General features: G+C 56.1%; 406 protein-coding genes, 2 tRNA genes and 16 pseudogenes (2 of these 424 only partly in view). 165 read left to right on the forward strand and 259 right to left on the reverse strand.

From position 1 onward, the window contains the following. Positions 1-377 carry the 5' portion of a cyanophycinase gene (locus tag EPD59_RS09095; protein ID WP_133272503.1) on the reverse strand. It extends 535 nt beyond the left edge of the window, so the window shows 377 of its 912 coding nt (coding positions 1-377); its start codon is at positions 375-377; its stop codon lies beyond the left edge, outside the window. A 173-nt stretch (positions 378-550) separates the two neighbouring features. Next, complete coding sequence (locus EPD59_RS09100) at positions 551-2365, reverse strand: M1 family metallopeptidase (protein WP_133272504.1); 1815 nt, start codon at positions 2363-2365, stop codon at positions 551-553. Positions 2366-2644: 279 nt separating this feature from the next. On the opposite strand from EPD59_RS09100, the gene EPD59_RS09105 reads away from it, so the two are divergent. The 3 genes from EPD59_RS09105 to EPD59_RS09115 all read left to right on the forward strand — a co-directional run bounded on the left by EPD59_RS09105 (position 2645) and on the right by EPD59_RS09115 (position 6433). Further along, a complete protein-coding gene (locus tag EPD59_RS09105) occupies positions 2645-4402 on the forward strand; it encodes a L,D-transpeptidase family protein (RefSeq protein WP_133272505.1) in 1758 nt (585 codons plus the stop codon). A 363-nt stretch (positions 4403-4765) separates the two neighbouring features. Continuing rightward, positions 4766-5422, forward strand: a complete 657-nt coding sequence (locus EPD59_RS09110) for a helix-turn-helix domain-containing protein (protein WP_133272506.1) — start codon at positions 4766-4768, stop codon at positions 5420-5422. 831 nt (positions 5423-6253) lie between these two features. Further along, entirely contained in the window at positions 6254-6433 is a 180-nt protein-coding gene (locus EPD59_RS09115) for a hypothetical protein (RefSeq protein WP_133272507.1), read from the forward strand. A 149-nt stretch (positions 6434-6582) separates the two neighbouring features. On the opposite strand, the gene EPD59_RS09120 is transcribed toward EPD59_RS09115, so the two are convergent. Together EPD59_RS09120 and EPD59_RS09125 are read right to left on the reverse strand one after the other, a co-directional pair. Then, the gene (locus tag EPD59_RS09120; protein WP_133272508.1) at positions 6583-7086 is read right to left on the reverse strand and encodes a hypothetical protein; all 504 of its coding nucleotides are present in this window, start codon (positions 7084-7086) and stop codon (positions 6583-6585) included. Positions 7087-7219: 133 nt separating this feature from the next. Further along, a pseudogene (locus tag EPD59_RS09125) lies at positions 7220-8631 on the reverse strand (DEAD/DEAH box helicase). Positions 8632-8845: 214 nt separating this feature from the next. Here EPD59_RS09125 and EPD59_RS09130 point away from each other — a divergent pair. Continuing rightward, positions 8846-9193, forward strand: coding sequence for an NUDIX domain-containing protein (locus tag EPD59_RS09130; protein WP_133272509.1), 348 nt, complete (start codon positions 8846-8848; stop codon positions 9191-9193). A 177-nt stretch (positions 9194-9370) separates the two neighbouring features. Here the strand turns inward: EPD59_RS09130 and EPD59_RS09135 are convergent, their stop codons facing one another. Next, positions 9371-9943 carry a hypothetical protein gene (locus tag EPD59_RS09135; protein ID WP_133272510.1) on the reverse strand — a complete coding sequence of 191 codons (573 nt, stop codon included), beginning with the start codon at positions 9941-9943 and terminating at the stop codon, positions 9371-9373. Between the two features lie 359 nt (positions 9944-10302). Here EPD59_RS09135 and EPD59_RS09140 point away from each other — a divergent pair, with 359 nt between their 5' ends. Both EPD59_RS09140 and EPD59_RS09145 read left to right on the forward strand, forming a co-directional pair. After that, positions 10303-11301, forward strand: a complete 999-nt coding sequence (locus EPD59_RS09140) for a glycosyltransferase family protein (RefSeq protein WP_133272511.1) — start codon at positions 10303-10305, stop codon at positions 11299-11301. Positions 11302-11532: 231 nt separating this feature from the next. Continuing rightward, positions 11533-14352, forward strand: coding sequence for a PAS domain-containing sensor histidine kinase (locus EPD59_RS09145; RefSeq protein WP_133272512.1), 2820 nt, complete (start codon positions 11533-11535; stop codon positions 14350-14352). 21 nt (positions 14353-14373) lie between these two features. Here EPD59_RS09145 and EPD59_RS09150 read toward each other — a convergent pair whose 3' ends face one another. Then, positions 14374-15012, reverse strand: a complete 639-nt coding sequence (locus EPD59_RS09150; protein WP_133272513.1) for a hypothetical protein — start codon at positions 15010-15012, stop codon at positions 14374-14376. Between the two features lie 369 nt (positions 15013-15381). On the opposite strand from EPD59_RS09150, the gene EPD59_RS09155 reads away from it, so the two are divergent. Next, positions 15382-16788, forward strand: a complete 1407-nt coding sequence (locus EPD59_RS09155; RefSeq protein ID WP_133272514.1) for a GH1 family beta-glucosidase — start codon at positions 15382-15384, stop codon at positions 16786-16788. A gap of 281 nt (positions 16789-17069) precedes the next feature. Here EPD59_RS09155 and EPD59_RS09160 read toward each other — a convergent pair whose 3' ends face one another. Beyond that, the gene (locus EPD59_RS09160; RefSeq protein ID WP_133272515.1) at positions 17070-19016 is read right to left on the reverse strand and encodes a cytochrome-c peroxidase; all 1947 of its coding nucleotides are present in this window, start codon (positions 19014-19016) and stop codon (positions 17070-17072) included. Positions 19017-19115: 99 nt separating this feature from the next. After that, entirely contained in the window at positions 19116-20612 is a 1497-nt protein-coding gene (locus tag EPD59_RS09165) for a PhoX family protein (protein WP_133272516.1), read from the reverse strand. Between the two features lie 231 nt (positions 20613-20843). On the opposite strand from EPD59_RS09165, the gene EPD59_RS09170 reads away from it, so the two are divergent. After that, complete coding sequence (locus tag EPD59_RS09170; protein WP_133272517.1) at positions 20844-22376, forward strand: 3' terminal RNA ribose 2'-O-methyltransferase Hen1; 1533 nt, start codon at positions 20844-20846, stop codon at positions 22374-22376. Positions 22377-23010: 634 nt separating this feature from the next. Here EPD59_RS09170 and EPD59_RS09175 read toward each other — a convergent pair. After that, on the reverse strand, positions 23011-24948 hold the full coding sequence (locus EPD59_RS09175; protein WP_133272518.1) for a glycoside hydrolase family 97 protein: 1938 nt from the start codon (positions 24946-24948) through the stop codon (positions 23011-23013). Between the two features lie 109 nt (positions 24949-25057). Beyond that, entirely contained in the window at positions 25058-26452 is a 1395-nt protein-coding gene (locus EPD59_RS09180) for a putative sensor domain DACNV-containing protein (RefSeq protein ID WP_133272519.1), read from the reverse strand. Positions 26453-26530: 78 nt separating this feature from the next. On the opposite strand from EPD59_RS09180, the gene EPD59_RS09185 reads away from it, so the two are divergent. Beyond that, entirely contained in the window at positions 26531-29248 is a 2718-nt protein-coding gene (locus tag EPD59_RS09185) for a polynucleotide kinase-phosphatase (RefSeq protein ID WP_133272520.1), read from the forward strand. A gap of 205 nt (positions 29249-29453) precedes the next feature. On the opposite strand, the gene EPD59_RS09190 is transcribed toward EPD59_RS09185, so the two are convergent. From EPD59_RS09190 to EPD59_RS09205, 3 genes and pseudogenes are all read right to left on the reverse strand, one after another. Then, entirely contained in the window at positions 29454-30452 is a 999-nt protein-coding gene (locus EPD59_RS09190) for a S41 family peptidase (protein ID WP_133272521.1), read from the reverse strand. A gap of 199 nt (positions 30453-30651) precedes the next feature. Beyond that, a complete protein-coding gene (locus EPD59_RS09200; protein WP_133272522.1) occupies positions 30652-31146 on the reverse strand; it encodes a hypothetical protein in 495 nt (164 codons plus the stop codon). Between the two features lie 589 nt (positions 31147-31735). Further along, a pseudogene (locus tag EPD59_RS09205) lies at positions 31736-33450 on the reverse strand (M28 family metallopeptidase). A 143-nt stretch (positions 33451-33593) separates the two neighbouring features. Between EPD59_RS09205 and EPD59_RS09210 the strand changes: the two are divergent. The 6 genes from EPD59_RS09210 to EPD59_RS09235 all read left to right on the forward strand — a co-directional run bounded on the left by EPD59_RS09210 (position 33594) and on the right by EPD59_RS09235 (position 41607). Continuing rightward, positions 33594-34355, forward strand: a complete 762-nt coding sequence (locus EPD59_RS09210; protein WP_133272523.1) for a nucleotidyltransferase domain-containing protein — start codon at positions 33594-33596, stop codon at positions 34353-34355. Positions 34356-34384: 29 nt separating this feature from the next. Further along, positions 34385-35461, forward strand: a complete 1077-nt coding sequence (locus EPD59_RS09215) for a DNA polymerase beta superfamily protein (RefSeq protein WP_133272524.1) — start codon at positions 34385-34387, stop codon at positions 35459-35461. 152 nt (positions 35462-35613) lie between these two features. Continuing rightward, positions 35614-37143: a hypothetical protein gene (locus EPD59_RS09220; protein WP_133272525.1), complete on the forward strand. Its 1530-nt coding sequence runs from the start codon at positions 35614-35616 to the stop codon at positions 37141-37143. Beyond that, entirely contained in the window at positions 37137-38273 is a 1137-nt protein-coding gene (locus EPD59_RS09225; RefSeq protein WP_133272526.1) for a hypothetical protein, read from the forward strand. The genes EPD59_RS09220 and EPD59_RS09225 overlap by 7 nt, the downstream gene beginning before the upstream one ends. Beyond that, positions 38234-40879, forward strand: coding sequence for a carboxypeptidase-like regulatory domain-containing protein (locus tag EPD59_RS09230; protein WP_133272527.1), 2646 nt, complete (start codon positions 38234-38236; stop codon positions 40877-40879). Before EPD59_RS09225 ends, EPD59_RS09230 begins: the two co-directional genes overlap by 40 nt. A 23-nt stretch (positions 40880-40902) precedes the next feature. Continuing rightward, positions 40903-41607, forward strand: a complete 705-nt coding sequence (locus EPD59_RS09235; RefSeq protein ID WP_133272528.1) for an alpha-2-macroglobulin family protein — start codon at positions 40903-40905, stop codon at positions 41605-41607. A 134-nt stretch (positions 41608-41741) separates the two neighbouring features. Here EPD59_RS09235 and EPD59_RS21815 read toward each other — a convergent pair whose 3' ends face one another. From EPD59_RS21815 to EPD59_RS09270, 10 genes are all read right to left on the reverse strand, one after another. After that, positions 41742-41921 (reverse strand): hypothetical protein, encoded by a 180-nt coding sequence (locus EPD59_RS21815; protein WP_205703508.1) that lies wholly within the window; start codon positions 41919-41921, stop codon positions 41742-41744. Then, on the reverse strand, positions 41885-42394 hold the full coding sequence (locus EPD59_RS09240) for an alpha/beta hydrolase (protein ID WP_205703509.1): 510 nt from the start codon (positions 42392-42394) through the stop codon (positions 41885-41887). The genes EPD59_RS21815 and EPD59_RS09240 overlap by 37 nt, the downstream gene beginning before the upstream one ends. Before the next feature lie 103 nt (positions 42395-42497). Then, on the reverse strand, positions 42498-43331 hold the full coding sequence (locus tag EPD59_RS09245; RefSeq protein ID WP_317128503.1) for a ring-cleaving dioxygenase: 834 nt from the start codon (positions 43329-43331) through the stop codon (positions 42498-42500). 316 nt (positions 43332-43647) lie between these two features. Beyond that, a complete protein-coding gene (locus tag EPD59_RS09250) occupies positions 43648-44337 on the reverse strand; it encodes an RICIN domain-containing protein (RefSeq protein WP_133272529.1) in 690 nt (229 codons plus the stop codon). Between the two features lie 17 nt (positions 44338-44354). Then, positions 44355-45617 (reverse strand): hypothetical protein, encoded by a 1263-nt coding sequence (locus tag EPD59_RS23195; RefSeq protein WP_133272530.1) that lies wholly within the window; start codon positions 45615-45617, stop codon positions 44355-44357. Between the two features lie 902 nt (positions 45618-46519). Then, positions 46520-48856 carry a glycoside hydrolase family 127 protein gene (locus EPD59_RS09260; RefSeq protein WP_240731688.1) on the reverse strand — a complete coding sequence of 779 codons (2337 nt, stop codon included), beginning with the start codon at positions 48854-48856 and terminating at the stop codon, positions 46520-46522. Between the two features lie 203 nt (positions 48857-49059). Further along, the gene (locus EPD59_RS09265; protein WP_240731689.1) at positions 49060-51054 is read right to left on the reverse strand and encodes a TonB-dependent receptor plug domain-containing protein; all 1995 of its coding nucleotides are present in this window, start codon (positions 51052-51054) and stop codon (positions 49060-49062) included. After that, on the reverse strand, positions 51051-51476 hold the full coding sequence (locus EPD59_RS22415) for a carboxypeptidase-like regulatory domain-containing protein (RefSeq protein WP_240731690.1): 426 nt from the start codon (positions 51474-51476) through the stop codon (positions 51051-51053). Before EPD59_RS22415 ends, EPD59_RS09265 begins: the two co-directional genes overlap by 4 nt. 140 nt (positions 51477-51616) lie before the next feature. Beyond that, positions 51617-51775, reverse strand: a complete 159-nt coding sequence (locus EPD59_RS21825) for a hypothetical protein (protein ID WP_205703510.1) — start codon at positions 51773-51775, stop codon at positions 51617-51619. Beyond that, positions 51757-52947, reverse strand: a complete 1191-nt coding sequence (locus tag EPD59_RS09270; protein WP_205703511.1) for an NAD(P)/FAD-dependent oxidoreductase — start codon at positions 52945-52947, stop codon at positions 51757-51759. Before EPD59_RS09270 ends, EPD59_RS21825 begins: the two co-directional genes overlap by 19 nt. Positions 52948-53195: 248 nt before the next feature. On the opposite strand from EPD59_RS09270, the gene EPD59_RS09275 reads away from it, so the two are divergent. From EPD59_RS09275 to EPD59_RS21830, 12 genes are all read left to right on the forward strand, one after another. Continuing rightward, the gene (locus tag EPD59_RS09275) at positions 53196-54668 is read left to right on the forward strand and encodes a CoA-acylating methylmalonate-semialdehyde dehydrogenase (RefSeq protein WP_240731691.1); all 1473 of its coding nucleotides are present in this window, start codon (positions 53196-53198) and stop codon (positions 54666-54668) included. Between the two features lie 46 nt (positions 54669-54714). Further along, positions 54715-56067, forward strand: a complete 1353-nt coding sequence (locus tag EPD59_RS09280) for an aminotransferase class III-fold pyridoxal phosphate-dependent enzyme (RefSeq protein ID WP_133272532.1) — start codon at positions 54715-54717, stop codon at positions 56065-56067. Between the two features lie 198 nt (positions 56068-56265). Then, positions 56266-57642 carry a dihydropyrimidinase gene (hydA, locus tag EPD59_RS09285; protein ID WP_133272533.1) on the forward strand — a complete coding sequence of 459 codons (1377 nt, stop codon included), beginning with the start codon at positions 56266-56268 and terminating at the stop codon, positions 57640-57642. A gap of 106 nt (positions 57643-57748) precedes the next feature. Continuing rightward, positions 57749-58615, forward strand: coding sequence for a nitrilase-related carbon-nitrogen hydrolase (locus EPD59_RS09290; RefSeq protein ID WP_240731692.1), 867 nt, complete (start codon positions 57749-57751; stop codon positions 58613-58615). A gap of 226 nt (positions 58616-58841) precedes the next feature. Further along, entirely contained in the window at positions 58842-60170 is a 1329-nt protein-coding gene (locus EPD59_RS09295) for an FAD-dependent oxidoreductase (RefSeq protein WP_133272534.1), read from the forward strand. A gap of 93 nt (positions 60171-60263) precedes the next feature. Beyond that, positions 60264-61664: an NAD-dependent dihydropyrimidine dehydrogenase subunit PreA gene (preA, locus tag EPD59_RS09300; protein WP_133272535.1), complete on the forward strand. Its 1401-nt coding sequence runs from the start codon at positions 60264-60266 to the stop codon at positions 61662-61664. An 81-nt stretch (positions 61665-61745) separates the two neighbouring features. Continuing rightward, positions 61746-63083, forward strand: coding sequence for an NCS1 family nucleobase:cation symporter-1 (locus EPD59_RS09305; RefSeq protein WP_240731693.1), 1338 nt, complete (start codon positions 61746-61748; stop codon positions 63081-63083). Further along, positions 63059-63268 (forward strand): hypothetical protein, encoded by a 210-nt coding sequence (locus EPD59_RS22420; RefSeq protein WP_240731694.1) that lies wholly within the window; start codon positions 63059-63061, stop codon positions 63266-63268. Before EPD59_RS09305 ends, EPD59_RS22420 begins: the two co-directional genes overlap by 25 nt. A 130-nt stretch (positions 63269-63398) precedes the next feature. Beyond that, positions 63399-64214: an alpha/beta fold hydrolase gene (locus EPD59_RS09310; protein WP_133272536.1), complete on the forward strand. Its 816-nt coding sequence runs from the start codon at positions 63399-63401 to the stop codon at positions 64212-64214. Beyond that, positions 64211-65377 (forward strand): PAS domain-containing sensor histidine kinase, encoded by a 1167-nt coding sequence (locus EPD59_RS09315; protein WP_133272537.1) that lies wholly within the window; start codon positions 64211-64213, stop codon positions 65375-65377. The genes EPD59_RS09310 and EPD59_RS09315 overlap by 4 nt, the downstream gene beginning before the upstream one ends. Before the next feature lie 116 nt (positions 65378-65493). Then, on the forward strand, positions 65494-66606 hold the full coding sequence (locus EPD59_RS09320) for an amidohydrolase family protein (RefSeq protein ID WP_205703512.1): 1113 nt from the start codon (positions 65494-65496) through the stop codon (positions 66604-66606). 35 nt (positions 66607-66641) lie between these two features. After that, positions 66642-66929, forward strand: coding sequence for an amidohydrolase family protein (locus EPD59_RS21830; RefSeq protein WP_240731730.1), 288 nt, complete (start codon positions 66642-66644; stop codon positions 66927-66929). A gap of 71 nt (positions 66930-67000) precedes the next feature. On the opposite strand, the gene EPD59_RS09325 is transcribed toward EPD59_RS21830, so the two are convergent. The 4 genes from EPD59_RS09325 to EPD59_RS09340 all read right to left on the reverse strand — a co-directional run bounded on the left by EPD59_RS09325 (position 67001) and on the right by EPD59_RS09340 (position 71334). Then, positions 67001-67717 (reverse strand): GAF domain-containing protein, encoded by a 717-nt coding sequence (locus tag EPD59_RS09325; protein ID WP_133272538.1) that lies wholly within the window; start codon positions 67715-67717, stop codon positions 67001-67003. 74 nt (positions 67718-67791) lie between these two features. Next, positions 67792-68637: a class I SAM-dependent methyltransferase gene (locus EPD59_RS09330; RefSeq protein WP_133272539.1), complete on the reverse strand. Its 846-nt coding sequence runs from the start codon at positions 68635-68637 to the stop codon at positions 67792-67794. Positions 68638-69249: 612 nt separating this feature from the next. Continuing rightward, positions 69250-69543, reverse strand: coding sequence for a hypothetical protein (locus EPD59_RS09335; RefSeq protein WP_133272540.1), 294 nt, complete (start codon positions 69541-69543; stop codon positions 69250-69252). Positions 69544-69879: 336 nt separating this feature from the next. Then, positions 69880-71334: an IS1182 family transposase gene (locus tag EPD59_RS09340; protein ID WP_133272541.1), complete on the reverse strand. Its 1455-nt coding sequence runs from the start codon at positions 71332-71334 to the stop codon at positions 69880-69882. Between the two features lie 349 nt (positions 71335-71683). On the opposite strand from EPD59_RS09340, the gene EPD59_RS09345 reads away from it, so the two are divergent. Further along, a complete protein-coding gene (locus EPD59_RS09345) occupies positions 71684-71998 on the forward strand; it encodes a cyclic-phosphate processing receiver domain-containing protein (protein WP_133272542.1) in 315 nt (104 codons plus the stop codon). Positions 71999-72736: 738 nt separating this feature from the next. Here the strand turns inward: EPD59_RS09345 and EPD59_RS09350 are convergent. Together EPD59_RS09350 and EPD59_RS09355 are read right to left on the reverse strand one after the other, a co-directional pair. Then, on the reverse strand, positions 72737-73447 hold the full coding sequence (locus tag EPD59_RS09350; protein WP_133272543.1) for a pirin family protein: 711 nt from the start codon (positions 73445-73447) through the stop codon (positions 72737-72739). Beyond that, positions 73444-74028 (reverse strand): nitroreductase family protein, encoded by a 585-nt coding sequence (locus EPD59_RS09355; protein ID WP_205703513.1) that lies wholly within the window; start codon positions 74026-74028, stop codon positions 73444-73446. The genes EPD59_RS09350 and EPD59_RS09355 overlap by 4 nt, the downstream gene beginning before the upstream one ends. 542 nt (positions 74029-74570) lie before the next feature. Between EPD59_RS09355 and EPD59_RS09360 the strand changes: the two genes are divergently transcribed. The 7 genes from EPD59_RS09360 (at position 74571) to EPD59_RS09385 (ending at position 79667) form a co-directional block, all read left to right on the forward strand. Beyond that, positions 74571-75578 (forward strand): 2-hydroxyacid dehydrogenase, encoded by a 1008-nt coding sequence (locus EPD59_RS09360; RefSeq protein ID WP_133272545.1) that lies wholly within the window; start codon positions 74571-74573, stop codon positions 75576-75578. A gap of 147 nt (positions 75579-75725) precedes the next feature. Beyond that, on the forward strand, positions 75726-76598 hold the full coding sequence (locus EPD59_RS09365; protein ID WP_133272546.1) for a universal stress protein: 873 nt from the start codon (positions 75726-75728) through the stop codon (positions 76596-76598). 81 nt (positions 76599-76679) lie between these two features. Further along, the gene (locus EPD59_RS09370) at positions 76680-77435 is read left to right on the forward strand and encodes an MlaE family ABC transporter permease (RefSeq protein ID WP_133272547.1); all 756 of its coding nucleotides are present in this window, start codon (positions 76680-76682) and stop codon (positions 77433-77435) included. A gap of 50 nt (positions 77436-77485) precedes the next feature. Continuing rightward, complete coding sequence (locus EPD59_RS09375; RefSeq protein ID WP_133272548.1) at positions 77486-77824, forward strand: hypothetical protein; 339 nt, start codon at positions 77486-77488, stop codon at positions 77822-77824. Between the two features lie 18 nt (positions 77825-77842). After that, positions 77843-78277: an ATP-binding cassette domain-containing protein gene (locus tag EPD59_RS23655; protein ID WP_317128504.1), complete on the forward strand. Its 435-nt coding sequence runs from the start codon at positions 77843-77845 to the stop codon at positions 78275-78277. Beyond that, the gene (locus EPD59_RS23660) at positions 78250-78618 is read left to right on the forward strand and encodes an ATP-binding cassette domain-containing protein (protein WP_317128505.1); all 369 of its coding nucleotides are present in this window, start codon (positions 78250-78252) and stop codon (positions 78616-78618) included. Before EPD59_RS23655 ends, EPD59_RS23660 begins: the two co-directional genes overlap by 28 nt. Before the next feature lie 77 nt (positions 78619-78695). Next, a complete protein-coding gene (locus EPD59_RS09385; protein WP_133272549.1) occupies positions 78696-79667 on the forward strand; it encodes an MlaD family protein in 972 nt (323 codons plus the stop codon). A 28-nt stretch (positions 79668-79695) separates the two neighbouring features. Here the strand turns inward: EPD59_RS09385 and EPD59_RS09390 are convergent, their stop codons facing one another. After that, on the reverse strand, positions 79696-81237 hold the full coding sequence (locus EPD59_RS09390; protein ID WP_133272550.1) for a L,D-transpeptidase scaffold domain-containing protein: 1542 nt from the start codon (positions 81235-81237) through the stop codon (positions 79696-79698). 17 nt (positions 81238-81254) lie between these two features. Continuing rightward, positions 81255-82079: a universal stress protein gene (locus EPD59_RS09395; protein ID WP_133272551.1), complete on the reverse strand. Its 825-nt coding sequence runs from the start codon at positions 82077-82079 to the stop codon at positions 81255-81257. A gap of 495 nt (positions 82080-82574) precedes the next feature. On the opposite strand from EPD59_RS09395, the gene EPD59_RS09400 reads away from it, so the two are divergent. Then, the gene (locus tag EPD59_RS09400; RefSeq protein ID WP_133272552.1) at positions 82575-83393 is read left to right on the forward strand and encodes a universal stress protein; all 819 of its coding nucleotides are present in this window, start codon (positions 82575-82577) and stop codon (positions 83391-83393) included. 54 nt (positions 83394-83447) lie between these two features. Further along, on the forward strand, positions 83448-84362 hold the full coding sequence (locus tag EPD59_RS09405) for a bestrophin family protein (RefSeq protein WP_133272553.1): 915 nt from the start codon (positions 83448-83450) through the stop codon (positions 84360-84362). Between the two features lie 245 nt (positions 84363-84607). On the opposite strand, the gene EPD59_RS09410 is transcribed toward EPD59_RS09405, so the two are convergent. The 4 genes from EPD59_RS09410 to EPD59_RS09425 all read right to left on the reverse strand — a co-directional run bounded on the left by EPD59_RS09410 (position 84608) and on the right by EPD59_RS09425 (position 87551). Beyond that, positions 84608-85096: a GNAT family N-acetyltransferase gene (locus EPD59_RS09410; RefSeq protein ID WP_133272554.1), complete on the reverse strand. Its 489-nt coding sequence runs from the start codon at positions 85094-85096 to the stop codon at positions 84608-84610. An 85-nt stretch (positions 85097-85181) separates the two neighbouring features. Beyond that, positions 85182-86381 (reverse strand): Kelch repeat-containing protein, encoded by a 1200-nt coding sequence (locus EPD59_RS09415; RefSeq protein ID WP_133272555.1) that lies wholly within the window; start codon positions 86379-86381, stop codon positions 85182-85184. Positions 86382-86853: 472 nt separating this feature from the next. Next, positions 86854-87135 (reverse strand): DNA-binding protein, encoded by a 282-nt coding sequence (locus EPD59_RS09420; protein WP_133272556.1) that lies wholly within the window; start codon positions 87133-87135, stop codon positions 86854-86856. Between the two features lie 342 nt (positions 87136-87477). Further along, positions 87478-87551 (reverse strand) — tRNA-Asp (locus EPD59_RS09425). A gap of 278 nt (positions 87552-87829) precedes the next feature. Here EPD59_RS09425 and EPD59_RS09430 point away from each other — a divergent pair. From EPD59_RS09430 to EPD59_RS09450, 5 genes and pseudogenes are all read left to right on the forward strand, one after another. Then, positions 87830-88776, forward strand: a pseudogene (locus tag EPD59_RS09430) (acetyl-CoA carboxylase carboxyltransferase subunit alpha). 61 nt (positions 88777-88837) lie between these two features. Continuing rightward, positions 88838-89680 carry an MBL fold metallo-hydrolase gene (locus EPD59_RS09435; protein WP_133272557.1) on the forward strand — a complete coding sequence of 281 codons (843 nt, stop codon included), beginning with the start codon at positions 88838-88840 and terminating at the stop codon, positions 89678-89680. Positions 89681-89696: 16 nt separating this feature from the next. Continuing rightward, positions 89697-90458 (forward strand): patatin-like phospholipase family protein, encoded by a 762-nt coding sequence (locus EPD59_RS09440; RefSeq protein WP_133272558.1) that lies wholly within the window; start codon positions 89697-89699, stop codon positions 90456-90458. Between the two features lie 75 nt (positions 90459-90533). Next, on the forward strand, positions 90534-91109 hold the full coding sequence (locus EPD59_RS09445; protein WP_133272559.1) for a 1-acyl-sn-glycerol-3-phosphate acyltransferase: 576 nt from the start codon (positions 90534-90536) through the stop codon (positions 91107-91109). Between the two features lie 65 nt (positions 91110-91174). After that, positions 91175-91723 carry a hypothetical protein gene (locus EPD59_RS09450; RefSeq protein WP_133272560.1) on the forward strand — a complete coding sequence of 183 codons (549 nt, stop codon included), beginning with the start codon at positions 91175-91177 and terminating at the stop codon, positions 91721-91723. A 146-nt stretch (positions 91724-91869) separates the two neighbouring features. On the opposite strand, the gene EPD59_RS09455 is transcribed toward EPD59_RS09450, so the two are convergent. From EPD59_RS09455 to pckA, 4 genes and pseudogenes are all read right to left on the reverse strand, one after another. Then, positions 91870-92529, reverse strand: coding sequence for a DUF4159 domain-containing protein (locus tag EPD59_RS09455; protein ID WP_133272561.1), 660 nt, complete (start codon positions 92527-92529; stop codon positions 91870-91872). Positions 92530-92724: 195 nt separating this feature from the next. Continuing rightward, positions 92725-93423: a 16S rRNA (uracil(1498)-N(3))-methyltransferase gene (locus tag EPD59_RS09460; RefSeq protein ID WP_133272562.1), complete on the reverse strand. Its 699-nt coding sequence runs from the start codon at positions 93421-93423 to the stop codon at positions 92725-92727. A 117-nt stretch (positions 93424-93540) separates the two neighbouring features. Beyond that, the gene (locus tag EPD59_RS09465; RefSeq protein ID WP_133272563.1) at positions 93541-94326 is read right to left on the reverse strand and encodes a S1/P1 nuclease; all 786 of its coding nucleotides are present in this window, start codon (positions 94324-94326) and stop codon (positions 93541-93543) included. A 117-nt stretch (positions 94327-94443) separates the two neighbouring features. Next, positions 94444-96065, reverse strand: a pseudogene (pckA, locus tag EPD59_RS09470) (phosphoenolpyruvate carboxykinase (ATP)). 249 nt (positions 96066-96314) lie between these two features. Here pckA and EPD59_RS09475 point away from each other — a divergent pair. Both EPD59_RS09475 and EPD59_RS09480 read left to right on the forward strand, forming a co-directional pair. After that, positions 96315-97745 carry a peptide MFS transporter gene (locus EPD59_RS09475; RefSeq protein ID WP_133272564.1) on the forward strand — a complete coding sequence of 477 codons (1431 nt, stop codon included), beginning with the start codon at positions 96315-96317 and terminating at the stop codon, positions 97743-97745. Positions 97746-97841: 96 nt separating this feature from the next. After that, positions 97842-98237: an SH3 domain-containing protein gene (locus tag EPD59_RS09480; RefSeq protein ID WP_133272565.1), complete on the forward strand. Its 396-nt coding sequence runs from the start codon at positions 97842-97844 to the stop codon at positions 98235-98237. A gap of 137 nt (positions 98238-98374) precedes the next feature. Here EPD59_RS09480 and groL read toward each other — a convergent pair whose 3' ends face one another. The 20 genes and pseudogenes from groL to EPD59_RS09580 all read right to left on the reverse strand — a co-directional run bounded on the left by groL (position 98375) and on the right by EPD59_RS09580 (position 123048). Continuing rightward, positions 98375-100018, reverse strand: a complete 1644-nt coding sequence (gene groL, locus EPD59_RS09485) for a chaperonin GroEL (protein WP_133272566.1) — start codon at positions 100016-100018, stop codon at positions 98375-98377. Positions 100019-100062: 44 nt separating this feature from the next. Beyond that, complete coding sequence (locus tag EPD59_RS09490) at positions 100063-100356, reverse strand: co-chaperone GroES (RefSeq protein WP_133272567.1); 294 nt, start codon at positions 100354-100356, stop codon at positions 100063-100065. A gap of 250 nt (positions 100357-100606) precedes the next feature. Further along, complete coding sequence (gene secG / locus EPD59_RS09495; protein ID WP_133272568.1) at positions 100607-101056, reverse strand: preprotein translocase subunit SecG; 450 nt, start codon at positions 101054-101056, stop codon at positions 100607-100609. Further along, positions 101057-102529 carry a hypothetical protein gene (locus tag EPD59_RS09500; RefSeq protein WP_133272569.1) on the reverse strand — a complete coding sequence of 491 codons (1473 nt, stop codon included), beginning with the start codon at positions 102527-102529 and terminating at the stop codon, positions 101057-101059. Positions 102530-102700: 171 nt separating this feature from the next. Next, positions 102701-103156 (reverse strand): LptE family protein, encoded by a 456-nt coding sequence (locus EPD59_RS09505; protein ID WP_165963530.1) that lies wholly within the window; start codon positions 103154-103156, stop codon positions 102701-102703. Positions 103157-103213: 57 nt separating this feature from the next. Beyond that, the gene (locus tag EPD59_RS09510; RefSeq protein ID WP_133272571.1) at positions 103214-104551 is read right to left on the reverse strand and encodes a sigma-54 interaction domain-containing protein; all 1338 of its coding nucleotides are present in this window, start codon (positions 104549-104551) and stop codon (positions 103214-103216) included. An 86-nt stretch (positions 104552-104637) separates the two neighbouring features. Next, a complete protein-coding gene (miaB, locus tag EPD59_RS09515; RefSeq protein WP_133272572.1) occupies positions 104638-106092 on the reverse strand; it encodes a tRNA (N6-isopentenyl adenosine(37)-C2)-methylthiotransferase MiaB in 1455 nt (484 codons plus the stop codon). A 150-nt stretch (positions 106093-106242) separates the two neighbouring features. After that, the gene (locus EPD59_RS09520; RefSeq protein WP_240731695.1) at positions 106243-107517 is read right to left on the reverse strand and encodes an anthranilate synthase component I family protein; all 1275 of its coding nucleotides are present in this window, start codon (positions 107515-107517) and stop codon (positions 106243-106245) included. Between the two features lie 34 nt (positions 107518-107551). After that, entirely contained in the window at positions 107552-108904 is a 1353-nt protein-coding gene (locus tag EPD59_RS09525) for a tetratricopeptide repeat protein (protein ID WP_133272573.1), read from the reverse strand. A gap of 248 nt (positions 108905-109152) precedes the next feature. Continuing rightward, entirely contained in the window at positions 109153-109902 is a 750-nt protein-coding gene (locus EPD59_RS09530; protein ID WP_133272574.1) for a zinc ribbon domain-containing protein, read from the reverse strand. Then, positions 109892-110992: a Nif3-like dinuclear metal center hexameric protein gene (locus EPD59_RS09535; protein WP_133272575.1), complete on the reverse strand. Its 1101-nt coding sequence runs from the start codon at positions 110990-110992 to the stop codon at positions 109892-109894. The genes EPD59_RS09530 and EPD59_RS09535 overlap by 11 nt, the downstream gene beginning before the upstream one ends. A 178-nt stretch (positions 110993-111170) precedes the next feature. Further along, complete coding sequence (locus tag EPD59_RS09540) at positions 111171-112934, reverse strand: HAMP domain-containing sensor histidine kinase (protein ID WP_133272576.1); 1764 nt, start codon at positions 112932-112934, stop codon at positions 111171-111173. A gap of 200 nt (positions 112935-113134) precedes the next feature. Beyond that, positions 113135-114304, reverse strand: a complete 1170-nt coding sequence (locus EPD59_RS09545; protein WP_133272577.1) for a sensor protein KdpD — start codon at positions 114302-114304, stop codon at positions 113135-113137. A 48-nt stretch (positions 114305-114352) separates the two neighbouring features. Beyond that, positions 114353-115486 carry a porin gene (locus EPD59_RS09550; protein WP_133272578.1) on the reverse strand — a complete coding sequence of 378 codons (1134 nt, stop codon included), beginning with the start codon at positions 115484-115486 and terminating at the stop codon, positions 114353-114355. Positions 115487-115646: 160 nt separating this feature from the next. After that, positions 115647-116219 (reverse strand): potassium-transporting ATPase subunit KdpC, encoded by a 573-nt coding sequence (gene kdpC / locus EPD59_RS09555; RefSeq protein WP_133272579.1) that lies wholly within the window; start codon positions 116217-116219, stop codon positions 115647-115649. Between the two features lie 199 nt (positions 116220-116418). Further along, positions 116419-118475 (reverse strand): annotated as a pseudogene (kdpB, locus tag EPD59_RS09560) (potassium-transporting ATPase subunit KdpB). Between the two features lie 205 nt (positions 118476-118680). After that, positions 118681-120380: pseudogene (gene kdpA, locus EPD59_RS09565) on the reverse strand (potassium-transporting ATPase subunit KdpA). Between the two features lie 60 nt (positions 120381-120440). Beyond that, positions 120441-120521: a K(+)-transporting ATPase subunit F gene (gene kdpF / locus EPD59_RS24080; protein ID WP_205703543.1), complete on the reverse strand. Its 81-nt coding sequence runs from the start codon at positions 120519-120521 to the stop codon at positions 120441-120443. 379 nt (positions 120522-120900) lie between these two features. Then, positions 120901-122268, reverse strand: coding sequence for a sigma-54-dependent transcriptional regulator (locus EPD59_RS09575; protein WP_133272580.1), 1368 nt, complete (start codon positions 122266-122268; stop codon positions 120901-120903). Between the two features lie 102 nt (positions 122269-122370). Beyond that, the gene (locus tag EPD59_RS09580; RefSeq protein WP_133272581.1) at positions 122371-123048 is read right to left on the reverse strand and encodes a uracil-DNA glycosylase family protein; all 678 of its coding nucleotides are present in this window, start codon (positions 123046-123048) and stop codon (positions 122371-122373) included. Between the two features lie 106 nt (positions 123049-123154). On the opposite strand from EPD59_RS09580, the gene lpxK reads away from it, so the two are divergent. Genes lpxK through miaE form a run of 4 tightly spaced genes read left to right on the forward strand, consistent with a single transcriptional unit; the run spans position 123155 to position 126823 of the window. After that, entirely contained in the window at positions 123155-124210 is a 1056-nt protein-coding gene (gene lpxK / locus EPD59_RS09585) for a tetraacyldisaccharide 4'-kinase (protein WP_133272582.1), read from the forward strand. A gap of 31 nt (positions 124211-124241) precedes the next feature. Next, on the forward strand, positions 124242-125426 hold the full coding sequence (locus EPD59_RS09590) for a putative porin (protein WP_165963531.1): 1185 nt from the start codon (positions 124242-124244) through the stop codon (positions 125424-125426). Between the two features lie 20 nt (positions 125427-125446). Next, complete coding sequence (locus tag EPD59_RS09595) at positions 125447-126211, forward strand: putative porin (protein ID WP_165963532.1); 765 nt, start codon at positions 125447-125449, stop codon at positions 126209-126211. 3 nt (positions 126212-126214) lie between these two features. Continuing rightward, positions 126215-126823, forward strand: coding sequence for a tRNA-(ms[2]io[6]A)-hydroxylase (gene miaE, locus EPD59_RS09600; RefSeq protein WP_133272585.1), 609 nt, complete (start codon positions 126215-126217; stop codon positions 126821-126823). A gap of 105 nt (positions 126824-126928) precedes the next feature. Here miaE and EPD59_RS23665 read toward each other — a convergent pair whose 3' ends face one another. The 3 genes from EPD59_RS23665 to EPD59_RS09610 all read right to left on the reverse strand — a co-directional run bounded on the left by EPD59_RS23665 (position 126929) and on the right by EPD59_RS09610 (position 129307). Continuing rightward, complete coding sequence (locus EPD59_RS23665; protein ID WP_317128506.1) at positions 126929-127555, reverse strand: hypothetical protein; 627 nt, start codon at positions 127553-127555, stop codon at positions 126929-126931. Beyond that, positions 127522-128811 (reverse strand): sugar-binding domain-containing protein, encoded by a 1290-nt coding sequence (locus EPD59_RS09605; protein WP_317128507.1) that lies wholly within the window; start codon positions 128809-128811, stop codon positions 127522-127524. The genes EPD59_RS23665 and EPD59_RS09605 overlap by 34 nt, the downstream gene beginning before the upstream one ends. A 193-nt stretch (positions 128812-129004) precedes the next feature. After that, on the reverse strand, positions 129005-129307 hold the full coding sequence (locus tag EPD59_RS09610) for a hypothetical protein (RefSeq protein WP_133272586.1): 303 nt from the start codon (positions 129305-129307) through the stop codon (positions 129005-129007). Positions 129308-129362: 55 nt separating this feature from the next. Between EPD59_RS09610 and EPD59_RS09615 the strand changes: the two genes are divergently transcribed. Next, the gene (locus tag EPD59_RS09615) at positions 129363-129674 is read left to right on the forward strand and encodes a hypothetical protein (RefSeq protein ID WP_133272587.1); all 312 of its coding nucleotides are present in this window, start codon (positions 129363-129365) and stop codon (positions 129672-129674) included. A gap of 91 nt (positions 129675-129765) precedes the next feature. On the opposite strand, the gene EPD59_RS09620 is transcribed toward EPD59_RS09615, so the two are convergent. Continuing rightward, positions 129766-131043: an asparagine synthetase B gene (locus tag EPD59_RS09620; RefSeq protein WP_133272588.1), complete on the reverse strand. Its 1278-nt coding sequence runs from the start codon at positions 131041-131043 to the stop codon at positions 129766-129768. 278 nt (positions 131044-131321) lie between these two features. Between EPD59_RS09620 and EPD59_RS09625 the strand changes: the two genes are divergently transcribed. Both EPD59_RS09625 and EPD59_RS09630 read left to right on the forward strand, forming a co-directional pair. Then, on the forward strand, positions 131322-132566 hold the full coding sequence (locus EPD59_RS09625; RefSeq protein ID WP_133272589.1) for an ABC transporter permease: 1245 nt from the start codon (positions 131322-131324) through the stop codon (positions 132564-132566). Between the two features lie 228 nt (positions 132567-132794). Beyond that, the gene (locus EPD59_RS09630; protein WP_133272590.1) at positions 132795-133433 is read left to right on the forward strand and encodes a hypothetical protein; all 639 of its coding nucleotides are present in this window, start codon (positions 132795-132797) and stop codon (positions 133431-133433) included. A gap of 109 nt (positions 133434-133542) precedes the next feature. On the opposite strand, the gene mtaB is transcribed toward EPD59_RS09630, so the two are convergent. Next, positions 133543-134874: a tRNA (N(6)-L-threonylcarbamoyladenosine(37)-C(2))-methylthiotransferase MtaB gene (gene mtaB / locus EPD59_RS09635; RefSeq protein ID WP_133272591.1), complete on the reverse strand. Its 1332-nt coding sequence runs from the start codon at positions 134872-134874 to the stop codon at positions 133543-133545. A 165-nt stretch (positions 134875-135039) separates the two neighbouring features. On the opposite strand from mtaB, the gene EPD59_RS09640 reads away from it, so the two are divergent. From EPD59_RS09640 to EPD59_RS09655, 4 genes are all read left to right on the forward strand, one after another. Beyond that, positions 135040-135495, forward strand: a complete 456-nt coding sequence (locus tag EPD59_RS09640) for a thioredoxin family protein (protein WP_133272592.1) — start codon at positions 135040-135042, stop codon at positions 135493-135495. Positions 135496-135500: 5 nt separating this feature from the next. Next, entirely contained in the window at positions 135501-136586 is a 1086-nt protein-coding gene (locus EPD59_RS09645; RefSeq protein WP_133272593.1) for an FAD:protein FMN transferase, read from the forward strand. Continuing rightward, positions 136583-136816, forward strand: coding sequence for a DUF4266 domain-containing protein (locus EPD59_RS09650; protein WP_133272594.1), 234 nt, complete (start codon positions 136583-136585; stop codon positions 136814-136816). The genes EPD59_RS09645 and EPD59_RS09650 overlap by 4 nt, the downstream gene beginning before the upstream one ends. 62 nt (positions 136817-136878) lie before the next feature. Further along, entirely contained in the window at positions 136879-138108 is a 1230-nt protein-coding gene (locus EPD59_RS09655; protein ID WP_165963533.1) for a DUF3570 domain-containing protein, read from the forward strand. A gap of 16 nt (positions 138109-138124) precedes the next feature. Here EPD59_RS09655 and EPD59_RS09660 read toward each other — a convergent pair whose 3' ends face one another. Next, positions 138125-139819 carry an LTA synthase family protein gene (locus tag EPD59_RS09660; RefSeq protein WP_133272596.1) on the reverse strand — a complete coding sequence of 565 codons (1695 nt, stop codon included), beginning with the start codon at positions 139817-139819 and terminating at the stop codon, positions 138125-138127. Beyond that, positions 139750-139998, reverse strand: coding sequence for a hypothetical protein (locus EPD59_RS21570; RefSeq protein WP_165963534.1), 249 nt, complete (start codon positions 139996-139998; stop codon positions 139750-139752). The genes EPD59_RS09660 and EPD59_RS21570 overlap by 70 nt, the downstream gene beginning before the upstream one ends. A gap of 239 nt (positions 139999-140237) precedes the next feature. Between EPD59_RS21570 and EPD59_RS09665 the strand changes: the two genes are divergently transcribed. Next, a complete protein-coding gene (locus tag EPD59_RS09665) occupies positions 140238-142427 on the forward strand; it encodes a glutamine synthetase III family protein (RefSeq protein ID WP_133272597.1) in 2190 nt (729 codons plus the stop codon). 356 nt (positions 142428-142783) lie between these two features. On the opposite strand, the gene EPD59_RS09670 is transcribed toward EPD59_RS09665, so the two are convergent. The 31 genes from EPD59_RS09670 to EPD59_RS09800 form a co-directional block, all read right to left on the reverse strand. Continuing rightward, positions 142784-143701, reverse strand: a complete 918-nt coding sequence (locus EPD59_RS09670; RefSeq protein WP_165963535.1) for a lanthionine synthetase LanC family protein — start codon at positions 143699-143701, stop codon at positions 142784-142786. Continuing rightward, complete coding sequence (locus EPD59_RS21575; RefSeq protein ID WP_165963536.1) at positions 143608-144069, reverse strand: hypothetical protein; 462 nt, start codon at positions 144067-144069, stop codon at positions 143608-143610. Before EPD59_RS21575 ends, EPD59_RS09670 begins: the two co-directional genes overlap by 94 nt. Before the next feature lie 58 nt (positions 144070-144127). Next, entirely contained in the window at positions 144128-145108 is a 981-nt protein-coding gene (locus EPD59_RS09675; protein ID WP_133272599.1) for a T3SS effector HopA1 family protein, read from the reverse strand. 14 nt (positions 145109-145122) lie between these two features. Next, on the reverse strand, positions 145123-145365 hold the full coding sequence (locus EPD59_RS09680; protein WP_133272600.1) for a hypothetical protein: 243 nt from the start codon (positions 145363-145365) through the stop codon (positions 145123-145125). A 5-nt stretch (positions 145366-145370) separates the two neighbouring features. Further along, entirely contained in the window at positions 145371-146246 is an 876-nt protein-coding gene (locus EPD59_RS09685; RefSeq protein WP_133272601.1) for a phosphotransferase, read from the reverse strand. A gap of 71 nt (positions 146247-146317) precedes the next feature. Further along, positions 146318-146938 carry a hypothetical protein gene (locus EPD59_RS09690; protein ID WP_133272602.1) on the reverse strand — a complete coding sequence of 207 codons (621 nt, stop codon included), beginning with the start codon at positions 146936-146938 and terminating at the stop codon, positions 146318-146320. Positions 146939-147245: 307 nt separating this feature from the next. After that, a complete protein-coding gene (locus EPD59_RS09695) occupies positions 147246-148805 on the reverse strand; it encodes a S8 family serine peptidase (RefSeq protein WP_133272603.1) in 1560 nt (519 codons plus the stop codon). A gap of 12 nt (positions 148806-148817) precedes the next feature. Beyond that, positions 148818-149177: a protease pro-enzyme activation domain-containing protein gene (locus EPD59_RS09700; protein WP_133272604.1), complete on the reverse strand. Its 360-nt coding sequence runs from the start codon at positions 149175-149177 to the stop codon at positions 148818-148820. A 544-nt stretch (positions 149178-149721) separates the two neighbouring features. Further along, positions 149722-150897, reverse strand: coding sequence for an ATP-binding protein (locus tag EPD59_RS09705; protein WP_205703515.1), 1176 nt, complete (start codon positions 150895-150897; stop codon positions 149722-149724). A gap of 161 nt (positions 150898-151058) precedes the next feature. Then, positions 151059-152582 carry a hypothetical protein gene (locus tag EPD59_RS09710; protein WP_133272605.1) on the reverse strand — a complete coding sequence of 508 codons (1524 nt, stop codon included), beginning with the start codon at positions 152580-152582 and terminating at the stop codon, positions 151059-151061. Positions 152583-152674: 92 nt separating this feature from the next. Continuing rightward, positions 152675-155047 carry an eCIS core domain-containing protein gene (locus EPD59_RS09715; protein WP_133272606.1) on the reverse strand — a complete coding sequence of 791 codons (2373 nt, stop codon included), beginning with the start codon at positions 155045-155047 and terminating at the stop codon, positions 152675-152677. A gap of 50 nt (positions 155048-155097) precedes the next feature. Beyond that, a complete protein-coding gene (locus EPD59_RS09720) occupies positions 155098-156258 on the reverse strand; it encodes a contractile injection system tape measure protein (protein ID WP_133272607.1) in 1161 nt (386 codons plus the stop codon). Next, positions 156224-156805, reverse strand: coding sequence for a hypothetical protein (locus EPD59_RS09725; RefSeq protein WP_133272608.1), 582 nt, complete (start codon positions 156803-156805; stop codon positions 156224-156226). The genes EPD59_RS09720 and EPD59_RS09725 overlap by 35 nt, the downstream gene beginning before the upstream one ends. After that, a complete protein-coding gene (locus EPD59_RS09730; RefSeq protein WP_133272609.1) occupies positions 156796-159942 on the reverse strand; it encodes a SprB repeat-containing protein in 3147 nt (1048 codons plus the stop codon). Before EPD59_RS09730 ends, EPD59_RS09725 begins: the two co-directional genes overlap by 10 nt. Continuing rightward, a complete protein-coding gene (locus EPD59_RS09735; protein ID WP_133272610.1) occupies positions 159867-160649 on the reverse strand; it encodes a hypothetical protein in 783 nt (260 codons plus the stop codon). Before EPD59_RS09735 ends, EPD59_RS09730 begins: the two co-directional genes overlap by 76 nt. Before the next feature lie 168 nt (positions 160650-160817). Beyond that, positions 160818-161120, reverse strand: coding sequence for a hypothetical protein (locus EPD59_RS21835; RefSeq protein WP_205703516.1), 303 nt, complete (start codon positions 161118-161120; stop codon positions 160818-160820). 1587 nt (positions 161121-162707) lie between these two features. Then, complete coding sequence (locus tag EPD59_RS21840; protein ID WP_205703517.1) at positions 162708-164525, reverse strand: hypothetical protein; 1818 nt, start codon at positions 164523-164525, stop codon at positions 162708-162710. Next, positions 164522-167131 (reverse strand): baseplate J/gp47 family protein, encoded by a 2610-nt coding sequence (locus tag EPD59_RS09745; RefSeq protein WP_205703518.1) that lies wholly within the window; start codon positions 167129-167131, stop codon positions 164522-164524. The genes EPD59_RS21840 and EPD59_RS09745 overlap by 4 nt, the downstream gene beginning before the upstream one ends. Further along, positions 167035-168141, reverse strand: a complete 1107-nt coding sequence (locus tag EPD59_RS21845; protein WP_205703519.1) for a hypothetical protein — start codon at positions 168139-168141, stop codon at positions 167035-167037. The genes EPD59_RS09745 and EPD59_RS21845 overlap by 97 nt, the downstream gene beginning before the upstream one ends. 15 nt (positions 168142-168156) lie before the next feature. After that, complete coding sequence (locus EPD59_RS09750; RefSeq protein WP_240731696.1) at positions 168157-168630, reverse strand: GPW/gp25 family protein; 474 nt, start codon at positions 168628-168630, stop codon at positions 168157-168159. A 31-nt stretch (positions 168631-168661) separates the two neighbouring features. After that, on the reverse strand, positions 168662-168781 hold the full coding sequence (locus EPD59_RS23670) for a PAAR domain-containing protein (RefSeq protein WP_317128508.1): 120 nt from the start codon (positions 168779-168781) through the stop codon (positions 168662-168664). A gap of 193 nt (positions 168782-168974) precedes the next feature. Further along, positions 168975-170744: a type VI secretion system tip protein VgrG gene (gene vgrG, locus EPD59_RS09760; protein WP_133272611.1), complete on the reverse strand. Its 1770-nt coding sequence runs from the start codon at positions 170742-170744 to the stop codon at positions 168975-168977. 55 nt (positions 170745-170799) lie between these two features. Continuing rightward, positions 170800-171519 (reverse strand): CIS tube protein, encoded by a 720-nt coding sequence (locus EPD59_RS09765; RefSeq protein WP_133272612.1) that lies wholly within the window; start codon positions 171517-171519, stop codon positions 170800-170802. Further along, complete coding sequence (locus EPD59_RS09770; protein ID WP_240731697.1) at positions 171519-171722, reverse strand: DUF5908 family protein; 204 nt, start codon at positions 171720-171722, stop codon at positions 171519-171521. The genes EPD59_RS09765 and EPD59_RS09770 overlap by 1 nt, the downstream gene beginning before the upstream one ends. Positions 171723-171755: 33 nt before the next feature. Next, positions 171756-172193, reverse strand: coding sequence for a phage tail protein (locus EPD59_RS09775; protein WP_133272613.1), 438 nt, complete (start codon positions 172191-172193; stop codon positions 171756-171758). Between the two features lie 12 nt (positions 172194-172205). Beyond that, a complete protein-coding gene (locus EPD59_RS09780; protein ID WP_133272614.1) occupies positions 172206-172643 on the reverse strand; it encodes a phage tail protein in 438 nt (145 codons plus the stop codon). A 58-nt stretch (positions 172644-172701) separates the two neighbouring features. Further along, entirely contained in the window at positions 172702-173730 is a 1029-nt protein-coding gene (locus EPD59_RS09785) for a phage tail sheath family protein (RefSeq protein WP_317128509.1), read from the reverse strand. After that, complete coding sequence (locus EPD59_RS23675) at positions 173703-174134, reverse strand: hypothetical protein (protein WP_317128510.1); 432 nt, start codon at positions 174132-174134, stop codon at positions 173703-173705. Before EPD59_RS23675 ends, EPD59_RS09785 begins: the two co-directional genes overlap by 28 nt. A gap of 36 nt (positions 174135-174170) precedes the next feature. Further along, the gene (locus EPD59_RS09790) at positions 174171-175184 is read right to left on the reverse strand and encodes a hypothetical protein (RefSeq protein ID WP_133272615.1); all 1014 of its coding nucleotides are present in this window, start codon (positions 175182-175184) and stop codon (positions 174171-174173) included. Between the two features lies 1 nt (position 175185). After that, on the reverse strand, positions 175186-175818 hold the full coding sequence (locus EPD59_RS09795; protein WP_133272616.1) for a DUF4255 domain-containing protein: 633 nt from the start codon (positions 175816-175818) through the stop codon (positions 175186-175188). 867 nt (positions 175819-176685) lie between these two features. Next, positions 176686-179199, reverse strand: coding sequence for a zinc-dependent metalloprotease (locus EPD59_RS09800; RefSeq protein ID WP_240731698.1), 2514 nt, complete (start codon positions 179197-179199; stop codon positions 176686-176688). 227 nt (positions 179200-179426) lie between these two features. Here EPD59_RS09800 and EPD59_RS09805 point away from each other — a divergent pair, with 227 nt between their 5' ends. The 6 genes from EPD59_RS09805 to EPD59_RS09830 all read left to right on the forward strand — a co-directional run bounded on the left by EPD59_RS09805 (position 179427) and on the right by EPD59_RS09830 (position 186062). Beyond that, complete coding sequence (locus EPD59_RS09805) at positions 179427-180116, forward strand: VIT1/CCC1 transporter family protein (RefSeq protein WP_205703520.1); 690 nt, start codon at positions 179427-179429, stop codon at positions 180114-180116. A 47-nt stretch (positions 180117-180163) separates the two neighbouring features. After that, positions 180164-180634, forward strand: coding sequence for a hypothetical protein (locus EPD59_RS09810; protein WP_133272618.1), 471 nt, complete (start codon positions 180164-180166; stop codon positions 180632-180634). Between the two features lie 422 nt (positions 180635-181056). Further along, on the forward strand, positions 181057-182592 hold the full coding sequence (locus EPD59_RS09815; RefSeq protein ID WP_133272619.1) for a rhamnogalacturonidase: 1536 nt from the start codon (positions 181057-181059) through the stop codon (positions 182590-182592). Between the two features lie 21 nt (positions 182593-182613). Next, complete coding sequence (locus tag EPD59_RS09820; RefSeq protein WP_133272620.1) at positions 182614-183999, forward strand: TolB-like translocation protein; 1386 nt, start codon at positions 182614-182616, stop codon at positions 183997-183999. 201 nt (positions 184000-184200) lie between these two features. Beyond that, positions 184201-185283 carry a PKD domain-containing protein gene (locus EPD59_RS09825; protein WP_133272621.1) on the forward strand — a complete coding sequence of 361 codons (1083 nt, stop codon included), beginning with the start codon at positions 184201-184203 and terminating at the stop codon, positions 185281-185283. Between the two features lie 320 nt (positions 185284-185603). Beyond that, positions 185604-186062 carry a hypothetical protein gene (locus tag EPD59_RS09830; RefSeq protein WP_133272622.1) on the forward strand — a complete coding sequence of 153 codons (459 nt, stop codon included), beginning with the start codon at positions 185604-185606 and terminating at the stop codon, positions 186060-186062. A 22-nt stretch (positions 186063-186084) separates the two neighbouring features. On the opposite strand, the gene EPD59_RS09835 is transcribed toward EPD59_RS09830, so the two are convergent. Then, positions 186085-187269: a glycoside hydrolase family 88/105 protein gene (locus tag EPD59_RS09835; protein WP_317128511.1), complete on the reverse strand. Its 1185-nt coding sequence runs from the start codon at positions 187267-187269 to the stop codon at positions 186085-186087. A 20-nt stretch (positions 187270-187289) separates the two neighbouring features. After that, a complete protein-coding gene (locus tag EPD59_RS23680; RefSeq protein ID WP_133272624.1) occupies positions 187290-187469 on the reverse strand; it encodes a hypothetical protein in 180 nt (59 codons plus the stop codon). A 309-nt stretch (positions 187470-187778) separates the two neighbouring features. Between EPD59_RS23680 and EPD59_RS09845 the strand changes: the two genes are divergently transcribed. Next, the gene (locus EPD59_RS09845) at positions 187779-188309 is read left to right on the forward strand and encodes a GAF domain-containing protein (protein WP_240731699.1); all 531 of its coding nucleotides are present in this window, start codon (positions 187779-187781) and stop codon (positions 188307-188309) included. 7 nt (positions 188310-188316) lie between these two features. On the opposite strand, the gene EPD59_RS09850 is transcribed toward EPD59_RS09845, so the two are convergent. Beyond that, positions 188317-190947 (reverse strand): MGH1-like glycoside hydrolase domain-containing protein, encoded by a 2631-nt coding sequence (locus EPD59_RS09850; protein ID WP_205703521.1) that lies wholly within the window; start codon positions 190945-190947, stop codon positions 188317-188319. A gap of 267 nt (positions 190948-191214) precedes the next feature. On the opposite strand from EPD59_RS09850, the gene EPD59_RS09855 reads away from it, so the two are divergent. Continuing rightward, the gene (locus EPD59_RS09855; protein ID WP_133272625.1) at positions 191215-191889 is read left to right on the forward strand and encodes an MCP four helix bundle domain-containing protein; all 675 of its coding nucleotides are present in this window, start codon (positions 191215-191217) and stop codon (positions 191887-191889) included. Between the two features lie 32 nt (positions 191890-191921). Here EPD59_RS09855 and phoU read toward each other — a convergent pair whose 3' ends face one another. The 5 genes and pseudogenes from phoU to EPD59_RS09880 form a co-directional block, all read right to left on the reverse strand. Continuing rightward, the gene (gene phoU / locus EPD59_RS09860) at positions 191922-192608 is read right to left on the reverse strand and encodes a phosphate signaling complex protein PhoU (RefSeq protein ID WP_133272626.1); all 687 of its coding nucleotides are present in this window, start codon (positions 192606-192608) and stop codon (positions 191922-191924) included. A gap of 57 nt (positions 192609-192665) precedes the next feature. Continuing rightward, a pseudogene (gene pstB, locus EPD59_RS09865) lies at positions 192666-193417 on the reverse strand (phosphate ABC transporter ATP-binding protein PstB). Between the two features lie 23 nt (positions 193418-193440). Continuing rightward, positions 193441-194295, reverse strand: a complete 855-nt coding sequence (gene pstA, locus EPD59_RS09870) for a phosphate ABC transporter permease PstA (protein ID WP_133272627.1) — start codon at positions 194293-194295, stop codon at positions 193441-193443. After that, the gene (gene pstC / locus EPD59_RS09875) at positions 194288-195079 is read right to left on the reverse strand and encodes a phosphate ABC transporter permease subunit PstC (protein ID WP_240731731.1); all 792 of its coding nucleotides are present in this window, start codon (positions 195077-195079) and stop codon (positions 194288-194290) included. Before pstC ends, pstA begins: the two co-directional genes overlap by 8 nt. Before the next feature lie 116 nt (positions 195080-195195). Then, complete coding sequence (locus EPD59_RS09880; protein WP_133272628.1) at positions 195196-196164, reverse strand: PstS family phosphate ABC transporter substrate-binding protein; 969 nt, start codon at positions 196162-196164, stop codon at positions 195196-195198. A 301-nt stretch (positions 196165-196465) separates the two neighbouring features. Here EPD59_RS09880 and EPD59_RS22425 point away from each other — a divergent pair, with 301 nt between their 5' ends. Further along, complete coding sequence (locus tag EPD59_RS22425) at positions 196466-197287, forward strand: pyruvate kinase (protein WP_240731700.1); 822 nt, start codon at positions 196466-196468, stop codon at positions 197285-197287. Positions 197288-197541: 254 nt separating this feature from the next. After that, on the forward strand, positions 197542-198354 hold the full coding sequence (locus tag EPD59_RS21850) for a pyruvate kinase (protein WP_240731732.1): 813 nt from the start codon (positions 197542-197544) through the stop codon (positions 198352-198354). A gap of 97 nt (positions 198355-198451) precedes the next feature. Here the strand turns inward: EPD59_RS21850 and EPD59_RS09890 are convergent, their stop codons facing one another. Then, a complete protein-coding gene (locus EPD59_RS09890) occupies positions 198452-199018 on the reverse strand; it encodes an NADPH-dependent FMN reductase (RefSeq protein ID WP_133272629.1) in 567 nt (188 codons plus the stop codon). Between the two features lie 130 nt (positions 199019-199148). Continuing rightward, complete coding sequence (locus EPD59_RS09895; RefSeq protein ID WP_133272630.1) at positions 199149-200066, reverse strand: DUF5996 family protein; 918 nt, start codon at positions 200064-200066, stop codon at positions 199149-199151. A gap of 165 nt (positions 200067-200231) precedes the next feature. Between EPD59_RS09895 and EPD59_RS09900 the strand changes: the two genes are divergently transcribed. After that, positions 200232-201299 carry an SDR family oxidoreductase gene (locus EPD59_RS09900; RefSeq protein WP_133272631.1) on the forward strand — a complete coding sequence of 356 codons (1068 nt, stop codon included), beginning with the start codon at positions 200232-200234 and terminating at the stop codon, positions 201297-201299. A gap of 193 nt (positions 201300-201492) precedes the next feature. Here the strand turns inward: EPD59_RS09900 and EPD59_RS09905 are convergent, their stop codons facing one another. The 3 genes from EPD59_RS09905 to EPD59_RS09915 all read right to left on the reverse strand — a co-directional run bounded on the left by EPD59_RS09905 (position 201493) and on the right by EPD59_RS09915 (position 203453). Next, positions 201493-201927 (reverse strand): STAS/SEC14 domain-containing protein, encoded by a 435-nt coding sequence (locus tag EPD59_RS09905; protein WP_133272632.1) that lies wholly within the window; start codon positions 201925-201927, stop codon positions 201493-201495. Between the two features lie 188 nt (positions 201928-202115). Further along, positions 202116-202658, reverse strand: a complete 543-nt coding sequence (locus EPD59_RS09910; protein WP_133272633.1) for a hypothetical protein — start codon at positions 202656-202658, stop codon at positions 202116-202118. A 441-nt stretch (positions 202659-203099) separates the two neighbouring features. Next, positions 203100-203453, reverse strand: a complete 354-nt coding sequence (locus tag EPD59_RS09915) for a hypothetical protein (RefSeq protein WP_133272634.1) — start codon at positions 203451-203453, stop codon at positions 203100-203102. A 200-nt stretch (positions 203454-203653) separates the two neighbouring features. Here EPD59_RS09915 and EPD59_RS09920 point away from each other — a divergent pair, with 200 nt between their 5' ends. Beyond that, on the forward strand, positions 203654-204646 hold the full coding sequence (locus EPD59_RS09920) for an NAD(P)H-quinone oxidoreductase (RefSeq protein ID WP_133274651.1): 993 nt from the start codon (positions 203654-203656) through the stop codon (positions 204644-204646). Between the two features lie 8 nt (positions 204647-204654). Here EPD59_RS09920 and EPD59_RS24090 read toward each other — a convergent pair. Continuing rightward, positions 204655-205868, reverse strand: a pseudogene (locus tag EPD59_RS24090) (lactonase family protein). A gap of 246 nt (positions 205869-206114) precedes the next feature. Between EPD59_RS24090 and ispG the strand changes: the two are divergent. The 7 genes from ispG to EPD59_RS09955 all read left to right on the forward strand — a co-directional run bounded on the left by ispG (position 206115) and on the right by EPD59_RS09955 (position 211072). Then, complete coding sequence (ispG, locus tag EPD59_RS09930) at positions 206115-208100, forward strand: (E)-4-hydroxy-3-methylbut-2-enyl-diphosphate synthase (RefSeq protein ID WP_133274652.1); 1986 nt, start codon at positions 206115-206117, stop codon at positions 208098-208100. 23 nt (positions 208101-208123) lie between these two features. Further along, positions 208124-208498, forward strand: a complete 375-nt coding sequence (locus EPD59_RS09935; RefSeq protein WP_133272635.1) for a hypothetical protein — start codon at positions 208124-208126, stop codon at positions 208496-208498. Between the two features lie 204 nt (positions 208499-208702). Further along, positions 208703-209128, forward strand: coding sequence for a hypothetical protein (locus tag EPD59_RS09940; RefSeq protein WP_133272636.1), 426 nt, complete (start codon positions 208703-208705; stop codon positions 209126-209128). A 169-nt stretch (positions 209129-209297) separates the two neighbouring features. After that, positions 209298-209972 carry an NAD-dependent epimerase/dehydratase family protein gene (locus EPD59_RS09945; RefSeq protein ID WP_133272637.1) on the forward strand — a complete coding sequence of 225 codons (675 nt, stop codon included), beginning with the start codon at positions 209298-209300 and terminating at the stop codon, positions 209970-209972. Positions 209973-210036: 64 nt separating this feature from the next. Continuing rightward, the gene (locus EPD59_RS09950) at positions 210037-210531 is read left to right on the forward strand and encodes an HAD family hydrolase (protein WP_240731701.1); all 495 of its coding nucleotides are present in this window, start codon (positions 210037-210039) and stop codon (positions 210529-210531) included. Next, the gene (locus EPD59_RS22430; protein WP_240731734.1) at positions 210531-210719 is read left to right on the forward strand and encodes an HAD family hydrolase; all 189 of its coding nucleotides are present in this window, start codon (positions 210531-210533) and stop codon (positions 210717-210719) included. Before EPD59_RS09950 ends, EPD59_RS22430 begins: the two co-directional genes overlap by 1 nt. Positions 210720-210751: 32 nt before the next feature. Beyond that, complete coding sequence (locus tag EPD59_RS09955) at positions 210752-211072, forward strand: DUF6984 family protein (RefSeq protein ID WP_133272638.1); 321 nt, start codon at positions 210752-210754, stop codon at positions 211070-211072. A gap of 7 nt (positions 211073-211079) precedes the next feature. Here EPD59_RS09955 and EPD59_RS09960 read toward each other — a convergent pair whose 3' ends face one another. Beyond that, positions 211080-211538, reverse strand: coding sequence for a nuclear transport factor 2 family protein (locus tag EPD59_RS09960; RefSeq protein WP_133272639.1), 459 nt, complete (start codon positions 211536-211538; stop codon positions 211080-211082). Between the two features lie 187 nt (positions 211539-211725). Then, complete coding sequence (locus EPD59_RS09965; protein WP_133272640.1) at positions 211726-212763, reverse strand: phosphatase PAP2 family protein; 1038 nt, start codon at positions 212761-212763, stop codon at positions 211726-211728. Positions 212764-213528: 765 nt separating this feature from the next. Here EPD59_RS09965 and EPD59_RS21580 point away from each other — a divergent pair. The 4 genes from EPD59_RS21580 (at position 213529) to EPD59_RS09980 (ending at position 216207) form a co-directional block, all read left to right on the forward strand. Next, positions 213529-213702, forward strand: a complete 174-nt coding sequence (locus tag EPD59_RS21580) for a DUF6728 family protein (protein WP_165963537.1) — start codon at positions 213529-213531, stop codon at positions 213700-213702. A gap of 6 nt (positions 213703-213708) precedes the next feature. Then, positions 213709-214065 (forward strand): MmcQ/YjbR family DNA-binding protein, encoded by a 357-nt coding sequence (locus EPD59_RS09970; RefSeq protein ID WP_133272641.1) that lies wholly within the window; start codon positions 213709-213711, stop codon positions 214063-214065. A gap of 145 nt (positions 214066-214210) precedes the next feature. Then, positions 214211-214597, forward strand: coding sequence for a hypothetical protein (locus EPD59_RS09975; protein ID WP_133272642.1), 387 nt, complete (start codon positions 214211-214213; stop codon positions 214595-214597). Further along, complete coding sequence (locus tag EPD59_RS09980) at positions 214594-216207, forward strand: FAD-binding protein (protein WP_133272643.1); 1614 nt, start codon at positions 214594-214596, stop codon at positions 216205-216207. Before EPD59_RS09975 ends, EPD59_RS09980 begins: the two co-directional genes overlap by 4 nt. Positions 216208-216471: 264 nt before the next feature. On the opposite strand, the gene EPD59_RS09985 is transcribed toward EPD59_RS09980, so the two are convergent. The 5 genes from EPD59_RS09985 to EPD59_RS10000 form a co-directional block, all read right to left on the reverse strand. Next, positions 216472-219441, reverse strand: coding sequence for a leucine--tRNA ligase (locus EPD59_RS09985; RefSeq protein WP_133272644.1), 2970 nt, complete (start codon positions 219439-219441; stop codon positions 216472-216474). A gap of 131 nt (positions 219442-219572) precedes the next feature. Beyond that, the gene (locus EPD59_RS09990) at positions 219573-220778 is read right to left on the reverse strand and encodes a porin (protein WP_205703524.1); all 1206 of its coding nucleotides are present in this window, start codon (positions 220776-220778) and stop codon (positions 219573-219575) included. 57 nt (positions 220779-220835) lie between these two features. After that, positions 220836-221165, reverse strand: a complete 330-nt coding sequence (locus tag EPD59_RS22435) for a hypothetical protein (RefSeq protein WP_240731702.1) — start codon at positions 221163-221165, stop codon at positions 220836-220838. A gap of 2 nt (positions 221166-221167) precedes the next feature. Beyond that, a complete protein-coding gene (locus EPD59_RS22440) occupies positions 221168-221626 on the reverse strand; it encodes a hypothetical protein (RefSeq protein WP_240731703.1) in 459 nt (152 codons plus the stop codon). 162 nt (positions 221627-221788) lie between these two features. Then, positions 221789-222295 carry a pyridoxamine 5'-phosphate oxidase family protein gene (locus EPD59_RS10000; protein ID WP_133272645.1) on the reverse strand — a complete coding sequence of 169 codons (507 nt, stop codon included), beginning with the start codon at positions 222293-222295 and terminating at the stop codon, positions 221789-221791. A gap of 111 nt (positions 222296-222406) precedes the next feature. Here EPD59_RS10000 and EPD59_RS10005 point away from each other — a divergent pair, with 111 nt between their 5' ends. Continuing rightward, a complete protein-coding gene (locus EPD59_RS10005; protein ID WP_133272646.1) occupies positions 222407-223027 on the forward strand; it encodes an acyl carrier protein phosphodiesterase in 621 nt (206 codons plus the stop codon). A gap of 193 nt (positions 223028-223220) precedes the next feature. Here EPD59_RS10005 and EPD59_RS23200 read toward each other — a convergent pair whose 3' ends face one another. Genes EPD59_RS23200 through EPD59_RS10025 form a run of 4 tightly spaced genes read right to left on the reverse strand, consistent with a single transcriptional unit; the run spans position 223221 to position 227874 of the window. Further along, on the reverse strand, positions 223221-223871 hold the full coding sequence (locus EPD59_RS23200; RefSeq protein ID WP_133272647.1) for a SusD/RagB family nutrient-binding outer membrane lipoprotein: 651 nt from the start codon (positions 223869-223871) through the stop codon (positions 223221-223223). Beyond that, the gene (locus EPD59_RS23205) at positions 223871-224740 is read right to left on the reverse strand and encodes a SusD/RagB family nutrient-binding outer membrane lipoprotein (RefSeq protein ID WP_133272648.1); all 870 of its coding nucleotides are present in this window, start codon (positions 224738-224740) and stop codon (positions 223871-223873) included. Before EPD59_RS23205 ends, EPD59_RS23200 begins: the two co-directional genes overlap by 1 nt. Positions 224741-224770: 30 nt before the next feature. Then, a complete protein-coding gene (locus EPD59_RS10020; protein WP_133272649.1) occupies positions 224771-227389 on the reverse strand; it encodes a SusC/RagA family TonB-linked outer membrane protein in 2619 nt (872 codons plus the stop codon). After that, positions 227335-227874: a carboxypeptidase-like regulatory domain-containing protein gene (locus EPD59_RS10025; RefSeq protein ID WP_133272650.1), complete on the reverse strand. Its 540-nt coding sequence runs from the start codon at positions 227872-227874 to the stop codon at positions 227335-227337. Before EPD59_RS10025 ends, EPD59_RS10020 begins: the two co-directional genes overlap by 55 nt. Before the next feature lie 617 nt (positions 227875-228491). Between EPD59_RS10025 and EPD59_RS10030 the strand changes: the two genes are divergently transcribed. Beyond that, positions 228492-229280, forward strand: coding sequence for an MBL fold metallo-hydrolase (locus EPD59_RS10030; protein ID WP_133272651.1), 789 nt, complete (start codon positions 228492-228494; stop codon positions 229278-229280). Between the two features lie 579 nt (positions 229281-229859). Continuing rightward, complete coding sequence (locus EPD59_RS10035) at positions 229860-230282, forward strand: DUF4348 domain-containing protein (protein WP_165963538.1); 423 nt, start codon at positions 229860-229862, stop codon at positions 230280-230282. Between the two features lie 98 nt (positions 230283-230380). On the opposite strand, the gene EPD59_RS10040 is transcribed toward EPD59_RS10035, so the two are convergent. Continuing rightward, positions 230381-230896 carry an FKBP-type peptidyl-prolyl cis-trans isomerase gene (locus EPD59_RS10040; protein ID WP_133272653.1) on the reverse strand — a complete coding sequence of 172 codons (516 nt, stop codon included), beginning with the start codon at positions 230894-230896 and terminating at the stop codon, positions 230381-230383. 227 nt (positions 230897-231123) lie between these two features. Here EPD59_RS10040 and EPD59_RS10045 point away from each other — a divergent pair, with 227 nt between their 5' ends. After that, complete coding sequence (locus tag EPD59_RS10045) at positions 231124-232257, forward strand: SMP-30/gluconolactonase/LRE family protein (protein ID WP_133272654.1); 1134 nt, start codon at positions 231124-231126, stop codon at positions 232255-232257. A gap of 289 nt (positions 232258-232546) precedes the next feature. Here EPD59_RS10045 and EPD59_RS10050 read toward each other — a convergent pair whose 3' ends face one another. From EPD59_RS10050 to EPD59_RS10080, 9 genes are all read right to left on the reverse strand, one after another. Then, entirely contained in the window at positions 232547-234529 is a 1983-nt protein-coding gene (locus EPD59_RS10050; RefSeq protein ID WP_133272655.1) for an AAA domain-containing protein, read from the reverse strand. A gap of 92 nt (positions 234530-234621) precedes the next feature. After that, positions 234622-235068 carry a hypothetical protein gene (locus EPD59_RS10055; RefSeq protein WP_133272656.1) on the reverse strand — a complete coding sequence of 149 codons (447 nt, stop codon included), beginning with the start codon at positions 235066-235068 and terminating at the stop codon, positions 234622-234624. 121 nt (positions 235069-235189) lie between these two features. Then, on the reverse strand, positions 235190-235864 hold the full coding sequence (locus EPD59_RS21865) for a DUF4982 domain-containing protein (protein WP_205703525.1): 675 nt from the start codon (positions 235862-235864) through the stop codon (positions 235190-235192). Beyond that, the gene (locus tag EPD59_RS21870; protein WP_317128531.1) at positions 235807-237102 is read right to left on the reverse strand and encodes a glycoside hydrolase family 2 TIM barrel-domain containing protein; all 1296 of its coding nucleotides are present in this window, start codon (positions 237100-237102) and stop codon (positions 235807-235809) included. Before EPD59_RS21870 ends, EPD59_RS21865 begins: the two co-directional genes overlap by 58 nt. Further along, on the reverse strand, positions 237003-237599 hold the full coding sequence (locus EPD59_RS21875) for a sugar-binding domain-containing protein (protein WP_205703527.1): 597 nt from the start codon (positions 237597-237599) through the stop codon (positions 237003-237005). The genes EPD59_RS21870 and EPD59_RS21875 overlap by 100 nt, the downstream gene beginning before the upstream one ends. A 68-nt stretch (positions 237600-237667) precedes the next feature. After that, positions 237668-238018 (reverse strand): eL43 family ribosomal protein, encoded by a 351-nt coding sequence (locus EPD59_RS10065; protein WP_133272657.1) that lies wholly within the window; start codon positions 238016-238018, stop codon positions 237668-237670. Between the two features lie 20 nt (positions 238019-238038). Beyond that, positions 238039-238623, reverse strand: a complete 585-nt coding sequence (locus tag EPD59_RS10070) for a hypothetical protein (protein WP_133272658.1) — start codon at positions 238621-238623, stop codon at positions 238039-238041. 25 nt (positions 238624-238648) lie between these two features. Further along, a complete protein-coding gene (locus EPD59_RS10075; protein ID WP_133272659.1) occupies positions 238649-239233 on the reverse strand; it encodes a hypothetical protein in 585 nt (194 codons plus the stop codon). Between the two features lie 101 nt (positions 239234-239334). Beyond that, the gene (locus EPD59_RS10080) at positions 239335-241635 is read right to left on the reverse strand and encodes an efflux RND transporter permease subunit (protein ID WP_133272660.1); all 2301 of its coding nucleotides are present in this window, start codon (positions 241633-241635) and stop codon (positions 239335-239337) included. A 153-nt stretch (positions 241636-241788) separates the two neighbouring features. On the opposite strand from EPD59_RS10080, the gene EPD59_RS10085 reads away from it, so the two are divergent. From EPD59_RS10085 to EPD59_RS10110, 6 genes are all read left to right on the forward strand, one after another. Continuing rightward, positions 241789-242007, forward strand: a complete 219-nt coding sequence (locus EPD59_RS10085) for a hypothetical protein (protein ID WP_133272661.1) — start codon at positions 241789-241791, stop codon at positions 242005-242007. 96 nt (positions 242008-242103) lie between these two features. Then, the gene (locus EPD59_RS10090; protein ID WP_133272662.1) at positions 242104-242400 is read left to right on the forward strand and encodes a TIGR03643 family protein; all 297 of its coding nucleotides are present in this window, start codon (positions 242104-242106) and stop codon (positions 242398-242400) included. Positions 242401-242455: 55 nt separating this feature from the next. Beyond that, entirely contained in the window at positions 242456-242947 is a 492-nt protein-coding gene (locus tag EPD59_RS10095; RefSeq protein WP_133272663.1) for an SRPBCC family protein, read from the forward strand. Positions 242948-243066: 119 nt separating this feature from the next. Further along, positions 243067-243861, forward strand: coding sequence for a thymidylate synthase (locus tag EPD59_RS10100; protein WP_133272664.1), 795 nt, complete (start codon positions 243067-243069; stop codon positions 243859-243861). Between the two features lie 463 nt (positions 243862-244324). Then, complete coding sequence (locus EPD59_RS10105; RefSeq protein WP_133272665.1) at positions 244325-244717, forward strand: energy transducer TonB; 393 nt, start codon at positions 244325-244327, stop codon at positions 244715-244717. A gap of 159 nt (positions 244718-244876) precedes the next feature. Then, positions 244877-245098 (forward strand): hypothetical protein, encoded by a 222-nt coding sequence (locus EPD59_RS10110; RefSeq protein WP_133272666.1) that lies wholly within the window; start codon positions 244877-244879, stop codon positions 245096-245098. Here the strand turns inward: EPD59_RS10110 and EPD59_RS10115 are convergent. The 4 genes from EPD59_RS10115 to EPD59_RS10130 all read right to left on the reverse strand — a co-directional run bounded on the left by EPD59_RS10115 (position 245083) and on the right by EPD59_RS10130 (position 247683). Beyond that, positions 245083-245658, reverse strand: coding sequence for an aminotransferase class IV (locus EPD59_RS10115; RefSeq protein WP_240731737.1), 576 nt, complete (start codon positions 245656-245658; stop codon positions 245083-245085). The genes EPD59_RS10110 and EPD59_RS10115 overlap by 16 nt on opposite strands. 20 nt (positions 245659-245678) lie before the next feature. After that, positions 245679-245918 carry an aminotransferase class IV gene (locus EPD59_RS10120; RefSeq protein ID WP_133272668.1) on the reverse strand — a complete coding sequence of 80 codons (240 nt, stop codon included), beginning with the start codon at positions 245916-245918 and terminating at the stop codon, positions 245679-245681. A gap of 62 nt (positions 245919-245980) precedes the next feature. Beyond that, positions 245981-247102, reverse strand: coding sequence for a DNA-processing protein DprA (dprA, locus tag EPD59_RS10125; RefSeq protein ID WP_133272669.1), 1122 nt, complete (start codon positions 247100-247102; stop codon positions 245981-245983). Between the two features lie 224 nt (positions 247103-247326). Then, positions 247327-247683 carry a MerR family transcriptional regulator gene (locus EPD59_RS10130; protein WP_133272670.1) on the reverse strand — a complete coding sequence of 119 codons (357 nt, stop codon included), beginning with the start codon at positions 247681-247683 and terminating at the stop codon, positions 247327-247329. Between the two features lie 260 nt (positions 247684-247943). On the opposite strand from EPD59_RS10130, the gene alaS reads away from it, so the two are divergent. The 4 genes from alaS to EPD59_RS10150 all read left to right on the forward strand — a co-directional run bounded on the left by alaS (position 247944) and on the right by EPD59_RS10150 (position 254334). Next, positions 247944-250649 (forward strand): alanine--tRNA ligase, encoded by a 2706-nt coding sequence (gene alaS, locus EPD59_RS10135; protein ID WP_133272671.1) that lies wholly within the window; start codon positions 247944-247946, stop codon positions 250647-250649. A 48-nt stretch (positions 250650-250697) separates the two neighbouring features. Beyond that, a complete protein-coding gene (locus EPD59_RS10140; RefSeq protein WP_165963540.1) occupies positions 250698-251462 on the forward strand; it encodes an energy transducer TonB in 765 nt (254 codons plus the stop codon). A gap of 37 nt (positions 251463-251499) precedes the next feature. Continuing rightward, positions 251500-252963 carry an Asp-tRNA(Asn)/Glu-tRNA(Gln) amidotransferase subunit GatB gene (gatB, locus tag EPD59_RS10145; protein WP_133272673.1) on the forward strand — a complete coding sequence of 488 codons (1464 nt, stop codon included), beginning with the start codon at positions 251500-251502 and terminating at the stop codon, positions 252961-252963. A 207-nt stretch (positions 252964-253170) separates the two neighbouring features. Then, positions 253171-254334 carry an AhpC/TSA family protein gene (locus EPD59_RS10150; RefSeq protein WP_133272674.1) on the forward strand — a complete coding sequence of 388 codons (1164 nt, stop codon included), beginning with the start codon at positions 253171-253173 and terminating at the stop codon, positions 254332-254334. 207 nt (positions 254335-254541) lie between these two features. On the opposite strand, the gene EPD59_RS10155 is transcribed toward EPD59_RS10150, so the two are convergent. From EPD59_RS10155 to EPD59_RS10165, 3 genes are all read right to left on the reverse strand, one after another. Continuing rightward, a complete protein-coding gene (locus tag EPD59_RS10155; protein WP_133272675.1) occupies positions 254542-255324 on the reverse strand; it encodes a hypothetical protein in 783 nt (260 codons plus the stop codon). Positions 255325-255431: 107 nt separating this feature from the next. After that, positions 255432-255950 (reverse strand): acyl-CoA thioesterase, encoded by a 519-nt coding sequence (locus EPD59_RS10160; RefSeq protein WP_133272676.1) that lies wholly within the window; start codon positions 255948-255950, stop codon positions 255432-255434. 526 nt (positions 255951-256476) lie between these two features. Then, positions 256477-257133 carry a protein-L-isoaspartate(D-aspartate) O-methyltransferase gene (locus EPD59_RS10165; RefSeq protein ID WP_133272677.1) on the reverse strand — a complete coding sequence of 219 codons (657 nt, stop codon included), beginning with the start codon at positions 257131-257133 and terminating at the stop codon, positions 256477-256479. A 190-nt stretch (positions 257134-257323) separates the two neighbouring features. Here EPD59_RS10165 and EPD59_RS10170 point away from each other — a divergent pair, with 190 nt between their 5' ends. Then, complete coding sequence (locus tag EPD59_RS10170; RefSeq protein ID WP_240731704.1) at positions 257324-258742, forward strand: sugar transferase; 1419 nt, start codon at positions 257324-257326, stop codon at positions 258740-258742. Positions 258743-258744: 2 nt separating this feature from the next. Here EPD59_RS10170 and EPD59_RS10175 read toward each other — a convergent pair whose 3' ends face one another. The 5 genes from EPD59_RS10175 to EPD59_RS10195 form a co-directional block, all read right to left on the reverse strand. After that, positions 258745-260046 (reverse strand): cation:dicarboxylate symporter family transporter, encoded by a 1302-nt coding sequence (locus tag EPD59_RS10175; protein WP_133272678.1) that lies wholly within the window; start codon positions 260044-260046, stop codon positions 258745-258747. Positions 260047-260139: 93 nt separating this feature from the next. Next, positions 260140-261048: an AEC family transporter gene (locus EPD59_RS10180; RefSeq protein ID WP_133272679.1), complete on the reverse strand. Its 909-nt coding sequence runs from the start codon at positions 261046-261048 to the stop codon at positions 260140-260142. 83 nt (positions 261049-261131) lie between these two features. Continuing rightward, entirely contained in the window at positions 261132-264206 is a 3075-nt protein-coding gene (locus EPD59_RS10185; protein ID WP_133272680.1) for a TonB-dependent receptor domain-containing protein, read from the reverse strand. A 106-nt stretch (positions 264207-264312) separates the two neighbouring features. Next, positions 264313-265317 carry a FecR family protein gene (locus EPD59_RS10190; protein WP_165963541.1) on the reverse strand — a complete coding sequence of 335 codons (1005 nt, stop codon included), beginning with the start codon at positions 265315-265317 and terminating at the stop codon, positions 264313-264315. A gap of 247 nt (positions 265318-265564) precedes the next feature. Next, complete coding sequence (locus tag EPD59_RS10195; RefSeq protein WP_165963542.1) at positions 265565-266176, reverse strand: RNA polymerase sigma factor; 612 nt, start codon at positions 266174-266176, stop codon at positions 265565-265567. Between the two features lie 253 nt (positions 266177-266429). Between EPD59_RS10195 and EPD59_RS10200 the strand changes: the two genes are divergently transcribed. Both EPD59_RS10200 and EPD59_RS10205 read left to right on the forward strand, forming a co-directional pair. Further along, positions 266430-267020, forward strand: a complete 591-nt coding sequence (locus EPD59_RS10200) for a riboflavin synthase (RefSeq protein WP_133272683.1) — start codon at positions 266430-266432, stop codon at positions 267018-267020. A gap of 193 nt (positions 267021-267213) precedes the next feature. Next, positions 267214-267618 carry a hypothetical protein gene (locus tag EPD59_RS10205; protein ID WP_133272684.1) on the forward strand — a complete coding sequence of 135 codons (405 nt, stop codon included), beginning with the start codon at positions 267214-267216 and terminating at the stop codon, positions 267616-267618. A gap of 106 nt (positions 267619-267724) precedes the next feature. On the opposite strand, the gene EPD59_RS10210 is transcribed toward EPD59_RS10205, so the two are convergent. Then, positions 267725-270070 carry a cation-translocating P-type ATPase gene (locus EPD59_RS10210; protein ID WP_240731705.1) on the reverse strand — a complete coding sequence of 782 codons (2346 nt, stop codon included), beginning with the start codon at positions 270068-270070 and terminating at the stop codon, positions 267725-267727. Beyond that, positions 270028-270396 carry a cation-transporting P-type ATPase gene (locus EPD59_RS22450; RefSeq protein ID WP_240731706.1) on the reverse strand — a complete coding sequence of 123 codons (369 nt, stop codon included), beginning with the start codon at positions 270394-270396 and terminating at the stop codon, positions 270028-270030. The genes EPD59_RS10210 and EPD59_RS22450 overlap by 43 nt, the downstream gene beginning before the upstream one ends. Before the next feature lie 255 nt (positions 270397-270651). Here EPD59_RS22450 and EPD59_RS10215 point away from each other — a divergent pair, with 255 nt between their 5' ends. Beyond that, positions 270652-271734 (forward strand): calcium:proton antiporter, encoded by a 1083-nt coding sequence (locus EPD59_RS10215; RefSeq protein WP_133272685.1) that lies wholly within the window; start codon positions 270652-270654, stop codon positions 271732-271734. An 85-nt stretch (positions 271735-271819) separates the two neighbouring features. Here the strand turns inward: EPD59_RS10215 and EPD59_RS10220 are convergent, their stop codons facing one another. Beyond that, positions 271820-272611, reverse strand: coding sequence for a glucose 1-dehydrogenase (locus EPD59_RS10220; protein ID WP_133272686.1), 792 nt, complete (start codon positions 272609-272611; stop codon positions 271820-271822). 168 nt (positions 272612-272779) lie between these two features. Here EPD59_RS10220 and EPD59_RS10225 point away from each other — a divergent pair, with 168 nt between their 5' ends. Then, the gene (locus tag EPD59_RS10225; protein WP_133272687.1) at positions 272780-273301 is read left to right on the forward strand and encodes a hypothetical protein; all 522 of its coding nucleotides are present in this window, start codon (positions 272780-272782) and stop codon (positions 273299-273301) included. Positions 273302-273434: 133 nt separating this feature from the next. After that, positions 273435-274574, forward strand: coding sequence for a hypothetical protein (locus tag EPD59_RS10230; RefSeq protein WP_133272688.1), 1140 nt, complete (start codon positions 273435-273437; stop codon positions 274572-274574). Positions 274575-274711: 137 nt separating this feature from the next. On the opposite strand, the gene EPD59_RS10235 is transcribed toward EPD59_RS10230, so the two are convergent. Together EPD59_RS10235 and hemF are read right to left on the reverse strand one after the other, a co-directional pair. Further along, positions 274712-275224: a phosphatase PAP2 family protein gene (locus EPD59_RS10235; protein WP_133272689.1), complete on the reverse strand. Its 513-nt coding sequence runs from the start codon at positions 275222-275224 to the stop codon at positions 274712-274714. A 95-nt stretch (positions 275225-275319) separates the two neighbouring features. Then, a complete protein-coding gene (gene hemF / locus EPD59_RS10240) occupies positions 275320-276201 on the reverse strand; it encodes an oxygen-dependent coproporphyrinogen oxidase (protein ID WP_240731738.1) in 882 nt (293 codons plus the stop codon). Between the two features lie 306 nt (positions 276202-276507). Here hemF and EPD59_RS10245 point away from each other — a divergent pair, with 306 nt between their 5' ends. After that, the gene (locus EPD59_RS10245; RefSeq protein WP_133272691.1) at positions 276508-278655 is read left to right on the forward strand and encodes an alpha-ketoacid dehydrogenase subunit alpha/beta; all 2148 of its coding nucleotides are present in this window, start codon (positions 276508-276510) and stop codon (positions 278653-278655) included. Between the two features lie 85 nt (positions 278656-278740). On the opposite strand, the gene EPD59_RS10250 is transcribed toward EPD59_RS10245, so the two are convergent. From EPD59_RS10250 to tamL, 3 genes are all read right to left on the reverse strand, one after another. Further along, positions 278741-279997, reverse strand: a complete 1257-nt coding sequence (locus EPD59_RS10250; protein WP_133272692.1) for a T9SS type A sorting domain-containing protein — start codon at positions 279995-279997, stop codon at positions 278741-278743. Between the two features lie 176 nt (positions 279998-280173). Next, positions 280174-282009, reverse strand: a complete 1836-nt coding sequence (locus EPD59_RS10255; RefSeq protein WP_133272693.1) for a hypothetical protein — start codon at positions 282007-282009, stop codon at positions 280174-280176. 335 nt (positions 282010-282344) lie between these two features. Beyond that, positions 282345-284834, reverse strand: a complete 2490-nt coding sequence (gene tamL, locus EPD59_RS10260; protein WP_133272694.1) for a translocation and assembly module lipoprotein TamL — start codon at positions 284832-284834, stop codon at positions 282345-282347. Between the two features lie 416 nt (positions 284835-285250). Between tamL and EPD59_RS10265 the strand changes: the two genes are divergently transcribed. Beyond that, positions 285251-285760, forward strand: a complete 510-nt coding sequence (locus EPD59_RS10265) for a gluconokinase (protein WP_133272695.1) — start codon at positions 285251-285253, stop codon at positions 285758-285760. 41 nt (positions 285761-285801) lie between these two features. Here the strand turns inward: EPD59_RS10265 and EPD59_RS10270 are convergent, their stop codons facing one another. The 3 genes from EPD59_RS10270 to EPD59_RS10280 all read right to left on the reverse strand — a co-directional run bounded on the left by EPD59_RS10270 (position 285802) and on the right by EPD59_RS10280 (position 289102). Beyond that, complete coding sequence (locus EPD59_RS10270; protein WP_133272696.1) at positions 285802-286902, reverse strand: pepsin/retropepsin-like aspartic protease family protein; 1101 nt, start codon at positions 286900-286902, stop codon at positions 285802-285804. A gap of 500 nt (positions 286903-287402) precedes the next feature. Next, positions 287403-287816: a LytR/AlgR family response regulator transcription factor gene (locus EPD59_RS10275; protein WP_133272697.1), complete on the reverse strand. Its 414-nt coding sequence runs from the start codon at positions 287814-287816 to the stop codon at positions 287403-287405. 791 nt (positions 287817-288607) lie between these two features. After that, positions 288608-289102: a hypothetical protein gene (locus EPD59_RS10280; protein ID WP_133272698.1), complete on the reverse strand. Its 495-nt coding sequence runs from the start codon at positions 289100-289102 to the stop codon at positions 288608-288610. Between the two features lie 244 nt (positions 289103-289346). On the opposite strand from EPD59_RS10280, the gene EPD59_RS10285 reads away from it, so the two are divergent. Then, a complete protein-coding gene (locus tag EPD59_RS10285) occupies positions 289347-289769 on the forward strand; it encodes a GldM family protein (RefSeq protein ID WP_133272699.1) in 423 nt (140 codons plus the stop codon). Positions 289770-289780: 11 nt separating this feature from the next. Here EPD59_RS10285 and EPD59_RS10290 read toward each other — a convergent pair whose 3' ends face one another. Together EPD59_RS10290 and EPD59_RS10295 are read right to left on the reverse strand one after the other, a co-directional pair. Further along, positions 289781-291922 (reverse strand): tetratricopeptide repeat-containing sensor histidine kinase, encoded by a 2142-nt coding sequence (locus EPD59_RS10290; protein WP_133272700.1) that lies wholly within the window; start codon positions 291920-291922, stop codon positions 289781-289783. Between the two features lie 172 nt (positions 291923-292094). Continuing rightward, entirely contained in the window at positions 292095-292922 is an 828-nt protein-coding gene (locus EPD59_RS10295) for an NHL repeat-containing protein (protein ID WP_133272701.1), read from the reverse strand. Between the two features lie 66 nt (positions 292923-292988). Here EPD59_RS10295 and EPD59_RS10300 point away from each other — a divergent pair, with 66 nt between their 5' ends. The 3 genes from EPD59_RS10300 to EPD59_RS10310 all read left to right on the forward strand — a co-directional run bounded on the left by EPD59_RS10300 (position 292989) and on the right by EPD59_RS10310 (position 295758). Further along, positions 292989-293495 carry a BLUF domain-containing protein gene (locus EPD59_RS10300; protein ID WP_133272702.1) on the forward strand — a complete coding sequence of 169 codons (507 nt, stop codon included), beginning with the start codon at positions 292989-292991 and terminating at the stop codon, positions 293493-293495. 83 nt (positions 293496-293578) lie between these two features. After that, on the forward strand, positions 293579-294721 hold the full coding sequence (locus tag EPD59_RS10305) for an alpha/beta hydrolase (RefSeq protein ID WP_133272703.1): 1143 nt from the start codon (positions 293579-293581) through the stop codon (positions 294719-294721). A 293-nt stretch (positions 294722-295014) separates the two neighbouring features. Next, positions 295015-295758, forward strand: a complete 744-nt coding sequence (locus EPD59_RS10310) for an RNA methyltransferase (RefSeq protein WP_133272704.1) — start codon at positions 295015-295017, stop codon at positions 295756-295758. 133 nt (positions 295759-295891) lie between these two features. Here EPD59_RS10310 and EPD59_RS10315 read toward each other — a convergent pair whose 3' ends face one another. From EPD59_RS10315 to EPD59_RS10375, 13 genes and pseudogenes are all read right to left on the reverse strand, one after another. Further along, complete coding sequence (locus EPD59_RS10315; RefSeq protein WP_133272705.1) at positions 295892-297517, reverse strand: DUF4394 domain-containing protein; 1626 nt, start codon at positions 297515-297517, stop codon at positions 295892-295894. A gap of 93 nt (positions 297518-297610) precedes the next feature. Continuing rightward, a complete protein-coding gene (locus tag EPD59_RS23210) occupies positions 297611-298120 on the reverse strand; it encodes a DUF4394 domain-containing protein (RefSeq protein ID WP_317128532.1) in 510 nt (169 codons plus the stop codon). Continuing rightward, positions 298012-299256, reverse strand: a complete 1245-nt coding sequence (locus EPD59_RS10325) for a DUF4394 domain-containing protein (protein ID WP_133272707.1) — start codon at positions 299254-299256, stop codon at positions 298012-298014. Before EPD59_RS10325 ends, EPD59_RS23210 begins: the two co-directional genes overlap by 109 nt. 125 nt (positions 299257-299381) lie before the next feature. Further along, positions 299382-299576, reverse strand: a pseudogene (locus tag EPD59_RS24095) (DUF4394 domain-containing protein); the annotation flags it as partial. 131 nt (positions 299577-299707) lie between these two features. Continuing rightward, positions 299708-300544: pseudogene (locus EPD59_RS22455) on the reverse strand (DUF4394 domain-containing protein); the annotation flags it as partial. Between the two features lie 41 nt (positions 300545-300585). Next, positions 300586-300990, reverse strand: a complete 405-nt coding sequence (locus tag EPD59_RS10340) for a DUF4394 domain-containing protein (protein WP_133272709.1) — start codon at positions 300988-300990, stop codon at positions 300586-300588. A gap of 390 nt (positions 300991-301380) precedes the next feature. Further along, on the reverse strand, positions 301381-302205 hold the full coding sequence (locus tag EPD59_RS10345; RefSeq protein ID WP_133272710.1) for a universal stress protein: 825 nt from the start codon (positions 302203-302205) through the stop codon (positions 301381-301383). Between the two features lie 41 nt (positions 302206-302246). Then, positions 302247-303071 carry a universal stress protein gene (locus EPD59_RS10350; protein ID WP_165963544.1) on the reverse strand — a complete coding sequence of 275 codons (825 nt, stop codon included), beginning with the start codon at positions 303069-303071 and terminating at the stop codon, positions 302247-302249. A gap of 88 nt (positions 303072-303159) precedes the next feature. Continuing rightward, on the reverse strand, positions 303160-303579 hold the full coding sequence (locus tag EPD59_RS10355; protein WP_133272712.1) for a globin family protein: 420 nt from the start codon (positions 303577-303579) through the stop codon (positions 303160-303162). A 308-nt stretch (positions 303580-303887) separates the two neighbouring features. Then, a pseudogene (locus EPD59_RS10360) lies at positions 303888-305587 on the reverse strand (MBL fold metallo-hydrolase RNA specificity domain-containing protein). Between the two features lie 152 nt (positions 305588-305739). After that, the gene (locus EPD59_RS10365; protein ID WP_165963545.1) at positions 305740-306153 is read right to left on the reverse strand and encodes a universal stress protein; all 414 of its coding nucleotides are present in this window, start codon (positions 306151-306153) and stop codon (positions 305740-305742) included. 2 nt (positions 306154-306155) lie between these two features. Continuing rightward, positions 306156-306593 carry a universal stress protein gene (locus tag EPD59_RS10370; RefSeq protein ID WP_165963546.1) on the reverse strand — a complete coding sequence of 146 codons (438 nt, stop codon included), beginning with the start codon at positions 306591-306593 and terminating at the stop codon, positions 306156-306158. 396 nt (positions 306594-306989) lie between these two features. Continuing rightward, positions 306990-307829 carry a DUF6544 family protein gene (locus tag EPD59_RS10375; protein ID WP_133272715.1) on the reverse strand — a complete coding sequence of 280 codons (840 nt, stop codon included), beginning with the start codon at positions 307827-307829 and terminating at the stop codon, positions 306990-306992. A gap of 144 nt (positions 307830-307973) precedes the next feature. Between EPD59_RS10375 and EPD59_RS10380 the strand changes: the two genes are divergently transcribed. The 3 genes from EPD59_RS10380 (at position 307974) to ppsA (ending at position 311561) form a co-directional block, all read left to right on the forward strand. Continuing rightward, on the forward strand, positions 307974-308711 hold the full coding sequence (locus EPD59_RS10380; RefSeq protein ID WP_165963547.1) for a universal stress protein: 738 nt from the start codon (positions 307974-307976) through the stop codon (positions 308709-308711). Beyond that, positions 308678-308863, forward strand: coding sequence for a universal stress protein (locus EPD59_RS10385; protein WP_133272717.1), 186 nt, complete (start codon positions 308678-308680; stop codon positions 308861-308863). Before EPD59_RS10380 ends, EPD59_RS10385 begins: the two co-directional genes overlap by 34 nt. A 289-nt stretch (positions 308864-309152) precedes the next feature. Then, the gene (gene ppsA, locus EPD59_RS10390; RefSeq protein WP_133272718.1) at positions 309153-311561 is read left to right on the forward strand and encodes a phosphoenolpyruvate synthase; all 2409 of its coding nucleotides are present in this window, start codon (positions 309153-309155) and stop codon (positions 311559-311561) included. Between the two features lie 30 nt (positions 311562-311591). On the opposite strand, the gene EPD59_RS10395 is transcribed toward ppsA, so the two are convergent. Next, the gene (locus tag EPD59_RS10395; protein ID WP_133272719.1) at positions 311592-312500 is read right to left on the reverse strand and encodes a universal stress protein; all 909 of its coding nucleotides are present in this window, start codon (positions 312498-312500) and stop codon (positions 311592-311594) included. Between the two features lie 107 nt (positions 312501-312607). Continuing rightward, a complete protein-coding gene (locus tag EPD59_RS10400) occupies positions 312608-312817 on the reverse strand; it encodes a YgaP family membrane protein (protein WP_133272720.1) in 210 nt (69 codons plus the stop codon). A 346-nt stretch (positions 312818-313163) separates the two neighbouring features. On the opposite strand from EPD59_RS10400, the gene EPD59_RS23215 reads away from it, so the two are divergent. Together EPD59_RS23215 and EPD59_RS10405 are read left to right on the forward strand one after the other, a co-directional pair. Then, the gene (locus tag EPD59_RS23215; protein WP_262712939.1) at positions 313164-313286 is read left to right on the forward strand and encodes a hypothetical protein; all 123 of its coding nucleotides are present in this window, start codon (positions 313164-313166) and stop codon (positions 313284-313286) included. Between the two features lie 101 nt (positions 313287-313387). Next, a complete protein-coding gene (locus EPD59_RS10405) occupies positions 313388-314830 on the forward strand; it encodes a Gfo/Idh/MocA family oxidoreductase (RefSeq protein ID WP_133272721.1) in 1443 nt (480 codons plus the stop codon). Between the two features lie 127 nt (positions 314831-314957). On the opposite strand, the gene EPD59_RS10410 is transcribed toward EPD59_RS10405, so the two are convergent. The 7 genes and pseudogenes from EPD59_RS10410 to EPD59_RS10440 all read right to left on the reverse strand — a co-directional run bounded on the left by EPD59_RS10410 (position 314958) and on the right by EPD59_RS10440 (position 322653). Further along, positions 314958-315806: a DUF4394 domain-containing protein gene (locus EPD59_RS10410; RefSeq protein WP_394347228.1), complete on the reverse strand. Its 849-nt coding sequence runs from the start codon at positions 315804-315806 to the stop codon at positions 314958-314960. Then, a pseudogene (locus EPD59_RS24100) lies at positions 315795-316582 on the reverse strand (DUF4394 domain-containing protein); the annotation flags it as partial. The gene EPD59_RS10410 and the pseudogene EPD59_RS24100, both read right to left, overlap by 12 nt. Positions 316583-316888: 306 nt before the next feature. Continuing rightward, entirely contained in the window at positions 316889-317818 is a 930-nt protein-coding gene (locus EPD59_RS10420) for a DUF4394 domain-containing protein (protein WP_133272724.1), read from the reverse strand. Between the two features lie 347 nt (positions 317819-318165). Continuing rightward, positions 318166-319800 (reverse strand): DUF4394 domain-containing protein, encoded by a 1635-nt coding sequence (locus tag EPD59_RS10425; protein WP_133272725.1) that lies wholly within the window; start codon positions 319798-319800, stop codon positions 318166-318168. Between the two features lie 310 nt (positions 319801-320110). Further along, entirely contained in the window at positions 320111-321244 is a 1134-nt protein-coding gene (locus tag EPD59_RS10430; RefSeq protein WP_133272726.1) for an outer membrane beta-barrel protein, read from the reverse strand. A 13-nt stretch (positions 321245-321257) separates the two neighbouring features. Then, on the reverse strand, positions 321258-322094 hold the full coding sequence (locus tag EPD59_RS10435) for a hypothetical protein (protein ID WP_133272727.1): 837 nt from the start codon (positions 322092-322094) through the stop codon (positions 321258-321260). After that, entirely contained in the window at positions 322075-322653 is a 579-nt protein-coding gene (locus EPD59_RS10440) for an RNA polymerase sigma factor (RefSeq protein ID WP_133272728.1), read from the reverse strand. The genes EPD59_RS10435 and EPD59_RS10440 overlap by 20 nt, the downstream gene beginning before the upstream one ends. A gap of 301 nt (positions 322654-322954) precedes the next feature. On the opposite strand from EPD59_RS10440, the gene EPD59_RS10445 reads away from it, so the two are divergent. After that, a complete protein-coding gene (locus EPD59_RS10445; protein WP_133272729.1) occupies positions 322955-324088 on the forward strand; it encodes a hypothetical protein in 1134 nt (377 codons plus the stop codon). Positions 324089-324265: 177 nt separating this feature from the next. Here EPD59_RS10445 and EPD59_RS10450 read toward each other — a convergent pair whose 3' ends face one another. The 6 genes from EPD59_RS10450 to mgrA form a co-directional block, all read right to left on the reverse strand. Then, on the reverse strand, positions 324266-327562 hold the full coding sequence (locus EPD59_RS10450) for an alpha/beta fold hydrolase (protein WP_133272730.1): 3297 nt from the start codon (positions 327560-327562) through the stop codon (positions 324266-324268). A gap of 286 nt (positions 327563-327848) precedes the next feature. Further along, complete coding sequence (locus EPD59_RS10455) at positions 327849-330668, reverse strand: caspase family protein (protein WP_133272731.1); 2820 nt, start codon at positions 330666-330668, stop codon at positions 327849-327851. A 187-nt stretch (positions 330669-330855) separates the two neighbouring features. Next, complete coding sequence (locus tag EPD59_RS10460; RefSeq protein WP_133272732.1) at positions 330856-331215, reverse strand: CoA-binding protein; 360 nt, start codon at positions 331213-331215, stop codon at positions 330856-330858. A 102-nt stretch (positions 331216-331317) separates the two neighbouring features. Further along, on the reverse strand, positions 331318-332889 hold the full coding sequence (locus EPD59_RS10465) for an NAD(P)/FAD-dependent oxidoreductase (protein ID WP_133272733.1): 1572 nt from the start codon (positions 332887-332889) through the stop codon (positions 331318-331320). A 150-nt stretch (positions 332890-333039) separates the two neighbouring features. Then, a complete protein-coding gene (locus EPD59_RS10470) occupies positions 333040-334038 on the reverse strand; it encodes an NADH:flavin oxidoreductase/NADH oxidase (RefSeq protein ID WP_240731739.1) in 999 nt (332 codons plus the stop codon). A gap of 414 nt (positions 334039-334452) precedes the next feature. Then, positions 334453-335418 carry an L-glyceraldehyde 3-phosphate reductase gene (gene mgrA / locus EPD59_RS10475; RefSeq protein WP_133272735.1) on the reverse strand — a complete coding sequence of 322 codons (966 nt, stop codon included), beginning with the start codon at positions 335416-335418 and terminating at the stop codon, positions 334453-334455. Between the two features lie 309 nt (positions 335419-335727). Here mgrA and EPD59_RS10480 point away from each other — a divergent pair, with 309 nt between their 5' ends. Further along, a complete protein-coding gene (locus tag EPD59_RS10480) occupies positions 335728-336282 on the forward strand; it encodes a DUF2911 domain-containing protein (protein ID WP_133272736.1) in 555 nt (184 codons plus the stop codon). A gap of 94 nt (positions 336283-336376) precedes the next feature. Here EPD59_RS10480 and EPD59_RS10485 read toward each other — a convergent pair whose 3' ends face one another. Together EPD59_RS10485 and EPD59_RS10490 are read right to left on the reverse strand one after the other, a co-directional pair. After that, positions 336377-336862, reverse strand: coding sequence for a hypothetical protein (locus EPD59_RS10485; RefSeq protein ID WP_133272737.1), 486 nt, complete (start codon positions 336860-336862; stop codon positions 336377-336379). Between the two features lie 24 nt (positions 336863-336886). Beyond that, positions 336887-337870 (reverse strand): tryptophan 2,3-dioxygenase family protein, encoded by a 984-nt coding sequence (locus EPD59_RS10490; protein ID WP_133272738.1) that lies wholly within the window; start codon positions 337868-337870, stop codon positions 336887-336889. A 194-nt stretch (positions 337871-338064) separates the two neighbouring features. Here EPD59_RS10490 and sdaAB point away from each other — a divergent pair, with 194 nt between their 5' ends. The 8 genes from sdaAB to EPD59_RS10530 all read left to right on the forward strand — a co-directional run bounded on the left by sdaAB (position 338065) and on the right by EPD59_RS10530 (position 344760). After that, positions 338065-338745 (forward strand): L-serine ammonia-lyase, iron-sulfur-dependent subunit beta, encoded by a 681-nt coding sequence (gene sdaAB / locus EPD59_RS10495; protein WP_133272739.1) that lies wholly within the window; start codon positions 338065-338067, stop codon positions 338743-338745. A gap of 188 nt (positions 338746-338933) precedes the next feature. Beyond that, positions 338934-339986: a TolC family protein gene (locus EPD59_RS10500; protein WP_133272740.1), complete on the forward strand. Its 1053-nt coding sequence runs from the start codon at positions 338934-338936 to the stop codon at positions 339984-339986. Continuing rightward, positions 339926-340477, forward strand: a complete 552-nt coding sequence (locus tag EPD59_RS10505; protein ID WP_165963548.1) for a TolC family protein — start codon at positions 339926-339928, stop codon at positions 340475-340477. Before EPD59_RS10500 ends, EPD59_RS10505 begins: the two co-directional genes overlap by 61 nt. A gap of 216 nt (positions 340478-340693) precedes the next feature. Continuing rightward, positions 340694-342103: an efflux RND transporter periplasmic adaptor subunit gene (locus tag EPD59_RS10510; RefSeq protein ID WP_133272742.1), complete on the forward strand. Its 1410-nt coding sequence runs from the start codon at positions 340694-340696 to the stop codon at positions 342101-342103. A 191-nt stretch (positions 342104-342294) separates the two neighbouring features. After that, entirely contained in the window at positions 342295-343284 is a 990-nt protein-coding gene (locus EPD59_RS10515) for an NAD(P)H-dependent glycerol-3-phosphate dehydrogenase (protein ID WP_240731707.1), read from the forward strand. Positions 343285-343596: 312 nt separating this feature from the next. Beyond that, positions 343597-343818 carry a hypothetical protein gene (locus EPD59_RS10520; protein ID WP_133272743.1) on the forward strand — a complete coding sequence of 74 codons (222 nt, stop codon included), beginning with the start codon at positions 343597-343599 and terminating at the stop codon, positions 343816-343818. A 107-nt stretch (positions 343819-343925) separates the two neighbouring features. After that, positions 343926-344321: a DUF4259 domain-containing protein gene (locus EPD59_RS10525; protein WP_133272744.1), complete on the forward strand. Its 396-nt coding sequence runs from the start codon at positions 343926-343928 to the stop codon at positions 344319-344321. A 10-nt stretch (positions 344322-344331) separates the two neighbouring features. Next, the gene (locus EPD59_RS10530) at positions 344332-344760 is read left to right on the forward strand and encodes an EamA family transporter (RefSeq protein WP_133272745.1); all 429 of its coding nucleotides are present in this window, start codon (positions 344332-344334) and stop codon (positions 344758-344760) included. Between the two features lie 231 nt (positions 344761-344991). On the opposite strand, the gene EPD59_RS10535 is transcribed toward EPD59_RS10530, so the two are convergent. The 9 genes and pseudogenes from EPD59_RS10535 to EPD59_RS10580 all read right to left on the reverse strand — a co-directional run bounded on the left by EPD59_RS10535 (position 344992) and on the right by EPD59_RS10580 (position 358964). Further along, a complete protein-coding gene (locus EPD59_RS10535) occupies positions 344992-346032 on the reverse strand; it encodes a pectinesterase family protein (RefSeq protein WP_240731708.1) in 1041 nt (346 codons plus the stop codon). A gap of 90 nt (positions 346033-346122) precedes the next feature. Then, the gene (locus EPD59_RS10540; RefSeq protein ID WP_240731709.1) at positions 346123-347127 is read right to left on the reverse strand and encodes an alpha/beta hydrolase; all 1005 of its coding nucleotides are present in this window, start codon (positions 347125-347127) and stop codon (positions 346123-346125) included. A gap of 195 nt (positions 347128-347322) precedes the next feature. Beyond that, positions 347323-348296, reverse strand: a pseudogene (locus EPD59_RS10545) (PorP/SprF family type IX secretion system membrane protein). A gap of 72 nt (positions 348297-348368) precedes the next feature. Continuing rightward, entirely contained in the window at positions 348369-348869 is a 501-nt protein-coding gene (locus EPD59_RS10555) for a gliding motility-associated C-terminal domain-containing protein (protein ID WP_165963550.1), read from the reverse strand. Continuing rightward, complete coding sequence (locus EPD59_RS10560; protein WP_133272749.1) at positions 348824-352678, reverse strand: PKD domain-containing protein; 3855 nt, start codon at positions 352676-352678, stop codon at positions 348824-348826. Before EPD59_RS10560 ends, EPD59_RS10555 begins: the two co-directional genes overlap by 46 nt. Positions 352679-353402: 724 nt before the next feature. Next, the gene (locus EPD59_RS10565; RefSeq protein WP_165963551.1) at positions 353403-356753 is read right to left on the reverse strand and encodes an ABC transporter permease/M1 family aminopeptidase; all 3351 of its coding nucleotides are present in this window, start codon (positions 356751-356753) and stop codon (positions 353403-353405) included. 47 nt (positions 356754-356800) lie between these two features. After that, positions 356801-357010, reverse strand: coding sequence for a hypothetical protein (locus tag EPD59_RS10570; protein ID WP_133272751.1), 210 nt, complete (start codon positions 357008-357010; stop codon positions 356801-356803). Then, the gene (locus EPD59_RS10575) at positions 357007-357918 is read right to left on the reverse strand and encodes an ABC transporter ATP-binding protein (RefSeq protein WP_133272752.1); all 912 of its coding nucleotides are present in this window, start codon (positions 357916-357918) and stop codon (positions 357007-357009) included. Before EPD59_RS10575 ends, EPD59_RS10570 begins: the two co-directional genes overlap by 4 nt. Positions 357919-358106: 188 nt before the next feature. Beyond that, positions 358107-358964 carry an AraC family transcriptional regulator gene (locus tag EPD59_RS10580; protein WP_133272753.1) on the reverse strand — a complete coding sequence of 286 codons (858 nt, stop codon included), beginning with the start codon at positions 358962-358964 and terminating at the stop codon, positions 358107-358109. Between the two features lie 527 nt (positions 358965-359491). On the opposite strand from EPD59_RS10580, the gene EPD59_RS10585 reads away from it, so the two are divergent. After that, a complete protein-coding gene (locus tag EPD59_RS10585) occupies positions 359492-359677 on the forward strand; it encodes a hypothetical protein (protein ID WP_133272754.1) in 186 nt (61 codons plus the stop codon). Between the two features lie 86 nt (positions 359678-359763). Here EPD59_RS10585 and EPD59_RS10590 read toward each other — a convergent pair whose 3' ends face one another. Beyond that, complete coding sequence (locus EPD59_RS10590; protein WP_133272755.1) at positions 359764-360891, reverse strand: glycoside hydrolase family 88/105 protein; 1128 nt, start codon at positions 360889-360891, stop codon at positions 359764-359766. 368 nt (positions 360892-361259) lie between these two features. On the opposite strand from EPD59_RS10590, the gene EPD59_RS10595 reads away from it, so the two are divergent. Then, the gene (locus EPD59_RS10595; RefSeq protein ID WP_133272756.1) at positions 361260-362879 is read left to right on the forward strand and encodes a glycerol-3-phosphate dehydrogenase/oxidase; all 1620 of its coding nucleotides are present in this window, start codon (positions 361260-361262) and stop codon (positions 362877-362879) included. Between the two features lie 178 nt (positions 362880-363057). Continuing rightward, the gene (locus EPD59_RS10600; RefSeq protein ID WP_133272757.1) at positions 363058-363672 is read left to right on the forward strand and encodes a trimeric intracellular cation channel family protein; all 615 of its coding nucleotides are present in this window, start codon (positions 363058-363060) and stop codon (positions 363670-363672) included. Between the two features lie 176 nt (positions 363673-363848). On the opposite strand, the gene EPD59_RS10605 is transcribed toward EPD59_RS10600, so the two are convergent. The 6 genes from EPD59_RS10605 to EPD59_RS10630 all read right to left on the reverse strand — a co-directional run bounded on the left by EPD59_RS10605 (position 363849) and on the right by EPD59_RS10630 (position 369312). Next, the gene (locus EPD59_RS10605; RefSeq protein WP_133272758.1) at positions 363849-364634 is read right to left on the reverse strand and encodes an SDR family oxidoreductase; all 786 of its coding nucleotides are present in this window, start codon (positions 364632-364634) and stop codon (positions 363849-363851) included. A 134-nt stretch (positions 364635-364768) separates the two neighbouring features. Next, positions 364769-365815, reverse strand: coding sequence for an LLM class flavin-dependent oxidoreductase (locus EPD59_RS10610; RefSeq protein WP_133272759.1), 1047 nt, complete (start codon positions 365813-365815; stop codon positions 364769-364771). A 115-nt stretch (positions 365816-365930) separates the two neighbouring features. After that, positions 365931-366590: a YceI family protein gene (locus EPD59_RS10615; RefSeq protein ID WP_133272760.1), complete on the reverse strand. Its 660-nt coding sequence runs from the start codon at positions 366588-366590 to the stop codon at positions 365931-365933. Positions 366591-366766: 176 nt separating this feature from the next. Then, entirely contained in the window at positions 366767-367066 is a 300-nt protein-coding gene (locus EPD59_RS24105; protein WP_133272761.1) for an alpha/beta hydrolase, read from the reverse strand. Positions 367067-367506: 440 nt separating this feature from the next. After that, positions 367507-368454, reverse strand: coding sequence for a VOC family protein (locus EPD59_RS10625; RefSeq protein WP_133272762.1), 948 nt, complete (start codon positions 368452-368454; stop codon positions 367507-367509). A gap of 261 nt (positions 368455-368715) precedes the next feature. Then, a complete protein-coding gene (locus EPD59_RS10630) occupies positions 368716-369312 on the reverse strand; it encodes a Crp/Fnr family transcriptional regulator (RefSeq protein WP_133272763.1) in 597 nt (198 codons plus the stop codon). Between the two features lie 262 nt (positions 369313-369574). Between EPD59_RS10630 and EPD59_RS10635 the strand changes: the two genes are divergently transcribed. Beyond that, positions 369575-370207, forward strand: a complete 633-nt coding sequence (locus EPD59_RS10635) for a flavin reductase family protein (protein WP_133272764.1) — start codon at positions 369575-369577, stop codon at positions 370205-370207. A gap of 18 nt (positions 370208-370225) precedes the next feature. Here the strand turns inward: EPD59_RS10635 and EPD59_RS10640 are convergent, their stop codons facing one another. From EPD59_RS10640 to EPD59_RS10660, 6 genes are all read right to left on the reverse strand, one after another. After that, the gene (locus EPD59_RS10640; protein ID WP_133272765.1) at positions 370226-370813 is read right to left on the reverse strand and encodes a Maf family nucleotide pyrophosphatase; all 588 of its coding nucleotides are present in this window, start codon (positions 370811-370813) and stop codon (positions 370226-370228) included. Then, entirely contained in the window at positions 370810-372114 is a 1305-nt protein-coding gene (locus EPD59_RS10645; RefSeq protein WP_133272766.1) for a DUF1015 domain-containing protein, read from the reverse strand. The genes EPD59_RS10640 and EPD59_RS10645 overlap by 4 nt, the downstream gene beginning before the upstream one ends. Positions 372115-372176: 62 nt before the next feature. Beyond that, positions 372177-372302: a pyridoxine 5'-phosphate oxidase C-terminal domain-containing protein gene (locus tag EPD59_RS24110; protein ID WP_394347220.1), complete on the reverse strand. Its 126-nt coding sequence runs from the start codon at positions 372300-372302 to the stop codon at positions 372177-372179. Then, positions 372269-372826 (reverse strand): pyridoxamine 5'-phosphate oxidase, encoded by a 558-nt coding sequence (gene pdxH / locus EPD59_RS10650; protein ID WP_394347221.1) that lies wholly within the window; start codon positions 372824-372826, stop codon positions 372269-372271. Before pdxH ends, EPD59_RS24110 begins: the two co-directional genes overlap by 34 nt. A gap of 21 nt (positions 372827-372847) precedes the next feature. Beyond that, a complete protein-coding gene (locus EPD59_RS10655) occupies positions 372848-374143 on the reverse strand; it encodes a hypothetical protein (RefSeq protein ID WP_133272767.1) in 1296 nt (431 codons plus the stop codon). Positions 374144-374230: 87 nt separating this feature from the next. Further along, positions 374231-374728 carry a hypothetical protein gene (locus tag EPD59_RS10660; protein WP_133272768.1) on the reverse strand — a complete coding sequence of 166 codons (498 nt, stop codon included), beginning with the start codon at positions 374726-374728 and terminating at the stop codon, positions 374231-374233. Between the two features lie 283 nt (positions 374729-375011). Here EPD59_RS10660 and EPD59_RS10665 point away from each other — a divergent pair, with 283 nt between their 5' ends. The 11 genes and pseudogenes from EPD59_RS10665 (at position 375012) to EPD59_RS10710 (ending at position 384069) form a co-directional block, all read left to right on the forward strand. Further along, on the forward strand, positions 375012-375569 hold the full coding sequence (locus EPD59_RS10665; protein WP_133272769.1) for a YqgE/AlgH family protein: 558 nt from the start codon (positions 375012-375014) through the stop codon (positions 375567-375569). A gap of 110 nt (positions 375570-375679) precedes the next feature. After that, positions 375680-375955: a hypothetical protein gene (locus tag EPD59_RS10670; protein ID WP_133272770.1), complete on the forward strand. Its 276-nt coding sequence runs from the start codon at positions 375680-375682 to the stop codon at positions 375953-375955. A gap of 625 nt (positions 375956-376580) precedes the next feature. Further along, positions 376581-377192 (forward strand): annotated as a pseudogene (locus tag EPD59_RS24115) (DUF349 domain-containing protein); the annotation flags it as partial. 29 nt (positions 377193-377221) lie between these two features. After that, a pseudogene (locus tag EPD59_RS24120) lies at positions 377222-377422 on the forward strand (DUF349 domain-containing protein); the annotation flags it as partial. 48 nt (positions 377423-377470) lie between these two features. Continuing rightward, positions 377471-378055, forward strand: coding sequence for a DUF349 domain-containing protein (locus EPD59_RS10680; RefSeq protein WP_240731711.1), 585 nt, complete (start codon positions 377471-377473; stop codon positions 378053-378055). A gap of 43 nt (positions 378056-378098) precedes the next feature. Continuing rightward, positions 378099-378171 (forward strand) — tRNA-Thr (locus EPD59_RS10685). A 787-nt stretch (positions 378172-378958) separates the two neighbouring features. Beyond that, positions 378959-379465, forward strand: a complete 507-nt coding sequence (locus tag EPD59_RS10690; RefSeq protein WP_133272773.1) for a hypothetical protein — start codon at positions 378959-378961, stop codon at positions 379463-379465. 456 nt (positions 379466-379921) lie between these two features. Beyond that, positions 379922-381667 carry a circadian clock protein KaiC gene (gene kaiC / locus EPD59_RS10695; RefSeq protein WP_133272774.1) on the forward strand — a complete coding sequence of 582 codons (1746 nt, stop codon included), beginning with the start codon at positions 379922-379924 and terminating at the stop codon, positions 381665-381667. Positions 381668-381682: 15 nt separating this feature from the next. Next, positions 381683-382015: a circadian clock KaiB family protein gene (locus EPD59_RS10700; protein WP_133272775.1), complete on the forward strand. Its 333-nt coding sequence runs from the start codon at positions 381683-381685 to the stop codon at positions 382013-382015. A 1-nt stretch (position 382016) separates the two neighbouring features. Continuing rightward, positions 382017-382352, forward strand: coding sequence for a circadian clock KaiB family protein (locus EPD59_RS10705; RefSeq protein ID WP_133272776.1), 336 nt, complete (start codon positions 382017-382019; stop codon positions 382350-382352). Continuing rightward, the gene (locus tag EPD59_RS10710) at positions 382345-384069 is read left to right on the forward strand and encodes a sensor histidine kinase (protein ID WP_133272777.1); all 1725 of its coding nucleotides are present in this window, start codon (positions 382345-382347) and stop codon (positions 384067-384069) included. The genes EPD59_RS10705 and EPD59_RS10710 overlap by 8 nt, the downstream gene beginning before the upstream one ends. Positions 384070-384184: 115 nt before the next feature. On the opposite strand, the gene EPD59_RS10715 is transcribed toward EPD59_RS10710, so the two are convergent. The 4 genes from EPD59_RS10715 to EPD59_RS10725 form a co-directional block, all read right to left on the reverse strand. Then, complete coding sequence (locus EPD59_RS10715; RefSeq protein ID WP_133272778.1) at positions 384185-384760, reverse strand: fasciclin domain-containing protein; 576 nt, start codon at positions 384758-384760, stop codon at positions 384185-384187. A gap of 199 nt (positions 384761-384959) precedes the next feature. Then, the gene (locus EPD59_RS21605; protein WP_165963553.1) at positions 384960-385136 is read right to left on the reverse strand and encodes a hypothetical protein; all 177 of its coding nucleotides are present in this window, start codon (positions 385134-385136) and stop codon (positions 384960-384962) included. Positions 385137-385160: 24 nt separating this feature from the next. Next, positions 385161-385322 carry an outer membrane beta-barrel protein gene (locus EPD59_RS10720; protein ID WP_133272779.1) on the reverse strand — a complete coding sequence of 54 codons (162 nt, stop codon included), beginning with the start codon at positions 385320-385322 and terminating at the stop codon, positions 385161-385163. Further along, on the reverse strand, positions 385292-385630 hold the full coding sequence (locus tag EPD59_RS10725; protein WP_133272780.1) for a hypothetical protein: 339 nt from the start codon (positions 385628-385630) through the stop codon (positions 385292-385294). Before EPD59_RS10725 ends, EPD59_RS10720 begins: the two co-directional genes overlap by 31 nt. Before the next feature lie 212 nt (positions 385631-385842). Between EPD59_RS10725 and EPD59_RS10730 the strand changes: the two genes are divergently transcribed. Together EPD59_RS10730 and EPD59_RS23690 are read left to right on the forward strand one after the other, a co-directional pair. Beyond that, a complete protein-coding gene (locus tag EPD59_RS10730) occupies positions 385843-386811 on the forward strand; it encodes a hypothetical protein (protein WP_317128514.1) in 969 nt (322 codons plus the stop codon). 8 nt (positions 386812-386819) lie between these two features. After that, complete coding sequence (locus EPD59_RS23690; RefSeq protein WP_317128515.1) at positions 386820-387023, forward strand: hypothetical protein; 204 nt, start codon at positions 386820-386822, stop codon at positions 387021-387023. 79 nt (positions 387024-387102) lie between these two features. Here the strand turns inward: EPD59_RS23690 and EPD59_RS22470 are convergent, their stop codons facing one another. Next, on the reverse strand, positions 387103-387900 hold the full coding sequence (locus EPD59_RS22470) for a TonB-dependent receptor domain-containing protein (RefSeq protein WP_240731741.1): 798 nt from the start codon (positions 387898-387900) through the stop codon (positions 387103-387105). After that, positions 387789-390050: a carboxypeptidase-like regulatory domain-containing protein gene (locus EPD59_RS10740; RefSeq protein ID WP_133272782.1), complete on the reverse strand. Its 2262-nt coding sequence runs from the start codon at positions 390048-390050 to the stop codon at positions 387789-387791. The genes EPD59_RS22470 and EPD59_RS10740 overlap by 112 nt, the downstream gene beginning before the upstream one ends. Positions 390051-390384: 334 nt before the next feature. On the opposite strand from EPD59_RS10740, the gene EPD59_RS10745 reads away from it, so the two are divergent. Together EPD59_RS10745 and EPD59_RS10750 are read left to right on the forward strand one after the other, a co-directional pair. Next, positions 390385-391185 carry a DUF547 domain-containing protein gene (locus EPD59_RS10745; RefSeq protein ID WP_133272783.1) on the forward strand — a complete coding sequence of 267 codons (801 nt, stop codon included), beginning with the start codon at positions 390385-390387 and terminating at the stop codon, positions 391183-391185. Positions 391186-391410: 225 nt separating this feature from the next. Then, positions 391411-393825, forward strand: coding sequence for an endonuclease MutS2 (locus tag EPD59_RS10750; protein WP_133272784.1), 2415 nt, complete (start codon positions 391411-391413; stop codon positions 393823-393825). A 238-nt stretch (positions 393826-394063) separates the two neighbouring features. Here EPD59_RS10750 and murB read toward each other — a convergent pair whose 3' ends face one another. The 3 genes from murB to EPD59_RS10765 all read right to left on the reverse strand — a co-directional run bounded on the left by murB (position 394064) and on the right by EPD59_RS10765 (position 396589). Next, positions 394064-395098, reverse strand: a complete 1035-nt coding sequence (murB, locus tag EPD59_RS10755) for a UDP-N-acetylmuramate dehydrogenase (RefSeq protein WP_133272785.1) — start codon at positions 395096-395098, stop codon at positions 394064-394066. 85 nt (positions 395099-395183) lie between these two features. After that, positions 395184-395609 (reverse strand): MFS transporter, encoded by a 426-nt coding sequence (locus tag EPD59_RS10760; RefSeq protein ID WP_133272786.1) that lies wholly within the window; start codon positions 395607-395609, stop codon positions 395184-395186. After that, positions 395510-396589 (reverse strand): MFS transporter, encoded by a 1080-nt coding sequence (locus EPD59_RS10765; RefSeq protein WP_133272787.1) that lies wholly within the window; start codon positions 396587-396589, stop codon positions 395510-395512. The genes EPD59_RS10760 and EPD59_RS10765 overlap by 100 nt, the downstream gene beginning before the upstream one ends. Positions 396590-396722: 133 nt before the next feature. Here EPD59_RS10765 and EPD59_RS10770 point away from each other — a divergent pair, with 133 nt between their 5' ends. Both EPD59_RS10770 and EPD59_RS10775 read left to right on the forward strand, forming a co-directional pair. Further along, positions 396723-397907, forward strand: coding sequence for a THUMP domain-containing class I SAM-dependent RNA methyltransferase (locus EPD59_RS10770; RefSeq protein ID WP_133272788.1), 1185 nt, complete (start codon positions 396723-396725; stop codon positions 397905-397907). A 208-nt stretch (positions 397908-398115) separates the two neighbouring features. Next, positions 398116-399978 (forward strand): alpha-amylase family glycosyl hydrolase, encoded by a 1863-nt coding sequence (locus tag EPD59_RS10775; RefSeq protein WP_133272789.1) that lies wholly within the window; start codon positions 398116-398118, stop codon positions 399976-399978. A 122-nt stretch (positions 399979-400100) separates the two neighbouring features. Here EPD59_RS10775 and EPD59_RS10780 read toward each other — a convergent pair whose 3' ends face one another. Beyond that, a complete protein-coding gene (locus EPD59_RS10780; protein WP_133272790.1) occupies positions 400101-400454 on the reverse strand; it encodes a four-helix bundle copper-binding protein in 354 nt (117 codons plus the stop codon). A gap of 298 nt (positions 400455-400752) precedes the next feature. Here EPD59_RS10780 and recQ point away from each other — a divergent pair, with 298 nt between their 5' ends. Continuing rightward, positions 400753-402996 carry a DNA helicase RecQ gene (gene recQ, locus EPD59_RS10785; protein WP_133272791.1) on the forward strand — a complete coding sequence of 748 codons (2244 nt, stop codon included), beginning with the start codon at positions 400753-400755 and terminating at the stop codon, positions 402994-402996. A 72-nt stretch (positions 402997-403068) separates the two neighbouring features. Here the strand turns inward: recQ and EPD59_RS10790 are convergent, their stop codons facing one another. Beyond that, positions 403069-404163 (reverse strand): PA14 domain-containing protein, encoded by a 1095-nt coding sequence (locus EPD59_RS10790; protein WP_165963554.1) that lies wholly within the window; start codon positions 404161-404163, stop codon positions 403069-403071. A 371-nt stretch (positions 404164-404534) separates the two neighbouring features. Between EPD59_RS10790 and EPD59_RS10795 the strand changes: the two genes are divergently transcribed. Next, positions 404535-405338, forward strand: coding sequence for a LexA family transcriptional regulator (locus EPD59_RS10795; RefSeq protein ID WP_133272793.1), 804 nt, complete (start codon positions 404535-404537; stop codon positions 405336-405338). A gap of 89 nt (positions 405339-405427) precedes the next feature. Here the strand turns inward: EPD59_RS10795 and EPD59_RS10800 are convergent, their stop codons facing one another. Then, entirely contained in the window at positions 405428-405952 is a 525-nt protein-coding gene (locus EPD59_RS10800; protein WP_133272794.1) for a peptide deformylase, read from the reverse strand. A 166-nt stretch (positions 405953-406118) separates the two neighbouring features. Between EPD59_RS10800 and EPD59_RS10805 the strand changes: the two genes are divergently transcribed. Beyond that, the gene (locus EPD59_RS10805) at positions 406119-406838 is read left to right on the forward strand and encodes a pirin family protein (RefSeq protein ID WP_133272795.1); all 720 of its coding nucleotides are present in this window, start codon (positions 406119-406121) and stop codon (positions 406836-406838) included. Between the two features lie 150 nt (positions 406839-406988). On the opposite strand, the gene EPD59_RS10810 is transcribed toward EPD59_RS10805, so the two are convergent. The 7 genes from EPD59_RS10810 to EPD59_RS10835 form a co-directional block, all read right to left on the reverse strand. After that, complete coding sequence (locus EPD59_RS10810; RefSeq protein ID WP_133272796.1) at positions 406989-408851, reverse strand: M2 family metallopeptidase; 1863 nt, start codon at positions 408849-408851, stop codon at positions 406989-406991. Positions 408852-408963: 112 nt separating this feature from the next. Next, positions 408964-409299, reverse strand: coding sequence for a zinc-dependent peptidase (locus tag EPD59_RS22475; protein ID WP_262712940.1), 336 nt, complete (start codon positions 409297-409299; stop codon positions 408964-408966). Further along, positions 409209-409910: a zinc-dependent peptidase gene (locus EPD59_RS22480; RefSeq protein ID WP_262712941.1), complete on the reverse strand. Its 702-nt coding sequence runs from the start codon at positions 409908-409910 to the stop codon at positions 409209-409211. The genes EPD59_RS22475 and EPD59_RS22480 overlap by 91 nt, the downstream gene beginning before the upstream one ends. A 135-nt stretch (positions 409911-410045) precedes the next feature. Next, complete coding sequence (locus tag EPD59_RS10820; RefSeq protein ID WP_133272797.1) at positions 410046-410681, reverse strand: NUDIX hydrolase; 636 nt, start codon at positions 410679-410681, stop codon at positions 410046-410048. 55 nt (positions 410682-410736) lie between these two features. After that, entirely contained in the window at positions 410737-411078 is a 342-nt protein-coding gene (locus EPD59_RS10825; RefSeq protein ID WP_133272798.1) for a low molecular weight protein tyrosine phosphatase family protein, read from the reverse strand. A 53-nt stretch (positions 411079-411131) separates the two neighbouring features. Continuing rightward, positions 411132-411659, reverse strand: a complete 528-nt coding sequence (locus EPD59_RS10830) for a hypothetical protein (protein ID WP_133272799.1) — start codon at positions 411657-411659, stop codon at positions 411132-411134. Between the two features lie 17 nt (positions 411660-411676). Further along, entirely contained in the window at positions 411677-413059 is a 1383-nt protein-coding gene (locus tag EPD59_RS10835) for a DEAD/DEAH box helicase (protein ID WP_133272800.1), read from the reverse strand. A 188-nt stretch (positions 413060-413247) separates the two neighbouring features. Here EPD59_RS10835 and EPD59_RS10840 point away from each other — a divergent pair, with 188 nt between their 5' ends. Then, positions 413248-414477, forward strand: a complete 1230-nt coding sequence (locus EPD59_RS10840) for an MFS transporter (RefSeq protein ID WP_240731713.1) — start codon at positions 413248-413250, stop codon at positions 414475-414477. Between the two features lie 9 nt (positions 414478-414486). Here the strand turns inward: EPD59_RS10840 and EPD59_RS10845 are convergent, their stop codons facing one another. Beyond that, positions 414487-415209, reverse strand: a complete 723-nt coding sequence (locus EPD59_RS10845) for a YihY/virulence factor BrkB family protein (RefSeq protein WP_165963555.1) — start codon at positions 415207-415209, stop codon at positions 414487-414489. Beyond that, positions 415179-415445 carry a hypothetical protein gene (locus EPD59_RS10850; protein WP_133272802.1) on the reverse strand — a complete coding sequence of 89 codons (267 nt, stop codon included), beginning with the start codon at positions 415443-415445 and terminating at the stop codon, positions 415179-415181. Before EPD59_RS10850 ends, EPD59_RS10845 begins: the two co-directional genes overlap by 31 nt. A gap of 216 nt (positions 415446-415661) precedes the next feature. On the opposite strand from EPD59_RS10850, the gene EPD59_RS10855 reads away from it, so the two are divergent. Then, positions 415662-416186, forward strand: a complete 525-nt coding sequence (locus tag EPD59_RS10855; protein ID WP_133272803.1) for a DUF2062 domain-containing protein — start codon at positions 415662-415664, stop codon at positions 416184-416186. Between the two features lie 10 nt (positions 416187-416196). Here the strand turns inward: EPD59_RS10855 and EPD59_RS10860 are convergent, their stop codons facing one another. The 6 genes from EPD59_RS10860 to EPD59_RS10885 all read right to left on the reverse strand — a co-directional run bounded on the left by EPD59_RS10860 (position 416197) and on the right by EPD59_RS10885 (position 419442). Next, positions 416197-416784 carry an enhanced serine sensitivity protein SseB C-terminal domain-containing protein gene (locus tag EPD59_RS10860; RefSeq protein ID WP_133272804.1) on the reverse strand — a complete coding sequence of 196 codons (588 nt, stop codon included), beginning with the start codon at positions 416782-416784 and terminating at the stop codon, positions 416197-416199. Between the two features lie 8 nt (positions 416785-416792). After that, the gene (locus EPD59_RS10865) at positions 416793-417128 is read right to left on the reverse strand and encodes a hypothetical protein (protein WP_133272805.1); all 336 of its coding nucleotides are present in this window, start codon (positions 417126-417128) and stop codon (positions 416793-416795) included. Between the two features lie 171 nt (positions 417129-417299). Continuing rightward, positions 417300-417725 carry a c-type cytochrome gene (locus tag EPD59_RS10870; protein WP_240731714.1) on the reverse strand — a complete coding sequence of 142 codons (426 nt, stop codon included), beginning with the start codon at positions 417723-417725 and terminating at the stop codon, positions 417300-417302. After that, positions 417722-418420 carry an SCO family protein gene (locus tag EPD59_RS10875; protein WP_133272806.1) on the reverse strand — a complete coding sequence of 233 codons (699 nt, stop codon included), beginning with the start codon at positions 418418-418420 and terminating at the stop codon, positions 417722-417724. Before EPD59_RS10875 ends, EPD59_RS10870 begins: the two co-directional genes overlap by 4 nt. Next, entirely contained in the window at positions 418417-418854 is a 438-nt protein-coding gene (locus tag EPD59_RS10880; protein WP_133272807.1) for a hypothetical protein, read from the reverse strand. The genes EPD59_RS10875 and EPD59_RS10880 overlap by 4 nt, the downstream gene beginning before the upstream one ends. 78 nt (positions 418855-418932) lie before the next feature. Next, positions 418933-419442, reverse strand: a complete 510-nt coding sequence (locus EPD59_RS10885) for a DUF4112 domain-containing protein (RefSeq protein WP_240731715.1) — start codon at positions 419440-419442, stop codon at positions 418933-418935. A 190-nt stretch (positions 419443-419632) separates the two neighbouring features. Between EPD59_RS10885 and EPD59_RS10890 the strand changes: the two genes are divergently transcribed. Further along, a complete protein-coding gene (locus EPD59_RS10890) occupies positions 419633-420622 on the forward strand; it encodes an aldo/keto reductase (RefSeq protein WP_133272808.1) in 990 nt (329 codons plus the stop codon). 349 nt (positions 420623-420971) lie between these two features. On the opposite strand, the gene EPD59_RS10895 is transcribed toward EPD59_RS10890, so the two are convergent. Beyond that, complete coding sequence (locus tag EPD59_RS10895) at positions 420972-422417, reverse strand: diadenylate cyclase (RefSeq protein ID WP_133272809.1); 1446 nt, start codon at positions 422415-422417, stop codon at positions 420972-420974. 227 nt (positions 422418-422644) lie between these two features. Here EPD59_RS10895 and EPD59_RS10900 point away from each other — a divergent pair, with 227 nt between their 5' ends. Further along, on the forward strand, positions 422645-422893 hold the full coding sequence (locus EPD59_RS10900; RefSeq protein WP_133272810.1) for a hypothetical protein: 249 nt from the start codon (positions 422645-422647) through the stop codon (positions 422891-422893). Between the two features lie 14 nt (positions 422894-422907). Here EPD59_RS10900 and EPD59_RS10905 read toward each other — a convergent pair whose 3' ends face one another. Further along, positions 422908-424137, reverse strand: a complete 1230-nt coding sequence (locus EPD59_RS10905) for a BaiN/RdsA family NAD(P)/FAD-dependent oxidoreductase (protein WP_133272811.1) — start codon at positions 424135-424137, stop codon at positions 422908-422910. Between the two features lie 201 nt (positions 424138-424338). On the opposite strand from EPD59_RS10905, the gene EPD59_RS10910 reads away from it, so the two are divergent. Further along, positions 424339-425526, forward strand: a complete 1188-nt coding sequence (locus EPD59_RS10910; protein ID WP_133272812.1) for a cation:proton antiporter domain-containing protein — start codon at positions 424339-424341, stop codon at positions 425524-425526. Positions 425527-425600: 74 nt separating this feature from the next. On the opposite strand, the gene EPD59_RS10915 is transcribed toward EPD59_RS10910, so the two are convergent. The 7 genes from EPD59_RS10915 to EPD59_RS10945 form a co-directional block, all read right to left on the reverse strand. Then, a complete protein-coding gene (locus EPD59_RS10915; protein ID WP_133272813.1) occupies positions 425601-426926 on the reverse strand; it encodes a DUF2254 domain-containing protein in 1326 nt (441 codons plus the stop codon). A 61-nt stretch (positions 426927-426987) separates the two neighbouring features. Beyond that, positions 426988-428766 (reverse strand): chloride channel protein, encoded by a 1779-nt coding sequence (locus EPD59_RS10920; RefSeq protein ID WP_133272814.1) that lies wholly within the window; start codon positions 428764-428766, stop codon positions 426988-426990. A gap of 101 nt (positions 428767-428867) precedes the next feature. Beyond that, positions 428868-429692: a mechanosensitive ion channel family protein gene (locus tag EPD59_RS10925; RefSeq protein WP_133272815.1), complete on the reverse strand. Its 825-nt coding sequence runs from the start codon at positions 429690-429692 to the stop codon at positions 428868-428870. Between the two features lie 169 nt (positions 429693-429861). Further along, positions 429862-430776 (reverse strand): DUF5694 domain-containing protein, encoded by a 915-nt coding sequence (locus tag EPD59_RS10930; RefSeq protein WP_240731716.1) that lies wholly within the window; start codon positions 430774-430776, stop codon positions 429862-429864. Positions 430777-431094: 318 nt separating this feature from the next. Then, positions 431095-431337, reverse strand: coding sequence for a hypothetical protein (locus tag EPD59_RS10935; protein ID WP_133272816.1), 243 nt, complete (start codon positions 431335-431337; stop codon positions 431095-431097). A 1-nt stretch (position 431338) separates the two neighbouring features. Further along, entirely contained in the window at positions 431339-431644 is a 306-nt protein-coding gene (locus EPD59_RS10940) for a hypothetical protein (protein ID WP_133272817.1), read from the reverse strand. Between the two features lie 149 nt (positions 431645-431793). Continuing rightward, on the reverse strand, positions 431794-432228 hold the full coding sequence (locus tag EPD59_RS10945) for a nucleoside deaminase (RefSeq protein WP_133272818.1): 435 nt from the start codon (positions 432226-432228) through the stop codon (positions 431794-431796). A gap of 68 nt (positions 432229-432296) precedes the next feature. On the opposite strand from EPD59_RS10945, the gene EPD59_RS10950 reads away from it, so the two are divergent. Then, complete coding sequence (locus EPD59_RS10950) at positions 432297-432827, forward strand: hypothetical protein (RefSeq protein WP_133272819.1); 531 nt, start codon at positions 432297-432299, stop codon at positions 432825-432827. A gap of 50 nt (positions 432828-432877) precedes the next feature. Here EPD59_RS10950 and EPD59_RS22485 read toward each other — a convergent pair whose 3' ends face one another. Both EPD59_RS22485 and EPD59_RS22490 read right to left on the reverse strand, forming a co-directional pair. After that, complete coding sequence (locus EPD59_RS22485) at positions 432878-433903, reverse strand: RecB family exonuclease (protein WP_240731717.1); 1026 nt, start codon at positions 433901-433903, stop codon at positions 432878-432880. Positions 433904-433911: 8 nt separating this feature from the next. Continuing rightward, positions 433912-435075 (reverse strand): hypothetical protein, encoded by a 1164-nt coding sequence (locus tag EPD59_RS22490; RefSeq protein WP_240731718.1) that lies wholly within the window; start codon positions 435073-435075, stop codon positions 433912-433914. Between the two features lie 947 nt (positions 435076-436022). Between EPD59_RS22490 and EPD59_RS10960 the strand changes: the two genes are divergently transcribed. From EPD59_RS10960 to EPD59_RS23700, 9 genes and pseudogenes are all read left to right on the forward strand, one after another. Then, positions 436023-436430: a hypothetical protein gene (locus tag EPD59_RS10960; protein WP_133272820.1), complete on the forward strand. Its 408-nt coding sequence runs from the start codon at positions 436023-436025 to the stop codon at positions 436428-436430. Then, complete coding sequence (locus tag EPD59_RS23220) at positions 436406-436534, forward strand: hypothetical protein (protein WP_262712942.1); 129 nt, start codon at positions 436406-436408, stop codon at positions 436532-436534. Before EPD59_RS10960 ends, EPD59_RS23220 begins: the two co-directional genes overlap by 25 nt. A 288-nt stretch (positions 436535-436822) precedes the next feature. Next, positions 436823-437437 carry a TetR/AcrR family transcriptional regulator gene (locus EPD59_RS10965; RefSeq protein ID WP_133272821.1) on the forward strand — a complete coding sequence of 205 codons (615 nt, stop codon included), beginning with the start codon at positions 436823-436825 and terminating at the stop codon, positions 437435-437437. A 139-nt stretch (positions 437438-437576) separates the two neighbouring features. Further along, entirely contained in the window at positions 437577-438899 is a 1323-nt protein-coding gene (locus EPD59_RS10970) for a TolC family protein (protein ID WP_133272822.1), read from the forward strand. Between the two features lie 111 nt (positions 438900-439010). Beyond that, positions 439011-439733, forward strand: a complete 723-nt coding sequence (locus tag EPD59_RS23225; RefSeq protein ID WP_262712943.1) for an efflux RND transporter periplasmic adaptor subunit — start codon at positions 439011-439013, stop codon at positions 439731-439733. Further along, complete coding sequence (locus EPD59_RS23230) at positions 439721-440161, forward strand: efflux RND transporter periplasmic adaptor subunit (RefSeq protein ID WP_262712944.1); 441 nt, start codon at positions 439721-439723, stop codon at positions 440159-440161. The genes EPD59_RS23225 and EPD59_RS23230 overlap by 13 nt, the downstream gene beginning before the upstream one ends. A gap of 196 nt (positions 440162-440357) precedes the next feature. Then, positions 440358-443650 (forward strand): annotated as a pseudogene (locus EPD59_RS10980) (efflux RND transporter permease subunit). Between the two features lie 169 nt (positions 443651-443819). Further along, a complete protein-coding gene (locus EPD59_RS23695) occupies positions 443820-444191 on the forward strand; it encodes a hypothetical protein (protein ID WP_317128517.1) in 372 nt (123 codons plus the stop codon). Next, positions 444179-444793, forward strand: coding sequence for an NAD(P)/FAD-dependent oxidoreductase (locus EPD59_RS23700; protein ID WP_317128518.1), 615 nt, complete (start codon positions 444179-444181; stop codon positions 444791-444793). The genes EPD59_RS23695 and EPD59_RS23700 overlap by 13 nt, the downstream gene beginning before the upstream one ends. Here the strand turns inward: EPD59_RS23700 and EPD59_RS10990 are convergent. Both EPD59_RS10990 and EPD59_RS10995 read right to left on the reverse strand, forming a co-directional pair. Then, positions 444759-445673, reverse strand: coding sequence for a helix-turn-helix domain-containing protein (locus EPD59_RS10990; RefSeq protein WP_133272823.1), 915 nt, complete (start codon positions 445671-445673; stop codon positions 444759-444761). The two genes, EPD59_RS23700 and EPD59_RS10990, sit on opposite strands and share 35 nt — an antisense overlap. A gap of 85 nt (positions 445674-445758) precedes the next feature. After that, positions 445759-446754: an aldo/keto reductase gene (locus EPD59_RS10995; protein ID WP_133272824.1), complete on the reverse strand. Its 996-nt coding sequence runs from the start codon at positions 446752-446754 to the stop codon at positions 445759-445761. Between the two features lie 185 nt (positions 446755-446939). On the opposite strand from EPD59_RS10995, the gene EPD59_RS11000 reads away from it, so the two are divergent. Then, positions 446940-447863, forward strand: coding sequence for an alpha/beta hydrolase (locus EPD59_RS11000; protein WP_133272825.1), 924 nt, complete (start codon positions 446940-446942; stop codon positions 447861-447863). Between the two features lie 50 nt (positions 447864-447913). Here EPD59_RS11000 and EPD59_RS11005 read toward each other — a convergent pair whose 3' ends face one another. Both EPD59_RS11005 and EPD59_RS11010 read right to left on the reverse strand, forming a co-directional pair. Further along, entirely contained in the window at positions 447914-448339 is a 426-nt protein-coding gene (locus EPD59_RS11005; RefSeq protein WP_133272826.1) for a hypothetical protein, read from the reverse strand. Then, positions 448336-448977, reverse strand: coding sequence for an RNA polymerase sigma factor (locus EPD59_RS11010; protein ID WP_165963556.1), 642 nt, complete (start codon positions 448975-448977; stop codon positions 448336-448338). The genes EPD59_RS11005 and EPD59_RS11010 overlap by 4 nt, the downstream gene beginning before the upstream one ends. Positions 448978-449052: 75 nt before the next feature. Here EPD59_RS11010 and EPD59_RS11015 point away from each other — a divergent pair, with 75 nt between their 5' ends. Next, positions 449053-449397 carry a DUF6249 domain-containing protein gene (locus EPD59_RS11015; protein WP_133272828.1) on the forward strand — a complete coding sequence of 115 codons (345 nt, stop codon included), beginning with the start codon at positions 449053-449055 and terminating at the stop codon, positions 449395-449397. A 27-nt stretch (positions 449398-449424) separates the two neighbouring features. On the opposite strand, the gene EPD59_RS11020 is transcribed toward EPD59_RS11015, so the two are convergent. From EPD59_RS11020 to EPD59_RS11030, 3 genes are read right to left on the reverse strand one after another with little or no spacing between them, the layout of a single operon-like run. Then, positions 449425-449751, reverse strand: coding sequence for a hypothetical protein (locus EPD59_RS11020; protein ID WP_133272829.1), 327 nt, complete (start codon positions 449749-449751; stop codon positions 449425-449427). Positions 449752-449757: 6 nt separating this feature from the next. After that, positions 449758-452013, reverse strand: a complete 2256-nt coding sequence (locus EPD59_RS11025; RefSeq protein WP_133272830.1) for a xanthine dehydrogenase family protein molybdopterin-binding subunit — start codon at positions 452011-452013, stop codon at positions 449758-449760. 27 nt (positions 452014-452040) lie between these two features. Further along, a complete protein-coding gene (locus EPD59_RS11030; protein ID WP_133272831.1) occupies positions 452041-452514 on the reverse strand; it encodes a (2Fe-2S)-binding protein in 474 nt (157 codons plus the stop codon). 252 nt (positions 452515-452766) lie between these two features. Here EPD59_RS11030 and EPD59_RS11035 point away from each other — a divergent pair, with 252 nt between their 5' ends. Genes EPD59_RS11035 through EPD59_RS21615 form a run of 3 tightly spaced genes read left to right on the forward strand, consistent with a single transcriptional unit; the run spans position 452767 to position 454448 of the window. Then, on the forward strand, positions 452767-453291 hold the full coding sequence (locus tag EPD59_RS11035) for a vitamin K epoxide reductase family protein (protein WP_133272832.1): 525 nt from the start codon (positions 452767-452769) through the stop codon (positions 453289-453291). Between the two features lie 42 nt (positions 453292-453333). After that, a complete protein-coding gene (locus EPD59_RS21610) occupies positions 453334-454083 on the forward strand; it encodes a hypothetical protein (RefSeq protein ID WP_165963557.1) in 750 nt (249 codons plus the stop codon). After that, positions 454053-454448 (forward strand): FUSC family protein, encoded by a 396-nt coding sequence (locus tag EPD59_RS21615; RefSeq protein ID WP_165963558.1) that lies wholly within the window; start codon positions 454053-454055, stop codon positions 454446-454448. Before EPD59_RS21610 ends, EPD59_RS21615 begins: the two co-directional genes overlap by 31 nt. A gap of 58 nt (positions 454449-454506) precedes the next feature. Here the strand turns inward: EPD59_RS21615 and EPD59_RS11045 are convergent, their stop codons facing one another. From EPD59_RS11045 to EPD59_RS11065, 5 genes are all read right to left on the reverse strand, one after another. Beyond that, on the reverse strand, positions 454507-455301 hold the full coding sequence (locus tag EPD59_RS11045; RefSeq protein WP_133272834.1) for a class I SAM-dependent methyltransferase: 795 nt from the start codon (positions 455299-455301) through the stop codon (positions 454507-454509). 99 nt (positions 455302-455400) lie between these two features. Continuing rightward, positions 455401-456666, reverse strand: a complete 1266-nt coding sequence (locus EPD59_RS11050) for a TCR/Tet family MFS transporter (RefSeq protein WP_133272835.1) — start codon at positions 456664-456666, stop codon at positions 455401-455403. Positions 456667-456776: 110 nt separating this feature from the next. Beyond that, on the reverse strand, positions 456777-458408 hold the full coding sequence (locus EPD59_RS11055; protein WP_165963559.1) for a 3'-5' exonuclease: 1632 nt from the start codon (positions 458406-458408) through the stop codon (positions 456777-456779). Positions 458409-458562: 154 nt separating this feature from the next. Next, positions 458563-459012, reverse strand: a complete 450-nt coding sequence (locus tag EPD59_RS11060) for an endonuclease domain-containing protein (RefSeq protein WP_240731719.1) — start codon at positions 459010-459012, stop codon at positions 458563-458565. 49 nt (positions 459013-459061) lie between these two features. After that, positions 459062-460780 (reverse strand): UvrD-helicase domain-containing protein, encoded by a 1719-nt coding sequence (locus tag EPD59_RS11065; RefSeq protein ID WP_133272837.1) that lies wholly within the window; start codon positions 460778-460780, stop codon positions 459062-459064. 135 nt (positions 460781-460915) lie between these two features. On the opposite strand from EPD59_RS11065, the gene EPD59_RS11070 reads away from it, so the two are divergent. Then, positions 460916-461373, forward strand: partial view of an AAA family ATPase gene (locus EPD59_RS11070; protein WP_205703528.1) — the 5' end (the start) only. It continues 886 nt past the right edge of the window; only the first 458 of its 1344 coding nucleotides appear in the window; it begins with the start codon at positions 460916-460918; its stop codon lies beyond the right edge, outside the window.

Genomic DNA, 461373 nt, shown 5'->3' on the forward strand with positions numbered 1-461373 from the left:
TTACCGAACATTTCGGTAAGCCGGGATTGATTGCCTCCGCTAAACATGATAATGTCGGCCTCGCGTAGGCGGTCGAGGTGCTCGGGGCGGTCCGTATCCTCGGGCACCCGAATATCGAATACCCCCACGTTGAGGCAGTTGAGCATAGCAAAAGACGCCACATAAATGCGTGCTACCTCTTCCGGAATCATGGAAGCTGTGGTGATAACCTCAATACGCGGGTCGGCTTTTCCTGATTCGGTTACAATCCGTTTTAGAATACCCAACTCAAAGAAGTTGAGGTAATACTTCTTCTTGGTGCGCGGGTTGGGGTAAGTCCCTTTATCTTCATTGCCACCGATGGCAATCAGTTTACCGAGAGGTTTTAGATTTTCCAATACCAACATTCTAGACTAGTTCAACACAAAAAACAACAGAGCAGTCAGCTCAAATTCAAGCAAGCTTCGGGCCATGGCTGACCCAATGTAGCTCTATTAATAGGGCAGAGGGTTAGCCAATTAACAACTCAGCAGCTCAAACCTCTCACTTTGGACCTTTTTCTTAGCAGGATTTATGATGGGCGGCCCAGCAATGCATCAAAAGTACTGGTAGCAACGGCGTGATAAGTGGGCCGAGCGCGGGCGTAGATGGCTTGGGCACGGGCCTTCCCATCGGGGAGGGTGAGGAGCGCTTTATAAAGAGGCGTCAAAAACTTGCGACGGCCCACCCGCAACAAAAAGCGTTGGGTTGCTTCTTCGGCCGGCAGATGGCCGGCTGCTAAGGCAACCGGGAGCCAAGCAGCCAGAATCTCGGCATTGCCGGATTTGGTCAGCTGGAAGGCGGCATCTAATTCTGCAATTTGCCCCCCGGTTAAATCGGCGGGTAAGCCTTGTACAAAATGTACCCACTCATGCGTGCTCCACTCCGACACTACCAGGTCGGCAGCCGAAGTACCTCGTTGCCATTGGCGCCGCGCGGCATCAACGGCCGCGAAGCGCTCCGAGGTGACGGCTGGGGCCACGCTCGGTATGCCAGGTCCATTTATCCAGGCATTCAACTGCAGCTTTTCTTCAAGGCCGGGCTCCCGATCCAGCAGTTCGTTGCGGAGGTAGGCGACGAAGGAAGCCGTATCCATACTCTGAAAACTGTGCTGCGCGAAGTACTCCTTAATAAAGGCATCGAGGCGGGGGCGACCTATCAGGCTCTCTAGCGTGAGGAGTAGATAGTCGCCTTTTTCATATGCTATATCATTGAGGCCATCATCCGGGTCGCGGCCGGCAAGGTTGAGATAGAGGTGGGTATCGGGACTCTGGGGACCAATTTCCTCTATGGTATGAAGCAACGAGCTATTGCCTAATACCTGAAGCATGTCGGCGTAAGTGGGGCCATATAGCTTCTCCATAATCCGGCGCTCAAAATAGACCGTAAAGCCTTCATTCAGCCAGAAATCATTCCAGGTTGCATTTGTAACCAAGTTGCCCGACCACGAATGCGCAAGCTCGTGTGCTATTAAGCTGGTCAGACTACGATCCCCAGTGATAACAGTAGGTGTTACAAATGTTAATCTCGGGTTTTCCATTCCACCAAATGGAAAGCTGGGGGGCAAAACCAACAAATCGTATTGCTCCCAACGATAGGGACCATATAGGCCTTCAGCCGCAGCCACCATTTTTTCTAGGTCTCGGAATTCCGAGGCAGCTGCCGGCAAGGTGACAGGCTCGGCATAAATGCCAGTGCGAGCACTGATGGGCGCGTAGCTCAGGTCGCCTACGGCCAAGGCCATTAGGTAAGCGGGAATGGGCTGCGTCATGCGAAAGTGGTACTCGCCCTGCGGGTCTTTCGCCTGTGGATTCTCCGCGCTCATCAATGCCAGTAGATGGGTCGGCACTCGCACCCACGCATCATAGGTGAAGCGCACACCAGGCGAGTCCTGGCAGGGGAGCCAAGTGCGCGCCAGAATTGCCTGCGACTGAGTAAACAGAAATGGCTGCTCCCGACCCGCCGTTTGAGCAGGCGGCAGCCATTGCAAAGCGGCAGCTTCGGGCGAGGTCTGATATCGGATAGTGATGGCCGTAGTCGTCGGCATGATGGCTACGCGGAGCGCCTGCCCAAGCACCGCGTCGGGGGCTCCCAGTTCGTACGTGGTAGCAGCACCATCCGGGCCATCGAGCCATACAGACTCTATTTGAAGGTCGCGCGCATCCAGATAAATATCGGTGGCACCGCTGGGGTTGCTAAACTGCCAGGTAGCCTGACCCACGAGTATCTGCGCAGTAAAGTCTACGCTTAACTCAAGGGCCAGGTAATGAACCCGGGCTTCGGCAGGGCGGGCGTAGCTGTGAGGATCAGAGGTTGAGAAGGAGGTAGGAGCAGAGGAAGTAGGCATTGGCAGAATCCAAAAAATACGTTTTAATCTTTTCCTCAAAAATGAAGGCCAGAAAAGTAAAGGTAGCCAAAACCCTCACCGACGAGCCGAAAGGCAGTATACAAGTGTGGAAGCAAAACGTGTATATTGCCCCCGAGGCGTATTCTCAGCTCTGCGGAAACTTCGTGGGGCCGAATGCAGTAGAACGCCCAAGCCGCCAACAAGGACCTATCTTAGGTTCGATTTTGTTGAGGAGGTTGCTTGGTCTTGGCTGCGTTTCTGTCGCTTCTTTATTTACATATGAAATCTCTCCTTCGCTTTTCTTTTCTCTCCACCTTCATGGTTTGGCTGCTGGGCCTTACGGTGCTCGCCACGTCTTCCTCATGCAGCCAAGATCAGAAGGATCAGATTAAGGAGGCGCTCCCCGGTGCCCTTACCAAAGCAGGCGGCCCGCAGCCTAAGCTCGATAGCACTTACGTGATTCGACAGATGAGCGCCGAGCCCGCTTTCAAGGAGCATATCGAGTGGGGTAAAAAGTTTTACAAGGAGCGGGACTACCGCTTAGGGTGGTTCCGCAACCACGAGTTGGTGCCGCAGGCCAAAACAATGCTTGGGGTGCTTGAAAAAGCCGCCGACGAGGGTTTAGATCCTAAAGACTACAAAATCAAGGATTTTGATAAGCTCTTCGCTGATTTGGAGGCGGTGCAATCAGATTCGACCAAGCGCAATGCCTTGGAAAAGGAAATTGATGTGGCCTTATCAAGCACGTATTTCAACTGGGCCTCCGATTTTTATCGGGGAACGGTAAGTCCACGCGAAGTCAAGAACATTGATTGGCGGGTAAAGCGCAACAAGATCAAGCTGCACAAGGCCCTGATGACGATTCTTCAGGAGCGTGAGAGTACCTATCCTTACTACGAATTCGAGCCGCTGCACCCGGAATACAATGCTTTGAAAAAGGCGTTGGCTGACTACCGGGCGTTGCAGCGCAATGGTGGCTGGCCAACTATTCCGGCCGGCACTAAGCTAAAACCAGGAAGCTCATCGCCGGCCGTTGCGCAGTTGCGGCAGCGTCTGCTGGGGGGCAAATCTGAGCCCACGGCTACCCCAGTGCAGCCCGTAAATAACAACGGCCCTGCTGCCACATCAACCACAAACACGAGTCCGGCCGCAGTCTATGAAGGCGAGTTGGTGGAGGCTGTGAAGGCCTTTCAAACGCAAAATGGTCTCAAGCCCGACGGTGTGGTTGGAGGCGAAACCTTGCGTCTGCTCAACGTGCCGCTGGCCGATCGTATCGATCAGATCATGCTAAACATGGAGCGCTGGCGCTGGATTCCGAAGAGATTTGAGCCAGATTATTTACTGGTTAATATTCCCGATTACAAGCTCCACGTGATTGAGGACAACAAGGAAGTGTTCAATATGCGGGTGATCGTAGGCAAGGCGTTAAACGCCACACCGGTGTTCAGCGATAAGCTGGAATACGTGGTGTTGTCGCCCTACTGGAACGTGCCGATGAGCATCATCCAAAAAGAATTGGCTCCCAAACTGGCCAACGATCCGAGCTACTTGGACCACCTGGATATGGAAGTGGTGAAGGGATACGGCGCCAAAGCGGTGCCCGTAGATCCAAGCTCTATTGACTGGACGAACGTAAACGAGAAGACATTTAAGTACACGCTACGCCGTCGTCCGGGTCCCAAAAACGACTTGGGTGAGGTCAAATTTATCTTCCCTAACTCCGACGATATCTACCTCCACGATACGCCCAACGACGAGCTGTTTAACCAAACCAAGCGCGGCTTCAGTCACGGTTGTGTGCGGGTAGAGGAGCCCATTAAGCTGGCCGAATACCTGCTCCGCAACAAGCCCGGCTGGAGCCGGGAAACCATTGTAGATACCATTCAGGCTCGCAGAGAGAAATACATAACACTGAATGAAAAGCTGCCCGTGTATCTGGTATACTTCACAGCATGGGTAGCCGAAGATGGAGGTGTTCATTTCCGCGACGACATCTACGGCCACGATAAGGTGCTAGCTCAGCAGTACTTCAACTAAGGATTATATCCTCGCCTGCATTCCTATCTGATGCGTTAGATAGGAATGCAGGCCAGCAAAAAGCCCCCACGAACACTAAGTCGTGGGGGCTTTTTGCTGGCCATACATTTCAAAATTTGCCCCCTCTTATCTAGTGCCAGATGCTAGAGAATAGGAGTTGAGAATATCAAACACAGGCTCCAATATTCGGGGAATGATAAATAAGTTTACAATTGACATTTGTGAACTGCTAAGACATAGTTTATTGATGTTAACATACGTAACGCGATGTGCATAGACAATTTATAAATGTAACTAGAGGTTTGATGCGTCCGCGATTCCTAGATACTCGTACATTTGTAAAGCATTAGTACAGCACATACCATGGTTGAGCGCATTCGGCAGATAATACAGACCCGACAGTTGAGCCCGACTCAATTTGCCGATGCGTTGGGATTGGCCCGGCCGATTATCAGCCATGTGCTTAGTGGGCGTAATAAGCCGAGCCTTGAGGTTGTTCAGAAAATAATTGCAGCCTTTCCAGACATATCACTGCCGTGGCTTCTGAGTGGACAAGGCCCCATGCTGGCTTCCGTAGCTTCTCAACCTGCTTCCGCAGTTCCAGCCGCCCCAGAAAGCGCCGTAACACAAGCAAGCCCAGGGACTACGGCTTCTAATCAGCGCCCTAAACGCACGGCAGCACGTGCCGTAGAAGCTACTGGAACCGCTGCTACGGCCACCCCGTCTGCGCCGGCGGTAGCAGCCGCAACTGCCCCGATGGCTCCAGTAAACGCCGCTACTGCAGCCGAAAGTCTGGAGGCACCTCGGCCAGCTCCGCCTGTCGTAGCTGCCCAGCCTACACTTCCTTCATCAGTGGCTGTTGCTGCTCCGCAAAATGCCCCCCAGGCCCCTACTGCCCCGGTGCCTGCTTCCCCCGATTTGTTGTCTGCTTTTGCGGAGCCGGGCAAAACGATTCGTCGTATCGTGATCTTTTATCATGATGGCACCTTTTCTGCATACCAGCCGGAAATGCCCAGTTAGGGTAATGCTGTTGCCTGCTTAAGCTAGTCAAACTACTTACCTAAGTCCTGTCGTATACGTATCTAAAAGCGCGAGAATTAGACGCTTTCGGATACGTATATCGCCCTGCTTTTTGGCTATAAAAGAAGCAACTATTCGAAATGCTGTATAACAGGTACGCAGCCTTTTATACCACCCGAAGTACAATCTAGCCAAACCTGTTTTTATGTGTTTTTTGGCAGCGCGCAAAAGGTGTTATATCTATAGGATATGCCTATTAATGATACCTGTAGTAATAAGGATAATTATAGTTGAAAACAGCAGTATGATATAGATATTGTTTTGTGAATATTAAATGTATATAGATCGAATAATCAGATGTTTAAACTGATTTGATCAAAGCAATGCTAGTAGCATATACGTGCTGTTTTAGGGGCTGTAGGTTTATTGCTTGATTGCAAAAGACAAGCTATGATTAATTGGTTGTCATTGCTGCTCTGCTTTTAAGAGATTACTAAGCCTTTTGACATGGTTAATTCATGTTAAAAGTGAAAGTAACAGAAGGGTTGTTGGGCGCTAAAGGCTTTAGTACTAGTCCTTAAATCTGCCCCAACTTTGCAAGCATAGTACAGCCACCTATCACGCTTGCCTGCATGGCTTTTTTGTTGGTCTTTGAATGGTGGAGCTTTAGGATTAGTTTTCAAATGTTATCTGGCGAAAGCGACTGAGTGAGTGCGTTGCTACGTCTCTTGGTAGACGGAATTGGTCATAATAACTTGTTGCGTTCCCAAAGCTGCTTTTTCGTTTAGCGCAGCAGTTGGGAGTTTTAACGGGGGTGCTTACCTTTGGACCATGAAAAAATTCCGTCTGCTTCTGCTGTTTGCTTTCTGCACCTCGCTCCTTACGACGACTTCCTGCTCAGTTCCTCCAAACGCGGAGGAAGATCCCAATGCTGATGCGGCCTACAAGCGTTCTCACCGTGCTGAGAATTATCGCAAAGCACAGAGCAGCGAACCTTCCATTCAGCAATAGCAATAATTGATTGAACGCAGGCACTCGACGTAGTGCCTCAATTAGTGAAGTAGAAAGACTCAGGATATAAAGTAGAAGCCCCACCCGACGTAAGTCAGGTGGGGCTTCTGTATGCCTAGGCAGTTTGCCTTCGAAAAGTAGTTTCGCTATCAGTTGACCAACTCCGTTGTCAGTTGCTCCGTGATTGGAACTGAAGTTGGTTGGGGGGCAAAATTGGGGAGGCTAATACTGGCTAGTAAAGAATTCTCCAGCAAGTCTGCCCAAGTGCGCAGATAAAGTACCACGTCGTCGCGCTGGTTGTGGCGAAGGGCGTTGCGGCGCTCAAAGGGAATAGCCGCCCGAATATCAGGGTCGGCGAGACGTTCGAGGTGCGTCAGGTCTTGACGGGAGAAGCCTAGCGCCAGCATCTCATCAATTGTTTGATCGATAGGCAGGCCGCTGGTGGGACAGTAGTCGATGAGTTGACGCTCCCAGTCGCCGTAGCGCTGCATGGCGCGGGCGTGAATCTCGGCTTTGGTAAGACGAGTAACAGTCTGGGCAAGATGGCCGCAGTTGCAACTACCCATGTGGCCCCATTGATAAGGAGCCTGAGTAGCGAGGCGCTGGGCCGTATCGCGCAGGGCCTGAATAACGGGAAGAGTGCTCTTAGCCATAAAATGGTTGATCGATTTGAGACAAATACTAAACGACTTCCGATGCTATAAGGCTAAAGAACACCGTTTTGTTTCACAAAAAAAGCGGAACCAACTTATCGTCGGCCCCGCTTTGGGTTAGGCTATTTAGGAGTTACCGGCCATTGCCATTGCTGCCGTAGCGACGACGATTTTGTCCCCCAGTGCTACCACCACTACTCGTGCGCTCGCCACCGGCGGGCCGGGGCGAAGAAGAGCGCGGGCCAGCGGCTGGGCGGCCTTGACCACCACGGCTAGTTGACTCAGCGCCCGCGCGGGCTGGACGAGCACCGCCGCCACCGTCGCGGCCAGGCCGCGCTGGGCGACCCGCTGGACCTTTCGGGCGCGGAATGGATTCGCGACCGTTTAGCAGCACCGGCGCAATGGCTGTAGACCGATATGGGTGCGTTGCTACGTCAATCTGCCGACGAATCAGCTTTTGAATATCCTGGAGGTAAGCGCGTTCTTCGTCTTCGCAGAAGGAAAGAGCGATACCGTTGGCTCCGGCGCGGCCTGTGCGACCGATGCGATGCACATAAGTCTCGGGCTCATTCGGGATTTCGTAGTTAATTACGTGCGTCAGCTCGTCTACGTCGATGCCGCGGGCGGCAATGTCGGTGGCGACTAGCACGCGGATGCTGCCAGCTTTGAAGTTAGATAAAGCCCGCTGCCGGTGATTTTGCGACTTATTACCGTGAATGGCTTCGGCGGCAATGTCGGCCTTCACCAACGTTTTTACCACTTTATCAGCGCCGTGCTTGGTGCGCGTAAACACGAGGACCCGCCGAATGTTTTTATCAGAGAGCAAATGCTCCAGCAAATCGGCTTTGTCGTGCTTATCGACCATGTACACGGCTTGCGAAACCGTATCGGCCGTGCTGGATACGGGCGTAACGGCCACTTTCACCGGGTTAGGCTTCAGAATCGTGCTGGCCAGCTCCTGAATGGGGCCGGGCATGGTAGCCGAGAAGAACAGGGTCTGGCGCGCGGTGGGCAGCTTAGGCAGCAGGCGCTTGATATCGTTGATAAAGCCCATGTCCAGCATGCGGTCGGCCTCATCAAGCACAAATACTTCCACGTGGCGCAGGTCAACAAATCCCTGGTTCATTAGGTCGAGCAAACGCCCAGGGGTAGCGATGAGAACTTCCACGCCGCGACGCAGCGCGTTGGTTTGGGGCAATTGGCCCACGCCCCGAAAATAACGGTATGACGTAGCGGCAAGTGGCGGCCGTAAGCAGCAAAGCTTTCGCCAATCTGGATGGCCAGCTCGCGGGTTGGCGTGAGCACTAGGCAGCGAATGCGCGAGTGCGAGACGTGCGCTACTTTGGCCGTCTGGGTTAGAATTTGAAGAATCGGAACGGTAAAGGCGGCGGTTTTGCCAGTGCCCGTTTGGGCAACGCCCAACAAATCATGACCTTCCAGCACCTGCGGAATGGCTTGCTGCTGAATAGGGGTGGGCGTAGTGTAACCTTCTTCGTGCAAGGCACGGAGGATAGGATCAATCAGATTGAGTTCGTCGAATGACATTGAAAAAGATAAAAGGAGCCACCCCTAACGAATACGGTAGGCGGCAGCCGACAAAAACGCGGCTTAGAACCGGTCGAAAAAGAGAAAAAAGCCCCCGGCGGTGCCGGGAGCGTAAGCGGATTGCGGCGGTTGAACGTATAACCAGAACCAGACGCCGCGCCTGGCTTAGTTATTTCCGATAAAATCCAACGTTTACACGCCAAGCTTACGACCTATGAACATAAAGGACCGGAAAATCCTCTATAAAGGCTTTTACAAACTTAGTCAACTCACGGTGCAGGATGGCTCCGAGGAGTACCAACGCATCCGGTTCGAGCCCGGTGAGGCCGTAGCGGCCTTGGTACTGGATACTAAGCGCCAACGCTATTTACTGGTCCGTCAGTTCCGAGTAGGAGCAGAAGCCGACGTATTAGAGATTCCGGCCGGCATGCTTGACAAGGAAGGTGAGAGTCCGGAAGAGGCGCTGCGTCGTGAGATAAAAGAAGAATTAGGGTACAAAGTTGATCATTTAGAATTAATCATCCAGATCTACCCCTCGCCGGGGCCAATGCGGAGCGCATAACGATCTATTATGCTGAGGTAAGCGAAAAAATAGCCCTCGGCGGCGGTGAGGCCGGCGAGGGCGAAAAGCTGAATGTGGAAGAGTTTAGCTGGGACGATCTGCTTCGGGAGCCCATCCAGGATGCTAAAACGCTGATAGCCGTGCAGTGGGCTAGGCTACGTAAGCCGAAGGAATGAATTAACCCTGTGGGTCTACCACGTATTCGAAGTTCTGCTGGAGCTTGGAATCGGTGATGATGACGGTGAGGGGCTGCGGAGTTTCAGTTTTAACAAATGGAATAGTCCGTTCGCTTTTGTAAAGGTCGCGGTTCCAGAAGCGGCCGGAGCCCGCCGCTGGAGTTTTATTAAACACTTCTTCTCCTGCTTTATTCTTGGCCGTGATGGTCAACAGGCTCGGGTCGGCGTTCTGGGCACCACGGCGATACATGGTTACCACTAAGTTGCCGCCGGCAGGCAAGCTATTAAAACGGCGTTGATACGTCGTGTCGGCCCAGTTATTCATTTTCCGCAGGGCATTAATTTCGGTCAGCAACTCCTCGTAGGGGCGGTAGGCGAGGCGCGTGGCGGTGCCGTTGGCTTCGGAGTCTTCGCCAGTGTTCTTGGTTACATTGGAGATATAAGCGCAGTCTTTATCCTTTTGAGGAAGCATGTAGCGCTGCTTGCGCTCCTCTTTTTCCTTATTCTTTTGGCTTTTTTGAGCTGTAGCAGCAAAAGAAGATACCAGGCAGCAGAGGAGGAGAAGTTTTTTCATGGAGATAGTAAAGGAATGAAAATAAGGCTGCGCGGTAGCGCAGTAAAAGTGGGAGAGTAGCCTGCGCAAAGTGGAAGCTTAGTGGGGCATCGGCGCCACAGCAAAAAGCGTGACAAACCCATAATACTTGCGTAATCTCGGCGTCATAGGCCGCCTCAATTTTTGCGGCGGATAAACCAACCTTGGCGTATGCCTGCTCCTGTGATAACAGCGCAGCCGCGTCCGTTTACACGGGTGTCCGCTGCCTGCAAGCTCCTTTTACACAGCCTGATTTACACTTAACCCGGATAAATGCCGAAATAGCACGGAGCTTGCTACCTCGTCTGTTACTTATCTATTTCACGTTTAATCCCTTTCTCTTGCCACGTATTCTCTACGCCATTCAAGGCACTGGCAACGGCCACCTGAGTCGGGCCCGCGATATTATTCCGCTGCTCCAAGAGCGCGCCTCCCACCTCGATGTGCTCGTGAGCGGTCCGCCCGCCGACCTGGCGTTGCCTTTTCCGGTGCAGTATCAGTTTCACGGGATGGGGTTCGTGTTTGGCAAAAGTGGCGGCATCAGCTTTACCAAAACCTTTGGACAAGTAAACGCTCCCGCGTTCGTGCGCGAAATGCGGCAGCTGCCCGTGGAGCAGTATGATCTGGTTATCAATGACTTTGAGCCCGTGTCGGCGTGGGCCTGCCGGCTGCGCCACGTGCCGTGCATCGCGCTGAGCCACCAGAGCGCGGTGCTCACCAAAAATGCCCCCCGGCCTAAGCGCCCCGACGTAGTAGGCCGCACGGTGCTGCGCCACTACGCCCCCGCTACGGCCCACTACGGCTTTCACTTTGAGCGCTACGATGCGGGCACGCACACGCCCGTTATCCGGGGGCAAGTACGTGCCTTAACACCCACCAACGAGGAGCACTACACAGTGTACCTGCCGGCCTACGACGAGGCAACGCTGGTGCAGCGCCTGCGCTACCTCAGTCGCACCACGCGCTGGGAAGTGTTCAGCAAGCATAGTCAGAAGGAGGCGGAGTATGGCAATGTGCGCGTACGCCCCGTGAGCGGCGCGGCCTTTACGGATAGCCTTGCCCGCAGCGCCGGCGTGCTGTGCGGGGCCGGCTTTGAGACGCCTGCTGAGGCTCTGTTCCTGGGTAAAAAACTGGCCGTGGTGCCCATGAAAAATCAGTATGAGCAGGCTTGCAACGCCGCTGCGCTGGCCAAAATGGGTGTGCCCGTAGTGAAAGGGCTCAAGGATAAGCACCTCGATAGCCTCGACCAATGGCTGCAGTTTGGCAAGCCCATCCCGGTAAACTACCCCGATGAAACCGCCGCCGTGCTGGACAAGCTGCTACGCGAGCACCTGAAGTAAGCGCTGGGGGGCAAAATGAAAGCTCGACGGCAAAGCCTAAATAAATTAACAAACTGATTATCAAAATAATAGTAGTTCACAAGCCTGCAAAAGCACTCAGCCCCTGCATTAAGCCGGGAAGTCTGAGTGCTTTTTTGGTTAATGCTCCTAATTGCCCTAGTATCTTAGCTTTTCGAACTCTTCTGTCTGTGCCGGAAACAATGCCCGGTGACTTTGTTTCCCCTGCCCATAATGTCTCATTCTGCCGCTGCCCCAAGCTCTCCATTGCCTGGCCTTCATGACCTGCAGCCGCTGGACGAGTTGCTACGGGGCGTGCTTGAAGTATCGCTCACTGGGCTGATTATTTATCGTCCGGTACACGACCCGGACGGCAGCGGCGGCATTATTGATTTCGCTTTTGCTTACGTGAATCCCACGGCTCAGCGTATGCTGGGCCTGCCTGAGCAGCCCGCGGTGACGCACTTGCAGCAGTGGCCGCGGAGTAAAGCATACGGCACGTTTGCCTTTCACCTCAATGCATTCGAGTCTGGGGAGCCTGGGCAGCACGATGTGCAGTACCAAGCCGATGGCTACCAGAACTACTACCGCCTAGCCGCCCGCCGCTCGGGCCAGAGCTTACTGGTGAGCCTAACTGATACGCCCGATCAGCCCCGCACCCGCATTGACGTGGCCCAGGCCCAAGCCGAGGTCGAACGACAAGGACAGCAACTGCAGCGCCTGTTCATGGAAGCACCTGCGGCCATCTGTATCCTTACGGGCCCCGACTTTGTCTTCGAACTGGTAAACCCTGGCTACCAGCGCCTGTTGCCGGGCCGGCAACTGCTAGGATTGCCCTTCGTAGAGGCGGTGCCTGAGTTGGCCAACCACTCGTCGGTGGAAGTGTTTCGCCAAATCTATCAGACCGGAATAACCCACGAAGAACTGGGTATCTTGGTGCCCGTTGCTCGGCCTGATGGGGTACTGGAAGACCGTTATTTTAATTACATTCAGCAGGCCCGCCGCAACGAGCGCGGGCAGATCGACGGGGTGCTCGTGTTTGCCTTTGAGGTGACGGAGCAGTTTCGCGCCCGCCAGCAGACCGAAAGGCTTCAGGCAGAACTGCTGGCCGCTGCTGAGCGCCAGGCGCAGGCCAGCAAAACCATCTACCAGATATTCGAGCACACTCCGGCGCCCATCTGCATTCAGCGCGGCCCCGAACATCGCTACGAGTATGTCAACGCGGCCTATCAGGCTTTCTTTCCCGACCGTCAGCTGCTGGGCCTCTCCGTAGCTGAGGCATTGCCTGAAACCGTAGAGGCGGGCGTTGTAGACTTGCTGGATAACGTTTACCAGACGGGAGAAACGTACTACGGTGAAGAGTTGCCCTTGCTGATTGCTCAGCCGGATGGCCGCCCGCCCAAGCAGATGTACTTCACCTTCACCTACCAGGCTTACCGCGAAAACGGCGAGATTGTGGGCATTTCCACCTTCGCCTACAATGTAGCCGACCAGGTACTGGCGCGCCAGCGACGCGAGGCCCAGCAGCAGCAGCTGGATAAGCTATTTATGCAAGCGCCTACGCCCATTGTCATCATCGATGGGCCTAAGATGGTGTTTCAGCTGGTTAACCCTGCTTACCAGCAAATCTTTCCCGGGCGGGAACTGCTTGGCAAACCCTTGCTTGAGGCCGTGCCAGAGCTAATCGATTCGCCTGTCCCTGATCTGCTGAGCCAAGTATATCAGACAGGAAAAAGCTATGTGGCGCACGAATTGCCCCTGCTGCTGACCCGGCACGAGGATGGCGTGATGGAGGAAACGTATTGGAGCTTCACTTATCAGGGCCGGCGAAATGAGCAGGGTGCTATTGATGGGGTATTCGTTTTTGTTCAGGACGTCACGGCGCAGGTACAGGCCCGGCGCGTGGTAGAAGCGCGGGAAGAGTCCTTCCGTTTGATGGCTGACAATGCGCCGGCTATGCTGTGGGTAACCGATCGGGAAGGGTATTGCACCTACCTAAATCAGCCCTGGTATACCTTCACCGGCCAAACCACAGCCGAGGCTCTGGGCATGGGCTGGGTAAGCGCCATTCACCCCGACGATGCCGCTGCCGCAGGAGCAGCCTTTGTAGAGGCCAACTCCCGCCGCGCGTTCTATCATAAGCTTTTCCGGCTGCGACGCCACGACGGCGTATATCGCTGGGTAACCGACAGCGGTTTACCCCACTTTAATGAAGCCGGCGAGTTTGAGGGCATGGTAGGCACGGTGATCGATGTGCACGAGCAGAAGCTGGCTGAGCTGGCGCTACAGCGTCTGACCAAAAAGCTGCGCACCTCCCGCGATGAGGCTCAGGCTTTGAACGCGGAGCTGCGAACCGCCAACGACCAGCTCACACGCACCAATGTAGACCTGGACAATTTCATTTATACGGCCTCCCACGACTTGAAAGCGCCGATTACCAATATTGAGGGCTTGGTACAGGTGCTAGCGGGAGAGCTACCCCCGAAAGATCGGTCTGGCGAAGTTGCCTACATTCTGGAGCTGATGCAGAGTGCCGTGGATCGGTTCAAATCCACCATTAATCACCTGACCGACGTCTCGAAGCTGCAAAAGGAGCATGGCCAAGCCGCTAGTCAGGTGATGCTGGCGGAGGTTGTCGAAGATGTGCGTCTGGATCTGGCTCCTTTGCTTCAGGAATCCGGTGCCCAGCTGAAGGTGGATGTGATGAGCTGTCCGGCTGTTGCTTTTTCGGAGAAAAATCTGCGCTCCGTCGTCTATAATCTGTTGAGCAACGCTCTCAAGTACCGTCACCCCAACCGTCCGGCGCAGGTAAGCCTGCACTGCAGCACAGAGGATAAATACGTGGTGCTGAAAGTTCAGGATAACGGCCTGGGTATCGATTTGACGCGTGACCGAGAGCTGTTTCAGATGTTTCAGCGCCTCCACACGCACGTGGAAGGCTCGGGCGTGGGCTTGTACATGGTCAAGAAGATGGTGGAGAATGCGGGGGGCAAAATTGAGGTGGAAAGCGAGGTGGGCGTCGGCTCTACCTTCACCGTGTACTTCAAGCGTTAGCGCTAGCTTACTGCCTGGCTTTTAGAAGCGGGTTTTGCTGGTGAAGCCTTTGCCGTTTGTGATGGAAACCTGCTTGAAGCCTAGCTCTGTCAGCTCGCTGCGCACCTGCTCAAGCACGAAATCCTTGTTGTCTTCATTGAAGGCCGCGGAGGAAAGGGTAATGTTCTCGGCCTGAGCACCCGAAACGCGGGCCCGCACGTTCAGTTCATCCGAAATAGCGTCTTCGGGCAACTCCTGGGCGTAATATTTCTTGAACTCGTCGGGTAGCTGGTCGGCGTGGGCGCGCCGCGCGGCAATGGCTATTCGGTTTTCGGCGGCTCGCTGCCGGGCGGCCGCCAGTTCCGCTGGGGAAGGCTTGGGAGGAGCGGGGGCCTTGGGGGGCAAAATTGGCTCCTCGGCCGGCTCCGACTCGGCGGTGGCTTCCAACTCAGGGGCGTTGGCGGCCGTGCTCTGCGCAAGCATGGCAGCGGCCACCGAATCCTGCATTCTGGCCCGCCGGGCTAGCACCGCCGCCGATTCGGGCTTGCGTGCGCTACCTCCCCGGCTGGCTGGTAGCGGAGTGAAGGCAGGAGTGGCCCGTTGGATGCGACCAATGGCAAATGCCGCGACAAATACCAGCAGGCTAAGCCCTATAATTCCTAAAAGGAAATTCTTCTGCATGGCTGGCAAGTTAAATGGCGAGTAAACGGCCGACTTTACCTTTCATATTCACTCGTAAAACTCAACCCAAATCTGCGACTTTAACTCATAGAAGATAAGCGAGTGCGCTGTTTTTATGCCAACCGAGGAGCTTTTTTGTGACTGTAAGCCTCATTAATCGTTGCGTTTTAGCAGCCACGCGCCACCGAATAATGTAAGCTATGACGTACAGAAAACTTTCCGGTAACGATGAAAGTTGCTTTTCACCGATTGCTGCGTATTGACCTTCCGGCCTCGGTTACGCGTATGCGTAGCCAAAAATAAGCAGATCAGGGCACCCACTTCTCCTGATTCGAGCGCCGGTGCCTGCTTCCCTTAGTTACTACCTGAATGCCTGAATTTGCCGCCGCCCTGCCCGCCGCTTTCTTCCCCTCAACTACCCCTCAGACCTATACTAGCACCGATTTTGGTCCTGATTTCCGGTGGGGTGTGGCGGCGGCGGCTTACCAGACCGAAGGCGCCTGGAACGCCGATGGCAAAGGGCCCAGCATCTGGGATGAATTTGTGCGCCGCCCCCGGAAAATCAGGGGCAACAGCCATGCCCAGGTAGCTACCGATTTTTACCACCGCTGGCCCACCGATCTGAATTTGATGCAGCAGCTGCACATCCCCAACTTCCGCTTTTCGGTGGCCTGGTCGCGGGTATTGCCGAACGGTATTGGGGTAGTAAATGCCAAAGGACTAGATTTTTACGACCGACTGGTGGATGGCTGCCTGGAACGCGGCATTACGCCCTGGCCCACGCTCTACCACTGGGATTTACCCGCCGCCCTGCAGCAGCGCGGCGGCTGGACCAACCGTAGCATCGTGGGCTGGTTTGCCGAGTATGCCCAACACGTAGCCGCTCGCCTCGGCGACCGAGTGCAGCACTGGATGGTGCTCAACGAGCCGATGGTATTTACGGGCGCGGGCCATATGATCGGCATTCACGCGCCCGGCCGGCGGGGGCTGGGGGGCTTTTTATCGAGCACTCACCACGCTGCCTTAGCTCAGGCCGAAGGTGGGCGGGCCCTGCGCGCTGCGCTGCCGGCCACCGCCCAGATCGGCACCACGTTCTCCTGCTCTCACCTCACGCCCTGGCGCCCTCATTTAATTCGCGACCAGCGCGCCACGGCTCGCGCCAACGCCATCCTCAACCGTCTGTTTGTGGAGCCAACTCTGGGCCTAGGCTATCCGGTGGCCGAAGCACCGGTGCTCGACTGGCTCAACCGCTACATAAAACCTGGGGATGAGGAGCGCCTGCCCTTCACCTTCGACTTCTGGGGTGTGCAGAACTACACCCGCGAAGTGGTGCGCCATTCGCCTTATATACCGTTGGTATGGGCTAAATTAGTGGGTGCTGCCGAGCGCGGCGTATCTCATACTACTATGGGCTGGGAAGTGTACCCGGAGAGCATCTATCACATGCTCAAGCAGTTCAGTAGCTATAAAGATGCCCCCCGCCTGCTCGTAACAGAAAATGGCGCCGCCTTCCCCGATGAGTTCATCGACGGCCGCGTGCCCGACGTGGCCCGCCAAGCCTACCTGCGCGCCTGCATAGGCCAAGTGCTTCGCGCCCAGCGCGAAGGTGTGCCGGTGGATGGATATTTCGCCTGGTCGTTCACCGATAATTTCGAATGGGCCGAGGGCTACCACCAACGCTTCGGCCTAGTCCGCGTGGACTACGATACCCAAGAGCGCACCGTGAAAGACTCAGGCCATTGGTACGCGGGGCTGCTAGGGGGTGATGTGGTGTAAGTGTAAGAAAATACCTGATACACCTACACTTCTAGAACGTCATGCAGCGCAGCGCGAAGCATCTCGCGTGCTGATGTTTGAGTGACTAAAGGCGGTCATGCTGGGCTTGCCGAAGCATCTCTCCCGCTTTATTTGATTACTAACCAGTAGAGATGCTTCGGTAAGCTCAGCATAACGGTCTCTTAAATAGATATTAGTCCTCCAACGATTCTACGCGAGATGCTTCCTTCTGCATGACCGCCTGTTCATGTATTAGTTTTATTCTACAAACGCCTCTAACCCTAATATTCGCCCCCCACAACTCGCTTATTCACTTGAGCCATACCTGCGGGAAAGTCCGGGAGGCGCTGGGGGGCTTTTTGGGTGTTGGTGGTATCGGTGAGGGCGCGGAGGAAGGCTAGCAGGTCGCTTTTCTCGGCTTTGGTGAGGTTGAGCTTATCGGGAGGCAAGGTTTGGTTGGGCACGTCGAGGCCCAGACCCGCCCCGCCGCCTTGGTCGTAGAACTCGATTACTTCTTCCAAGGTCTGGTAGGCGCCGTTGTGCATGTAGGGCGCGGTGAGGGCGACGTTGCGCAGGGTGGGCGTTTTGAAGGCGTGGCGCTGCCACTCAATACCTTGCAGGCGAAATTTGCCCGGATCGGGGTCTATAGTTTTGGGGTGGAGGCTGGCTTGGGCGGGCACGCCCAGAATCTCGGTTTCGGTGCGCTCGAAGGTGGGCGCTACGTTGCCGTTAAAGAGAGGCATGAAGTGACAAGTGCCGCATTTGCCTTTGCCCATGTACACGTTGAAGCCGCGCTGGGCCGCCGCATCCAACACGGCCGTTTCGCCGCGCACGTAGCGGTCGAAGGGCGAGTTGAGGCGCACCAGAGAACGAACGTAGCTAGCTAGCGCCTGCTGCACTTGGGTTTCGGTAATGGTAGCCTCGGTGGCGTCTGGAGCGTCAAAAGCGCGGGCAAACGCCACCTGATACGCCGGGCTTTGGCGCAACAACGCGGCGGCGCGGGCCAGGGAGCCGTGCATTTCCGTAGGGTTGGCCAGTACGTCGGCAGCCTGGTCTTCGAGGTAGGTGAGGCGGCCATCATGGTATTGAGTGCGCTGTAGAGCTGCGTTCAGCAGGGTAGGAGCGTTGCGGCTGACCGTGCCTTTACCGGCAAAGGCCACGCTGCGGGCGCGGTTTTCGGCAAAGCCGCGGGCGGGCTGGTGGCAGGAAGCGCAGCTCCGACCACCATTACCCGACAACACCGGATCAAAAAACAAATGCTGGCCCAGCGCCACCTGCGTCGGCGTAGTGCGCGCATCACTCTGGGGGGCAAAATAATCGGCGTTGAAAGCGGCCGAGTCAAACAGCGTGGCGGCGCTGGCCCGCAATGCGCGCGCTTCCGTAAACTCTGGGATGCCTAAGGCCAACTGCGCCTGCCGTAGCTGCTGCGATAAAGGATTGGCGTATTTGGTTAAAAAAGCGAGCTGGTCGAAATTGGCTTTGGGTGCGCTTTTTAAGTTATTTATGCTGGTAGTCAAGGTTTTATCAAGGCGCTCAGCCAGGGACGCGTCGCGAGTGCGTAGGGCGGGCTCGTAGGCGGTCAAAGCGGCATGCAGGGCCTGTAAGCTGGCTATGGCCTCGGGTACTGCCGCTTCGGGAGAGGCAGGCGTATCGAAGCCCGGCAGGCCGAGCGTCACGACCCGGAACACGCCCAGGCGCAGGGCGTCGAACACGTGCCGGTCGGTGAGCACCAGAATATCGGCCGAGTTGCGCAGGCCGCGCAGGGAGCTGCGCGTGAGGGCCAGCTGGTTGAGTAGCTCGGCGTGTTGAGCGGGGGCGTAAGCTTCGGGGTAGAAGTAGGTTTCGATTACCTGCAAGCCCTCGGGCATAATCTGGCGCTGCTCCTGGTCGTAGTCGGCTACTTCAATAATGGCCGGCCCATTGAGCAGCTTCGCTAAGGAAGCCTGGTAATATTCAGCTAAAAATTCCACCTGCTTATAGCGTTGCCGCGCCTGCCGAAACGCCCGCCGCTGGGCGGATAACGGGGTCTTGGTTGCCACGCTTTTTTGCAGTCGCACCAGCGCCGAATCGAGCAAGATCAGGTTCTGATGGTAGGTGGCCAGCACCTGATCGGTGGGGCGAGCTGCGCCCTTTTGAGCAACGTTAGCCTCGGGCCGCTGGCAGGCTATGGGGCCAAGTAAAGCCAGAGCAAACAAACCCGCTGCAATCCAGAATAAGATTCTTAGCATCTGATTATCAATTAATAAACAAATGAGTAAACATGTGTTTTATACAAATGAGAAAGCCTCGTCTTGAGTTAGACGAGGCTTTCTGCATGCATTTCGTCGTTAGCGGGGCAAGCCGCTAATCACCACTAACTGGCTGGCTTGGCTGTTGCCGTTGTTCGGCTTGGCACCACCATCGCGGTACTTCTGGCCGGTCCAGCTGTGGGGCTGAATGCAGACTACGAACGTGTTCGGGATGCCCAGGTCGTCGGACACGTCGAGCATGGCGCCGTACTCCCAGCTGCCTTTGCGGGCGGCACCGCTGCCGACGTTGTATTTGGCGGCGTCGGCCTCGGTGCGGCGGTGATCCAGCTCTAGTACTTTCTTCAGCCCGCCCCCATTAATGGCGTACTGATAGATATAGGCGTCGTGGGTTTCGGGGCCGTAGCCGTTGGAGTCTTCCTGCACATACACGTAGTTTTCGGTTACGCAGATGTTGTCAGGGTTCTGAAACTCGCCGGCGATACCCGTGCGGTCGTCGCCGTCCAGAATTACTTCCAGAGTGCCTTTCAGCGGGTTTTTCTCATCGAGCACGAGGCGGTACACGCGGCCCCACACGGTCCGTGAGTTGTCGGCGTTGGCGCCGGAAGCGGCCTGGCCGGTCACGTTGAAGTAGATTTCGCGGCCGTTGGCGCGGTTGCCCTGGCCGTTGTTTTCGTGGCCCTTGCGGTAGTCAATATCCTCTACGCGACCAAACTTGATGGCTTTCAGCGGGTCAACCTGGGCTTGCATCTGGTTGCCGGTCAGGTTCTTATGGTCGGGAATCAGGGCAAACTCGATGGGATACTTCTGGCCCACTTTGATCTCGGTTTCCTTCTGGTTGAGGTCGGTGCGGCGGAGCATGTACTGCTGACCACCGTCGAGGTCGCCCACCGCGTTGCTCAGGTAGAGCGCCAATTGCCCCCCAGTGGCGTCGGAAGCGTCTTCACCGGTCAGCACCACCGTTTTGCCGGGGTAAGCCGACTTGGGCAGCGGCACCGCATTTTCGGCGCTCCAGTAGCCCAGGCCCCGAATGCCTTTGGCCATGCCCTGGGTATTGTTGGGCGCAAATGGGTCAATCAGATGGGTTTGGGCGTTTACATCACTCTCGCCCGCGCTCAGGAACACCGGACCGAAGCCGTGCTCTTTGGGCGTTACGAGCGTGGCCGAGCACAGGCGCCACCGGCCGCCGTCGGAGTTGAGCACGTACTCGCCGCTTACGGGCTTGAAGCTGTTATCGAACTGCACCCGCGAGATGGACAGGTTGTCCTCGTGGTTGACGAGCATGGTGAAGCCGTTGCCGTCGGGGTTGCGGAGCAGGCCCGCGCCGTCGGCCGAGCCGCCGAACATAAACTCGGGCGAGGCGGGCAGCACGTCGTCAGAGCTGATGAGGGAGTAGATTTTGAGGTTGTCGAAGCCTGATAAGGGCTTGATGAGGGCCGGCGTTACCGAATGGTTTTCCAGCTTCACGGCCTTGTTAACCGGAATGCTCGGCTGGTTGCCTTTGTCGGTTTCGCAGCTGGTCAGCGCGGCGCCCAGAGCCAAGGCAGAAAGGCGCGTCGAGAGGGTAATGTTGTTCATAAACAAATAGTTAGGTAGGGGAAGAGGTTGCGCACTAAGAATGCCCAAAAGTATCGGGGGCATGTTACCGTCGTGTAAAGAGCCGGTTATCAAGCTGTGACGGCGAGGTTATGAAATTGCGACCCGCAGGGAGGCTGGGTGGCTTTTTTGGGCGGAATACAGGCCGCTGGGGTGCGGGCCTCCCGAACCCGACTATCTTGGGGGGCTTTTTTGCCGGTTTAGCTTCTCCTTATGCTACTCACCATTACCACGACCCACCAGCCCGCCACCGATCTGGGCTATTTGCTGCACAAGAATCCGGCGCGCCTGCAGTCGGTGGACATAGCCTACGGGCAGGCCCACATCTTCTACCCCGAAGCCACCGCGGAGCGCTGCACGGCCGCTTTGCTGCTCGATATCGACCCCGTGGCGCTGGTGCGCAACCACCGCGGCCCGGCTGGCGAGGATTTTGCCCTGGAGCAATACGTGAACGACCGGCCCTACGCGGCCTCGTCCTTTATGAGCACGGCGTTGGTCAAAGCCTTCAACACGGCCATGAATGGCACCTGCAAAGACCGCCCCGACCTGCCCGACACGCTTTTGCCTCTCGAAGCGACCGTAGCCGCCCTGCCCGCTGCCAACGCCAGCCAGCTCCAACGCCTTTTTGCTCCCCTGGGCTACGAAATCGAAACCGAAGCCCACCCGCTCGACCCCACTGTGCCGGCCTGGGGCGACAGTCGCTACTTTACCCTGCGGCTGCGCCACCCGGCCCTGCGTCTGCGCGATTTGCTGAGCCAGCTCTACGTGCTCATCTCCGTCCTCGACAACGACAAGCACTACTACATCGGGCAGGCCGAAGCCGACAAGCTCCTGCACCGCGGCGGCGACTGGCTGCCCCAGCACCCCGACCGGGAGTTTATCACGCGCCGCTACCTGCGCAATCTACGCCAGTACGTGGACCCAGCGTTGGAGCGGTTGCTGGCAGGGGAGGAAGTTGACCTGACGACGGCCTCACCCCCTAGCCCCGCATCTGCTTTAAGCGCAGAGTCCCAAAGAGAGGGAGAACTAGACTCTAGTATTTCTAGCTCTAGTCAATCTGATTTAGAATTAGATCTAAAAGCTAGTTCCCCCTCTCCTTGGGAGAGGGGGCTAGGGGGTGAGGCCCTCGTTGAACAAGTCCAAAAGCAAAGCCTCCACGATCTTCGCCTCGACCGCGTAGCCGAGGAAATTAGCCGCTTCGGGGCCAAACGCGTGCTCGATCTGGGCTGTGGGGAAGGCAAGCTGGTGCGTCGACTGCTCAAAATTCCACACGTGGAGCACATTCTGGGCATGGATGTGTCGCACCGGGAGCTGCAACGCGCCCACGAGCGCCTGCACATCGTAGAAATGCCCCCCAGGCAGCGCGAGCGGCTTACGCTGGTGCAAGGCTCCCTGCTCTACCACGACCCGCGCCTCAGTGGCTACGATGCGGCGGCCGTAGTCGAAGTCATTGAGCACCTCGACGAAAACCGGCTAGTGGCGTTTGAGCAGGTGGTGTTCGCCCGCGCCCGCCCCGGCGCGGTGCTCGTAACCACGCCCAACGCCGACTACAACCAGCGCTACGAAACCCTATCTGCCGGGGAGTTCCGCCACCAAGACCACCGCTTCGAGTGGACGCGGGCGCAGTTTGCGGCTTGGGCAGCAGGAGTTGCTGAGCGCCACGGCTACCGCGTGCGCGTGGAGCCGCTAGGGCCGGAGGCAGCAGAAGTAGGGGCGCCTTCGCAGTTGGCGGTATTTGAGCAGTGATTAATACTTGTTTTAAAATTATGCTATGCCGTTAATTTGTAGATCAGAAAGTTGATTTTTAGTAAGATTGACGTTGACTTGCCAGTAATAACTGCCACCGTCAAATACCCTTGCATAATCAGAGTTGTATTTAAGCCGATTATCATGATAGCCTTTTAATTTATCTATAATTGAATATTTATCCCAAAATAGATTTATATGTAAAACCATGTCTCCTTCTTTTGTAATAAAACCAACGTATTGCCTAAAATATTTGTTTAAATTATTGTGAATAATTGGGTTTCCATTTGCCTGGTTTGTTCTTTTATAATTTATGCTCTTTATGTTTTTAGAAAGTATATATTCGACTTTTTTAACTGTTCCAAATTTGGTGTGAATCTCTTTGAAGAATCAATATCAGATACGTGTAGTAAACGGAATGAATATTTGTCAGTGAAAATAGTGCCTCTAAAGTTTTTACTCTTTACTCCTAATAGAGCTTTGTTATCAGTAGAAAAAATATCTAATGGAATTCTATGTTGAACTAATTGAGTTTTACAAGATATAAATGAGAAGAGTATGATAATTGCGCAATAAATCACCTTCATATTGTATGGAAAATTAGTTTGTGTTGTTTTAAGGCTATTTATTCCTCTCAATTCAACTCCAGCACAAACCCGCCGCGTGCTTTTACCGGCAGCGAGAGCGCCGTGCCCGTGAAGCTGCGGGTGCTGAAGTCGCGGTTGGTGGTGCCGTCGGTGATGAGGGTGCCGCCTTTGGTCGCGCCCAGCTTGGATAGGTCGAGGGTGATGGCCCGGTCGGAGGGGGTGCCGTTGATGCCGGCCACGTACCATTTGTTGTTGGCGCGGCGGGCTACTACGGCATACTCACCGGGAAAACCGTCCAGAAACTTCACGTCGTCCCAACTGGGGGGCAAATTTCGCACAAAGTCAAGCACGTAGGGCGGCTGCTTTTTCATGCCCTCCGGCACCTCCACGTAGTGCTGAATGCCTGACTGAAACAACACCGAAAGCGCCAGCTCGAAGCCGTTGGTGGTGATGCGGTTGCGGCCGGGGATTTCGGAAAAGCACATGGGCGTAAAGTCCATGGGACCGACGGCGTTGCGGGTGAAGGGCAGCACGGCGCAGTGGGTGGGCTCCTGGTCGGTGCTGGCCTGGTCGAAGGTCAAGAACTCGAAGCCGCGGACGGCTTCCATGGTCATCAGGTGGGGGTAGGTGCGCGTCCAGCCGCGAGGGATGGTGGTGCCGTGAAAGTTGACCAGCAGCTTGGCCTGGGCTGCGTCTTCCAATAGGTCTTGGTAGTAGTTCATCATCGACTGCCCGTCGCCGCCGAAGAAGTCGATTTTCACGCCTTTTATACCCATTTGCTGGATTCGGGCAAACTCTTTCTTGCGCGATGCAGGATCGAAAAGCACGTTTATGGGCGTCTGGGGGGCTTTATTCCAGCTGCCGTTGGAGTTGTACCACACCAACAGGTCCACGTTTTTGGCGCGGGCGTAGGTGGCCAGCTCCGCCATTTTATCGTACCCGATTTGCTTGTCCCACAGGGCATCAATCAGGCAATATTTCCACTTCATATCGGCTGCATAGTCAATGAAGTCCTTCTGCACGTCGTATACCGTGGCTTCATCCTTCAGCAAAGCCCAGCTCCAGGAGGCCTTACCCGGCTTGATAAAGGCGGTATCCTTGATTTTGGCCGGGGCGCTGAGGTCAGTAGTAAGCGTCGATTCGACGATGTTGCCCAAGGTGGGGCCCACCACCAGCACGCGCCACGGCGTGCTCCACGGCAGCGTCGATTCGGGGGCAACTGGGGCCGTGGGCGTGGTGCCTTCCTTCTGCTGGGCAAAGGCAATGCTGTACTCGCCATCGGGCGAAAGGTGGGCCAGGTGAGTGCCACAATAGCTACGGTCCATGCCCGCCTCTGTCAACAGCACCCAGTGCCCGGCCGCCTGAAATAGCGCCGGGAACGACCAGCCTTGCCCCAAACTCGACGGCGTGCCGGCAGCTATACCCATCTTATAGTACTCCTCGTACGACGGCTGCGTGTTGGACCAGCCCGTTTGAGCTACCGCGTGTGGGTGCAGCCACCCTTTGGCGGCGGCAGGCAGCTTGAAGGTGGTTTTTTCGGCTAGAATCCGCTGTTTCTCCTTGGATTTGCCCCTCAGCACATAGCGAAAAGCCACCCCATCGTTCGACACCTGAAACACCACGCTGAGCGTGCGCCCTTGGCTACCCGAAAACGCTATTTCGCGCCGATTGGCCTGGTAGCGGCAGGCCGCGCGCTTATCGTTGGTGAGGGTGTAGCTGTCGGTGACGGGCACGGTTTTGCCGGCGCTGGTGAGCTTGAGCCCTTTGCTTAAGTCCGCGTCGGCTAGCTGCAAACCCAGATGGGAAGGGCGAAGTAGCTCCGTTTGCCGGTAGGCCACCGAATACGTGGGCGCGCCCTGTTCGGTAACGCTGACCGTGACCCGCACGGCCCCATCGGGGCTGGTAATAAGGATAGGCTCTGGTGCGGCGGCTTGGGCCAGCATCGTTGTCAGGAGTAGCACGAGGGTCAGGGAGGCTTTCAGCATAAACGCAAACAGCAAGGGACAAAGCAGGGTAAGGACTAGCGAACGGATACCTGTACCCGCCGGGCTAAGTTAAGTATCATGGCCGTCCGTCAAACGTATCCAGCTATTACTAATCCTCCCGGTGCTCACTTGCAATAGGCTGGGCGAGCTGCTTGTCAAGGTCATTTTTAATGTGAAGCGGCCTGCTTATTTTTTCGCTTTTAATAAATTGTTGCACCTTGATATTTTCCCAGATAACTAATTTATCTTCTACTCTGGTAATGGCGCGAATATCTCCGTCTTGGGAAATAACAAACCCCAAACTACCATTATTATTCCAGCAGTAAGAAAACATAGAGCAGTGCCGGGTGCCAAATTGATTAGGACTAACGGCCGTGACTTTATCATCACGCACGGTAGCACTTCTGCACACATACACGTACTGCGGTAAAGGCTTCGACCGAATAACGGTGCCAAAACCTTTTACTTTTAAATCGGTGCTGAGCACCACCAAACCATCAATACAGGATAGAGAAGAGATGAATCGGATAGCGCCTTTTATTTCGTCACTTGTTTCCTTTTTCTTGGCCTCCGATACGTTTTCGCTTACATACAACGACACAGGAACCAAGTTTTTCTCGTCCTTGGAGAATTCATTGGCAATAGCATTCGAGTACTTGTAATGCGAGATATTAAGCTGAATATAATTTATAATCGCCTTGCATAATCGGTCGTAGGACAACTCGTGTTTCACATTTAAGCCGGCTTTTTTGTAAGGCGTTATTAAAAAAGCCCCCCCGTGATGATAATTCTGGGTTTTGAGCAAAATCCGCGACAAGGACTGAATAATAGAAGTTTCGATGTACTCATCCCAGTCTCTGGGATCTTCATCTTTATATTGTTTTTTGATATAACTTCTAATTGCCTTTTTGTAAGGCTCGGAAAATGATTTCAGGATATTATTTACGGTGCCTTTTCTAAAGACATCGACATAATTACTGATTAGCGTGTTCTGCTTCAGGGTGGCAATTAGCTCGTAATCAAGCATTACATAAATGCTACCGATGTCGGATATAGTAGTCTGGAAAAATCCCGGTTGCTCGGAGCCGGATTCGGTTTCGTAATTCAGAAAGTCCTGGTAGTGCACTGCTTGGTCGATCATTCCCCAGATAAACAGCTCATTATTGGCGTCGTAGTACACGGCCAGCGACGAACTCCAGGGGTCGGCGGCTTTCGACAGCTTCACGATGTTCTTGACGGTGAAGGGAATGCGCTTGCGGAAGTGGATATAATTCCAGCGGTCGGCCACGATGCGCTCGGGCGGGGTGGGGTCGGGGTCGGCCGGATCGATGAAGGTGACCGTAACCTTAATTAGCTGGCCTTCTTCCGTTTTGAGACTCGTAAAAAACAGGTTCTCGAACAGATGATGTAATATGCTCTCGCTGGGCTGCGGATAGTTCGTCTTCGTTAGCTTTTTGTAAACCAGCCTAGCTAAGTCGTGATATGTGGAGTTTATATGTGCCATCGTATCGTGCCGAATAAGCTAGAAACCCGTTAACGTTGCCAAATAAGCTATTCCTAAATATACGCCTGCTTTGCGCTTATGGCTCTGACTACCCTAAAACTTCCCGAACTCTCGCTGATCCTGCTCATGGGTACGTCGGGGGCGGGGAAGAGTACGTTTGCCCGTCGGTTGTTTAAAGACACTGAAATCGTGTCTTCCGACTACTGCCGGGCCCTGGTGGCCGATGATGAAAACGACCAATCGGCCACGCCTGATGCCTTTGCGCTGCTGCAATACCTGGTGGGTGTGCGCCTCAAGCGCGGTTTGCTCACGGTAGTGGACGCCACCAACGTGCAGCCCGAGGCCCGCAAGGTGCTTGTGCAGCTGGCCCGCGACTACCACGTGCTGCCCACCGTCATCATTCTCGACGTGCCCGACCGCCTGGCCGAGGACCGCAACCAAACGCGCCCCGAGCGTCGGCACATGCCGCGCCACGTGGTGCCCCAACAACGTCAGCAGCTGCGCCGCAGCCTCAAAACTCTCAAACAGGAAGGCTTTCGCCATATCTTCCACCTGCACGGTGCTGAGGAAATCGACGCCGTGCAAACTATTCAGCGCGACCCGCTTTACAGCAACCGCAAGCACGAAACCGGCCCCTTCGACATCATCGGCGACGTGCACGGCTGCTACGATGAGCTGGTGCAGCTGCTCGATAAGCTGGGCTATGTGGTGGAAGCAGAGCCGGTGGTGGACGTGCGGGATTTGGGCGTGCGGGTGACACGCCGCTCTGGGCCTGCTGCTGAAGCGTCAGGAGATGCCTCAGGAGAAGATAATAAGCCCATGGCATCTAGCTCTGCATCCTTTCAAGACGGAGCTAGGGCAGAGATTAATAGCGCTGAACGCCGTGTCATCTTCCTCGGCGACTTAGTTGACCGCGGCCCAGCCTCGCCGCAGGTGCTGCGTCTCGTAATGCGCATGGTGCAGGATGGACTGGCCCTATGCGTGCCCGGCAACCACGATATTAAGCTGCTGCGGCATCTGGGGGGCAAAAGTGTGAACGTGCAGCACGGTTTTGCCGAGACGCTGGAGCAGCTCGCCGCCGAATCGGATACATTTAAAAGCCAGGTGCGGCAGTTTCTGGATGGGCTCGTGAGTCATTACGTGCTTGATGGCGGCCGTCTGGTGGTGGCCCACGCCGGTATGCGCGAGGAAATGCAGGGCCGCGGCTCTGGCGCCGTGCGGGCGTTTGCGTTGTTTGGCGAAACGACCGGCGAGATTGACGAGTTTGGCTTGCCTGTGCGCTACAACTGGGCCTACGAGTATCGGGGCCGCGCTATGGTAGTGTACGGTCACACGCCCGTGCCTGAGGCGGAGTGGTTAAATAACACCATCGATATTGATACCGGCTGCGTGTTTGGCGGTCAGCTCACGGCCCTACGCTACCCCGAGCGGGAGCTAATAGCCGTGCCCGCCGCCCGCGTGTACTGTGAGCCGGTGCGCCCGCTGAATTACCGCGCTCTGCAACTGCTAGAGGCCACCCAAACCGACCTCTCCGCCCAACAGCAGCACGACGACTTGCTCGACATCCGCGACGTGACGGGCAAGCAAATTATCCGGCCGCGCCTGCTGCCGTCGGTTACGATTCGGGAGGAAAACGCCGTGGCCGCCCTGGAGGTGATGAGCCGCTTTGCCCTCAACCCCAAGTGGCTGCTGTATTTGCCCCCCACCATGTCGCCCACCGAAACCTCGCCGCTGCCCGACCTGCTGGAGCACCCCGCCGAGGCCTTCGACTACTTCCGTCGCCAGGGCGTAGAGCGCGTGGTGTGCGAGGAAAAGCACATGGGCAGCCGCGTAGTGGTGGTGCTGGCCCGCGACGAGGACGCTGCGCGCCGCCGCTTCGGGGTGGTAGGCGAGGGGCTGGGCAAATGCTACACCCGCACCGGCCGCAACTTCTTCACCGACCCCGCTCTAGAAGCTGCCTTCCTCACCCGCCTGCAAGCGGCGCTTACGGGGGGCAATTTTTGGGAGAGATTCCAAACCGACTGGCTTTGCCTGGATGCCGAGCTGCTGCCGTGGTCGGCCAAGGCCCAGGAGCTGATCAAGAACCAATACGCCGCCGTGGCCGCGGCCGCCGACGCTGCCCTGCCACTAGCCGAAGCCACGTTAGCCCAAGCCGCCACCCGCGGCCTTGATGGCGTGGAAGCCCTGCTGGCCCGCACCTCGGCCCGCCGCACCGCCGCCACCCACTACGCCGAGGCCTACCGCCGCTACTGCTGGCCCGTCGAGAGCCTCGACGATTTGCGTCTGGCACCCTTTCACCTGCTGGCTACCGAGGGCCGCACCTACTTCGATAAAGACCACGCCTGGCACATGGAAACCCTGCGCGCCCTCAGCCTCTACGACCCCGGCCTGCTCCGCGCCACCACCTACCACGTGGTAAATCTGCAAGACCCCGCCGCCGTGGAAGCCGCCACCCAATGGTGGACCGACCTCACCGACGCCGGCGGCGAAGGCATGGTGGTAAAGCCCTACGACTTCATTCCCGCCACTAAAAAAGGCCTCGTCCAGCCCGCTCTCAAGTGCCGCGGCCGCGAGTACCTGCGCATCATCTACGGTCCCGACTACTTGCTGCCCGGCAACCTGGAGCGCCTGAAGGAACGAGCCGTAAAAGCCAAGCGCAACCTAGCCCTGCGCGAGTTTGCCCTCGGCGTGGAAAGCTTAGAGCGCTTCGTGGCCGGTGCCCCGCTGCGGGAGGTACATCAGTGCGTATTCGGCGTGCTGGCGTTGGAAAGTGAGGCCGTGGACCCGCGGTTGTAATTCAGGACGAAGGATTGTAAGACGACAAAACTATAGTCCATTACTAAGACCACCCATTTGTCATCCTGACGCAGGAAGGACCTTATCACGTCAGCGCGACTCGCGCTGACGTGATAAGGTCCTTCCTGCGTCAGGATGACAAACGAGTAAGGGGTGACAAATGGGTGAAACTAGCGGCTTTTCTTCAGCCACTTCAGCGCCGCGGCTACTTTGGCGTCTTGGCGCAGGTCGGTGAAGTTGTCGCCGCCGGTGATGAGCACGTCGGGGTGAGGCTGGTTTTGTAGGTGGTTTTGTTGCGGTCGGTTTCCAGTAGGCCGGCGATGGTGAGGTAGGAGGAGCCGCTGATGCGGTAGCTTTCGTTGGCCGTGGTAGCGCCGTAGGTGGGCTCACCGAAGAAGCGGATGGCGGGCCGGCCTTTTAGGCTGATGGCCACAATCTCGCCGGAGCTGGCGGTCATGCCGCTGAGCAGCACGGCAATGGGCTTGTCGGTGCGTTTGACGGGGCAGCGGTTCTGGAGCGTGGTTACCTGCAATGTATCCATGTAGAAGTTGCCTTGCTTGAGGTACCACTGCTGATCGGGCTTGCCGTCCTTGTCCACAAAGCCCCCCAAGTGGCCGTCGCCGAGCAAGGGCGCGATACCGGCCAGCATAGGCGCCATGGCCCCGCCGTCGTTCAAGCGCAGATCAATGATCCAGGCCTTTACCTTATTGGAGTTGATGCGGCAGAGCGAATCCTGCACCACTTTCGCCGCGTCGCGCATGGCTTGCAGACTGCCCCCAGCATTGATGCCCGGCAGCTGAATATAGCCGACGTTGTTGGGGAGCATTTTGACCAGAATACCGGGCTTTTTAGCCAGTGCCTCCTTCACGGCGGCGTTGGTGTAGGCTGGGCGGGCGGTGTTGCGCCACTTATAGGTTTTACCCTTGTAGGTCAGCCAGCCGTGGTCGTCCTTGAGCTGCTCGAATACATACGGGTAAATCGGCAGCAGCTCCCTCACCGATTGGGCTCCCTGGGCTTTCTGGTACACAGTCTGGCGCAGCTGGAACCAATCGACGGTGCTGCGTTCGAGCGAATAGGTTTCCAGCAGCGTCAGACTCTTGTCGAGAAAAGTTTGAACGGAATCGGGGAGCGGGGCCGGCGCGATTTGGCAGTGGGCCGCGTGGGTAGCAGCCGTAAGGAGCATCAGTAGCCAGAGTTTCTTCATGCAGCTAAGATGCGGGTTGTGGCTGGAGGGTTGTTTAGGTGTGTCTGATTTCTACTAAACAGGATAAAGCATCTCCTAGCCGGCGCCCCACTGCGGAAGGTGCACCAGTGCGTATTTGGCGTGTTGGGATTGGAGAGTGAGGCTGTTAGGTATGCGTTGTCATAGGTAGGTATTAATTGGACAATATGTTCTCAATTACTTAATAATAGCTAATCCGAGCTCTAGGAAATAACTGCACCACTATCTGGTGGACCTCATCCCACAGTTGCCTTTGTAATGGGTTATCTGTCCCATATTTCATCCATACCCATTTTCTGCTGTCTGTTTCTTCTTTTCCAGTAGAATCAATGGCAACGAACTTGCCCGCAATTACTATGTTGCTAGAATTATTTTTCGGCTCCACTGTTACCTGTAATGCTAAACCAACTATGTAATTAACCTTTTTAGATTTCGTATATAAAAACCAGTTTTTACTACTAGTATCCCTCATTCCATAACCCATATTTGTCAAACCTCGCAGCAAATTTTCGTAAGCTACTGCTGCACTGTCGGGGGTGCTTACAATTATCCAAGAGGCATTTTGAAATGCGACGTTACGTGGTGGAGGCAGTGTAATGCGAGAGTGTGTACTGATGCATCCTGTTAAAGTGTTAATGCAAACCAACAATAGGAAAGCCAGAATTAATTTGTACATATAAATGATAAGGAAGCTGTTTAGAAGCCAAAAAAAGCCAGCTTGTGTAAGTTCTACCGATTCGCTGAACGGATCCTATGAAGCGGTAAAGTTTATTTACAGCTTAACACAGCAAATTAAATCTTGAAATAGGCTGCTGTATAATGAAGTTTATAAGGTTCAGGTACTAGTAGGTTGAACCGTTGAGCAAATGTGTAAAAGCAGTCAACTTTTGCTTTATAAATACTGACTACTCGCAGAGCGTCACCCTTATATATGGCAAGGCGATAATGCCAATCATGACCGGTGGTACTTGGGCTTTCGTAATTTTCTTGGATAGCAGATAAGTACGTTTTGTCGAAGGAGGCGAATAGCCATCTTCGCTCACTCGTGGTCAACCTTTTTGTGTAAAGTGTATCTGTAGCTCCCACGGATTCATCTCTTACAACAAGAGAATCGGAGGTAATTATATATTTCCTCTCAGTTGCTAGATAGGCTGTCTCCTCAATATGAAGCAGAGTAACTGCCTTAGGTTTTGGAGGGGTTGGAGCACGTTGAGCTATTCCCGTGAACGGTAGTGCGCACGTCACCAAGACTAACAGTATTTTCATTACTTCACACTCATACTCTTATCCCGCGCGCCCTTAAACTCCGACCCCGCTTTCCACTGCGGAAACGTCGTTTCTCCGGCTAAGCGCTGACCTACGCGGAAGTACAGCTGCGCGTCTTGAGCGATGCCGGATAGGTCCCATTTGGGGTCGAACTGGTCGGCGGGCTTGTGGTACATGTTGGTGGTGTAGTTCTGGCGCTGCTCAGCGATGTACTCCTTGCCACGGGTGCGGCTCTCGAAGCCACCGCTGGCGTAGAGCGAGGGCACGCCGACGTGGGCGAAGCTGAAGTGGTCGGAGCGATAGAACATGCCGGTTTCGGGCGTCTGATCGGGGAGGATGTAGCGATCTTGTTCCTTAGCGGCGGCGCGGGCGTACTCCTCCAGCTCCGACTGGCCGTAGCCGATGACGGTCAGGTCCTTCATCTTGCCGTAGGGCCAGAGCATGTCCATGTTCAGGTCGGCCACGGTTTTGTTGAGCGGAAACACCGGATGCTGGGCGTAGTAAGCCGAGCCCAGCAGGCCCTGTTCTTCGCCCGTCACGGCCAGAAACACGATGCTGCGGGCGGGCTTCTGGGGGCTTTTTGGAAGGCTTCGGCAATACTCAGCAGGGCAGCGAGGCCAGTGCCATCGTCCACAGCGCCGTTGTAAATGGAGTCGCCAGCAATGGCTTTGCCCACGCCAAAGTGGTCCCAGTGCGCCGAGTAGATGATGTACTCATTGGGACGAGTAGTGCCGGGTATCATCGCCAGCACGTTGCGGCTGGTCTGGCGGCGCAGCTTATTCTGAATGCTGGCTGAAACCGTGAGGCCCGCGAGTGGGCGAGGACGGAAGCCTTTCTGATTAGCAGCGGTGTAAAGCTGGTCGTAGTTCTGGCCAGCGGCTTGGAAGAGGCGCTTGGCCGCGTCGAGCGTCAGCCAGCCTTCAATGGCGCACTTGCTGGCGCCTTTGTCGGCGGTTTGGGCGCGCAGTTTAGGGCTGATAGCCCCGCTCAGCACCACCGACCACGGGTAGGCGGCCGGCTTGGTGTCGTGCACGATGAGCACGCCGGCGGCGCCTTGGCGAGCGGCTTCCTCGTATTTGTAAGTCCAGCGGCCATAGTAGGTCATGGCCTTGCCTTTAAACAAGGTGGTATCGGTGCCTGCGTTGCCGGGGTCATTTACGAAGACCACTACGGTTTTGCCTTTCACGTCGAGGCCGGCGTAGTCGTTCCAGCCGTATTCGGGGGCCACCACGCCGTAGCCGGCAAATACCAGCGGCGAGTTGGTGACGGCTACCTGGGGCTGCTCGCGCTGGGTGAAAGCTACAAAATCGGTCTTGTATTGCAGGTTCAGGCTTTTGCCGTTGCCCTTGATCTGCATGGTAGCGGCCGGGGTGCCGGTTATTTCCACCAGCGGCACGGCCTGAAAGTAGCTGCCATCGGGGCCGGGCTTAAGGCCAAGCTGCTTGAATTGGTCGGCCAGATACTTAGTGCTGCGCTCCTCGCCCACGGTAAACGGCTTGCGGCCCATCATCTCATCCGACGACACCGCTTGCAGGTACTTGCTGATGCTAGCCGAGCTGATGGTATCGGTAGAAGCGGCGGTTTCGGTGGTGGCGGTAGCTGAAGCTTCGGGCTGAGAAGCCTCGGTAGTGTTGGAAGCGGGTTGCGACTGGCAGCCGGCTAGCGCTAGGCCAAGCAGCCCAGCAGCGGCAACAGAACGAGTGATGTGTAGCATGTGAGTATGGCTGTTTAACCTCGAAGTCCAAATAGCGAATTTCGAGGGAATTGAGGACGGGCTGGCAAAAAGAAATTCGATTTATCAATAGTAGCGGATATTCGCTTACGAATTCTACGCCCAGATCCTTCATCTTGCAGCCTATGCACGCTCGTATCCAAACGGCTCTCACCCAACTCGAAGCTACCCACAACGTTCGCGTCCTCTATGCTTGCGAGTCAGGCAGCCGGGCCTGGGGCTTCCCTTCGCCCGACAGCGACTACGACGTGCGCTTCATCTACGCGCACCCCACCGACTGGTACCTGACGCTGGATGAAGGGCCCGATACGCTCAACTTCCCCGTGGATGAAGAGTTCGATTTGGCCGGTTGGGAGCTGCGCAAGGCGCTGAAACTGCTGCGCGGCTCCAACGCAGCGTTGTTTGAGTGGCTACAGTCGCCGGTAGTGTATCGGGAGGCGCTGGATTTTCGGGCGGCGTTGCAGCCGTTTATGGGTGGATGCTTTAATCCGCGGGCCGGTTTACACCACTACCTGGGCCTAGTGCGACGCGGAGTGGAAGATGATTTGACGGGCGAGGAGGTGCGGCTGAAGCGGTTATTTTACGCGTTGCGCTCGGCCCTTGCGGCCCGCTGGATTCGGGAGCGGCCCGCCGATTTACCCCCCATGGAGTTTCGGCAGTTGCGGGAGCTACTGCCGGCCGCGTTGAATGCAAGTGTCGATGAACTGTTGGCCTGCAAAGCCACGGCCGATGAAAAAACTACCGTGCCGTCGCCGTCGGAGTTACTGATGTTTTTGCGGGAGGAATATGAGGCTAGTCAAGCGGTGCGTAATACATTGCTAGTTCCGGCTGCTGGGGCCGTTTCAGGGGTGGATGCATTATTTAGGCGATTGGTAAAGAAGGCTTAACGTGAGGCCTCACGTCACAAACAATCTCTATGACCATCTCCGACCTGCGCCAGCGCGGCCTGATTCTTTTTGAAGCCATCAGCGGGAGCCGCGCCTACGGTACCCATCTGCCCCACTCGGATACTGATTTGAAAGGCGTATTCATTCTGCCCGAAACCGAGTTCTACGGCCTCGACTACGTGCCTCAGGTCGCCAATGAAACCAACGACGAGGTGTTCTACGAGCTGCGCCGCTTCGTGGAATTACTGCTCAAAAACAACCCCACCGTTCTGGAACTGCTGGGCACGCCTCCCGACTGCGTTATTTCCCGGCATCCGTTGTTCGCGGCATTTCGGGCCGAAGATTTCCTGTCGAAGCTCTGCCGCCAGAGCTTCGCCGAGTACGCCGTGGCCCAGATTCGGAAGGCGCGAGGCTTGAATAAGAAAATTAATCATCCCGAGCCGCCCACCCGAAAGTCGGTGCTGGACTTTTGCTACGTGACGGTGGGCGCCGGGGCGCAACCGGTGCAGCTGTGGCTCGCGCACCACGGCTACAGTATTGCCCAATGCGGTCTAGCCAACGTGCCCCACCTTACGGATTTATACGCGCTGTTTGTCGAGGATAAAAAAGCCCCCCACGGCTACCGAGGCTTGGTGCGCGACCCCGAAACCTCCCAGGATGTGCTGCTGTCGGCCGTGCCGAAAGGGCAGGAGCCAGTGGCGTACTTGAGCTTCAACCGCAACGGCTACAGCACTTACTGCCGCGTGTTTCGGGAGTACCACGAGTGGGTAAAAAAGCGCAATGCGGAGCGCTATGAGAACACGGTGCAACACGGCAAAAACTACGACGCGAAGAATATGCTGCATGTATTTCGACTCCTGCAAATGGCCGAAGAAATTGCCCTCACTGGTCAGCTACACGTGCGCCGGCCCAACCGAGATTTTCTGCTGCAAATTCGGCGAGGCGAGTTTGAATATGAAACATTAGTGGAACAAGCCGAGGCGCTGGTAATGCGCGTGGAAGCTGCGTTTGCCGCCTCCAATTTGCCGGAAGCGCCAGATAAACAAGCCGCCGAGCAACTGCTGATTCGGATGCGGCAGGATTGGTACTCGGCAGCAAGCCGGTAGCCGAGTGGTGCCACAACTCCAAAGGCACCACTCCACATAATTTTTTTTCGTGGCAGCGTGTGGAAAAAAGCCCCCCAGGGCATCATCCTCACGTCGGCCGGCGGATAGCTTGGGCTCGACCAGTTTTCTGGCCCATCTAACCTGCCTCGCCTATGTCTCGACACCTACGCTTCGCCTTTGTATTGCTGTATTTGTTGAGCTGGCAGTCGGCCGCGGCCCAGCAGCGCCTAGCCCAGGGCCGGCAGCGCAGCTACTACACCAAAGTCTTTCGGCTCACCGACGCTCAAACAGTGCGGCTGTATCAAAAAGGATTGGCGGCTGCAAAAACTAGCTTTTTCACCCAGCCCGTCGATTCGTTTCTTACCGACAGCCTCCGCCAGTGGCGCCGCCCGTTGCCGGTGGGCTACTACCTGGTGGCGCACACCGAGGGGCCACGCCTGGTGTACTGGCTGCGCTCCGTGACTGACCGCGAGGTGGTAGTACTCGACAATCAGGCAGATCTGGCCCTGGTAGTGCGCGATACGACTGGCCAACTGCTCGATGGGCAAGCCCAGGTGAGCATAGGCGGGCGCGAACTGCCGTTTGATGCCGCTACGCAGAGCTTCCGTAAGGCGCGGGGTGGGCGGGGCGGCATTGTGGCCGTTACCCAGGGCGGGCGTACGACGTATCATTTGCTCAACCGAACGTTTCCCTCCAAAACCCAGCACACGATCCGCAACGTGGCTAATCGGGTGGTGTTTGGGTTTCCGCTGGGTTACCTCACGGGGCCCGTGCGCAACTTTGTGCGCAGCCTCAAGAGCTTCAGCTACACGACCACGGGGCTGGTGGGCTTGGTGCGGTCGGTGTTTGATGAAGACGTGCGCGAGGAGCGCCAAAACCAGCGCGAACAGCGGCGCGAGCAGGCCTGGACGCATTATATGGTGTTTAGCAAGCCTCGCTACCGCCCTCAGGGCGACACGCTGCGGCTGAAGGCGCGGGTGCTGCGCCGCCAGGGTGGGCGGCCCTATACCAAGCCGCTTACTTTGTGGCTGAGTAGCAGTGGCAAGGACAAAAAGCTGGCTGTGCTTCGGCCCGAGCGGCCCGGCTCTTACGTCTACGAATTGCCGCTGACGGATACGCTGGGCCTGCAAAGTGGCCGCACGGTGTATGTGCGGCTAGACGATTCGCGCGAGGTTACCCTGGCCAGCGGCGAGTTTCAACTGGAAGATTATGAGTTGAAGAACACCCGTTACACCCTGCGCGTGGCCGAAACCGAGCAGCGCCGGGGCACACCGCAAGCCTTATTTCTGCGCGGCACCGATGCCAATGAGTTGAACCTGCTCGATGGGCGGGTGCGGGTGGCGGTGGTGCCCACGCAGGTTACGCGCCTCGCTTTGCCCGTGGTGTTTGTGCCCGACACGCTCTGGACGCACGCCCAACCGCTTGACGCTTTGGGTGAAACGCGTCTGAATTTGCCCCCCAACGTGCTGCCCGCCGCCGACTTTAACTATCGCGTAGAAGCCACCTTTCTCAACTCCGATAATGAGCGCCACGCTGAGCTGGCCAACGTAACCTGCCGCCTCGACCCCGGCCAGCTAACCGTGCAGATCCACAACGATTCGGTGCAGCTCCGCTTTCAGCAGGCCGGCAAAAATGCCCCCAGAGCGCCACACTTGAGATTTGGCCTTCCAGTTCCATGCTGAAGCAGCCCTTGTTTAGCGGCCCTGTGCAGCTGCCCCTGGATTTGCCGGTGCAACCCCAGGCTGCTCGATACCTCCTACGTGACGCTACTGGCCGCACTGCCGAATTGAGCCTGACGCCCGCTAATGCCGCCCTGGCCCTGCGCTCCGACCGTACCCACGATTCTATTTTTGTGGCCATGGACAACCCGCACCGGCTGCGGTTCTGGTACTTTTTGTATCGGGGCAACGAGTTGGTGCGCTGGGGCTACAGCACGGAGTTGAACATAGCCGAGCGAGCCAGCAACCCGGAGCCGTGGTTTGCGTCGGTGCAGTACGAATGGGGCGGAGAAATGCGTACCGATGAGTACAGCATTCCGCTGCTCCAGCGCCAGCTGCAGGTGCGCGCCGAGCAGCCCGCCGTGGCGTATCCCGGCCAGCGCATCCGCCTCACGTATCATGTAACGGATGGCGGGGGCGCGCCCGTACCCAACGCCGACCTTACTTCCTACGCCTACACCAGCAAGTTTCGGAAGCCCGAAGCTCCCGAGCTGCCCAGCTTTGAGCCGCCTACCATGGGCCGCCGGGCTGGGCGGCGGTTTCGGTTGGCGGAGCAGTTTGACAATAAACCAGATCAAACCAGCCAAAAACCGCTCGATTGGGCGCAATGGCGGGCGCAGTTGGGGCTCGATTCGTTGGTGTTTTATCAGTTCCTTTATCCTGAGTTTGGGGTGTTTGGCGAATACCGCGCCGCGCCGGGCGGCCTGACCCAAGTAGCGCCCTTCGTAGTCGACTCGGGGCGGGTGCAGCCGGCGGCGGCCGTTTACCTCGATGGGGTGCCGATCTATATTCGGGCCCTCAACCACACCGAGCCTTATGCCTTGGTGGCCGACAGCGGCTACCATACCCTCAGCGTGCGCACCGCCACCCGCCTCATTACGCTGCGCGGCGTGTACCTGCAACCACGCCATAAGCTCACGCTCAGCCTCGACCTGAACTACCCGCGCCCTGACATGACGGTAGAAGAGCGCCCCGCTACGTTTACCAGTCTGGAGCAAACGGAGCTAAACCGGTATGTGCTGCCCGTAAGCGTTGCCAATTTGCCCCCGGCGCGGTGCCCACGCTCCGGCAGGGGACCCGTTTGCAAGTGCTGAGCTACCGGCATCGTGTACAGCATGACTATCGAAACCCGGTGTGGCTGGGTGGGCCGTTTCGGGCCGACTCGATGCTGTACCGCGAGGGGAGCGGGCTGCGGCAGAAGTTTTTGTTTGAGCCCACCTACCGCTACACTTTCGCGCCGGGCCTGCTCAAGCAAACCAGCGTGGAGCCCTACCACTTCGAACGCCTGCCTAGCTATAGCTACGCTGACTCTATTCCCTTGCGCGGCTTTGCGTACACCGAAGCGGCCGTGCGCAAGCTCCAGGAGCTGTCTATGTTTCAACCAGCTACCACCCGCGCCTGGAGCTTCGTGCAGCTCGATGATACGGTGCAGACCCGCGCCGGCCAAGGTCGGCTAGTGCTGTGGGCGCCGCCTGTGGAAGTCGCTGCCCAGTCGAAAGTGCCTGATTTGCCGGTGGTTTTATACACGGTAGTTACTCAACCCGGCCAGCCCAAATTCCACCGGTTGCTGCGCGGCTTAATGCCCATACAGGGCCTGAAACCGGGGATATACCGCGTGGCTGTACTTCTGGCTGATAGCACCTGCTTAGTGCCCGCCGATGTGGCCGTGCGAGCCGGAGGTACAACCTACGTACAGCTTCGGCGCACGCACCGGCAGCCCAAAGGCCCTGTAAGCCGGCGAGTAGGTCGTTTTATTAAGGCTCGCACAATGCAGTCGACTGCGGCGGAGCAGCCGGCGGTGCGCACGTACAAAGTCCGGGAAACCTCAGCGGCGGAGCGGCGGGGGTGGCTACTCGTGCGCGGCCGGGTACGGGACCAAAGTACGGAGGAAGGATTGCCGGGCGTCACGGTACTGGTAAAAGGTACGGATGTCGGCGTTTCCAGCAATGCGGACGGCAGCTTCGAGGTGAGCGTGCCACATGGCGGCACGCTCGTTTTTTCCTCTGTTGGCTATGTTTCGGAGGAGCGTGTGGTGTGGGGGCGGGAGTTGGAAGTCGATTTGAAGGGAGATACTAAGCAGCTTTCGGAAGTGGTAGTAACTGGTTATGCGGAAATGAAGCGCTCTAATATGGCATACTCAGTTTCGTCAGTTATGACTGGTAGAATAAGTGGCGTTTCTGTCCGAATCCGAGGTAACGCCAGCCAGCCGATGACCACGCTCCCGCTCTTCATAGTGGATGGGTTGCCTTTCAATGGTCGGGTCGAAGACATGGACCCCGCTTCCATTCTTTCTACCACCGTGTTAAAAGGTGCACAAGCAACGGCGCTTTACGGTTCCAAAGCTGCGGGCGGGGTAGTCATCATTAAAACCAAAGCCACCAAAAAGCCCCGTTCCCTAACCGATCCCACGGCCACCGTCGACGCCGATAACACCCTACCCGACGGTCGCGACCCGCGCCTAGCCCTGCGCCGCCGCTTCTCCGACGTCGGCTGGTGGCGCCCCAACCTGCTCACAGATGCTCGCGGTCAGGCCACTACCGATGTCACCCTGCCCGACGATGTAACCAGCTGGGATACTTTTGTGCTGGGTTCCGACGACCACGGCCGCACCGGCAGCGCCACTGCTAGCTTGCGCTCTTTTAAAGGCTTGATGAGCGAACTGGCCGTACCGCGCTTCCTCGTGGCCGGCGACAAGGCTCAAGTGCTGGGTAAAACCCTCAACTATCTCCCCGACACGGCTCAGGTCACGACCAGTTTTCGAGTGGATGCCACTGTGGCCCGCACCACGCGCCGTCAGGTCATCACCTCTGCCTTGGATACGCTCACCGTCACGGCCCCCGCCACGGCCGACTCGTTGCAAGTCACGTTTAGTCTGCAAAAACCGGATGGCTACGCCGATGGGGAAGTGCGCACGGTGCCCGTGTTGCCGGCCGGTACCCGCGAGCGGGTTGGCACCTTTGCGGTGCTCACCGCCGCTGACACGACAATGCAGCTGACTTTTGACCCCAAATTGGGCGAAACCACCGTGCGCCTGGAGAGCGACCCGCTGCCGCTGCTGCTGGAGGAAATTCAGCACGTGCAGCAGTATGCTTACCTCTGCAACGAGCAGGCGGCCTCCAAACTCAAAGCGCTGTTGCTGGAGCAGCGTATCCGCGCGTTTCTGCACCAGCCGTTTACCCACACCAAAGACGTAAACCAGCTGATTCGGCGACTGCGCCAGGGACAGCAGAAGCCAGGATTGTGGGGCACCTGGCCTACCTCACCCATAAGTGCTTGGGCTACTTTACATGTACTAGAAGCTTTGCTGGAAGCCGAAAAACAAGGCTATAAGGTGCAGTTCGACCGCGACGAAGTGCAGATTTATCTACTCAAGCAGCTGGACCTAAGCTTCGCCGAAAAAAGAGATGTAGCCTTCGCGGGGGGCTTTTTTACGATTCCCGACGACCGTCTGCGCCTCTTGCAGCTCCTGCACCGCCTGGGCGCACAAACCGATTACGCCACCTATATCAAGCGCTTGGAGCGCGGCCGTCAGGAGCTGGATAGCTATCTGGCCCTCACCCATTTGCGGCAGGAGTTGAAGCTGCCTTACCAGTTGGATAGTCTGCGGCGCTACCGCTTTACTACCCAGCTCGGGGGGCTTTTTATGAGGATACCCTGCGAACGAGCACCTATTATCGCCATCTGCTCAATAGGCGAGTAGGAACTACCTTACTGGCGTATCGCGTGTTGCGGGCCGCCGGTGGGGGAGGGGAGGAGCTACTGCGCATCCGCACGTATCTGCTGAATCAGCGGCGCGTGGGGCACTGGGCCAGCACCTATGAGGCTGCCCAGATTCTGGAAACCATCGGCCCCGACTTGTTTGAGACCGGTCGGGCCACGGTAGCGCGGGTGCAGCTCAGCGGCGGCCTCAATCAAGAGGTCACTCAGTTTCCTTTTGAGGCGAAAATGCCCCCCAGTGCCGGTTCGCTCACGCTGCGCAAGGAAGGGCTGTTACCGGTATACGCTACCGCCTACCAGACTTTCTGGAACCCACAGCCTGCCGCCCTCGCTACACCCTTCCGCGTAACGACTGCGCTAGCGGGCCAAACAGGTACGCAGGTGAAGCTTAGGGCTGGGCAGCCTGCGGAGCTAGTTGTAACGGTAGATGTAGCCGCAGAGGCACGCTATGTGCTCATAGAAGTACCTATCCCGGCCGGCTGCTCCTACGGCAACAACAAACCGGGCAATTTCTTCGAGGTGCACCGCGAATACCTGCGCCACCAAACCGGCATTTTCATCGACGTACTGCCCGTGGGCCGCCATACTTTCCGTATTGCTCTGCAACCGCGCTTTCGGGGCCGCTACACGCTCAATCCCGCCCGCGCCGAACTTATGTACTTCCCTACTCGCTTCGGCCGCTCGGCCAGCAAGCAGGCCATCGTGGAGTAACCTAGAAGCCTAATTTTAACTATTATGATTTTGATAATACAGCAAGAGAGCCCCGGAATTATTCCGGGGCTCTCTTGCTGTGTCACTTTACTATTTGATGTCTATTAATCAATATATCAAACAGATATGCATGATTAAGCAAAATGCAGCTGATACCAACTAGCGGCCTGTGCTACATCCTGAGGAGTGAGGTTGTGGCCGGCGGGTGCATCGTAGCGCGTGAGTTGGAAGCCCCGACTGGTAAGCAGGTTTGCGTAACGCTCAGTGGCAGCCGGGTCTACGGTAGGGTCGCGCTGACCGGGCGCAAAAAACACCGGCACCGATTTCTGGGGGCATTTTTGGCATCGTTGTTTGCCGTAGGGGCGGCAGGTGCTTCACGCAGAGGCTGCATAGGGCGTAGCAGGGCCGCGCCGGCCAACAGCTCTGGGTAGTGTAGCAATACGCTTCCAATGAGGTTAGCTCCGTTCGAATAGCCTAGCGCCACTAAGTCATGTAAGTCAAAACCCTTCTGGGGGGCAATTTTGTGAAGGAACTCCACCAACTCATGCGTGCGGAAGCGGACATCGTCTTCATCGAAGACGCCCATGCCCAAGCGGCGAAAGAAACGAGGCATACCATTTTCCAACACATTGCCGCGCACGCTCAGCACATTAAAGTCCGCACCAAGCTGGGTTGCGATTGGTAGTAGATCTCGCTCATCTCCGCCTGTGCCGTGGAGCAATAATAACGTCCGGCTGTTCGGCTGCTCTGCGGCCCGGTAAATGTAAGTAAGAGGCTGGTAATCCATAATTAGCTGATAACTGGTAGCTGCGCTTCAATCTGGGCCCGACGGCGTTCGTACTGGGGCGGCAGCAGCAGATGCGTACCAAGTTCCGCCAGCGGCTCGTCGATCATAAAACCGGGATTGTCGGTGGCAATCTCAAACAAAATGCCCCCGGCTCCCGGAAATACAGCGAGTGAAAGTACTGGCGGTCAATCTGCTCCGTAATATTCAGGCCGCGGGCCGCAATCTTCTCACGGAAGCGCATTTCGGTGGCATCATCGGGCACACGAAAAGCAATGTGGTGCACCGAGCCACCGGCCACGTGCCCCCGGGCCTCGCCGGGCGCTTCTACCAGGTCGATAATAGCCGCGCTGGGCACAGCATCAGTAGCGAAGCGGTAGCGGTTCACGTGTTGCTCTACCAGCTTGTAGCCAAAAACGTCGGTCAGAATCTCGGCGGTGCCTTTGATGTTCGTCAGGGTGAGGGTCACGTTGTGAAAACCCTTCGTCGCTACTGCGTCGCTCACCTCTGCTGTGGTCCAGGGCGTGCGTGGGTCGGGGTTTTTAGCTACGGTCAACTCCAGCTTCAGGCCATCGGGGTCGAGAAAGGTGAGGTAAGGCTCACCGAATTTTTCGCTAGGCTTATTGAAAGTCACATTGTGCTGCTCAAAGCGCTTCATCCAGAAGTCGAAGCTGCCCTCAGGTACAGAGTACCCAATTTCGGTGGCCTGGCCAGTGCCACGCCGGCCGGGCGTCATGTGTTGCCAGGGAAAAAACGTCAGAATGGTCCCCGCTGAGCCCACCTCATCACCAAAGTAGAAGTGGTAGGTGCTGGGGTCGTCAAAGTTGACCGTCTTTTTCAAAAAGCGCAGCCCTAACACTTTGGCGTAGAAGTCATAGTTGCGCTGCGCATTGCTAGCAATGGCCGTGATGTGGTGCAGGCCGAGAATCTGATTCGACATAAAACGTAAGAGTTGAAGGTGAACAGGGGGTAAACCAATGCAACACGAAAAAATCTAGCATTAAAGCTAAAATCCTGAAACATCTAGCCATAAGCATACGTAAAAACCATCAGTAGCGCCACTTATGGGAGTCTGGGGCCTACTGATTGAATAAAAGTGACAGTGAACCAGCGTAAGAGTAAAGTTAGTGTTAGCACGTTAGAAGTATAGTGCATTGCAGTAGTGAGGTGGAATTATAAAGCAACAAAAAACCCCTCGCTAGGAGGGGCTTTTGTAAGAAGAATTAAAATGGTAGGAGACGCAGAGAAGAGAGATACTACTTAACTTCTAAGCGCTGCGAGCTGATCTTTCCTTTCTCGCCTACGCGCACTTGATACAAACCACTGGCTAGGTTTTGAATGTTCAAACGCTGAGCTAATGCTCCACGTTTCTCCATAACCGTTTTGCCAGACTGAGCAACGATTTGAACGTAGTCGGTGCCAGTTGGTAGCATCACGTAATCAGAAGCGGGGTTTGGATAAACAGCGAGGTCGTTTGTGGCTTTAGCGGTAGTAGCGCTGCTAGAAGCAGTTATATTGCTAGTGCTCACGGCGCTCAGAGTAGAGTTAGAGCTAATGCTTGAGCCATCACGTACTAGCACCCAACGCTGAGCAGTTGAACCGTTATCGTCCCACTGCTGTACTTTGGCGCTATTGTACGTGTTGTTGTTATCTACGTCGAGCACTTTGTTGGTGCCTTTGTGCATGAGCTTGAAGCTGCCGTCGCCGTTGCGAGTGATGATCCAACGCTGGGCGGTTGAACCATTGTCGTCCCACTGCTGCACTTTAGCACCATTTTGGTCGCTATTGTTATCTACGTCAAGTACTTGGTTAGTGCCCTTGTGGGTCAGCTTGTAGGTGCCGTCGTTCTGAAGAGTGATAACCCAACGCTGAGCAGTCGAACCATTGTCGTCCCAAATCTGAACTTTGGCACCAGCGCGGTTGCTGTTGTTATCTACGTCAAGCACTTTGTTCGAGCCTTTGCCTACAAGCTTGTACGTGCCACCCGATACGATTTCGCTGCTGCCACCTGGATTTGGTGCTGGAGCGGGAGCAGGGGCTGGACTCGGAGCAGGGGCTGGAGCGGGGCCGGAGCAGAAGATCCTGAAGTTGGGCCTACTACTACACCATTAACACGTAGCTTAGTTTCCCACAGTACGTACTCAGCTTTCTCAGTATCCCGGGTAATCAGGAAGGGCAATTCTACATTCAGCGAGTAGTTATGACGCTCATTAGCGTCGGGCAGGTACTGGTCATTGCGCTGGCGGTCACCGTTGGTGCTGCGGTTAACGTAACCTACAGTGTTGTTGTAAGCTCTGTTATTGTAGAAGATGTCATTGCTGCCACCCGACTTCATGATGTAGATACCAACGTTGTTGCAACGGATGTAGGTACCATCGGCCAAGTAACCCGAATTGATAATCCGGTTGTTGTAGAACTCCATGTCGTGACCAGCCGATACGCAGATACCTTGGGTACCAGTGCTTACGATGTGGTTATCAAAGGCCTTCATAAAGCCTGGTGCTGCATCCATGTCGCTGGTGTTACCATCGCCCATGTTGATGCCGCCCCCGCCATAGTCCGTTTCTGAACCTGGATTGCTTGGGTATGCACCCTGAATGTAGTTGTTGTGGATGAGCATTGGGCTGTCCGACGTACCGTTGGACAAGTAGAAGTTAACGTTTTCTTCTACCCGGCTCTTGTAAGGCTCGTTGATTACTTGGTTCCAAGCAATCTCTACGCCTCTTACGTGACGTACACTGTTGAACTGTACAAACTGTACACGCTCCATTCCGCCATTGCGGGTACGGCCATCGATGTTGCTTACTTTATTGTAAACAATCTTTACCGTTTCGTTACCCGACTGGTTGCCTTGGTAGTGAGCCAAATAAATACCTGAAGTGTGATCGAGGTAGTTGTGCTCTAGGCGAATGTTCTTGAAATTGTTCGCATCTAGGAAGCGACCATACCGCACATTGTCCTGGCTAGGAGTCATGCCGTAACCATTCGAGTTACGAACAGTTAGGTTGATGCCGGGGGTATGAGCACGAATCAAAATGCCTCGACTACGAATATTCGCATTTTCAATAATTACCGGCTCAGAAGTTTCTACACTTACAGCGGGTGTATTTGAGTCGTTGCTCTCCCAGTTACCAGAATAAGTACCACCTCTGGAGATAACAAAAGGACCTTGATAATCTTGTGCGGAGCTGGTGTAAGCACCGCCAGTTAGGAGCAGGAGCAGCAAAGAAAATAGCGTCCAATGAGATGTTGCTCGGCGTGCAGGAACGGGGGTAAGGTGTCGGATGTGCATTCGCAGAAAGGGTTGAAAGAATAAAAGTGAACAATCCAGAGTGAACAAAACTGACCAGCTTAGGTGGGAGTCGACTGGTTTATAAGTGGCAATATTACTAGATAATCACTTAGTCAAAGCATTAGAACAAAAAGTTGCACATAGTGGAAACACCATAAATGCTCCTGTGCAGCTAGACGGGAAAAGCCATAATACGTACACTAAAAACGCCCCTCAGAGCATTCTGGGGGGCGTTTTTGTAATATTATGTAAAGTAGATCTTGCCTTTTTATTACAAATGAAACGGGTTTAAAGGCTAGGTTTATATGCAAATCGACATTATAAGGTTCACAGTATAGGGAATAATTTATATTGAAATACGCCGTGAAAATTTTGGACTGCAAAACCGGGAGAAAGATAATTTTAGACAGAATATGCTAAAGCTCTTTTCAAGCTATTCACCAGTTTAGTGTAGGAAATATTTTCCGGTTAGTTACCGCCTAAAATAGCTAGCTACTGTTGAGGTTGTTGTTGGCCTGTTCTTCTATTAATCTGAACAGTGACTGCTAACTCTTATTAATCTTATCTGCATGCCTAATAAATGAATTTTACCATGCTCGCATTTGTATGTATCGTAAAAGTCATATTTATGGTGATTGAATTAGTGTTTATAAATGAGATATTATATATATATTTTAGTAGATGGTAAGTATATACATAGGTTTTTGGAGGTGAAAAACAGCCTGTATTAAGCCCATCCTTCATCCCAACTTTCCATAAAGAATTAGGTGCAAAATCAGGCGACTTGCTTAGCAGCAAAGTGAGCAGGCTGGAACGCATTGTGCAGTTTTAACTGCTTATTCTGCTTTTAACAGACGTACATAGTACACGCCACCTGCCGTAGATCCATTGTTCGCTTGGAATCTGACAGTAAGCACCTCCGGTGCGGATGCTATTACTTGGGGCGGAAGCTTGTAGTCTACCTCAATGAACTTATCACCGCCGAGGCCTTGCAACGATTCCTTCTTCAGTAGTTTACCATTGACTAGAATGGCGAAAAGGCGGTTTTTATCAGCTCCGTAGTAAGTGACGCGTAAAGTGTGCGCGGCATTTCCCTTGTTTTTGAAGTTGTAGCTAAACCAGCCCTTGGCCTGACGCCAGTGCCGATCCTTGAATACACCAGTGTCGGTTTGCTCCCCCTGAAAGCCATGATCCGACTCGGGCTGCTGCTCACCGGGCGCGACCTGATCGAGTGTACGTGCCTCTAAAGCCAGCTTTTCAGCTTCCTTTAGCTGCAGAGCTTGTTTGCGGGTAACTAATTCAGTGGGAGTAGCCACGGGCCAGTAAATCATGTAGCGCGCATCATGGATCCGGAAAAAAGGGACCAATTCCACGTTCCGGAAGCGTTCAGAATCAATCAAGGAAGCGGCGCTGAAAGTTAGCGGCTTACCGGCCACAGGCTTGATACTCGCTACCACACTCTGTGGATCGGACGAAACCAGTACGGGCGCCTCATCGAGTGGGTAGGAAGGGCCGTTGGCAACATGACCCATGCGGCTGTCATCTGCTCGCAAACCCGGCATATCGGTGGTGTCGGTAATGGCGGCTAATACGATGGGGCCGTGCACGAAGGATACCCACGGAGATTTATCCGGCAAAAACTCGGCTTTGGTTTCCATCGGCAAGGCCACGCTCACTACGTCGCCCGTCTTCCATTTGCGGTTGATGGTTAGATAGCCGGGGGTGGAGGTATCGTATTTCGCAGCGCGTCCATTCACGAGTACTTGGCGGGTACCTGGTTTAAGCCAGTTGGGTTGCCGGATGTGCAGGGCAAAACGGCGGGTTTTTTTTAGCTGCAGCTTTAGGTTGGTTGTTTCAGCAAAGGGAAAACGTGTGTCCTGGATTAGGGATAGGCCTGCTTCGGACCAAGTGAGGCGGGAGGGAATAAATAGATTAACAAACAAGTCCTCCTTCGTGTGAGCATAAATCAGCTCGCCGTACTTGCCGTGGTTTTCCAGACCCGAGCCCACACAACACCAAAAGCTTTCCTGCGGCTGGGAATAGACGCGGTAGTGGCGGGGTCGCATGGGCGTGAAGTACACGAACCCGCCTTTTTCGGGGTGCTGTGATGAGAGGATATGGTTGTAGAGGGCGCGCTCGTAGTAATCTATATAAGGAGTGGAGGCGCTGGTGAGGTACAACTGCTTCGATAGCTTCAGCATGTTGTAGGTGTTGCAGGTTTCGGGGCCTTCCTTGCCTTCCAGCATGGCCGTGAAATCCTGAGCGGGGTGAAAATGCTCGCTCACGCTGTTGCCACCAATAGAAACGGTGCGCCGCTCCACAACCGTTTTCCAGAAGAACGCAGCCGCGTTGCTCCACGCTGTGTCGCCGGAAAGCTCGGCCACGCGCTCATAGCCTATTACCTTCGGGATCTGAGTGTTCGCATGAAGGCCGTTCAACTCATCTTTGCCCCCCAGCAGCGGCTCTAGTATAGAACGGTGCGAAAACCGACGAGCCAGGGTCAGATACTTTTTGTCGCCGGTGATTTCCGCGACGTCGGCTAGTACTTCATTCATGCCGCCGTGCTCGCTGCGCAGCATATCCTGAATTTGGGCGTCGGTGAGCGAAGCGGTCAAGTCAACGGCCCAATCGGCGAGCTGCACCAGCATGTCTTTAGCCTTGGTGTTGCCCGCAAACAGGTAGGCGTCGCGCAGGCCCGCGTAGGTTTTGTGGATGTTGTACCAAGGCACCCATTTATCATTGAGCGAAAAGCTGCCCGCGTTGATTTTGCCCGCTTTTATCTGCGCCCACATTTTTTGCCCCCCTGGCGTCCCGCCGAGGTAGCCATTGCCGTTGCGTTGCTGACATAGGGCCAACTCATCTACCATATAGGTCAGCCGCCGCCCAACTTCGGCGTTACCGGTGGCCGCATACATATAAGCTAGGGCCGAAAGGTAATGGCCGCCAATATGGCCATCCAGGCCCGTATTTTCCCAGTTGCCATAGCTCGGCGCACGAGGAGGTAGCCCCGCTTCTCGCTGATAGGGCGCCAGCAGCCTGTCGGGGTTCATAGCCAGGATATATTGCAAGTCGGTTTGCTGTGCCGCCCGGAACGGGCTTTCGGTGAGCTCCACAGCCGATAGCGGAAAGCTTTGCAGCGGCAACACTTGGCTGTGACCTACGGTGACAGCCACAAATAGCAATCCTATGCTTAACCAGCTTGTTTTCATCGGGTGAGATACTAGGATATGATTGTATATTCCTCTACTAACTCACTTGGTAGCCTCTTACGAACCACAAGTAAGTGGCTAAATCTACACAATCGATTGTTAAGGCGCCGACCGAAAGAAATTTGCCCCCCGGTGTATCGTGAAGGCAGTGTATGACTAGCTCAACTTTAAAATTCGAGAATGAAGCCGATGGTAGGCGTTAGGTTGGGGCTGTCGTCCTGCAGCAGAATGGGGAAGGCATTAGAGCCATCGGGGCGAATCGGTTGGCCGTCGGTGGTCAGGAAGTCGGTATTGTCAGGGGTGCGTTGAAAGGAGTACGTGGGCAAGCCAGGCGTTTTCAGCAAAAAAGCGTTTTGCAGATCCAAAAAGAGGTCGATGCTGGTGCGGCGCCAGTTGAATTTCTTGTCGAGGCGGAAGTCGAACTGCTGGAAGTTGCCCAAGCGCACCGTGTTCAGGCGGGAGTAGTCGAGCACACCCCGACCCACGGCGAAATAAGTAGCCTGTGAGGCTTCCAGGTCAAAGGGCGTGTAAGGCGAACCGCCCGCGAAACGGTACTTAAAGCCCATTTCCCAGCCCTTGCTGAACTTGCGCCCCAGCAGGCCCGAGGCCAGAAAGCGTGTATCCCAAGCCGACGGCTTATACTGGCCGTCGGTGCCCGAAAACTCCGAGCGGAAGGCCGTAAGCGAAGCCACGGCGAATACTTTGCGGGTTAGTTTCTGCTGGAAAAACAACTCGGCGCCATAGGCCCGGCCCTTGCCGGTACTTTGCACGGCTTCATTGCCCAAGGCCGCAAAATCGCCCCCCAGGTTGGCCAGCGAAATGCCATCACGTACCGACACGGGGTAATTGCTATACTTTTTGTAAAAGCCTTCCAGCGTAAAACGCGAGGCCGCGGTGGGCAAAAACTCCAGGCCCGCTACGTAATGGTCGGAGCGAATGTAGCGAGCATTCTTGTTGACCAACGTGCCCGCCTCATCCCGAAAACCCAGAATAGTGGATGGCGGGATCTTGTAGTAGCGCCCCACGGAGGCGTTCAGATTCCAGCGCTGAGCCAAGGCGTAAGAGGCCGATACCCGCGGCGACAGCGTGCGCAGCAGGTTGGCGCCGCCCGTAGTGAAGGAGTTGCCATCGGCCCGCAGGCCCGCCGACACTGTCAACCGATCATCGGGGAGCAGGGTGCGGGTAAGCTGCCCAAACGCGCCAAAGCGGGCAAAATCGATAGCCGTTTGGAAGCGCACATCTACCCGCGGCGACACAACTTGGCCTTGCGCATCGCGCACTTCGCGGCGCACCCGGCTAAAAAAGCGGCTGTCGTACTCCACGTATTGGCCCACGGCCCCATACGCGTACTGCCACCGGCCTTTTGCCTTATTAACATCAAGCCGCAGCTTGTTTTCCGTTTCGCCGGAGCGCGTGAGCAGCACCCGTCGCGACTCCTCGGTGGTGGTGCGGTCCTCGAACTGATCGAGTTCATTGTCGAGCTGGGTGCGGCTCAGGGCTACATTCAGGTAGCCATCAGGCAGGAGTTGGCGCAGCCCGAAGCCCACGGTGTAGTTCCACTGGTCGATGGTGGGAGTGGAGCGCAGGGTGTATTCTTTGTCGGGGCTGGATTTGCGGGGTACCGCCAGCTCGAAGTGGTCGATTGCGCCGAGGCCGAGCGCCGTAAGCGTAGTTTTGGGAGAAAGCTTGGTGGTTACTTTGTACTGGAAGTCCCAGTAATTTGGTCGTATGGGCAGGTCAATGGCTTTGAAAAGCAGCTGCAAGTAGGAGCGACGGGCAGAGGCCAGAAAGGTCGTGTTCTTCGCCAGAGGTCCTTCTAGTGTGCCGGCTACTTCGGTGCCGCTCAACCGAACATTGCCTTGCACGCGGTCGGGGTTGCCGTCGCGCTGCCGGAACTGCAGTACCGATGATAGGGCATTGTCATAGCGGGCCTCAAACGCTGACGAGCTGAGGGTTACGTCTTCAATAAACGATACGTTCAGGATGCCGGTGGGGCCACCGCCGGAGCCTTGCGTCTGGAAGTGGTTGATGACGGGCACCTCAATGCCATCGAGGTAATACACGTTTTCGTTGGGCGCCCCACCCCGAATAATAATGTCGTTGCGAAAGCCGGACGTGCCGCCCGTGCCGCCGCCACCTACGCCGGGCAGCGTCTGAATCACTTTTGAAATGTCAAAATTGCCCCCGGATTACTCTTTATTTCTTCCGTATTAATGCGCTGCACCGACAGCGGAGTTTCGGCCGTGGCCACCCGGATAGCGCGACTGCCCACTACCTCCACCTCCGCCAGCTGCTGGGTATTGCTGCTCAACTCCAGGTTGATGATGGAGGCGTTGCCGGACGTAATGACGACGTTGGCCCGCAGCAGCATATCATAGCCGATAATGGATGCGCGCACGTTGTAGCTGCCAACCGGAATATCGGTGAGACGGTAGCGGCCTTCTGCATCCGAGGCGGCACCCAAATTGGTGCCTTCCAGTATTACAGTCACGCCGGGCAGACTTTCCTGGGTTTTGCGGTCGCGCACGGTACCCGTCAGTACGCCTGTCGATTGGGCTAGAGTGGGGAAGGTGGCTAGCAGCAAAAGCAGGAGAGAGAAAAATCTTACCATTGGGGCTCGTGAGGGGGCATTGGGTGGATAATGCTACCAAACCCTTAGCTGGCCGTGATGTTTAGCCGGTAAATACAGCTGGGCTAATAACCTCGCTGCCTCAATATGTTGCCTCACGTAATGGCCTTGTCCTGAGTATCTTCCACTGGCGGAAGATCTTTGCGGGCTCCTATAATGTAGCGCAGACCTTTGTCGTAGCTGAAATAGGTATAAGCCCAGTTGAGCAGCACGATCAGGCGGTTGCGGAAGCTGACTAGCGAGATAACGTGCACAAGTCCCCAAGCCAGCCAAGCAATAAAGCCCCCAGACGCCAATCGCGGCCGAAAAGCTTGATGTCAGCCACGGCGTGGTTGCGGCCGATAGTGGCCATGCTGCCTTTGTCGTCGTAGTGAAACGGCTGCATGGGTTCATTCTTTAGTTGGCGCTCCAGGTTATGCCCAAGTAAGCGCCCCTGCTGCAGGGCCGGTTGCGCCACCATCGGGTGACCTTCGGGAAAAAGCTCGCTACGCATGGCGGCAATGTCGCCGAGGGCAAAAATGTTGTCGTAGCCCGCTACCTGGTTGAATTCATTGACGGCGTATCGATTGCCGGGCAGCAAACAGCCCTCGCGCAGCCCTTTAATCGGACTTCCCGTTACGCCCGCCGCCCAAATAAGCGTGCGGGTAACCAGCTTTTCACCCGTATTAAGGGTCACGGTGTAGCCATCGTACGATTTCACGCGCCGATCCAGCCACACTTGCACCCCAAACTGCTTCAGATATTCTAGCGACTTCTGCGAAGCCTCCGCCGACATACCTTTCAGCAGCGCCGGGCCGCTCTGCACCAAGTGAATATCCATTTCCTTGAAATTCAATTCCCGGTAATCGCGCGGAAATACGTGGGCACGCAACTCGCTCAGAGCGCCGGCAATTTCGACGCCGGTAGGGCCGCCGCCCACAATCACGAAGTCCAGCAGGCTGTTAATTTTTTCCATGTCGCCAAGCTGCAAGGCCTGCTCGAAGTTGGAAAGCACAGTATTGCGGAGCTCAATGGCATCGGCCACGCTTTTTAGCGTGATAGCGTGCCGCTGCATCTGCTCATCGCCGAAGAAATTAGCAGTTGCTCCAGTGGCCACCACCAGATAATCGTAGCGAATGCGGCCAATGGACGTTTCGAGCAGATGTTGTTCGGTATCAACACAAATGGCCTCAGCCAGACGGAAGTAAAAGTTGTCCTGCCCGTCCAGAATCTTGCGAAACGGCGACACAATAGAATCGGGTGCCAAGCTGGCGGTAGCCACCTGGTAGAGGAGAGGCTGAAAGGCGTGGTAGTTCTGCTTATCAATAAGTACTACCTGCACCGGCGCGTGGCGGAGGGTCCGTGCTAGTTCCAGCCCAGCAAAACCGCCCCCCACAATCACCACCCGTGGCTGGTTGATATCTTCTATTTTGGCTAGGGTTTCCATATGTCTTAAATGGGTGCTGGTAAAGCTGTGGCTGCGCTTAATTTCAAGCATAGCTGGCTCAAATACGCGAAACGGGCGAAGATGGGGGTGAGATTGCTCAGCCATTCGGAAATGTTAGGGTTGAAAAAGCCCCCAGCCTCGTTTATCAGGCGCAATCTGTGCTCGTTCAGCTTCCCTACAGCCTCTAATGTCACAGTTGCTTTTGTGCTGCAAACTCTTTACTTGCAATAGATTAAACCCACTCTCCCATGGAAGTCGAAGTTCTGAAGTACCCTGCGGTGCGCAACTACATCGCCGGACAATTTGTAGCGGACGCTAGCGCCCGCACCCTGGAAGTCTTCAGTCCCATCAGCGGCTCGGTGATATCGACTGTGCCTCTGAGTGGGATGGATGCGCTCAACCAAGCCGTAGAGGCCGCGCAAGCCGCTTTTCCTGCCTGGTCGGCAATACCTATAAAGGAGCGGGTCCAAATCTTTTACCGCTACAAAACTTTGCTGGAAAAGAACCTGGCCGAGCTGACGGCCTTGGTACGCGAAGAAAACGGCAAAACGACCGATGAAGCGCGGGCCGAAGTGGAAAAGGCCATCGAGCTGACGGAATTCGCCTGCTCTTTGCCCCAACTGGTGGCCGGCGAGATGATGGAAGTAAGCTCGGGCGTGGAGTGCCGCGTGGATCGCAAGCCCCTGGGCGTGGTGGCGTCTATTGCCCCCTTCAACTTTCCCAATATGGTTCCGCACTGGACCGTCCCCAACGCTATTGCTCTCGGCAACTGCATGATTCTGAAGCCTTCGGAGCAAGTGCCCATTAGTGCCGGCCGCATCGCTGAGCTGCTGAAGGAAGCTGGTCTGCCCGATGGCGTGCTCAACATCGTGCACGGCGACAAGGAAATTGTGGAGGCCATCTGCGACCATCCCGGCATCAAAGCCGTGTCCTTCGTTGGCTCCACCAAGATTGCCAAGGTTGTTTATCAGCGAGCAACGTCCAATCTGAAGCGCTGCGTGGCGCTGGGCGGGGCCAAAAACCACTTGCTCGTGCTGCCCGATGCTCACGTGGACATGACCGCCTCCAACGTGGCGGCTTCCATGTCGGGTTGTGCTGGGCAGCGCTGTATGGCTGGCTCCGCTATGGTGGCCGTGGGCGCCGTGGAGCCTATAATCTCTCGATTGGTGGAAGAAGCCCGCAAGATTGTACCGGGCAAGAATCTGGGTTCCGTAATCAGCCGCCAAGCCAAAGAGCGCATTGAGCGCTATATCACTGAGGCCGAGCAGGCTGGCGCCCATATTCTGCTGGATGGCCGCAACGCCGTGGTGGCGGGTCAAGAGGATGGCTATTACGTCGGCCCCACGGTTATTGACCATGTGACCACCGATATGGCCATTGCTCATGAGGAAGTATTTGGGCCCGTATTGGCCATTATTCGTGCCCACGACTTGGACGAAGCCTTAGCCATTGAAAACGCATCCAACTATGGCAACGCCGCCTCCGTCTTTACTCAGAGCGGCGGCCTGGCCCGCTACGTGATGGAAAACGCCTCGGCCGGTATGATAGGGGTGAATATCGGGGTGCCGGTGCCCCGTGAGCCTTTCTCCTTCGGCGGCTGGAACGAGTCGAAGTTTGGCGCCTGCGACATCACCGGCAAAAGCTCCATCGAGTTCTGGACCCAACTCAAGAAGGTGACCACCAAGTGGAACCCCGAGTCGCGCACCAACTGGATGAGCTAGCAACGAATCCAACTCAATTACCCTTCAAGTATTAATTCTCTCGGCTATGGAAACGCTCACCCACGACAAGCAACAGATCCTACAGGATAACCTTGATTATACGCTGTTCTCCTGGTCCAAGCAGTCCGGGCTCAACCCCATTAATGCCGAGCGGGCCGAGGGCGTGTACGTGTACGACCGGGATGGGAGGCGCTATATTGACTTTTCGTCCCAGTTGATGAACGTCAACATCGGCCACGGCAATCAGAAGGTGACCGAGGCGGTAGCCGCGCAGATGCAAGAGCTGAGCTACGTGTACCCCGGCATGATTACCAAGGCCCGCGGCGACCTGGGCCGGCGGCTAGCTGAAATAACGCCCCCTAATCTGACCAAAGCCTTTTTCACCCTGGGTGGCGCCGAGTCCATTGAGAATGCCATTAAGCTGGCCCGCGTGTACACCGGCCGCCACAAAATCGTAACCCTATATCTATCGTTTCACGGCGCTTCCTACGGAGCCATCAGCGCCGGCGGCGACCCGCGTAAGCTGGCCGTGGACAGCCAGGCCATGCCGGGCGTGGTGCACGTTGAAAACCCCTATTTCTATCGCTGTCCCTGGTATAGCACCACGCCCGAAGAGTGCGCCGAGCGGGCCGCAGCCCACATGGAGCGGGTCATTCAGTACGAAGGGCCGGGCAACGTGGCCGCTATTCTGATGGAAGGTGAATCGGGGACGTCGGGCTGCATAAAATACCCCCCAACGTACTGGCAGCGGGTGCGCAGCATCTGCGACAAATATGGGATTTTGCTCATCGCCGACGAAGTAATGAGCGGGTTTGGGCGCACCGGCAAGTGGTTTGGCTCCGACCACCACGGCGTGAAAGTAGATATGATGGCCATGGCCAAGGGCATCACCGCTGGCTACCTACCGCTCGGGGCCGTGATGGTGGATGAAAAGATTGCGGACTCCTTTAATGAGAAGCCGCTGCCCCTGGGCCTAACCTATTCGGCTCATCCCGTGTCGTGCGCGGCGGCCGTCGCGGTACTCGACATCTACGAGGAGGAAAATATGGTGGAAAATGCCGCCGAAATGGGTCGCTACCTGGACGCCCGCATCTGTGATTTGATGGGCCAGCACCCCAGTATCGGCGACTGGCGCAATACCGGTTTGCTGGGCTGCCTGGAGCTGGTAAAAAACCGGAAAACCCGAGAGCCGATGGCTCCCTGGAATGCCGCTCCCAATCAAATGGAGGTCATGAATCAGGTGGCCGCCAAGATTCGGGAGCTGGGCATGTACACCTTCGTGCGCTGGAACTACATTTTCATCGCGCCTCCGCTGAATATTACTAAAGAGGAGGTAGAGGAAGGGCTAGCCATACTTTCCCAGGCCATCAGCATCGCCGACGAACATACGCACGGCTGATTGCGTGCCTTGGGGGGCTTTTTTCTTGGTTTCGGGCTGATTATCTAATTGCTATTGAGCTCCTGCCTAAGCTGGAGGCTAGGGCTTGGTTTGGCTAAAATCTGGGTTAGGAAAAATTTAGCTCCCGCCAGCTATTTGAATTTGTAAAGAAAAAATGATAAATTTTTAGTCCCTATACTTTACTCTTTCCCTTCCTGAATGGCGTCTCTGCTCATTAAAAACGGCCGTGTCGTGACGGCTGATTCCGACAGTGTTTGTGATGTACTTATTCAGGACGAAATCATCGTCGCTATCGGCCGCAATCTGCCGGCTACGGCGGATCAGGTAATCGACGCGGAGGGCAAATTGGTGCTGCCCGGCGGCATCGATCCGCACGTGCACCTCGATATGCCCTTTATGGGCACCTTCAGCAGCGACACCCACGAAACCGGCACCCGCGCCGCCTTGCACGGCGGCACTACCACGGTCATCGACTTTGTGCTTCAGAAGCAGGGACACTCCCTACGCGAAGCCCTCACGGAGTGGCAGGGCCGGGCCACCGGCAATGCTGTCGGCGACTACTCCTTCCACATGGCCGTCACGGATTTCAATGAGCAAACCCAGGCTGAGATTGCGGACATGGTAGCCGAAGGCATCACGTCTTTCAAGGTGTTCATGGCCTATAAAGGCGCGCTCATGATCGACGACGCGCAACTGGTGGGCCTGATGCAGGAAGTGAAAAGGCACGGCGCCCTAGTAACGGTGCACGCCACCAACGGCGACATGATTGATACGCTCATCGCTCAGCACCGCGCCCAGGGCAAGCTGTCGCCGCTGTATCATTACCTCTCCCAGCCCGAAGTAACCGAAGCGGAAGCCTCCGGCCGCTTCACCGACATTGCCAATTACACGGGCGTCAACGCCTACATCGTGCACCTGACCTGCGAGGGTGCCCTCAACCAAGTGCGCGAAGCTACCCGCCGCAATCAGCGCGTGTTCGTTGAAACCTGCATTCAATATTTGCTGCTCGACGCCTCCCTCTACGGGGAGGATTTCGAGGGGGCAAAAGTTGTGATGTCGCCGCCCCTGCGCCAGAAAAAGGACCAGGAAACGCTGTGGGCCGGTATTAATCAGGGCCTGGTGCAAGTGGTGGGCACCGACCACTGTCCCTTTCTGTGGGAGCAAAAGCAAATGGGCCAGCATGACTTTTCCAAAATCCCGAACGGTCACCCCGCCATTGAGCACCGCATGGAACTGCTGTTCTCGGAGGGCGTGAGCAAGGGCCGCATCAGCCTCCAGCGGTTCGTCGCCGTGACCGCCACCAACGCGGCCAAAATCTTCGGCATGTTTCCCCGCAAAGGCACTATCAGCATCGGCGCCGACGCTGATTTAATCATCATTGACCCGGAACGCAAGCATACCATTTCGGCCGCCACGCACCACATGAACGTGGACTACTCAGCCTACGAAGGCTGGGAGCTGACCGGCAAGGTCGAAACCGTGGTGCTGCGCGGGCAGGTAGCCATCCAAGAAGGTCAAGCCCAGGTGGAAAAAGGCTACGGCCAGTTCATCAAGCGCGGGCCAACGTTTTTCTAACTAACTTATGGTAAGCAGCTTGGGTCTTTGGTAAGTAAAGGCGTTTGCTGCCTAAATCTCAGAAATTCACTCTCTTCCTTTCTTCACTTTCTGAACCCCTCCGCTCATGCCACGAATGATTAAATCCGGTCTTATCCAGATGAGTTTGCCCATGACCGAGGGCGAAGGTACCATCGCCGAAATCAAGGAAGCCATGGTGCAAAAGCACCTGCCTTTCATCGACGAGGCTGGGAGGCAGGGCGTGCAGATCCTGTGTTTGCAGGAGATATTTAACACGCCCTACTTCTGTCCCGGTCAGGATAACGCTTGGTACGCGTCGGCGGAAGCCGTGCCCGGCCCCACGACTGAGCGCATGGCCGAGTACGCCAAGAAGTACAATATGGTCATCATTGTGCCGGTGTACGAAAAGGAGGCTGCCGGCTTTTTGTACAACACGGCCGCCGTCATTGACGCCGACGGCACGTACCTAGGCAAGTACCGCAAGAACCACATCCCGCACACATCCGGCTTCTGGGAGAAATATTTCTTCAAGCCGGGCAACCTAGGATACCCCGTTTTTCAGACCAAATACGCCAAGATCGGCGTCTACATCTGCTACGATCGGCACTTCCCCGATGGCGCTCGGGTGCTGGGCTTGAACGGGGCGGAAATCGTGTATAACCCCTCCGCCACCGTGGCGGGCCTCTCGCAATACCTGTGGAAGCTGGAGCAGCCGGCGCACGCCGCCGCCAACGGCTACTTTATGGGCTGCATCAACCGCGTTGGGGAGGAAAAGCCGTGGAATCTGGGCAAGTTCTACGGCTCATCTTACTTCGTCGATCCTAGGGGGCAAATTTTCGCCCAAGCTTCCGAAGATAAAGACGAACTCCTCGTAGCCGAGTTCGATCTCGACATGATTGAGGAAGTGCGCGCCACCTGGCAGTTCTTCCGTGACCGTCGCCCCGAGACCTACGAGAAACTGGTCGAGCTGTAGGCTTTTACTACCTCAACGGCTCCATCAATCTCCCTATAATATTCTCTCTATCTGTCTATCTGTCATCCTGACGCAGAAAGGATCTTCTCACGTGAGAACAAATCGTTCAACTGGCATACGGTTCTTCGCAAGCGGACGCCAGATTAGGATGACAGGTTGCGGGAAGGGGAATTGATGAAAGATGGCAAATTTAAGAATGACACTTTTCTAAAATAGCGCCGGTACTATGGCCGAGTTTGTTCCCCCCACGTCCGAGCAGGAATTTCACGCCAACTTCGCGCAGCTTAAGCCTCGCATGAATAATACAGAGGCGCTGTACGAAAGCTCGCGCTGCCTGTTTTGCTTCGATGCGCCCTGCATTCAGGCTTGCCCTACTGGTATTGATATTCCGCAGTTTATCCGGCAGATCAACACGGGCAACGTGACGGGCGCGGCGCTTACCATTTACGCGGCTAATTACTTCGGTAATGCATGCGGGAAGGTATGCCCGACGGAGGTGCTGTGTGAGGGGGCGTGCGTGTACAACTTGCAGGAGGTGAAGCCGATAGAAATTGGGCGGCTGCAAAGCTTTGCTACGCGCCAAGTAATTGAAAGCCACAAATACCTCTTCGAGCCCGGCCCGCCGAATGGCCGCAAAGTAGCTATCATTGGGGCGGGGCCGGCGGGAATTTCCTGCGCTTGTGAGTTGCGGGCCCTGGGATATGGGGTCGATGTGTTTGAGGCTAAATCCCAGCCTTCGGGCCTTACGGTACACGGCGTAGCGCCCTACAAAATTACCAACGAGGAAGTGCTGGCCGAGATGGATTACTTGCAAACGCAGTTTGGCTATCGGGTGCAGTATAACTCGCCGATCTGTTCCCGGCCCGATTTGCTGGCGTTGGAAGAAGGTTACGACGCCATTTTTCTGGGTATTGGCTTAGGAAAAACCAACGCCTTACTGCTGCCGGGGGAGGAGCGCGAAAACTGCGTGGGAGCCGTAGAATTTATCGAGCAGCTCCGGCGCGAGCATCATCAGATTCTGGTGGGCCGCAAGGTGATTGTGCTGGGCGGGGGCAACACTGCTATGGACGCGGCCTCTGAATCGGCGCGGCTAGGCGCTGAGGATGTGATTCTAGCGTATCGGCGCAGCAAGGAGGACATGGGCGCCTACGACTTCGAATACGACTTGGCCAAAAGTGTGGGCGTGAAAGGGCTGTTCAACGTGGCGCCGGTCGAAATTGTGGGGAATGGACGGGTAGAGGGCGTGAAATTTATCCGCACTGCCACCGTAGACGGCCAGGTGCAGGCCGTGCCCGGCAGCGAGTTCGTGGAGCCCTGCGACATGGTCATCAAAGCCACTGGCCAAGCTAAACAGACTACTTTCTTGGGTCTAATACCTGGTTTGCAACTCGACAGTAAAGGTCGGATTGTAGCTGATACGCACACGTATCAAACAACTAACCCTCAATACTTTGCTTCGGGCGATGCCCTCAATGGCGGGGCGGAAGTAGTGAATGCCGCCGCCGAAGCGAAAGTAGCGGCGCGGGGTATTCATCACTACCTGTCAGCCCGGTAAAAAAGCCCCCCAGCGTTCATTTTTAGCACTTTAGGATTCTAATTCAGCTCCCGCTCGAACGCTCTTTACGGCGTTCTTTTATCTGACTCTTCCATGCCGGACCTCTCCATAAACTTCGCCGGAATTAAGTCGCCAAATCCTTTCTGGCTGGCCTCGGCGCCGCCAACCAACTCGGGCTATCAGGTGATGAAGGCCTTCGATGCGGGGTGGGGCGGGGCCGTATGGAAAACCTTGGGCGTGCCGGTCGTGAACGTATCGAGCCGCTACGGGGGCGTGAACTACCGCGACAAGCGCCTGATTGGCTTCAACAACATTGAGCTGATTTCGGACCGCCCGCTGGTCGACAATCTGCGCGAGATCGAGGAAGTGAAAAAGCACTTTCCCCACCACGCCGTCATTGCCTCGCTGATGGTGCAAAGCCGGGAGGAATGGCACCAGATTGTGCGCGACGTAACTTCTGCCGGTGCCGATGGCATCGAACTGAATTTTGGCTGCCCGCATGGCATGTGCGAGCGGGGTATGGGCTCGGCCGTGGGCCAGGAGCCGGACGTGCTGCGCACCATCGTGGAATGGGTGATGGAAGTGGCGCAAATACCAGTGATTGTGAAGCTTACGCCCAATATTTCCGATGTCACGGAGCCCGCGCGGGCCGCCCGCGAGGGCGGGGCCGACGCTATTTCGCTAATCAACACCATCCAGAGCATCGTGGGAGTAGATCTGGATTTGTTCGCGCCTTACCCGATTGTGGATGGCAAGGGTACGAACGGCGGCTACTGTGGTCCGGCCGTGAAGCCAATTGCTTTGAATATGGTAAAAAACTGCGCCCAGGACCCGTACGTGCAGCTGCCCATCTCTGGCATTGGCGGCATTGAGAACTGGCGCGACGCGGTGGAGCACATATTGCTGGGGGCTAGCTCGGTGCAGGTGTGCACGGCCGCCATGCACTTTGGCTTCGGCATTATCCGTGAGATGACTGCCGGGCTGGAGCAGTACATGACGGAGAAAGGCTTCCATACTATTTATGACATGGTGGGCAAAGCCCTACCCAATGTCAAGCACTGGGAAGACCTGAACCTGAAGTACAAGGTGACGGCCAACATTCACGAAGACAAGTGCATCGGCTGCCAACTCTGCTACACGGCTTGCGAAGACGGCGCCCACCAAGCCATTGCCCTGCGGGAAGGCACGCGCATACCCGAAATCATTGAGGAAAACTGCGTGGGCTGCAACCTGTGCTCCCTGGTGTGCCCCGTTGAAAACTGCATTACGATGGACCGGACGGATGATGGTACCGAGCACCTGACCTGGAAGGAGCGCACCTTGGCCGGCAACATTCCCACCGAATTCAACGACGAGCGGGCCGGCGGACTCCATCATTGGGTACCCAAACCGACTGCGGCGCTGGGAAAAGAAAAGCACAAAACCTTGCCCGGCAAAGCTCGGCAGCTAGAATTACCAACGCCAGAAAAAGCAGCTATGGCCAAGAAAGAGTAGGTTATTTGCTGCTATATATGTAAGGTGTCATTGCTAAGTAAATCAGGTGTTTATGTAGATTTTGGCTAAATTGATTTTTCGATGGAAACGACCAAGCAGCCAATAAAAAGCCCCCCAGATCCCGGACTGATCAGCGAGGATTTGGCCCCCATAGCTTTAAGTGAACGCACCTGGAACACCTGGAATTACGCCGCGCTCTGGATCAGTATGAGCCTGTGCATTCCGACCTATATGTTGGCCAGCTCGCTCATTGAAGGTGGCATGAACTGGTGGCAGGCCATCCTGACCATCTTCCTAGGCAATAGCATCGTGCTGGCCCCGATGATTCTGAACGGGCGGGCGGGCGCGACGTACGGCATTCCGTTTCCGGTGTTTGCTCGGGTGAGTTTTGGGGTGCGGGGGGCAAATATTCCGGCCATGATGCGCGCCATTATTGCCTGCGGCTGGTTCGGCATCCAAACCTGGATAGGAGGGTACGCACTCTATCAAATGGTAAAACTGTGGGTGCCGGGCATTGCCACGCTGCCCGCCCTATTCCCGCCTTCGTGGTCGCTGGAAACGGGTCCGGCGCTCATGTTCTTGCTCTTTTGGCTGCTCAATATCTACGTGGTGTATCTGGGCGTCGACAGTATTAGGAAGCTCTTGGTGTTCAAGGCGTTCTTTCTGCCGTTTGCCGCGCTGGCTTTGCTGTTCTGGGCTATTCGGGCGGGGAATGGTCTGGGGCCAATTCTGGCGCAGCCGGCCAAATTCGCCACTTCGGCGGAGTTCTGGGCCTTCTTCTTTCCCTCCCTGACGGGCATGGTAGGCTTTTGGGCCACTTTATCCCTGAATATTCTGGACTTTACGCGCTACGCTCAAAGCCAGCGCGCGCAGGTGGTGGGGCAAGCGTTGGGGCTGCCCTTGCCCATGACGCTGTTTGCCTTTATCGGGGTGGTGGTCACCTCGGCTACCTTTATTATTTACGGGCAAACGATTTGGGACCCGGTGGTGCTGGCGGGTCGGTTTGATAGTAAGCTGCTGGTGAGCGTGGCCATGGTGGCCGTGGCTCTTTCCACGCTGGCCACCAACATCGCGGCCAATATTGTGAGTCCGGCCAACGACTTTGCCAACCTTTCCCCCGCCCATATCAGCTTCAAAACGGGCGGCTACATCACCGGCGTCATCGGTATCCTGATTTTTCCCTGGAAGCTCATTGCGGATCCTTCGGGCTATATTTTTACTTGGTTGGTGGGCTATTCAGCTTTGCTCGGCCCCATCGGGGGCATCATGATTGCCGATTATTACTTCATTCGCCAGCAACAGCTGCACCTGCCTGACCTGTATCAGTATACGGGCTGCTATGCTTATCAGAACGGCTTTAATACCAGAGCGCTCATTGCGCTGGCGGGGGCATTTTGCCCAATATCCCCGGCTTTCTGACCGTCACTGGCCTTGTTCCAAAGGATACGGTATGGCCCTGGCTGGTGGCGGTATACGACTACGCGTGGTTTGTGGGCTTCTTTATCTCAGCCATTTCCTACCTGCTGATGATGAGTCGGCAAAAGCAGCCTGTGCAGCAGGAGCGGAGCCAGCCGCAAGGGGAGTTTCAGGTAAGCTCTATTTAAGAACGCTTGATCTTCTAACGTCAAATTGTAGCTGCCTATACTTGAGGTTGCTAGCAGGCGCGTCTACCTTTACGGTTCAGTAAAGCATCAAGATGGTGCTGGGCTCGTATAACCGGATAGATTCGCAGCTATGGACGTCTTGAAGCGCAGTAATGTAAAGGTGAGTGGGTTTGGTTCACAGGCCATGGTTTTTGTACATGGCTTTGGCTGCAACCAGCGTATGTGGCGGCTGGTGGCCCCAGCGTTCGAGGCGCGCTACCAGGTAGTACTGCTTGATCTGGTAGGAGCCGGACAGTCAGACCTTACGGCTTACGACCCAGCGCGCTACAATAACTTAGCTGCTCATGCTCAGGATATTCTGGACGTAACACGGGCTCTGAATCTGACAGATGCCGTCTTTGTGGGCCATTCCGTAAGCGCCATGATTGGGGTGCTGGCCGCTATTCAGGAGCCAAAAATTTTTTCCCGGCTGGTACTGGTGGCGCCCTCACCGCGCTACCTCAACGATGCGGGGTATACTGGCGGATTTGAGGCCGCTGACATTGAGGAGCTGCTGGAAACCATGGACAACAACTACTTGGGGTGGTCAGGGGCTGTCACGCCCATGATTATGGGGCACGCTGACCGGCCGGCGCTGACGGAGGAGCTCAACAATAGCTTTTGCAACACCGATCCGACCATTGCCCGGCACTTTGCCCGGGTCACCTTCCTGTCAGATAATCGAGCCGATTTGCCCCTGGTACGCACTCCAACCCTGATTTTGCAGTGCGCACACGATGCGTTGGCCCCGGTGGCCGTGGGGGGCTTTTTGCACCAGCAGATATCCGATAGCCAGTTGGTGGTGCTGGATACCTCGGGCCATTGCCCCCATTTGAGCGCTCCAGAAATCACTATAAAGGCTATTAAGGCATTTTTGGAACCTGTGCCCGCCGTGTCAAGCCTATGAGCGAGGCTGACGAAAAGCCACTGCCCGAGCTAGACCTGCGGCTGACGGAAGAAAATCCGGACGACCTCTACGAGCACGCGCCCTGCGGCTACTGTTCCTGTCTGCCCGATGGCACCTTGGTGAAGCTCAATCAGACTTTACTGGATTTGCTGGGCTACACGCGCCAGGAACTGGTGGCTCGTTTATGTTTGCAAGAGCTATTTACGATTGGTGGGCGTCTGCACTACGAAATGCATTGTGCGCCCTTGCTCATCTTGCAGGGACAGGTGCGGGAATTAAGCTACTCCCTGCGCCGCAAAGACGGTACCACGCTGCCCGTGCTGATGAATGCGGTGCTGCGCCGCGATACCGACGGCAATCCGCTGCTCATTCGCGTTACGCTATTTGATATTACTGATCGGCGCAAGTACGAAGACGAACTATTGCGGGCGAAGGAGGAAGCTGAAAAGCAGCAGGAACTGTTGCAGCGTCAGAATGAGCAGCTCACGCGTATCAATGCCGACCTGGACGGCTTCGTCTATACCGCCTCCCACGACCTCAAGCAGCCGATTCATAATATGGCGGGACTGCTAGCCGAATTCAAATCCATTGCCACCTTCCACGACCCGGAAGCCGACAAGATGATCGGCATGTTTGATCAGGCTTTGCAGCAGATTCTGAAAACGATCGAAGGGCTGACGGAGGTAGTACAGCGGCCGCGGGAGCTGGAGCAGGCCGCCACCGAAGCCGTAGACTTGCTACCCTTCTCGGAGGAGATTGTTCGCAGTTTGCAGCCCCGGGAGGTAAAGGATGTGTTTACGCTTGATTTTACCGCGCTACCTACCTTGCGCATTGCGCGGACCGCTCTGCAAAGTATTCTCTACAACCTGCTTAGCAACGCACTCAAGTACGCCGAGCCGGGCCGGCCACCCCGTATCCGGGTAAGTACAAGGCTGGAAAATGGAGTGGCCGTATTGAGCGTGCAGGATAACGGGCGGGGAATTAATATTGAGCGCCATCGGAGCCACCTATTCCAGCTTTTCCGGCGCTTTCACCCCGAGGTAGAGGGTGTAGGTATTGGGCTATATCTGGTCAATCGGCTGGTAGCCCAGGCTGGGGGGCAAATTGAGGTCGAAAGTGCGGAGGGACAGGGTACTACGTTTCACCTGTATCTGCCGCAGTAGGTATCCTGGCTGACGTTTTTAAGCGCTACTTTAGGCTCAGCCAAATCATGCGGCTGCCACCCCGATGGGGCAGTGCTATCGTATACTCATGCATTTCACGCCAATTTCCTTCTTCTATGGCTTTTTCTACTCGTTGGTATCTCGTGCTGAGCGCTGTCCTCTTTCTGAGCTTCTGTGTACCTAGTTTAGGCCAGCAGTTTACCTCGCAAGTGCAGGAGTTTATCAAAGTGCAGGATCCGTCCGTGGCTCTGGTTGATGCGAAAGTCATTGATGGTACTGGCCGGCCGGCGCTGCTGCACCAAACCGTACTCCTCAAGCAAGGCCGAATTGTGCAAGTGGGGCCCGTGAAAAAGGTAAAAGTGCCTGCCGATGCGAAGGTGATCAACTGCGCCGGCAAGACGCTAATTCCGGGCCTAGTGATGCTGCACGAGCATTTATATTACACGATGCCGATGGGGGGCTTTTTCAACATTGCCCAAATGCCGTACTCCTTTCCGCGCCTGTATCTGGCCGGCGGTGCTACCACCATTCGCACCGCCGGCAGCATTGAACCTCAAACTGATTTGGCCATCAAGCGCCTGATTGGGGAAGGCAAGCTCATCGGGCCCGACATGGACGTGACGGCGCCCTACATGGAGGAACCGAGTTTAGATATTCCGGCCTTGAATACCATCAATGGCCCCGAAGATGCGGCCGCGAGTACCAAGTTTTGGGCCGATAAAGGCTGTACTTCCTTTAAAATGTACATGCACGCCACCCGCGCCGACTTGAAGGCGGTGGTGCAAACCGCCCATCAGCGCAACCTCAAGGTTACGGGTCATTTAGCTTCAATTACCTATCGCGAAGCAGCCGAAATTGGGATTGATAACCTCGAGCACGGCTTTATGGCCAGTTCTGATTTTATGCCCAACAAAGCCCCTGACGTAGCCGATTATCCTGCCGCGCGTCAGTCGCTGCTGAAGCTGCCGGTCAATAGCCCCGCCATGAAAGAGCTGATTAGCTTCCTGGTCAGCAAGCGGGTAGCGCTTACGTCTACTCTGCCTGTGTTCGAGCCGTATACCGGTCGCGAAGTAGTGCTGGGCGGCGGACTGGAGGCCCTGATTCCGCAGCTACAGGAGCGCGAGCAAGCCACCTGGCAGCAAAACCAGAATAAGGACACGGCCAGCCTACGCCTATTCAAAAAGGAAATGGTCTGGGAAAAGCAGTTTTACGACGCTGGGGGCTTTTAGTATCCGGCACCGACCCAACGGGCGCCGGCCGTACTATCGCGGGCTACTCCAACCGCCGCCAGCTAGAGTTGCTCGTGGAAGGCGGCTTTACGGCCGTGCAGGCCATCAAAATCAGTACCCTGAACGGCGCGATTTACCTAGGCCGCGAGAAAGAAATTGGCACTATCGAGGCTGGCAAGCAAGCCGATTTAGTGTTGATCAATGGCGACCCCGAGCAGGATATCCAGCAAGTACGTCGCATGGAAATCGTGTTTAAGAAAGGCGTGGGCTTCGATTCCGTCAAGCTATTTGAGACGATGAAAGGCAAAGTAGGCTTGAACTAGCAGGCCTGGAAACCTGCCTGGGGGGCAAATTAGGCTATAAACGTACCAGATAAATAGCGCTGGTGGCGTCGCTATTCTTGGTATTGATACTGATCGAGCAACTCGTGCAGGTCGGGCAGGCGGCGCTCAAACTGCGCCAGCAGAACCGATGGTACGGGCACGGTGGTACCGTAGCGCGTGAGCAGATAGCGCACTAAAGCCCGCAGCGCCTGCACCTCTTCCTGCAACTGCATTCGCACCATCTTCCAGCGCTTTTCGCCATCCGGCTGGGTACGGCACACCTGCCTTACGGCTACTGTATGGCTGACCACGGCCGCTAGCTTCTCCAGCATGCGCTGCTCATCCTCGCTGAATACTCTAGCCTGCCGGTCAATAATGCACAGCGCTCCAATGGGCTGCTGGTCGGGCATGCGCAAAGGGGCTGCCGCGTAAAACCGGAGTTGGTTGGTACGAGCGGCTTGCGCGGCCTGCGCCGTAATCAGCGGGTTCTGTTCCTCTTCCACATCCTGATACACCACGGCTTTTTGGTTGAGAATAGCCGTAGAGCACAAGGCTTCCTCCCGGGGCTGCCTTTCATTGCCCGGCATCCCATGATTTGCTTTATAGAACACCTGTTCTTCGTCGACGAGGGCAATGAGCGAAATGGGCAAACTGAAAATGCGGGCGGTTAGCGCTACTAGCTCATCGAAAACTGTTTCGCGGAGGGCTGGCAGTAGGTCGTAGGAGCGCAGGCTGCTCAGCCGGGCGGCTTCGTCCTCGGGGAGTAACCAAGCAGGAACTTGAGACATGAACAGCCGGCGTTATGTAAGCAGGAGTGGAGGGAGAAAGCGAAGGTAAGACGCCTTCGGCAAAGTGCAATTCTCTATTTTTCGCCCATGACTACTACAGCTCCATAGTCAAGCGCCGCTTTTTTATCGGGATATTTTTGATCGACCAGTTCAAATACCTGCTGTTTGATTTTTTCTGTGGTTGCGGTATCCGCTTTGCTCAGGGCCGCTACCACCGGAGCCGCCACTTCGTTCATAAAATTCCAGTAGCGCTCGTTGTCACCGCAGGTTAGCTTGCCGGTTACCTCCTTTTCCGAAACGTGCTTAAAGCCAGCCTGTTTGAACAGATCAGCCAAAAAGCCCGGACTGCCACAGCGGAACATGCCCGGTGCCCTGGGCGCAGGAGCGGGCAAACTTATATTTTTCTGGATGGTGCCCATGATGGCGGTAACCCACGCATTTTTATCGGGCACGCCCCATACGGCAGCCGCAATTTTGCCCCCCGGCTTCAGTACCCGCGCCATTTCCTTGGCTGCCAAGAGCATATCCGGGAAAAACATAAATCCGAACCGGCAACTCACGGCATCAAAAGTGGCATCGTCGAAGGGCAGCTCGCTGACATCGCACACCACGGTTTCATAATTGGTGATACCTTTTCTGCTAGCCTTGTCGCGGGCTACTTCCAGCATTCCTTCCGCCAGATCAGTGATAACCACTTTTCCGCGGCTGGCCATGGTCGCAATCGTGAGGCCGGGCTCCCCGGTACCGGCCGCAATATCCAGCACCGTGTCAGTCGATTTTATTTGTAGGGCTTTGATAATCTCATCGCCCATGGGCTTCAGCCAGTCCATCGTAAAGTCGTCCCATTTTCGCCAGCCTGGCGAAAACTTGTTCCATGTTGCTTTCTGCTGCTCTCTAATTTGTTCCAGTTGCGTATCCATAGCTTGAATCTGGTGAAGTGAAGTAGATGCATAAATCGCGACGGAAGCAAAGGCAGTAAGATAAATAGGCTGACAGTAAGGGCTTGAGTATATAAAAATTCGTAGTCAGCATTTGAATGGGATTCTAAATATCCGCACACCTTTATGACCTAATATAGCGTTTTCTAGATTGTGATGCTAACCTACTTTTTGATCTAAATATTTTATGCGTTTTGTTCTATTCAATCAGCGCTTCAAGTAGAATTAAGGGCAGATGGATCAAAATTCAAAGTGCTCTTCACTAAGCTACTACGTGCTCCAGCCGGACTTTATGCACCTCAGATTGGGGGTCTTAAATATCTTTTTCGAGAAATATCTGGCAACGTGTTTGCTTTCGCGCTCCCTAAATAATCTAACTGCCTTGGTATATGAAAAACCAATACGATCCGAGTACCGGGGAACTCATTGTGGAAGCTAGAAAGGATATAGCAGCAGCTATGTGCCTGTTTCTGAGCTCCTGCCTTACGCTTATGTGCTGGGTATAAGCGACGAGCAGCCAGGGGAGTAAAGTGCAAAAAGCTCCCAAAGGAGAAGGTAGGAGCAGTAGCCGGGCAATGAAGCGGGTAATGGGAGTTATGCAGTGTGGTATTCTTCCATTACTTCCGCAAGCTCGATCTCTTCCAGCGGCGGCACCGGCGCGAAGCGCGACTCATGGAAGTTGGCCTCCGGAAAGCCCGGTGCTACATCGGCATTATTGATTTCATGTAGCGTAATACCGTAGCCCCGATGCGTATCATAGACGCCCCGCACGGTATAAATAGGGCCCCGCTTAGGAGTCTGAATATTCGGATTCTGCACCAATAACAGGGTAAAGTCATCGTTGGTGCAGATAACCTGCTGGCCCGGATGGAATAATGGCGGCTTCATGCAGCAAAGATACGGCAGGCTTATTCTGATAGAAACAGAGCGTTGAGCCTGCGAGCTTCATTATAAAAGTGCAGTGCTGGAAATATTCAAGCGGCAGTCAGAGGCATTAAGTCACTTCCGAAAAGCGACTATGCGTTTATCCCTTACCTACAGGCAGTATGTAAGTAAGAATACTTGTGTGCACGCATAATAGAACGAAATAAAACTATCGTCAAAAGCCATAATAACAACACAATATGGATAGTTAGGTAATGAACGATTCATGGGCTAGAAAACGGAAAGTTATTATCGCCAAGCTGACTTATCATGGATTGAGTATAATACTTTTTCAAGGCATCAGCTATAACACAAGTGGCTGTTGCAAAAGGAGAGTAGAAGCCAACGAAAGGGAGCCGGTGCTGGAAGCACTAACTCGCACCCGCCGGGCTGCCAGGAGTTAAAGCGCAGGTACTTCTTCAGATTGTAGGCCATCGCCGCTACATACAGCACCTTGGCAGCCCCTGCCTGGCCTTTTTTGGTGATATGGCGTACGCCGAAATAGGTAATTAAACTGCCCAAGACCGGTTCGACCGTCGACGCCCGCAGCCGGCGCATGCGTTGGCCGACGCGGGTAGCTAAGCGCGCCAGCATGCGATCGTACTGCCCTTTGTAGACCGTATGATGCAGGCGTTTTTCCCGCGCCTTCTTCCCCTTACACTGCGCTGCCAGCGGGCAGTGCTTGCAGTCGGCGGCTTTCGCCCAGTAGCGTTTCTTCGGGTTGCCTTGCCGATCAAGGATCAGCTTATCAAAAACCAGTTGTTTGCCCTGGCTACAGGTGTAGCGGTCCGTCACCGCATCGTAGGTAAACCCGGCGTGCTCGGCCTTATACTTGCCATGGGCCGGGATATAGCCGGTTAGGCCCCGCTTTTCCAGCTGCTCATAGTTTTCCCCGGAGCTGTACCCGGCATCGGCGACGACGGTGGTCATAGCCAGCGCAAAGGTCTGCAAGCGCTGCTGCGTGGAGTCGACAATGGCGAGTAAATACCGGCTGTCGCGCCAGTCGGCCAGGTCCGCGTGGATGTGGGTGATCACGTGCTGCGCCGCGTCGACACTCACACTGGCGGTGTACGCTAATTGGCGAATTTTGCCCGTTTTGAAGCAAATCCGGGCCTCCGGATCCGCCGGACTGTAGTGGGTCAGGTTGCTCACCAGTCGTCCGCTTTTGGTCGGGGCAGCCTTACGAATCGCGGCATGGAAGCGTTGAATATGCTGCAGGCGGTCCTCCGAAGCGGTGATGGGCGGGGCGTTGGTAGGGTCGACAGTGTTGGTTGCCTCCGTAGATGCCCTCGAACGCTTGGGCTGGAGCCGGCTCATGGACGCATTGGCCTTGATGTAGGCCGAATCCACCGCTTGGGTATGGCCACTGACGAGGCCCTGCTGGATGCACAGGCCGACGATGTGGGTAAAGCAGGCTTCAAAGACGGCCACCGGCAGGCGTTGCCGCGTCCGCGACAGGGTGCTGTGCCAGGGCAAGGGCTGGGCCAGGTCATAGCCCAAAAAGGCGCGAATGCCCAGATGCAATTGCGCCAGCTCCAAGAGTTTGCGATCCGAAGTAATGTTCTCCAAGTGACCCACCAAGAGCAACTTGACAAACACGACCGGATCGAGCGAGGGACGGCCGCCCGCGCTGTAAAAAGGGGCAAAAAGGGACCGTACGAAGCTGAAATCGACGGTCTGCAGCAGTTGCTGGTAGAAATGGCGCGTAGGCACCAGCTTCAGCAGCGAAGTCCGAATGGGATGAAAGCCGAGCATACGTTACCAACCTCGCACGCCTGCAGGAAGTTGACTTTTGCAACAGCCACACAAATTATGTTAATGACTGTTTCCGCGAAGACTACAAGTTGATGAGGCGCCCTCGCATCTTCCTTTTGTCTAACTAGGTTTCCTTTGGCAAAAGCCAGTAAGCGTATACTGCCGTAGTTCCTAAGGCAGATATCTTTGCTAGCAAAACTATGCTCATCGCACGATGGCCTCGGCAGTAGAAGTAGGTAAGTTTGTCGGCTAACTCAGCCTGAAGTGGGCTCTTAGTCTCCACTCACTCCTTGGTAAGAACGGCGGATAAAGCAGTACCAGCCGCTGAAATCCTCTCCACACTACTAGTATGACTACTTTTTACAAGCTCTACCTCGACGACCTGCGCACGCCTCGCGGCAGCGGTTGGACGGTCGTGCGCAGCTTCGAAGAGTTCGTGGCCACCATTGAGCAGTTGGGAGTACCCGACGAAATATCCTTTGACCACGACCTCGGTTGGGACGAGGCACACAATTGCGAGCGCAAAAGCGGATACGACTGCGCGAAGTGGCTGGTGGAGCAGCAACTACTGGTGCCACGCTTCAACGTGCATTCGGCCAATCCGGTGGGGGCGGCCAATATTCGGGCGCTGTTAGAAAATTATGCGCGGTTTCGCGGTGGCTGATTACTCATATTGGCATTTTGACTCTAGTAACCTCAAACGGCCGGTGACATAAAATCTGCTAGGGAATAGTCCAATAAGTCGACTTACGTTAGGCAGATGCCTGCGGTCGTAGCAAAAAAACCAACTAGGGCCTGGTGGTTGTTAACGAGCGACAGCGTTGCTTTTTAATCGAATACACTTGTCCACAAGCTCCTCGATTAACCTCGGCGTCAGCAAGCCAACTTGACCGCAGGTAATCATCAACAGCAAACGATAGGGGCGGTCCAGGGCGCCCGCGAAGGCACCGCACCAAAACAGGCTCCGACTACTGCAGTAATCCGTTGTGCCGGACGTATCATTCGGCATCCGATAGCTAACGCAATGGCCACTAGGCAAAAGGTGTAGAAGCACAGGCCTTGAGAAATGCTCCAAGAGACGGGCGTGCGGTACTCACCCCGGAAGTGGAGTTGCACGAATCGGCCGATGAAGGCACTACTGTAGAAGCCAAGAAGCGAAGCAACTAGACGCCAACTCACCTCCCATCCTACCTGAAACAGTTTAGGCATTTCGTTAAAATTGGCTGTCTGATAAGGTGTTTTATGTAAACTTATCAAGAGAATCGGCCGTCTCCAATCTGAAAAAGTAAGGTATCCATTCTCAAATTATCCAGAGCCTCAATCCTTCGCACGCATTTAACCTAAACGCAAAAAAGCCGGTGGTTTGCAACCGCCGGCTTTTTATCTACAATGCAAACTGTACCTAATGATTAATGGGTGCTTCGATCAGTAAAAACCGCGTATCCGCCGCGCACTCCAAGCTAACGTGGTCAGTTTCCCAGATACCCATGCTGTCCCGAGCTTGAAGGGTCTGCCCGTCCAGCATAATGCTGCCGCTGATGACGAATAGGAACAAGGCTTTATTCAGCGGATTAAAACGGTAATCTACCGTTTGAGGTGCCTCATAATAGCCTAAGGAAAGCTTTGCGTTCTGGTTGATCCAGCAATGCGCCTGCCCTTCCTCGTTGCTGACAATGGTAGTCAGCTGGTTTTTACGCTTAGCTTCCGGAAACTGCCGGCGCTGGTAGCGGGGGGCAATATTCTGCAGCTTCGGCTCGATCCAGATTTGCAGGAAATTTACCTCGTCGTCGCCTACGTTGTGCTCCTCGTGGCGCATGCCGGTGCCGGCGCTCATGATTTGCACCCAATCCTGGTGCACCACTTCAGTGTAGCCCAGGGTGTCTTTGTGGTTCATGCTACCGGCCAGCATCACGGAAATAATCTCCATGTTGGTGTGCGGGTGAATGCCAAAGCCGTTGCCCGGCTGCACGAAGTCGTCGTTGAACACGCGCAACAGGCCAAAGCCATTGCGCTCAGGATTGGCGTAGCTGCTAAAGCTAAAAGTGAAGTTGCTTTTTAGCCAGCCGATGTCTTTGCGGCCCCGTTCGGCGGCCCGAGTGATGCTGAATTTCATACCGCGACGGGCAACTGATGCGTGAATACGAACTCACTTAGGGGCTTACGCTGACGGGGGGCATTTTCGCGGCTGCGCAAAGGCTCGTCTAGCTGTTCGGCCGGGCCGGCGTAGCCAAGTGCCAGGAAAGCAACCGGTTCAAAGTTCGCCGGTAATTCAAATTGCTCGTGGGTGCGGTCTCTATCAAAGCCTCCCATGGCATGTACCGACAGGCCGAGGGCAGTAGCTTCGAGTGTCAGCGTGGCGTTTGCGGCGCCCACATCGTGTAGGGCGCTGGGGTTTAGGTGGCCGTTGTCGTAATGCGTTTTTACCAGCGACAGGATGAGCACGGGCGCATGTTTGGCCCAGACTTGGTTGGCGGGCACCAGGCATTCCAGCAAGCGGTTGAACGCTTCCGGGTCCGACTGATCGGCGTATATGTAGCGCCAGGGCTGCTCATTCATGGCGCTCGAAGCCCACGAGGCAGCTTCAAATACACGATTGAGATCTTCTGGGTTTACTTCTTGACTGGTAAAAGAGCGTGGGCTCCAGCGTTGCCGAATCAGGTCGCTGACGGGGTAAGTTGTGGGGGCAGTTCTCATGATCAGTGTTCAATTATTAAGATGGCCAGGATCATAAATGAGCTCGATCCGGGTGCAAGCGCTTTCTCAGCACTAGCAATAGCAGGCAAATAATGGGGGCTGAAGTGCTAAATGCTTTACAAATGTATATACATTTAATGTACATACATAGTTTCATAATTTATTTATCCGATTTATATTTTGAAGTAGCAAGGAATAATGAGAGCCCCGTCCCGGATAAGACGCACTAGCAGCTTAAGACAAAGCTATTTGCCTACTGACGCGAGGGGCGAAGTAAATCCTCTTACTTAAGGTCTGAAAAAGCCCCCAGAAGATGAAAATGAGTGTTGGGCCGGCCACCAACTGCCACGAACCAATAGTGCTGGGATAGTGGGGTTTGCATACGGAATTTTCGCTGCTGGGGGGCTTTTAGGTTGTATATTTAGCAAAGACAATACGATGCCTGCCCCGTTCGGGAGCAAGCTGAACGCTACGCCTAGCGAGTAGCCTTTGGCTTATGGAATACGCTTAAGCCTCCCGATTTTACTTCTTATCCATCTCGCATGAACATCACGTTTTTTAGCTCCAAGCCTTACGATCAGCAGTACTTCAACGAAGCCAATGGGGAGTTTGGGCACCAACTTCAGTTTCTGGAAGTGCCGCTGAACGCTCACACGGCCGTGCTGGCCCAGGGAGCAGGGGCCGTGTGCGTGTTTGTGAACGATGTGGTGAATGAGTCTGTGCTGCACCAACTGTCGGACAACGGTGTGCAGCTGATGGCGCTGCGGTGCGCGGGCTACAACAACGTGGACCTCAAAGCTGCGGCGGCGCTGAATATGCCCGTCGTGCGGGTGCCGGCCTACTCGCCCTACGCCGTGGCCGAGCATACACTGGCGCTGATTCTGACCCTTAATCGTCAGACGCACCGCGCTTACAACCGCGTGCGGGAAGGTAACTTCGCCCTGACTGGCCTGATGGGTTTTGACCTGCACGGCAGCACCGTGGGCCTTATCGGACTCGGTACCATCGGCATGGTCACGGCCCGTATTCTGAAGGGGTTTGGGTGTCGGGTGCTGGGCTTTGATATCAAGCCTAGCGCGGAGTGCCAGGAGATAGGAGTGGAGCTTACCGACCTGGATTCGCTCTATGCCCAGTCCGACATTATCTCGCTGCATTGCCCGCTCACGCCCCAAACGCATCATCTGATCAACGAGGAGTCGATTGCGAAGATGAAAAATGGGGTGATGCTGATTAATACCAGCCGGGGGGCAATTATTGATGCCAGGGCTGTTATCAAGGGACTTAAGTCACAGAAAATCAAATACCTGGGGCTGGATGTATATGAAGAGGAGGGCGACCTGTTTTTCGAAGACCTATCGGGCAAGGTCATTCAGGATGACGTGTTCATGCGCCTGCTTTCCTTCAACAATGTGCTCATAACCGGCCATCAGGCTTTTTTTACTGCCAACGCGCTCCATAGTATCGCCCACATTACCCTGCAAAATATCACCGACTTCGAGCAAGGAAAGAGCCTTGTCAATGCTGTGCCTTTCGAAAAAAGCCCCCAATAACTGTCTAGCGGCAACTAAGCCGTATCTGATTTCGGCAGAAAGAAGTGATGAAAGTCATGGCAAAAAGTGTTGTTTCTTATTACTAAACCGCAATAAATCACGAAGCTTTAGATACAGTCTTTTCGGCCACCATTTTACGTCCCCGTCATGGAACCTTCCTTTCTGGTACTCACAGATTTGTCCCCCAAGTCGCAGCGGGCGGTTTACCTGACGGCGCTTCTGGCGGCCGCCGCTAATGGTCAGGTAATTTTGCTGCATCTGGAAAATATGCCGATGCTCGAACCGGAGCTGGGTTTGGTTACTATTCCCGAGCAGTACTACCGGCAGGAGCGCCGCGATACGCTGGATGCGCTGGCGGCGCTGGCCCGGCACTTGCCCGCTCCAGCCGTTGTGGAAAGTGAGGTAGGCAGCCTCCACGATGTGCTGGGGGAGTTGATCGGCCGGTGGCAGCCGCAGATGCTTGTAATGGGCTTGGCCGCAGAGCATGATGTGCTCGATGAGATGCTGATGAATCAGGCCCTGCCCGCACTTCGGCAGACCGGCCTGCCGCTCCTCCTGGTTCCGGAAGAAACCGACGTTGCGCAGGATCCTGTGCTGCCGCTGCCCCGGCTGGTGGCCGTAGCCGCCGACGGCGAGGAGTTTCATCTAGCCGACTCTTCCCTTGCATTTCGGTCGGTGCTGGAGAGCTGGTCGGCGCAGTATTCCATTGTGCATATCGCCACTCCCCACGACCCCTCCGATGGTGGCATCAGCCGGGCCGAGGCCACGGTGCACCAGAGCGGCTTGCTGCCGGCTGAGACCAAGTACACAACCTATCAGATTCGCTGGCAGCCACGCAGCAAAGGCATTGTGCAGGCCGCCCTTGATATTCAGGCCGATATGGTGGTGATACTGGCCCGGCCGCGCACCTTCCTGAGCAGCATTTTCAACATGGGAGTGGCCGCCGAGGTCGTGCGCATCAGCACGGTGCCCGTGTTGTTGCTGCCCACCGTCGACCGGCCGAAGCCCGCGCCCCAATAGATTGGGTGCTGAGTGGCGCTGCCGAAGCTCATTGAACGCTTCCAGCCACGATTCCTTGGTTTCACTGACTGACCCAATGCGATGAACAGTACTATCCTGGCCGAAACGGGGGCCATTACGAGCTTCGCCTTCCGATTTTTTCGTCATGGTTTCAGGCCCCGCTACGAGGTGCAGGAACTGCTCTATCAATGCTACGTCATTGGGTATCAGTCGCTGCCGCTGGTGGGGGTCACGGGGTTTATTATGGGTATAGTACTCACCCTGCAAAGCCGGCCCACCATGGCACAGTTTGGGGCCGAATCTTGGATTCCGACCATGGTGGGGCTGACCATCGTTCGCGAAATGGGCCCCATTATTACAGCGCTGATTTTTGCCGGCAAAATCGGCTCCAGCATTGGGGCCGAGCTGGGCTCGATGCGCGTAACCGAGCAGATTGACGCCATGGAAGTAGCTGGCACAAACCCATTTAAATACTTAGTAGTAACCCGGGTGCTGGCCACCACGCTCATGCTGCCGGTGCTCACCCTACTTGCCGACGCCATTGCCCTGTATGCGGCCTACGTCGGTATCAATCTGAAAGGCGTCACTACACTGGCCCTGTTCACCAACAACATCATCTCTACCCTGAACTTTGGCGATGTCGTGCCAGCGGTTATCAAAACCTTCTTTTTTGGCTTTGCTATTGGTATAATTGGCTGCTACAAAGGTTATTACGCCAACAAAGGAACGGAGGGCGTGGGACGAGCAGCCAACTCGGCGGTCGTTGTGTCGTCGCTGGTCATTTTTCTGCTCGATTTGCTGGCCGTACAGATTACGAGTGTTCTTGGCCTCAACTGAGTTAAGGGTAGCCATTTGAGTATTGTTCTCTGACATTAATCATCAAGGCCATGAGTAAGGATTTGGTACTGAGTCTCATAAAAGGACTTCACACACTGATATGGCTGTTTTTTAACGTCGTTATTTTCTACCTACTCTACGCAGCTATTACCGGCCAGCTCGACCACTGGCTTTGGCTGGGCTACGGCTTGGTAGCGCTGGAAGGACTGGTGCTCGTAGGCTTCAGCTTCTTCTGTCCGCTGACGATACTGGCCCGGCAATACTCCGACTCGTCGGCCGATAATTTCGATATCTACCTGCCGAACTGGCTGGCCAAGAATACCAAACTCATCTACACTTCCCTAGTGCTCATAAGTGCTATAATCACAACGTACCAACTGCTGAAATAGCTACTCGAACGCTTTCCTATGCTTCCTGATTCTGCCCCATTGTCAGCTTCCACTGTCGCCTCGCCTGCCGAGGAGGTGCTCACGGTGGAGCACGTGAGTAAGTCATTCGGCGATAACCACGTGCTGCAGGATTTTTCGCTTACCCTGCACCGGGGCGAAAACCTGGTGGTGCTGGGCAAGTCGGGCTCGGGTAAGTCGGTGCTTATAAAATGCATTATCGGCCTGCTGCCTATCGATGCGGGCCGAATTACGGTGCTGGGCCAAGACGTAGGCGCGCTTGGCCACGATGAGCTGGACCAACTACGAACTAAAGTGGGGTTCCTCTTCCAAAGCAATGCTCTCTACGATTCCATGACGGTACGCGAAAACCTACTGTTTCCGCTGCGGCGCCACTCGATGGCTAACCGCCGGGGCAGGAGGAAAGCATGGTGCTACAGGCTTTGGACGATGTAGGATTGGTTGATACCATTGATCAGATGCCGGCCGAGCTGTCGGGCGGACAGCGTAAGCGCATTGCCCTGGCCCGCACCCTTATCATCCCGCCCGAAATCATTCTGTATGATGAGCCCACCACCGGCCTCGACCCGATAACGGCGCGTGAAATTTCCCAGCTTATTCGTGAGGTGCAGCAGAAGTACACCACCTCCGCCCTTATCATCTCGCACGATATGAATTGCGTGCGTCTCACCGCCGACCGAGTGGCGCTATTGGTGGATGGGCGCTGCCACGCCGAAGGTACCTACCAGGAATTGCAGCAACTGGACGACCCAGATACTCGCGAGTTTTTTGTCTGATACGCTCCGTAAAAAAGCCCCCCAGATACAAATATCAGGTATGTAAAGCTTCCATTTTTCCCTTATTGTTAAGCAAGATGCCGCAATCTACCGCCAGTAATCATATTCGCCTGGGCTTATTTGTGGCCGTAGGAGTGGGCTGCCTAATGGCGGTTCTGTTTCTGCTGGGGCGCAAGCAGAATCTGTTTGGCTCGTCGCTGGAGGTAATGGCCGATTTTCGGAATGTATCGGGGCTACTGATCGGCAACAACGTGCGCCTGGCCGGCATCGATGTAGGCACCGTTCGCCGCATCCAGATTGTAAACGACAGCACAGTGCGCGTCGTCATACACCTGAACCGTGATGTACAGCCTTTTGTGAAGAAGAATGCCGTAGCCTCCATCGGCACCGATGGCTTGGTGGGAAATACCATCATCAACCTGAACGCAGTGGCCGCTCCAGCGCCGCCCATTGAGCCCGGCGACATGCTGCGCACCAAGAAACCCTTGGCCGTGGCGGATATGCTCAATACGCTCGATATATCGAACAAAAATCTGGTGGGCATTACCCAAGACCTGCGCCAGATTACGAGCAAGCTCAATGGCAGTAAAGCCATCTGGCAGGTGTTAGACGATCAGCAATTAGCTGAAAATTTGGGCGTAACTCTGCGCCGTGCCGCCAGCACTACAGCCGCCTTACAGGCCTCCGCCCTCGATTTGCAGCGTATCACCAACGACGTGCGCCGAGGACGCGGCCCAGCTGGCTACCTGCTCACCGATACATCCTTCGCCAATCGGATGCGCTACACCACGCGCCAGCTCGCCAGCTCTTCCGATACGCTGGCCGCCACCATGGCATCCTTGAAGCAGCAAGTGCAAACCAGTGGTGGCCCCCTCAATACCTTGCTGGTTGATACTGCCATGAGTCAGCAGCTGCGCCGAACGCTGCAAAACGTGGAAAAAGGCACTGAAGGCTTCAGCCGAAACATGGAAGCATTGCAGCACAACTTCCTGCTGCGAGGGTACTTTCGCCGGCAACAGAAGAAACAAGCCCAAGCGCCCGCGCCTTAGCTAAGCCAAGTGAAGTAGTGAGAAAGCTTTACTCAATTGGGGCTACCGGCAAGCGCGGGCTGTTTTGGGGGGCAAATAATTGCCGCCGCAATGCTTCATCGCGGCCGTATACATCGGGATAAAACTTGAGTTCGCCCGCCACCACGGCGCACGTGGCGTAGCGTATGTGAAAGGCTATGGGGCGCTTCAGCGTAATGGTGCGCGGCTTGGGGGCGGCTTCGCATTCGGCTTCGGAAGGTAGAGCTACGCTGGTGCTATCGGGGCCGAGCAAGTAGGAGGCCAGCCGCATGGGGCGCTCCGTACGCATGCAGCCATGGCCCAAGGCCCTGTTGGTCAACTCAAAATCGCTGGTTTCGGAGGTCGCGTGCAGGTAGACGGAGTACGGGTTGGCAAAGCGAAAGATAATGTTGCCCAGCGTGTTGCCACACCCCGGATTTTGACGAATACTGTACGGAAAATTCTTTGCTGTCACGTGCTGCCATTTCACCGTTTTGGGATCTAGGCGGCGGCCTTTGGCATCGTAGAGGGAGTAGTTGTTTTCGGCCAAGAAATCGTGCTCCGAGGGATACTTAGCGTTTTCCTTCAGATAAGGCAGAATTTCGGTTGTGGCAATACTATGTGGCACATGCCACTCCGGTGCCACCGTAAATGAGGTAAGTCGGCTGCTGAGCGTGGGAGTGGGACTATCGGGACGGCCCACCACAAGGCGGTGGGTTTGGCGCACGCGGCCGTTGTCCACTACTTCCATGGTGTGTGCGGCCAAGCTCACCAGCACGTAGCTTGAATCGGGGATGGCATCCCAGCGCCAGCGCTCTAGGGTGAGGGCTATCTGCTCCGTTTTTCGTTGCCGAGCTACCGAATCGGGCCCTTTGGGTTGCCGCCGCCACCTGACTAGCGCCTGCTGGAGCTGCTGGTACTCGCGGTGGCGGGGCTGGCAGCGCAGCAGCGCAGCCGCAAAGTCCGGCGCTTCGAGGGCGCTGCTGACCCATACGGCCGGGTCAAATGGGCCTTCTGCCTTTTCCAAGGGCGACGGCACAAAGGCGTGGAGCTGGCCCCGGCGCAGGTGCTTGGCAAACTGCAGCAAGCCATCGGTGAGCAGTACCTCAAAGCGGGCCTGCTGGGCTTGCTGACGTGCGACGGACGTGGGCCAGGTTATCGAATCGGTGAGGGCTAACAAGGCCGACGCATGATAGGCGCTCGGCTGCAGGCCGTAGTCTTCGGCCCCAACTAACAACGCAAGAGCAGCGCGACCAGTGGCATTGGGCTCTAGGCCGGTGCTCCAGGCCGGCAAAAAGCGGCGCTTTGTGTAAAAACTGCGGGCTTCCTTTAAGTCTACTGCGGGCTGCTGGTGTTGAGCCCACGCCGCTTTAGGCCGGAGAAGAACCTGAATGCGGGCGGATACTTTGGGTGCGATTTGGCTTCCCTCCACACTGGTAGAACTGCGCGAGGCGTGCGCACCCGGAACTGCCCGTAGAAAAGGCGTCAAGGTAAGCACTAAGGCTAGAAACCAGTGCTGATACACACGCATAAGCAGGAGCAGAAATGAATACGATAGTAAGAAATCGGCCAAAACCTGTTGGCCTAATCTTACTTCGTGGTGGGCAGCACCAGCACCGGCACCGGACTACGACGCAGGATATCGGCCGTGACGCTATGGTGAAAAAGCCCCCCAAGGAAGGAGTGCGGCCGGGCCAGCAGCACAAGAAGCTGGGCCTGCAGCTCCGCGGCCGCGTGCAGAATGCCGTCGGCCGGAGCTTCTTCGCACACTTCGTACAAGCTATTGTTGGAAAGCTCGCCAAATAACCCCGTTTGTTGCGCTGATGCCAGCCCCACTTCCGCTTTCGACGGGCCATGTCCGGCCGTTACGTGCACGACGGTCGTCTCAGGCTGTAGGGCATTAAATAGCTCCGCTAACGCCAGTGAAGGCGCACTCAGCGAGAAAGGACGAGCATCGGTGGCGACTATAATGCGCTGTGGTAGCTCCGCATCGTGCCATCTCTCTGGCACGAGCAGCAAGGGATGATGCGCGTCCTGCAGAATAGGAACCGCACGATTGCCCACCAGCCGGTCCAGCAGGTTATCGGGCTCCTCCCGCCCCAGCGCCAGCAGCAAAGGACGGTGTTGCTGCACCACATTGGCCAGCGCTGCACTTAGCACATCAACAACGACTTCGGTATCGGCTGGCACGGGCAATGTGCTGGCCCGCTGTACCATATTGGTCATAATCTCCTGTCGGCTGGCCACTAGCACCGGCGCCGCCACCATTGATACTTCCGGTTCCAGCACGGGGTCCAGAAATACATGCAGTAGTACAAGTCGCCCATCTAGGCGTTGGGCCAGGCGAGTAGTATACATCAGCGCCGCCTCCGCAGAGCGCGACAAATCGGTCAGAACTACGAAGGTCGGTTGCATAGCCAATAGATTTCAGTGAGAGAAGTGAAGGAGCAGAGCGGGGGTAAAGCCTAGACGATTTGCTGGTGTACAGCCGGAATTAGTTACTATCTAAAGATCGTCAATTTGTTGCGCCTGTAAAATGATGAACGTCAAATGACTAAATGACTTATCTCATCCTAATAGAGTGCTACTCAGCGCTGGGTCTTACGTCGTCATTCGTAGCCCAGATTTCCCTCGTACTGCGTCACTAATTGAGGCTTTTATCATGCGTTGGCAACCCAATCGACACGCAAATACCTGTGTAGGTACATTAATTTTTTTAATCTGAGGCCCTTACTTACAAAGTTAAATATTTGATAGTCAGTTTGTTGTGTATAATAACCAACACTTAATTTTGGTCATAGTTGAGCTTTAACGGAATTATAACCTCCTGTTAATATCACTTTAATTAGGGTGTTTTTGCTTTGTCTGACTTCTATCTGCCCAGTCTATCAACGAACCAAGAACATCATTATGAAAAAAATAGTAATTCCAACCGAGTTAACCCTCTATTCTCTAAATCTGGTTAAACACGCCCTAACCCTACTAAAAGGGGAAACCTGCGAGATTACTCTGCTGCACCACACGCCCTTACCCGACTCTATTACTGAGTTGCTGCTGTTGCCGCGCGAGGCGGACAAGGCTCGGGAGCCTGACGCCGAGTTTGTGAAGGCCCTGGAGCGGCTGCAAAAGTCTTATGCACTCGAAATCCACGATATCCGTATTGTTCATCTCTGCTGCGACACCTCTCTGACAATCAAAAATTTCGTTATTGATAATCAGATTGATCTGGTGCTGAGCCCTGTATCTCTGACGAACCCATCGGAGGCAATGCGGCATTTCAGCAGCTTGGTACAGGATATTCCCTTTCCGGTTTTATATATCCCCGAGTTCTTCGAAACAACCCAGTTCCGCAAAATCGCCTTTGTGCTGGACGAAGAAGCTCGCACGAACACCCTGCCCGACAAAGCGCTGGTTGACCTGCTGTGTAGGAAAGACTACCACGTAACGTTCCTGCTCGTGTTTGCCCCTGGCACCAGTACGGCCAAGATAAAACAAGCCTTGGACGCGCTGTATGCTGCCCCTGTATTGCACGGCGTGGAATTCTCGGTGCACCTGCAGCAGCAGCGCGACCTGACAACCGGTGTGGTTTCCTTTATTGAGGAGTTTGAAGTAGACCTAGTCGTTACCTGCAAAAAGCGAAGCATGCTCGATTACCTGCGCAAGGGTCGCAACCGCAGTGTCCGCGACAAAGCCATCAACACGAAAGTGCCTTGCCTATCGGTCGCGTAGAGTGCGACTATCCTTGCTCATGTATTTCTGGTAACGCCTAGTTACGATCCTATTATGTTATTAAGAACCAAAATTCCGCTTAGCTACGTCTTTGGGAAAATAAAGCGAGAGGTCCTGTTTGTGTTCGTCTACGCCACATTGATCGCGATAGAAGACCAATTTTTTCATGTCATGTCGCTTTCCCTGCCACTGAGCGTTCCGATGGTGCTCGGTACGGTGCTCTCGTTGCTGCTGGCGTTCAAGTCGAACCAGGCCTACGACCGCTGGTGGGAAGCCCGCATTGTCTGGGGGGCAATTGTGAACGATTCGCGCTCCCTTATCCGCCAGGTTCTTTGCTTTACCGATGCGCCCTACGCGCCGCAGGAAATCAGTGCCTGGGTGGAGCGCTTCACAAACCGGCAAATTGCCTGGAGCTACAGCCTGGGCATGGCGCTGCGCAATAAGATGGACGTGGAGAAAATTCGCCGCTACCTAGCGCCCGAAGAACTGGCTTTTATCACCAAGCACGATAACCTGCCCAACGCCTTGCTAGAACTGCACGCCCGTGATTTGCGCTACGCCCTAAATGAAGGCTGGGTAAACAGCTACCAGCAGGTAGAACTCGACGCAACTCTAACCCGACTGACGGATTCGATGGGCAAATGTGAGCGGATAAAAAACACTGTGTTTCCGGTGACCTACACGCTGTATACTCACTTTTCCCTATTCTTTTTTGTGCTGTTGCTGCCCTTCGCTCTCCTCGAGATATTCGGCGTGCTAGAGGTGTTAATGGTCGTCGCTATCTCGTCCGCGTTTTTCCTAATCGAAAAAATGGCCATTCACCTGCAGGATCCCTTTGAAGGCAAGCCCACAGATACCCCCGTGACGGCCATTGCCCGCACCATTGAGGTAAATCTGAAGCAGATGATTGGGGATAAGAATTTGCCGAAAGAGAATATGCCTCTTGCCAGCACGTACTATGTGATGTGAGGAAGCGGGACGAATAGCCTCATTATGAATGCAGGTAATACCCTCCTGGCTATTGTGCTCATTGTGAGTAGTAATTTGTACGAAATTGCTTCGAAAAAAGCCCCTCAGACTTAAACTGGGGGGCTTTTTTCGTGGCTTAATCAAAAGCATACCTATTCTTCTTATACTCGACGAAATGGCTTAAAGCGCGCAGAAATGCACAATGTAGCAGTAGTGCTGAACATACATATATTGAGCGGCTTATGTCAAAGAAACAATTCGAGTTGGATGTCACTGCGCTCATAAGGCGAGGGCAAACCCGAGATAGTAGGGCGAAAACCCAATTCCCGGTACAGATGCAGGGCCGGAGCCAACTTAGTATTGCTTTCTAAGTACAGGCGCCGAGCGCCTAAGGCCCGAGCTTTGGCAATAGCGGCCTCTGCTAGTTTCCGCCCGATGCCCCGGCCTTGTAGGGCGGCCGTAACCGCCATCTTGCCCAACTCAAAGCTCGTATCATCTATTTTATAGAGCGCACATGTGCCTACAATCTGGCCGCCATAGCTGGCTAAGAAAATGTGACCTCCTCGCTGAAGAACATACTCTTCCGGGTTGTCAAGGACGCACAGGTCCGCTGGTTCAAGGTGAAAGTACTGTTCAATCCATTCGGTATTCAGGCGCTTAAAGTCAGCCTGGTGCTTCGATTCATAATGCAGCAGCTGTACTTCAGGCGTTCCTGCGAGTTCGGTGGATTCCATAGCTAAAAGATAAAGCTGATGAGCAAATTATCCACGTTTGGCTAGAATCTTAGTTCTCATCCGTCCTCTATAGACAAGTAGCGAGCTAGGGTGTGAACTCCCACAGCTCTGAGGAAATGCCGATAGACGGAATCCCACCGACCACGTAACCTTTGCCATTTAGGCTAAAGCCCTGCGTGTAATAGAATGCCGCGCCGGGAAACCGCGTCTTCAGTGTCCACGCGTCGCGGGCTGGGTCATACTCATAGATGTCTTTGGTGAAATTGATCCCCGCGTAGGCTTTGCTGCCCACGACAAACGCCATCAGTGCCCTGCGCGACTGAGGTAGGGTCGCCTTGAGGGACCAAGTGTCGGTGCTGGGCGTATAGGCCCAGAAATTATCGAGGAGCTGCACTCGTTCCTGGACGTCCCCTGTCCCTCCAGCCACGTAGGCGCTGTTGCCCAAGGTAAACCCCACGGCGTCGTAGCGCGGCGAGCCGGGGAAGTCTTTTTTCTGCGTCCAGGTATCCGCCTGCGGATCATACTCCCACGTGCGCCGGTCGGCCTTCGTCCCCACCAAGTAGGCTTTCCCGTTCAGCGTAAACGTCACGCTAAAGCCGTCTTCCCGCGGGCTGGGCAGACTGGCTTTGGGCGTCCACTGGTTCGTGGTAGGGCTAAAGGCGTAGAAATCATGTACCAGTAATGCGGTGTTATTGGCATTGCGGCCCATGCCCACGTAGATCAGGGAGCCGAGGCTAAACGCTACCGCATTCGAGCGCAACGGGCCGAGCAGATCGGCTTGGCGCTCCCAGCCGTTGGCGGCCGGGTCATAGCGCCACAGGTCCCGCTGGGTGAAGCGAAAGCCGGGCGGCATGAGTTCCCCTAGGCCCCAATAGGCCACAGTCCCGCTGCTGACGACCACCGGCCACAGGCGCGCACTGGGCGTATCGGCCCGGCGGCGCCAGCGTCCGCTGAGCACGGTAAAGGGGGTGACGCTGGTCGTGCGCTGCCCCCGGACCTGCAAGGCCACCAGGCCCGAGGTGGCTCCTGGGGGCACGCGCACTAGTAGCGTATCGCCACGAACGGCAAAGGGCGTGGTGGGCGTCGTATCAAAATAGAGGATGTTCTCCGTCGCCGCCGGGCTGCTATTCATTGTCAGGATGCGCACCAAGGCCCCGATGGTATCCGCGGTGCTGACAAAACTCACAATGCGGGGCTGTGGCCCGGTTTGTTCGGTTTCCTTAGGGTCTTTTTGGCAGCCGAGTAGGAAACCCACCAGTAGAAGCCCGATTAATAATTTAACCATAACAGGATAAGGAAAGTAGCTAACGTAGAACGACTGAAAGATAACTTCTATTCTCCGCAACGCCCAGAGTATATATAGGAAAGTGAATTTGCAGTAGGAACATGAAAATAACTCTATCGCTCAAGCCCGACGATGAAGCCATTTTGAACCTCTGGAACTTGGAACATGGAGGCAAGTTCACGACGCTGATGTTCCGGTTGGTCGCCTGCACTACGCGATTCACGGACAGGAGAACGCCGGTGGCTCCTGGCCTGCTCTCAAGAGCGTATTCGACGAGTGGGAAGACAAGATGCTAGAGAATTATATGAGTCTGACGGTCTCGGGAATCCTAGACAAGGTCCACGATGGTTACGCCAATGGTGTTACGTATACTGCTTATCACCAAGCCGAAGCGACCCTACCTCAGCATGAGGCCAACTACCGGAGGCTCCGTGTCATGTTCGCTGGGTTCCTAGACGAAGGGTTGTCTAGGTTACCTCCGTAGGTCCTTCAGATAGGCCCGAACGTCCGATTCCATCAACGTGTAGCTAGGTCGTAATCCTGTGCCTCTATTAGCGTCGATGTACTTCACTTTACCTAGTGAGATTAATTGTCTCACATATTTGGGTGACCCACATAGCAACTTCGCCGCCTCGGTTACGGTGAGCATGGCATCCTTGCGCTCAGGAGTAGCTACAGGAGCGTTTAGATGCTGAGCAATGGCAGCGGCAAGGTTCGGAATGAAGGCAGGAGGGAAGTCGAAGGATACTTGCATCAGGTTCTAGGTTAAGAAGTACACTATAGTAAAGGCTAGACTGTCAATTGTTAGCCTTAAGCTTCTATGTGGTACCTAGGTTAGGTCAAGCCTAGTTAGAATTACCCTACTCAGTACCCATCTCTGAAATATTTTGCCGGTCAGTTTCTACGGTTGCTTGTTGAGAAACCAGCAAGTACGTTTCACCGCGTTAAGACCATCAGAAAGGAATAGAGAACGTAGAACCTCATGTATGAGTAGACATGAGCAGAAGTAAGAGTCTTTAACGCCCAACAAGGCCGATACTTAGACGATAATACAAAACGAAAAAAGGCCCCTAGCGTAGTGCTAAGAGCCTTTTTGCGGTCCGGACGGGACTCGAACCCGCGACCTCCGCCGTGACAGGGCGGCATTCTAACCAACTGAACTACCGAACCATTTGCTTAGTGGGTAAACCGTTTGTTTTCCCTTAAAGTGCTGCAAAGGTAGGAGGAGGTTTGAGACTGCACAACATAGGGGGCATTTTTTTACAGAAAAAAAGGCATTCTGTACGGTTGTGGCTGTTTTTCAGCGACATTGTTTTTTCTGACCCCATTTCAGAGCTGCTGTTATAGTGGGTGGAGCGGTTTCGCTTACCTTTGCTAACTCTGGCTTGGGGCAGCTTTGTCTGGTCTCAATCCCTTTTTTCGTTATCTGACGCCTATTTTACTCGGCAATGCTCCTCGATTTCGAACAACCAATAGCCGCCCTCGAAGGCAAGCTCCGCGAAATGCAACAGTTGGCACTTGACAGCCAGGTAGATGTGTCGGAGGCCGTTGCGGCGCTGGAGGCCAAAATTAAGGCCCTCAAAAAAGAAACCTATGCCAACCTCACCCGTTGGCAGCGCGTGCAGCTCTCCCGCCACCCCGACCGCCCGTACACCCTCGACTATATCGAGGGTATGGCCAGCAAGTTTATCGAGCTGCACGGCGACCGTACCGTAGCCGACGATAAGGCCATGGTAGGTGGGTTTGCTGATTTGGATGGCCGCTCGGTAATGTTTATCGGCCAGCAGAAGGGCCGAAATACCAAGCAGCGGCAGTTTCGCAACTTCGGTATGCCAAACCCAGAAGGTTACCGCAAGGCTTTGCGCTTAATGAAACTGGCAGAAAAATTCAACAAGCCTATCATAACGCTCATTGATACGCCTGGCGCATTTCCGGGGCTTGAAGCCGAAGAGAGGGGGCAGGGGAAGCAATTGCCCGCAACCTGAAGGAGATGTTTCTGCTGAAGGTGCCCGTTATCTGCGTCATCATTGGGGAAGGTGCGTCGGGCGGGGCACTCGGTATTGCCATTGGCGACCGGGTGCTGATGCTGGAAAATACTTGGTACTCTGTTATTTCCCCGGAATCGTGCTCTAGTATTCTGTGGCGTAGCTGGGATTACAAAGAGCAGGCTGCTGAAGCCCTCAAGCTCACGGCTACTGATATGATGCAGGCCAAACTGGTGGATGGTATCGTGAAGGAGCCTTTGGGTGGTGCTCATACCAATGTGCCCAAAATGATTGATACGCTAAAAAAGACGCTGATTAAGACGCTCGATGAGCTTAGTGCGATGCCAACGGAAGAGCGCATCAGCCAGCGTATTGACAAGTTTTCAGCTATGGGCGTTGTAGCTGAATAGCCTAAAGCAACCGGCTGGGAAGCAGCTTTTTGGTGTGTTCATGTTGTGTACTGCGTAGTGTATGAATCTCTATACTATTGATACTGGCCTCTTTAAGCTTGATGGTGGCGCTATGTTTGGCGTCGTGCCCAAAAGCATGTGGCAAAAGCTGAATCCGCCCGACGCCAACAATATGTGCACCTGGGCCATGCGTAGCCTGCTGATTGAGGATGGCAACCGCCTCATCCTCATCGACAACGGCATGGGCAACAAGCAAGACGAGAAGTTCAGGTCGCACTTTTACCCACACGGCGATGACACGCTGGAGAATTCACTGCGGCAGCGAGGCTTCACGTCCGCCGATATTACCGACGTATTTTTGACCCACTTACACTTCGACCACTGCGGTGGCTCGGTGGTGCGTACGCCGGGGGGCAAATTGGAAGTGGCTTTCCCCAATGCTACCTATTGGTCAAACGAGGCGCACTGGAAATGGGCCGTGACGCCGAATGCGCGCGAGAAAGCCAGCTTTCTCAAGGAGAATATTCTGCCAATTCAAGAAAGCGGGCACTTGCGGTTTCTGGCGCCTGGTGCAGCTTCGGCGCTGCCGCAGTTTCGGGAAATAATTTTTGCTGACGGCCACACAGAGAAAATGATGGTGCCAGTGCTGGAGTATAAAGGCCGTACGCTGGCGTTTATGGCCGATTTGCTGCCTTCAGCAGGACACATTCCGTTGCCGTACGTGATGGGATATGATGTGCGTCCGTTAGAGACGTTGAGCGAAAAGGAAGCCGTACTCAACCGCGCTGCTGCCGAAAACTGGGTGCTTCTGCTGCAACACGACCCCACTAGTGCTGCCTGCACCGTGCAGGCCACCGATAGAGGGGTGCGCCTGGCGGAAACGCTGCGCGTGGAAGATCTTTAACTCGCTGTAATACCAGATGCGGGAAATCGGCTTGGCGTTATCAGGAGGTGGGGCGCGTGGCATTGCGCATCTGGGCGTGCTGGCGGCGCTGGATGAGCTAGAAATTCCGATTGGCCGGTTGGTAGGAGTGAGCTCGGGGGCAATTGTGGGGGCTTTTTATGCAGCTGGCTTCAAGCCGGCTGAGGTACTGCGCCTGTTTACGGCCATGCCTATTACCCGCTTGCTACGCCCGGCATTTAGTCGGCATGGGTTACTCAATCTGGATGCAGTTAAACAACTCTTGGAAGAGCATCTGGGGGGCAATTTTACCTTCGCCGATTTGCAGCGCCCGCTCACGCTGGTAGCAACTGATTTGGTGGAAGGTGTGTCGGTGTACTTTTCGGAGGGGCCATTGCTGCCGGCCTTGCTGGGGTCGTCGGCGGTGCCGGTGCTTTATCGGCCCGTGGAGTATCAGGGGCGGCAGCTGGTGGATGGCGGCTTACTGAATAACCTGCCCGTAGAGCCGCTGCTAGATCAGGATGTTGTCATAGTTGGTGTGCATTGCAACCCCGTAAATCCGGCGGCGCGTATCACTACATTTCGGAGCCTAGTAGAGCGGACTTTGCTGCTAGGCATCAATGCCAATACGCCCGCCCGCCGTCTGCGCTGCGATTTGCTTATTGAGCCACCTGAACTGCGCAACTTCCGCACGCTCAGCTACCGCCGGGCCACGGAGCTCTACGATATCGGCTATCACTACACGATAAGTCTGGCGCCGCAGCTGCGCGCCCTTCAATAAGTACCGACGTTGCTCAAAAATTCCCTAGTTTTAACCCTGGGGGGCATTTTTTCGTTGGTCCACCAAAAAATCAATATGCCAAGAGCCTCTACTACGCCTTTCTTCTGGTACTACTTTTCTAAATTCTGGTTTTGGATAACCGGCTGGAAACTGGTTTCGCGGGTGCCGCCGGGCATCACGAAGGCCATCATGATTGCGGCTCCGCATACTAGCAACTGGGATATTCTCTACGCTCGCGCTTCCTTTTTTCTGATGAATGTGCCCGTGCGCTTCACTGTAAAAAAAGAGTGGGTCGATAATCCGTTTGTGGGCTGGCTGATGCGCTCCTTAGGCGCGTTGCCCGTTGATCGGAGCCGCAATAATAGCCTTGTGGATGGCATGATAAAGCTGTTTAAGGAACGCGATGATCTGGTGATTCTTATCACGCCGGAAGGCACTCGGCAATATCAGCCCAAGTGGCGCAAAGGGTTTTATTATGCGGCTGAGGGAGCCAATGTGCCGATTCTGCTGGGTTTTCTGGACTATAAAAACAAAGAATCGGGCGTAGGCGGACCAATTTATCCTACGGGAAATTACGAGGCCGACTTAGAGCAGATTCAAGCCTTTTACCGAACAAAAACGGGCAAGTATCCGGAGAAAGGCGTGCGCTAATAAGCGCTTGACTCCTCTTGGTAAAAAATACGATTAGCTTTCCCACCATTTACGCACTCTGTTCCATGGAGAAGATCCAGACGATACTCATCATTTTGTTGGGGTTAGGCGTTTTTGTGTGGCGCATGGTGCAAAAAGCCCGCGAAATGGCAGCCCGTGAATCGCGTGAGCGACCCGCGCTGCCGAAGGCTCCTGGTTTGCCCACTACCTCTTTTCAGGAGTTGCTGGAGCAAATGAAGTCGCAGAATAAAGCTGGTAATCAACCTCAGCCAGCTGCCAGTCGACCTACTACGCCGGCTGGTCGTCCGTTGCCCCGCGAGCAGGCACCTGTGGCGCACAGCTTGGAACGCACGGAGGTTGACCCCCGATCCTTAGAAACGATGCCACCAGCGCGCTCCTTGGAGGCGCCTACGCGGCAGCCGCGCTTGGCAGCTAGCTTGCCCCGTGCGACTGCTTTGCCAGCTCGCGAGGATTACTGGACCCGCCAAGCCGCGCACAGCCCCGACGAAGCCCGGCAGGCTGCCCGTCGCCGCGTGCAGGCTATGTTGCGGAACCCCGCTGATTTGCGGGCCGCCTTTGTTCTTAGCGAGATTCTTAAACCAAAATACGAGTAGCTCAGACTTAGTTGATTACCTCTGGGGGGCAAAAAGCAGCTGGCACCGCTGAAATCCGATGTTTCGGTTCAGCGGTGCCAGCTGCTTTTGTGAAGCGAACTTTTGCGGAAGAGCTTCGACTGACCAAGCAAAAGCTTACTGCTGTGTTAGTCCTGCGTTAGCGCGTACGCTACTAGGTTAGCGCCCATACGTAGCGCAGCCTCATGGGTGGCGGGTGGGTCTTCGTAGGTGCCTACGTCTTCCCAGCCGTTGCCCAAGTCGCACTCAAACGTGTAGAAGCACACCAGCCGTCCTTTGTAGAGCAAGCCAAAACCCTGAGGACGTTTGCCTTCGTGCTCGTGCACTTTCGGTAGGCCTTTGGGGAAGTCGAACTTTTGGTGGTAGATAGGGTGGGAGAAGGGTAATTCTACAAACTCCAGCTCGGGGAATACCTTCTTCATTTCGGGCCGAATAAACTTGTCGAGGCCGTAATTGTCATCAATGTGTAGAAAGCCGCCGCCGGTGAGGTAGCGCCGCAGATTTTTAGCCTCAGCGTCGGTAAAAACGACGTTGCCGTGACCCGTCATGTGGACGAATGGATACGTAAACAGTTCGGGGTTGTCAAGCTCCACCGTCGCTTCTTCGAGCGCGATGTTGGTTTTTAGCGTCTGATTACAGAACTGAATCAGGTTGGGTAGGCTCGTTTTGTTGGCGTACCAGTCGCCACCGCCGCCGTAGTGCAACTTGGCAATGCGGAAGCTGGGAGCCACGGGGGCCGCCGCCGTAGCAAAGAGCAGGAGGAAAACTAAAAGGGCGTTTTTGAGCATGAGTGGTGACGGCAGTTGGTAATCGATACCTCTACAAAGTAACGGCTAAGTAAGAAAGTTCGATATATACTCCTCCGCATGTCGTCTGCTGTAGTTCAAACTTATATATTCATGCCTGCAAATATTTATTTCTCTGCTGTTAAACATTCGCAGAGTTCAGCGAGTACGTCTAGTTGAGGATAATTTATAAATATATTACCGGCAGAAATTCGCAATCATGACAGCTACCAGCGCGGCGGTTTCCGTGCGCAGTCGCGATTCGCCAAGCGTGACAGGCTGCAAGCCCCGTGCTAAGGCAGCCTGAATTTCGGTCGGTGTGAAGTCGCCTTCCGGGCCAATCAGGATGCAGCAATTTGCCCCCCGCGCTGCTACCTGCGATAAAGCTATGCGCTCACCTTCAGCCAGATGCGCAATAAAGCTGGTGGCTGGTTCCAGTGCAGAAATAAAAGCGGAATAATCGGTGAGTTCATCTAGCTGCGGCAGCCACGCTTGGCCTGACTGTTTTAGGGCGCTTACTGCAATTTTCTCCAGCCGGTCTAATTTCAGCTCACGGCGCTCGGAGCGGGCGCAACGCAGGAAAGTGAGGCGGTCGAGCCCAATTTCGGTGGCTTTTTCCACTAGCCACTCCATGCGGTCCAGGTTCTTGGTAGGCGCTACCGCTAGGTGCACTGCGTAAGCGCGACGCGGCACACGCTGCTCACTGGTTACGCGCAGAAGGCAGCGTTTGGGGTTTGCATCTGCTACTTCTGCCTGGAAAATGCCCCCCACACCATCCACCAAATCCACGGCGTCGCCAAGGGAGAGGCGCAATACGCGAATGGCATGTTTGCTTTCATCTTCGGGCAGGAGGTACGTGGCCGCAGCTAGATTGGGGGCGTAAAAAGTGTGAGGCATGCGGCAAAGATACAGGGGTGCTCCCCTGAAATGAGAAACCCCACTGAACGGAGCCAGCAGGGTTTAAGAATAGAGGTCAGACGTTATTACTTAGGAAACCAAAACCAAAACGCACGTTTAGTTAAACGCCTTATTCAGCATTCCCGCCAGGCGCACACCTGCTTGGGTGATACGCTCCTTCATCAGGTCGGCGTGAGCGGGGTAGTAACGATAATCGACGTCGGCGTTATTGGGTGTGTCCTGATAGATCTGGTTGCTCGCCTGATAGGATTCCCAGAGCCACTGCTCTGGTCCCGCAGCCTGCATCTTCCGAATTACCCGGCCCCGCAGCTTGGCATCGTAAGCAGTAGCCATTTCGGTGTAGGTGAGGCCTTGGTAATCAAGCAGACCGCTATCCCAAAGGCTATGCAAGTTGGTGTCCTTGCCGCGATATTTCAACTTAATATCGTTGCCGCCTTTATCCTCCGCGTGGCCCGCATGTAGTGGCTGGTGCACATCACCCACCAAGTGTACCACATACTTCAAGGCCGCCACCCGATCAGCTTGCGGCTTGCTTTTATCCTTTAGAATAGCCAACTGCGCCAGCATGGCGTTGTAAGCGTTTGGAACGGTTTGGGCCTTGAGCTGCTGGATGTATTGGTCCTGGTTGAGGCCGCTGGGCGTATTTACATAATGCCAGGGAGCCGTTTCCTTGAACTCAGGGTAGTAGCGCACTTCATCAGGCCAGGTACTGACCATCGTCAGCGTTTCCGTATTTAGCAGTTTTTGAATTTCACGCTTGGCGCGACGGGAGAGGTGCTGTTCGGCAATTTTGCCCACGGCCCGGTGCCCATCCGCGCCCCATGCCCACAGGCTGAAAGGGGTGAGGAGAAGCAGGAGTAGCGGTAGAAGGCGCTTACGCATAACGCTTAGGATAGAATGGTTGAATCGAGAAGTAAAACTAGCAGGTTTGCATGATATGCAAGAAAAAGCCCCCCAGTACACGACTGGGGGGCTTTTTACAAAACAAGTGTTGCGGCTTTACACGCCGGCTTCCACAGCTACTTTAGGAGCGCCCGCCAGAATTTCCTCATTCGCGAAATCGGCGTACTTCTTAAAGTTGGTTACAAATTTTTCGGCCAAAGAGGCTGCCGTTTTATCATATGCCTCCTTGTCAGCCCAGGTGTTGCGTGGTTCCAAAATCTCGGTTGGTACACTAGGGACTGAGGCCGGTACTTCCACCCCGAAGATGGGGTGCTTAGTTAACTCCACGTTATTTAGGTCGCCGTTGAGTGCGGCCGTAATCATGGCGCGCGTGTAGCTCAGCTTCATGCGTGAGCCGGTGCCATAGCTGCCGCCGGTCCAGCCAGTATTGATCAGCCACACATTCACGTCGGGATGCTCGTCCATTTTCTGGCCCAGCATCTCCGCGTACTTCGTGGGGTGTAGAGGTAAGAAAACGGCACCAAAGCAAGCCGAGAACGTCGTCTGTGGCTCCGTAACGCCCATTTCGGTGCCTGCTACCTTTGCCGTGTAGCCCGACATGAAGTGGTACATGGCGTGGCTCTTATCCAGCTTGCTGATGGGAGGCAAAACGCCGAACGCGTCAGCCGTCAGGAAGAAGATATTCTTTGGTGAATCGGCTACCGATGGCTCAATGGCGTTGTCGATAAAGTTGATAGGGTAAGCCGTGCGGGTGTTCTCCGTCACCGACTTATTGGCATAATCAACAGTGTGCGTGCCGGGAATAAAGCGCGTGTTCTCGACAATAGAACCGAACTTGATAGCATCCCATATCTGCGGCTCCTTTTCGCGGCTCAGGTCAATGACTTTTGCGTAGCAGCCACCTTCAAAGTTGAAGATGCCCTCGTTGGGAGTCCAGCCGTGCTCGTCGTCGCCGATGAGGCCGCGGTTGGGGTCAGCCGAAAGAGTGGTTTTGCCAGTGCCCGATAGGCCGAAGAAAATGGCTGCGTCGCCATCCTTGCCTACGTTAGCGGAGCAGTGCATCGGTAGCGTGTTCTGCTCGTGCGGCAGCAAGTAGTTGAGTACGCCGAAAATGCCTTTTTTCATCTCGCCAGCGTAGCCAGTGCCGCCGATGAGAATCATTTTCTTGGTAAAGTTCAGAATGGCAAAGTTGGGCTGACGGGTGCCGTCCACGGCTGGATCGGCTTCGAAGCCGGGCGCACAGATGATGCTAAAATCAGGCGTCCAGGTAGTATCCTCGCCATCAGCGGGGCGCAGGAACATATTGTAGCAGAAGAGGTTATGCCAAGCCAGCTCGTTTACGACGCGCAGATTCAGACGGTAGTCAGGGTTGGCGCCAGCATAGGCCTCGCGCACATAAATTTCTTTATCGGCCAGGTATTGCACCATCTTCTCCTGAAGCTGATCAAACTTATCAGCGTCGAAGGGGATATTAATATCGCCCCACCACACGCTATCCTGCGTGTTGGCGTCCTTTACTACGAAGCGGTCTTTGGGCGAGCGGCCAGTGAACTTGCCAGTATCGGCCATGAGCGCGCCAGTGTCAGTGAGCGTGCCTTCGCCGCGGCGAAGGGCTTCTTCCACCAGTTCGGCGGGGTGAGGTTCAGATGTACCTTAGCCGCCTGGGTAAAACCGAGGGGCTGAAGGCGATGAAGAGCGTGGGTGGCGGTGTCCATCATAAGCCGATAAACAATAAATGGGGTGGGTGGGAAATGGGAATTCTTAGAACAAAAGTAGTCAAAAAACCGAGTGAGCCACGGGTGTGCTGTGTTTTGCTAAGGCATGAGCGAAAATTCGCTATGCTGTTGCTGAAGTAATACTTCCTCGGGGGCAAAAGTTGGCAGTTGCGAAACTTTTGTAGCTTTACAAACCCCCGACCGCTGTTTCGGGTCGCTTTCTCTTCCACCTCCATCTTACTCATCTTTTACATGCAATCAGCCTCCGTCGTGCCCGAACAGCCACCGGTTGCCGCACAGCAAGGACATCCAAAGGCACTGTATCTGCTCTTCTTTACTGAACTCTGGGAACGGTTTAGTTACTATGGTATGCGGGGCTTGCTGACACTGTACCTGACCAAGACTATCCTGGCTGGTGGTTTGGAAGTGCCCGCCGCAACCGCCACTCTTATATACGGGTATTTCACTGGTTTCGTGTACTTTACTCCTATCATTGGGGGCTGGATTGCCGACCGTTTCATCGGGCAGCGCCGTGCAATTCTTATTGGCGGTACTTTGATGGCCCTGGGTCAGTTCTCGTTATTCTCTACTACTCCTGGTAGTCCGGCCGTGGCATTTGGCCTGCCGCTGACTACTTGCCTAGGCTTGCTGCTGCTTATCATTGGCAATGGCTTTTTTAAGCCTAATATCTCTACGCTGGTAGGCCAGCTCTACGAGCAAGGCGACCCGCGCCGTGACTCGGCGTTCACTATTTTCTACATGGGTATCAACATCGGCGCCTTCCTCGCGCCGCTGGTGTGCGGCTATTTTGCGGAAGACTTATTCGCTACCAAGACCGTCGTTGATGGCGTGGAGCAGGTGAGCAACTACGGTTTCCGCTATGGCTTCCTGGCTGCTGGCTTAGGAATGGTGCTGGGTCAGATCATCTTCAACTTATTTGCCCCCCGCTTGCTCGGCCCCATTGGCTTGGCTCCGGTGAAAGTGGTAAAGGACAAAAACGCGCCGAAAGAGACGCTGTCGAAAGAGGAAACCGACCGTATGGCGGTAATTTTCATTATTACGCTGTTCGTGGTGTTCTTCTGGGCTGGTTTCGAGCAGGCCGGTAGCTCCCTAACCTTGTACACCGATAGCTACATCGACCGTGAAGTATTTGGCTACCTGATTCCTACTTCCTGGTTCCAATCGGTGAACCCGTTGTTTATCGTCGCGCTGGCACCTATTGTCGCTAGCGTATGGCTAAGCCTGGGCCGTAAGGGCAAAGACTTGAGCATTCCCGTAAAAATGGGCTTAGGAATGGTGCTGCTAGGTATGGGCTTCCTGTTTATGGTAGGCGCCGTAATGGAGCGCGGCGGCGACGTGAGCGATACCACGGTGAAAGCCAGTATCCTATGGTTGCTCGCTACTTACTTCTTTCACACCATCGGCGAGCTGTGCTTATCGCCAATCGGCCTATCCATGGTAACGCGCCTGGCCCCGATCAGCTATACCTCAGCACTAATGGGCGTGTGGTTCCTAGCTCCCTTCGTGGCTCAGATTGCCGGTGGCTACATTGCTGCTTACGTGGAAGAGCTGGGTGCTTTGAAAGTATTCGGCCTCATTGCCGGCTTCGTAATTTTGGCTGGTCTGATTCTGATTGCCATTGCTAAGAAGCTGTTCCACATGATGCACGGCCGCGGAAACTAGTTTCTGTTGTCAAAAAGCCCCCGTACAGATGTCCGGGGGCTTTTTTTATGTTTCATACATGTATGTTTTCATACGTATGTTCTTACTGTCCTTCATATGAGTAAACTCCTTCGATTAGCTCCCGTGCGCCGGCAAGCGGGAGAATGGCGCATTAACTGGTGGCAATTGGTCGGGTGGACCCTGCTGGTCAATACCGTTTTCGGATCTCTCGTCTATTATTACACCCGGCCCGTCCCCAGCCGCCTGCTCTCCCACCCCGCAGCTGTTATTACTCCGGATGTGCCTCTACTCTCTCACCCCACCGCCGACCTAACGGCTACAACCACTGGCGTTGTAACCTTGGGCGACACGCTGGAGGTTCATGCGGTGCAAGCCAATGGCTGGTGCCGAGCGACGTTGCGGGAAACCTCTTGGCCAAGCGGAAGGGGAGCCACCGGCTACATCCAGACGAGCTACCTCTCTCTGCTGGATTCTATTAACTTCACTCGCTAAGCCTAAGCAGTGCGGGACCTTACAGTAGAGGAAGTAAAATACTATTGCAGCGCGAAGCAAGCATAAAAAAGCCCCCAGACCAAGTCTGGGGGCTTTTTTATATTAAACGAACAGCTTAGCTAGCTGCGCGGCTGATATTACATCATGCCGCCCATGCCACCCATGCCGCCCATACCACCGGCACCGCCAGCAGCAGCTTTCTCATCTTCTGGCTCATCCGAGATAACGCACTCAGTGGTCAGGAGCAAGCCGGCGATAGATGCGGCGTTCTCCAGAGCTAAGCGAGTTACTTTCGTTGGGTCGAGGATACCAGCGGCCATCAGGTTCTCATAGCGGTCTTCGCGGGCATTGTAGCCGTAGTCGCCGGAGCCTTCACGCACCTTCTGTACGACCACCGAGCCTTCGCCACCGGCGTTGCCTACGATGCAGCGCAGCGGAGCTTCCAGCGCCGTGCGGATGATGTTTACACCCGTACGCTCGTCGCCGTTCAGCGTATCAACAGCAGCCAGCGATTCGATAGCGCGCACCAAAGCAACACCACCACCAGGTACTACGCCTTCTTCAACGGCAGCGCGAGTTGCGTGCAAAGCATCGTCAACGCGGTCTTTCTTCTCTTTCATCTCTACTTCCGTAGAAGCACCGATGTAAAGGATAGCGACACCACCCGACAGCTTAGCCAAACGCTCCTGCAGCTTCTCCTTGTCGTAATCCGACGTGGTCGTCTGAATCTGAGCTTTGATTTCGTTGATGCGGGCCGTGATAGTGGCCTTCTCACCTTTACCATTGACGATGGTTGTGTTGTCCTTGTCAATGATAATCTTCTCAGCCGTACCGAGGTACTCAATCGTAGCGCTGTCAAGCTTGTAGCCACGCTCTTCCGAAATCACGGTACCACCAGTCAACACAGCGATGTCTTCCAACATTGCCTTACGACGGTCGCCGAAGCCAGGAGCCTTTACGGCTGCAATCTTCAACGAACCACGCAGCTTGTTAACTACCAACGTAGCCAAAGCCTCACCGTCAACATCCTCTGAGATGATAACCAACGGCTTACCAGTCTGAACTACCTGCTCCAATACGGGCAGAAGCTCTTTCATGGTGCTTACTTTCTTGTCGTAGATCAGCACGTAAGGGTTTTCCAACTCCACTTCCATCTTCTCCGGGTTGGTCACGAAGTAAGGGGAGAGGTAGCCGCGGTCGAACTGCATGCCTTCTACCGTCTTTACTTCGGTTTCCGTGCCACGCGCTTCTTCTACCGTGATAACGCCTTCTTTGCCCACTTTATCCATGGCATCGGCAATCATCTGACCGATTTCCGAGTCGTTGTTGGCCGAAATAGTACCTACCTGGGCAATCTCCGAAGAGTTCTCGATCTTCTTCGATTGCGCCTTCAGGTTAGCAACAACAGCGTGTACCGCCTTGTCGATGCCACGCTTCAGGTCCATTGGGTTAGCACCAGCAGCTACGTTCTTCGAACCAGCCGTGTAAATAGCCTGAGCCAATACAGTAGCAGTTGTAGTACCGTCACCAGCTTGGTCAGCTGTTTTGGAAGCAACTTCTTTTACCAACTGAGCACCCATGTTTTCAACAGGGTCAGTCAGTTCAATTTCTTTAGCTACAGTTACACCATCCTTAGTTATGGTGGGTGCGCCGAATTTCTTGTCGATAACCACGTTGCGGCCTTTTGGGCCGAGGGTTACTTTCACGGCGTTAGCCAGCTTATCTACACCGCGCTTTAGCTTGTCGCGGCCGTCGGTATCAAATTGGATGTTCTTAGCCATCTTATTTTAAATAGAAAGGTAATTCAGGAAAGGAAAAGGAAACCCTACAGAACGGCGAGAAGATCTTTCTCCTGCATGATCATATAATCAACGCCTTCAAAGGTGAGCTCAGATCCAGCATACTTACGATAAAGCACTTGGTCACCAACTTTCACGCGAGGTGTAATCACTGTGCCAGTAAGTTCAGCTACTTTGCCATCGCCTATGGCCACCACTTCGCCGCGCTGGGGCTTTTCCTTGGCCGTATCGGGGATGATGATACCCGACTTAGTTTTTTCCTCGGCGGCGGCTGGCAGAATAAGGATCTGGTCGGCCAGCGGTTTCATGCTAAGTGACATATTGTACGTTTTGGTTGAAAGATGTTGAGTGAATAAACCCGTGCGCCGTTCCCGACACTTCTTATGCCAGCCCACTCAAACCTGACATAATGGTCGTTAAAGTGAACTTTTTAGAGCCTCATACCAAAGTTTTGCTGCCAAACGTGTCAGGTCTGTCGAAACCTGACACATTGAGAAAGGCATAAAAAAACCGATGGCTTCCAAACAGGAAGTCATCGGTGATACGGGTGAGTATAAGAGCAGCGAAGCCTTACTGGTTGCCGGTTGTTGAAGCTGGGGCGGGAGCCGGAGTTGTAGTAGACTGTTGAGCGGGGGCAGACGCTGCCCGCTCATTAGGAGTGGCCGTGCCGGAGGCTGCAGGAGCCGTAGCACCTGGAGCACTAGCGCCTGGAGCCGTAGGAGCTGGAGTAGCAGGGAGTTGCGTTTGAAGCGCGCGCTCTTGGTTGATGCTGCGGGCCGGGCCATTATCACCGCCACCAATAATCATGTGGGTTCCAAGCGTAAGAACCATTAACCCTAGGGCGAAGCCCCAAGTCAAGCGCTCCAATAGGTCTCCGGTGCGCTTTACGCCCATCAGATTGGCAGCTCCGCCAGAACCGAACTGGTTCGACAGTCCGCCACCCTTTGGGTTTTGGGCCAATACAACGAGGGCTAGAAGCAAGCAAACAAAAATAATCAGGGCAATGAGGGCAATATACATCTACTCGAAGGTTTGCAATTGTTGGATTTGGTCGGCAAAATACGCCTTTTTTTCCGGCTGGCGCACTATCAGCCGTTCATATATTTCGATAGCCTTACCGATTTTGCCCTGTCGCGCCAGAATGCGAGCCAAGCTCTCTGAGGCCAAACTGGGCTCTGCAAGCGTACTACGCACCGATAAATCGGCTTGGGCTTCGGTGGTCGGGGGAAGCGGTAAAGGTGCTCTGAATCGGGGCTTGCTGCGCAAAAACTTGTCAATCAAATCAATACTGGTTGGCACGGGCGGCGGTACGGGCTGGTGCTGCTTTAAATGTTGAAGCAGTAAGGCATCAGGCTCGAAAAACGCGCTGGGGGGCAAATCCAGACTATACTCGTCGTGCGCTTGCAGACAGAAACCTAGGCGACTACCTAACCCCGGCGCATAGCCAACTTCCTCATCAGACCAGAAAGGAGGGATGGCAACAATTTGTTTAGCAGCAGCTTTCTCAACCTCGAATAGATTATAAGTCGGAACAGGTAGTGTTTGCGTCAGACCAAACTCGAAGCGGGAGATGCCAACTTCCGCTGGAGGACGGATTGGCGGTGGTAGTAGCGGCAATTCCTCATCGGTCAGTTCAGTTTCAGGTTCCGCCTCTGATGCGTTAGTTACCGGAAGATCTGCTGATTCCACCTTCAGATCCACAAGTTCTCCAAGAGGCTCTATTACAGATAGTTCAATATCTCCTGAAGTAGGTGATTCCACTTCCGGAGCAACTACATCAGCTTCAACTTCGGTGCTCGTCTCTACGTGCTCTTTCTCTAGTAGGGCGTCTGCCTCCGTAGCAGATTCAGAAGTTTGCTCCGAGAATTCATGGACCACCTCGCCGTATTGAGATTGCGCTACTTCAGGTTCTTTCTCAATACTCGCGTGGGACGAAGTTGCTACCGTATTATCCAACAATACTGCTTCTGAAGTGAGTATTTCTGTTGCTACACGTTCCTCACTTATTACAGTGAAGGCAGAAGATTCTTCTTTACTATCGGACTCATCAGGAGTAAGCGTATTGGCAAGTAGCTGATTATCTAATGGTTGTAATTCAATATTGTCATTGTCTGTAGTAACAGCAGCTGGTAGTAGTTCTAGTTCATCGGGAGTGTTGTCATCATGCGTAGGATGAACCGTAGTTGGAAGATGGGCTCGGGATTCGGTATCAACTGGAGCCACAGCCGCAGGCACAGAAGCTTCTACGGGCGGTGGCGGCGCGGGCAACTCAATCAGGGCGCGTAGCTGCTGCCGATCTACGGCGTAGGTGGCGGCGCGGCGCAGGCGCTGGGCTGCCAGCATACTGCCCCGATCATGGGCAGCTTTTGCCAGCAATAGATGGGCGGTCTGGCAGTACGGAAAAGTAGCCGCTAACTGCTCCAACTCCTGAACTTCCGTTTCCGAAATGCCCCCCAAATTGTCCAGAATATGCAGCAGCGAGGCGCGGGTCATGATGTGCGGTACTAATTAGGAGTTGGCTGAGGATGGATGTTCAGCTTAAAAATGGCGTCAATTTCGAAAAGGACCTAGCTAAGCCAGCCTTTTTTTGAGCCGACAACAATACGGCAATTTATTTTCTAAACAGGCGCCGTAGTGTGGCTACCGAGCCCGACAGTAGGGTAATTACCAGTTAGCTACCGACTTATTAAAAACGTCGGTGATAATGTTGTTGGTGATGATACGGACGCGCGGGTCATTATTAATCGTGGTGATGTCTTCCGTGGCCGAGAAGCTGTCGCTGCTTTGGAAGGTTTGCTCCAAGTCCTGCAAAGGGTCTTTGGTGTTCACGAATTTCACCTGCACCTGAATCGTCAGCCGGTTTTGGCCAGCCTGGTCGATATTTCCTTCGCGCTGAATGGCAGCAGGGGCGAAATCGTAAGCCGTAATGGCACCTTCAAATTGTAGGTCGCCATCGCGGGGCACGAGTTTCAGCGTGGTATTACGCTGAAAATAGTCCTTGAAATCCTCCGTAAAGCGCTGAGCCAGAAAGGACGGACCGTTGCTGGCGTTGTTCTGAAACGTTGCTATGGAGATGGTTTTTACTGCGGGATCGATGTTAGTTCCTGTAAAGGAATACACGCTGCAACCGGCCAACAGAAACAGAAAAAAGCCCCCAGTAGCCAGCCAGTCAATCGGTTAGAGCTGCTCGAGATCATATTGCTTGAGTTTGCGGTATAAGGTGCGCTCCGAAATACCCAGGTCGTGGGCAGCGTATTTGCGCTTGTTATGGTGCTTCTTGAGCGCCTTCATAATCATTTCCTTCTCCTTTGCCTCCAGCGACAATGTTTCCTCTTCCGTTTCGTGCGGAATATCTTCCACCCGTTGGGCTTCATCGTCGTAGGTTAGTTCCTCGTCGCTGTCGTTTAAATCACTAACGGGACGCGGGGAAATAAAGTACTCGCCAGCAGCTTCAGTAGGGGCAGGACGATTCAGGCGGCCACCTTCATAAGAAGATGCCACATTTAGATTATTGAAAAGATGGCTGTTTTGCCGTAGAAGCTCCTGCGCCTCGGCAGGGCGCTGACCAGCTGCCAAGTCCAAAACCAACTTCTTTAAGTCGGTCATGTCGCGCCGCATATCAAACAGCACTTTGTACAGCAGGTCGCGCTCCGAGTACGTGTTATTTGCACCTAGGCCATCGGGGCTAGCGGCGCTGAGCAGCATGGGCAAACGGCTGCTCTGGTCGGCCGGCAAATACTGACGTAAGCGGGCCGCATCTAGCTCGCGCTCCATCTCCAACACCGACATCTGCTCGGCAATATTCTTCAACTGCCGGATGTTACCTGGAAACCGGAAGCGCTGCAAATCAGCAATAGCATCAGGGGTAAGGCTAATCGGCTTTACGCGGTAGCGTTCAGCAAAGTCAGTTGCAAACTTCCTGAATAGTAGATAGATATCATCGCCTCTTTCACGTAGTGGTGGAACTGTGATAGGTACCGTGTTAAGACGATAATAGAGGTCTTCGCGGAAGCGGCCTTCACGTACAGCGTCCAGTAAATTCACGTTGCTAGCCGCCACCACACGCACGTCCGTCTTCTGCACCTTGCTGGCACCTACCCGAATGAATTCGCCATTTTCAAGTACGCGTAGCAAGCGAGCTTGGGTACCCAGTGGCATTTCCCCAATTTCATCGAGGAACATGGTGCCTCCATTGGTTACCTCAAAGTATCCCTTGCGTGCCTCATTGGCACCTGTAAACGAACCCTTCTCGTGCCCAAAAAGCTCGGAATCGATGGTGCCTTCAGGAATGGCACCGCAGTTAATAGCAATGAATTGTCCATGCTTGCGGGGTGAAAGGGCATGGATAATTTTGGAAAAGGATTCCTTACCTGAGCCGCTTTCCCCCGAAATAAGCACGGTCATGTCGGTGGGCGCCACTTGGGCAGCCACCTGAATGGCATAGTTCAGCGCCGGCGCATTGCCAATGATGCCAAACCGTTGTTTGATGGATTGTATTTCGCTGGGAGTCAAAATCAGTAGGTAGGTTTTCGTTAAAGGACGAAAATCGGCCGCATTTACTTTAGCTTTTGAATAGCCCCTAGATTGATAAGGGCCAATTCCTATGCTTGGATGGCGTTGCCGAATAAGGTGCTAGCAGTGCAGTCGTGCACCAGCACGTTCACATAATCGCCTTTCTGGAAGGTTTGTTTTGGGAAGAGAACCACTTTGTTTTGGTCGTTGCGACCACTCAGAAACTCATCAGAGCGCTTGGAAAAGCCTTCGACTAACACCTTGTGTACTTGCCCAATGGCGCGTTGATTGCGGATGAGATTATGCTTTTGCTGAACCGCAATGACTTCGGCTAGGCGTCGCTTTTTTACCTCCAGCGGCACATCATCTTCCAACTTGCGAGCGGCCAGGGTGCCGGGACGCTCCGAGTAGAAGAACATATAGGCCATATCATATTGCACTTGCTCCATCAGGCTAAGCGTATCCTGATGCTCCTCCTCCGTTTCTGAGCAGAAACCCGAAATCATATCGGTGCTGATGGCACAGTCTTCGCCCAGAATGCGGCGGATGGCCTGCACCCGATCTTCGTACCACGCGCGGTCGTAAGTGCGGTTCATCAGCTTGAGTACCCGGGAGTTACCGCTTTGGGCAGGCAAGTGAATGTAGTTGCAGATGTTATCGTACCGAGCCATGGTGTACAGTACCTCGTCGGTAATGTCTTTGGGGTGAGACGTAGAAAAGCGTACCCGTAACTCGGGGCTTAGCAATGCCACGCGCTCCAGTAGTTGGGCGAAGTTTACTTGCTCCAAGCCATCTTCCGAAGCCCATTTGTAGCTGTCCACGTTCTGGCCCAGCATGGTAACTTCTTTGTAACCAGCAGCAAGTAAGTCGCGACACTCCTGCACGATGCTGTGCGCATCGCGGCTACGCTCGCGGCCGCGGGTGAAGGGCACGACGCAGAAGGAGCACATATTGTCGCATCCGCGCATGATGCTCACGAAGGCTGATACTCCGTTGGAGTTCAAGCGTACCGGCGTGATATCGGCGTACGTTTCCTCACGGGAAAGCAGCACGTTCACTGCTTTTTGCCCCCCATCTACTTCCTGAATCAGGCGGGGCAAGTCACGGTACGCATCAGGCCCTACCACGAGGTCTACAATCTTTTCCTCTTCTAAGAACTTGGTTTTCAGGCGCTCAGCCATGCAGCCGAGCACGCCAACCAGCAAGCCGGGGTTGCGCTTCTTATGTCCGTTAATCTGGGAAAGGCGCATGCGCACCGTCTGCTCGGCTTTTTCCCGAATAGAGCAGGTGTTAAGCAACACCAAATCAGCGCCTTCTAGTTGTTCTGTGGTGTCAAATCCTTCCTGAAACAGGATAGAGGACACGATTTCGGAGTCAGAAAAATTCATCTGACAACCATAGCTTTCAATATAAAGCTTGCGCTGCCGGCCAGTGCTGGTAGCGGCGCTTACCCGAACCTCACCGCTGGGGGTATGGGCGTGATCAGCGGGGGCGGTGGGAGCCGGAGTATCTAGAAAGTCGAGAGTAAGAATGGGCTGCGACATAGCGGTCAAACACGAATAAGGAGGGCAAAGGTAGGCCTTTTAGGCTTAAAATGACAGAATGGCAGAGATTAGAATGCGTAAGATTTGGGCTCTTTTGCAAAGAGCACTCACCTAAAAACAATCTATTGTGCCTTGTCGTGCATCAGGCTGCTAAACAATCTGAGCGCCTAAAACCTCTAGCATCGCCTTTGCCTTTAATAGGCACTCATCATATTCAAGCTCCGGAACTGAATCGTAGGTGATGGCAGAGCCAGCCTGAAAAGAGAGGTACCCCGTGGCGGCGTTGAATTGAAGGCTGCGAATGACCACGTTGAAATCGAAGTCGCCGGAGGGCCAGATAACGCCGAGGCTGCCACTGTAAAGACCCCGGCGGCTATGCTCATACTGCTCAATGAGTTGCATGGCCCTGATCTTGGGGGCGCCCGTCATAGAACCCATCGGAAAAGTGGCACGCAGGATGTCGACAAAGTCGCATTCGGGCCGGCGCCGGGCTTGCACGGTTGAAATCATCTGCCAGACGTGGCGGAAGCTATAAAGGCCGAATAGCTCAGGCACTTGCACCGAACCGGTAACAGCCACTCGGGCAAGGTCGTTGCGTACCAAATCCACAATCATCAGATTTTCAGCTTGTTCTTTCTCATTGTGGCGCAACTGCTGTCGCAATTCTTCATCTTCCTCAGCTGTCAGGCCACGGCGGATTGTGCCTTTAATAGGTTGAGAAAGAAGTACATCGTGTTGCTGCCGCAGAAAGCGCTCGGGCGACGCACATAGTAAGTACCGATCCTGCCATTTATAGAACCCAGCAAAAGGGGTAGGCGACGCTGCATTAAGCTGTAGGAAGGTTGAAACAGGCTCAATAGCAACGTGCTCAGCGTAAAACTCCTGACAGAGATTTAGCTCGTACACTTCGCCATTCAGAATGTCTTCCTGAATAGCCGCTACGGCCGCGAGGTACTCAGCTTTTGGCATTCGGGCACGCATTTGAGGCACCGAAGCTGTAGCATACGCTGGTACAGCAGTCGCTAAAATTTCATCTAAAATGCCCCCCAAGCCGTGAATCTCCACCGAATCTGAACGCCAAATCACCCAGCTTTCAGGCTCAAAAAAATGAAGATTAGGGAAAGATAAGCCATCGAAATGGTGACTGTTGAGGTCTTCTATCTGATTCTTTAGTTCATAGCTTAAAATACCGCAACGAGGAGCATCGGTAGGGCGCCTCAGCCAAGCTCTCAACTCATTCAGACTAGTAGGTGCCGGTGCAGTAGCAGCACGCACACCGAGCAGCCGTGAAAAAGCCCCCTGCGGATAATTTAGGTCATTAGATTCGTAATAGGCGCAGTACGCAAAGCGGGCAGCCCAATGCAAGGCTTTGGCCCGAAACTCAGCGGGCGTTATGGGCAAGCTAGACAGCGAAACGATTATCACAGAGCAAAAGTAAGGGTCGTGAACGCTTGTGGTCTTAACCAAGCTCCGCCAGAGCCACTTTGGCCTTCATGTCTGTGCTGTTTTTGTACTCGTGCTTGGGATACTGAAGCGCCTGCCGGAAATATTTCCGAGCAAGCTCCGTCTGACCTGCCGATTGGTACAAATATCCAAGCTGCAAGGCAGCCTGGGGGGCAAAATAGTAGGGTGCCTGGCCTTTGGATAGCGCAATTGTGCGAGCGTAGAAGTACCGGGCCGAATCTAGTTGGTTGAGGCCATGATAGGCACGGGCGCGGCGGTATGGTGCTTCTAATTGGTCGCGTAGCGTGCTTTTATTACTGGCATCAAACGATTTAAGTGTTGTGAGAGCTTCCTGATAATAGCCGCCATCAAGCTGGAGACGGGCGCGAGTGAGGACAGGATGCAGGGGGCTTTTTTCCTCAAAAAAACGCTGCGCATACGTGTCTTCTTCAACTACGGTGCGGCCGCCGGTAGCTATCTGCTGTCGGTAATGGGTAGCAGCAGAATGTTTGTCCCCAAGCCAAGCAGCCAGATAAAGCTTGAAAGCGGCCGCCTTCCGATAGTGCTGCCCGCGGTAAAGCTGTAAAAACTTCAAGTTTTCGCGTTCGGAAGCAGCAAACTGTCCCTGATAAAGCAGTAAGTCGGCCGCCATGTGGTGCAAATAGGCTACCGGCAAATAAGCTGGGCCAGCGGGGCGGGCCTGGAAAGCGGCCAGAGCACGGTCGGTGCGGTGTAGCTTCTTGTTCTGGCTGATAACCAAAAAGGTAAGAAGTAAGTTGTCTGGCTGTTGCGTAGCCAAACGTGTAACTAGCTGAGTCGTTTCGCTGCTGCGCCGATAGTAGGTTTCTTCTACCAACGCCAGAATAAGCTGGCTTTCCAACTGAAAATCGTGAGGCCGCTGGGCCGCCGCGCGTAAGTGCTGCAAGCCAGAGTCAACGCTGCCACTCAAACCAAGCAGCCGTAAAAACCAGCGGTAACCCTCAGGCAAGGAGCCGATAGCAAAATCCAACATACCCAATGATTTGCGGGCTGGTAAAAAGTTTGGATAACGCTTCGCAACCGCTTGCATCTGCTGGTACGCTTGCCGCAGATTCCAGGCGCCCTGAACTTCATGTTCAAAAACAACCTGTAACACCGCCTGATGAAGCCGAAGCTGGGCACTTGAGTAGTCGCGCAGTGGCCCTTGGGGGGCTTTTTCTATCGTTTTCAGCCGCTGATTCTGCGCATCTATCACGCCGGAGTAGCGCTTAGCATCTTGGCTGATTAGTATTTCCACCATCTCCAGACAATCAGTGACCAGCATGGTGCCGGCGCTGTTTGGATCTTCCGCCCGTAGCAGGGCACGGGCGGCGGGTACGCGCAGTTTCATCACTTCAGCGTACGCACGGGCTTGTGAGGGTGTCAGCGTTGAAGGTGGCGGCAGGGTGGCCGATAATAATTGTAGAGGCTCACCAAGGCAAGCACAAAAGGTAGCAGCAGACAACAGCAGTACTAAGAATAGCCTCTGCACTCCTCTGCATAACCAAATGCGCTTATCCGCTAGAAATTTCATGTGTACTTCAACAAAAAAGGAACGACAGATGCCGTTCCTTTTTTAGTCAACTGAATAAAAGCGAATTAAGCAGCTTTCAAGTCTACATCAGCCAAAACCCGTCCGCAGTGCTCGCACACGATGATCTTCTTGTGCGAGATGATGTCGGCCTGGCGCTGAGGGGGTACCGTGTTGAAGCAGCCACCGCAGGCATCACGCTTTACCGTCACCACGGCTAGGCCGTTGCGAACGTTACCGCGAATACGGGTGTAAGCCATGAGCAGACGCTCCTCGATAGGCTTCACAGCCCCATCGCGCTCCGTCATGAGCTTCTTCTCGTCGGCTTCGCTTTCACCTACAATGGTTTGCAGTTCGCCCTGCTTGTTTGCTAAGTCTTTGCGACGCTCATCGAGGCGTTGCTTAGTGCCGGCGATGTCGTTGTTCTTTTGCTCAATCTGGTATTGAGCTTCTTTAATTTTCTTCTCGGAGATCTGAATTTCTAGGCGCTGCAACTCAATTTCCTTGGCAATTGCCTCGTACTCACGGTTGTTACGCACGTTTTGCTGCTGCTCCTCATACTTGCGAATAAGACCTTCAGCATCTTTCGCAGCCTGCTTGCGCTGCTTGATCTGGTCATTAAGCCCCGAGATTTCCTCGTCAAACTTGCCTACACGCACTTCGTAGCCAATAATCTCGTCTTCTAAGTCACGGACTTCCTCAGGCAAGTCGCCGCGCACGCGCCGAATTTCATCGAGCTGCGAATCAATGCGCTGTAGGTTCAAAAGGGCCTCCAGCTTGTTGGCAACGGGGGTTTCCGCGGTAGGGTTAGAAGTCATAACGGACGGGGTTGGTGAGGGTCTCTGCGATTAAGACCGCAAAAGTACTCGAAAACGTTGAGGTTAGCAATTCCTGGAATAGCTCACTGGTGAATTGTTCGCTCTCAAAATGGCCTACATCGCAGAGCAGTAAATCGCCTTCCGGACCAAAAAACTCATGGTACTTCAAATCGCCGGTTACGTAGGCGTCAGCGCCAGCAGCCCGAGCTTTGTTTAAAAGAAAGCTACCGGCTCCCCCGCACAAAGCCACCCGCCGGATAGGCCGGCCGAAATCGGTGTGTTTCACAACTGGTACGCCTAGAATAGTGCGTAGCTGCTGCCGAAACGCTGCTGGTGATAGCTCTTGGAGTAAGTCGCCAATCATACCAGCGCCTACATCCTGGTTTTCGTTTTCGAGCTTGACTATTTCGTAGGCCACTTCCTCGTAGGGGTGGGCCTGGCGCAGGGCCCGAAGCACAGTTTTCTGCCGGTGCAGGGGCAGCAGCACTTCTACCCGCTGCTCAGGAGTGGTTTCGGGTTGGCCTGGTTGTCCCTGAAAAGGCTGGGTAGCCGAACCAGGCGTGAAAGTGCCTACACCATCGGAGCGAAAGCTGCAGTCGGAATAGTCGCCGATTTGGCCGGCACCGGCTTGATAGAGAGCTTGTAAAACCGCATCGGTATGCGTTGGCGGCACATAGGTAATCAGCTTGGCCAGATTGCCGCTCGTGGGGGCCAAAATGCGTAGCTGCTGCAAGCCAAGCTTCTCACCAAGCTTGCGATTTACGCCGTGGCGCACGTTATCTAGGTTGGTGTGGGCCGCGTAGATGGCAATGTCATTTTTCAGCGCCTTTAATAGAGTCCGCTCCACTTCCGTAGCGCCGGTCAGGCTTTTGAGGGGACGAAAAATGACCGGATGATGGGCCACTACTACGTTGCAACCCCGTTTTAGAGCCTCATCGAGAACGGCTAGGGTGCAATCGAGGGCAATCAGGACGCCTTTGATTTCGGCCTGTGGATCACCGCATTGCAGGCCCGCATTGTCATACGATTCTTGATAGGCGAGGGGCGCCGCCGTTTCGAGGGCGCGGGCAAGGTCAGCGACGATAGGCATTTTGCTTAATGGAAAATGAGGCAATGAGGCAATGAGGCAATGAGGCAATGAGGGGGTGCGGGAGGTCGGATTAGCACCTTATTCGGTGGGTTTTCTTAATCTGAACATATGAATCATAGGTTTCAATTGTCGCAAGTTGCGCTGGCCGCATCAATTCTTCATTATTCCTCATTGCAACTCAGGCGGCGGGTAGCGTGAAGCGAAATGTGCTGCCCGAACCCAGTTCGCTTTCCACCCACAGCCGGCCACCTTGGGTGGTGATGAATTCGCGGGCGATGCTCAGCCCCAGGCCGGAGCCGCCCCGGTAGCCGGCTTTGTCGGGAAGCTGGGCGAAGCGCTGGAAGATGCGCTCGTGGTGCTCGGCGGCAATGCCGGGGCCGTGGTCCTGCACGCTGACTTGCACCTGGTTGCCCACGGCCGCGGCGCGCACGGTGAGCGTTTCGTTGCTCGGTGAGTAGCGGATGGCGTTGGCCAGCAGGTTGATGAGCACCCAAGTGGTTTTCTCCACGTCGGCGCGGGCGGCGGGCAAGTCGGGGGGCAATTGCAGGTCGAGGCGGAGGCGCTTGTCGTCGAGCTGGGCCTGCACCGTAGCCGTAGCGTAGTGCACCACGTCAGTCAGGCTAGTGGCCCGCACGTCCAGCTGAATGCCCGCCCCGCTGTCGAGGCGCGACACGGCGAGCAGCTCGCCCACCATGCGTTGCAGGCGCTGGGTTTCCTGGCGGATACTGGCCGTGATGCGCAGGCGCTCCTCGGCGGGCAGGCGCTCATCCAGCAGCAGCTTAAGGTTGATATTCATGCTGGATAAGGGCGTTTTCAGCTCGTGCGAAACCGTTGCCAGGAAGTTGGACTTCACCTGATCCAGGCGCTTGAAGTCGGAAACGTTGCGCAGCGTAAGAATTTGCCCCACAAACTCCACCTGGTCAAGAGCTTGGTTGAAGGAAACCAGGTCCTGCACGGCCGGGCGGTAATAGGCTTCTTCGCCGTTTTGGGTGATGGTGAGCAGGGGCGCATCGGCCGCAGCCGCCTCACGGCCGGGGGCGTCCAGGGGTTTGAGCAGCTCGCGCAGCAGGTCGTTTTGCTGGGCCACCTCGGCGGCTTGGCGGCCCACCAATTGCTCGACCGCCAAGCCCAGGAGCTGACAAGCCACGGGATTAGCCAGCAGTACGGTCCGGTTCTGGTCGAGCAGGAGCAGGCCCTCATCCAGGCTGTTCACGATGCTGGCCGCGCGGTTGCGCTCGGTCACGAGCTGGGCCAGCGTGGAGCTGCGGTAGTTGTTGAGCTGCACCAGCATCCGGTTGAATGCCTGGGCTACTCGCCCAAACTCGTCGCGGCTCCCCACCGGAATGGTCGCCGAAAAGTCTTGGTTCGTAGCGTGCTCGATGCTGGCTTGCAGCTGGCGTAAGGGCCCCACGGCTGCCTCCGGCACGCTCAGCACGAGCACCAGCGCCCCCAGCACGCTGAAGGCAATAAAAGCCAACAAGTAGCGGCCCGCCCGCGCTGCGGCGGCGTTGGCCCGGTCATTTTTACCCACCAGCGCATTCATGTTCAGCTCCATCATGCGGTGGGTTTGGCGACGCAGCTGCCCTAGCGCGGCCGGGCGCGGCGGCGCGGCGGTGTTGTCAAAGAGGCGCTGGTAGTCGGCTAGGTGCTGGGTGAGGCTGTCCACCAGCTCCTGTTCGCCCGGCTCGGTGATGTTGCCAGCTTCGCGGGTGAGACTCCGTCGGAACTGCCGCAGGCCGTCCGCCGCGACCGAATCAACTTCCATCTGGTCGAGGGCCCGCAGCATCTGCTGACCCAGCTGGACGGAGTAGAAGTTGGCCTTCAGGATGTTGCGCGAGTTGCGGTCCAGGCGCTGCGTTGTGTAAAACGCGTACCCGCCCAGCGCCACCAGCAGGGTCAGCAGGGCCAGGAAACCGCAAGTAATCTTGGTTTTGACGGTCATGACGCGTTGCTTAAGGAGGAATGAAGAAGGAGGAGCGAGGAATTCATAGCAGGCAGCCACATAAAAGCCCCCCAGCAGTGTTTTGGAGGTTTATCTTGCAAAATTTTCATTCCTCAAATCGGGGAAGAGTGAAGAATGGGAAATGGGGAATTCAGGTGTCGTCCCATACTTCCTTCTTCTTCATTCCTCAAGCCTTATTGTTAATAGGTCACTAAAAAAATATCCAGGTCCCAGTCGGCGCGGGCGACGGCGCGAATCAGGTCGGTGGTAATGCTCCGGCGGGTAATCCGCTCCCAACCGCTCTTCGCGCGCGTGACGCCGCACACGAGCAGGGTAACGTTCTTTTCGCGGGCGACGCGGGTAATGGTGCCCACCACGTCGTCGTCTTTCACCCGCAGAATGTGGGCGCCCAACTCGGTGGCCAGCTGAAGATTATGCAGCAAGTGACGCTGGGTGGCCAGGTTAATCCGGTCGGCGGCTTCGTAGCCGGTCTGCACGTAGAGCACGTACCAGCCGGCCACCGAGAGCCGGTCGGCGAGGCGGGAGGTTTTGCGGATAATTTCGCGGGCGGCGGGGGCGTTGGAGTTGATGCAGGCCAGCAGGTAATCGGTGTTGCGGCGCTTAGGGGCCAGGGCCGCGGCGCCCCCGGCGTCGGACTCAATCTGCCGCTCCAGCAGCAGGGCCACCTCGCGCACGGCCAACTGCCGCAGCTGGAGCAGGTTTTCGGCCCGAAAAAAGTTCTGCAGCGCCGTAGGTACCTTCTGCGGCTCGTAGATTTTCCCCTCTTCGAGGCGGGCGCGCAGCTCGCCTACCGTCAGGTCTACGTTCACTACCTCGTCGGCCTGCTTGAGTACCTGGTCGGGCACACGCTCGGTCACGTCGGTGCCGGTTATTTTGAGCACCTGGTCGTGCAGGCTCTCCAGGTGCTGCACATTTACGGCCGTAATCACCGATATGCCGGCCTTTACCAGCTCTTCCACGTCCTGCCAGCGCTTCTCATTTTTGGAGCCTATCACGTTAGAGTGGGCCAGCTCATCCACCACAACCACCGCCGGCCAGCGCTGCACAATGGCCTGCACGTCCATTTCTTCGAGGGCGCGGCCTTTGTAAAACAGGGTTTTGCGCGGGACCACGGGCAAATCGCGCAGCTGGGCTACGGTATCGGGGCGGTTGTGGGTTTCCACGTAGCCCAGCACCACATCCACGCCGTGCTGGCGCAACTCGCGGGCCTCCTGGAGCATGCGGTAGGTTTTGCCCACGCCCGCGGCCAGCCCCAGATACACCTTCAGGCGTCCGCGCCGCCGCTGCTGCACCAAGCGCAAAAACCGCTCGGCGGATTGGTCGCGCAGCTCGCCGTTGGGGGTTTCCATCGTGAAGACCGGATCAGGTAGAGTGGGTGGGCGAGTGGCTTGCGCGGCTTAAAAAGACACGGCAATGCTGGACGTGACGTTGCCGTAGCTGTCCGACGTTGCCCCGTCTTTTTGCTGAAAGATAGTGGCCCTAGCGTTCAGTACGCGGCCTTCTACTCGAAAAAATACGTTGCCGGTGGGCGCGTAGTCTAGGTTGAGGGAGGCGCCATGCACGGTGAAACCAGGGGCACCGACCATGGGCGAAATGGAGCTGATAACGACGCCCCGATCGGCGCGGTAGTACTCGCCCCGCAGGGTGGTGTTCCACTGCTCCGCCAACTTATAGCGGATGAAGGCCGCGCCGGTATGCCAGGTGTCGGCTTTGGCGCCGCGCCGTTCGTTTTCCTGTTTGCCCACGTCAAACACCAGGGCCAGCGAGAGGCGGCTGGTGGCGGTGTAGCTCGCATAGAAGTTGTGGAAGTAGCGGCGCCGGCGCACCGAATCCTGGGGCTGCTCCTGGCCATAAAAGCCGCTGCTGTTAATGAGCAGCTTGCCCTGGCCGGGCTTCCACTGGATCTGGGTGCCAAGAGCTTTTGCCTGGTTATTATCGCGGATATTCTGCCAGCCGTTCAGCACCAGGCCAGTGAGAGTGAGCTGGGGGGCAATTTCGTAGGTAAAACGCCCCCCAGCCTCGTAGTAAGGCGAATTCTCAGCCATAAGCGAGCGGGTTAGCGTCCAGTTGTCTTTGCTGATGGCCGACTCAAAGCCAATGTGGGAGCCAAAAATACCGACGTCGAGCCAAGCCTTGCGGAACGGCCGAAAGCCAGCGTACGCTTCGTAGATGTGCTTAAATACCTGGTCCTCGGCGGCGTAGTTGGCCGTTACGTAGGAGCCGGCGTGCAGGCCCACGGCCCCGCGCACCTTGTCATCCTGGTAGCGCATCCCGAGGATAGTATTATTCACCGTAAACTCGTTCTGGCGGTCGTGCGAGTACAGGAAGCTGGGGCGGTCCTGGGTGTCGTTGCTCCGGAAATCGTAGCCGTAATAGCCGTCGATAAAGCCGTAAAAGGTTAGTGGATTGGGTTGCGCCGCCGCCGGAGCCGCCGCTGCCGGCACGGCCAGCGTAGAGTCGGGAGCGGGCGTGGTTTGCGCCAGCGTTAGGCTGGCAATCAGAACCAGGCTAGTAGTGAGGAGGTATTTCATGGAAGGAAGGCCAGCATTTCGGGGCGAAGCGTCGATTTTGCCCCCCAGCCGGGTTGAGTTGGATTAGGAAGCCGGGGAGCGAGATGGTTGAGCCAGTGGCGCCGCCGGGGTTGGCGAAGAAGCAAGGTGATAAAAGAGTTTGGGATTGTTGCTGCGGGCGCTATGTACGGGGGTGGAGCTTATCGAGCGCCAGATTCAGGCGGAGTACGTTTACTTTGGCGGGCCCGAAGAACACAATCAGTGGCTCTTCCACGTGGGCCGCTACCAAGGCCCGCACGCGCCCCGCAGGTAAGCCCCGCAGGCGGGCCACCCGCGCCACCTGGGCGTAGGCCCCGGCCGGCGAGAGGTGCGGGTCGAGGCCTGAGCCGCTGGCCGTGACTAGCTCGCCCGGAATTTGCCCAAACTGCAGCGTGGGGTTTTGTTGCAGCAAAGCACCTGCTCTGGTGTGCACCTCTCTCAGGTAGTCAGGGTTGCTGGGCCCTTTGTTGGAACCCGCCGAGCCGCTGGCGTTATAGTCCACGGCGGAGGGCCGCGAGTTGAAGTACTCGGGCCGGTCGAATTTTTGGCCTACGTTGGCAAAGCCCACCACGCGGCCGTTGTGACTGATGGTTTCGCCCTGGCCCTGATTAGGAGCTAACTGCGCGCCGGACCACACCAGCAGTGGGTACACCGAGCAGCAGACCACCAGGAGCACCAGCGTAAGACGGAAAGCGGGAAGAAGATGAGTTTTCATAAAAAAGGGAGCCAAAAAGCTAAGACTAGAGTTAGTTCCCCTCCTCAGCTGAGGAGGGGCTAGGGGTGGTTGATTCGTTGAACGAGTCAGGGTTAGGTCGTTCAGGTAAATAACCTTAGCAACGCCTTCAACCACCCCAGCCGCGCCTTCGGCACGGCATCCCCTCCTCAGCTGAGGAGGGGAGTTCTCGTTCTGATTTCTACAAGAAAAGTCCCACTACCAGATCAATCAGCTTAATGCCGATGAAAGGCACCAAAATGCCTCCCAGCCCGTACACCAGCAGGTTGCGGCGCAGCAGGGCCGAGGCCCCGATCGGCTTGTAGGCGACCCCGCGCAAGGCCAGCGGCACCAGGGCCGGGATAATCAGGGCGTTGAAAATCACGGCGCTCAGGATGGCCGACTGCGGCGACTTCAACCCCATGATATTCAGGGCGCCTAGGGCTGGAATGGCCACCATAAACAGGGCCGGCACGATGGCAAAATACTTGGCCACGTCGTTGGCAATCGAGAAGGTGGTGAGCGTGCCGCGGGTCATGAGCAGTTGCTTGCCGATTTCGACTACCTCAATGAGCTTGGTCGGGTCGTTGTCGAGGTCGACCATATTGCCGGCTTCCTTGGCGGCCTGCGTACCCGAGTTCATGGCCACGCCCACGTCGGCCTGGGCCAGGGCGGGGGCGTCGTTAGTGCCGTCGCCCATCATGGCTACCAGCTTGCCCTGCTGCTGCTCCCGACGGATGTAGGTCATCTTGTCCTCGGGCTTGGCTTCGGCAATGAAGTCGTCGACGCCGGCTTTTTCGGCGATGAACTTGGCCGTAAGCGGGTTGTCGCCGGTGACCATCACCGTTTTGATACCCATGCGGCGCAGGCGCTCAAATCGTTCCTGAATGCCAGGCTTGATAATGTCCTGCAACTCTACCACGCCCAAAACCTGGTCGTTCTGGCTGACTACCAACGGGGTGCCACCGTTGCTGGCAATAGCTTCCACGCGCCGCGTCGTCTCCGCTGGAAAAGGCTGATTGGCTTTCACGGCCAGATGCCGGATAGCATCGGCGGCGCCCTTGCGGATGCGGGTGCCACTGGCCAAAGTCACTCCCGAGGAACGGGTTTCGGCCGTGAACTTAAGCAGCTCGGCGCCTTGCAGGCGGGTTTGCAGCTGCTGCGGGTCTATGCTCAAGCCGTTTTGCTGGTCGCGAGCCAGCTCCACAATGCTTTTGCCCTCGGGCGTTTCGTCGGTGAGCGAGCTAAGGGCGGCCAGCTCCACGAACTGCCGCGCCTCCACGCCGGGCGCGGGCCAGAAGTGGGAGGCTTTGCGGTTGCCGATGGTAATGGTGCCGGTTTTATCGAGCAGCAGCACGTCGATGTCGCCGGCCGTTTCCACAGCTTTGCCGCTCTTGGTGATGACGTTGGCCCGCAGCGCCCGGTCCATGCCGGCAATGCCGATGGCCGATAAAAGCCCCCCAATCGTGGTTGGAATCAGACACACGAACAGGGCAATGAACGAGGCAATGGCGATGGGCGTGTTGGCGTAGCGGGCAAACGGCTCGAGCGTGACGCACACAATTACGAATACCAGCGTGAAGCCAGCCAGGAGAATGGTCAGGGCAATTTCGTTGGGTGTTTTCTGCCGCGAGGCGCCCTCCACCAGCGCAATCATCTTGTCGAGAAATGACTCGCCGGGGCCGTTGTGACCACCACTTTTATGCGATCCGACAGCACCTTGGTGCCGCCCGTCACGCTGGACTTGTCGCCGCCCACCTCGCGGATTACCGGCGCCGATTCGCCCGTAATGGCTGATTCGTCGATGGTAGCCAGGCCCTCGATAATTTCGCCGTCGGTGGGAATAATCTCGCCGGCCTCGACCAGAAACACCTGACCTTTTTGCAGTTGGGAAGACGAGACGACGGAAATTGACCCCCGCTCATCCACCACGCGGGCGGGCGTGTCTTCGCGGGTTTTGCGCAGGCTCTCGGCCTGAGCCTTGCCGCGCGCCTCGGCAATGGCCTCGGCAAAATTGGCGAAGAGCAAGGTCAGAAACAGCACCACAAACACGGTGAAGTTGTAGCCGAATGAGCCCTGCGCCGGATCGGGAGCCACCAGCAGCCCCAGCGTGACGAGCAGCATGACCATCGTCCCAATTTCCACGGTAAACATAACCGGGTTGCGAAACATGAGGCGTGGATCTAGCTTCATGAAGGCCTGCTTAACGGCCTCGGAAACCAGCGCGGGCTGGAAAAGGGATTGGGATTTAGTAGACATGAGAGTAGAGGAGCCTATGTAGTTCCCCTCCTTTTTTTCAAGGAGGGGTGCCCGAAGGGCGGGGTGGTTTAATCGTTGCTGATGTCGTTTTAGCAGGTTGATAGGCCGTTCGACTAAACAACATCAGCACGGGGGTCAACCACCCCAGCGTCGGCTGCGCCGCCGCGTCCCCTCCTCGGCTGAGGAGGGGAGTTGCTTGTTCTGCTTAATACAGCGAAAAATGCTCGGCCAGCGGGCCCAGGGCCAGGGCCGGAAAAAAGGCCAGGGCGGCAATGATGACAATGACGGCCAGCACCATCGCGCCGAAGGTGGCCGTGTCGGCGGGCAGGGTGCCGGCCGATTCGGGTACGTATTGCTTGCGGGCCAGCAGGCCGGCAATGGCCACGGGGCCGATGATGGGCAGGAAGCGCGAGAGCAGCAGCACGACGCCGGTGGAGATGTTCCAGAAGGGCGTGTTGTCGCCCAGGCCCTCGAAGCCCGAACCGTTATTAGCCGCCGCTGAAGTGAACTCGTAGAGCATTTCCGAGAAGCCGTGGTAGCCGGGATTAGCCAGTCAACTGGCGTATTCAGTAGGGTTGCCCACGTAGGTGTGGGCCGCCAGGGCCGTGCCCGCCAGAATCAGCAGCGGGTGCAGCAGCGTCACGATAATGGCGATTTTCATCTCGCGGGCTTCGATCTTTTTGCCCAAAAACTCCGGGGTGCGGCCCACCATCAGGCCGGCAATGAAGACGGCAATAATCAGGTAAGCGAAGAAGTTGAGCAGCCCCACGCCGCAGCCCCCATAGAAGGCGTTTGTCATCATGCCCAGCAGCTGGCTCAGGCCCGAAAGCGGCATGAAGGAGTCGTGCATGGAGTTGACCGAGCCGCAGCTGATAACCGTGTTCGTGATGGACCAGTAGGCGGAAGCGGCGGCGCCAAAGCGCACTTCCTTGCCTTCCATCGCGCCCAGCGGCTGCGCGACGCCCAGAGCCGTAAGGGCAGGATTGCCCTGCATCTCATAGTACACCGTGGGAGCCAGCAGGGCGGCAAAGCCGATGGTCATCACGCCAAAAATCATCAGGGCCAGCCGCCGCCGCTTCAGGTAGAAGCCCAGCGCGAACACCATCGCCACCGGAATGAGTACTAGGGCAATATTCTGTGCGGCATTGGTGAGGTAGTTGGGGTTTTCGAGCGGGTGGGCTGAGTTGGCCCCAAAAAAGCCCCCCCGTTGGTGCCCAGCTCCTTAATGGCCACCATGGCCGCCACCGGCCCGCGGCTCACGGCCACCGAGTCGCCCTGCACGGTCACCAATTCCTGCTTGCCCTGCAGGGTCATGGGCGTGCCGTTGAAGGCCAGAATCAGGGCCAAAACCAGGGAGCCGGGCAGCAGCAGGCGGGTCAGGCTCTTGACGAAGTACTGGTAAAAGTTGCCCAGCTTCTCGGTCGTGCGGGTTTGCAGGGCATTAAACACAACAACCGCCGCCGCAATGCCGGTAGCCGCCGACACGAACTGCAAAAACATAACGACCACTAGCTGCGACAGGTAGGAGAGGCCCGACTCGCCGGCGTAGTGCTGTAGGTTGCAGTTTACCAGAAACGAAATGGCCGTGTTGAAGGCCAGATCGGGCGTCATGGAGGGGTTTTGATCGGGGTTGAGCGGCAGGCTGCCTTGGGTGCAGAGCACGAGCAGAGCCAGCAGAAACCAGCCGAGGTTGAGGGTGAGCAGGGCCACCAGGTGCTGCTGCCAGCTCATTTCGCGCCGGGCATCAATGCCCGCGAGGCGAAAAATGCCCCCCTCCACGGGCGCCAGAAAGTCCAGGGCATTTTTTTCGCCCCGGAATACCCTGGCTAGGTAGTGGCCCAGCGGAATAGCCAGCCCCAGCGTGACAAAGTAGATGGCGACGATGCCTAATACATCAGAATTCATAAGTAGTAACAGGTTCTGGCCATGCCGGGCCGAGGCCGGGGCATGACCAACGGGGAGGAATCAAAAGTGCTCCGGCTTCAGCAGCACGTACACCAAGTAGCCGAAGGCGGCCAGCGACAGGACAAAAAGGGCGACCATCATGGCGCAACGGAAGTTAGATGTGGTCGAAAAAATCGACGGATTTGTAGAAGAGCCAGAAGCCGGCGAGGCCGGTGGCGGTCAGCAGCGGCAGCAGGAGAGCGGCGGGCATATGCAGGGAGTTAGAAAGGGTGAGAAATGTGTTCTCGTTGCTTGCTACAATCGGTGGCCCTAAGCGCTGTTTGAGTTGCTTTTTTTCGAATAATCAACTGATTATCAATGCTAAAAAAAGATGCCGTACAGCCTGCTAGCTTGGAATACAGCCCGGCTTACCCTAGCGTTTTGCTAGGGTATTTTGCAAAACGCTAGGCCCCGCAACGCAAACGACCCCGCCAGATGGGCGAGGTCGTGGGGGTAAAAACGGCGGGCAAAAGCCGGGCAGCTACAGGCCGTAGTCCTGAATTTTGCGGTACAAGGTGGTCAACGCAACGCCGAGCACGCGGGCGGCTTCGGTTTTATTGTGGTGCACTTCCAGCAGCACGCGCTGAATGTGCTGCTTCTCGGCCCGGCGCAGGCTGCGCTCATCTTCCGGGGCAGCGCCGGGCTGGTGGGGGGCATTTAAGGCGGCCAGCTGCACTTCCAGGGGGAGGCCGTCGAGGGTCAGGGGCTGGTCGGGCGGGGTCAGGATGGAGGCGCGCTCCAGCACATTCTTCAGCTCGCGCACGTTGCCCGGCCAGGCGTATTGTTCCAGCGCGTGCAGGGCGTCGGGGGTGAGCACCAGGGGCCGCCGCCGCAGCTTGGCGGCGAAGTAATGCAGGAAATAGTCGGCCAGTAGGGGCACGTCGGAGCGGCGGGCGCTGAGCGGCGGCACGGGCACCACCACCACCGAGAGGCGGTAGTACAAATCGGGGCGAAAGTGGCCTTGCTCGGTTTCCTGCCGCAAGTTGCGGTTGGTGGCCGCCACCAAGCGCACATTCACGCGGGTGGGCTTCGTGTCGCCGAGGCGAATAAACTCCTGGGTTTCGAGCACGCGCAGCAGCTTGGCCTGCAAGGTCACGTCCAGCTCCCCGATTTCATCCAGAAACAAGGTGCCGCCGTGGGCTTCCTGAAACAAGCCTTTCTTATCGGTCTGGGCACCGGTAAAGGCGCCTTTTTTGTAGCCAAACAGCTCCGACTCCAGCAGCTCTTTTGGAAAAGCGCTACAGTTCAGGGCCACGAAGGGCTTGGCGACACGCGGGCTGGCCTGGTGAATAGCCTGGGCAAATAGCTCCTTGCCTGCGCCCGTGGGTCCTTCCAGCAGCACCGTAGCGTCGGTGAGGGCGACTTGCCGGGCCGTATGCTTGGCCTGCTCTAGGGTCGGCGCGCGGCCGATTATGGCCTCGAAGCTGTAGCGCACGCCCACTCGCTTTTCCAGCTCGGCCACCCGGCGCTGTAAAGTCGCTTTTTCCACGGCGCGGTCTACCACCACCACCAGCTGATCGTCGGAGTCGCCTTTGGTAAGGTAATCGAAGGCGCCCTCGCGCATGGCGCGCACCCCGTCGGCAATGGTGCCAAAAGCTGTGAGCAGGATAACTTCGGCCAGCGGCGCCTTACGCTTGTAGCGGGGCAGCAAGTCGAGCCCGTACCCGTCGGGCAGCTTCACGTCGGACAAAATCACCAGCACCTCGTCGGCGTGCTGCTGCAACGTTTCCAGGCCGCGCCGGGCGTCGGGCGCTTGCAGCACGGTGTAGCCTTCCAGCTCCAGCATACGGGCCACAGCCTGGCGCAGAGGAGCTTCGTCGTCGATGATCAGCAAGGTGCCAGTGGGCATAAAACAGGGTTTTTAAAGCAAGATCGAGCCAGCAGCCAAAGTACGCGAGAAGCCGCGTAGCGGCCGAGGGCCCGCAGCTTTTGTTTTCACAACTGACTGGATTTATTGGCTTGCGGTCGTTAATACCGCCACGTAATGAGCCACGTGCGCGGCCAATTCGCGGCGCTTGTACTGCATCAGGTAGCGCGGGTGATCCAGAATTTGAATCTGGTCGAACAGCTGCAATTCCTGATTCCAGCGCGTGAGATATTCCCCGTTGCGGCGGCCCAGACAGATGGCTACGTCGCGGCGCAGGCCCACATCGTGCACCTGGAGCTGCAAGGAAAGACGGATGGCGGGGTCCAGGGCAGCGGTGAGGGCAGGCGAGTCGTAATAGTTGTAGTTGCGGCCTTCGCGCAAAAGCACCAAGGGATAGAGCGAGCCCAGAAAGAAGTGGTCGAAGAAAGCCGCCGGCCCGCCTAAAGCCGCTATTACTTCGTGTACAAACTGACTCGACGGCTCCCGCTGCTGCGGCAGCGCATTTGAGATTTCGCAGGCGGTTAAAGCCACTGGATCGGTGAAAGCTACCCCAGTGCGACCATTGCCCAAACGGCCCGGATTAATGCCGAGCAGCGCCACCCGCGGCCGATTGTCGGCGTAGTAGCGGCTGGCAAATTGCGTGAGTAACGCTTGGGGAGTTTCCTGTAGGTAAGGGCTGAAAGCCAGTACATTGTCGGGCAGCGTTGTGGGTAGGGGAAAGCTGGTCAGAAAGTGCAGGAGACGAGCGCCGAAGGTGGACATAGTAGCAGGGCAGTTGTATGCACTTACGTATGGCTGGCCCGAAAGAGTAAAAGTGGCGTACTCTGCTTTTCCGCGTACTTTTGCCCCCCAGGCCCAATTCTCTCTCATGCCACCATTTCTGGTTTTGTTGCTGCTTCCGTTTGCCTGGCTTTACGCCGGGGTAATGGCCGTGCGCAACTGGTTGTATGATAAAGGCTTGAAGCCATCATTCGCTTTTGAAATACCGTTGATAAGCGTTGGAAACCTGCGCGTGGGGGGCACCGGAAAAACGCCGCATGTGGCCTGGCTGGTAACCGAACTGCGGGCTCAGGGAGCAAAACCTGCCATCCTAAGCCGGGGCTACGGGCGTCGTACCAAGGGGTTCCGCCTAGCCGATACCGCCGCCACCGCCGCCACCATCGGCGACGAGCCGTTGCAGCATTATCAGGACTTTGGGGGGCAAATTCCGGTGGCAGTTGCCGAAGACAGGCGGGCGGGATTAACTCAGTTGCTAGCTGCTTGCCCTGATCTAACAACCGTGGTGCTGGACGATGCCTATCAGCACCGGCGCGTACGTCCCGCGCTCAGCATTCTGCTTACCGAGCAGCAGCGCCCGTTTTATACCGACTATGTGCTGCCCGCCGGGCGTCTGCGCGAAAGCCGTGCCGGGGCCCGCCGTGCCGATGCTGTGATAGTCACCAAGTGTAGCGAGACGCTAACTCCAGCCCAGCGCGAGGAAATAACCCACCAAGTTCGGCGCTATGCCAGACCCGACGTGCAGGTTCTTTTTTCAACCTATGCCTACGGCGAGCCCGTGGCCTTGGGCAGCCTGAAAAAGCCCCCCGGCATTGATATCGTGCTGCTCACGGGCATTGCGCAGCCCGAACCGCTACGGGTATATCTGGCGGCCGCTGGCTACCGTATCAGGCACCACGCCAGCTACTCCGACCACCACGCCTTCACCGCGGCCGATGTGGCCGCTCTGGCTGCACAATTACAACCCGGTCAATGCGTTTTTACCACCCAGAAGGACGCCGTGCGCTTGCTCGAACCAAGCTTGCGGGCGGCGGTAGCGCCGTTGCCTGTCTTTTACATCCCGATTACCGTACAGTTTCTGGCCGATGACGCCACCCGGCTGCGGCAATTGCTTTCTCCCTACTTTCAGCCCCAAGCTGTTGTCTGACTTTTCACTGTTTTCGCTTTTCTCTACGCCTGTGCCCGACTGTTCAGAATCTGCCCGTGGGCTGCCTGCTAGCCGGCTCTTTCGCTGGCTCACGGGGCTATTGCTAGTGCTGGGGGGCTTTTTTGACCCACTTACAGCGCAGGCCCAGGTTGTCGACGACACCACCAAAACACTCTACGGCGCCAAAACCACCTTCGTCATTCGGGAGGCCGACGTGTTGCGCGAAAAGCACGAAGGCCGCATGGTGGATACTACGTTGGTTGGGATGCAGCAGGCCCGCAACTGGTACCACGACAGCACTTTTCAGCAGGACCTCGGCAACGGCGGCACGGCCTCGCGCCGCCTGCTCTGGGAGCCAAATACCCAGCTTGGCGCCCGTCTGGGCCGCAATGTATTTGATAAGTACATGCGCAACTCGGCCACCATTCCGTACTATGATACCCGCTCGCCCTACACGTTTTTTCGCTTCGTGCAGGGCGGTACCGGCGAGCAGGTATTTGAGTTGTCGTACAGCCGGAGCATTAAGCGCAACGCCAACGTGGGCTTCGCTTACGAGCGGTTCTCTTCCAACAAGATCTTTACAGACGTAGGTGCGGAAGGCCTAACCAGACATTCAGGGGTGCTCTTTTTTGTGCGCTATCAAACCACCGACGACCGGTATCATCTACTTTTCAATGTGAATACTGCCCGGCATGAAGCCATCGAGCAGGGTGGTATTGTACCCCAACCCGAGGATATCAGTGATGATAACCGCATCGTGACCGAGAACCTGTTCGAGTACGACGATGAGCGGGTGTGGCTAACGCAAGCCCGAAACCGCGACGACCGCGACCGTATCCATCTAGCACAAACCTATCGGCTGCTGGGTAAAGGTCTCACGGCTTTCCATGTGATGGACATCAGCCGCCAGACCAACCGCTATAACGATGACCAGATTCCGCGCGGTACGACGGAGCCCCTTTATTACCCGCGCACCCGCCTGAGCCCCAACGTCACGAACGACCGGGCGACGTTTGAGCAAGCGGAGAACAGCGTAGGGGTACTGGGAGCTACAAAGTTGGTGGAGTACCGGCTGTACGGTCGCCACCGGCTGGCGCGGCTGTCTACGAGTAGCCGGATTGAGGAAACCGTGGCGGAAGATAATGTGCCCATACGCACCTACAACCAGATATTTCTGGGGGCAATGCGGCCTTCCGCTACCGCATATTTGGGGTAGAAGCCGCCGGAGAAATCAAGGTGCCAGACATTTCGGCGCCCGGCGAGGCGAGCCGCAAACCCGAATATTGGGGAAAAGCAGCCGCGCGTACCGGCCCAATTACGGCCGAGTTTTACAGCACTTCTTATGCTCCTACGCTCACGGAGCGCGAATTCAGCGGCAATCATTACGAGTGGAACAACTACAGCCGTTTCGAAAACACTTTTGTCAATCAGCTGACGGGCCGTCTCGATCAGACACTAGGCAAGCAGCGTTTACAAGCATCGGTGGCGGTGGCCAACATTTCGAGCCTTGTTTATTACAATGCACAAGCGGAGCCAGCCCAACTTTCTGAGCAGCGGCAACTGGTTATCGTTGGGGTGCGGCACCGCTTTCAGGTCGGTAACTTCTTTGCCGATAACCAGGGCACCTACACGCTGGGCGGCGACCAGGAAGGCTTGCGCATTCCTAGCTTAGTAGCCAATGCGAAAGTTTACTACCAGGGCTATATTTTCAAAAAGGCGCTGTTTGGGCAGATCGGAACGGAATATTATTACCAGTCGCGGTTTCGGGCTTACGATTATAGCCCCAGTACCCAGCAGTTTTTCGTGCAGGATCAGTTCCGAATTCGGCGTTATTCCCTGCTCGATGCCTTCGTGAACATCGATATTCGTACCGTGTCGGTATTCCTGAAAATGGCTTACCTGAACCAAGGCCTGCACCGCAACGGTTATTTCACCACGCCTTACTATACCGGGTTACCGCGCCGCTTTGAAGTGGGCCTGAAGTGGCAGTTTTTCGATTAATCCATGGAACAAGAGTCAAAAGAAAAAACCATCCTCAAGCTCAAGCTGAATACCGACCCGCGCTGGGTGGATATTGCCAGCAAGAACATCGAGGATATTCTCGTCGACCATGCCTACTGCGAGCAAAAGGCTGCCAGCACGGGCATTAGCCTGATTGTGAAATATCCCGAAAAAACGCGGCTGGTTGACGAGCTGACGGAGCTGGTAGCCGAGGAGTGGGCCCACTTCGAGCGGGTGCTGCACGAGTTGCGCAAGCGGGGCTATGAGCTAGGGCGTCCGCGCCGCGACGAGTACGTAGTACAGCTGATGGCGCATGTTCGCAAGGGCGGCGCCCGTGAGCGGCAGCTGATGGATCAGTTGCTGGTAAGCGCGCTGATAGAAGCCCGTAGCTGCGAGCGGTTTAAGCTGCTGTGGAAGCATATCCCTGATCCCGATTTGTCAAAGTTTTACTACGAGCTAATGGTATCGGAGGCTGGTCACTTCGTGAGCTACGTGGAACTTGCCAAGGAATATTGCGACAAGCAGACGGTGGATGAGCGCCTGCAGGAGCTACTAAAAATCGAGGGGGAAATTGTAACAAACCTCCCCGTGCGCGACGACCGGATGCACTAATAACAGCAGGCTGTAGCTACCGTTGTAAGTATAACAAGCCGCTAAGAATTCGTGAACCAACAAAAAGCCCCCCAGACGACTTCTGGGGGCTTTTTGTTGGTTGAACTAGGATGCCTGCGGCTTGGTGGTCTGTGGCTGCCCCTGCTGTTCTTCCGTATGCGAGGCCAGCAGGCCCGGCGGTACACTCAATTCGCCCGTTTGCGGATCGATGAGGCCATTGCGCTCATCCTCAATATTGGTGGCCTGGGTATACACATCGCCGGCAATAGGGCGGGCCCGCAGCTCACGTTTGAAATCGCGAATTCGCTCCGTGCGCTCATTGGCATCTTTGGGGCCACCGTAGTCGGGAAAGCCAAAACCACCCCACTCGCTGACGATGAGTGGCACCTGGCGGCGGTAAAAAAATGGGTCGCCCACTACGAGCGGAAAGGCAGCCGTGCCTTCCATTTCGCCCCCCACGAGGCGGTCGAGCAGCTCGCGCCAGCGGTCCAGATCGGGGGTGTAGAGGTGGGCCGTGAGCAGGTCGGACTTCAGTCGCCCCGTGTGGGAAATGTGGTGCCAGCCATCGTTATCCACCACCAGAAACTGCGGGTGCGCAATTTGCATATAGTGGTACATATCCACGATATAAGACCGCGTTTCGGGATTGGTGGCAATATCCTGCGCTCCCCAATCTTCATTATACAGGCTCCAAATTACTACGGAAGGGTGCGTCTCAATAAGCGCCACCATGCGCAGCAATTCGGCCTGATGGTTCTGGCGGCTTCGCGGGTAGAGCTGTGGGGGCTGGGCACTTCCACCCAAAGCAGCAGGCCTAGCTCATCGGCCAGGTTATAAATGCGCGGATCGACGCCGGCGATGTGCACGCGCACCAGGTTGCAGCCCAGTTCCTTCATGGCGTACATATGCTTGCGCATTTCCTCGTAGGTAGCTGTGCCCGGCTGGTACAGAATACCATCAAGGTAGATAGGCTGGTTATTCAAGTACACATAACGGCCCCGGGCCTCTATTTTGCGCAGCCCGAAATACGTTTCGATTTGAGCAGTGTACTCATCAGGATCAATAAGCTGGGCTACGAGGCGATACAGGTGAGGCGAGCTGTTTGACCACAGAGCCGCGCCCGGCAGCTCCAGCACTACCCGTTGCGATTTCTGGCCGGCCTCCAAGCGCAAGGGAAAATCGGAGGTGGCGAGGGGGCTGCTATCATCCGCTGCGTCGCGCTCAAACACCTTGAGACGCAGGGTATAACAACCGGGGTCGTGGACGCGGGTAGTAAGATTAAAGCGGACTAGCTGGTCTTCCACGATGCTCACCACCCCCAAGCGGGAACGAAGGCGGTTGCGCTCTACTACTTCCAGCCATACGCTGCGCACCGCGCCGGTATACGTTTGGTACCAGATACCACCACGCTTATACACGTGCGATTCCTGCTTGCCACGCGGAGTTTCGGCATCCATCGTGTCGGCGATGCGCACGGTAAGGCGGTTGACGAGGTGCAGATTTTCCTGGCGTAGCTCGTAAGAAAACGACGTGTACTCGCCATAATGCACATCTTCGCCCTCTATCGTGCGAAGCAAACGGCCATTCAGCCACACCCGCGTTTCGTAGCCGCAGGCCCCAAACGTCAACTGGAGCATGGTGCGTGACTGCTCCAACGACTCATCCAGCTCCGGTAACGTGAATTCACGCTCATACCACGCCACGATCTTATCGTGCCAGCCAACGGAGTGAGGATGCTCTTTAGACTCTAGCATGTGCTCTTCAATGGAGCCGGGCCATTGGGCGGTGTGCTTGTAGTCGTGGCCCAGGTACCAGCCGTCGCGCAGGCCCGCGTCGGCCTCGTCGATAGCAAAGCGCCATTCACCGTCGAGTAGAGAATAGGAGTTGAATCGGAGGACCGCTCGGGGCAGGGGATTGGTAAGGTCTTCGGTCAGGCGGTCTTCTTCTTTGCTGGCCGAAAAGCCGTAGTTGGAATGATCAAGATCCATACGGACAGGGTTAAGGGTAGTCGGGGCGGAAGCGAATGAGGGGTGAGCTAGTCAGGATTGCTGAATTTGCCCCCCAAGACCTCCATACGGCCTAATTCATTTCGTGTATGAATTTACGGGAAAGAACCTGCGCTTTCATTCAGACTTGCATCCTGACGGGTATGGCAGAGCCTGACTTGACCATATAAAACACTCAAAAGATGAATATGAAAATATAGAGGCACACTGTTTGTAGAAATGAATCAAATTCCACTGACGCCAGCTTAGCAGAAACATCAAATCCCCAGTAATTGGCGAGCTGCTGAATTGAATATTTTTGCGACAACCGGATAATGCGCATATTTATAGCCATGAAAAGTATTTGTACTCTCGTTTTGTTGTTTTGCTCATCCTTGGCCTTTGGGCAGGCGGAAGCACCGAACACGACTTCAACGCCCACGCCTACGCCCACCGTTAACTTTTGTGGACAGAATTTAGAAGTTGCCGATGGCTGCACAAGCGCAAGTCCGTATCAGGTGAAATGCGATAAATACGACATAACCTGGATGTACATGGATTACGCGGTCATGAAGACGGCGCCGGAGGAATTTGCCAAGCAAATGAAGCGGGAACACAAGCGGACCGACATGGCTCCTTTTGAGTGCTACATCGCCGGGAAGCCCGCCAAAGGTTTCAAGTTGAGTTATATGACAGAGGCAGGTGGCATGGCGTACCAGCTTATCGTGTCGGGAGTGGCCAATGGGCAACCCGTACTAGTGCAGCTGACGCTGGATATCGACCCGTACAAAAACGAAGATATTCCGGCATTGCCACGCCAAATCGTGCAGATCAGCCCCACTACTCAGCTGACTACCGCTAAATAGAAGCACCAAATTCAATAGTGAAAAAGCCCCCCAGATATCATCTGGGGGCTTTTCGCTACGTTATTTCGCTACCTATAGTGGCGAGTATTATTTAGGTTTTTTGCTTCTTCTTCTTCGCAGCTGGAAACAGAATGTTGTTGAGAATCAGGCGGTAACCGGGCGAGTTGGGATGCAGAGCTAGGTCAGTGGGCTCTTCTTCCACCAAGTGCTGGTAGTCTTCGGGGTCATGGCCGCCGTAGAACGTCCAGGTGCCTTTGCCCAGCGTGCCGTGCATGTAGCGCACCTCATTGGACTGCTTGTTTTCGCCCATCACGATGACGTCGGACTTCACCAGGCTTTTGCGGAAAGCGGTGGTTTGGCCCATAAAACCCTTCACGGTCTTCTCGTGGTTTTGGGTGAGCATGGTGGGCACTGGGTCATATTTGGCGGAGAAAGTGAAGAGCTGAAAATAGTCGTTGTCTTCGTACACGCCGCGCTCGTAGGGCTGCATATCAATGCTGGAGTACTCGTACTGATACGGGTCGCGCACGAGTTGGAAGTCCTTGAAAGCCAGCGTACGATTGAAGTTGAGCTTGCTTTGAGCCTGCGGGTCGGCGGGGTCGCCATCGTACATACTTTCTACCATATCAAGGCCGAGGCCGGCCAAGGCAATATCGTAGGAGTCGGTAGCGGAGCACATGGCGAACAAAAAGCCCCCGCCAGCAATAAATTCCTGCATTTTGACCGTCACAGCGCCTTTCATCTGGCTCACTTTGGCAAAGCCGTTGCGCTTAGCTGCCGCTTCCGAGTCGCGCTGCTGCTGCTGATACCAGGGCCGGTTGCGGTAGGAGGCGTAAAACTTACCGTATTGGCCCGTGAAGTCTTCGTGGTGCAGATGCAGCCAATCGTACTTGGGCAGGTCGCCGCGCAGCACTTCGTCGTCGTAAATCTGGGTGTATGGAATTTCGGCGTAGGCTAGTACCATCGTCACGGCGTCGTCCCAAGGCTGTTTATCCTTGGGCGTGTACACTGCAATTTTGGGTACTTTCTCCAGCTTCATAATGTCCATATTGGCATTAGGATCAGCTATTTCCTGCAAAATATTGCCGTACTGGGCCGAGGAAATCACCTGAAAACTTACCCCGCGCACAGTCAGCTCGTTTTCGATGCCCGGGGCTGAGGCACAGGAAAAAGCCCCCCCGCGGTAATTGAGCAGCCAATCGACCTCCACCTGTTTGCTGAGCAGCCAGTAGGTAGCGCCGTAGGCCTTCAGGTGCTCTTTCTGCGCCTCATCCATCGGAATCAGAATCTGGTTGGCCCAGGCGGCCAGAGGTGCTCCCAGCCACAGGGCCGCCAGCAACAGCAGAAACGAAAAGCGTTTTAGTAGCATCAGATTCTTAGAGTCAAAAAGTGAGCAGACATACTACGAGACATATAACCGGGATAGGCGAATAACGATTAATGAGACAAAGACGGGTGAGGAAGGAGGAAACGCAGCATTTAGGAATGATTTAAAGGTAGCAAAACCCGGACGGAATCTGCCCAAAACCGGCTAACTTGCATCACCAGGCATCGGCCCAAATCGTGGCTGCTAGCTTGTTCAGACCGGTTTAAGAGGGTTTTTTCTCGGTCTTCTTCTTTTCGTCTTGTCGCCATCAGGCCGCTATTATGCACTTGCTAGAAAACATCCGCGAGGCTTTCCGTTCCATCAAGAGTAATCTGCTGCGCACCGTGCTCACGGCCCTTATTGTGAGCATCGGTATCATGTCGCTGGTGGGAATTCTCACGGCCATCGACGCCATCAAGTCGTCGTTGACCAACACGTTTGCCAGTCTGGGGGCCAATTCCTTTGAGATGACGGCTAAGGGGTATACCAACCGCTTCCGGCGCGGCGGTGTGCAGGGGCGTACCTATCCGGCCATCAATTACTTACAGGCCCGGCAGTACAAAGAGCGCCTCGGTGACGTTGCGCAGGTAGGCATTTCTGCCTTCATTACCGGCGCTACAGAAGTAAAAGCCGGCGGCCTCAAAACCAACCCCAATATGCAGGTAGTAGCCGGCGACGAGAACTACCTGCGCATTCAGAGCTATAACCTGGAGGATGGCCGCTCGTTTTCGCCTACTGAATTGGAGGTGGGCGCCAATGTGGCCATTGTAGGCACTGAAATCAAGGAAAAGCTTTTTCCTGATCAATCCGCCATCGATCAATACGTGTTCTTTCTGGGCCAGCGCTTCCAGATAATTGGGCAGCTAGAAGCCAGCGGCAGTGGCATGGGCGGGGGCGGAGGGGCCGACCGGCTTGTGCTTATTCCCTTGATTACTGGTAACCAATTGCCCCGGCAGCGGGCGCTTACCTTCGATATTAAAACGGCCACCACCGACCCCGATAACCTGAATTTTATCATGGGGCAGGCCACCGGCATCATGCGCGCCGTGCGCGGCGACCGACTCGGGCAGGAAGACTCGTTTGAGTTGGAGCGCAGCGACTCTGCCGTGGCTACGCTGGATAGTTTGTCGGGTAATCTGCGGATGGGGGGCTTTATTGTGGGCTTTATTACGCTGCTCGGCGCCAGCATCGCCCTCATGAATATCATGATGGTCTCGGTGACGGAGCGCACCCGCGAAATCGGGATCCGCAAGGCGCTGGGCGCCACGGCCCTCCAGATTCGCCAGCAGTTTCTCATTGAGGCCATCGTGATTTGCGTGATGGGCGGCGCCCTCGGAATCGTGCTTGGCGTGGCTGGCGGTAACGCTATTTCGCTCTTTATTCCCGGTGGCGGTGCGTTTTTGGTGCCCTGGCTATGGATGATGATTGGCTTGGTAATCTGCGTGAGCGTGGGGCTGGCCTCGGGTTACTATCCGGCCAGCAAAGCCGCCGGCCTCGACCCGATCGAGTCGTTGCGGTACGAGTAGGAGCGAGTCCCGGCTCCGTCGGATTAGCTGCTGAAAATTTCAAACGCCCGCCTCTGGTATCTGGAGGCGGGCGTTTGCATAAAGGAGAAATCCGACTCTCGCCCCAAAATTTTTGCCTCGCCCATGCGGCTCTTCGCGCCACATGGTTTGTAGCTGCCGCGCCGACTAGAAAACAATTTTATTCATTTGGTTATATCTTGCTGCCTAGACAGCGACAACCTTTTGAATATGCCTGAAAATACAACTGTTGGTCAGCGCTTTGCGCAATTTATTGCTTACCTAGGTATTTCAAAAAACGCCTTTGCTGCGTCGCTGGATAAGACTGCGACCGTGATTCAGCATCTGGTGGACGAGCGTAATAAGCCGGGTTTTGACCTTTTGTGCAAAGTATTTGAAGTGTATCCAAATCTGTCAAAAGACTGGCTATTGCAGGGCACCGGGCCGATGGTGGCGGAATCAGGCGAAGCAAAGAGCAACGCAGATCGGGCAGAAAACAACTCACCCAAGCCTCTTGCAATCAAAGAAAAGCCCGCCGCGGCTACCCCGGCTGCCGTTTCCATTGCGAGGCCTGCCCCCGAAACTTCTGCGTCACAAACCGTTGCTGAGCCCGAGGCTGAGACTCAAGCAGCTAGCCCAGTAGCGGCACCAGTTACTGCCGCCGCTGTGGCGCAACCACCAATGCCTGAGGTAGCCGCCGTTATTCCAGGGGCTACGCTTTACAGTCAGGTGGATCCTAGCTGGCAAACCGCGCTCTATACTCAGCAAATGGCGCATCAGCTGGCTATGGCCGAGCTGCGTAATCAGCACTTGCAAGAGCAGCAGCGCCTCATGCAGCAGATGCTAGATTTAATGCAGCGAAAGGCATAATCCAGGGTTGTTTTCATAGAAAAACAGGAATGCCCAGACCTTAGGGTCTGGGCATTCCTGTTTTGTACAGCATCTGATTTTGACGCTCGGCAGATGCTATACCTTTTTGTTAATGCTGCAACACTTCGAAGCCAAGTTCTTCGGCTTCCATCTGCCCTTGCGGATTAACAGCACTGAGTCTCAGGCGCTTCAGCTCGCCGACCAATAACGGGTCATATTTAACGGCCACGCGGATGTAATTCGGTGTGAAGCCCTCCATTATGCCGTTGGTGACATCATCCTCGAAAAGAACTTCTGCCTCCTGACCTACGTGATGGGCATAGAAATGACGTTTTTTCTTCTCCGACAGGCTTCGCAGTTGGGTGGTGCGCTCGTGCCGCACGCGGTCCTGCACACGGCCGGGTAGGGTGGGCGCCAGGGTATTTTCGCGTTCTGAATACGGGAAAACGTGCAGGTAGCTGATGTCCAGATCGTTTAGGAATTGATAGGTTTCCAGAAAATCCTCCTCCGTTTCGCCCGGAAAGCCCACAATCACATCAACACCAATGCAGGCGTGGGGCATTACCTCCTTAATCAGGCGCACGCGGTCGGCGTAGAGGGCGCGGCGATAACGGCGGCGCATTAGGCCCAAAATCTTGTCCGAACCGCTTTGCAGCGGAATATGAAAGTGGGGCATAAAGCGCCGCGACTGTGCCACGAAGCGAATTACGTCGTCGGTGAGCAGGTTGGGCTCGCAGCTGGAAATACGAAAGCGGTTGATGCCTTCTACTTCGTCCAAAGCTTGCACGAGATCATAAAAATTCTCCAGCCGCTCCCGATTTGCCCCCTGCAAGCCAAAGTCGCCGAGGTTCACGCCGGTGAGCACAATCTCTTTTACGCCGGTCGTGGCCAGGCCCTGCACGCGCTCTACCACGCTTTGCACACTGCCCGAGCGACTGTTGCCGCGGGCCAGCGGAATGGTGCAAAACGAGCAGGAGTAGTCGCAGCCGTCCTGCACCTTAAGGAAAGTGCGCGTACGGTCGCCGAAGGAATGGGCGGCGTGAAATTCCGTGGCGGCACTAATTGGGCTGGCATATACCTGCGTCTGGGGGGCTTTTTCGAAGCCAGCCAGAATATCCACGAGCTGAAATTTCTCGGCCGCGCCCAACACGGCGTGTACGCCCGGAATCTCCGCTATTTCCTGGGGTTTTAGCTGCGCGTAGCAGCCTACAATGGTCACGAAGGCCTCCGGATTATGCTTCAGAGCCTCTTTAACCACCTTCCGGCATTTGCGGTCGGCGTGGTCGGTGACGGAGCAGGTATTGATGACGTAGATATCGGCCGCGTCCTCGAAGGGGACTTTGCGGAAGCCGCGCTCCTCAAACTGCCGCCCAATGGCCGACGTCTCGGAGAAATTGAGCTTGCAGCCCAGCGTGTAAAAAGCAACTTTCTTGGTTTCCATAAGAAGCCGCAAAGGTACGAAGGAAGACAGGTTTTACGGGTGCCGTGTACGATAGCTGATTGTAGCGCTTAAAACAAAGCCTAGAACGCAAACTTAAAAGCCGGTGAAATTGTATGCAGTAAAGATTTTAATCTAAATTTAATCTCAAATTAAGCCGCCGCCGTCATGCGATTTGTCATTCTGCTCCTGCTTTCCATGCTTGGCTTCTGCGATGCCAGGGCCCAAGCGCCGGTCATTACATGGAATACCGACCTCGCTGGCGCCTTACAGCAAGCAAAAGCCACCAACAAGCCCGTGCTGGCCGTCTTTTCGGGCTCCGATTGGTGTAAGCCGTGCATCATGCTGAAGCAGGAAGTATTCGATCAGGCGGAGTTTCAGCGGTACGCTCAACAGCGCTTCGTGCTGGCCCGCTTTGATTTTCCGCGCAGCAAGAAAAATAAGCTGCCCGCTGCCCAGATGAAATCAAACGAAGAAGCCGCCGCTCAATTGAACAAGGAAGGCTCTTTTCCCCTGGTCGTGCTGCTGTCGCCTGAGGGCAAGGTATTGGCCAAAACTGGGTACCGACCCGGGGGAGCTGCCGCCTACGATGCCTACCTCACACAATTGCTGGCCAAAAAATAAGCCCCGTGCGCACATTTCTAAATTGGCCTAAGGGCTTCCTGGCGCGAGCGGCTCTGGTCCTGTTGCTGCTAACGCTAATGGGGGGGCAAATTTCCTCCGTTGCGGCCGCGCCTAAGCCCCGCAACTTTACCGGCAGCGCCCAGCTTATGGGCTCACACTTCACTATCACGGCCGTGTCGGCGGATGATTCGCTGGCGTGGCGGGCCATCCGGGCAGGGCTCCAGGAAATTCGGCGCATCGATCGGTTATGTTCCTATTGGGATTCTACTTCGCAGATTACGCAGGTGAACCGGGCCGCTGGTTTGCACCCGGTGGTGGTCGATCAGGAGGTTTTCGATCTGATTCAACGCACACTGAAGCTTTCGACCCTGAGTGGTGGCGCCTTCGATATTACGTTTGCCGGCGGGGAGAAAATCTACAAATTTGACCGTCAGGAACACGCCCTGCCCGCGCCAGAGGTTGTAAAAGCGTCGGTGGCCCGCATCGATTACCGCAAAGTGCTGCTCGACCCCGCGAAGCACTCCGTGATGCTGCAAGACAAAGGCATGCGCATGAATCTGGCGGGCATTCTGCAAGGTTATGGCGTGCGCCGCGCGCAGGCGCTGCTGAAACAACTGGGTATTGCTGGCGGCCTGATCAACGGCTCGGGCGATGTATCGTGCTGGGGGCGGCAGGCCGACGGCTCCCTGTGGCGCATTGCCATCGGCGACCCCGCCCACCCGCAGTCGGTATCCTCGTGGCTGACCGTATCGGATGTGGCGGTGGTGACGGCCGGCAACTACGAGCAGTACTTTACGGTGCAAGGTCAGCAATACGGCCACATCATTAATCCGCACACCGGCTATCCGGCCACGGGGCTGCGTTCCGTGACCATCATTTGCCCCGATGTAGAGCTGGCCGACGGCCTCGATGAGGTGGTATTTGTGAAGGGCCCGGAGGAAGGCTTAGCCTTTATTAATCGCCTCAAAGGCGTGGATTGCACGCTTATTACCAACGATGGCCGCACGCTGACTTCCAGGGGCATGCAAGTCAATTATTACAAAGATGCCGGCCAACCAGCGTCGGCGGCTACTTCCTCTCCCAAGCCATGAGCTATCCTAAACTGACCTGGCTGGCGCTGGGGGGCTTTTTTCTGCTCAGCAGCAGCGCCCTTACCGGCTGCGTATCGGTAGCCGCTTACCAAAAAGTCTACCTCAATGACGAGGATATGCAGCTGGCCAATAAGCGCATTCAAACCTACGAGACCAATGTTGAAAGCTACCGCGAAGGCGCGGGCGGTGCCAACGGCGGCAAAGTAGGGGGCGGCTGCGGCTGCAATTAATCTTTGGTCTGATTTCCTCGCTCATGCTACGCGCAACCCCTTTTTCTCTTGCTGCGGTCCTGTTGTTGCTTCCTATGCTAGGGTGGACGCAGGTGACGCCTACCCCCAACCGCGTAGACGGCTACGGTGCGCCGGCTACCACGGCACCCAGTCCGGCCAACCCCAGCAACCACGGCGAAACCGAGCTTAATATTCTTTCCAGCTACTACTCCCAGGACGGCAACCGCGGGGCCGTGGAAGGTGGCATCGGCACGCAGCAGTTGACCGATGTGACGCCGACAATCATCCTGAATGTGCCTCTGGACTCGGTCACGCGTGTTTCGGCCAACCTGGGAATGGATTATTACTCCTCTGCTTCCACCGATCGGATTGACCAGGTTTTATCGTCGGCCTCCAGCCAAGACACCCGCTACCACCTCGATTTGGGCCTCGCGCGCCAGCTCGCCGATAAGCGTACCATTGTGGGAGTGGGCGGAGGCTTTTCCAAAGAATACGACTATACCTCTTTTAATGTCACGGGCTCCTGGGCACGCGCCTCAGCCGATGGTAACCGGGAGCTGAGCGTGGCTGGCCAGGCCTTTTTCGACCGCGCTACCCTCATTCTGCCCATTGAACTGCGCGTGAATGGCGGGGGTGAGCACGGCTCCGGCTTCGATACGCGCCAGAGCTACAACCTGAATGTGGTGTATTCGCAGGTGATTAATCGGCGCCTACAGGTAGCCGTGAGCACCGAGCTGGTGGCGCAGCGAGGATTGCTGAGCACGCCCTTTCATCGGGTGTATTTTCGGGAAACGGGGGGCAATTTTGGAACGGCCAGGGCAGAATTGCTGCCTCGTCAGCGCTACAAATACCCGGTGGGGCTGCGACTGAATTACTACGCCACCGACTTGCTGCAGTTCCGCGGCTTCTACCGTTTCTACAACGATAATTTCGGCATTACGGCGCATACGCTGGAGCTGGAAGCGCCCGTAAAAGTGACGCCGTTTTTTGTGCTTTACCCGTTCTACCGCTACCACACTCAGACGGCCGCCAACTACTTCGCCCCTTATTTGGATCACTCCATCAGCGACCAATACTTCACTTCCGATTACGACCTGGCCGCTTTTTCCGCTAACAAAATAGGGCTGGGAGTACGCTATTCGCCCGTGTACGGTATCGGTCGGTTCAAAACGCCCTTCAAAGGACGCGTAGCCAAATTTAAAGCCCTGGAAGTGCGCTATGCTTACTACCGCCAGAGCGTGGGACTGACGGCTAACCTGATCAGCGCCGACTTATCGTTTACGATGCCGTAAGGTTCTGATTATTAGTTTACTTCTGAAGATAATCCTCAAACGATAGTTGCTGATACGCCTGACCCTGTTGCACCTGGGCCTCTGGCACCCCGGCATCACGCGAAATCACGCGCCGCGCGACATGGTCGTAAGTGACGGCGCCAGTGGGGGTAAGCATCCCGAAACCATCGTTGAAGTTATAAAACGCAAAGGATTTGCCCCCCGGGCGTAGTAAATCGCGGCCCCAAACGTACTCTTTGGTTGGCAGGTTAAGTTGAGCGAGTAAGGTAGTAGCCACATCGGTTTGCGCGCCAAACTCAGCTACAACGCGGCCCCGCACTTCCGGACGCAACGCCCCGCCAGCGAGCACCAGCGGAATATGGAATTTGGCCGGACTTTCATTGGCAGAATTGCCGGGCAATGGGTGGCCGTGGTCCGCCACCATCACCACCAACGTATTGTTCCACCAGGGCTGCTGGCTGGCTTGGCGCAGGAAGCGGCCCAGCGCCCAATCGGTATAATACACGGAGTTACGAAACAGCGCCGTTTCGCTGGTGCCAGGAAATTTCGGCGGAATCGGAATCTCAAAGGGCTCGTGGCTGCTGAGAGTGAAAGCCGTGAGAAAGAAAGGCTGGGTGGTGGCCGCCTTCTGACTTAAATCAGTGAGGATTCGGTTGAAAAGGATGTGGTCGTGGGCGCCCCATTTTGAGTTTTGCTCTTGGGGGGCAAAATCCGTGCGCTCGGTGAACTGGTCGTAGCCCGCGGCCACGAGGTAGCTTTTCATGTTGGCAAAGGCTAGCTCGCCCCCATAATAATAGGAGCTGCGGTAGCCAGCCTGCTGGAAGGAGCGCGCCAAATGGGGGAGGCGTTCGGTTTTGCGCGGTACCTTAATAATGCTGCCCGTCGGCTGGTTGGGGTAGCCGCTGAGCAGCGCCACAAGACCTTTCTGGCTTCGGTCGCCGCTGGCGTACAAATTGGTAAAGACTACGCCGGTGCGGGCCAGGCTATCCAGAGTGGGCGTCACGCCTCGCTCGCCGCCCGTGCTGGCTACAAACTTGGCCGTGAAGCTTTCCAGGATGATAAACAGCACATTAGGCCGTGAAGTCCGCAGGATATTGTAGTGGCCAGAGTCAGCGGCTGCTGCGATAGCTGGCGCCGGATAAAGCTGCTTGACAAGGCGCTGAGCCGTGGAATCGGGCATAAACCGGTACGGGTTCGGGCCACTGTTCTTGAGCAGCAGAGAGTTCAGCACGTTCCAGGGCACATTTACGGCCGCGTGGTTGGCGAAGGGCTGACTGGAAAAATATACGTCGCTCTGGTTGATCGGGATTTGCTGCACCCCGCCCCGCATAGGTACCACCAGCAAGGCCAGCAGCAGCAGGCTCACTAGCGCCGCCCGGCCCCGCCCAAACCCAGTTGGCAGCGCGGTCAGACGGCCCACTAGTTTTTTATACAGAACCCAGCCCAGCACCAGCAAACCCCCAAAAATGCCCCCCAGCAGCAGCACGGGCGCACTGCCGGCCGAGGCCACCATTTCCGCCGGCGAGTCAATATACTGTAGCGGAGTAGCATCGAGGCGGAAGCCCCAGGCGCGATACAGCTCTAAGTCGGCCACGGTAAAGACACTAACCACCACACCCATCACTGCGGTGTAGAAGCGAATCAGTCGGTCGGTAGGGAAGCGCGGACCGGCCAAATTGCCCCCAGCAGCAAAGCAAACGGTACTATGCACAAATAAGCTGCGGTAGAAGCGTCCAGGCGCAGGCCGTAGCCAAAAATGCCCCCCACTGTGCTGAAGGACAGCTCAGCCGTTTTGGCCGAGTGATAGCCCAAGAAAACAGCCCTTACGGCGACGAAAAAAATCAGCCAGAACAAAAAATACCACGGCTGGAAGGCAAAGCGGTTTCTCACGCCGCAAAGGTAGCGCAGTGAGGCGAGGTTGAAACTACAGAAGGCAGCCTCTCGCCAATGATGCGGACTATCACTACCCTCTTGGTGATAATTTTCAATTAGCAATTAAATAATTGGGTCATTTAGCTGAAAACTGACTAAATATTTCCGATAGACCCTAAATTTTTAAGGGTATTTGGAAAATAATACGTGGTTGATCTACATTTGCCTTATTAATACTAACCCCGCTTATACTTTACATGGCAATTCTCCGCTTTAAAGCCCTCGAACTTGTAGATCAGCGTCGACCCGTGACGGTTGTTCAGTCTGGGGAGCGTCGTTCCGATACGTTCGGCCGTAATGTGTTCAATCTGGATGCAATGCGCGCCACGATGCCGGGCGAGTATTTTAAAAAGCTACAATCGGCCGTCAAGCAAGGCACGCCCGTAGAGCGCAGCGTGGCCGACGCCGTGGCCTCGGCCATGAAAACCTGGGCTATGGCCAAGGGCGCTACCCACTACACGCACTGGTTTCAGCCGCTCACCGGTGCTACCGCCGAAAAGCACGACTCATTTTTTGATCTGAACTCCGACGGTCGTCCGATTGAAAACTTCAAGGGCTCAGCGTTGGTGCAGCAGGAGCCGGATGCGTCGAGCTTCCCTAGTGGTGGTATCCGCAATACCTTTGAGGCACGCGGCTATACTGCCTGGGACCCAACTTCCCCGGCCTTTATTATCGAAACTGCTGGTGCCAAAACGCTGTGTATACCCACTATTTTCGTGGCCTACACCGGCGAAGCACTCGATTACAAAGCGCCGCTGCTTAAGTCATTGGCTATTCTCGAGCAGGCCGCGGTTGACGTTTGTCAGTACTTCGACAAAGACGTAAATCGGGTAAATACCACTCTGGGCATTGAACAGGAATACTTCCTTGTCGATAAGGCTCTCTATGATGCCCGCCCAGACCTCGTAATGACCGGCCGCACCCTCTTTGGGCACGCGCCCGCCAAAGGCCAGCAGCTGGAAGACCATTACTTTGGCTCTATCCCCAGCCGGGTGCACGCCTTCATGCTTGACTACGAGGAAGAAGCCAACCGCCTAGGCATTCCATTAAGAACGCGCCACAACGAGGTAGCCCCCAACCAGTTTGAGTGCGCCCCCACGTTTGAGGACGCCAACCTAGCCGTCGATCACAACCAACTCCTGATGGATATCATGGAGCGTGTGGCCGAGCAGCACAACTTCAAGGTGTTGCTGCACGAGAAGCCTTTTGCTGGGGTAAACGGCTCAGGCAAGCACAACAACTGGGCGATGAGCACCGATACAGGCGTAAACCTGCTGGCTCCCGGTCGTCGTCCGAAAGAAAACCTTCAGTTCTTGGCTTTCTTTATTACAACCATCAAGGCCGTGCATCGCTACGCCGATTTGCTGCGCGCCAGCATCGCCTCGGCCTCCAATGATCACCGCCTAGGTGCCAACGAAGCACCTCCGGCTATCATGTCGGTGTTTGTAGGTTCGCAATTGAACTCCGTATTAGACGAGCTGGAGCGCACGGCCAAACTGCCGCTGGATAAGGGCGACAATATTTACCTGAAGCTTGGTATCGATAAGATTCCAGCTATTCTACTCGACAATACCGACCGTAACCGTACCTCGCCATTTGCCTTTACCGGCAACAAGTTTGAGCTGCGCGCTGTGGGTTCCTCCGCCAACTGCTCCTCGGCAATGACAGTGCTCAACACCATCGTGGCCGAGCAGCTCATTGACTTCAAAGAGTCGGTAGATGAGCTGATTGAGCAGGGCAAGAAGAAGGAAGTAGCTATTGTGGAGGTGTTGCGCGAGTACGTGATTTCTTCCAAAGCTATTCGTTTCGAAGGCAATGGCTACTCGCAGGAGTGGGAAGACGAAGCCAATCGTCGGGGCCTGGCCAATGTGCGCACCACCCCGTTAGCTCTCGATGCTCTGATTCGCGAAGATGCTGCTGATCTGTTTGGTCGTCACCGCATTTTTTCGCCTGTAGAGCTGCACGCCCGCCACGAGATCTTGCTGGAGGATTACATCAAAAAAATCCAGATTGAGAGCCGTACGATGGGCGACTTGGCTATCAACCACGTCATTCCGACTGCTTTGGCTTATCAAACCAAGCTAATCACTAATATCCGTGGGCTGCGCGAGCTGGGCCTCGATGATGAGTTCTCGCAGGTGACGGTGGACACTATCAAAGCCATTTCGCGCCACATCTCTACTATCAAAACCACCGTGGATGAGATGGTAGAGCGCCGCAAAAGAGTTAATAAAATTGAAGACACCCGCGACCGAGCTATTGCTTACTGCGACGAGGTGAAAACATGTTTCGACGCCATTCGCCGCTCCACTGACAAGCTGGAGCTAATGGTGGCCGATGAGGACTGGCCGCTGGTAAAGTACCGCGAACTGATGTTCCGGCACTAAGCCCAGCGAACAGGATCGGGCCGGAGTTGGGTGGGAATTTTCTCCGGTTCCGAGACTAGTAAAAAAGCCGTTTCCGGGTGGGGACGGCTTTTTTGTTTGGGTGCCTAGCCAAAACTAATAAGAATCGTGTTTACGGCATGTAAGGGCCATTTCGGGTAACTATATCAATCTGGAGTTACCCCAACAATGATAGTGAGAGGACAGAGGTTGCCCGTGTATAAACCCTCTCTCATAGGGTCATGACTAGTATCCAAATCTTTATTTCGATTGGTCGCTCAGCGAGCATTATTACGCGACACGTAAAAGTGACGGGCTTGACTTTGGCTCCTTCGAGAAGTTGTGCTCTGGGTAACGAATCACCTCAGTAACAAAACAGATGGATACACATGGGGATTAGTGAGTCGTAGGTAGAAATACCCGATTCCGGCTAAGCCGAGCATAAAGTCGGGTAGCTGATACGCGTTATACAAGCCGGTGGCCCATAACTCCGTCGTTCGGTAGCGTTCCTGACCTGCTTGGCCAATAGCCGCTGCCTGTTGCTGGTATTGAGCAAGGGCTAATATATCGGCGGCCTCCAGCAGCACCTCGGCATTACCACTCAGCCCATGACAGAGCGAAAAATTCTGCTGCTGATCCCAGGTCGAATGCGCAGCGGTGGTTTTTACGGCGGTTACGGCCTCGGCCTTCAGGGCCGGATGAAGCGTTAGTTCATAGCCGCGGAGGCGGGATAGCGCAATGCCAGGTGCCCCGTGGCACCACGCACACGAGCAAGTGGGGCCAGCCGCATATCCGCCGCCATTGGCCGGATCTTGTATACCTGTTAGCCGGAAATCGGGCCAGTTTTGCTGTTGCTGGTCGAAAAAGCTATTCTCGTAGCGCAGCCCATGGAATGCGGCTTCCTGATAGGCCGGATTCTGCGTGAAGGCGTACGCTTCCAGCAGCGCATTCACAATCCCCGCTACTCCATGGGCAAAGCCCGTGAGGTTGGGATGGTCCCCGCCGGTGATGGTGTTCCAGGACCAACCCCGCGCTGACCGGTCGGCCTTGGAAACCAACTGATCGGCCAGCTGTACAATAAAGGAACGAAGGGCAGGGGAGGGGTACTCCCTTTCCAGCTGGATGAGCGCCGGAATAGCCCCCGCGGCCCCATCCACTACGTCGAGGCCGGTAAGGTGCAGGTCTAAGCTCGTGACGTGCTCCAGCAGCTGGCGCCCCTCCCATAGTGTCTTCTCATCGTGGAGCCACTGGCCCGCCCGAATGGCGGCATAGGCCACGCCCGTGCGGCCGACAAAGAATCCCAGCGCTGCCTGGGGGCAATTCGGTGGGCGGTAAGCAGGGCATTGCGCAAGGTGCCAAGAGCGGTTTGGCGAACGAGGGCGTCGTTGGTCGCATGGCCGAGGGCGGCTAAAAAAAAGCCTACTCCCGCCGCGCCGCCGTAAAAATCCGCTTCCAGCGCTTTAAAATAAGGTTTAGGGTAGGTAAAGGCGGGGTCATTGGTGGAGGTCAAGAAGTTGCAGCGGTCACCGTGCCAGATAGCGTCGCGACACAGGCTCCGGCCGATATCGGCCGCCGTTTCGAGGAACGCACCGCTAGCGGGCGTAGTAGCTGGGTTGGCCTGAGCAGTAGATAAGGCGGTTTCCATAACGCGGTAGAGCACCCGGGGCAGAAGAAGGAAACTAAGAATTGCTGTGCTGGTGAGGCTAGGCGAAAGCCGCCGGAAAATGGTAAGGATAGTGGGAACGAGGATTAAGATAGGGGTGCTCCAACGAAAGTCCAACCTGCTCAAAGACCGCCTGCACGCGCTCGGCATAGTGGCTGGAGGGAAGCTGGGCCTCTACCGCGTTAGCAATGCCTTGGGCCAGTAGCCCACACCGACTGGTGCCAAAGCTTTCGTTGGGGTTGGGCGGGCTTTCCGCGAAAGCAATACCGGGCATCAAGCATCGGGTAAATAGCGGCACGGAGGAACGCAAGTGGGGAGCAAAATGGCTCACATCATCGGCCAGTAGCTGAAGCACGAAGCTTACCAACGGCTTTTGGAGGTAGAGCACGGCCGAATCGTTGCGGCCGTAGAGGTCAGAGCGATTGAGGCATTTGAACTGGAACGGTACCCGATACGCATTGAGCGTCTGCGTTATCCAAGCGGTCAGCGGAGCGGCCCCGTCGGCGGTCAGATGGAAGTAAATCCGGGTTTGAAGCGCTATCGAATCGTCGCCTGGTGTTTGGCCGAAGACAAAATAAAAACCGCTCTTAGCGTCCCGGTGTTCGGCGCGGGCGAGTAGCCGAAGAACGTCCCCCGGTTGCACGGGGCCCCGCTTCGGGGTATTGAACACGTATTCGCCCGGATACAGCATGCGCTTCTGATTGCCTTTGGTAGCGTACGCAACCCCCGCTTGGTCGACCTCTTCCACTATCCACGGCAGGTCGAAGCGCTCGGTAGAGTGATTATGACGACGTAATCGCTCCTCAAACGATAGATCGGGTGCCGCCGCGGGTAAAGCGCCTGGCGCATCGTCGGCGTGGTAGAAATGCTGGTACAACACCCCGGCTAGGGTGGGGCGTAGGGTATCCGGTGCGAAGTCAACGGGTGCTGGCGCCCGCGCGATCTTGATTTGTCGTTGGGCCGAATCAATCAGTACACTGCCTAGAATAGTGTCAAGTTGGTGCTGGTAGGAGGTCGCCATAGCCGGAAGAAAGGTTACAGTCCCAGGACCTGCCGAATGGCCTCATCGGGTGAGCGGAGCATATTCAGGCTAAGCTGCAGCAGGCGGGCACTGTGGGGCGGCATGGCTGGGGCTTGTTGAATGCTTTCGTAGCAGGTATGAATCAGTTTCAGCGCACAGTAGCCCACGGTTTTTTGCAAGTTCTGGCGCGTTTCTTCGGCCGACCACCGCATGCGCTGCGCGTATACTTCCCAGAACTGCCGAATGGAAGGCTGCATGGCTTCTAAGGAGAAGCCGTAGGTATTGCTAGCAGCAGGGGACTGGGCCGCTGGGGGGAGAGTGGCTCGTGCACTACCCAGTAGAAAAGATAGCTTTGGAATACCGCGGCCACATCCCAGCAAGGGTCCCCAATATCGGCGGTTTCCCAATCGATGAGCCGCAAATCGTAGCGATTCGTTTGCAGAGCGTCCCGATGAATCAAGAAGTTAGCGGGCTTTATATCGCCGTGCGTCAGACTGCTGATCTGCCACTGGTCGCGCACGGCCTGCAGCCGCTGCATGTAGTCGTGGTTGTCCGTGATCAGGTGAATCATCTGCCGTTCCGCTTCGCTTTGCTGAGGGTTGTAGTTGGCGAAGTTGGAGGCACTCCATACGAACACTACCGGTGGCTGCCGCCGAAACAGCCGGAAGCTGGGCAAATCCTGCTCGGCGGTAATGGTGCGTTGGTGAAACGAGCTGAGTAGCTCGGCCTGCTGGGTGGCCAGCGGAAGTGGAAACTGCCGCTCTTGTAAGTAGAAGTCGTGGAGATTAATGCTTCCGGGTACCGCCTCGGTGATGAGAATGTGATTGGGGTGATCAAACTCAATAAAGCGGGGCAAAAAGGTGTTAAGCTGTGCATACGCCGCTTCGTTGTTGGCCAACCAATAGCAGGTGGCTTCGGTGCGGAGCGTTTGCGTTTTCTCCTGATCCCAATTCTGCACCTGCTTGACAAACAACGCCCGATCTGCCCCATCATTGGGTTCACTATCCCGATTAATCAGGTAGTTAGCGTTGCGGCTGGATGTCTGGTGCGCCGTAAACGTGCCGTCCAGAATGGCATCAGGAGTGAGATACCCTTTGTCCAGTAAATAATAGGCGATGTTAAATCCAGTTAGCAGCATGCACGGGAAGAGCAAGAAAAAGGGCGAGCATTGGTGATCGGTACCAATACTCGCCCTTTTTAAGTTAAAGATTAGTACATCATATAGGGATTGAAAGTCCCGTAGTAGCCGCCCATGTTAGGGTCGCCTTGCCCACCCATAAAGCCGCCGCCTGGCTGAGCGATAGGGCCCCCACCAATTGTCCCTGTTGGCCCAGTGATAGTACCTGTGGGGCCCGTGATGGTAATGGTAATGGGGGGGCGTGAGGTGAACTGGCAGGGTATACCGCCGCATATAATCGGGTGGCAGGTTTGCGGCCCGCACAAAGTTCTTAAGCAGGTTTGCGGCCCACAGGCCGTTCTCAGGCAGGTGACTGGCCCACAGGCGGTTCTCAGACAGGTGAGAGGTCTGCATATCGTCCGGACCGAGGTCTGCAACACCGGCCCCGGACAGTTGGGACCAATCACCGTCCGGACGGGTTGTACGCACTGAATGGCCGGAACCGTCGCCATGAACTGTCCGCCGCCTTGGCCACCACCCGCGGGTTCGAACTGGCCGCCGAAAGCTCCTGCGCCGCCCATGGCATCGTAGCCCCCACCCATGGCATCATAGCCCCCACCGTATTGGGTAGCGTATTGCTGCATCAGGTCACCTTCCAGGAAGGTGGTTCTCGGGCGGTTCGCCGCTTTGGGGTCGCCATAGGTGACCACCACATCGGAGCGGAGCCAGAGCTTGCTGCCCCCAGCGGCGAGTCGGCCTCGCTTAACTTCACGGCATGTACAATCGCGTCTTCCGGCACTTCCACGAAGTTGTTCAAACTTTCGTCGGAGTATACCCGAAGGTGTCCGCTCTCCGACGACCGACCGATAAAGCCTTGTAACAGCGTTAATTGGTCCGTACTGCGTAGGTCGGGGCGTACCTGCTCGATCCATTCGTCGTACTCGAACCTACTTTGTTCTTGGTTTTCCATGGCATATATAGTTTGAAGTTGGGAATAGAAATACTGCTGTCGGGAGGTAGTTAATGACTGATTCCCAGCAGCATGTCTTCAAAAGCTTGGTACTCGTCCATCGTCAGCTTACCCGGGGCCAACAGCGTCGATGGATCGGCCGGCGTCGTAAGGGGCGCCACCCCGGTACCTGGGGGCAGCACTACCGCCCGCAGGCGGGCGAGCATGGTCGCTTTGTGAGCATCAGCTAGCCCGGCCCCGGTGGCTAGGTCGGGGCCAACCCCCGCAACCCCGCCGGTGCGGGGATGGCTGCTGCCCAGGGTCACGTCGATGGCCGTACGCTGGAGAATGGCGCGGGCATCGGCCAGCGTGAGCGAGCTATTGGCCTGCTTCATTAGCGCACAGATGCCTGCCAGCTGTGGGGCAGCGGCCGAAGTGCCACTAAAAGCGGCCCAACCATCGTAGGATAACGTCTGGTCCCTGGCGGGATGGACGCCGCCCGCGCCGCCCGTGTCAATCTGATTCCTGGGCTCTACCGGCAGCATGATGTACGCGCCATGGGGTTGCATGCCCACCAAGCCGGACACATCCGGCACGGTGCGACCTGGAAAAACCAAGCTGGCAAATCCGCTGGCGTAGTCACTGGCTCTAAGCGAGCCGTCTGGCTGTAAGAAAACGCCCCCCGCGGCAATCACGTCGGGATGCTGGCCAGGAAAACCAAAGTGACCGTTCCCGCCCGAGCAGACGACGATGATTCCCCGCCGCACCGCGTCGGCAACTGCGGCAGCCAAAACGTTGTCGTCGGAGCGGAGCGGACCAGTTTGGACGTCTGACCCCCAACTGCAGGAAATGATGTGCGGATTCAGGGCGACGGCGGCCTGGAAGGCACCGGCCGAATCCACAAAACTCATCTTGACCATGGTAAAAGCCACGTCCGGGGCGACAGCCAACAGGTTGGCTGACTCGCCCGTGCCGTGGCCATTTTCGTCGTGCTCGGGGGCGGCTGCGCCCGGCCCGAGCACCACGGGGTTGATCCGGTAGCCCCGGGCAACGAAGTAGGGGTGCTGGTACCAACCCGAATCGACCATTACCGCATGGATGCCCTGGCCCGTAAATCCGGCGCGGTGGGCGCGGTCGGCATTGAGCCCGAGCGATACGTCGCCCGGAATCCGTAGGTGCCAGTAGCCTACTGGCGGCGCAAATTTGTTGGCGAAGTAGTAAACCGGCCGGTTCAGTGATACCCCTTCGAGCACGTCCGCGAAAGGACTGCCGCCAGGGTCGATCAGGCCGGGCACATCCGTGCTAGGCGAGTCGAACATCTCCGCCGTGGTCTCCTTGCCTTCTTCCTTCACGACGGGCTCCTCGCGGCGCGTAATCTTGGTTTTGAAGGCTGTTTCGTATACCTCAACGGGCGCCGCAATAGCGATAGTGGTAGGGCTGACTTGTAGCACGTTGAACCCACTGGCCTGTAGCTGCTGCACGGCCTGAGCCGTCAGCTCTTTCTCGGATCGAAAGGCCTGCACGGTCTGGGGCCGAATCTCGTTCGGGTGCGCGCTGAATAACGATTTACCACCAATGGAATGCACGGAAGCATGGGCAAACAAAACTTTGCTTTTCGTTACTTTAGCCATGATGCTAACCGCTTAGTTAAAGTACTGGCGTGGTTCGGCAAATACGATTGTCTGCACGCAGGATGGTGCCGTGGCCGGGAGATGGGCTGGGTGGTCGGGGCGGTAATACGTTTGACCACCCTGCTCATAAGCGCTCAGGTGGACGCCAAAAACGGATTCAAATTGTTGTTTTGAACCAGATATGGAGAGCGAAATACCAGCCTGTTCAACGCGAAAGCCCGCTTTTTTCAAAAAGTCTACGGCCTGCTCTGTCGCGGCCTTGCTAGGGCGTACCTCGTCTACTTGCGCGCTGGTGGCCGTCGTGCTGGCTGCCGATTGACCTGACGTGGCTTGTAGCACTACCTGAGCATATACCCGTTCCGTTGATTCCATAGCTGGCGTTCGCTAGCGGCCTGGTGCAATGATTCTATAAATTCATGTAATTGGCTTGCAATGGTTTGATCATCAAGCGGCTGTTGTGTTTTGTAGGGTAGTAGCTTACATAACTAAACTCCGCAGGCGTCGCCTTGGGGTTATGGTTTGGCTATTTACCCCCCAGAAACAACCACTGCATCACGCCCGGGTGCAGCAGCAGAATGGAGCCTATTTCCTTTCGGAATTTGCCCCCGGTAGGCTTCTAAGCTACGGCAGGAGTGGCGGCGTTGCATCAGTGCCAACACTGAAATCACTGAAATTGTGGGGCTGCAAAGGTGGCAGCCCTTGCTCGGAGCCAGATCTGGTAGATCCAGTATCGTACGCTCAGCCCCTGGGTTTGCTTATGCTGCAACGTAGTCGGCGGGTTCACCTAGTGAGGCGTGAAGGTCCTAGCAGGTCCGACTTTCCCATCACGTAGGGAATGCCAGTTCGTGGCGCTGCCGGGAACGCGGCACTCGGCGGGCTTAGCTTCCAATCAAAGGGTAGTCGATGCATCCAGAACCTATACTACTTTTCCTTCTTTGGCATACTCCCGCAGAATCCCCTTCTCTAAGTGCTGGAGCGTGAGAAGATTGCTTTTATCCGCTAGGGCCTCAATCGCGCAGTAGTGGGCTACGTTCAAAATACCGGCACCCGTGAGTTCGTAGCGCGCTGCCACCTGCAGCCAGTTAATATCATCGGCTATCTGAAGCTGGGGCGGGAAGGTGCTGCGCCAAATGCGGTGTCTTTCCTCAACGCGGGGCATTGGGAAGTGAATAATCGTCTGGAACCGGCGCACAAACGCGTCGTCGATGTTGCCGCGTTGGTTCGTAGCCAATATGATGAGGCCATTGTAGCTCTCAATGCGTTGCAGCAAGTAGGCCACTTCCTGGTTGGCGTACTTATCATGGGCATCCCGAATGTCGGTTCGCTTGCCGAAGAGGGCATCCGCCTCGTCGAAGAACAAGATCCAATCCTTGTTTTCAGCCTTAGCAAAAAGGGTGGCCAGATTCTTCTCCGTCTCGCCGATATACTTGGATACCACACGGGACAAGTCAATGCGGAAAACGTCTTTATTGGTGCTTTTCCCCAGCAGGCTGGCAGTTAACGTTTTGCCGGTGCCGGGTGGGCCGTAGAAAAGCGCGCGAAAGCCGGGCTTGATTTTTTTGCGCATGCCCCACTTATGCAGGAGCGTTTCGCTGTGCGTAATCCAGTGCCGAATTTCCTGAATCTGCTGCAGCGTGTTTGGGTGGAGCACTAGGTCATCCCACTCCATTTCCGTACGAATGTGCTCGGCCGGAAATTCCATACTAAACCGGGGCGGGCTGACGGTGCCCGTTATGAGCAACTCCATAACTTCCGAATCTGGGATAAGGCGGCCACTCAGGTGCGGTTCGCCCGGCTTCGGATCTTCCAAGGCAATGATGTGTTCTCGGGCAAAGAAATGCTTTGGGTTAAATAAGTCGTACAGCGCCAGGCGCTTTTCTAGGTCGTTGCCGGCCAGAATATACAGCGCCGTTTCGCCCGTTGGTAGCAGGCCGCGGTGGTTGGCGCCCCTTACGCCCCCAAACTCCGGCAACTCTCCACCATCTGGCAGGCAGTCACGGATTAGTGCATCGAAAAAACCCGGCTGTAAATGCGGGGCCAGCGCTATCATTAAATAGAGCAGTTCGACTTCGCTAAGCTGGGTCTGGGCCACTAGGGAGGTAAAAACCGTGGCTTCGTTGGCATCGAACGAGGGTCTGGTGGGGGCTTGGTAGGCGGCTCACTCGGTACTAAGGTCAGGCGCCAGACGGTATACGCCCGCAAATACTCCAGGGCCAAGGTGAGGTTGTTCATCATACCGCCGCATCGATTAATCTACTCGCCGGGGCCTCTGAAATCAGGCCCCACCTGGTTGGTATACCTTGTGTCCCGGCTGCCTAGGCTTAGGTTAGCCTTCAGAGACATGAGCTTAAACGTAGTCAAATTTCGGTTCCAGTTTTCGCGTGCCGCCTGAGCAAGGTTGTTTCCCGGGGTGTTGCCTTTACCGCCAAAGCTCCAGTGTTCCGCAATGGCCGGGTCATGGTCGGGGGAGGCGTGCGCTACCGGAATAACCGCCTCGCCGTGTAGCGTCTGAGTGTAGCCGTGACTGGCTTCCAGCGCCGCCGAAGCCTGGCTCAAGAATTTGTCCTTACTGCCCGGAACCAGCCGGGCGGGCAGCAAACGAGCTTTGATGCCCGCCCGGCTGGCGGCGGTATCCGTGTAAAGCGTCTCCCGGATGTACTCCCGATGATGAAATTGAGGCAGCAACACGAAGTTGACGCCACTCCCCACCAGGGTAACTAAGTTGGATGAGTGCCGGAAATTATGACGCCGCCAGCTGGTGCCTTCACCGGCGTAAGAATGCGTGTTGGAGCCGCCATTCAGGGTGGTAGTGGAGAAGGAAAGGGTAGTGACCCCAGCTTCTTTACTTCTTTTTAGAACACTTCCCGAGCTGCTAACGCGTTCAAAGCCTTTGGCCTGCAAATTCTCAATCCAGCTGCCGGGAGCCACTAGCAATGGCGCCGCTACCGGAGCCGCGCCTGGCGTGGCGGGGGCATCGGCTGGTTCTTTTTCGGATGGCTTGCTTCCTCTCGGGTTCAACTGCCCCACCACAAACCAGCGGCCGCCTCTGGCTTCCACGTCCAGGGATTGAAACTGATACCGAAGTCGAATAGCCGTCAACAGGGGCCGAATGACCGCCGCCCCAATCCGGCGACCCGATATGGCGTTCACGACGGCCACCGCCGCGCTCAGGCCGGCTTCCAGGCGCTGCGCCGGGTCCTTTGGCACCCCAGCCCCGACTACTGCTTTGCCCGCTTTTTGCAGCAGTTTGACCGCCGGCTGCAGCACCTTATCCACGACAAAGCCCAGGGCCCGATCAACGGGCGTTTTCAGCTGCCGGATAATGGTGCGCACTTTGTCGGCTAAGTTGCCCAGCCCCAGTAGCTTGGCGAGAAAGTCAATGCCGGCCACGATGGCGTTTTTTAACCCAAAAATCACCTTCGCGGCAATGCCGCCGATGTTGCCCCGCACCGCCATCTCCACCCCGTCCAGAAACGCATTGACCAAAGCCACAATGCGCTCGATGTTGTCCATCAGAAAGGTGATGCCAGCATAAATGGCCTGCGCGGCTTTAATAAATGCCCCCGCCGGGTTGAAGAGCGTGACGATATAGGCCAGTACCTTTTTGATCGTCTCGTACAGTACCTTTTTCTTGATTTTCTCGAAGATCTCATCCACGGTATTGGCCAGCACTTCTTTGATATGCACCCAGAGTGCCCCGATGTCGGTGCGGGCCAGCTGGATCAGCTTGTTTACTTCCTGGGCGCCCTCCACCCCTTTTTCGATGGCGGCAAACACGGGGTCGCCGAGACGTTTGCGGGCAATTTCGCGGAAGTTGTCGTACGTCAGCCCGATGACTTGCAGGGCTAAGCTAAACAGGCCGGCCGTATCTAGCTTGGGGGCAATTTGATGCCCGCCCCGCCAACTTTGCCCCCCAGCCAGGCAAAGAAGCCCTCCACTAGAAACGTATCGATGTTCTCGACGAACGTGGCAAACCCTTGCTTGATACCCGCCGCCAGATTTTCCAGAAACCGAATAGGATGCGCGAGAATGTCGCCAATCACGTGCGCGACGCGCACCAGCACGGTCACCAGCAATTCGCCCAACCGATAGATCGTCAGGGCGACTTCCTTAATGAATTCTGCCGCCCGCTGAATCCAGGTTTTGCGCACATCCTCGTAGATTTTATCAAAGACTTGGCGCAGGGAGTCCACGTCTTTCTTGTAGGATTCGGCCAGGCTGCGGGCCAGCTCGGTCTGCTTTTCAGCCACGCCCGACTCCAGGTTGGCGAACTGCACGCGGTAGGTTTCCATGGCGTCGCCTACCAGCGTTTGCTGCTTGGTGCTCAGGCCATTATAAAAGGTGTCGGCTTTCGCTTTCCCCCGCTGAATAGCGTCCACCGCCTTATTCAGATCGTCGGCAACGCGCTGGGCAATGGCCCCAATCGTGAGGTCCATGGCATCAATAAACTTTCGCTTCTCGGCCTCAAATACCTTCTCAATAGCCTCGGTATCCTCGCCGAAGAAAAAGGCCTTTACGCCCCAGCCATGAATGGCATCCAGCTGCTTTTCCACCCGCTTCTCGAAGGCATCTTTGGCATCTCTGGAGTCCTTTTCAAACGTGTCCTCCACGTACTTGCCCAGGGCGGTAAAGATGTCTTCAACTTCTTTTTTGGTGCCGTTATAAATCGTTTCCAGCTCGCCTTTAATGCGCTTTTGCTCGTCTTTATCCGCTTTGTCGTGCGCACTTTGCTTGGTGAATACCGTTTTGAATCCTTGACTACGCAAGGCGTGCATCATGCTGAAATCGGCCTTGGCTTCTTTGTGGGCCTGCTGCTGAGCGCCGCCGATTACCTGTTGCTCCTCGGCCCGATATGTTTGGGGAGCCGCCGCTGCCTGGGCCTGCGCGCCTTTTTTGGTGGCGAGGGCCTGCTGAAACTTGGGCTCATTGGAAGCGGCAAACTGCTCTTCGGTGTTGTGGTTTTTGGCCATCAACGCATCCAGCGACTGGCTGTCCTGCTCCAGCGAGATTTCGGCGTCCGTTCGGGGCTTGGGCGCGGCCGCGGCCGGGTCGATGAGTGGGGGCTTGGCGCCGGCTTTTTCTTCCACCAAGGGTGTGGGCTGGTGGGTTGGCAGCTGGCTGTCGGGCGGCGCGGGCTTGTGCGTTTCGGCGGTGATGGGCGCTGCGACGTTTTTGTTTTCCTCCTTAACCTGTTTCTGAACGTTGTTTTTGATGCCCTCCAGCGGCTTCTCCTGCTTGAACCGCTGCGCGTCGCTCTTGCTGTGGGGTAGCTTCTTTTCCAGCTCGTTGAGCTGGGCCTGCAATACCTTTTTGAACTGCGCGGCCGTAAATTTTTTGGTGGCGTCCTTGTTCGTAGCGGCCGTTTGGTTGATGACTTCCAGGTGTTTTTTGCGGTCGTTGTAGGCTTTCTGCTCCGCCACCGGAAGGTGCGCCGACGCGGCCACCGCCGTGTTTTTTACTTCGGGTGACTTATGCCCTTGCTGAGCCTTTTTTACGTGCTGGGTTTGGGTAATTACTTTCCCAAATTCCGGGTCCTCCTGCGGCGTTTTGGGCGCCGTTTGAGTTGGTGTTTGCGCCTCTTGGGCGTCTTCAGTTTCGGGGCCTTGCTGCGGAGTTGTTTCGGGACCAGCGGTGCCTGAAATCTGAGGTTTACCCTCGCTAGTTTTGCCCCCCAGCGCTGGCGTTTCAGTAGTAGCCGGATGGGGTTGGGCAGGTGAATGAGCAGCGGGTTCGGTGGGCGTAACCAGGGGCGTTGGAGCGGGTTGCTCCCTGGGGTTTACCCTGACCGCGCCCTCCTGCCAGGCGTGGTAAAGCCCTTGGGCCAGCAGGCTTTTCCCGGGCGCCGCAGCCGGTTGAAATTCACCCTGGCCCAGGAATAGGTGCTCCTGAAAAACCACCGCCTGCGCCTGCAGCTGCTGCGTAAGCTCCGTAGCCTGCTTATCCTGGTGCAAACGAATGGAGCTGAAATCGGCCGACAGGTGTCGCTCCGCCGCCCGCCGAAAGGCCTCGGGTAGGGGTGCTCCGCTCCCCGGGAGCGGCGCCGTACTTGCTCGCCCCTGCACTACTAGATCGGGCCGATCAGCGGCCGGGCGCAGTACTTTATGCGCAGGATGGGTGTGGGTGGCGGGCTTGGCGGGTCGGAAAAAATCGCTCCGACCGGCTTGCGCAAAGAACGGCTGAGCCGTCTGCGTGGCCGCCAACGGGGGAGTGACATGGACCGACTTTGCTGCCTTAATTTTCATTCCGATTTCGGGCTTGGCTAAACAACTTTACTTTGAAAAGCAGCGTGGGTTTATTGCTTCAGTATGAACTGTTTAAATCCACTCAACCCAGAGCAAGCCGGGCATCCACGGTAGTCGAAAGACGCCCATATTCCAGGGCAGCGATTCGAGCAAAATATCGGGGCCTCGCTGCTCCACCTGCAGCAGCCACTCATGGGGGGGCGACGGGAAAGCTTGCCGGGCCGCTGCAGGAAAGTAGCGCGCAATCCAGCAGGGGAGGTGTGCTTCAGGGCTTGCCAATGCTGCACCACGGCTTCCAGCAGGGCCATACTTTCGGCTTGCTCCGTTTCGCTCAGTTCCACCGCCCCACCAAGCGGCGTTTCGAGCGCCATGCCGCAGAGAATTTTCGGTAGTCCCAGCTCATATTCGGGCGCTGTCACGGCGCCTGTAGCCAGATAATGCAGCAAAGCCAGCGCCCGCGCTGGCTGCACCAACAGCTCATTCTCCACCACGCCCAGCTGCTCGAAAAATTGTGGGAGAAAAGGGTGCAGCAACACCAGCCCAGCATCGTCCACGTAGATGGCCTCGGCCGCCGGTTCAGGTTGGTCGGGCCGCGTAGACGCAGTGCTTAAAGGCTCTGCCGAATCAGCCTGATGATTCGGCTCGTCGAGCGGGCCTATTCGCTCCTGTAGCAGATGCTGAAAACTTGGCGAGAACTGCTCGCTGAAGCGCTGCTGGGCGTGTTTCGTTGTTAGCCGCCGCTCAACTTCTGCTTTATACTCGGCCGGTACTTCGTTTGAGAGCAAGAGTTGCTCCACCGCTTGTTCCAGCGTTTCCCCCGGGGACAGCCGAAAATACCAGGGCAGCTGACCAGTCTCTAGAAAGTGTAAAAAAGCCCCCCAGGTAGCCTGGGCCGGAGTTTTTAGCTGGGCTTCCGCATTTCCGGCGGTAGCGGCCGTGGCGGCTTTTTCCCGGAGTGCCGTTTCCAGCGCCTGCTCTAGCGCCTCCGGCAAAGCGTGCTCGAGCCGTTGCAGGTCCAGCGCGCCCAGCTGCAGGTCCAGGTGCTCCAGGTAAAGGTGGGCCTGGGCGGGCGCGCACCGCTCCAAGGTGCGCTCCAGCACGGCCGGCAGCCAGTGCTGGCAGAGCTCGGCAAGCTGCCGCTGCACGGCCAGCCCTTCCGACTCTGTGCCGTTCATTTCAACGTGCACGTATTGCTGCTGAATGAGGTGCATCGCTACGGTATAGGCTGTTCAACTTGCCCAACGCAGCCCTTGTCCGTGATGGCCGTGAGCCGCACCGCGCCGCCGGGTTTTTGGAGCTGCGCTTCCACTTTCTGGCCCTGATAAAAAGGCTCCGTGGGCTGGGCGATAGAGGCATCCCAGATCCAAGCTGTAATCGACTCCTGGGGATATTTTCGACCTTGCCCGTGAACACAAACCCGTTGTTGTTGGCTTGCCGGTCGATGCTGATAGCGGGCTTTGGATTCGGGCCTTCGCAGAGCTTTTGATACTCGCTGCCGGTGCATTGATTGCGCTCTTGATTATCGAAAGCCGGCACTCGGGTTTCTTGGTTGTTTAGCCTGCGGTTAAGCAGAATGGCCCCGTTGAAGGGCGCGCCCGTGGCGTCGGGCTCGTTGGTGTAGCGCATCAGCAGACTAAAGGTGGGCGTGGGCTTGGCGACGGAAAAGGGCAGCTCCAGGCTAAACCGCTCACACAAAAAGTGCTCGATCCAAAGAATGCCGAACGGGTCAGTGGCGGCGGGCTCGTAGCTCAGCACCAAGCGGTTGGCCCCAGCTCGGCTCCGAATTCAGCTGTCAGCGCTTGCTGTATACGCTCATTCAGCTTCTTAATAGCCCCGCCAATGGCGTTGCGGAAGTTGCCGTTGAGCTGACCATTGGGGATCTGAACCAAGGTGGCGGCTCCTTCCAGCGCGAAGTCCTTGTCGTTGAAGCGAAACTTCACTTCGCCATCCTGCCGGTACGCCTCGTAGGGCGCGCCCTCCACCGGCGGCTGCAGCCACAACCGATAAGCACCCCGCCGCGACTGCCCGTCGCAGGGCAACTCGCAGGGTTGCTCGCAGCTGTGCTTGACCTCCACGGAAGCCGTGCATCCCTGCTGGTCTTCCACCTCAATGACGGCGGAAGTGCCACTCGCAATAGGCTCCGTGACAAGGCTATCACCCGTGACGGGCGCCCCCTTAAACAGGTAAGGCGGGGTGCCGCCCGTAATGCGAATAAAGGAGCGGTAAGCAGCCGAGCCCTCGCAGGTAAAGTCGGTTTCTTGGAGCAGCAGTTGGGGGGCAATTTCTACGCGCTGCGCTTCCGTAGTCGTGCCGGCCGCGTCCCGCAGCACTAAGCGGTGCGCCCCGACCGGCAGCGTAACGGGCCCATGGAGGGGCGCAAACTCGCCATCGTTTACTTGAACTTGGTAGGGCGCGGTGCCGCCGGTGGGGGTTATTTCTACGGCTGCGCCGTTATTGGCTGTCGTGCAGCCAAGCTGGGTGGTGAAGGCGAGCGGCTGACGGCAGGAGTGCTGCACGCGCTGGGTGGCGGTGCAGTGGCGGCTGTCGGTAATGATAATCTCCGTTTCCGTGTCGCCGGGCAACGCGTCGCTGAGGTAGGCGGTGCTATCCACCGTGCCCCGATTGGCCGAGAAAGGCGGGGTACCACCGCTGACCTGCATGCCAACCACGTATTCGTTGTTGTCGCCAACGCAGTCGAAAACAGGCTCCAGCAGGCGCAGTTGGGGGGCAATTACAACCGGCTGCGGCGCCGATTCCACCGCTTCCGCATCGCGTAGGGTAAGCGTGTGCGAGCCGGCACTCACCAGTATGGCTCCGCTGAGCGGCCGATACTCCTGGGTGTCCAGCTTGAGGCTGTAGGGCGGCAGGCCACCCTCGGGCGTCACTTGCACCTCAGCCTCGTTATTGGGATTGGTGCAACCGACTTGAATGGTAAACGTGGGCGGCGCTTTGGGCAGCACAAACTGCACCGGCGCGCAATCGGAGCAGCAGAGGTAAGGCAGGAAAAAGTCGGCGATAACCGTCCCGTCCGCCAATTCATTAACGGCCGCCGCAATCACTTTCTCGGCTTCATTCTGGGGCGCGGGTGGGGCTACGGCGCTCAGGTTGGGCGCCATGCCGGTGAGCGTGCCAAGGATAAAGCGCACGTCCTCATCCACTACCAGCTCCTTATTAGCGCTGATGCGCCCCAGAGCTTCCGATACCGCCTGCGAGTTGAGGCGGCCCGCCTCCGCAAGACTGGTAACGGCCCTCGTAAAAGCCGTGGCCGGCAGGTTGGTCAGATCAAACCGCCGCAGCCCCAGGCCGGGCCGCCGCTGGTCCGGGTCATCATGGTACACCACGATAAACGTACCGCCCAGCGGCACCCCGGCCTTGTGCTGAATACCGGGGTGTTGCCGCAAAAAGTAACTGAGAAACTGCTTTTGCTTCAGTTCAGTCAGGCGCCGTTGGTATTCAGTCAGCAAGGCGCGAAAAGCCTCCAGACGGCAGTTGTAGAGGATATCTTCCAGGCGGTCGTCGAGCTCTTCCCACCGCAGGAGGGCCGCGTTGCCCTCCAGGTTGGCCGTCGTCTCTTCGCGCTCCCGCTCGATGGCTTCCGTAACGCTGGCCAAGTCTTGGTGTCGTTTTTCTAAGCGCGCAAAATCCAGCTGCCGCAGGTCGGGAGTGAGTTGCTCGTATAACTTGGTGATGTAGACCAGCAGGTAGAAAATAATGGCGTTGGACTGCCCGACATTCTGGGTGTTTAAAAAGTTGATAATCACGCTGGGGTCCAGCTCCGGCAGGGCGCCCGCGGGCAGATTGCTGTACCAGTCCTCGAAAAACCGCCCCAGGGTTTGGGGCTGCACCAGAAAATCGGGCGCGCACTGCGCCAGCAAGGGCAGCTTGGGCTTGGCGGGCGCCGTTACTTTGGTGCGACGCTCAAAAGGCAGGTCATAGAAGTACTGCGTTTGCTTGCAGAGGAAGCACGTCAGCTCCGCTCTCAGCGTGTCGTAAAGTGTATCGAGGTCCTGGAACCGGCAGTCGGCGTCGCTCAGGTCCACGGGCATGGTGGCATCGAACGCGCCCGTGCGCAGGGCAATGATGTCGATGGGCAGGCGGTGGCGGGTTTTCAGCCCCAGCAGGGTCGTCAGCACCGACTGATAGTTCTTGCCCAAGTGCCCCTCGACGCGCAGGAAATTGTGCGGTTCCAGATCGTAGCGCAGAGGTTGTAACACAAACGTTGGGGGCGCGGGCGCGTACTCGTCGGCACGGTAGCTCAGGTTTTGGTTGGCCCGGCCGCGCCGAGTTTTTTGGGGACTCCATACCTGGTAGAGGGGCGGCGTGCCGGTTTGCTGGTAGTAATAGGGTATGGCCTTGTCGGAAATTGGCCCCGACCCCAACTGACTGGGCGTCAGGCGAATGTGCCCATCCACGCGGGAGCTAGTTGCCGCCTTGGGCAGGGGCGGATTGGTAGTGAACTGGGCCACCATTTCCACCAGGCGCTGAAATAGCCCGCTCACTTCCGTGCTCTGCTGCTCGCAGCCGCTGAGGGCCGCTGAAGACAAAAAAGATTGGCGGTACAAGGCCGCATTCGGCACCGAGGCTGGCTGCACAGCGCCCAGCATCAGGTGGCGCGGAAACAGCTCCGACGGCGGGCAGCAGGCGCAGAGCAGCTCAGCGCCCTTCCAGCGGAACTCCTCGTAGGCCGCCAGCAAGTCGTCAAAAAAATCGTAGTAATACGGCAGGAAACGCACCTGGCTGGTCGTGGCCTGGGCCGTGTCCAGAAAGCCGAATGCCGCGCCGAAACCAGCAAACGGATTAGTCGCATACTTATCCTCGACTAGAGGCCGAAACGCGGTGTACGCCGCCGTGAGGGCCGCGCCCAGGGTTTGCGCCAGCTTCTCGCGCCGGAACACGTCAAAAAAGCCCCCAATACCTGCTGGGACGTGACCGGGCCCGTGTTGGGGACGTCGTAGCGAGGCAGGCGCAGGTCGGGCAGGGCGAGGCGGGCTTGCAGAACGCTGTGCACGTCGGTGGGGGTGAGGCCCGCACCGAGCTTATTGGCCGCCGCAACGATGTTGGTCAGGTCCGCTACCCGAATCAGCAAGCGCCGCACTGTGGCTTTTACCTCGGCGCCCCGGTCGTCGCAGTTATTGGGGCTGCAGTTGCGCAGCCCTTCTTTCTTGAGCTCCAGAAACAGTAATACGGCTTTGTCGGCCAGAAAATCGGCGGGCGTGCCCAGCACCGTAGTGTTGGGCTCACCGGCCGGAAACAGCTCCCACAGCGGGTATTGCGCCTTGGAAGCCGGATCAATAAAGGGGCGATATTCCAGCTCCTTGGGTAGGGTATACTCCGCGCGGTACGCCACCAGGTGTACTTCGTCGGGCTCCACCATCAGGTAGCCTTCCGAAGTAATGCCGCAGCCTTTGGTAAGGTGAATAACGGCCGCACCCGCCGTCGACGTGAGTTGAATTTCCAGCCCGCAGACGATGCCAATACCAATGAGGTTGGCGCGCGTCAGCCGCTCCTGCTCGTCCAAATAGGTAAAGACCTGATTTAGATGCGCATTGGTGAGCACCTGATTGGCCTCGAAGACCGGGTAAGTTGCTTGTGTCGGTCGCATGGCGAAGGGCGGTTGTTAACCATTTAAAAGAGATTCGCTCGGGTGGTGTGCGGGGCGCTGGGGGCATTTTTAGGTTCTGTTGTGGCCCCGAGGGAGGGTTAGATAATTGGAATTCGGGCCGACGAGTAGGAATATTATCTGCTGGGGCGTCGGCCTGCAGGGCTGGCACTACGGGGAGTTGCCGAGGGCGGTGCTGCCCAGCCGCACCGGGTTTTGGTCGCTGCCGTCGTCGCAGTCGTGGAGGGTGGCGCTGGGGTAGGTGTTGCGTAGCTGGCTGAGCAGGTTTACCACCACCCGCAGGCGATACGACACTTCCCGGTACGCCGTATAGCGCTCCTGCAGCAGCGCTTCGAGCGCGGCCGCCGTGTCGCTGGCCGCCTGGAAGGTGAAGTCGGGGCAGAGCGTTACCGGTTCGGGAGTGAATGCGGAGAAGTCGCTGAAAGCCCGGCCCGCCGCTACGTTGGCTTCCATCCAATCCGAAAAAGCCCCCCGTACTGCGCTACGATGGTGGCGGCACAAGCGCACAGCGCCGCCGCGGGCGAGCCCGCCGACGTGGGATAGGAGGCTACTCCCGCCCGCAAGATGGCTTCTGCGCGCTCCTGGAGGCGTTCCTCCGTCCAGTCGAAAGCCGCATTCGCCGTCAGCCACGCGCACCAGGCGTCCTCAAACCGCTCGAACTGCCAACCGGTGAGTGCGGTTTGAGCAAAATAGCCCCCCAGAACCGCCTGAACTTCATCCCACAGAGCATCCGTCAAAATGGTCGTGCAAGCAAAATCCGATGGCGAAAGAGTGGCCGAAAATTCAGCCTTCAATTGGGCCGCCAGCGCATCACGCTGCCAGTAGGTCAGGGTTTTGTCGGCGTACCAGCGCCGGAATACGGCGCTGAACGCTGCATACAGCCTAAGCGCGCAAGCGCAGGCCTCCGCCTCCGACGGCCGGGTGCCCTCTGCGGTCAAGCCTTTACTAGTGAATACGTTGGCTAGCTCCATGACTACCGCGTCGCACGGGTCTTCTAGAAATCCATCGTTGCCGACCCAGCAGGTTTTTTCCAGCAGATGAGCGGGCGTTTCCTGCTGAATGGTGCGGTTGGCAAACCCCCGCAGCTCCAGATTGGTACTGAAGGGAGCGGTCCAGCCCGGCAGCACCAAGGTAAGCCGAAAGGAGTAGGGGTCTTCCTCGCCGCAGGTAGTGCAGGCACCGTCGGAGCAGGCTGGGTAGAGCGCATCGCCGGGAAACTTGGGCCGCAGCAGCAAGTGCTCCACCACCATAGCCCGCGCGTGGCTGCTCCATGTCAGCAATTCTTCCCGCAGCGCCTCGGCTGCCGCTTTGGTTGGTAACAAGTGAGGATGCTGCCCCAGCGGATTGCCGCTTTTATCCTGCAGCGTAAGCCGAAACTGCTCGGTTTCAGGAACTATGGCATAGGCAGTGGGCTGAATCATCTGCTTCAGGATCTCCCGAAAGGCCTCCTGGGTCGCGGCTTCTTCACTGGGGCCGCTATGGTTAATTGTGCCGGCCAGCCACCGCTTGTTATGCTGGTCTTGCAGCTGAAAATCAGTGAGCGTAAACGACCCCGGCGCGGTCCCCGTCAGCGTGCCCGAAAACGCAAGATCGGGGTAACCTAAAAGCAGGTGGATGCGGCGCTTGAGGCCCGCAATGTTAGCTGGGGCGCAGGGCGCTTGCTTATAGGAAAATGCTTTGCCCCGATCGTGGCTGATGAGCGGGTAGGCTTTCAGGAACGCGAGTTTATCGTCTATCAGGCGCGCCTGGCCTACTTCCTGGCCTTGCAGGCTGGTGAGCAGGAGGGTGTACTCGCGGAATTGCTCGCCGAACCGCGCCAGCAGATGATCCAGGAAGCGGTTGCGGCGGGCCAGAAACTCCGCCCGCGTTTCCGTCATATCTTCCAGCGCCGCCTGATCGAGCCCGTCAACGAGCTCGGAGTAGCCCGCCAGCACCGAATCGGTGAACTGGCGCACAAAGTAGGTGCGCTGCACGGCGGGGTTCAGCGAAAACAAGTCGGCCGTGTGTGCCACTTGGGCGAGCGAATTGCTGAGCAGCTGCTCAAACACGAGCAGGTAGGCTTTCAGCTGTTTGGCCTGCGCCCGCCGCGGCGGCCCTACGTGGGAGGGCAGGCCAGCGGGGCCAATGCCATACGTCAGCGGAAAGCTGTGCTGAATGGGAAAGTAGTCCTCGGGTGGCGGAAGGTGCCCGCCGGCACCGGCAGATCCTGGGGGCATTTTTGAGCTTGGGCCGGTCGGCTTCCCCGCCCAGCTGGGTCAGGGTATCACGGGCCTCATTCAGGCGCGGCAGAAAGGGCAGCCCATTTTTGTAAAACAGAAACCGCGACAAGCTAAAATACAGCCGGGGCTGGTGCAGCGGGCTCACGTACAGCAGCCACGAAGCACTAATTTTCGTGGGGTCAAACACCGGCTGGCCATTCACCCAGGTCGGATCGGCGGCGCCTTTTACCGGGTTGCCTTCCGCGTCATACTTGGTGAGCAATAGGTTGTTCACGGCCCGCACGCCCTCAATATCCATCAGCAGGTTAATAATGTCTGAGGTGCGCAGCACGGACTTCAGCTGGGCTTTTTCCAAGTCCTCGGCCTTGATGAAGCCATTATCCAAAGCCGGGCCGTTGAAAATATCTTCCACCGGAATGCCTTCCTCCAGCAGTTCCGGCAGCCGGTAGAACGGCACCGGCGGATTGAAATACCGCGTAATGGCAAACCAGATCTGGGCCTGCACCCGCTCGATGTCGGCGTCGGGGGCTACTTCCACGTCGGCGCACACGGCCACATCTTCTATCTCCACGCCCTGCACGCGACAGTAGTCCTCGTCTAGGTTGCGGTGGGCGTGGAGCACGGCCTTAGCCGCGCTGACCGCCTGCGCTACTTTCAGCAACTTGTGGCGGTAGCGCTGCACAACTCCCGTCGCCTTTTTGTCGGTCAGCAGTGCCGCTACATCACTGACTGCGGTTTGGTTTTTGGCGGTGGTATCCCCAAAAAAGCGTAGCGCCGCATTCTCAATCCTGATTTTCTCGCCGCCGGGTTGCAGCTCCAGCTCCCAGCTAGCGTAGAACACGTTGCGCCAATGCGTGCGCAACTCCGCATCAGTCAGGGGCGTATTGTCGGTTTTAGTACGGTTGAACTTGGTTAACGTGAGGTGGAAGGAAGCGCCATTCTGCTCGGAAAACGCGTCGTGGCTGGCTAGAAAGAGCTCCCATGCATCCCGTTTTTCCAGCTTCCACTGGGGAAAGCGCACTTCCACCGTCATGGGGTGGCGCTGGCCCTCGGCATCAAATACGGCGTAGGTGAGGTCGATTTTGCGATCATTCAAATCACCTAATTCTGGGTCCGCTTCCAGCTCCAGCAGCACCTCGTACAACCCACGCACCGCCACGGTTTGGGGGGTAAGCCGCTGGTTGCGGGGCTTGTGAAAACTGAGTTGCAGCTTGTCGTCTTCGCACCACGCGTAGTAGGGCACGTCGCAGGCGCATTCTTTACACACGAGCCAAGCATTGCGTACCGGCTCCAGATCAATGAGCAGGCGGCGGAAATCGGCGGGGGTGCAGGGGTTGATGGTCAGGATTTCGCGGGCCGTGAAGAAGGCCTGATCCGGGAACGGCTGCGTCGGATCCGGGGAGGGCGTGGCGGGGGCCAGCAGATCCTTGATGTCCCAGCCCAGGCGATACGCCAGGTCGGTGATAGCGTAGCAGAGAGCCTCAAGGATGGTGATGCCCGGGTCGTGCACGTTGTAGTCCGTCCATTGGCGGCTGCCCATCTGCTCAATAAAGCCAATTCCTTCCCGGCGGAGGCGGAAAAAGTCCTCAGCGGGTTTCAGCACGGGGTGCTGCGGGATGGACGTGGGCTTTAAGCTCATGCTGGGCAAGGGCAATTTTCGCGGGGGGCATTTTCCGCCACGGGGTCAATGATCTGGATCAGATGCTGGGCCGCGGGCACCGAAACGAGGATGGAAACCGCTGTAGAACCTTCCACTTCCGGCTGGTCGGCGGTACCCGTCACACTATGGAAAAGCTGAAAATCGGTCACGTAGTCCACGTAAGGCTGCTCTTCCACGAAGTTGAGCAGCACGGATTTGTAGATTTTGCCGCCAAAAGAAATACTGCTCTCCCTACCCGGAAAGGCCCACGGCGACAAGAAGCGGGTAATGGATTCCTGGAGCTGCTTGACGTAAAAAGCCTCATCATAGCCCTCGTACAGGCGCACCTTCAAGCTGACGGACACTTCCTCAAACAGCGGATTGCGGACGTGCAGCTGAACAAAACAGGACACGCGCTGGCGCAGGAAGTCCGCAATTTCCTCTAGCACGCCCAGGCTGGTGTAGGGCCGCAGCGGGTCGCGCAGGTTCTGCCGCTGCAGGTCGGGAATGGTCACCACCGTCACGTGGCCGGGGGCCAGCTCACGGTAAATGCCCGTTCCGCTGTCATTGGGCTCATAGTGCAAATGGTTAATACACTTAACCTTAAAAATGCGCGGGAAAGCCTCCAGCACCAGGTGCTCATAATCCCAAAGCGTCAACGCGCGGTCTTTGTGGCGCAGGCGCTCACTGACGCGGGTGTAGAATGCGTCGGGAGCTTCCTGCCCGCGGCCCCCGAACGTGGCGAAGGGCTGCGTAAGGGTCTTAATGGCAGCAACGGGCTGGTTGAGCTTGGTGATGGTGCCCGCCGGCAGCACCTGCGCCAGCAAAGCGGGGTCGTTGGCCCGGTCGGTGAAGGTGGCGCGCACGGCCTGCGCGGCCACCCGGATCAGCCGGCACGTGGCCTCGCTCTTGCTGGCCACGGCAGCCCGAATCCAGTGCGCGCCCGCGGGCAGCAAGGTGTTGGTGGCCGTCGCCTCCCGGGGCAGGGCAAACGTGATGATGCCGGAGTTGAGCAGCTCCCCGGTTTGATCCTCCACGTCATTTGGGGCAAACTCAATCCACTCATTCTGGCGCAGATAGCTCCAGTGAATATGCGGATCAGGCTTTTGGGTGAGCGGAGCCGCCGTGCCATCCGCTACCTGAAACAACAGCGCTACCTGCTGCGGGGGCTGCAATCCGCTAAGGCCGAGGTAAAATTCGGCCTCACTTTCCTGCTTGGCGTTGTCGCGCTGGAAGTCGAACTGGGGCAGCAGATACACGGGCTTGGCGGGCTGGAGCAGCGGGTGCTGTTCGGCCTGCCCAAACGGGCCCACGTGATAGAAGTGCGCCTGGCGTTGGGCCAGCGCGGCTTTATCGGCCGCCGAGTGTAGCGCGATGGTTTGCGCGGCTTCATAGTTTAGCGCCAGCGCGCTCATCGAGGGGCCCACGGGTGGACTGCCTGGGTCGCCGGCGTCAGCTTCTTTGCGCAGGTATTTGATCAGGTCGGTTTGGTACTGGGTTTGGCCAAACTCAGCGCTCAGCTTAAGGCGGGCGAAGCCGTGGCGGGCGGCCGTATTATAAAACTCCTCGTCCGCCATATCCGGAGCGTCTACCACGGAGGCGTTCAGCTGTTGCGCGAAGGGAAAGGAGGTCGCGGTTACCGGCACGGCCGCGCTGCCCGAGGCTTGCCACTGGCCGGCCTGCAGAAAGTCGATCGTCACGGTGGGGGCGGCGCTGCCATACGCGTCGGGCGGCGTCAGCCACGCGGCCTCTACGGTGGCCGCCGTTAGCGTTTTTTGAAAGGCCTCTTTCGAGCCGATAACCAGCGCGTTGCCCGCGACGGGGGCGGGGCCGAAAGGCTGAAAGGGCTTGGACGTATCCACCGGCCCGAAGTCGTTGGAAACGGCCAGCGTTTTAAGCCCAGTGACTTTCACCTTAAGGGCGACACTCTGCACGACGGTGTCCTGCAACAAAGGGTAGAGGTACTGCTCCGACTCCTGCTGCCGCAGCTTAAGCAGCAACAGGGGGAGCGGCGTGGCGAAGGTGTAGCCGTGCACTGCGCTAGAATAAGCCGTTACGGCCGGGTCGGCGCCAGTCAGCTCCACGACTAGTCGCAGCACGCCCGACTCACTGGTAAATTTGGTGGCCGTTTTCTCCAACCAGCCCTTCTCGGTGGTAAGCAAACACTTAACCTGGCTGGCCAAATCCGCGTAGCTGCCGGTCACCGTGAAATCGACGGTAATCGTGCGCGTGCCCTCGGCCAGCCACAGATAATGCGAAGCAAGTGCAAAACCTATTTCCGCCGCGGGCATGGGTATGTGCACCAGCTTGCCATCTACGTACTGCTTGTGGTAAAATGGGTGCCACGACGCGTCCGGGGACGTTAAGGCAGCCCCCAAACCGTCGTCGGAATTAGCCACCGGCGCGGCGTACACTCGCCCTGTTTGCTTGGCCGCATTGGCAGCGGTTCCCACGGCTTCCGCGCCGTGGCGGTAGACGGTTTTTAGCGCCGTTACGGCGGCTTGGTTAGCTACAAAGTCACGGTCATTGGCAAAGAAAACCTCTTTGCCTTGGCTGTCTTTGCCGGCTTTGAATAATTCGCCCCCCAGCAGTAAGTGGGACTCCACATTCTTGGCCAGCTCCAGCAAAACATGCGCGTGGGCGGGCTTGGGGGCTTTTCTCGCAGCCGCAGAATATCGCGGTAGTAAAAGTCGAGGTGGCGCTGGGGTAGCGTGTTGGCCTCGTGACGGGCGTATTCGCGCAGGCGCAAAAACGCGAGAAAGAGAGTGTAGTGCGGCGCGTGATCATCCCAGTCGGTGAACGTGCGCTCCAGCGCCAGTTTCGCCTCGGCTACTACGCGGGCATACACTTTCAGGAACTGTTCAAAAACGGTGGTAAACAGCGCATGCGTGACCAGGTGATTGACCTGGGTGAAGACGCCGCCACCGCTGCCGTAGCCCGTAGCATCAGCCGCAATTCCCGCCTCGTACGTGGCCCAATCGGGCGCGCCGTTGGGTATCCACTGCGTGGTCAGCCCCGCGGAAACAACCGAGGTGAAGGTGCTCATGGGGCTGCCCAACATGTTGATCGGCGGCGTGGGCACGGTATCCGTCAGTACTCCGAGCGAGATGCCCGCTTTATGGTAGGCAATCAGGCGCCCGAAGCCAGGGGCCAGCTGGGCTGAAATAAGGTTTTGCAGCACGCTTTTCAGCCCTATTTCGGGCGGGAGCGTGGCCGCCATCATGTCCAGCTGCCGGGCCAGCGTGGCCGCGCTGCTGAACAGAAACCCTAGGTGGTTTTTCAAGCCCGGCTCATCAGCCTGGTTATCCAGCGTATTCAGAAATGTAAAGAAGGCGCTGACCTGAGCTTTGTACTGCTCCACGTCCTGCACCGCTGCCGTGGCCAGCTGCAAGGATACATCCTGGGCAAAGAACTGCTGCCAATTCCCGGCGGCTACATTCTTCTCATTGTAGTACTTCAGATAGCGGGCGTAGGCCTGGGCGAATACCATGCTGTGCGCGGGCGTGCGCTCGTCTACCGGGGCTGAGGCGGGCGCCAGGGCGCTGCTCGCGCGCTGCGCCTGACTCGTGCCCTCGCGGCTAAGTTTGAGCGGGTCCGTGTTCTGCGTGCAGGCCATGTCCGTAGCGGGTCGTTAGCGTTCGGGCAGTTGGTTGAGGCTGGTAGTCAGGTTGATATCGGTGCCTTCTTTTTTGTAGAAGGGAAAGACGAAGTTGAAGCGTGAGTTGGTGGTGCGCACCCGGTAGATGACCTCGATGAGCACCACGCCTTCCAACTCGCGGCTGCTGTCTAGGCGCACTTCTTCCAACTTAATGCGGGGCTCGTAGTACAGGATGACCGATTCTATTTTGTCGGCCAGCAGGGTTTTGGTGGTCGTATCGAGGCTTTCAAAAACCAGCTCCTCCAGGTTGCAGCCAAACTCCGGCAACATCACCCGCTCCCCCAGCGTGGTCGATAGCAAAATCTCTAAGCTGGAAGCAATATCAGCCTCTTGTTCCAGCATTTTTACCCCCCGCTCCTGGGGAGTGAAGGTGGGGGGAATGACCAGCCGCGACCAAGGAAAACGAGATTCATGGCAAGAGTTATTTTGCTGGATGAGCTGCTTCAACTGCGAATACTGCTTTTCAGAAGCGACTTATTCAGCCACCAATGAGCACCGTGGGCATGCCCGGCCCGATGATGGCCCCGCCCGACGCGGTTACGTCGCCGAAACGGGCCGCGGGCCGCCCCCCGATCAGCACCGTGAGCGAGCCTTTCACGATGGCATCGGCCCCGCACGTGTCGCCCAGGCGAGCCGCGGGCAGCCCCCGATCAGCACCGTGGCCGCCCCCGGCGGTAGGATAGGGGTAGGTGCCCCACTGGTCGCGGGGCTGGTAATCAAATCAGAAACGCGGGCCGCAGGAAGCATTTTTTTAGATGATTGTGTGTAGCATGGGTTTGCGGGTGTGGTCTTCAGTTGATGCGGACCAAGCCGCCCTGAACGGTGGTGGTGGCACTGCCTTTCACGGCGGTGCTGGCCGAGGAAAGCTCAGCACTGCTGGTGCCCTGGGCCGTGAAAGCCGCCTGGGCCTTGAAGTTCAGATTCAGCCCTTCGGCTTTAAGGTCTTTGCTGGCTTTCAGGATGATATCCTTGCTGCTTTCGATAGTGATGCCGGCCTCGTTGAGGATGAGTTTATTGCCGTTCTGGTCTTTGATTTCTATCGTTTTGTCGGCTTCCGAAAGCCTAATGCTATTGCCGCCGGGCGTGGCGAACACCAGCTCTTTTTTTTCGTCATCAAAGGTCATTTTTAGCTTTGCCCGCGACACGTATCCCTTTTCATGGTTTGGGTCGGCGGGCGGAACCGGGGCCGGTTTACTGCTGCTGTGGCACATGCCCAGCACCACGGGGTAGCGGGGGTCGTCGTGCAGAAATCCCACGATGACCTCATCCCCGATTTCGGGGCGGAAATAGGTGCCGCGCTGCGGGCCCGCGTCCAGGGTGGCAATGCGGGCCCACGTGCCTTCCTGCTGCTCACTGATCAGCGGCAGCCGCACCTTGATGCGGTCTTCGCCGTCGGGGTCGCCTTCCAGCCGGGTCACTACGCCCGTATGCAGGCCACTGACGGCCGGCAGCAAGCCCGCGGCCGGCAAGGGGCGCAGGTTGTAGGTATCGGCAAAGGGCTCCGGACTAAGGCCAAACTGCACGTCGGTTTGCCAATTGCCCCGGGCCACCTGGTGCCGCACGCCCACCACGAGCATCTTGCCCTGCAGGCGCTCGCCGATGCCTTGTACGTCGATGAGCTTGCCTGGCACCACACCCGCAAAGCCCTGAAACTGGGCCCGGCCCCGTACTTTGCTCAGGCGTGCGCGCTGCAAACTGCCATCGGCCCAGGCCTTGAGCTCGGGCGGGGAGAGTTTGCCCCCGTGCCGTAGCACATGCGCCGAGCCCCCCATGACTTTGGACAGCACATCGGGCGAGAGGTTGCCGTTGTTGGTGGTTGCCGGCTCCGTAGCATCCTCCTGGGCTACTTTCTGTTCGCTCGCGTTCCAACTGGTGGCCTTGATGCCGGGGCTCTGCAAACGGGCGTCCATCTCGGCATCAAGCTCCAGAATGGTAGAGCCAAACGTGGCTGTCACGGCGGGTTCCTGCTTAAGGTTGGGTTTAGCAATTCGGATTTTGCCGTTCTCCACCATCACCAGTAGCCCATTCGCCTCGGCCCGGCACAGCACGAAGTCCCAGTCGGTGGCCTCGTACTGCACTACTTCCCGCAAGGTGGGCTGCGTGGCTTCGATGTCCCGACCGAGTTGGTAGCGGCCGATGATTTCGTCCAGAATGTCGCTGTCCTTTTGGTCGGCGTAGTAGTGGCTTTTCAACCCGCTGGTCATTTTTACGGCCTCATCGCGGCATTCCACAATCAGGAAGCTGCCGCTCCGGCGAATCTTGACGCTATGCTTGATCACGATGCCCGTAAACACGGAGGCCTCCTGCGAGCGGTAGCCCAGCTTGATTTCTATCTTTTTGCCCGGAATGAAATAGTTGGTGTTGCCCACCGCAAACGTGCCGCGCGACGCCTCACCGTCCTGGATATGCAGGGTGGCGGACGGTATCCGGTTTACTTCCCGCATCACCGCAATCGACTGCACGTGAATAGTACCAGGAATCTCGGTGCCTTCCACCAGAATGGTAGCCGTGCAGACATCGGGCGTGGCGGGCGTAGGAATAGTGGCGGTACTGGGGGGCATTTTGTTAGCAGTAGAGGATAAAATCACCCATTATCTTATGCGAAAGGCCCTTTGCTCAGACGGGGGCCGCCGTTTTATCGAGGGGAGGAAATATCAGGGACTGGCCCGGCTCCAGATGCCGGAAGTTGCTGAGGCCGTTGGCCGCGGCCACGTGCAGATAGTAGCGGGCGTCGCCGTAGATGCGGTAGCAGAGCAGGGGTAGCGTATCGCCCCCTTTCACCTGCTGCACGTGGGTCAGGTCCGGGGATTTCTTGTCCTCTTTGGCCGCCCGAATCTGTTCCTCGATGCTGCTTTTAAACTTCACGCGGGCCACCGCCCGAATGGGGCTGCCATCCGGATTAAACAGCTTATAGGTGACGCTCAGCTCGGTTACGCGGCCCTTAAAAATGGAATGGCGGCCCCACACCAGCTTGAAGTGCCGCGGCTCGTGGGCGTCGCCTTTGTACTCAATCAGTACTTGCTTGAGCCGCTTTAAATCATCGGCGATATCGGCGCGGGGCTTGCCGTCGATGATGCCGGTGTTGTCGAACAGAAACTCAAAAGTGATTTCCTCCGGCTCGGTGTACTCGTACTTCAGTTGCTTGCCACTGGTGCCCTGGCCCTGGTCAAACTCCGAGAACTTGAGCTTGTAGTCCAGCGTGTAGCTTTCCGGGTTGATGAGGGCCTCGAAGTACGCGTCGTTGCCGATGGCCTCCCTAATGCCACCTCGCTCTGCTTCCTTCGAGTCTTTAAAGCCCAGAATGAGCAGCTTTTCCAGTTTGCCGCCGGTTGCCATTAGCGTTCTTTTTTCTCTTGCAGAATTTGCAATACCTGTTCCACGCACTCCGCCACCATGGCTTGCTTCTCGGCCTCCGTGCTGCCGTTGCGCGCGGGCACCAGCCCCGGCAGCGGCGCCGCGTGGTGGCCGTTTTCCGCTGTGTTCACCGTGAAGCGAATGTGCAGTTCCTTGATTTCAATCGGCATGGAAAGGAGGGACAAGTGGTACGGTAACGAAAGAGCCGGACTTCTTCGTTACCGTACCGTGAAGTAGCGGTACATGAGTTCGAGCGTTTCGACCACAATGGCATTGTCCGTGGAATTCAGGTCGGATATCTGCCATTTCTTCGGAATAGCCTGGGCGATAATCCAGGCGCGCAGGGGCTCACTTTTTTCATTCAGGAGAATGATGTTCAAGTCCGTAGGTTGAAAGTCACGGTCCCGGAAGGCAGCCAGGCACCACCGGATGACGTCCGAGTCGGTGAGCATGCCCCGCTTAAGCATTAGCTCAGCGTATTTAGTGCGCACCGGCAGCTTGTGGGTAAAGCGGTTTTCGCCGCCTTCGCGAAACTCCTCCATCTCGTACTCCACTGCCAGCCCCGACACCGACTGAAAGCCCGTGTCGTGCTTGTTCTTGCTGATGCCGAATTCTACGCGGTAGTAGAATCCCCAGGGCGGATAATAGCCGGCCACGGTTGCGGAGCGTTAGATGTTCATCAGCTTCAGGCCTTCGTGCGCGATTTCGATACTTTCCACGGCCACTTCGTTGGCATCCGATTTCAGGTCGGGGGCCGTGACTTTCACCGGAAAGCAGCGCGTGGCCGACCAAGCCGCCACGGGTTCGTGCTTCTCATTAAGCAGGCGAATGACCACGTCGCGGCGCCCGCCTACGCGCTCGTTGGTGATGTCATTCAGCCATTGATTGAAGTCGAAGTCGCCCTCAAACTTGCCGCGCTTCATGGTCACGTTCTCGTTCTTGCCCAGGCCCGGCATTTTGAGGGTGGTGAAATCCCGGCTGTCGCTGTGCCGGTACTCAATTACCTGCACCTGCATGGAGAGGCCGGTAACTTCGGTGAAGCTCATCTTAGCGCCTCCCCAGTCCACCTGAAAGTGAAATCGGGGCAATGGATATTCTTGTGCCATAGGGCTTTGCGAAAAAAAAGTGAAGAAGCCGGAAAAGCTTCGGACCTACAGGTTCAGATCAGGACTCGGCTAACTTGTGCGAGAACTTGAGGATGATGAACTCGGCGGGGCGCACTACCGCCATGCCCACTTCGACGTTCAGGCGACCTTCCAGAATGTCCAGGGCGGTCATAGTTTTGCCCAGGCCCACGGCCACGTAAAACGCGTGTTCGGGCTTGATGCCTTGCAGGGCGCCCTGCCGCCAGAGCGTGGTCAGGAAGTTTTCAATCATGGCCTGCACCCGCACCCAGGTATTGGCGTCGTTGGGCTCGAAGACGAACGATTCGATGGCTTTCTTGACCGATTCTTCCACGAAAATGAAAAAGCGCCGCACGTTCACGTAGCGCCACTCGTTGTCGTTGCCCGCCAGGGTGCGGGCGCCCCATACCAGCGTGCCTTTGCCGGTAAAAGCGCGAATGGCGTTCACGGATTTGCCCCCCGCCACATCCACGTTCATCTGGTCCTGCTCGAGGGTTGAAAACTGGATGGATGGCTGAATCACGGCGCTCACGCTCAGGTTGGCCGGCGCCTTCCACACGCCCCGGCTGGTATCGACGGCGGCGTAAATGCCCGCCACGGCCGCGCTGGGGGGCATTTTGCAGATCATGTCGCGGATAGCCGCTTTGGCCAGTTCATACAGGCGGTTGCTGCCAACCTTCAACGTGTCGAGCTTGGCCGTAGTCGCGGCGCCCCCGTTGATGCTGTGGTCCACGTCGATCTTGGTCTCGTCAATGGCCAAATCGAGGACCGTATCCAGGTTGGGACCGTAGGCCGCCCCGTATTTCAGGTTCTTGGTGCCAATGCCTTTGTTGCGAAAGTTGCCAACGGCAGCCAGCAGATCAGCCGTTGGGTCCGACAGCGATTCGCTGTCGCCGTGCACATCCATAATCACGAAGCGGTCCTTCAACAATTCGCACTGCGCCAGGGCGTCGTCCAGCAATGTTTTGAAATCATCAATGCTCAGCTGTTGGGCCTCTGGAATGACGATTAGAGTAGGCTCGTCTACATTCACTAAAGTTTTCAGTCCATCGTGTAAATCTTTGAGCACCAAAGCCCCCCCAACGCTTTATAAGTACCCGCCGAAACGATGTAGCAGGGGCCGCCGCCGTTGGCAAAAAACAGCTGCATCGCATAGTACAGGATGTGCTTGGAGCGGTCCGCTTCCGCAACTTTCCCCACCGCTTTTATCTCCTGGGTTTGGCTGTCGACCTGCGTTTCCGCCACCGCTACCTTAATCTTTTCCTCGGGCTGCGGTCCGCCAAAATACTTCTCGTAGCCTACCATGGAGGTTATGCGCACCGGTTTTCGGACCAGGTCGTCGGCCACCAGATCCTCCGCCTTTTGGGTGTAGCCGATGAAGGCGGGAATAGCGGTTTCGACGGGGGCAATGGAGGGCGGGAACTTGGGAATCTCTTCTATGTAAACTCCCGGCGTTTTGTAGAGGGCTGGCATGGCATAAAGCTGAGTAAGGTTTTGTACGACAATTGCTTATTCAAATATCTCCGAGACGAGACCCGTGATTCGGCCGGGTACGGCGCTATCGAAGGAGGCCTTGCTGAGACCGGTCAGGGGCTTGCGCTTGGTGCCCGCGTTGCCGCGCAGCGTGAGTGGCAACGCCGCGGGCTCGGCCGAGACCGGGGCGCCGCTGTGCTTGTTGAAGTATTGCCGGAAAGTGGCGCGGTTGCGAAAGCGCACCTCAAACACCGGATACGCCGCTTTAGCCAGGCCCCCGCTGGTGCAGCTATACTCGGCATTGCCCGGCCGGATAGCCGTTATTTGCACCACGGCAAATACGTCGTCGGGGATGCCTTCCGTTAGCTGGATGCCGCGGGTAGGCAACCCCGTCAGGCCCGGCGGGGGCACAATAGCCGGTACATCGCCCTGGTGCAGGTATACCGGCCTATCGGTAGCCTGGGCGCTGATCTGCTGGGTGGCCGCGCCGGGCTGATCACTGGTGAGCTGCTCCAGCGCCGCTCCCGACAGGATGAGCGATTCTACCCGGTCGGTAGGCGTGAGGGCGGGTATTTCCTGGGAGAGAAACAGGGCTCGGCTGGCCCCAGCACCGCGGGCTACGCCGGTCAGGTTCGAGAAAACGGGTACGTTCTCCTTGTAGCGAAGCACACGCTTCGATGGCTCATCGTAGAAATCATAAATCTTGCGGGCGGGCAGCGTCAGGGCCGTGTAGTCGAAAAACTGGCTACTGTGGACCCGAACGGTAAACTCCAGCACGGCATCGTCGGGAATGACGGCACCTTTTTTTGTGGCCACAATGCCCCCCAGCGCCGTGCTTTTAAACACGCCGCCCAATCCTTGCAAGGCCTTAGCGGTGGCGGGTGTCGGCGCAAAGGAAAGAAAGGAGCGCACATCGTACGTGAGTAGGCGCTGGAGCCGCTCGGCTTCCGGCAACGCATCAAACACGGTCTGGCCTTCATCCAGCCAGTAGTGGTGGAGTAGTCGGACCTCAAAAAGGCGCTGGTAGCCACTGACGATGCGCTCCGCCATGTTATTGTCCGGTTGGCTGGTGATGGTAAAAGTCGGTGGCGATGTCCGTGATCAGGCCGCTTTCGGTGTGCGCCGCCTTGAACTTCAGATCGAGCATGCGCAGGCGGTACAGCACAAACGGGTATTGCTTGCCGCCCAGCGTGCCCCAGAGGTGGTTTACCTCCTCCAGGGAAGGCGAGTATAAGTCGAAAATCAGCTTGAAGCGTTCGAGCTGATCCAAGGCATTGGTAGGTGCATTCTGGCTGATCGATTCGGGCGCCACGCTTTCCGGCGTAAACACGTTCTGGGCCTGAAAAAACCGGATGCCCCGCGAGAGAATCAGCAAGGCATTGATGTAGTCGCTGTGCGTGGCCGCGACCAGAATTTGGAAGTTTAAAAAAACGGGTGGGTTCTCGTACGTGGCCGTGAGCTTGACATCGTTGCGCACGTAATGGGGGAGGTTTTTCAGCGTGGTTTCCTCCGTAATATTGACTACGGAAAGTATCAGCCGGTCGCGCGGCACGCCCCCGTTTTGTCCCCCCAAGCCTTCCGCCAGATTACCCAGTTTCGCTTCATTGGGAGGCGTGACCAGGCCATAAGCCGCCAAGTGCTTGTTTAGCTCATTGACCACGATGGAGAGTGCATGCGAGATCATTCTTTTGGGTCAATAAATACTCGCTCTAGGAAGCAGAGAGAGGATCCGAATGCGAGGCGTCCGGCCCCTGTCGGCGCGCCGGGTGCCTGATATGGGCGCTAGCTACCCTGACGAGCGGCAGCCGCGTGGTTGCTCGCGCCCAATAGCCGATGGGTAGGGAAGACCTTCGCCCAGCTAGTAGTGGTTCAAGCTAAGCTCGGAACGTAGGGTTTACATCAGTGCCAGCACTGAAACTGGCGCGGCTGGGTGCAATGACCTGGTAATGTGATCCGCGACTGGGTATTTCTCAGCTCCCTTCATGGTATTCACAACAAGCTCCTCAAAACAGCAATTCTGCGGCTTGTTGTGGTCGGCTTTGTTTGAACAATTTCAACAAGCCCTATAGGTCAGTTTATTGGTCCTATCGTTTTACGCAAGGGGGCTATCGGTACGGACATCCGTACTGGAGAACCACCTTGTCTCTTCGAACTAGCTAGCCCCAACCATACTACAGCTCTAGTTCGGTCGACCTGGTAAATGGCAGCGCGGCAGCGAAGAGAATTCTGAGCAGGAGCTTTTGCATCGGTGAAGGGAGGGAACTAGGCAGTGGGGGATAGGCAAGTAGCCGTATTTGACTGGCCCCATATCTGTCCTATTTATAAGAAAAGGGTCTTTTTAGCCTTTACAAAACATGCGAAACTGTCCGGGCATGAACCGCTTTTTTGTTTGGGTGCTAAACGGTAGCCGGGCCAATAATTATTGGCCTCCTGAAGGTCGTTCGGGTTGCTTATTCAGAAGGGCCCTCGGAAAACGACGTTTCCGAGGGCCCTTCTGGGAGATATAACTAAGTCAGATGACTCTGGAATCAGCGCGCGAGTCGACTGTCTGCTAATCCACAAACCCCATAGTCGGCATGCCGATGGGAGCCCCGGGGGGCATTTCTGCTGCCGGTGGGGGAATGAACGTCTTCGGATCGGCGCGGAACTGCTCGATTTGCGACAAGCCAAATAGGAGGTTGGCTTGTTGCGGCCCTTTGCCCCGCTTCACTTCCTTACGCATCCACTGCTGTAAGTCGTCTACGGCCAGCAGGGCCTGACCGCGTACACTGGCGGCGGCTCTGGTGTCGGCCGCGAGCTGCAACAGGTACTTCAAAGTAAGATTGTTGACCACCGTTTGGAGCGCGCCCGCGTAGCCGGTTTCGGGCTTGGCGCGCCAAGTACGCGCCAGCAACTTCTCTACCATCGGCATAAACCCGGGCTGCTTACTGTCGCGGGCCTGATATTCAATGAGGCGTGCGGCGCGTTGCGGGTTTAGCAGGGAGGCAATAGTGGGGCCGGCAGCCGCTTCGGCCGTGGCCAGCGGATCGAAGGTGGGGCCGGTGTAGCCGGCAAAGGTTTCGAGCGTCTTGGGATAGCCTGACGGCCGGGGCGGAATCTTGGCAATAAGCGCCTCGGGCAGCTGCAGCGCGGCCGGCGTAACGGTCGTGAGCAACGCCTCAAACGCTTGCCACTGCACCGCTGGTTCTACCATCTGGGTAGGGGCCTGCCCGTCGTTTTTTACGGCATGAGTGAAAAATTGCCCTCCAAGCGATTTGGCTACAGCTTCTACTTGGTAGCGGTGGAGCAGGTACATGGGCACCAGCACTTCTTCCAACGTGGCCATGGGTGCCTCGGAGCGGATGGCTTTTTCGGAAAAGTTGTCGAGCACTTGTCGGCGCACCTGCATCAGGGTGGCTAGCTGGGCAATGGGGTCGGTGCCGTCTTCCCACTGATTGGAGGCCGGGTGCGCGTAGCCGCCGATATCGGGGATAAAGCGGTGGCCCTGCTGCAGGGTTTCCTGCATAATGCGCTCCAGCGCCTGGTTTTCGTCGGTGCCCTTGGGGAAGTCGGCGTAGCCCCACGTGATAGCGCGCTTGTCCCAGCTGCCGATGCCGACTGCGTAGGCCTGCGACAAATCGAGGCTGCCGTCGGGCTGCAGACTAAAGCGCGGAAACGGATAATCCATCACCGAAGAGCGGTCTTTGGTACTGGCCGTGAAGTTGTGGTGCAGCCCCAGCGTGTGACCGATTTCGTGGGCCGAAAGCTGGCGAATACGAGCTAGCGCCATCTGCTCCATTTTGTCCGATACGGGCTTGCCGTCTTCGTAGGGCTGCAAGAGGCCTTCGGCAATAAGATAATCCTGGCGGTGGCGGTCGGCGCCCAGCGACACGATGCCTTTGATGATTTCGCCCGTGCGCGGGTCGACGTAGTTGGCCCCGTAGGAGTAGGCCCGCGGCACGCCCGACCGGTTAATCCAGTTAACCATGTTGTAGCGAATGTCCATGGGGTCGGCGCCTACGGGCAGCTCCTTGATTTGGAAGGCATCCTTATAGCCCGCCGCCTCAAAGGCCTGATTCCACCAAGCCCCGCCTTCTAGCAGCGCTTTTTTGATGGCCGCCGGCGCACCCCGATCGACGTAATACACAATGGGCTTTATGGCTTCGCTCACCGCCGCAGCGGGCTCTTTCTTTTCCAGGCGGTGGCGCACGATAAAGCGCTGCGCCAGCGGTTGGCTCATGGGGGCGGCAAAGTCCAGGTAGCTGAAGTCCTGAAAGCCGGAGCGGGGGTCGAACTTGCGGGGGCGGAATCCCTTTTCGGGGAGCTCAATAAAAGCCTGGTGCATCTGCACCGTCACGGCGTTCGGGTCGGGGGCCAGCGAGTAGTCGGCCCCCCGGCCGGGCGTGCTCGTAAACGTAATCATGGCCTCAAACTCCGTGTTCTTGGGGAAGTTGCGGGTGTTTTCCAGGTACACCGCCGAGCGCGACTCATCGACTTTGTAGCTAATGGGTTGTCCGGTACCGGGGCCGCCCATTAAGCTAGCGCCGGGTCCTTGGTACCCGCGACTGCCCAAGCCCTCGGCAATTTTTTGGCTGTCGCGCACCAGAAAAGGAGTGAGGTCGATCAGCACTTTTGAGCCTTCCGTGGCCACGGGTGCAAACCCCCAGATGACCGATTTGGCAAAGGCATTGTCCACGGCCCGCTGCTCGTCGGCGTTGTCGGTTACGGCCCGGTAGTCGTAGTTGGGCTCGATGAGCAGCACTTTGCCCCCCACGCGGATAAACTTGGCAATGGCCGAGTTGCTCTGGCCCCGCTCGATTCCTTTGCCCACGCTGCTGGCCAGGGAGCCGAAATACAAAAATTCCTGGTCGAAGCGCGTCACTTCCAGGAATATTTTACCCGTTTTCTGGTCGTAATAGAAAGGGAAATAACCGTCGAATTTCTGCATCCCCTTAATCTGCGCGGCTAGCGAGCCGGCTGGCTTGGCGGTGGCTGGAGCGCCTTGTTGGGCAAGGGCTGCTGGCCCCTGGAGAGTCAGCAGGCCGATGATTAGGAGTTCAACAGAATTGCGTGTAATATGCTTCATGCAGGAAAGGAATAGGGGCGCGAGGTAAGGCAAGTAAGGTTACAATAATTTGGGTAAGGAAGCCAGTATTCACATCTGCGACTTACTGCGACTAAATTTGCCCCCCAGCTCCATTTGCTTCCGCACAAATGCGCGGCCGGAACCATCGCCTCTTTTCATATCATTGCTTTCGGTCCTGACGCCCGCATACCAGCCATCTTTACTGACATTACTGAACCTGACTGCGAATGAGGCATACGGAGCAACATCGAACCCATCGTATTGGGTGGCTGCGGGCTGCCGTGCTGGGGGCCAACGATGGAATTATTTCTACGGCTAGTCTGGTGGTGGGCGTCGCGGCGGCGCATGCTTCGCGAGAGAGCGTGCTGGTGGCCGGCGTAGCCGGATTGGTCGCCGGGGCCATGTCGATGGCTACGGGCGAGTACGTATCCGTTAGCTCTCAGTCTGATACCGAACGGGCTGATCTGGCCCGTGAGCAGGCCGAGTTGCGCGACTCGCCGGACGCCGAACATGCCGAGTTGGCTGCCATTTACGTGGAGCGCGGCTTGGAGCCTGCCCTGGCCGACGAAGTAGCCCGGCAACTCACGGTCCACGACGCCTTGGGCGCTCATGCCCGCGACGAGTTGGGTATTTCCGAAATGGTGTCGGCCAATCCGGTGCAGGCCGCGCTGGCCTCGGCGGCTACCTTTACCGTGGGCGCGGCCCTGCCGCTGCTCGTTATTCTGGTGTCACCCCAGCGCCTGCTGGTCTGGAGCGTGTCGCTCACGTCCCTGCTGTTTCTGGCAGCGCTGGGCGGGTTGGCGGCCTACGTGGGCGGTTCTGGCGTGTGGAAGGCGGCTGGTCGGGTCAGCTTCTGGGGCGTGCTGGCCATGGCCCTGACCGCGGCCGTCGGGGCGTTTTTCAATGTTTCTCCCTGACCCACCTTGCGGCTCATAGTCTTCGCTCATCTTTAGCTACTCTTCCTATGAACGGTGCTCATCTTCACCTGCTGCTGAACCACCTGCCTATTCTGGGGAGCCTTTTTGGTCTCGTGCTGCTGCTCGTGGCGCTGGTGCGCCGCCAGCCCTTATTGGTGCGCGCCGGCCTGATCACGCTGCTCGTGGCGGCGGCGTTGGCTATTCCGGCTAATCTGACCGGGGAGGAGGCCGAGGAAGTCGTCGAGCACTACCCCGGCGTCACGCACGCCCTGATTCACGCCCACGAGGAAGCGGCCGAGCTAGCTATGTGGGCGTTGGAGTTTACTGGTGCCCTGGCATTGGCCAGCCTTCTGCTGCTGACCCGTAACCATGCCCGTGCGGCCCTGTTTACCCGCCTGACCTTAGCTGGTGCCTTTATCAGCTTTGGGATGATGGCCCGCGCCGGTAACCTCGGCGGCCAGATTATGCACCCCGAAACCCGCGGCGACACTGTGTCAGCGCCCTTAGGAAGCCGCTGATCCTGTCTACTCGTAACGTGCGCTAAGCACCCTAGTGAGTACCAAAGGGAGAAGAGCCAATGAGGGCTCGGCCGCCGCGCGGGCCAGTAATCCGGCCGCTTTTGCCAACACTTACGCTAGAGAGTCTGCACCAACGGCCTGCCTGGGCTACTATCCGTCCGGGCGGATCTAGGCGCGGCGCGTTCGCACCCTCATGCGCTGTATTGGTTATGATAAGATAAGGTTGGGTTTGGGATAGGCCCTTACAGTGGATTATTGCTCATCAGAAGAGTACAGGAGAGTCAACAGGTCAGATTACTGCTCCTTGTACTACCGAACACTGGCTTTTGTCGGCAGGCTCTCTTTAGCGAGCTGGCACGCCTAAGCTCCGGTGTTTGGAGGAGGTGCCTTGCCAACCCCGTTGCTTTATTCCCTGAACCTGCATGCTACGCTACGCCTTATTGCTCTTAGTTTTTCTGCATGGAATAAAGGCAGGAGCAGCACCTCTGGGGGGCAATTTTAACATCCGCGACTACGGCGCCAAGGGCGACAGCGCCACTCTCGATACCGACGCCATCAACCGCACCATTGCCGCGGCCGCTAAGGCAGGTGGGGGTACGGTGTACTTTCCGGCCGGCACCTACCGCAGCTTTTCCATCCGGCTGCAAAGCCGCATTTCGCTCTACCTAGACCAAGGCGCGACGCTGCTGGCGGCCACGCCGGTGGGCGATGTCGGCTACGACGCCCCGGAGCCGGGTGCGGACAACAGCTTACAGGATTTCGGGCACAGCCACTGGCACAACAGCCTGATCTGGGGCGAGAACCTGACCGACGTTTCCATTCTCGGACCCGGCACTATTTACGGCCACGGCCTGACGCGGGAAGGCCCGCACCGCGCCCCGGTGGGCAACAAAGCCATTGCCCTCAAGCTCTGCCGCAATGTGATGCTCAAGGACTTTACTGTGCTCTTTGGGGGGCATTTTGCCCTGCTGGCCACGGGCGTCGACAACCTCACCATCGATAATCTGAAGATTGACACCAACCGCGACGCGCTGGATATTGACGCCTGCCGCAACGTGCGCATCTCCAACTGCACCATCAACTCACCCTGGGACGATGCCATTTGCCTGAAAAGCTCATTTGCCCTGGGCTACGCCCGCGCTACGGAGAATGTCACAATTACCAATTGCCAAGTCAGTGGCTACGACCGAGGCACGTTGCTAAATGGTACATATCAGCGCAAGGAAGCTCACTTGGTGCCCGATAAGGAAGGGCCCACTGGCCGCATCAAGTTCGGCACCGAGTCGAACGGTGGCTTTAAGAATATCGCCATCACCAACTGCGTGTTTGAGTACTGCCGGGGCCTGGCCCTGGAAACCGTGGACGGCGGCTTGCTGGAGGACGTGACCATCAGCAACATCACCATGCGCGACATCATCAACGCGCCCATTTTTCTGCGTCTGGGCGGGCGGCTGCGAGCCCCGGCGGGCACGGAAGTAGGCAAGCTGCGCCGCATCAATATCAGCAACGTGAACGTGTATAATGCCGATTCGCGCTTCGGCTCGCTTATCAGCGGCTTGCCCGGTCACGCCATCGAGGATGTGCGCCTGAGCAACATCAGCATCTGGTATAAGCCGCTGGAAGCGGCCGATGCCAGCGCTATTCAGCTAGTCGTGCCCGAGCACGAGAAGGACTACCCGGAGCCGCAAAAGTTCGGCATACTGCCCGCCTACGGCTTTTTCATCCGGCACGTGAAGAATATTGAGCTGCACAACGTGAGCCTCACCTTCCTAGGCGCCGAAACGCGGTCCGCCCTGCAGCTCATCGACGTGCAGGGGGTCACACTACAGCATCTGACCGCGAAAAAGCCCCCCACGGCCCCGCTGATGCACCTCCAGGACGTCAGCGACCTCATGGTGCGCGACAGTGAGGGGCTGAAAAACCAGACGCTGCGCCAAGTAAAATCTAAGGCTTTGTAACCTGCCATTTGCCCCCCAGCTATGAAAACCTATGTTAGCCTCGCCTTACTGAGTGCCGCCGTTTTCTTCTCGGACGCTGCCCAAGCCCAGATTGGCCGGCGCTTTCCCTCGGAGCGAAAAGTGGTGAAAGACCCGGTCACGGGCACTATGCTCACCTTCCTGACCAGCACCCCGGCCGGCGACTCCAAGATTTACCCCACTCACAACCAATGGACTTCAGATGGGCAATGGCTGATTTTCCGCTCGGGTAGGGTAGAAGGGGAAGCCATGGCGGTGAACGAACAGACCGGCGACATGGTGCAAGTCACGGAGGGCGGCTATACGGGCATGCTCAACGTGGCCCGCAACACCATGAAGCTCTACTTTATGCGTCGCCCGCCCAGCAAGTCGGCTCCCGCCAAGGAGGCTGCAGCGGGCCCGACCGCGCCCGCCTCCCTGCAAATTGTGGAGGTAGACCTGGCCAAGCTCTTTGCCGATAGCCAGGCCGGCAAAGTGAAGTCGGCCAAAACCTACCAGCGGGTGTGCGGTACCACGCCGGCCGCCATTCAGGCCGGTGGCGACATGGCCCTCGACGGCGACGAGGCCTGGGCCTACTTTCGTGTGGGTAAGGAAGAAGCCGCCCGGCATTTGGCCCCCGAAACGAAGCTGGAGCCCAACTTTGGCCCCCGCAACATGGGCGCCGGCCCCTCGGGCATTGCCGGCATGAATATCAAAACCGGCGCCATCAAGCACGTGGTGTCGGTGCCGTTCCAGATTGGGCATATACAGACTAATCCGTGGGTGCCGGGCGAGCTGGTTTTCTGCTGGGAAACCGGCGGCAAGTCGCCCCAGCGCACCTGGACGGTGCTCGCCGACGGCACCGGGCTGCGGCCCCTGTACCCGGAGGCGGAATACGAATGGGTGACGCACGAGGCCATCATCTCCAAAGATGAAACGGCCATGGCCATTATGGGCCACCGCAAAATACCAGCCGCTGCCACGGAAGCCGCCGTGGGCACGCCCGTGAGCGGGGCCAATCCCGGTCAGGAAGCCGCCTGGGGTCCGTCGGGCACCCGCGAAAAACCCACGGGCCTGGCCATCGTCAACTTTCGCACCCGCGAGGTGATGATTGCTGGTCAAACGCCCAGCGGCAGCGGCCTTTGGCACGTGAGCGGCTCCCCCGACGGCCGCTGGGCCGTGGGCGACGACTTCGCCCGCAACGTTTACCTCATCGACCGCCACACCCGCGAAATGCTGCTGCTCTCCGCCGGCCACAAGCAAACCGCCGCCGACCACCCGCACCCCACCATGAGCCCCGACGGCACCAAAATCGAGATTCAATCAGCCATGCTTTCGGATGACAACCGCAGCATGAATATCTGCATCATCCCCGTACCAGTGGAATGGCTAAAGCGGCAGTATAAATAACGCTGGGGGGCTTTTTTGCTTGCACATTACCTTATGAACACGTCTGTCATGCAGAGCCTTCCGTGCATCCAGCGGCGACGAAGCATCTCGCGTGCTGACGTTGCCAAAGTAACTGTCATGCTGAGCTTGTCAAAGCATCTCTACTGGTTACTAATCAACGGTCTTGCAACGAAGCGGCAGAGATGCTTCGACAAGCTCAGCATGACGTTCTGGTACTACAAGCCCTACCTTCTGCTGCTCCTGTGCGGACTCAGCACTAGCGTTTTCGCCCAGGAAGACCGCGGCTACAACGTCTATCAGTTTCCGGCTAACATGATTCCTCGCATTGATGGCAAGACCGACGACTGGGACAGCTTCCCCAGCGAGTATATCGTGGGCACCGACCAACTGTGGGACGACTCCAAGCGCTACCCAAAACCTGACGCTACCAACCTCGACGTGAGGGTGCGCGTGGCCTGGGTAAAGGGCCTCAACCGACTCTATTTCTTGTACGAAGCCTACGATGACTACTGGGATTTCACCCAGGCCGGTCTGCACAACGACACGTTTGAAATCATAGTCGATGGCGACTTATCGGGCGGGCCGCTCATTGCCGAACAGCACCCCAATCAGGATTTGCCGCTGATGGAGCGCTACTTCGCCTTCCACGGCGTACACGCCCAGAACTACCACATTTTCACGCCCGCCGTGGGCAAAGATTGGGCGCTGGCCTGGGGCAGCCAGCCCTGGATTAAAGAGCTACCCTACGCCAACATCGCCTACTCCTACGATTTCAAGCCCGGCCAACCCGGCAAGTTGGTTGCCGAGTTCTGGATTTCGCCCTTCGATTACGCCGGGGCCGAAGGCCCCGCGCGGGCCGTCGAGTCGGTGCTGACCGATAACAAGAAAATCGGTCTCACCTGGGCTGTGATTGACTACGACGATGTAAACGACGAGCGCAAAAAAGGCTTCTGGAACCTGTCGAAGAATCACAAAATGTACGGCAACTCCAGTTTGGGGACCATTTTTACCCTTCTGCCCCTGGCCGAGAAGTATCAGCCGAAGCTAGCGGCGCAGTGGTCATTTAGCGTAACCGATGCGGCCCGACGGCAGGTAACCTTTACAGACGAGAGCCGCGGCAGCATCAAGCGCTGGCACTGGGATTTTGGCGACGGCACCACGTCCAAGGAGCAAAGCCCGGTTCACCGCTACAAGGAAGCCGGCAAGTACATCGTCGTGCTGAACGTGGAAGGACTGGATGGTAAATCCCGCATGGCGAAAGTGTGGGACGTAGCGGTGAAGTAGAAGGCTTTGCTACATCATCGGTTTAACATCGCCCGATATGTTTCCACAAATTCTTTCGCTTCTCTCAGCGTCTCTGGATATTGAACGTAGTTTCCATGTTTGGTAGTTTTCCAAGTAGGAAAGCACCCTGGATTGAGATGTTCGTATCTAAAACCGTGGTCAACGAGGTACTTCGCTGTTGCCCACTTTTCAGTATCCTGTTTTTTAGGTGGGCGAAAGCGGTGCGATAGGATTACTACTGCTTCTCCACATTCTGGGCAATGTGTTGGACCTTTTGCGGAATATGGCACATTGAACGCCTTGCGACAACTAAAGCATACGTGTTTCGCACCCATAAACGAAGCTACAAGAAACCTTCGCTATTTACACCCATGCTTTCGCCTTATTCTGCCCAAAGTCTGAAGCCCTTGTTCGAAATACTTCCAGACTTGCGGCCATTTGTAACTGAGCAAACAGATTGGTTTGAAATAAAGATGGTTTCGCCCTCTGGGTGGGACTTTTGGGTGTCATCAGCGGGGAATGAAATCACCGTTGGCTTTGCCGAATATCACACCCATTTCGGATGGCACGAAGGCGACCCCACAGACGATGGCACTGATGCAGCCGAATTTATTCGTTCCCTTCGCACCGGACATTTGGTGCTAGCAGTTTGGTATCGGGGAGAAGAATACGCGGGCTCTCGGCCAGTTGAATCCCTTCAAGAGGCTCAACCGAAAACATGGTGCCAGCGCTGGTGGAGGCGAAAACAGCGCCTTCAAATCAAGGGGTGGATTGAATAAACGCCAATAAATTCCTTCCCATCTACTTCAACGTCTGCACCGAGCTGTCGTTGATGCCGTACGGGTGCTGCTTGAGTAGCTGAATAGTTTCGGCACCGGCCAGCAGCACCGGGCCGTAGCCGTGGGCCGCGTACAAATTCACGGGACGGTAGTAGTAGAATGCCGGATCGAAGCCCATGCCGGTGCCGACGCAGGTGCCTTCCACCTGACCTTGGGCATTTACTTTAGTACTGACCGCGTTCCAGGCCAGCAGGGCCATGGGACCGTAGGCTTTGGCATCGAGCCAGCCCTGGTTGATGGCGTGGGCAATGGCATAGGCGTAGATGGCGGTGGCCGAGGTTTCGAGGTAGGAGTCGGGGCGGTCGAGGAGCTGATGCCAGAAGCCGCTGCCGGCCTGCTGGGCGGCGAGGCCGCGGGCGTGGGCGCGCAGCAGCTCCAGCACGGCCGGACGGCCGGGGTGGTCGGCGGGCAATACGTCGAGCAACTCTACTTTAGTCAGCAAAGCCCAACCGTTAGCGCGGGCCCAGTGAAATTCGGGGTGCACCGTCATCTCCTGCACCCAGCCGTGCATGTACAGGCCCTTCGACTTGTTGAACATGCGGGGGGCAAATTGGGTCACCTGCTTCACGGCTTCGTCGTAGTAGCGCCGCTCGCCGGTGAGCTTGCCCATCTGAGCCAGGGCCGGCACGCTCATGTATAAGTCGTCGAGCCACAGCGTATTCGGCTGGGGTCGATTGCGGGCCAAAGTGCCATCGGCCAATCGGAACTCCTTGGTCATGATGAAGTCCATGAAATTGTTGATCATGGGGCGTAGGTCGGCTGAGGCGTTGGCGCGCTGGGTTTTAATCATAGCCGCACACAGCGAGCCGGCGTCGTCCAGAGCCTTGGGGTAGAGCATCGAGCGCATGGGCGTGGCCGCCTCCGGGTTGGCTTTTTGGTAGGCGCTAAAGTAGGGTCCTAACTCGCTCAAAAACTTCAGGCGACTAACAGTGTAGGCAGCGTATTTAGGGTCGCCGGTGGTTTCGCTGGCCCGCAGCATGCCCGCGTACGTGACGCCCCACTCGTAGCTGGTGAGGCGGAAGTCGCCGGGCCGGATGATGGCGTCGGGCGAGAACTTGCGCCGGTCGGTGATGGGCGCGTTCGTCTTTTTATCGACTAGCTCGGCGGGCGTGGCGGTGTTCAAATAGTTGTACACGCGGTCCAGCACCTGCTTTACTTCCTCGGCTTTTACTTGGCCATAGGGAATCGGATAATCCGGCTTGAGCAGGTGCAGGGGGTAGTGGTGTCGTTGGTCTTGGGCGGCGCGGTTTGCGCCACTACCAGGCTAGGGGTCACCACGATGGCCAGCAAGGGTAGCTTTTTAGCTATGGAAAGCAGGTGCATAGACAGCAGAAAAGAAGATGACATAGTCACACGATTGAGGCACTGTTAGGCAACTTCTTGCCAGCTCAAATCGCTTCGCGGTATACCTGGATATAGCAGATAATACGCTGTTTTGAAGTAGCAGAAAGAAGCAACTACTGCAGGATAGACAAGAAATTCCGGCCAACATACCTGCACCGTACTGTCGATACATATTGCAGCTATCCAGCGAGCATATAGTAAGTGTGCTTTAGAAAAAGTAGAGGTAAAAAAGGCCTCCTTATATTGAGACACAATCTTTAAGTAGACCTACTATTCCACCCTTTCAAGCTTCCCGCCAGCTATATCACTCCCATGACTATGCTTCCCCTGAATGAACTAGCGGTGGTGCTAGCTGCCAAGAATCCACCGGCTGAGCGTCTGCAGCGTGCTCTCGATCTAATAGGCCCGTACCTGGGCGTAGACCGCTGCTTTCTGTATGTGCGCGACCCTGTGCAGGGACGAGGCCGTATTGCGTTTGTCTGGCGCAAGAGCACAACTGTGCCCGATCCGCGCCACGACTGGCAAGACGACACGGGCGACTTGCCCCAAGAAGATCCGCTGTTTCGGGCGGCGCTGGCAACCCAGCCGTCGGTATATGTCGAGGACGTAACACAGGCAGGCCCGGAGGTACTCAACCAGGATTTTGAGCGGCGCACCTTCGGCCACCGGGCCCTGGTGCACGCGCATATCACGGCGGCGGGCCAGCTGTGGGGCATTCTACAACCCTGCGTATTTGACGCCCCGCGACCCTGGACGCCGGCTGATCGGGAATATATTGAAGGCGTCATTCCCCTGATTCTGCCTAGCATTCAGGCATATATGCATACGCTGGGAAAGGTGTAGTAATAATTTAGGTACGTGGTTGTAAGAGTTTCGCGATGAGACCCGTCCAGCCGGTTTGGTGGCTGGCGCCTAAGCCCTGGCCGGTGTCGCCGTGGAAGTACTCATGGAAGAGCAGGTAGTCGCGGAAGTGTGGGTCCTGCTGCAGGTGGGCATTCGAGCCCAGGGCGGGACGAATGCCCGCTTCGTTGCGCAAAAAGAGCTGGGTAAGTCGTGCACTCAGCGCATCGGCAATCTGGAGTAGCGTACAATACTTGCCCGACCCAGTGGGATATTCTACCTGAAAATCGTCGCCGTAATAGTGGTGGAAACGTTGCAACGACTCGATGATCAAGAAGTTGGTCGGCATCCAAATTGGCCCCCGCCAGTTGGAGTTGCCCCCGTACATATCCGTAGTCGACTCGCCCGCTTCATAGCGTACGGTCAGGTCCTGACCGGCGCAGTGAAACTGATAGGGATGATCCAGATGGTAGCGCGACAGCGAGCGAATGCCGTAGTCTGACAGAAACTCCGCCTCATCCAGGGCCCGAGCCAGCAGGCGCTTCATGCGGTGGCCGCGCAGCAGGGAAAGCAAGTGCGTGGCCTGTTGCCCCGGCTCCTGCCAGCGCGAGACCAGACTGGCCAATTGAGGACGGTTTTCTAAGAACCAGCGGAGCCGGGCCCCAAACTGGGGTACGGATTGCAGCAGCTCGTCGTCGAGCACTTCTACCGCAAACAAAGGAATCAGGCCGACCAGGGAGCGGGTTTTTAGCAGCTGCAGGCCATTGCCAGGGGTGTGAAGGGCATCGTAGTAAAACTCGTCCTCATCGTCCCAGAGGTCCTGGTGGGCCTGGTCCATGTTGGTCATAGCCCCGGCGATGTAAAGGAAGTGCTCGAAAAACTTGCTGGCCAGATCCTGGTAAATTGGGTTGGTGCGGGCTAGCTCCAAGGCCATGCGCATCATGTTCAGGGCGTACATGGCCATCCAGCTGGTAGCATCGGCCTGCTCGAGGCTGCTGCCCGCCGCCAGCGGAGCCGAGCGGTCGAACAAGCCGATGTTATCCAGCCCCAAAAAGCCCCCCTCAAAGATGTTGCGCCCGCTCCGGTCCTTGCGGTTTACCCACCAGGTAAAGTTGAGCAGCAGGCGGTGAAACACCGTAGCTAAAAAATCGGTGTCGCCGGGGCCGCCGCTGTGCTTCTGACACATCTTGTACACGCGCCAGGTGGCCCAGGCGTGCACGGGTGGGTTTACGTCGCTCAAGTTCCACTCGTAGGCCGGCAGCTGGCCATTGGGGTGCATGTACCAGTCTTGGCAAAGCAAGCGCAGCTGATGCTTGGCAAACTCGGGGTCCAGCTGGGCCAGGGGCAGGCAGTGAAAAGCGAGGTCCCAGGCCGCGTACCACGGGTACTCCCACTTGTCGGGCATCGAGATGATGTCGGCATTGTTGAGGTGCAGCCAGCCCGCGTTGCGGCCGTGTTGGCGCTGAGCTGGAGGGGGCGGGGTGGCCGGGTCGCCGGAAAGCCACTGCGGCACGTCGTAGTAGTAGAACTGCTTGCTCCAGAGCATCCCGGCAAAAGCTTGCCGCTGCACCCGGCGGGCGTCGGCATTCGATAGCGCGGCCTGCACGGCGGCGTAGTACTGGTCGGCCTCCTGGTGTCGCTGCTTCAGGAGCTGCTCGAAGTCGGCGAACGGGTGCGTTTGACCAGCGGGGCCCAACCGTACGCGCACCGACTTTGAGGCGCCGGCCGGAATGGATAGCGGGTAGTCGGCTGCTGCTTTGGTACCTGTCTGGGCTGGGTTAATTGTGGCCGCTCCGTGTACCAGGTAATCGTTAATACCATCCTTAAAATAGGCTGTTGGCGCGGTGGGGGGCGTTTTGTATAAGCGCTGGGTGTTCGTTTCGTTGTCGCAGAACAGCAGCGTCGGGTCCTGGTCGCAGTACAGGCACAGCTCGCCCAGCTTTTGGTGATGCACCGCAATGGCGCTACCCGCCGGGTCGGCAGCTAGCTGGGGGCGGTAGTCATCGAGGCCCCAGGCCCAGGTATTCCGAAACCAAAGCTGCGGCAGCACATGCACGGTTGCCGCCACCGGACCCCGGTTGTGCACTGTTATCTGAAGCAGAATGTCGTCGGGGGCCGCCTTGGCGTACTCAATAGATACGTCGAAGTAACGATTATCGTGAAAGGCACCTGTGTCGAAGAGCTCAAACTCGGGCTGTTGGCGACCCCGGCGGGCGTTTTCCTGCACCAGCCACTCGTAGGGAAACGCGTGCTGCGGATACTTGTACAACTGGTGCATGTAAGCGTGCGTGGGCACGTTGTCGAGGTAATAATACACCTCCTTCACGTCCTCGCCGTGGTTGCCCTCAGGCCCGCTTAGCCCAAACAGGCGCTCTTTCAGGATGGGGTCGTGCCCATTCCAGAGGCCCACCGAGAGGCAGAGCAGCTGCTGGTCATCGGAAATGCCCCCCAGCCCGTCTTCGCCCCAGCGGTAGGCATAGGAGCGGGCCATATCGTGGGTGCAGTGCTGCCAGGCCTGGCCGTCGGCCGAATAATCCTCGCGCACGGTGCCCCACTGGCGCTCCGAGAGATAAGGTCCCCACCGGCGCCAGGGAGCGCGAGGCGCCTGGGCCGCCGCCAATCGTTCGTGTTCGGCCGTCATGCTCATGCTAATAAAGGAAGCGTGCAGAAGGAAAGGGAAAACGGGCCGGATGGGCACTCCGGGCTGGGGTGAATGTAGGGAAAAGGCCGTATTTCCGCGCCAGCTATTGGGCAACTCCTGACTTTCGGACTGAGCGCACTCCTGTTTAGCAGCATCTTTAGTGGGCCGCGCTTGGGGGATGGGTCATGCAGGATTGTACTGCTGATTTGCCTTATTTTTCGTATTTTAAGCTGATTTTAATTTCCTCGGTTTCTCAATCCCTGTCTCATGAATCTACTTTCAGGAATTCACCATAAAGTCAAGCTGGCGTTTCTGTTTTTGGGTATCGTGCTGACTATGCTGGGCAGTAGCTTATGGGAAACCCGCCAGCTGCACGACATGAACACGGCTGTTGCCTCGCTCTACCAAGACCGGCTCCAGCCCACCGCGGGTCTTTTTGCCCTCAACGACCATATGTACGCCAAGCGGCAACTGCTGGAAAGCTATCTGGCCGCGCCGACCCAGACACATTTCCACAATACCCAGGTTCAGCTAGTAGCCCAAAACAAGGCCATAGATTCCCTGCTCAAGAGCTATCAGGCTACATATATGGTGGCCGAGGAAAACAAAGTGTTCCAGTCGGTTATGGCCCACCTCACTCGCTATAACTACCTGGAAGCGGAACTGCTGTACGTTGGCGCGCCGACTTCCGGCGCGTCTGCCCAGGAGCTTGCTCGGCAGTTTGACCGCATTCATGCGGATGTGAGCCGCCTCACCCAGATTCAACTCCAAGTGGGCCAGCAACTTTCGCGCGGCTCGGAGGTGGCCGATGGACACGCTACGCTGCTGAGCCAAGTGAAAATAGCCCTGCTGGTGGTTCTGACCGTGGCCATTCTGCAAGCGTTAGTGGTGGATAAACACCCCCTGCTACCCAAAAACCTGAAAAACTTCCGTCTTAACTAAGGCCGCTCGCGCTTTGGATGGGCGCCGAACAGCTACTGGCCCCGGTGCTTGCCCGACTGGTGGCGCAACACCTGCGCTTCCAAGTAGAAGATGATTTCCTCCGCAATGTTCTTGGCCTCATCGCCAATGCGGTCGAGCTTACGCACGAGCAGCAGGATCTGCAGAGCCTGCTGCACCTGCCCCGGATGATCCTGAATATAGGTCGCCAGGGCAGCGTGCGCCTGTACATTGTTGTCAGCCAAAGCTTTTACCTCCCTGAACATGCGCCGGGCCAGCTGGCTGTCTTCGTGCTCAAAAGCCCCCTGCACCATTTCCAGCAGCATGGTAGCCTCCCGGCACATCTCATCAAGGCGGCTGATGGCCAGCAAATGAGGATCAAATTTTTCCTCGCCCTTCAGCACAAAGCGCCGGACAAACTGGGCCATGGCTTTGGCCGCATCGCCCACGCGCTCCAGACTGGTATTAATTTTCAGCACGGCCAGCACAAACCGCAGATCAATGGCGACCGGCGTGTGCAGGGCGATGATGCTTTCGCAGTGCCGCTCAATTTTCAACTCCCGGGTATTGATGCGCTTTTCCTGCCGCGATACCTCTTTCACCAGCGCCGGATCAGGCGCGTGCAAGGCCCGCTGACTGCGCTGAAGCTGCGCGAGCACCATGCCCCACATAGCATGTACCTCTTGTTTAAGTTGCTGAATTTCAAGTGCTAAGTGAGCCATTTCGGTAGTAATTGATGGAAGCCCTGCTGACTACGGCGGCTGGCGCCAACAATGAAATCAGCCGAAGCGGCCGGTGATGTAGTTCTGCGTCTGCTCGTGGCGGGGCTGAGTGAAGAGCCGGCTCGTATCATCGTACTCCACCAGGTGGCCATAGTTGAAGAAGGCCGTTTTATCGCTCACGCGGCCAGCCTGCTGCATGTTGTGGGTCACGATAAGAATGGTGTACTGCTGCTTCAGGGCATAAATCAGCTCCTCGATTTTGGCCGTGGAAATCGGGTCCAGGGCCGAGGCCGGCTCGTCCATGAGTAGAATATGGGGCTCGACGGCCAGTACGCGCGCAATACACAGGCGCTGCTGCTGCCCTCCCGACAAAGCCAGCGCCGACTTGCGCAGATCGTTTTTCACTTCATCCCAGAGCGCGGCCTGACGCAGCGATTTTTCGACCACCTCATCGAGCACGGCTTTGCTGCGGACGCCCTGCAGCACCAGCCCATACGTGACGTTGTCGTAGATGCTTTTCGGGAACGGATTCGGACGCTGAAACACCATGCCCACGCGCTTGCGCAGCTCCTCTACGGCTTGCTGGGGGCATATATATCCTGGCCCTGAATCAGAATGCTCCCTTCGTGGCGAAAGTCGCTGATAAAGTCGTTCATGCGGTTAAACAGCCGCAGAAACGTGGATTTGCCGCAGCCCGAAGGACCAATCAAGGCCGTCACCGTATGGGCTGCGATGGTCATGGAGATATCCTGCAGCACGTGGTTCGTGCCGTAGTACACATTCACGTGCTCAACTTCCAGTTCGGGCATCGGGCAAGGCAGATTAGGGGAAGTTAGGGCAAATGCCGCCGCCAGCGGTTACGCAGAAATATAGCCAGGCCATTCAGCCCGAACGTAATGAGCAGCAGCACAATAATAGCGGCGGCGGCGTTGAGACCGAAGGCCTGCTGTGGGCGCGAAATCCAGTTGAATATTTGGACGGGCAGCGCCGAAAACTCGTCCAGGGGGCTTTTTGGGGCAAACGGCACGTAGGCCAGCACTCCTAACACGAGCAGCGGGGCCGTTTCGCCTACGGCCCGCGACAAGGCCAGGATAATACCCGTCAGAATGCCGCCCATGGAGGCGGGCAGGACTTGATACCAGATGGTTTGCCAGCGCGTGGCGCCCAACGCATACGAGGCTTCGCGCAAGGTTTTGGGCACGGCCCGAATGGCCTCGCGGGTGGCCACAATGAGAATGGGCAGGATGAGCAGCGCCAGCGTGCAGCTGGCGGCCAGCACGCTGCTGCCCATGCGCAGCAGACGGACAAAAATATGGAGCCCTAGCAGGCCATAAATCACCGACGGAACCCCGGCCAGGTTGGTAATATTAATTTCGAGCAGGGCCGACCAGCGGCTTTTGCGGCCGTATTCCTCCAGGTAGACGCCCGCCGCCAAGCCCACCGGCACAGCAATAAAAGCAGTCAGTACCATAATCCAGACGGTGCCTAGCAGGGCCGTGTAAATGCCGGCCCGGGCGGGAAAACGTGAAGGAAGCGCACTCAAAAACTGCCAGTTCAGGCGGCCTAGGCCCGTGCGCAGAATATCGAGCAGAAACAGGGCCAGCAGCAGCAGACCGAGTAGCGTAGCCACCAGGCCCACCAGGCGGAAGGCGCGGTCGAGCAGGCGGTTTCGGGTCATGTTACTCATACTGCTCCCGAAATTTCTGGCGGAACCAATACCCCAAGTTGTTTAACACCAGGGTCAGGACGAAAAGGGTGATGCCGGCGGCAAAGATGGTATCGTACTCCAAGGTGCCGTAGGCTACGTCGCCGGAGCTGACCTGCACGATATAGGTGGTGATGGTTTCGACCGGCACCAGCGGATTGGCCGTCAGGCGGGGCTCCTGCCCGGCGGCAATGGCTACAATCATGGTTTCGCCTACGGCCCGCGAAATGGCCAGGATGACCGATACGGTGATGCCCGACGAAGCGGCCGGAACCACCACCCGCAGGGCGGTTTGCAGACGCGTAGCGCCCAGCGCGTAGGAGGCTTCGCGCAAGGAGCGGGGCACGGCCGTCAGCGCGTCTTCGCTCAGCGACGAAACCAGGGGCAAGATCATGATGCCCATTACGCTCCCGGCCGACAAAGCATTAAACCCCGCCATGCCGGGTAGCAGTCGTTGCAAAAATGGTGTGACTACGGTTAAAGCAAAAAAGCCATAAACCACGGTGGGCACCGCCGCCAGAATTTCGAGCAGGGGCTTCAGGGCGTTGCGAAAGCCCACCGTTGCGTACTCATTGAGGTAGATGGCAATGATGAGGCCTAGCGGAAGAGCCACGGCGATGGCCACGCCCGTGGTAAGAAAAGTGCCCGCCACCAAGGGCAGAATACCGAAATGCTTGTCAGCAAAAAGCGGCGTCCACTGCGTATCGGTCAAAAACGCGCCCAGCGGCACCTCCCGAAAAAAATGAGCGGCCTCCACGGCGAGCATCACAATAATGCCCCCGTGGTGAGTACGCTAATGCCCGCGCTCAGTGCCAGCAGGGCTTCAATGAGGCGTTCGGGTTGTTTCATGGCCAGGCAGCAGAAGCTAATGGGGTGATACGGTTACCGGAGTTGGGCTACAAACTCGTCGAAGCGGGTCTGCTGGCGGTGGTATTCGGTGGCGGGCAGCGGAATGTAGCCCACCTCCCGCGCTAAGTGCGGGGCCTGGGCCAGGTAAAAGCGAATGAAGGCCTGCACCTCGGGGCGGCGCGCGGCCACGCTGCTCACGTACAGCAGCAAGGGGCGAGAAAGGGGCGCATACGTATTATTTTTAACGGTTTCGACGGTGGGCGTTACCGGCCCGGCTCCGTTACTGGGCTGCTCGTCGTCGATGGGCACGAGCCGCAGAGCAGCTCGGTTGGCCTCATAATAGGCGAAGCCAAAAAAGCCCAGGGCCAGCGGGTCGGTGGAAACGCCCTGTACCAGCACGTTGTCGTCTTCGCTGGCCGTATAATCGCCCCGACTGGCGTGGCGCCGCCCCACAATGGCCTGAGTGAAATAGTCGTAGGTGCCGGAGGCGGTGCCAGCTCCAAACAGATGAATTTCGGCCGCTGGCCAGTCGGGCCGAATCTGGTTCCAGCGCAGGATGCGGTGCTGGGCCGCCGGCTCCCATAATTTCTTCAGCTCACTTACTTTCAGGTTGTTGACCCACGTGTTGCTGGGGTGCACCACCACGACCAGTCCATCGAAGGCCACCGTCAGGGGCAAATAAGCAATGTGCTGCGTTTCGCAATCCTGGCCTTCGCGGTCGGTGATGGGCCGCGAGGCGTTGGTCAGGTCAATCTCCCGTCGGCAGAACTTCTGAAAGCCGCCCCCAGTGCCCGATATGCCCACGGTAATTCGCGCCGCGGGCTGTTGCCGTGCGTATTCCTCCACTACCGCCTCCGTAATCGGAAATACGGTGCTGGAGCCGTCAATGCTGATTTTTTGGTTGGTCGCTACCTCGCCGCACGCTCCAGCCAGCAGTGCAAGCAGGAGGGATGCTCCCCGAAGGAAACCAGACCTGAGCAAATGGGTTGCAGCGGATCCCATGGTCAACGAAGCAGCGGTTACCAGATTTGCCCCCAAGCCGCTTCGCCGGCCTTCCCAGGGGTAACGTGGAGAAAGCGAATCAAATACAGCGGCTGTAACTCGCGCTCTTTTAACCAAATGCGTAAGAGATAGAGAAGGCAGAAAGGATACCAGCGCTGAAAGCTAAGCTAGTCACAAAATTAAACTAATAAAATAATAACTTGTGTTTTAAGGCTATTGGTGCTGGCTTCATCTCTTCGTTTGGTTGCTCGCCGCGACGTAATTGTGCGTCTGAGTTTGGGGGGCTTTTTTGCTACTTGCTATGACCGAACAACCCGCATCTTCGCTTTTTGCCGACCGCAATGGCGCCGAAATAGCCCAGCTGCTGGCTGAGCTGACCACCTTGCGTCAGGATATGGTAAGCGGAGTCGGGCTGGCCGGGAGCAGGCTGACGCGGGTACATCCCAATTTTCTGGTTAGCGCCCACAACCTATTGCATTATCTGGCGCTGCGCCGCCCCGATTTGCGCCCCCTGCAACAGCGGCTGGCGGTGCTGGGCCTATCATCTTTAGGGCGTGCCGAGGCCCATGCTCTGGCCAGCGTAGACGCCGTACTGGCCGTATTGCACGAGCTGGCCCAACCTGGTATACCTCATCCGCCGCCACCCGGCGCTATTGCGCCCGACTTTACGAGTGGGGGGCTTTTATTGGCAGAGCACAGTGAAGCCGTACTGGGGCCAGTGCCTGCCGCCCGCGACGTGCGCATTATGGTCACCTTGCCCACCGAAGCAGCCACTGATTATCCACTCGTGCGGGATCTGTTGCGTCAGGGTATGGACTGCGCGCGCATCAACTGCGCGCACGATGATCGGACTGCATGGCAGCAAATGATTGACCACCTGCGCCAAGCGGAGCAGGAGGTGGGCAGAACCTGCAAGATTAGTATGGACTTAGGCGGCGCAAAGCTCCGCACAACCGGCTTGCCCCCGCACCGGCCGTGCTGCGGGTCAGCCCCGTGCGCGACGATTTTGGCCGCGTGCTGGCGCCGGTCCGCCTCTGGCTTACCAGTCGGGATTTGCCGCATACGGCGCAGGCAACTGGAACGGTGCGCCTGTTCTTCCCCAGCAAGTGGCTACAGCAGTTAAGCCCCGGCGACGTCATTCGGTTTCGCGATTCTCGGGGCACCAAGCGCAAGCTGCGCGTGCGCAGCAGAAGTGCCGAAGGTTGCTGGGCGGAGTTGCGCAAAACGGCGTATCTGGTGCCCAGTACCCGCTTTCGGGGGCCGAAGGCGAAAGCTATGCTCCAGGAGATGCCCCGCTCAGAGTCTTTCTTACTGCTTCGCCCCGGCGACCAGCTGCAGCTTACCCGCCGCCCGCTGCCCACTGCCGTGACTGACGGGATGCCAGGCGCCGATTTGCCGCCGGCCGTAATTGGCTGCGCGCTTCCAGAAGTGCTCGACTATGTGAATCCGGGCGAGCGAATTTGGTTTGACGATGGCAAAATTGGGGGCGTGGTGGACCGCGTGGAGCCCGACACCGTGCACGTGCGCATCACCCAGGCCCGGGCCAAAGGCGAAAAGCTGCGCAATGATAAAGGTATCAATCTGCCCGACAGCAACTTACCTCTTCCTTCCCTAACGGCGAAAGACCTAGAAGATTTGGCTTTTGTTGCTCAGCACGCCGATATGGTCGGCCTTTCGTTTGTGAGCAAGGCCGCGGAAGTGGAGCAGCTGCAGCAGCACCTGGCCCGCCTGAGTGAGCGCACGGTCGCGATTATTCTCAAAATCGAAACCCAGCGCGGCTTCGAGCAGCTACCCGCTTTACTGCTCAGCGCCATGCAGGCGGGCAGCTGTGGCGTGATGATAGCGCGCGGCGACCTGGCCGTAGAGTGTGGTTTTGAGCGGCTGGCCGAGGTGCAGGAAGAAATATTGTGGCTTTGCGAAGCAGCGCATGTGCCTGTTATCTGGGCGACGCAAGTGCTGGAAAGCCTAGCCAGTGGCGGACTGCCTTCGCGGGCCGAAGTGACGGACGCTGCCATGAGCGACCGGGCTGAATGCGTAATGCTCAACAAAGGGCCCCGCGTAATGCAGGCAGTGCAAACCCTCGACAGCATTTTGCGACGCATGCAGGCGCACCAGCGTAAGAAAAGCTCCATGCTGCGCAGCCTCCACGTGGCTCATACCACCTGGCATCTGGAACCCGCTAACTCATAAATGGGTGAGCGGCCGCCTATCCCGATGCGTTGCGTTCAGAAGCTACATCAACCAAGAAAACCCGCAAAAAAGCCCCCTAAAGCAGCAGAGAAGCGGGTTACTGGTTTTCCCGAATGCTTTTCAGCCCTTTTGTCCAGCGGGCTAATTCGCGGAGCATTGCGTCGAGTGCTTTTTCCGAAATGTCGTTCGGCAACAAATGGTCGTTCTGAATGAATTCGGTGAAAAAGGGAATGTTTACGGCCTCCACCAGCGGCACGATACGGTAGGAGGATAGGTCATTTTTGAGCGCATTCCAAGCCCGCGTACCCGCCGATACCCCGCCGTAGCTCACGATGCCGGCCGCCTTGTAGCCCCATTCCTTAACCAGATATTCCAGCGCATTCTGCAAGGGTGCGGGGTAACTGAAGTTGTATTCGGCTGTCACGAAGATAAAGGCATCGGCGGCCGCAATCTGGGCGCTCCACTGCTTCGTGTGCTCGTGCTCATACTTCAGCTGGGCCGGGTGGTGGGGCTCGTTCATCAGGGGCAGGTTAATGGCTTGCAGATCCAAGACCTCCACATTGAACTCACCATGCTGCCGCGCCTTCTGCGCAACCCATTCGGTAACGATAGGCCCTTTGCGGCTTGGGCGGACGGTGGCGGTAATGATTTTCAGGTTGTACATAATGGGGTGTTTGGTTGGTAACGCCCGTGAGAATAGAAATTATTTGTCTAAGCACAAGCGTGGGGGCAAATTTGCCCAATAAGCTGCAGGCTGCCGAGGCTGGAAGTACTGCATCAGCAAAATGTGTAGGCTACGCTCTGTCCAGCACGGCGCGGTCCCAATGGGCGAGGGTTGCGGCCGCTTCGTAGGTGCTTTGTAAAAAGCTGAGCACCGCTTGCTGCGGATCGGGAGCCGTGCGCGCGACTTCGTAAAGCAGCAAAAACTCTCCCATCTCTCGACTAAAAAAGCCCCCCGCAGGCTGTATCGTCGCGTTGGCCAGTTCTGGCAGGCTAGGATAGGCATAGCTATAAAATGCCGCTTCCTGCCCATTGCCACCGGGCCACCAACCGGCGGCAATCTGCTCCTGCGAATATGACTCGCGGGTCACCCAGTCGGCTAGGTTGGGGATGCCGCCCGGATGAGGAGGCGCGGGCCGGCCCGAAAAGCGCGTGACGGCCAAATCGAAGCTTCCCCAGAAGAAGTGCACCGGGCTGCATTTGCCCTGGAAGCGGCCGCGAAACTCCTGCAATACCTGATCGGTGCGCAGTAGGATATCCCAGAATGTTTCCACGGCAGGGGCGTCGTAGGCGCGATGGGCCTGATCTTGGGTAAATGGAGTAGTATCTTCTATCTCCACGGGCACCGGCCACATCTTCACTCCAATGCCAGCTTCGCGCAGCAGGCTGCGATAGGCTTGGTAGAAATCGGCAACAGATTGGGGCTCCAGCGCCAGTTCACGGGTACGGCCATCAGAAGTATGGATTCGCAGCTGATGCACCCGAAAATCGAACACGACCTCACAGCTGCCTGCCGGGTAAGGCATGGGTCCGGTCGAGAGGCCCCGAGGCGTGACGTAGAGCGGCACCTGCCACCAATGATTGAGCATCGGACTTAGCGCTAGGCGGGTTTTGCCCACAATTTGCGTCCACCGATGCAGCGTTGCGCGCGTGTCAGTCCAGCTGTCGGCCGGCAAGGCGGGCCAGGGCGCGGCTAAGGTGTTGTCTGTCATGAAGAAAAGATAAGCGGAACCAACAACAAATCCTCCTAGCCTCGGCGCGGTAGCCTAGCCAGGGAGCACGGATGTCGTCGGAAATTCAATAAGCGCAAACTACTTCTTTCTACGGGCCCTGTTGGTGGTTTCATACCCTAGGTCATCTTTCCCGTACGTACCCTTATGACTAAAATCGCCTTAATTGTTGGTGCCAGCGGCATTATCGGCAGCAATCTGGCCCGGGAGCTGCTCGCGCAGGGCTGGACTACCTATGGCCTGGCTCGTACTCCCAAAGATGATGTGACCGGGCTGCGGCCCGTAGCCGCCGACTTGCTGCGGCCCGAAAGCCTAGATACGGCCCTGGCCGACATAGCCCCTACGCACGTTTTTCTTACCAGCTGGATGCGTCAGGACACCGAAGCCGAAAACATTCGTGTGAACGGAGCCATGGTGCGCAATCTGCTGAATGCCCTCAGCCCGAAGCACTCAGTGCAGCATGTAGCGCTGGTCACTGGTCTCAAGCATTACCTCGGCCCCTTCGATTCCTACGCCCGGGCTGGTTCGCTGCCACCTACTCCCTTGCGGGAAGAGCAGCCCCGGCTGCCCATCGAGAATTTCTATTACGCTCAGGAAGATGAGGTGTACGCTGCCGCCGCGCGCGACGGCTTTAGCTGGAGCATTCACCGCCCGCACACCATCATTGGTCAGGCCGTGGGCAACCTGATGAACATGGGTACCACGCTGGCCGTGTACGCCAGTATTTGCAAGGAAACGGGGCGGCTATTCCGCTGGCCCGGCTCTGAAGCCCAATGGAACGGCCTCTCCGACGTAACCGATGCGCGCGTAATTGCGAAACAGCTGGCGTGGGCTGCCACGACGGAGGCCGCAAAGAATCAGGCTTTTAACATTACCAACGGCGACTACTTTCGCTGGAGCTGGCTCTGGCCTCGGCTGGCTGCCTGGTTTGGCGTTGAAGCGGCTGGCTTTGACGGCACGGTGCACCCTTTGGAAGCGGAAATGGCCGATGATGCGTCGCTGTGGCGCGATATGGCGGCCCGACACCAGCTCAAAGTGTCTGAACTCAGCCAATTGGCTTCTCCCTGGCACACCGACCTGGACCTTGGCCGGCCGATTGAAGTAATGACCGATATGTCGAAAAGTCGGCAGTTGGGCTTCACGGTGTATCAGCGCTCCGACGAATCGTTCTTTGACCTGTTTGCGCAGCTCCGCACCGACCGACTCATTCCGTAGGTGGGCTTTTGGATGACAAACACAGGTGGGGGCAGCCTGTGGCCATTGTTACCAAAGCTACATGGGTAGCTGGAGAAAGTAAGTATTACTAAAAAAGCCGTTTTCTTATGAGAACGGCTTTTTTAGTGGTATTCGCTGGCTTACAGCTGGGTACCAAGGCTTTCTCTCCGCACTGAAAACGGAACCTAGCTGGCTACGCTTGCTTCATTCTGGCCTCCTGCCCTTGCACTTGCCTTAGCCAGGCTCGTGCTTCCTGAATATCACCGAACATGCGCATTTGCAGACGTTCACCAATGCCGATGTGCATCGCCTCCGCCGAAAGGGCAGCCATCGACTCGGGGCTCACAACTTGGGCGAAATGGGTGAGGCCTTGCGCAATGGCACGAGGTGCCCAATTAGTGACAATCCACTCCACGGCGTGGTCCCAGGGGCCAATTACCTGCCGGTTGTCATTGAGCAAATAAGCACAGGCGTGGGCCAGAAGAGGGTGCAGGCAGGCATCGGCACCAGCCATTACGTCGATGTACGTCTGGTAGCCGATCCAGTTATTGTAGACCCAGCGGTTGACGGCATCGTACTCAATGGTGAGATAAACTTTACCGAATCCGTTAACTATTTCTGTGGGCATGGGACGATACGTAAAAGGCCAGTCTTGGAAGAAAGGCTAAGTAGTCAGTAAAAGCCCAGCTATCGGCAAGCTGATTGGAATAACGCGATTTAAAGAGTGCCAAAACTCTCGGCCCGGCAAGGCAGACAAATTTGCCCCCCACGAGGGAAGTGGAAGTGTTACAGCAAGTACACTAAAGTGAAACTAACTTAAACGGCTGGCGAAGCGACAGCTTTGCGCTGAGCCAGGCGCTGACCTGCGAGTTGGTTGCTGCCTAACACGATGGTTGCGTAGCCCACGGGGGCTTCGGTGTAGCGCAGTGTTACCTGTTGGCCGAGCCACCAAGAGGTTTGTGCCTGGCCAGGACTATTAGAAGGGCCGTATTGCGAGCTGAGTAGCTCCCGAATGCCACGGCAGTTGGCTTCACCCATCATACGCAGCTCGATATAATAGAGCTTGTCTTTGTAAAAGCCGTAAGTGATGCCGGTGAGGCGGTGAGGACCAACTTTGAGATTGTCGGTGAGGTAGTTATAAAACTGCGTCTGGGTAGCGGGGTCGGTCCTGACCAGCTCCAGGTCGCGAAACTTGCTGATATCGTCTCCGAAAGTGGCTTTGCCGAACCCATTCTGACTATCGAGGGCGCGCAACGAAGGTGAGGCAACGCGCGTCGCTTTCTTGGCTCTAACGCTTTGAGCTTGGCTACTTTGTCCAGACCAAGCTAGTAATCCCAGGAAAATAACCAGCTTTTTCATAGACAGCCCAGTGTGCGAAATGGCAGAAGATCCACGGAGCGGTAAATCTACTATATTCTAGCAGTAGATATATGTTTTGGGGGGCTTTTTTCAAGCCTAATTTTGCTTTTTTAACAGGCTTTCGGGTGTTGGTTTGGGTTTTTACCGGAGGATATAAATTCCCTTAAACGCTATCTTGTGTTTTTATAAATAACTGATATATAAACCTATAAGAATATATTTTAGCGTGTTTCCGATACAAACCGTTGTTAAAGCAGTGAAGCATTGCGCTTCTCAGCTGTCACGCTTGCTATGGCTTGGGTGTCGGCAAAGCAGGAGGCATAGGGGCATCGTCGGGGAGAAGCTCGGCGCTGCTGCCAGCATCGGGCGCAATAATTTTCCAGACGGCACGCTTGAGCTCGTCTAGGCGATGCAGAGCATCCGTAACGGTATCGTGGTTTTTTACTTTCTCAAAAAGCCGGTTTTGACGCCTACTTGAATCATTTTTTCCAGCACAAACGGCAGAATCCAGCCTACGACGCTGCTGGCCAGGGCGCCGCGCAAGCCAATGCGCATGAGCAAACGAGTTGTCATGCGCTTGAGCAGGAGAGCTTTGGCGGCAGGCAGGGCTTTATCGGCCAGAAAGTCGGCGACCAGCTGCGCGTTTCCTTTTTTTATTTCTGCTCGCAGTACATCCTGAATGGTATCGAGGGCTGTGCGAGCTACTTTTTGGAAGAGCAAACCAGTTTGCCAGGCGCGAAGACCGGTGGCGCGGGCGGCGCTGAAGATGGTCGGAAACAGGTTTATTTTTTTCATAACAAAGCAAAAAAAGCCCCCCAGATGAGGCGTAGGCGCAAGGCAGCCAAAAGATACGGTGGTTTTGGGTCGGGCAGGAAAAGTTTGAGCAGCGTTTGGTAATTAAAGTGCGTTTATGTGGTAGAAACGCGACCTGACGTCTTTATAACGCACTTACTGAGTCTTGACGAACACCGAAAACGCACATGGAATCAGAACACATGAAAGCCATCATCGTCGCGCAGGCGGGTGGGCCGGAAGTATTGCATAGTGGGCAGCGGCTGCGGCCTCAGCCTGCCGACCACGAGGTGCTGGTGCGCGTGCACGCGGCGGGCGTGAATCGGCCGGATGTGTTGCTGCGACAAGGCAAATACGCGGGTAGCGGCAGTGTGGAAGGCCTGATTCCGGGGTTGGAAGTGGCCGGCACGGTGGCAGCCTGCGGCACGGCCGTAACGCGCTGGCACGAAGGCGACGCGGTGTGTGCGTTGGTGGCGGTGGGTGGCTATGCCGAGTATGTAGCAGTAGATGCCCGCCACTGCCTGCCCGTACCGGCGGGTTGGAGCTTTGTGGAGGCAGCGTCATTGCCCGAAACCGTATTTACCGTGTGGCACAACGTATTTCAGCGTGGTCAGCTGCAGCCTGGCGAAACCCTGCTGGTGCACGGCGGCAGTAGTGGCATCGGCATCACGGCCATTCAACTGGCGCACGCGCTGGGCTCCCGCGTAGTTGCGACGGCCGGCTCCGATGAAAAGTGCGAGGCTTGCCACGCTCTGGGCGCCGAGCGCTGCATTAACTACAAAACCGCCGATTTTGAAGCCGATTTACAAGCCGAAGGCGGCGTTGATGTGATTCTGGATATGGTGGGCGGCGACTATATTCCCAAAAACCTGCGCCTGCTCCGCGACGATGGCCGCCTTGTATTCATCAACGCTATGCAGGGCGCTAAAGCCGAGTTCAACGCTCTGGAAATCATGCGTCGCCGCCTCACTATTACTGGCAGCACCCTGCGGCCCCGCAGCGCCGATTTCAAGGCTGCGCTGGCGGCTGCGGTGGAAGAAAATGTGTGGCCACTACTCGCTGGGGGGCTTTTTAAGCCAGTTATCTACAAAGTGTTTGAGCTTGAGGAAGCCGCGGCCGCGCACCAGCTCATGGAAAGCAGCGCGCATATCGGCAAGATTATGCTGCGGGTACGCGAAACCTATAAGCAAGCCTAGATGCTGCCTTACGCGTTGCCGCGGGTAAAATCTTCTACCACTTGCAGGCATACAGGCGCTGGCACCTGCACCGACTTGCCAGTGGGCGTAAGCTTACCAGTCTCTCTATCAACGCGAAAAGTAACAATGTTGTTAGTAGCCTGATTAGCCACCAACACAAGCTGGCCCGTCGGATCGATGGTGAAGTTGCGCGGCTTCTGACCGAGTGTGGGCACGTGCTGCACCAGCGTGAGGCGTCCGCTCGGAATGTCAATGGCGTACACAACTAGGCTGTCGTGGCCACGGTTGGAGCCGTACAAAAACTCGCCGTTGGGCGATACGTGAATGTCGGCGCAGGAATTTTCGCCTTTAAAGTCGGCAGGGAGCGTGGTGAGCGTCTGAATTTCCTGGAAGGTGCCGGCGCCTTCATCGTAGCGCAGGGCCGCGATGGTCGAGTTTAGCTCGTTGATGAGGTACGCCAACTGGCCGCCGGGATGAAATGTGAGGTGACGCGGGCCCGCGCCTGGCGCGGCCGTAAAGGCCGGCGTTGCGCTCGGTTCCAGAGCGTCTTCTTTCGCATCGAGCCGGTAGCCGTACACTTTATCGGTGCCTAAGTCTACCGCAAAAACGAAGCGGTTGGCCGGGTCGGGCAGAATGCAGTGGGCGTGGGGGCTTTTTGGTTTTTGTGAACGCTGGAACCCGTGTGCTGCCTCGTGTCGGCGATTGGGGCCAGCTCGCCGTTGGGCTCGATAGGCAGCATGCCCACATTGCCCCCCAGGTAGCTGGCCACCAAGGCGTAGCGGTTCATTTTATCCAGGCTGATGTAACACGGTGCCGACCCCAGCGCCGACTGCTGATTCAGAAAAGCGAGTCGCCCACTTTTTTGATCAATTGCAAAGGCACTAACGGCCCCGCTGGCTTTGCCCTGAAAATCAGTGGTTTCGTTGACGGCATACAGATGCTCATGCCGCGAATCAAGAGCCAGATAGGAGGGATTGGCACCGCCTTTAGTAGCGCCCAAACGGGTGAGGGCGCCCGTGCTCACGTTGAGCTTATACAGAAAAATGCTGTCTTCCTCCGGCTTGGCATACGTCCCGACGTACACTAAGTACTCCTCTTGGCTCTGGGGGCCTTTTTCGGCCGTTATAACCGACGCACAGCTGGACAGCGCTAAGGGTAATCCTGCCAGTCCTAAACCAGCAACTTGTAGAAAATGACGGCGGGAGTAAGGGGTGAAGGCCATAGGAGCAGTAGGTGGGAGTAAGGAAAAGCAAGGTAAGCGGTAGCTAACGATAGCCTATAAGTTGAAGCACACTATTTTGCATCACTGCAGTTGCGCGAAGTTCTACAGAAGGATAGCGCAATAATTGCTTGCTGCTTCTTTCAGACTTCAACCCTTCCCGGAAGCCGCCCATAGCTTGTACCTTTGCGGCGCCGCAACTTTCCCTTCGCCCTGCTGGTTTTCTACCCAGAAAATTGCCCCCCGATGATGAATAAAACCTATTGCCCCAGCCTCACCGAGTACCAACGCCGCCTTTCGCGGGAAGTCAAGATTGGCGATGTGCCGCTGGGGGGCAAAAACCCGATCCGCGTGCAGAGCATGACCACCGTGGACACTATGGACACGCTCGGCTCGGTGGAGCAAACCTTGCGCATGGTAGAGGCGGGTTGCGAGTATGTGCGCATCACGGCGCCCAGCATGAAGGAGGCCCAGAACTTGCTGGAAATCAAGAAGGAGCTGCGCAAGCGCGGCTGCACCGTTCCGCTTATAGCAGACATCCACTTCACGCCCAACGCCGCCGAGCTGGCCGCCCGCATCGTGGAGAAAGTGCGCGTAAACCCCGGCAACTACGCCGACAAGAAGAAATTCGACTTCATTGAGTACACCGACGCTACCTACCAGGACGAGGTAAACCGCATCCGGGAGCGGTTCCGCCCACTGGTCCAGATTTGCAAGCAGTACGGCACGGCTATGCGCATCGGGACTAACCACGGCTCTTTGTCCGACCGTATTTTGTCGCGCTACGGCGATACGCCGCTGGGGATGGTGGAGTCGGCGCTGGAGTTTCTGCGGCTGTGCGAGGAGGAGAACTATTACGATGTGGTGCTCAGCATGAAGGCCTCCAACACCCAGGTGATGGTGCAAGCCTACCGCTTGCTGGTGCAAAAGTTGGACGAGGAAGGACTGCAACCGTACCCGCTGCACCTAGGCGTAACCGAAGCCGGCGAAGCCGAAGACGGACGCATCAAGTCAGCCGTGGGTATCGGGACGTTGCTGGAAGACGGCATTGGCGACACCGTGCGCGTGTCGCTCACCGAAGCGCCCGAAGCCGAAGCGCCGGTTGCCAAAGCCCTGATTGACCGCTACACCACCCGCGCCGCCGACGCCAAGCCCATTGCGCCCGTGACGGAAGTACCCATCGACCCGTTCCAGTACCACCGCCGCACCACGCGCGAAGTGCTGAACGTTGGGGGGCAAAATGTGCCGCGGGTCATGGCCGATATCTCGCGGCTGTCGTCGGTGGAGTATGCCGATTTGCGCGCCGTGGGGCAGATGTATTCCGTGTTTCTGGACAAGTTTCAAATGAATGACTTGGGCGCCGACTACATCTACAGCGGCCAGCGCCCGGTGCCGTTCATGCTGCCCAATGGCCTGAAGGAAGTAGTTGACTATCAAGCCTGGCTCGACGCTGGCCGCCGCACCGACCATTTCCCGGTGCTCACCCAAGCTGAATATGCCACCGCTGGCCCGGCTCACCCGGAGCTGAATTTCGTGTTCCAGAACCTGGAGTCGCTCACGCCGCCAACGCTTGATCAGCTCCGCGCCGACGCCACAGCTGTCATCATCCTCTACACCGATAACGCCCATGCTATGCCGGAGCTGCGGCGGGCGTTTTTCCGGCTGATCAATCAGGGCGTGACCAACCCGGTGATTATCAATCGCCAGTATCCGGTGCTCACGCCCGAGCAAACCCAACTCTACGCCGCCACCGACGTTGGCGGCTTGCTCTTGGACGGCCTTGGCGACGGCGTGGTGCTCAGCACCGAATTACTGCCTGAGCGCGCCAAAGAGAAGTGGCTGCCCACCATCGACCAGCTCAACCAGCTTTCCTTCGGCATCCTGCAAGCGGCACGGACCCGCATGTCCAAGACGGAGTACATCAGCTGCCCCAGCTGCGGCCGCACCCTGTTCGACCTCCAGGAAACCACCGCCATGATCCGCAAGCGCACCGACCACCTCAAGGGCGTCAAAATCGGCATCATGGGCTGCATCGTGAACGGCCCCGGCGAAATGGCCGACGCCGACTATGGCTACGTGGGCGTAGGTAAAGGCAAAATTGCCCTCTACCGCGGCCAGGATGTCATTAAGAAAGCCGTGCCCGAAGAGCTAGCCGTGGATGAGCTAATTGAGCTCATGCGCGAAGACGGCCGCTGGATTGAGCCCGTGCGGTTGGAAGCGCCGGTAGGGGTGTAAGTATTTTAAAATAATAAGAGCATATGCTTAAAGATTTAATTAAGATTTATAAGTACGTTGATAGATTAACGCTCCGAATAATGATAGTAGGTATTATTATTTTACTCACTGTTGTTTCGATAATTTTACTCAAAGCTTATTCTGAAATTCCCGATTTTATGTTCGCTATTAAAAATGAGATGATTGAAAACAAATCATTTATAGATAGTATAGGAGTTAATAATGGGTACGCGATTTGGTTTGATAAAGACAAATTAGAAAGAAAAGATACAATTCCTTTTTCAGTTTCTATAATAAATAATGATAGTGTGTACGTTAAAGTAATTGGTCAATATTACTGGCAGAATGGTGGGAATATAATTTATATTAAACAAGATACATTATATAAGTCGATTTAATTGGGAGTAACCAAAAGTTGGAGCGGAATATTGTCATGCTGAGCTTGTCGAAGCATCTCTACCGCTTCGTTGAGAATACTAACCGGTAGAGATGCTTCGACAAGCTCAGCATGACAGTTTTATTGACTCAAATGGATGCTGAGAGAATCAACGCTTTTACAAAAGGTCCGTTATTTGCTTTCTGGTTCGGCTCGACTAGAAACCATGAAGAACCTATTTGCATTGATCCTGGTGTGCCTCATGTGCGCTACCGCTGCGCAGGCCCAGGATATTCAGTCCATCGGCAAGGATAGAAAGGCCATCAAGAAGGACGTGCGCAAGCGCGACAGGAAATACAAAAAGCTGCGCGTGGACATGGCCGCCGATGGCAGTGACATAGAATGGTATCAGGCCGGCGATAAGAACCCGGAGAATGCCACGATTGGCTTTGGGTATCGCAATGATGTTTGTGTGACTACGCTGACGGCCTTGGCAGACTCGGTTAGCCTCTTGAAAATGCAAACCAAACTGAATGCCCGCAACGAGCAAACCGATGAAGCCGTCTGGGATTCAAAAGATGGGAAGTACCGCACAAACATCACCACGAGCCCCGGTCAGTACTACGTGATTACACGGCGGCGTAAAGAGTAACAATGCTGGTCTTCTGAGCAGAACAGACGACCTACTCTACGTACAAGTTAGAAGAAGGACCCGGAAGGCAGTAGTTGTCATTCGGGTCCTTTTGGTTTCGGTGGGGGGCATTTTTAGTTAACCGCCTTGTTGCTTAAAACATCTTGCGTGGCTGAACGTCTACCGCTGCATGAAGATCAGAGCAATACTAACTGGGGCGACGGGCATGGTGGGGGAAGGTGTGTTACACGAGTGCCTCAACGACCCCGACGTGGAGCAGGTGCTGTCCATCAGCCGCAAGCCCTACGGCCTAAACCACCCTAAGCTGCGCGAAATCTTGCACCGCGACTTCCACGACTTATCGGCCATACAAGACCAGCTGACGGGCTACAATGCTTGCTTTTTCTGTTTGGGCGTGTCGTCGGTGGGCATGAAGGAACCGGAGTATCGTCGCATCACCTTCGATTTGACCATGCACTTCGCGCAAACGGTGTTGCAGCGCAATCCGGACCTCACGTTCTGCTTTGTGTCGGGCACGGGGACGGATGGCACCGGCAAAGGAAAGCTGATGTGGGCGCGGGTAAAAGGCCAGACCGAAAACGCCCTGTTGCAGTTGCCTTTCAAGCAAGCGTACATGTTTCGCCCCGGCTTTATGCAGCCTACGAAAGGTCTGAAAAACACACTCTCTGCTTACGCTTACTTATCCTGGCTGTATCCGGTGTTTCGGCCTTTGTTCCCCAAGTACGTTTCCACCTTGCAGGAAATGGGCCAGGCAATGATCAATGCCGTGCGCCACGGATATCCCAAACGCGTGCTGGAAGTGCTGGATATTGTGGCGCTGGCGAAGGCCAATGGTTCGGCGTAGGCTGGCTGTGGGGGGCAAATTCTCGTAGAAGGCGTACTACATCTGTCCGATAATTACCTTCTACATGATTCAAACCGTCATTTTCGACATGGACGGCGTGCTGGTTGACACCGAGCCGCTGCACCGCGATGCCTTTTTTCAGCACTTCGCCGAGCTGGGCGTAACGCTAACGGACGAGAAATACGCCACCTTTCTGGGCTCCTCTACCCGCAATATGTACCAGCAGTTCAAGCAGGAATTTGGGCTGAGGCAGGATGTAGAAACGCTCATGAGCCGCAAGCGCGAGTTCTTCGGCAAGGCCTTTGACGAGTCGACCGACTTGGAATTGCTGCCCGGCGCCCGCGAACTAGTGGAGGATTTGCACCACGCGGGCGTCCCGCTACAGCTGGCCTCGTCGGCTTCCAAAGAGACGATTCATCGGGTATTTGAGCGCTTTGGGCTGTATCCATACTTCGATAACATAGTCAGCGGGGAAGATTTCCCCCAGTCGAAGCCCAACCCGGCGCTTTTCCTGCACGCCGCCAAACTGTCCGGTAAGCCCCGCAGGAGTGTCTGGTAATTGAGGATTCGGCCAACGGCGTGACGGCGGCCAAAGCCGCCGGTATGTACTGTATCGGCTACAGCAGCCCACATTCGGGCGGACAGGACTTAAGCCACGCCGACCAAGTTGTGTCGGATTTGCGACAACTTAATGCGGAGATGATTCTGCGCCTTTCAACGCCCATAAGTTCGCCCGCAACCACATAAGCCTCTGCTAACCTTCGTAGTAGCTCGAAGAAATGGAGAAGCGTCTGTTAACTCTGCCCGAACTAGGCTTGCTGATCTATATGCTGCGCGGCAAAGCGCAGGTGGAGCGGATTCTGGCTCTGTTGCCTACCGCCGAAGTAGAAGAGCTAAACGATGGCGGCATGGGTAGTTTGCGTTTCGTCAGCAATAAGCAGAACCGACGTTTGGGGAAAGTACTAGCCGAGCTTTGGTATAAAGATGTGGATGAGGTGCCCGTACTGGCCTCACTTTATCTGGACACCGAAGGCGACTTGTATGAGCTGGACAGTTGGAAAGCCGATTCTACACCATTGAAGCGCATTCCCGCTTTCTAACATCAGCCTATTTGCACTTCTCCTTGCGGCGCGTATCGATGATATGCACGATTTTCCAGCCCTCAGCCAGCTTCACTAGCTGAAACGAATTGTAGCCGCAGTGGCTGAAAGTGGTGCCCACATAAAACTGATACGGCGTCCAGACGCTGGCCAGGTTGGCGTCGATGAGCACTTGCTCAAAGGTGATGCGCTCATCGTACACTTCCTTGTGCGGCGTGCCCACGCTTTTCAGAAAACCCGCTACTTTCTCCACCTGCACCTGGGTTTTGCCCTCGCGGTTGGCAATGACCTGAAACACGGCGCCCGGCGCCAACGTGCTTCGCACCATCGTGCTGTCGCCGCGCCGCATGCCGTCGAAGAACGTGTTAATGGTTTGCTTGACGGCGGCGGTTTCGGTGGTGCTCGTTTGAGCGAAGGCAGCAAAATTGCCCCCCAGAAGGCAGGCAGCGAGGAGAAGTCTTTTCATGAAAGAGGGGTGGAGAGTTATGATCTGAATTACAATAGCAAGGACGCGACAAATTACCAGAAAGCTGCGCCGTAGGATTTGCGTGCTGAAAAAGCCCCCAAGCCAACTTTTGTACTCCCACAAAAAAGGTGCTTGCCCTTTGTAGAGAGCAAACACCTTGTTCTGCCAAGCGTACGCTTCTGATTTGTCAATTGGGCGTCAGGTTCAGATCAGCAATTCTATTGCCTAGTTCTATGCCCATTTGTATGGAAGCCAACTGCGTAAATCGGTAGTGAATGCCAGCATAGATTCTGGAGAATGCAGCCTCTTCTCTCAGGGCCGAAATAGAAGGATACTGCCGGGCTGGCAAACCTCGCCACGCATAGGCGTTATCGGTTACCGGAATGTCGCCGAATTCTCTGATTAAGACCTGCATAATGGGAGCGTTCAGCCCAACCAATCCGGAAGGATAGTCGGGGTAGGGGGGCGAGGGCAAGAGTGATTGCCAATTCGGATCAATATGCCGGTGGATATACGTAATCGGCCGCAGCAGATTATACTGGTATTTGCCTCTGAAGGTGTTGATTGGGCCATCTTTCATAGCAATACCCGTTTTGGCGTACACTTCTGCGGCCCGCCCCAGCCTGGCATTATGACTTTTCAATAGCCCGTTTATGATAGAAAGAGCATGATAGGGTGCCGGAACTCCTACGCCTACGCCGCCCGCATCAGCCCACCAGTTCACGGTCGCTCTTTGCTCTGGGGTCAACGCTCTTCCCAGGTCATACACTTCTTTTGCCTCTCTGTAAAAGGCGGAGGCTGGATCTTCGGAATAAGCAACGGGTAATGGAGGCGCTGTAGCCGTTAGGCTATATGCCAGAAAAGGCCTGGAATTCTGTAAGAAGGGGCCTTGCGGGGCAGGGAAATTCGGTGGGGTAAGGACGTAGGAACCCGGGAAAACCGGTAGCACGTAGCCCTGACTCCCCAGATTAAAGTTGTCGGTGGTCGACCAGGTATAGATAGCACTCGCAACGGCCCGCCCATACGCTTGCGAACGACTGATAACAGCATCGGCGGTGCTTAAGCGGTAACGATTGTTGTAGGCATTTTCCAACGAATCAATCCGGGCTCTGTCGGCGTCGGTAAGGCCAACCAATAATTGCTTGTACAAGCTGGCTAAGGCAGCATTGGCACTTGCGCCCCACAAATACTCACGGCCCGGCTCCGGGGTCGGCATAGGGGGCATTTGATAAAGTTTTGTAGATAAACTTACGGCTCCCTTTATACCCTGCCGAACGGCTTCGTACAGACCTACACCTATGTACCCAAAGTTTCGGTTGTTTAAGATCGTAACTGGTTGTGGGGTTCTACGCAGTTCGGTTTTTCCTGCCAAATCATACCAATCGTACACGACGTTGGCACTTTCCTCTTGGGCGGTTTTTGACGGCCGGCGTACTATTTCCTCATATAGCTCATCGCAGCTATAGAAGAGCATAGCGGACATAAGAAGCACGAACAGCTGAGCCACTTTTAGGTGGCTGTTTAATAAAGGCAGTTTCATAGCGAAATTGGTTTGGTGGGAGAAGGCCGGTGAGGGAATCGCAAGAGACTCAGGCTCGGATTGTCCACCGAGTGGATATCCTAGTTTCTAAGTGAGACAAGCGAGGGAACGGCTTCTATTGCCTTATATGCGCATAGAATAGCTCAAAGCCGTTGGCGCGGGGCTGCAAGTCCGAAGGGTTCTTGTTCGGACGTATCCAGATTGACTGAGTAGATGCCATCTACTTAGTCAATTTAAACAAATAACAATATAAGTCAAAATATTATTTGATTAATTATAATAAAAGCAATTGTTTATAATGCGCATTATGGGTGTAAAAACACGCGTTTGAGCGCCTTAGGGCCAGTTTTTGAACCCTACAAGGAGCAATCAATTTGTGTATTTATTTTAACTTGCAGCAAATCATTCTCGCCAGTCAGGTGTTATGATAGCGAACCAAAAACCACTGTAATGAAAGGTCGCAACCTGTTTAATTTCGGTCCTGCCCTCGGTTATTTCTTCCGCAAGAATGACCCGAACCGGCACACCAATTTCAACCTGCGTACCATGCATTTCATCAATAAGCTCTCCATGGCCATGTTCTTGGTCTGCTTGCTGGTGATGCTGTTCCGCTACGTGCTTTAGTCTCAAATGAACATCGAAGATTATCGCGACTACTGCCTCTTGAAGCCCGGCGTAACGGAGGAAACTCCCTTCGACGACGATACGCTGGTATTTAAAGTGGGGGGCAAAATTTTCGCCCTTACCAGCATTAGTCAGTATGGTAGCGTTAATCTGAAGTGCGATCCTGAGCGTGCCGTGCAGCTCCGCGAGGAGTTCGACTACGTGCTGCCGGGGTACCATATGAATAAGAAACACTGGAACACCGTGGTTATTGGCAGCGGTGTTTCTAACGCTCAGCTTCGCGAGTGGACTGATCATTCGTACGATTTAGTACGAGCGTCCTTGCCACGCGGAGTACGCGAAGAACTCGCGAAGGACTGTTAGAGCTTCTGTGTAAAGCTGCTACATCAGCTAGCCGTGCTGCTTGAACCCCTTTAGGTTTGGGCGACACGGCTTCTTTTATTTTGAATGCTTGTGTTTAGAATATTTTATATATAAATTATGAATATACATACTATTCAAGCCTGCTATGAGTCGATATCTACCTGCTATAGTGGTATTGGGAATAGTGAGCGTGGGCCTATCAGGGTGCATGACGACCCGCGTTGCCACCATATACGATTGTGATACCGTCGTAAATGACCCAAATAGTACCAAAGTAGTTACCTCCTATTTCTGGGGGCTACGGCAGCCGGCCGATATCAAACCGCCCTGCGATTCGCGCTCCAATCATCTGAACAGCGTTACGGTAAACACGAATTTCGGCTACTTTCTGCTGTCCCTCGTCACAGTAGGCGTAGTAACGAAGCAGCGTGTAACCTGGTGTTGTGCGCCTTATACGCCTGCCGTCGATACCATAGGACTTGGGCCTGCCACTAGGCCCGAAAGCAAACTCAGCTTATCCGCCCGCCCATGAGCCTGCCCAACGGAATTGAGGCGCTCCCCATGGCGGAGTGGACCAACCGCCATGAGAACTTTACGCAGCGCTTGCAAGCCAGCGCCTGCTTCAAGCTGCGCATTCCCAACCTGCCCACCAGCCAGCAGCAGTACCAGCAAACGACAGCCAACTTTCAGTGGCTGATCCGCTACGGCATCGAGCACAACGTGCGCATGCGGGCCGTTGGCAAGGGCTGGTCGTTTTCGGAAGTGCCCGTGACCGATGGCGGCTTGGTAGACACATTGGCGTTGCGGCAGTCATTTGCCCTCCAGCCGAGCATGGTCGCGCCCGCGTATCAAACTGCGGGGCGCCGGGCCGACAACCTGTTTTTTACGGAGTGCGGCATGAGCATTATCGGGTTGGAACAGCAACTGGAGTCGCGGCAAAAGTCGGTACGAGCTTCCGGGGCCAGCAATGGGCAGAGTATAGCAGGTGCTTTCTCGACGGGGACGCACGGGGGGGCTTTTCGCTTCGGCTCCGTTCAGGAAACGGTGGTGGGCCTGCATATCGTCACGGGCCCCGACCGGCACGTGTGGCTGGAGCGGGCATCATACCCGGTGGCTGCACCCAAATTCACGGACTGGCTGGGCGTAACGGATGTGTTTCGCGACGACGACCTGTTTAATGCGGCCTTGGTGAGCTTCGGTAGTTTCGGCTTTATACATGGGGTGCTGCTGGAAACGGAGCCACTGTTTTTGCTAGAAGAATCCAGCTCGCCGCGCGTGCCCTACCGCGAGGGCGTGAAACGGCTCATGACTCACCTCGACCTTACAGGCCTGAAACCGTGGCTGCAACTCCCACTCAACGACCCAACGCGCCAGCCTTACCACCTTACCATCATCATCAATCCTCACCAGTTCGACCCCACGGGCGCTGACCCGAACCGGGGCGTGTTTGTGCAACTGCTGTTTAAGGCGCCGTATCGAGCGGTGTATCCGCGGCGGCCGGCGCCGGCTTCTGGCTTTATCTACGGGGATAGTTCGCTGGGCCTTATTTCGACGGTGCTCGACCATTTGGGTAATGCGGGCGTGGCCCTGGTGCCCACGCTGGTAAATCGGTTGTACCCGCTGGCCTTGGAGCGCAACAACGGCACGGCTGGCACTATGAGCGAGACCTTCGACAACACCAACATCCGAGGCAAAGCGGCCAGCGCCGCCATCGGCATCGACAACCGCGACGTGCTCCGTGTGCTGGCCGAAGTTCACGCTCTCAACCAACAAACGCCCTTTCCCGGTGTGCTGGGCTTGCGGTTTGTAAAAGGCACTAAAGCTACTCTAGGCTTCACGCGCTTCCCCGTTACGGCCGTGCTGGAATTCGACGGCGTAGAGGCCCGTATTACGCGCCGGTTTCTGGAGATGATCTGGGCCCGGTTGGAAATCCTGAACATTGCGTACACGCTGCATTGGGGCAAAATCAACTTTAACCTGACCGAACCGCGCCTCCGCAAAATGTACGGAGACACGGCCGTAAATCAGTGGCTTGCCAGCCGCCACCGCCTGCTTGACGCCCCCACACGCCGGGTATTTACCAACCCCTTCATGGAGCGCTGCGGCCTGGATAAAGCGCCTGCACAGGTGCCAGTAGTGTAGGCCTCACCCCCGGCCCCCTCTCCTAGGGGCGAGGGGGAGCCTAACGCTAGGTGTTCTTCGTCGCACCTTCGGCTCTCGCCTCAGGCACGACTACCGAGGCTTATCGATAAAAAAGCCCCCAGAACTAGTTATGGGGGCTTTTTTACTTTGACACTGTGAACGTCAAGCTGGTAGCGGTTGCGGAGGCGTGAGCCGACGCAGCCGCGTAGGTCGGGCGTCAGGCTCCCCCTCGCCCTTAGGCGAGGGGGCCGGGGGGTGAGGCCCCTACACCACCACATTCACCATCCGGCCGGGCACCACGATTACCTTTTTAGCCGCTTTGCCTTCGCTGAACTTCTCGAAAATCTCGGAGGCCAATACTTCCCGCTCAATATCAGCGGCAACGGCGGCGGCGGCGAAGGTCATTTTGCCGCGCATCTTGCCGTTGAAGGAAATGGGGTAATCGATGCTGGCTTCTTCGAGGTATTTTTCCTCGAACACCGGGAATTGAGCCGTGGTAATGCTGCCGGGCTCGTGGCCTAGCTCCGCCCACAGCTCCTCAGCCAGGTGAGGCGCGTAGGGCGAAATGATAACCGTAAGCGGCTCCAGAATGGCGCGCTTGTGGCAATTCAGGGCCGTTAGCTCGTTCACAGCAATCATAAAGGTGCTGACGGACGTGTTGAACGAGAACCGCTCAATGTCTTCCTGGGCCTTCTTGATGGCTTTGTGCAGGGCCTTCAACTCGGCGGGCGTGGCGGCCTCGTCGGTTACGGCTAGCTGGCCATCTTCGGGGTGGAAGAGACGCCAGAGCTTCTTGAGGAAGCTGCTCACGCCGCTCATGCCACTGGTATTCCAAGGCTTGAATTGCTCCAGCGGCCCCAAGAACATTTCGTAGAGGCGCAACGCGTCAGCCCCGTAACGGCTAATGAGGTCGTCGGGGTTAACTACATTGTATTTGGACTTCGACATTTTCTCTACTTCCCAACTACACAAGAAACGTCCGTCTGGATTAGGCTCACTGATGAAATTACCAACAAGGTTTTTATTCGTGTTCCAGTTGTCTATCCCTTCAACATTAAGGACGTCATTTTCTACGTTGTTTACGTCAATGTGAAGTGCAGTAATTTTATTGAAATTTAGTTTTTCAAAAGAAAATTTCAGTGGGGTAATTGGACAATTAATTTCGTTCCAGACGTCAGCTATACGACTTAGTTCGTTTACCAAATGACTCTTATCTTCATTTGTGAATGCTTTAGATGCGAGACGTTTCTGAAGTTCATTAGAAATGAAAACACTAGGTTCGGCTTCGAGCGTAGCATTCGATGGGTTATAATCATCCCAAATTTCATTTAGTCGATACACGAAGTTCGAGCGCCCCAAAATCATCCCCTGATTAATCAGCTTCTGGAAAGGCTCGTTGCCGCTGACGAGGCCCAGATCCTTCAGAAACAGATACCAGAAACGGGCATACAGCAAGTGACCGGTGGCGTGCTCGGCGCCGCCCATGTAGAGGTCCACGGTTTGCCAGTATTGCTCGGCATCCTCGCTCACAAACCGCTCGTCGTTGTGCGGGTCCATGTAGCGGAGGTAGTACCAGCTAGAGCCGGCCCAACCGGGCATCGTGCTTAGCTCGAAGTCGAACTTGCCACGGTACTTCCAGTCCTGCGCACGACCCAGAGGCGGCTCGCCGGTTTCGGTGGGCTTATACTCGTCGATTTCGGGCAGCACGATGGGCAAATCGGCTTCGGCCACGCCGTAGGCCAAGCCCTCCTTATAGTAAATCGGGAGAGGCTCACCCCAGTAGCGCTGACGGCCAAAAATGGCGTCGCGAAGGCGGAAGTTTACTTTGCCTTTGCCTAGGTTATGCTCTTCGAGCCAAGCAATGAGCTTATCGGTAGCCTCTTTGTAGGTGAGGCCGTTGATGAGCTCAGAGTTGATGTAGCGGCCTTCCTTGGTGGGGTCGGCTTGCTGATCGAGGTTCTGCTGAGCATCGGTGACGGCGATGATGGGCAGATCGAAGTGCTTGGCGAAGAGGTAGTCGCGCTGGTCGCCGCTGGGCACGGCCATCACGGCGCCGGTGCCATAGCCAGCCAGCACGTAGTCGGCCAACCACACGGGCACAGGCTCGCCACTTACTGGATTAATAGCGTAGCTGCCGGTAAATACGCCCGACACGGTTTTGGTATCGGCCATACGGTCGCGCTCCGAGCGGCGCTTGCTGGCCAGCACATAGGCGTCCACGGCTTCTTTCTGCTCAGGCGTAGTGAGCTGGGCAGCCAGCTCGTGTTCGGGCGCCAACACCATGAAGGTGGCGCCATAAATCGTGTCGACGCGGGTGGTGTATACCTTAATGCCCTGCTGGGGGGCATTTTGGAGCGGAAACGTAACCTCAGCGCCCACCGAGCGGCCGATCCAGTTACGCTGCATTTCCTTCACCGGCTCGGGCCAGTCGATGGTGTCGAGGCCCTGGAGCAAACGGTCGGCATAAGCGGTGATGCGCAGGTTCCACTGGGGCATGAGGCGTCGCTCGACGGGGTAGCCGCCGCGCTCCGAGAGGCCATCTTTCACCTCATCATTGCTGAGCACCGTGCCCAGCGCCGCGCACCAGTTCACGTACGTATCCGACTGATACGCCAGACGATAGGGGTGAACCGCGTCGATGCGCTGCTTCTCGGTCATCATCTGCCACTGCCCGGCTGTGAAGTCGTGGCGCTCGTCGGCATCACCGGCGGCACGCACGCCGGCGCTGCCTTTCTCGCCAAAAATATCCTGCAAGGTGCGGATGTTTTCGGCGCGGTTGGTTTCTAGGTTATACCAGGAGTTGAACAGCTTAAGGAAAATCCACTGCGTCCACTTGTAGTAGCTGGAGTCAGAAGTACGAATTTCGCGGCTCCAGTCGTAGCTAAAACCCAGCGACGAAAGCTGCTCTATGTAGCGCTGAATGTTCTCGCGGGTCGTTTTTTCAGGGTGCTGACCCGTCTGGATGGCGTACTGCTCGGCGGGCAGGCCAAACGAGTCGAAACCCATGGGATGCAGCACATTAAAACCCTGTAACCGCTTGAAGCGCGACACAATATCGGAGGCAATGTAGCCCAGCGGATGGCCTACGTGCAGGCCCGCGCCGCTGGGGTACGGGAACATGTCGAGCACGTAGTACTTGGGCTTGTCGGAGCTGTTGCTGACCTCAAACGTTTTATGCGTTTTCCAGTGGGCTTGCCACTTTTTTTCAATTTCCTCGGGACGATACGCGGGCATTAGCAGGAGTTTAGGCTGTTCTGAACAGGCGAAATTACGCAAAAAGCCGCGCGGCGCCTTGATAAATAGCCTGTGTTGGCTACAAGGCACGCTTCGCCGGCTCTGGGGGGCTTTTTTACGACTGTCCCGATTTATATTCCCAACTCAAACTGAAACACGCCGCCCCAGCGGTTGCCGGGGGCATCGAGGTCCCAGTTGCCGCGGGCGGGCTGGTAGCTGGCATTGAGTTGGGCTTTCACCCGGTGCTTGCGCAGGTATTTGGTCAAGCCCACCTCAAGTACTTCCTGTTGGTTTGCTTGCTCCCTGAGTACACGGTCAGGCCGCAGCCAGGAGTAGCGCAAAGCCGGCTCCCAGCCCGAAGGGAAATAGTAGGAAAGCTGCTGGTTGAGGCCCCGGCCCACATACGCATAGCGCAGCTCATCAGTAGAGTCAAAGGTCAACGGATCGGGGCTGTGGCGTTGCATATACTCGCCCAAGTAGGCCCAGCCCTGGTATTTCACCACCGCATCGGAAATAAACGTGCCCAGGTCTACGGGGCTGAATAAGTCGGTGCCGAGCTGCCCGCCGGTGCGGGTGGTTTGCCGGTTGTAGCTGTAGCCCGCCGCCACCGATACTTTGGGTGTCGGCTCACGGGCCAGGTCGCCCTCCGAGTAGTCGCCACCATCTTGGAAAGCGCCAAAGGGTAGCCATTCCACGCGGCCGGTATACGCCAGGCCAGGGCTTGAGCCGTTGGCACTGCGCCCTTCGCCAGTAGTTATAGCGCCTTTCAGCGAGTACAGCGCCACCGGCCCAATGGGGTGAGTGAAGTAAACTTTTACTCCAAAGTCGCGGTCAATGGTCAGGGCCGAATTCACAATGGAGCGCTCCGCAAACTGCAACTGCCCCGACGACGTGACGCGCTGCCGGTTGCCGGGCAGTTTGTTGAGCCCAAAGGCCACGTAGAAGTTGGGGTTGAAGTTGTAGAAAATGACCGCGTCGCGCACAATGTTGGCAATGCCGGAAGCCTCAAAATCCTGGTCGGCGCGCGAGAATGCTAGTTGAAGAGTATAGCCCAGCCGTTCGCGCAGCACATAGCCATCGGCCCGCAAGCGTAGGCGGCGCACCCGGGCGTCGTACTCCCTCACGCCCAGATCGGTGCCCGAACGGGTGACGAATCCCATGCGGTTTTGCATCCGAAAGCGGAAGTTGATGAAGAAGAGAGAGTCAGGAGAGCGGAACTCCATGCCATTGAAGCGCACTGGTCGTTCATCGGCCTCACCCTGGGCGTACACCTGCTGATTCAGGCCCAATAAAAGCCCCCCGCTCAAGCCAGCGGCCACTAATAAACGTCGCATCATAAGGCCGCAAAGTAAGCAAAGCAAACGCGGCCGATCAGTACATCCCGCGTCACAATATTATGGCAAGTAGAATTGAAGCGGATTTTTGCCCCCCCAGGTGCCTTCGCTGCTCAATACCCGAAACCGCGCAAACAGCTCTTCCCCGTACCATTTCTCCTGCCGCGTCAGCCGAATAACCTCCTTGTGTTTCTCGTCTCGATACGCATACTGCTGCATGGCCTGCGCCGATTCCCACACGCTAAATGTAGCCTGCCGCACCACCGGCAACTCGCCCAAACCTACAGCCGCCAATACGCCCTGCGCGCCCGCAATGGCCGCACTGGTAGGAGCGACGTACTTCCAGAAGCGCGGCGTTTTCCACCAGCGAATAGAAGCGCGGGTCAGCACGGCTATCGGACCGTCGCTGGGGGCATTTCTGGGCTGTAGTCAAACGGATTCGACCCGTCCCAAAGCCCATGCGCTTTGATAGGCGCCAGGCGCGCCGTCCAGATTTCCCGGCTGCGACGTTGGTACTCTGCCCACAATGGGTGCGCCGCAAAAAATGCCTCGGCCGCCGCCGCCGATTCCCACACCGCCATCATTCCATATAAGTGCAGGTTCGGCCGCAGTCCAAATCCATTGTCTGCCCCACTGCCTAAGAGCTTAAAAAACCGCAGTCCTGCCACTTTGCGCAGTGGACCCTGCGAAGTGCCCATCTGGGCTAAGCCCCAGCGAGCCTGCCCAGGCAATAAACCGAATAACGAAATAGTAGTAAGCGGGGTAGGAGCCAAGGAATCAGTGTTCAGAATCGAAAGTAAAAAGGCATTACAACAATACCATAGGCGGTCATGCAGAGCGCAGCGAAGCATCTCGCGTGTTTAGCTGGATTACTAATCAGACATCAGCACGCCAGATGCGTCGCTGCCGCTCTGCATGACGGTCAAAGAAAGTGTGTAGCCGTAAAACTAGTAACCAACAAAAAAGGGCCGGAATTGCTTCCGACCCTCTTCTTATAGCTCAGAAAAGCAGCTCTAGGGATTTACTTTGGCATGCTCGTCGCCGGTGGGCTGGTAGCGCTCGCCGGTGGTTACGGCCTTCACGTAGCCAAAAGCACGCACCAGCACATTGCTGGGCTGATCCCAATACTCGCCGCGCTCAATGTCCACTTTCAGCAAGGAAATATTCGGGTCATCGGAGCCTTTAGGAAACCAGGCGCGCAAGCCTTCGCTCCATAAGTCTTTGATTTTCTGACGGTCGTTTACCACGCTGGCCGTGCCCGAAATAGACACGTACAGATTATCATCGGGCTTAGAGTATCCCAAATTGATGTGCCGATCTTTCTGCACTTCGTCAATTTTGGCAGAGTCGCGCTCCGTGAAAAACCACAGCGTGCCATTATCTTCCGGCTCTTGGGTATACATCGGACGACTGTGCAGCGTGCCGTTGGGCTCGGCTGTGGTCATCATTGCTATTTTGATGTCTTTAATACGCTCAATCAGCTTTGTTACGTCGTTACTTACGGCTACTTGCTCGGCCATGATTTCTAGGGTTTTGGTGGTACGTAGATCAGTGCTTAGAAATACGGCCGGTGCTCTCGAAGGTTCAGAGCGGTCGAGCTTTTCCCTGTTCATGGCGTACTTTAGCTCCCTGTGAACTTTCTCGCCCACTTACTGCTGTCCGGCTCGCCTGCCTCCCCCGATTACGCCGATATTGTAGTTGGTAACTTCGCCGCCGAAGCTGTGCGCGGACAGGCCGGCGTGCTGGCTTATCCGCCCGCCGTGCAGCGCGGCATCCGCCTGCACCGCTTCATCGACTCCTTTACTGATGCGCACCCACTCGTGCGCCGCACTACGGCCCGCCTGCGCGAAGCTGGCTTAGGCAAGTGGGCGGGGGTCGTTTCCGATATGGGCTTCGACCACCTGCTGGCCCGCGACTTCGCTCACTATCACCTCGACGACCCCACGGAGCAACTGCCCGCCTTCGCTCAGCGCCACTACGCACTGTTGCACGACCGCCGCAAAGAGCTACCCGACCGCCTCCAGCATCTGCTTCACTACATGCGCCGCGACGACTGGCTTACCGGCTACGCCCGTCCTCAAGGGTTAGAGCGCGCCCTGCTCGGTCTAAGCCGCCGCGTACCCAGTGCCGAAATTCTAGCTACCGGAGCCGCCGCGTTTCTGGCGGAGCTGCCGGCGTACGAAGCAGATTTCCGGGAATTTTGGCCGGAACTGCGGGCTGCTTCTCAATCCTTGCGGAGCACCGAAATGTGATGGTAACTCCCAAACTGGCACGAGCTTGTAGCTCGTACCTACCATGCCGGGAGGGTGCGCCGCCTCTGTCAGGTAAGATCGTTGCGATGAGTTTCGCAATAGTTTAGCGCAGCGTAACTCGCGAACAGCTACATAGTAATCTTGAATTTAGATTTAAATAAGAGGTTTCTCTCCGGAGAGGGTGGATGTAATGCTAAGGCCGCGTGTCCCAGAATACTCTTTCTAGCAAGGTCGCTTTCTGCTTGATATTGGGGTTGCTGCTTATTTCGTTGAAGGGGTAGAACAGCGACCTAGGCACGCCATTCCACACGGCAATGGGGGTCGGGATCGGCTTGATGTTGGGGTAACCGGTTCGGCGCCAGTCCGTCCAGTTTTCCATCACCACGCCGAAATTAGCGATGTATTTCTGGTTGATGATCTGTTCGAGCTTGGCCGCCGCCGTGCCGGTTAGGGTGCCATGCGCTGCCAGGTAAGTGGTAATGGCGGCCGGGGTGGCGTTGGCGTTACCCAGGGAGGCCCGGATACCTTCGCGGAAGAAGGTTTCGGCATCGCCGGGGGCCCCGAAGCGTAAGGCGGCTTCGGCGCGGATAAAGTTGTACTCAGAGTACAGCAGTAATCGGGAAGGCGCGTCCCCGCTGTAGGTGATGGCTGTGCCCTGTATGCTGCCGTTCGCGAGCACGCCCGCGGGGTTGACGGCCGAGGCGGTGCCCTTGAGATAGCTATGCAGCCGCGAATACAGCGCCGACGGCGTGGGGTCCAGAATGGACGAGCCCTTATACGAGGTGGAGTTGAATGGGAAGGGGATAAAATAGGCCGTCCGCCGGGGGTCTTCCTTGGTGTTCATCAAATCCACCAGAAAGCGGTTGGGGAAAAATTGATCTCTGAACTGCCCCCCTCAATGCTGGCCAGCGGGTTTTGCCGCTGCGCCTGGTTCAGGAACATCATCTGGAAGTTGTCGTCGTTGGCCTTCATGAACTCTGCGCCACTGCTGATCAGGGCCCTGATCTGCTGAGAGGCAAAGGCCGGATCAGACTCACTGTAGTGCAAAAACATCCGCAGCTTTAGCGTATTGGCCAGCCGTTCCCATTTTACTTTGGATGCCGCCCAGGTTGGAGCGGCATAAATGGTGGTAAAGCCGTTGGGCTCCAGCAGCGAGGTAGGCGCATTCAGATCCGCGATGCCTTCGTCCAGCAGGGCAATCAGCTGGGGGTAAATGACGGCGTCATCATCGTACTTTGGGTATTGAACCTCCCCGAATTTAAGCCCTTCGGTGTACGGCACATCGCCCCAGGCATCCACCGTGACCTGGTAGGTATAGGCCTTTAGGATTTTAGCCACCCCGGTGTAGTGAGGACTGCCATTCTCCGTGGATACTTTAATCAGTTGCTCCAGATCGGCGAGAATACCCGCAAAAATAGAGTTCCACGTATTGTTGACGTCCGAGTCGCTGATGGAGTAGCGCTCGTAGTTGGTGAAGGTGTTATTCAATACCGGCCCCTGCGCAGAAAACTGCTGCATGATCAGGTTGCTGTAGCGCATTAAATCGCTTACCCCCATGAAGCCAAGATTGGTAGTGGCGGCCGGCAGAATCTCGGTAGCGCGGGCTACGGTGATGTTGTTCGGGTCATCGTTTACATCGAAAAAGCTGTCACACGAGGGGAAAATTAACCCGGCCGACACCAGCGCGATGGATAGGAGTTTAGGGTATTTCATGAGGGTGCGGTAACTGCAGGAAAGGAAAAGTTAGAAGGTAGCCCGTAAGCTGGCCCCGACTGTCCGGGCTACAGGCTGAATACCAAACTCCAGCCCGCGGGAGTTGCTCACCCCTTGCAGGTTCTGCTCGGGATCGAGGTGCGGGTAGTTCGGCGCGTGCACGAACAGGTTGCGGCCGTACAGCGAAACCTGGAGCGCATCGATAAAGCCTACTTTGGCCAGCAGCGGCTGGGGCAGGCTATAGCTCAGGTTCGCCTCGCGCAGCTTCACAAATGAGGCATCGTGGACGTAGCCGGCCCAAGCGACATACTTGCCACGCAAGCCCCAATAGTCCTGGGCTGTTACATACACATCGTTAGGTCGGCCATCAGCCAAAACCCCTTCGAACAGGTACGGTTTGTTTGGGGTACCATCTGCGTTAAAACGTGCGAACTCAGCCGTTTCAGCCGCTACTCCCTGAATTCGTAAATCACCAACAGTTCGGGAGAGAATATCCCCTTTGTACTTCCAATCTAGCAGGAAGGACAGGCTCAAGCCTTTGTAGGTGAAAGTATTGGTCAGGCCCATAGTAAACCGCGGATTTGGGTTACCAATGGCCGATACGCCGGGCGCCGTCAGCGGCAGCCCGTTGGCCCCAATCCGGAGCCTGCCCTGCTCGTCCTTGAGGTAGTCGGTCGAGTAGATCAGGCCGTACTGCTGGCCGGCCACGGCCTGGGTGTTTGGGGAAGTAAAGCCCCCAATGGTCAGTCTTTCGACGCCCGGGGCCAGCTCCTCGACCACGGTGCGGAAGGTGGTGAAGTTGAGAATGGACTCCCAGCGGAAATTTGCGGTTTTAATAGGACTCCCCGACAGCAGCACCTCCAGCCCCTTGGTCGAGAGCTTGCCAGCATTGGTGATGGAGCTAGTAAAGCCCGAGGTCGCCGGCACCGGCACGGCGAAGATCAGGTTGCGGGTATCTCGCTTATAGACCGAGGCGTCGAGGTAGAGGCGATTCTGGAAGAAGCTGAGTTCGGTGCCTAGCTCTATCTCCCGCGTAAACTCGGGCTTGAGGTTGGGATTGCCGGCGGAGTTGTTGTAGGTGAAGCCCGCTAAGCCATTAAAGGGAAAGTTAACCGTGGTGGAGCCCCAGCCATCGGCGGCACTGGCCTGGCCCCAGTAAGTGCTGGTGCTGTACACGGCGGCCCCCTTGCCTACTTCTCCCACGTTGGCCCGAATCTTCGCCGAAGAGAGGATGTTCCCTTTTAACTGGGGAAAGGCATCGGTCGGCACGAAGCTCACCGCTACCGCCGGATAGAAGATCGAGCGGTTTTCCTTGGTCAGCGTTGAGGAAAAGTCGTTGCGGCCCTTGATGTTCAGGGTGAGGAAGTTTTTGTAATCCAGAATGAAGTCGCCGAAGAAGCCCATCAGCCGGCGCTCCGTCATGCTACCGGAAGGGTTATAAGACAGGAAGTTCTTCAGGTTATCGAATCCCGGAACCACGATACCCAGGCCAACGGCGTTTATCGTGCTGCTATAGTTAGAGATTACCTCGTTGCCCAAGGTGGCGGTGAGGCGGAAGTCGGGCCCGAGGTTGCGGTTGCCCGTTACCGTGAGGTAGGAGTTAATGTCGCGGGAAAAGAGCTCGGCGTCCCGGATGCCGCCGGCACCGGCCGAGTTGGTGTTGCCGTTGCTGCGGATGCCTTTGTCGTCAAAGCCTTTGCTGCGCGTAGAAAATACGTCACCCCCAATGCGGAAGTCGGCTCGCAGCCAGTCGGTAAAGTCATAGGCGAGGTTTAGGTTACCAAATACCCGGTTTGTCTCGTCCGAGTAGGTCACGTGCTCGATGGCCCAGTAGGGCTGATCCTCGGCGGCAAACCAGCGCTGGTTACCCAACTCATCTTGGTAAGGCACCCCCGACAGGTTATAGCTTCGGGGCGTATAGATGCCTCGCCAGAGCGGATTGGAGCCTTGGTTGCCGGCCTGGGTGCGCTCCGAGCCGTTGTTGATGTAGTTGATGGAGGTGTTGACCGTCAGCTTGTCCGTTAAGCTCGTGCCCAGATTGATGTTGAAAGAGTTGCGCTTCAGCTCATTGCCCGGTACCAGTCCCGTTTCATAGGTATTGCCGTAGGAGATGCGGTAGTTGCTTTTATCGTTCGCTCCGGAGAAGCTCAGGTTATTCTGGAGAAAGGTCGAGGTCTGCAGAATGTCGCGCACATTATCCGGGTAGGCTTGCAGCACCTCTTCCTCCCCAAACCAATTGGTGACGGTCTGCCCGGTGATGCGCGGCCCCCACGAGCCGGGGACATTGTTGGCGTACGTGCCATTGTTGCCCTGGGCATACTCATTCTGAAAGTCAGGAAACCGGTTTATTCGCCCAGCGCCGTAGTTGGAGGAGAAGGTAATCAGGTTCTTGGTACCCGCTTTGCCTTTTTTAGTGGTGATGAGGATAACGCCGGACGCCGCCCGCGACCCATAGAGCACGGTGGCAGCGGCGCCTTTCAGCACGCTAATGCTTTCGATATCGTCCGGATTGATATCTGCCGCCCGGTTGGAGGTGGCTACCCCGGAGTTCACACTGTTGGCGCCCCCGCTGTTGTCAATGGGCACGCCATCGATCACGAACAAGGGCTGATTGCTGCCCGTGATACTGGAAAATCCCCGGATGGTGATGTTGGAACTGGCAAGCCCCCCCCGGTACCGGAGATCTGCACCCCGGCCACTTTGCCCGCCAGCGCATTGGTGACATCGGCTACGGGGGCCTTGGTGATCTGCTCAGCGCTGACCCCACTTACCCCGTACCCCAGCGATTTCTTGTCCCGTTCAATGCCGAAGGAGGTAACTACTACTTCGTTGAGCAGCTTCGAGTCTTGGGCAATGGAGATGTTGTACACGCTTTGCTTCGTGACGGGTATTTTCTGCGTCAGGAAGCCAATGAATGAAACAACCAGCGTGGCACCCTCGGGGGCCTGTAAGCTAAATTTGCCCCCCACATCAGTTTGGGTGCCTCGGGTGGTGCCTTCGAGCACCAGCGTGACGCCCGGCATAGGGGAGTTGTCTTCCTTGGAAACAACGGTACCTGAAATTTCTTTGTCCTGGGCGAGGGCTATTTGGCAGAGGCCGAAGAACACAAAGACGGAGAGTAGTTTTCTCATCATACAATTCAGGTTAGGTTCTTGGAGGGAAGATATAAGAATAAGGTATATAAATAAGAAAATACGCTATATAAATAAGATTTATGGAGGCGGATAGTAACCTTAATTCCATATTAGTATGAGGAAGGGCTAGATGATCGGCCCGGAAACGAGGAAAAGTCCGAGCTAGACAAAGACAATCAAGGGGACGCCCGGGTGTATTACCCCGATGAGGACGATGACCTGCGCGCCCCCAAGCCCAGCAGAATTCTAAGCCTAGGGGCGCGCAGTGTAAAGCTCAGTGAGTTCGGTTTGCTGGCCATAACGCGCATGACGCGCACCTAGTCGGGAAAGGATCTGAACAATGGAGCAGTAGTTATCGCTTGACAACGCTAGTGGCCGCCGGGCTATAGCCGAACGGGAACCACGTTTTCGGGCAGGGAAGTCTGCCCTAGTGAAAAGAAAGTTAGGCGCGGATTGAGAGAGAAGGAAATTACCCCCCTACGCGGAGGAGAATTGCGGATTTGAACTTGCGGTGCGCGTCCCGGTTATAATTGCAGCGTTTCTTAGCGACTACTTTGGGGGAATCCTCTTACTGGAAAAAGCCGCTAAGTTCACCCTACTCAACTCACAGGTAACGAATGAAATCTCTTCTTCTACTCACCAGCGCGCTGGTAGCGTTAGCGCTGCCCGCGCCGGCCCAACCCACTTCCCCCGCTGCCGCGCCACGCGTACCCGCCGACCAAATTGCCACCAGCAAAGGTCCTCTTACGGTGCAGCCCATCACCCACGGCAGCGTGGTCTTTACCTGGAACAAGAAAACGGTGTACGTGGATCCCTATGGGGGCGCGGCAGCCTATGCCGGCCTGGCCCCGCCCGATGTGATCCTTATCACGGATATCCATGGAGACCACCTAGACCCGAAGACGCTAGCAGGCCTCTCAGTGGGCAAAGCTCTGCTGATCGTTCCCCCGGCGGTTGCTGAGCGGTTGCCGGCGGGGTATAAGGCACAGGTGCGCATTTTGCGCAACGGCCAGCGGCTCGATACGCTGGGCCTGAGGGTATCGGCATTGCCCATGTATAACTTGCCCGAAGCGGCGGACTCGCGTCACCCCAAAGGCCGGGGTAATGGCTACGTGCTGATGTTAGGGGGCAAAAACGTCTATGTGTCCGGCGACACAGAAGACATTGCCGAGATGCGTGCCCTGCAGGGCATCGACGTGGCTTTTGTGTGCATGAACCTGCCCTACACTATGGATATAACCCAAGCCGCGCAGGCCGTGTTGGCCTTCCGTCCGGGCGTCGTGTATCCCTACCATTACCGGGGAGAGAACGGCCTGAGCGACGTAAAGGGCTTTAAGCAAGCAGTCAACGCAGCCAACCCCAAAATTGACGTGCGGCTGCGCGACTGGTATCCGGCGGCCCCGTAAGTCCCCGTCGCTCAAAAAACCCATTGCCGGGCCTCGGCCCTAACCGCCAAGGCCACTTACGCTGCCCTCCGCTCACCTGACTAGTTGTTGATACGGAAGGGGGAGACTGCAGCGGGAGAATTAACGACGCGCTGACGCTAGCACTAAGCACAGTTCGCATACCCAGCGCCGAATTACTAGCCACCGGAGCCGCCGCGTTTCTGACGGAACTAACGGCGTATGAAGCAGATTTTTGGGCGTTATGGCCGGAATTGAGAGAGGCAACTCAACTCTTTATCAGTACCGAAGCGGGGAAGTAGTTTCGGAACTGGCGCGAGCTTGTAGCTCGTGTCTATCATTTTGGGAGGCTGCGCCTCCTCCATTAGAACAAAACGGTCTCGATAGAGACGATTTATTTTGGTCCCGACTTGCCGCTTTGCCGCAGTGGAGGTACAACCTCCACATATGATTAAGCACGAGTTGCGCTTCGCTAAACTCGCGCTAGATGGGGCCATATTTTAGAGGGATTAGGTTGTTTTACTAAAAAAGACATCATAAAAAATGAATAGTGTTAACAATTTTTTATACAATAAAATAAGTATGGCAATAATAGCATTTTGGTTAGGAGGGTGCCAGAATAATAATGCTGAAAATAAAACCGTCAACATAGATGGACGCACCGAAGGCGTTGTTGCTTCAGAGCCATTTGATGAGTTTTACAACAGATTTACAAATGATAGCGTTTTTCAAATACAAAGGATAAACTTTCCATTACCAGGCATAAACACTGATGAAATGGATATAAGTGATAAAGTATATTATTGGCAAAAAGATCAATGGATAATGTACAAAGGCATTCCAAGTCAGATTGATACTGCGGATTTTCAAGTTAAAAAAATACGTTCAGATAGTGTTGCTATTGATGAAGTGGCACAAAAGAATGTTTCTTTTGGGTCAAAATATACTTTCAAGATTAAGTCAGGTAAGTGGTTTCTAGTTTATTACGAAGATATTAATCTGTAATTATTGAATTCCGGAATGATAGTAGCATAATAATATATTCAACACAAAAAAACGGGACCCAAAAGGCCCCGTTTTCCATTTAAGTACTAAAGCAATGCTTAATGATGATGTCCACCCTCGCCGTGCACGTGGCCGTGGGCTAGCTCTTCTTGCGTTGCGTCGCGGACGGCGGCTACTTGGCCGTCGAAGTGCATGACCATACCGGCCAGGGGATGGTTGAAGTCCATTTGTACTTCCGTGTCGCCGATAGACACGATTTTACCTTGCATCTGGTGGCCTTCGTTGTCGGACATAGGCAGGAAGTTGCCTTCCTGGAGCATCTCCTCATCTATCTGGCCATCGATTTCGAATACTTGCTTGGGAATGGCTACGACGGCTTGCTGGTCGTAGTCGCCGTAGGCCTGGTCGGGGGTGAGGGAGAAGTTGAACGAGTCGCCGGCCTGTTTGCCATCGAGCTGATTTTCAAACTCCTCAGGCAGGCCGCTGTGGCCAAACAGAAACACCATGGGGCTGTCCGCCTCGGCAGATTCGACTAATACTTTTTCGTTGTTTTCGTCCGTCACGCTTAGATCGTAGGTGATGGTAACGACTTTGTTTTCGCTGATTTGAGCCATACTGCAGGGGGACTGCAAAGTCCTGGAATGTGGGTTGGAAATGGGTTTCGAGCGGCTAGTTACGGAAATGGTATCGAATGCCAGCGCTACCTTCTGTGATACTGCAACCTAGGCGGAGAGGTTTTGGGGAAGTAAAAATTTGCCCCCCACACAAACGAGTTTGACGGCAGGCCGTTAACCTAAACCATAGAATTACCAGAAATCAATCACCTGCTCCTACAACTGCTATGAAAACCAACCTCATTACCTTATTACTTGCCAGTGGAGGACTGCTGGCTAACTGCCAAACAAACACCACCAAGACCGAGACATCAGACACGGCCGCCGCTGCTCCCGCCGATACGGCCGCGGCTACTCCGGATACGATAGCGCAGATTGGCCGCCCCAAGCTGCTGCACACCCTCGACGAGGCCCACAACACTCCCGATGGGATGGCGTTGGCGCCGAATGGTACCATTATCCTCTCGGTACCCAACTTAGCCAATAACTCGTACCCGGCCGTGCTGATGGAAATGACCGACACCAGTATCCAGCCTTACTTGACAACTTTGCCCCCCGAGCCAACTACTAGGAAGGCAGCGCCCATGGACCTCGCCTTCGGACCCGATGGCCACCTGTATTACGCCGAAAACCAGTACGAAAACGACAAGAACTTCAAATCGCGGCTGATGCGGGTGCGGGTAGAAAATGGGAAGCCCGGCACCGTGGAAACGGTGGTCGATAACTTCGCGCTGGCCAATGCGGTGGTCTGGAAAGAAAATAAGATTTATGTGACCGACAGCCAGTGGGATATGCCCAACAACGACAAAGGCAGCGCCGTGCTGGTCTTTACGCTGGATGAATTAAATAAAGGCGTGGTGCACCTGAAACCCAAAACCATGGACCCGCACGTGCTGGCCACCTTCACTACCCAAGTCAACGAAACCAACGTGGATAACGGCGCCGACGGCCTCGACTACGATAGTCGCGGCGACTTCTACACCGGCTCTTTTGGCGATGGCACTTTCTATAAATTAACCATGAAGCCTAACGGCACGTTGGCCAAGAAGGAGGCCCTGAAGCTTACCGGCGACAAAATCACCTGCGTCGATGGCCTCGTCATTGACCGCGCTACCGACAAAGTCTACGTCTGCAACTCCCGTGACAACGCCATCCAGGTCATTAATCTGAAGAACAACTCCGTAACAACGTTGGCTAAAAACGGCGATACCAACGGCGCTAACGGCCTCCTCGATCAGCCCGCCGAAGTGCTACTCAATGGTAAGCGCCTGTACGTTACTAACTTCGATAAGCCGGAGAAGAACTTTGTGAATAAGAAGTCCGACGCACCGCATACGATGTCGGTTATTGATTTGCAGTAAGGGCCCATTCCGGCCTGTTCGACAAGGCCTCACCCCCCGGCCCCCTCTCCTAGGGGAGAGGGGAAACCTGACGCCCGGCCGACGCGGCTGCGTCGGCTTGCGCCTCCGCAACCGCTACCAGCTTAACATTCACAGTGTCAAAGTAAAAAAGCCCCCAGAAATAGTTCTGGAGGGCTTCTTTATCGATAAGCCTCGGTAGTCGTGCCTGAGGCGAGCGCCGAAGGTGCAACGAAGAACACCTAGCGTTAGGCTCCCCTCGCCCCTAGGAGAGGGGCCGGGGGTGAGGCCCCTACTGCATTTCCCAAGCCGTCCGATACGCGCCAATGCTTTCCACATAATCCAGAAAGTCCCGGTAGAACGGGTGGCGGCCCAACGTACTGGAGTCGCCGACGATGAGGAGCTTGCGGCGCGCGCGGGTCATGCCGACGTTCATGCGGCGGATATCGGAGAGAAAGCCAATGTCGCCGGCCGAGTTGGAGCGCGTCATCGATACGCAGATAATATCGCGCTCCTGACCTTGGAAAGCATCCACAGTGCCCACGGTGAGCAGGCGGTGAGTAGTCATTTCGGCTAGCTCCGGCGTTTCCTCTACTTTGTCCTTCAGGTAGTTGATCTGAGAGCGGTAGGGGGCAATGACGCCCACTGTTAGCAAGTCTTCCAGATGATCTTCGGGCACGTAGGCGGCCAGTAGCTCGGTGAGGCGACGCAGGAGCAGGTCGGCCTCTTCGGGGTTGGCCACGGAGCGGCTTTCGGCGATGCCCATTTCCTGAAACCCAAAGCCGGCGGTATCCAGGAACTCCACGGCCAGGTCGGGGGCGAAGCGAAGGTCGTAGTCTGGTAGGTCGGCGTGGCGGACGGTGGGGTGGGCGATGAGCTTGTTGTCGTAGAACTGGGCTGAGCTGAAGGCCATAATCTGCTCGTGCATACGGTATTGCACTTCCAGCATGCGGGCCACGTCGGGCTGGCGCTGAATGCACTTCTCGAACAGCGTTTCGCGCAGACCATCGCGGGCGGCTTGCTCACTTTTCACCGTGGGGGGCAATTGGCAATGGTCGCCGGCCAGCACCACGCGGTTGGCGCGGGTAATTGGAATCCAACAGCCGGGCTCCAAGGCTTGGGCAGCTTCGTCAATAAAGACCGTTTCGTAAGTGAGGTGACGGATGGCGCGGTTGCCAGCGCCCACCAGCGTACAAGTAATCACCTGCACTTTTTCCAGCAAATCCTCGGTGATGTATCGTTCCAGTTGATCTGACTCCTGCAACAACTGGTGAGCCTGCTCTTTTAGCATGCGGCGCTGCTCGCGCTCTTCCCAACCAAAATGACGCTTGAATTTGCCGGCCATCTCGCGGTACTGCTCGGCCGTTTGCCGCATCGATTTCAACTCCGAATAGCTCTTGTGACTCATAATCTGAGCGTCGAGCGTGTGCTCCAGCAGTAAGTCGGACACGCGCGAGGGGTTGCCCATACGAATGACGTTCACGCCGCGCTCAGCCAGCTTTTCGGTGAGCAAATCCACGGCCGTATTGGAAGGTGCGCACACCAGCACCCGCCGCTCGCGCCGGATGGTTTCGATGATGGCCTGCACCAGCGTAGTGGTTTTGCCCGTGCCGGGAGGACCATGAATAATGGCCACATCCTGTGCCGCCAGCACGTGGCGCACGGCGGCCAGCTGCGATTCGTTCAACGGACTTGGGTAGTACAAATTAGCCTCTGCATCAGGCTTGAAGCGCGCCAATTTGCCCCCCAGCAGCACGTCGCGCAGCTCCGCCAGGCGGTTTTCGTAGGCGCCCATGACTTTGCCCAAGGCGTAGTCCATTTCGCGGTAGCTGACCTCGTCGAAGGTCAGATCCACGCCCAGCTTGCCTTCATCGACCCAGTCGGGGAGGTCTTCCTTATTAGTAGCGAGCAGGATTTTGTTGCGGCGCACGGCCGTAATCACGCCGTTGAGCGTGGGCCGGTCGGAGCCGGCGCGGTTGGGAATATTGCCAAAAAGAGCGGCATTGCGACCCACTTGAAATAAGTGCAGACTGTTCTGGCTGGCCGGGCGCTCTAGTTCGAGCACCAGCTTGCCGCCAAAGCCAATTTCTTCCTTGGTAATCTTAACCGGATACCAGGTGAGGCCACGGTGTTGGCGCTCAGCAATGGTGGTTTTGGCACTCTTGATTTTGAATTGCTCCAGGTCTTCCTGCTGCTCCAGCTTCAGCAGGGCCTGCACCTTACGCAGCTCTTTTTCCAGCGCGTAAGGGTCGGTGAGGATATGTTGTTCAGACAAAGGAATCGGGATTGGATAGATCGTTGGTAACAACGAAAACGGAGAAATGGTGGCCGAATGCTGGGAAGAAGATTGATGAGATATACTATTTATCAGTCCAACTTTCTAAAAGGTGAGCCTTTCATTAGCTCATCCTTCACAGTTGGCTTGATATCGTCAGGTATTTGCTGCCAGATATGATCTGGAATACCAAACTGCTCCTTGCTGCTAACCTGCTGATCTTCTTGCCATGTCGTTAAATCGTCCCAGTAAACTAGAAAAAAATCGCCTGCTAGAATAAACTCCATCCAACCATCAGCTACGATATTATCATTTGCATCATATACGGCAATACCTGAGTAATTTTCGAGACTTCCGTCTAAAAAGTCTGCATCGTGCCCTTCTATACAGCTATCTGACCAATCAAATTTTAATCCTGGTTTATCAACTCCATAATGCTTTAGATCATTTATAAGATGCTCTTCAACAAGTTTTCGCAAATGAGGTCCCATTGGGGTTGAGTGGCCTAAATTGTCATAATTAGAATCGGCTTTTTTCATTGTCTCCTCCGTTTCGAGAAATATCTAATTGCTTAGAATTAAATTCTATTTGAGCAGTTTTATTTTTGTCAGAACGTTGAACTGAGTTTGTTGAAGCATAACAATGAAATAAGAATCCTAATCACTCTGCAACTACCGCTACTTCCGCAACTGGCAAACTATCTGCGCTAGCGCGCAACGTGATCTTTCCCATCTGCTCACTCGATTTAACAATAACCAGAGCCCGCCCTTGCCAAGCGTTGCGCTGGGGGCGCTGGTAGCTCTCGGTGCTGCGTGGGTTGGCGTTCCCGACTCCGACAATAGTGCCAGGGCCAATCAATTCAAACTTCAAGGCATTTTCGACCTTCGGGTTGCGTACCCCTTTGCTGTCGACAAGCTCTACGGTGATGTAGCTAAGGTCCTGGCCGTTGGCCTTAATCGTTTGGCGGTCGGGGGTGAGGGAAATCCGAACAGGTTTGTCAGCCGATTTTAGCGTGGCAGTGCTGACCTCTTTGTTGCTGGTACGGCCAATGGCTTTTAGCTCGCCGGGCTGATACGGCACGCTCCAGGTGGCCATAAACTTGGTGGCGCGGGTGGTGGGTTTTACGCCGAGGCTCTTGCCATTGAGGAACAGCTCGACCTCCTCGCAGGATGAATACACTTCCACAGTCAGGGGCTTATTTTCCTGGCCCGGCCAGGTCCAATCGGCCACCACGTCGTGCCATTCCCATTTGCTCCACTCTTCTTTTTGGTTCGGATTTAAGGGGAAAGAAGGCGTGGGGGCTTTACGAAGAGCGACACCTGGTTTTCTTTCCACAGTGCTTCGCGGTAATACGACTGCGGGCGCTTCCAGCCGCAAATGTCGATATCGCCGCAGAAGGCCAGGTTCCAGGGGTAAAATTGCTGGTATTGCCAATAGCCCAGCCAGCCGATGCTAGCCTCGCCAATGTAGTCCACGGCGGTCCAGACGAAGTCGCCTACCACATACGGGTGGTCTAGCACGCCCATCCAACTCCCGAAAGCTTCCAGCGGATACGACTCGGCGCCGTACATAATGCGTTTGGGCAGGCGGGCGTGGTCCTTCGCGTAGATATCAGCCTGGTGATGATCGCCGCCGGCCGCGTAGTTATAGCCCGCCACATCGAGCACGGCAAAGTAGGGGTCTTTGTCGGGACCGAGGCCGTTGACGGCGGCGGTGATAGCTCGCGTCGAATCCAATGTGCGAATGTAATCGGCCAGCTGGCGGGCAGTTTTTACGCCCTCTGGCGTGCCGCGCTCCGGTATCTCATTGCCAAGACTCCACAGAATGATAGACGGGTGGTTGCGGTCGCGCTGTACCATGCTGGCCACGTCCTGTTGCCACCATTTATCAAAGTACAGATGGTAATCGTGAGGATTTTTGCCATGGCGCCACATATCAAATGCCTCGTCGATGACGAGCATCCCGAGCCGGTCGCAGGCAGCAAGCAGGGTGGGTGAAGGTGGATTGTGGGAGCAGCGAATGGCATTGTAGCCGCTGGCTTTCAATAGCTCAATTTTGCGCTCCTCGGCCCGGTCGTAGGCGCGGGTGCCCAGCGGACCGTTGTCGTGGTGAATACAGCCACCTTTCAGCTTTACGGTTTGGCCATTCAGGCGAAAGCCATGTTGCGCATCAAACGAGATGGAGCGAATTCCGAACGGCGTTTCTACCTGGTCGAGCAACTGCTGACCTTGGTAAACTTCCGTGAAGGCGGTATACAGGGCGGGCTTCTCCACCGACCACCGCTCCGGCGACTTTACGACCAGGGTCTGCACGAGCGTAGCCGAGGCACCGGCAGCCACCGTTTGCTTCGATTCGGTGCGGGCTACCTCGCGTCCCTGGGGGTTGCGCAGGTAGGTAACGAGCCTTATTTGGGCCGACTGACTGCTCTCATTGGCTACTTTGGTCTGCGCTTTTACCTGGGCTTCCGTCGGGGTTATTTTCGGGGTAGTGAAAAAAGCCCCCAGGGCTCCACGTGCACGGGGTGTAGCACCGTAAGCCAGACGTGCCTGTAAATGCCAGAGCCGGAGTACCAGCGGCTGTTCTCGCCCTCGTTTCTGACCTGTACGGCCACCACATTATCGGTCCCGAATTGTACCTTATCGGTGATGTCATACCAAAAGCTGGTGTAGCCGTAGGGGTGCGCGCCCAGTAGTTTGCCATTCAGCCACACCTGGGAGTTCATGTACACGCCATCAAACTGGAGCTGAATGCGTTGCCCTTTCTGAGCAGCAGGCAGCACAAAGGTTTTGCGATACCAGCCGGTGCCACCAGTCGTAAAACCACCATTGGCCTGACTGATGGCGTCCGGGTTGAAGGGCGAGGCAGTGCCGGGCATATCTTCGATGCTCCAGTCGTGGGGCAGGTCGAGGGGGCGCCACTGCTTATCGTCGAAGGTGGGCTTCTCGGCTCCTTGCGCGCCGCCGCGGTGAAATCGCCAGCCAGCATCAAACAGAGTGGTTTTGGCAGGGCGGGGTTGGGCGTGCAACGTCATAGCAAGCAGCAGCGAGAGCAAAGTCAGGGGTAACTTCATAAAGCAGGCAAAATGGATTGGCCTTCCGACAATACTCGGGTATTTTTCGGAGCCCTCCAGCATTTATCTTATCCCGCAAACTCCTTTCCGCACTGCTGGCACGAGTAGAGGGTTGTGCCCGCATAATACAGCCGTTTCCACCACGCCAGTTGGTGCACCAGCGTAGTATGGAGGGAGCCGCAGCGCGAACACCGATGCAGTGCCGGTGCCGCGCGCCGCAACTCGAAGGCAGCCACAATCTGGTGGGCGTCGGGGGCATCCTCCTCCTCCATCAGAAGTTGATAATACAATCCTTCCCCAAAAGGCAAAGAAGGCGGCCCGCAGGTTTTGACGAGCGCCGCTATTTCAGCTTCCCGGAGCTGATTATAGAGGTCCACGGCTTCGGCGTACGTCAGGTATTGCGCGGCCAGAACTAACATATGGGCTTCTGGGGGCAAATCTAGCGGCGGGCGCGGCGGGCGGGAATGCGTTGCCGCAGGCGAAAAATGTAGAAGAGGAGGCCGGCACTCAGTAGCGCTAGCGCCACGGCCAGCATCTCGCGACTGGTGCGGTCCTGCTCGGCTTCTTTGGCGGCGGCTTGCGCATCAAGGAGCTTTTTCTCGCGCTGCTTGTCGCGCATCTCCAGATTTTGGATCTGGTTTTCCAGGTCGTAGAAGCGCTGCTGGGTGCTCGACTGATCGGTCTTGGCAACGGTGATTTGCTGCTGAGCCTGCTGTTTTTCGGCCACGATATTGGCGGTGCGGCGCAGGGCATCATTTTTCACGGCCTGCACAATTTCCGTGTCCTTGCGGATGATGCCTTTGAGTGCCTCTACTACTTCTTGCAGGTCTTTTTTAGAGGGCTGATTCCCGAAAAGACTGTTGCGGCGCGAATTGGCTTCTTCGTATTGCCGCACCAGCAGCTCCCGCTCCTGAATCAGGCGGGTAACGGGGCTGGGCTCCGCAACCGTAACGGATTCAGGGGTTTGAGCGGCGGCAAAGAAAGGTGTCAGCAGGAAAAGTGCGGGAAGCAAGCGTTGTTTCATACAGCAAATTAACAACAGCTTCTTGTTACTCAACCAGCGGTCGGCTGCGGTGCTGCATAGGAACGGGCCGGCGATAGTCTTTGCTCTTGCTTCGCCGTTGCCACAGAATATAGCCAAGTAGGCCGGCACTCAGCAGCGCTAAGCCTATGGCTATCATTTCGTGCCGGGTGCGCACCTGCTCGGCTTCGGCGGCCGCGGCCTGGGCTATCAGCAAGCGGGTTTCGCGCTCTACTTCCAGCTTTTCGCGCTCCATCTCCCTGATCTGCATTTCCTCAATCTGGTTTTCCAGGGCTGCATATTTGTCATTCGTGGCCTCGTCCGCTTTTGTTTCTGCCTTCACGCGGGCGGCTTCTACCTGCGCTAAGTTGGGCAGCGTGCGCTGCCGCACGGCCTGCAGAATTTCGGTGTCTTTACGAATGATGCGCCGCAGGGCGGCATTCACTTGGTTGAGGTCTTTTTTGGAAGCCTTTTTCCCAAATAGCCCGTTGCGCTGGGCGCTGGTTTGCTCGTAAGCCCGCATCAACTGCTCCCGCTCCCGAATCTCGCGCAGCAACGGGTCATTTGCTGCTGCCTGGGCCAGCACGCCTTCGACGCCGACGACCAGCAACATGATTAATAAAAATACATACCTCTTACACCTCATACGGCACTTTAACGGCGAATTGCGCTGTGTAGTTTGTAAGGCTCGGGGCTTCGGGTAAAATGCTCAAATTAGCCCCCCAGCACCGGCACTGGCTGGCGGATCTCCTTGGGCCGATGCTTATAGAAATACAGAATCAGCAGGGGCAGCAGCGTCAGCTCGGCTACTACGCCGAACAGCAGCGTCAGGCCGATGAGCAGACCCACGTAAAACGTGCCATCGAAGGAGGAGAAAATTAGGGTAGAAAAGCCCCCCACCAGGATGGTAGATGTAACAATTACTGCTTTACCGGCCATCAGATAGGTGCGGCGCACGGCCCGAAATAAGTTGGGCTCCTTCAGTAACGTTAGCTTTAACTTGCTGATAAAGTGAATAGTATCGTCGACGGCAATGCCGAAGGCGATGGTGAAAATGATGCTGGTACTCACCTTCATATTCACCCCAGCTAGGCCCATTACGCCGGCCACTACGATGATGGGCACGAGATTGGGCACCAGCACCACGGCCGTCATGCGCAGGCTGCGAAACAGCGCCAGCACAATCAGCGTGACCATGACGATATCGATGCTCATGCCCACAATCATGTCGCGGGTGAGGTTTTCGTTGTTTTTATCAATGAGGTTGGCCGAGCCGGTGAGGCGGGTTTGGAGAATGCCGGCGTCGATATTCTGGGCCAGAAAAGTGCGCAGCTTGGCGTTGGCGGCGTCGGCGCGAATACTGCCGATGTCCGACATGCGGCCCGTGAGGCGGCCTTCGCTGGCATCGGGTTGCACCAGGGAACGAAACTCCGGTTTCTTCCGAAATAGCTTCACCTTAGCCACAATGCGGCGCAGCTCCGCTTCTGATTCGGGCAAACGGTACTCTGCTACATCGCCGCCATTGAGCGCCTTGCGCACCGATTTAATTATGGTAACTGGCGAGGCTACGAAGTTCAGGCCATAGTCTTTGCGTAGATAGGTTTCGACGCGTTCAATCTGGCGCAGCACGGCCAGATCGTAAATAGTGCCGCCATTTGCTGGTTTCAAATCCAGCTCAAAAGGTCGCACGCCGGCAAAATTCTGCTCGAAGAAGCCAAAGTCCTGACGCACAGGGTCGCCTTCCGACAAATCATCCAGCAATGCCGAATTGATGCGCACCTGCATGGCTGAGGCGATGGAGCCGGCAATAATTAGCCCCCCAAGCGACAACACCAGCCGCCGCCGCACCAGCACCCACCGAAACAGGCGGCCCAGCACACCATCCCAATCGTGGCCGTGCTCGCGAGGTACGCGCAGCTGCGGCTTGCGCAGGAGCAGCAGTAGGGCCGGCAACAGCGTGAACGTCAATACAAAAGCCAGCAACACTGAAATGCCCGTGAACAGCCCGAAGTTGTGAATGGGCCGAATGGAGCTGGTCATCAGCGTAAAAAAGCCGATGCTGGTCGTCAGTGCCGACAGGCCCGAGCCAAAGCCTGACTCGCGGATGGTGGTGCGCAGGGCGTTGTTTTTGGTGGCCCCGTAACCCAACTCCGTCACGTAGCGCGTGATGAAGTGAATAGTATCGGACATGCCCACCGTGAACATGATAACCGGCAGCAGCGCCGTCATTAAATCGATGCTTACCCCGCAGGCCGACATCAGCCCTAATCCCCATAAAATGGCCCCCAGCACCACCACCAGCGGCAGCACCACGCCCCACCACGTCCGAAACGTAAACCACAGCAGCCCCGTAACCAGCAGCACCGACAGGCTCATAAACAGAATCATTTCCCGCTGCAACCGGTCTACAAAAACCGACTGCGCCACCAGCTTGCCCGCTAGGTGGTAGTCGGCTTCTGCAAAGCCCAGTTGAGCAAGCCTTGTCGTCAGGCTGGTCATCAGGGAGTCACCGGGGGGCTTTTTTAGGTCGGGCGCGGTATGGAGCATCACCGTGACGGCCTTGCCATTGGTAGCAAACAGGTTGCCTACCAGGCCCGGTGTCTTATAAATAGTGGCCGAGTCGGCGGGCAGGCGCGCGGGCTCATCAAGGTGTAGATACGGGATGTTGAACACGCCCAACCCTTCCACCACGGGATTGGTAAGGGTAGTGGGAGAGGTGACCTGCTCCACGTAGCGCTGGCGCTGGGCAAAGCGCGTAAACGAATCGACGCGGGCCAGGAACGGCGCATTGAACACGGACCCGTTGGCCGGTGCTTCCAGCCCGATAAGCACGTAGTCGTTGTCGTTGCCGAAGCGCTTGGAATACTGCTCGTAGTAATCCAGGTCGGGGTCGCCGGCGGGGTAGAAGTCGTTGAAATTGTAATTGAAGCGCAGCTGAGCCACGTAATACACCCCCAGGGCCGATAGGAGGGCCAGCACCAGCAGCGTGAGGTAACTTAATTTGCGAAGGGGCATTCGAGAGGAATAGTCTAAACGGCTCAGCTACTCGCTTGCCGCTTTCAGCCGCTGTGCGTACATTCGGAGCGGCGAGCAATGAAGTGGAAGGCGTAGCCAAGCCAACCACGCCCCGCCAGGTTTTGTTTCCTCACTTTTGCTTCTTCCCCAATTATGAAAAACGCCCTGCTGGCCCTCGCCCTGTTTGCTTTCGTTGGAACCGCCACTGCCCACGAGGGCAAGGATGAGAAGAAGTCCAAGAAAAGCGCCGCCAAAACCTGCAACATGCCCGAGAAAGGCACTGCCGCCTGCTGCATGAAGAAAAACACCAAAACCGCTGCCGTAAAAGCTGCCCCAGCTCCGGCCGCCGCGCCAGTTACGAAGTCGCTATAGAAAGTGGATTAAATCAAAAAAGCCTCGCCCACAAGCGAGGCTTTTTTGTTGTTAGAGAGCTTAGCTACCTGAAACTAAAGGAGCGAAGTATTCTACATGAAAAACGAAGAAAAAGCCCCCCCAGCCCTCACCGCCGCCGACGTAGACCGCATTATCGAAATGGGTTGGGAAGACCGCACCCCTTTTGAAGCTATTGAAGCGCAGTTTGGCTTAGCGGAGAAAGATGTCATCGCCCTAATGCGCAAAACGATGAAGCTCTCATCATTCAAAATGTGGCGCAAGCGCATGGCGGGCCGCAGCACTAAGCATCTGGCGCTTCGGGCCGATGGAATGGATGGCTTCAAGAGCAACCAGCAACGCGCTATCTCGATGAATAAGATTAGTAAGCGGTAGTTGGCTGCCTGCCGTTATTACATATTTAGTATCGTAAATGCTATAAATCGCAGTAATGCCTAAGATTGAGATTATTACTCCAATCAACGCTCCCCAACAAGTTTGTTTTCAATTGGCACTCAGCGTTGATTTACATACTATTTCCACTCGCCAAACGAAGGAAGAAATTGTTGCAGGAGTACAAACAGGCATCCTGAAACTTGAAGATACTGTTACATTTCGAGCGCGCCACTTCGGCATTTGGCAAACATTGAGTAGCAAAATCACCGAATTTGAAGCTCCATTTTATTTTTGCGACGTCATGCAAAAAGGAGCCTTTAAATCAATGCGTCATGAACATTATTTCCAGTCCAAGGGTAACTCAACTATTATGCGTGATGTCTTCACATTTGAGTCACCTTTAGGCTATCTAGGCAAATTGGTTGATATGCTGGTACTGAGACAATATTTGCAAAAGTTTTTGCAAGAACGATGTAGTGTGGTGAAGCACTATGCCGAGAGCGGAGCTTGGCGAGATATTCTGTCTATTCCGACTTCCATACTTTAAATCAAGGAAATTTAGAAAATAGAAAAAGCCGCCCCAAACCGGGCGGCTTTTTCTATTTTTGACAACTCGACCTATCCGCACCACTTTCCCAGCCAGCTTCGGCGGGCGCTATTCTTCGCATGCAGCAGTACCTCGACCTCGTTCGTCATATCCTTGACCACGGCACTACCAAAACCGACCGCACCGGCACCGGCACGCTCTCGGTATTTGGCTATCAAATGCGGTTCGATTTGGCCCAAGGCTTCCCGCTCGTTACCACCAAAAAAGTCCACCTCAAGAGCATCATTCACGAGCTGCTGTGGTTTCTGCGCGGCGATACCAGCAATAAGTCGCTGGAGGAAGTAGGCGTGAGCATCTGGCGGGAGTGGGCCGATGCCGACGGCAACCTGGGGCCTATTTATGGCAAGCAATGGCGCAGCTGGACCGCTCCCGACGGCCAGAGCATCGACCAGATAGCTGAAATGGTGCGCCTGCTGCGCACGCAGCCTGACTCGCGCCGCATGGTGGTATCGGCCTGGAACGTGGCCGACCTGCCGCTGATGCGCCTGACGCCCTGCCACGCGCTGTTTCAGTTTTACGTAGCCGATGGCAAGCTTTCCTGCCAGCTCTACCAGCGCTCCGCCGACGTGTTTCTGGGCGTGCCCTTCAATATTGCTTCCTACGCCATGCTCACGCTGATGATGGCCCAGGTAACCGGTCTGCAGCCCGGTGAATTTATCTGGACCGGCGGCGACACGCATCTGTACTCTAATCACTTGGAGCAGGCGCATTTGCAACTTACGCGGGCTCCGCGCCCGCTGCCGCAGCTTCGGCTGAACCCAGAGGTGACCGATATATTCGGCTTTCAGTATGAGGATTTTACCCTCGAAAATTACGAGCCGCACCCAGCCATCAAGGCGCCTGTAGCCGTATAGTTGAGCGGTCGGGCGTTTGGCTGATTACTGGTTGTAAAAGTCACTTGGGCAGTACGCCACGAAGCAGCCCGCGGATAGATGTTGTGTTTGTAAGCGTAGCCTAGTTTATGGGGTGTTTTGCAACCATTTACTTGCCGACTCGCCTCAAACAGGAGATTACCTGACGTTTAGCAACGGGAATTTATTTGCCGGGGCCGACGTAGCATAGCAAGCCAAAACAAATTTGCCCCCCGGCATCCGTTAACTCACAAGTAGGTAGTACTATGAAGCCTAGCGCCGCAACTCCCGCAAGCCTGAAGCACCAAGGATTATTGCTGCTCATTGGGTGCTTGCTGCTGGCCCTGATGGCGGCACCCGCTGCCCGTGCGCAGGGCAGCTACAACCGCTGGAACGCCCAGCCTCCCGCTGCTATCGAGCGCATACAAAAGAAGGAAAGAGCACCCAAGCCGCAGCCCCCGCGGTGGTGCCAGATACTACGGAGCAGCCCCGGGTGGCCCAATCTAAGCTGCTGAAACGCGGCCTGGGCAGCCGTATGCGCCAGGGGCAGTCGTTGCCCGAAGACAGCATCTCGATGGTGTTCTTCTCCCAAAATAGCCGCTACCCATCCGCCGCAGTCCAGGCGCGGGCCGAAGCCAAGGTAGTTATCCGGCTGCAAGTAGCGCCAAATGGGCGGGTGAGCCGGACTTCTGTAGTCACCCTCACGCCGGCACCCAATCCGTACCGCGACGGGCCAGTGCCAGCGCCCGCTCTGCAAGCGCTAGCTGAAGAGGCGCAGCGCGTGTTTCGAATGTTGCGTTTTGAGCCCGGTCCCCAAACCTCTGAGGAGGATTTGAGCGCAAACTTCTCTATTCAATAAGAGTTAGATGGTGAGTTTACTCTATTGCATTTAATACGCTAAAACCAGCAATATAAGGCTTAATAAACTAGGTAGGCATTATTCAATATAATTATTTTTATAACGACAAAATTGTTTAAAGCGTAAATCCGAACCGTTTCGTTTTTCGTAGCTGCCCGCGTGATACTTCGCGACTACTTTTCAATTTACGTTACCGAATCCGAGCAAACGGTGCTCACGCGCCAGCACCGTGCATGGGTAGCACTGTATGCGCTGCACGCCGGGCAAGGTCCCCGCGCGAGCGTACTGCGCGCAAATGAGGTAACCGAGGCCGATTTGCTGGAATTTGAAGACAGCTGGCGCAAGCTCCGCCGCCGCAATCCTGCTCAGCTGAATAAATAGTCGGCTTCCCAACGCTGAAGCTGGGTGTATAACGCAGACGGCTCGGTGGAGAATGTAGTGTCGCCTATTTGAGTAATTGGGCGTATTGTCGCGACGTTGGCGGTAAATACACAAGTGGCATCCAGCAACTCTTCGGGTAAATATAGCCCTTCAGAAATGGCTAACCCATGCGCCTGCGCGGTGCGCAGAAGATGAGCCCGGCGCACTCCGGCCACGCAGCCAGTGCGTAGCGCCGGCGTATAAAGGCAATCATTCTTAATCCAGAAGATAGCGGCTGCTCCGGCTTCGGCAACGTAGCCGGCATTATCTAGTAGCAGTATTTCGTCGAGGCCACGGTCAGCTCGTTCGCGGGCGGCCAACACGTAAGTAAGGGTATGGGGGCCTTTGCAGAAGCTCAGCGGCGAGATATGGGTGCGCACCTGCTGGCTAACATCGGCGCGGGCGCCGGTAGTCGGGGCCGGCTCATAGGCCGTAGCGGTAAGCAGGTAGTCGACGGATGATGTAGCCGGTGTGTATAAGCCGGCGCCCGCCCGCCACATCTGCAGACGCAGGCGAGCCACTGTCAATCCTTGGGCAGCGGTTAATTGCTTAAAAATGCCCCCAAGCCCTGCAGCGTGCGTAATTCATTCGGTAAGGTCAGGTGTAGTGCCGCTGCTGCGGCCTGCATCCGGGCTATGTGAAAGGGCAGGAGACGTACACCGCCATCGGTCCAGATCAGCGTTTCAAAAAAGCCGTCGTTGTAAAATAAGCCCCGATTGGGCAAGGGAAAGGAGAACGTGCTTTCCTCAAGCAGCTGGCCGTTGTAGATGAGGTAGGACACAGTAAGCGATAAACGAAAATGTGGTTGCCGAGGAGCCGGGTGGTACCACCAAGCTCCGGTTATTATACCAGCGAAAAGCGCTTGCCGGGCAGGGCCTTCACCACGCCCCGAAACTCCAGCCCCAGCAATAAGCTGGCTGCCTGATTAACGGGCAACTGTGCTTTCCAGCTTAAATTATCCAATAATTCTTCCTGCGAAGCCAACACCTGAATTAATTGAAACTCTTCCGGGGAAAAATCATCCGAGTCGTAGGCCGCTAGGGGGCGTTTTTTGCCGGTTTGGTGCAGGGCTGCATCCCAATTTAGCACTTCCTCCAAATCGCGAGGCTCGGCGTACATCGCGGCTTTATTGCTTTTAATCAGATGATTGCAACCTTCGGAAGTATCGGTGCCTAGGTTACCGGGTACGGCCAGCACGTCGCGATTATAGCTGAGCGCAATTTCGGCCGTGATAAGGGCGCCACCTTTGCGGGCCGCTTCCACGACTACGGTACCATCAGACAGACCTGCAATGATGCGGTTGCGGGCCGGGAAATTGTAGCGGTCGGGTGGGGTGCCGAAGGGAAACTCAGTGAGTAGGCCGCCCTGGGTAAGCATTTTCTCGGCCGTTTTACGGTGCGCGGCGGGGTAAATAATATCCAAGCCCGTAGCCATTACGCCAATGGTTTCCAGTCCTTCTTGCAAAGCGGCACGATGAGCTGTAATGTCGATCCCATACGCTAGGCCGCTTACAACGAGCGGGTTGTGCGTTACTAAACCCTGCACAATGCGCTCCGTTTGCTCGCGGCCGTAATCCGTGGCTTTGCGGGTGCCCACTAAGGCCACAGTCTTGGGATGATTGAGGTCGGCGGTGCCTTGGTAGTAGAGCAGGGCCGGCGCGTCCGGAATTTGCTTGAGGCGGGTGGGGTAGCGTTTGCTAGTATAAAACAGCAACTGCACGCCATCTTTTTCGGCCCGTCGCAGGGACGTTTCGGCTTGCTGTAAGGCTTTGGCCCGCTCCCCGCCGGTTAGGGTAGCCACCGTCGTGTTACCCACGCCCGGAATCTTACGGAGCTTGCCGGGGGGCAAATGCAGGACGTTTTTGGCCGAGCCGCCGTAGCTCATCAGCTGGCGGGTGAGCTGGGGGCCAATACCAGGGAAAAGGGTAAGCGCAACTTCGTAGAGTAACGTATCGTCGGCGGACATGAAATAGAAAGCGGAGTAACAGGGGATAGAAAGCTAGGCTTTCCGGCCAGTCAAATAGTACGCCACGACTAAAACCGATTCACCATTTCCTTATTCCACAAGGTGGTCATGCAGAGCGGGAGCGAAGCATCTCGCGTGTTTGGTTGAGTTACTACTCTTACTAAACACGCGAGATGCTTCGCTCCCGCTCTGCATGACGTTTTAGTTGGATAGTTATTAAAGCATTACTGCGCCTTGCTGATAGCATCCAGCTCTTTCTTCATGGTTACCATGAATTTACGCACTTTTTCCAGGCTCTGAATCACATCGATTTTCTCCTTGAGCTGGGGGCCTTTTTGCTTCATCAAATCCCGTGCGCCGGGGATGGTGTAGCCGCGTTCCTTCACCAAGTGATAGATGGTGCGGAAGATATCTATGTCCTGGGGCGTGTAGAGGCGGTTGCCTTTTTTGCTTTTGCGGGGGCGCAATTCTTCAAATTCGGTTTCCCAGAAGCGAATAAGCGAGGGCGCTACGTTGAACTGCGCGGCTACCTCGCCGATGGTGAAGTACTGCTTTTCAATGTCCCGTTCTTTGTAAGGCATAATGGGGCGCGATGTAGCGCGAATTTTCGGTTCGCGTATCGTTGAACGATGAGTTGCGGGGGCTTTTTTGCAACGACTGCGACGAAACGCGAACGGAAAGTTCGTGCTACTATCAAAGTCGGCTAACTTTGTCGGAAGCTAATCTCGTCTTAAAAGCGAAAAGTAGCCAAAATCCTGGCCGCTGCCAACTTTCCGGCGGCGCGGCCAGCTTCGTTCCACGATTTCAACGATGCCCTGAGCTTCCGCTTGGGCTACCTGCCATGTCACTTCCTTCGGCCCACCACGTCCGCCAGCAATTCCTCGATTTTTTCGCTTCCAAAGGTCACCACATCGTGCCCTCAGCGCCTATTGTGGTAAAAGACGACCCGACGCTGCTGTTTATCAACTCGGGCATGGCCCCGTTCAAGGATTATTTCCTGGGCAACAAGCCCGCCCCCTTCAAGCGCATCGCCGATACGCAGAAGTGTCTGCGCGTATCAGGCAAGCACAACGACCTAGAGGAAGTAGGTTACGACACCTATCACCACACCATGTTTGAGATGCTCGGCAACTGGTCGTTTGGCGATTATTTCAAGAAAGACGCCATTGCCTGGGCCTGGGAGCTGCTCACGGAAGTATATAAGCTGCCCAAAGACCGCCTCTACGTCACCTACTTTGAAGGTGACCAGGGCGACGGCCTCGGCGCCGATACTGAGACTCAGGAGCTGTGGCGGCAGTACGTAGCTGAGGAGCGTATTATGCCCGGCAATAAGAAGGACAACTTTTGGGAAATGGGCGACACCGGCCCATGTGGTCCGTGCACCGAAATCCACATTGACTTACGCGACGAGGCCGAAGTAGCCCAGAAATCGGGTCGGGGGCTGGTGAACAATGACCATCCGCAGGTGGTGGAAATCTGGAACAATGTGTTCATGGAATTCCAGCGCCTGGCCGATAAGAGTTTAGTGAAGCTGCCGGCTCAACACGTCGATACGGGCATGGGCTTCGAGCGCCTGATGATGGCCGTGTCGGGCGTAAAGTCAAACTACGACACCGACGTTTTTCAGCCGCTGATTCAGTTTATTGCCTCCGAAGTGGGCTTGGAATACCACGGCACGGCCCCGGCCACCGTCAACGACCAGCCCACTACCGAAAACGAGAAAACGGATATTGCCATCCGCGTCATTGCCGACCACATCCGCACCATCAGCTTCACTATTGCTGATGGGCAGCTGCCGAGCAACGTGAAAGCTGGCTACGTGATTCGCCGTATTCTGCGTCGGGCCGTGCGCTATGCTTTCTCCTCGCTGAATCAGAAGCAGCCTTTCCTCTATAAGCTGGTGCCCGTGCTGGCCGACCAGATGCGCGGTATTTTTCCCGAGCTAAAGCAGCAGCAGCAGTTCGTGCAGCGCGTAATTGAGGAGGAAGAAATTGCCTTCCTGAAAACGCTGGAAAACGGCCTGCGCCGCCTGGATGCCTTGGAAGCAACTGCCAAAGCCAACGGCAACCGCATTGATGGCGCTACGGCGTTTGAGTTGTCGGATACGTTCGGTTTTCCGCTGGACCTTACCGCACTTATTGCCCGCGAGAAGGGCCTGACGGTGGATGAGGAAGGCTTTAAGAAGGAACTGGAAGCCCAGAAAAGCCGCTCGCGCAATGCACAGGAGGCCGAGCAGAGCGACTGGACCATCGTAACCGAATCGGAGGAGCAGCCGGCCTTTGTGGGCTACGACCTGCAGGAAGCGCCGGCCCGCATTCTGCGCTACCGCCGCACCGACCGCAAGGGCAAAACCGAGTATCAGGTGGTGCTGGACCAAACGCCGTTCTACGCCGAGTCTGGGGGGCAAATTGGCGACACGGGCTACCTGGAGTCGGATTTGTCGAAGGTGCGGGTGATTGACACGAAAAAGGAGAATGACCTCATCGTGCATACCGTCCTGGATTTGCCCGAAGATCTGGAGGCCAGCTTCATCAGCCGCATCGACCACGCCCGCCGCGACCAGATTCGGCGCAACCACACGGCCACGCACTTGCTACAAGCTGCTTTGCGCGAAGTGGTTGGCAGCCACGTTGCGCAGAAGGGCTCATTGGTAAACGAGAAGCTTCTGCGCTTCGACTTCAGCCACTTCACCAAAGTAACCGACGACCAACTGCGCCAGGTAGAAACGCTGGTGAATGAGCGCATCCGTCAGCAAATCCCGCTGGATGAGCGCCGCAACGTGCCGATTGCCGAAGCCAAAGAGCTGGGCGCTACGGCTTTGTTTGGGGAGAAGTACGGCGACTTTGTGCGGGTTATCACCTTCGACAAAGACTTCTCCGTAGAGCTTTGCGGCGGCACCCACGTGCGCACCACCGGCGACATTGGCTTCTTCAAAATCACCTCTGAATCGGCGGTTGGGGCCGGTGTGCGCCGCATCGAAGCCGTAACGGCTGAGGCTGCCGAGGCTTACGTGAACCAGCAATTCGACTTGCTCCAGCAGGTGCGCGAGGCGCTGGGCAACCCCCAGCATCTGCTGACTAGCATTGAGAAGCAAACCGAAGAAATTGCCGGCCTGCGCAAGCAGATCGAGCAATTTGCGCAGCAAAGCCTCAACCAGCAGAAGGACCAGCTTGCCGCACAAGTAAAGCCGTTGAACGGCGTAAACTTCCTAGCTGCCCAAGTGCAGGTCAATTCGGCCGACGGATTAAAGACGTTGGCGTTCAACCTACGCCAAGCTGTGCCCAACCTTGTGCTGGTGCTCGGTGCTGAAATCGACGGTAAGCCACAACTGGCCGTGATGCTGGCCGATGAGTTGGTTGCGGGGGGCAAATTGAACGCCTCCACACTGGTGCGCGAGCTAGCCAAGGAAATTCAGGGCGGCGGCGGCGGTCAGCCGTTCTTTGCCACGGCGGGGGGCAAAAATGCGGCTGGGCTAAGTGCGGCTATTAGGAAGGCGGAGGAGCTTATTGCTAATAACAAGGATATTATGCCAGATATGATTTTTTAGAGCAGTACATCCTTATAGCCCCTATAAATAATGTTAACTGAAAGCATAGTGAAATCAATACTTTTGGCTATTACCCTAATGACTTTCGGTTCATTGCATGCACAGCAAATTCCAAGTAAAAAAGTAGAATACTTCACTAAAAACTGGAAAAAAGTAGACACGATAGCTGAAGCTGCATATTGGACAGAAACCGTTTACCAAGATAGTATTCAGGCTACTGCTCGAACTTTCTACGTTAGCGGGAAACCTAAATCATTTGTCGAGTATGAAAATGCTCGGCGTAGAATTATGAATGGCGTTAGTGAAACTTGGTATGAAAACGGGCAGCTTCAAGTGCGTGAACATTGGCTACACGGTGACAGGCAGGGTGAACTACTCACCTATTATGCGGATGGCATACTAAAACGACGGGAGCAATTCTCTGATGGGAAAAGCGCCGGTGGAGAATGTTTCGATGCGCAAGGTAAACTTGTTCCATTCTTCGATTACGAAATTATGCCTACTTATCCGGGAGGTTCAGAAGCCTTGAGGCAATTTATTGCCTTGAATATACAGTACCCAACAAAGGCTTTGCGGCAGGCCATAAAAGGTCAAGTGCAGATCGGATTTAGTGTTGATTCTACTGGACAGATGCAGAATATAAGAATAGTAAAAAGTGTACATCCATTAGTAGATGCAGAAGCTCTACGAGTGATGCATTATACGGCACGCTGGACACCAGCTCAACAAGATGGGCGACCCGTTGAGGTTAGTTTTATAGTGCCTATTAACTTTAATATCGGCGAGACAAAACTCTTTAAGTCTAAAAAATAAGCATTACGCTTATGACCCTAGCCTAAATCTGCGATTCATGGACGAAGCAATAAAATCAAAATACCAGCCTGTCATCGGGTTGGAAGTGCACGCGCAGCTGCTCACGCACAGCAAAATGTACTCATCAGATGAGAATGAGTACGGCGCCCTGCCCAATCATAACCTCTCGGTAATTACCCTGGGCCACCCCGGCACGCTGCCAAAGGTGAACTATACGGCTGTGGAGTTTGCCATGAAAATGGGCCTGGCTACCAACTGCCACATTACCCGCGACAACCTGTTTGCGCGCAAAAACTACTTCTATCCCGACCTTCCCAAGGGCTACCAGATCACCCAGGACAAAACCCCGATCTGCACCCAGGGCCACGTTCCGATTCGGTTGAGCGACGGCACGACGCGGGAAATCGGCGTGACGCGCATTCATATGGAGGAAGACGCGGGCAAATCCATGCACTTGGCGGGCGAGGTGGAAACGCTGGTAGACCTGAACCGCGCCGGTGTACCGCTGATCGAGATTGTGTCGGAGCCGGACATTCGCAACGCGGAGGAAGCCTACGCTTATCTGGCCGAAATCAAAAAGCTGGTGGTGTATCTGGGCGTGTGCGACGGCAACATGGAGGAAGGCTCCCTGCGTTGCGACGCCAATATTTCGGTCATGCTCAAAGGCGCCGACAAGTTCGGAACCAAGGTGGAGGTGAAGAACATGAACTCCTTCCGCAACGTGCAGCGGGCCATTGAGCACGAGATTGAACGGCAGATTGCCATCCTGGAAGCCGGCGAAACCATCGACAGCGAAACGCGCGGCTTCGACGCGGCCTCAGGCACTACCAGCGGGCAGCGGAGCAAGGAGACGATGAACGACTACCGGTACTTCCCGGAGCCGGATTTGCCCCCCGTGGTTATCGATGATGCTTGGCTACACCGCGTGCAGGCCGAATTGCCGGCCTTGCCCCAGCAGCTTTACGCCCGCTTCACCGGCGAACTGGGCCTATCGGACTACGACGCCTCAGTATTGACGGATCAGAAGGATGTGGCCTTGTTTTTCGACGAGCTGACTCGCCAAACGACCAACGCCAAAGCCGCCGCCAACTGGGTGATGGGACCGGTGAAGTCGTACCTGAATGAGCGCGCCCTGCCGATGGCTGAGTTTCCGCTCACTACGCAGCATTTGGCCGACATCATTCAGCTTATCGACGAGAATAAGATCAGTCACTCGGTCGCCTCCAAGCAGCTGTTTCCGTATTTGCTCGAAAACCCTAGCAAAAATGCCCCCCAGGCCGCCCAGGAGCAGAACTTGCTGCAAGAGTCGGACGAGGCGGGCTTGCTGGCGATGGTGGAGCAGGTATTAGCTGCGAACCCCGGCAAAGTGGCGGAGTACCGCGCCGGCAAAAAGGCCCTAACCGGCATGTTTATGGGCGAGCTGATGAAGCTGACGGGCGGCAAAGCCGACCCGAAAGCTGCTAATCAATTGCTGCGTCAGAAGCTAGACGCCAGCGCGTGATTCAACCCCGGCGGCAAGCTTTATTACGCTCGCCGCCGGGGTTATAAGTTTTGACCGACGCACGTTGTGGAACCTGAGCCGTCAAATGCGGTTTAGGTAACAAAGTCCCTCGATGGCTGCCGATTTAATCTATAATTGGCAACTTGCGACCCCAAATCGGGTCAGTACTGAACGCTTATCTGCCCCCGACTTGGCATATCAACCGAGATGATGAAGAAAATGAAGAGCATTCTGCTATTTGCCGCCGTGCTAGGCATGGCTAATGCCTGTAGCCGGGCTACGGCTCCTACGTCGGATGCGGCTGATACAGCTGCTACCGGCGAAGGCTATCAGATTACGGGCCAGTTGACCAACGCTCCGGCCGGAACGAAGGTATATCTGGCTGAACTGGGCGAAACTCAATTTATTTCCCGCGATACAGCCACCGTTGACGAGAAAGGTGGTTTTACCCTGAAAGGTAACGTGCCGGAAGCTGGCTTATATCAGCTCAAAACCGACGATGCCAACCAGGTACTGCTGGCGCTCAACAGTGGCAGCCAGATACAGCTAAATGGCGATGCCACCCAACTCGGCACCAGCTACACGGTGAAGGGCTCACCCGATTCGGAGCTGATGCAGCGCCTGATGCGTGAGATGGACAAAACCAAAAAGACAGTGGAAGGCCTGGGCGAGCGTTACAACCAGGCGGCGCAGGTGGGCCGCGAGGACACCATGCGCGCCATCAGGGAGCGTTTCACAACGGTGCAGTCCCGCAATATTGCCAGCATCAAGAGCCTTGTGCGGCAGAATCCCAATTCGGTCGTGTCGGCTTTCGTGGTGGGCAACGTCCTGAATCCGGATGAGCAGTTTGCATTTGCTGATTCTATGGCCACGCAGTTCAAGAAAACCTTGCCCGACTCGCGCTACACCCAGTCGCTGGTGACGCGGCTGGATGTGCTGCGCCCCACAGCAGTGGGCGTGGTTGCTCCCGAGATTCAACTGGCCTCGCCGGCCGGGGCGCCCGTGGCGCTGAGCAGCCTCCGGGGTAAGTATGTGCTCATCGACTTCTGGGCTTCGTGGTGCGGCCCCTGCCGTCAGGAAAACCCGAATGTGGTGCGTATGTACAATAAGTACAAGAGCAAAGGCTTCGAGATTTATGGCGTTTCCTTCGACCAGGATAAAACCAAGTGGGAGAAAGCCATTGCCAAAGATGGTCTTACTTGGACCCACGTTTCGGACCTGAAAGGCTGGGAGAGTGCCGCCGGCCAAACGTATGGCGTGAAGTCCATTCCTCAGACAATTCTGCTGGATCCACAGGGTCGCATCATCGCTAAAAACCTGCGTGGTGAAGAGTTGGAGGAAAAGCTGAAGTCAGTGTTGGCAGTGAATTAAGCGTTTAAACATAAGAGCATAAAAAGCCCCCAGTCATTCACTGGGGGGCTTTTTATTTGACAGGAAAGACGGGCATGCAGAGGCGGAGCCGAAGTATCTCGGGAGCAGTCGTGAGGTAAGTAATCCAGCATCAGCACGCGAGATGCTTCGGCTCCGCCTCTGCATGACGTTCTATTGTACTTATGCTACCGTGTTCTGTGTTTTCACTTAACTCAAAAACATGCGCTGCATGGCTTGCCAAAGCAGCTTTTTGCGACTATTGTCTTCCTCCAGTAGCTCGATTTCAGCGGCCGGCAGGTAGGCTACATCGTTGACCAGAAGCACTGGCTCATATAACTGCGTTTTGTACACGGCTACATCAAGCAGGTTTTTGCCGAAGCCAATGATTTGTTTGGCAGCCAGCTTTTGCCGCAACGTGCTCAGGGCTACCGGCAAGTGCGACTCCACATTGATGAGCACTACATCCTCCACAATCAAGCGGATAGCCTTGAGCAGGTTGTTCAGGAAGACGTTTTTGGGCAGCCGTCGGAACCGCTCGGGGTCCATGCGCACGATAATAACGAGGCCCTTCGCATTGCTGCCAAGCGTGGAGTACGGGGTTTCGGTCAGGGGCGGGGCCGTCCGTTCCGGCCTGTCTGACATAGGGGGAGAAGGCGGAGCAGGGGCAGGGCTTACCGGTGGCGGAACAGCCTGCGTGGGGGGCAAATTAAGTCCTGCTAAGGAAGGCAGCTTCGCGGGTGCAACCGGCTTTACTCCCACGGGTGGGGCAGAAACCGTTGGTACCGGAACTGCGATTGGCGCCGACGGCTGGGGAACCATAACGGGTGCGACTACCTCCACAACAGAGTTAGCCACTACCCCAGCAGGAGCCGTAGGGGTGGGCGCTGCTGCTACTGGCAACGGGGGGGCATTTTCAACTCCCTCCGGTACCACGTACAGCGATACATTGGTGTAGAAGTTTTGAAAAAAAGCCAGCGACGCCTCGTGCATGAAGTATAAGTGAGTAGACGGGTGATGGATTTGCAGCCGCTAAGCGTAGCCGCGAAGTAGAAAGTTAAGCAGTAGATCGTGGACTTGCAATCGTGCTTCCGTCGCCCTTAATCCAAATCGAAAAGTGCTTTTAGCTCCGAGGCTTCCTCAGGCTTCATGCGCCCACCGAGTACCAAGCGTAGCTGCCGCCGCCGCAAAGCACCGTCGTACAGCTTAATTTCCTCTTCTGTTTCGGCTACGGCTTCCGGCACATCAATCGGGCGGCCCGACTGATCGACGGCCACGAAGGTGAAGAAGGCTTCGTTGGACTTTACTTTGGTGCCCGTTGGGATGTCCTCAGCCCACACGTCGATGTGCACTTCCATCGACGAGCTAAAGGAGCGCGTCACCTGGGCCTGCAGGGTCACCACGTTGCCGAGGCGAATGCCGGCGCTGAACGATACATTATCGACGGAGGCCGTCACGACGATGCGGTTGGAGTGTTTTTGGGCCGAAATAGCGGCGGCAATGTCCATCAGGTGCATCATGCGGCCGCCCATCAGGTTGTTGAGCGTGTTGGTATCGTTGGGCAGCACCAACTCGGTCATGTTCACGAACGAGTCTTTGACGGGCTTCTGTTTGCGCATTGGGTAGAAGGTTGGAATCAATAAAAGTCGAGCAAAGGTAGGGTAGCTGAAGATATTGAGTTCAGCCAAGTAGAAATGTTCTACTAATGATCGAAGCCCGTCTCTGCCCATTGATAAAAACCAATAATCCAAAAGCCCAGCACAAGTATTGCGAATAGACGACTGCTAAAGCGGAGTATATTATTTGACTTTCTCCTATATGAGAGTACAATGAGACACAGCCCTAGTAACCCTACTAAAAACATTAAACAAGGTGCCTTCAGATATTGCCATTGCCAATAGGGTTGACTGGTATCTAAGTGATGAACTAGGATGTAATCGCTAGGGTCATCCAGGAATTGGTAGGCATCAACTGGCGCACTAAGTACGATAAGCAAACATAGTACTCCCACAATCGGCATGGCAACCCGGTCACTGAGGGTTGAAACAAGTTTTATTAGAATGGCCATAATAGTAAAGCGAGGAATAGCAATACGCTGAGTAGGCATTATGGGAAATCCAATTAGAGAGATGTTGCCCGAACCACTCAGGGCGTACCCCAGCCAGCCCGTCCCAGCAACGGAACAAACCGAAATTCCTCAAAAATTTCCCGCGAAAACTCGTCTTCGCTCTCCCGCACGACGCGCATCATGCGCTGCACCTGCGCATCGCCGACCGGAATAACCAGCGCGCCGCCGATGCGCAGCTGGCGCAGCAGGGGCCGCGGAATATTCGGCGAGCCGGCCGTCACCAGAATCTTGTCGAAAGGTGCCTGCTCGGGTAAGCCCAGCGAACCGTCGCCGCAAACCAGGTGGGCGTGCTGGTGCAGAGCCGCGAGGCGCTTGCGGGTGCCTTCAAAGAGCACTGGGTTATACTCGATGCTGTAGACGTGGGGCGTGAGCTGGAGCAGCACGCAGCACTGATACCCCGAGCCGGTACCAATTTCCAGCACTTTGTCGTGGGGCGTTAGGCGGAGCAGCTCGGTTTGATAGGCAACCGTGTAGGGCTGCGAGATGGTTTGGCCTTCTCCAATCGGGAAGGCCTTGTCCTGATAAGCGTGGGCCTGAAAAGCGGGCGCGAAGAAAAGGTGACGCGGCACCGTGCCTACGGCCGCGAGCACCCGCTCGTCGCGAATACCCTTACGGCGAAGCTCTTCCACAAGGGCGCGGCGAAGGCCGCGGTGTCGGTAGCTATTAGCGTCCATGAGATGAATACGGAGATGGTAGGGGCAGGAGGCCGGAAAATTCCGCTTTAATGCTCTACCTTTGACTACTCCGGAAGGAAGCAAAATTGCCCCCCAACGTAGTTCTGACGGCGAAATTACGCTTTCGTTGTCATTGCCACCCTACCACCTATTGTTGCCGGTCTGAAAGGTCCGGCTTGTTTGTCCGCCCTTGATCCGTACCATCCAAAAGCTGAAGCTGATAGGCGCCGACTTCGGTGCGGCCCTTTTGGCATGGATATGTTTTTTTCTGCTGCGTAAGTACCTGCTCAGCGAAATCAATGAAGGCTACGTTTTCACCGAAAGCGTGATGTTCTCGCTTACGGGCTCGGCCGTTGTCATTGCGTCTTTCTGGCTGGTGCTGTACGCCCTGATTGGGGAATACCGCGATATTTTTCGCAAATCCCGGCTGGCCGAAATTATTGGACTGGCGCGGGTATCGTTTATTGGGGCAATTGTAATTTTCTTCGCTTTTCTGCTTGATGACGAAGGCGTAAGCAGCTACCAGCTCTATTACAAAACGATTTCGGCCTACTTCCTGCTCCATTTCTTTATCACGGCGGTGCTGCGTACATGGGCCGTGAGCAGCATACAGAAGCTGGTGCGAAGCGGCGTAATTTCGTTTAATACCCTACTTGTTGGCTCCAATTCCCTGGCCCACGACACGTATCATGAGTTGGCGCGCACCAGCCGCCACTTGGGGCTCAAACTCGTTGGGTTTACGCCCGTGGGCGACACCGTGGATGAAGCACTGGCCGAAGCCCTGCCGCAGCACGACAACTACCAGCGCCTGCCGGCCCTCATCCGCACGCTGGGTATCGAGCAAGTCGTAATTGCCATTGAGCCCAGCGAGCACCGCGTCATTCAGGAACTGCTAGCCCTGCTGGAAGGTACTACGGCCCGCGTAAGTGTGCTGCCCGACCTCTACCAGATGCTGCTGGGCTCGGTGAAGGTAAACCACCTGTTTGGCACGCCGCTCATTGAGATAAAGCAGGACTTGCTGCCGCTGTGGCAAAAGATTCTGAAGCGGCTGATTGACGTGGTGGGCTCCGGCTCGTTTCTGCTGCTGGGCTGGCCGGTATATGCCTTCACGGCCGTCATGGTCAAGATGTCCTCGCCGGGGCCGATATTCTACGCGCAGGAGCGCATCGGGCGCCACGGAGTGCCATTTCGGATCTATAAGTTTCGCTCGATGTACATGAATGCGGAGGACTGCGGCCCCGCCCTCAGCTCCGACCGCGACCCCCGCATTACGCCTTGGGGGCGTTTTATGCGCAAGGTGCGCCTCGACGAATTGCCCCAGTTCTGGAACGTGATTAAGGGCGATATGAGCATTGTGGGCCCCCGCCCCGAGCGGCAGTTTTTTATCAACCAAATCACCAAAATTGCCCCCCACTACCGCCATCTGCACCGCGTGCGTCCCGGCCTGACGTCGCTGGGGCAAGTGAAGTATGGCTACGCCGAAACCGTTCCGCAGATGATCGAGCGGCTCAAATTCGACATTCTCTACATCGAGAACATGAGCTTAGCCATGGACTTTCGGGTCCTCCTCTACACGCTTAAGATTATTATCGAAGGGCGCGGAAAGTAAGGCTACAGCACCTTTTTCTGCGGCGCAGCTGGCTCTACTGGCAAATTAGGCAGGGAAGGATTGTACTGCTCAATTGCCTCGTCTACAGTCGATACGGAAGTGTGGCCGCTCAGCATGCGCTCGGCCTGTGCATGGTCGAGGGCGCCTTCATTGTGGGCCAGGAAAATGGTGGCCACTCCGTTGCCGATGAAGTTGGTGATGGAACGAGCCTCCGACATAAAGCGGTCGACGCCCAGCAGCAAAGCTAGGCCCTCCACTGGAATTACTTTGATGGCCGTAAGCGTGCTAGCCAGCACCACAAACCCTGAGCCCGTCACGCCAGCCGCGCCCTTGCTGGTTACCATCAGGATACCGATTACGGTCAGAATTTGCCCCCCGGTCAGGGTTACGTTGTACACCTGGGCCAGAAATAGGGTGGCCAATGACAGGTAAATTGTAGTGCCATCGAGGTTAAAGGAATAGCCCGCCGGCACCACAAGTCCGACCACGGGCTTGGCGCAGCCCATGCGCTCCAGTTTCTCCATCAAGCCCGGCAAGCCAGCCTCTGAGGAAGAAGTGCCCAGCACAATGAGCAGTTCCTCTTTGATGTAGCCTAGAAACGACAATAGCTTCAGGCGGCAGTAGCGCAAAATGGCCCCCAGCACCAAAAAGACGAACAGCGCCATCGTGATGTAAACCGTCACCATGAGTTTGCCCAGCGGAATTAGGGTCTCGACGCCGTACTTGCCGATGGTGAAGGCCATGCCGCCAAATGCCCCGATGGGCGCAAAGCGCATCACCCAGTGCAGTCCCAGAAACACGTAGCGCGAGGCCCAGGTAAGCCGGTCGATGATGGGCTGGCGTCTGGCGTAGCGGCTCAGAAAAATGCCCCCCACAATGGATACGAGCAACACTTGCAGCGTCAGGTTGTCGGCCAGAAACTGTAGCCAGGAGAATTCGCCGGCTTTCTGGGTGTACTGACTGATACTGGAACCATCGGCGCTTTGCGGCACCACGCCCGCGCCTGGTTGAATAACGTAGGCCACCCCGATCCCGATAAGGAGGGCCAGCGTAGTGACTACTTCAAAATAAATCAGCGCCTTGCCGCCAATTCGTCCCACCTTCTTCAAGTCGCCCATGCTACTGATGCCCAGGGTGATAGTGAGAAAAATGATGGGGTTGATGAAGAGCTTCACCACGTTGATAAAAGCCTTGCCCAGCACATCCATCTTCACGGCCGTATCTGGCGCAAAGTGCCCCAGCAATGCCCCAGCTATAATGGCGGTCAGCACCCAGAAGGTGAGGTTGGTGACGATTTTTTTCATGAAATCAACCTGTAATAGAAATAAGTACAGAAGGCGGAAATTAATGCTTTGCGCAGATTGTGGGGGGCTTTTCGGCAAGCTAATCGGTCTGTTTTACCGCGTAAACCACCACCCCAACAATGCCAGCAACGGCAAAGAAAGCGGAATCCCAAGTCCCACCATTTGGGCGGCCAGCGGTGGGTCGAGGCCGTAGCGCTCCGCCACCACGGCCGCCGTATTCATGGGGCCAATAGCCGCTCCTAATATGCAAAGATCCACCACCTGGTCGTGTTGCTGGACGGCTGCCTGGTAAATGCTATAGATAAGCAGCGGGGCCAATAGCAGCTTGTACGTCAGGCCCAACACTATGGGGCGGGTCTGCGCCGGCGGCACTCTCAAATTCATCTGCAAGCCCACCGAAAGCAGCGCAATAACCGGAAAGGGTCCGCTAATTTTTTCTAGCACCCCGCGCACCAGCTCGGGGTGTTGATAGTCAGCCGCGTTGGCTATCATGGCCAGCACGAAGGCCAGAAACGGCGGAAACCGCAGCACATTGCGCACCATTGATCCCCACGTCGGCTCGGCAGACCCATACCAGGAAGCGACTGCCACCCCCAGCGTGACCACGACCAGAAAGGACCCGGCCTGACTCATCATAATGCCCAGCTCCAGCCCTTCGCGCCCATATAGCAGCTCAAAAATCGGAAAGCCAACAAACGAAGTACTGCTAATGCCCCCCGTCAGGATAAGCGCTCCAATGGTTGCCCGCGAAAGCCGCATGCGCCGCCCCATCAATTCAAAAAACACAACGGCCGCCCCAAAAATCAACCACGGCGCCAGCACCGGCAGCAGAAAGTGACTATCGAGCCGGGCCACGGCCAGATGCAGGAAGGTAAGGGCCGGCATGAACACCATCACCAGCAGCTGATTGAGCACCGCAGGCGCATTAGACGGCACCAAGCTCCACCGCCGCAACGCCGCACCCACACCCAAGCACAGCAACAGCACGGTTAGGTTGGTCATTACTTACAGAAGAGAGTTGAAGCGTTAAACAATGACGGTCATGCTAAGGTGGAGCCGAAGCATGACCGTCATTGCTTACGGCCCTAAAAAGTCAGCGTGATGTTGGAGTAGTAATAAGCACCGTTGAAGCCGAACTGCGCGACGTTTCGCGAATACGGAATTTCACCGTAGGAATAACTGGCGAAACGAGCGGCATCCACTTTGTCGGGGTAGACATTGGTGATGTTATTGGCACCCACCGTCACCGAAACCGCTTTTACCGGATTGTACACCAAAGCCAAATCAAGCAGAGTTTTGCCTTCAAACTCCTGGCTGATATGGGGCACGTAGCGGGGCGCGGGCGTGGTGATGTTGGCTGGCTTTTCATAAGCCGTCACGGGGCCGAAGTAGGAGGCGCGGGGCGTGATACTGAATTTGCCCACCTGATAGGTAAGCGAGAACAGTACTTTCTGGCGCGGCTGGGCCCGCTCTATCAGCCCGATGCTGACCGTATCGATGAGCAGAATGCGGTTGGTGGTACCTGCTTGCAGGGCTGCAGGCGTATCGCCGGTACGCACAATTTCGGTGGCGTTAAACGTCAGTGCTAGGCTGGTGCTCAGGCGACTACGCTCACTGAAATCGTACTTATAAGTTGTCACCAGGTCGATGCCTCGGGTGCGGGTATCGATGGCGTTGGTGAAAAAGCGGATTTCGCTAATGTTGGCGAAATCCGCAGTTTGCAAGGCTCGAATGTCACTTTTGACCAATCGCTCACTGTTGATGATGCGGTCCTCAATATCAATCTGGTAGGCATCGATGGTGAAGAGCAGGTCTTCGGTGAGTTTGGCAGCTACCCCCAAGCTATAATTCCAGGAAGTTTCGGCCTTGGGGTCGGTTACGCCCAGCGGCACAAGGCGGGGGTCGTTGTTGCGCAACTGCTTGGTTTGCACAATTGCGCCGGCCTGCACCGTAGAGGTTGATACGCTGTTAAAAGTCTGCTGAAGGGAAGGTGCCCGGAAGCCGCGGTTGATAGAGCCACGAAGTGCAATGCCGTCGGTAACTTTAAAACGCGAGGCCAGCTTGCCCGAAATGTTGGAGCCAAAGTCGGAGTAGTTCTCGTAGCGCAGAGCCGTCGTGACTAGCAGCCGCTCCGTAATGTCGCTTTCCACATCTACGTACACGCCCACGTTGCGGCGGGTCTCGTCGGTTTCGTCGTCGGGCGCGATGCCGGGCCGGCCGCTGGAGCCCGGTGCCTTGGCCGTGCGAGCGGGGGAGGTAGGAGTAGCGGCCGCGGCCAGCGCCAGCGGGCCCACGAAGTACGACTCAGGACTGCCTTTTTCCAGCTGGAAGCGGTCTATCCGAAACTGGCTGCCTAAAGCCAGGTTGAACGACTTCGTGCCGAACAGGCCCACATAATTGCGCGACACGTTGACTTCGCTCGTGCTCTGCCCGAAGGCGCTACGACCTACGTAGAAATCGGTGGGGGAGTCGGCACCCATCGACGGGTTAGCGGTTTTGTTGGCGTCGAGGTCGAGGTAATTATAGCCGTAGCCCGTGCTAAAATCGAGGTTCCAGCCCCCGGCCAACTTGCGATTCAACCCTATAACGGCCGAGTAGTCGTCGCTGCGGCCCGGCAACTCAGGCAGGTAACCATCAGGGTGCACGGGGCTGTAGTTCACGTTGTTAGGCTGGGCATTCCGGAAGAAGCCGTACGCCAGAATATCTTTGCGCGAGTACCCGCCGAAGCTGTACACCGACCACCCGGAGCCGCCTATCGGCACGCCCAGGTTGTAGAAGCCTTGGTAAATGTCGGCTTGGTTGCTGCCGTACACGCCTACCTTAAAAGGCTCGCCCACTGGCGGATACACGCCACGCTCGGCCCGGATGCGGTTCTCATTGGTAATCTGTGTGGCGGTGGGCGTGGGGTTGGCGGCGGTCAGGGCCGGGAATACGGTATAAATGCCCCCCAGATAGTCGTCGGAGCGGTCGGTTTGGTTTTGGCGCTGGTATTGCAGCGTTAAGTTGAGGTAGCCCGGATTGGTTTTGCCCAGCTTGATACCGTAGTTAGCCCCGGCCAGATACTGCGCGCCATCGCCTTCCTGCGTCACCCCAAATTGGGTTCTGACGGTGGCAACGCCCGTGCTTTTATTGAGTCCAAGGTTAATTACGCCGGCAATAGCGTCGGAGCCGTACTGGGCCGCCGCGCCATCGCGCAGCACTTCAATACGCTCGATAGCCAATGACGGTACCGCGTTCAGGTCTGTAACAACCGTGCCGCTACCCACGGTCACGTTCAGGTTGAGAGCCGAGAACTGGTGGCGGCGCTTGCCATCCACGAGCACCAGTACTTGGTCGGGGGAGAGGCCGCGTAGTGTGGCGGGGTCGGCGTAATTAGCTACGCCATTTACGCCGGTTTTAGCCGAGTTGAAGGACGGAGAATTGAACTGCACCTGCTGGCCCAGATCAACCTGACCGGTGGCTTGCAATTCCTTGGCATTGAGCACATCAACGGGGGCAGGGCGCTCTACGTCGGTGCGGGGCAGGCCGCGCGAGCCTACCACCGTTACCTGACCTAGCTCCGTGGTGCTGGTTTGCAGGCGCACGTCCAGCGTGGTTCGCTCGCCCACAGCAATCTGTTGACTTTTAAAGCCAATAGCCGACACGACCAAGGTAGCTCCCGGCTTGACGGTGATGGAAAAGCGCCCGTCGCCATCGGTGCTGATGCCGTTTGTAGTACCCATCTCCAGGACGGTAGCGCCCGGAATTGCCTCCCCGCCTTCGCCAGTGACGCGGCCGGTGATGGTGGCATCCACTGCTGTTTTGGGCAACGCTAACGGGGCTAGCAGAATACCACTGTTCACTACTTCATAAGTAATTTGTAGGGGCCCAAATAACGACTGAAGCACGCCACTCAAGGGCGTATCTACTGCCTGCACCGTCACCTTGCGGTTGGCGCCAATAAGCTGCGGGCTGTATAGAAAGCGCGTGTGCACTTGGTTTTCAAGGCTGGCCAGGGCCGTGAGTACCGGCTGCTCTTCCAGCAGCAAAGTCACATGCTGTTCCAGTACGCTCTGTTCGGTCCGGTCGGTTGCCGCCGCTGGCGAGGCCAGCCCGAGAAACGGCACCACGGCGAGCAGCAATAGCTGGCAGCGGTGAGCGAAGGGTAGAAGTAATTTCATGGGGCGGGAACGGGTTTGGTGGGATTAGTAGGAAGAATGGGAGAGAAGTCAGGGAAGAAAATGCGGAATAAAAGCCCCCAATCGTAGGCTGGGGGCTTTTTTGGGCTTAGCCGGCGGGGAGCGTGTCAGTTGGCCGGGGTTTGTTGCCGCAGCCTTTGCTGTGAAAAATGACTTTTGTGCCGGCCCGCTCATAGGAAGCACCCAGTGCTTTGCACAGCAAATCCAGCTTTTCAAACATGGGCTCATCCCGGAAAATCAGGCGTACGGTGCAGCCGCTTAGCGCCGCCTCGTCGTAGACGATGGGTACCCCGTAGGCATGTTCCAGAGCTTGAATAACTTCCGTTACTGGTCGGTCGTCGAAGGCAAACGGGCGGGGAATTAGCAGGGCCGGCCGCTCCACCAGTTCCTTGCGCATCTCTAGCACCTCAGGCGAGTACGCTACCTGCTGATTTGGAATAAGCTCAAGCGGTGCCGCCACCCGGCCGGCCGGGCTCCCCGTGCCGGTAGGGCGCGGACTTACCCGCACCTTACCAGTGCGCACCATTACTAGGGCCTGAGGCTGCTCAGGGTAGGCGCGCACGGTGAAGCTCGTGCCCAATACAGTCGTAACTACCTTATCAGTAACCACCAGAAAGGGCTTGACCGGATTGCGCGCTATGTTAAAAAACGCTTCGCCTTGCAGAAATACTTCCCGCTTAGCGTCCGTAAACTGCTGGGGGTAGCGCAGGGTGCTGCTGGGCTGCAAAAGCACCGTGCTGCCGTCGACCAGCGCGAGGCGAGCTACTTGGGAGCTAACGTTCGTATGCGTAATCCATTGATTGGCGCTTGACGATGGCGCGGCCCTCAGAACAGACAATCGGGCAGCCGTTACCGGGGACTTTTGGGGTGATAACGAGCGCAGCGCACCGAATCCTAACCCAACTATCAGTAGCGCCGCTACGGCCCACCGCAGCGGTATTGAGCGCCACATCGGAACGGCTTCGCGGGCCAAAGTCGAAGCGTGAATCTGGTGCTCAATCCGACGCCACAGGGTGGCTTTCAAACGGGCGTTTTCGGCGGGGCTTAACTCAGGAATAGAGGCCGAATCGAGTGCCTCGTACCACTGCTCCACTAGCTTCGCCTCGTCTGGGGGCTTTCTCCGCGCAGGTAGCGCTGCAATATGGCCTCGTGGGTTTCTGGCTTCATACTCGACGGTGATAAGTAGGGCTTCCTTATCAGGTCGGGCTCGGAGGGCGTATCCCTGGCCAAAGCATGAAATATTTTTTGACAGAAGATGCCGAAGCATAAAACAGGCCGTTTCGCAACAAAAGAAAATAAGACGACAATGGTCGCTGCTGCCTCGTACGTAGTGTTTCGGGTTAAAAAAGCAGCTGATAAGCTAGGAGAGTAAGCACCAGAAAATCTTTCAAACGTGCTCGTAGAAACCGTAGCGATTGGGTAAGATGATACTCCACCGTTTTGGGGGCTATATTCAGCTGCCCCGCAATTTGCGGCACCGACTGGTATTGCTCCCGACTCAGACGAAAAACGGCCTGGGTATTGGCCGGTAAACTGCCCACGCTGGCCGCAAGGGCCGCCGACAGGTCGGCGGTGCTGAGCGTTTCCTCCGTCGCCCGGTCAGCAGTGGGTAAATGCGGGGTGGCAAAGGCCACATAACCTTCGTGCGTGGCGCGGCTCCGGATGCAGTCGATAATTTTGTATTTAGCGGCCACAAACAGATAGACATCCAGTTTGTGAATACGAGCGGTAGCCCGCTTTTGCCAGAAGGCCACAAATAGATCCTGCACTACCTCTTCGGCATCGGCTGCGGAGCCGAGTTTGCGATAGGCCAGCTCATAGAGCCGTTGCCAGTAGCGCTCATATATTTCGGTGAAAGCTTTTTCATCTCCGGCCTCCAATGCCGCTACCAATGCATCGTCGTTCCAGGCGGAATAGGGCCGCTGGGTTTTAGAGGCAACGGAAGAATCCACTCTCATAAAGACATGAAAACCAGCTTATAATGGTCTCTCCAATTTATAATAAATTATCAATTAAAGTACATTTATATACAGGAGCTCTACGCCTGACCAGTGTTGTTTATCAACAGGTTGGTTCCAGTGCTGGTTGACGCCGCTTAATACGCTTCAGTAAATCATTTCTCCGCTCTACGTGTTTGCAGCGCTACTACCTATGGTTCACGGCCGCAGTCTTACATTCGTACCTCAAAAATTAGCGCAGCAACACGTGTTTACTGGAATAATAGAATCACTCGGCACCATTACGGCTGTGCAAACGGAAGGCACTAATCGCCATTTTACGGTGGCCACGCCGTTTGCCCACGAATTACAGATTGACCAAAGCGTCGCCCACGACGGCGTCTGCCTGACGGTTGTGGCCGTGGATGCGGCCGCTGGTACGCACACCGTCACGGCCATTGATGAAACCCTGCAAAAAACCAATCTGGGGAAGTGGCAGCCCGGCCGCCGCGTAAACCTGGAGCGCTGCCTGTCGGCTAATGGGCGCTTTGATGGCCACATCGTGCAGGGCCACGTCGACCTGACGGCTACCTGCGAGAGCGTAACCGACCAGAACGGCTCCTGGGTTTACCGCTTTCGCCATGCGCCTGGCCCCGGCCGCGTGACCGTGGAAAAAGGCTCCATCAGCATCAATGGCACCAGCCTCACCTGCTTCGATAGCACCGACGACGGTTTCAGCGTGGCCATCATTCCCTACACCTACGAGCACACCACTTTTCAGGACCTACGCCCCGGCGACTTGGTAAATCTGGAATTTGATATTGTAGGAAAGTACGTAGCCAAGCTCCTAGGCAAGTAGTTAGCTCAAAAAAAGCCCCCCATCCAGGTATTTTTCTGGTTGGGGGCTTTTTTATGACGCTGATCTATTGGCCGATAAGTTATAATCGGGTCGATAGCAGGCGCCTTATAGTAACTCGTCTTCTTGTCTGTCGGGGCGGTATACAGCGGCTTCCACCCGCTTTGCTAACTTTACACCATAACGGCTTTGCTAGGTGGAAAACAGCAGCTTAACCCTATTGGGCGCAACAAGTGCAGTTCAGGTCTGGCATGACGCCGAGGCCCACTGGCTCTACGTCCGGTGGCGAGGCAACTACGCGATACAGACGGCGGAGGAAGGATGGGAGTTGTTGCTACAGTGCTTGCACCAGCAACCCTGCGCCATGCTGCTCAACGATGCTCGGCATGCGGCCACCGGCTGGTCGGGACAGGAGCAATGGGCAGGAGAGGCGCTATTTCCCAAGCTGGCTCAGTGGGGCGTGCGCTACGTAGCCTGCGTCTATCCTGAAGCCTTGGCCGCTCGCTTCTCCCTGGATACCACTTTGGGCTACACGCCCCAGCCCTTCGTAGCCGCTTTCGATGACCTAGCCACAGCCTGCACCTGGTTGCAGCAACGCTAAACTCTTAGCTCCTTCATAAAAAGTAGCGAAGAAGAAAGCAGCAATCAGGAATCAATAAACCGGTGCAAAGCAGTTCGGGAAGCTCCAACCCAAGCAGGTTACCGACTCAGGGGTTGCTGACGGCTGGCACTACCGCCCGCCAGCGTTTGATGGCCTTCACTAGCTCCGTGATGATTAGTGGCACAATACCCAGCCCGATAGCCACCAGCCAGCCGCGCGCATCTAGGGGCCGGAGTTTAAAGGCTTGTTGTAGAAATGGGACCGTAAGGGCTAGTAATTGCAACAGCATCCCCAGCACCACGGCCCCCGCCAGATACTTATTGGAGAACAGGCCGACCTGGAAGATCGATTTGGTGGCGCTCCGGAAGCTAAGCGCATACAGCAACTGACAGCAGATGATGGTCATAAAGGCCATGGTATGTGCGTATTCCAGCACCATCTCGGGTATAGCCGCATCGTAGGGCTGGTAGCCGTGCTCGTAGAAACCGTACCAGAAAGCAGTCATAGTGAGCAGACCGATGAGGGTGCCGCCCAGCACCACCCGTAGCCCTGCTCCGCCCGCGAAAAAGCTTTCGTTTGGCTTGCGGGGAAGCTCGCGCATCACGTCCGGGTCGCTAGGGTCCATGCCCAGGGCTATGGCTGGTAGCGAATCGGTGAGCAAGTTTATCCAGAGCAACTGGGTGGCAATGAGGGGAGCGGGCCAGCCAATAACGATGCTGAAGACCATGGCTACCACTTCGCCCATGTTGCTGGCCAGCAGGAAAATCACCGACTTCTTGATGTTGTTGTAAATATTGCGGCCCTGCTCAATGGCGGCAATAATAGTGGCGAAATTGTCGTCGGTCAGAATCATGGCGGCCGCGTTCTTAGCCACGTCGGTGCCGGTAATGCCCATCGCCACCCCAATATCGGCCGCGTTGAGTGAGGGTGCGTCGTTTACTCCGTCGCCCGTCATCGACACAATATTGCCCTGAGCTTGGAAGGCCTTCACGATTTTTACCTTGTGCTCCGGCGACACCCGGGCAAACACCCGGTACTGGGCCGCACGGCCCGCAAACTCCTCGTCCGAATACTGATTTAGCTCTTCTCCGGTCACGGCCTGACTCAGGTCGTCGGCCAGCCCGAGTTCCCGGGCAATGGCAAAGGCCGTGTTTTTATGGTCGCCGGTAATCATAATGGTGGTAATGCCGGCCTGCGCCGCCTGCCTGATTGCCTGCTTGGCCTCCTCCCGCGGCGGGTCTATCATACCCACCATGCCCAGCAGTATCAAGTCCTGCTCCATTTCCTCAGGTGGCACTACTTGGTCGACAGGCTTGTAGGCCACTGCCAGCGTGCGCAGCGCCTGCCCCGACATGCCGTCTGTGACGTGTACTACCTGCTCGCAGTGGTCAGCCGTAAGGGGCACCACTTGGCCGTTTTCGCGAATGTGGGTGCAGCGGGTGATAAGACTATCGATAGCACCTTTGGTGAACACCCGCAGCCGGCCGTGGTCGTCGGTAAGGGTCGACATGAGCTTACGGTCCGATTCAAACGCTAGCTCGCCCACGCGCTTATCACTGGCCTCCAAAGCCTTGCGGTCAAGACCAAGTTGGTCGCCGAACACAAGCAGGGCAATTTCGGTGGGGTCGCCGGTACCCTCACCGTTCTCGTAGGTGGCATCCGAACACAGAATTAATGCCTTGGCCAGCAAGCCGGCTTCTTCTAGAGAGGCCTGCCCGTTCTCTCCCAAGGTAACTTCGCCCACGCCCGGCAGGAAGTAGCGCGTTACGGTCATTTTATTCTGGGTGAGCGTACCGGTTTTGTCGGAGCAAACAATGTTCACTGAGCCCAGGGTTTCCACGGCGGGCAGCCTCTTGATGATGGCATTGCGGCGGGCCATGGCCGTGACGCCGATGGAAAGCACCACAGCAACGATGGCCGCCAAGCCCTCGGGAATAGATGCCACCGCCAGCGACACCGCCAACAGAAACGTACTGGCCAGATCTCGGCCCTGGAAATAGGCCAGCACGAACATTGCCGCGCAGATGCCGACGGCTACCTTGCCCAGCGTTTTGCCCAACTCGTCGAGCTTTTTTTGCAGGGGCGTCTTGCTTTCTTCTTCCTCGTTGATGAGCGTGGCGATTTTGCCCACCTCCGTTTTCATGCCGGTGCCGACCACGACTCCCACGCCCCGGCCATAAGTGACCAGCGTAGACATAAACGCCGTGTTGGCTTGGTCGCCGAGCGGGGTTTGCGGGTCGTCGAAGGTGGCCTGCGCATCCTTGGTTGTGGGTACCGATTCGCCCGTTAGGGCTGACTCCTCGATTTGCAGATTGGCCGATTCTAGCAACCGCAGGTCGGCTGCCACGAACCGGCCGGCGTCGAGCAGCACAATATCGCCCGGCACCAGTTCCTCAGAGTCTATTTCTCTTACTTCCCCGTTGCGGCGCACCAGCGCGTGCGGAGCCGACATTTTTTGAGCGCTTCAATGGCATTGCCGGCTTTCACTTCCTGCGCTACACCCAGCGCCGCGTTTATCAGGATAACGCACAGGATAATAACGGCGTCCACGTACTCGCCTAGGAAGAGGGTGATGGCCACGGCTCCTAACAGTACGTAGATAAGGGCGTCGTTGAGCTGCGCCAGCGCCAGCTGCAGGATGGTTTTTTTCACCTGCGCCTGCAAGCGGTTGGGACCGTGCTTGGTTCGTCGGGCAGCTACTTCCGCATCGGAAAGGCCGGTGGCGGGGTTCGCGGCCAACTCCTTCAGTACAGTTTCTACGGAGGTTGAGATTTGCATATTGCTGGCAAGAATAGCAAGAATAGCGGGAAGTAGAAGGCTGGGGCTCAGCTAAACAGAGCGTACGAACCAAGGTAAAAAAGATCTTCAGGATGCACCGGCCGAGATAGGCTGCCACCACAGCACAATAGAAACAGCTCAGCAACAGCAGTTCTCATCCAACGTAAGTCAAGTAGTAGGCAGGTCGAGCCTACCTGATTACGCTCAATAAGGCCCGTTGGGGGGCATTTTTTCAGTTACTGGACGTCTAATCGAATGAGGTTTAAGTTACCACTTCCTGTCTGGACAATTCTGGCTCCGGTTCTTGCGTGGCTATCCTACGCGGGAGTAGCGTTCGGCTGGGGCGGCACCTATTTGCTGGTGGTTGCCGCCGCACTGATTGGGTGCGTGTTAGCAGCCGTCTATCACGCCGAAGTGGTTGCCCACCGGGTAGGCGAGCCATTTGGGACCTTGGTGCTTGCCCTGGCCGTTACCATCATTGAGGTGTCGCTTATCGTTTCGCTGATGATTGCGGGAGGGCCCGAAACAACCGCGCTGGCCCGCGACACGGTATTTGCCGCGGTCATGATTATTATCACCGGCATAACGGGCCTATGTCTGCTGGCTGGGGGCGTGCATCACAAAGAACAGGTGTTCGAGCAGCAGGGCGTGACGGCGGCGCTGGTGACGTTGACGGCCATTCTGGTGCTGACCTTAATCTTGCCGAACTATACCACCAGCATGGCGGGCCCGATGTATAATTTTCTGCAGCAAGGTTTTATAGCCATCGTTTCCTTGCTGCTCTACGGCACGTTCATACTGGTTCAAACGGTCCGTCACCGAGACTTCTTTTTGCCCCCCACGGGCACTTCCGATGAAGAGGTCCACGCAACACCTCCAACTAATAAGGTAGCGGGGCTAAGCTTCTTCCTGTTGCTGGCGGGCTTGGTAGCCGTGGTGTTGCTGGCCAAAGCGCTGTCGCCAACTATTGAGGCCGGCGTGGTGAGCATAGGGGCCCCAAAATCATTGGTAGGGGTTATTATTGCAGCGGTCGTGCTGCTGCCTGAAGGCTTGGCTGCCTGGCAGGCGGCGAGAAAAAACCGTCTGCAAACCAGCCTCAATCTTGCCCTTGGCTCGGCTCTGGCCAGCATCGGGCTAACCATTCCGGCGGTTGCTGTCTTGTCCGCAATCACCGGCCTGACTATTACGCTCGGCATCGACATAAAGTCAACGGTATTGCTGGTCCTGGCCCTGATTACCAATATATTGTCGTTCTCTACCGGTCGCACCCACATGCTACACGGAGTAGTCCTGCTGGTCATATTTGCCGTTTATCTGTTCACGATTGTAGTGCCGTAAATAGGGAGAAACAGCTCTTTTAGCAAACGAATGCAAGCCGCAGAGCAACGACTAGTCCAAGCCATTGTTCTGCGGCTTGCATCCGTTAGCTGTTGCCGTACATGTTCGATTCGCCGCCGTCGATGGCAATGGTCTGGCCGTTGATGTAGGCGGCGTCTTCGCTAAGCAGGAAGGCCACTACCTTGGCCACTTCTTCAGGCAAGCCCAGCCGCTTGGTGGGGTTACGCTGGGCGTATTCGGTTTCAGCCTGCTTTGGGTCGGCGGGGTTTACTTGCTTGAACGCTTCGGCCACCATCGGCGTCAAGATAGCGCCCGGCGCAATGGCGTTTGTGATGATGCCGTGGCGCGCGTATTCCAGCGCCGCGTTTTTGGTCATGCCCGATACGGCGTGCTTGCTGGCTACATAGGGCATCTGGTTGAGCACCCCTCGAATTCCCCCCACCGACGCCACGTTGACGATGCGGCCGTAGCCCTGCCGTTGCATCACCGGCAATACGTAGCGCAGACCATAATACACGCCCATCAGGTTGATATCGATTACTTTTTTGAACACTGCTATGTCGTAATCAACGATGCTCGCCTGCTTGCCTTCAATGCCGGCGTTGTTGTAGAGCCCGTCGATGCGCCCAAAGGCGTTCACGGCGGCTTCCACGTAGTTCCTCACGGCTGCCTCGTCGGACACATCGGCCACGGCTGTTTCGATACGGGCAGACGGGAACTGCGCGGTCAGCTGCTCTTGCGCCTGGGTCAGACTTTGTTCGTTGTAGTCGACCAGCAGCAGATTGGCGCCGAGGGCGGCTAGCTCCTGCGCCGCTGCCAAACCTAGGCCCATTGCGGCGCCTGTGATTATGATTGATTTTCCCTGGAATGAGCTCATCGGAAGGTGCAAATTGAGGGTGAAATCACTGTGTACGAATCATCTACGGATAGAGTAATACCGTCGGGTGTTGAGAAGAGATTTTGTTCATCGCGAACGAACGGTGACCCAACTACGGCTGCTAAGATCTGCTAGGGTGCTTTTTCTGAGCTGTAGCCGCCAACCATAGTGGCGGCGGGCAACCCCAAGATCCTGTTTGGCGTTGCGCTGAAGAAGACCATCGTGGCCGTTGCAGTGTCCTCATGCCAGAAGGGCGAGGGCTTGCCTCATGTATTAAAAGCCCCCAGCATGTCTAACCTGGAAATCAGTGCCGCAACCGTACGCCAGAGTCATAAGCGCCCCAATGCTGCTCCTTTCTGGCTACTTGCTACCACCGCTTGCGCCGTGCTCGGTGCGGCCGGCGGCTGCAACAATTCCTCCAATACGATGGAAAATGCCACGCAACAAACGGATGCCAGTACTACGCCTTCCACCCTGGATCTGGCCGCGCTGCCCAAGATCGGGACGGTGGACGAGCGGTTTCAGTCCTATAACGTGGAGATGGCCGAGCTGACGGGGGGCAATTTCTGGAAGCCTTACGACCAGATCGGCAAGCCTACCCCGCCGCCCCCGGCTGATGCTCCTAACCAGCGCAGTACGCCCGCCGGCATGGACCCCAAGCTCTACCAATATTTGCCCCCATCGACCTGACGAAGCCCCGCCTGCGCAAGCTAGCCGCTGCCCTGGGTCCGGCCTACGTGCGCTGCAGCGGTACCTGGGCCAACTCCACCTACCTGCCCGACACCGACCAAACGCCCAAAAACCCCCGAAGGGCTTCAGCGCCGTGCTTAGTCGGGCGCAGTGGAAGGGCCTGGTGGATTTCAGCAAAGCCGTCAATGCCGATATCGTCAGCTCGTGCGCTACCAGTCCCGGCACCCGCGACGCGCAGGGCGTGTGGACGCCAGCGCAACTGGCCCGCGTACTAGCCTACACCAAGCAGCTGGGCGGGCGCATGGCCGGGTTGGAGTTTATGAACGAGCCCACCTTTGCCAAAATGGGGGGCGCGCCCGAGGGCTACGACGCGGCCGCCTACGGGCGTGACTTTAAAGTGTTCCGGCCCTTTATGAAGAAAAATGCGCCGGGTACGCTCGTCCTGGGCCCCGGCTCAGTAGGGGAAGGTGAGGGCGGCCAAGGCGTAGCTTACGGTGGGATGGAGGTGTTGCCGACCCCGGCCTTGCTCCAGGCCGCCGGGCCCGGTGTCGATGTGTTTACGTACCATCACTATGGCGCTGCGTCGCAGCGCTGCGGCGACATGGCCCCGGTGAAGCAAGACTCAGCGCTGAGCGAAGAATGGCTGGCCCGCACCGACAACACGCTGGCTTTCTACCGTCGGATGCGCGACCAGTACGAGCCGGGCAAACCTTTCTGGAATACGGAAACGGCCGATGCGGCCTGCGGTGGCAACCCTTGGGGGGCGCAATTCCTCGACACCTTCCGCTACCTCGATCAGATGGGGCGGCTGGCCAAGCAGGGCGTGAAGGTGATTTTTCATAATACCCTCGCCACTAGTGACTACGGCCTGCTGGATGGTGAAACCCTGGCACCCCGGCCAAACTACTGGGGCGGCCTGCTCTGGCACCAGCTCATGGGCACCACCGTGCTCGATGCCGGGGCCTCGCGGCCCGGTCTGCATATCTATGCCCACAATATGAAGGGCCACGCGGGTGGCGTGACGTTGCTCATCATCAATAATAGCCGCACGGCTACTACCTCGCTGGAGTTGCCCAAAGCGGCTCAGCGCTACACCCTCAGCTCCCCGAAGCTGGAAAGTAGCACGGTGCAGCTCAACGGGCAGGAGTTGAAGCTGGGGGCCGACGATGCCCTGCCAACCATGACCGGCGAAGCAGTGGCGGCCGGGAAAATAACTTTTGCGCCCACCACCATCACCTTTCTCACCATTGCCGACGCGGGCAACAAGAATTAAACCTTAGCGCGGTAAATAGAATGTCCTGCCTTTCTCGAGAGCTGGTAATCAGGCTCTAGCCCCGGTGTATTATCTATTTAGGTCGCGAATGGCTCTAATTGTCGGATTCTGCTGACGTGATCTGTAGACAATGATTGCTACACCGCAGGCTCGTGCTGCCACCACCGCTTCGCGCCAAACAGATACAGCTCAGCGCATCCCCAGGCGGTGAGGCAGCCCAGCAATGTGCCGGCCAGTACATCGGAAGGGTAATGAGCGCCCAGATAAATGCGGCTGTAGGAAACAATTACGGCCCAGACCAGCACCACAATCTTGACTAGCCAGAAGCGGCGAGGCAGCACCAGAATCAGAAAGACGGCCAAAGAAAAGGCGTTGGCCGCGTGCGATGACAAAAACCCAAATTGCCCCCCACAGCCATGCACTAGGTTCAGCGACTCCGATAAGTCGGGGTCGTGGCAGGGGCGAAGACGTGCAAAATACGGTTTGAAGAGCCGACTGGAAATCGAGTCGGTGAGCAGTACGCTCAGGCCCAGCATGGGCAGCAGGAGCAGGGCGCGGCGCTTAAATAAGTAGCCCAGCACGAGGGCCATCACAAAGTAGGCGGGGAACCAGACGAAGCGGTCAGTGAAAAAGACCATCCACTTGTCCATTCGAGGCGAGTGGCTATCGTTTGCGGCTATCAGCAGCCAGCGATCCAGGGCTTGAAGTCGTTCGATCAATGAGAGGGCGAGTAAGCGGGCGGGGGTCAGGACTTAGGGGGCATTTCGGCCCATAATACACCTTTGCGGAGCCAGGCCAGGGTTTCCGCCTCGGGCGAATGGGGCTCGGGTTGCTGGTCGTAATGCCACTCGCAGCGGGGCGGCAGGCTCATCAAAATGCTTTCGGTGCGCCCGCCCGTTTCAAGCCCAAATCGTGTGCCACGGTCGAAGGCCAGGTTGAATTCCGCGTAGCGCGACCGGCGCAGCATCTGCCAGCTTTCCTCACGCGGCCCGTACGGCTGGGGGGCATTTTGGCGCATTAGCTCAGTATAAGTTGGGCCAAAAACGTCGCCTACTTCCTGCACGAAAGCAAAAAGCTGGTCGGCCGAGCCATGCGTTCCCACGGTGAGGCGGTCGAAAAAAATGCCCCCCACACCGCGGGTTTCCTGACGATGGGGCAGATAAAAGTAATCGTCGGCCGTTTCCCGGAAGCGCGGATAATAGGTGGCGTCGTGCCGGTCGCAGGCGGTTTTCAGGGTTTGATGAAACCAGCGGGCCTGGGCTTCATCCACGTAAATCGGCGTCAGATCGATACCGCCGCCAAACCAAGCCTCGCCATTGCCCGCCTCAAAGTAGCGCACATTCATATGGATGATAGGCACGCGCGGACTGCGCGGATGCATCACCACCGACACGCCCGTGGCAAAAAAGTGCGGATCGGGCATGAGCAGCACCTTAGCCGCCTGGGCGCTCATTTTGCCGTGCACCGCTGAAAAGCCAACGCCGCCTTTCTCTAGAATGGCTCCGTTCTCCAGCACCCGCGATACCCCACCGCCACCACCAGGCCGCTCCCAGGTGTCGGTGCGAAAAGCGGCACCCCCGTCGGCCGCTTCCAGCTGCGCGCACAGGCGCGTTTGAAAGGCTCGCATCCAGTCTTCGACTGCGGCCCGCAGCGGGGCAGCTGGTGCTGGGGCTGCGGTTGTTTCTTCTAGATTCTGGCTGTACGGGGTAGAACTCATAGCGGATAATCTAACTAAAAAAGGTGGTCATGCAGAGCGAAGCATCTCGCGGGCTGTTGTAAGATTAGTCGCCTCACTACCGCGAGCGAGATGCTTCGCTCTGCTCTGCATGACATTCTGATCAAGGTTAGCAGGTCAAAATTACGCAGAAAACCCGCCGCCTCACCAACTCTGCCCCCGAAGCTGTAATTTCGCCTTCCCACTTTCCCGCCGTTCATGCTGAACTCGACCGCCCCTGCCCCTGACGCTGAATTTACTGCTTCTGCACCCACTGCTGCTGCCCCCAATCCTACCCGCGAAACGCTGTTGCGCGCCTACCGCCTCATGCGCACGGCCGACGAAATGGCGCGTCTTTACGAAGAAAACAAGGCTGTAACGGCCAAATACGTGCACGCCACGGCGCGCGGCCACGAAGCCATTCAACTGGCCGCAGCCTTTCACCTGCTGCCCACCGACTATGCGGCGCCTTATTACCGCGACGACGCTATGCTGCTCGGCATGGGTATCACGCCTTATGAGTTGATGCTGCAGCTGATGGCTAAGCGGGACGACCCGTTCAGCGGCGGACGCACGTATTATTGCCATCCGTCGTTGCGCCGCGCGGGCTTTCCTACAATTCCGCACCAAAGCTCCGCCACCGGTATGCAGGCCATTCCGGCTACAGGTATGGCGCACGGAATCAAGTATTTGGAAAGTCAGCGAAACAAAGAATCGATGGCTGATTACTCTTCATCTTCGTCTGATTCGGCGCCGGTTGTGCTGTGCTCCATCGGGGATGGGGCCATGACGGAGGGCGAAGTGTCGGAAGCGCTGCAAATGGCCGTTCTGCATCAGTTGCCCATTATTTATCTGGTGCAGGACAACGATTGGGGTATCTCGGCTACCGGGCGGGAAATGCGGGCTATGGACGCCTACGAATTTGCGGCGGGCTTTAAAGGCCTGCACCGCCTGCGCGTGGATGGGGCTGATTTTTCGGCTTCGTATTCGGCTATGAGTGAAGCATTTGCTTATGTGCGCCGCACCCGTGGTCCGGTGTTAGTACACGCTAAGTGTCCGCTGCTTGGCCACCACACCAGCGGCGTGCGCCGCGAGTGGTATCGTGGCGACAACCTTGCCCAGCACACTCCGCAGGACCCCTTGCCCCGCCTGCACCAGCAGCTGCTTCTGCGCAGCTTTGCTAAACGAGAACTGGAGCAAGCCGCCACTGAAGCTGCCGCCCTCGTGCGCGCCGATTACGAGCGTGCCCTGCTCGCGCCCGCACCCGACCCCGCCACCTTTGCCGACCACGAATTTGCCCCCCAGGCCGTGACGGAAGAGGCTGGGGAACGCACCCCCGCCGGCGCCGACAAAGTGCTGATGGTAGATGCTGCGTTGCACGCCGTTGATGATATTCTGCGCGAGTTTCCCGAAGCGCTGTTTTACGGACAGGATGTAGGCGGCGAGCTGGGGGGCGTTTTTCGCGAAGCGGCACTGCTGGCCAAGAAATACGGCGATGCGCGCGTGTTTAATACCCCGATTCAGGAAGCTTACATCGTGGGCAGCACGGCCGGCATGAGCGCCGTAGGGGCGAAGGCCATTGTGGAGATTCAGTTTGCCGACTATATCTGGCCGGCCCTCAACCAATTAGTTGAGGAATTGTCGAAGTCGTGCTACCTATCGAATGGGCAGTTTCCGGTGCAGGCGCTGATTCGGGTGCCCATTGGCGCGTACGGTGGGGGCGGACCTTATCATTCGGGCTCCATCGAAAGCACTTTGCTCACTATTCGGGGCATCAAAGTGGTGTATCCCAGCAATGCCGCCGACATGAAAGGCCTGCTGCGCGCTGCTTTTCTGGACCCCAATCCGGTCGTTTTGCTGGAGCACAAAGGCTTGTATTGGAGTAAGGTGCCCGGTACGGAAGATGCCAAAACGATTGAGCCGGCGGCTGGCTACGTGCTGCCCTTAGGCAAAGCCGCCATCGCTCAGGCCGCCGATGCTGAGCAGCTTCGGCGGGGCAATACCTGCGTGGTCGTTACGTATGGCATGGGCGTGCATTGGGCCAAAACGGCCAGCCGGCAGTTCCCTGGTCAGGTGGAAGTGCTGGACCTGCGCACCCTGAACCCGCTGGATTTTGAAGCGGTGCAGGCTGCCACAATGCGCCATAGTAAAGTGCTGGTGCTCACCGAAGAACCCTTGATGAACTCATTTGCCGAGTCGTTGGCTGGGCGCATCCAGCGCACCTGCTTCCAGCAGCTCGATGCGCCCGTGTTCACCTTAGGCGCTGCTAATTTGCCCGCCATTGCATTGAACGTCGACTTAGAGCGGCAGATGTTGCCTAGTGCTGCAAAGGTCGCCGCCGCCCTGCTGGAACTACTGGAGTACTAAGCGCACGTTTATATACTTAGCTTATTAAAGAGCATAAAAAAGCCCCCAGATGATGTCTGGGGGCTTTTTTGCGGATTGCCGAATGCTAGTTTTTAATCAGCTTCAGCAGTTGGTGAAAATTGCTATTCACCACCCGAATCATGTACGTGCCCACCGGGTAAGTGGCTGTTGCTAAGCGTAGAGGAGTGCCACCAGCGGCCTCAAAGCGAGTGAGCATTCGTCCGTCGGCACCGTGAATCTCGATGGAATAGCTTACTTGTGGCAGTCCCGACAGATCAAGGATAGCGTAATCGGTAGCTGGATTGGGGTGAAGCGTAAGCAGCGCGGCAGGTTGGGCAATGAAGGTCACAGGCTTGACCTCGCTTAGCATTACTTTGCCATCTGTATCTACCTGGCGCAGACGATAATACACGGTGCCGGGCGTGGCCCCAACGTTTTTGTCGCGGAAATCATATGCCTGGCGCTGAGTAGTAGAGCCGTTTCCCAGGCGCTGGCCGATGACTACAAATTCCAGCCCATCGAGGGAGCGCTCTATGTCAAAGCGCGCATTCGTTTGCTCCTGTGCCGTGGCCCATGATAGGAGAGCATCGCGCCCGGCGGCGTGGGCCTGAAAGTCGATGAGTACCACGGGCAGCGGGACTACCGGCATTGGGCCTTTTTCCGGTGCTGTAATTTTCACTGGCTGAGGTACGAAGCGGAAATCGGCATCGGTTTGAGTCGCGTCGCGGCGGGGAGCAGTCGAGGGCGTTCCCCCGTATGCAGCGTCAAAAAGGTCAATCAAGCCATTGGCATTATCATCGTGGTAGTGCACGTTGCCCGGATCGAGGAAATTAGGTATTGCATCGCCATCCGCATCTTCCAGCCAGGCTGGATTGCTGTTAGCGGCGGCATAATACGCCGCTTTGATTGGGTTGGCGGCAGCAAACTTGACCGCGCGGCCCACCAAATCGTCTATGCTACTGCTGTTCCGATTGTCATCGAAGCCTTCCTGCCAATCTGCTAAAGCATCATTATCAGAGTTCGAATCGAGTATATCAGCTACCTCATCGAGGTCAGTATTCGCGAGAGTAGCGGCGCTTAATGCTGTGCCCGCTATAGCTGCCCGCCCCGTAGCCGGATCGAGGCCGGGGACTAAATCATAGGCGTTATCCAGGCCATCATGGTCAAAGTCCAGGCCCGAGGGCGCGCGGTAAGCGGCCGTGGTTTGAGCTTCGCGATTATCCAGAATTCCATCGTTGTCGGAGTCCAGATCAAACATGTTGCGCACACCGTCGTTGTCGGCGTCGGCATTAGCAAAAATTGTCTGGCGGCTACCCGCGCCAAGCTGCGCGGCCAGGGGCATTCCAAGCGCGTCGACGGCTCCGCCAATGCGGCCCGATGCCAGCTGAAATTGGGCAGGCTGGGCATAATTATTAGCTTCCAGCGCATCAGCGATGCCGTCACCGTCAGAATCGGCGTCCTGATGACTTGGCGTACCGTCCAGATCCAGATCAAAAAGGTCATTGATGCCATCACCATTTACATCGCGAAAGCCCCCACGCCGGGCACCATAAAGGAGCCAGCCAAATAGCGTGGCGTGCCATTCACCAGCACATCCGGGTCGATACCAAAGCTTTCCGATAAGTCCGTGATGCCGTCGTTGTCATCATCAATATCGGCCAGATCATCTACGCCATCCTGGTCAAAATCGCAGCTGTAAGCGTAGGTGTAAATCGTTTCGCTGGGGGCTGAAATAAAGCCGTAGGTCCAGGTGTTAATCGTGTAGTCGTTGCCGGCTTCGTTGCTGTCGTCGCCCCAGCGGTGTACTCCCTGGTAGGCGGCCGTGCTGGAAATAACGCCATCGGTGCGCACGCTGGCCATGTCAGGGGCGGGGCGAGTTTGGGGGAAGAACTGAGGCTTGGCAGCGGTGAGTTGCGAGTCGTCCCAGTACAGGCGGTCGTAGTACGTATTGCCCCCCACCGACGGCCGGATATTCTGCACCCGCAGCCCGCTGGAATTGCCCTCTACATCATACACGGGGAAGTTTACTGGCGCTCCCTGGCTCGTGAAAGAGAGCTTAATAGGCAAGCCGGCTGCTACTAACTTGCCCGCGCGGTCCAGGCCATTCCACACTAGTGTATTAGCTCCCGGCACTACCGATTGCTCCAATAGCACATCGTCGCCGTCCTGCACGCCGTTGCTGTTCAGATCAATCAGAATAGCAACTGTGCCTGTCTCATCAGATATGGTAGTGAAAGCTACTTTACCAAGGCCCCCTTCGCAGAAACCGCGCTGGGAAGTAACAAAGCGCGGCGCAGGCGCGCTGGGCCACAGTTCTTTGTCGGGGTTATTTACGAAGTTCGGGTACTCAGGATAACCCGTATTGCCCGCCTGGCTGCGGCGGCGCTCCGCGAAAGTAGAGCCAGTAGCCGCGCTGGCGCGTGAGCCGTTGGCGTTCGAAACAAAGTAAAACACGAGCGGCCGAATTCCGGCCAGCTCGATCTGCTTCACATAGTACTGGCCCCGATGCTGGGGGCTTTCTATCAAAGGAAAAAGCGCAAAGTTGGCCGAAAGCCGATTTTCGTAGCCCGTACCGCCCGAGGTGGTAGTGGTGAAGGACCATAGCTTGCTAAACAGGCGTCCTGGCTTTTCCTGACCAGCGGCGTCACGCACGGTGAAGTCCCAAAAGTCGTATTCCGAGCGCACGGCACTCATAAAATTGGGGTTCCGGGCGCCTAAATCGTTGAAGCCCGGCTGGGTGCCTTTGTTGGTAAACTCGCCCTCTTGGGTGAACTCAACGTAAAAATCGTGGGTAACACCGGTGTTATTGGTGTAGGTTAAGGGCTCGTAGCCGCCGTCGCCGGCGGTTAGGGAAGGCCCGATCTGGTGCTGAGAGGTGTTGGCAATTACACCCGCCTGATCGGTCAGCAAGCCCGCCTGGCTTGGGGTGGCCGGGTCGCGCAGAAGCTTATTTTGACTGACAATAGTGCCCGCACCCGCACCATAGCGGAGGGTAAGAAGCAGGTTAGCGTGCGTGCCACCCCCAATTCGCGCTACCCGATGTACTCCATAGTGAAGGGTCTCGCCAGCCTTGAGCCGAATGTGAAGGCGGTAGTCTTCCAGAAACGGAACATCATTGGTGCCCCAGGCTTGGGGTTTCAGAAAGCCTAATGACAAATTTAGCCCCCCAGTGGCCGCGTTGACATCGTGGGTCAGAAAGCCTGCACGATCGTTTCGCGGATCAGTGAGCGGGTAGGGCAGGTTGGTGGCAGGGTTAACGGCCCGGTTTGGCGTAAGCTGGCGGGAGCCTTCGGCCAGCAGCAGGGAGGGGGCAAGGGCTAGAACTGATACTATAGCGCGTAAGAGTATTCTCATATAATAGAACTAGGCGATAGGAGAAGCAGACCATAGCCTACCCAGCGCGGCCCGGATGAGGAAGCCTGCGCTGCCCCACGCCCAGACCCAGGCAGGAGAAACACAATTAACAGGAAGAGTAGAAGCGAAACTACATTGCTCCTAAAGTAGAAATATACCTACCACTCACAGCTAATTGTGTGAGGTCTCGAATAGCAAAATTATAGCCATAAAGCGCTGATATAGGCATTTTACGCGCTGAATATTGGTAAAAGCCTAAACAGTTGTAAAGCCTAGAATACGAAATTTTATAATTTAAATAATAAAAGCTTTAATAAATTCAGCTTGGTTAAATCCTAGAAGGGGTAACCGATGCCCAAGTTGAAGGCAGTTTGATCCTCGCTTTTGCCCAGGAATTTGAAATTGCGAATAGCCCATTTGTCCCCATTTGCCGCGGTAGGGTCGTAAACTTTAGTGGCAATGTCGAAGCGCAGAATCAGGAAGGAAAAGTCGAGGCGGATGCCCACGCCGGAGCCCACCGCAAACTGTTTTAAGAACTGATCGGGCTTAAATTGAGCGCCCGGGCGAGGGTCGCTTTGCAACGTCCAGACGTTGCCAGCATCTGTGAAAACGGCTCCGTTGATAAAGCTGTAGATCGGAAAACGGTATTCCACGTTGGCTTCCAGCAATACTTCGCCGGGCTGCTCCAGGTTAAAATCGCGCACTATTGTGCCATCATCATCAAGTCGGGTGGTGGTATAAGCACCGGGACCAAGGCGGCGCGGCTTCCAAGCTCTGACGCTGGAACTGCCCCCGGCAAATAAATACTTGTCGTAGGGGATAATTAGCTGACTCGTAACGTTGCCGGCCGAGTCCTGCACGTCGGTGCGGGTGAGGGCGCGGGCGATGCCGCCGTTGAAACGGTATACGAAGAAGGTTTTGGGCCCTAGCTTATGGTAGCGGCGATAGTCGGCGGTAAACTTGGCGAAGTCATACACATTCAGGCTGATACGATCCTGATACAGCTTACGTGTGAGGCCACCAACTTCTGCAAACAAGCGCAGAAAGGTAGCATCACGCGTCTGGTTGAAGTCGTTGGAATTGAACAGCGACGTGGCATTGATACTAGGCACATACAACTGCGTGAAGCTGCGAAATAACGGTGACCCTTCGCTCGATAACCGATCTAAGCGCTCCCGGAACTGCGGGCTGATATTCGTCGCATTGATAATGCTGACGTCGATGGGCGTGAGCACCCACTGGTGGTACAAGGAGCGTTGCCAGATGTAGTCGAAAGTACCCTCCAGATTGGTGCGCGTGTACTCGGGGCGCTGTACGTAGGTGTAGGTAAGATTGAGCCGGGTGCGGGGATTATAGCGCGACAGAATCCGCCCCGAGCGCCAGGGTAGAATAAACTGCGGAATAACCAGATTAATATTGCCCCCCAGTTGAGTCGTAAGTACGGTTTCGGGAATGTCGCTGCCCGTCACGCGGTTGTACTGGCCCTCAAAACCTGCCCGCACACCGAACTCTAGCACCTCGGCCCCACCAAACACATTCCGGACTTTAATGCGGGCGTTGACAAAGGGGCCTACCTGCTCGGCTACATAGGTGGCTCCATATTCAATCAGCTCCTGAAAGCGTTTGTGCGGCGAGGCGTTCACGACCGCGTCGAGCTGGTAGGTGGTATCGGTGCCAATGGCGGGCTCCACCTTGACGTAGTTGACGTTGTTGAAGCGAAACACGTCCAGGTCAGCTAGTTGACGCTGGGTAAGTTGGGTGTTTGCCAAGCTGTAGCGCTGCTCGGGGCGAACCGTTAGTTTGCGGTCGAGTACGCGGGTGCTGAAGCGGTGACGAAAAGCCAGATAATACACCGAGTCGCGCACGATGGTATCGCGCTTTACCCCAAAACGAATGGCTCCGGCGTCAGTCAGAAAATTTACGTGGCGAATCGTGTACACGCGGTGCTCGGAGCCCGATGCGGGATTGGCAATGATGGTGCGCAGCCGCACCGTGGTGGGAGTAAAGCTGGTATCAGCCTCGAGAGTGATGTACTGCTGGCGAAAATCGTAGTAACCCGCATTTTTAAGCAGGGTTTCCAGACGCGCCCGTTCCTGCCCGATCAGAGCTTCATTGTAGCGCTGACCTACTTGCAGCAACGATGCTTTCTGGCTGGCTTGCACCACGCGCGCCACGCCCGAGTCGGGAATAGCATATTCGAGTTGAGCATAAGTGAAAGGCGTATTTTCGGTGATGTGATACGTCACCGTCACCATGCGCTTGCGCACCGTGTCGGTGGCCGTAACGCGACTGCGAAAAAAGCCCTGCGACTTCAGATAAATGCCGAGCTGCTCTACCGTTTTCTGAGTTAGGGTAGAGTCGTACACCACGGGCGCTTCGCCCAGGCGCATGACGGCATTGCCTTTATCCAGGGCTAGTTGGTGGCGGCGCAGGTGCTGGTCGCGCTTTACGAGCAGCTTGCCCACCTTCACGGAGTCGGGGCGGGCGGCTTGAATGCGCTTGCGGTAGTCGAGGCGCTCATCCTCGAGGCGCTTCTGCACCTTGGCGCGGTTGTAGAAAGTGCTGCCCAGCTGGTAAATAGCCAGCTTTGGCAACGGAAAGCGGGAATTAGGCTGTTGCTGATACAGTGCTTCCAGGCTAACGGCGTCGGCCTGCTCTACGCCCTTGAGCTTGTTGGTGCGCAGCAGACTGCGGCCAGGGGGCAGCAGCCGCGTAGGCGTGCAGCTGTCCAGTAGCCCGATGAGCAGAACTGCCAGCCAGACAATGCGAACTTTATCCTTAAAAAAGCCCCCCAGCGGGCCCGGCAACGGCGAGTATGGTTTCAAAAGCGGTAGCGAAGTACATGCACGTATGGCACCTGAAAAAGCGTCGACTCCGGCTTGTTGTCCTTCTACGGGAAGAAAGCAAAACGGTGTTGGAGCCGCTAAATTCCATCTTTTTACTGGAATAAGTTCGAATCGGTTAGCTCAACCAAACAGGATACTGTGTTCAGGTACAAAGCGGGTGATGCAGCCCAAGCTAATTTAAGCTATTTCGCTCGTAGAAGGTAGGGCAAAAAGCTGCTTTATACATGTGGCGTCCGCAGGGGAATAGCTGCACATTCTTTACTTTGTGGCCGATCCTGCTATCTCAAATAGTCGGCGCAGTCGTAAATAAAGCTAGAGATTGCGGATGTAAACATACTTTACGCCTTGGGTTCGCAACCTCCCCAGGGGCTTTCTTCCTTACCTACCACCAGCGTATGATTTGTATCGTTATGGGCGTTTCGGGCAGTGGCAAAACTACCGTCGGCCGCGAGTTGGCCCACGCGCTGGGCGTGCCGTTTTATGACGCCGACGATTTTCATTCGAAAGCCAACGTAGAGAAGATGAGCCACGGCACCCCACTGACCGATGATGATCGGCGGGACTGGCTGGCTGCGATGGCTGCTGGTATCACGAAGTGGGAAAAGTCGGGCGGTGCGGTGCTGGCGTGCTCGGCGCTGAAGGAGAAATACCGCACCGTATTGCAGCAGGCCGCCGCACACTCAATTATTTGGGTGGTGCTGGAAGGGAGTAAGGAATTGCTAGTGTCTCGGCTGCGGGGGCGGTCGGGTCACTACATGAAGGAGCAAATGCTCCATTCGCAACTAGCTGATTATGAATCGCCGGCTTACGGTCTGCACCTGAGTATAGAGGCGTCGCCCGAGGAACTGGTGCGGCAGGTCCTGCAGTATCTGGAAGAGGAGAAGGGCGGAAGGACCAGCGGCTGACTCTAATCGGATTGCCTAGGCGCAAAAGAGGGCTTGATGAGCTATAAGGCGGCTTGCTCGAATTGGTGGCGGTGCTCACTAGTGGGCCGTAGCAGCAGCCGGTTGTGCGGATAGTCGATGATAAAATCAAAGCGCCGCAATACATCGAAGCCGAGCGTGCCGCTGCGGGCTACCGTAACCCGGTCAACCAGATTATGAGGGTCGGGGAAAGCCGTTTGCAAGGAGCGGAGCTGATAGGAGCCCAGCTGCAACAGCGCAATAGGACCCAGATAGCCCTGAATCAGCCCGCTGAAGCCGTAGCCCAAGTCAGCACGCTGGCGCTCTACTGGCAAAGTCAGCCGCGAATCCGAACCCATTTCCAGCGAGAGGGCGTGTCCGGCACCCGTATCCAGCATCAGGCGCAGCGGTATTGCCTGGGAGCCTGTTACGGCAATGTTGGTTGTGATATACGGCCTAGAGTCATCCAGCTCGATAGGCAAGCTGCTCCAGCTTTCGTCAGTAGCGGGGCGGGGCGCAGTGGGATCAGTAAACGTGATTTGGCCCTGCGTGGGGTGAATGGATACGATAAAGCTGCGAAACAGGTCGAAGCCCAAAATGCCATGAATTTGTATCCCCATCAGCGCCTCGAACGCAACGACCTGCTTTGAAACGACAATAAAATGCATGGAAGGCGCTTCAATGCCTGCAAACTCCACCCGTACGGAGTTTGTCCGATGAGCCAGTACGGGCGCTTTCTTGCCCACCCCGGATACGCTGTAGGATTTGGTAGTCTGCACGCCCAAGTGTCGCCCCAGTTTGGGGTTGGTGATGACGGAAGTAGCAATGCCGGTATCAAGCAGGAAGTTATACGGGCCTTTGCCGTTGAGATAAACCGGAATGACGAGTAGGTTGCCCTGGGACTTATACTCCATGGAAACCCGTTTCTGGTTGGCCTGCTTGAAGCGAAACGGCGAATCGAGAAATACTTCCGTATCCGGGGGCGCCGCACTGGCAAAGGCGGGGCAACCAACCAGCAAAAAAAGCCCCCCAAGCAGCCCGCAGATACTACGGCGCGCCCCTAGGCAAAGGAAAGAGAAAACAACTTGCCGGAAAGTGGCTACGGGAGCTTCGAACAAGCGCAGCCAGAGCGAGATAGTGGCCATAGAAGCAAGTGGCCCGGCGCCGCCGACACCCCCGTGGTGCCTTTTAGCCGAAAGCCGCCCCTATACACTCACTTTCAGGCGCCTGCTTCAATGCTTATTCTTTAAGGTGCCCGATTCTGCTCATAAGATGCCCGTTTTGCCGCCAGAAAGAAGGACCAGATAAGCACTAGTGAGCAGCTTCCACACCACGCAAAAACGGCCTTACCGTAATGGTAAGGCCGTTTTTGCGGGTAATACTACGACTGGTAAAGACACAGAAAAGCAGCCGGTACACGGCAAGGCTTCCAGCGTTCTGCTGGGGCGGGCTTGGAAATTCACTCACCATTTTTCCAAGCTCGCCGGGGAGTTGCAGCTCCCTGCCTCGCCGTGTACTTTTCGGCTACTGCCCTGGGGCAGCTAGTATGTGCCGGTACATTCTTACCAGCTGATTAACTCTGTAATAATGGCCTCAGCAAAACCTGTTTTTAGGCGCTGGGGGCTTTTTTTACTAGGCACTAGGGTTATTTGCTGCGGGTGATGAACGCCTTCACATTATCCCGGTAGAAACGAGTCCATTTGAGCGTGTGGCCGCCCGTGAGCTTGACTAAGTATTCCCCATTAAAATAGCCCTCCAACTCTTCTACATAATTCAGATTGATCAGATAGGAGCGGTGGATGCGCGCAAAGTCCGTCGGATCGAGGCGCTGGGCCAGCTGGGTAAGGCTCTCATACAGCACGTAGGAGCGCTGAAGCGTGTGCAGCGTAATGTAGCTGCCGTCGGCATCGAAGTAGAGAATATCGTCGACCTTAATAAAAAACAGTTTATGCTGTTCTTTCACCAGCAGCCGCTTCAATAGGGGGCGCGGCCCTGACAACTCGTCACCGGAGCTGCTCCCCGCTGACGAGTGCTGGGATGGAGTTACGTTGGCTTTCATAGAACAAAGCAGTTAACAATTCAGAGCTTACTTTTTGAGGTGAAATCAGGCGTTCTGAAAAGGATTCCCAGCATCGCGACGGCTATCAAGTGGCCGCTGACTTTTTCATACCAACACCCGCCCAATCAGGGCGACGCGCCATTCCACTTTTCAGGCGACCATCTATTGCGGCACTGCCCGACAAGACCGTGTTCCTGCTTTATTCCTGCGCACGAGGAGTAAATGCTTGCTGTCGTGGTTCGTTAGTAACTAAAAGACAGGCAGTCCGAAAAGAGGCTGCATCTCGGTACGAATAAATTCGTACCATCTGTTCAGCTTCTTACTTTGTCCCCCGCCAGCCTTCCAATCGATTGTTGGCTGGTTGAGGAATCTTATGAGCTTGGTAGTAGGCGCGCTTGCCCTACTCAGGCGGAGGCAAAGCAAGCGCGTCTGCCGAGGATACCGCCCGAAGTGGCAAACGTTACAGAAAATCTCGTTTTTATTTGCTGACGCCTTCTTGCGGGCAGTCCTGCGGCAAAAATCCAGATCAAGCGCATGGTTACTTCGTTGGTTGCAGGGAAATGCAAGCCGCTGGAGCGCTTAGCAATTCACTCGTTAGGCGTATGATAAGAAAGATGATGCCATGTATCTAAATATCTTATAATCAGCAATATGATGAAGGTAATTCGTTTTCGCTAACCCGATATGTGCGATTTTGATACACCCGCTGTCCGGTTCTGATACGCCTGGCGGACTACGAAAAAAGCCGCTTCGGTGAGGAAGCGGCTTTCTGAGGTTTGGTGGAAGAGAGGCTATTGGGCCGTGAAGGTGGTGCGGGTCACGGTGGCTAATCCATTTACCGTTTCTGTGTCCACGAGAATGAGTTGAGTTGCGCTTAACTCTTCAATTGTGCCGGTCAATTCTATTTCGGAGCTGAAGCCCGGAGCAATAGTGAAGGTAATAGTGCCCGAGAGCGTCTGGTCGTTGTTGGATAGGCTCCATTGGCCTGTGGTGGTTTGCGGGCTGGTGCCAAGGCACTTGGTTTTGCCCTCGTCCAGCGTGAGGACATTGCCGGCCTGAAACTTATACAGGTTGTCTTTCAGACAAGCATTTTCACTGGTGTAGATATCAACGGTCGCGTTGTTGCCTTTCTTTTCGGTGGCGGCAGTTATCATCCAGGGCTTAGCCATAAGCTTCTCGCTGGCCGTCTGGTTTGCGGGTTGCGGATCGTTGTTGTTGTCGTCGCCGCAGCTAACGAGTGCTCCGGCCAAAACCAGAGATAAAGCATAAGAGGAGAGCTTATTCATAAAAGGCAAACGAGAAAAGAAGAATAAAATTACAGGCAAAAAACTAACTCTACTACGCCTTCAGGCTGCGCTACTTTGTCCCCCGGAGACAAACCAAATACCAGCAGCCTTATCCATAAGTTGAAATATAGCGTGGCCAAAATACGGAGTTCTTAGAAAGTACGTTATACTGCCAACCCCTACGCTCAATTACCCGGCTGGGGGGCTTTTTTTACTGGCTATCACCTCAGTCCTATCCTGCGCTATGAGAAAGTTGCTGCTGCCCCTCGCATTATTGTCCACTGAGTGGGCTAGCGCCCAGACTGCCTGTCCAGTTCCAAAGTTGAAAGCTTTTCATAATAAGCAGGAGATCAACACGACAGGTAGTGCAGTGGTACCTACTATCAGTTTAACACTCACCAACGATCCGGCCTGCGCGACGCCGGTAAGCTATCAAATCAAAAAGGCGGAAATGGCCCTTATAAGAGGCCGCCGACCAGTGCTGCCCGCCAGATTGATACAAGGTTCGGAAGTTGGTATGGCCAGCTTTGCAAAATACGCGCAACCGGGTGACCGCATCTATATTGAGGTGCTCGATGTGGTGGCTACCACCGCTGGCGGCCAACCAAAGCCCTATCAGATGGTCCCTGAGCAAAATATTCACCTCAACTGGGTGCTCACCGAATAAACCGACGCAACTTATACTATGCCCGCACCTTTCTTCGCCGCGCCACGCACCTTTGCTTGGTTGAGAGGCAAAGTGATTAAAACCTCAGTGCCTTCCCCTTCCCGCGATTCAAAGGTGAGGGTGCCGCCGTGGCCTTTGGTGATGATGTCATAGCTCAATGACAGGCCCAGCCCGGTGCCTTCACCGGGTGGCTTCGTGGTGAAAAACGGTTGGAATACCTTCTTTGCTACCTCCGCCGGCATGCCCAACCCATTGTCGCGCACGCGTAACTCAACTTGCCCATTGTTTTGGCGCGTACTTACCTGCACCTCGGGCTGATAATGGGCAGTAGCGGCCGCGGCTTTCTGCTGCACGGCGTAGAAAGCGTTGGTGTATAGGTTCAGGAGTACTCGCCCAATATCTGGTGGTACTAGTGCCACGGGCTCCAGGCCAGCTTCAAAATCCCTGATTAGCTCGACTTCAAAGGCCGGCGCTTTGTTGCGCAGACTCTCATAAGCCAGGTTCAGGTGCTCGGCGGCCAGGGCATTCAGGTCGGTGGGTTTGCGCTCGCTGGTGCTGGGCCGCGCGTGCTCCAGCATACCCTTCACAATAGCGGAAGCCCGTCGCCCGTGCTGCGTAATCTTGTGTAGATTCTGCTCTAGCTCGTTGGCCAGCTCTTCTACCTCCTGATAATTTCCCGCGCGGGCTTCGGTTTGCAGCTCGTGGCTGATGTCGGCTGATACGTCGGCAAAATTGGTGACGAAATTCAACGGATTCTGAATTTCGTGGGCAATGCCGGCCGTTAGCTCGCCGAGTGCGGCCAGCTTTTCTGCCTGCACCAGCTGCGCCTGCGTGGCTTGCAATTCTTCCTGCTGGCGCTGAAGCTGCGCATTGGACCGCTGATTCTGCCGATTATTGCGCCAGAGTAGCACACTCAGCCCGGCTACAATTACCAGAACTGCCAACGACCCCAGCAGGAGCAGGCGCTGCTGACGATTCTGCTGCCGAATTAACTGTTGGTTGTGTGTCAGCAGCTGTATCTGCGACTGTTTTTTGTCCAGCGCATATTGGTACTGGAGAGCGGCCGTTCGGCGGGTCACTTCCTGATTGTCGAGGCTGTCGCGGTACGCCACAAACAAGGCCAGGTAGCGATAGGCATCGTCGAAGCGGCGGCGGTCCACGCTGGCCTGGGCGAGCACATCACTGGCATCGCGAATTGTGCTTTTATTGCCGGTGCGCTGGCCCGCTAGCAGCGCCGCGCGTCCGTATGCCCAGGCGCTGTCGGGTTGCTCCGTATCGAGGTAGGCGCGGGCTAGGATAAGCTGCACCAGCGGAATTCGGCCCACGTCATCCAGTTGCTTCATGCGTTGCAGGGCCCGGAAGGCCGCCGAAAAAGCTGCCTGGTAGTTGCCCAAGCGCTCGTCCATATCGGCTATACTATACATGCTCATGGTCACGCCGCCTTGGTTATTGAGCTCCTTGGCCAGCACGGCGCCCTGCTCGAAATAGCTTCGAGCCTGCGCCCACTGACCTTGAATGCGGCACAACTCGCCCAGCCCCGATACGCAATGGGCGATGCCATCCTGATCGCCTACGCCCCGCGCCAACTTCAGGCCCCGCACGAAGTACTGCCGGGCCTTTTGGTATTCGCCCAAGGCGATGCTCGTATTTCCCAGCTGAGTATTAAGCAGCGTCAGCCACTTCTGGCTGGGAATTGCATCAGCCAGCTTTAAGCCTTGGAAGCTGTAAGCCATGGCCTGCGCGTAGTTGCCCTGCCCGGAAGCGGTGTAGGAAAGGTTATACAGACACGAAATTTCATGCAGGCGGTCATTGAGCCGAATAAACAGCTTACGAGCCTTATTTGTGTAAGCGAGGGAAAGCTCATACTGATTGCGGAAGCGGTAATAAAAGCCCAAACCCAGCAAAGCGCGGGCTTCGCCAAAGGTGTAGCCAATTTCACGAGATAGGTTTAAGGCTTCCTCGTAGGCCGCTTTGGTTTGCTGGGGGGCATTTGCGCGCTGCACAAAAGCCAGAGTGTTGAGGCGGTTCACGCGGCCCGTATCACGCTGCGGATGCGCCTCCACCGCGGCCTGCCAGTGTCGGCCCACTGAGTCTTGCGCTTTTGCCTGAAAAAACAGGAAGCCAAGCAAACACAGCAGCAGGAGTGTTTTCATACTAATTCACTTGTTCGGAAATAACCTGCTAATAAGGTATTGATTCAAACTGACTTAGCAAAGCAAGGGTCTATTGTGGGGAGTAAAATAGTCCTACTGATTCTTGTTTTTGGACAGGCCAGGCATGCTCGGACCCTATCACTTGCAACAAATCAGTTGATGGAAGCAATGCCTACTGAGGCTGCCGCACACGGCGCACGCGCACTTGGTTGGCCGTGTTGTATTCCAGCAGCCATACATCACCATCGGGCGCTACCAGTCCGCTGGAGGCTGTCCACGGGGCACTCGATCTGGCTACTGTTGTGATATGGCCGCTGGGGCTTAGGCGCTGTACTTTTCGCAGATTGGTAACTGCGACGTAGATATTGCCTTGCCGGTCGGAGAAAATGCCCCCCAGGTTATGGTTCACCTTTGCGGTGGAGGGTGGGGCTTCGTCGAGGTTCCTTTTCAGGCACCTGATCGTCCCATCAGCGGCTAGTACATACAGGGCATCATCATCGACAAAATAGAACTGGCCATCTGGCGTAACGTGTTGCCAGCGTACGTCTTTGAAACGACCCCTAGCCAGCACCATTACTTTTCCACCGGGCAGTTTTTTCATGATACGGTAGGGTGCGTCACGCTCTGCCCAGTACATCGCACCCGAGTGGTCCCGGTTGAAACTGTAATTAGTCAAAAAGCCGGGTGTTGCAGGAATGACTTTGCTTAATTGCCCCCCAGAGCTCAGGCGCCACACGTAGTGCTTCCATTTGTTGGTAGCCTCGCCCTCGTACCAAAGGTGTTCGCCGTAGAGGTTGCCCTGCGGATCGAGGTAAAGCTCGTGGGTGTGCACGCGTGGTACCACAATGCGCTGCTGGCCATTGGGCGCACGCTTCCACACATTTTCCAGATCGGTGTAGTACACATTCCCCTGCGCATCCTGCACAATGCCCACGCCTGGATGCGCTGTTCCCTGGGTGGCGAGTAGCAGCAGAATGCCAAGTAGCAATGGCTTCATCATAAGGGGAGCAGCAGGTTGCTAAGCTTAAGATACAACGTATTGCGCTATGTTTTTGCCGGTCGGCTAATGAATCTCCAGGCTGTGGCCCTCGATAAAGTGGCTTTCCTTTCGTATCTTCTCTTTCTCAGCGCAACCCTGCCGTGGTGGCAATTTTTTGGGGTGCTGGGGGCAAATATGCTGTACCAACTAAGTTACGTCAGTAGGGCCGTGACGCCGCTGAGCTACCCGGAACTGCGCACCCTGGTGGCGCAAGCCCGAGCCTACAATGTCGCCCACGACATCACCGGCATCTTGTTTTATGGCGAAGGGAATTTTGCCCAAGTGCTGGAAGGCGAGCAGGCAGCAGTAGAGCGCCTGTTTGAGCGGATTCAGCACGATGCGCGGCACTACGACGTGACGGTAATTACACGCGTAGCGCGGCTTCAGCGCACGTATCCGCAGTGGGGCATGGCGGGCCATCGGCTGGCCGAAGCGCAGTTTGCTGAACTGGTGAAATACCTGCCCGAGGAATCGAACAGGCAGCCGTTGGCGGCTCGTCTGGAAGCATTTGTGGTTGAGAGTGAGCGGTTGTGAGCTTTGCCTGGGTGTGAACTCATCTGTAAACTATGCGTATGGGTATGACCAACCTTTGTACCTACACCTTTCATCCCCCTCGTATGAATTATTCTTTCTTTCGCCCCGCCGCGATGGCTGGGCTGATGGCTCCTGCCTTGGCGAGCTGCCTGCTGTTAAGCAGCTGTGATACCAAGCCGAAAGTCACCGAAACCGACACTCAGGCCACAGCAGCCGATAGCACCGCTAGCGCTACGGCCGCCGGTGAAGTGAAGCCTACCGGCGCAAAACCCGCGTGGGGGCCAAATTTGAAGCCCGAGATGCAGGCCGTTATCGAGCAGCTAATGAGTTTCAACAATAAGCCCTTGCCTGAACTGACCGCCGCCGAGGCCCGCAAGCAGCCGAGCCCCGCCGATGCGGCCATGAAACAGATGCAGGTGAGCAACATCACGCCCCCACCTATGCAGGTGGATACGGCCAGCCAAACCCTGATGACTGGGGTGAAAGCGCGTATTTATACGCCCAAAGCGGGCGCGGCTCCATTTCCGGTGATTGTGTATTACCACGGCGGTGGCTGGGTCATTGCCACCATCGATACGTATCACGCTTCTGCGCAGGCCCTGGCAGAGCAAACTGGAGCCGTGGTGGTGTCGGTGGAGTATCGGAAGGGGCCGGAGCATAAGTTTCCAACGGCCCACGACGATGCGTTTGCCGCCTATCAGTGGGCGCTGAAAAATGCCGCCAGCATTAAAGGCGACCCGAAGCGGGTAGCGGTGGCGGGCGAAAGCGCCGGTGGGGGCTTGGCGTGCGCCGTGAGCATGCAGGCCCGCGACAAAGGCGTGGCGCTGCCCAAGCACCAGTTGTTGGTGTACCCGATTGCCGGCTACGACACGACTACGCCTTCCTACCAAAAAAGCACGGAAACCGCGCCGCTTAATAAAGCAGGCATGGAGTGGTTCTTCAAGAATTATCTGCGTACGGCCGCCGACGGCAAAGACTCGCGCATTAACTTGGTGGCCGCAAATCTGAAGGGCTTGCCCCCGACGACCATTATTGCCGCCGAATATGACCCGCTGACGAGCGAAGGCAAGACCCTCGGCGATAAACTCACCGCGGCCGGCGTGAAAGTCAATTACAAACTGTACGAGGGCACCACCCACGAATTTTTCGGGATGGCGGCCGTTGTACCCGAAGCCAAGCAGGCGCAGAGCGTTGCTGTCGCTGATCTGAAGGGTGCACTGAAGTAAAGCTTGTCGTTGCATTCTATGAAAAGGCCCCCGCTCGTTGGAGTGGGGGCTTTTTTGGGTCATTTACAATAGATCGGCTGGCTGATTCTTTCTGCCGCGGGGTACCTATCTACTCATTTACCGACTTTGCTAGTGGAGCAAGCCACAATGCAATGGTCAGGTTGCCTTCGTTAGCTTTGTAGCGCGGCTCAGCGGCAGATTGCCGGGTCGTAGTCGGGGCAGTATGTAGGGCTTGGCATGGAAAATCAGGCCGGCATAATATCCCAAAAGCAACAGGCTTTATCACAGCTCACATGGTCAGCAAAGCGTTAAAAACCCGCGTAGAACAGCTCAAACAAAAGAAATACCGCAAGCGGTTGGGGCTGTTTCTGGTGGAGGGCGGCAAAAGTGTGCTGGAACTGCTGGCTTCTGAGCTAGTAACAGAACGCGTGTTTTTGACACCGGAGTTTGCCGCCAAAATTCCGCTGCTGCCGGCTGCGGTGCCTTTCGAGGTGATAACAGAAGATGAGCTGACCCGCCTCGGGACGCTGGCTACCAATACGACGGCGCTGGCCATTGCCCACCTGCCGGCCGAGCGGCCACTTTTGCCCCCCACGGCCAGCCTGCTACTTGCCTTGGACCAAGTGCGCGACCCCGGCAACATGGGCACGCTCATTCGTCTGGCCGACTGGTACGGCCTGCAAGGTGTGGTGTGCTCCGATACCTGCGCCGACCCATGGGCACCCAAAACCGTAGCGGCTACTATGGGCTCTTTTGCCCGTGTTTCCGTCTGGCAGCGCGATTTGCCCCAGTGGCTCGACAATTTGCCCCCCAGCGTGCCCCGCTACGGCGCCCACCTCGAAGGCGACAATGTACACCGCCTCACGCTGCGCCCCGCGGGTGTGCTCATCATGGGCAGCGAGTCACATGGCCCCCGGCCGGAGGTGCTGGAGCGCCTCACGCAACGATTGTATATTCCGGGAGCTGGCGGCGCGGAAAGCCTGAACGTGGCTATCTCAGCGGCTATTCTGCTGGATAACTTCCATCGGGAACTGTAGAAGATAACGGCTGCTATTTTTAAAGGCTCAAAGCTTCTTGTTGGTTACGGTAGACTTTGCTTAAATAGCAATGAACTAAAAAGCCCTGGCGCATGCGCCAGGGCTTTTTGGTTTTAGGTTAAGTTTTAGGTAATTAGAAACCTAGGCCCACCGTGAAGCCAACGGTATTGCCTTGAAACTCATAATTACTCACCGCATTCGCTTTTCCGGTGGCCAGATCAATCGTGTGCAGCTTCGTGACGTCCCTAGCACCAAAGAGGGTAATCAGCGCATACGCCGTATTGGTGGTACTGCTAATATCAAAGTCGGCTTTAACGACTTGGACGCCCAGGTTCCCCACCTTGGCTAAGGCCCCCATACCGGCAGGGCTTTGCACATAGAGATCGTTTCGATAGGTATCAATCAGATACAAGTTCGTTGCCTTCGCGCCGGCCACGTTCTGGTCGTGGGCCGCGCCCACGGTAGTCAAGAAATTATTGGCGGCCTGAGGCAGCGTTAAGCTGGGCTGCGCGGTAGCCGTAGCATCCGTAGGGTTCACTAATATGACGGGATTCACGCCGCCCCCCCGCAACTCCTCACTGCCGATTACGCGAATCCGATCGAGGACTGGATCAAAGTCAAATCCTACTAGCCCAACTATTTTGAAATTAGTGGAGCCTACAGCAGTAGCAGCACCTGTGGCAGCATTAATGGTATAGAGACGGTCGCTGCTAGTGAATATGCTTCTGGTGATGGCATAGAGCTGCCCATTAGCTGGGCGAAAGTCCAATCCTGAAACGCTTTCAGTGGCTGGTATTCCTGTAATAGGCTTGGATACAACGCCAGCCCCCAAGTTGGAAGGATCAAAAATTAACAGCTCAGGCCTTGTAGTTCTTTCCTCAAAATTGATGAGTGTACTACTAACGGCATAAGCTACAGGCCGCGTAGGAATAGCTAGGCCTGTATAGCCCAGACTAGGGTCATAGGTGGTGAGGGTACGGGCGGCACCAGTTTGCACGTCTAGCGTGAAAAGGGTAGGCTTGCCATCCACCTGAAACAGCCCTAGTCCTGAGTCACTTTTAGGGTCAATATCAAAGCCGCCCTCACCCGTAAAGTTGATTTTGAGGTCAGCTACTGTTTCTAAGGTGCCTTCATTTGGAGAACTTAGCTTGTACAGCTTTTTAGTAGCTGCATCCAGTGCAAAAAGCTCAGTAGCGGTGGCTCCCGCTATATTATTGGTGTAGGCCACAGCCGATACAGAAGCGCCAGCTACGCCTTTAAGTGAGCCATCAACAAGAACACCAGCTCCCGTTTCTGGATTAACCCGCAAGTTTTGGCCTGTACTCGTGACGATACGAATGCGGTCGACGGTAGGATTAAAGTCAAAGCCCACCAAGTCTCCTGCTACAGCCGGAGTAAAAGGACCTGCACCAATGGCGCGGGCCTCCCCAGTTGACTGATTGATTACGTAAATACGGCTAGTGCTGCCCAAACCATATAGCTGCCCCGTAGCCGGACGGAAGTCAATAGCTAAGATCTTTTCTCCTGCCTGTAAACCAGTGATAGCAGCAGAGCTTGAGCGGCGTGTCGGGCTGTGAGTTGAGTACGCATCTAGCTTGTTGCCATTCGATAAGGCGTAGAAAGGAATATCAAGACCAAAGTTGGATGGCGGCGAAGCAGGCTTAGGAAAGTACTGCTCTAGGATGTCTTCGCAGCTCGTGAGCGACATCAGCAGCAAGGCGGCGGCACCAAGTTTAGTAAGAGTTGAGATTGTCTTCATATAGGGATGTGATTATGCCCTTACAGGCATCAGGAAGTTGTGAAAGCCCTGGCGCATGTGCCAGGGCTTCTTCTTTTGGTAAAAACGAGCTAGTTAGAAGCCCAAGCCTAGGGTAAAGCCGCGTAGTTGATATTCTCCTCGGTCTGAGAGACCGATAAAGTCGATCTCCCCAATGGAAGTGGCGGCGCCCGTCGCCAGATTAATCGTGTAGAGTTCGGTCGGGCCCGGCCGGGTAGCGGTTTGGGTTTCTGGGTTAAATACCCCACTAGGAGTAGAAACAAAGTAGGCCGTGTTGCTAATGCCGCCTATATCCAGATGAATATCGCCGGATACGTTAATGCCGAGGCTGCCAATTTCAATCATGTTGCCCGTGTTAGGCGGATTAACTTGGTACAATTTGTCGGTACCATAGTCAACAACATACAACTTGGTTGTACTCGCGCCAGCGTAGTTATTATCATACGCCGCAGCTGAAATAAAGGTAGGGTCTGGATTCAGTATCCCGTCTCGGATGACGGCTGCGCTGACCGGGTTAATACGATAATTCTCACCCCCCCGGGCACAATGTGGCGCATAACATCCGTGACAGGATCGAAGTCGAATCCGATAGCGCCACCCGGTATAAATGTGGTGAAGGCGTTCATTAACGTGGCTGCTCCGGTGGTCAGGTTTATGGTATAAATTCCCCCAAAGTCTCCCTCCGCGTAAAGCTGCCCGGTGGCAGGCCGGAAATCGATGCTTCGAAACAGTTCGTTGTTGCGCAGGCCGGAAATAGGCTTGCTAACAAAGCCCGCGGCGGGATTAGTGGGGTTAAATGTGACTAGCTCTGTGACACAGCCTATAGCGCGGGAGCATAAAAGAACGGCCGCATACGCCACGGGCTGCGTTGGGATGGCAATTGCCGAGTAACCGGAGTTGCTAGTATACTGGGCTAACGGCCGCGCAGCTCCTGTTGCAAGGTTTACGGAGAAAAGAGTAGGATTGCCACTTACGGCATACAAACCCAAGGCCGTACCGGTCTTGGCATCAATGTCAAAGCCGCCATCGCCGCTGATATTCAGGTTGAGCGCTCCTATGGCAGCTAAAGTGCCATCATTGGGTGGGTTGACTACATACAGCTGCTTGTCAACGGTGTTAATCCCGTACAAAACGGTGGTTGTCGCGCCAGCCGTGTTATTGGTGTAGGCCGCTCCCGTCAGGAGTGCGCCCCCTGCTGCTCCATTCACAGGGCCATCGGTGGCCGCTACGGTGCCGGTCTCGGGATTCAGCCGCAGATTCTGGCCCGTGCTGGTCACCAGCCTGATGCGGTCCACGGTCGGGTTGAAGTCAAAGCCCACCAATTCCCCGATTATAGCAGGCGTGAAAGCGCCACTACCCATGGCACGGGCCAAGCCCGTATTTTGGTTAATCACATACAGGCGGCTGCTACTGCCCACCCCATAGAGCTGGCCCGTAGCGGGCCGGAAGTCCATGGCCAGGATACGCTCGCCACTCTGCAGGCCCGTAATAGCTACGGAGCTTGTTCTGGTGGATGGATCCTTCGTCGAAAACCCATCAAGCCGGGTGCCGCCCGACAAAGCGTAGAAGGGAATATCGAGCCCCAGATTGGGGAAAGTAGGAATAGTAGGCGACGGAGTAGGCTTAGGAAAGTACTGCTCCAAGATGTCTTCGCAGCTCGTGAGCGACATCAGCAGCAAGGCAGCGACTCCAAGCTTGGTAAAAGGAAAGCTTGTTTTCATACAAAGTGGATAAGTAAATAAGAAAGGAAGGATACAACTAATGAGAAAGGCAGGGCAAAGGCCCCGACTCAGGCGCCGGGACTTTTTTAGCGAATAAGTCAGATAGGCTTGGGAAGTGGTGATGTTTAAAAGCCGAGCCCCGCGGCTACCCCCACTGTTTGCGGGTCAAAGATGCCCACCATCCTCAGTTCCGTCGCTCTGCCCGTGGCTAAATCAATGGTGTATAAACTTTTGCTATTCTGGCCGTTATTCCCAATGGCATAGCCGGTATTGGTGGTGCCACTAATATCAAACTGATATATTCCATTCCTCTCATCCGTCGCAACCGTGCCGACCTCCGTGAGGGTACCCGCATTAGGGAATTCAGCCGGTAAAGCTTGTTGAGCGAGTTGATTGGCAAGGTGCTGCGATCAAGACCCAACGCATATAAGTCGGTCGTGGTCGCGCCGGTCGTGCTATTCGTATAGGCCACGCCATAAATAGCCTGGGTGCTGGGGTTGAGGCGCTCATCCTCCACCACTGTTCCATCCGTGGGATTTACCCGCAGGTTTTGGCCTGTGCTGCTGACGATACGCAGACGATCCGTCACCGGATCAAAGTCAATCGCATAGCCAAAGGAATCCATAGTGAACGGAATGGTAGCCACGAGCGTCGCCGTAAAGGTGCCCAGATCAATCGTGTAAAGTTGCATAGACTGGGTAAACCCATACAACTGGCCGGTAGCGGGCCGGAAGTCGACATCAACCAACTGTTCGCGCTCTAACCCAATAATACGCCTAGTTCCATAGGCAGAAGAGCTCGTAGGATCAACAATGAGTAAGTCATTAAATCGTTCACCTCGGATTCCCTGAATATATCTAGCTGCATACAGCACAGGTCGGGTGGGAATAGCAAGACCCGTATAAGCAGCGTTGGCCGCATATTGGGCTAAAGGACGAGCCGCGCCACTCGCGAGATCCACGGCAAACAGCGTCGGGTTGCCATTAACCGCATATAAACCGAGAGCTGTGCCGGTCCTCGCATCAATGTCAAATCCGCCACCGCCGCTGATGTTGAGGTTTAGATTACCGACGGGCACCACGGCCCCAGCATTGGGTGGATTCACCAGGTAGAGTTGTTTAGCAGCCGCATCAATAGCGTAAAGTGCCGTACTCGCGGTGGCGGGCACATTATTGGTGTAGGCGGCCCCTGTCAGGGCGACATTCGTCGCCCCATTGATGATGCCATCCGTAGCGGCTACTGTGCCCGTTTCCGGGTTCAGGCGTAGGTTCAGGCCCGTGGAAGTCACGAGGCGAATGCGGTCGACGGTGGGGTTGAAGTCAAAGCCGACTAAATTGCCCCCAAGGCCGGCGTAAATGCTCCTGAGCCAATGGCCCGCGCGGTGCCCGTATTCTGGTTAATCACATACAACCGGCTGGCGCTGCTAACCCCGTAGAGCTGGCCCGTGGCGGGGCGGAAGTCGATAGCTAAAATCGTTTCCCCACTCTGTAGGCCGGTGATGGCCACGGAGCTGGTGCGCGTGGCCGCATCCTTGGTAGAGTAAGCATCCAGCCTAGTTCCAGCTGACAGTGCGTAGAAGGCAATGTCCTGCCCTAGAGGTGGAAAGGTGGGGATAGTAGGCGGCGTAGGAGTGGGTTTGGGGAAGTACTGCTCCAAGATGTCTTCGCAGCTACTCAGCGAGGATAATAGGAGAACTGCCACGCCCCACTTGGCGAGGGAAGATGTTTTTAGCATAGAAACGAGAAGATAGGATGGAAAGAAGAATGAATATAATTCATGTAATTTCCCCTTACGCAACCCTATTACGTTTAGATGCTGGTATTTTACATTTTTTTACTAGTCTAGTATTTCAGCCTAAATCAATGACTTATAGCTTATAATTGGATTTAGTCTGTAGCCTGTTTAGTTGATACTTATAGGTACAGGAACACACCAGTGATTTGAGCTTGAAGATTAATAGACATGTAAAAAAGCCCCCCATGTGGCGGGTATAAAGCATATCATCACTGAAAATTAGGATAATGATCTGTGTAGTTCCTGCCAGCAGTAATGAACAGCGAATCCATCAATCATTGCACTTTACGGCCATCGAGCTTACACTTCTGGATAGTATGCAGGTACCGGCTAGTTTACTGGTACCACCAGCACCGGAACCGGGCTGCGTGCAATAACGTGCGCCGTGACGCTGTGGTGAAAAAGCCCCCCAAGGTAGCTGCGCGAGCGCGACAGCACCACCACTAAGTCGGGGCTCACTTGAGGGATGGCTTCGAGCACGCCCGCCGCCGGATCGGTGTGGAGAAAGCCGCGTAGGTCCACCGATTTAGTGCCATCTGTCAGGCCGCTTCCCTGCACGTGCCTCAGCGCTCGGGCGCAGGCGGCATCATCTTCCTGAACGGTTACGTGAACGACCGTTACCTCGGCTTTGATGTTTTGGAGCAGCTGGGTGACTGCCCCCGAGTTGACGAGCACAAAGCTCTCCTGATCCACGGCTACCATCACGCGGCGGGGCAGGGTGGTGGCCGGAGCAGAATCGGGCACCACCAGCACCGGAAACTGCGCGGCCCGCAGCAGGTCGAGAGTGGTAGCGCTCAACTGCTCGGGCGATGCGTGCCCGGCTGCTGGCAATCCTATCACAAACAGGCCCTGCTGGTAGCGGGTCACCAGGTCCTTTGCCACTTCCGGCAGCAGGTCGGTGGCCAGCTCCACGGTGGCCGGGGTGTGCAGCTGCGTAGTCAGGCGTTCCAGCTGAGTTGCCGTATCGGCCTCCAGATCGAGCTCCTGGCGCCGCCAGCCTTCCCCGGCAAACATATAAAGGTCATAGAGGGAAGAGCGGTTTACGTGCAGCAGCACCAAGCGTCCGCCCTGGGCGCAGGCCAGGTCATCGGCATAGTGCAGCGCTCGTAGGGCGGCCGGGTAGAAGTTGGTGAGCACAAGCAGAGAAATGCCCATAGCGGTACCGATTGGTAGACAACGTGAAAGCGCGGGATAAGCTAGTCCATGGCCGGAATCAGCAGAACCGGAATGGGGCTTTCTCCAATAATCTGGGCCGTAACGCTGCGATGAAACAGCCCCCCGAGCAGACTATGGCGCCGCGCAATCACCACCAGTAGGTCGGCTTCCAGCTCGGCGGCCCCCTGCAAAATTCCTTCCGCCACGTTGGTGTGGTACACCACGCGAACGGGATCAGATTCTTTCACGGTTACTAAGCCACTATTTCGCACACTGCGCAAAGCATCGTGCCCGGCCGCCGCGCCAGGGTCCTTTTGGTCGGTTACGTGTAGAATAGTAAGCGCGCCCTGCAACGACTGCATGAGCTGGGGCAGGATATCTTGGTTTTCGTACAGCATGAAATCGTCGCCATCAACGGCCAGCAGCAAGCGGCGCGGTGGAAAAGTGTCCCAGCCCACGGTGGGCACCGTGAGCAGGGGGTGCGGCACGTGGCGCAACAAATCCATGGCCGCATTAACGATGCCTTCGGCCGGCATAACCGCGGTGCCCGGTCGCCCCAGCACCAGCAGCTGCGGATGATGGTGACGCACGGCCTCCGTCACGGCGTCGGGCAGGTAGCCTTCCGAGATTTCCACCTGCGTAGGCACGGGCTGGCTCCCGGCCAGCTTCGTCAGCGCTTCCAAGGTTTCGCGCTCATTATGATGGGCTCCGCGGTTGGTGTACTCCTCAGGCGAGAGAAGCCCGTCGTGGCGCACATGCAGCAGTACCAGCTGGGCCTTCAAGGGTAATGCTAAGCCGGAGGCATACGATAGCGCGCGGTTGGAAACGGCGAAAAAATCGGTCAGAACAACAATGGGAGGTGTCATGGCGGAGGGTAAGGAGCTAGTAGAGAAAAATAGCTTTGCAGCAACGCTGGGGGCTTTTCTGGGAACGAATTCGCGGCGTTCGGCGGATTTAGGCAGCGGCCAATTGCTTGGTCGCGTCGGTGTCAGGTGTAGAATAACTGTCCTGCTGGGCCAGCCGCCAATGCGAGAGCATGGTAGCCAGATTGAGCACATGGCCCTGAGCGGCTGTAGCTTCGGGTCCTTCAAAATTCCGATCGAAGGTATTTTTTAGCAGTTGGCACCAGCGCTCATACAGCGGGCCAGTGTAGGGATGCACATGAGTTGCCCGCAGCGGCCGGCCCTGATAGCATTCACCAGCCAGCGCGGAATCCCACCACGCCTGCTGCTCCACTGGGGCCGCGCTGCCGTCGGCATTCATCGAGTTGCCAAAAACCGAGCTTAGCAATTCATCATTGGCGAGCCGATCCATAAACTGGCTGACCAGCTGCTGGCGCCGGGCCGGCGTATCCAAATCGGGGAGAGAGTGCATACCCATAGTGCAAATGCTGAAAACCAGGCGGCTAACCCGTGGTGGAAGAATGGTGCGAGCCCTGCCGCTGGTGCCAGAGTAGGCCGGTCAGGGTGAGGAAAAGGAGCCAAAACCAAAAAGCGGGCGTGATCATAGCGTTAAATGAAAAGCAGTGAATACTTCGCTGTCAGGAGGCGTTTACCATGATAAAAGTCGGAATTGGCAGCGCTCCAGGGAATGGCTTTCGTCACCTGAAGCCTTGACTTTCGTCATGCTTTACTTGCTTGTGCGAAGCGCTTTTACCTCCGATTTCAGGCTGAGGACCACGCCTAAATCCCGGTGAACAGCTTGGCTGATTCGCGGTATTCCGGCACGATTACCGACGGCCAGCCCAGCTCGTGATGCATGGTCTGAGCCAGCTTGCTGGCTGCCTCGGGCTCGCCATGAACCACGAAAGCGCGCTTGGGGGCTTTTTGAAGTTGCTTAGCCAGCGCAGCAACTCTGAGCGGTCGGCGTGGGCCGAGAAGCCATCAAGCTCCGATACATGGCAGTGCACGGGTACCAATTCACCAAACATCTTGATCTGCTGCGCGCCGTCCTGCAGGTCGCGGCCCCTGGTTCCTTCGGCCTGGTAGCCCACCAACAACAGCGTGTCTTGGGGCCGGGGCAGCCGATGATACAGATGGTGGATGATGCGCCCGCCCGTGAGCATTCCGCTCGAGGAGATGATAATAGCCGGACCCGCCAGCTGATTCAGGGCTTTGGATTGCTGTTGCTCGCTTACAAAGGTCAGGTTCTCGAAGTAAAACGGGTTGCTCTCACCCAGCCGGTGCGCCGCGGTGTGGTGCTGAAAAAGCGAGGTGACGCGGATGCCCATGGGGCTGTCGACGTACACGGGTACCTTGGGTATGCGGCCTTCCTGCCGAAGTTTTTTCAGGTAGTAAAGCAGGGTTTGGGTGCGCCCCACGGCAAAGGCGGCGATGAGCAGCACGCCGCCGCGGGCCAGCGCCTCATTGACCAGCCGCACCAGCTCCTGCTCGGGGTCCTGAATACGCGTATCCCGGTCGCCGTAGGTAGACTCCACGAGCAGCACGTCGGCCGTTTCGATGGGCGTTGGGTCGTATAATACCGGGTTGTCGTAGCGGCCCAGGTCGCCGGAAAAAACCAGCTTTTTCGATTGTTGAGTGCCTTTTACGGTCAGCTCGGCAATTGCGGAGCCCAGAATATGGCCCGCGTCGAGGAATACGACATGCACCTGATCGGTCACCTGCACGGGCGTGTCGTAGGGCACCGAACGCAGGAGGGTAAGCACTTGCCTGGCGTCGGCGATGGTATACAGGGGCTCGGCGGGGTGGTGCTTGGAGTAGCCTTTCGCGTTGGCGTACCCAGCCTCTTCTTCTTGTAGTTTGGCCGAGTCGAGCAGCATGATTTCGAGCAGATCGGCCGTAGCATCGGTGCAGAAAATTGCCCCCCGGAACCCATCGCGCACGAGCTTAGGCAGGTAGCCGCTATGATCGATGTGGGCGTGCGTCAGCACCACGGCCTCTAGGTCGGGAACGGGCAGGGGCAGCGGCTCACGGTTGCGCAGGCGCAATTCCTTCAAGCCCTGAAACAGCCCGCAATCGATCATCAGCTGCCGCCGCCGGCGCCCCTGATCGAGCGTCAACAGGTATTTGGAGCCCGTCACGCACTGCGCGGCGCCCAGAAAAGTTAGGCTTACATCGAGCAGCAAATCATCCTCGGAAATCCACGGTTCCCCAATCGGCTTGGCTGAGGGCGCCGCTGCAAGCGGCCTTGGAGTACTGGGGTGGGCTAGCTGCGCCGCGCCGCTAAGTGCCGACTGTATCAGTAAGGGCTCGACGGACGAAATGGGGCTGATTGGGCATACCTGGTGCATGGCGTCAGAACAAAGAGTGGCAGCGGCCGGAAGCATATAATAAGCTATCAGGCTCCCGAAAGCATTACTAGTACAATATATAGGAGGATGAAAACAGAGTCTATGACTTACATCATCTCCTCCCATAATCATTCGTGCATGGTTACCGCTTCCGCCGGGTAAAGCCTCTAGCCAGCACAATGACTTCAAAAGCCTTCATTACCATCACTGGGGGCTTTTTTAACTCGCTATGCGCTTTCCTGAAGGGGCTAGATAAAAGGCCCGCGAGCAGTAAGTCAACGTGTTCAGGTGAGGCGTGCCAGCCACCTCGGAGTACTCTGGTCCTGCGCGGGGAGCAGCAGTACTGGTATCTGGCTTTCGCGCAGCACCTGGGCCGTGATGCTGCGGTGGAACAGCTGCCCTACGAAGCTATGCGGCCGGACAATGAGCACCAGCAAATCGGCCTGTACATCCTTCACTGCCTGTACGATGCCTTCAGCGGGCGGCAGATTTACCTCCTCGTACAGCTCCAATGCCGTATCGGGCGGAAGCAGCTGGCTCAGGCGAACAGTGGCCAGGGCCCGCTGGCCCGGAAAGGCCTGTTGCTCATGTGGCGCTTCGGCATGTATCACGATGTACGTTGCCTGCCAGGAAGCCAGTAGGGGCGCCAAGGCCTTACTGGCTTCGTTCAGGGTAAATGAATTAGCATCGACTGCCAAGGCTATGCGGCGCGGAATGCGGGGGCGGGGGCGTCTTCCGGGATAGCCAATATGGGCCAATGCGTATCGCGCAGCGCCTGGTTTTGCCACAGCAGGTCCAGCAGGCTACTCTCGGTGCTCGCGCCCATCGCCAGCAGGAGCGGGTGGTAGCGCTCCACGGCCTCCGCTACCAGTTCTACCTCCGCCCGGGTGGAGGCCAGCACCTCCGTGGAAGCCGGAAGCTGCTGGGTCAGGCTCTGCAAAGCGGCGTCCATCTCCGTCTGACTGCGGTAGGTAGTGGTGGCGTTCATGGTCACCAGCTCGGGGTCAGGGGACATCTCGCTGTAATGATGCAGCAAAATGAGGCGCGCCTGAAGCGGCTCACCCAGCACGGCGGCATACCGAGCGGCGTGCGCCGCCGTCGCTGTCAGGTTAGCTAACACAACGATTGACGGGCTCATAAGAGGTTGGTTAAGTGGCGCGAAGCTATACTCAGCAGCGGTCAGGGCTGCCTTAGTCTTGGGGTATTTCGGCAACGCTACTTAACATTAGCGGCTTTATGACTAGCGCGCAGGTAGGAGCTTGTCAGGGCCAGTACGGCAAGGAGAAAAATGGGCAGGATAAGACTGAAAGCGTTCATAGTAGTAGCAAAAGTGAGGCACAGCACGCTGGTCCCGGGTGAAAGAAATCATGCTATAAACATCCTTTTTTAGAAAGAATAAAGCCATGATTTAGATTAGCAAAGTGTCTGATCTATATCATATTTGCCTCTATTCCGGTTCGCACGCCACGAGCGAGACGCAGAGCAGCATCACCGTGGTCGGGCGCTGCTACCTTTATGGAGCTACTGGAGATTTTCAATACGCATTCAGCTCATTGTAATCCAGCTCCTGAATTCGGAATCTGGCGTAGGGCCGCCGCTGGCCATTTACTACCCAGCTCGCTTCGGCTTCTGTAGGTACCCGCAGCCCGTGTAAAGTGCGATACTCGGAGAAATGCCCCACCCAGGGCAAAACGGCAGTGTCGCTCTGGTAGCGCTCCGCTTCGAATTGGGTTAGCTCATTTTGCTCATTAAAGCGCACCAGATACGACAACACTTGCCCCTGATACGTGAGGGTAAGCGTAGCAGAGTGCTCATCCAGGGGCGTCCAGTTCACTCGCTCGCTGGGCAGCAGGGCAGTGGGCAACCAGGCAATTTCGCCCAGCCAGCGCAGTAGCTCGGCCTGGTCGTAGCGCGGCCCGCGGCCGTGCACCACGGGGGCCAACCCAAACAGGCGCACCAGCAACTGGCCCCGCCCGGCTACATATTCATCGCGGGCAATAAAGCGGGAGGTGGTACCCTGCCAAATGAAGGCCGGCGGATCGGCGATGATGTATTCTTCGCCGGAAATTGCCCCCCAGTCACCATCCAGGGAGGTTTTAAACTGGCCCGTATGCCGAAGCCGCGCCGTGCGCAGATAGGGCTGACCATCGGGTAGCACCAGGCGGAAGTAGCGCTGCACCGGCGCCGGCAAATCGACCAGCTGGGTTTCGTGGTAGATGCGTGCGGTGACGTCGGTAGACTGCCGCAGGAGTCGCTGCGCATCCCGGCGCAACTGGCGACCTACCAGGGCGCGCCCAACTACAAACCCGGTGGCGGCTGCAGCTGCAATTCCCGCCGCCAGCAGCCACGGCTCCTTATTGTTCTGGATCTTCATCGCTTCGGATTGTTAGGTATAGGCTTTTAGGAAGCAGTTGCTAAAAATTAGTCAAGAATATGTCCGTAAAATTATATATATTACTATCTCAGGTACATGACGAATACGGGGTCATTACTTGATAAAAATCAAGCGCACGGGCACATGGTGCGCACCTTAATGCTGCCTGTCTGCTGGTTTTCTGTCAGTAGCTTCACTCTTTCGCTGCTCCTGCTCATGGTACCTTCCCTGCTCATTCTGACCGATTTCTTTCAGGGTGCCAACCAGGCGCTCGACTATGCCTCCAATCTGGCCGATCCGCTCGGAGCCCGGCTGGTGCTGCTGCACGTGCGCCGCAACTCGGTGCTAGATCCGGAGATGCAAAGGGGAGTTTTATCGAACCTTAGTCGGGAAGCCATTAATCTGGTTATGAATGATGTAGCCCGACAGCTGGCCGTGCCGGTAGTGGCGGAGGTCGGCTACGGAGGCATGGCCGCTGCCGTGGCGGATGCCGTCAGTCGGCACCATCCTGAGCTAATCGTGCTGGGCCGGCCCGAGTACTCCACCACCCCCGCTGAAATGGTGGAAACCACGTCTCTGGATATTCTACGGGCCGCTCCTTACCCCATGCTGCTGGTGCCGCACGATGTAGTGAGCAGCTCGCCGCCCACGCGCCTGCTGCTGGCGGTTGATGGTCAGCCGTTTGATTTGGGTGAACACGCGGGGGTGGTACACCGGCTGCTGGCCGAATTGCGGGCTTCGCTCACGGTACTGTACGTAACAGCCAACGCCGATTTCGGCAAAAAGCCCCCGAGGCCCTGGAAGCGGTGGTGCGCGTCGGCCTGCTGCTGGAAGCGGCGCCGGTTGAGATGCGCACTATCAGCAACCGTAGCACGGAAGTAGGCATTTTGCAGGAAGCCAAGCGGCCGGAGTATGACATGTTGGTGGTCATCTCTCGGCGGCGCAGCTTTCTGGGGCAGCTATTCCACCGCAGCGTCACAGCGCAACTGCTGATGCACAGTGAGTTGCCGGTGCTCGTGCTGCCTGCTCTCTGATATAGTGCTCGCAACCCGTACGTCGAAAGCTTGAGTGAAGCCGGTAGTGATGAAGATCATGAATGGCTATGTTATTCCTCATTTTTATAGAGTGCTAAACCCCGCACTTTTAGGCTAGAAGCACTGCCCGCCAGCGCCGGCTTAATCACCAAAAAGCCCCCAGACGGGCTGAGCGGCCTCTGAATATCTGACCGATTCCGGAAGCAAAAGCTTAGGATTTTGGAGGGGACAGCCTGCTTTGCCTGCTTAAAACTCGGCGCGGTTTTACTCATTTAGCACTTCTATCGTTATGACACAGGAAGCATACACTCGGTTCTTCCGCGAGCTGACCAACCAGCAGGTTGCGTTGGTAGGAGGGAAGAACGCCTCCCTGGGGGAGCTTTTCAACCAGTTGATTCCTAAAGGAATTAACGTGCCCGATGGGTTTGCTACGACAGCCGCCGCCTATTGGCAGTTTCTGGATGAAAACCAGTTGCGGCAGCCGCTCACCACGCTGCTGGCAAGCCTTGACGAGAAGGAGCTGACGAATCTTTCGGCGGTAGGCACCCAGGCGCGGGCCTTGCTAACGCAGGCCAAAATGCCCCCCAGCGTGGCGGAGGCTATTCGGCAGGCGTACCGGGAGCTTTCGGCTGGTCACGCCGACGGGGGCCTACCGGTAGCCGTGCGCAGTAGTGCCACGGCCGAAGATCTACCCACGGCCAGCTTTGCCGGACAGCACGATTCGTTCCTGAATGTGCAGGGCGAGGAGGGCGTGGTGCAGGCCTGTCAGCGGTGCTTTGTGTCTTTGTTCAACGACCGGGCTATTAAGTACCGGCTGCAAAATGGCTTTGATCATCTGCGCGTGGCCTTATCAGTGGGCGTGCAGATGATGGTGCGCTCCGATGTGGGCTCGGCGGGGGTGGCGTTTACCATCGAGCCCGAAACCGGCCACGCCAACCTTATTTACCTCACCGGCAGCTGGGGCCTGGGCGAAAACGTGGTGCAGGGCGCCGTCAATCCCGACGAATTTTATTTGTTCAAACCCTCTTTGCGGAGCGGGTATCGGGCCCTGGTAACCCGCAAGCTTGGCGACAAAGCCAAGACCATGCGCTACGCCCAAACCGGCATCGAAAACTCCGACACCCCGCCTGAGAAGTGCGCTATGTTCGTGCTGTCCGATGCGGAGGCGGAAGAACTGGGGCGCTGGTGCTTGCTTATCGAAGATCACTACGGTATGCCCATGGATATTGAGTGGGCAAAAGATGGCCTGACCAGCAAGCTCTACATCGTGCAGGCCCGCCCCGAAACCATTCACCATGGAAGCAAAGCCCTGCGTTTGCACGAGTACCACCTGACCCAGAAAGGCCCGGTGCTGGCCACGGGTAAAGCAGTCGGCAACCAGATTGCCACGGGCGTGGCGCGCATCATCGCCTCGCCGGCCGATGGGCACCGTCTGCAACCGGGTGAAATCCTGATTACTGACATTACCAGCCCCGATTGGAACGCGGTGTTGCGCAAGGCGGCCGTCATCGTTACCAATAAAGGCGGGCGCACCAGCCACGCGGCCATTGTGGCGCGGGAGCTGGGCCTCTCGGCCGTGGTGGGCACACTCAACGCCACGGAAAAAGTGCAGGATGGGCAGCTCATTACGGTTTCCTGCGCCGAGGGCGACGAAGGCCAGGTGTTCGCGGGCCAGTTGGCCTGGCAGGAAACTGATATCGATTTGGAGCACGTGGAGATGCCCCGCACCAAGCCCCTGCTCATTCTGGCTGATCCCGACCGCGCTCTGCAGCTCGCTCGATATCCTAGCCAGGGCGTGGGGCTGATGCGGATGGAATTCGTTATCAATAGCGCCATCCGCATCCATCCGATGGCGCTGGTCGATTTTGATAAGCTACAGGACGCGTCGGCCCGCCAGGAAATTGCGCAGTTCACCACCCATTATGCCAGCAAGCCGGAGTATTTCGTGGATAAGCTGGCGCAGGCCATCGGGTTTGTAGCGGCCGCTTTCTACCCACGCCAAGTGATTGTGCGCCTGAGCGATTTCAAGACCAACGAGTACGCCAACCTGGTCGGCGGACGGCAGTTTGAGCCGGACGAGGAAAACCCTATGCTGGGCTTCCGGGGCGCCTCACGCTACTACAGTCCGCAGTACCGCGAAGGGTTCCGGCTGGAGTGCGAAGCGCTGCGGCGCGTGCGCCTCGATTGGGGCCTCACCAACGTGAAGGTGATGGTGCCTTTCTGCCGCACTGTGGCCGAAGGAAAGCAGGTGGTGGCCCTCATGGAGGAGTTCGGGCTGAAGCGCGGCGAGAAGGGGCTGGAGGTGTACGTGATGGCCGAAATTCCCAGCAATGTTATACTGGCCGAAGATTTTGCTGCTGTCTTCGATGGGTTCTCTATCGGCTCCAACGACCTCACCCAGCTTACCCTGGGCATCGACCGCGACTCGGCTATCGTAAGTCATTTGTTCGACGAGAACAACGAGGCCGTGACCCGGATGCTCGCCCAGGTGATTCGTACGGCCAAAGCCTGCGGCCGACCCATCGGGCTGTGCGGGCAGGCCCCCAGCGACTACCCGGCGTTTGCCCAATTTCTGGTGGAGCAAGGTATTGATAGTATCTCCTTCACCCCCGATGCCCTGCTGAAAGGAATGAACAATATGGTGCAGGCCGAGCACGCCCTGCAACCCCGCCAACCGGCCCCGGAAGTAGGCGCTTAAAGATTGGCTTAACTCAGCCTGGGGGCTTTTTTAGTGCCAAATGCAAAGAAGCGAGTCGATGGATACAGTTTGAGTACTGTATCCATCGACTCGCTTCTTTGCGCTGAATCTTGCCTTAAGCCGTGGTGGGCAGCACCAGCACCGGCATTGGACTACGACGCAGGATATCAGCCGTGACGCTATGGTGAAAAAGCCCCCGAGGAAGGAGTGCGGCCGGGCCAGCAGCACAATAAGCTGGGCGTGCAGCTCCGCGGCCGCGTGCAGAATGCCGTCGGCCGGAGCTTCTTCGCACACTTCGTACAGGCTGTTCTCCGTTAAATGCCCAAATAGCCCCGTACGCTGCGCTGATGCTAGCCCCACGTCGGCGCGCGAAGGACCCGTAGCCTCCGCCACGTGCACGACGGTCGTGGTGAGTTTCAGGCTGGTCAATAGCTCCGTGAGGGCGAGGGAAGGCGCACTCAGCCAGAACGATTTATCATCGGTGGCTACCACCGCGCGCCGGGGCAACTCGGTACTCTGCCAAACTTCGGGAACCACCAGCAGCGGATGATGCGCCTGTTGTAGAATGGGCAGGACCCAATTGCCGATCATCCTGTCCAGTAAATTGATGGGCTGTTCCCGCCCGCAAGCCAGCAGGAGCGGCCTGTGGCGCTGCACCACGTCGGCGAGGGCCGGGCTGAGCATATCTACCACTATTTCGGCCTCGGCCGGAACCGGAAGCCCCTGTGCTCGCTCCACCAGATAGGCTATAATCTCCTTGCGGCTGGTCACCAGAATGGGCGAGGCCATTACGGCCGCATCCGGCGCCAGCATCGGGTCGAGGTACACGTGGAGCAGCACCAGCCGCCCATCCAAGCGTTGGGCCAGGCGGCTGGTGTAGGTCAGGGCTACCTCGGTGGCAGCTGACATATCCGTTAAGACAACAAAGGCAGATTGCATAGGCAAAGGGTAGCCAGCTAACGTAGGCTATAGGCCGTTTCTGGCCTTGTATTGTGGCTTCGGTAGCTACAATACAAGGCCTACAAGTGAGGGCATAACCCGTGAAGTCAGCTCCGTGATTGGTGGTGCGTGGCAATGCCCAGCAGGGAATAAAAGGGGCAATAGCCAGCAATGCCCGTCAGCAGCAGCGTGAGCGGAATGAGCAGCCAGGCGAGAAGTAGGGGAGTGCTGAAGCCTTGCCGCACCAGAAAACCGGTGAGGAAGGTGGCCAGGAGAATGCGAATCACCCGGTCGTACGAACTTAGATTCTGACGCATGATGAAGTTGCTGATAAGTGAAAAAGGAGAATGACAGCAGGAACTGGCAGCTTGCCCAACACAGCCTTGAAAGCAGCCGGCAGCCCCTTTTCACAAAAGCCTTTTAGGCGACCAGCTTCTCCCGGCTTGCTTCTCCAACTGGCCTGAGAAAAGCAGCTAAGCAGGCAATCCACCGCAGCAGAATACTTTCTGCATCACGAGATGGGTACAAGCCTCGTTTGGTGGCGGCTATCATTAGCCGCGGCGTCTGATTTGTATGCCCAGCGAGGCTTGAGAATGTGTTAAATATCGCCCTAATACAATGGCTGTAATATGATGGTAGTCAATTAGCTAAATGATTTGCGTCATGCTCCTTCCCCCGGCTAACATTGAGTTGCCAAGTTACTTTCAGGCGCTACCACAGCAGCTTCTGGTAGCGGGCGACCTCAGGCTGATTCAGGCATTAATAGGAGGCGAAAAAGACGAATAGTGGGGTCGATAGCTGGCTATGTATGCCCAAATGCCCGTAGAGCTTTTTTATACTTCTTTTCATGTTCTATTCTACTGTTCCATTCTCACAACCAATGTGCTATGTCGCTTACTAACAGCTTACTAAACACAGTGCTTCGGCAGGCCAGCCAGGAGGTATCACGCAAAGAGTTTCTGACCATGGCCGGCCGGGGCCTGGCCGTAGGAGTGGCCGCCAGCACGTTTGCCGGCTGCCAGGAGAAGCCGGGCGGCGAGGCGGCAAAAGCAGCTACCCCTACTACGGGCACACCCGCCTCGGAAGTCACCGCTTCCACCGTATATGCGGCCCCTGGCGGCCAGCAAGTGCCTTCGTCGGAAGCCGTGTCGCCGCCCGCGAAAGTGCCTGCGGGCGTAGATAAACCCATTGAGTTGGAAGCCTGGAAATCTGACGTTGACCCCAAATCCGGCCCCACGCCCACGCCTTTGCCCCCCGACCAGCGGGTGGGATATGCGTTGGTGGGCCTGGGCCACCTGACGCTGGAAGAACTGCTACCCGCTTTTGGTGAGTGCAAAAAATCCAAGCCTGTGGCCCTTGTTAGCGGCTCACCTGAGAAGCTAAAGAAAGTCGCCCAGCAATACGGCATTAAGCCCGAAAGCTGCTACAGCTACGAAGACTACGATAAGCTCAAGGACAACGCCGAGGTGAAGGTTATCTATATCGTACTGCCCAACTCCATGCACGCCGAATACACCATTCGGGGGGCTCAGGCCGGCAAGCACATTCTCTGCGAAAAACCGATGGCCAATTCCGCCGCCGAGTGCGAGGCCATGATTGCGGCCTGCAAAAAAGCCAATCGCAAGCTGATGATTGCCTACCGCATTCAATACGAGCCCTACAATCGCTTGGTGCGTCAGATGGTGCGCGAAAACAAGTGGGGTAAGACCAAGTACATTCAGGCCCAGAATAGCCAAAGCTCCGCTAATCCCGACCACTGGCGTCACAAGAAAGCCCTGGCCGGCGGTGGCGCCCTGCCCGATATTGGCTTGTACTGCCTGAACACTTCGCGCTTCCTGCTGGGCACCGAGCCAACGGAGGTATTTGGCTACTCCTACAGCACGCCCGGCAATCCGCTGTTCAAGGAGGTAGAGGAAGTAATGTCGTGGCAGATGCGCTTCCCGGGGGGCATTTTGGTCGACAGCATCACCCACTACAACACCCACGACTCGCGCTTCTACCGCGTGAATGGGGAGAAAGGCTGGATGCACCTGAACAATGCCTACGCCTACCAGGGCCAGCAGCTACAAACCTCCCACGCCGAGGGCCCGGCCAAGATGCAAAACCAAATTACTATCAGCCCGGTGAATCAGTTTGCGGCCGAAATGGACCACTTTTCTACCTGCGTGCTGGATGACAAGCCGCCCCACACGCCCGGCGAAGAAGGCTTGCAGGATCAGCGCATTATGGAAGCCATCTACCAGTCGGCCCGCGAAGGCCGGCCGGTAAAATTGCCCCCCGTGTCAGGTACGGACGTGTTTCGCGGGCCGGAGCCGAAGGAAAATGCGTGAGCGAGCTTATAAATAGTGAACATGAAAGCCCAGCATTAGCCGAACCCAACAAGTGGAATAATGAAAAAAGCCCTTGCTAATTAGCAAGGGCTTTTTGTTAAACTATGTAAAGCGAAAACAGGGCACCTTAGAAACCCAAGCCTAGAGCGAAGCCACCAGGTGCACCACTTATCCCGTTGAGACCGGAAATAGTAAGCGACCGAGCGAAGGTGCGCTCCCCAGTTGCAAGGTTCAGCGTATTAAGCTGAAACACATTATTGATGCTATTAGCGACGTTAACAAGAATATAGGCGGTGTTGCTAGTGCCTCCAATATCCATGTGGCGTACGTCAGCGGCTACGTTACCAATCTCCTTTAAATTACCAGGAACAAGGGGCGTAACTTGATATAGTTTACTAACAAGATTAATCGAGACATCAGTACCATACAGGGTAGTTGTTGTCGCACCAACAAAGTTATTATCGTGGGCAAGTGTATTTACACCGGGTCGATTGATGCCTACAGCAATACCAATGGGGGAACCTTCGGTGGTAATGCCATTCGTTGGGTTCACAGTCAGGTTCTGGCCAGCTTTACTTACTACGCGAATCATATCTGTAACGGGATCAAAGTCAAAGCTTCCATCGAATATCACAGGTATATTCGTTTGAGCCACAAATGTAGCGGCGCCGGTGCCTAGGTCAATAGTGTACAGATACGCCCCACTTGAAAAGCCTCCTGATAGAATTGTATACAGCTGACCTGTTGCCGGCCTAAAGTCTAGGCCAATAGCCCTTCCACCTCCTCTGATACCAGTAACGTTCTTTGTCGAGACACTGTTTGAGTCTGTTGGATCAACAATAGACAATGTCGTGAAGCTTCCGTCTACATTAGTGGCAATGTAAGCGACAGGCTTTGTAGGGATGGCTAAACCAGTGTAGTTCTGACTTGGGCTGTACTCCGCCAAAGGACGAGCCGCGCCCGTGCTCAAGTTCACGGTAAAGAGTGTAGGCTTGCCTTGTACGGTATACAACCCCAAGGCAGTACCTGTTTTGGCATCAATATCAAAGCCGCCATCACCGCTCACGGGCAGGTTCAGGTTGCCCACGGATACGAGCGTACCGTTGTTCGGTGGGTTAACCAAGTAGAGCTGCTGGTTTTGGGTGTTAATGGCATAAAGCGCAGTCGCGGTAGCACCAGCTACGTTATTGGTGTAGGCCACGCCCGTTAGGGTAGCGCCCGCTGCCCCGTTGATAGTACCATCGGTAGCGGCCACCGTTGCTGTTTCGGGATGTAGACGCAGGTTCTGTCCCGTACTCGTTACCAACCGAATGCGGTCAACCGTCGGGTTAAAGTCAAAGCTCACTACATTGCCCCCAGCGCGGGGGTGAAGGCCCCCGTCCCAATAACGTGAGCCCTGCCGGTGTTTTGATTGATTACATAAAAACGGCTGCCGCTGCTGACCCCATAGAGCTGCCCAGTGCCTGGCCGGAAGTCCATAGCTAAGATTTGTTCACCGCTCTGTAAGCCGGTAATGGCAACCGAGGCGGTCCGGGTGGCTGGATCTTTGGTGGAATACGCATCAAGCCGATTACCCCCTGATAAAGCATAAAAGGCGATATCCTGACCTAAGGGCGGGAAGGTGGGAGTAGTAGGGGGCGGAGTAGGATTGGGTTTGGGGAAGTACTGCTCCAAAATGTCTTCGCAACTCGTGAGCGAGGCCAGCAACAGAGCAGCCGCTCCCCACTTGGAGAGGGTTATGGGTTTTAGCATAGAAACGAGAAGATAGGATGGAAGGAAGAATGAATTGGATGATTAGCTTTAGCCACTACGATATGCTAAGGTTATAAGATGCAGTGCCATCAAAATAAAATACAAGTGCGCATTCTCTTTCTCTTGTTGACTTTTCTCTCCTCTTAACTCATCACAAGGGACGCATAAAAAAGCTGCGAAGTACAATGGTTACTATGTGCGAATACCCCGCAAGCACTTACTCCTCTACTGAACTTGAGCTCCCGATTAAGAAAAAGCCCCCTGCTTAAGAGCGGGGGCTTTTTTTGCTATCTGAAGAAAAGGAAATTACAGGGCTAACCCGAGCGTAAACCCTGTGATGAACGGCGCGAAAACGAATCCTGGCGTGGGCGACGGCCTGATAGCTGGAAAGCCGAAGTCTCCCAATTCTGTGGCCGCGCCAGTTGTTAAATTGATTGAATATAAACGCCCGACATACGGGCCGCTCATGACCGCATAAGCCTTCTTGCTAGTGGCGCCAATATCGAAGCTACCATCGGAGAGGAAGTTGATGCTCAAAGAACCAATTTCTGTGAGTGTCCCGGCATTGGGCGGGTTTACTAAGTAAAGCTTACTCGCCGTGAAGTCTAGCGCGTACAAGTTGGTAGAAGTAGCGCCAGCTACATTATTATCGTAGGCTACGCTCATCACACTATTAGCGGTGCCTCCGTTAATACGTCCATCTTCAATTGCAACGCCATCAACCGGATTTACCCGAAGGTTTTGACCGGATTTGGTCACAATCCGAATCCGATCCACGACGGGGTTAAAATCGAACCCCAAGGTAAGGGACCCACTGAGGGGAATGCTGACGGGTGCGACCAACGTAGCAGCTCCGGTGGCGGGATTAATAGTATACAGGCGGCCATCGGTCGCGCTGGTCGTGGCAACCAGCGCATAGAGTTGGCCGGTGGCGGGGCGTATGTCGAGCCCATAGATGCGGTCGGTGACGGCGCTCAAACCCGTAATTGGCATTTCCTGGATTTTCGCCAGCGTAATAGGATTAAAAATAATCAATCCATTCTGCCATGCCCCATCGCCGGACCCTGGTGTAACAGCGTCAGCGTAGGATGTGTATGCTACCGTCTGAGCAGGAATAGTAGGCGGGGTAGGCGTGGGCTTGGGGAAATACTGCTCTAGAATGTCCTCGCAACTCGTAAGCGACGACAATAACAATACAGCCGCGCCCCAGGTGGCGAGGGAAAAGAATTTTAGCATAGAACCGAGAATATAGGATGTAAATAAGAATAAATATGATTCATATAATTTTCCATACGTAGCTCGGCAATTCGTAACTGATTGTAGCACTATAATTTTTCAAATAGCTGAATACCGCTTACTACGCGGCTGCGGTAGGCGAAGGGAACGCCTGTCATGGCGCTTGCGGCCGGATACGTAAGGTCGATAATTTGGCCCCCCGCGTTGTATCAATAGTAGGAATGCGTGGGTAGATTTTGAAGAATACGAAACCTGTTATCGTGTGCCAGACAGCCTAGAGCGTCACACGTAGCGCCTCAGCTTATGCAGCAACGTGCTAAGGACACACTGAAATTAGCTGAAGCCAGCTAGAAGCCGGGCCCAATTGCCAAGCCCCAGCCGAGATTGGTAGGATAATGCGCCACAAACGTGGTAGATGGGCCCGTGCGCGGATTCAGATTAATGGTATAGAGATCAGGGCCACTGCCTGCGAATTTGATGAGCAGGGCATAGGCTGTATTGGTGGTTCCGCCAATATCCATGCTGCCCCCAATTATTTGATCTAGTCCCAGTCCTCGCAGTTCCACAGGTCGATTCTCACTGGGCGTAGTCAATTGGGTAAGCCAGCTTCTGGATTCATTCTTATTAAATAGCTCATAGTTGAGGCCGTATAAAGTCGTACTCGTTGCCCCGGCGAAGGTGTTGCTGTAGGCCCAGGTAAAGGGAATAGCCGCAGGGGGCGTAATTGGAGTGTCCTCTACCACCTCACCAGTGGTGGGGTTAATCAGCAGGTTCCGTGCTGGGATGGTGCCTCCTCTCCCCATAAAAATGCGGATGCGGTCGGTAACGGGATTAAATTCCAAATCCGAAACGCTTTGATAGAACCCTGAAAGGCTAAGTGGAGCCACGAGCGTAGCAGCTCCCGTCGCCGGATTGATGGTGTATAGCCGGGCCCCTGGGTTCTGAGAAAAAGACGAAACTGCGAGCCCATAGAGCTGGCCGGTGGCAGGACGAAAATCCAGCGCGCTCACACCTTCATCCTGCGTTAACCCTGTTATGGGCTTGACAACGAGCGGGGCCGGATTCGCGGTAGAAGATGGCGTAGTAGGATTAAAAATCACGAGGCTGCTCCCGGCACTAATATAGGCGACCGGTTGAGTAGGAATAGCAAGGCCCCTGTAGCTCAGGCTAACAGCGTACTGGGCCAGCGGGCGGGCCGCCCCCGTCGTCAGATCCACGGCGAAGAGGGTAGGAATGCCGTTGATCGGGTAGAGGCCTAAGGCCGTGCCAGTGGTAGCATCAATATCAAAGCCGCCATTACCACTGACGTTTAGATTTAGCTTGCCTACGGGTACCACCGTGCCCTCATTAGGTGGGTTGACTAAGTAGAGCTGCCGATTCTGAGTATTAATCGCATAAAGAGCAGTGGTAGCTACCCCATTCGTGTTGTTCGTATACGCGGCCCCGGTGATGGTAGTCCCTGTTACCCCATTAATGACGCCATCAGTAGCGGCTACGGTGCCCGTTTCGGGATTCAGCCGCAAGTTTTGGCCCGTAGACGTGACGAGCCGAATGCGGTCGACGGTGGGGTTAAAATCAAAGCCCACTAAATTGCCCCCCAGCGCCGGGGTAAAGGCACCCGCACCGATGGCCCGCGCCACGCCCGTATTCTGGTTGATCACGTAGAGGCGGCTGGCACTGCTCACCCCGTAGAGTTGGCCGGTAGCGGGGCGAAAATCAATTGCTAAAATTTGTTCGCCACTTGCCAAGCCTGTGAGGGCCACCGAGGAGGTACGCGTCGCAGGATCCTTCGTGGAGTAGGCATCGAGCTTGGTACCACCCGATAAGGCGTAGAAGGGGATGTCCTGCCCTAAGGATGGAAAGGTCGGAGTGGTGGGGTTACGTGTAGGGAAGTATTGCTCCAGAATATCCTCGCAGCTGCTGAGCAACGAAACCAATAGCACTACCGCACTCCATTTTGACAAGCGTAAGAAAATATTCATATCATCATTACATGAAAAAATATGATTATTATAATTTTGATACACTGAAAATACGAAGATCAACCCAAATAAGTGTCAGATCGAGTAATTAATAAACACTTTGTAAGATACTGATGAGCTGTGGTTTAAGTATTTGAATAGTGGGCTGAACCGTCGTTTATGGCGTGCCAGAAAAGGAATCGATACTACTATTAGTAATGGCCAATGACTACTCTCATCCAGACAATTGAGTAAAAGCAACGTGCAATACACAAAAAAGCCCCCAGACGTATCTGGGGGGCTTTTTGTCTGCTAAAGCTACAGGTTAAGCTTAGATTCCTCCGAGGGTTATGCCAAAGCTGAGGGTCTGGGCTTGGGGACCGCGGCCGTCTTTGAAGAGCTCGTTAAGATTGTATTTGACGAACAAATCCAAGCCACCGATTCCGACTAAGCCTTGCAGGCCGTAATTGAAATCTTCAAGGTTGAAGCTACCGCGGTCCTTGTCTTTGCGGTCGCGGTCGTCGTTGTCATACTTGATCTTGGTGCGGCTGCCCAAGCGGTAGCCCGCGAAGCCACCGGCACCCAACCGGAATCCATCGTCGTTGCCTTTCTTGTTTTTAGTGTTGAGCACTAGCATAAGCGGCAGATTGATAGTGGTGGTAGCTAGCTTGCTTTTATCTAGATCAAGGTTGGGCTCGTTCTGAATGACCGTACCGGTAGGCGTCGTGAACAGGCGGGCGTTGTTATCAAACATATAGTTGTTGAAGGACAACTCGGGGCCAGTGAGCAAGCGCACGGGGCTGCCCTGAGGACCTAGACGATACAAATAGTGCCAGTTGAGACTGATGTAGCGGGAACCGAAGGGGCGCAGATCGAAGTCTTCGGCCGTAGTTGCCGTACGATTTACCAAGGCATTCAGGCCGATATCGATGCCGAAGTCGCTGTGGCCGGGGCGGGCGGCACGCTCTCTCTGCTTGGCTTCGCGCTGGGCGTTGCGGGTGGAGTCGTCGATGGCAGAGGTCCCTACTTTGATAGAAACGTGGTCATCGTCGCCATTCTCCACCACCGATACCCCGAAGGCGCGACCCAGCACTACATCTACCCGTTCGGTGTCGCTCTTTTTGCCTTCGTCGGTGCGCACCGTCACCCGAATTTGCTCAGGCACTTGCTTGCCGGGCTGGTCTTTGGCGGGATAAAACTCCATTGTCACCGTCTCGGTCTTGGAGGTTTTGCCGGCGGCTTCGGCTTGGGAGATGTAGGTGTCCAGTAGGATCATCAGCGAGTCGAGCTTGTAGTTGCGAAGCTCGCGCAACTGGGCTTTGTTCTTGACAAACAACGTCATAGTGGCCTGATTGGGTAGTTTCACCACAATGGTGTCGTCGGGAGCAGGTGCGGCGGCGAGGGTGCGGCAAGGCGCGGCCAGGGCCAGCAGAAGCACTGCCAGCAGGGTGTAGAAGCGGTTCATGAGGTAGGGAAAATTAGAGTTGAATAACTAGGGCGTGATTAACGCCTGGAGGCCGAACTGTCACGGTTACGTCCTCAGGTAAGCGGGGTAAAGTCACTGGTTCGCCGCGCAGGGCATTGCTCACCTGGCGCATCACCTGCCCGCCTAAGCGGCCCTTACGCGGAGCTGTTTGGCTGGCCGCCAGGGCCGAAGTTGTCGACGACTGGCGCACTTCCACTTCTATCGGACCCGTGGGTACCGATGGGGTAGTAGAGGCAGTAGCAACGGTTGGAAGCTGCTGGGGGGCATTTGGCTGCGTTTCCTCCGTCACGGGGCGCTCCGGTTGCGCTTTGGTGGGAGTGAGAGTAGCTACCATGGTGTTCTGCGCGGGTGGGGTACTAAGCTTTTTAGGTGATGATGAACGGGGTATTCCTGTAGCGCGAGCCAGTTGGTGAGTAGTGGCTGGCTTGGAGCGAAGCGGCTGCATCGGTTGCGCTTCCGAGGGTTGCTGCTTCGTAGGAGCCGTTGCTACGGCGGCTTCTATTGGGGTAGATGGTTGTGTGGTAGGAAGGGTTGCCTGAGAAGATGAATTTTTCGAAGAAGCTGCTTCGGACTTTTGAGGCGCAAACTGCGTAGTTACTTGCGCTACCGTACCCACGGCGGGGGCCATATTTGCCCCCCGCCATAGCCAAGCAGCGCCGGCCAGCATGAGCAGCGTAATGACGGCTGCCGAGGCATAGAGCCACATAACGGGGCGCTTGCGGGCAGGCTGCAACTCGGCTTCGAGCTGAGCCCAGAGGTAGTCGGGTGGCGGGGGCGCGTGGCGCTCCAGCTTCTCCCGAAACAGCTTATCAATATCTTCCGGTTGCATAAAATTCTTTGGGTGAGGAGGTGGAGGCTGAAGCACTGCTAGCCCCGCCTAAGCGGCGCTGGAGCATGGCCCGGGCCTTACTCAGCTGCGATTTACTGGTGCCCTCCGTAATGCCCAGCAGCTCGGCAATTTCGGGGTGAGTGTAGCCCTCTACGGCGTAGAGGTTAAATACGGTACGATAACCGGCGGGCAATTGGGTAAGCATCTGCATCAAATCGGCCGCGTTCAGATCACTTTCCGCATCGGCCGCCGTGATGGCTACGTCTACGGGGTAATCGTCGATGGCCAGGTGGAGCGGTTCTTTGCGGCGGAGTTGACCCAGGGCCTCGTTCACCATAATCTTCCGAATCCAACCTTCAAAACTGCCCTCGTGGCGGTATTGATCCAAGGCTCTAAACACTTTTACAAATCCCATCAGCATCACTTCTTCGGCGTCTTCGCGGTGGCGTAGGTAGCGCGAGCATACCGACAGCATTAGGCCCGCGAACCGCTCGTAGAGCAGCTTCTGGGCGCGGCTGTTGCCTTGGCGGCAAGCAGCAATGAGGTCGGCGTCAGTCACGAGAAAGAAAGAGTAGAAAGGGACAATAGCAGAGCGTTTGGTGGGGTAGATGCAACCTTTGAAGAAGGGGTTGCCTCTGGGGGGCTTTTTTATTAAAAATAGTTGCCTCCTACTCCAGTACCGCCATTACAACAAATGTTTCAACATTGGAAGCCGCCGGTGATAGTTATAGCATTGTGAAATATATCTATATGTAAATCAAAGTCTTATATAACAAACCTGTGCTGCTGTTGAACAAAAAGCCGAAACGTGGTAGAATAAGCTTATTCTGAAATAATTCTTATTTACAAAGCCTTCTGACATGTATAAAAATCTTATTGGAACACCTTCCGAGATATTGCGGCAGCTTAGCAACTCCCGTTTCGCCGCCCTACTTCGTCTCAGCGGTAGCGCGCTAGCCTCTCCCAGTGCTGCCGTATCAGCCTTATCTGAGCAGCTACAGAGGCTCAGATTGTCCATGAGTGCTCAGATTACGCACGCACTGCTCCACGTTAGTGAGCCGACCGAAACAGGAAATCTGGCTACGGAAGTGCTCGTCGGCCTACAAGACTTGCTGATGGAGCACTGGCCCAACGCGGCAAGTCCCACCATTACCTGTTCCATTTCAGGAGATGAGGATACGGCCGTTTACGTGCTACTCACAAGCGAAAAGCAGTCATGCCCAGCCGTATATGTTTCGTCAGAAATCTCCGTACAGAACGAAATAGGAGCAAGTTTGAAGGATCTATGGCAACGCTATCAGGATACAGGATGGACGGATTTGGGGCTGGATTGGGTAAAGCATCCGCCGTTGTACCCAACCTCAGTGACTACGAATGGCATACTCGTTTTGGGTATAAATCCATCACTGAATGAAAAAGATTTGAATCTCACAAGCTATAAAGCTAAGCGGGAAGTAGGCCCGGATTATTTTGGTCGATTAACTAGATTCATGAACACCGTTGAAAAGCAGGAGCAACGCTTTCAGGCTGGTTTTGCGGCGGGAGCAACTGCCGAAGCTACCGTACCCTGGTCGCATTTAGATGTGCTTTACGTGCGCGAAACCAAACAAGCACGCTTTAGGGAAGAGATGGGCCGGGCAGAAGTTGCACAATTTATTTACGAGCAAGCCTTACTTACTAAGCAACTTATAGAACTGGTAAAACCTCAATTGATAATAGTCGCTAATGCTTTTGCGCGTGAGCTGATGGGCAAAGACGTGAATAAGGATAAAACGCAAGGTGTTTGGATGGGCCTGAAGTTTACAAAAGAGCCAGACCTACATACAGGCACGTATCATTGTACTTCCCTGCCTGGGTCGCCGCCGGTGTTTTTTACAAGTTCCTTTGCCGGCTCCAATCCCCGAAGCAAGAGTGACGATGAGCGGCTGGCGTGGCAAATCGCGCGGTGCTTACACCAACTTCAAACCCCGGGCAGTCTGATAGCATTAAATTAGTCTTGAGAGAGAACACGAAAAAGCCCCCCAAACGTATCTAGGGGGTTTTCTTAATATATATCTTGTGAAGTTGAGGCTAAATGCCAGGAAAGTAAGTGGTAGCTAAAGCGGCAACTGTCGCTTGAGAAGCCTGAGGAAGCGCCTCAAGAAGTGCCTCTCAGAGCAGTCAGCCACAAATTACTGGGGGGCAAAATCCTCACTTTGTTGTGCTACCAGCAAGTCATTGGCTTGCCCATAGTGCTGATAAGCGCCCCAAGTAGAACCCTGGTGCGCAATCAGGGTGCGGGCAGCAGCCAGGGCCCGGCCAAGCGTTTGGGGGCGGCCTTTACCCTGCTTACTGTCCTGCGAATATTGCTTCAGCTTGGTACTATCGAGGCCCAGTAGTGCTTGCGCGTAGAATTCCTGCGCAAACGTCACCGCCAGCACATCGTTGACGGGCCAGCCGGTACCAATATAGTTACGCACGCCCCGCTCAAAGAATGCCTCGGCTACACCCGCCAGGTTGCGGTTCATTTCCTCAGCCGTAAACGCTGAATGGCCCGATGAAACCGTGGCCGAAAAACAGGCATTCGCAAATACCAAACGCGGCACACGGCGGGCCTGAAAGATTTCGCGGGCCGACAACGTTCGGTTTTCACCAAACACCCAGCCCCCATACCCAGGCCGTTGTGTGTTGAATACACCGTGGCCAGCAAAATGCACTACGTCGAAGTTGCCATTTAGAATGAGGGCCAGAATCTCCAGTGGGTCGCATTCGGCATCGCCAATGCGCTCTACCACATCAATATCAAGGCCGGAGTACTGCTTGATGCGGCTCAGAGCCTGCACTACGGCGCGGCCTTCCCGGCGCGCGCCGGGTAATTGATATTTTGGTTCCGGAGCGGGATCGGCAACCACCAGCACCCTCAAATCATGATTGCGCGGTGGCGGCAAGCCAGGCTTGGGCGAAAGCATGGTGCGAAACTGCCGCGTGAGTTGTAGCTGGGGGCCAAAATACTGCGTATCCCGACGGCGGTCGTGCGAGAAACACGCCATTTCCCAGGGCATCCCAGCCGTGTCACGGTCTAGGATAAAAGTTAAGGGCTCAGCCAGCAGCTCCTGAAAATCGACGGGAAAGAGGGCTGTGGTTAGCAGATGCCCGTACGTTTCTTGCTCCTCGCGGGTGGCAGAGTCCATAAGCCGGTCGGAAATACTGTTGGGAAAGAAGTCCTGCACGTCTACTTCGCGCACCGGAATCACGGCCCCATTTACCAGTGCCGAAAAGCGAAATCGGGAGCCGTCCCGCTCAATGGTGATGCGGGGCCCCGCCTCTGAAGCGGGCAAGTCATCGGGGCGGTTGGGCGCCGATTCGTGGGTAGTAGACTCTGACACTTGCAAAGCAGCAGGGTCCGGAGGGGTTTGCTCAAAACGAATGTGCAGGCCATCCAATGGCTGGTCGTCCTTGATGCGCTCCAGCGTGAGCGCCATAGAGTTGAACTGCGCTTCGTCACGCGCCACAATGGTAATGCGCTCCAGCGGCACCCCACTACGCCGCCGACTGTCGCTGTTCAGTTTGGCAGTCGGTTGCAGCGCATCGCACACCCCTTGCAGAAAGCTAAGTACCGCTCGTTCTTCGCTCATGGTGCCAGCCTGGGTGCCCACGACCACCGCCGCAAATTCGGTGTATTCCAGCGACGTCAAGGCATACGTGACGTTGGTCATGAGGTAGCGCAGGTCGTGGTGCGTAAAGCGGCCTTCTTCGCCCATGCCGGCCACCAGCACAGCTTTAGCGGCGAGGTTGGGCTTATTGCGGCCCGGGATGAATGCTACCTGTCCTAGCTCGCTGCCCAGCATCGCATGGTCGCTGGCCTGGCTGATCCAGTAGTCCAGCGCTTCATCTACCTGGGCCAGGCGCTTGGTGAGCGGGGCCCCCTTGTAGCGGCCCAACACCAGAACTTTTGCCTTGACTGTAGTGATGGGCTGGCAAATTAAGGCCACCGTAATCGGGTAGCGTGAGGCCGCCGTGACGGGCATGGTACGAAGCTGATCGAGGCGGCGGGTGGGGCGCTCTTCGCCCGCCGCGGCGCGCATCAACGCATCCTCGGCAGCCAAGACTTCCGCGTTTTCTTCCGCCGTAAACTTGCTGCCCGCTGCTGCGCGCCGCGCTAGCTGTTCGAGCTTCGTACCCATCAGGTCTTCGCCAATGGGACGGTGCCAGTAGCCGTCGCGAGCGGTACCGCCCCGCGTGATAATGGGCTTCTGGGGCAGGGCCGACGTATGGCCGTAGTTAAGAAGCTCGGTTATGGCTTTCAACACCAGCTCGTTACGAGGTAAGCTGCCGTGGTCCTCATCTACGTAGTACGTAGGCACCTCGGGCAGCAGGCCCAACTCAAACGGAACACGCCCGTCGCCTTGCAGCGTTTCATGGTATCTAAACTCGCCGGGGCCCACCACATCCAGCCCCGCGAGGGTGCGGCGGTTGCAGCCGGCTATGTATATCATACGCTTGGGGTCGATGGTAGCGGCGGATTTGGCCAGCAGGGTATGCAGCGCGTGGGCGCTAGCCAGGTATTCTTCCGAAATGGGGTGGTCGCCCCAGGTGCCGCGCTGGTAGAGCACGCCGGTTTCGGTGCTGAGCTTAGCAGGGGCCGGCAGCAGCTGGTAAGTGGCTTCAAACGTATTCAGAATCTTTAGTACTTCCGGCAGGCTGTTGCGCAAATCCAGCTTCGCCAGCCAGCGGACCAGCTTTTCGGCCCCTGATAGCACCTGCACCATTGCATAGGAGCCGTAGTTGGGCGTACCCAACATAATCAGACGGCCTCCCTTGCTGTCGGAACCGCGCATGCTTTGCCACAAGTCGGGGTGGCGGGCAATAAATAAGCGCGCCACCAAGCCGCCCATAGAGTGAGCTACCAGATGCACCGGGCGCTGGGGTAACTTAGTCCGGATAAAGTCAGCGAGCCGGTCGGCGGCCTGCCCTAGGTCTTGGCGCCAATCGTAAGCCAGCGGATGCATTCGCCAGTGCTGTCCCAGGCTGAGCAGGGTGCGGGCGTAGATTCGCGTATCGGTTTCTCCCACGCCAATGCCGCCCTCTTGCCCAGGCACCAGCTTTAAGGCGCCAATTCCCTCCGTCGCGATGCGCAGCAGATTAACCCACAGAGGACGATTTTGCCCCCCAGGCTTGCCCGTAAGCAACCCCGACCCCATAATGCCCGGCAGCAACACTACATCTACCAAATCGACGTCCCGCGCGCCCATGGGCTGCCCGCTGCGGTAGGGGTGAGCCAGCAGCATTTGTTGTAGTACGCCAAATTCCTCGTCGCCGAAGTAGGTGCGCAGGCTGTCCTCCAGGGCGGGTTGGGCTGGAGTAGCTTGCAGTTTTTTCAGCAGCAAAGGCCAGCTTAGGTCGGCCAGCCCCTCAGACTCCCGGGCAGGTAAAGGCTTCCCCGGAGCAACCGTGTGGCGCTCCGGCGAAGCCTTTTTCGCGTTTAGCAAATCGGAGAGGGCGGGCCCGGCCGGCCGAGCCGCAGGTGCTTCTTTGCTGTCACTCGGGGAAGGGCGCCGGGTTTATTTTTGAGTGTAGCGCGAATGGGTTTAGGTCTCGAGGGGACTGGGGGCTTTTTCGCGCGCCCGCAACCTCCCGGTGCGGCTTGGGGGCGGTTCCATTACTTTTCGTCGACATACCCTTCCCTCTAAATTACATGACGAGAAGCCTGACGGCTAAACTCTTATTTCCCCGTTTGATGCTAAGCGACAGATTGGCGCGGGCCCACTATGGACGTTAGCTAACTGCTTTTTTCCGGGTAGCCTTGGCCTTCGTTTTTGCTTTTGCTACAACCTGGAGCGGCCGCAGCAGCGGCAATTGCAGAGCTTCATCGGTGCAGTCCAGCGTTGGGTGCTGGCGGGGTATTCCTTTTTTTCCAAAAGCCTGCACCACCTTCTCCAAGAACGTTGAGTGCGTGGTATCGGTAGTGGCTTTGGTCAGCAGCGGCAGGGCCCGTACCGTGAAGTCGCCGCTGCCATCCGACTCGTACGCCACTTCCCACGGCTGACAAGCCGTGAAGTTGACGACGCGCATTTCCTCCCGGCTGCCGGCCTTGGGAGCTGCTCCGTCCTGCGCCAGCTTCTTGCGGAAGCGGCTGTGGGCTTGCTTTATTGCTTCGGTGGCGCGCATAAAGCGGGGCCGCGAGTCATGGGCGGGGTTGGCGGGTGGAACCAGCGTCAGCAGGCGGGTATTGCTGCCCGAATGACAGCAATCCATAAAGCACGTAACATTTACTCCAACCGGTATGCGCTGGAATACGGCCCTTAAATCATCATCAACCACGAAAGCCCCGGTGGCATAGTCGTGGGGGCAGAGGGCCTCGTCGCGGCTGTCGTCTTCGTCGCGGTCCAGGTCGGGCAAGGTGGTGCCATGGCCCGAGTATTGAATCACGACCACGTCGCCGGGCTTGCTACTGGTTACCAGCTTGGTGATGGTGTCGAGAATAGCCGACCGAGTAGCGGCTTCGTTAAGGAGTAAGGCGGTTTCAAAACCCTTTTTTTTCAGGGCGTGGGCCCAGTTTTTGGCATCGGCCACGCAGCCCGCCAACGGCGCCGCCGGGTAGTCATCTATCCCAATGCACAGGGCCCGTTGATGGTGCCGCCCTTTCCCGTTGACGGTAGGCACGCTCGATACCCGACTGGGGCGCGCTGATTTGCGCGGGGGTGCCGAACTGGCGGCCGCTTGCGCCTGGGCTAGTAGCACCATTTCCTCGGGGAGCTCGACTGGCTCGTGCCAAGGGTCGGTGAGGTCGCGTGTCTTTGGAAAGGGAGTAATCTTATCCGTATTCAGAATTCGGCGCAGCACGCTTTCGATGGTTGCTGCGTCGTCGTCGAAGCCACCGTGGGAGGTGCTGGTACTGCAGCTGCGACCCGTTGCTTCGGTCGTCTTGGACCACACCACTTCGGCGTTCGATTGGGGCGCGCCTTTCAGTCCTAAAAGTGTACGTAGCTGCTCATCGGCCGACAAGCAGGAATCCAGCCCCAGAATGGGAGTTTCGCGGGCTGCTTCCAGCGCATAATACACCAGATACAGCAGCGACTTGCGGTAGATAAGCGAGCAGGTATCGGCCAGCTCCAGCTTGTCGCGCATAGTATAGAGCGTGAGGTGCTGCACGCCCGTGCCCACCAACCGCGCCAACCGATTCTTAAACTCATCTACCCGAATGGCTGGCGCCAGCAGGTGCAAGGTCCGAAATGCTGGCACCCCTAGTTGCTGCGTCAGGGGCAGGAAGTGGGCGTGAAATATAGAGCCGGCGCTGTGCCCGGCGGCGTGCAGCTGCAGCGCACCCGTGCGTACGTCGGCGGCGTGCTTATGGCAAAAACGCTGAAGTCGGCGGGCCACGTAGTAGGCACCGCCATCGGGGGCGGAGGCCACCTCGGCGCTATCCTTCATGTTTCGCCAGAGCAGCCCCCCAATTTTGCCCACCGATTTTTCTACCAGCCGATCAGTTAGGTCAGTGACGCCACGGGCAAGCTCGCGGGAGCCGGTTCCGCGAATAATGGCGCCCAGCGTACCACACAGGCCGGTTTCCCACACAAAATAAAGCGGGTAAACGTGGTTGGCGAGCCACCAGGGTACGTAGCGTGCGGCGCTGCTGAGCCCGCTTTTTTCCGACACGAGCCCCCCATGAGCGTACAGCAGCACGTGCAAGGGGCGTTTGGCGGTTTTAGCTGCTGCGAGTGCTTGTTCTAGGTGCTTGTCGAAAATGGCGTCTACATCAGCGGGACTAGTGCTACATATGCCGCCGGGGGAGAAATGGCCCTGGTCCAGATTCACGACGTGCGGCCGTAGGCTCCGTAGCTCCGCGGGGCTGAGTTCCTCGGCTCCTAGAAGGCCGCGTGCCGCACTGGGGTCGGCTTCGCCCACGTAGTGCATCTCCTGGCGACTCATGCCTTCCTCGGCGGGTTCGGCCAATGCTTCGGTGGCCAGGTTGCGGGTGCGGCTGGCAATGGGTACGTAGCGCAGGGCAGCCAAGGCTTCTGCTACCTGGTTTTCGTCGATGCTTTCGTTGGCAGTCGGCACGGAGCGCGAGCCCAGCCTAGCCATAAGTAGCTGCGCTTCCCGAACTGTTTGGGCATAGTTGATGCTGCTGCCGGGACAGGTTTTTACCGACATCTGGTTGTGAAAGTGCAGGGCCTCGGCCGGCAGCTTGAAGCGGTGCAGCACATGCGCCACCACCTGTAGGGTGGTGTGGCGCTGGGCTCCATCGAATGGGTCGCGGCCTTTGTCAAAATCCCCGATCATCTCAAACATGAACGGCCCGGCCTGGGAGTTCCCATTATGGCCGCCCGAGCTAGCGGGCGCCAAGTTCCAGTTGCGGCCGGTCCAGATGGTGCCATCCGGCGCGATGGTGATGTGCTGCGCAATATCTGACCAGCCGTTGTGCTGGGTATGGTACTTCCACATGGCCGTGATAGAGGCCATGCCCTGGTATTGAGCCCGATTGGGGCGCCAGGTATGGTGCATGTGCACCGCGTTGATGCGCCGCGTAAATGGAAACTTGTTCAGCACCTGGATGAACTCGGCCAGGGTTAGTTGTTTGAAACGATCTGCCATGGCAAGTAAAAAGCTAGGGGTTAACTAATTACACTTTCATCAAACGATGCTTACTTAAAATTATAAACATATTGTGATATAAAAAATATGTATTTTACAATGCTTTTGAAGAATGCTAGGATCATTGCTTGGATAAAAAAAGCCCCCAGAATCACTTCTGGGGGCTTTTTCGTGGATGATCTTCCCTCTAATAATTACCAATCGAGAGCAATACCAAGGTGCAGGCTTCCTCCGTCCGGATACCGCGCTCTTGCGCCATACGCTCTAGTTCGGGGTTTTCGGTGCCGGGGTTGAAGATGATGCGCTTGGGTTTCAAATCCAGGATATAATCGTACCAGATAGGCTGGTTTTGCGGTCCAACGTAGAGCGTCACCGTGTCAATTTCGGGCTCGGTAGGACGGTCGGTGTGGATGTCGATGCCAGCGATCTGGCCTTTGCGCAGACCTACCGGTACCACATCGTGGCCGTGGCGCTTCAGGGAGTGTACAGCTTTATAGGCGTAGCGAGCAGGGTTGTCGCTGGCACCGAGTACGAGGGTCTTTTTCATATAGCAGGGACCGTGCAGGGCGGCCGTTAAATGAGATAGGTAGAAGTAAACAGGGGAACTGTTCTTCTGATTTATACGGAAAAGGTCGGCTGGGGGGCATTTTTAAGCTAACACCGCGAGCACCGCCTCCGCGCATCGCTCCCCATCCATAGCCGCCGACACAATGCCACCCGCGAAGCCCGCGCCTTCTCCGCAGGGAAACAAGCCCGTAATCTCGGGGTGCTGCAACGTAGCCGGGTCGCGGGGGATGCGCACGGGGGCGGAAGTGCGGCTTTCCACGCCCACAATCTGGGCTGCGTTGGTGGCGTAGCCGGGAATCTTCTGTCCGAAAGCCTTGAAACCCTGCCGCAAACGATCAGTAAGACCAGCACCCAACACCTGGCTCATCGGCACCGATACCAAGCCAGGTTGGTAGGAAGTTTCGAGCAATTCAGGCGAAAGCTTGTCTTTCAGAAAGTCACCGAGTCGCTGAGCCGGGGCAGCCTGAGAATTGCCCCCCAATGCACAAGCGCGCTGCTCAATTTCCTGCTGCAAGCGCAAACCGGCTAGGGCTCCGTGTCGCTTCACGTCCATTTCCTCCAACTCCACGGCCACCACAATGCCCGAGTTGGCAAAGCGCGAGTCGCGGCGGCTCGGCGACATGCCATTCACCACCACCTCGCCGGGCGCCGTGGCGGCGGGCACAATAAAGCCCCCCGGACACATACAAAACGAAAAAACGCCCCGCTGTTGTCCGCGCCACTGGGTTTGGTGCACCAGCGAGTACGAAGCCGCCGGCAGAGGGCCCCGATCCTGACGGCGGTACTGGGCCTGGTCGATAAGAGCCTGCGGATGCTCCACGCGCACCCCAAGGGCGAAGGGCTTGGCTTCCACGCGCACGCCGCGGCGGTGTAGAAGCTCGTAAATGTCGCGGGCGGAATGGCCGGTGGCCAGAATAACCGCGTCGGCTTCCACTGCTTCGCCCGTGGCCGTAACGACGCCGCGCAGGTGGTTTTTTTCTAGAATTAAATCTTCTACCCGCGTTTCAAAGCGAACCTCACCGCCGGCCTGAATGACGGAGTCGCGCAGGGCGGCTACCACCTGGGGCAGCTTGTTGGTGCCGATATGCGGGTGGGCATCCACTAAAATATCAGGGGTGGCGCCGTGCTGCACCAGAAGCTTCAGAATGCGGCCCACGTCGCCGCGCTTGGTGGCGCGGGTGTAGAGCTTGCCATCGGAATACGTGCCCGCGCCGCCTTCGCCGAAGCAATAATTGGAATCGGGATTAACTACGTGGTCTTTGTTCAGAGCAGCTAAATCGCGGCGACGCGTACGGACATCTTTGCCGCGCTCCAGCACAATAGGCTTCACGCCCAACTCAATCGCTCGCAACGCCGCAAATAATCCGGCTGGCCCAGCCCCCACAATTATTACCGAGCGGCGGGCCTGGCTAACATCAGAATAGCTAAACCAGGGACCAAAAATATCGGCGGGCGGAGGCTGAAACCACACATCAGCGCGCAGTCGCACCAGGGGCTGGCGGCCCCGGGCATCAATGGAGCGTTTGCGCAAATGCACAAAATCGGCCTCGCCAGGCTGGGCCCCGACGGCAGCGAGCAGGGCGCGGTAGCGGGCAAATTCGTCGTAGGCTACTTCGGGCGGAAGCAGCACTTCTATTTCTTTTTTATCGAACATGGGGTGAAAGGGAGCTAACCTTTAAACCGTGAGAAAACGTTGCTAGGAGCAAAGGTACGTACCGAACATTACCCCATAGCGATTGGTGCACTGGCTAAAGAAAGGAATCTGGACTTTTGAACCGGAGCTTCTTACTAAATGGGGTAGCGTCTACTTACGCTTGGCCCGCTCGTACTGCACGGGCCAGGGCAAATCAACGTGGAGGTCCTTGGCCGCGTGCAGAGGAAAGTAGGGGTCGCGCAGAAACTCCCGCGCTAGCAGCACCAGATCCGCCTGACCACTGGCCAGTATTTCCTCCGCCTGCTGAGCCGTGGTAATAATGCCGACCGAACCTGTAGGCATTCCGGCTTCCTGACGAATACGCTCGGCAAACTCTACCTGATAGCCAGGGCCGGCCGGGATCTTAGCATCGGGGACATTGCCTCCTGTAGACGCATCTACCAAGTCTACTCCGTGGTTTTTTAGCTCAAGGGCCAGGGCCACCGAATCATCGATTGTCCAGCCGCCCTCGACCCAATCGGTAGCCGAAATGCGCACAAATAGGGGATATTCCGCCGGCCAGATTTCGCGTACGGCAGCGGTCACCTCAAGCAATAACCGGATGCGATTTTCGAACGAGCCGCCGTACTCGTCGGCGCGCTGGTTGCTGAGCGGTGAGAAGAACTCGTGCAGCAAGTAGCCGTGGGCGCCGTGAATTTCGATGACTTTAAAACCAGCGGTGAGGGCCCGCCGGGTAGCGTCCCGAAAGTCATCCCTTACCTTTTGCAAACCAGCCTCATCAAGCGCCATCGGCGAGGGGTCGGTGGGGCGGAAGGGGAGGGCGCTGGGTGCTACCGCCTGCCAGCCACCTTCGGCAACGGGCACCGGATGGCCGCCTTTCCAAGGGCTGCTCATGCTGGCTTTGCGGCCGGCGTGGGCCAGCTGTACGCCCGGAACGGAGCCCTGCGCGGTTATAAATGAAGTAATGCGCTGTAAATTGGCTATGTGCTCGTCTTTCCAAATCCCCAGATCGTCGGGCGTGATGCGGCCCTCAGGCGAGACGGCAGTGGCTTCAAATAGGATCAAGCCTGCTCCGCCCACGGCTCGGCTGCCCAGGTGCACTAAGTGCCAGTCGTTGGCAAATCCATCCTCCGACGAATACTGGCACATGGGCGACACCACAATGCGGTTCTTCAACTCAACTTCCCGCATGCGCAGCGGGCTAAATAAGGTAGCAGACATAGAAAAATGGTCAAGTGAATTTGTGAGAAAAACCCCCTAGAACGTTAGAGGCGCAGCCGAAGCATCTCGCGTGGAGTCGTTGCAATGCAAAATCCCCAACTGGCGGTCATGCTGAGCTTGCCGAAGCATCTCTGCCGCTTCGCTGCGGTAAGGGTGAGGTTAGTAATCAGTAGAGATGCTTCGACAGGCTCAGCATGACGTTCTGCCTAAGTAAGATTAACCTCTCCCATCAGCACGCGAGATGCTTCGCTGCGCGCTGCATGACGGTCACATTTCATAAATGATTTTTGGGCTTTATGTACGTCTGGGGGCTTTTCTACCTCAGAATTTCCTCAATCGTGCTCAACTGCTCCGCGCTAAACTCGGGCTATGCAGGCATTGCAGCGAATCCTGGAGCTGCGCGGGGCGGCTGGCACCGATGAGCACCGACGTCACGCGCGGATCCTTCAGAATCCAGGCCAGGGCCATTTGGGCGAGGCTTTGGTTGCGCTCCTGCGCCAGCTGGTGCAAACGGCGGATCTGGTCGAGGCGCTCGCGCGTGAGTTGTTCTTCTGAAAGCGATGGGCCGCCGCGTCCCGCCCGCGAGTCGGCTGGAATGCCGTGTAGATATTTATCCGTCAGCAGGCCTTGGGCTAGGGGCGAAAAAGGGATGCAGCCCACGCCTTCGGTTTCAAGTAAGTCGAGGAGGCCATCTTCCACCCAGCGCTCAAACATGGAATATTTGGGCTGATGAATGAGGCAGGGCGTGCCCAAATCGCGCAGCATCTTGATGGCCTGCTCCGCTTCGGCTGGCCGGTAGTTGGAAATGCCCACATACAACGCTTTGCCCTGACTCACAATGAGATCAAGGGCGGCCATGGTTTCTTCCAGCGGCGTGTCGGGGTCGGGGCGGTGGTGGTAGAAAATGTCCACGTAGTCCAGCTTCATGCGCCGCAGACTTTGGTCGAGGCTGGAAACTAGATATTTCTTGGAGCCCCAGTCGCCGTAGGGGCCGTCCCACATCGTGTAGCCCGCTTTGGTAGAGATAATCAGCTCGTCGCGGTAGGCCCGGAAATCTTCTTTCAGAATGCGGCCAAAGTTGGTTTCGGCCGTGCCGGGCGGGGGACCGTAATTGTTGGCCAAATCGAAGTGCGTCACGCCGTGATCAAAGGCCAGACGCAAAGTCGCGCGGAAGTTTTCCAGCACATCTACATCGCCAAAGTTCTGCCATAGTCCCAGCGACACGGCCGGCAGCTTGAGCCCGCTGCGGCCGCAGCGTCGGTATTGCATGGTGGACGTGTAGCGGTCCGGATTGGCGACGTAGGTCATACAGGAAAGTTGAGTAGGAAGTGAAATGAGAGCTTTAGCGTGATAAGGTAACTGGTTTGCGGTTTTTGAGAGAGTACGCTCAAGCCCCTAAAAAAGCCCCCAGCTTCCGGCGATACGCTGGGTTTCGCTTTTAGGCTACAGGCCGCATGTTTCTGAGCAATAATTTAGTATCTTCTATTACAACCTGTTGGCGAATAATACGTCCTTCCGTGTACTCATTAAACCCCTAACAATCAGGGTTTCGTTTAAAACAAATCCTACCGACTTGGTTGTGTAGGCACACCATTCACCCTTTCTACCTAAACCCGTATGAAAACCTCCTCTCCCAAATTCCTGCTCCTTTTCGTCTGGGTCATGTTGCTGTTTGCGGGCAGCGCTGTTGCCCAGACTACGACTAAAGCGCCTGAAGACAAAAGCAAGCGCCCAAGCCCCCCGGCCACCGTTACGGGCCCCAACTTCACCATCGAGTACAGCCGACCTTCGATGAAAGGCCGCAAGATCTTCGGCGAACTGGAGCCTTACGGCAAGGTGTGGCGCACGGGCGCCAATGAGGCTACTACGTTTGAAGCCAAACAGGCCGTTACCATCAATGGGCAGGCGCTACCTGCTGGCAAATACGCCCTGTTTACTATTCCCAACGAGCAGGAATGGACCATTATCTTCAACAAAACCGCCAATCAGTGGGGCGCTTTTAAGTACGACGAAAAGCAGGATGCTCTGCGCGTCAAAGTGAAGCCCACCAAGACCGCACAACCCGTAGAGCAGTTCACCATCAAAGCCGATAAAGCTGGCACTGTCACGATGGCCTGGGAAAACTCGCAGGTTGCTTTCAAAGTTGCTGGTGCTGCTAAGGCGCAACTGTAGTATTTCTTAGTAACTACATCGGCCGCCGTTCTTGCTTGAAAGCAGGGGCGGCGGCCGATGTAGTTTTATACCTTAATATCTTAAATAGTCTGAGTCATTTAGTGTAATTAGGTATTTTCGTTTGTACTTGATTTTGTAGCCTAGTAATATATAAAAGTAAATAAATGGCAATAACATTGAAACTTAATGTAGCTGTATATTTTTCGTAATTTATGTTTAAAATCATTGATGATAATTCAAAGTTAAATTTAAACAGAACATCTTTAGTAAGGTCAATGCCTATAGTAAAACCAATTCCTGAGATATATTTAAAAGCGTAACCAGCCGCAGCAAAATGAATGATTTGTAAAGCTTGATTTAGTAAGGAAAGTTTGAGGCCTTTCGAATGATTTGATAGTAAAGTTTGGCCCGCATATATTGAAAATATATACAAACTAATCATTATTATTAACATAAATAAAACGATTCCAGAAATTGATTCTGTTGAGATTAAGGCCATTATCCATGCAAAGATTCCAATAACTCCTCCTGCAATCTGGTACCAAGCCAGTGTTTTATAATTAATAATAGTTGAAGACATTTTTTGAATATTATTTAAATTTAGCTACTTCGGCGCCTGCGCTTCTCCCAAAACTTCCTCTACCCAAGCCTTACCCCATTCCTCCAACTCCTGCTCCGTCCAGAGCAGCGGGTAAAAGATGCGGCGCTGGAACTTGGGGGGCAAATATTTCTTCCAGTTGGTGCCGCCCGTGGCAGCGATGGCGGTAGGGTCGCGCTCCAGGTAGCGCACCGCCGATTTGTAGTGCATCAGGGGCCAGTTCACGTTCACGTTGGCGTCGAGCTGGCGCAGGGCGCGCACTAGGCGGGGGTGGCGCTGATCTTCGGCGGGCAGACGCTCTAGCACCGTCCAGACGTTGCGGGTGCGGTAGTGAGCGGCGTGGTCGTGGAGGGTTTGGGTGTACTTTTCCTCAAACTGAATCAGCGTCAGGGCTTTCGCGCCCGATTCTTCGATAGTAGCGCCGGCTTTCCAGTAGATGCAACCCATTAGCTCGTCGTGGGCAGCGGCTTCGCCCAGCAGGCGGCGCTTCTCTTTATCTACCAGGTTGTCGAGCGAAGTAGAGGCTAACTCAATCATGCGGTACTGCACGCTCTGGAAGCCCGAGGCCGGCATCAGGGCCATGCGAAACTGCAAGAACTGCTGCTTGTCCATGCCGTCCACCATCACGTCGAACGAGTCGATCAGGTTCTCAAAGTAGCGGTTGATGCGGTTGATGCGCAGCACCAGCTCGCCCACGGTGGGCTGCTGCAACTCGCCCATCTGCTCGTACTCGCAGAGGCAGAGCTTGAAGTACAACTCCGTGATCTGGTGATACATAATGAAAATACGCTCATCCGGAATCTGGGTAAGCGGGCGCTGCAGACTCAGGAGCGTATCAAGCTCGATATAGTCCCAGTAGTTGACGTAATCGGCGTAGAAAAGGCCTTCGAGGTAGGAAGCAAGGTCTTGGCCGTCAGCGGCATATTTGGCTTGCAGGCGGCGGAGCTGTTCGAGCACCTGAGGCGTGAATTCGGATTGATTGGGGGGCATTTCCATAGGAGGGAGAGAAGCGGGTAAGCGCCGCAAAGAACGAAAATCCTATCAAAAGCGAGCGGGCAGGCAACTCTTCGGCTCTTACTGGTATCTATAGAAACAAGCCCCGAAAAGCCCCCCAGCCGCCTCCGCCATTGCAGGCCAAATCAATCGTTGTTTTCCCGCCCGAAACATCTACTTTTACCGCTATTATGGCCGAGAAAAGCAGCATTTTTGATATGATTGGGCCGGTGATGATTGGGCCCAGCAGCTCGCACACGGCCGGAGTAGTGCGCATTGCGGGTGCCGCGATTCGAATTCTGGGTTCGTTGCCCACTCACGCCACCATTACCTTTTACAACTCCTTCGCCCGCACCTACGAGGGCCACGGCTCCGACCGCGCCATTGTGGCCGGTTTGCTGGGCTACGCCACCGACGACAAGCGCATCCGCGACGCCTTCGACTACGCCAAGGAAGCCGGCCTGCAATACACGTTTCAGAGTGTAGGCAATGCGTCCACCATGCACCCGAACACGATAAAGCTGCAGTTGCGCGATGAGCGCACGGGCCATTCTACTGAGGTTATTGGCCAAAGCAGGGGCGGGGGCGTGATTCGGATAGTTGAGGTCGACGGTTTTCCGGCCGACTTTTCCGCCTCTCTACATACGCTCATCGTGGACGCCGACGACCGACAGGGCTCTATTGCCTTTATCGCGTCCGTCATTGCCCACGACGACTGCAACATCGCTACCATGTTCGTTTCGCGCAAAGGGCGCAACGATTTGGCCCGCCAGTTTATCGAAATGGACTCAGGCATCAAGCCGATTACGCTCGAATATCTGCGCCAGCTAAGCTGGGTTCATCAGGTTACCTACATTCCTACTGTCGAATAAGCTGAATCTGAGGCGAAAAATGCCCCCCAGATAGGTTCTAAAGGTGTTTTCATAGATAAAAATAGTGGTACTTTGTGTTGCATAGTACCTTTTATTATATTTGAGCACAGATTGTTTATGCAATCCATCTCAAGCGAAGTCTAAATCTCTAGTTGCCAGCACTCTTACGTCATCAAGACCAAACACACATGAAACAAACTCGTACTCCGATCTTCCATCGGGTGACTGCCCTGGGGGCAAGCGCCTGGTTGTTGCTGGCCGTACCAGGGTTGGCTCAAACGACTACGCCTGCTCAGCCGCCCGCCGGCACCATTGCTGCTCCGGCTCCGGTGCCTAGCGGCCCCTGGACCCTGCAGCGGGCCGTAGATTATGCTGTGCAGAACAACCTCAACGTACGCCAAAGCACACTTTCGGCGGAGCTCAGCGACGCAGATCTACGGCAAAGCCGGGCGGCAATGTTGCCTACGGCCAGCGCCAACGGCACGCAGGCTTGGAACTATGGTACCGGCCTCGACCCGCTGACCAACGACTTCGTAAGTCAGACAATTCGCTCTAATAACTTCTCGGCAAATACTCAGCTGAATATCTTCTCGGGATTTCAGCTGCGCAATACTGTGAAGCGCAATGTGTTGGACTACAAGGCTAGCCTAGCCGACATTGAGCAGGCTCGCAATGATTTGTCTTTGAATGTTGCCGCGGCGTTTCTGCAGTTAGTATTGAACCAGGAGTTGGTGCGCACCAATGAACTGCGGGTAAACACTACCCAACAGCAGCTCGAGCGGACCAAGAAACTGCTCGCGGCCGGCAGCGTGGCCGAAAGCAACCTGCTTGATACACAAGCGCAGCTAGCTTCCGACGAGCTTAACTTAGTAACGGCCCAAAACCAGCGCGACATTTCGCGCCTGCAATTAGCGCAGCTGCTCAATCTGGACCCGGCCGGTGCCGCCGCTTTCCAGATCGAAGTGCCGAACCTGCCGGACCCCGATGAGCAATCGACTGTCAATTTTAATCCTAACGATACTTACCAAACCGCGCAGGGCTTCTTGCCGCAGATTCAAGCGGCTGATTTGCGCGTGCAAAGTTCAATTCGGGGCGTTGAGGTAGCGCGGGGGCTTATTATCCCCGTTTATTCTTCGGGGCCGGTGTTTTCACAGGTTTCTCCTCCGCCCGGCTGGCGCGGGTGCTCACCGGCGACTCTACTGCTGGCACTCCGCTGCCCGTCTTTCAGATTGACCCAATAGTTGGCCCGCGTCCCACCAACTTTGCGGTGCTCACACCTCGTCAACCCAATTTTGAGCTGCTTCCTACTGAATTTGGCTCTCAAATAAAGGATAACATTGGCCGTTCCCTGCAATTCACGCTGCAAATCCCCATTCTGAATGGTCTGCAGACCCGTACCAATGTGCAGCGCTCCCAGATTGCGGTAAAGCAGGCCGAGCTACGGGCCGCCCAAACCCGTCTAGAACTACAGCAGACTATTCAGCAGGCCTACGCCGACGCGATTGCCGCCCAGCGTCGCTTTGCCTCCGCCAGCCGTCAGGTGCAAGCCCTTACTACGGCCTACCGCAACGCCGAAATCCGGTTCAACAACGGCTTGCTGAACGGCACGGAGTTTAACATTGCAAAAAATAACCTCAATGGAGCCGAATCGAGCATGATTCAGGCGAAGTATGAGTTTATTTTCCGTCGGAAGGTGTTAGAGTTTTACCAAGGCAACCCGCTGACCTTATAAGGAAGTAAGGGGCGACGCTCAGGCTGCTGAACACCGGGGCAAAAAAGCCCCCCAGTCGTTAGAAAGCTCGCAGCGAGGGTGAAATAGATGGAATAAAAGGCCGTGCGAAGCTCCAGCGTAAGCGGGCCATAGAAAACCAGCTGTAGCGTTGCCCTATCTTTAGTTTTAATTGATTTATTTGCCTTCTCTTTCCCTACGCTGGATTTCTTTTCAAACATGAAAAACAACCGCTTACTATACATTCTGCTGGGAGTACTGGTTCTGTTGATAGCCGGGTACATGGTGGCCAAAAAGCAGGGATGGATAGGTAAACCTGACGGAACCGAAGTTATCGTCGCCAAAGCCGGGCCAGCGACTATCGTGGAAAAGGTAAGCGCCTCGGGCAAAGTACAGCCGGAGACGGAAGTAAAAATCTCGCCCGACGTATCCGGTGAAATCACGGAGCTGTATGTAGCCGAGGGCGACTCCGTTAAAAAAGGGCAGCTGTTGCTCCGCATTCGCCCCGATAACTACCAGGCTATGGTAAACATGCAGTCGGCGAGCGTGAATACCCAGCGGGCCAACGTTGGCCAGACGCAGGCGCGCTTGCAGCAGTTGATGGCGAACGCCAAGCAGACTGAGCTGGCGTATCGTCGGAATGCCTCGCTGTATAAGCAAAAAGTAATTTCCCAGGCCGATTACGAGGCTAGCAAAGCCGCCTACGACGCCAGCCAGGAAGAAATAAACAGCGCCCGCCAAAGCATTCGCGGTGCCCAGTCTGGAGTAGCCAGCGCGCAGGCATCATTGGATGAGGCTCGCCGCAACCTGGAGAAAACGACCATTTACGCCCCCGTAAGCGGCACCGTCAGTAAGCTGAATGTGGAGCGAGGCGAGCGGGTAGTAGGTACTTCGCAAATGGCTGGTACCGAAATCATGCGCATTGCCGACCTCAACTCCATGGAGGTGCGGGTGAACGTGAACGAAAACCAGATCATCGACGTGAACCTGGGCGACTCGGTGAACGTGGATGTGGACTCCTACGCCAATAAGGACGAGAAATTCCGGGGCATCGTAACCAGCGTGGCCAATACCGCCAAAGACGCCCTGACTGCTGAAGCTGTTACCGAATTTGAGGTCCGAATCCGTCTGGTGCCCGAATCCTATCAGCACCTGGTGCGCAATGTGGGCGGCCGTACCATCGTCCCATTCCGTCCTGGCATGACAGCTTCTGTTGATATTATCACCGACCGTAAAAGCAATGTGCTGAGCGTGCCGCTCAACGCCGTAACCACCAAAACGGATAGCTCGGCCATCGCCGGCCCCAACAAAGGTGATGGTCCGAAGGTGCGCGTAGGCCGTGGCGGCGGTGGCAATTCGGAGGAGACTGCCCAAGCCGCGCCAACCGATGTGCAGGAAGTGGTATTCGTAATTCGTGATGGCAAGGCCGTAATGGTGCCAGTAAAAACTGGAATCAGCGACATCACAAATATTGAAATTCTCAGTGGCCTGAAAGCCGGCGACCAGGTAGCCAGCGGCCCGTATGCAACCGTGCATAAGAAGCTGAAAGACGGGGCAGTAGTGGTAGTGAAAGACGAAAAGTCTATCAACAAAGCGGCTCTAAAAGAAGAAGTAGCTGATGCTGATTAAGCAACTTTAACAGGGCTTGTTAGGTAGCAAATGAGAGGCTGGGGGGCTTTTTTACCCCGGCCTCTCATTTTTTTGTCTAAACTCGTCCTTGCGACAAAGTTGGTTGCCGTTGCGCTTGGGTTTGAGGGCAGGGGCGGTTCAGGTCGTTTAACCGGAGAAGGTGCTCGCGCGCTTTCCAATACGTTTATTTGGTGGAAAAAATAGCCATGATCGGCGGCGGCTCCTGGGCTACTGCTTTAACAAAAATATTATCCGAAAACGGGGCCCAGGTGGGCTGGTGGCTGCGCTCCAAAGACGATGTGCAGCACTTGCTGCGTACGCGCCACAACCCGCGCTACTTATCCTCGGTGGCCTTCGATCTGAGTCGCGTTTTTCCCTCCACCGACCTGAAGGAAGTGGTCGAAGATGCCGATTGGCTGGTGCTGGCCGTGCCCGCCGCCTTTGTGCAGGGCGCCCTCGACAAGCTCGACCGCGATTCTCTCCGCGACAAGCGCGTTATTTCCGCCATTAAGGGCATGATTCCGGGCAAAAATGTGCTCGTTACCGATTACGTAGCTGAGCGTTTTCGGCTTGATGTAGAGCAATTGGGCGTTGTGGCCGGCCCATGCCACGCCGAGGAAGTGGCCCTCGAAAAGCAGAGCTACCTCACCATCGGCGGCCCCGATCTGGAGTTGGCCGAGGATTTCTGCCAGCTCCTGCGCAACCGCTACGTGAAGGCACACCCCGCCGCCGACCTCGACGGCATTGAATACTGCGCCGTGATGAAAAACATCATTGCCTTAACCTGCGGCATTGCCCACGGCCTGGGCTACGGCGACAATTTTCAGGCGGTATTAGTCAGTAACGCGGTGCAGGAAATCCGGCGCTTCCTCTACGCGCTCAGCCCCAACCAGCGCGACCTGAGCGCCAGCGCCTACCTCGGCGACCTGCTCGTAACGGCTTACTCCCAGTTCTCCCGCAACCGCACGTTTGGCAACATGGTAGGTCGCGGCTACTCCGTAAAATCGGCGCAGATGGAGATGAACATGGTGGCCGAGGGCTACTACGCCGTCAAGAGTATTTATGAGCTGAATAAGAAGCTGAAGGTGAGCATGCCAATTACCAACGCAGCTTACCACATCCTCTATGAGAAGATTTCGCCGGCCGTGGAGCTGGAGATTCTGAAGGAGAAGTTCAAGTAATATGATGCTGGTAGCGGACTTGCGGCTGAGTGCCGTGGTAGCGGCGGCTGTGGCCTGCGTAATTATTGCGGTTGGACACATATGGTTTAACGCTTCCTTTTGGCTGTTTAATGAATCGGATGGTTGGACAATCTATCCTCCATTGTCTGCACTGCCGCAAGCTGTCTCATATCAGGACCCTGATCCTTTTGAATATCTCGTTTATTTAGGAGTAATAACAGGTGCTTTTGTCGCTGGGGGCTTTCGGTGTGTTGTTTACTGGCGTCGGCAGTAGTGCGCCATCGGCGGCGAGAAGCAACAACCCAACTTATAATGCCTCTTTGGCTACCACTGGTTTTATTGTTGCCGGTGGCAGCTCATCTTATAGGGCGAGGCTACTATGGCTATAAAGCAATGCAGGCCGAATCGTTCTTTCTTCAGAAAGAATCATTTTCCAGTCCCACTTCTCCGCAGCCACTTGTGCCCAGTGTAGCAGACTATCTGACAGAAGCCGATGACGATGCGATGGATAATGCGCTTGAAAAGCCGGAATAGCCGCAGCGCTGCGACAGGTTTATAGAAAGATGATTGAAATAACCATTCTGTCGCTTAGCTAGTAAAGCTTTCAGACACGATTAGTACTACACCTTATTTACTAGCATATGGGAACCTGGGGCTACTACAACTTCGACAACGACGCGGCAGCCGACTTCGCCGAAGACTTCCGTGATAATCACAATGAGGCAAAGCTGCTCGAAGCGTTAGTCGCGGTGGCTGAGGAGGAAGACCATATTGACGGTGATGCAGCCAGCGAAGCGCTGGCGGCGGCTGAAATAGTAGCTGCCATTCTGGGCAAACCGTCCCGCGATTTTCCCGCCGATCTGATACCCGTAATAGTGAAGCTGGATGCCAGCGAAAGCGAGGACCTGCGCGAGATGGCCCAGCAAGCCGTGCAGGCTGTAGTCAGCAAGTCGGAGCTACAGGAGATGTGGGCTAAAAACGAATCGGCCGAGGACTGGCAGCATACCCAGCAGGACCTATTACATCGCCTGACCTAGAGCCATTTGCATGAACTGGCTTTTGCTGGCTGTCATCACAGCCTTCTGCCTCGGGCTTTATAACTTCTTTATTAAGCTGGCATCGGGTAACATTCACCAAGTAGCTGGGGCAGTACTCCTTCAGCTCGTGGCGGCGGCGGTGGGGGGCTTTTTGCTACTTTATATCAAGGCTACACGGCAGCCAGTGAGCATCTCTCAAACGGGCGTGCTGTATTCCTGTCTGGCGGGTTTGAGCGTGGGCATCGCTGAGATTTTGACATTCTACGTGTTCACGAAAGGCGCCCCAGCCTCGGTGGGTACGCCCATTATCGTCGGTGGCTCGGTGGCGGTGGCCGCCGTGCTGGGTTGGTTGGTGCTGCGAGAGCAGATTACGCTGGGCCAGGTGCTGGGCGTAGGGCTGATAGTGGCTGGCGTGGTATTACTCGCCAGAGGTCATTAGCGGTTTCAGCGCCTAGCCAACGTTCGATTTCTAAACAGGTCACGGGTGAGTCAAAGTTAATAATACGCAAAGGCTCCGTTGCTTCATGAATAGCGTAGACGCTCCCCAAATGAGTTCATTCTGGGCGTACAATGTTTGAGGTAAACTACTCAGGATTGTGTGCCATTTTCGCGGCCTTTCATGCAACATCAAAAAAGCCCCCAGCGCGAAAAATCGACCCGCAATGCTAGCTTACTCTGGTGTGGGTTGCCACGGTGTGGGGCCCGCAAAAATCCGGGCCAACGTATAGCGCCGGGCTTCGCGAGCCCGCAGCTGCCGCGCCCACCGCACGCGCCCAGTGGCCTGGGCTCCCGGCCCGGTAGACTGGTATTCGGCGTAGAAAGCGGTCTGCTCGTTTTGTGGGTTTCGCCAGTTGTCCCAGCCGGCGGCGGTGATGTGGGCGCCCAATTCCGAGTGCAGAAATACGGTGCGCGCGTGGGGCCGCCAAGGCCGGCCCAGGTACACCTTCTGCGCTTCGGGCGCTGCCGTGAGACGACATTGGAGGAACACCAGCCCATAGGCCTGCCGGGGCGTAGTAGAGGCAGCCGTGATGTAGGAGTCGCGTTTGCTGTGGATGGTGCAACGGTCGAAGACGGCCGTGCTGGCGCCAAAGATGAAGTCGGTGGTGCCCTCAATATAACAATCCTGATAATACTGGCGGCTGTTTTCTATGGCCAGAAACAGCGTGTCCTGGTGACCCAGCATACGGCAGTGGCGAAACACGGCCCGGTCGCCTTCCACGTGCAGGGCCACAGCCTGCCCAACTGGCCCAGCCGCGTTTTCGAAGGTGATATTCTCGGCCCAGAAGTCGTTGCCCTGGACGCGCACCGTGTGGGAGGTGTAGGTAGTATGCCCGGCCGCGTCGCCTGAGTAGTCGCTGAAGGTGATGACAACGCCGTCGCGGCTTTCGCCTAGCAGGGTGATATTGGTTTTCTGAGCCGGAATAACCAGCTTTTCGCGGTAGGTGCCGTTTTTGATATAGATGGTAGCCCGCACCTGCATGAAGTCGCGCACGGCCATCACCGCCTCCTGAATGCTACGGTAGTCGCCCGAGCCGTCCGGCGCTACGGTCAGGCGCACGGGTTGCGAAAAGGAAGGTGCCGCGGCTTTGGCCGGAGTCGCCGGGGTATCTTGGGCTAGGGCGGCCGCTACACTCAACAGCAGGCAGCTTGTTAGTAGCAGAAACCGCAACGGCTGCAGGCGGTGTAGGGCAGGAGACGAAGGCTTCGGCACAGGCTATACAGTTTAGGATGACGCCGGCAGCGGGCTGCGGTCGTTGCGGTTTCTATATTTTGCCTCCAGTAGCTTCCTGGGGGGGCAAAATTATGGCCGCTTCGGGAAAACCTTAGCCAGGAACGCGACAGTATGCTCCAAGGTTAAGTCAAACCAAGGGTTGAACAGGGGAAACGTGTGCGGCGCCTTGGGAAAAACGTGCGTCTCGTGGTAGATACCGAAGGCATCCAGTTTTTTGATCATGTCGTCGCGGCCCGCGTGCATACGGTCGACGGAACTGTTTAAGAACAGGATGGGTGGCGTCTGGGCCGTGACGTGGTTCAGGGCGCCGGCTTGGTGCCACAGGGCGGGCTGGTCTGTTTTGGATGCGCCAAACCAGCGTGTAGCGGCGGAAAGCCCTCGGCTGTCATCGCCCTCCCCCGACTCAGGATGGATAAAGGCCAACGTACCATCCACATCAATGATGGCCTGCACGTGACTGGAACGGCTCGTCTGGCAGGCCGAACCCTCCAGCTGCGCGTCACCGTTAGTCGTGCCCAGTAAAGCGGACATTTGTCCTCCTGCCGAAAATCCCCAGACGGCAATTCGAGTAGTGTCGATGGGGTAGGTGCCCGCCTGAGTCCGCAGCCAGCGCACGGCGGCCTTTAGGTCGGTCACGGCGGCCGGGTACCGGGCTTCCGGCGACAAGCGGTACTCCACTGTGACCGTCACGTAGCCCTTGGCGGCGAGCTGCTGAGCCATCGGCGCGTGGTGAGAGCGGTCGCCGGAACTCCAACCGCCACCGTGGATAAGCAACACGGCCGGGTAACCTCGGGAGCGCTTTGCCTTCGGATAAAAGATATCGAGCTGCAATGGCCGCCCGCCCACGGTACAGTAGGTTAAGTTTCGCTGCGCTTGAATGGTGGAGGGAAACGCGGGTTGGGCCAGAGTAATGGTTGGATTGTCCTTGCGGGCTTTTCGCAGGGCGCTAGCCACCGTAAAAGAAGTATCGCGCGTAAGCGGCTGTTGGGCGGCTAGTGGCTGCACACCCATGACCAGCAGTACGATGGCTACGACTAACCGAGGAAGTAATCTGAAATGGCGAAATAAAGTCATCAGCGCACGGGTAGATGGCAGATCCAGGGCCAAGATAAGCTGCGAGGCAAAAAGATGGGCTCACCCTCATGGATCCAACACCCAAGCCCATGCTTGGTCAGAGTAGCACCAGAACCCGCTGCGTGCTACGTGCCGCGAATGGCCTTTAAAGTTGAATACGCCGCATAGTATGTACAGCAGTACACGTGTGAATACCTACCAGAACCGGTTTGTGCATACCACCTGCGCTTTTTTCTTCAGCCTCAACCCTACGATCACCTCGTGGCTGCCGCCGTGGTAGCCATTAAGCTCCGAGAGACCCGCATCGTAGGAATAGCCTACGGTGAGCTGCTCATAGCTGAGGCCCACCATCCCCACGAACGAGTCAAAGGCGCGCCACGATACGCCAGCCCACAGCAGATCTTGGTACTTAAGCTTGGCGTTGATGTCGAGCGAGAGCGGAGCGGGGTTGACGGCCTTAAGCATCAATGAAGGTACCAGTGACCAATCTTTGTTGAGCGGCACCCGTACGCCGCCAGTAGCGAAGTAGTGACGCTTCAAGGTGTTGCCGGGCGCTCCTTCGCCCAACTGGTTTGGTCCGTAGGAGAAGTCGAGCTTATTGCCCAGCAGCTGCGAACCCGCCACCCCAACGTAAAAATTGGAGCTGTACACCCACAATCCCACCGAACCATCCAGCACCCGCGAGGCAGCACTGGGCGTAGCGGTTGTGGGGTCAAAAAAGCGCAGCTTCTGCCCATCAACGGCAAATTGCTGCATGCCCACCGACGCACCCAATGCCGCCCGCAGGTCAGGTCTTAAAACTAGGTTATAAGCGTAGGAAGCGTAGGCACCCGTACGGCTTGTGGGCCCAGTCTCGTCCCTATACACAAAGCCCCCAGCGCGTGAAACGGCCGGCGCCGGTCGCGGATGGTGCGCTTGGTGGTAGTGCGCCATTTGCCCAGTGAGGAATTAATGCTGGCGTAGTAAGTCTTAGGCGCACCCTCCAGGCCCGTCCATTGGGTGCGGTAGCTGAACTTAACGTCGATGTAATCTTCCACACCAGTTGCGCCAGGGTTCAGAATGTAGTTATTATTCATGTATTGGCTGTACTGCGCCTGCTGCTGGGCCAAAGCCGGCAGGGTTGCCAGCAGCAGCAGCGGGGGCAGCAGTAGAGTTAGAGCTCTTTTCATAACAGGTATTGCCTTAGCGTCTATCTAGGAGAAAAGTAGTCCTGCGTCGGTAAGAGCCGCAGGACATTTTGGTTAGTACAGAATCGTAATTGATCCGCTGTAGGACTTGCCCAGCGGGCCTTTCGTGACGACGACGTAGTAGTAGGTGCCAACCGGAGCGGGCTGCCCATTGATGTCGCCCTTCCACTCATTGGCCCGGCTGTAGTTTTCGGCCGAGAAGATCCGGTTGCCCCAGCGGTTGAATATGCTCACCGTATTGTCTGGGAATTGCTCGATGAACTCAATCTGCCAGGTGTCGTCGCGGCCGTCGCCGTTCGGCGTAAAGGCATTGGGAATGCGGATGGGCGGGCGCACCGTCACCGTCACCTGGTCGCTGTCGGCGCAGCCGCCTTCCCCCGCCGAGATAGTGTAAGTAGTTGTAACAGTGGGCGAGGCGACGGGCCGTAACGGATCATTTTCTCTAAAAGTCAGCCCCGCCTGCGGCGTCCACGTCACGGGATAGGTACCATCGGCGCGGCCTTCCAATACTACGGAGGTGCCTGCCAGAATTTCCTTGTCGGGCCCGGCATCCACATCCACTGGGGGCTAAGTTGCACAGCTATGCCATTCGATATGGCCGTAACGGGCTGCCCGCATGCTGTGTTTGTGCGCAGGCGCAACGTCACGGTCTGGCCTGCACGCAGCGTCGTGCTGGTGAAGGTTGGACCCGTAGCCCCTGCTACGTCGCTGCCATTTACCTGCCACTGGTAGTCAGGGTTCGGGCCAGCCTCTGTCACACTCGCCAGATTGAAGGTAAGCGGTGCGCCTAGGCAAACCGGCCCGCCCGGCTGCACGGTAATGGCGAGCGTGGGCAGCGGCGTAGGCGTGCGCGTTACCGTGACTGTAGCCACAGCAGGAGCCGAACTGCACAGCCCCGCCGTGGGCGCCACTTCAACGCGTACTTGGTCGCCGGAAACCAACGTGCTACTGGTAAAGGTAGGTCCACTGGCCACGGCCACGTTGTTGACGAACCAAGCGAAAGTAGGTGCGGCCCCCGCATTAGTAACCACGGCCGTGAAGGTGAGGGGAATACCGGGGCACTGCACGGGTGGGGCGGCCAGACTTACGGTAGGAGTTACGACGGGCTGCACCTGTATCGTGACTACGTTGGAAGTCGCCGTAGAGCAGGTACCGGTGCCCGATGTAACTCGGCGGCGGAAGAAAGTGGTAGCCGTAAGTGCGCCAGGCGCGAAAGTTGGGTTGGTGGCGCCACCTATAGCTGTCCAGGTTGCGTTATCTGTCGACGATTCCCACTGGTAAGCAAACGTGCCTGTGCCACCACCAGCCGCGCTAGAACTGCTGAGCGGGGCCGGTGTAGCGCCTGCGCAAATAGTCTGGTCAGCAGCGATGCTGCCCGCGCTCAGCACTGGCAGCACCGTCAGGACAACGGAAGGCGAGTACGCTGATCCGCAAGTTCCTGACGTTACGCGCCGGCGGTAATAAGTGGTAGAAGCAAGCGGCCCAGGTGAATAGCCAGCACCAGTAGCCCCGACGATAAGCACCCAATCCGCGTTGTTCCCCGATGATTCCCATTGGTACTCGAACGTGCCCGTGCCACCACCAGGACCCGCCGTGCTGGTGAGAGAAGCGGGAGTAGCGCCCGGACAAAGCGTCTGATCAGTGCCAATCGTGCCGGCCGTTAGGGCGGGCAAAACGGTGATGGTAACTACATTCGAAAATACAGGAGCGCAGGCAGGGCTGGCATTAGCTTGGCGCCGGAAATAGGTCGTGGCGCTAAGTTGGCCCGGTGCATACGTGGGGCCAGTAGCTCCGCCCAAGGGTGTCCATGTCGAGTTATCCGTGGAGGTCTCCCACTGGTAGGCAATGTTCCCCGCCCCACCGGCCTCGCCGGTGCTGATAAGCGGAGCCGGGGTGGCGCCTGCGCAGAGGGTTTGGCTGGCGGCAATGCTGCCAGCCGTTAGGTTGGGCAGCACGATTATGGCTACAGAAGGCGAATACTGCGGGGCACAGGGCCCTGAGTTTACGCGCCGCCGGAAGTAGGTATCAGAAGCGAGTGGGCCCGGTGCATAGGCGGCACTGGTGGCCCCGACGATGGGCGCCCAATCGGCATTATTTCCTGAAGATTCCCACTGATACGCATACGTACCGTTACCGCCCGTAGGGGGCGCCGTACTGGTCAGCGGCGCTACGGGGCTGCCCGCACATACCCTTTGGTCGGCGCCAATAGTGCCGGCCGTCAGCGCTGGCGTCACGGTGATGGTAATGACATTGGACAAGGCAGGTGCACAAGCAGTACCGGAGCCCGCTTGGCGCCGGAAATAGGTCGTGGCACTAAGCTGACCAGGTGCATACGTGGGGCCAGTGGCTCCACCATTGGCCGCCCAGGTTATATTATCCGTTGATGATTCCCACTGATAAGCAATTTGGCCTGTGCCGCCCGTGCCTGGGGTTTCGCTGGTGAGAGGGGCTGGTGTAGAGCCCGCGCAGAGGGTTTGATCGGCCGCGATGCGACCGGCCGTGAGGGCCGGCACAACCGTCAGCGTTACCACGTTGGAAGGCGGCGTGGAGCAAGCGCCGGAGCGCACTTGGCGCCGATAATAGGTGGTGGCTGTGATGGCCCCCGGCGCAAAAGTTTCGGCTGTGGCGCCCGGAATTGCCCCCCAGGTGATGTTATCAGCTGATGATTCCCACTGATAGGTAAACGTACCTGTGCCACCCGTGGCCGGGGCGGTGCTCGTCAGGGGCGCTGCGCTGCTGCCGGCACACACTGCTTGGTCGGCGCCAATAGTGCCAGCCGTCACGGCTGGGGTTACGGTAATAGCTACAGATGCGGTAAAGGAAGGGGTACAGTAAGGGCCTGATCCGCTAGGCAACAGTAGTTGCGCACGCCGCCGGAAATAGGTAATGCCGGGCGTCAGCGAAACTGGCGGCTGGAAGGTAGCGCCAGTAGCTCCGTTGACAGCCGTGAAAGTGGTGTTATCCGTGGACGACTCCCATTGGTAAACCAGCGGCAGGCCGGCGTCGCCCGAAGCATTGACCGTGCTGGTCAGAGGAGCCGGTGCCGTTCCAGCGCATACCGTCTGGGTGGTGCCAATACTCCCAGGCTGGGGCAGGGCCGGCACCCGGATAATACCCCGAGTTTCGCGGCAAAAGCAGTCATTGGTAATGCGCAGTGTCACCGTGTAGTCGCCGGGCGTAGCGTAGGTGTGAACGGGATCTTTTAGAGTAGAAGTGGTGCCATCACCGAAGGTCCACGCATACACCAGATCGGGGGTTTGAACGGCGAAGCTGGCCTGAAAAGATATTTCGCGACAAGCCGTGATTTGCGCGCCAATGCCGACTCGCAGCAAAGAGCTTTGGTTGAAATTGGGCAGACCCAATCCACTACGCCGACCGCCCAGCGCCAGGCTGTCATCGGCGTAAGCTGCTTTCGCCCCCAGCGAGTCGGGGTAGGTGATAAACCCAACGGCGGGCCCATTTTCGCGGGCCACGTAAATCTTGTCGTCGGGGGCGGCCTGCATGGAGCCCAGATTGACAGCGGGCGATTGGTTGAGCGGAATGATCTGCTTGCTGGCTGGTATGTTAGTGGCACTCAAATCGAATTGCAGCAGCTGGGGTGGGCTTTGCACTGTGGCGTAGAGGTAGTTGCGACTGGGCGAAAACTCGACCCCGTAGTAACGGCCCGCGTTACTGTCAATAATTTGGGGGTTACTTACTACACCTGTTTCGGCATCGAAGTCAAACAGTTCAACGGTACCGCTGCTATCGGTGGCTTCGCTGAATCGCGCCACGGCCAGCTGCTCGCCGTCGGGCGACACTTTCATCTGGCCGCGGTAACCCTGGGCTGCTACACTCGGCGCATGCAAAGCTCCAACGGTCGAAATGATGGGGGGGAGTTGCACACCAGCCGGTGTCACGCGGTACGCCAGAAAAGAGTCACCGCGGTTCTCAGTGCCGTTGGTTGCCGCACCCCAGCCGTGCACGATTATCCAGACGTCACAGCCGTTCTTGTGCAGTACGCCCGTCATCTTTTCGGCCGTGCCGCGGGTGAGGAGCGTATTTTTAGTAGCTGCGACTACCTCGCCCTGCCCACCTACGGGAATCACGATTTCTGAGTAGCTCAGGCCCTTGGGGCCGCCTTGGGCATCTTGCGTAAATAGAAAGTAGCGCGTTGGGGCACCGGGAGGAACTATACCGGGTCGCTTGATAGCCAAGGGGCCGTCGGTGGTGAGGCGATTGCCTCCCATGCCCGTGCCGTTGAGCATGATGTTGTGGTCGCGGCTCCACACGGTGTCGCCGTTGGTATAGAAGAGCAGGCTACCATTTCTGTCCGACATCACACCGGAGCCGGCGGGCGCTACCATCCGCCCATCGGTCAGCACCGCGGGCGGAATAGTATCTCTGGCTTCGTTGAAGTCTAGCCCTGCCCGGTAGCCGAAATACCAGTTATTGATGAACTTCTCATCTTCGCTGCACTCGGGGGCGCCGTTTGTGCGAGGGCAGTGTTAGCTACACCACTCAACAACAGCAGCAAGGTTAGTAGCCAGCTTATTAAGTACCGGCTGTTGGATATAGCTGGCTGGACAGGCTTAGGAATATGCAAGCGGGAAATACGAGTAGTAGATAAAGCAGGATGCGATAGCTCTGCGGGCATAGTGGGGTAGGTAAGTGGGCGGACAGACAAGCGGGTTCTCCGAACGAAAAGCACCTCTTGCTGCCTTGAAGGGACGGAGCTTGATGGCCAGTTACTGCTAAAAAGCGTTGCCAGCCAGTTCCACTAAAGTTACGCACTGCCAGCCAAGATTCTGCAACGCGATGTCCGAATAGTGATGAATGCGACCCTTGTTTGCCTATTTTCGGACAGTTTAGTTACGCCAACCGCATGAATGCCTGCCTAAACTCGCTGTTTTGACTTGATACCACCTACTAATCGCTACACCTTGTGCCGGCTTTACTTCGTTCGCGCCGCCTAGGCGAGCCATTTTTTTGGGTGCTGCGCTAGTGGGAAACTTCAGCTGAAGTTAGCGTTGTGGAGCTAGGCAAAAATTTCAATTATACATTTTACCCAGAACAGACGCGCTTTATGAGAGCGTCAGTTCTGGGTATTCATTTTACAATCTTTACTTCCTCGACGTTATCATCAGTCTTTAGATCGATCAGCAGCAGGTATGGGTCGATGCCGGCCCGCGCAGGCTGGCTAGGCACCGTTACGGTAATCGTTTGCTCACCGGAACGGATGCGGTGCTTTTGCCGATAGATAGGTTGTCCATATTCCTCCTTACCACGTGGAGCAATAACTCCAATCTCTACCCAGTCATTCAGGGGCATCTCGTGCTCAGCGCCGACGCTATCAACCACCAGCTTGCGCGCCCGCACATCAAGCGTTACCTGCCAGGTGCCAGCAGCAGTCCGTTTGGCTGTGGCTTGCCGGGTTTCCAAGTCCCAATAGGTGTTAGTCTCGAACAGGTCGCGGAGCAGGTAGTGGAGCGAATCCGGTGTGGCCGCCCTGAGTTCACGATACAGATCGAGGGTGGTCGTTAGAGTAGAGGTGGCGGAGTCGGGTTTTGCAAGCACCCGGCGGAGCGCCCCGTTTACCTGCTCCTGACCGATGTACTGACTAAGCGCATACAGCGCAAGAGGGCCTTTGCGGTAGCCCAAAAATGCATTATTGGCCCGCAGCAAAGGTGCCATGGCGCGGGAGCGAGGCACTTCGTAGGACTGACGCAGGAAACTAAGGTAGCGGCGCAAATGCCCGTACCCGTATGCTTTTTCCAACACCTGCATACCGGAATATACCGCTAGGCCTTCGGCCAGCACCGGAGCGCCCTCAACGGAGGCATATCCGGCCCCAAACTGATGCGCCACCTCATGGGCCAGCACGTAGTAGGGCAAGTCGAAGCCCCGGGGCCCATCATCTGGCTTCATCAGGGCGAATTGCTCCCCGTAATCAATGGTGCTAGCTTCGGCATTCAGCTCCCCCTCATTGCCGGCTCGCTCCACCACCGTGAGGTGGCCGTAGGGATAGGTGCCAAACTGAGTGCTATAATGGTCCAGGGAGGCGAGTACGCTACGAACCATACGTTCTACATTGGCAGCGTGCGGCGGGTAGTAATAGAAACTGATTGACACTACTTTTCCGGAGTCAACCGAAGGGCTCTGCCAATGCGCTTTCCGCACCGCATAACCAGCGGAGAAGAAGGCAGCCTGGTTCTGGATAGGAGCATCCGTCTTGTAGTGGAAATAGCGTCGCCCGCCGGCCGTCCAGGTTCGGTGTAGTGCCCCCGGCGCTACAGCGGTTTGATTTAAAGCCGTGCCCACCACTGCCTCAAATGCCCCCCAGGCGCCGCGGTGTGATTTTTGGCGTGCCTTAGCGTCGTACAGCGACGGGATTTCGGGGCGTGAGGGGAGGTTGTATTTTTTGCGGATGCTGGCCTCCCTATGCTCGCGAAGGGGCTGATAGCCGATGCTGGGCAGCACGTCCTGACTCATGAAGTAGGTGCCATTGGCTTCCACCAAAGCATGCACGCCGTTATTGCGGAATCCCCTCGGCTGGACCTGTACCCGGAAGCTTAGCTGTAGCGAGTCGCCGGGGCGGAGGGGGGTGGCCAAGCGGTAGATCCGGTGGCCCAACTTCTCGTCTGCCAGTACTTGCGCCGCCGGGCGGCTGAAGGATACATCGGCTGTTTCTACGCCCAGGGCAGTTGCCAGGTGAATGGAGTCGATGGTCTTGGCGGTGTAGTTCATCAGCTGGTAACTGCCCCGAATCGAAACTGCCTGCCGTGCGGGATAAAGCTCCACATGCAGCTTGGTGCTGGTTGGCTGCGGCTGCGGGACGTGCACATACCGTCCGTAGCGCCGCTCGTACTCGGCTAGGCGCTCCGCTAGGTCAGGGGCGGTAGTGTACTCGTTGAGTCCGTTCGTGTTGTAGAAAATAAAACCACCCAGCGTGAGCACCAGCCCTACCGCCACCGCGGCCATCACGGCGGTAGGAAACGTAACGCGGCGACGCGCCCGCTGAAGTCGCTGCCTGAGGCTGCTTTCCCTGCCGCGCGTCCAAACCAGCCGGGCTACCACCGCCAGGAGCAGCGCCCAGGCAGTCCAGTAACCCTTAAACCAGAACCACGGGCCAAGGGACGCCCTAAAGCCGCGTATATCGGTGTACGCCCAGTCGGGAGCCGCACCAAAAACCAGCAGGTGATGGTGGATGCCCAACTTGGAGGCGAAGCCAATGAACCCCAAAGTGAGGAGCAGCGCCAAATGACCCACGTATTTCTGGTTTACCAGCACGTGCACCACCAAGGCCAGCAGGGCAAAGAGCAAATACTCGATTAGCTGCAGCCCAAAGAGGGTTTTAAGGTACAGCCCGACCTCGAAGTTCTGATATCCCAGAATTATTTGCAGCAGCATTCCTCCCAGCAGCAGGAGCGCCATCCAGGTGACGAGCAGCAGCCCAAGTCCCAAAAATTTGCCCCCCAGGAGAACCCATTCGGGCACCGGGGCCGTGTCGGTTATCTCACTCAAGCCCGCTTCCCGTTCGCGCCAGACTAACTCCCCAGCGAAGTACACAATCAGCAGCGGAATAATTATCCAGGGCGTTTTCACATCACCCACGGCATTGGTTAGGAAATAAACTACCTGCTGGGTGGTGGGGAATAGTGGAATAGTATTCTGCTGCATAAACTCGGACCCGAGCAGCGCCGAGCCCAGTGCTATGGCTGCCACGAGTGGGAGCCCACCCCAGCTACGCGCCATTTTTCCGTAGGATGACCACGCCACGGCGAGGGTTTGGTAGGCATAGGTGGCCCAGCCAAAGGGGCGGGCAACGGGCGGAACCATAATCGGGCGGCTTTCTCCGGTTGTCAGGGTGGGCGCGGTTGCCCGTCGCTTTGGCTGGCGGCGCCAGCTCCACCCGCGGCGGATGGCCGGGGAAGTTAACTGGAAGCGGTGGTAGACGAAGGCAAAAAAGCCCCCCGCAAAGCCCAGCCAGAGGAGGCGGTTCCAGAGAAATAAGCCTTGCAGGGCAATGAGGCGCGTGTTCTTTTCCGCTTCGGTCCAGGTTTCCAACTCGCTGCCCACTACTCCGCCGAAGCCTACCAAATCCAGCAGCTTGACCAGGTCCCACCACCCCACGAGCTTAGCTACTATCATCAGGATGAAATGGGAAGCAAAGAACAGGAGCACGCTGCCGACGTAACTGGCGATGGCCCGGCCGCGCAGCACCGCCAGCCCAAATTGAACGGTTGTGCCGACCAAAGCCACAGGCAAGGCCAGCAAGCCAAAGGCAGAAAGGTAGGCCTCCGGCCGAAACGGACCCAGCAATTGCGCCCTGCTACCCGGAGAATAGAAGCCTAGCAGCAGGCCGGCTGGTACGGCCAGCAGCAGCAATGTATTCAGTGTGAAAGCCGCCAGAAACCGGCCGCCTAAGTAGTTTGCCTTGCTCACAGGAACAGTGTACATGAGCGGGTGCATGCGTGTCTGCACATCGCGGGCCGCAGCGTCGCCGCTTATGGCCCCGCCATTATGAGCCAGAGCAGGTTGCTGAAAACGGTGAAAAAAGCGATAGAGGAAGGAGAATTGTGGTAGCTCCCATCGGCGGGGGTGCTGAGCTTAGTCAGCAGGAGCGGTAATACCAGCAACACCCCGAAAAACAGCCAGGTCGAGGCATGATTCCACTGATAGCGGAATTCATAGCGAAAGATGGGCCCTACTTTCATGGCTGGACGTGCTTCGCCTCAGCTGCCACTTCCTGACCATAGTGCCCGGCCATGGTGCTGAAATACACATCTTCCAGATCAGGCGCCACCGGGTCGAAGCCGGCGCTGGGCGTTTCCTCGCTGTAGATGTGCACGAGTGTGCGGCCGCTCAGGAGCTTGGTGGAGATGACGCGGTGTTCCTGCTCCAACTGGGGCAAGGCACTTTTCTCTACAATTCGGCGCCAAATTCGTCCCTGTAACTCATCCACGGCTCGCAGGGGCTCAGTCTCGAGCAAAATTTCGCCTTGGTTAATAATAGCCATGCGGGTACAAAGCTCCGCTACATCTTCCACGATGTGGGTGGACAGAATGACCACGCTGTTCTCACCCAACTCGCTGAGCAAATTCAGAAAGCGGACCCGCTCGGCCGGGTCGAGGCCGGCTGTGGGTTCATCTACAATCAGCAGCTTGGGTTTCCCTAACAAGGCTACGGCCACCCCGAAGCGCTGGCGCATACCCCCAGAAAAGCCCCCCAGCTTTTGCCGGCGCACCTCCCACAGGTTTGTTTGTCTGAGCAACGCTTCTACCACTTCCTGTCGCGCCCGGCGGTCGGTAATACCCTTTAGAATGGCGAAATAATCGAGCAGGTCTTCCGCCCGGGCTTTCGGATACACCCCAAATTCTTGGGGCAGATAGCCCAGGGTTTGGCGCACCTCGTCGGGCTGGTGGAGTACATCTAGGTTGCCGAGGTGAATAGTGCCGGCATCCGGCTCCTGTAGGGTAGCAATGGTGCGCATCAGCGTGGATTTGCCGGCGCCGTTCGGGCCGAGCAGGCCGTACATCCCCGCCGGAATGGTAAGGTTGATGTCCTTCAGCGCCTGTACGCCGTTAGCATAACTCTTGGAGACATGGCGAATCCGTAATTCCATAAAGGCTCAATAAGCAGGTAAGAGGGAGGGAAAGCTAGTGCGTGAGGGAAGCGGGCAAGCAACCGTGAATAGGGGAGAGCGTCAGAGATAAAGCACGAAATATATTCACGGAGTAAATGTATTTAAAAGAACTTTGTAATACAAAGTAAATGGCTGCGTTTCCATGTTGCCCCCAAAGCCTGGGTTACTCAATTTATTTTCTGCTGCTGCTGACGATACGCCGTTGGGCTCTGGCCAATAAGTCGGCGAAAGGTTTTGTTGAAATGCGACAGGTTATTGAAGCCGCTGGCAAAGCTCACTTCCGTAATAGGGCGGTCTTCGAGCAGAAGCAGGCAGGCTTGACTGATGCGGTAATCCTGCACAAACGCCGTGAGGGTTTGCCCCGTCATTTTCTTGAAGTAGCGACAAAAGGCGGGGACAGTCAAATGAGCCAATTCAGCCACTTCGCTTACTTCAATCGGCTCAGCATAGTGCTCCTGCACGTAGCGGTAGATAAAACTAAGCCGATCCTTCTCCTTGCCCTGCTGACCCAGGCCCCCGCGGTCGGCGTGCAACACTTCCACATCGGGAGCCTGAGTCAGGTGCTGGAAGAGTAGCAGCACGGAGAGTAATCGTGGGAAGGCGGGTTGGGCAAGCATTTGTTGCAATAAAGGAGCAACGCGGGCCCGGGTCTGTGCACCAAACGAGAGCCCCTGCTGGGCGCGGTGGAACAATTGTTTGATGGGCTCAAGCTCCGGCAGCTGACCAAAGGCCGTCGTCAGCCAGTCGGCGGGCAGCTGCAGCACAATCTGCTCGTACGGATTCTGGCGGCCGTAGCTAAAACTCAGGTGGGGCACATGGGGCCCGATAAAAACCAACTCGCCGTCTTCATACTGGGAGTGGTGCTGACCAATATGCCGCCGGCCCCGCCCGTAGGGAATATAGACCAGCTCGTACTCGGGGTGGTAATGCCAAAGCACGTGCTGGCTACCCTCCACATTAGTCGTGTGCAGCAGGGTGAAGGAACTGCCCGCCAGGGGCTGGATTGTCTCGAACTGCAGTTTCATGTACCCTAAATTAGCCGTTAGCGGGCATGAATAATAGGGTTATGGATAATACAGCACCGATAGTAGACAATGCAGGCGTAGTACCTGCCTTCACTACTTCCTAGCTTTGTTCTTCTAAACAAAGACCGATGAGGGGGTACAGCTACCCTTGCATCGCACTTTGACTTAACAACAACCTAAACAAGAATATAGGGCTAGCGGCTTCATTCCGATAGCGAACAAAGTATCGTGCTACCCAAACGTAGTAAGCCCGAACGAGGACGACAATTGCTTAGAGAGCATGCCGCCACGCGGGGATAGATTTCAAGCCGGAAATGGGTGGGAATTCATTCGGTTTTGATTCCGGAAAGAGGCGCTCTGGGTGGGGCGCCTTTTTTTATTGCCGTAAAAAAAGCCCCCCAAGCCACCTTCTTCCTAAAAGCAACGTACCACCACCCCAAGTAAGGATTCGGGGGCGATGAGCCGTATGGCGGGCAACCCCGCCGCAGCCTTTGCCGACCCGCATTACTCCCTCAAACAACTTCAAGATGAACTATCATACTCTAAGTCAAAAGCTAAACTCTGACCTGCACCTAAGCGAGGAGGAGGCGTTAGCAGAAATTCAACGGGCCATTCAGCAGCAGAATTTAACTGAACTGCATGAGTTGGCAGGCACCTCGGTATCAGTGGCCGCAGAACGCCAAGCAGACCTGGAAAAATGCCCCCCAAGCTAGGGCCTGAGACGAAACGTAGCCTACGAAACGCCAAAGAATTAATTCAACCCGCAATCTGCCCTCACTAGCTAAGCAAGAATAAGCGCCTACCGGAGTCTCAGCTGAATGACTTCCGAGCCAGCCAGCAGGAATGCGCCGGTGCCGTACACTTCCCAACTGTCGGCCGAAAAGTCGCGGCGCGGGTCGGCGCCAATGGGCTGCACCCAGCCCACGCGGCCGTCGGCCGAGACGCACTTATTGAGCGCAACCCACGCTTTTTGCACAGCCGGCAGGTACTGGGCCCGGTCGAGAATGCCCTGATTGATACCCCAAGCCAAGGCGTAGCAGTCGAAGCCGGAACCGGACGCCTCCCCGCCGGGATAGGCCTGCGGATCGAGCAGACTGGAGCGCCACAGCCCATCGGGCTGCTGGAGCTGCACCAAGCGGGCACTCATTTCCTTGAAAAGATTCAGGTAGAAGACTCGGTTGGGGTGGTTCGGGGGCAACTCCTGGAGCAGCTGCACCAGCCCGCCCATCACCCAGCCGTTGCCCCTCGACCAGAAAATGCGCTGGCCGTTGCTTTCCTTTTTGCCTTCTCCAGCTTCGCTCCAAAGGTAGCTGGCATCGCGGGCAAACAGGTGCTCCTGATGGTTGAACAGGCGGCGATAGGTTTGGTGGTAGAGCGTATCCGTCAGAGTCAGGTACTGGGGTTGGTTTTCAATCGCGGCCAGCTTTGCCAGCACCGGCGGCCCCATAAACAGGGCGTCGCACCACCACCAGGCAATGCCGTGGGCCTGCACCTCGGGGCCCGGCACCGTCCGCAGTTTCTCAACCACGTCAAGGGTGGGCTGAATCATGCGCCGGTCCTTCTTCAGGCGGTACAGATTCAGGTAAGTCTGGCAGATGACGATGTCGTCGGCGTGGTCGTAGCGCGGGCCGGGCCGCCATTGGTTGCGCTCGCCCATAGCCAGCAGAGAGTCTAGCAGCAGGGGCGACTTAGTTGTCTGATAGGCGGCAAACACGCCGGAGTAGAAGGCGCCGTTGGTCCAGTCGGTCAGCGTATGCTTGGGGTGCGCCAGCTGCCACTTCGACGCCCGTAGCAACTGCTTCCTGATGAATTTAGGCTTAAAAAACGCTTTATCAGAAGCGGAAACCGACTGTGCTTGGCCAGTATGCACCAGCGCCAGCAGCACGCAACAAGTAAGCAGATGAGCAAGGCGTAGTTTATGTATCATACAGCAGGGAAGAAGAATAGGCCCAAAAAAAGCCCCCCGCCCGAGCCAAGGAGGCTAGAACAAACCTAGCAAAATAGTCCCGCAATGCTGGGGGGCTTTTTTTAAGATATAATAAGGGCCGTACTCGTTGCGGGCACACCAGGTATTGCGGAATTGCGCGACATTGGCGACGGAAACGCTTTCTATCACAATCTCCGCGCAGTTGCTCTGGGTCGCCACGTTCGGGCTGCTCAATTCCTCTTTCCTTAATACGTCGACACTGGTCTGATTCGCTATAACACGCTTCGTTTCGGCTTCATAATCAGTCTTAAAACCTTGGAGTGAACTGGATTCTCCCATGCCGCTGTCCGAGCGATTAACTGCCAGCTATGCCCATTTCCCTTACTGCAGCACCCTTTCACCGCGCCACACTCCTCGCTCAGCTGGAGAGCCAGTCCAACTGGGATTTGATTGTCATTGGGGGCGGAGCTACGGGCTTGGGCGTGGCCCTGGACGGACTCAGCCGGGGCTACCGCACCTTGTTGCTTGAGCAAGTTGATTTTGCCAAGGGTACGAGCAGTCGCAGTACCAAGCTGGTGCATGGCGGCGTGCGCTACCTGGCCCAAGGCGATGTGGGGCTGGTACGCGAGGCGCTCATAGAGCGGGGCCTGCTGCTTCAAAATGCCCCCCACCTTGTAACTGACCAGGCTTTCCTCATTCCTGTTTACTCCTGGGCCGACACGGCCTTCTACACCATCGGCCTGAAGCTCTACGACCGGCTGGCTGGCCGTCGCAGCCTGGGTTCCTCCGTGTTTCTTGGCCGCGCCGAAACGCTGCGCAGGCTGAGCAACCTTCGTCCTGAGGGCCTGAAAGGCGGCGTAGTCTACCACGACGGGCAGTTTGATGACGCCCGCCTGGCCGTGAACCTAGCCCAAACGATTATCGAGCACGGTGGCACGGTGCTGAATCATTTTCCCGTGCGGGAGCTGCTGAAGAATGAGCAGGGTATTGTGTGCGGCGTGCGGGCCACCGATGAAGAAACCGGCCGCCACTACGAGCTGCGAGGCACCGTTGTGGTCAACGCCACCGGCATCTTCGTCGACGAGATTCGGAAGCTGGACACGCCCGGCGCCCGGCCGCTGGTACGCCCCAGCCAGGGCGTACACTTGGTGCTGGATAAGACATTTCTGCCCGGCGACGACGCGCTCCTGATTCCCCGCACCGACGACGGCCGCGTATTATTTGCCGTGCCCTGGCAGGGCCGAGTAGTGCTGGGCACCACCGATACTGCCATTCCCGAGCCGAGTCTGGAGCCCCAGGCGCTGGAGGAAGAGGTTGCGTTTATCCTCCGCACCGCCGGCCTCTACCTCCGTCGGGCACCCCAGCGCCACGATGTGCTCAGCATCTTCGCTGGCCTGCGCCCCCTAGCGGCCAAAGCGGCCGGCACTGGTCATACCAAGGAACTATCGCGCCGCCACAAGCTAGTGGTCTCCGACACGGGCCTGATAACCATCACGGGGGGCAAATGGACCACTTACCGTCGCATGGGCCAGGATACGGTAGACAAGGCCATTAAGCTGGGAAAACTCCCCAAGGCCCCAAGCCGGACTGCTCACCTTGCCATTCACGGAGCCCAGCCCACCCCCGACCGTCAGAGCCATTTCTACGTGTACGGCTCCGACCAGCCCGGCTTGCAGCAGCTAATGATGGAACGGCCGGAGTTGGGGGAAAAACTGGATGCCGCGCTTGAATTCCGAAAGGCGGAGGTAGTGTGGGCCGCTCGCTACGAGCTGGCCCGTACGGTAGAAGATGTACTGGCTCGCCGCGTGCGCATACTGTTCCTCGACGCTGCCGCGGCTGTGCGCTGCGCCCCCGTAGTGGCGGCGTTGCTAGCCGAAGAACTTGGGTACGATGCCCAGTGGCAGCAACGGCAGGTTACGGAATTTACTAGTCTAGCCCAGCACTACCAACTGCACCGCTCACTGGTTAATCAAACCGCCGAGTTGTAAGGGGGCTAGAGCTAATTAGGTATACTTTCGGCGATTGGCATCAAACCTATTGTCCCAACCGCGGCCCACAAGTTGCGAGGCTCCGCGCTATCTTGCTCATTGGTTACTTTATGGCTTGGGGCGGCCAGGAAGTGATTATGTAGCGTCTTTACCAAGCCATCATTTAGGCCAGACTTCCATGGATGTAATTTATGTGACGGATTTAATCGGGACCGGCGTTTTTGCCATATCGGGGACGTTGGCCGCGTTACACAAGAAGAAAGATCACGACGTGCTCACACTATTCATCTTCGCCTTTGTCACCGCGGTCGGGGGCGGAACGCTACGCGATGTCATCATCCAGGCGTACCCCGTGGTCTGGATCAGCGACGTCAACTATCTGTTCGTTATTACGGCCAGCGTCCTGATTGCCGTTGCCTGCCGCCGCTGGTGGCTGGGCATTTTGCAGCGCCCTTTACTGGTATTCGACACGCTGGGTATCGGTATTTTCACCATTCTGGGTCTGGAAAAAGCGCTGAATGTGGGCGTCAATCCATGGGCTGCGGTCTTGCTGGGCATCGTCTCTGCGCTATTTGGTGGCGTCATTCGCGATACACTGGCCAACGAGATGCCGCTGGTCTTTGAGCGGCAGCTGTACGCCACCCCGTGCCTGACCGGTGCTGTACTGTATATTCTGGCCTTGCGCTTGCATCTGGACCCAACCCTTACTTTTTTACTGTCGGTGGGGGTGATTACGGGCTTTCGACTACTAGCTATGAAGAAAGGCTGGTCGCTGCCGCCTATTCGGGTTTAAAATGCCCCCAAGGTGCTTATCGCCAGTAATTACGACCCGCTCGATGGCAAGTCCCTACTGCCCCAGCGTAGCTACTGTGCGGCCACCAAGGGCGCCAGAACGTGGGTAGCACCATGTTCGGGCCAAGTGCTTCGCGGCCTAGCCTACAGCGAAGTTGTAAGGTACGCCGACCTTGATTATAGACTGCCTGTGCGCCCGCCATCAACGGGTAGGCTGGTGCCCGTGATATAGCCTGCCGCCGGTGACGCAAGAAAGGTTACCACCGCGGCCAGCTCGCTGGCCTGGCCAAAACGGTGGGCTGGAATCTGCTGGAGCATGGCGGCCTCCACTTGTTCTTTTGTTTGGCCCGTATTGCTCATTCTCTGTGCAATGAGCGACTCGTGGCGTTGCGTCACAATTGCGCCAGGCAGGATATTGTTCACCGTAATGCCTTGCCCGGCTACCTCATTTGCCAAGGTTTTGGCCCAACTGGCCACGGCACCCCGAATAGTGTTGCTTACCCCTAGCCCCGCTAGGGGTATCTTAACCGACGTGCTGATAATATTGATGATTCGCCCGTAGCCGCCCGCCACCATGCCTGGCACCAGTGCCTGCGCCAGAAGCTGATTGCAGAGTACGTGCTGGGCAAAGGCTGCTTCAAATTCGGCGGGAGTGGCCGTCAGCAGTGGCCCGGCCGGTGGCCCACCAGTATTGTTAACCAAAATCTGGAAGCCATGCGGGTGCGTGGCTAGGTAGCCCGCCACGACTTCGGCTACTTTGGCTGGCTGGGCGAAGTCGGCCACCAAAAAATTGTGCTGCTGCTGGGCTGGAGTGGGCAGAGCAGCGGCTACTGTCCGCAGTCGGGCCTCGTCGCGGGCGAAGAGCGTAACGGTGGCACCAGCCTCGGCCAGTGCCTCAGCGGTGGCTCGGCCGATGCCCTGCGTGCTGCCGCCCACTAGGGCGTGGTATGGACGTAGAGTCATAGAAAGAGTACGAGTGGCATAAAATAGGTCCTTATCGGCCTGGTCAGATACTACGTAACCAGAACCGACAAGGGCCTATAAAGCGCCCACCAATAGGTAAATTCATTTAACCAGAGCGCCGCAAATACCAGTTATCAGGCGTGAACTGCCTGTTTGGCTTTGCGCAGCAAGGGGGCTACCCGGGTGCCAAGTAACTCAATGGATTGTAATACTTTATCGTGACTTTGAGCGGCAACATCCTGCTGGAAGGTGACCCGCGAAATGCCCCCCAGTGCCTCGCTGTGGCGAAGAATCTTGGCTGCTACTTCCTCGGGGCTACCCACCAGCAGCGCCCCCTGCGGGCCAGTTTGGGCATCAAATTGAGCCCTTGTCACCGGGGAGCCGCCACGCTCCCTGGCACGCGCTGTGAAGGTGCGGGCATAGCCGGGAAAAAATTCTTCGTGCGCCTGTTCAGTGGTTTCGGCCACGTAGCCGAGCGAGTGTAGACCCACTTTTAACGTTTCGGGCGAGTGCCCGGCTCGGCGACCGGCTTCCCGGTATAGGTCCACTAGGGGCCGGAAGCGGTGCGTATCGCCGCCAATGATGGCCACCATCAGCGGTAGCCCCAACTGACCGCCCCGCACGAATGAGGCCGGGGTGCCGCCCACGCCCAGCCAGATGGGCAGCTGGGGCTGCGCGGGCCGCGGGTAAATTCCCTGACCCGTGAGGGCCGGCCGGAACTTGCCTGACCACGTCACGCGCTGTTGGTCGCGCACCTGAAGCAGGAGATCCAGCTTTTCAGCAAACAATGCATCGTAATCGTCGAGGTCAAAGCCAAATAGGGGGAACGCTTCAATGGAGGAGCCGCGACCCACTACCAACTCCGCCCGGCCTTGGGAAATTAAATCTAGGGTGGCGTATTCCTGAAATACGCGCACTGGATCGGCCGCACTGAGTACCGTCACAGCGCTGGTCAGGCGGATGCGCTTGGTGCGAGCAGCCGCAGCGGCCAGAATAACGGCGGGGGCAGAGTCCAAATATTCGGAGCGATGGTGCTCGCCCATACCAAATACATCGAGGCCTACCTGATCGGCGTATGCAATACGGTCGAGCAATTGGCTCATGGCTTCCACCCCAGTCGGCGTTTTGCCGGTGCTGTTGCTGAGCAGTAGTGCCGCGAAACTATCAATGCCAATTTCCATAGGGGTTCTTTATTGGGGTATTTCCCCGTAGTATGAGTGCAAGTGAACAGAAGGAACACTAACGGCTCTCCCTGAATTGGGGAGAGCCGTTGGCCTAAGCGGGAGGTTTGAAGCCTTAACGGGTGGCTACACCTTTGGCTTTGGCGATTATGTTAAAGCTCAGCGTAAACGTATCATCAATAGCTTTGTCGGCCGCAGTGCCAAATAGGGTAGAGCCGAATTTGACATCGTACTTGGTGCGGTTTACCGTGGCTACGCCCGAAGCGGCTGCCACACCGTTTTTCACGCCTACTTTGGCTGGAAAGCTGATGAGGTTGGTTTTGCCTTTAATGGTCAAATTACCCGTAACAATGGCGTTGTTACCGTCGGCGTTACCCTTCAGCGGCTTGACACTGGTGATGACGAAGGTAGCCGTAGAGTATTTTTCCACACCAAAGAAGTCATCCGACTTGAGGTGACCAACTAGTTTGGCGTTGTAATCGGCATCAGTGAGGTCTGTGTTCTTTAGGGAGGTCATATCCACAACGAACGTACCGCCCACCAACTGGGTACCCTTCACTTGCACAGTGCCTTCTTTCAGATTTATGGTTCCGCTGTGCTGGCCACCAACTTTCTTGCCCGTCCAGCCGAGCGAACTCAACTGCGGCTGTACTTGGTAGATTTCCGCAACGGCTTTGGCAGTGGCCGGTTTGCTGGTGACTAAGCCGTTGGCTGCCTGTACGGGAGTCGATAGTATGGTAGCGGCAAATACGAGGGATGAGAGGAGCTTTTTCATGATTTTATGATGGAGTTAATGGGTTGCTGGCCTAGATTTCTGAGAGGAAGAATATTATGTATTTTTATATGTACATACATTTAATGTACGTACATAGTTCTTTGTAAGTGAAAATAATTTTAGGTACTTACCTATAGTATTTAGCAGGATTGAGAATTCGTTAAAGTGTGTGTCGCCTAAGGTTGCTTTGTCAGCCATTGGCGGGCTGCAACCAAACTGCTCATCGATATCTCGTGTCCACCCTCAAAGACTTCATAGTGCGGAAGGATGCCCAGCGTTCGTAAAAAGCTTAGAGCCTCGTCGGCGTGAAAAGCAGGTAGCTTGTCATCGTAGCGGCCGTGGCTAAGGAAAAACTGTACTTGCTGCACCTCCGATGCTGGGGCATGGTGCTTGCGCGACTCGTTGAGCAGGCGCCCGCTAAAGGCCAGCACGCCCCGTATCTTAGAAGGGTAAGCCAAGGCCAAATCAAAGGCCATAATTGCCCCTGACTAAAGCCCAGCAGGTACACTTGGCCGGCAGGGGTACCATAGCGGGCCGTGGCTTCACCCAGAAAGCGAAGCAGCAATTGCTGGCCAGCTAGCTGTTGGGCTTGGTTGAAGATAGGTTTGCCCGAGGAAAATTCGACTTGATAGAAACCGAACCCAGTGCCAAACTCCAGCGGGGCACGCACCAACAGCACCAGGGTCTGTGCGTCGGCCAACTGCTCGCCTACTGACAACAAGTTCAACTCATTGCCGCCTACTCCGTGCAGCAAAAGCAGTAGTCGCCGGGCGCCAGTAATCTGGGCTGGGTTCAGCAACCGGTAGGCCAAGGATAAATCGGTTAGCAGTGGTGACTGCGACGCGGTAGCGAAGGTCATGAAGTTGTTTGCGTAACACGCAGAGAAAAAGAAGGCAGTTCCAGTGATTGATTCTACTTATGGCCGAACCGGTTCCTCAGTGCGCAGCAGGACACGAATGCCCCACGGGTCTGTTGTTACCGGGCCTTCGGGAGTTGGCGCCAGGGAGTAGCCAGCCTGCTGCAAGCGCGTAGCCGCCGCCTTTCTGGAACTATCATCGGGGAGCCACAACTCCCACTTCAGGAGCCGTGCGTCCTCGTCGGTGGCGACCGGTGCGCCGGCAGCCCACTCATTCAGCGCTAGCTGGTGATGATACCCGCCGGTTGACAGAAACAAAGCGCCGGACAGGCTCCAGGTTACAATATCTAGTCCCAACGCCTGGTGGTAAAAGGCCGCGGCCTCTGGCAGATTACCCACGTAGAAGTGTAGGTGGCCCATGGTTGTGCCTTTCGGTAGACCCTGCCACGGCTCATCTTCGGCGGCCTGCAACACACCGGCCACATCGAGTGGATCGAGAGCGGACTGGATTTCGCCTTCCGCGCTCACGAGCCACTCGCTACGAGGGCGGTCGCGGTACACTTCCACCGTGAAGCCGTCCGGGTCTACTAGGTATGTGGCTTCGCTGTATATATGGTCGGAGGAGCCAATGGGCACGCCCTGCGTCCGGACGTACCGTAGAAATCGGCCCAGTTCGGCCCGGGAAGGCAGTAGGAGCGCGAAGTGGTAGATGCCTAACCGGCCGCGCCGCGGCACGGGGCGTGCGCCCACCTGCTCATGCAGTGCCACTAGAACTTGGCTGCTGCCCGCCACACCTAACTCGGCCATGGCAGACTGCCCCTCAGCGCCCGGCGTATGACGCAGTAGGTGAAACCCGAGCACACCTTGGTAAAAGTTCAAAGATCGATTCAGACTGGCCACGGTGAGGTGCACGGTGCCCAGGCTAATAGCGGTTGGTAGCTGCTGGGCGGGGTGGTGGCCGATGCGCTCAATAGGTAATGAGGAGTAGGCAAGCAGGGTGGAGGTCATAGCGGATTAGGTAGAAACCCCTTGCTGACAAGGCGTTTAATGGTGAGAACAAGACAAAGGTCCGTCCTTCACATACCTCCGCGCATTATCCTATGATAAGAAAACACTGCTGCTCCTACTTCGCCTGTGGGTCCTGCATTATAACCCATAGCCCGTGCAGGCACGATGAAGTTTCCTGCTGAACTGGTATGTGTGCCCATTGCAGCCTATAAAGCCGCCAATACGAAACACGCTGACCTTTCCCTAGCAACTCACCGAATCCTATTTTCCCAGTTGGGTTTGCCGCCGCACCCGGCTCAGTGATTCGGGGGTGATGCCCAGATACGAAGCAATAAAATGCTGGGGCACGCGCTGGGCAATGCTGGGGTACTTGCGGAGGAAGTGCTGGTACTTTTCGGCCGCCGTCTGGCTCAGCGACGCATTGACGCGCTCCTGCAGAGCTACGTAACGGCCTTGCATCAGCAGCCGGAAATACCGCTCAAATATGGGGCATTGTGCGTACACGGTTTCCAAATCTGCCTGCGAAAGCAGCATCATCTGCGAATCTTCCAGCGCGTCAATGTTCATCGTGCTGGGTTGCTGGGTCAGCAGGCTGTAAAGGTCTGACACCCACCAATCTTCGGGCGCAAACTGCAGTGTGTGTTCCTGCCCCTGTGCGTTGATGGAATAGCTGCGTAAACACCCCTGAGTTACAAAGGCCAAATGAGAGCACTTGTCGCCCGAAATCAGAAGGTGCTGCCGCTTGTCAAGGGATAAGGGATGCAGGTGGTTCGCGAAAATGGCGAACTCCGCGTTGGTTAGGGCTACGCGCGCCTGCAAATGAGTCCGAAGTAAGTCGTGGGCTGAGGAAGCATTCATCAGGCGAGGAGTGACAGATTTTGTTATACGTGCTTTGCCATCTCCGATACAAATGCAATGTCATCTGCACGACGGTGTAGCCGCCGAAGGGTCGGCTTCACTTATTCTGTATCATCTCTGAGAAGCTTCGCAGTGTGTCTCATAAATTGTCTGCTCAAACAATTTAAATACTTAAGCATGCCGAATGCGGCTTTTAGCGGTTATGTATCTAATTGTTTTTGGGATCATTTCATCACTGAGATTACACGCCAACCAGCATTACATGAAGCGCATTCAAGCCCAGGATATTGAAACGATGGAAAAGATTTTCCGTCTTAATCTGATTAATTCTATTACGGGCTACAAGCCCGCTAACCTCGTTGGGACGGCGGGCCTTGATGGGCGCACCAATTTGGCGATGTACAGTTCCGTAGTGCATTTGGGCTCCAATCCGCCCTACATCGGTATTTTTACCCGTCCTACCAGCGTGGCGCGCCACACCTACGACAATATCAAGGCCAGCGGCTGCTACACCATCAACCACGTACACGCCGACTTCACGGCGGCCGCCCACTACACGTCAGCTCCTTTCCCGGAGGACGAATCGGAGTTTGAGATATGTGGACTGGGAGCTGAATTTCTGGACAACTTTCCGGCGCCATACGTCCGCGAAAGCCAGATAAAAATGGGGCTGCGACTGGTCGAGGAAATACCCGTAAAGGCCACCGGAACTACCTTGCTCGTGGGCAAAATAGAAGAAATCTACCTGCCCGGCGACTTGCTGGCTGCTGATGGCTCGCTGAACCTGAATGGTGCTGGCAGCGCTTGCGTTTCCGGCCTCGATACCTATCATACAGCCCAAGAAATTGGCGCTTACGCCTATGCTCGGGTAGGCCAGGGGCCGCAGCCAAAGTAAGTCCGCGTGCTAGGAAAATTAAACGGATACTACCCCCAGTTTCGCTAGTTCTTCCCATACCCGATGTACGGGCAGGCCCATGACGTTGAAGTAGGAACCTTCCAGCCGCGTGACACCCACCATGCCTACCCAATCCTGAGCGCCGTAAGCCCCGGCTTTGTCTAGGGGACTAAAGTTGCGCACGTAAAACTCGATTTCGGCAGGGGAGAGAGCACGGAAATGAACGCGGGTCTGGTCGGAGAAAACAGTGCGCTGGCCGTCACCGGTGAGCAAACAGACGCCCGTAAATACATCGTGGGCGCGGCCCTGCAGGCGCGTGAGCATCTGTTTGGCTTCGGCCTCGTCCGCGGGCTTGTTCAGCACATCATCCTCCAGACAGACGATGGTGTCGGCGGTGAGTACCACCTCGTGGGGGGCTAAATCGGGGGCGTAGGTGGCGGCTTTGTGTGCAGCTAGATATTCGGCAACCTCGCCACGATGCAGATGCGAGGGGTAGGTTTCGTCTACTTCCCGCAGGCGAATTTCGTAGTTCAGCCCCAGATCGGTGAGCAGTTGACGACGGCGCGGCGAGTTAGACGCTAGGACTAGTTTGGTGACTACACTCATACCTGAAACGGGTGGTCTGATTCCTCGTCGTGAATAGAAGTGAACAGGAAACCACCGATGGTTTTGGGATAAAAGAAAGTGGACTTGGGAGGCATTACGGCCCCGCTATGGCACACGCGCTCTACCTCGGCCATGGTTACTTCGTTGGTTATGAAGGCAGCACGCGCCTCACCGCGGTCGACGCGGGTAAGGCACTCGGTGAAGTTGCGCACGTACGCAATTCCCGCCCACGAGCGCTGCGCATCGGGGCCCACAATGCCCAGCACGCGCTCCAGTACGAAGTAATGTAATACAGTGAGGTCCAGAGCTTTCACTTCGGGCGTGGTATCCCACGTAAGTTGCGAATGCACCTCGGGCCGCAGCCGAATTTTATAAGAATTGCCCCCCAGATACAGGCCAAAGGCCCACGGTTTGCCGGCAATGATTTCGGGCAAATCGTAAGCGTCATCCTTGGGTAGAATGGTGAAATAGGGTTCGAGGCGGGTCATGAATTCCTCGTCGCTCAGACCATTGGGCATCTCCAGCAGCAAGCGGTGGGTAGGCAGAATGCGCAGGTCGTTGGCCGCCGAGTTGGTCAGGTACATCAGATGATAATTCCACGGTTCTTTGCCCGTGGCCTGCGGGTCGGCTGCCAGGCGAGCCTGCCGGTAAGCCAGGCTGCCTTCGTAGCGGTGGTGGCCATCGGCCAGAATTACCTGCCGGGTTTCCAGTATTTCCTGAAATCGTCGAATAATAGCCGCATCCTGAATGACCGCCAGCACATCGCGGGCACCTTGATAGTCTTCTTCGGTCTGATATAGCGGGTCGCGCATGGCCTCGTCGAGGTAGTGCTCCAGCTCAAAATCTTCGTCGCGGTAGAGTCCGTGGGTGGCACTGGTCTGGAACTCGGTGCGGGCCAGCAGCTCGGCGCGGTCATTTACGGCCGCGGGCAAAGTGTTTTCGTGACGCAATACTACCTCATCGCTCCAATCATACGCCCGGATATGGCACATGAACCCTTTACGGCAATATTCCTGACTACTACCCGGCAACCGGAAATACTGATAATACGCATAAATACCCGGCAACTCATCCTGGCACAGCACGCCCTTTGCCTGCCATTCCGCCAGCCGCCGCTCCGCCTCGGCGGCGGCGTCCTCGCCTCGTGGCACCGATAAATGAATGCTGTTTAACGGGTTGCGGTACAGCGCCTCCCGCTGCTTCGCCGACACTACATCAAACAGCGGCGATACGTAATCATCAATATGCTGACTTAACTGCGGATTGTAGCGCCAGCCGCGCACGGGTTGAATTTCAGCCACTCGAAAAAGGTAGAAATGAGGCAGTAAAGGTAGTAGTCGCCGTTTGACTGTATGATTTTAGTTCAAGGAGCTAAGCGGCTACGCTTCCACTCATCGCCAACCTTCTCGTACACAATGCGGTCATGGAGGCGGCTGGGGCGACCCTGCCAGAACTCTACACGGTGCGGACGCAAAATAAAGCCCCCCAATGCGGTGGGCGCGGCAGCGGATTTTCATTCGCAAAGCGTTGCTCTATTGCCTGCTCTCGCTGCTCCAGCTCTTCCCGGCTCCCGATCACCTGACTTTGCGGCGAGGCCCAGGCGCCTACCTGGCTAGCGCGCGGGCGACTCTGGAAATACTGGTCCGATAACTCCTGGGGGGCTTTTTCTACGCTTCCTTCCACCCGTACTTGGCGCTCTAAGCCAGGCCAGAAGAAGTTCAGGGCAGCCTGTGGATGCGTGGTTAATTCGTGCCCTTTGCGACTATCGTAGTTGGTGTAAAATAGAAACCCAGCATCGTCGGGGAGGCCTTTGAGGAGCACCACGCGCGTGGTAGGCTGGCCATCGGCGCCGACGGTGGCCAGCGTCATGGCCGTAGGCTCATCGAGGTGGGCAGCGATAGCCTCATCTAGCCACGCCCGAAACTGACGCACGGCGTCGGGGAGCACATCGGCTTCGGTGAGGGTGCGTTGCGCGTAGGTTTTGCGCAGGTCGGCCAGTTGCTGGTCAGTCATGGAAGGAGGATTTAAAGAGCGTTAACGGCCCTTGGGATACCAAGCATAAAGCAACCAATTGCCCTGCCGGTGCAGTAATTGTAGATGTTGCTCGCGAATAAAGTCAGCACTACGCTCGAAGATGGCCAGCTTTTCGGGCTTGGTGGCCAGCGTCTCGCGGTAAAAGTTGTTCTGCCCATTGTAGTATGCGCTATCCAGAAATACGAGCACCGGGCGGCGGTCCATGAGCGCCAGCACCTCTGGGTCAGGACCGCCGGGACTCACTACCGAATACAGCTTTTGGGCTAGATGAGCGGGCAGGCGGGCAGTCTTGTTCGACATCAACGGCAGCCTTGTAACCATGGAAAGCTGGTAGGTGTTATTATTCTGGACCTCGTCGGGGTCGATGGTCAAGCGATATCCTTCCTCCTCCGAGCCGGAGTTGAAGTAAGGCAGAGGCAGGATGGCCTGATAATTTTTGAGGTCGAGCCACCCCGTGAGCTGCTGCATGGGCAGCGTGGGCGCATTGGCTGTGAGGATATTAGGCAACTGGGTATTGGTGCGGTAGAAGCGCATGGCATCGCGGGTGTCCAGCACCAGAAGCAGGGAGAGTGCCACCAGCACCCAACGCAGTGTGCGATGCTGCCACCATCGCGCTATATAATAGCTAAAGCCCAGCACGAAAGCCCACCAGAAAGGCCAAACAAAACGGCCCAAGGCTCGGAACTGAGTAACCCGATCGGTGAGCTTGTGCAGCCAGAAAAACGGATTTAAGTAGTTGTTGAATACGTAGGCGCCGTTATCCAAATCATAGGTTTCGCCCAGGGCAATAAAGGCCATTGGGATGCTAGCCAGTAAAAACAAGCGTAGGAAGCGGCCGTGGTCAGTGTCAATAAGCTGCACCGACGGGAGGCGCCGCAATGCAGCCAGCGCCAGCGTAACCAACAGCCCGTACAGTACAAAGCCGCCGAGATAAGCCACCGACTCATACGGAACATCGGCCGTGCGCTCCAGCGGAAACCGCAGCTGGTTGAAGGAATAGCCCCGGAAGAAAGCTCCAAACTGGAATTTCCATTCTAGCACACCATAGCCACTGCTAGACACGGGCCGCTCGTGGTAGCGGGGGTCCAGTAGCATAAGCGAGCCGGCTGTAATGAGTAGCGCGGCTCCCAGGGTCAGGCCGCCATATAGTGCCAGCCGAAACCAGGGCTTACCGGCCAAGGCATTCTCTACTATCCAAAACAAGAAGAAAAAGCCCCCCAGTACTCCCAGTATGCCTAGGTAATAAAAGTGAAAATACGAGGTCACAATAATGCCCCCAGCAATATGATAAACCATTTTCGCACCGGCCTATTCTGCACCCAAGCGTAGTAGAGCTGTTGCAACACCCAGATGGTGAACAGGATGGCCGGGGTGTAAGATAAGCTAGTGTGGCCCACGCGCAGGCGCATCGTTTGCGGCCCCAGCCAGGGCAATGCCACACTCAGCAGCACCAGCAACCAGACCGGTAGCCCAAGGGACGCATAATGCGGTACAGCAGCCACGTGCTGAGCGCCAAGCCCCCAGAATAAATAGATCATACAAATACAGGCCGTAGGGCTCCAACGCCGGAAAAGCCTGCACGAGTACATGCAGACTTTGAGTCAGCACGGGCGTACAATCTGTATAGTACATGTACTCGCCAAATGGGTAGTTGTGGCCCATCACCAGCATGCCATCGCTCAGCGGCTGCCGCAAAAAGGAAGCAATGGAAAAGTAGCTCTTGATGCCGTCGTAGTGCGTAACAATCAGGTATTCACCAGGATTAAAAATAAGCGAGCGAAAAACGATGAGCAGCAATAGTACCTGAAGCAGAACGCTGCCCACGAACCAGGGATCAAAGGAACGGTCGCGCGCAAGGGGTGAAGCGGGGAGAGGGGGCATTAGCAGATTAATACGCACTTGATACAGGGCGCAAATTATTCAGAAAATAGTTGGGGCACCTTCACCATTTATCGAGCTGCGCACCGTTCTACTGTTCACCGGCGGCATTATCTATTTTGCGCGGCCGTATTATTTCCGGGAACCTAAGCCTATTCTCCCGACGTACCATTACCATACTCTACATAGCTGGTGCAGCCTGCAGAATCGTAGCGTACGCTGGATTTTAGCGGTTTGCAAGGTTAGGCTGATTAAACTGAATGCATGCTACAATGAAGCTTGACCTATGAAAGCTGGAAGCCTATTAATTTCGCAGCCCTTCCTGGGCGATCCTAATTTCGAGCGCAGCGTGGTACTGCTGTGCCGCCATACCGACGAGGAAGGCTCGTTCGGTTTAGTACTCAACCGAGGCACCAACCTGCTGCTGGGCGATGTGCTGGAACTGCCCGGTGGCGATGTGCTGCCCGCTGCCCGCCTGCCCTTGGGCCTGGGCGGGCCCGTGCAGCCCGATACGCTCCACTATCTGCACCGCCGCGCCGATGTACCAAACGCGGTATCACTGGGGCATAATGTGTACTGGGGAGGCGACTTTGAGGTGCTGCTGGGCTTATTGCTGAGCGGCGAGATTGGCGAGGATGATGTGCGTCTATATGCTGGCTATTCGGGCTGGACGGCCGACCAGTTGGCGGAGGAAGTGCGCGAAAATGTTTGGATCGTGCACCCCAATGCTGCCGAGAAAGTCTTTACTTTGACTACTGATGCCTTTTGGCAGTCTATTCTGCGCGAAAAAGGCGGTCGGTACCGGATTTTATCTAATTATCCCACAGATCCACGCCTGAATTAGCCCCCACTGCCGCGTTAACGTTCTTTCAACGTCGGCCTTTTTCTTCGAACTATGCTACCTGATAATCCCAACACCGACCCCTGCACTCCGACGAATCTTCGGAGTCACCGATGAGCATCCTGGAGCGCCGTCTGGCCGAGATTCGTGCCAAAGAAGACCCTGCCGCGCAGCTTGTGCCACCCACGGATGTGCCTGCTCCAGCGGCGAACATCCCGGCCGAAACAACTGCCGCGGCTCCTTCCACGTCTACCGATGAAATTACGGAACGCCCAGCCTTAGGTACTCCACCCATCGAAAATGCCCCCAGGGAGCTGGTACCGCTGAAGCATCCGCCGCCGTGGTTGAAGCCGAGGCTCCGAGCCCGGCAACCCCGAGCGCTGCTTTAACTCAGGAGCCAATATCTGAGCCGCTGGCTCGGGCAGAGGCCCATTACGGACTTCAGAACCCGGGCGTAGAATCCGCTACGCAAGCTGCTGCGCCCATTACACCCGACCCGGAGGCCATGCCGGCTAGTGTAACAAGTGCAGCCGATGACTCAGCAAGTCAAAATGCCCCCAAGCCGATATCACGCCCGAGCCGGAAGCCTTAACCGGACAAGCTACAGACCCACAGGAGCCGGAGGTAGAAGCTGCCCCTACCATTGCCCTTCATTCCGCTGAAGATCTGGAAAATGCTCCTGATATGGTGGCTTCACTGCCTACTTCCGCTACGGCATCGGCAGCAGTAGCGCACGAGGCCGCAACGGCCCACGAAGGCGAAGACGAAGAGGAATTGGTTGTCGACACCCATGGCCCTGACTTTAGTCAGCTTGACTTGGCAGCGCAAGCAGCATTCCTGCTCAATATGGTGCATCGGCCTGATGCCCAGCGCAATCGCAAGCAGATCACTGATTTTTATCGCCAATACGAAACTGCGTTGGCCGCTGACCGTCAGCGGGTGGAAGCGGCTGCCGCACCCGATGCGGAAGCAACATATCATGGGCCGGCTGGCCACGCCGAATTGGTGAAGGCCATGCAGGAATTCCGCGAAAGCCGCGCTCGCGACGCCCGTGCCGAAGATGAACAGCGTGCCAAAAACCTGGCGCATAAGCAGGAGTTGCTGGCTCAGTTACGGTTGCTGGTAGAGTCGGCCGAAACCAAGGATAGCTCAGCCAAGATCAAGACCCTGCAAAACGACTGGAAGTCAACTGGTCCGGTGCCGCAGAAGGATGCCCAGGAACTGTGGAACAGCTACCACGCGCTGCTGGACATTTATTATAATAACCGCGGCCTCTTCTTTGAAATGAAGGAGCTGGACCGCCGCCGCAACTTGGAGGCGAAGGAAGCGCTTTTGCGCCGTGCCGAAGCCCTCAGCGAGCAGCCTAGTATTAATAAGGCCTTGCAGGAATTGCGGCAGCTGCACGAAGAATGGAAGCACATTGGCCCGGTGCCTAATGAGCAGCGCGACGCCATCTGGCAGCGTTTTCTGCAAGCTTCTGAGCAGGTACACGACCGCAAAAAAAGCTTCCTCGACACGCGCTCAACTCAGGAAAACGAGAATCTGACCCGTAAAACGGCCCTGTTAGAGCAAATCAAATCTTTCGGTGAGTTTCAGACGGAGCGGGTAAACGAGTGGCGCAGCAAAACCGATGAGCTACAGAAGCTGAAAGAAGAATGGGATGCTGCCGGCCTTGTGCCGCGCGAAAAAGCCGACCAACTCAACAAACAGTTTTGGGGGCTTATAAGGGCTTTTTCCAACGTAAAAATCAGTTTTTCAAAGCCCTCGACGAAGAGAAAGGCCAGAACCTTAAGCGTAAGCTGGAGCTCTGCGACCAAGCCGAGGCAGCGCTTGAAAACCCTAATTGGGAGGAAGGCCGTGAAATTGTTATCCGTCTGCAAAAGGAGTGGAAGCTAATTGGCCGCGTGCCTGAAAAGCAGTCCGATAAAGTATGGAACCGCTTCCGCACCGCTTGCGACGCCTTCTTTGACCGTAAAAATCAGGAAGCCAAGCAGCGTGAAGTTAAGGCTCAGCTTGTGTCGCAGGAGCAGGCTGCTCATCTCGACCGCTTTGCCGATACTGTAGCGGCTCTCACGCCCGATAACCCCGGAACCATTGAGGGCTTTCGGGAACTCGTAGCAGAATGGCGTGCTTCTGGTGCTTCGGGCGGGCCACGAGCAGAAGAGAAGTTCCAGACACTTATGGGCAAATACCTCGACACGGTGCCGGGCCTGCCCTATGCCGAGCGGGCTGATTTACTCTTTCAGCTTCAGGTGGAACGTCTCAAATCAGGTCCCGATGCTCAGCAGGCGCTTTATAAAAAAGAGCAAGGCTTGCGTCGTGACATCAACGAGCTTGAAAACGACATCGCCACGTTACAGACTAATCTTGAGTTCTTTGCGCGTTCCAAAAATGCCAATCAGCTCCGCGAAGAGTATCAAGGCCGCATCGACGAAGCCAAATTGCGCATCGATGCTTTGAAGAAACAATTAAAAATTATTCGCTCATAGTTTGCAAAATGGACGCAGAGCACTAGTTTTGCGCCACCATTTCGCCTCCTTAGCTCAGCTGGTAGAGCAACTGACTTGTAATCAGTAGGTCGCTGGTTCGATCCCGGCAGGAGGCTCAAATGTTGCTTAAGCCCCTTCTACAGCATGTAGAAGGGGCTTTTGTTTTAGCGTATTGTTCAGTTAAAATTGAAGATCTTGGCGTTTTACGGACTGTTGCACTCTTCGCATCCCAGATAATGTCACTCTGCTTATAGGTAAAACGCGGCTATTAAATTACCTGATTTGCAAAAAAAGCCACTTTTCCTCCACTTGAGTGAAAAGCAGGACTTAGTACATGCCACACGCTTTATTCACCAAAATTGGCAGCTACATCCAAGCCTGCGGCTCATAGGACAGGTGCCAGGTTCTTTGACGAAGATCATTTGGTACTAGTACAACGGGTCGCAGGACTCTCTGATGGGCCCGAGTAGCCCCAAGCATATACGCTCTAGCCTCATAGGTGGAAGTCGAAGCTTGGCGAATCATCCAACCAATTGATAAAAGCAGTGGGCAGATAACTAATGCGTAGGGTAAATACTCATGCATAAAGAAGGGCGTATTTTATAAATGACAAAGTAGATAAGTGCAAATTTGCTGCCATAAAATGGTGCTTAATCATCGATTCTACGACATTAACTTTATTTGAATGCCCTTAAGTGCAATACTTATTGAGGTAGACGTAGCCCTAGGGGACATTTAAAACTTGGTGAATCAAAACTATGATCAAGCTTGTACCTAGTTAGCTGCGGACAACAACCGCCTTTTGCTTAATACGTTTCCGTTTAGGCTTATTCATACATGACGCTACTTGCAACCATTCCGGTTCTCTGCGAATCTTACTCCTGTAATCTTATCGCAGCAAGCATGAAACGTATTTTATATGGCGCATTAGCCTGCCTGGTTCTTTTAAGTGGAGTAGGAGCATGCACATCCGAATCAGTGGAGCCACAACCCGAGTTCTATGTGAAGGCTACTAAGGATGGAAGCGCGTGGGTCGTGCCTGGTTCTGGTATTTACGCTAAAGCACAAGACGAGTTTTTTGTGTTTGGGGAGCAAAGAGACGGTACAGTTACGCAGGCATCTCTGCGGCTGGGCTTTGCGGTGCCCACAGAGCAACCCCTCCCAACGGTTACCAAGGCACCAACCCTACTACCAACCACTTGGACAGTACTAGTTGGGGGTGATGTGATAGTCGATGGCTACACGGCCGATTCTTTGTCAGAAACGCGGCTGCTGATCACACGGCTTGATACCGTTCAAAAGGTAATAGAGGGCACCTTTGACGCGACTCTGCGCCGTGATGAGCGCTGGTCAAAGCAAGAAGAAACAATCCGTTTTGAGCAGGGCTCTTTTCGGGTGCGTTACCAATAGCCCCAACAGGAAATAAATACTTCCAAGGTCACCCAGGATGACTAAAAAAGCCCCCCACTCGTATAGTGGGGGCTTTTTTAGTCATCCTGGGTGACCTTGGAAGATGTTCTGACAACTACTTATTCTTCAGAATATTGACTTCATCTTTAGCCCTGATTATAGAAAAGCAAGACTCGGAATGCTTGGGTTTATTCCCATCGCATTCATGTTCAAAGCAACGTCATCGGCTGCTTGCCGATGGCTCATTAAATTTAATGCTTCATCTTTGGGTTTGGGCGGCACTATTTGTAGCCTCTGGTTCAACTATTATGGACTTAGCCAGTAAAAAGAAATTCTGCTAAGTTCAGCAGTATAGTCTGGTTATCTGAGTCATACCACGTATTTGATAATTATGCAGCCTTCAGATGCGTAAGTAACCTGCGCAAATCTGCCTGCTTCTGCTAAATATTTGATTTCATGCAAGACAAAAAAACTGCTTCCGCTCCTAAATTACCCACCTTGCCCAAAGCCCCGACGGGCATTGAGGGGTTAGATGAAATTACGGAAGGTGGCTTTCCTAAAGGTCGCCCGACGCTGATTTGTGGCAGCGCCGGCTGTGGCAAAACCCTGATGGGTATTGAGTTCTTGGTGAGAGGAGCACTGGAGTACGGGGAGCCTGGCGTACTGATGGCTTTCGAGGAGACAGCCGAAGAACTCACTGCCAATGTTACTTCCCTCGGCTTCGACCTGCCGGCCCTCCAGAGCCAGAAGCTGCTGCGGGTTGACCACGTGCACGTAGACCGCTCGGAGATCGAGGAAACCGGCGAGTACGATCTGGAGGGCTTATTTATCCGGTTGGGATACGCCATCGACTCAATCGGGGCCAAGCGCGTCGTGCTGGATACCATTGAATCGTTGTTTGGTGGATTCCCAAATGAGGCTGTGTTGCGGTCCGAAATACGGCGGTTGTTTCGCTGGCTCAAGGATAAGGGCGTAACCACTGTCATTACGGCTGAGCGGGGCGATGGAACGCTCACCCGGCAGGGGTTGGAAGAGTACGTATCGGACTGCGTAATTCTACTGGATAACCGTGTTATTGACCAGATTACGACCCGGCGACTACGCGTAGTGAAATACCGTGGCAGTACCCACGGCACGAATGAGTATCCGTATCTGATTAGTGAAGAAGGCATTTCCGTGCTGCCCGTTACTTCCCTCAAACTGGAGCATGAAGTATCGGACCAGATTGTTTCCTCTGGTGTTCCGGCCCTCGATGAAATGTTTGGTCGGGGAGGCTTCTATCAAGGGAGCAGCATCCTGCTGACGGGCACTGCTGGCACGGCCAAAACAACGCTGGCGGCTGGTTTTGCCAACCAAATCGCCAGCAAGGGTAACCGCTGTCTTTACTTTGCCTTTGAGGAGTCGCCGCAGCAGTTGGTGCGCAATATGCGCTCTGTCGGCATTGATTTAACTCCTTGGATCGAGCAAGGCTTGCTGCACATCGAAGCGTCGCGGCCCACGCTGAATGGCTTGGAGCGGCATTTGGTTATAATTCATAAGCTAGTGAAGGACTTTAAGCCCGATGCAGTCGTAATTGACCCGATCAGTAATTTGATCAACGTCGGTAATTTGAATGAGGTACGCAGCATGCTCACGCGCCTCATCGATTTCTTGAAAGTCAATAACATCACGGCTTTGTTCACGGCGCTTATCAGCGGCCGAACCAACCAGATGGATATGACCGAAGAGGGTGTATCCTCGTTAGTGGATACGTGGATTAGTGTGCGGGACCTGGAAGGGGTAGGAGAGCGCAACCGCGGCCTCAGCATACTGAAATCACGAGGCATGTCGCATTCCAATCAGGTGCGCGAATTTGTGGTTACTGACCACGGTATTCAGTTGTTGGATGTAGTAATCGGGCCATCGGGCATTGTAACGGGGGCCAGCCGCCTTACCCAACAGCTGCAGATGCAGGCTCAGGAGCTGGCTATTCAGCAGGAGCTGGAGCGCAAAGACCGGGAACTGGAGCGTCGGCGCCGTGTGCTGGAGGCGACCATCGCGAATTTGCGCACGGAGTTTGAGTCGGTCGAAGAAGAGTTGCGGCAAATCAATAGTGAGGAGCTCAGCCGCCAGCAGACGTTTACGGAAGGCCGAGCAGCCGCCGTCAGTGAAATGTCGGGCCGGGGCTACTCTGCTCAGGACACCAAATCAAATCAACACTAAGCCCCTTATCCTGCTATGGAAACGAACCCGGATATAACGACAGAGGGGATGGACCAGGAATACTGGGAGTTACGGCTATACGTGGCCGGGCAAACCCCCAAGTCGGTAGCCGCCATAGCCAACCTGAAAAAATACTGTGAACAGCATTTGTTGGGGCGCTATAAGCTTGAAGTAATTGACCTGCTGCAACATCCTCAGCTTGCGGAGGGCGACCAGATACTGGCTATTCCTACTTTGGTACGGAAGGTGCCGGTGCCTATTCGCAAAATTATTGGTGACCTTTCTAACGAAGAGCGCGTGTTGGTAGGCCTTGACATCCGGCCTATTGAAAGCAACCTAACCCGATAGAATGGAGGCAGAAGGAAGTTTGGATCGTGAGCCGGAACAGGCTGAGTATGTACTTCATCTCTACATTACCGGAGCTACTCCTAATTCGACGCGGGCAGTACGGAATATCAAGGACATCTGTGAACTGTATCTGAAAGGCCGGTACGAATTGATTATCGTGGATATATACCAGCAGCCCGAGTTAGCTCAGCAAGAGCAGCTTATTGGCGTGCCCACTTTAGTTAAAAAACGCCCCGGCCTGATCCGCCGGCTGGTAGGTGACCTCTCGAATCGGGAACGAGTATTGGCCGCGCTAGGGCTGACCTCGCCGTTCGACAGCAACAGCATCGATGGCTGAACGCCTGCCGCCCACATCTACTGACCTAGCTCGTGAAAACGAGGAACTGCGTTATCAGCTACAGGAAGCTGAGGAACTCATCTCGGCTATCCGGTCGGGGTCGGTAGATGCGCTGGCGGTACAGGGAACCGATGGCCCCCGGATTTACACCCTGCAAGGCGCCGATCAGGTGTACCGCACCCTGATTGAGCAAATGAGTGAAGGGGCGCTGCTGCTTAGCCAAGACGCCATGATTCTCTATTGCAACGCCAGTCTGGCCCGTTTGCTCGACTGCGCACTGGAAGAGTTGATGGGGGGCTTTTTTAACGACTTTGTACCTGCTGACTTTCGTGCCTACTGGAATGACTTGCTGGTAGCGGGTTGGGCGGGTAAAAGCAAGGGTGAATTGCCCCTGCAAACCCAGGCTGGAGTGCTCGTACCTTTCTCATTGTCGATGAACGTACTGGAATTCAATGATGCGCCCGCGTTGGCCGTGATTGTAACCAACCTGTCGGCCCAACGAGAAATCAAGGCCATAAAGGCGCGGGTAGCCGAGCAAAACGAGGTAATTGACCGCAAAAACGAAGAGCTAAAACGGCAGGAAGCCGCTCGCCTGGTGATGGAGCAGGCTGCCGCCGAAGCAAACCGCATGCTGGAGGGCATTCCGCAAATTGCCTGGACGGCTAATGTTGAGGGCAAGAACACGTACCTCAACCGTCGCTGGTTTGATTTTATCAATCAACCTATCCGCCCGAGTTTTAATGAGGGGTTTGAAAGTCGCCTGCACCCGGATGATGTTAGCTTGGCCAAAACCCGCTGGCAGCACAGCTTGCGCACCGGCGAAGCGTTCGAGATTGAATACCGCTTTCGCGACGGTGCCGATAATTACCGCTGGATGCTAGGGCGGGCATTGCCTTCTTATAATGATCAGGGGGTAATTATGCAGTGGATTGGCACCTTCACTGATATTCACGAGCACAAGCTGGCACTGGAACGCATCGATCAGGCCCAGCGCCAACTGCACGAAAACAACGACCAGCTTACGCGTGCCAACGTGGATCTGGACAACTTCATTTACACGGCTTCCCACGACTTAAAAGCTCCTATCAGCAATATTGAAGGGCTGTTGCAGGCATTGTTGGTAGAAATGCCTTTCGACTCTGAAAGGCACCAGGATGACCAGGTGCAACCCATCATGGCCATGATGCAGGACTCAGTGGAGCGGTTTAAGCGCACCATTGAGCATCTGACCGAAGTAACCAAGCTGCAAAAAGAACAGATTCAGCCCACGGAACTAGTGCGGCTGGAGCCGGTTATCGAGGATGTACGCTTGGATTTGGAGGCGCTATTGCGCGAGGCGGGGGGCATTTTGGAGGTAAATGTGGCCGATTGTCCGGCGGTCTCATTTGCCGAGAAAAACTTGCGGAGTGTTATCTATAACCTGCTCAGCAATGCTATAAAATATCGTTCGCCCGAACGTCTGCTACTGGTGCGACTACAGTGCCGCGAAGCGGATGACTACGCGGTGCTGACCGTGCAGGACAATGGTTTGGGCATCAACCTGGCTAATAATGAAAAGCGGCTCTTCGGCATGTTTCAGCGCCTCCACGACCACGTGGATGGTAGCGGTATTGGCCTGTACATGGTCAAGAAGATGGTAGAGAATGTGGGGGGCAAAATTGAGGTGGAAAGCGAGGTGGGTGTGGGCTCTACCTTCACCGTGTACTTTAAACGATAGGCTGAGTCCATGAAGCTAAGAGTTAGTAGACAGAAATTTTAGCAAACAAAAAGGGCCTTCCCCATACGGAAAGGCCCTTTTTGTTTGCTGTACATCAGCGAATTAGGAACAATGCTTACTTCGGCAGCATTACTTTGTCGATGACGTGAATTACGCCATTGCTTTGCATCACGTCGTAGGTAGAGATGGTCGACGTATTGCCCGATTCATCCATCAGAACGACGTTTTTAGGACCATTCATGGTAGCTTTTAGAGTGCCGCCGCTTACCGTTTTGAGTGTAGCGGTGCCTTTGCCTGCCTTGATCGCTGCCATGATTTTGTCGGCGGTCATGCTGCCGGCTACCACATGATACGTCAATACTTTCGTCAGCTGCGCTTTGTTCTCGGGCTTCAGAAGCGTTTCAACCGTTCCGGCGGGCAGGTTTTCGAAAGCATCATTCACAGGAGCAAATACGGTGAAAGGGCCTTTACCCTGCAGCGTTTCAACCAAGCCGGCAGCTTTAACTGCGGCTACGAGCGTGGTGTGGTCGGCAGAATTAAGCGCATTGGCGACGATAGTTTTGCTGGGTAGCATAGCCTGGCCGCCGACCATTACGTTGGTCATAGCCATCTGGGCCTGCGCCTGAGTAGATTGTACAGTTGCGGCGCCCAACAGGCATACAAGAGCGATTGAAAGCGTTTTGCTTTTCATTATTTAGGATGAATTGAAGGTGGGTTGTTGAAGTTGAAAGCATTTACGCCCCAGCTATAGCAACCGGATTTACCCGAAGCAGAAATATTTTCCCTTGCCTATCTACTTTCTGCCAATTCAATCCTGACAAGGCTTTTTAGGGTTGTATAAACCTTGAACAACGTCGTCTCTAAAGCTTCATACATTGCCACCCGGCTACCTAAAAGGAGATAGCAATGGAGGAGGTAAGATTCGCGTACCCACTGACCAAGCGTTTGGAAGCGCGTGAAAAGGTTGGCTCGTCGGCGTGGAGCGTGCGGCCTTCCAACCGAACCAACACCTGAGGACTAGGCGCAAAATCCAGATTAAGCGAGCCTCCCGCTACCAAAGTTTTCACGGATATTTTGCCATCCGTTGAGTACTAAGCCGGTGAGCGTAAGCTGGGGGCAAATTCGTAGGTGATGCGCACGCCGGCTTCGTAATACGGCGAGTTCTTAGCCATGAGCGAGCGGCTGAGCGTCCAGTTATCCTTGCTCAGCGCCAATTCAAAGCCTAGGTGCGACGTGAAAATGCCAGTGTCAATCCAAGTGTGGGCAAAAGGCCGAAACCCGGCGTAGCTTCGTAGATATGCCTAAAGACAGGATCTTCGGCAGCATACGCATTATTGACTGCAAACTCATTCTGACGATCGTGGGAGTACAGAAAGGCGGCGCGGTCGGGGGTAGAAGGCTGGGGGAAACCATAGCCATAATAAGCGTTCAGAAAGACGTAGAAGGTGAGCGAATTAGGAATAACTTGAACTGAATCAGGAACAGACGTCACTGCTTGGGCCTCTGACGGCCCGGTAGACAGCAAACTTAACAAACCAAGGAGTAGAGGCCAGAATTTCATGGCGGAGCAAAGGCGTAGCATATGCCGTGCGTGACGGATGCAATTGAGATATAGCATAAAGAATATCTCTACGCAGGAATGGCTTTTTATGCTTGAGTTTGGGCAGTAAACACATTCGAATTATACTCATCCGAAACAATGTTGCCTGGAGGAGCTAAATTTGACACCTTCGTGCTATACCAAAATAGCCGCTCACCTCAATTTTTAACTCCTTGACTGCTCCGCTACACCTCATAGAAGTTACGTCGCCCGAGCACGCCCGCGAGTTTCGGGAGTTCCCGGTGCGCCTCTACCGCGCCGACCCCAACTACATTCGCCCTCTCGACAAGGATATTGATCAGGTATTTGATACCAAGAAAAACAAGTACTTCCGCGCTGGTGAACTCACACGCTGGCTGTTGCAGGATGCTCAGGGTCAGACAATAGGACGCGTAGCAGCTTTCATCAATAAGCGCACTGCCAAAACATTTGAACAGCCTACCGGTGGCATGGGCTTTTTTGAGTGCATCGATGATCAAACGGCCGCCAACACGCTCTTCGATGGCTGCCGCGCCTGGCTAGCTGAGCGCGGCATGGAAGCCATGGACGGTCCCATTAACTTCGGCGACCGTGACCAATGGTGGGGCCTGCTCATCGATAATTTTGGCGCGCCACTCTACGGGCAGAACTACAACCCGCCCTATTACCGCCGCCTGCTGGAAACGTACGGCTTTCAGGTGTATTTCGAGCAGTTTACCTATTTCCGGAAGGTAGGCGATCCGCTCACGCCGGAATATCAGGAGAAGGCCCAGCGGATGCTGTTGCACAACTCAAAGTATAGCTTTGAGCATCTGCGGTTAAAAGAGTTGGAGAAGTACGCCGAGGACTTTCGAATTGTGTACAACCAGGCGTGGGTGAAGCACGACGGAGTGAAGGAAATGCGGCCCGAGCAGTCGCGCAGTATTATGAAAAAGCTGCGCCCCGTTATTGACGAAAAAGGCTGTTGGTTTGCGTATTACGAAGGTGAGCCAGTGGGCTTTTTTATTGCGTTGCCTGAATTGAATGAGCTGTTTCGGCACGTAAACGGCAACTTAAACTGGTGGGGCAAGCTCAAATTTGCGTATCACCGCTGGCGTGGCTCGGTGCGCACGCTCACCGGCATCGCCTTTGGTATTGCCCCGCGCACCAGCGCCGCGGAGTAGAGGCTGCCATGGTGCTGGCCGTCGCTAAAGTAGTGCAGGACCGCAGCAAAGTGCAGTACGAAGACTTCGTGATGAACTGGATTGGTGACTTCAACCCGCGCATGATGGCCGTAGCCGAGCAAATCGGCGGCCGAATCTGGCGCACGCACGCCACGTTTCGGTACCTGTTTGATCGGGAAAAGGAGTTCAAGCGAGCCCCCATTATCAGATAAGCTGCAATAAAACTATCCCACCATAAAAAAGCCCCCAGATTAATCGGGGGGCTTTTTTATGGTGGGTTACCTTTTTTATCTAAAACACATACCCAACGCTAGCCGTGATATTGCGGGGCAGGATGGGGCGAACCAGATTGTAGCTGTTTTCGGCGCGGGTGCGGCCGTTGGCATCTACTGTGTCCAGAATTTCCTGTGATAGGTTCTCGCCGTTGCGGGCCGCCGCGTCGCCGAAGCCTAAGGTGTTAAACAAGTTAGAAGCCTGCACCCGCAACTGCACGCCTTGCAAGTTGCCGCCGAAGTTGTAGCCTACACCCGCAAATACGACTCCGTAGGAGGGTAGCTCAATGGTATTGCGCTTGTTAGCGTACCGCTCCCCAAACCAACGGTAATTGGCGAATACATCGAAACCTTTAAAGCTATACTCCGCGCCACCTTCCAGCAGCAGATCGGGCGTGTCTTCGAGGCGGTTACCTTCAAAATCGATTACCTCGTCGTCGCTGGCATTGGTGCTGGTGCCTTTATTATCCACAAAGTTAAAGTCGACGAAGCGGGGACGCTGCACCGTACCGATGCCGCGTAGAGTAAGCCCGGTTAGGGGCGAGTAGGTACCTTCTAACTCCACGCCCAAGTTGTCTACCTTGCCGCGCTCTTGAGTCAGGGTAAAGCTGCCGTTGGGGTTGGAAAGCTGGATGGTGAAGGGAATATTGTTGTTTTCGCTGTAGAAGGGTACCACGGATAAACTCACTTTGTCGGCAGCAACTTTCACGCCCGCCTCGGCCTGAATGACGCGCTGCACACCGCCGCGCAAGGTTCTGTTGCCGGTAGCATCGGTAGGGTCGTTGCCGTAGGCAAACTGGTCGTTGGAGGGCGCCACGCCGGAGTTGCTGTAGCGGGCAAACACGGCCAGCTTATCGGAGAACTTATAATTGCCCCCAGTGAGTAATTCAGGGTGCTAAAGCGGAAGCTCCACTCGCGCAACTCGTTGGTGTTCTGCAAAAAGCGGTTGTCGTAGAAGGTGCGGTACTGTCCGTCTAAGCCGCCGTTGGAACCTGCAAAACGATTAGCCGCCGACGGAGCGCCCAAGAATGGGGTAAAGCGTGCATCCGGATTGTTTAGAAGAGCCGTTTTGGGCGAGCTGCCCTCAGCGTGCGTCGTTTCCAAACGCAAGCCGCCATCCAGCCGTAGCTTGTCCGTGATTTTCCACTCGTCGCCGGCATAATAACTTAGTACCTGCGTGGTGTTCGTCGAGTTGAAAAGAATACCGTCGCCGAAGCTATAGTACAGGAAGCCGTTGTTGGTCACCTCAATTGGCTGACCGCCAAACAGCGGCCCAGCGGTTGGAAAACTTAAATTGATCAAGCGAGGACGGTCGGCTACTTCCTGCACTACTAGGTTGTAGCTCAGGCGCTCCTTGATGGTGTAGCGACTGGCGTAGAAACCGGCTGTGAGCTGGTGCTGGCCAGCAGTTTTCTGCAAGCGCAAATTATTAATGGCGTTAGTAGCCGGCTTGTCGTCGGGGAAGATACCGGCAATGTTCACCAGCCCGTTGCCATTGAGCGTAGCAATATCGATGGGCGTATTCGCGGGGTCGTCGGCGTAGGAGAAGCGAGGCGAATTTACCTGCACCCCAAATGGAGCCAGGGCGCGAAACTGGGCCGCGAATGATGTACCTAATACAGGCGGCTGAATGTCATACACGCCGTCGGTACTCAGGTTGGCGTCGAGCAGGCGGGCGTTATCAGTGAGGGTAAAGCCATTGCCCAGAGCAAAGAACACCTCGGAGCTAATGGCCTTGTAGCGGGTGTGCTGCCCATTGGCCAGGTCCCGATCTAGGCGTCCTTGGCCATTATTAAACGGGTTGGGAATGCTGGTGCGGCGCTGATACTCCGAGTACATCGTGCCTCGGCGCAGATCGGGCCCGCCGGGGATGCGCTGCGGGTCGTTGAGGTTCTGGTAAGGAATGCTGGTGTAGTAGGCTACTTTATCATTTAAATACTTGCCGTAGAGACGCACGTAGCCGTTTTTCAGGTTGTATGTTACGTTGGCTTTTACGCCCCCGCCCACGTTGGCCGGGAAGCCCGCGTACTTCACGCCCACATCATAACGGTAGAAGCCGCCGATGTTGAACTTGAACGGCGTACCGGCAATAGGGCCGCCCACGTTGGCATCAATGCGCTGCAAGCCGCCGAGCTGGGCCAGGCCTGAGCGGTCGGAATAGAATCCCTGGTCGCCGCCGGTGAGGCGCACGATGCCGCCAATTTTGTCGCCGCTACCGGTTTTGCTTAAAAAGTTGACGATGCCGCCGGGGGCGTTATTGGCAAAAATGCCCGCCGAGCCACCCCGCACCACTTCTAGCCGGTCAATCGTTTCATCGACGCGGAAGTGAATGTCGGTCTTAGCAAACGTCAGCGAGCCAGCTTCCAGAATGGGCAGGCCATCCTCCATCAGCTGCAAAAAGCCAAAGCCCGCCTCTGCATTGGAAGGTAGGCCCCGCGGCGATACGCTGTTGGCCGCCTCGCCACCATCGGAGTTTACCCGAAAGCCGGGCACGGCCATGAGCAGGTCGGCAGTGCCGCGTGAAACGCGGTTCTGAATCTGCCGATTAGATAGCGTGGTCACGGCCACTGAGCTTTCCAGCTTGGTCTGCGGGTTGAAAGTACCCGTCACGACCACGTCGTTGAGGTTGAGCGCATCGGCGGCCAGCGTGGCATTTACTACCACGGCCTGGGTACCATCCAGGGTAACAGTTTGGGTAGCGGCGCGGTAGCCCAGAAAGCGGGCCGTAAGCGTATACGTGCCTGCGGGCACGCCCGTCAGCTCAAACTGGCCTTGGGCATCGGTGGCTGTGTTTTTGCCCGACGGTTGAAGCACGACGGTAGCGCCGGGAAGCGGCTGGCCGCTGGCGTCGCGAATCTGGCCGCTCACGCGGCCAGCCGTGTCCTGCGCTAGGGTGGGCGCCACGGCTAGGCATACCAAAGCGGCACCCGGAAGCAAATGGTGGTAGAATGTAGAAGTTAGGTGCATAAAAGGGAATGGAGAAATGTGCTTGGAAAGCAACAGATGGGCGAAATACGCAGTGTGAACTTGAATGGATTGACTAGGGTAAACTGTGTGCCACAACCATAGACTTACGGCAGAGCTATATTGTTATTGGGCGCTACTGCTTTCTGTACAAACCAGCAGAGAAACAATGAAGGAGGAGTGTAGTTAGTGAGGACCTGCGTTTTGCTTAGCTCAGCCGTACTCTATTCGCTGTTCCCTTGAATTTGTCGATTACTTTGCCCCCCTCAACCCAACAGAGGGGTATTTCGCGTAGATCTTGTCCAACCTTGAATATGTCTTCTTTCTTTCCTCCTTCATGAGAATTCTCTTTCGCGCGGCCGTATTCGGCCTGCTTCTTTTTACCTCAGCCTGCCAGAGCGGCTGCGCCTATGTGCGCTATTTTACTCCGCTCAATCCTACTTCTAAAGACAGCCGCCCCGTGAGTCACGAGCCGTGGGACGCGTTGCTGAAGAAGCACGTAAATGAGCAGGGGATGGTTGACTATACTGGCTTTCAAGCTGATAGTGTCACACTTAATACTTATCTGACGGCGCTCAGTGACAATCTGCCCAATGACAACTGGAGTGAGTCGGAGCGCTTGGCGTACTGGCTGAATGCCTATAATGCCTTCACTATTCAGCGCGTCATTCGGGCCTATCCGCTCAAGAGCATTCGGGATTTAGGCGGCGACAAAACGCTAGTGAATACTGTGTGGGATCAGCCTTTTATTCGCCTCGGCGACGACAAGCACACGCTCAACGACATTGAGCAGCGCATCATCCGCAAGAAGTTCGATGAGCCGCGAATTCACTTTGCGCTGGTATGCGCCGCTATGTCGTGCCCCAAGCTGCGCAATGAACCTTACGTAGCTGCCCGCCTCAACGAGCAGCTTGAGGAGCAAGCTACTACCTTCATTAATGATCCGACAAAGAATAAGCTCACGCCCGCCGACAAGCCCGAACTATCGAGCATCTTCAACTTCTATCCCGGAGATTTCGCCAACGGCGACAATTCCATTCAAAAAACCATAAACCGTTACGCAACTCAGAAAATTAACCCTGATGCCACGCTCACTTATATGACCTATGATTGGTCGGTGAACGAGCAGAAGAAGTAAGCCGCGACTGTCGGTTGCGTTCTGCAAAAAGCCTCCCGGCAGTGCGCTGGGGGGCTTTTTTGTGTTTTATGCCTTGCTGCTTAAAACGCACAGTATGAGTAAGTAATCAAAATAGCAGCTTGCATTTTAATCTCTATACTACAGTGCACGAATCTTTCTGCCGTCTGCTGATGTTTATCTTCGCAACCTACTCTTACCTTATAGACAGCAACTGCTGCTTTTTCTTTGCTATTACCTTCCAATTTCGAACATAAAATAGGGTTTGCGCAGCTGCGCGAAATGTTGGAATCCTTGTGTTTGAGCGCCTTAGGCCGCCATTTTGTCGCCAAGATGCAGTTCCAAACCAAGCACGACCAACTGCAGAAGCTGCTGCTCCAAGCCGACGAGTTCCGCGTGCTGCTCCAGTCGGGCGCCGACTTCCCCAGCCAGCACTACCACGATGTGCACCCGCACTTGGTGCGGGCCAGCATTCCCGGCGCGTACCTGGAGGTGACGGCTTTTTTTGCCGTTAAAATGAGTCTGCGTACCATCCGGCAAGCTCTGACTTTTTTCACCCAGGCCGAAGAAACCCTTTATCCCACCTTGCGCCTGCTAGGCATTGGGGTTCAGGTAGACCGGAATCTGCTGCTGGCGATGGACAAAGTGGTGGACGACGAAGGCCAGGTGCGCGACAACGCCTCGCCGCTGCTCATGCAGCTAAAGCAGGAGCTGATTGCCCGCCAGGCCCAGTTACGCAAGCAAATTTCTGGCATCCTGCGCCACGCCAAAACCGAAGGCTGGATACCCGGCGACGCCGAGCCGACCATTCGTGGAGGGCGTTTGGTGCTGCCCGTTATTGCCGAGCACAAGCGCCGCGTTAAAGGTCTGATTCACGATGAGTCGGCTTCGGGCCAGACGGTATTCATTGAGCCAGAGGCGGTTTTTGAGTTAAATAACGACATCAAAGACCTCGAAAACGCTTACCAGCGCGAGCTTATCCGCATTCTGACCCAGCTCACTGACCAGCTGCGGCCTCACATTCCGGATTTGCGCAAAGCGTACCAGTACCTTGGCCTGCTGGATTTTATTCGGGCTAAAGCATTGCTGGCTAGTCGTTTGGAAGCGTCATTGCCAACCCTGCATCCACGTCCGCTGATCAAGTGGCAGAAGGTGCGACACCCGCTGCTGTATCTCACGTTTCGGGAGCAACCCAAGGAGACCCGCCGCGAGGTGGTGCCTTTGACCATCGATTTAAACCCCGACCAACGTATCCTGTTGATTTCGGGGCCGAACGCGGGGGGCAAATCCGTAGCCATGAAAACTGTGGGGCTGGTGCAATACATGCTGCAATGCGGCCTGCTCATTCCGGCCGGCGACGGCTCCGAAGCGGGCGTGTTCGAGGATATTTTTCTCGATATCGGCGACGAGCAAAGCTTGGAGAATGACTTGAGTACTTACTCGTCACACCTGCTGAATATGAAGCAGTTTCTGCTCTTCGCGGGCAAGAAAAGCCTAGTGCTCATCGACGAATTTGGCACCGGTACGGAGCCTGCTTTGGGCGGTGCCATTGCCGAAGCCGTGCTCGATCAGCTCAACCGCGCCCGCAGCTTCGGCGTGATCACGACCCACTACACTAACCTAAAAAACTACGCTGAACGCTCGCCCGGCATCGTGAACGGCGCCATGCGCTACGACCCCGAGCGTTTGCAGCCGCTGTATCGCCTGGAAATTGGTAAGCCGGGCTCGTCGTTTGCGATTGAAATTGCGCGTAAGATTGGCTTGCCGGCCCAACTCGTGGAGCGGGCTACCCAACTTGTGGGCAAGGACAAAATTCGCTACGACCGTCTGTTGGAAGGTCTGGAAAAGGAAAAAGCCGACCTCGAACAGCGCTCCGCCGAAGCGGAAAAGCAGGAGCGACGCCTCAAAAAAGCTGCCCAGGAATACCAGGACCTCAAGCGCCATCTGGAGGAGACCCGCCTCGATGTATTGCGCGACGCGAAGGCCAAAGCCAAGCTGCTGCTCAAGGATACAAACCAGCAAATCGAGGCCACCATCCAGGAAATCCGCACCGCCCAGGCCGATAAGGAACAAACCAAACAAGCTCGCCAGAAGCTGGATGATTACGTGAAAAAGGAGCTGCAAATCGAGCCGCCCAAAGCCCGTGCGACCCGCGAAACCGCCGATGCTGCCACCCTCAAACCTGGCGATAAAGTGGCTCTCATCGGGCAGGATGGCTACGGTGAAATCATGAGTCTGAAAGGCAAGACGGCAGAAGTGTCGTTTGGCGGCATGAAAACCATTGTCAAGATTGCGCAACTCGAAAAGCTGGGCCGCGCCGAAATAAAGGAGCGGGAGAAGAAATCCGAGCGAAATGCCCCCCAGGGTTCCGGTATGGACATAACCGGCCGCATGGCCAACTTCAGCCCCAACCTCGACCTGCGCGGCGAGCGGGCCGAGGACGCCCTGCAAAAAGTCATGGCCTTCGTCGACGATGCGGTGATGCTCGGCATCTCTGAAATTAAGTTCGTGCACGGCCGCGGCAACGGCGTACTGCGTCAAATAACGCGCGACTACTTACGCTCCGTTCGCTCCGTAGCCAGCGTCGCCGACGAGCACGCCGAACGTGGCGGAGATGGGGCAACGGTGGCCGTGCTGAAGTAGCCACCTCCTTCTGTAAGAACGACCAGCTCCCCTCCTCGTCTGAGGAGGGGATGCTTTGGCGAAGCCAAAGCGGGGGTGGTTGAGGACGTTGTTTAGTTGTTTAAAAGAACGATGCTCATGACCGCTTTTTGAAGGCTTGGTGTTTCGTTCACCTAAACAACATCAGCACCGAGCCAACCACCCCAGCCGGGCCTGCGGCCCAGCGTCCCCTCCTCATCTGAGGAGGGGAATTTTGTTCTTACATAATATTCACTTCCGGGTGTAGCTCCACACCGAACTTCTCTCGCACCGAAGCAATAATCTCGTGGGCCAGATCCCGGATATTTGCCCCCTGCGCGCCGCCGTGGTTCACTAGCACTAACGCTTGGTTTTCATGCACGCCGTGGGGGCCGAAGCGGCGACCTTTCCAGCCACACTGCTCAATAAGCCAGGCGGCAGGTACTTTTACGCCGCCAGGAACGGGGTAGCCCGGTAGGGCGGGATATTGGGCTTTCAACTCGTCGAAGCGGTGCTGAGAGATTTCCGGGTTTTTGAAAAAGCTGCCAGCATTGCCGATCTGAGCCGGGTCGGGGAGCTTGCTGCGACGGATGCGGATGACGGCCTCGCTTACATCCTGAGGCGTCGGGTCAGCTTCAATGCCCATATCGGCAAGGGTGGTACGCAGGGCACCGTAGCTGATATTGAGCCGGTGCTGACGCTGGAGCCGCAGAACCACGCTGGTCACAATAAACTGGTTTTTGAGTGGGCCTTTAAATACACTTTCGCGGTAGCCAAAACCACACTCCTCACGCGTAAACGTGCGCAAGCGGCCCGTACTAATTTCTAGCGCCTCGAGGTGGTCAAACGTGTCTTGTAGCTCCGCCCCGTAGGCGCCGATATTCTGCAAGGGCGCGGCGCCTACCGTACCTGGAATTAAGGACAAATTCTCAATGCCACTCAGGTTCTGCTGCAGTGCATACTGCACCATGCCGTGCCACGATTCGCCCGCCCCAGCGCGCACCAGCGCGGTGTCTGTGTCTTCCTCCTGATCAATTATCTCAAGGCCAGCTATCTCATTTTTGAGTACTACGCCGTTGAAATCCTGCGTGAAAAGCAGGTTGCTGCCGCCGCCAAGTACTAGCTTGTCCGCCTGCTGCACCTCGGGCAAAGCCAGCAAAGCGCGCAGCTCGTCTACATTGCGAAAGCGGGCAAACAGACGCGCCTTGACATCGATGCCGAAGGTGTTGTAGGGGCGGAGAGAAACGTCGTGTTCGAGAAGGGAGGCCGAAGACATAGAGAAAGCAAAAGGTAATGCTGCGGTAAAAGTAACGCCGCGGCTGCTAAAAAGCCCCCAGCAGCCAAGCGCTAACGCCGATTTGTTACCGCACCCGGTAGCCACTCACGGCGTAATACAGCAGATACGCATAGCAAAGCGCAGGCACAACGAAGGCCACACGCAGCCCACCGCCGTCGGTAGCCAGCCAGCCCATCAGGGGTGGAATGATGGCGCCCCCCACAATGGCCATAATGAGATAGGACGAGCCTTGCTTGGTGAATTGCCCCAAACCATTGATAGCCAATGGGAAAATGACCGGCCACATAATGGAGTTGCAAAGCCCGCACAGCACAATCAGCCACAACGCTGCTTCACCCGTGGTCAGAATGGAGGCCACTACCAGCGCCACGGCGGCGGCGCACACTCCAATCAGCATACCGCGGTTGTGGAAGCGCAGCAGCAGCGGAATGCCCACCAGCCGACCCACCAACGAGCCAAACCAATAAGACGATACCAGTACCGCGCCCACAGCTTTAGTAAAGCCCCCGAGGTGTCGATAGGAGCAGGCTCCTGGCCGAAGAACACTAAAGCGTAGTTAGTCGCAACATTCAGTCCTTGCACCAGATTCTGAGTGAAGTTGCTCAACTGCTGAATCCCCTGCGACTCGCCGTACCGGATGAGAAACGAACCTAGCCCAACCTCAACGCCCACGTACACGAAAATGGCCACGACGCCCAGCACCAGATGCGGAAAGCTCAGCGCACTAGTGCGAGTGGTGGCTTGCCCGTCAGCGCTTTGCGCTGACTCTTCAGCGGGCAAACTCTCAATTTCAGGGAGTTTCAACAGAAAGAAAACCCCAGCTAATACGACCAGAAAAGCAGCCAAGCCCAAGTATGGGCCTTTTACCAGTTGAGCCTCTTGGTCAAGGCGTTGGGCCACTGGCAAGGCTGCTAACTGAGCCTTTAGGGCCACCGAGCCACCAAATAAGATCAGGCCTCCGACTAGGGGTGATAAAGCGCCACCAAAGTTGTTGGCGACACCCACGATACTCACTCGCGCTGCCGCATTGCGCGCCGGGCCCAATACCGAAACGTACGGATTAGCCGCCACTTGCAGCAGCGTAATACCGGCTCCTAGCAATCCCAAAGCGGTGAGGAACAGCGCAAATGTGCGCGAGTTAGCTGCGGGTACAAACAGCAGCGCCCCGCAGGCCATTACTAGCAAGCCCAGCACAATACCATTCTTATAACCGAGGCGCTTCAGCACAAAGCCAGCCGGCAGCGACATCAGAAAATAAGCCCCAAAAAAAGCCGACTGCACCAACGACGACTGCAAGTCGGTGAGCTGACACACGTCCTTGAGGTAAGGCATGAGCACGTCGTTGAAGTTGGTGACGGCCCCGAAGAGGAAAAATAGGGCCGTCATAGCCATCATGGGCACGACGAAGCTGCGGGTAGTGGCGGGCGCGCCGGTGGCAGCGGGAGAGGAGGTAGACGTTGGGACAGCCATTGCGGGCAGGAAGGGGAAAGTTGTGGGCCTTAAAGATAGAAATAGTGCGCGAAGCACGATGCAACGCCAAGAGTTGTCGTTCTGACGGTGCTTTTCTCGACCTTTGCCCCCCACACCCTAAAAAACTCCGACTATGGCCGACAACCGCCGCGACGAACCCTTTTTCATGACGGCTACCACGCAGTTTGGCCTCGAAGATGTGCTGACCCAAGAGTTGGAGCAACTGGGGGCCAAAATTGAGCAGGTGCACAGCCGCGCCATCGAATTTATGGGCAACAAGCAGCTGCTCTACGAGGCGAACTTGTGGTGCCGCACGGCCATGCGCATCCTCAAGCCCTTCGCCGCCTTCTACGCTCCCGACGAAAAAGCCCTCTACCGCGAAGTCGGCCGCGTTGATTGGAGTCGCTACATCCGCCCCGACCAAACCTTCGCCATCACGGCCGTAGTGAACAAATCCACGTTTGAGCACTCCCTTTTCGTGGCCCAGTTAACGAAGGATGCCATTGTGGATCAGTTTCGCGACCGTACCGGCTCGCGGCCTAGCGTGGACGTAAACAAGCCCGATATCCGGCTGCATTTGCACATGCTGGACAACGAAGTAACCTTGTCGCTCGATGCTTCGGGCGAGTCGTTGCACCGGCGCGGGTACCGGCAGCAGACGAACGCGGCCCCGCTGAACGAGGTGCTAGCTGCTGGTCTGTTGCTGCTCACTGGCTGGGATGGCAAAAAGACGCTCATTGACCCCATGTGCGGCTCGGGCACCATCTTGACTGAAGCGGCGCTCATTGCCCAGCGCATCGCGCCCGGCCTGTATCACCAGGGCAAGTTCGGCTTCGAAAACTGGCCTGACTTTGACCGCGCCCTCTGGGAGTCGGTGCAGCTCGACGCCCGCAATGCTCAGATTGAAGAACCACAAGCCTATATCGGCGGCTCGGATATCTCCCCTGAGTTCTTAGAGCTGGCTCGTCAGAACGTGGAAGCTGCTGGTTTGGAAGACTATATCCGGCTAGCTGTACGCGATGTTCGCGAGGCGAAAGCGCCGAAAGGGGATCCGGGTCTTGTAATCATGAACCCGCCATACGGTGAGCGTATTGGCGAAGAAGAGCAAATGGCCGAACTCTATAAAATGATCGGCGACACGCTTAAAACGAACTTCCAAGGCTACGACGCCTATATTTTCACTGGCAACTTAGATGCAGCTAAGCGCGTGGGCTTAAAAGCCTCCCGCCGCATCCCTCTCTTCAACGGCCCCATTGACTGCCGTTTGCTGAAGTACGAACTCTATCAAGGCTCGCGCCGCGTAGCTCGCCCCGAGTAGTAAACCAACTCATAAAATTTTTTACCAAAGCGTCATGCAGAACGCAGTGAAGCATCTCGCGTGCTTGTGTAGGAATACTAATCCTGATTAGCATGCGAGATGCTTCACTGCGTTCTGCATGACGTTCTGATGTTTTCTTACATTGACTGTTAGTAGACGTCACCCCATGCTGCCAATTACTTTTCTGCCTAAAATCCCACCGTCCAACATGAAAAAACTCTATTCAAACCTGCTCTTGCTGGTGCTGCTGGTTCCCCTATGGGCGGCTGCCCAAACGCCGTCCATTCAACGAGTGAACCCAACCAATTGGTGGGTGGGCATGAAGGAGCCGAAACTCCAGCTGCTGGTGCACGGTCCTAATGCCGGTACGCTTACCTACAGCATTGCCTACCCAGGCGTGAAGCTGGTGAAAACGAACACCGTTGAGAACCCGAATTATGCATTTCTGGACCTGACTATTGCGAGTTCAGCCAAGCCTGGTAGGGTGCAAATCGTGGGCAAAAAAGGCTCCCAGACAATAACCCAAGCCTGGGAACTAAAAGCCCGCGATAACTCGCCGAAAGGGCAGGGGGTCACGCAGGCGGACTTTATCTACTTGGCGATGCCCGACCGCTTCGCCAACGGCGACCCAAGCAACGACAAGTTTGCCGATATGCGCGACCCCAACCATGACCGGAGCAATGGTTTCCTGCGCCACGGCGGCGACTTGGCGGGCGCCACACAGCGCCTCTCGTATCTTAAAGATCTGGGTATCACGGCCGTGTGGTTTACGCCCGTCATTGAAAATAACCAGCCCCTAACCAATGAGGGCGGCACAATGCGCGCCTCGTATCATGGCTACGGCTTTACAGATCATTACAACGTGGACCGCCGTCTGGGGGGCAATTCTGCCTACAAAGCTTTCGTCGAAAAAGCTCACGCGGCTGGTATGAAAGTGGTGCAAGATGCTGTGTATAACCACATTGGTAACACGCATTGGTTTATCCAGGATCTACCGATGAAAAGCTGGCTCCACCAGTGGCCTTCTTACACCAACACGTCCTACCGGCAGCAGCCCATCACCGACCCGTACTCTTCTCAGATAGACAAGAAGATTACCCTCGATGGCTGGTTTGTGCCCTTCCTGCCCGATCTGAATCAGGAGAATCCTTACGTGGCCAATTTCCTAATTCAGCACGCTATCTGGTCAGTGGAGAACTTTGGGGTAGATGCGTGGCGCATTGATACCTACATGTATAATGACCAGCCGTTTATGAACCGCTGCAACCAAGCGCTGCTCACCGAATATCCGCGCATTCACATCTTCGGAGAGTCATCGGTGAATAATGTGGTCGATCAGGCGTACTACGTGCGCAACAACATCGATTTCAAGTTTAAGTCGAACCAGCCGGGCGGGCTAGACTTCGTGTTGGAAGGCGCCATGGTGGACGGCCTGAAGCACGATGGTAGCCCCCAGCGTATGTACGAAGCGTTGGCCCAAGATGCAGTGTATCAGGATCCAACCAAGTTTGTGACCTTCCTCGACAACCACGACCACGACCGGTTTCTATCGGTAGTAGGTGAAGACTACAACAAGTATAAATTGGGGCTGACCTGGCTGCTTACCACCCGCGGCATTCCATCGATGTACTATGGCACCGAGATTCTGATGAAGAATCTTAAAAACCCCACCGACGCTGAGGTGCGCAAAGATTTTCCTGGGGGCTGGCCCGGCGACAAGGAGGATAAGTTTACTGCCGCGGGCCGCACCCAGAAAGAAAACGAAGCTTTCCAGTTCGTGCGCACCCTGGCCACCTACCGCCGCGACCATCCCGTGCTGCACTCCGGTAAACTCATGCAGTATCTGCCTCAAGATGGCCTTTACGTTTACTTTCGCTACGACGACAAGGGCACTGTAATGGTCGCCACCAATGCCACCGATAAGCCTATCGCAATGCCTACGGCCCGCTTCTCCGAGCGTATGAATGGCTTTACTAAAGCCCGCAATGTTCTCACCAATGAGTCGCTGAATAGTGTCACGACTATTCAGGTGCCAGCCAAAACCGCGATGGTGTTGGAGCTGATGCGCTAAATACAAACCCATCTGTCATCCTGACGAAGGAAGGACCTTCTCACTTTTGAACAAGTTGTTGCTATGACAACCGTTCTTAGGTGAGAAGGTCCTTGCTGCGTCCGGATGACAATACTATAAAATTACTGTTGATAGCTCCGGCAGGCTTCCACGCAAGCGCGGCAAGCCTCAGCGCACTGCTGGCAATGGTCGTGGCTGTGGCGGCCGCACTCCTCAGCACACTTCTGGCAAATCTCGATGCACTCGCGTAGGACATGCTGAGCATGGTCGGAGCCGCGGGCGATGAAAGCGGCAGTAAGACGGCATATATCGGCGCAGTCGCGGTCGAGACGGATACAGGGAACCATCATTTGGGTGTCCTCTTCGCTTAAACAGGCGTCGGCGCACATTTCACAGGCAGCAACGCAGCGACTGAGGGCGTCGAGCACGGCTTGAGCTTCTTGGTTCTGGGTGGCGTAGGTACGGGACTGGCTCATTGTCAATTGTTTTAGGTACGGGATGAGATGACCCTTTCTACGCAGATTATGGATCAAGCGGTAATACAGGATTGAGTTTGCGGCGAATACAATTTGGGCTTACGCTTCTTAAAAAAGCCCCCCACTAGCCCGAAGCGAATCTTGTGTTGCTCATCGGAACTGCGCTTACGAGCGTGGTCGTTACATGACTCGCGCAGCAATAGCCATTCACAAACCAATGCTGAATGGCGCGGCGCTTTAGTCTGTTTATCCGATCCGGCGCCTTTCAACTCCCGCCTAGCTGGCGTATTTTTACCACATGTTATTTGCCCCCCAAACCTATTCGCCGACCTTAGAATCTGCTCGGCAAGTCCTAAAGAAATACTACGGATACGATACGTTTCGCCCTATGCAAGAGGAGATTATATCTTCTATCTTGGGCGGACGCGATACGGTAGTGCTTATGCCTACGGGGGGCGGTAAGTCGGTTTGCTTTCAAGTGCCAGCCGTGGTGAGCGAGGGCGTGTGCGTGGTGGTGTCGCCGCTGATTGCCTTGATGAAAGATCAGGTAGAGGCACTCAAGGCCAACGGTATTGCGGCGGCGGGCATCAACAGCAGCATCGGACAGAGCGAGCAAAACAACATTGGGGCAGCCTGCATGAGTGGCCATCTGAAGCTACTATATGTGAGCCCCGAAAAGCTGCTCTCGCCCGGCTTCTTACAATTCTTGCAACGCCTCAAGATCAGCATGTTTGCGATTGATGAGGCCCACTGCATTTCATCCTGGGGCCACGATTTCCGGCCGGAGTACACCCAGCTACGATTACTGCGTGAACAGTTTCCGCAGGTGCCCATTATTGCCCTCACCGCTACCGCCGACCGCCTTACCCAGCGCGATATACAGCAGCAGCTGCGCCTGCAGGATCCGCAGGTATTCGTGGCCAGCTTCGACCGGCCCAACCTCAACCTTATCGTGCGGCCTGGCCAAGACCGCGTGGGGGGCATTTTGGAGTTTCTAGACCGTCACCCCGACCAGCCCGGCATTATCTATTGCCTTTCGCGCAAACAGTGCGAAACCCTTTCGCAAAAGCTCATTGCTAAGGGCTACCGCGCCGGTCACTACCACGCCGGCATGACGCCCAACCAGCGCTCAGCGGTGCAAGAAGGCTTTTTGAAGGATGATTTGCAGGTGATTATTGCCACCATCGCCTTCGGGATGGGCATTGATAAGAGCAATGTGCGCTGGGTAATCCACTACAACCTGCCCAAAAATATCGAGGGCTATTACCAGGAAATTGGTCGGGCCGGCCGAGACGGGACGGATGCTACGGCGCTGCTTTTCTATAGCTTCAGCGACGTGATGAGCTTGCGGGAAATGCTCACTAAAGACAACCCCAACCTTACCCAGCTAAACCTGACCAAGCTGGAGCGCATGCAGCAATTTGCCGAAGCCGCCAGTTGCCGCCGCAAAATTCTGCTGAATTACTTTGGCGAAATTCTGCCCACCGACTGCGGTAACTGCGACATTTGTCGCAATCCACCTACCACCTTCGACGGCACGCTTATCGCCCAGAAAGCACTGTCGGCGGTAGTTCGGATGCGGGAACGGGCCAGCATCGGTCTGCTCATCGACGTGCTGCGCGGTATGCGCAATCAAGCCGTGCTCAGCGGCGGCTACGACCAGATAAAAACCTACGGCGCCGGATCTGATTTGCCTTATCTGGATTGGTACAGCTACGTGCATCAAATGCTGAATGACGGCCTGCTCTACATTGCCTACGAAGAGGGCTATGCGCTTAAAATCACAGAGTTAGGCAAGGAGGTGCTGCAAGGCCAGCGTCAGCTGCCGCTTAAGCAGTTTAAACCCGCCGAAAAGGCCGAAAAACCCACTCGTGCCAGTCGCAAAGCAGCGCAAGCCGCCACGAAGCCTGCCGATGCGACAGCCAAGCTGTATGAGCGTTTGCGGCAGCTGCGCAAGCGCATTGCCGACGAGCAAAACGTGCCGCCTTATGTGGTGTTTTCGGATGCCACGCTGGAGGAAATGGCTGCTGAGAAACCCGTGTCGCGGGTGGCTATGCTAGCTATTTCGGGCGTGGGTATGAAAAAGTTTGAAACCTACGGCGAGGCGTTCATCAAGGAAATATTGGAGCATAGGGGTGGCGGCGCACCGGACTCCAGCACCACCACGTACGCCGACATTGCCGACAACTTGGAAGAAATGCCCCCCACGCCCGCTCCGCGCAAGCGTGAGGTCGGCGATACGCACGAAACCACGTTTCAGCTGCACCGGGTGGGGTTGAGTGTGGAGGCCATTGCCGAGCAGCGAAGTCTGAGTACCGGCACGGTGCGCGCCCATATCGAAACGCTGTATGCCAAAGGCTACCAGATTCGACTGGAGGAGTTTCTGACGATGGATGAGTTTGCCGAAATCCAAACTGCCCGCGACCAGCTCGGCGGCGAGCCACTGCTGCGCGATTTATTTGATCATCTGCGCGAAAAACACGATTACTTTAAATTAAGGCTGGCCGTGCATTACCAGAAGCGACTGCGTGGAGACGGCTAAATAAGGCCGTTTTCAAGAAAATGAATCGTCAAGCTTGCCCCGCCTGTAACTGGCTTATTCCAGCTTGCTACGTTACCGCCGCACTACTTCTACCCGCCTGTTTCGCGGACGCTGATTGGGGTCTTGGTTATCGGCAACGGGACGGGTACCGCCGTAGCCCTGGGTAGTGAGGCGAAGTGAATCAATCCCGCGCTGCACAAGGTAGGCCCGCACGACGCGCGCACGCTGCACTGAGAGTCGGCGGTTAAGGATGGAGTCACCCACATTGTCGGTATGGCCTCGGATTTCCAGATTCAGCTCGGGCTGCGCCTGAAGCGCCCGAACCAAACGAGTCAGCTCGGGTCGGGAAGAGGGCAGTAAGTTGGCGGTGCCGCGGGTGAAGTATAATTGGTGCAAGGGCACGATGGTGCCAACCGGCAACGCAGCCAGCGTAAGCAGCGAATCGGTAGGCAGAGTAGGCGCAGGCACAGAAACTAATGGTGGGGCAGGAGTAGGTCGCGGCAAGACTGGTATCGGCTTCACAACACGCCGCACAGGCCGCTGGGGTGGTGGCTTTGGCGTGGCTACAACGGCTTTGGATACAGTTACTTTCGTCTTCTCAACCTTCTCAGCGTCTGGTAATTTAGATTTTGCAGGCTTCGCCACAAGCGGGCGTACCACAGAAGGCACGGGAGTAAATAAGAAACGCCGTTGTACTGGCACTAGCGTTGCGACAGGCTTGCCAAAAAAACCGGTTCGGCTGCGGCCTTCTCTCGTAAGATCATCGGGCGAGAAAGCGGGTTCCTGGACCGGCAAATCCCAACCCAAGAAAGCCCGTGTTTCTATTCCCTCTTGGTAATAATCTACCCGTATAGAGTAAAATTTGCCCCCCGTAAGGCGCACACGCGCTGTTGCTACCAATGCTTGTTGGGGTCGCCATTCCTCCATCAGCTGCCGCCCTCCAACCCACACCCGCATCCCATCATCGGCAATAATACGGAAGGTATACACGCCTGTGGCTGGCGCGTAAATCCTGCCCGTCCAGCGAACCGAGAAATGATCTGCCGGGACACCAGGCGCGGGTGATTCCTCCTTCCAATCGAAATCAATAACGGGGTCTATGCGCGTATGAATTGGTTCTTCAAAGTTTTCACCACGATAGTAAACCGCCTTCAGCCCATTACCCACCGGAACAGATTGCGCTTGTGATGCGCTTATTTGTACGATCCCTACCAATCCTGCCCAGCACAATAACCACTTAAACCGCATATATAGAATAAGTTGGAGAGGTATAAACTAAAAGCTGAAAACTCGATCCGATAATATTTTGGTATATCTATTTAAAGAAAAATTATCGTTTGCGACAGATACTCTTGGCGCAAGGGGCGCTCCCACTTGCTATACTTGTCTATGCACAATATGATCATGGTCAACGGCCTAGCTTACTGTCTTTTTCAAAAAAATAATAGCTAATTGAATTAGTAAAGCTGCTTGCTTGTTACTAATTTCACGAGCCGGTAATGTTTTGATGTCGAAGCCTTTCCCGCCTCTCTTTAGCGATGATCAACACGAACTTAAAATTCTGGCGCCGTGAGCTGGGCCTCACCCAGGCGCAAATGGCCGAGAAGCTAACTATAAAACGCTCTTTGGTGGGCGCCTACGAGGAAGGTCGCGCAGAGCCTAAGCTCACGACCCTCGTGAACATGGCTCGCTTGTTTGGCATTACGCTGGACGCGCTCGTAACCACTGACTTTAGCAAAAAGAGCGTCGCGAAAGCGGCGATGCGTCACCTCGATCCTGCGCTGCAAGTGCCCGAGCCGCCCCGTCCCGCTGACCGCCTGCGCGTACTGGCCCTGACCGTTGATAAAGACCAGAATGAGAATATCGAGCTGGTGCCGTTGAAGGCCAGCGCCGGTTATCTCAACGGCTACGCCGACGCTGAATTCATTGAAGAGCTGCCCAAGTTTCGCTTGCCGATGCTGGGCTCAGGTGGTACGTACCGCGCCTTCGAAATTGAGGGCGACTCAATGCTGCCAATTGCTTCGGGTACCGTTATCGTGGGGCGCTATGTCGACGACTGGTTGACTATCAAGGACGGCACGCCCTGCGTGGTGGTAAGCGGCAAGGAAGGCATCGTGTTTAAGCGCATCTTCAATCGTCTTAAGCAGGGTGCAATGCTGTCACTGCACTCCGATAACCCGGTGTACTCGCCCTATGAGATTGATGTAGAGGATGTACTCGAAATCTGGGAAGCCAAAGCTTACATCAGCAGCACGTTCCCTATTGCCGACCTCTCACTCAACCGTTTGGCCAGCATCGTGCTGGACTTGCAGCAACAGATGACAACGTTGAAGAAAGCATAAGCGCTCCTTCACCCGTAATTGGTATATGAAAGGCACGAACCAATCTTGGTTCGTGCCTTTTTATTTCATCATAAGTGGTTATTACTCAGTTAGCCCATACGTGAAGTGCTTTCGGCAGAAGCAGGAGTGGGGCGCCAGCGGAATGACAGCGGATCGAGGGCGCGCATGGTGCAGAGGATACCGTCGAGGTGGTCGCACTCATGCTGGAGCAGCTCAGAGATACCATCGTGCACGGTCCAGGTTTGCGGCTGCCAGTGTTCGTCGCGATAGCGTACGGTTACCTGCTGGTGGCGTTGGACGCGCACCAGCAGATTAGGAAAGCTCATACAATCGTCCCACAGCTCGAACATGGTAGGGCTTAGCTCTACCAGCTCCGGATTCAGCAGCACGCGAGGCTGCCCATCGAGGTGCAGGTACACCAGGCGCTTCATCACGCCAATTTGCGGCGCGGCAATGCCACGCCCAAAATGGTAAGTAGCCCGAATATCTTCCATCACCGCGTGTAGGTCGGCCACCCAGCCGGCCACCAGTGGTAATTCTTCTTCCACTACGGGAGCGCACTGCTCATAAAGGCGCGGGTCACCCAGTAAGACGATGTCAGCTATGGTTTTCATACCTCTAAGAAAGGAATAATTGCCTTCTTGTGATGAATGCTCTATTACAGCAGATGGAGGCTTTTATGCCTAAAAAAGCCCCCAGTGCTTCTCGAAGCCCTGAAGTTAACTTACCAACGCTGGCTCGCGTATGCGCAAGCATCGCCATCAACCCAACGTTGCCCCTATGCTTAAGTATATCCCCGCCACCGAGCGCCACCACGCCGCACCCGTACAATGGCTCAGCAGTTACTTCCTGCTTTCCTTCGCTGATTATCACGACAAGGATAACATGCATTTTGGTCCTCTGCGCGTGTTCAACGACGATACTATCGCACCTAATTCCGGCTTTCCGCAGCACCCGCACTCCGATATGGAAATTGTGACTCTGGTGCTTAGCGGCGAGGTAACGCACGAGGATACCATGGGTAATCGGGCCGTGATTAAGAAGGGTGAAGTACAGCGGATGACGGCCGGTACGGGCCTGGCGCACGGGGAGCGCAACGAAACGGACGAGGAGCTACGCATTTATCAGCTCTGGTTTATCCCAAATCAGAAAGGGCTGAGCCCGAGCTACGAGCAAAAAGACCTCGACTTTCTGGATAGCAAGAATGAGCTAGTGCCGCTGGTATCGGGGCAGAAAGTACTGGAAGATGTGGTGTACATGAACTCCAACTCGACGGTATATTGGGCGAACCTGAACGCCGAAAAAACGATTACTTTCAAGACCTTTCCCATCCGTAATACTTTTATCTACGTGCGCCAGGGTACTATTTACGTCAACGGCTCCGAAATCGGCCCCAGCGACCAAGCCCGCCTAACCGATGAGCACGTAATAGAAATTCGGGCTGAGAAGGACGCCCAGTTTATTTTGATCGACTTGCCCGCCAAAGAGGCGAATTATTAGATGAAGTAAGCATCAAAAAAAGCCTGAGCGTTTAGCTCAGGCTTTTTTTGATGCTTTTAGCGAGGCAAGCGGGAGGTAAAATCTCTGGGAATACCAAAAAAAGCCCCCCAATAGAATTGCAAAAGCATTTTAGGGCTGATTTAGGTAGCGTTACATCGTGTATTTACGCCCCTTGTTCTGCTCTTTCAAATACGCCATCAAAGGCTGGAAATAATCGACCATAGCACGGGCGGATAAGTCTTCGCCGGTTTTGTCTTTCAGCACCGTACGCCAGTCTTTGCTGGCACCAGGCGCCATAATATCGCGCAGAAAAGTGCCCACTTCCTTGCTACCGTAGTAGTTGGTAGCGTGCGGGTCCTGCTTCAGAATTTTCTTGGCAATGTGATCATGAAGCTGAAACAGAATGACGTAGGAGAGGGCATAATCGTAGTACTGCGCGGGATCGTCGTTGATGTGGGTTTTGGTGGCTGGGTCGAGGAAGTTTTCGCCGCGAGCAGTAGGCGGCGTAATGCCCTGATACTTCTTCACCAGCTCCCACCACTTCGCGTTAAGCTGGTCGGGGGGCAAATTCTCGGCATAGAAGCTGTTTTCCCATTCGCTCATCACCCCCGAAGCAAACGGCAGAAACGTCACGTAATTCAACGCTTCTTTTAGCAAGGTCTGCGTCTGATCGGTTTTGGCCGAAGCAGGTACCAAGTCCAGGCCAACCAGGAAAGGCTTTTGCGTTGCCGCCAGGCCCATCAGGCTGCCCATTGCCTCGTGGTAGGCGCGGTTGGCCCCACTACGCAGCAGCACCGGTACTTCGGGGTTCGTGTAGCTCATGGAGTAGTAGATGTGGCCCAACTCGTGGTGGGTCGTTTCATACCACTCCGTGTTTGGCTCCACACTCATCAAACTGCGTACATCGTTCTCCAGGTCCATGTGCCAGGCCGAAGCGTGGTTATTCTTTTTGTAGTTGGCCCCGGCGGGCAAGGGGTACAGGCTGCTCTTTTCGTAGAAGCTGGGGGGCAAAGCGGCGAACCCCAAGCTCTGGTAGAAGCGCTCAGCTTGCTTGACTTGCCACTCAGCGCCCTTTTTTGCCAATACAGCATCCAGATTCAAGCCTTTCACATCGACCATCGAACTCCAGTCCTGACCCCAGCGGTTGGGTACCCAGTGAGCAGGCAGATAATCGGGCACCTGCTTCTGGCCGTATTTTTTGGCCAGTTCGTAGCGGGCGTAGGTGTGCAGCTCGCGGTAAAGGGGTCGTAGCTCCTCATTGATCTGACGCACCAATTGCATCATTTCCTCGCGCGTAAGGTCGTAGTCCGAAGCCTGATAAGTGAAATAATCGGGGTAGCCGAGGGCCTTTACCGTTTCGTTGCGCAGGCCGCGCAGGTTCAGCAAGCCTTCTTTTAGTGTAGGCCCGATGGCTTTGCTGGCTTCCCAAGCAGCTTGGCGCTTGACCGGGTTTTTCTCCTTGCGCAGTACCTCATCAATGTCATTGGTGGTCACCGACTTACCCTGATACTTGTAATCGAAGCCATATAGCTTTTCCACCTGCGCCGTCTCAGCTTTGATGCGGCGCGTGACTACGTCCGCAATGGTTTGGGGCGAGTTGGCGGCGTTATACAGGGCCGCTTTCAACTGCTTGACCTGCAACTCACTCAGGTCCGCTTGGTGCTCGAGCAGTTCCCGCAAACGGGTGATATTCTCGGTACTGCCGGTGAAGGCGGCCATTGCTTGATTGGCGCGGGCTGTAGCGGCTGCGTTCGTCGTGTCGCCGGGTACAATGTGGGTATTGGAGCGCCACTCCGCTTCGGATGACTGCGTGTAAAGACGCTGGTATTGAGTGGAATACTGCTGTAAAAAAGCATCAGCCTGAGCACGCCAGTCGGGCGCAGTTGGCTGCGCTACTGCGGGTGTTTCAGTGGCAGTGCTGGCTGTGGGGGGCGTTTTGGCCGTAGGTGCACACGACCATAGGGCACCGCCGAGGGCAACGCCGGCCATTCCGGTGAAGAGCGTTTTTTTCATAAATGCTGGAATAGGGACAGAGGTGGGTGGAGTAATGCCCCTAAAGTAATGACTAGCCGACAAGTACCTGCAGCAGCTTAACGTGAAATCCAACCTATTGCCAGATAAAGGCTTATGCGGCTGTTGCCTGTTCCTGCAGCAGATGACAATCCTTGTACTTCTTGCCACTACCGCACGGGCACGGAGAGTTACGACCAAACTTGCGCCGACTGCGCAGCGTTTTCAGCCATTCGCGCGGGTCGATGGCGGACCGCAGAAAACGCTTCTTGGGGTTTTGGCGCAACGCTCGGCTAAGCAGCTGATACAACTCCGGGTGATTTTCCTGAAGCTTCTCGGGCTTCTCGAAAAAGTATTCCGTCACAACCGCAAAAAACTCTGCTTCGTTGGTGCCCGCGTACGAGTTGATGTCGGACTTCCCATCCCGGATTGCCTCAATTTCACGCTGCATAACTTCGGCCCAGGGCTGGAGCAGTTCGGGGGCAAAGCCATCGAAGGCACGCCATCAATCACGCCATCGGCCTGGTCAAGGAGGTGAGCAAACTCGTGGATACCAACGTTTTGTTTGTCCAATGAATCTTTAAAGCCTTGCTCTAAGGAAGACTTGGAAAGGTGCATGTAATGAGACGTTTGGAAATTGCGTACGCTACCCAGTAACTGACCTTGCAATGGTGTCATTTCCTTGTTTGGGTCGCGGGCTTCGCGCCAGGCATCCGGCACAATTAGCACCTCACTTAGATTGCCGTATTCCCAATCGGGAAACCCAAAAACTGGAATAATAGCCGAAGCGGCCACCAGCACCCGAGTGGTGTCATCTACCTCGGTTTGAACGCCGGTGATGAGCGTTTGGGCCAGAAAAACCTGCACCGATCTCTCAAACCGTAGCTTCTCATTTTTGGTGAGCGACAGATAAAAGGCCACGCGCTCCATCAGTATGCGTCGCCACTCCACGGGGAATTCTTCGGCCAATGCCTCCGTCCGTACGCGTGAGTTGCGGGTGATGTAGCGGTAAAATAGAAAGAGAAGGCCGCCGATAATGGCCAAAAAAATAGCGTAGCTCATGAGGGTTCAGGTAAATAAACAGGCCTCGTGTACGCACGTGTGGCGTTTGTAGCTGAACTGGGGGGCTTTTTTATTCTAGGCTATATAAAAAGACCAACTCGACAGCATTCTCACTGCTCACTCCATCCCCACTTGTTAGTCGCAGAGGGTAGGCAGATTGGGGTTTTGGGCAAAGTCCAGCATCTGTTCCAGCTGAGACAGGGTGACCCGGTTGGTCGACAAGGGAAGGTGGCGCAATTCCGTGCGATGTACCCACCGCCCACCCGACGTTTCGGGTGTTTCGGCTAGGAGGTTGCCGCCCACTATCTCACACAGCACGAACACTTTGTATACGTACCAGGGCTGCGGTGGGTGCGGATGCTGCTTCTTATCGAATAGAGCCAGTAAGCGTACCGCCTGGGTATTGAGGCCCGTTTCCTCCCAAGCTTCCTTTACGGCTACCTCAAATGGTGTGTAGCCCACATCGGCCCAGCCGCCGGGCAGCGACCACCGGTTTTCGTCAATCTTTTCCTGTACGAGCAGGATTTCGTCGGTGCCGCGAAACAGCACCGCCCGCACGTCAACTTTGGGAGTAGGGTAGCCTGCTTCGTTGGCAAACAGCGCATGAAGCTTCGCTACTGGTTCGTCGGCCAAGCTGGCCATCAGTTGGAGGCTCAACGCGTGTACTTCCTGGTAACGCTCGGTGTCGAAGGCATTGGGCGCATAAGCTAAGCCTGCCTGGGCAAGCGCCTGCAAGCGTTGCGCAACGGTCAGCCAGTCGGTAGGAGTCATTTGATGGGTTTTTCTAGTTCTAACGTAACCAAGGTTTGCCTTCAAAGAATGCCCATTAAAGATCCGCCAAGAAAGGCTGGAGCCGCTCCCGCAGCAACTGCTGAAGCGCTGGATCCTGAAATTGATAATCATCAGGAATGCGCAGGCAGATGACGGGCTTGCCGGCCAGTTGGGGGGCAAATTTGGCGCGCAGCCGGTCAGTATGACGACGCTCCATCACAAAAATGATGTCGGCCCAACCCAAATGCCCGGCCGTGACACGCACCCGCGCGCCCGGTTCCGTACCTGCGGAGCGCGCCTCGTAATGAGGATGATCGTCGAAGAAACGCTCGGCCGTGAGGCTACGCCAGCGGTTTTGGCTACAGATGAAAAGGAGCTTTGGAGTAGAAGCGAGCAAGATTATAGATAAATAGCCGCCAGTTTATTCTTTACTATTGGTTTAGTAGCATGTTATTTCTGCTTTCTAAATGCTTCTATTATGACATACGCACATCTTGCTGGAATACAGGCGTAGCTCGTATCCTGCTCGCGCACATGTGCAAATACAGCTAATTTAGAATTAGCTCTGGTGCAAACGAAAACTTGAGCAAGGTCTTCAGGACATGCTACCATAGAGAGGGCACTCCCTTTCTGATTGTTGTTCACTCTTTCGTAGGAATCGCAATCAGCATAGGCTGCAACCTGTCCTTGATAGACAAAGAGAATCCGATTCCGAGTTTTGTCTAATGGTGGGCTATCCCAGTCAAAGCCAAGATATCGATTGACATCCCGTTGGCTTAAATCATAGCTTCCTCGGAAGAAGTAAAGTGTGTCCCAAGGAAAATCGGTCAACTTGGCTAAATCAACAACTCGGTAGTCAGCTTCTTTAAGTGAAGGTCCTGTCCGTATGGCTGTTTGTAAGCGGTCTAACAAAGCATCATCACTGCGGGAGCAACCACCCGCACCTATTAGAACGAAGAAAAGAAACAGCCATCTCAAGGAGTATCTAGCTTAAACTACAGCACCACGGAGACCCGAATTTTGCGTCCTTTTACTTTGGCGCCGGTTACGCGCTGCGCTACATCTTGGGCAAACTGGCGAGGTACAGCCACGTAACTGTAGTGATCGAATACTTCGATGTGGCCGACTGCGTCGCGCTCCAAGCCGCCGTGCGCCACAAAGGTGCCTACCAAATCGTGGGCGCTCACCTTGTCTTTGCGGCCCGCTGATACGTGAAGCGTAACATTTTCGGGGCGCGGCGCTTTCGGCGCAGCGGGGGGCAAAGCTGGCGCGTGCATCGTTTTCCACTTGATGCTTTCAGCCACGGGCCACTTTTGCACGTGATTTTGCTCGTGGGGAGTAGCCAAAATATGAGCCGTACCCACGGCGCCCGCGCGAGCCGTACGACCGGCGCGGTGCTGGAAAGAATCGGCCTTGTCGGGGGCGTCGTACTGAATAACGGTGTCGAGGGCGGTCACGTCGAGGCCGCGAGCGGCTACATCAGTGGCTACCAAGGCCTGCGCCGAGCCATTGCGTAGCTTCATAAGCGCTTTGTCGCGCTCGGGCTGGGGCATTTTACCGTGTAATACTTCAGCGGCCACGCCCCGGCCCACCAAGAAGCGGGACAGCTCGACGCACCGGTCGCGGGTGTTGCAGAAAATGAGGGCGCGGCCAGTTTCGGGCTGATGCAGTAAGTGCAGCAATGCGGCCGGCTTTTTCTCAATAGGACCAACTTGGCCCAGCAACGTCAGGTTTTCGGGCAGCTCATCGGTATCCTCGCCGGCATTTACCACGCGCGGCCGGGTCAGGTTAGCCCGAATCAGATTCAGTACTTTATCCGACATCGTGGCCGAAAACAGCATCGTCTGCCGACGGCGAGGCAGACGTTTGATTATTTCGACCAACTCATCTTGAAAACCTAGTTCGAGGAGCTTATCGGCTTCGTCCAGAATCAAGGTTTTAAGTTGATTAGGAATAATAGTGCGGCGCTCTAAGTGGTCGAGCAAGCGGCCGGGCGTGGCTACTACCACATGGGGCGTTTGCTTCAACGACTGCGTTTCTTCGCGCATAGCATGACCGCCATAAAAGGCCGTAACGCGCAGATTTGGAATGTATTTGCCTAGCTTCTTGAGCGCGTCGCGCACCTGCAAGGCCAGCTCGCGGGCGGGCACCAGCACCAGAATCTGCATGGTATCCTGGGTGACATCGATGTGCTGGAGCACGGAAAGGCCATAGGCGGCCGTTTTGCCCGAGCCGGTGGGCGCTTGGCCCGCTACATCCTGGCCGGCCAGGGCCATTGGAATTACCTCCGTCTGCACGGGCGTAGGAGCGGTAAAATTCAGCTCTTCGAGGGCTTGGAGCAGCGAGGGCGCGAGGCCGAGGTCGGAAAAAGAAGTCATAGAAAGCACAAAAGGATACTACAAAGGTAGGCAGCCCAACGGCAGCAGCCGCAACCCTTTATGCGCTACCCCGTACCTGCGCTCCGTACCTTTGCACTGGTAGAAACAAAAGCTGCCAACAAAAGAGCCCCCAGCCGCTTTAAAGGTCTGTTGAACAGACGCAGTGAGCCTGGATTTACCCGCGTAGCGTGAAGAATGAAGTTGTGATTACTCAAAATAGAACCCAACACCCCACCCCCGTATTACCCCCAACTCAGGCTCCGCTCACAAGCGGACTCGTGTGGCTGATGGCCATTACCTGCGGCTTGGTGGTAGCCAATATTTACTACAACCAACCGCTGCTGGTCGAGATTGGCCGCACCTTTCAGGTATCGGATAGCCGGGTGAGCTGGGTTGCTACCATCACGCAGGTGGGCTACACGCTAGGGCTGCTGTTTGCCGTGCCCCTCGGTGATAAAGTAGAGCGCAAAGGGCTAATTCTGCTGCTGCTGCTGTGCGCAGCGGCTTGTTTGGCTGGCGCCGCCTTGGCTCCTTCATTCGTGGTGCTGGTGGCTGCTAGCCTCCTGATTGGCATTTTTTCGGCTGTGCCTCAGCTACTGGTGCCCATGGCTGCCTCACTGGCCACCGACGCCGAGCGGGGCAAGGTAGTAGGCAAAGTGATGAGCGGTTTGTTGATTGGTATTCTGCTTTCGCGCACTTTGAGTGGTTACGTAGGAGCACATTTTGGCTGGCGCACTATGTTTGGCGGCGGCGCCTTGATGATGCTGATGCTGGTGGCTATTCTGGCACTGCGGCTGCCTCGCAACCAACCATCGTTCACAGGGACCTACAGCAGCCTCATGAAGTCTTTGCTGACGCTGACCCGCGATTTGCCTACGCTGCGACGCTCCTCCTTAGTTGGCGCTTGTATGTTTGGCGGCCTCACGGTTTTCTGGACGACGCTGGTGTTTTTCTTGGAGGGTGAACCCTATTTTTATAAGAGTGATGTAGTCGGGTTTTTCGGGGTAATTGGCGCTTGTGGCGCCTTGGCGGCACCTTTAGCAGGCAAGCTGGCTGATAAGCGCGGCTCCGATTATGCCCTGAGTATGGGGATTCTGCTGGCGCTGGGTGCCTACCTGCTGCTGGGCCTGACTGGTGTGTATTTAACAGGACTAATCTTGGGAGTGATAATCCTGGATGTGGGCCAGCAGGTGACGCACATCTCCAATCAGTCCCGGATTTTCTCCCTGATACCCGAGGCCCGTAGCCGCCTGAATACAGTGTACATGACCAGCTCCTTTATTGGCGGGTCGTTGGGGTCGTTGGCGGGTGGCTTTGCGTGGGCGCATTGGCAGTGGCCGGGCGTGTGTGCTACGGGCCTGCTTTTCGTGGTAGCGGCCTTTCTGATTAACCGATTTTATGGTCGCACAGAAAGCTAGGGGACTTTTTTAGCCTTTAATCCGCCGCACGCCGTCGTCGCTGATATCAACTAAACGGTAGCGCACTGCCGATTTCTTAGGCCGAATATCCATACCCACATAATGGGCATACACCTTTGTGAAGCAAGCGCCGAAATAGAAGATCATCGCCGAATAAAACACAAACAGCAGCACAAGCACAATGCTGGAGGCGGGCCCATAGATGGGACCTAAGTTGCGCGGTACCAGTAGATAGCCAAGGATTAGCTCACCAATATCAATACAAACAGCCGTCAGAATTGCCCCCCGCAGCACGGCCCGCCAGGGAACATACGCACTGCTCAGGTTGCGGAACGTGACAGCAAACCAAGTGGACAGGATCAGCAATGAAGTCAGCAGGCTCAAGCCCTGAAATAAGTAGTAGCCGAATGTAGCGTCGAAGTCGCGGGTGTAGTCGGCTAGGAAGGCCAGCACGGCATCGGTCAGAAAGGCTAGCAGCGTAAGCAACGCCGTGGCCAGCAGCACGCCCAACGAGCGGACTCGCTCGTGCAGCACTTTGTGAAACTGACCCTCCGTACGCTGGGGGCGAACCTTCCAAAGCTGGTTGAGAGAGTGCTGAATAACGACGAAAAGGGTGGTGGCGATAAAAACTAAAAACGCTGACCCTAACCACGTCATCAGGCGGCTGCGCTCAATGTTGCTCACGTTTTGCAGAATCTGCTCTACCAAACCGGCCGCTGGATAGCCCAGCAAATTCGATATCTTTTGTAGCAGCAGCCCGCGCACCGTAGAGGCCGAATAAATGCCCCCAGCACCTGAATAAGAATAATGAGGATTGGCGGGAGGGCAAACGTGGTGAAAAAAGCCGTAGCCGCGCCCAAACGCAACGGGTCGTTGGCGCCCAACTCGCGGGCAGCACGCCGGAGCAGGACAAAAAAATCAGTCCAAACTTTGCGCCGGGGCTGACCCGGCTCGCGTACTTTTGCCAAGTGCCTCATCTCATCCTTGTGCGGCCACGCTATGTAGGCTCTCTACGGCGCTCATTGAGAATGCTAGCGATTTAGATAATAAACGAATTCACCTAGGCTACTTCCGGCTTTGAAAATGAAGTAAGCGGAAACAAAGCATAAAGCAACTTTCACGGGCTTCTTTTCTAGTAAATAAGCGTAGCTACCCAAGTCTTTCATCGTTAGTTGTAGTGCTGTATGAGTGAGCAAATAATTCCGCAGGCATCACCACCTACCACCGCTGCGCCGCCCCGAATGAGTTGGCTGCGCCGCAGGGTGCTGATGCCGTTGCTAGGCTTATTGCAGCAAGGACTTTCCCCTACGCAACTTGCCCTCACCGTTGCCTTAGGAGTTGTATTTGGACTTATACCGGTTTTGGGAGTAACCACGCTGTTCAGCACATTTGCGGCGGTAAGGCTGCGCCTGAATGTAGCGGCCTTGCTGCTCATCAGCCACCTGATGAGCCCTTTGCAACTGCTATTGCTCATTCCCTTGCTCCAACTCGGAGCCCGCGTGATTGGCGACGGAACGGATACGGAGCTAACCCTGACCCAGTTGCAGCACCTACTTACTACAGACTGGATGGAAGCGGCCCGTTTGCTCTGGCGCGCGACGCTGGGGGGCTTTTTACTGTGGCTGCTAGGCTCGGTGGTGTTAGTGCCAAGTCTGTTCTATGGGTTGCGGCCCGTGTTCGACCGGATAGCGCGCCAGAAGGCGAAGTAGCCCTTTCGGGCTACTCACTACGCTTATAGATGGGCTCATTCTGGTAGAAATAATGGCTCAGCGGCTCTTCCGACTCGGGGCTAATGATCACAATATCAACGAACTGATGGCCGGCGTCGAGGTGGTGCTGAATGACGGCGCCTATCTCTTGCAGAAACGAAGTATCATCGCCTTCCACTTCAAAGCCCAGCAGCAAACGAGCCGGCTCTGGGCTGTCAGGAAGCTGCATTTGGGCCAGATATATAGCGCGAATAAGCGGCTGATCGGCGGCATACGTGCTCAACGATTCTATCAGGGCCGTGGGCATATCGGCAGGCTGCCCCAGGAGAACCTGCGTATCGGGTGGAATTTGGTGGGCGGGGGCCTCAAACAAATGGCCAGCCAATAAATCCTCTAGCTCGTTGGCCATCAACAGCTTGCCTAAGCTGGAAAATGGGTTTAGGGCACAATCGGCCCCTTTTACCATTTGAAACAAATCGAAGCCCGACAACCGCAGGTAAGGTACTTCCTCCTTTACAACGCTGCTATCGAAAATGCGTCCTGGTGACGTAAAAACCGGAATTTTGCCATCGTGCAATACCTGCAACTGCACTTCCATATTCTCCGTTACGGGAATTTCGCCCCCGGCTCGCCTTCCTTGGGCTGGGTGAGCACCAGTACATCTTCCTGCAACAAAGCCTGGTAGAAACCGGGGCGCGCATCGGGGTCGGCGGCAGCGTGCAAAAGCATCTCTTCCAGGCGATTGACGGGCTCGAAGGAAGGCATAGGGGGCGGTGGGGGCGGCAGTACCGGAGCCGGCGGTGGGGGCGCTACGGGCGAGGTAAAATTCGAGCCTTTATAGCGGGGGCCAGCGGCCGGCGTAGTGCTGGCAGGAGTAGCATCGGCCGGCGCCTGGGGTTGGATAGGTTGTTTTTTGGATTTCAGAAAGTCGAACAGACCCATAGCACTAAAGAAATTTGAGATGGCAAGCTAAGGAGGAAAGCTGAGGATAATCGTGAAAAATAGGGGTAATCATCGGCTCGAAGAATACAGTATTGGGTATCAAACTTATAGATCAATTCAACGGAGCGGTTTTGCCCCAGCACTACTCCACTTATTGAATGCAGACGGCAGCTACTGCCCGTCGCTGCCGGCGCAGGCCTGAAGCTGGTTTGATACTTCCCGAATGGTGAATGGCTTCCCTTTATTACCCCAGGACGACTGCACAAAGTTCAGTAGGTTGGTAATTTCGGAATCCGTGAGGTCTTGATGGCCGGGCATCACTTGGTTGAAGGCAATACCATTGACCACCATGGGGCCATTAACTCCACGGCGCACCAAGCAGGCTAGAAAGTTGCGGTTTTCAGCCACGTAGTCGGCGCCGGCTACGGGGGGAATAAGGCGTTTCAGCCCTTGGCCTTCATCGCCGTGGCAGTGAGAGCAGTGCGTAGCGTAGAGGCGGGCACCGGCATTCTGACGATCAGTGAAGCAGCCCGCAGCCATTGTCCCGGCCGCCAAAAAGCCCCCCAGTCGCAACAAATCTGCCGCGCGCCACCTCATAGAGCAGCTTGGGAAGCATTTTCAGCTTCTTCTTTCAAGAGTACGGGCAAGTCTTCCATGAGGCGCGCGACTTCAGCGGGATTCATGCCATCATAGAGGCCCCGCACGCGGCGCTTGGAGTCAACGAGGGTAAATGCTCCACTGTGTGCGAAACCCCCAGCTACCTTATCGTCTTTTTCGGCCGGCACATAATAGGCCCGGGCGAGGCTGAAAATGGTATCGTGAGAGGCGGTAGCGAAGTGCCAGCGGCTAGCATCCTTAATACCCAGGCGTTGGGCATAATCGCGTAGCACGGCTACTGAATCGTGGGCCGGATCGATGGTGTGAGACAGGAAAAGCACCCGCGGATCATCCTTGAACTTCTCGTACACGCGTAGCATTTCGCTCTGCATTTTGGGGCAGATGCTCGGGCAGGTAGCGAAGAAGAAATCGGCCACATACACCTTATTTTTGAAGGTGTCGTTGGTGATGGTGGCGCTGTCTTGGTTGGTAAGCGTAAAGCTGGGAATGGTAGCGTAGAGCGTGTCAGCCGGGCCGCCATTGGTGCTGGGTACTACCTCACGCTCACCTAGATACGGCAGACGGTCAACAGCAGCAGTATCAGGTTGGCTTTGGCAGGCTGCGAGCAGGAGCAGGGCGCTGCTGCCCACTAATATAGTGGCCCGACGTGCGCAGGCTATGAGAGAAGATATCATTTGGTGGATGAATTAGACGAGTTACCAGCCTTTGTACCAAGCACCAGGCGAGCCGAATCGATACTGTTGCGCATAAGGCGACCCACAGAATCGATTTTGTGCTCCTGAGCGGCAAAATAAGCCATTACCTGCTCGTGCGCCACCGTGTCGGCGGGCCGGCGGTACTGGTGCATCCAGCCCATCATAGCAGCATCGGCACGGAGTAGAGCGCGGCGCCGCCGACCAGCTTCGGTGGTATCGGGCAGCGTGGCTCGCTGAAGCTGCTGGCGTAGCGTATAGAGCTGATCCATTTGGGCCATAAACTCATCGTGCTTGGCCATGACGGCTTTTTCAGCGGCTTCAGCCTGCTGCTCCTCGCTTTGCAGCGACAAGCAGGACGAAAGCAGCAAAGCGCCCAGCAGGGAGCCAAAAGAGGTTGATTGGAGGAATTTCACAAGGCAAAAGTACGGCACGAATGCTTGCGCTGTGCCTATTTACCTTACTAACAAGTCAACCACCAAAAACTCTCCCAACTACCACCAGTTTTGCCCCCCATACGTCCACAGCCAGTCTACCCCCACCCACAGGCCCCACGCCATCAGGCCAAAAATGATGAGCATACCCACCAGCACCACCGCCAGCAGCCCCTTGCCACTGCCTTGGTATTTGCCCTCGGCATAATGGCGGCGCAGCAGGCGTACGTTGCGGTCGTTGGCCTTATAGGCGAAGTCAAAAATGTTGCCCAGCACCGGAATGGCCCCAATAATGGTATCGAGCAGGATATTGAGTACCATGCGAATAACTAGGCTACCGCTGGCCCCGTGGCGCATCATGGTCAGCACCAGTGCCCCCGATACGGCCATACTCGTTAGGTTGCCAACCACGGGCAGCAGACTCAAAATGGGGTCGAGGCCGAAGCGAAAGCGCGTGCCAGGCAGTGTAAACTGGCTGTCCATGAGATGAGCAATGCTCTGCACCCAGCGCAGGCGCTCGTCCGTTTCAAAAGGTTGATCTACTGATCTGGGGGGCATTTTGGGTTGCATAGGGAGAGAGATTTAATCGTTAAACGAAAGAACGGCGCGAGTGGGTGCTTTCAGGAAATGAGTGCAGGTGAGCAGGCTCGCTGACGATGAGAAAGCCAAATTTTATCCTCGCCAAATTTAGCCTCGGCGGCCTTTATCTGCGTTAGGCTTTTCATCTACTCACACCACTTCTTACCTAACAAAAAACGCTATGCAAACGCGCACATTAGGCCGCTCCGGTCTGGCAGTTTCAGCCCTGGGTTTGGGCTGCATGGGTATGTCCGATTTTTACGGAAAGCGCGATGATGAGCAGAGTATGCGCACTATTCATCGTGCTCTGGAACTGGGAGTTACCTTCTTTGATACGGCCGATATGTATGGGCCGTACACCAATGAAGAATTGGTAGGTCGCGCTCTGCGCGCCCGGCGCGCCCAGGCTGTCATTGCTACCAAATTCGGTATCCAGCGCGACCCGAACGACCCGACCAAACGAGGCATAAATGGCAGCCCCGAATACGTGCGTCAAGCTTGTGAAGGCAGCTTACGCCGCCTTGGTACCGAATACATTGACCTTTATTATCAGCACCGTGTCGACCCGAATACGCCCATTGAAGAGACGGTCGGGGCGATGAGCCGGTTGGTGGAAGAAGGCAAGGTGCGCTACCTGGGGCTTTCCGAAGCCGCCGCTGATACGGTGCGCCGGGCTAATACTGTGCATCCCATTGCGGCTCTGCAAAGCGAATACTCACTCTGGAGTCGTGACCCCGAAGATGGGGTGTTGGCTGCTTGTCGCGAATTAGGCGTCAGTCTGGTAGCATACAGCCCGTTGGGCCGGGGTTTTCTGACGGGCCAGATTCAGCGCTTTGAGGATTTGGACGCAGATGATTACCGCCGAAACACGCCTCGTTTTCAGGGCGAAAACTTCCAGCGCAACCTCGATGTAGTTGCGCGCATTAAGGAAATGGCGGCGCAGAAAAATTACACCCCAGGTCAACTGGCACTCGCGTGGGTTCTGGCTCAGGGCGACGACATCGTACCGATTCCCGGCACCAAGCGCATCGAATATTTGGAGGAAAACCTGGGTGCGCTGGAGGTCCGGCTATCCGCGTCCGAACTAGCCCAGATAAACGAAATTGCCCCCCAGAGCGCTATCGCCGGATTGCGTTATCCGGAAGCGATGATGGGTAGTGTAAATGGCTGATTAACACCTAGCAGAATATTAGCGTATGAAGCTAGACTTGAGATTAGTTTATGCGTGACTTGTCTTCCCGTAAGTACTTCCTCAAAGCGCGAATGACTAAGTAAAGTACATAGACTCCTAAGAAGAACATGCCTAGCATAAAGAGTTGCCAGATCCTCATGAACTGCATTACATCAAAAAGGAGAAGAGTAAATTTTTGCATAAGAATTAGTCTGAATCATGTTTCGATTCGCCTTGCTACGGAGCTTGGCGGAAGGTACCTTTTATTTGGTTCAGGTTGCTGAACAATGATCAATAGGATAAAATCAGAAGGGCGAAATGATAATTTCATTTCGCCCTTCTGATTTTATTAGCTCACTGGCGGCAGCAGATCAATCAGGCCGTCTTCGCTGACTACTACAGCCAGCACAGGGTACTGGCTGCTTTCCACGTAACGTAAGGCAGAGTTGTAGCGGGAGCCGCGAGAGGAGTCGCCTTTGGCGGTGGCTAGGCCGTCGAGGATGGCGCCGATGGCATGGCAGATTCCGTTTTGATCTACGAGTACGGCCCCATCAATATTCGTGACCAAGCGGAGAATGGCGGGCGTCATTAGGCGAGGTGCAACCCGAAAACACTGGCGGGTGAGGCGTTGGGCTTCCTGCGCCGCACCCGCAGAAATCACCAGAATGGTGCCGGTCGACTGGGTGCTGGCTTCCTGGGTGAGCCGCCACAGATACGCAATACCGGCATCAAGCAGTTCGGGCCACTGCAAGCGCACGGCATGCGCAAAATTATCGGCATCGACGCGGCCTTGGGGCAGGCGGGGGGAGTTCGACACCACCTTCATCATAATATGATCGGCGTGCGTCAGCTCCCAGCTATAGTGCTTGGTAAAGTGCACCATAAACAATGGCTCGTAGCTCGGGTGCGTTTCCTCTACCAGATAACCTAAGCCAAAGACATGCGTGGCATCCGTAATCAGCGCCGTGTTGTCTTCGCTCAGCTCCAACAGCTTCCGAATGGAGCGGTGGTCACGCAAGGTAATAGGCGTTTCGAGGGTCAACACGGGCACGATGGCGGGGTGATGGCGGCGCGCCACAATCATCAGCCCAATACCATCGTCGCCTTCGTGCCGAAGCGCGGCCACGCCGTTGCAGGCATCATACAGGCCGTGGGTGCCGGCCGCCGCCCGCAGCATAAAGCGCCGACCAGCAGCGCGTAGCATCTCGTTATAGTCACGGTCGAGGACGGGGTGGGCGTCGTCGGAATCGGACTCGCGCAGGGCCCGGGCACAATCCTGCAAAAACTCTTGCACTGCCGCGGCCAGCAAGGAGTTAGCGCGGGCCACAATCTTGTCGGGCAGGGCATAATAGCCGTGGTAAGCTTCGGAGGAAAGCTGCAAGACCACGAGCACCAGATAACCATTAAAGCTGACCGGCAGTGAGCAGAAGGAAATCCGCGGCATCGGCTCGGGGGGCATTTCATTCAGTGTCAGCTCCGTAGCTTGGCGGAGCAACTCGTACCAACGCTGCTTCTCAAAGCGGTCTTGGTCAGTGGGGTGCAGGTGATAGACGACTTCACGCGGCCCTTCGGCCGATTCTAGCGCCGCCGCGCGCACCTTCACTTCCGTGAATTCTGAGCTGGGGTAGCGGTGGTTGGCGGGCTCAATTACGACGGCTTGTGGCTCGTCGGGTTCTTTCGCCGAGGCCAGACCGAGTAAAAAAACTTCGGGCTTTAAATTTCTATCCAGCAGATTAAAGACGCCTTCGGCAAACAGCTGGGCCGAGACGCGAAACAGACTTTGGTGCTCCCACATAGGGTAATTTGGGCGGTCAGGAGAAGGGAAGGGGCGGAAAACATTACGGAGTACGCGAAAAAGCCCCCCAGGGTGGTGTAAACAGGCGGCAACATTCCGGCCAGATTAAGGCAACATCCCACCGCCAACCTATGTTATAGTCATTATACTGAGGATGGTTCAGCATTGGGAAACTCTCGCCAATCCAGTATCTTCACAATACCGCTCATCCCATAGCTGCCACTGCCATGTTTGTTGATTTACTGCTGGGCTTTTTGTGCGCTATGTCGTTCCTGCCCCTCACCACCGGGTACTGCGCCCACAGTTATGGCCGTTCGTTCTGGCTGTGGTTTGCGTTGGGCTGGGTGTTGCCGATTGTCTCGTTCTTCCTGCTTTTCGCCCTGATCTGCCGCAAGCAGCTAAATCCCGGCGAGTGCCTCCTAGACGAAGCCAAAGCCATTCTGGCCGAAGCTGAGCAAAAGGCCATTAATAAGTAACGCAGGTTTCCTCGCTATGCCAGCTGCTTTGCAATGGCATTGGCTGCCCAAGCGCCCGTGCTAAAGCAGCCTTGCAGCAAATAGCCGCCCGTGGGCGCTTCCCAATCTAGCATCTCGCCAGCCACAAAGGTGCCGGGCCGCCGATGCAGCATCAGGTTTTCATCTAGCTCTTCCCACGCAACGCCGCCCGCGGTGCTAATGGCCTCATCCAACGGCCGCAGACCACTCACGGGCAAGGGTAACTCCTGAAGCAACTGGGCCAGACTTTCGGGTGAACTGGTAAGGGTTCCGGGTGATGCTACTTCGCGCAAAAGAGTTGGAATGGGTGGCCCTAAGCTTAAGGTCTGCTGCAAAAAAGCCCCCCATGATTTGCTGCCGCGCGGTTTGCTGAGTTTTTGTAGGAGCTGGTCATGCGTCAGGTCTGGCTTGAGGTTAAGCCACAGCATTGCCGGCTGTTCGCGGCTGAGCGCCGCGCGTAAGGCCGGCGTGAGGGCGTACACTGGCGTGCCTTCTACGCCGTACTCGGTTAGCATTAGCTCGCCGCGCATGGTTTGGCCTTCGCAGGTCAGGGCAATGTTTTTGAGCGGAGTGCGGCTCACCTTTTCCTTAAAAAAAGCCCCCCAGGCTATTTCTGCGCCGCAGTTGGAGGGAGCGAATGGAGTGCAGCGCACTCCTATTTCTGAAAAGGCCGCCGTCCAGCCGCCGTCGGAGCCGGTTTTGGCCCAGCTTGCTCCACCTAGTGCCAGCACCACCGCTGGGGGGCAAATTTCGAATACTTCGTTGGTCTGCTCATTGCGCAGGAGCAGGCCGTTGGGTGAGTCTGGCACGAAGCCCAGCCAGCGGTGCCGCGTTTTGATAACTACGCCTAATGCTGCCAGCCGCGTCAGCCAGGCACGGAGTAGTTGGGCGGGTTTGTAGTCAGCCGTGGGAAATATGCGGCCGCTGCTGCCCACAAAGGTTGCTACGCCCAAATCGCCAGCCCAGGCGCGCAGCTGTTTGGGGCCAAAGTGGGTGAGAAAGGTAGCAAATAGCTCGTAGTGAGCGCCATACCGCTTGCCAAAGGTGGGCAGCGGCTCGCTGTGCGTCAGGTTGAAGCCGCCGTGTCCGGCTACCAAAAACTTGCGCCCCACGGTAGCTTGCGCGTCATACACCGTTACGCGGTGGCCATCCTCTGCCAAATGCTGAGCGGCCAGCAAGCCCGCCGGGCCGCCCCCGATGATGGCGATGCTGGGATGATCAGACATAAAAGCAAAGTAGAAAGTAGCAGCCGGCAAGATACGACCTTGTGCCACGCCATTCGTGCCTTCGCTCCGCCCATTTGCTGTCCAATCTGGCTCTGTGTCTCTTGCAAGAGACACTTAACTCGCTATCTTACCCGCTTTCGGACTCATTCAAATCCCAACATCAACGTATAGGAGAGAGTCCTGTTCACTCATTTCCACCGCATGGGTCCATATACTATCCTCATTGGCTTAAGTTTGGCCGTCGTCTTATCTTACCTCTTCGACCTAGCGGCAAGGGCCACCAAAGTGCCGTCGGTGCTGATGCTGCTGTTTACTGGTATTGCGCTGAAGCAGGCTGCCGACTATGGCGATGTTGGTGTTCTAATTCCGAAAGTTGTACTAGAGATCTTCGGTATTATTGGGTTAATACTCATTGTGTTGGAAGGCGCCCTCGATTTAAAGATTAATCGCGAAAAGGCCCCCCTAATTCGACGTTCCTTCGCTGCGGCCGCGCTTATCCTTGTAGTACAAGCCCTTATTATTGCCGAGTTGCTTCAGCTTTATTTGGGTGTCTCATTCCAGACCTGTTTAATAAATGCGGTGCCGCTGGCCGTGATCAGCTCAGCCATCGCTATCCCGAGCGTATCTAGTTTAGGCGGAGAGAAACAAGAGTTTATTGTCTACGAAAGCACTTTTTCAGATATTCTGGGCATCATGCTCTTCAATTTTGCCTTGCAGGATAACTTCGCGCAGGGTATATCCATTGTCACGTTTCTGCGGGATGTCATAGCCGTTTCGATAGTGGCTGTAATTAGCACGGCCATACTGGCATTTATGCTTGACCGCATCCGCCTGCACATTAAGTTCTTCCTGATTTTCGCCTTTCTGGTCCTGATCTATAGCCTTGCCAAAAAGCTGCATCTGTCGTCCCTGCTGCTGGTACTCGCCTTCGGGCTAGCAGTAAATAACGCCGAACTCTTTCTCAAAGGCCCTCTCAAGCGCCTGCTGCACCCTGAGCGCCTTACCGAAGAGCTGCATCAATTCAAAAGCATTACGGCCGAGTCGGCTTTCCTGATTCGTACTTTCTTTTTCCTACTGTTTGGCTACTCGATTAGCCTCACTAATCTTATCAGCGTCACGCTGTTGTGGCAGGGGCTGCTGATAGTAGGGGTGCTCACACTGATCCGCTTTTTCTACCTACGCTACATCGCCAAATCAGACCTGATACCCGAGCTGTTCATTGCTCCCAAAGGCTTGATTTCCATTCTGTTATTCTACAGCATTCCCGAGGCTCATCTTATTGGACAAGTCAGCGAAAACATGCTGTTTGTTGTGATTCTCCTGACAGGGTTGCTCATGATGGTTGGCTTGCTGCTGGCGCGTAAAGAGCCGGAACTAGGCGAGTACTGATACACTAGTTGCGACTCAACTGGTTGCAATCATTAGAGTTGAGTGCGCTCTATGCTCTTAAAAACTCAGGTTGGTTAGTCCTTGTCCAGCCGCCAAAGGTCGGCTAAGCGGTCCCGTACTTGGCTGCGCTCGTACTCCGTTTGCAGCGTGCGTGTGGCTGCCTCCCCAATCAACGCACCTTGCTGGCGCAATACTTTGTTTCGCTCAGGAGCCTGAGTACGTTGCTTGATGGTAGCCAATGCAGTGAGCAGGTGCAAGTATATGGCCACATTACCGTCGGCACAGACCCTTATCTGGTCAAATGCGGTGGTTACAAACTGCTCGAAGGAGGAACGTATAGCTATTACGCGCACACGGTCCATGTCTGTTCGAAGCGAGCTGGCTAAACTTCGGTCGGCCAGTTGAGCCAGCAAGGCACCAAGGTAGTCGACACTAATGATGGCAGTAGTTGTGTCATTAATACCCGGCGAGAGAGCTTTTAGAGCAATATCCACTATTTGCCGCAGCCCAAAGCCAACATCTTGTTTGATGGTTCGCTGGCTACCTATTCCAAAAGCAGCATTAACCCGAGCAGATAGCTTTGCGTTGAGGGTCAGCGTCTTTTTCTGAGAGCTCGCAACTGATACCAAGGCCGATCCACGGGCTACGAAGCCACCGATGCCGTGCTCCATTCGTACCACGCCATCTAGGTCACAGGCTACCTCCATGAGAGTGTTTTCATCCACACTCTGCACGTAGCCATTGGTGCGCGAAGGCACTCCCAACCATATCATTTGACCGGCTTGCCGAAGTAAATCGTGTTTCTCATCGGGGCCTGCCTCTTGCCCCAACTGGTCAGCAAATAGACGCTTGATGGCGGCTTCGGTTTCCTCAGTAGCGTTGCGCACAATGTTGGATGCCTGAATAGAGGAAGCTATGTGATGAATAAAGAAGATTAATACACCAATACTAACCAAGGCTAGTACCAATCCCATCAGTACCGCCAGGGAAGGAATAAAGCTGCCTTCGTCGCCACCCCGGATAGTGCGCAGCACAATGAGGCAGTACACGAAAATGCTGACAAAGAAGCCCAGTACCATCTGATTGGCCCGGTCGCTCATGAAGTTGCGCAGTACCCGCGGGGTGTATTGGCTGGATACCTGCGCCAGTGTGCTCAGCGTAAGCGAGAAAATCAGACCAGCCACCGTAATCATGGAGCCGGCAATGGCCGTGAGCACACCGCGCGCGCCGTCGGAGCCCGCCCCAAACAGCAACGGGTATTCCTCCAGCCAGTCGTGCTCAATGCGTAAATCGATGAACACCAAAGCAAAAGCCAGCAAAATGGCCCCCGCGACCATCAGGGTTGGAATAAACCATAAGCTGGCATCCAGATTCAGCCAAAGCGCGCGGAGTCGGTTCATACCATGGTAGGTACTGCCGAGTATAGGCTAGGGTTGTTGCTTACTACTAAGTTGAAGGCTGTTACTCGATTTCCTTGAGCAGTTGCCGCCGATAGTTGGCCAGAATGGTAGACTTAAGCAGAAAGCCTAAGTATAGGCCATTGCGAACCACGGGCAGTGCCCAGGCATCATGATGCTCCATTTCGCTGAGCGTATCAAGCAAGCTATCCTCGGGTTGAACCACGGCCACGGGAGGCGTCATCAGGTCGCTGACGTAGGTGGTGGTGTAGTGCTCGTCGTCGAAGAGGGCGTCACGCACGGTGTCGAGGGAGACGATGCCCACGAGTTTGTTGTCTGCATCGACTACCGGAAACAGGTTGCGGGTGGCATGACGGAAAATATCAACCAACTCGCCCAAGGTAGTTTCAGGATGCACGGGCACGAAGTCGTTCTGAACTAAGGAAAGTGGCTCCAGCTGCGCGAGCAGGCCTCGGTCGCGGTCGGCGTGCATATGCACACCACGCTGCACCAGCTTGCGGGTGTACACTGAGTAAGGCTCGAAGTATTTGGTAATCAAATACGAGCTGGACGTAACCACCATCAGCGGCACAAACAAGGCGTAACCGCCGGTAATCTCGGCAATCAAGAAGATGGCCGTGAGCGGAGCGTGTACCACGCCGGCCAACGTGCCCGCCATGCCCAGCACCACAAAATGCACCTCCGACACGGGATACCAGCCGCTCATATTAATCAGGCGGGCCAGTAAAAAGCCCCCCAGCGCCCCCGTAAACAAGGACGAGCCGAACATGCCGCCATTCCCTCCCGAGCCGATGGTGACGCAGGTAGCAAATACCTTCAGCAACATGCTGCTGGCTACTACCAACAGCAATAGCCACACGTTCTCGTCGCGGTAGACGGCGAAAATGGAGCCTTCTACTAACCCTTCGGGTCGGCCATTAAGTAGCATTTCCACAATGTTGTAGCCTTCGCCGTAAAGCGGCGGAAACAAAAACACCATAATGCCCAGCGTAAAGCCGCCAAAAACGACCTTACGAAAGGTGCCCGGAAACCGCTCAAAATACTTGTCAGATGCGAAATAGATGCGAATCATGTACACCGACAGCAGCGCAGTGAACAAGCCGAGCATCAGGTAGGAGGGCACGGCTTCTACGGGCCAAGTGGTGGTAATCAGCACGAAGGGCTGGCCGGCGTAGAGCGCCTTTGAAACTACGGTGGCTGTAGCGGAGGAAATAAGCAGGGGAATAAAAAACGGAGCCGACAGCTCCGAGAGAATTACCTCTACTGCAAACAGCACGCCCGCAATGGGGCTGTTGAAGATGGCTGCCACGCCCGCCGCCGCACCGCAGCCCACCAGCAGGCGCCGCTCGCGGCGGCCCACTCGCAGAATGCGCCCAATATTAGAACCCAACGCCGAACCCGTAACCGAAATAGGCGCCTCCAGACCCGCCGAGCCGCCAAACGTGACCGTCAGGAAAGAGCTAATGGCTTGTGAATACAGCTTGCTGCGCGGCACCACGCTGCCCTGGCGGGCAATGTTATACAGAATGGGCCCGATGCCCCGGCTCAGCGTGCCGCCCAGCGCGTAGCGCGTAAACAGCACCGTGAGCCCAATGCCAAGCATGGGATACAGGAAGAGGGCAAAAACCCTGTTTTCCTCCGGTACCCAAGAATAAAGTAGATTCTGGGCCCAATGAACAGATCCTTTGAGTGCTACCGCCGCCAACCCCGCCCCCAGTCCGACCAGCACGCTCACCAGAATCAGGTAAACCCGGTCGTTGACGTGGCGTAGTCGCCACAGCAACAAAGGGCCTAATAAACGGTGAAAAACACTTTTCGGCATGATAAACGACAACTACAAGCAGCGCTCAACCCGCAAGAAACCGGCCACTAATACAAGGTACACGCAATATCAGGAATAAGCAGCCTCAAGCGGACTACAGGTTAATTAGCACCCGAAACGGCGTATCCATCAGCTACCAGCATGGCTTTGCTGCCCTTTAGCAGCGCGCTTTTCAGCTCCAGCGTGCCGCGGCGGTACTCCTCGGAATAAGCCCAGAGAAATACACGCAGGTCGGCGGAGGTACTGGTCATTTTCTCCACAATGATGTAGGGAGAGTGAGGGTCCTTCGTTTCAACACCTTTGTGGCTGCTCACGTACTGAAGCAGTTTCTCTTCAATCTGATCAGAGGACGTTTCGGTGCCCATATCGACGCTGATCAGGAAGTCTTGCCGAATGAAGCCGTCGCGGGTGTAGTTGGTAAGGGGCTCGCGTAGCACAAGGGCATTGGGCAGAAAGATGTGCTTGCCATCGAAGGTCTTAATGAGAGTAGTGCGCAGATTCAGCGCTTCTACCTCGCCCATCAGGTCCTTTACCTGCACCGTATCGTGAATACGAAACGGACGGTTGAAGGCCAGTACTACGCCGGCCAGAAAGTTCTCGGCAATGTCTTTCAGGGCAAAACCCACGATGAAAGCCGACAGCCCGGCCCCAGCCAGCAGCCCACTGGCCACCCCCGACAGCCCCAGTACGTGCATGGCCAGCAGAACCCCCGTTAGCAGGAGAGCCCAGCGAGTGAAGTTGGTCAGAAAATCGGCCAGGAGCGCGTCGTGGGAGCGTTTTCGGAGTCTGGTTCCAAGTAGTTGGCTTACGTGGTTGGCAATGGCCACCCCAATGGCTAGCACGATCAGGGCAATAAGGAACTTAGGAAGTAGGTGCAAAAATTGGTGCCAATAGTCGCGCAGCACCCCATTCAATTCGTCGAGCATAGGGGAGAGTAAAAAACAAAATTTGCCCCCCAACTGGCGCTGGGGGGCATTTTTAGAAGACCGAACAACTCTCTGTACGGGAAGCGCTGGCCAGAAGGTTAGGATTTGCCCCCCGCCAGCTTATCTCACCCGCTGCAATGACGGCCCAAAACTGCGCAGCCTTGCTGATTTAGGAAGCAGGAGTGGTGGCTGCTTTTTTAGGCTTGAGGTATTTCGTCGCCTTTGTTTTTAGATAGGTGGAGGCGGGCACCACATGATAATTCGGGTTGACCGCAAACAGCTCCTGCTGCACACCCACGTGGTTTTGGCCTAAAATCACCATTACGCGCTTGGCCTGCGTTTTCTGCTGGGCCCGCAGAATATTGGAGTAGATTTTCAGGTTACGGTTGTAGAACAAGCTGATGTAGTGGGCGCCGATGTAGGCCGTATCCACTTTGCCTAAGTCATTGGTATTGGTGCCGGTAGCAGAAAACCCGCCATTGGTTACCATCGCCGGGTTGTTGAACACCACGCGGTGACTCATTGCTACCAAATCGGGGTGGTTGGCCAGGGCGATGTAATCATAAACCGAGAGGCTGTCGTGCTGGGCCAGGCGATGCAGGGGGCGCGAAGTGACCTGCATTTCCTTCAGCCCTTTGTTGAAGTAGTCGATGTTGTCGCCAGAGTTTAGCAGCGATTGGGAGGTGGAGGCGTAGTAGTCGATGCAGGAAGGGCTGGGGAGGTTCAGTTGCTTGGCCATCACAAAGCCTACCTGATAACGTTCGCTTCGGCCGGTGCCTTCGGGCAGCGTCGAGAAATCAAGCTTTCCATCGCGGTACAGGGCATACAAGCTATCTATACGGCCTTGTTCCGAAGGCTCGGCTTCAATCATAATAGCGTCAGGCCGGAACTTGAGTAAATGCTCCCGCAACTTTGCTACTTCTGCTTGCTTCTTGGGGTTGAGCACATCCGACTGCGGCTCCTTATTGTAAATTCCCGCTAAATGAACAAAGCCGACTACCATAATTTCCGTCCCGTCTTTCTTGCTGTCCTGAGCCTGAACTTGAGCAGATAGAAGTGGTAGAACGAAGCTGAGTAATCCCATTAATTTGTGAGAAAAGCGGCTTTGCAGTGGATATAGTAACATGAGATAGAAGGGTGGTTAAGGTTCGCTACAAATAAAGTATACAGTACCTTGTAAAGCAAGCTACCGATTTAATAAATATTGTAAACTATATGTACTGAATGGTTTGCTGAAACAACATCACTCGATCAAACAGAAGTAAAGCTAGATAGATAAGGCTGGCTTATTAAGCCAATATCGGAAAGCAACAGTCCCGACGGCATACGCCAGCACATCAACTATGTCGGCGACAGCGGTGGCAGAAAAGTAAGGCAGCCCACCTTCAAACCAGACTGACACTTAAAGCCAGGCAGCCAGCAGCCACAAATCAGGGAAAACAAAGGTTAAGGAGCGAGCCACCAGCCGGCGTTGGGCGGCCAGTGCAAGGCTGAGTATAACAGGCATACAGGCCACATCACTCAGATAGGAGGTAAGCAGCAGCGGCAGCGGCCAGTGTAGAAGGTAGCGGTTCAGTTGGTAGGCGGCATACACTAACACTGCGCCCACAAACAGCGGGTGACGAAACTCAGGCCACACCTTCATTTTAGCCAGCGGCCAGTGTCACCAGCCAAATGATAAACGAAAGGATGGCGGCAAACGCGAACTGTCCGCCCCGAACGATGGTCTTGAAAAAGCGCACGGCCGCATTGTCGTCGGGCTTTATCTCTATCAGGAACATGGGGGGCATTTTCTGCTGTTCCAGTTTCTCGCGCTCCAGCGCGCTCTGTTGCGCCCGCGGATCGAGTAACTCGCCACAGTGCTCACAACGGTCATCGACCCTATGTTGCCACATAGACCACTGCTGGCAGTGCGGACATTTTTTGGAGGCAAGTAGAGGTGAGTCTGCCATCTGTACAAGTTAGAAAAACCAATCATCAGTACTAGTGAGTTACTGTTGATTTGGCGGTACGTGTAAGCAAATGCGGCCGGTGGCTATGCTAGTAAATGCTATGCTTCACTAGTGTAGCCGCCGGCCGCCCTCAGGTTATTCTTCCGCGGCTACAGCTCCATAATATCCTCGTTCCACAGCGTGGGCTCCGCCTCGATAAACTCCTGCATCATCTGCACGCACTCGTCCAGATCCACGATTTCGACCTCTACGCCGTGCGACTCCAGAAACTCCTTCGACTCGCCAAACGTGCGCGACTCGCCCACCACTACTTTCGGGATTTTGAACTGCACGATGGTGCCCGCGCACATAAAGCAGGGCATAAGCGTAGTGTAGAGCACGGTGTCGCGGTAGGTGCGCTGGCGGCCGGCGTTGTAGAGGCAGTCCATCTCGCCGTGCTTGATGGGGTTGTTTTCCTGCACTCGCTTATTGCGCCCGCGGGCCACAATTTGCCCCCCACGCACCAGCACTGAGCCAATGGGAATACCACCTTCCTGGCGGCCTTGTCGCGCCTCGTCGATGGCAGCTTGCATGAATTCGTCCATAAGTTTGAGGTGGTAGGTTGAAAGTAAAGCTGCAAAGGTATTTTTACCCGCTTATAAAGCAGAAAATAATGGTAGACGAATTTCAATTAGAGCTTCTAACTATTGGCTGGCTGCCAGATCTACCCGAAGACGGCGACTTATGTGCTCATGGTCATGTGCTCGTCCGAATCGGTAATTCCATTCTCTCCGATGCTGCCTCGGACGAGTGGACGGTAAGCGCCGGAGCTTTATATCTGCTGCGAACTTTAACTCAGAATCATTCATCGGAGGCCCCGATCTGTGACCAATTGCTACCGTGCTGCGGCTTCACAATGTGGCCACACCCAACTAGCGACGATGTATTGATTTTTGGATGTACGAATGGAATAGACTGGAATGTGCAGCATGAGCCCGACGCTGTTCGCCTGACTGCCGCTGATGGGGCTACGGTATTACTCTCCGATAAACAATACCAAGCAAAGGTTCTGGCATTCGTTGACGCCGTAGAGCACTTTTATCAACGCAGCCAACCAAAGAGTATTCCGGCTGATCCTCATGACGCAGAAGGATATGCGCTTTTTTGGCGTGAATGGCATCGGCGCCGGGCAGCTTTTGCTTGAGCGGCATTATTAATATACATCTGTTTCTACTGTATTCAACAGTACTTTCCCTACCGCGCGCAAATGCCTTTATAAGGGCAATACTGACACCGCACTAGGTCATCCGTTTTGCGAATGGGTTCGGCAGGGTCCAGAATACGGTGCACGAAGTTGGTGAGCAGTTCCTGGCCTTTATCGAGGAAGGATGTGCCGTCTTCTGTCAGAAACCCCATTTCCGCCGTCATCGGGCCGGCGCTGAGGTTGCGTAGGGAAATAATGGCCGCATCGGCGGCAGGGCGGCCCGAGCGCTCCAGCATAAAGCGGTAGAGCCAGAGCTGCCGCACTTTATCGGCGGAAGGTGTGGCATCGGTAAGCAAGCGCTGGGTGGCCGCGTCCGCGTCTTCGCCGCGCTTTTGTAGGCGAAGCTCGTGGGCTTGCACAAGGCCGGTTTTATAGTCTACCACGCGCAGGCGGCCGTCGGGTAGCTCGTCGAGGCGGTCGGCGATGCCGTAGAGGCGTAGGGGCAGGGTGTCGCCACTGGGTAAGGTGATGGGAATTTCGGTTTGCAGAATTTCCTCTAATCCGCTGACTTGTAGCGGCAATGCGCCGGCCTGCTCCGGTAGGCCTTCAAGGTAGCGGCGCACGAGCTGCGCGGCCACTTGACCAAGCACGTGGTTCAGACCTTCATCGGGACGAGCGTGGCGCTCGTCTTCTTCCTGACGCATGGCGCGGGCTACTTCATCGGGCACTTGCTGAAGCAGAGCGGGTAGCTCGGCGGCTGTCAGGGGGCGTTTTTCCTGCGCGAAAGGCCTGAGCAGGTTTTCTAGTACCTCGTGCACTACTGTTCCGAAGCCATCGGCACCCAGCTTTTCTTCCACTTCTTCGGCTTCCTGAAATTTGGCCAGGCGAGCGAAATAAAACTGAAGCGAGCAATTCAAAAACTGATTCAGAGCCGAAGGCGAAAGACCACGAATAAGCACACCGCGCAGAGCCGTGAGCATGTCGAAGTCTTTTTCCAACACCAAGTCACCGACGGGCGTTTGGGTAATTGAGTCGCCTTCTGCTGCCGCTGGCTCATTATCTGAACTGTCGGCCATAACTGTGGCTACCACATCGCGCAGCACCAATCCTGGATTCTGGGGGCTAAATCGTTCTCAATCTGAAGCAAAAAGCGGCTGCGCTCACCCGTGCGGGTGCCTTCGGCGCCCGGCAGCACGTGGAGCAGATCTACTTTGCGGGCGCGCTGAAGCAGGCGCCAGAACTGGTGGGCGGTAGCGGCTTCGTGGTCGGCGTAGGTCGGTAGGTTGAACTCGCGCAGCACGTCGTAGGGAAAGAGCGAATTGCTGCGCTTGGGTGCGGGCAGTACGTTCTCGTTGCAGCTCAGAATAATGACATGATCGAAGTCGAGAGCGCGGGTTTCCAGCAAACCCATGACTTGCACATCGGCAATTGGTTCGCCGCTGAAAGGCAGACGGGTGCGGGCCATTTGCTCGTACAAAAACCGCCGAAAAGAGCGCACCGATAGACGCTGCTCCCGGCAGTCGAACACCGAATCGAGCCGTTTGACCAAGGTGAAAAATAGGTACAGATATTCTGCTTCGATGGCCGAGTGCTGATCCTGGTATGCCTTTTTAAGTAGATCAATGAGCGTGTAGCAAGCGGCAATAATATCGTCGCACGTGTCCCAGGTAGCGAATAGGGCTTCTACCAGCGGGTGCTGTTTGCCCAGGTGCAGCAACTCACTGGCGGGGAGCAGCACGGCATTGCGCTTCACAATCTGGTTGCACACGTGCTCGAGCAAACCGTGGTACTGGGGGGCATTTTCCTGCTTGTCTAGCCACTGCTGGTAGCGCCGCAGAAATGGGTGCTGGAGGAGCTTCGTGACGGCCAAATGATGATAGCGCGGCACGCCGTAGCCCGTTTCGGGCGAGCCTTCCCGAATGCCAGTCAAATGCACTTCAAAGAGCAAATCGACGAGGTTGAACAGGGGCGTGCTCTGAAAGCTCAAACCCATGGTCACGTTGTACTCGGGCACGGCCTCGGGGGGCAACCCGTGCAGCACGGGCAACAAAAGGGTTTCGTCGGGCAGCACGATGGCAACCTTAGCTTGCGGGTTTTGCAGGCGTGATGCCCCTAGCAGCTGACCGGCTACTTTGCCCTGCATACTTGCATTGGCCACGCCCACAAACTGAATTTCGCGGGACAAGGTGCGCAATAAGTCGGGGAGAGCGCCGGTGGTGCTGGCGAAGCTCTCGGGGGCAAATCCCACTGTTGGCGGTAGCGGCGCAGGTGCTGGCCAGCCCGATTGGGCGAGTCCTGCTCCAAGTAAAACGCGTCGCCATCGAAGCGTACTTCGGCCCGGCCTTGCTTGAGGAGCAGACGAATAAGCTTTTCTTCGGCTTTAGATAACGAGCCCAAACCCAGAAACACGTGCTGGGGGGCTTTTTGGCCATCATCCAGCATGTTTTGCACGTGCTCCACGGCCAAGCGGTAAGCCAGGCCGGGGTAGGCTACGCCCTGCTGCTCCATGCGTTTGCGCAGGCGCCAGTACACTTTTTCCAGGTCGTCCCAGAAGCGGAAGTAGGCCACGGTGGTGCTGGCCGGGGCGGGCATCTGCTCCAGGGCCCAGCGCTCCAGGGCTTTGGCCTCGGTGAGGTAGTCGAAGACTTTGGCGGGGAAAGCCAGGTTCTGGTCGAGGTTGGAAAAGTCCTGCAACAAGAGTCCCGACCAACCCACAAACTGGTCGAAATCCAGCTTCTTATCAATGTCGCGCAGAATATCGAACAGCATGAGCTGCAAGGCAATCGGCTCCTCAACCTGCACGCCGGCCAGCTCTACCATGTAGTCTTCCATGGCCGCGATGCGCGGACTCCACAGGGCTGTGCCTATTTCCGTGGCCAGGGCCAGCTCGTTTTTTAAGTATACCACGGCCCGTCGCGTGGGCACTACCACCACTACATCCGATAGTTCGGAGCCCGGAAAGCGCGCCACCAAGTCGCGTGCCGCCTGAGTTAGGAAGGCCACCGGAGCGGCATCGGTAGCAGCACGCGAAGGATAAGCGGCAAGGGCGGGAGAGGAGGTAAAAGACATGGAGGTAAAAAATAATAAACGCCTGTTTGCTGATTATCCCCTTGAGTGGCCTGAGGAGGAGCTTGCTTGAGGAGGCACGAAATATGCTGTCAGTCCGATAAAATACAATTGTTGAACACGTTGGTTATGCGTCCGGTTCGTTGCTTACTGCTTATTGTCTTACTTCTGGCTGCTTTCAACAGCTATGCACAAATGGGCCGGCTGGGGGCTATCAGGTCCGTTGAGGAGTTTAAATTTAAATCCATTTTTGGTGCGCCCAAGAAAGATAGTACCCTAGCGTACTGTCTGCTGGGAACGGGCTTTTTTAAAAGTCGACAGGCGCAAGGTGCCGACACCCTGATTGCCAGATGGATAAAGCAGCACCCCGCGGCGCGGGTAATACCTGTATCAACTATTCAATCAACGATGATTGGCGCGGCCAATTCCAGCATGACCTACTGCTGGATGGTCGATAAAGAGGAAAACCTGAATGTGTATCTAATCCGCAACGGCTACTTTCCGGGGGCACGATGCAGAAACCAAAAACGGACGTGAAGACCTACGTCAGCAAAAAGGAATATGAAGAGTTTATGCGTCAGATCCGGTTAGCTGAACTCTACGCCCAGAAAAAGAAACTGGGCGTATGGGTAAAGCAGTAATCTTCGGTAAGGCTTTAAGTATGTTTGTAACTATCTTGCTAAGAATATCTTAGTTATATAAATGATCAAAAAAGCTCGCCGGGGCAAGCTTCGCAAACTACGCGAGCTTGCCCCGGCGAGCTTTTTTTAATCCAGTGTTATCAAATAAATTAATCAAACATTTAAAACATTATTATAAAAATCAGGTTTAAGTCTCCAACTCCAACGGCACAATCGCGAAGCCAGTAGCTTCTTGGTTCAGGAAATTGGCTGCCAGACTTGGCAGAACTTATACCCACCGACTAATATATGTCCGACGAAAACCCGCAGTGCACCGAACAAAGAATTAAGGAAGCGGCGCGCAAGGTGTTTATAGAGAAGGGGTTCGACGGTACTACTACCCGCGACATTGCCGAGGTAGCTGGCATCAATCAAGCTCTGACGAACTATTATTTCCGTAGCAAGGAAAAGCTCTTTCGACTGATTTTTGAGGATATATACCGGGAATACTTTCAGGAAATCTTCTGCATCATGGCTCAGCCTTTAGAGCTACGTGTCAAGATTCCGCAGTTGGTAGAGGCGCACTTCACCTTGTTCCATCAGAACCCGGATCTGCCCCTGTTTCTGCTTTCTGAAATGCGCCGTCATCCCGACTTGCTGACGCCTGCTACCTATGCAAATAAGGAAAGGCCGGTCTTCGTTTTCCTGCGCCAACTACAGCAAGCCGCCGACGAAGGCCAGATTCGGCCGGTGGCGCCGATGCATGTGTTGCAGCTGGTAATGGCCAATATTCAGTTCATGTACCTGTCGCGGCCCATCACCATGGAAATTTCTGAGCTGGATGAGGCAGCCCATGCGGAATTCACGCGTCGTCATAAGGACATCGTTATTGATATGCTGATGAACTATCTCTTTATAGGTTAAAAAAGCCCCCAAGCTGTAGGCGCTGGTGTAGCCAGCGCTGCGGCGGTCGCCTTTTTAGTTTGAATACTGATTACAAGATGAAGCATCTATTTGCCCCCAGTGGTTTGCAGGCCGTGTATTCGTGCTAAGCGCAGCATTCGTGTGTAGTTCGCTGCTTGGTTGGGCTCAATCCGGAAGACCGGGCGCGCCAGCGGCGCTGCCCGCCAACGCCACGTTGGAAGAGTGCGTGCAGTTTGCCCTCCGCAATCAGCCGTTGGTGCGGCAAGCGACTATTGACGAGGCCATTGGGGAGCGGCAAATCCGCATTGGTTTGTCCGATTGGCTGCCGCAAGTGCAGGGCGTGGGCTCGTATACCCGCAACCTGATTTTGCCCACCACCGTGCTGCCCAACTTTCAGGACCCGACGGCCGGCCAGCAGCTGGTACGCATCGGCCTGAAGAATACCTCTACCGTCGGCTTGCAGGGTACGCAGCTCTTGTACAGCAACGATGTGCTGCTAGCGGCCCGCTCCATGCGCTTCGTTCGGCTGAATAACAGCCAGAATACCACTGCCTTCAAGATTGACGTGGTCACCAACGTAAGCAAGGCTTTCTATGATATTCTGCTGACCCAGGAGCAGTTGCGCATTCTGGATGAGGCCATTGTGCGTCAGGAAAAGCAGCTGAAAGATGCCTTTGCGCAATATGAAGTGGGTATCACCGACAAGATTGACTATAAGCGAGCCTCCATTTCGGTGAAGAATGCCCGCGCCCAGCGCAAGACCACGGCCGAATCGTTGAAGGGTAAGTACGCCACGCTCAAGCAACTTATGGGCTACGCGCCCGAAAACAACCTGGCACTGGCTTACGATACGGCCCAGATGATTCAGCAAACCCGCCTCGATACCACGCGGCAGCTGAGTTTTGAGAATCGCATTGAGGTGCAGCAGCTATTAACCCAGAAAAAGCTACAGCGCATCAACATCGACTATTACCGGTTGGGATTTCTGCCTTCGCTGTCTGGTTTTGTCAACTACAACCGCGTGTATCAAAACAACGACTTCTCGGCGCTGTATGACCGGGCGTTTCCCAATTCCCAGGCTGGTTTGCAGCTGGCCTTGCCCATTTTTACGGGCACCCGCCGCACTCAGAATCTGAAAATCGCGGAGCTACAGGATGAGCGCCTGGACCTGGACCTGTTCGACACCAAAAACCAGATCAATTCGGAATACGAGCAGGCGCTGGCCACGTATAAAAGTGCCCTCAACGACCTGGCGACGCAGCAGGAAAACGCCCGCGATGCTCAGGAAATCTACGGCATTGTGAAGCTGCAATACGACGAAGGCATCAAAACCTACCTGGAAGTAATTGTGGCCGAAACTGATTTACGGACATCACAGCTTAACTATTACAACTCACTTTTTGCCGTGCTAGCCAGCAAGCTCGACGTAGAGCGGGCCTTGGGCACCATAGCGTTAAACTAAATGAAACCATAGTAACCCCGTGCATTTGCGTGGTTTTAGTGGTTCAAAAACTAATCGAAAATGCCCCCCAGGGTGTTTAAAATGGCTTATTACTTTACAAACATCTATCCCATGAAGTGGAATTTAGTCCGGCTGTTACCCTTTGTTATCGGCTCGGTGGCAGCTACTGCCTGCGGCGCGAAGAAAGAGGAAGCTGCGCAAAACGCGGCCCCAGCGGCAGTGCCCGTGACGGTGTACAAGGTGACCGAGGAAAGCGTGGTGGGCATCGATACTTATCCCGGGACGGTGGTGCCGCTCCAGGAGGTAGAACTGCGGGCCGAAGTGAGTGGCTACCTCACCAAAAGCTACGTGCAGGATGGGCAGCGGGTAACCAAGGGCCAACGGCTCTACGAGATTGACCAGAGTCGGTACGCGGCGGCCTACCAGTCGGCGCAGGCGCAGCTGCGCATCACGCAGGCCAACTACGAGAAGGCCGCCAAGGATGCGGAGCGCTACAACCGCCTGGCCGAGCAAGACGCCATTGCCCGCCAGCGCGTCGACTATGCCACTACCGACGTAGCCAATGCGCGGGCCCAGATAAGCGCGGCCCAGGCCAGCCTCGCCAATGCCGCCACTGACCTGCGCCGCTCCGTAATTGTAGCGCCGTTCAACGGCACAATTGGTTTGGCGCAGGTGAAGCTGGGCTCGCTCGTGACGCCCGGCACAACCCTGCTGAACACGATTTCCTCCGATAACCCGATTGCTGTGGACTTCCCAGTAAACGAGCAGCTGATTCCGCGCTTTGCGAAGTTCCAGCGGCCGTCGGGGGCAATTCTGACTCGTTGTTTACGCTGATACTAGGAGGGGAGGAAGTGTACCCCGCACCCGGCAAGATTAACACCATCGACCGGGCCGTAAATCCACAAACTGGCACCATCACGGTACGCCTGCAATTTCCGAATGCTGACCGCACGTTGCGGGCCGGCATGAACGCCACCGTGCGCGTGCTGAACGAGGATACCGGTCGCCAGATTGTCATTCCGAACAAGGCCGTGACGGAGCAAATGGGCGAATTCTTCGTGTACGTGGTTGGCGACAGTAGCAAAGTAAACCAGCGCAAAGTGCTGACCGGCACGCGGCTAAAAGACAAAATAGTAGTGCGCAAGGGCCTCAAAGCCGACGAAGTAATTGTCAGCGAAGGCATGCAGAATCTGCGCGAAGGTGCAGTAGTAAAAATCGACGAGCCTACCGCGCGGGTAGCCCAAGGCACGCCAGCAAAGTAATAAGTAGTGAGTACAACATTAGAACGTCATGCAGAGCGCAGCATCTCGCGTGCTGACATTAGGTTAGTAATCCACCGGCGCGAGCGAGATGCTCCGCTCTGCATGACCGCCTTTAGAAATGGAAGGCATAACGACCGCAACGATTCACCAACTAAAGGTCAGCTTAGCTGACGCTTGGTGTACTAATTTTTAGAGTATGATATCTGACGTTTTTATTCGGCGACCGGTCACGGCCATCGTCATTTCGATAGTGATTGTGCTGCTGGGGGGCCTTTCTATCCTGAACTTGCCCGTCAGCCAATACCCCAATATTTCGCCGCCGGTAGTGCAGGTAGCGGGCAGCTTCACCGGGGCCGACGCCCAGACGGTGGAGCAAACCGTGGTGACGCCCATTGAAACCCAGATCAACGGGACGCCGGGTATGGCTTACATGCAGTCCAACGCTACCAACGACGGCCGCATGAGCACCAACGTCACCTTCGACATTGGTACCAACATCGACATTGCCACTCTCGACGTGCAGAACCGCGTGAGTGTGGCCCAGCCTACCTTGCCCGATGAGGTAAAGCGCCTGGGCCTGACGGTGAAAAAGCGTAACCCAACCATTCTGATGGTGCTGGCCATTTACTCGCCTAAGCGCACCCACAGCACCGCTTTTCTCGATAACTACACCAACGTGTACGTCCGCGACGCCCTGCTGCGTGTGCCCGGCGTCGGCGACGTAACCGCGCTGGGCCAAGACTTTAGTATGCGTGTCTGGCTCCAGCCCGACAAGATGGCGCAACTTGGCCTCAGCGTAACGGAAGTAACCAATGCCCTGCGCGAGCAAAACGTGCAAGTGGCCGCCGGCTCGGTAGGCACGGCCCCGCAGTTCAGCTCCCAGGCATTTCAGTACACGATTTTTGTCAATGGCCGCCTGAATCAGGTGGAGGAATTCGAGGAGATTGTGGTGCGTACCAACCCCGAGGATGGCTCAGTGGTGCAGCTAAAAGATATAGCGCGCGTGCAGCTTGGCCAGTTCGACTATTCACGCTACAACACCACCAATGGCATCCCAACCACGCTGCTGCTGGTCAACCAAACGCCCGGCGGCAACGCCCTGCAAACGGCCGATGGCATCTACGCGGCCATGGATGCGCTGCAGGAAAAATTCCCCCGGACGTAACCTATCAGGCGGCGTTTGAGTCGGTGACGGTAGTGCGTGTTTCCATTCGGGAGGTGCTCCAAACCCTGGGCGAAGCACTGCTACTAGTGACGCTCGTTGTGTTCTTGTTTCTGCAAAGCTGGCGCGCCACCCTCATTCCGATTCTAGCTATTCCGGTGGCAATTGTCGGAACGTTTATCTTCTTTATTCCGCTCGGATTTACCATTAACACGCTGACGCTCTTTGGTTTCGTGCTGGCGATTGGTATCGTGGTCGATGACGCCATTGTGGTGGTGGAAGCCGTGCAGCACTACATCGACAACGAGAAAATATCGGCCCGCGAAGCGACTATAAAGGCCATGAAGGATATCACGGCGCCGGTTATCGCCATTGCCCTGATTCTGGCCGCCGTGTTCGTGCCGGTGGGCTTTATTCCGGGTATCGTGGGTAAGCTCTACCAGCAGTTTGCCATTACTATTGCCATTTCGGTGGTGCTCTCTGCCTTTATTGCCCTTACGCTCACGCCGGCATTGTGCGCTTTGCTCATGCGCCCCACCGAGCAGAATGCCGATTCCAAAGGCCTGAACAAGCTATTCTACCGGTTCAATATGTGGTTTGGCCGCACCACCGAATCGTACTCCATGGGCGTGCGCAAAGCCCTCCGTTTTGCGCCCTTCGTGATGATTCTGCTGGCCTGTATTTATGCCGGTACCGTGGGCCTTTTCACGGCCAAGCCTACGGGCTTTATCCCGACGGAGGACGAAGGCCGACTGTTTGTATCCGTGGAGTTGCCGCAGGGGGCTTCTAGTGCCCGCACCAAGCAGGTGCTCGATCAGATGTCGGAGATAATGCGCACCAAAGCGCCCGCCCTGCGCACGTATACGGCTGTGGGGGGCTTAAATGCCTTGAACTTCTCCTTCAAACCTAGCAGCGGCACCTTCTTTATTCAACTTAAGCCCTGGGATGAGCGCAAGGATGAGTCGTTGCAGCTGGCGGGTGTCATTGCCGGTCTGCAAAAGGAGTTTTCGGTCATTAAGGGAGCCAATATTGTAGTGGTGCCGCCGCCCGCTATTCCGGGTTTGGGCAACACGGGCGGCTTCAGCTTTCAGCTCGAACAACGCGAAGGCTCCACGGATATCAAGGCCTTCGAGGACGCCGTCAATAAGTTTGTAGCTGCCGCCAACCAGCGGCCGGAAATCGGGCGGGCGTTCACCTTCTTTACGGCCAAAACGCCTGGTTACCAAGTAACCGTAGATCGGGAAAAAGCCAAGAAGCTGGGCGTGTCCCTGTCAAACGTGTTCACCACTATGTCGACCTACATGGGCTCGGCTTACATCAACGACTTCACCAAGTATGGCCGCAACTTCCGCGTCGTGGCCCAGGCCGATACCTTCTACCGCAAGGATATTGAGAATCTGGGGGGCTATTATGTGATGAATCAGCAGGGGCAGAACATCCCGTTGCGTTCCATCATCACGACCAAAGTAGTAGAAAATGCCCCCCTGATTTCGCACTACAACCTCTTCCGCTCGGCCGAGATAAACGGCGACGCGGCCCCCGGCTACAGCTCGGGCCAGGCCATTAAAGCCCTGGAAGAAGTGGCCGCCGATGTGCTGCCCGCCGGTTATGGCTACGACTTCTCGGGTTTGAGCCGGGAGGAAATAAGCTCCGGTAACAGCACCATCATCATTTTCGGCCTCTCGATTATGTTCGTGTTCCTGCTGCTGGCGGCATTGTACGAAAGCTGGTCGGTGCCGTTCTCGGTGCTATTGTCGGTGCCGCTGGGCGCGTTTGGGGCAATGGTAGCGTTGATCTTCCTGCCCAAACTCACCAACAACGTGTACGCCCAGATTGGCCTGATTACGCTCATTGGTTTGGCGGCTAAAAACGCCATTCTGATCGTGGAATTTGCCAAGGAGCGCGTCGATTTGGGCATGAACCTCATTGAGGCTACAATCGATGCGGTGAAGCTGCGCCTGCGCCCAATTATTATGACCTCGCTCGCCTTTATTCTGGGCGTGCTGCCGCTGGCCTTTGCCTCGGGTGCCGGCGCCGTGTCGCGCCAGACGATTGGCTGGACTGTAACCGGTGGGATGTTGGCGGCCACCTTCTTGGCTATCTTTATCGTGCCGGTGCTTTACGTGCTCATTACCAAGTTTGCCTACGGTAAAACCCGGTTGGCCGAACTGGAAGCCAGCTACGACCCAGCAGCCCACGGTCATGAGCAGCACGGCTCAAAAGAGCCAAATACGCCCCCCACAGGTCCGGCTGGGCCCAGCAGCAACGGCCACGACAGCGAGGAGCGAAAGCGTAAGAAGCAGACGCCACCCGAAATTGGAACCTAAGCTTTTGGTAGGTTTGGTAGGGCAGTTGTAAGCTGAGAGCTCTAGAGAAGCCCGGTCATAAATGCAATATTGTTGCATTTATGACCGGGCTTCTCTACTTTTAGGCTAAAGAGCACCCTATTGGCTGTATAGCTTAAGCAGATGCTCTGTCACACTTATATCCATACCTATGGCTTCATCCTGTGTCAATTCCGCATTACAAGCAACCTACGACGTGCTAATTATTGGCGGTAGTACGGCTGGACTAAGTGCAGCGCTGATGCTGGGGCGTTCCTTGCGTAAGGTATTAGTCATTGACGGCGGCCGGCCTTGCAACCGCTATACGCCCCATTCGCACGGGTTTATGACGCGGGATGGGGAAACGCCTGCGCAACTTTTGGCCTTAGCCAAAGCCCAGGCGGTAGCTTATCCAACAGTAACGTTCCTGGCAAGCTTCGTAACGAATATCGCCCAGAATGGAAGCGGGTTTGTGGTGCAGACTGACGAGCGGGGGCTTTTTTTGCGCGTCGGGTCCTGCTGGCGACGGGCGTGGAGGATCTGATGCCGCCCATCGAGGGCTTCGCCAAATGCTGGGGCAAGTCGGTGCTGCACTGCCCGTATTGTCATGGCTATGAAGTGCATAGTCAACCGTTGGGCTTGTTGGGAAATGGTGACGCAGGCTATGAGTTGGTTCGCCTTATTCAGAACTGGAGCAAGGACCTCACGCTGTTCACCAATGGCCCATCGACGCTAAGCGCCGAGCAAGAGCGGCAAGTACAGCAGCTGGGCATTCCGCTTATTGAAAGCCCTATCTCGCGTATTGAGCATGAAAACGGATTGATGCGCGCTGTCTACTTTCAAGACGGCTCACGGTTGCCGCTGAGTGCCATGTTTGCCCGCGTCCCGTTTCGGCAGCACACCAATTTAGCCGAGCAGATAGGCTGTGAGCTTACCGCTACCGGTCTGATTGCCGTGGCTGAGTTTGGCCAGACCAGCGTATCCGGAGTGTATGCGGCAGGGGACAATAGTAGTCCGATGCGCCAGATAACCATGGCCAGTGCCAGCGGCGTGAAGGCTGGCAGTTGGATAAACCGAGAACTGATTAACGAGGACTTAGCGGCAATGCTCTCTACTGAGCGGAAAACCGAAATGCGGCCGGTGTAACGCCCGTCTTGCTTTTGAACAGGCGGGTGAAGTACTGCGGATACTCGAAGCCCAGCTGAAACGCGGTTTCGTTGATGGAAAGCGACGTGGTCAGCAGAAGGCGCTTGGCTTTCTCAATCAGGCCGTGGTGCAGATGCTGCTGAGTAGTTTGGCCCGTGAGCGTGCGCAGCATGTCGCTGAGGTAGGCGGGCGATACGCTGAGCTCGTCGGCAAAATGCTGCACCGTGGGCAGCGGCCGATTGCCATCCTGCGCGAAGTACATAGTGAGCAGCGACTCGAAGCGGGTGAGCAGGTCGTGCTCGGCCGTGCGCCGCGTCACGAACTGCCGATGATAAAAGCGGTTGGCGTAGTTGAGCAGCACTTCCAACTGCGACACTAGCACATCTTGGCTAAAGGTATCGATGGGCTGCTCGTATTCACTCTGCATCGCGTGTAAGAGTCCATCCAGCAAGGTTTCCTCGCGGGCCGATAAGTGCAGGGCTTCGTGCAGCTCATAGGAAAAGAAGCCATAGCTGGCTATTTTCTTGCCTAGCGGGTATTTCAACAATAAGTCGGGGTGAAAGGCCAGCATCCAGCCGCTTATCTCGGAGGTGTCGAGAGTTTCGCTGACCGCAAACACCTGGCCCGGCCCCAGAAAGACCATGACGCCCTCACTGAAATCGTAGGATTGGTGTCCGTAAAATAGCTGCCCCTTCAAGTTGCGCTTCAACGAAACAGTGTAGAGCTGCTGTACCACGGGCGTCATCACTCGCGGCAGGTTACGGCAAGCCGCCAGGTCGATGAGCGTGAGCAGGGGATGCGCAGGAGCGGGTAGACCGTAAAACCGGGTATAGTCGGTGACGGTAGACAGTACCCGAAACTCTTTTGTGGGCTGTTTCATAATCGTAAAAGGTAACTGCTTTTCCGCCGTTCGGCTTTATCTAACTATTACTGAACGACGGAAAGTGGCAGTTGAGGAATCAATACTAAAAGCCAACCGGATACGCCGCGCCCGCTGCACTACCTACCGGCATAATGGCGTCCAGTTCAGCCAGCTCCGCAGGGCTTAGCTGCATACTGGCGGCGGCTACGTTGGCTTCGAGGTATTTACGGCGCTTGGTACCGGGAATTACGACTACATCCTGGGCCAACACCCAAGCCAAAGCTAATTGAGCAGCCGTTACGCTTTTTGCTGCGGCTAGCGCTTTCAGCTTTTCTACCAGGGCAATGTTCTTGTAGAAATTCTCGCCCTGATAGCGCGGAAAAATCCGGCGGGAATCGTTGGCCTCAAGGTCATCGGGTGTTTTAATTTCACCCGATAAAAAGCCCCTGCCGAGCGGCGAGTAAGCCACAAAACCAATTCCCATTTCCTTAGCTGCTGCTATAATTCCTTCTTCCTCCACGCGGCGGTCGAAGAGTGAATACTCACTTTGCAAAGCCGTGATGGGGTGTATCGCGTGGGCAATACGTAACGTGTCGGCGGGCACTTCGGAAAGCCCCAGGTAGCGCACTTTGCCTTCTTCCACCAACCGGCTCATCGCCCCGACTGTCTCTTCGATGGGCGTATTCGGGTCGACGCGGTGCAGGTAGTAGAGGTCTACGTAGTCGGTGCCCAGGTTGCGCAGGGAGCGCTCAATGGATTTGCGCACGTACTCGGGACGACCGTTGTACTGGCCGGTCCAATTTTCATTGTCGTCGACTTCAAAGCCAAACTTGGTGGCCACAATATACTGGTCGCGCTTGCCGACGAGAGCTTTGCCCACCAGCCGCTCGTTGTGCATGGGGCCGTATAAATCGGCGGTGTCCAGCATGGTTACACCAAGCTCCAGCGCCCGGTGCAGAGTGGCCAGGCTTTCAGCTTCATCGGCCTCGCCGTACACGCTCATGCCGCTCACGCCGCTGGTCATGCCCATGCAGCCCAGCCCTTCCACGGGTACTTTTAACCCCTGACTTCCTAAGGATACTTTTTTCAGTGTGCTCATCTTATGTTTTGGTTAGCGTAAGAATTAACTGCTTTGTTACGCTACAAAGGTCTGGGTAGGACCTGCGGCCGGGCCTATACAAAATCGGGTTTCTGCTACACAAAACGCCGCCTGAGTGCTGTCGTCCTCGTACTTTACTGCTGATTTATGGAACAACCTCTGCCTACGCATTCAAACCGCCACTTATGAGAAAGCTGCTTGCTGTTGTTTTGCTGTGTTTGGCTGCACAATCCGTTATTGCCCAGATACAAACCCTGCCGCTGTACACGGGCACCATCCCGAATTCCAAGCCGAGCAGCGTGCAGGAAACCAGCACTACGCTGCCCAATGGCGGCGTGCGCATTTCCAACGTCGTGCAGCCCACGCTCACGGTATTTTTGCCCCCCAGCGACAAAGCCAACGGCACGGCCGTCGTTATTTGCCCGGGCGGCGGCTACACGCGGCTTTCCATCGACCACGAAGGCTACGATGTGGCCAAGCGATTGAATGAGATGGGCGTTGCGGCCTTTGTGCTCAAATACCGCCTGCCCAACGACCAAAGCCAGCCCGACAAGTCCATTGCGCCGTTATTGGATGCCCAGCAGGCCTTGCGACTGGTACGTCAGCAGGCCAGCAAGTTCAATATTAACCCCAACCGCGTGGGTATAATGGGCTTTTCGGCCGGTGGCCACTTGGCATCTACGGCCGGCACTCACTTTGCGCAGCCCATAGGCCAGCCCACCGACAAAACCACGTCCGTGCGCCCCGATTTCCTGGTGCTGATGTATCCGGTTATCAGTTTCACCGACAGCCTAATGCATAAAGGTTCGCGCACCAACCTCATTGGCGAGCAGCCCACGGCCGCCCAGATCCGGCTCTATTCCAACGAGACGCAGGTGACGGCCCAAACGCCCCCCACGTTTCTGGTACACGCCCAGGACGACTCAACGGTGCCCGTAATGAATAGCATTGTATTCTATGAGGCGTTGCTGAAGCATAAAGTGCCCACCGAAATGCACTTGTACCCGCGCGGCGGCCACGGGTTTGGGCTGAAAAACAAAACCACGCAGGAAGACTGGAGCGCCAGTTTGCAAAACTGGCTGGGAGCGAATGGCTGGTTAAAGAAGTAGAGTTAGAACCTCCTTCACCTTAGCCAAGGGCTGGGGGGCTTTTTCGCTTATCAGGAAGAATGACGCGCCCGAGACTTGCCCAGCAGGTGCCATTTGTCCAATAGCAAAAAGGTGCTGCATATCATGGCGACGACCAAGAGGCGTTGCTTGAGCAAACTGGGAGTTGCCCATTCTCCTGCCAGAAGGGAGGAAGGCAGCGACAGCTGATGTCCGAATAGTTCGCCTACGGCCGGCCAAGAAGCAATAGCCAGCAGCCCCAACCCCAGATCTACGAGGAGCAGCACTGCCAGGCTAGCACCAATGACCCGCCACACCCGGCGCGGGATGAGGGGCTCCAGCCGAGCGGCTTGGCGCTGTTGGGCAGCAGCCACCGCTTCCATCACGCGAGGCAACAGCGTTTCGGGTGCGGCGGGCCGATATGTTTTTGGCAGCAGGGAAGCCAGCAGTTTGTCTGTTTCTAGTTCTTCCGAATTCATAGCAGCTCAGGTAATTCTTGCTTTAGCAGCAAATGCAGGGCAGTATATAGCTTGCGACGGGTGCGCAGAAGCCGGACTTTCACATTGGCCTTCGATGCGCCCGTGATGTGGCTGATTTCCTCAACGGAGTGCTCATGCTCGTAGTAGAGCGTCATGAGTAAGTGGTCGTCGGCAGGTAGAGTGGCCAGCGCGGCTTCCAGGTATGCCTTTTGATCTTGTTCGGCTAGCCGTTGGAGCTGGTCCTGGGTGGTATCGACAACGGAGGGCAGCGACGAATCATCGTCGGTGGGGAGGGCTTCGGTAAGTAACTCTTTTTTGCGCCCCCGCGACACGGCCGTTGTGTAGACGATACGGTACAGCCAAGTCGAAAACTTCGCGTCGCCCTTGAAAGTCGGCAGCGCATGATATGCTTTCAGAAAAGCGTCCTGGGTGACCTCTTCGGCCAACTCACGGTGGCGCAGCAGGCGGTAAGCAATCTGAAACGCCATGTGCTGATACCGGTTGAGGAGTACGGCAAACGCCGCCGTTTGCCCCCCTACTACTTGCTCAATCAGCGCTTTGTCTGCTACGGGTGCCATTACCTGATTGGACGCCGGCTCTACATGGTCGGTTACACTACCGAAAGTAAAATATTTCAAGCCCTGCCGCTTGTAACCAGTTCGCATTCAAGGGCGTCCAAGATGATGAAGCCCTCAACTAACCAATCAGCTGCCATGGAACTCTTCAACTCCTTCACTCTGCTTATTGTGGCCGTCTTGTTCTTCGGCACCATCTTCGGCATTGCGTACCTCTACTTCACGGCCCGTACCCGCGAGCGGCTGGCGCTTATTGATAAAGGCCTCGACCCAAATACCTTTCATGTTCGCCGCCGCACGCTGAAAATTGGAATGGTGGTAACGGCAGTGGTAACAGGTACGCTGATCGGTGATTGGATTGGCCGTGAGCCGTTTGGCTATCCCATTGGGGTGCCGTTGGGCGTGCTGCTCGGTGGCTTGAGCCTGGTAGTCTACTATTTTGTCATCAACCGGCAAATTGACAAGCGCGAAACGGGAGAGTAACGCCCTAGTGTTTCATCTATTCACCTATCAAGAAAGCAGATCTGCTTCGCCGGACCACCAGATTTCGGTGCCGGGGGGCAAATCTGTTACTACATCCGACTCTAACAGCAGCACTGCATCCGTTTGTGTTGCAGGTTCCGCGTTGGGTGAAGCTGTTTTAGCAGGCCGCGACATTTCCTCCACGCTAGCAACGACCATCTTATGGTGGCCGTCCGGAAAATGGACGTGGACTTCGAGCTTGGTGTGTAAGGCAAATTGCTGCAATACGGGCGCCGGGTGCTGACCAATAGCTAGCACGCCCAAACCGGTCAGGCGGTAGCTCTCTGCTACGGTAAGTAAAAGTTGGGACGTCATACGCAGTTAGGATTCCTTGATCTGTACCAGCTTTTCCGGCCGAATGGGCAGCGACCGAATACGCTTACCACAGGCTTGAAACACAGCATTGGCCAGGGCAGCGGCCGTTGGCCCTTGGGCAGCCTCACCCGCGCCGAGGGGCTTTTCCGTAGGCCGATCAATGATAGATACCGTCACGGCGGGCACTTCGTCGAAGCGGGAGATGGGATAGGTTTCCCACTGCCGACTTGTAACGTGCTGCTCGTTGAAGAGCACTTCCTCTTTCAGCGTCCAGCTGGAGGCCTGTATCATGCCGCCTTCCGTTTGGTTTTTCAGGCCGTCGGGATTGATCGTTTCGCCCGCGTCGATGGCGGCCCAAAGGTGCAGGGCGCGGATGGTGCCCATCTCTTCGGCCACGTGCACCTTAGCCACCACCGCGCAGTAGGCCGCCTGGTTTTTGTATTGGGCGAAGCCAAGGCCGAACCCCTCACCAGGGCCCAGCTTTTCGTTTTTAATCATCTCCCGCGTCCGTTGAATCACGGCTTTGGCGCGCTCATCCGTGAGGTGGCGCAGCCGAAACTCCCACGGATCCTGCCTGGCTTGCAAGGCCAATTCATCCATAAACGACTCCAGCGCAAACACATTTCCAAAAGCCCCCAGCCCCCGCAGCGCCGACACGCGCAGCGGTCCCTGCACGTAATGCGCATCGAGGCGTTGGTTGGGAATGGCATAAAGCGGCTCACCGTTGCGATAAATGGCACTGCTCACTTCCGTCGCTGGCGTTGGCAAGGCCGGCTGGGCCAGCAATTGGGCGGCCAGCAGCGACTCGGGTTTGCCCCCCGGCCGCGTGCTATGCGTATCCGACCAGATATTATTTTGCCAGTGCGTAATGCGTCCTTCTGAATCAAGCCGGGCGTCGAGCTGCATGAGCATGGCACTGCCGTAAGGCTCCCAGGCGTGCTCATCATCCCGCGACCATTGCAGGCGCACGTGGCGGCCGGGGTAGGCACGGGCTAGCAGCGCCGCGTCGGCGGCTACATCATCGGCGCCGTTGTGACCGTAGCAGCCTGAGCCCGGCACCGCCTTCACGTGAATACGCTCGGGGGGCATTTTTAGCAACGCAGCCAGGGTGTTGCGCAGCGGATAAACACCTTGGCTATGTGTCCAAATGTGTAAATTGTCTTCTTGATCAAACAGTGCCACCGCGCAGCTTGGGCCCACAGACGCGTGCATGAGGTAGGGCTTAAAGTAGAGCGCACTAAGTGATGCGGCGGTAGGAGCAGAGCCGGCAGTTGTCGTATCAAAGCCGCTCATGTCACCCTTGTTTACGGCGCGTTTGGTAATGGCCGGTAGGGTAGTGAGTAACTCCGGAAGGGCTTGTTTGGTGGGAAGTGCTGGGCCGTTGGTCCACTGGGCGTGCTGGATGCCGTAGTCCTGAGCCCGCTTGGCTTGGTACTCTTTTTCAGCAATAAACCCCACGAAACTACCGTCAACCACAGTTTTGAGCAAACCTGGTATCTGCCGCTGCATTTCGGCGGTGTCCAGCTTAGCTAATTGCCCTCCATAGGAAGTTGGGCGCAGCACGCGGGCGTGTACCATGCCCGGAAAGCGCAAGTCTTGCACGTATACTGGTTCGGCCCGCACCATGCGCTCGATTTCGTCGCGTCGTACTGGTTTGCCTACATGCTGGTACTCACTTTTCGCTTTAAGCTGGACTGGTAGTTTTACTTCGCCTTGTAGCTGTTGCTCTTTTAACAATTGGGTAAATGAGAGCTGGCGCTTTCCATCGGTGGTGCGAATCATACCATCAGCAAGACGGAGCTGGCTTGCTTTTACTCGGAGCTGACGGGCAGCTAAGCCAAACAATTGTTGTCGGGCGGCGGCGGCGGCGTAGCGAATGCTCATGCCACTAGTCTCGATGGAGGCGCTGCCCGATGTATAGCGCTCGTCGGGGGTGCGGCCGGTTTCGGCCAACACTACTTCTACACGCTCCATGGGCATATTTAGCTCTTCGGCGGCAATTTGAGCCACGGCTGTGCGGATGCCCTGACCAATTTCGGTTTTGCCGGTAAGCACCCGCACGCGACCATCGGCCAGCACTTCCAACCAGGCATTGATACGCGGATTTTTAGCCAGACTTTCCGGCAACTCGTCCGCTACTACGCTTTCACCCGCCAACACGTCAGCCCCACTGCCCAGCACAAAGGCAATGGTCAGGCAGCCGACGCTTTTTATAAAATCGCGGCGCGAAGGAGATAGTTGGGATGGGTATTGCGCTGTCATATATACAAATGGATAAAGCCTGTATTTCTAAGATTTCATCGAATCTGCGGCCTTTTTGATAGCGGCCAAGGCCCGCGAGTGCACGCCGCAACGACACAGCACCCGAAATAAGGCATTGCGAATCGTCTGGTCATCGGGCTTGGGGTGCACCGTCAGCAAAGCCACCGCCGACATGACCATCCCATTTAGGCAATAGCCGCACTGGGCCGCCTGCTCATCCACAAAGGCCTGCTGAACGGGATGGAGGCTGCCGTCGGGGCGGGTAAGGCCTTCCAGAGTAGTAATGGCCGCGTTCTGCACGTTAGCTACCGGCAACTGACAGCTGGGCCAGGCAACGGTATCGAGTAAGACCATGCAGGAGCCGCACTGCTGCAAGCCGCAGCCAAACTTGGGCCCGTTCAGGCCCAGATCGTCGCGCAAGACATACAGCAGGGGCGTGGCCGGATCGACGCGCACGGTGCGCGCCTGGCCGTTGACGTGTAGAGTGAATTCGGCTTCCATACTCGAGGCGTTTCCAGGAAATACTCCGACCAGCGGAAAAAGGATATGCCAGAAAGCTCGACTGTTGCCGTGGCGCTTCAGTAGTTTGACTTGGTCCCAGCCTTATTTCGCCGAAAAAAGCCCCCTAGCTCAGGGTTTTGGCAAATCAGCTCAGGCGGCTGGGGTAGGATCTGACCAAAATCTTGCTACCAACTTCCCCTCAACGGCGCGCGTACGTCAAAGCTTATCATATCTCACCATAATCGTAACGCTATGAATCCTACCCAACTGAGCGACGAGCTCCGCAACGCCGACACCCCCGACTTGAACCGCCGCCGCTGGATTGTCGGCCTCTCTATGCTGGGCGCTGCCGCTGGGCAAATTGTGGGACTTTATCAAACCGGCATCATCAAAACCCTGCCCGATCCGCCGTCCGGGGGGCTTTTTAACTCGCCCAAAGTCGACGCCTCCGACTACGCCTACAAGCGCTTCGACACGCCCGATGCCCTGATGATGATCGTGAGCTACGGTATCACGGCTTGGCTGGCGGGCGCGGGGGGCAAAAATCGGGCAACGCAGGTTCCCGCTTTACCAATTGCTATGGGCCTCAAAACGCTGGGTGACACGCTGACGGCCGTAAAGCTTGGGCAGGAAGAATGGGCCGAGAATAAGGCGCTGTGCTTTTACTGTCAGGTCGCTACCGTGGCCTCGGTAGCGTCGGTGGCCTTGGCGGTGCCGGAGGTTATAAGGGCGGTCAAAGCGTTTGGCGGCAGCAATGGCAGGGCTCAGCCTGCTTAACCAGAATACAGTAGCGACTAGTGCCAGCCGAATACTTGATTGATGCGCAGACCCCTCCGACGTAATGTTGTCCGCTCGCGGCGCGCTATACGTAGCGTGGTTCAGCTTACCCCGGCACCCTGGCGGTGGCAGGTAGGGCTAGAGGCCGGACTGGCGCTCGGCTTACCGCTAGGGCTGTTTACAGTCATTGGCCAGCTGGGCTGGGGATTGCAGGCCGCGCTTGGAGCTTTTACGGCCCTTTACGGAGCCAGCCTCAGCCGCCGCGACCGCCTGCACCTGCTGCCGCTGGTGGCGGCGGGCCTGGTGTTGGCGGCAGCGCTTGGGGTAGCATGCTCGGGCAATGTGTGGCTGACCAGCGCGTGCCTGATCATCGTGAGTGCCGTGGCGTGCACGCTGGCCCTGGGCGTGCGGCTCGGCCCTCCCGGCCCCATGATGTTTGTGTTGGTAGCGGCCGTAAGCAGTCACTTAGCTATGCCTAAAGTGCTAGGGGGCGTGGGGCTGCCCGGTCTGCCGCTTATCGGATTGGTCGCGGTGGGCTCTTTTCTGGCGTATCTGGTTGTGGTTCTGCCTTTGCTGTGGCCTTCGGTGCGGCAGCGCAATGGTTCGCCCACGGGACTGCGTACGCTGTTTCCTCGCCTTCACCTCGATGCCGATACGGTAGTCCTGACGGTGCGGATAGTGGTGGCCGTGGCAGTGGCCACCCTCGTCAGTCGCCCGCTGGGGCTTACCGGTCGTACTGGGTGGTGCTGTCGGCGGTGGCCGTGCTACAATCGAGCCCCACGCGACGGCTGACTGCCATCCGGGCGGTGCAGCGCGTGGGGGGCACGCTGATCGGCATTGGCGTATTTGAGTTGATGGCCTTGGCTGAGCCTTCGGGCCTGGGGTTGGTGGCGCTGCTCGTGCTACTACAAGCGGCAACGGAAGTGGTGGTAGCCCGCAACTATGCGCTGGCCCTGCTCTTTATTACCCCGCTGGCCCTAATGAACTCCACGGCCGGGCATGTAGGCAGCTCCTTAGTACCAGTGGAAGGACGCATGCTGGATACGCTGCTGGGAGCGGGCATCGCGCTGGCAGTATTCGGGGTGGGCGAAGGGCTGCAACACCTTTATGTCAAAAGGTTACACGCAAACCGCAAGGCATCGGAAGTACACCTGTAGCCACAAAAAAGCCCCCAGAAAGTACTGGGGGGCTTTTTTGTGAGAATGAAAGCCAGCTTTAAACCGCTTTTTTACAAACGATAAAGTTGGAGAGACCAGGAATGGTAATTCCGAGCTTCTTGATCAGATACGTGATTTTAAAATCCATTAATAACACCCCTTTAATCAGATTGTCTTTCACCGGATTTTCTTGCCAAGCGCCAATTCCTTTGGCGGAGTCGGGCTTGGTCTTCTTTTCCAGAAGCACCTGAATAAAGCGTGGCAGCAGCAGTGACGTGAAGAAATAGCCTTTCTCCACCACGCGTAGATTCGACTGCGTGACGGCCTTTTGCAGACTGTCGTTGGTATAGCGCCGGTAGTGTTTCAGGAATACATCGTGCGCGCAGAACAGCGACTGGAATGCCGGCACAGTGATGAAAAACTGGGTGTTGGGGGTGATGCAAGAACTCGACTGCAGGTAGCGCAGGAAAGCAACATCGTCGCTGATGTGCTCAATAACGTCGAGCAGCAACACTACATCGGCCGGAACGGGCAGACTGGCGGCAGCGTCATCGAGCGACTGAAACACGCGGATGGGAGTATTGGCCTTGGCAAAACGGGCGGTGTATTCCTCTAGCATTTGCTCGGTGAAGGCTGTATCTACGGCTACAAAGCTGGTGAGGGGAAGCTTTTTGGATAGCTGCTCAATAAGGTAAGTATCGCCGCAGCCGACGTCCAGAATCGTTATTTTCTGGGTTGTAATAGTCGGAATATGCTCTTTTAATAACTGCACAACGACTTCAATACGAGCTAGCTCCCACGGGTGGCGGCCAGTTACTTGATAGTCGGTTAATTGTGCTTCGGTTAAATCCATCGGTGCTACTGGTTTCCTGATTGAACTGGCGGTAAAAGGCGTGCAAGATAGCTAATAGGCCAGAACCCAACCGCCAACGCCCGTTCCGGTGGAATCAGGCTATGCTTCCGTAGCTTCGCTGTGCAGGGCCTCAACCGGCTTGGGGGCGGCCGGGGCTACGTAGTTTCTCAACGAGCGCATCACGAATATGGTGCTGATCACCGTGAGCACGGCCCCGGTCAGAAACGCGGCCCCCGGAAAGTGCACCGGCGCCTGCGGCCCGCTGAAATAGGAGAACAGGTTGGTCATGAGGGGCGGGCCGACAATGGACGTGGCGCTAACCAAACTGGTGAGGGCGCCCTGCAATTCGCCCTGCTCATTGGCCGGCACCTGCCCCGACATAATGCCCTGCAAGGCCGGCACCGCAATGCCTCCTAAGCTGTAGGGCACCAGAAAAGCGAACATCATCCAGCCCTTCGAGGCAAACGCAAACAGAGTAAAACCAATGGCATACAGCGTCATGCCCACCAGCACCGAACGCTTGGCTCCCAATCGTGGATTGATAACCCGAATGAGCAAGCCTTGCACCAGCGCCGTCATCAGACCCACGGCCCCGAGGGAGTAGCCAACCCACTTTTCATTCCACCCAAACTTATACATGGTGTAGTACGACCAAGTGCTTTGAGTAGCGTGGGCCGCGATGTAAAGTAGGAGCATAGAGCCCACCAGCCCCAGAATAACCGGGTAGCGCTGCAGCTGCTTCAAAGAGCCCACCGCATTGGCCCGCTTCCAGTCAAAGGGCCGCCGGTTTTCCTTGGCCAATGATTCGGGGAGGACAAAATAGCCATAGAGCCAGTTGAGCAAAGTGAGGCCAGCGGCCGCAATAAACGGCACCCGTGGGCCATATTGGCCCAGCAAGCCGCCAATCACCGGCCCAATGATGAAGCCCAGGCCAAAGGCGGCGCCAATCATCCCGAAGTTCTGCGCCCGCTTCTCTGGGGGGCTAATATCGGCGATGTAGGCGGAGGCCGTGGTGAAGCTGGCGCCGGTAATGCCCGCAATAATGCGCCCCACGAACAGCCAGCCCACGGTGGGCGCAAAGGCCAGAAACAGGTAATCGAGCCCAAATCCGAACAGGGCAAACAGCAACACTGGCCGCCTTCCGTACTGGTCGCTAAGGTTGCCGAGCACCGGCGAAAACAGGAACTGCATCCCGGCAAAGGCAAATAGCATCCAGCCGCCGTACTGCGCCGCCTCACTCAGGGTACCGCCAATCAGCTCCCGGATCAGCGTGGGCAGCACCGGAATAATGATGCCGAACCCGATAACGTCCAGCAGCAGCGTAATGAAAATGAAGCCAAGCGCGGCTTTGCGGTTTTCGGCCATTGGAAGCTTTTTTAGGGGTGAGCAACAAGAAAACCTAACGCCCAAATAACGCCATTAATTGCTAAATATAATAGTAATGATACTAAATTAAATGGAAAGCGCTTGTGGGCTTAAAAGACAATAACCTCCTCCGAATCAAAGTAATAGAGCACGTGCTGAATGTCTTGGTAGCCGAGCTGCTGAAAAAGCCCCCCGTACTGCTGCAGCAGGCGGCGGTGCTGGGGCTCGGGCGGCGGAATGCGGAAATCGAGCAGGGTTACGCGGCCAGGCGCGGGCCCCACGGTGGGCTCAAACACGATGCGGTCGGGTTTATACTCCTGCCGCGGCACGCCGCCCACCAGGATTTCCCGCTCCGTCTCAGCCGATACTTCGCGGCTAAAATAATGGGCAAGCTGCGGGTTCTGAACCGTCCGGCTAAGAAGGGTCAGCAGGGCAGGGCGCTCCTTTGTGCTGACCAAGCCTTCGGCCACGAGGTGCGTAGCCACGCGCTCTACATCGGACGCCAGAATCGTGCGGCGTAGAGCGTAGTGGAGCTTGCGACTCCATTCGCGCTGTATCTGCTGGTCGTCGAAATCAAAAACCGTATTCGCGTGCCGACGCAAGCGCAGGCGCTCCTCCCAAGGCGTGCTGGTCAGGTTGTGCAGAGGCCAATTGCTGGTCGTGGCAGTGGCGTTTTTGAGCGACGGCACCCGGTGCTGAGCGTCGGCCAGTACGTAGGCGGTTCGCTCATCGTCCCACTGCTCGGTGCTCAGCAAGTAGCGGTGCAATAGCTCAGCTATGGTCTTGGCTTGGTCGCTGGGGGGCGTTTCTGCTTCGGCGGCGCGCGACGCACTGCTTTTGGTAGGCTTCGGACGGCGGCTGATGGCGTACAGGCGGTGGCGTGGGCGGGTGAAGGCCACGTAGAGCATGTTTAAGCCTTCCAGAAAGGTTTTTTCCAACTCCTCGGTGTACTGATGGGCCAGCGGCGTGCGCACCAAAGCTTGCGTCTGGCTAACTACGGCGATAGGGGGCATTTCCGGTACGGGCTTTTCTTCCTCCGTCAACCGCCCCCAAAGCAAGGTGTTGCGGTGGGGCGTCAGGCTCCAGTCGGCGAAGGGCACGATGACCACGCCGTAGGCCAAGCCCTTGGCTTTATGCACCGTGGTAATAGTAATGGCGTCGCGTCCGGCGGGAGCATTGATGCTGAGGGAGCTTTTTTTCTGCTGCCAGTAAGTCAGGAAATTATTGAGGTTGTTGCCGAAGCGCAGGCTGAATTCCAGGGTTAGGTCGAGGAAGCGGAAGAGGTACTCGCTTTCGGCATTACGGCCCAGCAGCCCAAAGGTGCCAATGAGGCGCTCCGTCAGCTCATACAGGCCAAGGTTGCCGGTTTCGCGCTCCTGCACATCGTAGCCCAGGGCGCGCAGCTCGTCGAAAAAGGGGAGAGCCTTCTCGTCGTTGGCCAGCTCGGCAATATGGCGGGCGCGGGCTGGCGTGGGGGGCAAATGCCGCACAACTTTATCCACCAGCAGCAAGGCTTCCGCCCGCGCCAGCGTATCGGCCGGCTGGTTCAGCACCCGAAATACGGCCACCAGCAGATTCACGACCTCCGCAAACTCCAGCGACAACGAATCGGCCGAGATAATGGGGTAGCCGCGCTCCTTCAGAAACTTCGCGACCCGCCGGCTACTGTCGCGACGACGGCAGAGCACGGCAATATCCTGGAGGCGAAACCCATCTTCCAGGGCTTGCTCTACGAGCTGCAAGGTGAGGTACAGCGTGCTTTCCTCGTAATCGAGCAGATGAGTGGGCGGCAGGCCGGGGAGGGGTTCGTCGGAGTAAGTGCCCGTAGCAGGCGAGTAGCGGCGGGCGGGGGCTGCGTCTTCGGTGAAGAGTAGCTCAACGTGGCCTAGCGAGGCCTCACCCCCCGGCCCCCTCTCCCGCGGAGAGGGGGGAGCCTGACGACTGCAGTTGACTCGCAGGGGTAGGGCTTACTACGCGGGGAGGGAGTCCAGCGAGGGCTTCCTGAATAAGAGTTAATACCGTAGGTAAATCATTTAAAACTTGCGAGTTAGAAAAACGAAGTACTTTATATCCTAGCTGATTTAAATCATAAGTACGACCAGTGTCATATTCGGCTTGGTTAGCTTCGGTATGGACATCACCATCAACTTCTACCACCAGCATTTTGGCAATACACACAAAATCCACGATGAAGGAATTGACGACGTGTTGCCGCCGAAATTTCTCCCCCAGCTTTTGATTGCGCAGTGCCTGCCAGAGCACGTTTTCTGCTTGCGTTGGATTGGACCGCATCTCTTTAGCAAAAGCAGCAGTCTTCTCCCAGCCCTTTGAGTCAGCAGTAAACACGTACTCTCCAACTGCTCCCTCACCGCCTACCCGCTCAGAACTACTAGCATTAGTGATACCGTGAGAATTCGTTGAAGTCGTCGGGCTCCCCCCTCTCCGCGGGAGAGGGGGCCGGGGGGTGAGGCACCCCTTCGGGACTCACCTGCCAAAATTCCTCATCATAAATGCCCCCCACCAGAGGCAATCCCTCGTGGCCCTTGCTCACAAACTCAAAAAACGAGTTGTTAAACTCAATAATGGGCGCCGCCGACCGATAATTTACGTTCAGATTCTGCGGCTCCAAGGCCTGATCCAAGGTGAAATATCGATCCTCTAACAGCCCGCGCAACTCGTCGTCCGCCACGCGACCGTAGAGATACTCCGTCTCGTTCTTGTGCAAACGCAGAATCTGCTCCATCTCGCCGCCCCGCCAGCGGTAGATGGCCTGCTTGGCGTCACCCACGGCCAAGCTCAGGTTGCCAGTCGAAACCGCGTTTTCGACCAGCGGCAGCAGGTTGTTCCATTGCAGCACCGACGTATCCTGAAACTCATCGATGAGCAAATGCAGGTACCGCTCGCCCATGCGCTCGTAGAGAAACGGCACCGGCTCGCGCAACACGATGCTGGCAATGCGGCGGTTGAATTCGGCAATGAGCACCACGCCCCGCTCGCGGCTGAGCTGATCCACGGCCTTGCTCAGCTCGCTCAGCAGCGACACATGAAACAGGTAGGGCATCATGCCACTCACTAGCACATAATCGGGCAGGAGGGTGGCGCGCAGCGTTTCCAGCTCTACGAAGGCATCCGTCAGGTCGGACTTCACGGCGTCGACGCGCTGCTTGTCAGCGGCGGTTTTTACTTTGCCGCTGTACCATTTGTCCTGCTCCATGGTGGCGCGCACGTAGCTGTTGGCCTCCTTATCGGGCTGCAGGCGCTCGTCCCATTTGGTGAAGTAGCCGATAACGCCATTCTTGCCCTGGTATAAGTCGGCCTCGGTTACGCCGGCCGCGTCGAGGGTGGCTAGGGCGCGGGTGGCCACGGCTTGTACTTGCTGCTCAATGGCTTCCCGGCGCTGGCGCAGCGTCTCGTGGAGGCGGCGGTAATCTTGGAGCGACATCTTCTGCAGCTGCTCCACCGCCTCGTGCACGGGCTCGGAGAGCAGGAAGCGGCCAAACTGCACCAGCTCGTCGGGGAGGGTATTCCAGCTGCGGCCTTCCTCGGCTTTGCTCAGGGCGTAGTCGGCTAGGGAGCGGGAGAGTAGGGCCGAGTTGGGGTCGCGGTTTACTTTGTCGAGCAGCAAGGCTACCGCGCTTTGCAGCACCGCGTCGCCGTCCAGCTCCACCTCAAAGGTGGCGGGTAGGCCCAGCTCCCGCGTGAAGGCCTGCACAATGCGCTGCACAAAGGAGTCGATGGTGCTGACGGCAAAATCGGCGTAGTGGTACAGCACCAGTCGAAACGTGGCCGCCGCCCGCCGCCGCAGCTCCTGCTGTTGCTCCAGGGGCGTATCGGCGAGGCGCGAAAACTGCCCTTCTGCAGCCAGCTCCGCCGCAATGTCGCGCAGCAGCGCATCCTCCTGATTCTCCGCCGTGGGGTAGGCAAACCGCCGCAGTGCCCCAATAATGCGCTCCTTCATCTCCCCGGCCGCATCGTTGGTAAACGTAATGGCCAGAATGCTCTTGAAGTAAGCCGGATCATCGGACCCCAGCGCCAGCTTCAAGTATTCCTTGGTCAGCTGATAGGTTTTGCCGGAACCGGCGGAAGAAGAATAAATGCGAAAAGTGGAGGGCATTGAGAAAGATCAGGGGCTGTCCTGTAAAAGTAAAGCTAAACTAAGGGCTATACAGCTGATTTAGGTAAATTGCCACTGTTAGCATTGTGTATTAATCGGTAATACAGATGTTTATAATCATAATTGAATAAAAGGATGAAAGTAAAGAAAATAGTATTAGAGAAGTTCAAGAGGTTTACGGATCTGACGATCTCAAATATTCCCGAATCTGCTAAACTAGTTTTACTTGTTGGGCCAAACGGTAGTGGAAAAACCTCTTTATTCGAAGCATTTAATTATTGGTATAAATTTAAGGGATATAGCACTATAGGTGAACAAGCATATTATGAAAAGAAAGATACTATTTCATCAAATGATAATTGGTATCAAAATAAAGTCAATATTGAATTTCATGACCTAATAAATTTTCAAATGGATCATTTGAAAGGTAAATTTTACTTTAGAACTGCATACAGAAATGAACCAGATTTTACAATTAAAACATTAAATAAGCAACAAGATCCAAGTAAAAGTTCGAAATTTGACACTCTAAATGGTAATGATATAACCGTATCAGAGAATTACCAAAGATTAATATCTCAAACTTTGTCTGG

This window comes from Hymenobacter radiodurans, assembly GCF_004355185.1.
In the GTDB taxonomy this organism is placed as follows: Bacteria; Bacteroidota; Bacteroidia; order Cytophagales; family Hymenobacteraceae; genus Hymenobacter; species Hymenobacter radiodurans.

Excerpts from the sequence above, each read along its gene's own strand:
- EPD59_RS09225 (WP_133272526.1), top strand. The coding sequence starts at position 37,137 with ATGCTGAAGCAGCCCTTGTTTAGCGGCCCTGTGCAGCTGCCCCTGGAT.
- EPD59_RS09915 (WP_133272634.1), bottom strand. The coding sequence starts at position 203,453 with ATGAAAAAAATAAACCTGTTTCCGACCATCTTCAGCGCCGCCCGCGCC.
- EPD59_RS10435 (WP_133272727.1), bottom strand. The coding sequence starts at position 322,094 with ATGCAACCGGAAGATATTGATAAGCTGTTTCGGGAGAAGCTGGAGCGC.
- EPD59_RS09955 (WP_133272638.1), top strand. The coding sequence starts at position 210,752 with ATGGAGAAGCGTCTGTTAACTCTGCCCGAACTAGGCTTGCTGATCTAT.
- EPD59_RS10375 (WP_133272715.1), bottom strand. The coding sequence starts at position 307,829 with ATGAAGATCCAGAACAATAAGGAGCCGTGGCTGCTGGCGGCGGGAATT.
- EPD59_RS23655 (WP_317128504.1), top strand. The coding sequence starts at position 77,843 with ATGCTTCCTGATTCTGCCCCATTGTCAGCTTCCACTGTCGCCTCGCCT.
- EPD59_RS10705 (WP_133272776.1), top strand. The coding sequence starts at position 382,017 with ATGGAGGCAGAAGGAAGTTTGGATCGTGAGCCGGAACAGGCTGAGTAT.
- EPD59_RS10655 (WP_133272767.1), bottom strand. The coding sequence starts at position 374,143 with ATGGTTTATCATATTGCTGGGGGCATTATTGTGACCTCGTATTTTCAC.
- EPD59_RS09985 (WP_133272644.1), bottom strand. The coding sequence starts at position 219,441 with ATGCCCGCGTATCGTCCCGAGGAAATTGAAAAAAAGTGGCAAGCCCAC.
- groL (WP_133272566.1), bottom strand. The coding sequence starts at position 100,018 with ATGGCTAAGAACATCCAATTTGATACCGACGGCCGCGACAAGCTAAAG.
- EPD59_RS09850 (WP_205703521.1), bottom strand. The coding sequence starts at position 190,947 with ATGACGGCCGAACACGAACGATTGGCGGCGGCCCAGGCGCCTCGCGCT.
- EPD59_RS10950 (WP_133272819.1), top strand. The coding sequence starts at position 432,297 with ATGGTAGACGAATTTCAATTAGAGCTTCTAACTATTGGCTGGCTGCCA.
- EPD59_RS10870 (WP_240731714.1), bottom strand. The coding sequence starts at position 417,725 with ATGAGGTGGCGCGCGGCAGATTTGTTGCGACTGGGGGGCTTTTTGGCG.
- EPD59_RS09525 (WP_133272573.1), bottom strand. The coding sequence starts at position 108,904 with ATGAAACTGCGCGTACCCGCCGCCCGTGCCCTGCTACGGGCGGAAGAT.
- EPD59_RS10325 (WP_133272707.1), bottom strand. The coding sequence starts at position 299,256 with ATGAAAACAAGCTTTCCTTTTACCAAGCTTGGAGTCGCTGCCTTGCTG.
- EPD59_RS09155 (WP_133272514.1), top strand. The coding sequence starts at position 15,382 with ATGCCTGAATTTGCCGCCGCCCTGCCCGCCGCTTTCTTCCCCTCAACT.
- EPD59_RS10510 (WP_133272742.1), top strand. The coding sequence starts at position 340,694 with ATGAAAAACAACCGCTTACTATACATTCTGCTGGGAGTACTGGTTCTG.
- EPD59_RS23205 (WP_133272648.1), bottom strand. The coding sequence starts at position 224,740 with ATGAAATACCCTAAACTCCTATCCATCGCGCTGGTGTCGGCCGGGTTA.
- EPD59_RS10640 (WP_133272765.1), bottom strand. The coding sequence starts at position 370,813 with ATGAGTGTAGTCACCAAACTAGTCCTAGCGTCTAACTCGCCGCGCCGT.
- gatB (WP_133272673.1), top strand. The coding sequence starts at position 251,500 with ATGGACGAAGCAATAAAATCAAAATACCAGCCTGTCATCGGGTTGGAA.
- EPD59_RS09825 (WP_133272621.1), top strand. The coding sequence starts at position 184,201 with ATGACGTTCTGGTACTACAAGCCCTACCTTCTGCTGCTCCTGTGCGGA.
- EPD59_RS10355 (WP_133272712.1), bottom strand. The coding sequence starts at position 303,579 with ATGCACTCTCTCCCCGATTTGGATACGCCGGCCCGGCGCCAGCAGCTG.
- EPD59_RS09535 (WP_133272575.1), bottom strand. The coding sequence starts at position 110,992 with ATGCCTATCGTCGCTGACCTTGCCCGCGCCCTCGAAACGGCGGCGCCC.
- EPD59_RS10800 (WP_133272794.1), bottom strand. The coding sequence starts at position 405,952 with ATGAAAACCATAGCTGACATCGTCTTACTGGGTGACCCGCGCCTTTAT.
- EPD59_RS10895 (WP_133272809.1), bottom strand. The coding sequence starts at position 422,417 with ATGTGGGAGCACCAAAGTCTGTTTCGCGTCTCGGCCCAGCTGTTTGCC.
- EPD59_RS09460 (WP_133272562.1), bottom strand. The coding sequence starts at position 93,423 with ATGCCTCACACTTTTTACGCCCCCAATCTAGCTGCGGCCACGTACCTC.
- EPD59_RS21840 (WP_205703517.1), bottom strand. The coding sequence starts at position 164,525 with ATGAGCTTAAAGCCCACGTCCATCCCGCAGCACCCCGTGCTGAAACCC.
- EPD59_RS10480 (WP_133272736.1), top strand. The coding sequence starts at position 335,728 with ATGAAAACCTCCTCTCCCAAATTCCTGCTCCTTTTCGTCTGGGTCATG.
- EPD59_RS10615 (WP_133272760.1), bottom strand. The coding sequence starts at position 366,590 with ATGAAAAAGCTCCTCTCATCCCTCGTATTTGCCGCTACCATACTATCG.
- EPD59_RS09405 (WP_133272553.1), top strand. The coding sequence starts at position 83,448 with ATGTTATTAAGAACCAAAATTCCGCTTAGCTACGTCTTTGGGAAAATA.
- pdxH (WP_394347221.1), bottom strand. The coding sequence starts at position 372,826 with ATGACTGACCAGCAACTGGCCGACCTGCGCAAAACCTACGCGCAACGC.
- EPD59_RS10885 (WP_240731715.1), bottom strand. The coding sequence starts at position 419,442 with ATGCAACCCAAAATGCCCCCCAGATCAGTAGATCAACCTTTTGAAACG.
- EPD59_RS10000 (WP_133272645.1), bottom strand. The coding sequence starts at position 222,295 with ATGGCCGAGCAAGTAGCCGTAAGTAACGACGTAACAAAGCTGATTGAG.
- EPD59_RS10185 (WP_133272680.1), bottom strand. The coding sequence starts at position 264,206 with ATGAAATTACTTCTACCCTTCGCTCACCGCTGCCAGCTATTGCTGCTC.
- EPD59_RS09270 (WP_205703511.1), bottom strand. The coding sequence starts at position 52,947 with ATGGAAACCCTAGCCAAAATAGAAGATATCAACCAGCCACGGGTGGTG.
- EPD59_RS22450 (WP_240731706.1), bottom strand. The coding sequence starts at position 270,396 with ATGCAAATCTCAACCTCCGTAGAAACTGTACTGAAGGAGTTGGCCGCG.
- EPD59_RS10290 (WP_133272700.1), bottom strand. The coding sequence starts at position 291,922 with ATGAAAACACTCCTGCTGCTGTGTTTGCTTGGCTTCCTGTTTTTTCAG.
- EPD59_RS09180 (WP_133272519.1), bottom strand. The coding sequence starts at position 26,452 with ATGGCACATATAAACTCCACATATCACGACTTAGCTAGGCTGGTTTAC.
- EPD59_RS09815 (WP_133272619.1), top strand. The coding sequence starts at position 181,057 with ATGCTACGCTACGCCTTATTGCTCTTAGTTTTTCTGCATGGAATAAAG.
- EPD59_RS10905 (WP_133272811.1), bottom strand. The coding sequence starts at position 424,137 with ATGTCTGATCATCCCAGCATCGCCATCATCGGGGGCGGCCCGGCGGGC.
- EPD59_RS10100 (WP_133272664.1), top strand. The coding sequence starts at position 243,067 with ATGCAGCAGTACCTCGACCTCGTTCGTCATATCCTTGACCACGGCACT.
- EPD59_RS10940 (WP_133272817.1), bottom strand. The coding sequence starts at position 431,644 with ATGGCAGACTCACCTCTACTTGCCTCCAAAAAATGTCCGCACTGCCAG.
- EPD59_RS10300 (WP_133272702.1), top strand. The coding sequence starts at position 292,989 with ATGAATCTCCAGGCTGTGGCCCTCGATAAAGTGGCTTTCCTTTCGTAT.
- EPD59_RS09900 (WP_133272631.1), top strand. The coding sequence starts at position 200,232 with ATGACTAAAATCGCCTTAATTGTTGGTGCCAGCGGCATTATCGGCAGC.
- EPD59_RS09335 (WP_133272540.1), bottom strand. The coding sequence starts at position 69,543 with ATGAAGCCGCCATTATTCCATCCGGGCCAGCAGGTTATCTGCACCAAC.
- EPD59_RS09945 (WP_133272637.1), top strand. The coding sequence starts at position 209,298 with ATGAAGATCAGAGCAATACTAACTGGGGCGACGGGCATGGTGGGGGAA.
- EPD59_RS09305 (WP_240731693.1), top strand. The coding sequence starts at position 61,746 with ATGGAAACGACCAAGCAGCCAATAAAAAGCCCCCCAGATCCCGGACTG.
- EPD59_RS10095 (WP_133272663.1), top strand. The coding sequence starts at position 242,456 with ATGCCTAAGATTGAGATTATTACTCCAATCAACGCTCCCCAACAAGTT.
- EPD59_RS10395 (WP_133272719.1), bottom strand. The coding sequence starts at position 312,500 with ATGCAATCTGCCTTTGTTGTCTTAACGGATATGTCAGCTGCCACCGAG.
- EPD59_RS09400 (WP_133272552.1), top strand. The coding sequence starts at position 82,575 with ATGAAAAAAATAGTAATTCCAACCGAGTTAACCCTCTATTCTCTAAAT.
- EPD59_RS21610 (WP_165963557.1), top strand. The coding sequence starts at position 453,334 with ATGCGCAGACCCCTCCGACGTAATGTTGTCCGCTCGCGGCGCGCTATA.
- EPD59_RS09365 (WP_133272546.1), top strand. The coding sequence starts at position 75,726 with ATGGAACCTTCCTTTCTGGTACTCACAGATTTGTCCCCCAAGTCGCAG.
- mgrA (WP_133272735.1), bottom strand. The coding sequence starts at position 335,418 with ATGACCTACGTCGCCAATCCGGACCGCTACACGTCCACCATGCAATAC.
- EPD59_RS09395 (WP_133272551.1), bottom strand. The coding sequence starts at position 82,079 with ATGCAACCGACCTTCGTAGTTCTGACCGATTTGTCGCGCTCTGCGGAG.
- EPD59_RS10465 (WP_133272733.1), bottom strand. The coding sequence starts at position 332,889 with ATGTTCGATAAAAAAGAAATAGAAGTGCTGCTTCCGCCCGAAGTAGCC.
- EPD59_RS09810 (WP_133272618.1), top strand. The coding sequence starts at position 180,164 with ATGAACGGTGCTCATCTTCACCTGCTGCTGAACCACCTGCCTATTCTG.
- EPD59_RS21580 (WP_165963537.1), top strand. The coding sequence starts at position 213,529 with ATGAAAGGTCGCAACCTGTTTAATTTCGGTCCTGCCCTCGGTTATTTC.
- EPD59_RS10220 (WP_133272686.1), bottom strand. The coding sequence starts at position 272,611 with ATGAGCTCATTCCAGGGAAAATCAATCATAATCACAGGCGCCGCAATG.
- EPD59_RS09795 (WP_133272616.1), bottom strand. The coding sequence starts at position 175,818 with ATGATCTCGCATGCACTCTCCATCGTGGTCAATGAGCTAAACAAGCAC.
- EPD59_RS09340 (WP_133272541.1), bottom strand. The coding sequence starts at position 71,334 with ATGCTCGGCTTTCATCCCATTCGGACTTCGCTGCTGAAGCTGGTGCCT.
- EPD59_RS10590 (WP_133272755.1), bottom strand. The coding sequence starts at position 360,891 with ATGATACATAAACTACGCCTTGCTCATCTGCTTACTTGTTGCGTGCTG.
- EPD59_RS23675 (WP_317128510.1), bottom strand. The coding sequence starts at position 174,134 with ATGCCAGCCCTCTACAAAACGCCGGGAGTTTACATAGAAGAGATTCCC.
- EPD59_RS23680 (WP_133272624.1), bottom strand. The coding sequence starts at position 187,469 with ATGTCATCTTCTTTTCTGCTGTCTATGCACCTGCTTTCCATAGCTAAA.
- EPD59_RS09880 (WP_133272628.1), bottom strand. The coding sequence starts at position 196,164 with ATGGGATCCGCTGCAACCCATTTGCTCAGGTCTGGTTTCCTTCGGGGA.
- EPD59_RS09720 (WP_133272607.1), bottom strand. The coding sequence starts at position 156,258 with ATGCACCTCATTCAGCAGCAATACGTGCACGTTGAAATGAACGGCACA.
- EPD59_RS10810 (WP_133272796.1), bottom strand. The coding sequence starts at position 408,851 with ATGAAAAAAACGCTCTTCACCGGAATGGCCGGCGTTGCCCTCGGCGGT.
- EPD59_RS10565 (WP_165963551.1), bottom strand. The coding sequence starts at position 356,753 with ATGTACACTGTTCCTGTGAGCAAGGCAAACTACTTAGGCGGCCGGTTT.
- EPD59_RS23660 (WP_317128505.1), top strand. The coding sequence starts at position 78,250 with ATGGTGCTACAGGCTTTGGACGATGTAGGATTGGTTGATACCATTGAT.
- EPD59_RS10890 (WP_133272808.1), top strand. The coding sequence starts at position 419,633 with ATGCAAACGCGCACATTAGGCCGCTCCGGTCTGGCAGTTTCAGCCCTG.
- EPD59_RS09245 (WP_317128503.1), bottom strand. The coding sequence starts at position 43,331 with ATGTCGAATCAGATTCTCGGCCTGCACCACATCACGGCCATTGCTAGC.
- EPD59_RS10605 (WP_133272758.1), bottom strand. The coding sequence starts at position 364,634 with ATGACTCTACGTCCATACCACGCCCTAGTGGGCGGCAGCACGCAGGGC.
- lpxK (WP_133272582.1), top strand. The coding sequence starts at position 123,155 with ATGCCACCATTTCTGGTTTTGTTGCTGCTTCCGTTTGCCTGGCTTTAC.
- EPD59_RS09310 (WP_133272536.1), top strand. The coding sequence starts at position 63,399 with ATGGACGTCTTGAAGCGCAGTAATGTAAAGGTGAGTGGGTTTGGTTCA.
- EPD59_RS10740 (WP_133272782.1), bottom strand. The coding sequence starts at position 390,050 with ATGCACCTAACTTCTACATTCTACCACCATTTGCTTCCGGGTGCCGCT.
- EPD59_RS09910 (WP_133272633.1), bottom strand. The coding sequence starts at position 202,658 with ATGAAAAAGCTGGTTATTTTCCTGGGATTACTAGCTTGGTCTGGACAA.
- EPD59_RS09375 (WP_133272548.1), top strand. The coding sequence starts at position 77,486 with ATGAGTAAGGATTTGGTACTGAGTCTCATAAAAGGACTTCACACACTG.
- EPD59_RS23200 (WP_133272647.1), bottom strand. The coding sequence starts at position 223,871 with ATGAACACCAAGGAAGACCCCCGGCGGACGGCCTATTTTATCCCCTTC.
- EPD59_RS09695 (WP_133272603.1), bottom strand. The coding sequence starts at position 148,805 with ATGGCTAAAGTAACGAAAAGCAAAGTTTTGTTTGCCCATGCTTCCGTG.
- EPD59_RS10855 (WP_133272803.1), top strand. The coding sequence starts at position 415,662 with ATGAGTGAGCAAATAATTCCGCAGGCATCACCACCTACCACCGCTGCG.
- EPD59_RS10160 (WP_133272676.1), bottom strand. The coding sequence starts at position 255,950 with ATGCGCAAACAGAAGCCCGTCAAAGACTCGTTCGTGAACATGACCGAG.
- EPD59_RS10665 (WP_133272769.1), top strand. The coding sequence starts at position 375,012 with ATGAAAGCTGGAAGCCTATTAATTTCGCAGCCCTTCCTGGGCGATCCT.
- EPD59_RS10085 (WP_133272661.1), top strand. The coding sequence starts at position 241,789 with ATGAAAAACGCCCTGCTGGCCCTCGCCCTGTTTGCTTTCGTTGGAACC.
- EPD59_RS09145 (WP_133272512.1), top strand. The coding sequence starts at position 11,533 with ATGTCTCATTCTGCCGCTGCCCCAAGCTCTCCATTGCCTGGCCTTCAT.
- EPD59_RS09450 (WP_133272560.1), top strand. The coding sequence starts at position 91,175 with ATGGAGAAGATCCAGACGATACTCATCATTTTGTTGGGGTTAGGCGTT.
- EPD59_RS10990 (WP_133272823.1), bottom strand. The coding sequence starts at position 445,673 with ATGAAACAGCCCACAAAAGAGTTTCGGGTACTGTCTACCGTCACCGAC.
- EPD59_RS09110 (WP_133272506.1), top strand. The coding sequence starts at position 4,766 with ATGGTTGAGCGCATTCGGCAGATAATACAGACCCGACAGTTGAGCCCG.
- EPD59_RS09685 (WP_133272601.1), bottom strand. The coding sequence starts at position 146,246 with ATGCTGCTAACTGGATTTAACATCGCCTATTATTTACTGGACAAAGGG.
- EPD59_RS09165 (WP_133272516.1), bottom strand. The coding sequence starts at position 20,612 with ATGAACAACATTACCCTCTCGACGCGCCTTTCTGCCTTGGCTCTGGGC.
- EPD59_RS09295 (WP_133272534.1), top strand. The coding sequence starts at position 58,842 with ATGGCCGAGTTTGTTCCCCCCACGTCCGAGCAGGAATTTCACGCCAAC.
- EPD59_RS21875 (WP_205703527.1), bottom strand. The coding sequence starts at position 237,599 with ATGAAGTTACCCCTGACTTTGCTCTCGCTGCTGCTTGCTATGACGTTG.
- EPD59_RS10210 (WP_240731705.1), bottom strand. The coding sequence starts at position 270,070 with ATGTCGGCTCCGCACGCGCTGGTGCGCCGCAACGGGGAAGTAAGAGAA.
- EPD59_RS10635 (WP_133272764.1), top strand. The coding sequence starts at position 369,575 with ATGAAGCGCATTCAAGCCCAGGATATTGAAACGATGGAAAAGATTTTC.
- EPD59_RS10600 (WP_133272757.1), top strand. The coding sequence starts at position 363,058 with ATGGATGTAATTTATGTGACGGATTTAATCGGGACCGGCGTTTTTGCC.
- EPD59_RS23220 (WP_262712942.1), top strand. The coding sequence starts at position 436,406 with ATGCAGAAACCAAAAACGGACGTGAAGACCTACGTCAGCAAAAAGGAA.
- EPD59_RS10630 (WP_133272763.1), bottom strand. The coding sequence starts at position 369,312 with ATGAATGCTTCCTCAGCCCACGACTTACTTCGGACTCATTTGCAGGCG.
- EPD59_RS09960 (WP_133272639.1), bottom strand. The coding sequence starts at position 211,538 with ATGAAAAGACTTCTCCTCGCTGCCTGCCTTCTGGGGGGCAATTTTGCT.
- EPD59_RS10775 (WP_133272789.1), top strand. The coding sequence starts at position 398,116 with ATGAAAAAACTCTATTCAAACCTGCTCTTGCTGGTGCTGCTGGTTCCC.
- EPD59_RS09990 (WP_205703524.1), bottom strand. The coding sequence starts at position 220,778 with ATGATGCGACGTTTATTAGTGGCCGCTGGCTTGAGCGGGGGGCTTTTA.
- miaB (WP_133272572.1), bottom strand. The coding sequence starts at position 106,092 with ATGTCGCAGCCCATTCTTACTCTCGACTTTCTAGATACTCCGGCTCCC.
- EPD59_RS09765 (WP_133272612.1), bottom strand. The coding sequence starts at position 171,519 with ATGGCAACCGGCGGCAAACTGGAAAAGCTGCTCATTCTGGGCTTTAAA.
- EPD59_RS10405 (WP_133272721.1), top strand. The coding sequence starts at position 313,388 with ATGTCGCTTACTAACAGCTTACTAAACACAGTGCTTCGGCAGGCCAGC.
- EPD59_RS10960 (WP_133272820.1), top strand. The coding sequence starts at position 436,023 with ATGCGTCCGGTTCGTTGCTTACTGCTTATTGTCTTACTTCTGGCTGCT.
- EPD59_RS10385 (WP_133272717.1), top strand. The coding sequence starts at position 308,678 with ATGCGCACTATCAGCAACCGTAGCACGGAAGTAGGCATTTTGCAGGAA.
- EPD59_RS10670 (WP_133272770.1), top strand. The coding sequence starts at position 375,680 with ATGAGCATCCTGGAGCGCCGTCTGGCCGAGATTCGTGCCAAAGAAGAC.
- EPD59_RS09345 (WP_133272542.1), top strand. The coding sequence starts at position 71,684 with ATGACTACTTTTTACAAGCTCTACCTCGACGACCTGCGCACGCCTCGC.
- EPD59_RS10025 (WP_133272650.1), bottom strand. The coding sequence starts at position 227,874 with ATGATGAGAAAACTACTCTCCGTCTTTGTGTTCTTCGGCCTCTGCCAA.
- miaE (WP_133272585.1), top strand. The coding sequence starts at position 126,215 with ATGGAACAAGAGTCAAAAGAAAAAACCATCCTCAAGCTCAAGCTGAAT.
- EPD59_RS10065 (WP_133272657.1), bottom strand. The coding sequence starts at position 238,018 with ATGTTAGTTCTGGCCGCGCAATACCTGACGTACGCCGAAGCCGTGGAC.
- EPD59_RS10075 (WP_133272659.1), bottom strand. The coding sequence starts at position 239,233 with ATGTTGCTGGTCGTCGGCGTCGAAGGCGTGCTGGCCCAGGCAGCAGCA.
- EPD59_RS10090 (WP_133272662.1), top strand. The coding sequence starts at position 242,104 with ATGAAAAACGAAGAAAAAGCCCCCCCAGCCCTCACCGCCGCCGACGTA.
- EPD59_RS10165 (WP_133272677.1), bottom strand. The coding sequence starts at position 257,133 with ATGGACGCTAATAGCTACCGACACCGCGGCCTTCGCCGCGCCCTTGTG.
- EPD59_RS10245 (WP_133272691.1), top strand. The coding sequence starts at position 276,508 with ATGCTGAACTCGACCGCCCCTGCCCCTGACGCTGAATTTACTGCTTCT.
- EPD59_RS10585 (WP_133272754.1), top strand. The coding sequence starts at position 359,492 with ATGAACTATCATACTCTAAGTCAAAAGCTAAACTCTGACCTGCACCTA.
- pstC (WP_240731731.1), bottom strand. The coding sequence starts at position 195,079 with ATGCTCGCCGTGGAGGCCGCTCATTTTTTTCGGGAGGTGCCGCTGGGC.
- EPD59_RS09790 (WP_133272615.1), bottom strand. The coding sequence starts at position 175,184 with ATGGCGGAGCGCATCGTCAGTGGCTACCAGCGCCTTTTTGAGGTCCGA.
- EPD59_RS09715 (WP_133272606.1), bottom strand. The coding sequence starts at position 155,047 with ATGAAAATTAAGGCAGCAAAGTCGGTCCATGTCACTCCCCCGTTGGCG.
- EPD59_RS09490 (WP_133272567.1), bottom strand. The coding sequence starts at position 100,356 with ATGTCACTTAGCATGAAACCGCTGGCCGACCAGATCCTTATTCTGCCA.
- EPD59_RS10625 (WP_133272762.1), bottom strand. The coding sequence starts at position 368,454 with ATGACCTCCACCCTGCTTGCCTACTCCTCATTACCTATTGAGCGCATC.
- EPD59_RS10570 (WP_133272751.1), bottom strand. The coding sequence starts at position 357,010 with ATGAAAGTAGGGCCCATCTTTCGCTATGAATTCCGCTATCAGTGGAAT.
- EPD59_RS09370 (WP_133272547.1), top strand. The coding sequence starts at position 76,680 with ATGAACAGTACTATCCTGGCCGAAACGGGGGCCATTACGAGCTTCGCC.
- EPD59_RS10310 (WP_133272704.1), top strand. The coding sequence starts at position 295,015 with ATGGTCAGCAAAGCGTTAAAAACCCGCGTAGAACAGCTCAAACAAAAG.
- hydA (WP_133272533.1), top strand. The coding sequence starts at position 56,266 with ATGGCGTCTCTGCTCATTAAAAACGGCCGTGTCGTGACGGCTGATTCC.
- recQ (WP_133272791.1), top strand. The coding sequence starts at position 400,753 with ATGTTATTTGCCCCCCAAACCTATTCGCCGACCTTAGAATCTGCTCGG.
- EPD59_RS21845 (WP_205703519.1), bottom strand. The coding sequence starts at position 168,141 with ATGGCCTGCACGCAGAACACGGACCCGCTCAAACTTAGCCGCGAGGGC.
- EPD59_RS10865 (WP_133272805.1), bottom strand. The coding sequence starts at position 417,128 with ATGGGTCTGTTCGACTTTCTGAAATCCAAAAAACAACCTATCCAACCC.
- EPD59_RS09360 (WP_133272545.1), top strand. The coding sequence starts at position 74,571 with ATGAACATCACGTTTTTTAGCTCCAAGCCTTACGATCAGCAGTACTTC.
- EPD59_RS09290 (WP_240731692.1), top strand. The coding sequence starts at position 57,749 with ATGCCACGAATGATTAAATCCGGTCTTATCCAGATGAGTTTGCCCATG.
- EPD59_RS22485 (WP_240731717.1), bottom strand. The coding sequence starts at position 433,903 with ATGGCCGACAGTTCAGATAATGAGCCAGCGGCAGCAGAAGGCGACTCA.
- EPD59_RS10280 (WP_133272698.1), bottom strand. The coding sequence starts at position 289,102 with ATGAATAAGCTCTCCTCTTATGCTTTATCTCTGGTTTTGGCCGGAGCA.
- EPD59_RS09780 (WP_133272614.1), bottom strand. The coding sequence starts at position 172,643 with ATGGCACAAGAATATCCATTGCCCCGATTTCACTTTCAGGTGGACTGG.
- EPD59_RS11030 (WP_133272831.1), bottom strand. The coding sequence starts at position 452,514 with ATGGAAGCCGAATTCACTCTACACGTCAACGGCCAGGCGCGCACCGTG.
- EPD59_RS09440 (WP_133272558.1), top strand. The coding sequence starts at position 89,697 with ATGCGGGAAATCGGCTTGGCGTTATCAGGAGGTGGGGCGCGTGGCATT.
- EPD59_RS10370 (WP_165963546.1), bottom strand. The coding sequence starts at position 306,593 with ATGAGCCCGTCAATCGTTGTGTTAGCTAACCTGACAGCGACGGCGGCG.
- EPD59_RS09315 (WP_133272537.1), top strand. The coding sequence starts at position 64,211 with ATGAGCGAGGCTGACGAAAAGCCACTGCCCGAGCTAGACCTGCGGCTG.
- EPD59_RS09320 (WP_205703512.1), top strand. The coding sequence starts at position 65,494 with ATGGCTTTTTCTACTCGTTGGTATCTCGTGCTGAGCGCTGTCCTCTTT.
- EPD59_RS10530 (WP_133272745.1), top strand. The coding sequence starts at position 344,332 with ATGAACTGGCTTTTGCTGGCTGTCATCACAGCCTTCTGCCTCGGGCTT.
- EPD59_RS23690 (WP_317128515.1), top strand. The coding sequence starts at position 386,820 with ATGGTGCTGGCCGTCGCTAAAGTAGTGCAGGACCGCAGCAAAGTGCAG.
- EPD59_RS22425 (WP_240731700.1), top strand. The coding sequence starts at position 196,466 with ATGACCGAACAACCCGCATCTTCGCTTTTTGCCGACCGCAATGGCGCC.
- EPD59_RS09130 (WP_133272509.1), top strand. The coding sequence starts at position 8,846 with ATGAACATAAAGGACCGGAAAATCCTCTATAAAGGCTTTTACAAACTT.
- EPD59_RS10235 (WP_133272689.1), bottom strand. The coding sequence starts at position 275,224 with ATGGACAAGTGGATGGTCTTTTTCACTGACCGCTTCGTCTGGTTCCCC.
- EPD59_RS11015 (WP_133272828.1), top strand. The coding sequence starts at position 449,053 with ATGGAACTCTTCAACTCCTTCACTCTGCTTATTGTGGCCGTCTTGTTC.
- EPD59_RS09980 (WP_133272643.1), top strand. The coding sequence starts at position 214,594 with ATGAGCCTGCCCAACGGAATTGAGGCGCTCCCCATGGCGGAGTGGACC.
- EPD59_RS10485 (WP_133272737.1), bottom strand. The coding sequence starts at position 336,862 with ATGTCTTCAACTATTATTAATTATAAAACACTGGCTTGGTACCAGATT.
- EPD59_RS10770 (WP_133272788.1), top strand. The coding sequence starts at position 396,723 with ATGGCCGACAACCGCCGCGACGAACCCTTTTTCATGACGGCTACCACG.
- alaS (WP_133272671.1), top strand. The coding sequence starts at position 247,944 with ATGTCACTTCCTTCGGCCCACCACGTCCGCCAGCAATTCCTCGATTTT.
- EPD59_RS10965 (WP_133272821.1), top strand. The coding sequence starts at position 436,823 with ATGTCCGACGAAAACCCGCAGTGCACCGAACAAAGAATTAAGGAAGCG.
- EPD59_RS09350 (WP_133272543.1), bottom strand. The coding sequence starts at position 73,447 with ATGAAATTCAGCATCACTCGGGCCGCCGAACGGGGCCGCAAAGACATC.
- EPD59_RS09480 (WP_133272565.1), top strand. The coding sequence starts at position 97,842 with ATGAGTAAACTCCTTCGATTAGCTCCCGTGCGCCGGCAAGCGGGAGAA.
- EPD59_RS09420 (WP_133272556.1), bottom strand. The coding sequence starts at position 87,135 with ATGCAAGTATCCTTCGACTTCCCTCCTGCCTTCATTCCGAACCTTGCC.
- EPD59_RS10215 (WP_133272685.1), top strand. The coding sequence starts at position 270,652 with ATGAGGTTTAAGTTACCACTTCCTGTCTGGACAATTCTGGCTCCGGTT.
- EPD59_RS10925 (WP_133272815.1), bottom strand. The coding sequence starts at position 429,692 with ATGCTCGACGAATTGAATGGGGTGCTGCGCGACTATTGGCACCAATTT.
- EPD59_RS10580 (WP_133272753.1), bottom strand. The coding sequence starts at position 358,964 with ATGAAACTGCAGTTCGAGACAATCCAGCCCCTGGCGGGCAGTTCCTTC.
- EPD59_RS09355 (WP_205703513.1), bottom strand. The coding sequence starts at position 74,028 with ATGAGAACTGCCCCCACAACTTACCCCGTCAGCGACCTGATTCGGCAA.
- kdpC (WP_133272579.1), bottom strand. The coding sequence starts at position 116,219 with ATGAAAACTCATCTTCTTCCCGCTTTCCGTCTTACGCTGGTGCTCCTG.
- EPD59_RS10805 (WP_133272795.1), top strand. The coding sequence starts at position 406,119 with ATGCTTAAGTATATCCCCGCCACCGAGCGCCACCACGCCGCACCCGTA.
- EPD59_RS10765 (WP_133272787.1), bottom strand. The coding sequence starts at position 396,589 with ATGGCTGTCCCAACGTCTACCTCCTCTCCCGCTGCCACCGGCGCGCCC.
- EPD59_RS09800 (WP_240731698.1), bottom strand. The coding sequence starts at position 179,199 with ATGAAGCATATTACACGCAATTCTGTTGAACTCCTAATCATCGGCCTG.
- EPD59_RS10255 (WP_133272693.1), bottom strand. The coding sequence starts at position 282,009 with ATGAGAATACTCTTACGCGCTATAGTATCAGTTCTAGCCCTTGCCCCC.
- EPD59_RS09280 (WP_133272532.1), top strand. The coding sequence starts at position 54,715 with ATGGAAACGCTCACCCACGACAAGCAACAGATCCTACAGGATAACCTT.
- EPD59_RS10710 (WP_133272777.1), top strand. The coding sequence starts at position 382,345 with ATGGCTGAACGCCTGCCGCCCACATCTACTGACCTAGCTCGTGAAAAC.
- EPD59_RS10995 (WP_133272824.1), bottom strand. The coding sequence starts at position 446,754 with ATGAGCACACTGAAAAAAGTATCCTTAGGAAGTCAGGGGTTAAAAGTA.
- EPD59_RS09575 (WP_133272580.1), bottom strand. The coding sequence starts at position 122,268 with ATGCCCACTGGCACCTTGCTGATCATCGACGACGAAGCTCCTCTGCGC.
- EPD59_RS09150 (WP_133272513.1), bottom strand. The coding sequence starts at position 15,012 with ATGCAGAAGAATTTCCTTTTAGGAATTATAGGGCTTAGCCTGCTGGTA.
- ppsA (WP_133272718.1), top strand. The coding sequence starts at position 309,153 with ATGACACAGGAAGCATACACTCGGTTCTTCCGCGAGCTGACCAACCAG.
- EPD59_RS11025 (WP_133272830.1), bottom strand. The coding sequence starts at position 452,013 with ATGACAGCGCAATACCCATCCCAACTATCTCCTTCGCGCCGCGATTTT.
- EPD59_RS10660 (WP_133272768.1), bottom strand. The coding sequence starts at position 374,728 with ATGCCCCCTCTCCCCGCTTCACCCCTTGCGCGCGACCGTTCCTTTGAT.
- EPD59_RS09540 (WP_133272576.1), bottom strand. The coding sequence starts at position 112,934 with ATGACCGTCAAAACCAAGATTACTTGCGGTTTCCTGGCCCTGCTGACC.
- EPD59_RS10525 (WP_133272744.1), top strand. The coding sequence starts at position 343,926 with ATGGGAACCTGGGGCTACTACAACTTCGACAACGACGCGGCAGCCGAC.
- EPD59_RS10575 (WP_133272752.1), bottom strand. The coding sequence starts at position 357,918 with ATGGAATTACGGATTCGCCATGTCTCCAAGAGTTATGCTAACGGCGTA.
- EPD59_RS09410 (WP_133272554.1), bottom strand. The coding sequence starts at position 85,096 with ATGGAATCCACCGAACTCGCAGGAACGCCTGAAGTACAGCTGCTGCAT.
- EPD59_RS09240 (WP_205703509.1), bottom strand. The coding sequence starts at position 42,394 with ATGGATTACCAGCCTCTTACTTACATTTACCGGGCCGCAGAGCAGCCG.
- EPD59_RS09615 (WP_133272587.1), top strand. The coding sequence starts at position 129,363 with ATGGATTACGCGGTCATGAAGACGGCGCCGGAGGAATTTGCCAAGCAA.
- EPD59_RS09385 (WP_133272549.1), top strand. The coding sequence starts at position 78,696 with ATGCCGCAATCTACCGCCAGTAATCATATTCGCCTGGGCTTATTTGTG.
- EPD59_RS10945 (WP_133272818.1), bottom strand. The coding sequence starts at position 432,228 with ATGGACGAATTCATGCAAGCTGCCATCGACGAGGCGCGACAAGGCCGC.
- EPD59_RS10930 (WP_240731716.1), bottom strand. The coding sequence starts at position 430,776 with ATGGGATTACTCAGCTTCGTTCTACCACTTCTATCTGCTCAAGTTCAG.
- EPD59_RS24105 (WP_133272761.1), bottom strand. The coding sequence starts at position 367,066 with ATGGCCTTTGATTTGGCCTTGGCTTACCCTTCTAAGATACGGGGCGTG.
- EPD59_RS10430 (WP_133272726.1), bottom strand. The coding sequence starts at position 321,244 with ATGAACCGCTTCTACACCCTGCTGGCAGTGCTTCTGCTGGCCCTGGCC.
- EPD59_RS10270 (WP_133272696.1), bottom strand. The coding sequence starts at position 286,902 with ATGGCCACTATCTCGCTCTGGCTGCGCTTGTTCGAAGCTCCCGTAGCC.
- EPD59_RS10875 (WP_133272806.1), bottom strand. The coding sequence starts at position 418,420 with ATGATATCTTCTCTCATAGCCTGCGCACGTCGGGCCACTATATTAGTG.
- EPD59_RS09605 (WP_317128507.1), bottom strand. The coding sequence starts at position 128,811 with ATGGATCTTGATCATTCCAACTACGGCTTTTCGGCCAGCAAAGAAGAA.
- EPD59_RS10045 (WP_133272654.1), top strand. The coding sequence starts at position 231,124 with ATGAAAACCAACCTCATTACCTTATTACTTGCCAGTGGAGGACTGCTG.
- EPD59_RS10490 (WP_133272738.1), bottom strand. The coding sequence starts at position 337,870 with ATGCCCCCCAATCAATCCGAATTCACGCCTCAGGTGCTCGAACAGCTC.
- EPD59_RS09120 (WP_133272508.1), bottom strand. The coding sequence starts at position 7,086 with ATGGCTAAGAGCACTCTTCCCGTTATTCAGGCCCTGCGCGATACGGCC.
- EPD59_RS11065 (WP_133272837.1), bottom strand. The coding sequence starts at position 460,780 with ATGCCCTCCACTTTTCGCATTTATTCTTCTTCCGCCGGTTCCGGCAAA.
- EPD59_RS10400 (WP_133272720.1), bottom strand. The coding sequence starts at position 312,817 with ATGCGTCAGAATCTAAGTTCGTACGACCGGGTGATTCGCATTCTCCTG.
- sdaAB (WP_133272739.1), top strand. The coding sequence starts at position 338,065 with ATGGCCGAGAAAAGCAGCATTTTTGATATGATTGGGCCGGTGATGATT.
- EPD59_RS11045 (WP_133272834.1), bottom strand. The coding sequence starts at position 455,301 with ATGGATTTAACCGAAGCACAATTAACCGACTATCAAGTAACTGGCCGC.
- EPD59_RS11050 (WP_133272835.1), bottom strand. The coding sequence starts at position 456,666 with ATGGCCGAAAACCGCAAAGCCGCGCTTGGCTTCATTTTCATTACGCTG.
- EPD59_RS09100 (WP_133272504.1), bottom strand. The coding sequence starts at position 2,365 with ATGCCTACTTCCTCTGCTCCTACCTCCTTCTCAACCTCTGATCCTCAC.
- EPD59_RS10915 (WP_133272813.1), bottom strand. The coding sequence starts at position 426,926 with ATGAACCGACTCCGCGCGCTTTGGCTGAATCTGGATGCCAGCTTATGG.
- EPD59_RS09935 (WP_133272635.1), top strand. The coding sequence starts at position 208,124 with ATGCTTAAAGATTTAATTAAGATTTATAAGTACGTTGATAGATTAACG.
- preA (WP_133272535.1), top strand. The coding sequence starts at position 60,264 with ATGCCGGACCTCTCCATAAACTTCGCCGGAATTAAGTCGCCAAATCCT.
- EPD59_RS21850 (WP_240731732.1), top strand. The coding sequence starts at position 197,542 with ATGCCAGGCGCCGATTTGCCGCCGGCCGTAATTGGCTGCGCGCTTCCA.
- EPD59_RS09735 (WP_133272610.1), bottom strand. The coding sequence starts at position 160,649 with ATGCGACCGACACAAGCAACTTACCCGGTCTTCGAGGCCAATCAGGTG.
- EPD59_RS10315 (WP_133272705.1), bottom strand. The coding sequence starts at position 297,517 with ATGAAGACAATCTCAACTCTTACTAAACTTGGTGCCGCCGCCTTGCTG.
- EPD59_RS10820 (WP_133272797.1), bottom strand. The coding sequence starts at position 410,681 with ATGACTCCTACCGACTGGCTGACCGTTGCGCAACGCTTGCAGGCGCTT.
- EPD59_RS09415 (WP_133272555.1), bottom strand. The coding sequence starts at position 86,381 with ATGGTTAAATTATTAATCGGGCTTCTACTGGTGGGTTTCCTACTCGGC.
- EPD59_RS10305 (WP_133272703.1), top strand. The coding sequence starts at position 293,579 with ATGAATTATTCTTTCTTTCGCCCCGCCGCGATGGCTGGGCTGATGGCT.
- EPD59_RS10040 (WP_133272653.1), bottom strand. The coding sequence starts at position 230,896 with ATGGCTCAAATCAGCGAAAACAAAGTCGTTACCATCACCTACGATCTA.
- EPD59_RS09530 (WP_133272574.1), bottom strand. The coding sequence starts at position 109,902 with ATGACTTCTAACCCTACCGCGGAAACCCCCGTTGCCAACAAGCTGGAG.
- EPD59_RS10500 (WP_133272740.1), top strand. The coding sequence starts at position 338,934 with ATGAAACAAACTCGTACTCCGATCTTCCATCGGGTGACTGCCCTGGGG.
- EPD59_RS10610 (WP_133272759.1), bottom strand. The coding sequence starts at position 365,815 with ATGGAAATTGGCATTGATAGTTTCGCGGCACTACTGCTCAGCAACAGC.
- EPD59_RS10700 (WP_133272775.1), top strand. The coding sequence starts at position 381,683 with ATGGAAACGAACCCGGATATAACGACAGAGGGGATGGACCAGGAATAC.
- EPD59_RS09465 (WP_133272563.1), bottom strand. The coding sequence starts at position 94,326 with ATGCGTAAGCGCCTTCTACCGCTACTCCTGCTTCTCCTCACCCCTTTC.
- dprA (WP_133272669.1), bottom strand. The coding sequence starts at position 247,102 with ATGTCCGCCGACGATACGTTACTCTACGAAGTTGCGCTTACCCTTTTC.
- EPD59_RS22480 (WP_262712941.1), bottom strand. The coding sequence starts at position 409,910 with ATGAGCTACGCTATTTTTTTGGCCATTATCGGCGGCCTTCTCTTTCTA.
- EPD59_RS10900 (WP_133272810.1), top strand. The coding sequence starts at position 422,645 with ATGTTTGTTGATTTACTGCTGGGCTTTTTGTGCGCTATGTCGTTCCTG.
- EPD59_RS09625 (WP_133272589.1), top strand. The coding sequence starts at position 131,322 with ATGCACTTGCTAGAAAACATCCGCGAGGCTTTCCGTTCCATCAAGAGT.
- mtaB (WP_133272591.1), bottom strand. The coding sequence starts at position 134,874 with ATGGAAACCAAGAAAGTTGCTTTTTACACGCTGGGCTGCAAGCTCAAT.
- EPD59_RS09640 (WP_133272592.1), top strand. The coding sequence starts at position 135,040 with ATGCGATTTGTCATTCTGCTCCTGCTTTCCATGCTTGGCTTCTGCGAT.
- EPD59_RS10055 (WP_133272656.1), bottom strand. The coding sequence starts at position 235,068 with ATGAAAAAAGCCGATTCTAATTATGACAATTTAGGCCACTCAACCCCA.
- EPD59_RS10460 (WP_133272732.1), bottom strand. The coding sequence starts at position 331,215 with ATGAAAAAGACCCTCGTACTCGGTGCCAGCGACAACCCTGCTCGCTAC.
- EPD59_RS23695 (WP_317128517.1), top strand. The coding sequence starts at position 443,820 with ATGGCTTCATCCTGTGTCAATTCCGCATTACAAGCAACCTACGACGTG.
- EPD59_RS09630 (WP_133272590.1), top strand. The coding sequence starts at position 132,795 with ATGCCTGAAAATACAACTGTTGGTCAGCGCTTTGCGCAATTTATTGCT.
- EPD59_RS10715 (WP_133272778.1), bottom strand. The coding sequence starts at position 384,760 with ATGAAAAGCAAAACGCTTTCAATCGCTCTTGTATGCCTGTTGGGCGCC.
- EPD59_RS10445 (WP_133272729.1), top strand. The coding sequence starts at position 322,955 with ATGTATAAAAATCTTATTGGAACACCTTCCGAGATATTGCGGCAGCTT.
- EPD59_RS23225 (WP_262712943.1), top strand. The coding sequence starts at position 439,011 with ATGAAGTGGAATTTAGTCCGGCTGTTACCCTTTGTTATCGGCTCGGTG.
- EPD59_RS09200 (WP_133272522.1), bottom strand. The coding sequence starts at position 31,146 with ATGTACAAATTAATTCTGGCTTTCCTATTGTTGGTTTGCATTAACACT.
- EPD59_RS09970 (WP_133272641.1), top strand. The coding sequence starts at position 213,709 with ATGAACATCGAAGATTATCGCGACTACTGCCTCTTGAAGCCCGGCGTA.
- EPD59_RS10070 (WP_133272658.1), bottom strand. The coding sequence starts at position 238,623 with ATGAAACAACGCTTGCTTCCCGCACTTTTCCTGCTGACACCTTTCTTT.
- EPD59_RS10860 (WP_133272804.1), bottom strand. The coding sequence starts at position 416,784 with ATGGAAGTGCAGTTGCAGGTATTGCACGATGGCAAAATTCCGGTTTTT.
- EPD59_RS09845 (WP_240731699.1), top strand. The coding sequence starts at position 187,779 with ATGACTATGCTTCCCCTGAATGAACTAGCGGTGGTGCTAGCTGCCAAG.
- EPD59_RS09170 (WP_133272517.1), top strand. The coding sequence starts at position 20,844 with ATGCTACTCACCATTACCACGACCCACCAGCCCGCCACCGATCTGGGC.
- EPD59_RS09500 (WP_133272569.1), bottom strand. The coding sequence starts at position 102,529 with ATGACCCGCGCCTCGCTGCTGCATATTCTGGACAATTTGGGGGGCATT.
- EPD59_RS09920 (WP_133274651.1), top strand. The coding sequence starts at position 203,654 with ATGAAAGCCATCATCGTCGCGCAGGCGGGTGGGCCGGAAGTATTGCAT.
- EPD59_RS10420 (WP_133272724.1), bottom strand. The coding sequence starts at position 317,818 with ATGCTAAAATTCTTTTCCCTCGCCACCTGGGGCGCGGCTGTATTGTTA.
- EPD59_RS10935 (WP_133272816.1), bottom strand. The coding sequence starts at position 431,337 with ATGAAGGTGTGGCCTGAGTTTCGTCACCCGCTGTTTGTGGGCGCAGTG.
- EPD59_RS09895 (WP_133272630.1), bottom strand. The coding sequence starts at position 200,066 with ATGACAGACAACACCTTAGCCGCGCCCTGGCCCGCCTTGCCGGCCGAC.
- EPD59_RS09210 (WP_133272523.1), top strand. The coding sequence starts at position 33,594 with ATGCACGCTCGTATCCAAACGGCTCTCACCCAACTCGAAGCTACCCAC.
- EPD59_RS10380 (WP_165963547.1), top strand. The coding sequence starts at position 307,974 with ATGGTGCGCACCTTAATGCTGCCTGTCTGCTGGTTTTCTGTCAGTAGC.
- EPD59_RS09965 (WP_133272640.1), bottom strand. The coding sequence starts at position 212,763 with ATGCCCCCTATGCCGACCCCGGAGCCGGGCCGTGAGTATTTGTGGGGC.
- EPD59_RS10425 (WP_133272725.1), bottom strand. The coding sequence starts at position 319,800 with ATGAATATTTTCTTACGCTTGTCAAAATGGAGTGCGGTAGTGCTATTG.
- vgrG (WP_133272611.1), bottom strand. The coding sequence starts at position 170,744 with ATGCCCCCCAGTACCGCCACTATTCCTACGCCCGCCACGCCCGATGTC.
- EPD59_RS10920 (WP_133272814.1), bottom strand. The coding sequence starts at position 428,766 with ATGCCGAAAAGTGTTTTTCACCGTTTATTAGGCCCTTTGTTGCTGTGG.
- EPD59_RS10080 (WP_133272660.1), bottom strand. The coding sequence starts at position 241,635 with ATGCCCCTTCGCAAATTAAGTTACCTCACGCTGCTGGTGCTGGCCCTC.
- EPD59_RS09675 (WP_133272599.1), bottom strand. The coding sequence starts at position 145,108 with ATGGCGACCTCCTACCAGCACCAACTTGACACTATTCTAGGCAGTGTA.
- EPD59_RS22475 (WP_262712940.1), bottom strand. The coding sequence starts at position 409,299 with ATGCAGCGTGAAATTGAGGCAATCCGGGATGGGAAGTCCGACATCAAC.
- EPD59_RS11000 (WP_133272825.1), top strand. The coding sequence starts at position 446,940 with ATGAGAAAGCTGCTTGCTGTTGTTTTGCTGTGTTTGGCTGCACAATCC.
- EPD59_RS10470 (WP_240731739.1), bottom strand. The coding sequence starts at position 334,038 with ATGTGCCAGTATTCGTCGGAGGATGGATTTGCCAACGACTGGCACTTA.
- EPD59_RS10295 (WP_133272701.1), bottom strand. The coding sequence starts at position 292,922 with ATGATGAAGCCATTGCTACTTGGCATTCTGCTGCTACTCGCCACCCAG.
- EPD59_RS09855 (WP_133272625.1), top strand. The coding sequence starts at position 191,215 with ATGAATCTACTTTCAGGAATTCACCATAAAGTCAAGCTGGCGTTTCTG.
- EPD59_RS10155 (WP_133272675.1), bottom strand. The coding sequence starts at position 255,324 with ATGCACGAGGCGTCGCTGGCTTTTTTTCAAAACTTCTACACCAATGTA.
- EPD59_RS10540 (WP_240731709.1), bottom strand. The coding sequence starts at position 347,127 with ATGACTTTATTTCGCCATTTCAGATTACTTCCTCGGTTAGTCGTAGCC.
- EPD59_RS21835 (WP_205703516.1), bottom strand. The coding sequence starts at position 161,120 with ATGGAAGCCAACGTAGCGGCGGGCCGGGCTTTCAGCGACTTCTCCGCA.
- EPD59_RS10180 (WP_133272679.1), bottom strand. The coding sequence starts at position 261,048 with ATGACCAACCTAACCGTGCTGTTGCTGTGCTTGGGTGTGGGTGCGGCG.
- EPD59_RS10250 (WP_133272692.1), bottom strand. The coding sequence starts at position 279,997 with ATGCCCCTGGCCGCGCAGCTTGGCGCGGGTAGCCGCCAGACAATTTTT.
- EPD59_RS09220 (WP_133272525.1), top strand. The coding sequence starts at position 35,614 with ATGTCTCGACACCTACGCTTCGCCTTTGTATTGCTGTATTTGTTGAGC.
- EPD59_RS09215 (WP_133272524.1), top strand. The coding sequence starts at position 34,385 with ATGACCATCTCCGACCTGCGCCAGCGCGGCCTGATTCTTTTTGAAGCC.
- EPD59_RS10690 (WP_133272773.1), top strand. The coding sequence starts at position 378,959 with ATGAAACGTATTTTATATGGCGCATTAGCCTGCCTGGTTCTTTTAAGT.
- EPD59_RS10035 (WP_165963538.1), top strand. The coding sequence starts at position 229,860 with ATGGCAATAATAGCATTTTGGTTAGGAGGGTGCCAGAATAATAATGCT.
- EPD59_RS09275 (WP_240731691.1), top strand. The coding sequence starts at position 53,196 with ATGGAAGTCGAAGTTCTGAAGTACCCTGCGGTGCGCAACTACATCGCC.
- EPD59_RS10345 (WP_133272710.1), bottom strand. The coding sequence starts at position 302,205 with ATGGGCATTTCTCTGCTTGTGCTCACCAACTTCTACCCGGCCGCCCTA.
- EPD59_RS10725 (WP_133272780.1), bottom strand. The coding sequence starts at position 385,630 with ATGAAATTCTGGCCTCTACTCCTTGGTTTGTTAAGTTTGCTGTCTACC.
- EPD59_RS11005 (WP_133272826.1), bottom strand. The coding sequence starts at position 448,339 with ATGAATTCGGAAGAACTAGAAACAGACAAACTGCTGGCTTCCCTGCTG.
- EPD59_RS09680 (WP_133272600.1), bottom strand. The coding sequence starts at position 145,365 with ATGCAGCCTTCCATTCGGCAGTTCTGGGAAGTATACGCGCAGCGCATG.
- EPD59_RS09975 (WP_133272642.1), top strand. The coding sequence starts at position 214,211 with ATGAGTCGATATCTACCTGCTATAGTGGTATTGGGAATAGTGAGCGTG.
- secG (WP_133272568.1), bottom strand. The coding sequence starts at position 101,056 with ATGTATATTGCCCTCATTGCCCTGATTATTTTTGTTTGCTTGCTTCTA.
- EPD59_RS09700 (WP_133272604.1), bottom strand. The coding sequence starts at position 149,177 with ATGGAATCAACGGAACGGGTATATGCTCAGGTAGTGCTACAAGCCACG.
- EPD59_RS09175 (WP_133272518.1), bottom strand. The coding sequence starts at position 24,948 with ATGCTGAAAGCCTCCCTGACCCTCGTGCTACTCCTGACAACGATGCTG.
- EPD59_RS10455 (WP_133272731.1), bottom strand. The coding sequence starts at position 330,668 with ATGGCAGATCGTTTCAAACAACTAACCCTGGCCGAGTTCATCCAGGTG.
- EPD59_RS23665 (WP_317128506.1), bottom strand. The coding sequence starts at position 127,555 with ATGGTGGCGCTTATTGAGACGCACCCTTCCGTAGTAATTTGGAGCCTG.
- EPD59_RS10595 (WP_133272756.1), top strand. The coding sequence starts at position 361,260 with ATGCCCATTTCCCTTACTGCAGCACCCTTTCACCGCGCCACACTCCTC.
- EPD59_RS09135 (WP_133272510.1), bottom strand. The coding sequence starts at position 9,943 with ATGAAAAAACTTCTCCTCCTCTGCTGCCTGGTATCTTCTTTTGCTGCT.
- EPD59_RS09950 (WP_240731701.1), top strand. The coding sequence starts at position 210,037 with ATGATTCAAACCGTCATTTTCGACATGGACGGCGTGCTGGTTGACACC.
- EPD59_RS10745 (WP_133272783.1), top strand. The coding sequence starts at position 390,385 with ATGAGAATTCTCTTTCGCGCGGCCGTATTCGGCCTGCTTCTTTTTACC.
- EPD59_RS09650 (WP_133272594.1), top strand. The coding sequence starts at position 136,583 with ATGAGCTATCCTAAACTGACCTGGCTGGCGCTGGGGGGCTTTTTTCTG.
- ispG (WP_133274652.1), top strand. The coding sequence starts at position 206,115 with ATGAATAAAACCTATTGCCCCAGCCTCACCGAGTACCAACGCCGCCTT.
- EPD59_RS09550 (WP_133272578.1), bottom strand. The coding sequence starts at position 115,486 with ATGAAATACCTCCTCACTACTAGCCTGGTTCTGATTGCCAGCCTAACG.
- EPD59_RS11020 (WP_133272829.1), bottom strand. The coding sequence starts at position 449,751 with ATGACGTCCCAACTTTTACTTACCGTAGCAGAGAGCTACCGCCTGACC.
- EPD59_RS09545 (WP_133272577.1), bottom strand. The coding sequence starts at position 114,304 with ATGGAAACCCCCAACGGCGAGCTGCGCGACCAATCCGCCGAGCGGTTT.
- phoU (WP_133272626.1), bottom strand. The coding sequence starts at position 192,608 with ATGGCTCACTTAGCACTTGAAATTCAGCAACTTAAACAAGAGGTACAT.
- EPD59_RS10285 (WP_133272699.1), top strand. The coding sequence starts at position 289,347 with ATGAGAAAGTTGCTGCTGCCCCTCGCATTATTGTCCACTGAGTGGGCT.
- EPD59_RS22440 (WP_240731703.1), bottom strand. The coding sequence starts at position 221,626 with ATGCTTCGCTGCGCTCTGCATGACCGCCTATGGTATTGTTGTAATGCC.
- murB (WP_133272785.1), bottom strand. The coding sequence starts at position 395,098 with ATGTCTTCGGCCTCCCTTCTCGAACACGACGTTTCTCTCCGCCCCTAC.
- EPD59_RS10795 (WP_133272793.1), top strand. The coding sequence starts at position 404,535 with ATGATCAACACGAACTTAAAATTCTGGCGCCGTGAGCTGGGCCTCACC.
- EPD59_RS09580 (WP_133272581.1), bottom strand. The coding sequence starts at position 123,048 with ATGTCCACCTTCGGCGCTCGTCTCCTGCACTTTCTGACCAGCTTTCCC.
- EPD59_RS09185 (WP_133272520.1), top strand. The coding sequence starts at position 26,531 with ATGGCTCTGACTACCCTAAAACTTCCCGAACTCTCGCTGATCCTGCTC.
- EPD59_RS10175 (WP_133272678.1), bottom strand. The coding sequence starts at position 260,046 with ATGAAAAAAATCGTCACCAACCTCACCTTCTGGGTGCTGACCGCCATT.
- EPD59_RS09475 (WP_133272564.1), top strand. The coding sequence starts at position 96,315 with ATGCAATCAGCCTCCGTCGTGCCCGAACAGCCACCGGTTGCCGCACAG.
- EPD59_RS09105 (WP_133272505.1), top strand. The coding sequence starts at position 2,645 with ATGAAATCTCTCCTTCGCTTTTCTTTTCTCTCCACCTTCATGGTTTGG.
- EPD59_RS09435 (WP_133272557.1), top strand. The coding sequence starts at position 88,838 with ATGAATCTCTATACTATTGATACTGGCCTCTTTAAGCTTGATGGTGGC.
- EPD59_RS10780 (WP_133272790.1), bottom strand. The coding sequence starts at position 400,454 with ATGAGCCAGTCCCGTACCTACGCCACCCAGAACCAAGAAGCTCAAGCC.
- EPD59_RS09455 (WP_133272561.1), bottom strand. The coding sequence starts at position 92,529 with ATGCTCAAAAACGCCCTTTTAGTTTTCCTCCTGCTCTTTGCTACGGCG.
- EPD59_RS09805 (WP_205703520.1), top strand. The coding sequence starts at position 179,427 with ATGAGGCATACGGAGCAACATCGAACCCATCGTATTGGGTGGCTGCGG.
- EPD59_RS09620 (WP_133272588.1), bottom strand. The coding sequence starts at position 131,043 with ATGCTACTAAAACGCTTTTCGTTTCTGCTGTTGCTGGCGGCCCTGTGG.
- EPD59_RS10030 (WP_133272651.1), top strand. The coding sequence starts at position 228,492 with ATGAAATCTCTTCTTCTACTCACCAGCGCGCTGGTAGCGTTAGCGCTG.
- EPD59_RS23215 (WP_262712939.1), top strand. The coding sequence starts at position 313,164 with ATGCTCCTTCCCCCGGCTAACATTGAGTTGCCAAGTTACTTTCAGGCG.
- EPD59_RS09445 (WP_133272559.1), top strand. The coding sequence starts at position 90,534 with ATGCCAAGAGCCTCTACTACGCCTTTCTTCTGGTACTACTTTTCTAAA.
- EPD59_RS10520 (WP_133272743.1), top strand. The coding sequence starts at position 343,597 with ATGCCTCTTTGGCTACCACTGGTTTTATTGTTGCCGGTGGCAGCTCAT.
- EPD59_RS10835 (WP_133272800.1), bottom strand. The coding sequence starts at position 413,059 with ATGACTTCTTTTTCCGACCTCGGCCTCGCGCCCTCGCTGCTCCAAGCC.
- EPD59_RS11035 (WP_133272832.1), top strand. The coding sequence starts at position 452,767 with ATGAATCCTACCCAACTGAGCGACGAGCTCCGCAACGCCGACACCCCC.
- EPD59_RS10350 (WP_165963544.1), bottom strand. The coding sequence starts at position 303,071 with ATGACACCTCCCATTGTTGTTCTGACCGATTTTTTCGCCGTTTCCAAC.
- EPD59_RS09820 (WP_133272620.1), top strand. The coding sequence starts at position 182,614 with ATGAAAACCTATGTTAGCCTCGCCTTACTGAGTGCCGCCGTTTTCTTC.
- EPD59_RS09940 (WP_133272636.1), top strand. The coding sequence starts at position 208,703 with ATGAAGAACCTATTTGCATTGATCCTGGTGTGCCTCATGTGCGCTACC.
- pstA (WP_133272627.1), bottom strand. The coding sequence starts at position 194,295 with ATGAGTAACATGACCCGAAACCGCCTGCTCGACCGCGCCTTCCGCCTG.
- EPD59_RS09115 (WP_133272507.1), top strand. The coding sequence starts at position 6,254 with ATGAAAAAATTCCGTCTGCTTCTGCTGTTTGCTTTCTGCACCTCGCTC.
- EPD59_RS09665 (WP_133272597.1), top strand. The coding sequence starts at position 140,238 with ATGGCAATTCTCCGCTTTAAAGCCCTCGAACTTGTAGATCAGCGTCGA.
- EPD59_RS10130 (WP_133272670.1), bottom strand. The coding sequence starts at position 247,683 with ATGCCTTACAAAGAACGGGACATTGAAAAGCAGTACTTCACCATCGGC.
- EPD59_RS10150 (WP_133272674.1), top strand. The coding sequence starts at position 253,171 with ATGATGAAGAAAATGAAGAGCATTCTGCTATTTGCCGCCGTGCTAGGC.
- EPD59_RS21575 (WP_165963536.1), bottom strand. The coding sequence starts at position 144,069 with ATGGAAACCGCCTTATCTACTGCTCAGGCCAACCCAGCTACTACGCCC.
- EPD59_RS09325 (WP_133272538.1), bottom strand. The coding sequence starts at position 67,717 with ATGTCTCAAGTTCCTGCTTGGTTACTCCCCGAGGACGAAGCCGCCCGG.
- EPD59_RS10265 (WP_133272695.1), top strand. The coding sequence starts at position 285,251 with ATGATTTGTATCGTTATGGGCGTTTCGGGCAGTGGCAAAACTACCGTC.
- EPD59_RS10910 (WP_133272812.1), top strand. The coding sequence starts at position 424,339 with ATGGGTCCATATACTATCCTCATTGGCTTAAGTTTGGCCGTCGTCTTA.
- EPD59_RS09190 (WP_133272521.1), bottom strand. The coding sequence starts at position 30,452 with ATGAAGAAACTCTGGCTACTGATGCTCCTTACGGCTGCTACCCACGCG.
- EPD59_RS10275 (WP_133272697.1), bottom strand. The coding sequence starts at position 287,816 with ATGAAAGCCAACGTAACTCCATCCCAGCACTCGTCAGCGGGGAGCAGC.
- hemF (WP_240731738.1), bottom strand. The coding sequence starts at position 276,201 with ATGCGAGCCTTTCAAACGCGCCTGTGCGCGCAGCTGGAAGCGGCCGAC.
- kdpF (WP_205703543.1), bottom strand. The coding sequence starts at position 120,521 with ATGATGGTCGCCCTTTTTGTCCTGTCGCTGGCCGCCTTCGGCTACTTG.
- EPD59_RS09160 (WP_133272515.1), bottom strand. The coding sequence starts at position 19,016 with ATGCTAAGAATCTTATTCTGGATTGCAGCGGGTTTGTTTGCTCTGGCT.
- EPD59_RS10340 (WP_133272709.1), bottom strand. The coding sequence starts at position 300,990 with ATGCTAAAAACATCTTCCCTCGCCAAGTGGGGCGTGGCAGTTCTCCTA.
- kaiC (WP_133272774.1), top strand. The coding sequence starts at position 379,922 with ATGCAAGACAAAAAAACTGCTTCCGCTCCTAAATTACCCACCTTGCCC.
- EPD59_RS09330 (WP_133272539.1), bottom strand. The coding sequence starts at position 68,637 with ATGGATACGCAACTGGAACAAATTAGAGAGCAGCAGAAAGCAACATGG.
- EPD59_RS09905 (WP_133272632.1), bottom strand. The coding sequence starts at position 201,927 with ATGCCCACAGAAATAGTTAACGGATTCGGTAAAGTTTATCTCACCATT.
- EPD59_RS09890 (WP_133272629.1), bottom strand. The coding sequence starts at position 199,018 with ATGTACAACCTGAAAATCATTACCGCCACCGTCCGCCCAAGCCGCAAA.